Origin of the sequence: Hyphomonas sp. CACIAM 19H1 (genome assembly GCF_003325995.1) — a bacterium.
Lineage (GTDB): Bacteria > Pseudomonadota > Alphaproteobacteria > Caulobacterales > Hyphomonadaceae > Hyphomonas > Hyphomonas polymorpha.
The window spans coordinates 1,825,704-2,283,919 of record NZ_CP016437.1 but is presented as its reverse complement, the minus strand read 5'-3'; the positions used below and the strand labels follow the sequence as shown (position 1 = coordinate 2,283,919).

Genomic DNA, 458,216 nt, shown 5'->3' with positions numbered 1-458,216 from the left:
CGTTGCCCCGGATGCTTTCGCCGAAATGTTCGAGGGAAGCGAAACGAACCCGGCCTATGGCTTGACCTGGTGGTTGGCCCGTCCGTCGTCATCTCCTGATCCGGTAACGCGTGGGTCTGACCTCCGCCAGAACCTTGACCGGTTTCCGCCTGATCTTGTCCTCGCTTCGGGGGCGGGCGGACAGCGTCTTTATCTCATCCCCTCGCGCGGCCTGGTGGTCGTGCGGCAGGCGGACCTTGACTTTGAAGCGCTCCGGGCCGGGCGGGGATCAGACTGGAAGGACACAGAGTTTCTGAGCCTGTTGCTGGGCGATACCGAGACGCCGAGGCCACCCCCAAACGTCGCCGAAATGATGACGCAGGCCCGGTCGCCCGATGGCCATTTCATCAGCTGGCGCGAACATCTGATTGATGCGGAAGATGTGAATGGCGGTGTGGCCATTCGCGGCGGCGACGGGGTTGCGATGGCTGACCTGGATCGTGACGGAAAGGCAGACATCGTGTCGGTGCATGAGGATTCCGGACATATCCGCATCGCTTTTGCTGGCACGGGTCCGCAGGACTGGCATCTGGTAACGCTGGGCGAAGGCGCCATGGTCGCCGCCGTGGAGGATGTCGCAATCGGCGATCTGAACGGGGATGGCTGGCCCGACATCATGGCGGCGTGCGAAGAAGGCCACCTCATCTATTTCGAAAATCCCGGGCCGCAGGCGCGCTCATTGGCCTGGTCGTCAATCATCCCGGAGGTGACCACGGGACGAGGCTCCTGGCTGCGCGTGTTCCTGGCTGACCTGAACGGAGATGGCCAGCTTGACGTTACCGCAGCAAACAAGGGTGGCACGAATATAATCGCTCCTGAAGACCAGGAGCGCATCAAAAGCACTACCTCATTGTTCCTGCTGGACGGGCCGCCTCTGGATCAGAGCTCCTGGCGCGAGCAGGTTCTCCTCAGCGATGAAATCGCCAACACCGCCCAGCCTGTAGATGTCGATGGGGACGGCGATCTGGATGTGCTCGCTGCAGCCCGGAACAGGCAGGAAATGTTCATCCTGGAGAACCGGTCGGTGCGTGCCGATGGCACCCTTGATATGACCGTGCACAGAATTAATATCAGAGCTGCATTTGGCGTTCCGAGCGGGTGGGAGGCGCGTGCCAATGCCTTTCAGTCCGACTGGGCCGACCTTGACGGTGATGGCCGGCTGGATCTGGTCGTGAATGTCCTTGAGACGGCGCCAGACACACCGGTGCACATAGGGCTGGCGTGGCTGAAACAACCTGAATCCCTCGGCCAGCCCTGGGGCATGCGCCGTATCGGGGACGTGATGCCGGACTGGATAGCCGGTCTCACCTTGGCGGACATTGATGGCGATGGATACCTGGATGTGATCGCGGGCGGATATTCGGGGCTGAACATTCTGGCGGGCACATTCTCCGGTGCTCCCCGGCTGATGGATGATCCTGAGGCGACACCCTCGGATACGCTTGGACGGATGGCCTGGTTCCAGAATCCGGGGGCGGAGGAGGGCGCCTGGACACGGCATGACATCTCCCGCCGGGTGCGCGGCATGTATGACGCATGGATAGCCGTCGATATGGATGGAGACGGGGATCTGGACTTTGTGTCGACACGCGGCAATAGCGGCGCGCTGGATGGCGTGTTCTGGATAGAGCAGATGCGTAGTCCTGCGCCGGCCCGGAGTTACATACCGGCCCGGCCTGTGGACAGCCAGGAAATGTCCCTGCCGCCAGAGGATTGGCTGACGCAGTACCGGCGCGGTCAAACATACAGGCCAGCAGACAATACGGACTGATCAGATCAGGCGCCGGCGTACCTGGCTGGCGAACGCATCCAGGGCGAGCACCGTGGCGAATATTACCAGAAGGATGGTTCCCACATGCCCATATTGCAGCATGTCAAACCTTCCCTTCAGCTCCTGTCCGACGCCGCCTGCTCCAACAATTCCAATAACTGTCGCCATACGGATATTCCGGTCCACCACATAAAGCGTAAGCGCCACGAATGAGGGAACGACGTTTGGCAGGACTGCAAGGCGGAGCACGGTCAGTCGGCTTGCGCCGAGTGCGGCCAGCGCTTCCTGTGGGCGTACATCTGCGGTCTCCACATCATCTGCATAGAACTTTCCAAGAAATCCGATGCTGTGAAGGGTGAGGGCAAGAATGCCCGCCACAGGGCCGAAGCCGAACAGAAGCACCAGAAACAGCGCGCTCACGAGTTCCGGTATGGTCCGCAAAAGCGAAACAAGGGAGCGTGCAGCCGTGCGGACTATGGGGTGCGGTGTAAAGTTCCGTGCGGCGAGCGGTATCAGGCAGAGGCTGGCAAGCATCGCGAAAAGGCTCGCCCAGATTGCCATCTCTATTGATTGGAGCATCTTTCCGCAGACATAGAGCAGATAACCAAATGGCTGCACCAGATATCGCTCTGTAATCTCGCGCGTTTCGATCTCGAGGGTTTCAGGGTTCAGCGCCGTTTCGTGCCGCGTCACCTCTTCAATGCGCGAGGGCCAGGCGCGCGTTTCACTGCCCGCTTCCAGAGGCGTTCGCTCGTCCATCACCAGCGGGAACATCTTATCTTCGATCGAGGCGAGCCCGCGCCCGATCTGGGAGCTGTCAGACCCCGTGCCGATATTGGCTGCAAACTCCTGCACATTGCGTACAAAGACTTTCAGTTCCACGCGCGGCGCCGACCATACAAGAAACGCAAAGCAGGCCAGAACGGCCAGCAGTGTCCGGCTGCCGTAGACCGGCTTTAACCGCCACGCCTCAGGCGGGCGAAGATCGCCAGCAGCATTCCGCGTCATGCTGTAACGCTCCGTTTAAGGATCGGTTCGGGTGTGTGGGGGCTATCGGAAAGTGCGTGCGGAGCGCCGTCAAACTCTTTGTGCCCGGCCTTGATAACCAAAATCCGGTCTGCAAATTCACGTGCCAGGTCCGTCTGGTGCAGCGAGCAGAGCACCGCGGCGCCGCGCTCCTTCGCCGTTCGCCGTAAAAGGGCGATGATGTCGCGTGAAGTTGCCGGATCGAGACTTGCGACGGGTTCATCCGCCAGGATGATGGCGGGCCTTCCCATCAATGCCCTCGCAATGCCCACACGCTGCCGCTGGCCGCCGGAAAGCTCCCGCGCCCGGCGGTTTACATGGCTCTCGTCAAGCCCCACTTCGGCCAGAAGGCGGCATGCTTCGGCTTTCACAGCCGGGGGATAGAGACGCAGCATCAGCCGCCAGAGCGGCAGTTCGCCTGCCAGGCCGGCCATGACATTCTGGACGGCGCTTAACCGGTCGATCAGCCCATGGTCCTGATGCACCATTCCCAGTTTACGCTGAATCTGCCGGCGTGTGACCGAGGTAAGCTGGATGCCCTGCAATGTGATCTGCCCGGAAGAGGCGGGCACCAACCCGGAAATTACCCGCAACAGGGTCGATTTCCCCGAGCCTGACGGGCCAAGAATGACGCAGAACTCACCCGCACGGAGGTCCAGATCAATCCCCTGAAGCGCAATTATGCCGTTATAGGCTGCGCTTACGCCCGAAAGACTAAGTATGGCCGGGCTCAGGCTGGGGCCGGTGTTTCGCGCGTCCGTCACCGGTAAGTGCCCGCGCGCCGCACCAAGGCGGCCGTAAACGCGCTATCCACACCTGCTACGGGGCGAAAGGCGGTTTCAAAGTCATCGTCCGTGATCGTAATATCGTACCGGTCGACCCGCTTTCCGCCATATCCGCGAATATCATCGGCAGATATGCCGGGTTGTTCATGCAGAGCGCCAAGGGCGGCGCGCAGTCTGGACTTTACGGCTGGCGGCAGCGCTTGGGCCGACACCATCGGAGGGTTGGGAATAGGGGCCGAGCGTCCCACGATCCGAAAGCGGGATGCATCAATCGCGCCCGAATTTGCTGCGCGTTCGAACGATACGAACGACGCAGCGGCGCCGTCCACCAGGCCGTTGTCCAGGGCAACAAGTCCGCTGGTGTGGCTATCCCCGATGCGCACCTGAGAGAGATCCTTCCGCGGATCAATGCCTGCGTCCAGAAGTATGCCGATGGGAAAAACAAAGCTGCTTGCCGATTGCGGTGGGCCGAACGCCACAGACCGCCCGCGCAGATCCTGCGCGCTGGAAATGCCGCTGTCTTTCAGCGCAAAAATTCCCGCAAAATAGGTCGCGCTGCCATTGGTGGATTCCACGGCCAGCAACTCGGCGCATCCGCGATCACGGGCCTCGCGATAGGATGTCGGGCCAAGCCAGGCGACGTCCGCAAGTCCCGTGCACACTGCTTCGATGGCCGCCGCATAGCTCTGGCCAACGCGCACACGGAAGTGCAGGCCGCTTGTCTTGGTCAGCGCATTGAACAAGGGCAGGAAATCCGCCCGGGTGCCGTCTTCCGTGCCGCCATCCGCCGGGATCAGGATGACCTCCAGAGGTTGGCGGACGCTGCCGTCCCTCGCTTGGGCCAGCGCGGGGAGCGTCCCCCACATCCAGATGAATAGCAAAGCCGCAATGATGCGCATGGCTAACCCCTTTTTACGTCCGCCCGCAGGCTAGCGGCTCGCCGCAACACTAATGTGACGTGAAGGGAAAATTTCAGGGTTGTTTGTGAATTTTATTCAATTCTGCCTGTGCTAGATTTTATTTTCCCGCAAAGTGCGGCAGATGGGTCTCTTCGGGCAGCGGGCGCCCGGCACAACACCCGCAGGTGTTCAGGGAGCAGGCAATGAAGAAAAAAGAGACGCAGTCCAAAAGCACCCCAGGCGTGAAGAAGGATACGGCAGTTGTCAGCAATGTCCTGAGCCGCATCCGTATCCGGCAGGCGTCCCTGGGGCCCAGCACGAGTTCCATTGCCGAGTTCGTACTCAACAACCCGCGCCGCGTTGTTGGCATGTCGGTGACCGAACTTGCCGCTGAGACGGGGGCAAGTGATGGCAGTGTTGTCAATTTCTGCCGCCAGCTTGGTCTGACCGGATTTCAGCAACTGAAGCTCAGCCTGGCGCAGGACACCGTTCAGCCCGTGCAGTTCATACAGGAGGATCTCCAGCGAGGAGACGATACGGGAACCATATGCCGTAAAATGTTCCATGCCGGCATTCAGGCGCTGCGCGATACGCTGTCGGTTGTGGACGCTGACGCGATTGATCAGGCTGTGCAGGCAATTCGGGCGGCCGACCGGATCGAGATCTATGGAATCGGATCCTCCGCGCCCATAGCGGAAGACGCACAATACCGTATGCTGCGGATCGGCATCGATGCGCGCGTCGTGGTGGACAGCCATATCCAGGCCATCAGCGCTTCACGTACGGGCCCGAATGTCGCGGTGCTGACCATCTCGCATTCAGGCGCAACGCATGAAACTCTTTCCGCTACCCGCCTGGCGCATGAGGCCGGCGCCAAAACCATTGTCATCACGAACTTCGCCAATTCCCCAATCCAGGCTTATGCCGATATCAAACTCTACACGATGTCGAAGGAAACCCGCTTCCGTACGGAAGCCATGACCAGCCGGATCGCCCAGCTTTGCGTCATCGATACGCTGATTGCGGCCCTCGCCATGGCGGATTACGACCATGCTACCGAAACGCTTCGAGAAACTTTCGACGTCCTTTCGATCAAGCGCTTCTGAGGGAGTCAGATCAGCCTCGCGAAGAATTCCTGCGGGGTCGGCGCAACCAGAAGGCAGGGCATCCCTATCTGGACTGCCCCTTTAATGTCGGTATCCGGGTTATCCCCCAGCATCACGGTGCGGTGAGGGGAAGTGCCGATGATCCGGCACGCTTCACGGAAAAAGCCCTCGCTCGGTTTGCCAATAATCTCGGTCTCGGCCTGAGACAGATCGACCGCCGCTTCAAGGGCGGCGTGAAAAGCGCCGGTCTCAAGCCGGATACGTGCATTGGCCCCGCGGTGCGAGCCGTCCGGATTGGCGACGACGAGTTTTGCGCCGCCGACCAGGCAGTTTGCCGCGCGTTCCAGCGCAGCATAGGTCACCCGTGTATCCCGCATCAGAATAACAACCTGAGCTTCTTCCCGCACAACTTCAATGCCGGAGCGTTGGGCTAGGGCTTTCATGGCGGGACTTCCGATGATCATGGCCCGATTGAGCCCCAGATCCCGCGCCCGCTTTATGGCAAACATGCCGGCCAGCAGTATGCGTTCCGGAGGCAGTTCAATGCCGGATTTGTCCAGAATGGCGCGCATTTCGTCCGGGGTGTGGGTGGAATTGTTCGACACAATTGCCAGCCGATTCTGATGGGCGCGCAGAAATACTGCGGCTTCAGGAACGAGAACATTGTCAATTGCGCAGCACCCATCCCAATCCAGAAGAAATCCGTCAGCGGACTTTATGAGTGATTTGGGGTCCCGGCTGCGCAGCTCTTCAAGGGGAATAACATTCTTCATAGCGGCGGCTTAGACGAAATGAAAATAATTCAAAAGATAGAAAATTTGAGATGAGCAAATTTTATATTTGAATTACACAAACTTCACCGACGCGTCACATTCACCGGCTACCCGAGCCCTGCGCAGAACTGATTGCGCGCAAAGCTATTGCGGTTGCCCGGCCAGACCGGCGCAATCTGAACCTCGGAGGGGTGACGGTGAGATACGATCTGAGAAAGAGACTGTTGTTGAGTGTTGGGGCCGCGTTGGTCTCGGCCAGCTTCGCGGCGCCTGTGATGGCGCAGTCCGAAGCTGCGGAAGAAGATGAGGCCCGCCTCAGCACGGTGCTGGTCGAGGGCCGCCGCGTGGACCAGGCAACGCCGATGGCGATTGACCTCGTACAGTTCGGCAACCAGGTTCAGCTGATCGATGCCCAGAAGATTGAAACGGGCGGCTTCACGAACTTTGGGGAAGCGGCTGCGGGTCTGATCCGCGGCGCAAACATTGGCTATTCGCCTGATGAAGGCGAGTTCACCATCCGCATCGACGGCGGTACGGACCGTGATACGCTGCTTCTGGTAGATGGCGTTCCGTATTTCGACCGGTCCAGCCCGTCAGAAGATCTGTGGCCAGCTACCGCTATCGATCCGCGTATGATCGACAGCGTTGAGGTCTATCGCGGCGGTCAGTCGTTGTATTTCGGCTCAAACGGCGGTCTCGGTGTTGTCAGTGTAAAGACTAAAGAGCCTGACGGCACCAAAAAAGGCCAGATCGGCGTCTATGCTGGGTCATTCAAGACCCGCGAAATCTACGGCAATGTGTCGATGCCGGTAGACTCCGAAGGCAAGCACAGTTTCCTGGTGTATGGTCGGTCGTATCATTCTGATGCGCACGAGCTTTTCGATGTTTCCGCCTATGGTGATAACGTCCTCGCCCTCGGTGGCTTCCAGCCCTACCCGTATGATTTCAACAGCATCGGCGCGAAGTATCTTTGGCAGATTGATGCGACCTCTGAACTGCGCCTGGGCGCAAGTTTCTCCACCATCGACTTCCATGACTCCTTCCCGAACTCGACAATTTACACGCCCAACTTCACCGAGTTCCCGATCTATACGGCGAACTACAAGAAGTCGTTTTCGGACAATCTCCGGATTGAGGTCGACTCTCACTGGCAGAAGCCGCAGCTGAAAAACCATGAGTTGCTGGCTCGCGTCTGCCGCACGCCTCGCCTGCAGGATCTGCCGGCAGACGTGCGCGCGATTGCGTCGTCCCAAGGGATCACAGGCTTCGCAACGGCAGCACAATACGAAGCCTTTGCCGCCACAGTCCCGAACCTCCCGGCTGGCTGCGTGACAAATCCCTACGGAACGACAAGCGGCGCAGCCACGAGCGCGCAAAATGGCTGGATGGTGAACCAGGATCCGAGCAGCCCCTATTTCGGCCAACCCTATGGCACCATTCAGAACCCGTTCCCGATTGGCGCGCCTATCGGATACGTGATCGAGACGACCACCTCCTTCGGTGACAACACACCGGTCAAGGGCTGGGGATCGACGGATAACCGCCGCTCCGGTTACATTGACTATGGGATCAATGCCCGCGGCACATACCGCCTGAACGATCTCGTCGAAGTTGTTGGCGGTGTTCAGTATACCGCCTATGAAGATGCGTCCGACGCCTCTTTCGGGGTCAAGGACGTGAAGGTCACGTCGACGGGTGTCTATGGTGACCTGCGTCTCAGCCTGCCGGTTCTGGAAGGCCTCAATGGCTCCTTCGCCGTCCGTCAGGATTTCAATGATGGATTTGATGATGAGATGATCTACAAGATCGGTCTTCGTCAAAACCTTCCGGCTGGCCTCTATGCCCGCGCTAGCGGTGGTACATCCTACTCGGCGCCCAAGATCGACGAAATCGGCGCCTATGGTGCCAACCAGAACGTCAATCCTGGCCTTCAGCCGCAATCGGTTGAGGCGTTGAATGCCGGTATCGGTATGGATGGCTCGTTCCGTGGCGGCACTTTCAATATCGAGATGGGATACTTCAAGACCGACATCAAAAACCAGTTCGGTACGCGATCGGTTGAGTCGGTTTGCACGCAATATGAGGGCAATCCCTTCGGCCTCGACATCATCAACCGGAACCGGGCTAGCATCGTGCCCCCTGACGCCTTCTGCGCCACGGCGGCGGGCCTTGGCCTCGACGGATCGGAAATCGTAGCTGTCAACACCCTGGATATCCAGGAAATCGAAGGCTTCACAGTCGATCTCGCCTTCGACTACGGCCCGTTCTCCGGCGACGTGTCCTACACCATGATGGACTCCCTTGAGACCAACCCGGTATTTGGTCTCCCGGCCCGTCTGGATGGGACCACGGCAAACCTGGGCTTCGTAACCCCTGGTGCGGCAGGGTCTCAGGAGAAACGCCAGTCCGGCGAACGCCCGGAATGGACCCTATCTGCCCTATTGACGTACAAGCCCACCGATCAGTGGGTCTTCGCGCTTAACCCGCGCCTTCAGGGGCCGGAATGGGCCTATGCGCCGACAACCGCAGCCCGCCTCGTCGACGCCAATGGCAACCGTGTGGTCGATGACGTCAACTTCGGCAACTATTTCGTTCTCAACGGGTCCATCCAGTACTTCTTCGGCAAGGACCACGAGCACCGCATTCTCATCCGCGGCGTGAACCTCCTCGATGAGGGTTACTATGAGCGCTATTCGGGCGGCGCGAGCCTGACGCTCGACCGCGCTGTGGTCCGCGGTGAGGTCGGTGTCAATGACAGCGCTTACTACCGCCAGTATGGCTGGAACGGCAAACCGCGTTCTGCCTGGATCCAGTACGAGTACCGCTTCTGATCTGCGTGATGGCGGCGATCATGTCGCGCCGCCATCCGCTGCTACCGGCCAGTGGCTTTCCCCGGGCTGCTGGCCGGTCCTCTGCTCGCCCGCCTTCCATTCAGGAGAAATCACGCATGTTTTCCCGCAGGTCGTTTATTGCGCTTACTGGTGCTGCTGCCGCCGCCATGGCGTCCCAACGCAGCTTCGCTGACAATTCAGCTGCCTACTTCACGCTTGGTATTGCCTCGGGCACCCCGCGCCCGGAGAGTGCCATCCTCTGGACACGGCTTGCGCCCGATCCGTTGAGAGGCGGCGGCATGCCTCCCGGTCGTGTCGAAGTCCGCGTGCGCGTCGCCCGCGACCCTGCCATGCGCGATGTCATCCGTGATGAGATGGTGGCCACATCTGATGCGAAGGCACATTCGGTCCACTATAAATGCGAAGGCCTCGAACCTGGCCGGGAATACTGGTACCAGTTCAGCTACAATGATGAAGATACCGTCATAGGCCGGACACGGACGACAAGCCCCAATAACGACAAGGCCCGCATCGCGCTGGCCTACTGTCAGCACTATGAGGCCGGCTATTACGCTGCCTATCGCGATCTGGCCGAATGGATGCCTGATCTCGTCATTCACACAGGCGACTATATCTATGAGGGCGGCGTCGGCACGCTTGGCTCCTATATGCGGGACGTTGGTGCCGGCGAACGGCGCCTGTTCGAAACCGTGCGCCTCCATAATGGCCCGGAAATCGTCACGCTCTGGGATTACCGCAACCGCTACGCCCTCTACAAAACTGATCCCCATCTGCAGGCCGCGCATGCGATTGCGCCCTGGATCGTCGCTATGGACGACCACGAGATCGACAACAACTGGGCTGGCGCGATCCCTCAGGATCCCGAAAAGCAGACCGATCTGGAGTTCCGCGTTCGCAAGCTCGCCGCATTCCAGGCCTATTATGAGCATATGCCGATCGAGACGCCGCCCTGGGTCAAGGGCACCGAGTCCGGCCTCTTGATGCATGGCGCTTTCCGCCTCGGTCCGGCGCAGGTTCATCTGCTGGACACGCGCCAGTTCCGCACCGACCAGCCCTGCGGCGATGGCCGCAAAGCCTATTGTGAAGAAGCCAACGATCCCGCCCAGACCATGATGGGCAAGGCGCAGGAAGAATGGCTGCACACGGAACTGAAGCGTTCCGGCGCCGCGTTCAACCTGATTGCCACGCAGGTGTGGTTCACGCCCTATCGCTACAACGCGCCGCCCGAAGCGCCTGTCACCAATCTTGACAGCTGGGATGGCTATCCGCTCGCCCGTCAGCGCCTGGCGGATATGCTGGCCGCCGGTGTGAAGAACCCGATCTTCCTCACGGGCGACTGGCACACCGCCATGGCGTCAACGCTCTATCAGACGCCTTTTGACACCCGCTCGAAGCGCATCGGCCACGAGCTTGTAGGCAGCTCCATCTCCTCAGGCTGCCCCTGGGCACGTGATATGGAAGTGACGCGCGAGGCGAACCCTCATGTGTCGCATCTGAATGGCAAGCAGCGCGGGTATCTGCGTGTCACGGTCAGCAAAAAGGATTGCGCCGGTGATTTCCGGGTCGTCGAAGATGCTGGCCGCCCAGATTCCCGTGTGTATACGGACGTCGAGATCCGCACCCGCGATATCTGATCTATTCTCAAAAAAGAGGGGGGAGGGCTGGCCGGAACATCTCGGGCCAGCCCTTTCTTTGCGTGTGTCATCGGTTGACTGCGAAGGCAAACAGCAGCGCCAGCAGGACGGTCCAGACAAGGAGGAGGGCGGCGATCAGGGTGGCGAGGATAGGGCGCATGTTTCACACCAGGTCGAAGATTTCAGAGTCGATGCGCCAGAGCGGTACACCCATTGCCAGCAGCGCTGCGCGGGCGGCGTCCGTCATGGGCGGCGGGCCACACAACATATGAGACCAGGCGCGCGTTTCTTCCGTCAGGTGGCGCTCGAGAATTTCTTGGTCCAGGAACCCGCTTTCTCCGTCCCAGTCCTCCGGCGGTTTTTCCAGCACATGGACCACCTTCAAATCCATATCGCGGGCCAGAGCCTCCAATTCTTCCCGTAGGGTCACCTCGCTCCATTCCTTGTTGGCGTAAAACAGGATTACTTGGCGCGTGTCACCGCGTGCCCTCATGGACCTCAGATTGGCAATCATGGGCGTAATGCCGATGCCCCCGGCGACCATCACAAAGCCGCTGGTCGCCGCCTCCATGTCTATGGAAAATGCTCCGTATGGACCATCAATCCATGCCGGCGTTCCCGGCTCTGCCTTGATGACCTCGCCGGTAAAATCCCCCAGCGGCTTTATGGAAAGAGACACGGCTGGGCCGTCTTCAGGTGCATTGGAAATCGTGAAAGGGTGTTCGCGCAGGCCGAAGGGGGAATTGCCAATGGTCAGCCATGCAAACTGCCCCGGCATCCAGCCTTTGAGCGCCTTGCCGCGCGGCTCCAGAACCAGCGTGTGAACGCCTCCGCGTTCGGGAATGTTCTTGACGACCTGCCAGGGGTTCCGCGTCTGACGCCAGGGCCGGATCACGCGCACCCAGACAAGCAACAGAAGCCAGCCCGCACTTGCGCCAAAGATCATTGCGCGCTTGTCCGCCGCCGCTGTGAAATGCCCAACGCCGAGCACATGCGCGATGGCGGCAGCAAAGGCAATGATCGCCAGCGCCACGTGCATTGTGCGCCACCAGCCATATTCTACGTTCAGCCGCTTGCGGAACTCCGAGGTAATCACCAGCAGCGCAAACGCGACCAGCGCAACGCGGCCGATGGTAAGCTCCCAGCGGGCCGTGAGCGGATTAAGATCTCCCAGCGCCGGCTCGAACCAGATGTACAGAATGCCGAAATGAGCCAGCATCAGGGCCAGTGCGCCCATCGCCATATAGCGATGAAAAAGGTAGACGATATCGATGCCGAAAGGCTGCACCATGCCCCGAAATCGGGCCGTCAGAATAAATTGCAGGCCCACCACAGCCAGAGCGCCAAAGCCAAGGCCCTTCGAGAAATCCCATAACAGGCTAGTGCCCGGTGCAGGTTGGCCGGATATCAGTATAAGGAATGGAACAGCCAGAACGCAAAAGGCTGCAATAACCCAGAAGGCGGCGCGCTTTTTCATGGAAGCGTGAAGGGGGCTGGCATCATTAGTGCCAAACGCGCCATAGATGGGATGGTTCCATAGGTAGCAGGCGGTCTCACCCTACGGGCTGGTCCTGCGGTTCTTACCCGACAACTATAGTCCGTCCAGGGACTAAGAACCGAAGATTTCGTAGCCTGCGGGCGCAGTTTGTCTCGCTCAATCGTAATCTTGTGGGGCTCCATTCCGCAGCAATTTTGTGCAAGAATAAGCGAAAACCAGCCGTTTTGCGCCACTTGCGCAGTTCTTGCGGTGGCGATATGCGATCAATCCACGTCGAATCGAGTTTATCTGAAAGAGTTTAAAGCAGACGAAAACCCCGTGTTAAGGCTGCTGCTGTATCAACCGACCTACTTACTGAAGGAAACAGAAATGGCCGTTAAACCGACCACCGCCAAGAAAACCCCGGCTGCCAAAGTCGCGGTGAAAAAAGCTCCCGCCAAGAAAGAAGCCGCAGCCAAGAAGCCTGCTGCGAAGGCCGCGCCCAAAGCTGCTCCCAAGGCAGCCCCGGCGAAAAAAGCCGTTGCGAAGAAGGCCGCTACGCCTGAAGTGCTGACCCTGAAGCACATTGCTGCAGAGCTTTCTGAGGCCCATGAGATGCCGAAAAAGCAGGCTGAACTCGTCGTCAGCGACTTCATCGACCGCATGGGCGGCTACCTGAAGAAGGGCAAGAAGCTGCGCATCTCGGGCCTCGGCATTCTGCAGGTTCGCGCGCGTCCCGCCCGGAAAGGCCGCAACCCGGCAACCGGCGAAACCATCAAGATCAAGGCGTCCAAGAAAGTTGCTTTCCGCCCGTCGAAAGATCTCAAGGACCGCGTTCTCTAAGCAGCGGTTCATTCTGAACGGAAACACCCGGCCCGCGCCAGCAGGCCGGGTGTTTTCTTTTGGGGGCGTGGCAAAAGCAGTGAGCGGAGTAATAGGCAGTGGGCCCCTCGGCGCCCACTGCAAGAGTTGTGGCCGGTCCGAAAGTCTGTCCAGGTTACCGGTTGTCCCTGCGCGTCAGGGCCGCTAGGTTGGCGCGCAGATCGCGAAAGGGTGGTTCGTGTCGGAATCTGGGTCGGAATCGGGGAATTTGCAGCCGGGGGAAGGGGAGGTTCAGCGTCTGATCGACGCCCTCTATCCGGAGCTGAAGCGAACGGCGGCGGTGCTCGGCCGCCGGGCAGGCTCGCCCGAAACGCTCCGCTCCACGGTCCTTGTGAATGAGGTGTTCCTGAAGCTGCGCCGTTCGGGGGGATATGCGGATGAAAAGCATTTTCTGCGAACGGCAGCGCTGGCGATGCGCCAAATTCTGGTAAACCACGCCAAGGCGCGTCTGGCGGCAAAGCGGGGCGGCGGCAGGCTGGACCCGCTGGACGAGAATATGCCGGTCTATTGGGAGAGCGACGAGCGGCTGGTGGAATTGAGTGGCGCGCTCGATCAGTTGGCGGAGGTTTCGCCTCGCCTGGCGGAACTCGTGCACTACCGTTTCTTTGCCGGCTATTCGGAAGCCGAGACCGCCGCCTTGATGGGTGTTACCGACCGTACGGTGCGGCGCGACTGGGTGAAGGCGAAGGCCTTGCTGATGATGTTCATTGAGGGGCAGGAGCCCCCGCAGGAATCTGAAACGCCTGGTTAAGCCCTCAAAGCCCGTATTTCTTACGTACGTCCTCTGCCGCCTGTTGCAGGCGTGCTCCGGATGGGCCAAGGGCGGGAAGATCGGTCTCTGCGTGTGCGAGCGCCTCCCGTGCCTGGTCCGGCTTTCCGGCATCCGCCAGTGCCCTGCTGTGGGCGATGTTGGCCATGACACGCGCCGCAGGATTTTCGCCCGCCAGTCTCACGGCTTGTTCCGCCAGCGCTTCGCCGCTGGCGCCATTGGCGACCTCAGCTTCAGATAAGCCCGACAGCGCTGCCACATGCAGCAATGATCCCGGGCCGGAGTATCGCGCGGCCATATCGACCGCTTCGGCAAGCAGGGGCCGGGCTTCGGCGGGGCGCTCCAGCTGCAGCAGAACCTTGCCGTAATTGTTCAGCAGCGCCGCGGTGGCCGCAGAGGGTCCAAACAGATTGCGCCGCAGGCGAAGCGCCTCGGCAAACAGCGGCGCAGCCACCTCCGCGCGGCCTTGAAGCATTTCGACAGCGGCAAGATTATTGGCGGTGTTCAAGGCATCTGGCGTTTCGGAGAGGCCGGTTGTCCGCCAAATTTCCCATGCCGCTTCCATTGCCTGCCGCGCTCCGTTCAGATCGCCCATCGTCTGCAGGGTCACGCCCAGATTGTTCTGGAAGACGCCTGCCTGCCGGTTCGCCGAGCCATGCAGCGCGATATGGTCGGCCAGCGCCGTCTCCAGCAACCGGGCAGCGGCTGCGGGATCGGCAGCGCGCAAAATCTGTGCCTCCACCAGGCGGCTATCAATCAACCGTATACGCCATTTCGACGGATCAGCGCTCCAGAATGCCTGCGCTTGTCTCAGAAGGTCTGCGGCTTCCTCCATCCCGCCTGTGCGTACCAAGGATTGGGCAAGGTCAAACCGCGCCAGCGCCAACGTATCAGGCGGCGCGCCGGCTTCTTCTCCCGTCAGGATCAGCGTCCGGAGAACGGAGATCGCCTCTTCATAGTCGCCCATGAAGAAATAGAGCTCTCCCAAAGCATGGAGAAGGGGCGCGGCTTCGGCGGGATTATTCACATATTGCTGGCGAATGCGGCTGGTAGCGCGCTGGAGCACTTCGCGGCCCGTTGCGTCTGTTCCGCCCGCTTCAGCGCTCTCGCCCAGCAGCAGGTAAAGAGATTGGCGCACCGCGTCACCGCGCGTTTCTTCGGCCAGCGCCGCATCGCGCGCGGCGACGGCTTCGTTGCGCTGCCACAATGTGGTGACGAGGCCTGCTGTGAGGCTCAACATGATGGCTGCCGCCGCTGCCACCGGCCAGCGCCATTGCCACAGTTGCCGTCTCAGCCGGTAGCCATTCTCTCCGGCGCGCGCTTCCACGCCGTCCCCGCTGAGCACCCGCCGCAGGTCTTCGGCCAGCGCTTCCAGGGTCGCGTAGCGATCTCCCGGCGGCTTGCGCAGCGCCTTCTGCAGCACGGCGTTGAGATCAGCAACCTGCCGGGTTCGGGCTGTTGCCAGCACCGGCGAGGCTGCCGCATTCAGCGGCGCGGGCACGGTATCCAGGATGCGTCCCACGCCCAGCGCCACGGGAACGCCCTCAAGGCTGATCGGCGGCTTGCCCATCATCAACTCATACAGCAGCGCAGCGGCCCCATAGACATCGCACGGCGGGCCAACAGGCTCACCCGTCAGAAGCTCGGGCGCGGCATAAGGCGCTGACAGCGGCAGCAATCCCTCTGTGCGCGCACTGAGATCCATCTGCTTGGCAATACCAAAGTCGATCACCCGGGCGCGGCCGCTCGCGTCAATCAGCACATTCGCTGGCTTGAGATCGCGGTGCAGCACCAGGGCCTTGTGAGCGAAGGCAACCGCCTCGATCGCCTCAAGCGCCTTGTGGATGCGTGTGGAGAAATCGGCCGCATGGTCCCGGCACCAGGTATCAATCGGTCCGCCTTCAATCCGCTCAATCACCATCCAGGGCTGGCCCCCGGCATCCACCCCGCCATCATACACGCGCGCGAGGCCGGGATGGTCCAGCCGCGCCAGAATCTGCCGCTCCGCCTCAAACCGCCACCGGCCCTCGTCCGAGCCTTCTGGCAGGCGCTTCAGCGCGCCATGCTGCTCAAACCCGCTATCCTGCCGGGATACTGCGTAAACCGCGCCCATCCCGCCCCGGCCTATCAGCCCATCGATGCGCCAGGCGCCCACACGTTGTCCAAGATTGTCCGGAATTGTCCGGCTTTGTCCGTCAAAGGGCAGGCGGTTTTCCAGAAAGTCTGCGCTTTTTTGCATTCGCTGCAGCATTTCGCGCGCCGACCGGCGCAAGTCTTCGTCGCCACGGGTTTGCGCATCGATGAAGTCCAGCCGGGCCTCTTCGGGCAGCTCCAGCGCCTCGTCCAGAAGCGCCGAGAGGCGTTTCCACTGTGCTGCGTCCATGGATGGCGGCTCCCCGTCTTCCCCCGCCAAATTGACCGGAACCCAGCGCTGCGCGCAAGGCCAGACCTCCCAGAAGGTTTACCGCGAAACTTTTTTCGCTCCGCATGTCCGCTTTTTCGCTCGAACGCTGTTTTCAACAACAGATGCCTTCCTGCAGGCGTCCGGAGAGCCGATCATGCCTGGCAGGCTGTGGGCTTCTTCTTCTTCGGTTCTGTTCTTGTGCTGGCTGGAATTGGCGGCCTCACGCCGTCAATGGGGACGCACGCGCAAGAGGGACAACAGAACCCGGAGACAGGCTTACCGGCCTGGTTGAATGGCGCTGCCGCCGCCTCGTTCCTGCGCCTGAAACGCAGCGCGCGGCGGCAGCCGGTTAGGCGGATACCTTCGGGGTCAGCTTGTCACGCAGTTCCCTTTTGAGGAACTTGCCGCTCGCATTGCGGGGCAGGGACTCGTCCAGCATCCAGATATAGCGGGGTACCTTGTGCTTCGCCATGATCGCCGCGCAATGCTCGCGCACGGCCTCGGCGCTCAGCGCTTCGCCTGGCTTGGCCACCACGGCGACACCCACTTCCTCGCCCAGCCGGTCATCGGGCACACCGAATACGCAGCATTCCGCAACGCCATTGTGGCGATAGATCGAGGATTCCACTTCGGCGCAATAGATGTTCTCCCCGCCGCGCAGCACCATATCCTTCTTGCGGTCCACGATGAAGATGAAGCCATCCTCATCGATGCGCGCCACATCGCCGGTGTGCAGCCAGCCATCCGTGATGCTCGCGGCAGTTGCCTCCGGCCGGTTGATATAGCCCTTGATGACGGATGATCCGCGTACCCACAGCTCGCCCACTTCGCCTGGGCCAACCGTCTTGCCATTATCGTCGACGCATTTGGCTTCAAAGCTCGGCATGGCCGGCCCCGCGCTGTCAGGCTTATCAACGAAGAAGTCGCCGGAAACGGACGTGATGATCCCGCAGGTCTCCGTCATGCCATAGCCAGTGGAAGGCCGCGCCGTGGCCACCTGTTTCTCGATCTTCAGCACCAGGTCCGGCGGCACCTGCGCGCCGCCCCCGGCCAGCGCCAGAAGGCTGGACGTGTCGGTCTTCTCGAAGTCGGGATGGTTGATCAATTCACGCGCCATCACAGGCACGCCGCTCATGCTGCTGACGCGTTCCTTCTCGATGATGCGCAGCGCCTCCCCCGCTTCCCAGCGATACATCAGCACCAGCTTGCCGCCGGCCGCCGTGGTGGCATAGGCGCCGCAATTATTGGCGGTCACATGGAACAGCGGTGTCGTAATCAGGGTCACGGGGATTGGCGGTTCGGCCGGCGGGGCCACGCCCGTCGCCCGTTCCACCGCCAGCGCCGAAGATGCGCCCGCAAACAGCATATTGAAGAGGTTCGACACACAGCCCCGATGGGTCAGCTGCGCGCCTTTCGGGAAACCAGTCGTGCCCGAGGTATAGAAGATGCAGGCGTCAGACTCCGGATCAACGGTCACCTCCGGCAGCGCCCCACCATGCGTGGCCACGACAGACCAGTCGATCAGCCCCGCCGGCATGTCCGGAATGCGCACGCCCACCAGCTGCATCCCTTTTACCATGTCAGGTTTTTCCTGAACCCGTGCCAGGCGCTCGGCATCAAGGAACAGCACCTTCGGCGCGGAGTCCGAAAGGCCATAATCCATCTCTTCGGCCGTCCACCAGGCGTTCATGCCCACCACGGTGATGCCGACGGCAAGACACGCCCAGTAGATCAGCATCCATTCAGGATAGTTGCGCATGGCAATGGCCACCCGGTCGCCCGGCTTCACGCCCTGCGCGAGCAGCCAGTTGGCCGTGGAGTTGGCAATCTCGTGCGCCTCGCCATAAGTCAGCCGCTCGTCCTGATAAACGAGGTAGGGGCGGTCGGCGAATTGCAGGGTTGAGAGCCAGACTTCCCGCACGCTGGGCGGCGCATTCTTGTAGGTGCGGATGCGATTGCCGAGGATTTCCGCCTCGATCACCTCGAACGCGCCTCCGGGGCCGGTCAGTTCTTCACGCGCCTTCAGCAGCTCGGCATAATGCATGGTCTCTCCCCAAAATCCTGTTTTGATCGTTTTGGGGGATCATACACACTCCGAAAACCGAAGGAACATTGACGCGACGGGAAGGGCTGCCAGGCCCTCTGCCGGCCGCCCTCAGAACCGCAGGACGCCCGACGCGCCGATATAGTGGATCGCCCCCGCCTCGGAGAGTTCCACATCATAGGAGGCCCGCGCCGTGAAGATGCTGGAACTGCTGTTGAAGGAGATCCCCGCGATCAGCGCGTCTCCGAACTCTTCCTCAGACCGGACGAGGAATGTCTGCTCCCCGTTGAGGAAGCGCGCAGTCGCTCCGTAGGGCGTCTCCAGCAACTCATGCCGCGCGCCGATCCGGGCTTCCGGGAATATGCGGTAGAGGCCGTTCTCCACGGTCCAGTCTGCGCCGAGTGCCAGGATCGCGGAGGCCGAGGCCCGCTCGGTATCAGCCTCGCTCAGTTCAAGCGCCAGCGCGGCATTGCGCAGCGCACTTTCCTTGTAGCCGTCCTGATGCAGGCGGAAATAATCAACCGAGATCTCGGGCCGCGCATAGAAGCTGCCCGCCTTGAATTGATGGCCGGCCGAAGCGGTGCTGGCGAAGCTGTATCCGCCCCAGTCCCCGCTCATGGAGTCGGAGATGTCCTGCTTGTCCAGAACATCTGCGCTATCGAGAAAGCTGTCAGCCTCGCCGGAGATGATATTCAGCTCCCGCAGGCTGCTGAAATTCACGCTGGATGCTTGCGCCGCCCCGCGCAGGAAGGTCGCGTTCCATTTCTTCAGGCCATACACGCCCAGCCCCGTGCTGGAAGTGTTGACCGGATTGTTGCCGCCCGTCTTCTCTTCATACCGCCCGGAATTGAAGCTCATCATCACCCCGAACGCGTCCAGAGACGGCATCGGAATGTCCAGCCCGCCCGTGAACCCAAAGCCTGTACCGTTGTAACCTGGCGTGTTGTCGGTGGTCTTGATGTCGGTGAAGGTCACGCTTTCCTGAACCCAAGCCTTCATGCCCTTTCCCGGCGAATTGGCCAGCAGGTTCATCTGGTCGGCCATCGCTCCGAATGTCGAGGTTGACTGTGCCCGCAGGAAGCGGGTCGACGCGTCTGTCCGCGCTGGCAACAGCTGGTCATAAGCCTGAAAGAAGGCCCCCTGGCTTGAGATGCCGGCAAACGCTTCGCTCAGCGTGTCGGAGGTGCCAAACAGTTCCAGCACGGCATCGAAAGCGGCCGTCTGATTGATGTCGAGGCCGAGTTCTTCGGTGGTTTTCAGCCGGTAGACGAGGTTCAACTGATCGCGCGCGCCTTCGATCAAGTTCAGTTCGGTCTGATAAATGTAAGGTGTGTCCGCAACCAGGGAAACGTCCCCGGAGGCAAGATCGGCCACGATGCCGGCAGCATCCACAATAGTGAACGTTGCTGCCGAATCCGACACCCCAGCAAACACCGGCGAAATCAGAACGCCATTGGCAAGCGACGCGGTGCCGCTCACCGTGAAGACAGGTGCATCCTGCACGCCGTCATCATCAATCTCCAGAATGAGGGTCGCGCCATTGCCCATCACAAGATTGGAAAGGGCCAGCGCCGTTCCGTCGCTGAGCTGCGCGCGCGATGCGTCCAGAGTGAGGGAAAGATCGCTGGCTGTGTTGGAAATCAGACCGGCATAGGTCGATCCGCCCGCAATCAGGAAGTCGGACGTGCCGGTATTGCTGAAGTCAATATCGCCTGTCAGGGTCGATTTGTTCAGCAGGCGTATAAGTGCGCCGTCCCCTCCGAAGCTGACATCGCCAGTTATTGCGGTGTTGCTGGAATTGAGTTCGTCCGAACCCGCGCCAAAATCCACATCCCCCGTCAACTTGCCCGCTTCCAGCTTCAACAGGTCGTCGCCGCTGCCGAAGAAGATGTTGCCTGTGATCGAAGGATCGAGGGTATCCAGCGAATTGATCACATCATCGCCGTTGGCGTCATAGGTTGCTTCGCGCTCATATTGGCGCAGCGTCACGCCGGTGGTATTCGCCCGCAGATCAAAAGCCGTCGCATCGCTTCGCGTGGTCAGGCTCACCCCGTCATTCAGATAGGTCGCAGTGATGGTGCCTGTGTTGGTGATCGTGCCCAGTGTTCCGGAAAGGTCGCGCACCGTGATCGCCTCACCTGCATTGCCGGTAGAGCGTGCAAGCAATGTCCCCGAGTTCACAAGCGAGGTGAGGCTGGCGGTTTCCCCAATCTCCAGCGCAATTGCATTGGCCGCTGTCTCCGTTGAGATCAGCGCCTGGATGGTGCCCTGGTTGTTCAAGGTGGGGGTTACGACATTGGTCCCCAGCCGGATGGCCGTGGCATTGGCTTCATAGGCAGACGCAGAGATGGTACCGATATTCTCGATACCGCCCGTGATGATCACCGAATGGCCAGTGCTGGCAGAGCCTTCGATCAGCAGGGCCGTGCCGTCAAAGCCCACATTGGTACCAGCCCCGGTAATCGCGCCGCGATTGATCAGGCTGTAATCATACGCGAACTGCGCCAGGACTTCGTCCGTGTCGTCATCATCATCGTCGTCAAGTGTATCCCGAACGGTTTCCAGAACGGTGCCCAGAACCAGATCTTCGCTCGCCGGTCCGTTCCAGTCGGCGCTGATCAACAGGGCTGGCGCAGAGCCATAACTGGTGATGCTGCCGGTTGAGCGGTTTTCGTTGAAGTCTTCGATCGTGTCCTTGGTCTCGTCATCATCCTCGTCGTCACTGAGGTCAGGGTCAGGCGCCGCGCCATTGATCAGAAGGCCCTGGCCAAGGCTGCCGCCCACCACGAAGGCCGGGCCTCCGGTGAGCAGTTCATCCGCATCAAGCCGCTCTTCCAGCGGCGTGGTATCGGTCGTTACCAGAGAAGGAGCCACGTAGTTCGTGGTCGAACTATATACGAACCCCGTCGAAATGACGCTGCCATTGACAGCAACAGCGCCCGTGGCGCCGTCATCAAGCCGCACACCGGTCGCGTTTTCTCCTCTGGCGCTGACAGATCCGCCAATCGTCACGTCGCCGTCCACACGTCCCGTGGCCGTGATGCCTTGCGCATTGTCGCCGGTAACGCTGATGCTGCCCTGGGTTCTGAGATTGCCGTTCAGCGGGCTCAGCAGCACCACCCCGGCAGAATCGTTGCCCTCAACCTGTATATACGAGCCGGACTGCAGGTGGATGGATCCCTCCATCGCCGCGCCTTGGCCCAGCAGGATGCCTGTCCGGTTGGTGCCGATGGCAAGCGGGCCGTCATCATCGTCATCATCATCGGTGTCGTCGCGGGTATAGTCCTCGATCAGCTGCACGGTGCCACTGATGGTAAGATTGCTCTGCACGCCGGGCTCGATACGTATGCCCACCGTATCGTCGGAATCCTCGATAAGGATCGTGCCATCCACCACCACATCATTGTCGGAGTCGATGGTCACGGCGGTGAAGCCCGGCGTGTCGGCCACCTCGATCGCACCGTCATCGGTGATCGTGAGGTCATCGGGCGCGCCGGTATTTGCCGTGGAGGTTCTTACTGCCGCTGTTGTGGTGGTCGTGATCTCGGCCGCACGGGCGCCGGTTACAATGGCAATGGAAGAAACGCTGAGAACAAGGATCTTGCGAAACAGGGGCATCAACAATCGGGTCCGTTAAATTTCAGGGGGTCCCCCTCGGAGGGGTGGGGGAAGCGCCGCGCTGTGGCTCCAGGGGGAGAAGGAGTGCAGAACGGTCGAAACCTCCGAGGGGAACGTCAGACAGGCACGAGGGGTGGGGGAGTGCGCTCTGTCTGAGCCCTGCTTCTATCCCCGGGCTCACTGCAAATGTGTGCCGCGAAACGGGGCTTGGCAGGCCCGATTATGGCGGGACGACACAACTTGTCCGGCAAGAAGCCGGAGGCGGGCAAAGGACTGACAAGCTTTATGCTTTGTAATGTCAGGTGGCGGCGCCGGGATATCCGAAACTGTCCGGTGCCTGAACCGGCCGTGTCACGAATTTAAGCTGCCGCGGCAAACTCCCGACACCTCTTGGCGCCAGATAGCCAGGGTCAGATGAACAGGCCTGAACCATGCACACCCCTTCCGGAGGCTCCATCCTTTTTGCTGGCGGGCACAGTCTTTCGCCGGAGGTTTTCGGCTGCGGGGACATCCGCCTGCTGGTGCGCAATGGTGAACGCGGTTGGCAGGGCGGCAGTATCGCCGTCTGTCTCTGGGAGGGAACCGATGGTTTCCCCTGGCAGCCCCGGCTGGCCAGGCGAACCGCAATGATCGACCCGGTTTCGGGGCAGAAATCCGTTGTGTTCATGGGGCTGCGGCCCGGGCGATACGCCGTGACCGCCTTTGCCGACAGCCACCGGAAAGGGCGGCTGGGGCGCACGCTTTTCGGCTGGCCTTCGGTGCCTGTTTTCCTTTCCGGATCAATGCTCTGGCAGCGGAACATGCGTTTCGACGATTACGCCCAGCGCATTACACAAAGCATAATCCTGGAGCTCAGGCTCGCACATGCCGAACTCAGCTTTGGCAGAACCAGTAATGGGGATAAGAACAATGACCGCAACAATAGACCAAGACAGAATGCAGACCCCACCGGAACAGTCCGCCGACCTGCCGCGCCTGCTCATCGTCGATGACGACTGGAACATTCGCGACAGCCTGAAACGCTTTTTCCAGTCTCAGGGTTTCGATGCCGATGTGGCTGAAAACGCCGTCGCGGCGCGCCGCAAGATACATGAGCGCGCGCCGGATCTGGTCATCCTCGACATCATGATGCCGGGCGAAGACGGCCTAAGCCTCTGCCGCAGCATTGCCGAACTCAAGACCATTCCGATCATCCTCGTAAGCGCCAAATCCGAGGAGATCGACCGTATCATCGGCCTGGAAATCGGGGCTGACGATTACGTCGCCAAGCCGTTCCATCCCAGGGAGTTGCTGGCGCGGGTGCGCGCCGTTCTGCGCCGGCTGGAAGCCAGCATGAGCGTTCAGTCTGGCGATGATGGCAAGCAGTTCTTTGAGTTTGACCGCTGGGTACTCGACATTCCCAAGCGCCGCCTGCGCCGCGATGATGGCATGGTCGTGCCGCTCAGCGCCACGGAGTTCCAGCTTCTGTTGGTCTTCCTGAAAAATCCCCGCGTCGTGCTCTCGCGGGAGCGTATCCTTGATCTCACCCGCATCAGCGATTCCGATGTGTTCGACCGCAGCGTCGACAGCCAGATCAGCCGCTTCCGCCGCAAGATCGAGATTGATCCGCGCGAACCCAAGATCATCACGACTGTCTGGGGCGGCGGCTACATGCTCGACGCTGACGTGCGCCGCCTATGAAACGCCTTTTTGCCGATACCCTCCTGACCCGGTCGATCCTGATCGTGGTGGCAGCCCTTATTGTTGCCCAGCTTCTGGCGATTATTACTTTCACGCTCATTGCACGGAATGTCTTCATTGCCATGCAACAGAAGGCGCAGGTGGAAGCTGCGCTTGACCTGATAAAGCTGGCCAGTGAGCAGCCCGATGAAGCGGCATTCGCTGAGGCGGCATCTGCCCACGCCAACGTTCTCTTCGTTCGCCGTGAAGACCGCGCCTTTGTGACGGCCGAAGACGAAACCGGTATGCAGGTGCATAGCAGATGGGCCGCGGCAGGCCGCAACGCCGGGCAGATAACCTCCTTCCGCATCAGCAGTGGACACAATGGCCTGGCAATGAATGTTCCCCGGCTTGATGTTGCCAGGCCAGCCGGTCAGCCGTCTGGAGAAGCAATGTTTCCAGGCCCTCCGCCACGCCGCGAAGATCACCGTTGGGAGGTTCCTGAGGGGGAAACCGGCTTGGAACGCCGGCCGCAAGGGCCATTGTCTGGCACTCCGCCTCGCGGCGAGGGCAAGCCTCTCATGCCGCCGGGTCCCGGTGGCGATTTCCGCCGGCCCCTTGGTTTTGGTGGTGGGGATGGCGAAATCAGCTTTCCCTCAAGGCTGGTGAATGTGTCGATCGAGTATACGCCGGGTCAGTGGGTCAATGTGCTGATGACCTCCGGAGCTGATCGCGGTCCTCCCATACAGCCTTTCGTTTATGTGCTGTCTCTCTCATTGCTCGCCGTTGCCATCGCCGCTGGCTTTGCGGCCCGGTGGATTTATCGTCCGCTGGAAGACCTGGCGCGCGCGTCCAAAGCGCTCGGCCGGGGCGAAAAACACATGCCGCTTCCGGTGTCCGGTCCGCGCGACCTGCGCAATGTGATGCAGGCGTTCAACACCATGGCCACTCGGCTTGAGGCGACTTTGCAGTCGCAGAAGGATGTCCTGGTCGCCATCGGGCACGATCTGCGCACGCCCCTCACCGCAATGCGGATACGCGCGGCCATGATCGAAGACGAAGCCGAGCGCGAAAAGATGGAACGGGCGCTGGCTGAACTTCAGAGCCTTACAGAAGCGGCCCTGCAAGCTGGAACTTCCAGTTTGCGTACGGACGAAAAGCTGATGACCGACCTCGGTGCGTTGGTCGAGAGCCTCAGCGAAGACCTGCGCGACATCGGTCAACCAGTCGCCTTCAATGAGCCAGATCAGCGCTTCGTCATCCGCGCCTGGCCGGAAGACCTCACCCGCGCCTTACGAAATATTATAATGAACGCCGTGCGCTATGGTGAGCGGGCACGTGTCCATCTGGAGGACAGGGGAAGTGAATGCGCGGTGATCATCGATGATGATGGCCCCGGCATCCCGGAAGCACAGATGGAGGCTGTCTTTGAACCTCTGGTTCGCCTTGAAAAATCAAGGAATACGGCAACCGGTGGCCATGGGCTCGGCCTTCACATTTCCCGCAATATCATCCTCGCGCATGGCGGTCATATCGAGCTTGCCAATCGCCCGGAAGGCGGCTGCCGCGCCACGGTAATCCTGCCGATCAGCAAGGCCTAGCGGGGGCAAGGCCAGATTGTGGCGCGCTGCCACAGTCTGGCGCATCTGCGGCAAAACCAGGCCAGCCCTGGCGGGATATGCACGCCAGACAGCCCGGCGATACCGGTTTTCCGGATCCGCCGGGATATGCTTCCAGCCAGGAACTGACTGCCCGTGAAAAACAAGCTTCTGAGCCTGACGGCGCTTTGCCGTGTTCCTTTCATTGCCTCCCTCAGCCTTGGCGCCGTTCTTCAGCCAGTGCTCCTCCCGGCCGCTCTGGCCCAGGAAGATCTGCTCGAAGGCACGGTCCGCACAATCCTTGTCGAGGGCAACCAGCGGATCGAGGCGCGCACCATCCAGTCCTATCTGCTGTTCGAGCCGGGAGACAGCTTCAACGCCGAGCGCATTGACCTCTCGCTGAAGACACTTTTCGCAACCGGTCTGTTTGCGGATGTTGTCATAGACCGGCGGGGCAATGATGTCGTCGTGCGGGTTGTGGAAAATCCCATCGTCAACCGCATCTCGTTTGAGGGAAACAAGGCCCTCAAGGAAGACAAGCTCCGGGAAGAGATCCAGATTGCGCCGCGCAGTCCGTTTACGGCGGCGCGGGTGAGTTCGGACGTCAACCGCATGATCGAACTCTACCGGCGCTCGGGCCGCTTTTCCGCGCGTATCCGGCCTGAATACAAAACTTTGTCCCAGAACCGGGTGGATGTTGTTTTCGTCATCGAGGAGGGGCCGACCAGCGGTGTGCGCGGCATCAACTTTATCGGCAACAAGGAATTTTCAGACGCCCGCCTGCGCAGCGAAATCGTCACCCGGCAGTCCCGCCCCTGGCGCTTTTTCAGCTCCAACGACAACTACGATTCCTCCCGTATGGAATACGACCGCGAAAAGCTTCGCGAGTTCTATCTCGACAAGGGCTATTATGATTTCCGCGTTGCCTCGGCGGTCGCCGAAATGGCGCCGGGGAAGAATGACTTCTTCATCACCTACACGGTGGACGAAGGCGTGCCGTACACCTTCGGTGAGATCAAGGTTGAAACCTCGCTGGCAAAACTTGATGCGGGATCCCTGCAGCGGCTTGTGCCGATGGCAGACACCGACCCTTTCCGCGGCAAGATGATCGAGCAGACGATTGACTCGCTCACTTATGCGGCTGGCGTAGCTGGCTACGCCTTCGTGGACATTCGCCCCATCGTGAAGGCGGACCCTCAAACCCGGCGCGTGGACATCACGTTCGTCGTCGATGAAGGCCCGCGCGTCTATATCGAACGGGTCAACATCGTCGGCAACACCCAGACGCTGGACCGTATCATCCGCCGGGAACTGCGCATTGCTGACGGCGATGCTTTCAACCGGGTACTGATAGACCGTTCAAGAAACCGCGCCCGCGCGCTTGGTTTCTTCAAGAATGTGACAGTGGAAGAAACCCCCGGCAGCGCGCCAGACAAGACCGAAGTGACCTACACCGTCGAGGAACAGTCCACCGGCGAGTTGTCCTTCTCCGCAGGCTTTTCGTCTACGGACAGTTTCCTGTTTGATGTGGGGCTCTCGCAGGCCAACCTGCTCGGCACAGGGCGCTCTGCAGGCCTTGACCTCTCGCTCAGCCAGCGCCAGCAGATCGCCTCTTTCCGTTTCACCGAGCCGCGCTTCATGGACCGCACCCTGTCTGCCGGCCTGATGGGATGGCTGTCGAGCTATGACTATACCGACGTGTCTTCCTATGAATCGACCTCTTATGGAGCTGGCCTCAACATGGCCTTTCCGGTGGCTGACCGCACCCAGCTGGGGCTGCGATACCGGCTGCAATATGACAGCGTGAACATCACAGACCAGAACATCGTCATCGATACGGAGGGGAACCTCGTATCCACCACCGTGCGCGATGCGGATGGCACTGTCCGCTCGCCGGTACCGGGCGACATCACCGATCCCAGCCAGCTGGTCGTAGATGTATGCGACATCCGCTATCGCTTCCGCAGCTCCAGCTGTACCAGCGAGACCGAAGGTATTTCCTCCATTCTCGGCTATTCGCTGACATGGGATGGCACCAACGACCCAATCGAGCCAACGCGTGGGATGAACATGCAGCTCAGCCAGGATGTTGCGGGCCTGGGCGGCGATGTGCAGACCCTGCGCACGGAGGCCAATGCCACAGGCTATTACGGTCTCACGCCCGCTCTGCGCGCTTCGCTGCGTCTGTCGGCCGGTCATATCCAGCCATGGGGCGATGACATGACCGTGCGGATCAACAACCGCTTCTTCCGGGGCGGTTCCAACTTCCGGGGCTTCGATGTGGCCGGCATCGGCCCGCGCCAGGTCGTGCGCTATTATGATCCCGAGACAGGCGAACAGGTGAGCATGGAAAGAGGGTCGGCGCTCGGTGGGAATTTCTATTACCAAGGCACGTTCGAGCTGACCGTGCCAAATTTCCTGCCCGAGGAATATGGCATCAAGAGCGCCTTCTTCGTCGATGCCGGGGGGCTCGGCAGCCTCTACGACCAGGACATCGTCGCCCCCATCGCCTATACGGATTCCACCACCGGCTATGACGCCATTCAGTATACGGAAACAGACGCGGCCTTCCGCGCGGCCACCGGCCTCAGCGTGATGTGGGACTCCCCGTTCGGCCCGCTGCGCTTCGACTTCTCCCAGGTGCTCCGCGCCGAAGACTATGACAAGAAGGAGACGTTCCGCTTCTCCACCACCACGCGGTTCTAGGCAGGCTTCCACTACGGCATGCTTCCCCGGCGTCCGGTCTGGACGCGTGGCCCCGGCGGCGCTTCACTCCGCCGGAAAACGGCAAGGGAGACCGGCTCATGACCAGGCAATATCAGGCGCTCATCCTCGATCAGCAGGGCGGCGTGCTGCGCATCACGATGAACCGGCCCGAAGCACTGAACGCCCTGAACACCCAGATGGTCAGCGAGTTGCGTGAGGTATTCCAGAACCTCTACTACGACCGCTCGGTCCGCGTGGTGATCCTGGAAGGGGCAGGGCGCGCCTTCTGCGCCGGGCTGGACCTGAAGGAATCCTCCAGCCGTCAGGGCGGCGGTACGCGGCGCACGCCGGAGCAGGGCCTCGATGGCCAGCGCGCAATTGCCGAAATCTATGTCGCCATGCGCCGCTGCCCTCAGCCGATCATCTCCATCGTCCAGGGATCAGGGGCTGGCGGCGGCTTTGCCCTCGCGCTCGCCTCCGACATCCGCATCCTCAGCGAAGACGCGCGCATGAACGCCGCCTTCATCCGCATCGGCCTTTCGGCTTGCGATATGGGCGTGTCCTATTTTCTGCCGCGCATGATCGGCATGTCGCTGGCCAGCGAATACATGCTGACAGGCCGCTTCATCACGGCCGAGCGCGCGATGCAGATCGGTCTTGCCAACCGCGTCGTGCCGCATACGGAGCTGCGCAAGGAAGCCGAAGCATTCGCCGAGGATATGCTCCACGCCACGCCCCTCGGCCTGCGCCTCACTAAGGACGGGCTCAATCAGGCCGTGGATGCCGGTGGGCTGGAAGCGGCCATGGCGATTGAGGACCGCAACCAGATCCTCACCTCCACAGACCCCAATTTCGCCGAAGGCATCGCCGCCTTCTTCGAAAAGCGAAAGCCGAACTATTCCTGACGCGCCTGTCTCTGCGGCATGGGTTGACCTGCCGCAGGGAGCGTCCTGAAACTCGCACCAATCATAAAATCGGGAGAAGGCGCGGGGCTTCGGAAGGCCTGCGCCTGTCAGAAACTGGAGGCCCTTCGTGAACCTGGATTTCTCGGACGAACAGAAGCAACTGCGCGAACAGGTGCGCCGCTTCCTGAGCGAGAACTGCACATCTGAAACCGTCCGCGCCGTACTTGAAGGCCCGGAAGGCTACGACAGGAAACTCTATCAGGGGCTTGCCGAGCTGGGCGTTCTGGGCGCGGCGATCCCTGAAGAACATGGCGGCGTCGGCCTTGGCCATCTGGAACTCTGCGTAGTGGCAGAGGAACTCGGCCGCGTCCTGGCGCCGGTCCCGGTCTCCTCCTCGATCTACCTCACTGCCGAGTTCCTGATGCTCGCCGGTTCGGAAAAGCAGAAGGAGACCTGGCTGCCGAAACTTGCCGCCGGGGAAGCCATCGGCGCCTTCGCCTATGCCGAAGGGCAGGGCCGCATGTCACCTGCCCAGATCAAGGCCACCGTTTCCGGCGGTAAACTGAAAGGCACCAAATCTCCCGTCGCCGATGGCGATGTGGCTGATATCGCCGTCGTCGCCGCGAAGAATGAGAAGGGGCAGGTCTCCCTCTATCTCGTCGATCTCTCCGGGCCGGGAGTTTCCCGCGAAACGCTGGAGTCGATTGATCCCACGCGCAGCCAGGCCCGCCTCACCTTTGACGGCGCCCCGGCAGAACTCCTCGGCGCAGAAGGCGACGGTTGGCACATTGCCAGCCAGGTGCTCGACCGCGCCGCCGTGCTCATGGCGTTCGAACAGGTCGGCGGGGCAGACCGCTCCCTCGAAATCGCCCGCGACTATGCGCTGGAGCGTATGGCGTTTGGCCGTCCCATCGGTTCCTTCCAGGCGATCAAACATATCCTCGCCGATATGTATGTCTCCGCCACGCTCGCCCGCTCCAATTGCTACTATGGCGCCTGGGCGCTGAACTCCGGCGCGGCCGAATTCCCGGTCGCGGCCGCCACAGCCCGCGTGTCGGCCACCACGGCCTTCCAGCACTGCGCCAAGAACAACATTCAGGTGCATGGCGGCATGGGCTTCACCTGGGCGTTTGACTGCCATCTCTATTATCGCCGGTCCAACGCGCTGGCCGTCGCGCTCGGATCGCTGTCGACCTGGGAAAGCCAGCTGATCGAACGCATGAGCGCCGGCAACGCCGAAACGGCCGCATAAGGGGAGGAAAGAGACATGGATTTCAAAGATACACCTGAAGAAGCCGCCTTCCGCGCCGAAGTCCGCGCCTGGATCGACGCCAACGCGCCCAAGCACCTGCTTGAAGAGCTAAAGAATGCCAGCTTCGCGTCCAACGGCGTGGTGAGCGAAGACCCCATCGCTGCCGGTAAGGCCTGGCAGAAGAAGAAGGCAGAGGCTGGCTGGGCTTGTCTTCACTGGCCGAAGGAATATGGCGGCGGCGCGCGCACCCCTATTGAGCGCGTGATCTGGGGCCAGGAAGAAGGTCCGTATGCAGCGCTTACCGGCGTCTTCACTATCGGCCACGGCATGTGTGGCCCCACGGTGATGTCCTGGGCCAGTGAAGAGCACAAGCGCAAGCTGTTGCCCCCGCTCGCCAGCGGCGAAACCGTCTGGTGCCAGCTTTTCTCAGAGCCCGCCAGCGGCTCAGACCTCGCCGGCCTGCGCACCCGCGCTGTGAAAGCCGAGGACGGTTCGGGCGACTGGATCATCAATGGCCAGAAAATCTGGACCAGCGGCGCGCAATACTCCGATTGGGGCCTCCTGATCACCCGCACCAACCCCGATGTACCTAAGCACAAGGGCCTCACCATGTTCTTCCTGGACATGAAGAGCCCCGGGGTGGAAGTGCGCCCGATCAAGCAGGCCAACGGCCAGTCGAGCTTCAACGAGGTCTACTTCACAGACGTCCGTATCCCCGATTCTCAACGCCTCGGCGAAGTGGGGCAGGGCTGGGAAGTGTCGCTCACCACCCTGATGAACGAGCGCCTGTCGATCGGCTCGGGCATGTCCACAGGCTTCCCTGAACTCTTCCGCTTCTGCATGGAAGCGGAAATTGACGGCGAACCTGCTGTGAAGGATTCGGGCGTGCGGTCCAAACTGGCCCAGTTCGCGGTCAAGCAGAGCGGCCTGAAATACACCGGCATGCGCGCTATTTCCGCCCTGTCGAAGGGCGAGATCCCCGGCCCGGAAAACTCCATCGGCAAACTCGTCGCCGGCGCCACCATGCAGGAACTCTCGATGTTTGCGCTCGACCTTCAAGGCGAGGCCGGCGTGCTCTGGAATGAGGAAAGCCCCCAGCAGGGCCGTTTCCAGGCCATGCTGATGCGCTCGCCCGCTACCCGTATCGAAGGCGGCTCGGACGAGATCCTGCGCAACATCATCGGCGAGCGCGTTCTCGGCCTGCCGGGCGATATCCGCGTCGACAAGGATGTTCCGTTCAAGGACATCCCGACGAGCGGCCGCAAAAAGAAGTAAGCTATCCTTGCCGTCCCGTCAGCCCTTGTCGCGGGCGGGGCGGTCAACTCTTGCTGAAATCGGATTCCAGCAGCTTCACGGCAATCTGCCTGGCTCTGTCAGAAGGCTTGCCCAACAGTTCGCCCAACGTCGGCCCGAAGAGGCCCACGCCGATCGCCAGGATCACGCTGATGAGGATGGAATCCTCCAGCTGCGCTTCGGAAAGTTCCGGCTGATTGATCTTCTGGCGGATGATCGTTTGCACCGCTTCGCGTACGGTGCGCAGCCTGCGGGACTCGTCCGTCAGTTCGAGCCAGGCGGCCAGCCGCGCAGCCCCCTTGCTTTCAAACGCATCAAACAATTTCTGAATCGCAATGCCCCGCGCCGCCTTTGGGTCTGCCGGCAGGTCCATTTCGAGCAGTCCGCTTACCAACTCCCCGATCATCTTTTCCATCAGCGCGCTTTGCACGCCGTCGATGGTGCCGAAGTGATGCAGCACGGTGGCATTGGCTACGCCCGCAGCTTTGGCCACATCCACCAGCCGCAGCGATTGCGGCCCCTGGGCCACGAGCAAATTCTCGGCCGCGATCAGGATGTTCTCGCGCGAGGCTTCCGGTGAACGGCGGATCCTGGGCGTCTTGGTCTTATCTATTGACATTTTTGTCAGTAACTGCCATTCTCAATCGTCAAGGCAGGAGCTTACGGGCTAACTGCCGCTCCTGTCAGCAATATTTGCGAGACCAGACTGATGAAACGCTCTCCTGAAGATGTGACCATCCAGCCCCGTGACATCCGTTTCAACGTCGAACCGGCCCGGTCCGGCTACTGGATGGACGGGGATCCGGTGGCCACCGCCATCATGAACACGCTCTCGCTGACCTTCCCGGATGGCGAGCGCCTCTTCATAGATGCGGTGCGCGCCTACAAGGATCAGCTGAGCGGAAAGCTTGCCCAGGATGTGAAGGATTTCATCGCGCAGGAGGCCATCCACTCGCGCGAGCATCACCTGCTGAACAAGGTCATTGACCGCAGCAAGTATCCCGTCGACCGCGTAGACGCAGCCATCCGGGAACGGATTGCCTTCTCCCGAGAAGGCGGCCCGATGCGTATGTTGATCGCTACCATCTGCCTTGAGCATTTCACCGCCATGCTCGCCGATATGCGTGCGCTGCATACTGACATGTTCAGCAAGACCGATCCCGAGATCGAGCGCATGTGGCGCTGGCACGCCATGGAAGAGACCGAGCATAAGGCTGTCACCTATGATGTCTTCATGGAAGTCACCAAGGGATGGTCACCCTTCAAACGTTATTTCCGCCGCTGCATGGCAATGGCGCTCATCAGCTATTTCTTCACCCGCAACATCGCTACCTATTCCACCTGGATGCTGGAAGCTGACGGCTACACGCCCGAAGAGGCAGAGAAAGCCGTAAAGACCTTCCTCTGGAAAAAGCCAGGTTTCTTCGCCCGCGGCTGGAAGATCTGGATCAGCTGGTTCAAGCCGGGCTTCCATCCCTGGGATCACGATAACCGTGCCCTGATGGACGAATGGCGCAGCGAGTTTGATCTGGTCGCTGCCGAGTAAGCGCCCGCAGGCTCAGGCCGTTCGGCGAACATCCTCGCCAGGGCAAGGGCCTGCACCGGCCTTATGAGAAGCCAGATATCCCAGCAATTGGTTTTGTGTCAGCGCGCGTGAGAAGTGAAAGCCCTGCAGGTAAGGCGCGCCCATATCTGTCAGAACCTCTGCCTGCTTCGCATTCGAAACGCCTTCCACCACGCACTCAACATCCAGGCTCCGGCACAGGGTTACCAGCGAGCGCATGATGCTGCTGGTCGCGCGCCGGTTGGTGACGCCCAGAGTGAAGGAGCGGTCGATCTTCAACCGGTCAATCGGCATCTTCTGGAGATAGGCGAGCGAGGAATAACCTGTCCCGAAATCATCAAGTGCAATCCGCACCCCCATTTCGGAAAACATCGCGAGGCATTCCAGAACGCGGGTGAAGTCCTGCATGATGGCGGTTTCGGTGATTTCAAACATCAACCGCGTGGGCGGAAATCCGGACCCCCGGATGATCTCCTGCAGCAGCGCCGCATTCTCGCTTGATGCCAGGTCGAGCGCCGACAGATTGAACGATAGCTGCACATCGTCCGGCCACATTCGTGCGTCCGCGAGTGCTTTGCGCAGCAGGATCCGCGTCAATCGGCAGACCGCGCCGTTCTGCTCGGCAGCGCGAATGAAGACGTCCGGCCGGATGGGGCCGAGTACCGGCGATGTCCAGCGCGCCAGCGCTTCAACGCCCGTCGCCTTCCCATCGCGTGCACGGATGATCGGCTGATAGACAAGATGGAATTCGTCATCTGCCGAGTCCCGCAAACCCTGTTCGATTGCGGACTGATACCGGATCTGGCGTTCATGCTGGCAGGTGAACAGAACAGGCCGCCCGCGATCACTGTGCTTGGAATGATAAAGGGCATAGTCCGCCCGCTCGAACAGCGTTTCTGCCGTATCGCCGGCTTCGGGGAAGGAGGCAAATCCGATGGACGCGCCGATTCGCGCCACGCCCTCTTTCACCTCGAACGGTTCAGCCAGGGCTTCGCAGATCTTCTGACCGATCGCCAGGATCTCGGCCTCCTGACTTGCCTCGGTGAGGATGATTCCAAATTCGTCGCCGCCCAGCCGTCCCACCACGCTGTTGGGGCCAGCGAGGGCGCGCACGCGGGCGCCGCTCTGGAACAGCAGCTGGTCGCCTGCGGCATGGCCGAAAATATCATTGACGCCTTTGAAGCCGTCCAGATCGATGACACCAACCGTGAGCGGAGTATCGTCCGCGCGCGCCACAGCAAGCAGCTGTTCCAGCTTGCGGAAAAAGCCTCGCCGGTTGGTCACGGAGGTCAGCGGGTCCATGTGGGCAAGCGCGTCAGCTTCGGCTGATTTTTCCCGCAACTCTTCTACCAGCGCCTTGGCGTCCTGCAGCAGTCCCTTGCGCAGATGCGACGCGACCAGCAGGTCAAGCGATCCATCTGCGGGAGAGAAATCGCTCATCGTCAGCTGCAGGCTGCCTTCGTCTGCATTCACATCCGGCACATGCCCGACAAGTAGATAGATTGCCTCTGCATTGCGCACCACGATGCCCCGAAGACGAAAGTGGTTCTTCCCGGAGCGGATCATCAGCGTCACTTCGCGCTGGTCTGTCAGTCCTTGGGCAGCGGTGACGCGCCGCGGCGTTTCCACGGCAAAGGTCTCGAAAAACGGGCGGCCTGTCACGTCCCGGTCCAGAAGCCGCTTCAAGGAAGGGCCAACCGCCGAAATATTTCCTGTCAGGTCTAACTGTACATAGGCAGGAAACAGGCGCTGGAAATGTTCCTCGTTGAGGGTGAAGGGCATCAGGCGGCGCCCTTCATTTCTGTTTTTTTGTCCAGGCAATGCAGGGTGAAGATATCGCCTTCCGGCGTTGACGTGTGGCTGACATGGCCAGCTTCGCCGAAATGATCCATCAGCCCGTCCAGCAGCCCCTCGACGAAAGAAGTCAGCCCCGTACGGTCAGACGTATAAAGAATATCGATCCGGCCATTCTCGTTCCGGAGCATTTCAAACGAGGGCATGCGCGATGCGGGCATGGTAGTGTGCACGGACGCATGCATCCGGTTGAGGTTCGACAGGAACGTGGCGAGTTGGTTACCGCCGACCTTGAACATTGAGCCGTAGGAAGAGTGGGCCGTGTAGCCGATCCAATACCGCCCAAATCTTTTCAGAAGATCTTCCTGCGCCAGTCCGGAAATTCTGGTGACCGCATCAAGCAGCGCAAACGTCACGTCGTCCGAATAGTTCTGGCAGCTGATGAAGTTCTCTCCATCGAGATGGGCCTGCTCCAGAACATTCCGCCACGCTGCCTCGCCCAGGGTTTCGATTACCATGCTGCGAGCCGCCGTATGCACCATGCCGTACATGTGTTGCGAACCTTGATGAGAATTCTATTTTAGCGATCACCTGTATACCGAAGTGGAGAATATCTGTTTCCATACGGAGCCGAAATTGACGTGCCCGCGTTAAGCTTTGTTTCACTATTCAATGGGCGGGCGGAGCCCTGTCAGTCTCCCGCAATTTTCAGAACTACCTTGCCAGTCCCTTGCCCGGAAAGGGCAAATACCATCGCCTCGCCAAACTCGGCAAAGGGGTAAACCCGGCCAACTGGCGGTTTGATCTTGCCTTCGCTGGCCCATTGGGCCAGCTGGTGCAGGTCTCCAATTGCGCGCTTGGTCTCGTATTGCAGATACTGGCGCACATCTACGCCCAAAAGGGCCGCGCCCTTCATCAGGGTAAGGTTTGAGGGCAGGGCAGGGATCGGCCCGCCCACAAAGCCGACCACCAGATGCCGCCCACGCCAGGCAAGCGAGCGGAACGCTGGCTCGAACAGCGGTCCACAAACCGGATCAAGGATCACATTCGGCCCCTTTCCCTCGGTCAGCGTCTTCAGCCGGTCGCGCCATCCCTCCGGGGACGTATCAATCGCCAGGTCGGCGCCATGGGCCAGCGCGAATGCCCGCTTCTCTTCCGTCGACGCCGCCGCGATCACCCGCGCGCCCAGCGCCTTGCCCACCTGAATGGCCGCAGAGCCAACGCCCCCGGCCGCGCCGAACACCAGCACAGTCTCGCCTTCGGCCACCACGCCCCGGTCCTTCAGGGCATGCATCGCGGTGATATAGTTCAGCGGCAGGCTCGCCCCTTCGGCAAAGCTCAGCGCATCTGGCAACTTCACCACCATCGGCGCGGCGGCCACGGCATAGTCGGCAAAGCCCTTGCCGGTCATCGTCATCACGCGGTCGCCCGGCGCCAAATGGGCAACGCCCTCGCCAACCGCCTCGACCGTTCCGGCCACTTCCTGGCCCGGCGTGTGCGGCACCGGCGGTTTCACCTGATACCGGCCCAGCGCCACCAGAGAGTCGACATAGCCAACCCCGCACGCAGCCACCCTGATCAGCACCTGGCCCGGTCCAGCCGCCGGCATGTCCACATCCTTCAGGCGGTAGCTTTCCAGGGACTCCAGCGTATCGGCGACGGCAGCTTTCATCGGTCAATCTCTCCTTCAGGTCTGCCACCGGTCAAAGCATGGCAGGGCGCGCATTGGCCATACCCGACGAAGGGGAAACCTCAGGCGGGCCGCGTCGGATCGCTGGAGGTCGGCGAGGCAAGTTCCGGATCATAGGTCACGCTCGTCACCTGCCGTTCCAGCATCCGGTGAACTTCCGGTGGCCAGCTGCCCTGATGCAGCGATTTGATGATATTGTTGCTCACATCATCGGCATGGGTGCGCCGCTCATTGTGCAACACATAGTCCAGCCAGCGGGCAAAGCTGTATTGCTCGATCCATATTTCGGCATCTCCCAGATCCCGCACCAGAGACCATGCCCGCGCACCATCGCGCAGGTGAATGCGGCGGCGCTCGTTCATCGTGGCCAGAAAGCGCGGAATATCGGCCTCGCGGATGCGATACTTCGCCGAAACATGCACCGGCCCGCTGCGTGGCTCCACCGGCACCTGTGTTTCCGGCGCGCGCCAGCGCCCCGTCAGGTCAAGGTTGAGTTCGTCCACCTGCGGCAGGCGCAGGAACAGCCCGGCAAACAGGCTGATGGATTGCACCGCCGCCATGGTCAGCAGCGCAGCGGTTACCCCATGGCTCTCCGCCAGCTGCCCGGTGATCCAGCTTCCCACCGCCATCGCCCCGAACACGGCCATCTGGTAGAGCGACAGGGCCCGCCCCACCACCCAGCGCGGCGCGGCCATCTGCACGGTCACATTCATCGTCGCCATCGACAGCAGCCAGCCCGATCCGCAGATCACGAGGCCAAACACCGTCAGCGGCAGCCAGCGGCTCAGCGCCACGATAATGACGCCGGCAATGATCGCGCAGATCGTCATCCGCAGCACGGTCTCGGCCGTGAACTTCCGGCGCAGGCGGCTGTTGGAGAGCGCGCCGATCACCGCGCCGATGCCGAAGGCGCCCGAAAGAATACCGAAGGTGATCGCGCCCCCGCCCACCAGATCTTGCGCCACCAGGGGCAGCAGGGAGAGTGCAGCGCTCGCCGCAATGCCAAACAGGGCCGCCCGGGCCATCACCTGCCGGATCGGCGGCGACATCGACACATAGCGCACCCCTGCGCCAATCGCAGTGCGCAGGTCTTCCTTCAGCGCGGGTTTGGCAGGCTTCACCGGCTTCCACGCCAGCAGCACATAGATGATCCCCAGATAGCTCACCACATTCACGGCAAAGGCTGCGGCTGCGCCTGCGGCCGCCACGATGGCCCCGCCCAGCGCCGGGCCAGCCGTGCGCGCAATGTTGAAGCCCAGGCTGTTCATCGCCACGGCGGCGGCAATCGTCTGGCGGGGCACAATATCGCCCACCGTGGCCTGCCAGGAGGGCGCGTTCAGCGCAGTCCCGCAGCCCAGGAGGAAGGTGAAGGTCAGCAGCAGCCAGGGGCTGAGCCCGCCCATGAAGGCAAATACGCAAAGCACCGCCGAAACCGCAAACATGTAGAACTGCGAAACCAGCATCACAGTGCGGCGCGGAAAGTTGTCCGCAATCGCGCCAGACAGCAGCGACAGGATCATGATCGGCAGCGTGACGGAGGCCTGCACCAGCGCGATCTGTGTCTCGCTGCCGCCAAGCTGCACCATCAGCCAGGCCGCGCCGACGCTCTGGATCAGCCCGCCGAATTGCGAGGCGATGTTTGCCACCCAGATGCGCTTGTAGAGCGGAATGGAAAAGGGGTTGGGGGCGGGCGCGTCAGTCATCGGAAACAATCTGGATCAATTATCCGATGGTGGAAGTGATCGCCCCTTGGCGCAAGGGTCGGAGGCCAGCTTATCCGTTCGCGCCGTAAAACCCGCAAAGCGTGTCGATAATGTCCTGCGCGATGCCGGGGCGGCAGCGATAATAGATCGTCTGCGCGTCCCGCCGGCTCTGAACAAGGCCCGCCGCCCGCAGCTTGGCCAGATGCTGGGACACGGCAGACTGGCTCTGCCCGGTCAGCTCGGCCAGCTGGTTCACCGGTAATTCCCCTCCGGCCAGAGCGCACATGATCTTCAGGCGGGTCTCGCTGGCCATCGCCTTCATCACTTCGGCTGCCTCCTGAACGCGGCTCGAAACGATGGTCAGCGCCTCATCCTTCTTACGTCTGCTGAGGGGCACCTTCAGTGTCTCCTGTGTCCGAAACTGTCCGGATTTGTCCAGCATCTGTCCGCTCCGGGCGCCAGTCTGGCCCGCGAATGGCAATGTAAATCGCCGGAATGACCAATACTGTCAGGGCAGTAGACGAGGCGAGCCCGAACAGAAGCGAAATTGCCAGCCCTTGAAAAATTGGATCTGTCAAAATCACCGCCGCCCCGATCATGGCGGCCAGCGCCGTCAGCACGATCGGCTTGAACCGGATTGCGCCTGCCTCCAGCAACACCTCTTTCAGCGGCTTCTCGGCGTCTGTTGTGTGGCGGATAAAGTCCACCAGAAGGATGGAGTTCCGCACGATAATCCCGGCCAGCGCAATGAAGCCGATCATCGAAGTCGCTGTAAATGCGGCGCCAAACAGCCAATGCCCGATCATGATGCCGATCAGGGTGAGGGGGACAGGCGTGAGGATAATCAGCGGCACCCGGAAGGTGCCAAACTGGCCCACCACCAGAATATAGATCCCCAGCAGCGCCACGCCGAATGCCATGCCCATGTCCCGGAAGGTCACATATGTCACCTCCCATTCCCCATCCCACAGCAGCGTTGTGCCCGTTTCATCTGCCGGCTGCCCATAGAGGCTCACCGCTGGCATCTGGAGGCCCTCCGACGCCCAGTCGAATGCCTTTATCCGGTCCTGAATCTCGAACATTCCGTAGATCGGCGCTTCGTAACGCCCGGCCAGTTCACCCATCACCATGTCGGCAAAATGCCCGTCCCGCCGGAAGATCGTGGCGGAGCCCGCCTCCTCCCGCACCTCAACCAGTTCGCCGAGTTCGATGGGAACGGCATCTGTCCCGGCCAGCTGGCGAGGCACGGGAATGGCGGCCATCTCCTGGGTCCAGCTGCGCTGAGACCGGGGGAGATAGACACGGATATTCAGCGGATCACGGCCTTCCCCGCGCGGGCTCACGCCCACGGTCTGGCCGCCAAACGCCATGCCGATGGCGTCCAGGATATCCTGCTGCAGAACTCCCGCATCCGCTGCGGCCGGCTCATCAATCCCGAAGGTCAGCCGCGGTGCCCGGTCACCCATGGAGTTGTCCACATCCACGATGAAATCGGTTTCCTCGAAGAACCGCTCGATAATCGCAGCCGTCTGACGGCGCGCTTCGGGCGTGGGGCCATATATCTCCGCCATCAGGGTAGAGATCACCGGCGGACCCGGCGGCACCTCCACCACCTTCACCTTTGCCCCTTCGGGCAGCGGCACAGCCAGAAGCCGCTCACGCAGGTCGAGCGCAATGTCATGGCTCGCCCGCTTGCGGTGTTCCTTCGCCGTCAGGTTCACCTGAAGATCGCCCAGTTCCGGGCTTGCGCGCAGGAAGTAATGGCGCACGAGGCCGTTGAAATTGAACGGCGCCGCCGTGCCCGCATAGGCCTGGATCGTTGTGATCTCCTCGACCGGGCCAATGGCATCTGCCAGCGCAAACAGGGCGCGTTCAGTGTCCTCCAGCGCGGCGCCTTCGGGCAGGTCCACGATCACCTGTATCTCGGACTTGTTATCGAAAGGCAGCAGCTTCACCGGCACCGCCTTTGTGGCAAACAGCGTCAGCGACAGGAGCGTCGCCACACCGACAAGCCCGAGGAAAATCCAGGCATTGCGTTTCGACGCCACGATCGGCGCGGCCACCCGTCCATAAAACCGGCTGAGGCGCGTCTCGCTGTGCACGCCGTCATGCGCGCCATGCAGCGGCGCCTTGCCGGCAATCTTCATCATCAGCCAGGGCGCAATCCCCACCGCTACGAAGAAGGAGAACAGCATCGCCGCCGAGGCGTTCGCCGGGATGGGCGCCATATAGGGCCCCATCAGTCCGGATACGAACATCATCGGCAGAAGCGCGGCAATCACGGTCAGCGTGGCGATGATGGTGGGGTTGCCAACCTCGGAAACAGCCTCAATGGCCGCCTGAATGCGGGTGCGCCCATCTTTCATGGCCCAGTGACGGGCAATATTCTCAATGATCACGATCGCATCGTCCACCAGAATCCCGATGGAGAAGATCAGCGCAAACAGGCTCACCCGGTTGATGGTGTAGCCCATCATCAGCGAGGCGAAGAGGGTGAGCAGGATGGTCGTTGGAATGACGATCAGCGTCACCAGCGCCTCGCGCCAGCCGATGCTGAACGCAATCAGGACGACGATGGAAATGGTTGCAAGGCCAAGATGGAACAGAAGTTCGTTGGCTTTGTGGTTGGCCGTTTCGCCATAGTCGCGGGTCACCTCGACATGAATGCCCTCCGGGATCAGATTACCCTTCAGGGCTTCTACCCGGTGGAGGATTGCTTCGGAAACGACCACGGCGTTGGCGCCCGGCCGCTTGGCCAGCGATACGGTAACCGCCGGCGCAGCGCTGAAGGTTCCGTCCTCGCCCTGCAGCATTGTCCATACGCGCGCGTCCGTTTCCGCGCCGGTTACCTTCACATTCGCCACATCGCTCAGATACACGACACGCCCACCCGCGCCCCGGATTTGCAGCCGCTCCAGTTCGTGTACGGCGTTGATGCGGTCGCCCGCCTGCACGATCAGGGAGTTGCCATCCTGATGCGCCCGGCCAGAGGGCAGGGCCCCCGCCGCGTTCTGCACGCTCTGCACAAGGTTTTGCAGGGACACGCCCTGCGCCGAAAGCGCCCGGATATCGGGCTCAACGCGAAGCTCCAGAGGGCGCCCGCCGATCACATCGGTGATGCCGACATCCGTGACCTTCACCAGCTCATTGCGCAGTTCGTCGGCCAGCATCCGCAGCGCGGTATCGTTCCACACATCGCCGGTCGATGCATCGGGAGAAATCGTCAGCGTCACGATCGGAACGTCATTGATCCCGCGCCCCACCACCAGCGGCATCGGCACGTCATAAGGAATGGAATCAAGGTTCGCCCGGATCTTTTCATGCACGCGCAGGATCGCATTGTCCGCATCGGTTCCGACATCGAACCGGGCGGTCACCATCGCGGCGTCATCCTGGGTCTGGGAGTAGACATGGTCGACATCCGGCAGCGCCAGAATGATGCTCTCCAGCGGCTTGGTCACCTGTTCCACAGCATCCGCAGCCTTAAGGCCGGGCGCGGACACCAGGATATCCACCATGGGCACGGAAATCTGCGGTTCTTCCTCCCGCGGAATGGTCAGCAGGGCGATCAGGCCGACAGCCAGCGCAGTCAGCAGGAAAAGCGGCGTCAACGGCGACCGGATGGTCGACCGTGTAATGGAGCCCGAAAGGTCCGGTTTCATCTGCTTCTATTCCGGTTTCTGGATTTTATCGCCGGGCCGCAGGCCCGAGAGTATTTCATACTGGCCCGTATCGTCCACCAGCGGCGCGGCCAGCGCGACAGGGGCGTCCACAAAGCGCTCCCCCACGGCCACGCGCACAAAGTCCACCCCGAAGCGGGTCGAGACATATTCCTTCGGAATGCGGATTGCCCGGCGCTCGCCCACGGGGGCGAGAACATCCACGCGCTCCCCGAACAGCGCTGTCAGTCCACCTTGCACCGTTGCATCGGCAATGACCGACCCCTGACGAAGTTCGGGATAGACCCGCACAATCGTGGCCGTGCGGATATCATCCGAGCGGGAAGGCAGGCGCAGCGAGATCGTCTCGCCTTCGGAAATCGTGGCGGCATGGCGTTCCGGCAGGGCAAGCCGCACGATACCGTTCACGGTGGCAAAACTGGCAAGAACCTCACCGGGAGAGACCACCGCCCCCTGCACCACATTCACATCGGTCACATGCGCGTCTGCCGGTGCCAGAATGCGGCCTTCGGCTTCGCGGGCGGAGAGGGCCCGGCGTTCGGCTTCTGTTGAAGCCAGGCTGCGCCGCAGCACGTCCAGCGCTGTGCGTTCCTCGTCCAGCCGGGCCTTTGGATAAAATCCGCGGGCGAGCAATCCTTCATTGCGCGTCAGGTCTTCCTCGGACTGGCGGATCTGGGATTTCAGCCCTTCGATCCGGGAAGAGAGAGACGCCAACTGCGGGGCGAGGGTGTCATCCGTCACGATGGCGACCACTTCGCCGGCCTTGACGATCTGCCCCTCCACGACGTTCAGCCGCGTCACCACGCCTTGCAGGCGCGAGCGTGCCGTTGCCGTGTCGCCCGCCTCAATGCGCGCGATCACAGGGCGATAGTCCACAACAATCGATTCCTCGACGGTCAGCGTCTGGGCACTCGCCTGGCCCGAAATGGCCAGCGCGGCGATGGCTGAAACAAAAAGTGTTCGCATCTCAGTAACGGCCATGATCCTCGACCGCTCCGGTCGCTGGGTTGATGGAAACGCAAGGCAGTCCGGCAGATTTCCAGGCGCCGATACCGCCAGCCATATGGGCCGCTTCTGCGCCGGTTTCGGCCAGAAACTTGTCGAGGGCCATGCGCGAGCGTTTGCCCGATCCGCACTGGAAAACGATCTGGCGGCCCGGATTTGCGGGAATTGCCCGGGCGTCGAAGGTCGACAGCGGATGGAGCAGGGCGCCGTGGATGCGCTGGTTTGCAAATTCGGCAGGCTCACGAACATCGATCAGCAGCACGTCTCCGCGTTTCAGCGCGTCAAACACCGCTTTGGGATCAAGGTCTCTCGGGTCGCTCATGATTGGTCTCCGTAAGCAGGCTTTCGGGATGGTTTGTCACAACCTCAATTTTCCATCTTGAGCCATAAGCAATAATACGTATTTTATAAAACAATAAAATACAATTATCTTTCAAATCAAGATGGGAGCGCAGGAAAATGGCTAAAATCGTCGTTCTGGGGGCCGGCCTTGGCGGTGTCATCGCCGCGTATGAAATCCGTCACGCTGTCGGGCGGGAGAGTAGCGTGGCCGTGATCAACGAGACGGACTTCTATCAGTTCGTTCCCTCAAATCCCTGGGTTCTCGTCGGTTGGCGAGAGCGCAAGGATATTGTCGTCGATCTTGCCGGTCCGATGAAGAAGCGGAACATTGATCTCATCGTTGGCAAGGCAGAACGGGTCGAACCGGAAGCCAAGCGTGTCCGCCTCAGCGATGGCCGGTTTGTCGACTATGACTATCTCGTCATTGCAACAGGTCCGGAGCTTGCCTTCGACGAGATCGAAGGGCTCGGGCCAGCCGGGTTCACCCAATCGGTCTGCCATATCGACCATGCCACTGCGGCCCACACGGCGTTTGAGAAGTTCTGTCAGGACCCTGGCCCTGTCATCGTCGGCGCGGTTCAGGGCGCGTCTTGCTACGGGCCCGCCTATGAAACCCTGATGATCATCGAGACAGAACTCCGGAAACGGAAGATCCGCGACCGCGTTCCGATGACCTTTGTAACCTCCGAGCCCTATATCGGCCATCTGGGCCTGGATGGGGTCGGAGACACGAAGGGCCTCTTGGAGAGTGAAATGCGCGAGCGCCACATCAAGTGGATCACCAATGCGCGCGTTGTGAAGGCCGAGGCCGGCAAGATGACGGTCGAGGAGGTCAATGAGGATGGCAGTGTGAAACAGGTTCACGAACTGCCGATGAAATATTCCATGATGCTGCCCGCCTTCAGAGGCGTCAAAGCCGTGCATGGTATTGAAGGGCTCACCAATCCGCGCGGCTTCATCCTGACGGACAAGCATCAGCGAAACCCGAAATATCCGGAAATCTTCGCCATCGGCGTCTGCATCGCCATTCCGCCGGTCGGCAAGACGCCGGTGCCGGTGGGCGTGCCCAAAACCGGCTTCATGATCGAGTCCATGGTCACAGCCACCGCCCGAAATCTTGCTGACATTCTGGAGGGCAACGAACCCACCCATGAGGCGACCTGGAACGCCATTTGCCTTGCCGACTTCGGAGACAAGGGCGTCGCCTTCATCGCTCAGCCCCAGATCCCGCCGCGCAATGTGAACTGGTCTGGCTCGGGCGGCTGGGTCCATACTGCAAAAGTCGGGTTCGAGAAGTATTTTATAGGGAAGGTGAAAGCCGGAAAGGCAGAGACGTTCTATGAGAACGCTGCCCTGGCGCTCATCAAGACCCACAAGCTGAAAGGCTGAAGACGCCTTCAAGGAGAGGCAGACATGGCAGAAGACAGAATGATCGTGTGCCTGGCGTGCAGCGCGGTGAACCGCGTGCCGGAAGGCAAATCACTCACCGCAGCGAAATGTGGCCGGTGTTCAGAGGCGCTGGCAACGCCGCAGCCAGCTGACATCACGAACGACCAGATGCGACTGCTTGAGAAGAAGGACACCGGGGCATTTGTCGTGGACCTGTGGGCGCCCTGGTGTGGTCCCTGCCGGATGATGGCGCCGCACTATGCAGCGGCTGCCGAACATCTTCAGAGCGATGTGCGCTTTTACAAGATCAATACCGATCAACACCCCGATGCCGCCATTCGCCTCAATATTCGCGGCGTGCCAACGCTGGTCGCCTGGAAGGGCGGCCGGGAAGTTTCCAAACAGGCGGGCGCGCCCGGCGGCGCGGCGCTCGAGCGCTGGGTGCGAAGTTTGTTTGGTCTCGCGCCTTCGCCTAACTGATCCCTCAATGGAGCAACTGAAATGAACCTTGATCGTGCTGTTCTCGCTTTTGCTGGCTGCGTTGTGCTTGCCAGCCTGGCGCTCGGATATTTCGTCTCGCCCTACTGGTTCCTGCTGACGGCCTTCGCCGGCCTCAACATGTTGCAGGCTTCCGTCACGGGCTTCTGCCCGGCGGCGATGATCTTCAAGATGGTCGGCGTGAAGGAAGGCTGCGCGTTTAAATAGGCGCCGGCAGCCTTCAGTCTCTCAGCTGCCGGTAATGCGTCGCGATCATCTTCGAGACGTCCGTGCAGATCTGGCGTGCGTCGCGATGGGGTTCCTCAAGCACCATTTCCATGGCGCTGTAGGCCAGTTCGGTCGTCAGGCGCGCGCTGGCAATCAGGCGCTCGCGCGACGCGGGATGGCCTTGCGCCTTCATGGCGTCGGCGATGCGTTCAGCCACCATGTCGCTGGAGGCAAGGCGCACTTCCCGCAGGATGGGGATGGCTCGCAGGGCCCTCAGCACAAAGATGTTTCCGGGGAACTGCCGGGTGATGTCGTTCACCCGTTCCTGCAGGCGCACATTGCTGGCCACTTCTTCTTCCAAGCTCTTGGTTTCCAGCCCGCCCTCGGCGATCCAGTCCAGCACCGCCTGGTCCTGCAGCGCCATGAGCCGGTCGCCCAGTTCGCGAAGAATGGCATATTTGTTCGGGAAGTAGCGATACAGGGCGGGGGGCGACAGCCCCGCCCGGCGGCACACCAGATTGGTCGACAGCCGCTCCAGCCCCACCTCGTCCAGTAACCGCCCGGCCGTGTCGAGGATCAACTCAAACGTGTCCTGCGCGCGCGCCTGCTGCGGTTGCTGCTTGGTGGCGGTCTCCACCTGCATGGGATCGGCCACCTTGCGAGAGGTCGTTTTCTTGGCGCTGCTCATTTCCTCGGCGTTCCCCACGCTGGCTGTGCTCATTCTGCACACATATAGGCTAAACATCATGAAACGGTAATTAAAGCTATTGTAAAAGTGCTAGTGATCGCTATCCAATCGCCTCCGAATAGGGATGGAAGAAAAGGATTCTGCGATGAGATCTCTTTTGATCGGAACCGGGGCGGTCGCCCTTCTCTGGACCGGCAGCGCGGTAGCGCAAACCGAGGAGCCTCAGGAAGACGCCTCGGCGCGCCGCCTGGAAAGCATTGTCGTGACCGCGCAGAAGCGGTCCGAAAACGTTCAGGATGTGCCCATCGCCATCACGGCGCTTTCTTCCTCAACGCTGGAAAAACAACGCGTTACCGACGTTACCTCGCTCGATAACCTTGTTCCCGGCCTGCGCATCGCGGCAGCGGACGCGGCTGCCAACCCGAAGATCTTCATTCGCGGCGCCGGTCTCAACGATTTCAACCCGACCTCGTCCAGCGGCGTCGGCCTATATGCGGATGGCGTCTATATCGGCTCGCCGCTCGCCCAGTTCTCCACATTCTATGACCTTGACCGCGTCGAGGTTCTTCGCGGGCCGCAAGGCACGCTCTATGGCCGCAACACCACGGGCGGCGCGATCAACGTCATTTCCAAACGCCCGACCTTCTCGCCGGAAGGGTATGCCTCCATCGAAGCTGGGAACTTCGGCTCCGTTGAGCTCAACGCCGCCTATGGCGGCCCGATCGTTGGCGACAAGCTCGCTTTCCGCATCGCCGGCCAGTACGCCGAAGATGATGGTTTCAGCACCAACGCCGTCACCGGCAACAAGGTGAACAATACCGAGCGGTATGCCGTGCGCGGCTCGCTGCTCTACACGCCAGATGACCTCACCGACATCCTGCTGACCGTCAACACCTTCGCAAACCGCGGCGGCGCGGTGCAGCCCAAATCCCGCCAGCTGTTCCCCGCCGATCCTTCGGCAGCCGGCCCCGACGGCGCCTGCGCGCCGGCCTTCTTCCGCAGCGGCCTCTGCACCGATGCCCTGGGCTTCGCTGACACGAGCGCCGACCCCTACACGATCACCTCCGATGTTGAAGGCAAGGACAAGGTTGACCTCTGGTCGGCCGCGCTGACCATCGACCGCGAGATCGGTGACCTCACGCTCACCTCGATCACCGCCTATCAGGATGTCGAGCGCAGCGCGCATGAGAACACCGACTCCAGCCCGCTGCAGATGCTGGAAGCCTTCTACAACAACACCCAGGAACAGTTCTCGCAGGAACTGCGTCTTGCCTCCGATGGCGAGCGCCTGAAATGGGTCGTGGGCGGCTACTACATGAAGGATACGACCACCAGCGACAGCGCCTATGACATCCTGCGCATTCTCCGCCCGCTGTTCATCACGCCGGAAAACCCAACCGGTGTCAGCCCTGAAAACTCGGTCATCTATCTCGGTTATCCGTACACGCAGAAAACCGACACCTACGCCATTTTCGGCCAGGCTGATTATGAACTTGCGCCGGGTCTCATTCTTACAACCGGCCTGCGCTGGTCGGCGGATGAAAAGTCGATGGATTATTCCACGTTGGCCGAAGGCGTTCTGCCGGTCTTCAGCTATCAGGCTGACAAGACCTTCAGCGACTGGTCCGGCAAGATCGGCCTGAAATATGACCTGACAGACACGACCAACATCTATGCCAGCTACAGCCGGGGCTACAAATCCGGCGGCTTCTTCGGCGGCAATGCAGACAGCCCGGAACAGATCGCCCCCTACGAGAACGAAACGGTCAACGCCTATGAGATCGGCTCCAAGAGCGATCTGTGGGATAACCGCCTTCGGATGAACCTGTCCGGTTTCTATTACGACTATCAGGACATTCAGGCTTACTCGACCGTTGAGCGTAATGGCCTGACGGTGCAGGTGCTCGATAACGCTGCAGGCGCCGAGATGTATGGCGCGGAAGCCGAGTTCACCGTGATGCCGATCGAGAATCTCGATCTCTCGCTCGGCCTTGCCTGGCTCCATGCCGAATATGGTGAGTACAACTCTCTGGGCGATGACTATTCAGGCAATCAGATGCCCCAGGCGCCTGAGTACAGCCTGACCAGCCGCGCCGCCTACGCCATCAACACCAAGACGGGTGTGGTCATCACTCCCAGCATCGACGTGTCGTATCGCTCGAAAGTCTATTTCGACAGCACGATGCGCGAACGCCTCTCTGATCCCGAGCTCTGGCTCGTCGGCGCAGAGCTTTCGGTCATGTCGCCCGATGGCAGCATCGAAGCCGGTCTCTGGGGGCGCAATCTGACGGACGAGACCTACCTCACCTCCGCCAACCCCATCGACAGCCTCGGCGTTGACCTGCTGACCTACTCCCGTCCGCGCAGCGCGGGCCTCTTCCTGCGCTACCGCTACTGATATGGCGCTGATGCCGACAGCGGCCGGACCGGAGGAGGCGCTGCCTCCCTCCGTGTCCGTGCCGGGCGCCCGCAAGCTGGATCGTTCTGCCTGGTCATGGGCCACCTACCAGGCAGGGCGAGACCCTTATATCGGCCTCGTCAATGGCTTTCTCTTCGCACCTTATTTCGCAACCGTGGTTGTGGGCGATGGCGTGAAAGGGCAGGCGATGATCGCCCAGATGGGAATGATCTCGGGTCTGACGGTTGCTTTCATTGCCCCGGTCATCGGGGCAACGGTAGACACCCTCGGTCCCCGCAAGCCCTGGCTTGCCCTGATCACGCTGATGGTCATCCCTTTGATGATGTCGCTCTGGTTCGCGGCGCCCGGCGGCGCGATCCTCTCCCCCTGGATTGTCGTTGCCATTCTGGGGCTGATCTCCATTCTCCTGTCCTGCGGGGAGGTGCTCTTCTCCTCCATGTTGCCCTATGCCGCCACGCCGCGCATGCGGCCCATGGCGTCGGGATGGGCCTTGTCTCTGGGCAACGTCACGTCGATTATCCTGCTGCTATTCATCCTTCTGGCGCTGATGCTTCCGGAAAAGCCGCTTTTTGGCCTTTCGAAGGAAGCGAGCGAGCCCGACCGGATGGTGCCGATCCTGGTCGCGCTCAACTTCGCTCTCTGCGCCATTCCGCTTTTCCTGTTCAGCAAGGATGCAGCAAAGTCCGGCGGCAAGGCCAATGCCGCTTCCGTCAAAATGGGCGTCGGTTCGCTGGTCTCTCTCATCCGGAACTGGAAACAGAATTCCGATGCGATGATCTATCTGCTCGCCCGGACGCTGGCCCAGGATGCGGGCGGCGTTCTGCTCATCCTCTGCGGCGTGTACGCTGCCGGGGTGATGGGGTGGGGCGGCACGGAAATGCTCGTCTACGGACTGCTTGGCTGTGTGGCCGGGCTGATCGGAGGCGTGCTCGCCGGCTGGCTGGATGAAACCTTCGGCCCGAAGATCGCTTTCCAGATAGAGATTGCCGGCTCCGTGGTTGGCTTGATCGGGATCATCGGGGCGGCGCCTGCGCAAATCCTCTTCATGCCGGTCACCGATCCCCAGCCTGTGTGGAATGCGCCGATGTTCTCGACACTTCCGGAACTTGTCTTCGTATTTTTCGGCTTTTCCGGCTTCGTGTTCCAGATTGCGGCCTGGTCTTCCAGCCGCACACTGCTCACGCGCCTGGCGCCCGCCTCCCAGATGGGCGCCTTCTTCGGTCTGGCCGCACTGGCGGGAAACTCCACCAGCTGGCTTGGCCCGATGCTTGTCGGCATCTTCACGGCTGTCTTCCATTCGCAACAGGCGGGTTTCGTCCCCGTCACCCTCCTGTTTGCGGCAGGGTTCCTGCTGCTCTTCTTCGTGAAGGGCGGCGGCAAGGAACCCGACCCGGCCTGAGTTTCCTCCCAGCCATCTAGGATTCAGGCCAAAAGAAAGGCGCGGAGGCTGTCCCCTCCGCGCCTTTTGACTTTTGTACTTAAGCGGATGAACCGGCGATTAGGCTTTCGTCACACCAAACCGCTTCATCACATTGTGCGTGATCACTTCAACGAACGGGTCTTTCGCGGCAAGGCCGTGAGCCCATTCGGTAGTGCCCGTGTTGAACACTTCGCCTTTGCCGCGCTTGAAGCTCGCCAGCATCGCATGGCCGCGCAGAACGCGCTGCTGCATGGCGGGGGAGGGATCGCCATAGATCTCCCCGGCAATCACATCCAGCTTCTCCGGCGGGATCATCGGCGCATAGCCGCTGGTGGGATCTTCGCCCAGCGTCACCGGGGCAATGCCGATGATTTCGAGGTTCTCCGGAACGCCGCCTACAGTCAGGGACTTGGGCAGGCCATCGGTGCCAAACTCGAACAGGCACCCGTCGCTTTCATAACCGATCAGCGGAACCTCGCCGCCCAGAATGTCGCCATAGAACAGGTCTGTGCCTTCCAGAGCCCAGTGCTTGTCATTGTAGATCGTGAACCCCGCCGACCCGCGCGAGACGCACATGCCAAGCCGGTGATAGCCGCCGAAATTGAAGCTCAACCCTGTGATCTCGGCTTCGGGCGCGTTGAAGGCCCGGTGTGACCAGAGATGCGTTGCCAACTCTGCCGGCACATCCTCTGCCTCAAAGCCTTTCCATTTGTGGCATACATAGGTCTTGCCATCGTCTTCCCAGCGTACCTTCCAGAAGCAGGTATTGCCAGAGAGGATCGCCGCAAAGCCACCGCCATCCACAAACCGTTCCACCTGCGCCCGCTCATTGCCAGACCAGTATTCGGAGTGTCCCACGAAGAAGGCGGACGTATAGGCCGACAGCAGATCAGGATCCGTTTCCAGATCATAATCGGTCACATAATCGAACACATAGCCTTCTTCTTCCGTCCACGCCGCAAAGGCATGTTCCCATTTGTTGAGGAAACCGGCGGAGCCATCATAGGGCGAGATGCGATGCTTGCGCATCCAGACGGGGTCCGCCGTCCAGGGCTTCTCCTTGAATCCCCGCGAGCGCATGTTGATCAGGCGGGGGGCGTCGTCCGGCGCCGCAATGATCATCTGCGTGAACGGGCGCTGGGTGGAGGAAACGCCGATCGCCTGATCCATTGCCTGGTCAAACGGCACGGTGCCGGTCATCAGGCCGGTCACGTTGGAATAGGCGTTCGCTCCGCCCCACCAGTTGTAGGAATGATAGGTGTTCGTCGCCAGCACCAGCACCGCCTTTGAGCCCGCCATGCCTTTGGCGGGCTTGATGCAGACGAAATGGTGGGTCTGCTCTCCGGCTGCATCAGTCAGCGCGATGTCGTAATAGCCGGTGCGCCAGTCTGCACCCGTGGTCACTTCCAGCGCCACCGGCCAGCCGCATCCGTGGCGGTCAGCATCGACCGGTGCCGGGTGGTGGCCCGCCGCGATCCCGTCCTGCGTATGAACAATCTCGCGCGCCTTCCCCACGCGGGCGATCTCCAGCCGGCAAGGGCCGTTCTCCACGCTGATATGGAGGGCGAATGTCTCGCCGGGGTGAAGGCTCAGGCGGTCAGTATAGCAGGCCAGCATAGGGGGCTCCCATCAATCTCTACGGATTAATGGTAGCCATCATTACCATATGCGCAAGCGCAATCCCGCCGCACCCTCGCCCTTACGGCCGCTTCTTCTGCCCGTAGGACCGGAACCGGTCAGCGATGCGCGCCATCTCATCATCGGCCAGAAGGGTCGGTCCGCCGATGGCCAAGGTGCCCCAGTAGATGGCGGCCTGTTCCTCGATCTCTTCGGCGATCAGAAGCGCCTGTTTAAGGCTCGGCGCGACCACGATTTGTCCGTGATTGGCCATAAGTGTCCCGAATTGTCCGGAAAGCGTCTCGCAAACAGCCTCTGCCAGCTCGGCCGATCCGAAGGTAGCATACGGCGCCACCGGCACAGACGGTCCGCCGCTGACGGCCACCATATAATGCAGGGCAGGGATCGGCCTGTTCGCGCAGGCCAGCGTGGTGGCAAAGCGCGAATGGCAATGCACCACGGCGTTCACATCCTGGCGCAGCTGCAACAGTTTCCAGTGCATCTGCCACTCGCTGGAAGGCTTCATGCCGGCCGGGTCAAAGCTGCCATCGGGCGCCATCCGCACGATATGTTCCGGCGCCAGCATCGAAGGCGGAACCCCCGTCGGCGTCACCAGCATATCCTCGCCCAGGCGCGCCGATACATTGCCCGATGTCCCCCGGTTCAGGCCGCGCGCATCCATCGCCGCCATCACCTCGACAATCTGCGCCCGCAGCTTTGCTTCCTGTTCGCTCATCATGCGGCAGTCTCCTTCACGGGCAAGGTTTTGACAGCGTTTTCCACCTGCTCAAAGCTTTCCAGCTTGCCATAGGTCGCCAGCCCCTGCGCCACCATCGCCGCGGTCGCGGCGGCAAATTTCAGCGCGTCGATGTCCCCCAGCCCTTTGAGTTGCGCCGTAATGAATCCCGCGCAGAAGGAATCGCCACACGTGGTCGTATCCACCACTTTGATGTCAAACGCCGGCAGCCGGCCCCGCAGGCTACCCGCCGCCATCACGGCCCCGCGCCCGCCATCCTTGATCACGCAGTTCTTGGCCCCCATCGCCACGAACGCATCTGCCGCCGCCTGAAGATCCTCTTCTCCGGTCAGGAAACGCGCTTCCTCGGCGCTTGGCAGAAACCAGTCCACATGCGGAAGTATCCGTGCCAGTTCCGCCTTCGCGTCTGGCCTCGGCGCAATCAGATCACACGTCACCACTGCGCCCGCCGCCCTGGCGGCCGCCACCAGCCTTTCGCCCGGCCCGCCATCAAATGTTGGCGCGCCAATGGCCGCATAATGAAGGCAGCGCACATCCGCGGCGGCCGCCATCAGCGCGTCCGTCAGCGGCGGAACAGAGCCAGCGCCCGGTGCATGCAGCGTCGGGCGGCGGCCCTGATCGTCAATAGGCAGGATCGTCGTGGAGGTCGGATACCCTTCCAATGTCTGCAGGAGGCTCGTGTCCACCCCGCCATCTTCCAGCGCAAAGCGGACGAACTTGCCCGTCAGGTCGTTGCCGATGGCGCCCGCAACGCCAGCCTTCAGCCCCAGCCGCGCTGCGACACATGCCGCGCCCGCCGCCGTGCCGGCCGGCGCGCAGGCAATCTGTTCAATCAGCCGTCCGCCTTCATTCTGCGGAATTTCCGTGATCGGCCGGCCCACAACATCCAGCGTCGTCAGGCCCACGCACAGAAGATCAAGTTTCATCCGATTTCCTCCCGAATTTACCTTGCGTCCATATCGGTCTTAAGTAAGATAGTCAAAACTATCTTATCGGCAAAATCGGCGAGGGCAACATGTGGACGAACTCAGTGGACAAGGCTTTGCGTGAGCGGGCCGAAGCGGTCATTCCGGGCGGGATGTATGGTCACCAGTCCGTGCGCCTTTTGCCGGACGATTATCCGCAATTCTTCGACCGTGCTTCGGGCGCCTATATGTGGGACACAGATGGCAACCGATACATTGATTATATGTGCGGCTACGGACCAAACCTGTTCGGCTATGGCCATGAGAGCATCGACGCTGCCTACATCAACCAGCTGAAAAAGGGCGACACGATGACCGGCCCGGCCGGCCTGATGGTGGAGCTTGCCGAGCAGATGACGGCGATGGTCACCCATGCAGACTGGGCCATGTTCTGCAAGAACGGCACAGACGCCACCACGATGGCGATGATGGTCGCCCGCAACTTTACCCGCAAAAACACCATCGTGCTCGCCAAGGGCGCCTATCACGGCGCCGCCCCCTGGTGCACGCCCGTCAGGAACGGCACAGCGCCCAGCGACCGCGCCAATCAGGTCTTCTATACTTATAATGATGTCGCCAGCCTCGAAGAGGCCGTTCGCAAGGCTGGTGATGATCTCGCCGCCATTTTTGCCTCGCCGATCAAGCACGACACCTTCGTCGATCAGGAAGATCCGACAGCGGAGTATGCCCGCCGCGCCCGGGAACTCTGCGACGAGAAGGAAGCGTTGCTGATCGTGGATGATGTGCGCGCCGGGTTCCGCCTTGCCCGCGATTCCAGTTGGTCGCGCGTTGGCGTTCAGCCCGATCTTTCCAGCTGGGGCAAGGCCATCGCCAACGGCCACCCCATTTCCGCATTGCTCGGCGCGGAGAAAGCCCGCAACGCCGCTGCCACTATTTACGCCACCGGCTCCTTCTGGTTCTCCGCCGCTCCGATGGCGGCCAGCCTCGAAACGCTGCGCCTCATCCGCGAAACAGATTACCTTGAGCGCACCCAATCCCTCGGCCAGCGTCTGCGCAAAGGGCTGGATGAGGCGGCAAGCCATCACGGCTTTGTCCTCCGTCAGACCGGCCCGGCAGAAATACCGCTCATCATGTTTGAAGATGATCCGGGCTATTCCAAAGGCTACGCCTGGAACGACGCTCTCATGAAGCGCGGTGTCTATTTCCACCCCTGGCACAACATGTTCATCTGTGCGGCGATGACGGAAGAAGATATCGACCAGACCATTCAGATAGCGGACGATTCCTTCAAGGTCGTGCGAGAATCAGGGTCGCTTCCGCCGGTCGAGAAACTCGCAATCCTGGGACTTCTGGCGGATGGGCACTGAGGCAGCCTTCCCGGCGCCTCAAACCCCTGCTCAAACTGCCGAGAGCTGGCGTCCTTCTTCGGATGAGGCGGGCCGGTTGACGATTGATGTGGCGGCTATTGCTGCCAACTACCGCCGTCTCTGCGGGATGCACCCGGCCGCCCGCGTCGGCGTGGTGGTCAAGGCGGATGCCTATGGGCTTGGCGCGGCGCAGATTGCGCCGGTGCTTGCGGCTGCGGGTGCGAGGGATTTCTTCGTGGCGCATCTCGCCGAAGCCTTGGCCGTGAAACCTTTCCTTCCCGCGAATGTCACGATTTTCGTTCTCAACGGGCTTGCGCCGGGCGGCGAAGCAATCTGCGCGGCGGAGAAGAACATCATTCCGGTACTGAACACACCGGAACAGGCGCGGGATTGGTATGCGCTCACGGTAGACCAGTCCCGCGTCCTGCCTGCCGCGCTTCAGGTTGATACCGGCATGTCGCGGCTCGGCCTTGATGAAGAAGAGTTTGAGGAAGTGCTCGGCTGGCCGGCGTTCACGCAGAAGATCCCAATCCGCCTGCTGATGAGCCATATGGCCTGCGCCGATGTTCCAGGCGCCCGTGCCAATACAGACCAGATCGCCCGGCTTGAGCGCTTCTGCGCGCGCCTGCCTTCGGTGCCCCGGTCTCTGGCAAATTCGGCGGCGGCCATGTTCCTGCCGGATGCAGCGGGAGATGTCCTGCGGCCGGGTCTTGTGCTCTACGGCGTTGATCCGGGAACCACTGGCGTTCCGCATATGCGGCCTGCCGTCTCCCTTGAAGCCCGTGTCATTCAGGTGCGGGATATTCCGGCCGGCGCCGGCGTTGGCTATGGGTTCGACTATATCGCGAAATTTCCGTTGCGCACGGCCACGGTTTCCGCAGGCTATGCCGATGGCTGGCCCCGATCCCTCAGCAGCCGTGGCGAGGTCTGGTTTTACGGCAATCGCCTGCCGATCCTAGGCCGGGTCTCGATGGATAGCTGCGTGGTTGACGTGACCGCGCTGCCGAAAGGGAGTATCGGCCCCGGCGACAGGGTGGAGCTGATCGGACCAAACCAATCGGTATCTGACCTCGCAATGCTTATCGGCACAACGCCGCACGAAATTCTTACCGGCCTTGGGCGCCGCTTTTCCAAGGTCTATGCGAACAGGCCGTCTATGGGCGGAGAGGAGATGCAGTCATGAAAGTCGTCATTCTGGGCGCCGGCGTCGTGGGGATCACGACCGCCTATTATGCCGCGCTCGATGGCCATGATGTGACCGTGGTGGACCGCATGAGCGGCCCGGCGCTGGAGACCAGCTTCGCCAATGCGGGCGAAATTTCGCCGGGCTACGCGTCTCCCTGGGCGTCCCCCGATGTGCCGCAGAAAGCGCTCAAATGGCTGTTCATGGAACACGCTCCGCTGATCATCCAGTATCACAAGCTCAGCCCCGTCATGGTGGCCTGGTGCCTGGCCATGCTGCGCAACTGTACGCCCGCGCGCTACGCCGCCAACAAGGAAAAGATGGTCCGCCTGGCCACCTACAGCCGTGACATGCTTCGGGATCTGCGCGCCGCTGAATCCATTAGCTACGACCATCGTACGCTCGGGACATTGCAGCTCTTCCGTACCCAGAAACAATATGACGGCGCCGCCCGCGATATTGAAGTACTCAAAGCCGGCGGCATTGATTTCGAGCTTCTGGACGCCGCGGGTTGCCATGGCGCTGAGCCAGGCCTGGCCCACGCAACCGATCCCATCTTTGGCGGGCTGCGCCTGCCGGGAGACGAAACCGGCGATTGCTTCAAGTTTACCAATACGCTGGCCGCCATTGCGGAGGCCCGCGGCGTGAAGTTCCTCTGGAACACATCGATTGACGGCCTGTCCGAAACCGGTGGCCGGGTCAGCGCGCGCATCGGCGGCAAGCCGGTAGAGGCAGATGCGTTTGTTCTGGCGTGCGGCGCATGGTCTCCGGCGCTGGCCCGCCCGCTGGGCATCGGCCTGCCGGTTTATCCGGTGAAGGGCTATTCCATCACTGTGCCGATCACGGATGAAACGCGCGCCCCGCAATCCACCCTGCTGGATGAAACCTTCAAGGTCGCCATCACGCGGCTGGGAGACCGTGTGCGTGTGGGCGGGATGGCAGAGCTTGCCGGCTTTGACCGCAGCCTGAAGCCGCAGCGCCAGCGCACGCTGGAACGGTCCGTCTTCAGCCTGTTCCCCGGTGTAACCACTTCAGAGGAGCGCAATCTCTGGTGCGGCCATCGCCCGATGACGCCCAATGGCGTGCCCTTTGTAGGCCGCTCGAAGTTTCAGAATCTGTGGCTCAACACCGGACACGGGACACTTGGCTGGACCATGTCCTGCGGCTCCGCGCGCCTGGTGGCAGACGAGATTTCAGGGCGCAAACCCGCAGTCAGCCTGTAGGGCTAAACCAGTTTCCCGGCAGCTTCGCCGCAACGATCGTCCAAAAAGAAAAGGCGGGCTGTTTCCAGCCCGCCTTTGTTTTTACCTGGGTTTTTATCAGAAGCTCTTGCGGATGCTGGCATACCAGTAGCGCCCATAGGGCTGGTAAAGCGCGCCGTTATAGCCGGTGGCGCTGGAGTCCATCGGCGGCAGCTGGTCGCCCACATTACGCACGCCAAGGCGGACGCGCGTGTTCTGCGCAAAGCCTTCATCGAACGCGTATTGGGCATAGAGGTTGACCGTCTGCTGGTCATCCACGCGCCAGTTCTCTCCTGCCGAGTTCAGGATCGATGTATCCCAGAAATAGCCGGTATACTGAGTATAGGCGCCAATCGTGATGGCTTCAGTAGGCTGCCAGGTCATAGACGCGTTCCACTTCCAGCGCGGCGAACCATCCTGACGAAGCAGGTTTCCGCCTTCCGGAATGATCGTGCCGGAGTTGATTTCGCCGGCAGCCCGGGCATCCAGCAGAGCCTGGATATCGGGAGACGCTGCGCGCTCATACTCGATAAGGTGTGCAACGTTCACATCGAAGTTGAAGCGGCCGACCGGTGTCTCATGCAGGGCCAGCGATGCCGAGAAATCCACGCCGCGCAGGTTTTGCGGTTGGAGGTTCCGGTAAGCATCGTTGACGTAGAGAACGCGGCCAACCGGATCGAGACCGGTTCCGGCGAATGCTGCAATCTCGTCAGCCGTCGGCGCAGCGCGGACGACATCCGGATTGCTCGAGCCTTGTGTGCGCAGCAGATAGTCAAGGATCAGCGCATTGCCTTCACCATAGATGCCGATCAGGCCTTCCTGCTCGACATTCCAGAGGTCTGCGGTCAGCGTCAGAGACCCGAAATGATCCGGCATGATGCGGGGTTGCAGCACCGCGCCGACGGTCCAGGTATCCGCCGTTTCCGCCTGCAGATCCGGGTTGCCAGCGCGGCGACCGGTGGTGGCGAAACCATAACCCGTGCAATCTGAGAAGTTCGCGATACGGAGCGCCCGGACGTCCGCTTCGCAGCGCACCCAGTCCGTACGCGTGTTGGAGCGGGAAACAACCGTCGCATTGATCTGCTCAAGGTTGGGCGCGCGGAAGGATTGGGCCCAGGAGCCGCGGAAGCGGAGGCTGTCAACAACCGTCCAGGAGAGCGCAACTTTCGGCTTCGCGATGTCGCCAAAGTCCGAATAGTTCTCATAGCGGCCGGCAGCCTGCATCTCGAGGCTCTGCATCAGCGGAATGTTCATTTCCGGCGAGACCAGCGGCACTGCGAATTCGATATAGGCGGAGCCCACCGTACGCGAACCTTTCGTGTCGGGCGTATCGCTGGTGCCGACCAGGTCGCTGGGAACCGTGATGCCGGTCTCGGTGTCCGTGAACGTGATGGTTCCGTCGACATGCTTGTCGCGGTCATCAAGCTGCAGGTCGCGGCGCAGCTCAACACCCGTCGCCATGCCGACATCGCCGCCGGGCAGGGTGAAGAGATCGGGCCGGCTGAGCTTGAAATCCAGCTGGGCAAGCGAGGTGCGCGAGTAACGCTCCGTACGGATACGGGCATAGTCGAGCGCCGCTGCATTCGACAGGGTCGTATCGAGGCCCTGCGGGTCTGCCGGATTGGCGCCATTGAAGGGGTTGTAGGCGTCCGGGGTCGACCAGGACATAGCTTCCTGAAGCCGGGTGGATGAAACGCCATCCTGCTCATCCCGAACAGACGCGCGTGAGTAAAGCAGTGCGCTTTCCCAGTCGAAATCGCCAACTTCCCCGCGAACACCCGTCAGGAAACGGAACTGGTGATTTTCAACATTCACATTCGAAAGACCGAAGTCATCGAAGCGATAGCTCGTCAGGGTAACATCGGCGCCATTGGGCGAGATGTTGAGGCCGGGCAGGCGGTTGGGGTTGACGCTTCCATCGGGGAGCAGCGTTGCCCCGAAGGGGTTCCAGTAGTTCGTGGATGGAACAGTGATGCGGGCGGAGCTCAGCATCGTGGAAGATTGCTGCCATGCGTTCGTTTCGGCGAAGTAGTAGCCGAGTTCGCCGAAGGTCTGCATGCCGCTCGGCATGTCATAACGGAAGGTCGAGAAGAGGTTGATGCGCTCAACTTCCGGCATCAGCGAGGTGCCAACTGCGTTGGTGTCATAGCGCGTGTTGCGATCCGTGCCGGTCGTTGCCCGGTTGCTGGCGCGCAGGCACACGCCATCTCCCAGAGATGTTGCGCAGCTTCCGTTGGCGGAAGGAATGACCGAGAAAGCCCCTGCGCTGGTGGTCAGCGCGACGCCATTCTGGCGCACGGTGCCGGTGCCGACGGTTGCAAAGTTGCCCCAACCGCTGATGGTGCTCGTGCGGTCGAGTGTGCCTACGCCTTCAAAGTCGGTGCCGGTAAAGAAGCTGCGACGGTCTGCAGTTGCCGTCCAGCTCTGATCCGTTGTCGACAGTTCGGAGCGATCCGTATAGCCGAGGAACAGCGAGACGTTGCCGCGCCCGTCGGCGAAATCGGTACCGAAGGTGCCGTTGACATCAAGCTGGCGCAGGTCGGTGCCTTCAGCCCCGCCATACTGGACCGTCAGGTCGCCGCCATTGTTCACTTCGCGCAGCACGGTGTTGACCACGCCTGCCACGGCATCGGCGCCATAGATGGCCGCGGCGCCGTCGCGCAGAACCTCAATCCGGCTGACGCCGGCGGTCGGGATGGCATTGGTGTTGTAGGTCAGCACCGGAACGAGATTCTCGTTGGCGCGCGAGGTCGGGTGCAGAACCACCCGGCGGCCGTTGAGCAGCACCAGCGTGTTGCCGATACCGAGGTTACGCAGGTTCACCGAGCCGACGTCGCCGCGCGCGGCATTGCTCGATTGGGGCAGGTAGGTGCTGTTGAAGGTCACGTCGCCCATCTGCGGGATGGACCGGAAGAGATCGTCACCCGAATCGGCGCCGATGGCAGCCAGTTGCTCCTGGCCGATCAGGGTCACAGGCAGGGCCTCCGTGGTGCGCGCGCCCTGAATGTGCGAGCCGACAACCACGATCGTCTGTTCACGGCGTTCTTCGGTGGCGGCTGCTGCCGTCTGGACTACAGGTTCAGACTGAACGCTGCTCTCGTTGACCACTTCCTGGTCCGGGCTCGTCTGCTGAATGGCGGAAGCGTCGATCAGGAACACGTTGGAGGGGGTAACCCGGTAGCTGAGGCCCGCATTGGAGATCAGCGCGCTCAGCGCATCTTCGGGCTCGAAAGCGCCTTCCAGGCCGGTGCTCTGCTTGCCGGCGACCAGGTCTGCCGAGACAAGAATTTCACGGTCGCTCTGGCGGGAGAAATCCGTCAGGGCCTTGGAAAGAGATCCTGGAGGAACAGAAAACTGAACCGGCTCGGCAATCGCCGATCCCGCCATCAGGGCGGTCAGAGCCGCGCCGCTCATCACGCCGCGCTTCAGTTTGTTTTGGAAAGTCCTGCTTGTCATCTGATCCTCATTGCTTCTTGCGTGCTGAGGGCTTCCTGTTCCCCGCGGGAAGCCCCTTCAATGCCTAGGACGCAGCAGGTTCGGCAAACCCGCCTGACAAATATGACGGGCAAGTAACAAACTAGAGAGGTTGTGACATTTTTAGCACGATCACATTTCCCTCGCGCTGGGCTTCAATCGGGAAATAGACCTGAAGCGCTTCGGTGAAGCGTGCCTGCTGGCCGGCACGGAAGAGGCCGGTGATATGCAGGTTGGAGATGCCGTCGCCTTCGGGAACGATGCGCACGGTGGAATAGCGGTTCATCTCGGCAATGGCTTCTGTCAGCGGCGTGTTCTCGAAGGTGACATAGCCTTCGCGCCAGCTGGTCGCCTTGCTGGTGTCTATCTTCGTCACTTCCGGCAGGCTCGCTTTGGACGTGGCGACGAGCCGTTCGCCCGATGCCAGCTGTACCAGCGGCGCCGGCTTTTTCCAGCTAGAGGCGGGCACTTCCTCAATCTCGACCTTGCCTTCCACCAGGATGACTTCAACGGCCGTTTCGTTGAGGCGCACATCAAACGTTGTGCCTAGGGCAACTACACGCTGATCCCCTGCGGTGACGATAAACGGCCGGCTTGGGTCCTTGGCCACTTCAAACAGGGCCTGCCCCTTTAGCAGGGTGATCAGTCGCTGCTCACCAGAATAATCCACATGTACGCGGCTGTCGGTATTCAGCGTGATGACCGAGCCATCCTCCAGCGTGATGCCGGAACGTTGGCCAACAGTTGTTGCGTAATAGGTTGGCGCTTCGAGATCGATCTGGCTGGGCGGGGGATTCCCCCGCATCATGAAATTCGCCGCAACCGGCACCATCAGCGCGAACATCGCAAGGCACGCGACCAGCGCATACCGCCGCTTGTCGTCATTATGGCGCTCGTTCAGCGCGGCGTCGCGCAATGCGCGCATCTCCGGAGAATGCGCCACGGACAGCAGGGCGGAGACAGACTCCTGCAGAAGCTCATAGGCCTCGCGATGGCTGGGGTCGGCTTCATACCAGTCGCGAAAGGCGCTGCGTTCTGCATCGCTGCAGTCAGGATTGCGCAGGCGCGCATCCCAGTCGGCTGCTGCGGTATGCCCCGTCATCGTCTTTCTCGAACCCGAATCCTTCATGACGCCAGATTAATACCGATCGTTGCGGCCCAACCGGGTCAACAGATGTGCGTTTGCTCGCGCCATATATTTTTCAACCGTACTAACCGATATTTTCAGATGTTTCGCAATCTCGGAGTGCCTGAACTGCTCAAAATGGTAGAGCGCAAACGCCTGACGAACAGGGGCGGGCAACTCATAGAGGGCTGAAATCAGCCGTTTGACTCCTTCCTTTCCTATCAAGACGCGTTCGGGATCAGAATCCGCCAACCCATGCCGCTCTTCTTCGAAAGTTTCATGTGCGCCCCCGCCACGCGCGGTCGAACGGCGAATGCTGTCGATAAGGACGCTGTTGGCGGTCCGAAACAGATAGGATTCGACGGTGCTGACTTCCGTAAGGTCCGCCTTCCGAGCGATCTTGGCGAAAACTTCCTGCACCAGATCTTCGGGATCGAGGGCCGCAGGCGCCCGCTTGCGGAAATAATTCCGCAAGGCGCCGCCATACTTGCGCACCCAGACATCAAGGTCTGCAGGGATATGTTCGGTTCGAGTGCCCTTGCGGGATTGGTGGCCCATCTTGGATTCGCCCAGCTTGGTTGTGTGATAAATACAAGTGACGGTTCTGCGACAACCGGAAAAATGCGATCTCACCGGAGGATTTTGCCGTCTTGTGCGTCTTAGGAGACAGACGCACCCCTCTGCACAAGCCAAGATGCCCCCACATAAGGAGAAATATGTGCTCCGCCTTCTAAGTGTTCTGATCCTCGCCGCTGTCTGCCTGTTTGGGCAGCAGTTCGCCTTCGCCCGTCCCGGCCAGGTGACCGCCATCACCAATGTCGAGGTGTTCGACGCCACCGGCGCGGCGCCCTGGCAGGGCACGGTGCTCATCCGCGATGGCAGGATCATCGAGGCAGGGCCGAAAGTGAAAGCGCCGCGCGGCGCCAAGGTCATCAAAGGCGAAGGCCGCGCCCTGCTGCCGGGCTTTTATGATGTCCACACCCATTGGGGCCCGCGCGCCACGCCCTCCGCCCTGCCGGAAGTGGCCGCCAACTATCTCGCCTCAGGCGTGACGACTGTGCTCGATTTCCATCAGCCGCCGGAGGCTTTTCAGCCGCGCCGCGAATGGCTGAGCCAGATTCCGTCCCCGCATGTGAACATGGTGGCTCGCATGAGTACACCGGGCGGTCATGGCGCTGACTGGAGCGACCAGACCACCACGAAATGGGTGTTTACGGATGAGTCCGCCCAGCGCGCGGTGCAGGAACTGCTCCCCTATGAGCCGGACTATATCAAGGTTTTCACGGATGGCTGGCGTTATGGCATGTCGCCGGAAGAAACCAGCATGAATGAGGAAACCCTCAGCGCGCTGGCCACTGAAGCCCACCGGAATAACATCCGCATCCTTACCCACACGGTCACCGCCCAGCGCGGCGCGCTCGCTGCCCGCGCCGGCGTGGACATCATCGCTCACAGCCTTCAAGACCGTGTGATCACTGAAGAAGAGGTCGCCGATATCGTGGCCTCCGGCCTCTACTATGCGCCCACCCTAGCCATCTACGAGCCCCGCCGCCCCGGCGCGCCGGAGCTCAACATGGAAAGCGCCGCTGTGCGCCAGCGTGTCTGGAAATATGGCAACGCCGAGGAAAACCTCCGTATTCTGTTTGCCGCTGGCGTGCCCGTTGCCCTCGGTACGGATGCCGGCATCGGCGGTCTCGTGCACGGTGACGCCACGCTGCGCGAAATCGAGCTCTTCGTTGCCGCCGGCCTGCCGGAAGCTGACGCGCTGATCGCCGCCACGGCCAACAGCGCCGCCGCCCTCGGCTTCGCCGAAGATCGCGGAACCATCGCTGCCGGGAAGCGCGCCGAAATCGTTCTCATCGATGGCAAGCCCTGGAAAACCATCAGCGATGTGCGCAAGACTTCGCTCGTGCTCGTTGATGGCGCCGTCGTTTACGACGCGGCAAACCCGCCGAAGCCGCTTCCGGCAACCCTCGCCGCGCGTCCGGCCCCGGCCCTGATCGACGACTTTGAGCGCGCCGATGGCCGCACCGCAATCGACACGCTCCCCGTCACCGATCTCGACTTCGGCATGGAGCGTTCGGTCATCACCTTCACGCGTCGCCCGCGCGAAGAAGGCGATCATGTCCTCTCGGTCAGCGCCAATATGGCCCGCAAGGAAAACCCCATGGCCGGCGTGCTGTTTCCCCTCAGCCGCGGCTCGGTTATCCCCGCAGATGTCACCACCTATGAGGGCGTCTCCGCAGAGCTCTTTGGCGCGGGAGACTACACGCTGCGCATCGTCTCGATGCAGGGCATGTGGGAGGCGAAAGTCTCGGCAGGCGAAGGCTGGAACAACATCAATGTTCCGTTCACGGATTTCACCTTCGCAGGAAACCGCGAAGCTGCCCCGGAATGGACCGGCGACGATCTGCTGCAGGTCGGTGTGCTCGTGAACCGTGCGGCGGGCGAAACCGCCTGGTTCGAGATTGACGATATCGGCTTCTACCCCGCGCCGTAACCCTATGCCCGGCGCCTCTGCACAGGGCAGGGGCGCCGGTTATCCCTGCTGCGCTTTCGCCAGCATCTGCCGGAACGTGGCAATCTTCTTGTCCAGCCGCGCGCGGCCTTTTTCAGTTGCGCAGGCGGCCAGGATCAGCGCATAGCCAAGCCCCACAGACGGCAACAGTTCCTCGGTCTCCAGCATCCCCACCGACCAGGAAAGCAGCGTCCCGCCTGCCAGATGCGACAGCATCCGCTCCAGCGCCTCCGCGCTCGTATCCGGCTTCAGCAGGCCTTCCTCCTGAGCAGAGGTCAGCAGCATATGCCATGCCGCGCGCGTCTGCGCCTGCCGCTCGGGGCTGACGAGGCCGGTATCATCGTCCTTGCCCCCGGCCGTCAGCAGCGCGCGCCAGAGCGGCCTATAAAAGTCCGGGTCCTGAACGAAATACCCATAAGCCAGCGTATAGGCTTCGAAAATCCGGTCGATGGCATTTGACACGTTCAGCTTGTGATACTTCTGAACAAAATCCCGCTCGTCCTCCAGCACCGCCATCACAACGGCGCGCTTGGAACCGAAGAGGTTGTACGAGGTCGCCACGCTCACCTCGGCGCGCCTCGCCAGTTCGCGCATCGACAGGTTCATGTCGCCTGTCTCGCGGATCATGTCGCGCGCCGCCGCCATGATTTTCTGGCGGCGTTCGGCTTTCGCTTGTTCGCGGCGACCAAGATCGGCAACGGGTTCGGCCATGGTATTGGCGCCAGCCTCCAGGGTGGGTGAAGTCATGAGATACTGTTCTCCCTGCTTCCTGACGCCATTTTCCTCATGCGGCCAGAGGCTTTTCCGTCGCGGCGCGTTCCATGTCGGCCCTGTAGTCCAGCTTGAGCGCCTGCATCATCTCGATACGCTCCGGGCCGGGTTTGGGTGGATAGGCCGCCGCGTTCAGCCGCTTGCCGCGCGCCCAGTAATAGAGAACGCCCGCGAGGTTCTTCGGCTTGCCCAGCCATTTTTCCGGATGCTCCAGCATATGAAACCCGCGCATCGCCTCGCGCAGCAGCCGCGTATCGGAGCGCAGCGCGATCTTCACGCCATCCTCCACAAAGCTTTCCATCATCCTTGAGCGGAAACTCTGCTTTGCCCCGGGCGTCAGCGTTTGCTGCGCGCGCTTCATGGCGCTGCGATCCTGCCGGCGCTGCACGATGTAGAAGGGGTGAAGTTCCTCGGTTACCCGTTCATGATATTTCAGCGCGCGCTGCATCGGGTCTGGCGTTGCGTCCAGCGTCTGGCGCAGGGCCTGCGCGGAAACGGCAGCAAAGGAACAGCCCCGGCCATACAGCGGATTGGTCCGCACCAATGTGTCGCCGAGGGCAAAATAACCCCGCGCCGCCGGCTTTCCGTCCACCACCATGTCGCGCCAGCGGCTGATCAGATCGCCCATGCCGAACACCTTGCTCGTCGGCTCGGACTGCTGCGAATTCGTCCACGGACGAAGCCCTGGCAGCATCAGCGTGATCTGATGGAAAATTTCGGGGTCGAGGATTGATTTGCGCATCTCCATTTCGATCTCGGGGATAGCCACCGTGATCGAAAAATTGCCGTTGTCTCCGGGAAACACGCCAAACTTCAGAAAGCCCAGATCGCCGGTCGGCGGCGGATTGGCCTTCCGGTCCGGCTCGGTCTTGCCGGGCAGGAAGCGGTAATGCCGCGTGAAATAGAGTATGCCTGCGCTCTCGCTCTCCTCGCGAATGCCCGCGCCTTCCTCCATCAACTGCTCGATGGTGAAGCCGCCCTTGCCACCCGCATCCACGATCACATCAGCGGTCAGCGCTACCGCCACGCCATTCTCTTCGCCCTCGATGCCGGTCACATCGAACACGCCGTCTTCGCCCTTCCGGGTAGTCAGCTTGCGGACGAGAAATCCGGAACGCAATGTCACATTCGGCAGCGTTTCCACATACCGCCGCATCGCCATTTCCAGCGTCGTGCGGCGGCTGGTGATGATCGTCAGTTCGGCATCGTTCGGGTCGGCCTGATAGCGCGCCTGCTGCTTTTCCGTCAGCATGTTTTCGAACGGCAACTCCCGCACGCCCATCGCCATCAGCTGGTCGAGCAGGGCGGGGTGTTCGGCCTTCATGATCGTGCGCAGGCGCGCAAGAAAAGCGTGGCTCTGGCGCAGATGGCCCACGCCCACGCGCTTCCAGGTCTTGAACAGCTCATCCGGATCACTGGTTTCCACCGGTCCGTCGCGTTCCAGAACGATCACCTCCCGGCCCGACGGCGCCAACATAAGCGCCGTGCACAGACCGCCGATCCCGGCACCGATAACAATCACTTTTTCACGCATGCGTCCCCCCACCTGTCAGGAGTCGATATTGCGAAGGAATTCCAGAATGGTCTCGTTGACCGCTTCGGGGGCTTCCTGCTGGGTCCAGTGGCCAATGCCGGGGATCATCTTGTTGATCCGGAGATCCTTGACGAAATGCGGCATCGCCTCGATGGCTGCGGCCGCCATCATCACCACGCCGTCTGCTGTTCCGGCGATAAACATCGCAGGCTGATGGATTTCCATCGGCGCGCCTTCGGTCAGCTGCCAGTGCAGATCATGGTTGCGGTAATAGTTGATCGGCCCGCGCATGCCCGATGCCTTGAACTCAGCCACATAGAAATCAAGGTCCGCGTCCGTCAGCCATTTCGGCAGAGTTTCCGGATAGGGCAGGCTGGTCAGCAGGTCGTCATGCTCGGCCTTCGGCGTCAGCTTGGTCAAGTCCGTTTCGCCGGCGGCCATGATCAGGAACTTGCGCAGCCCCGTATACATGTCCTTCTCGAACTCGGCTTCTGCCACGCCCGGCTCCTGGAAATAGAGCTGGTAGAAGAACTGCCCTTTGTAAATCTCGCGCAGCATCGGCATCGGCTGCACAGGGGAGCGCGGCATGAAGGGCACGGATAGTCCGCCCACGGCGCGCACCCTGTCCGGATGGAACAGCGCGGTCGCCCAGGCCGTCGGCGCGCCCCAGTCATGCCCGATCACAACAGCCGTCTCATAGCCGAGTGCCGGGATCAGGCCGATAATGTCCTTGATCACTTCGGTCTGAACATAATCGGTAATGTTCGGCGGCTTGTCGCTCTTGCCATAGCCGCGCATGTCCGGCGCGACGACATGATAGCCTGCCGCCGCCAGAGGCGCGAACTGATGCCGCCAGGAATACCAGCTCTCGGGAAAGCCGTGCAGCAGAAGCACCAGCGGGCCTTCGCCCGCCTCGGCAATGTTCAGCTCGATCCCGTTCGTGGCAATCCGGCGCTGGGTAACGCCCGGCCAGCTCATGCGGCCACCAGCGGGCGTGTCTCGGCCTCGGCGCCCGGCAGGATGGCGCCGCGCGTATCCTTGTCGGCATAGCCCGCCTCAGCAGACCAGGCGATTCCACCGCCAACGACAACCGTATCCACGCCGCGCGAGTCGCGCACATAGCGTTTCCCATCACCCGGCACGTCCTGGACATAGGTTTCCTCGCCCCGGTCAATTGTCGCCGGGTCGAACACGACCAGATCGGCCACATAGCCCTTCTGGATCAGACCGCGATCGGGAAGGCCCCAGATGCCGGCCGTGTCGGAAGTCACCTTCTTCACCGCATCCTCAATGCTCATGGCCTTCAGATTACGGACGAAATGCGAGAACAGGTATCCCGTGTCGCCATAGGTGGAGAAAGAGAGAATGTGTGCGCCGCCATCGCTGGCGCCGATATGCACGCGCGGATGCTTCAGCATGGCGCTGACACGCTCGTCATTATTGTGGCCCATATTCGCGGCCATGAAATGCGCGTCCAGCTTCTCTTCCACGGAAAGGTCGATCATCGCTTCCAGCGGCGTGCAGCCACGCATCTGGCCGATCTCGGCCAGCGTCTTGCCCACATATTTCTGGTTGGCGTCCGTCTGCGCAAAGCGCAGCGTCAGGAACGACCAGAGGCCCATATTCGGCGTCGCCTCGGCAATCAGCTTCTTGCGGCTCTCCGGATTGGTGAAGCCCTCGATGATCTGCTCCGGCGTGCCAAAGCGCATCAGCTTGTACCAGTTTGGCAGGCGCACGAAGATCAGGCTCGGCACGGCAAAGCTGAAGCTGATATCGATCGGGCGCGTCTGCACCTGCGGCCAAACGCGGGCCCCGCGCGCAAACTGCTCGTCCACCCGCGCCATCACGCGCTCAACGGCATCCACATTGTCCGCATTGATGAACAGCGGCGAGAAGGTCGTCGGGATCGAGTATTTCAGCGAGATTTCGGCCAGCTGGTCAAGACGCGCAATCGTCAGGTCCGGGTCATAAAATTCCGGCACGATCTGCAGGATACGGCCATACTCACCCAGAACGCTCGCCAGCGCCTCAACTTCGCTCGCGTCGGCATACCGGCTTGGCACGGGAAGCAGCGTCTCATCCATGTCGACATAGCTGGTGGAGAGGCCAACCGCGCCAGCGTCGAGGCACTCGCGCAGCACGCTTTGCATGCCGGCGATTTCCTCTGCCGTCGCGGTCCGCTCCATCGCAGCGTCCCCCATCACCCAGAGGCGGATCACGCTATGCCCGACCAGTGGCGCCACATTGATGGCCAGCCCCTTGCGGATGCGTGTGATGTATTCGGAAAATGTCTCCCAGTCCCAGACGACGCCTTCTTTAAAGGCTTTGTACGGCATTTCTTCAATCTGGTTGAACATGCCGACAAGCTTCATGCGGTGTTCCGCTTTCAGCGGCGCCAGGGACAGGGAGCAGTTGCCAGGAACAATCGTCGTAACGCCATGCGAGAGGGCCGGCTTGGCATAGCCGTCCCACAAGAGCTGGGCGTCAAAATGTGTATGCGGATCAATGAAGCCGGGCGCGACCACCTTGCCGGCGGCGTCCACTTCCTCGCGGCCTTTTTCTGCTACGCGGCCAATCTTGGCGATGTGATTGCCGCTCACCGCAATGTCCGCCTTGTAGGAGGGCATGCCCGAACCATCGACTACCGTGCCGTTCCGGATCACCAGATCATACATTTCAAATTCCTCCCTGATTCATGTTGCCGATGCGCCGGCATATCTTTGTGATGAGGCGATGAGCGCGTCGCGGACATGCTCCCAGTTCGCCCCGATAAGGTCTTCCGGCACCGTTGTGCCGCAGGCGTCAAACAGCGCCCGCACGGCATACTCGTCCAGCGTGACGAGGGTGGTGCCGCCATTGTCGTATTTCAGTGTCACGAGAAGTTCCGCGTCGCCATCATGGGCGGCCGCGATCTGAACTTCACTGATCACAGCGATGCTCATGCCTTGGCCTGCGGCGGCTCGATGAAGATCACATCGCTCGGCAGGATCGGATTGTCCCCGCGCACGCCGCCCGCCGCGCCCACGGCGCGCATGAACACATGCAGGTTCCAGCTCTGCAGGCTGGAAACGGCCGTGGCCTCCTCCATCGCGGGCAGTTCCCGCCTTGCGATGCTGCTCCAGGTGTCGCCCGGCTTGGGCAGCACCGATTTGCGCACCCGTGAGAGTTCCGCTGCGGCCATGACTAATCCTCCCGATCTTTGAGATAATTGGAACATGTTCCAATTTTTCTGACAAGCGGGTCCCTAAGGGAAACTACTGAGTGATTTTCATGTTTTGCCGCCCCGCAAAGCTTCCGCCTTGAATCAGGAACAAAAAAGGGGGCGCCCCGAAGGACGCCCCAGAAAGGTAGGGAGGAAACTACCGCTTTCGCGGTGGTCAGTTACCGTCGCGTACTGCGACGGCAGTATCTGGGTAATCCACCCAGATTCCATCAGCGCCCGCCGCGATCAGCGCGCTCAGCTCGGCCTGCGCGGTGTCATAGCCCTTTAGCGGCTGGTCATCGCGCACGGTATAGACATGCACCAGCAATCTGCGGGCATGGGCGCGGTCCACAAAGTCCGTCGTCGTCCCATCCTCATTCAGGATGAAGGATTTCTCCGCGCCCACGCCGGTCGTCGGCATCGTCTCGATGTCGTATTCCAGGCCCAGCAGCTTGTTATAGGGCGGGCCCACCATGTTCTGGATGGTCGGCAGATCGCTCTTGGCGGCAAAGGCGGCCAGGAATTGCGGCTCGAAGCTCTGGATGAAAACGGGGATGCCGGCTTCGGCCAGGCCCTTGGCCTTCATGCCCTCGATGATCGGGTCCACCATGTCGAGGCCAACCGAAGAATAATAGCCCGGCCATTTGGCTTCGATATGCAGGCCAACCTTGCGGCCTTCGCTGGCGGCTTTCAATGCAACATCCATCACCTCGTCAAAGGTCACGATATCGAGCTGATCGTTCAGCTCCATACTGCGCGTTGCAAACTGCTGGCGTGCCTTCAGCGTCTTGATCTCGGCAAGGGTGAACTCGTCCACCCACCAGTCTTCCATCTCGCCCATCGGTGTCACGCGCTTCTTCTTGCGGTCGGCAAACTCTGGGTGATCGGCCACATTCGTCGTGTCCGAAAGATAGGGGTCATGGCGGGTGATCAGTACGCCATCTTTCGTCATTACCAGATCGGGCTCAATGAAGTCCGCGCCCTGGGCGATCGCGGTTTCATAGGCCAGGATGGTGTGTTCCGGATAAAGCCCGCTCGCACCGCGATGGGCGATGATGATCGGTTTTTCCCCGGAAAGGGTGCGATAGCTGGCCGCTTTTTCGGCGGTAGCAGCGGGGGCGGCCTCCGTGCTCGCCACCTGCGCAGGTGCGCAGGCGGAAAGCAGCAGGGCGGCAATGGCCACAGTATATTTCATGATAGCAGTTTCCTTGCCGTTCCGGATCAGAATTTCACGTAGGCGCCGGCCTTCAGCATCTGCGGCTTGCCGCGGATGATGGTGTGCAGGCCAAAGGCGCCGCCGGTATTGCCAACGTCGATGAGATATTCCTTGTCCAGAAGGTTGTCGCCCTGAACATAGACACCCCAACGGTCGCCGGCGCTGTCATAGCCGACGCGCAGGTTCACCAGGCCGTAGGAGCCTTCTTCCTCGACCACAGCCGTACCGTCCGGATAGGTCTCACGCACGCGCGTGAAGCCACCGCTGCCATTGGCAATATAGTCGAAGCCGTTGTCATCCTCGAAATACTGTTTGCTTTTCCAGATATAGCTCGGGACGATCGAAACCGTGCCAGACTGGGCAACCGGGATGGTGATATCAGCGGCCAGCGAGAAGCTGTTCGTCGGGCTCATCCGGAACTTGTTGCCGGCAAACTGCAGCGGGTTGCCGTTGCTGTCCTCGTCGTCATACTCGGAGAAGTTATAGGCATATGTGCCCAGGAGGCGGATATTGTCCGTAAGCAGAGCCTGACCATCAAATTCCAGGCCATACTGCGTCGCATTGCCGGAGTTTTCCGTCACGAACACGCCGTTGATCGGGTCGAAGCGGCTGGTCTGGAAGTTCTCATACTGGCCGTAATATACAGAGGTCGTCATCTGCAGGCGGTCGTCGAAGAAACGGCCGAACATGCCGGCTTCCACATTGTCCAGTGTCTCTGCGTCGACCACAGAGGAGGTGCGGCCCGAAATCGAGAGGGCTTCCGGACGGCGGCCCCGGCCATAGGACACCCAGGTGTTCACATTGTCAGACACGCGATAGGCCGCGTTGAGACGCCAGGTGAACGCGCCATCGGGTTCTGCCGAGACGCTGTAGGGATTGTTGATCAGGTTGGCGTTAATGAGGAAACCCGGTGCAAAGGTCACCGCGTTGCGCGTTCCGCCAAGGGCCGCGTTGCCGCGCAGAAGCTCGCCGACGCTGGAAGCGGCCAGTTCATTGACCGTGTAGCGCAGGCCTGCCGTCAACGCGAGCCGGTCGGTGACATCATACGTCACGTCGCCGAACAGGTCATAGCTGGTGCGTGCGTCGGTCGTTCTGGACTGTTCGGCATGGGTCGGGTTCAGCGGGATCAGAACGCCCTGTTGCAGAAGTCCGACAACTGAATACTGGAATGGTGTGTCGAAGCTGCCGATATTGGCCGCGCCGGGAACGCCCTGCATCATGAGCGCGCCGCGAATTTGCGCAACCGTTGCCCCAGCGCCAGCCGCGATCTGCGGGAGGAACAGAGACTGCGCATAGGCCTCATCGGTCGAGAAGGTCAGGCTGTCGCGGGTTTCATAGTCGAAATAGTTGGCGCCGAAGAAGCCGCTTAGCTTGCCGCCATTGTCATAGTTGAGGCGAAGTTCCTGGCTGAAGGCTTCGCCTTCGCGCGCCTGGTAGAACTGCAGCAGGTTGAACGCGGCGCCATCCGAATCCCAGGCCTCGTTGGAGGTCAGGTCACGATAGTCGGTCAGCGAGGTCAGGGTCCAGGCATCATTCAGCCTGTATTCGAGGTTGGCTGTGGCGGCGAAAATCTCGCGGTCATTGCCCAGCTTGTCACGCACCTGATCGGCGTTGATGTTCATCGCCGTCGGGCCGTAGGGGTCGATCACGCCGTTGACCGGGAAGAAGCCGGAAGTGAACTGCGTGCCGGTGGACTCGTCTTCCTGATAGTTGAGGAACAGATCGGCCGTGAAGGCAGGGGTCGGTTCCCAATGGATCGCGCCGCGCACGGCCGTCGTGTTCTGCCCCATGAGGTCGGGAGAGTTGGCCGTGTTCGGAACATAGCCGTCCATCCGCTTCACCTGGCCAGCAAGGCGCACGGCCAGCGTGTCGCTGAGGGCGAAATTGTAATGGCCTTCGCCGCGCACGAAGTTGTAGTCACCGCCTTCCAGCGTCACCTTGCCGTCATTGCCGGCGGTGGAGGCGCGGTTCTGGATGTAGTTGATGCCGCCGATCAGGGCGCCCTGGCCAAACAGGGTGGCCTGCGGGCCCTTCACCACTTCGACGCGCTCGATGTCATAGATGGCAATGCTGGTGGCATAGCCGGGCGTGCCGATGGACACACCGTTCTGGAAGATGGCCACGCGCGGCGCGCCGCCATCGGCCACAACCCCGCGCAGCGAATAGGTCGGCGCGTTGAGGCTCTGCGCCTGCACCTGAAGGCCGGGGATGAAGTTGGCGAGATCTTCAATGTCATCGCCGCCCAGCTTATCGATCAAGTCCTGGTTGGTAACGGAGATGTTGATCGGAACATCGATCAGTGACTGCTCGGTCTTCTGGGTCGTGACGGTCACGACCTCCAGACGGCGCGAGTCTTCTGCCTCGGGCGCGTCAGCATAGGCAACAAGCTGGCCGGAGACGCTGAGTGCGGCAACGGCAGTGGCGGAAAGGATGCGGAATTTCATGTCAGACCCCGGTTGCACGGCGCGGGAGGAGCGCCGGTTGCCGGGTCGTTAACGAGCGCCTCGGAGGCGTTCAAATCAAGGTTTTGCGAAAGTAATGCGTTGAAAATATTAAACAGTTACGGGTTTATGGCTGTGGCGCACAAGCCACGCCTACCGCCGGTCTGCGCCAGAAAGTAGGGTGGGCTCCATGCGGGCAGAGGGGCCGTGAGCCCGCACTTATTGGACAATTATCCAATAACGACCGGCTGCTTCTGTTACAGAAGCGGCCGGCCGGTGCTGGCGGTCGGCGCGCGGGTCGCCGCTGCCTGCTGAAACCTGAAGTGACCGCTCCGGCACGGCGCGGCCTCCCCGGCGCCGGGGAGAAACATGAAGAGAGCGCCGCAATAGTTCCCGAACATGTCCTGGTGTCTGGAGGCGCGGCTCGCGAATGCTCGCCAGCTTTCCCATCGCCGTTTTTAGGCGGTGATCAGAACCGTGTCAGAGATGGCGCGGATTTGTCCAGATTTGTCCAGGAATGTCCGAAAATGTCCGGATTTGTCCGGAAATGTCCTCGCCCTGTCCCGCAATGTCCGCCCCCGGAAGGGGGCTCGGCCAAGCTTATCCCTCAAATTCCTGCGGAGATCGCCCCGCCGCTATCCCCCCCAACCACCGCAGCGCCGTCCCGATAAACACGCCGGCGTCAGTCCGGCCTATCCCCCAAAAAACCGGTGGCCCCGGAAAATCAAATCCACCCCCTTCGAAAGCCAGCCTACAATATCTTCCAGTCGCCAGAGAAAAATTGCTCGCCACGAAGCTGATCTGGCCGGCCGCAACACGAAGCCCAGGACGGAAGACCAAAAAGGAGGGGAGGCACCGCCAAAGGAAAGCAAAAGAGTTGCACACGCGCCTGAGAGGCAGCGCGGTCAACCGGCCATGCCAAATGCAAACCGCGCCAAATAATCAGTATACAGATATATTCCAGACGCGGGCGCGCCGCCGCTCCATGCTCTCCAGTTCCACCGTGGTGGCAATCTCGTATTCCGCCATCAGCCCGGCTTCCCCCTCTGGCGCATAGGCCCGCCCCGGATCACCGGCATAGGCGGCCACCCCCTGCGCCGCCGCCTGTTTCAGCCATTGCAGAAACCGCGCTGCCATCGTCATCTCGTAGAAGATATCTCCCGCCAGGATCACATCCACATCCGGAGGCGCCCTATCCAGCAGGTTACCCGCCAGCCAGCACAGCGACACGCCATTGGCCTCCGCGTTCAGCTGCGCCGCCGCCTCGCAGATCGGGTCGATGTCATTCACCCAAACTTCGCGCGCGCCCGCTGCCGCCGCTGCAATGCCCACCATTCCGCTGCCGCAGGCAATATCCAGCACGCGTTTGCCCCGCACGATCTCCGGCTGCTCCAGGATCAGCCGCGCCACCGCTTGTCCCCCCGCCCAGGGAAAGGCCCAGAAGGGCGGCTCGATACCCTGCCGGTCAAGGTCAGCCTCGGTGGCAGACCAGATCGGCGTAATCTCGTCTGCCTGCCAGATACGCAGTGTTTCCAAGGGTTTGCGATGCGGCAGCGGCAACCCGTCCACAGGCGCCAGCCGCGTATTGGCCGCAATGAACGCCCGGTTCCGCGCGAGAGTGTCTGTCGCCGCCAATGCCGCTGCCCTGTGAGAAATGCCTAGCTCGGCGGCTGTACCATCTTTGGCTTCGGCATCAAGGCAAGCGCGCCCAGCACGAACACAAACCAGACAAAGATAATGAAGAAGCAGTCCCGGAATGCATACACCAGCGCCTCTGCGGCAACCTTCTGATTCAAAACGCCAAACGCAGACTGAAACGCCTGCACCTGCGCCATCCCACGCATCTCCAGCGTCTGCGCCTGAAGCGCATGCTGGTACATCATCTCGGCATTCGTTTCATTCAGCGCAGCCGATAGGTGGTCGCCGTGGAAGATCGTGCGCCGCTGCAGGATGATGGCGAGGAGGTTCACCCCGAATGCGCCGCCCACCTGCATAAGGAACGACACGCCGCCCGCCGCCGATGCCAGCAGATGCGGCGGCACAGCCCGCGCTGCCGTTGTGTTGGAAGGCGGCATGCAGAAACTGATGCCGATCCGGCTGAGCACGATCCATCCCACCAGCACCCAGTAGGGCGTCATCGCTGACACATGCGACAGCAGCCAGGCAGAGACCGCAAAGCTGATGATGCCAAAGCCCAAAAGCCAGCGCGCATCCATCCTGTCAGTCAGGCGGCCCGCAATCGGAAAGCCGATCATCATGGCAATTCCTGCCGGGATCATCATCACGCCCGCCGCTGTTGGTGAATATCCCTGCACCAGCTGCACGAACATCGGAATGAGATAGGTCGATCCGTAGATCGCGATGCCGGTTGCGGAGATGATCAGCCCGGCAGACCAGAACTGGCGATAGGTGAAAATCTTCGGGTTCAGTGCCGGGAACGGATGGCCGCGTTCCCACAGGAAAAACAGGATGCCCGCCACAATGCCGATACCAAAGCGCAGCAGGGTCTTGTCTGAATCCCAGCCATCCCGGTTGCCGCCCGCAAAGGCGGCCAATAGTCCGACCACGGCAATTGCCAGCAGGCTGAGGCCCTGCCAATCGAGCGGCGGGCGCGGCATGTTGGGATTGCGGTCTCCCTTCGGCATCAGGAAAGGCGCAATCGCCATGGCAACCAAGGCAAGGGGCAGGGTGGCTACAAAAACCAGCCGCCAGCTCGCCAGGTCCACGGCAATCCCGCCCAGCGCCGGGCCAAAGGCCGGCGCCAGCACCACGCCAATGGAGAACACGCCCATCGCCATGCCACGCTTGTTGTCCGGAAAGGTCTGGAAGATCAGGAACATCGACATCGGCTGCAACAGGCCCGCCGATATGCCCTGGAGGCCCCGCGACAGGATCAGCAATTCCAGCGTGCTGCTGACCGCGCCCAGCAATGATCCGATCACGAACACGATCATGCCGAAAGCATAGGTCGCCCGCGGCCCAAACGTTGCCATCGCCCAGGCATTGGCCAGCATCGCGATGGTCGAAGAGGCGAGGAATGCGGTCGACATCCATTGCGCCTGATCCTGGCCAAGGCCAAAAGCGCCGATGATGGCGGGCAGGGCCACGTTGATCGTCGTTGCCGCCAGCATGGTCGCCATGGAGCCGGTGAGCATCGTGAACAGCAGGATCCAGCGATACATCCCGCCAAATCGTTCGAACTGCGCCCGCACCGAGGGTCCGGCCATGGCGGGGATATCGATGGGCGCGGGGCTGCGTTCAGGGGCGGGCCTGCCTGCGGGCAGAATGCCGGGCGCCATCGTCACGCTGTTTCTCCGCTTGCCCCTGTGCCCGCGTCTGTCTTGCGGATACGCACCCGCACCATCGTTCCGGGCCGGAGCTCCACCTGTGTCGGCTCCAGATCTATCCGCACGCGGATTCGCTGGGTGATCTTGGTGAAGACCCCATTTGCGTTGGGGTTCGGCATCATCGCAGCTTCGCCGACGGTGGCATCATGTACGCGGGTCACCCGTCCGGAAATGGGGTGAGACGGGTCGCTGTCGGCGCGCACCTGCACGGGCGCAGACGGACGCACATGCCGGATGTCAGTCTCCTTTATGTTGGCCGAAACCCACATAGCGCCTGGATCATGCAGCAGGGCCATCCGGTAGCCGCGCAGGGAATGCTCGCCATTGTCGAAGAACAATTCGTCCACCACCCCGTCAATCGGACTACGGATGGTATGCTGTTCCACCACCACCTTCTGCGCTTCAACGCGCGCCTCCGCCTGGTCCAGCGCCGCACGCAGCACGGTCAGCTCATAGTCGATGAGGCGAACCTCCTGGCCCACGATGCTGGCCGTGCGGTGGTCGGCGGCGGCGGTTTCCCGCTCGGCCTGCGCCCGCCGCAGGGCCTGGGCGCGCGTGTCGAGCACATTCTTGGCCTGGTCGAGATTGGACTGTGGCATCAGGCCCCGGTCGAACAGGTCTTTGGTGCGGTCATAGTCGCGCTGCGCAATCTCAAGATTGGAGCGGGCGGCCTCCACACTGGCCACCGCTGACACGGTGCCGGCCCGGCGTGCGGCCACCTCGCTTCCCGCCTTGGAGGTGGCAAGGCCAGCGCGCGTTTCCTCACGCGCCATTTCAGCGCGCAGCCGGGTTGCTTCTGCCTCAAGCTGGGCCAGCGTGAACACGGCTTCGCGGTCATCAATGGTGTAAAGAATATCGCCCGCAGATACCCGGTCGCCCTCTTTCACCTGAACGCTGGTGATGCGTCCGGAAATATCGGTAGAGACGGCAATCATCTCGGCGGCGATACGGGCGTCGGATGTGGAGACATAAGCCCCCCGGTCCATCAGGAAACGTATGCCGAGAACCAGCAGGATCAGGGCGGCCACGCCCGCAATCCACATGCGCCCCCGCCGCGACCGGACAAATGCAGCCGCGCGCTGGCGGGCGGTCGGTTCCGTCTCTGCGGCAAAGGATTGTGAATCGCCTTCCATGACCCGTGACCGGCTGAACAGCGCCGGATTCCTTCCTCCCTGTCGTGGCTGTTTTGCGGGACGTTGGCCGTCCTCATCCGCCACAGATCGTATTTGAGCGAGACATAACCCTAAGGCAATCAAGCCTTATTATTCCGGCTTCCCGCAGATCGTTGTGTTTACCGGCAAGGGGCGTCATTGCTGTCAGTAAGAACAACAGAAACGATGGGGATTCGCGGGCATGAAAACGCTTGGCATAATGACTGCGGCGCTGATGGCGGGGTTGCTGGTTTCCTGTTCCAGCCGGATGCCCGGCCTTCCGGAAATGCCTGCCCTTCCCGCCATGCCGTCCATTCCGGGCCTGGCTGCCGGGCCGGTGGCGGGCGATCCGGCGTGTGGCGGCAGCTGGCGGCTTGAGAATGGCGGCGGCCTCGCCGTTACCGCGATGGAGGAAGGACTGCGCTGGCGCGCGCTGGATGGCCAGACCGGGCGGTTCGTGTTCGAGAACGAAGCCTGGAAAGCCTATATCGGCTGGAGTGACAGGCTTGAAGACCGGCAGATCGAGTTCACCTGCGAAGGCGGGCTTACCCAGTTTGAGGGGGCTTCGGCCGTCCCGGTTGAGGTGACGGTGCAGGATACGGTGTTCACCGGCGCCAAGGGCACACAACTCGCCGGGCGGCTGATCCTGCCGGCGGGCGCCGAGACGGTGCCGGTGGTGGTGCAGGTGCATGGATCGGGGCGGTATTCTGCCCTCGCCTATGACGGGTTCCAGCATCTCCTGCCTCTGCAGGGCGTGGGCGTCTTCATCTATGACAAGCGTGGCACCGGGGCCTCCAAGGGAGACTATACGCAGGATTTCAGCCTGCTGGCGACCGATGCCGTTGCCGCCTCTGCGGAGGCGCGCCGGATGGCGGGCCAGAGGCTCGGCCGGTTCGGCCTGCATGGGGCCAGCCAGGGCGGCTGGGTGGCGCCGATAGCGGCGGTGTCGGTGAAGCCGGATTTCGTCATTGTGTCCTACGGCCTGCTGGAAAGCCCGCTGGCGGAAAATCGCGCGCAGACCGTTCAGGATGTGGCCGAAGCCGGCTTTGGGCCGGAGGCGCAGATGGCCGCGGGCATGCTGGCAGATGCCGCCGGAACGGTCATGGCGTCAGACTTCAAATCAGGCTTTGCGGAACTCGAAAACCTGAAGAAAATCTACAAGGACGAGCCTTGGTATCGCCATGTCAAAGGCGAGTTCACAGGCGAGATCCTGCAGCATTCCGAAGTCGTGCTGCGGGTGGCCGGTCCGCTGCGGTCGGTCGGCACCAGCTGGCGGCATGAGGGCGAACCTGTCCTGCGCCAGGTGAGCGCGCCGGTCCTCTGGATTCTTGCGGGCGCTGACCGGGATGCGCCGCCCGCCTATACCCGGTCCCGACTGAAAAGCCTGCAATATGAAGGCCGTCCGATCACTGTCGCCGAATATCCCGGCTATGATCACGGTATGCGGGGCTTTGATATCCTGCCGGACGGTTCGCGGGAATTCACCCATGTCGCACCCGGCTATTTCGAGATGGTCGCAGATTTCGCTGCCGGTGTTCTGGTGGTGCCGGGGGGCTATCCTGAGGCGGTGATTTTGCCCAGCCGCTGATGCTGGTTGCTTCTGGCGGGGAATGGCATACCGATAAGCGCAGTATCCGCTTGCAAGGAGCGTTTATCCCATGGCGCTGCTGAGGTTCTCAACAGATCAGGTGCCGGTTGAGCAACGGCGGGATGTCGTCGAGGCGGCTTACGGGGCGCATGTCAGCGGGGCGATCGATTTTCTGGACGAAGCGCCGGTCAGGGCGGCCATGGTGCTTCGCGATGTGGCCAATATTCATATCGCGCGGCTGGAGACACCGCCGGTTCAGATCACCACGAGCCCGGATGATGATGGCACCCTCTATCTCAGCATCACCCAGGCCGGGGGCGGAGTGATTGATGCCAGGGGCGCGGAGCGGCAGGTGCATTCGGGAGACATCAACGTTCTGCGGCGCGAGCGCCGGTGTGTAACGATTGCTGCAGAGCCCAGCCATCTGTTGAATATTGCCATTCCCAAAGCTGTGCTGGTGCCGCGCCTGCGGGCGGGTACTGACAGTCTGCTTCCGACGCATTCGCTGGCTTCCCCCGTGGCGCGCCTGTTGCAGGGGTATGCGATGACGCTGCTCATGGATGAGCGGGCGATCACGCCGGCGGAAGAGGCCTTGTTCTCTGCGCACATCATTGATCTGGCGGCGCTGTTGCTGGGGCCGGGACGCGACGCGGCCGAGCAGGCGAAACAGCAGGGCGTGCGGGCCGCGCGCCGGCAGGCGATCAAGGCGGATGTGGCAGTGCATCTGAGCGAGCCGGAGCTGTCGCTCGACTGGATCGCGCGCCGCCACGGCCTGTCAGTGCCTTATATCCGCGCGCTTTTTTATGATGAGGGCTCGAGCTTTACCGATCATGTCATGCACGCGCGGCTCGACCATGTGCGGGCGCTTCTGCTGGACCCTAAGCTGTCCGGGCGGACGATTGCGGCGCTGGCTCTGATGGCGGGGTTTGGGGATATTTCCTGGTTCAATCAGGTATTCCGGCGCCGTTTCGGCATGACACCCTCTGACATGCGGGCGTCAAAGCCGGGCGACCCAGTATCCCAAAACCCATAGACTGCCCCCAAGACGGCGCCGCCTGGCTGGCGCAAACATTCCCTGCTCCACAATGGAAAAGGGAAGCCCACCTGATGCTCCAATCCTTGCGTACCGCCTTGCTGGTGGCCAGCTGCGCGCTGGCTGCGCTTCCGGCTCTCAGCCAGGAGATTGTTCCGGCAGGCACGAAGGCGGTTCTGACCGTCGAGTATGAGTATGTCTCCGCCGGGGAGCGGAAGGACAAGTATGACACCAACACCTGGTCGATCCGCCGGGTGGCGACGGTGACTGCCACGCTGAAGGCCGAGAAGCCCATGACGATGCCGGCTCTGCACAAGATGGAGCAGGCACAGGTGGCAGACCTGGAGAACAAGCAAGCAGCAGCGGCCCGCGCGGCAGGGGCCATGCAGCCGATGATGAATGATGTGATGGCGCTGATGGCCAAGTGCGGCGAGGACGAAGCCTGCCTGGAACGCGAAGTGGCGGCCTATGGCATGGGCAATAGCGAAGAGATCAACAAGACCCGTGGACAGGTGGCGCCTGACTTTGCCACCGCGGCCCAGCAAGGCCCCAACCGCTATCAGATGTGGGGCGCCACGGGCCGCCAGACCGGCACTTACGAGATTGCCGAGAAGTTCAAATATATCGATGCGGACCCGATCTGCATGTCGCGGCCCGGTCAGCGGTGCACGACCACGGTTGAGCGGATTGGCAAAGGGCAGATCCCGCTGCCGCCAGACATGAAGCCGACCGACAAGCGGGTGGCCGGGGCCTCGATGCTGGAGGTGGACAGCGCCGGCAAGACCATGATCCTGCAACTGCCTGTTCCGATGATGGTGCTGGCCTTTGACGAGCAGACGATTTCCGATGACCCGGAAACGACGAATGGCACCGAGAAGAAACAGATCAGCTTTCCGCCCTATAAGGACGTGACCAAGCCGATCACCCTGCCGTTGACCGGTAGCCTGATCGGCAAATCCGGCCGGGAGACCATCAAGGTCAAGGGCTCGTCCAATGACAGCCGCACGCTCGATCCGACGGCGGGCGAGGATGGCGAACTGGTGATCCGGTGGAGCTTCAAGGCCGGATAACGAACTGGCGTGGGGGGAATGGCACGTGAGAGAGTCCGGCAGGCGCGGGGGGACCGTTCCTGCCGGATGATGCCTTATTTCGCCTGGATGGACTCCAGATAAACGATCAGCTGTTCCACCTGATCGGCCTCGAGCTGAAATTCCGGCATATCCTCATGGCCAACGGCGATCCCTTCGGCGAGGGCCTCTTCCAGAAGGCGGACAGGATATTTTTCCGAAAGCGTGCGGAAGGGTGGGGCATCGGCATGGGGGCTTTGCCCTTCAATGCCAATGGCATGGCACCCCGCGCACAGGGTTTCAGCGATCTGGCGGCCGGGCATCGTCGCGCTTGCTTCTGACGCGGCAGGCGCTTCCCCAGCCTCTCTGGAACAGCCCGCCAGAAGGCCGAAGCCTGCCAGGAGAAGGACACTGCCTGCCGCCGCCGTTTTCAGAATGTAGCCTGCCATCTGGCCCGACTCCCTTGGTGATTTTTGCGCAGGGTCGTTTGGGGCTGGCTCGCTGTCAACTCAGGGATATGCACATAGGTGGGCGCCGGTTTCAGCCGCAGGCGGATCGATTTTCCCGCATCGGCCATGCCTGCCGCCCTGCAGGTGGCCGGCCAGACCCCGATGCTTGCGCCTCCTGGGCTTTTCGTTCATCAAGTAGCGCGAAGTGAGGGGTGGTATGTAAATGGCCGGCACACCGGAGAACATTGAATTGGTGGATGCCGTTGCGGAACGCTCAGGGCGCGAAATGCTGCTGGAGGCCGCCGGGGAGCTGATGTCGGAAATCGGCTCCATCGATGTTTCGCTCCACCAGATTGCCAAGCGCGCGGGCGTGACGGCGCCGCTGGTGAAATACCATTTCGGCTCCAAGGATGGGCTGCTGTTGGCGCTGGCGCAGCGCGATACGGCCCAGTCCATCAAGCAGCTGACCGAATTGATGGCGATGAACCTGGACCCGGCAACCAAGCTGCGGGTGCATATTCAGGGGATCATCCGCACCTATTCGCGCTTTCCCTATCTCAACCGCCTGCTGGAGCATTTCCTGGATGATCCGGAGGCCGAAGGCACGCGGCAGATCTGGTCCAGCTTCCTCCTGCCGCTGATCGAGGCGCAGAAGCAGATCATCACCGCCGGCATCGCCACAGGGCAGTTCCGGGAGGTCGATTACAAATACGTCTATTTCCTCATCAATGGCGCCTGCCAGTATATTTTCTCCACCCGCATCACGCTGCGCGAGATGATCGGGGAAAAGAAAGTGGGGCAGGAACTGGCGCGTGAATATGCCGCCTTTGCGGCTGAGACCGTGCTGCGCGGCATCGCGAAATAGCCGCACCGGCCCCGAACGGGCAGCACATCTAAAAGCTGTGCATCCGCCTGATCCAGTCGCCTGTCTGCGCCGTAAAGCGAGCCAGATATGGAGGGTTTATTGGTTCGCATTTTTATCTCGGGTGCAGCCGCCGCTACCATTGCCGGCATGACCTCCGCGCAGGCACAACCCGCGCCGGAGGGCTGGGCGCTGACATTGGGCACGGGCGGGCTTTATTCTCCGTCATATGAGGGGGACGATGATTACAGCCTCAAACTGCTGCCGAATGTTCAGCTGAAATATGGCGACCGTTTCTTTGCCTCTGTGCAGGAGGGGATTGGCTCTAACCTGGTGAAGACGGAGGGTTTGCGCGCCGGACCGATTGGCCGCATCCGCTTTTCCCGCGACGAAAGCGGCGACCAGACATTTTCCCTGAGCGGGGGCAAGACAGATGATCTCCGCGGGCTGGGCAATGTGGATACCAGCATCGAGCTCGGCGGATTTGTTGACTACACGCTGGGGGGTGTGAAGCTGAGCGCGGAATTGCGGCAGGCAATTTCCGGGCATGACGGGCTGGTGGCCGATATGGGGGCACGCTGGAGTGGGGTTTGGGCCGGGTTCGGGGCGCCGTTGATCTGGTCTGCCGGACCACGCCTGCGCCTGGTGGATGATCAGTATACATCGACATATTTCGGCGTGACGTCAGCGCAGGCATTTGCCTCCGGCCTGCCGCAATATGAGGCGGGCGGCGGTTTGCATTCCTATGGCGTGGGCGCGACAGCCATTCTTCCTCTGAGCCGTGACGGCGCATGGAGCGCTGTTTTCCTGGCGGGCTATGACCGGCTCTCTGGCGATGCGGCGGACGCGCCTCTGGTTCGCCTTCGCGGTGATGAGGATCAGGCAACTTTCGGCGCGTTCATTAGTTATACGCTCCAGTGAGGGGGCGGAGCCCCCCACTCATGCTTTTCCCAAAAGGAATGGAGACAGATATGAAACTCGGATATGCGCTGATGCCGCTTTCTGCGCTTCTGCTGGGCGCGTGCATGTCGCAGCCGGATTATCGGCAGACGAGCGCGGAACTGCCGACTGTGGCTTCCGTGGACCTCGACCGCTATGTGGGCAAATGGCATGAGATCGCGCGCTATCCCAACTGGTTCGAGCGTGGCTGTGTTACGGCCATGGCTGAATATGCTCAGCTGCCGGACGGCAAGATTTCGGTGAAGAATTCCTGCACCAAGGAAGATGGCGATATTGACGTTGCTGAGGGCAAGGCGCGGGTGGTGGACGGATCAAACGGGGCGAAGCTGAAGGTGAAGTTTGCGCCTTCCTGGGTGCCGTTTGCTGAGGGCGACTATTGGGTGCTTCATCTGGAGCCGGATTATTCAGCGGTTCTGGTGGGAGCGCCGAGCGGGAAGTATCTGTGGATCCTGGCGCGAGATCCCGAGCCACCGAAAGCAACACTCGACCGTATCCTGAAGAAAGCCGAAGAACTAGGCTTTGAGACCGAGCCTCTGGTGTATGCGGGCAACCCGGCTTGAACCATGTGACCTGCTCAGCCTTTGAGGCTGGGCAGGTCCAGGCCGTTCTGACGGGCGCAGTCTATGGCGATGTCATAGCCGGCATCGGCATGGCGCATGACGCCGCTGGCCGGGTCATTCCACAGCACACGCTCAATACGCCGGGCGGCGGCTTCCGTGCCGTCGCAGCAGATGACCATGCCGGCGTGCTGGGAATAGCCCATGCCGACGCCGCCGCCATGATGGAGGGATACCCAGGTAGCGCCCGAGGCGCAGTTGAGCAGGGCGTTCAGGAGCGGCCAGTCGGAGACCGCATCGGAGCCATCCTGCATGGCCTCGGTTTCCCGGTTGGGCGAGGCGACGGAGCCGGAATCCAGGTGGTCGCGCCCGATGACAATGGGGGCCTTGAGCTCCCCGCTCGCCACCATCTCGTTGAAAGCGAGGCCAAGGCGGTGGCGATCCCCCAGGCCCAACCAGCAGATGCGCGCGGGCAGGCCCTGGAATTTGATCCGTTCACGGGCCATGTCCAGCCAGTTATGAAGGTGGGGATTTCCGGGAATCAACTCCTTCACCTTCTGGTCCGTCTTGTAGATGTCTTCCGGATCGCCCGAAAGCGCCGCCCAGCGAAATGGGCCAATGCCCCGGCAGAAAAGCGGGCGGATATAGGCAGGCACAAAGCCGGGGAAGGCGAAGGCATCGGCCACGCCTTCATCCAGGGCAACTTGGCGAATGTTGTTGCCGTAATCGACCGTCGGTACGCCTCGCTTCTGAAATTCCAGCATGGCGCGAACATGTTTGGCCATCGAGGCGCGGGCGGCCTTTTCCACAGTCTTGGGATCGCTGATGCGGCGGGACTTCCATTGTTCCACGCTCCAACCTTCAGGCAGGTATCCGTTGATGGGGTCATGGGCAGAGGTCTGATCGGTCAACAGGTCCGGCAGGCGGCCAAGCTCCAGAATTTTCGGGAGAATTTCGCAGGCATTGCCCAGTAGGCCTACGGATTTCGGCGTTCCGGAAGCGCAGCTCTCGTCAATCATCGCGAGAGCTTTTTCAAGGTCATCCGTCCACGCATCGAGATATCCTGTGCGTATCCGCATCTCGATGCTGGAAAGCTGGCATTCTATGGCGAGGCAGGCGGCGCCCGCAAAAACAGATGCCAGCGGCTGGGCCCCGCCCATACCGCCGAGCCCGGCAGTGAGCAGCCATTTGCCTTTCAAGTTTCCGCCATAATGCTGACGGCCCATCTCGGCGAAGGTTTCATACGTTCCCTGAACGATGCCTTGTGCGCCAATATAGATCCAGCTCCCAGCCGTCATCTGGCCGTACATCATCAGGCCCTTGCGGTCGAGGTCGTTGAAATTGTCCCAGTTGGCCCATTTGGGAACGAGGTTGGAGTTTGCGAGTAGCACGCGGGGCGCGTCGCTATGTGTGCGGAAGACGCCGACGGGCTTGCCGGACTGGACGAGGAGGGTTTCGTCATCTTTGAGGCGTTTCAGAGTCGAAACGATTGACTCATAGGCTTCCCAATTTCGTGCCGCGCGGCCAATGCCGCCATAGACGACAAGATCTTCGGGGCGTTCGGCCACGTCTGGATCGAGATTGTTCATCAGCATCCGGAGGGGCGCTTCCGTAAGCCAGCTTTGCGCGTTGAGCTTTGTGCCCCGAGGCGCGCGGATTTCGCGGATATTTGCAGGATAGGGCATGGGGCTCCTCAGGGTGTTTCGGCGAAGGCGAGGCAGGCAGCGAGCACCTGGCGCAGGGTTTCGGTTATCGGGGCGGCATAATCGGCCTCGAAAGGGACGGGCCAGTCAGCATCTGCGACCTGGCCGATTGGTTCGCGCAGATAGCCGCGGCAGGATAGCTCCATCTGGATGGCATGGACGCCGCTGGCGGGCACCCCGTGATGACGCACGGTCCATCCGCCGCGGAAACGCCCGTCCAGAACGGTGGGCTGGCCAGAGGCGGCGCAGAGGCCGGTAACTTTTTCGGCGAGCGCCGGCGCACAGGTGGTCTGATAATTGGTGCCGACATTGAATACCGGCAGGAGTCCCTCAAACAGATCCGGAATCTGTGAACGGATGGAGTGAGCATCATAAAGGACGACCTTGCCATGAGCGGCGCGCAGGCGGGTGATCTGGTCTTCTATCGCGTGGTGATAGGGGGTGTGGAAGGCGGCGCGGCGGCGGGCAATTTCAGCCTCGCCGGGTTCTTGTGTCGATTTGTAGAGCGGCACGCCATCAAAGGTCGTCAGGGGGCAGAGGGTAGTGGTGTTCTGGCCCGGATAGAGCGAAGCGCCTGAAGGATCGCGGTTCACATCGATGACAGAACGGGAGATGGCCGTGTGAATGAGGGTGGCGCCCATCTCCGCCGCGAAGGCATAGAGTTGGTCTACCCACCAGTCAGTATCGCGCCGGGCGCGCTGCGGCGAAACGAAATGTCCGGCAATGTCCGCCGGCAGGGTTGTACCTGTATGCGGGAAAGTGACGATGAGGGGACGGGCGCCCTCTCGGATGGTGAGCCAGCCGGTCATGCGTCTGCCTCCAGCGAGGGCAGCTCCATCTGCACGCTGCGGAGGGCCGCGCCGCTGCGGATGAGGCAGGTGGCAGTCTCGATATCCGGATGCATGAGGCGGTCATGATCCAGCGGCGCCACTCTGGACCGGATGAGCGCGCGCACGGATTCAAGTGCGATACTGGATTTCAGCGGCGCATGGAAATCGCACGCCTGCGCAGCGGCGATAAGCTCGATGCCCAGCACATAGTCCACATTCTTCGCCATTTTCAGGAGGCGGCGGGCGCCATGGGCGGCCATGGACACATGATCTTCCTGATTGGCGGAGGTGGGGATGGAGTCGACACTGGCGGGATAGGCCATCTGTTTGTTTTCGGAGACGAGGGCGGCGGCGGTGACCTGCGGGATCATGAAGCCGGAGTTGAGGCCCGGCTGGGGCGTGAGGAAAGCGGGCACACCGGAGAGGGCAGGATCGACCAGCATGGCAATGCGCCGCTCCGCGATGGAGCCGATCTCGCAGAGGGCCATGGCGATCATATCGGCGGCAAAGGCGACGGGCTCGGCATGGAAATTCCCGCCGGAGAGGGCTTCGTCCGTCTCCGGAAAGATCAGCGGATTGTCGGAGACGCCGTTGGCCTCGGTCAGCAGCGTATCGGCGGCCTGGCGCAGCAGGGTGAGCGCGGCGCCGGCGACCTGGGGCTGGCAGCGGATGCAGTAAGGATCCTGAACGCGGGTGTCGTTTTCGAGATGCGAGGCACGGATGGCAGAGCCAGCCATGAGCGCCCGCAATGTGGCGGCGCAGTCGATCTGGCCCTGATGGCCACGCAACTGGTGGATGCGGGCATCGAAGGGCGCGTCTGAGCCCTTGGCCGCCTCGGCGGAGAGCGCGCCGGTGACGAGGGAGGATTGCAGGATACGCTCTGCCTCGAAGAGACCCGCGAGCGCGCAGGCGGTGGAGAATTGCGTGCCGTTGAGCAGGGCTAGGCCTTCCTTGGCGGCGAGCGCAACTAGAGGCGTAAGGCCGGCTTTGGCAAAGCCGGCTTCGGCGCTCATCCGCTCGCCGCTCAGAAACACCTCCCCGACGCCGATCATGGCGCAGGCCATGTGGGCGAGCGGGGCGAGATCTCCCGAGGCGCCGACCGAACCTTGCGCGGGGATGAGGGGCAGCAGGTCTGCCGCGAGCATCGCTTCCATCAGGGCGATGGTTTCCGGGCGCACTCCCGAGGCGCCGCGGCCCAGATTGGTCATCTTGAGGGCCATCATCAGGCGGACGATACCGGCCGGGGAGGGCTCGCCCACGCCGGCAGCGTGAGAGAGGACGATGTTGCGCTGAAGAGTTTCAAGCTGGTCGTCCGGAATGCGGACGGCGGCGAGCTTTCCGAAGCCGGTATTGATGCCGTAGACGGGATTGCCCTTGGCCAGGATACGCGCGACGGCGGCGGCGCTGGCCGCGACGGCATCCCGGCATTCCGCCGAGAGGCGGGGGGCAGCGCCAAGCCACACGGCGCGCCAATAGCTGAGCGGCACGGCGCCGGGTGTCAGGGTGATGTCGCTCATTGACCCCTCCAGATGCGGGCGTGAAGCCGGTTGAGGCCCATATTGCTGACGAGTTCTGCCGGGCGCTCGATGTCCCAGATGCTCAGATTGCAGAGTTTCCCGGCCTCGAGTGTTCCGGTTTCTTTCTGAAGGCCGAGCGCGCGGGCGGCGTGGCGTGTGGTGCCAAGAAGGCATTCCTCGACCGTCATGCGGAAGAGCGTGGTGCCCATGTTCATGGCGAGGAGAAGGGAGGTGAGCGGAGAAGTGCCGGGGTTGCAGTCAGTTGAAATTGCAAGGGAAATGCCTGCCTTGCGCAATGCTTCCAGAGGTGGGGCATGGGTGTCGCGCAGGAAATAGTAGGCGCCCGGCAGCATGACGGCGACCGTGCCTGCCGCCGCCATGGCGGCGATACCGGCCTCATCGAGATATTCCAGATGATCCGCGGACAGCGCGTTGTGGCGGGCAGCGAGGGCGCCCCCTTGAAGATTTGAAAGCTGGTCAGCGTGGAGCTTTACCGCAAGGCCATGCTGGCGCGCGGCGGACAGAACACGGTCTGTCTGCTGCGGCGTGAAGCCGATGGTTTCGCAGAAGGCATCAACCGCGCTGGTGACGCCCGCCTTGGCCGCAGCCGGGATGATCTCGTTGCAGACAAGATCGATGTAGGCATCGGCGCGGCCTTCATATTCGGGCGGCAGAGCATGGGCAGCGAGCAGGGTAGTTTCGATGTCTACCGGGCGGGCCTTGGCGAGCGCGCGGGCGGCACGGAGCTGTTTCAGTTCATGTTCGACACTCAACCCGTATCCGGACTTTATCTCAATTGTGGTGACGCCTTCGCCGATCAGCGCGTCGAGCCGGGGGAGGCTTTCGGTGACGAGCTGGTCTTTACTGGCGATCCGGACTGCGCTGACGGTGGAGCGGATGCCCCCGCCGGCCCGGGCGATTTCCTCATAGCTGGCGCCGGCCAGGCGCAGTTCGAATTCATGCGCGCGGCTGCCTGCCCAGACGAGATGCGTATGGCAATCGATCAGGCCGGGGAGCAGCCAGCGGCCTTCGCAATCGATGACTTCATGCCCGTCTGCCGGGGGCGCCTGATCTTCGGGGCCGGCATAGGTGATCCGCTCTCCCTCGGCGGCGAGCGTGCCCTTCTCGATGATGCCGAGGCCTGGCAGGCCGGGCGACATCGTGGCGAGACGGGCATTCGTCCAGATACGCTTTTTCGGCATCCTCCGCTCCCCGTTGTGCTTGTGCCGATATTCTTTTAATATGTATATACATAATAGAAGGGTCGGAGGGATGTCCAGTGGCCGGGAAATCTTCAGAGCGTCTCTGGTTCGATCACGGGCTGTTGCCATCCGGCTGGGCGAGCGGGGTCGAGATCACGGTCTCGGGCGGGGCGATTGAAAACATTTCTGCAGGTGTGGCGCCTCCTTCGGGAGCTGTTCGAGGGCGGACGGTGTTGCCTGGCCTGCCCAATTTGCATTCCCACGCCTTTCAAAGGGCGATGTCCGGGCTGACAGAAGTGCGCGGAAAGGATCAGGACAGTTTCTGGTCTTGGCGCAGTCTACTCTATCAATTTGCCAGCCGGATTGGGCCGGAGGATATCCGCGCCATAACAGCGATGGCCTATGCCGAGATGCTGGAGGCCGGGTTCACGCGCGTCTGCGAGTTTCACTATCTTCACAACGCCCCTGATGGGCGGCGCTATGACGACCCGGCGGAGATGGCCGGACAGGTCGCGCGCGCTGCAGAAGAGGCGGGCATCGGGCTGACGCTGCTGCCGGTCTTCTATGCCCATTCGGGCTTTGGCGGACAGCCGCCGGCGGAGGGCCAGAAGCGGTTTCTCAGCGATGTGGAAAGCTTTGCCGAGCTGTTGGAGGATGTTGGACAGCATACGGTCAATCAGCATGATTTTGTGCTGGGGATTGCGCCGCACAGCCTGCGCGCGGTGACGCCGTATGAACTGAAAACGCTGCTGATGATGGACAAGGCCGGGCCCGTCCACATCCATATCGCGGAGCAGGAGAAGGAAGCTCAGGATTGCCTTGCCTGGTCTGGCGCGCGGCCTGTGGAGTGGTTGCTGCACAATGCGCCGGTGGATGGGCGCTGGTGCCTTGTGCATGCGACGCATACGAACGACCAGGAAATCCACGGGATAGCCAAAAGCGGGGCGGTGGTGGGCCTTTGCCCCGTAACCGAGGCGAATTTGGGCGACGGGATTTTCGATGGGCGCGCCTTTGTTTCCCATGGTGGATATTATGGTGTTGGCACCGATTCCAATGTGTCGATCAGCGCCGCTGATGAGCTGCGGATGCTGGAATATTCCCAGAGATTCAAGACGCTTTCCCGCAATGTGATGACCGGGGAAGGCTATGCCTCGACGGGGCGATCCCTGTTTGAGCACGCCCTTGCCGGCGGGGGGCGGGCGGCGGGGATTTCTGTTGGATTGGCGCCGGGCCATCCGGCAGATTTCATGGCCATTGACGAGGCCCGCCTGCCGGAAGCGGCGACCGGGGGAAACCGCCTGCTGGATGCCTGGGTGTTCCGGGGAAAAAGCCATTTGATTTCAGATGTGTGGCGGCGCGGGAAGCATGTGGTGGAGGGCGGCCGGCATGTGAACCGCAGCGGCATCGAGGCGCGCTACAAAGCGGTTCTCGGGACGCTCATTTCGTGACATCTGACGGACAAATTCGGACATTTTCGGACAAATCGGGACGCATGCCGGACACGAATGACACCCCATCGGTCAGCGAGCGCATACGGCTGGACCTTGAGCGGCAGATCCTCTCGGGCGGGCTGAAACCCGATGACCGCATCCCGCTCGAACGCGAACTGATGGAGATGTATGGCTGTTCCCGCATGACGGTGAACAAGGCAGTGAGCGAGCTGGTGAGCCGGGGGCTCATCGTGCGGCGCAAGCGGGCTGGCTCGTTCGTGGCGCACCCGCCGAGCGATTCGACCATTCTCGACATTCCGGACATCCGCCTGGATCTGGAACGGAAGGGCTATGCCTACGCCTACCGGCTGTTGCACCGGGCGGTGCGAGCAGCGAAGGGGGCGGAAGAGGTGGCCTTGGCGGGCAAGGGCGGGCGGCTGATCGAGCTGCGCGGCGTTCACCGGGCCGATGGGCAGCCCTTTGGCTATGAGCGCCGATTGGTGAGCCTGGCCGCTGTGCCGGAGATCGAGGCGGAGGATTTTGCCGAGACGCCGCCGGGCACCTGGCTGCTGGGGCATGTGCCGTGGTCTCAGGCCGAGCACCGGATATTTGCGGTGGGGGCCGATGCGGGCATTGCTGCGCATCTGGACATTTCGGAGGGGACGCCCTGCCTGATGCTGGAGCGGCGAACCTGGGCGAACGGCGCGCCGGTGACGCATGTGTGGCAGACTTTCCCCGGCGACCGGCATTCGTTCATCGGCGCGCTGACCCGGCGGCAGGCATAAGGGCTGTTCCGGAGGGGGCGGGGGTCTGACGCGAGGACAGGCTTGTCTCGCGCAAAACGCATGGCAGGTTCGTCTGATAACTGAATATCAGGGGAGTTTGCCATGGCCGCAGCAGCTGAAGGCTACAAGACCATTCTGGCGCCGGAAGACGAGTTCACGCACGATCCGGGGACCGCCGAAAATTACAATGAAAGCATGTATTTCAATGTGTTCGACGCAGGTAAACGGGCGGGCGCATGGTTCCGCCTCGGCAACCGGCCTAACCAGCGTTACGCTGAAATGTCGATGTGCGTGTACTTCCCCGATGGCCGGGTTGGTTTCATGTTTGCGCGGCCGGAGATCAGTGACAATTCACAGATGAACGCGGGCGGCCTGCGGATCGACGTGGTGGAACCGTTCAAGACGCTGAAGGTGACTTATTCCGGCGAGCTGCTGGTGCTGAAGGAGCCGGGGCAGATGGCCGATCCGAAGGTGGCCTTCCGCAACAATCCGCGCCTGCCCTGCAAGATGGAGATGACCTATACCGGCCTCTCGCCAATGTATGGCGGGGAGACGGTAAAAGCCGATGGCACGCCGCTGGAGATCGACCCCGAAAAGTCTTTCGCCAAGGCCCATTACGAGCAGCATTGCGGCGCGAAGGGCTTTATCGAGTGCGGCGGCGAGCGGCTGGAGATTGACGGCTATGGCCTTCGCGACAAATCCTGGGGGCCGCGCCACTGGCAGGCGATTGAATGGTATCGCTGGTGCCCAATGAATTTCGGGCCCGACTTCGGCATGATGTTCAACGTGATGGGCGATGGCAAAGGCGGCGTGCATCAGAGCGGCATGGTGTTCCGCGATGGCATTTATGACCAGATCGTTGCGGCCGAGCTTTCCAGCAACTGGGACGCGAATGAATACCAGACGGACCTTGAAGCAAAGATCCGTACCAAGAGCGGAAAGGAATATGCCGTCAGCGGAAAAGTGCTTTCTCTTATCCCGCTCCGCAACCGGCGGACGGCGCCCGATGGCACAGAGCTGACGACGCGCATCACCGAAGCGATGACCGAGTATCGCTGCGACGGCAAGCTTGGCTATGGCATGAGCGAGTATCTGGATCAGATTGTTGACGGGCGGCCGATGGGCCGGCTTGCCGGATATTGAGGGACTGGGATGGCTGAACTGATCCTTTATGAGCATCCGCTGTCACCTTATGCGCAGAAGGTGAAAATCTCTCTGCGGGAGAAGGACGTGCCATTTGCGGCGCGCCTGCCTGAGGGAATTGGCACCGGCGCCACGGGTGGGGGCTTTGCGAAGGCCAATCCGCGCGGCGAGGTGCCGGCGCTGATCCATGGCGACGTGCAGATTTTCGACAGCACGATCATTCTCGAATACATCGAAGACGTTTGGCCCGAGCCGGCCATGCTGCCCAGAGCGGCGGCCGAGCGTGCTCGTGTGCGGATGATTGAAGACGTGATGGATACCCAGTTCGAGGCGATCACCTGGGGCCTTGGCGAGCTCAATTTCTTCCGCCGTGCGGAGGGGGTACAGAAGGACGCGATGGAAGCGAAGGCCCGTCAGCAGGCGGAGGCATTTTTCGGCGTTCTGGAAGGGTATCTGGGGGACCGGGAATGGTTCAACGGGGATCGCTTCGGTTGGGGTGATCTGAGTGTGGTGCCCTATCTCAATGGCGCGGCAGGCTTTGGCATTCGCCCGGCAGCAGGATCACGCCTGGCTGCCTGGCTGGACCGGGCGAATGCGCGGGAGAGCGTGGCGCAAGCGCAGCGGGAGTCGGTAGCCTCGATCACCGGCATGAACCAGGTGGATCAGGCAGTGAAGGCGGGGCTGTTCAAGCGTCAGTACCGGGATCACCGGCTGGAATGGATGATGAAGACCGGCGGCACGGATATCGTGCTGAAGGGGCTGGAGGCGGGCAATATCCGCTTCACGGGACCGGGGACGTAAAGCAATCAAAAAAGAAACAAGGCCGGGCATTCAGAATTGCCCGGCCTTATTTCTGTTGCCTCAGGTGAGTGCAGCGTCTCGCGCGGCTTTCTCGGCAAGCTCGCGGCGGATGTTGCGGCTGGCAAGCCAGTAGAGCGCGGCCGGAATGACGCCCATGACGCCGGCCACATAGAGCGACCAGCGGACGCTTTCGGCGCCCGCCATAGGGGCGAGGACATCCGACAGAATGCCGAAAAGGAGCGGGCCGAGGCCGAGGCCGATGAGGTTCAGCGTGAACAGCATCAGCGAGACGGCAACCGCGCGGGAGGCCGGGCTGATCAGCAGCTGAACGCAGCCGAAGGTGGGCGCGTAGTAGACGCCCGAAAGCGCCGCTGAGAGCGTCAGCATCGGTATAGCCACCCAGACCGGGCCGATATAGCCGATGAGCAGGATGGGTACCGTGAGCAGCATGGCGACGGCGGGCGCGAGCATATAGTGAGCGGGTTTATCGACGCCGAACTTGTCGGACGTCCAACCGCCGAGCCATGTCCCGAGGATACCGCCGATGCCGGAGCCGACGCCATAGAAGACGCCGACTTGCCAGAGTTCCAGCCCGTGCGAGCGGATAAGGAAGATCCCATTCCAGACGCCTTTGCCATAGCCGAGGAAGGCGACGAAGGAGGCGCCGAGTGTGGCGAAGATGAAGACCTTGGAAGTGAGGACTTCCTGCAGCGTTTCCATGATGGATGAGCGGCGCACCGCCTGGCTGGCCTTGAGGCGGGCGGCAGCTTCGGCCACCGTGCCTGCCTTGCGGGGCTCCTTCACGGCGAACCAGAGAACCAGCGCCAGCAGGATGCCGGGAACACCGGCAACCATGAAGGCGATCCGCCAACCGACGGTATCGGCCAGGACGCCGCCGATGACCATGCCCATGAGCGAGCCGATCGGAATGCCGAGGCCGAAGAAGGCGATGGCGGAGCCGCGCTTTTCGGGCGGGACGGTATCGCCGATGAGCGAATGAGAGGCGGGCGTGCAGCCGGCCTCACCCACGCCCACGCCGATGCGCGCCAGCAGCAGCTGCCAGAAATTCATTGCGAGGCCGCAGAGCACGGTCATGCCCGACCAGATGGCGAGCGAGCCGGCGACGATACCCACGCGGTTTGATTTCGGATTATCCGCCCACCGAGCAATCGGGATGCCGAGGATTGTATAGACCAGCGCGAAGGCGAGGCCGGTCATCAGGCCGATCTGCGTGTCAGACAGGCCCAGATCATTCTTGATCGGCTCAGCGAGAATATTGACGATCTGACGGTCAACAAAATTGAAGGCGTTGACGATGAGGAGCAGCCACAAGGTGGCGCGAACGCGGTTTTGCGGATTGCTGGCAATGCTGGGCGGCAGGAGCGTCTGGGACATCAGGCGGTGTTCCTCTGGGCGTTTCTGTCGGACTTGTGGATAGGCTTATTGCCAGATTTAGAAGTGCGGTCACCCCTTTTCGGAGGGATGACCGCGAGATGTTGCAGCTTACTTTACGTAAGGCATGCCTCAGAAGGAGCCGCGCAGCGTGACCCCGAAGGTGCGCGGGGCGCTCATATAGGCGTTGTTGTCGCCAGATTGGAGCGTGGTCGCGAAGTGGTTCGTGACATAGCGCTTGTCGAATGCGTTCTGCACCCAGCCTTCGAGCGTCCAGCCATTGGCAGACTTCACGCCGAGGTTAAGGTTCAGAAGGCCGAAACCGCCCTGTTCCAGCATGTTCGAGTTGTTGGTGAGGTAACCGCCCGAATACTGCTGGTTGATGCGGCCAACGAGGGAGTAGGTCTCGCTGATCGGCTTGTCGAGTTTCAGCGACACGCTGCCGGAGAACTCCGGGGCAACCGCGAAGCGGCGGCCGGAGAGGACCGGGCCCAGGGAGGCATCTTCGCCGAGCTGGGCTTCGGGCAGGTAAGTCACGGCGGCGTCAAGCGACAGGATGTCGTTGATCTCAAGCGCGCTTTCGACCTCAAGGCCATAGACCTCTGCCGTGCCGGCATTGAGAACCTGGAACTGCGTGCCGACGAAGCGCGCGACCTGCAGGTCGGTCATGTCATTGTAGAAGGCCGAGAAGTTGGCACGGCCGCGGCGATCCCAGAACTGGGTTTTCAGGCCAAGCTCGTAGGCGTTGACGAATTCCGGATCATAGCGCGGATCACCTGGAACAGCGTCCGGGAAGTAATCCGGGTTCTGACGGAAGCCGCCGGCTGCGTTGGCGTCGAGATTGACCCCGCCTGCCTTGAAGCCCCGGTTGTAGCTGGCATAGAGCATCGCATCTTCATTGAAGTGATACTGGATGCCGAGCGTGCCGCTGAAGGCTTCGTCGGTCTTGGACTCGTTGAAGTGGGGCGCGGGTTGAACGCCGAGCACCTTGTACACATCAAGCGGGTTGGGACGGTAGTAGAGGTTCTCGAACTGGCCCTGCTTCTTCTCCTGCGACCAGCGCAGACCGGCGGTGAAGCCCCATTTCTCGTTCAGGCGGCCATCCCACTGGCCGAAGAAAGCGAGGGACTCGTTGTTACCTTCGATGACTTCGACTGAACGCAGACCAGGGGAGGCATCAAAGACGAGGGTGGCAGGGAGGGTGGCAGCATAGACGCGCTGCAGGTCTTGACCCCACCAGCCGGTGCGGCCGGACTTGATGGATTCGTCTGAATAGAAGACGCCGGCCACATAGTTGGCATTGCCTTCCGCGCCGAAGCCATGCTCGCCGGAATAGCTGAATTCCTGCGAGAAGAAGTTGCTCTTGAACTTCTCGTGCAGCAGCAGAAGGTCTGCGCCGGAGAAGTCTGCGTCGGTCGTTTGATCGACTTTATACTGACGAAGCGCTGTGACCGAAGAAAGCTTGCCGGGGCCGATGTCCCAATCCGCCTTCAGGGTGTAGCCAGTGTCCTCGACCAGTTGGTCCGGTGTGTAGTTCAGGACAGACTGATATTCATCCTTGCGGCGGGACGTGGGCACAAGGCCGCGCTCGCGGATGATCTGGTCGACGACATCCTGAATAGGGCCGGGATTGCTGTCCACGGTGCCGAAGCAGCAGTTTTCATCCGAGCGGGCATAGTCTGCGATCAGGCGGATGCGGAAATCATCGGTCGGCTCATACAGGAGCTGGGCCTTGAGGCCGTTGCCGCTGCGTTCGTTGTAGTCTTCGCCCGTGTTGGGGTTTTCGAAGAAGCCGGCGCGGTTTGCGCTGATGGCGGAGATGCGCAGGGCGGCGTTCTCGCCGATTGGGGCGTTGACGGTCACGGTGCCAGTGACGGCTTCGTAATTACCGATGGTGAGCGAGTAGTCACCACCCGTCTCACCGAGGACCGGCATCGAGCTTTCCAGCAGGATGGCGCCAGCGGAGGTGTTCTTGCCGAACAGCGTGCCTTGCGGGCCGCGCAGCACCTGGAGGCTGCCGACATCCAGGAAGTTCTGCAGCGCCGCGCCGGGGCGCGAGCGGTAAACGCCATCAACGAACACGCCGACCGCGCCTTCGAAAGCGCGGCTGGCGCCGGTGGTGCCGATGCCGCGGATCTGGAGGTTGGCTGAGGTGGCGGGGTTGGAGGTGTTGCGGAACGTGACGCTGGGGGAAACGGAGGTAATGTCGCCGATATTCTCGACGCGCGCTTCGGCCATGAATTCGGAATCAACCGACGTGACCGCGATGGCGGTTTCCTGAAGGTTGGTCGCCCGGCGGGTGGCGGTGACGACGACCTGGTTGAGTTTGAGATCGGCTTGGCTGGCTTCTTCCTCTGCGGGCTGCTGCTCGGTCTGGGCGGCAGCAACAGGCGCAAAAAGGGCGGCCAAGGCCAACACGGATGAGCCGGTGAGCAGTGGGCGGCAATTGAGTTTCTTCAAGAGAATTCTCCCTGGGCTGATAATCATCTGGGCTGGCGCAGGCACGCGCGGATGATGGCCAGACAGGCCAAAGCCTCAGGGATCGCGAACCAGAAAGGCCGCGCCGCGAATTGCTTTCGTCTGTTCAAGGAAGCCTCGCGCCGTGACACGCACGCAGTGAGGACGCCTCCCGCCATTATCAGCCGCGCAATGGTGCTCACGCTGCCGGGGTCTGTGCCCCGTGGCCAGCGATAGGGAACCCTTAACGGCCAGTCAAACGGTTTCGAGTTCTTTTTTATGACGGTTCAGGGAGTGTACTGCAGGCAACACGGCCTTCAGTGGAGAGTTTGCAGCCGGGGGTAGTGGAGGAATTGCGGGTCTGGAAAAAATACAAAACAAAAACAGAATAGTATTCTAAATTTATCTGAGGTTGGACGCGGTTTCCGCAAGAGATAAGCCTCATCAATGTGTCCTGTACAAACATAAAGGAGGGTGATTTCGCCCGCCTTGACCTAGCGCCAAAGCGAATCCGGGGGTGGGGATGGAGCCCGCTTCGGAAGGGGCTGCGCCGGCGTTTGCGCGGCCCCTTCCGGACAGGATCAGAGAACGTTCAGGCTGACATCGATGTTGCCGCGCGTGGCGTGCGAATAGGGGCAAACCTCGTGCGCTTCGGCGACGAGCTTCTCTGCCTCATCACGGTCCACGCCCGGAATGGCCACATCCAGCTTCACAACCAGGCCGAAGCCTTTATCCTCGCGCGGGCCGATACCGACGGTGGCCGAAACGGTGGTATCGGCGGGCAGTTTGAAGTGATTGCCGGACGAAGAAACAGCCTTCATCGCGCTGAGGAAGCAGGAGGCATAGCCGGCGGCGAACAGCTGTTCGGGATTGTTGCCATTGCCGCTGCCGCCCAGCTCCTTGGGGAGGGCGAGGGCGACATCAAGCGCGCCGTCGGTGGTTTTGGCGCGGCCATCACGGCCGCCAGTGGCTGTCGCGGTGGTTTTGTAGAGAACGTTAATGGCCATGGGGAACATCCTTTCGTGTTGGTTCCGGGCTTCAGAATCGCTGGCGATTAAATCGCGTGCGATATATATTGCGCGCCGCCGTTAAGACTTCAAGTCTTGCGATTAAATCGTGTGCGATTTATATTTCGGCCATGACAAAAAAACGCGTGATGCCTGCTGATGGTTCCCCGGTGACAGGGCCGGCGCTGCTGGATCATGCAGTGTGTTTTGCCGTGTATTCGGCAGGCCTGGCCTTCAACCGTGTCTACAAGCCGATCCTTGATCAGCTCGGGCTCACCTATCCGCAATATCTGGTGATGATTGCCCTTTGGCAGGCCGAAGGCCAGACGGTGAGCGAACTGGGCGAGCATCTGTTCCTGGAGTCCAATACGCTGACGCCGCTGCTGAAGCGGCTGGAGGCAGCGGGCTTTGTAACGCGCAAACGCGATGAGGCCGATGAGCGACAAGTGCGGATTTCGCTGACCGCCAAGGGGCGCAAGGTTCTGGAAGAGTCTTCCTGTGTGCCCCAGCAGATATTCGAGGCGGCCGGTATGCCGGCGGAGAAGCTGGCAGCGCTGCGAAGCACGCTGGCGGACCTGCGGGATAATCTGCGGAGCGCCGTCGAAAAGGCCTAGGCATTTGCCTTCATCAAAGCGCCAGATTGCCGGATCAAGACAGCCGCGCGGTGGACATGTAGTGTGCGCCCGATTCCTTGATGGAGGGGGGCGTTCCCATGAAATATCGCACAGGTGTGGCCGCGATTGCCGGCGTTCTGATGATGGCAGCTTGCCAGGCCAATGGCGCCGCGCCGGCTGCAGAGAGCGCAAGCCTGCCGCCGACGGCGCAGGCCGAGATTGGCGAGATGCGCGAAGGTAGCGGCATTCTCAACGGCTATCTGGGCGCCCAAAGGCTGCCCGATAGCGCCGCGCTGTTGCCCCCACCGCCGGTGGAGGGCTCTGCCGCTGCGATGGCTGATCTGGAAGCCTACCAGACGACCCGCGCGCTGAAAGACACGCCCCGCTGGACGCAGGCGCAGGCCGACAATGAACTGAAATTCCCTCAGGCGATCCATTCCTATAGCTGCGCGCTGGGCGTCGGCATCACCGAGGAGGGGGCGCCCCACCTTTACACCCTGATGCGGCGGACGCTGACCGATGCGGGTTTCTCCACCTACCGCGCCAAGCAGATGTATCAGCGCACTCGGCCGTTTGCTCTGCTGGAGGAGGAGAGCTGCGTGCCGCATGAGGAAGAGATGCTGCGCGGGGACGGGTCTTACCCCTCCGGCCATGCTGCCCTTGGCTGGGCATGGGGGCTGGTACTGGCAGAGCTGGCGCCGGAGAAGGCCGATGCGCTGCTGCAGCGCGGCTATGAGTTTGCCCAGAGCCGGATGGTGTGCGGGGTTCACTGGCAGAGCGATGTGGAGGCCGGGCGCGTGATGGGCGCGGCAACCGTGGCGCGGCTGCATTCTGATCCGGTATTCCTGGCGCAGGCGAAGCTGGCGCAGGCGGAGATCGAGGCCGCCAGGACGGCGGGCGCTGTGCCGGAGGGCTGTGGGGCACCGGAAAACTGAAGGGGCAACCGCGCGGAGAATGCAGAGCGTAAACGAGGTGTAAACGAGTTCTGTTGGATTGAGAAAGCTTGCCCCAGAGTGGGCAAGAGTTTCCAACGTTTGCACAAGGCGCGCGTTCATGACCGGACAGGTTCGTTCTTCTTCCCAGGCTTCCCCCCCCTCGATTGCCCGTATCATTGCCGATGAGCTGGGCGTGCAGGAGCGGCAGGTTCAGGCCGTTATCGAACTGCTGGAGGAAGGCGCGACCGTTCCCTTCATCGCGCGCTACCGCAAGGAGCGCACCGGCGGGCTGGACGATACGCAGCTGCGTACGCTTTCGGAGCGGCTGGACTATCTGACGGACCTCGCCAAGCGCCGGGAGACCGTGCTGAGCGCCATCCGAGAGCAGGGCAAGCTGACCCCGGTACTGGAGCGCGAGATCAACTGGGCGATTACCAAGGTGGCCCTGGAAGACCTCTACGCGCCTTACAAGCAGAAACGGCGCACCAAGGCGACTATCGCGAAAGAGGCAGGCCTTGAGCCGCTGGCCGAACGCCTGCTGGCCAATCCGTCTCTTTCGCCCTTCGACGAGGCGAGGGCCTTCATCGCATCTGGCAAGGGCGTGAAGGATCTCGACGCTGCGCTGGAAGGCGCGCGCGACATTCTGGTGGAGCGTATTGCCGAGACGCCACGCCTTGTTGGCAAGGTGCGCGAGACCGTTTGGAAAGAGGGCAAGCTCGGCTCCAGTCTTGTCAAAGGCAAGGAGCAGGAAGGCGCGAAGTTCGCTGACTATTTTGATTTTGACGAACCGGTTACCGCGATGCCGTCTCACCGTGCGCTGGCGGTCCTCCGTGGGCAGAAGGAAGGCGTGCTGAAGGTGAAGCTGGCTGTGCCGGTGGAGCCGAGCCGTGAGCATCCTGCGCTGCGTGAAATCCGGAACGAATTCGGCATCGCCAAGAAGGGCCGCCCCGGCGATGACTGGCTGATGGAAACGGCAGAGGCGGCGTGGAAATCCAAGCTCGAGCCATCCTCCTCCCGCGATGTCATCAGCCGCGTGAAGGAAGGCGCAGACCGCGAGGCCATCAAGGTGTTCTCGCGCAACATGCACGACCTGCTGATGGCGGCGCCGGCGGGCCCGAAAGTGGTGATGGGCATCGACCCCGGCATCCGCACGGGCTGCAAGGTGGCCGTGGTTGACGCGACCGGCAAGCTGCTGGAAACGGCGACGATCTATCCGCATGAGCCGAAGAAGGACTGGGCCGGATCGCTGATGACGCTCGCAACGCTGTGCAAGCGCCACAAGGTTGAGCTCGTCAGCGTCGGCAACGGCACGGCAGGGCGCGAGACCGAGAAGCTGGTCGGCGAACTCAATACCAAGCTGCCAGACCTGAAGCTCACCAAGATCATGGTGTCGGAAGCCGGTGCGTCGGTGTATTCGGCTTCGGAACTGGCGGCGAAGGAATTCCCACAGCTGGACGTGAGCCTGCGCGGGGCGGTGTCGATTGCGCGGCGCCTGCAGGATCCGCTGGCGGAGCTTGTGAAGATCGAGCCCAAGGCGATTGGCGTAGGCCAGTATCAGCATGATGTGGACCAGACGGGCCTTGCCCGCTCGCTCGACGGCGTGGTGGAAGACTGCGTGAACGCGGTGGGTGTGGATGTGAATACGGCGTCTGTGGCGCTGCTTTCACGCGTCGCCGGTCTCAATGCGACGATTGCTGCCAACATCGTGGCCTATCGCGAGCAGAACGGCCCGTTCAAGGCGCGCACAGAGCTCAAGAAAGTGCCGCGCTTCGGGCCCAAGGCATTCGAGCAGGCCGCTGGCTTCCTCCGTATCATGAATGGCAAGAACCCGTTGGACGCCTCGGCGGTTCACCCGGAAGCCTATCCGGTAGTGGAGCGCATCGCCAAGGCGGCGGTCCGCAAGGTGGAGACGATCATTGGCGACAAGGCCTTCATCTCCAAGCTGAAGCCGGAAGACTATGCCGACGAGACTTTCGGTGTGCCAACGATCAAGGACATCCTGAAAGAGCTGGAAAAGCCCGGCCGCGACCCGCGCCCGGAATTCAAGACAGCAACCTTTCAGGAAGGCATCGAGAAGGTGACGGACCTCAAGCCGGGCATGCGCCTTGAGGGCGTGGTGACGAATGTGACAGCGTTTGGCGCATTCGTGGATGTGGGCGTCAAACAGGATGGCCTGGTGCATATCTCCGAGATGTCGGACACGTTCATCAAGGACCCGCATGAGGTGGTGAAGACCGGGCAGGTCGTCAGCGTTGTGGTGATGGATGTGGACGTTGCGCGCAACCGGATCGGCCTCAGCATGAAGCAGGGCGGCAAGCGCCCCTCCGGCCCGCCGCCTAAGGGCGGGGCTGCGCCTTCGGGAAAATCTGCGCCCGCGAAGGAGCAATCCAAGGCGTCCGACAGCCCGTTCAGTGTCCTTTCGCGTCTCAAATAGGACAGGCCCGGACAGTCTGGTGACGGATCGCGACAAATCCGGACAAGAATTGTAAACAGACAAGGCCGCTGCGGAGACACGCGGCGGCCTTCGTTTATCTGCCGGGAATGCCATGTCGGTTTCGCTGCTTCTGACGCTCTTTCTCGGCGCCTTCCTCGACGCGACGCTGGGCTTTTGCTTCTTCGTGTTCGGGGAAGCCTTCTTCCTGATGGCGGGCGGTCTGCTGTTCACTGAACATGCGTTGTGGGCCGTCGCGGCGGTGCTGGTGGGGGCGTATGCGGCTGACCAGACGGGCTTTCTGATCGGGCGACAGATGCGCCCCTGGTTTCACCGGTTCGTGCTGGCGCGCCGGTCACGCCGGGCGGTATTGCACAAGACGCGGCGACTGCTGCGCCGGCACGGCATCAAGGCGGTGGCGGCCTCTCGGCTGCTGGGGCCCGTCGCGTGGTTCATGCCGCCAGTTTGCGGCAGCGCGGGCATGGCCTGGCGCCGCTTTGCGGCGGGGTCGGCGATTGGCGTGACGCTGGGCGTCGGCATGTTCGTGGCGCTCGGCTATCTCATCGCCTGGGGCGCGGCGCGAGGGGACGTGGATGTCGAGGCCTATATCCGGGCGCATAAATGGGCGCTGCTGGCCGGCGGGCAGGCGGTGTTCATCCTGATGGGCGTGATTTCGCATTATGTTGGAAACGCTCTGTTTCGGCGCGTGTGAAGGCGGCGAGTTCCTCCGCCCCGTTGCGGGCGCGCAGGGCGGGCGCAAGGGACCGGGCGCGGGCTGTCATTGCTGGACTGATGAGCGACACCAACCGGGCTGCCATCTCGTCTTCTGTCGTTTTGCCGGTGATATGGGGCGGAGCAACGCCGATCTCGCGCAGGCGGACGGCATGCCAGAACTGGTCCAGCCGGTCTGGCACGATGAGTTGGGGCGTACCTGCGCGCAGGGCGGTGTCCAGCGTGCCGGCGCCGCCGTGATGGATGACTCCGGCGCAGAGCGGAAAAAGCGCTGGATGAGGCACGGGGCCGGCCACCAGATGGCCTTCGGTGAGGTCAGTCGGCAGCTTGTCTGCGAGGCCGGCGGAGAGGATGGCGCGCAGGCCCAGCCGCCGGATGGCGCGCATTAGGCGGGATATCTGCTCATGCTCGGCATCGCTCTCGAAGGAGCCGAGGCCGACATGGATGGGCGCCGCGCCTGCCTGCAGGAAGTCCATCATGGCGGCCGGCAGAACCTCCGGCCCCTGAATATCCAGGGAGGGGTAGGGCATCAGATAATCGTTCGCCTTCCAGTCCGATGGCGGAGACGCCACGAGGGCGGGAGAGACGCTGGTGATGCGCGGCAGCGGCTGGCCGAGATGCCAGCTTGTGCCGCCCTTGGGAATGACCGGCAGGCCAAGGCAGCGACGATACCCCTTCAGCGCCTGAAGCATCATGTGCTGGGCCAGGCCCACTGCGCCATACGCCACTGGCGCCATCCAGTTGCCATGCCAGGGATGCCACATCATGGCGCAGGGCAACTGCCAGGTCGGGCTGAGAGCAGTTTGCTGGGCACTGAGGATGTAGGGGATGCCGTGGGCCTCGGCGGCAACACGCGCGGGCGCGCAGATGCTGTTGCCCAGAACAATATCTGCCCTCTCCGCCGCCATCAGGCAGTGGGCCGTAATGTCGTCAACATAGGGCACGATCATCTCGTTCCACTGGGCGAAAAATTTTACCGGATTGGTCAGCGTGCCGCGCTGTTCAGCCTCGACATTCCATTCGGTGAGCGAGAATGCCGGGGGCGGCGCGGGCGTCACGCCATGGGCGGCGATGGTGGCCGTATAGTCGCGCGGCGCCATCAGCGTCACGTCCGCGCCGCCCGCCATAAGGGCGCGCGCGGTGGTGATGTAGGGCATCACATCGCCCAGGCTACCCAACGTCTGGATCGAAACTTTCATGCAAATTCCACCCGCACCCGCCGCAGCTTGCGATCAGAGGGGGGAGTCAGCGCGGCGGCAACCGGCTTTATTTCCGGCGCAGCGCCGCAGGCTGTGAACAGGGCGCGCAGGCTTGCCGCAGCCGTCTGCAGACAATCGGCTTCTTCGGTTTTGAGTTCCAGGCGCACCGTGTTCTGGCCCGTCTGAATAACCCGGAAATCGGAGATGCGCTTGTCAGCTTTCAGCACGGCATTGCGGATCACATCCGGAGTGACGCGGACTGGGCTGCCGAAGCTGGGCAGGGTGAAAATATCATCGCAGCGGCCATGCACCTGCTGGATAGCCCGGTGCGGCAGGCCGCAGGGGCAGGGAATAGGCGCAAATTCCAGGACATCATTCATCCGGTAGCGGATCATCACCTGCGTCTCGCGGGAGAAATCGGTGATCAGGGGCGTGACCAGATTGGCGCTGCCCTCGAGAGGCAGGAACTCGAACGCAACCTGATCTTCGAGAAGGTGCAGCGTGCCATGCGGGCAGGCGATAGCGAACAGGCCCTCTGTGGCCATGTAGATTTCCCGCACGATGAGATCGAAGCGGGTCTCGACGACGCGGCGGTCTTCCTCGTCCAGCACTTCGGCGCCCGAGAAGATGCGCTGTGGCGCAATCTGCGTGTCGCTCTCTGCCAGGGCGCGCAGGAATTTCGGCGGACCAACAATGACTGTAGGCTGAAATTCTGTAAGCGGCGAAAACTGGGCCTCGATGCCAAGGCCAAGATCAAAGAAACGTAATTGCAAACGACCGCTTTCGTTGGCCGCGTCATAGAGGCGGCTGTTGGCAGGCAGGACGATTGCCACGCGGTGGCGGCACGAGAGGAAGTCCGGGAGTGCGCGCGAGAGGATTGTGCCGAGCCAGCGATAGCGCTCGCGTTCTGACACGATATAGAGCCCGCGATTGCCCGATGTCCCAGTGCTGGCGCCTATGGCGTAGCCTTCGGGGGATGTGCCCGCTTCCAGATGCGCCCAGCCTTCGGCCGCGGTGAGCCCGAGGCGGTTATAGCTGGCGAAATCTGCCATCAGCGCGGCCTTGTCCATAATCGGCCAGTCCTGCAGGAAACGCCCCCGGAGGTCTTCGAAGGCGGGCACTCTGCCGGCCTTGCGGCGCAGAAAGGAATAAAGGCGGCGCTCTTGCGCGCGCAAGAGGCCTTCGCGATCCTGATACAGCATCTGCCGGCGGCGTGCTTCAAGGAAGGCGGCCAGCGTGAAAAAGGCGGCAGCGGGCTTCATTCCGGCGCCTCCGGGTCGTGACAGAGAACAAGTCTGCCGCCGAGGGACACAAAGTTCCGTATACGGGTTGCCGTCCGCGCTGCCTCTGCCGGGTCATCGAGGATCAGGCGGGCAGGATAGCTCGGGGAGCGGTCTTCCAGAATGGCCCGGGCAAGCCAGTCTGCGTCGGCGGCATAGAGGATGGGCGCGACAGGGTTGCTGAAGAGGAAGCCGGTATGGCCGCGCATATGACCGGGCAGGGGAACGGCCAGCACGCTGCCATCGCCAAAAATATCTGCTGCTTCGCCAAGTCCCATGGACGCTTCCTGGCGCGGAAGGGTTTCGAAGCGGAGCACTTTTTCCTGAAGGCCGTCCGGCAGGAGTTCGCGGAAACATCCCTTGTGCGTGCGTCCGATCCAGCTTTTGGAAAGGAAATGGTCGAGCGCTGCGCCATCGGCGAAAATGCGCGCTTCGGGATAATCCCTCAGGGCGCTGACATGATCGGCATGGAGATGGGAAAGGAGGATGACATTGATGGCAGGATCGGCGCCGGGGAGAGCGCGGTCTGTCAGTTTCGGAGCGAGGATTTTCGAATACAGCCACAGGGGCGCGCTGCGCCTGCCGGTGGTGACGCGCGGGGAATAGCCGGTGTCGATCAGGCACCGCCCGAAAATGCGATGGTCAAAGCGGCCATAACGCACCGGGATGCGCAGCCGCCGCCAGCCACCGCCTTTAAGGACCAGCCTCTCCGGCGCTGTAACGAAGGCGCTGTTGGGGAATTCCGGTATAATCATGGGGATACCTTCCGGAAAGTTCGGGCTACGCCTTCGTCAAAGGAAACTCGCGGGCGCCAGCCTAGTTCCCGGGTGATACGCTCAAGGCTGAGCGTCTGCCGAAAGGCGAAGAGGCCCGCGCTGTACGCGGTCACCGGGGGTTCAGGCCTGCCGGGCAGAGCGTTGCAGAGCGTTTCGCTGGTGCGCGCGGCAGCCAGCACGAGCGGCCAGGGCATATTCCGCCAGCGGACGGAAATGCCTGCCATCGCCCCCGCCCGTTCGGCAACATTACGGATGGAGAGGGCCTCTCCGCCGGATACGTTGTAGATGCGAGAGGGCGCGGCCGGCGCGCGCAGGGCGATGATAGCAGCGTCGGCCACGTCATCGATGTAGGTCAGGTCGGTTGCTGCCATGCCCCCGCGCATCAGAGGCAGGGGGCGGCTGGCAGCTGCGCGCAGCAGGCGGGGCAAGAGGGCGGTGTCGCCTGGGCCGTAAAGCCCGCGCGGGCGCAGGATGACCGGGGAAAGCTCCGGCGCCGTCAGGACCAGTGTTTCGCTCGCCGCTTTGGTGGCGGCATAGGCGTTGACGGGGGGCGGCAAGGGCGCGTCTTCAGTCACGCTGTCCTGATCGGTAAAGCGAAAATAGATGCTCGGCGAGGAGATATGAATAAAGCGGCAGACCCCGGCCTGCTGGGCCAGCAGAATGGCGCGGCGCGTTCCGGTGATGTTGGCTTGCTCGAAAGCAATACGCGTGCCCCAGGGCGAGGAAAGCGCGGCGCAGTGGATGAGGCCGTCTGCGCGAAGCGCCGAGAGCGGATCATCTGAGGCAAGATCAAGTAAGCAAATCTCTGCGCCCAGCCTTTCCAGTGCCGCGAGCTTTGCGCGGTCGCGGCCAAGCGCGACGACGCGCTCGCCTTCCTGCAACAGGCGGCGGGCAATCGCGCCGCCGAGAAACCCCGTGGCGCCGGTGATGAGGATCCCGCTCATCCTTCCAGTGTTGCGCCTCCGATGGATACGCCAGCAGATGTGCCGATCAGCAGAACCTTGCTGCCGGAGGGGATTCGGCCTTCGCGGCGAGCGGTGTCGAGGGTCATCGGTATGGAGGCGGCAACAAGGTTTCCGGTCTGCTTGACGGTAGCGACCACACGATCCCGTGCAAAGCCGCATTTGCGCACCATATGCTCCAGCGCCAGCGGGCTGGCCTGGTGGGGAATGACGAGATCCACATCCTCCTGGCGCCAGCCTGTGCGGGCGAGCAAGCGGTCAATGAAATCCGGCAGGCGGGTCCGCGTCAGTTTGAACAGGGCGTGGCCATCCATGCGGAAGAAGGCGTTTTCCTCGAAGGCGGCTCGGTTGGTGTGGAAGTCATACCGCGTGCCGCCCGCAGGCAGGACGCAATAGTCATAGCCCTCCGCCCAGGTTTCGATGGCAACTTCGCGGAGATGAAGGCCGGTTGACTGGGGCGGGCCGAGCACAATGGCTGCGGCGCCATCGCCGAACAGGGCGGCTGTGGCCGGATCATCCGTCCACGGCAGAGCGCGGGTGGCAATCTCGCTGGCAACGATCAGCACATGCCGGGCCCGGCCTGCGCCGATATAGAGCGCGGCGACCTCCATCGCGGCCACCGCGCTGAGGCAGGTGGCGTTCACGTCATAAGCCGGGGATGCGCAGTGCGTCAGGCCCAACTCCCGCTTTAACAGCGTGGCGGTTGAGGGGATGGGCTGGCGGCCGACTGCAGAGGCAAAGAGCAGAAGGTCGATGTCTGCCGCATCAAGATTTGCCTCGGCCAGCGCCTGCTGCGCGGCGGCGAGGGCGAGGCTCTCCTGGGTTTCACCGTCTGCCAGCACGGGCCGGCAGACAACGCCGCTCGCGCCCTCCAACCAGCCGGTGGGCTTGCCGAGGCGCGTGTCGATCTCTGCCGAGAGGAGGTGTTTACCTCCGGCGCGGGCGCCTGTGCCAAGAAGGGCTGTGTTCAGCATGGCAGGTCTCTGTCAGTCTCGTTTATATTTATAAGTGAGTATTTACTCACTATGGATTGGCGCGTCAAGTGGCTTTGTTCGACCGGGCGGTTTTGTGAGGAAGGTTCAGCTTCTGGGAGGGGAAAGAGCGGCAGGCGTTTCATGACAGGCCCAGGAAAAAGGCGTGGGGCGAATCCAATCCCCAGGCTGACGTTTTTCTATGGCGCAGTCGCGGCACAATGTCTAAGTAGGCTCAATGAGCCGCAGATTGACCCGCACCGGACACCTGCACCCCAGAGGACTGCTGATTGCAGTGCTTGGGCTCATGATGCTTGCCGCTGTGGCGATTTCGTCCGGCAATATGGCAACGCAACCTGTTCTGTCTGTTGCAGAAGCCGGCAAGGGATCGGCAGAGATTGCCCACGCTGTTCTGCCGAAGGCAGACCGTGATGGGCGCCTTCGCCTGCAGGTGATGCCGTCTGACGGCGATGATATGCCCCAGGCCGTGTTTGCGGTGTTCGAGGGCTATTCCTTCCCGCCGGCGGCTCACGAGTCCCTGCCTGATCCGCCGCGCAGCGCTGACGCTGCGCCGCATCTTTCCACCCGTTTTTCGGCGCCTCGCGCGCCTCCCGTTCCGGCCTGATGTACGGATCGCTGCGCCTGTAGCGCAGCCTGCCGCTCATCCCGATCAGTTGTGATCTGCCTTGCCTCCCTCCGAGGCAGATCCCAGGCCGGGGCGGAGATCAGACTCCTCATGCTCGTACCCCTGTCAGAGGCGCTGCTTCTCCAGCTGTCTCTGAGCCTGCGTGGATCTTCGTCCCGGCCAACCATCGGATGAACTGCAGCCCCGTCGCGCCGTCTGCGGACCTTTCTGTCCGCCCGGCGCCATCACCGGCCGCCATGCTCGATGGCCTCCGGTTTCAGGCACCCGAAGGAATTCAGCATGCGCACCAGCCGAACCGCCCTGGTCACTTATATTCTCATCATCATTATCGGGCTGCTCGCGGCCCTGCCGAACGTGTTGTCCCCTCAGCAGATCGCGGCGATGCCGGACTGGCTTCCCAAGAATCAGATCACGCTGGGGCTGGACCTGCGTGGGGGCTCCCACCTTGTTCTGGAAGTGGACGCCCCCGCGCTGCAGGCGGACCGGCTGAAATCTCTCGCCGCCGAAACGCGCACCTTGATGAGCACCGAAGCCGTGCGCGGTAAGGTTCAGGTAGAGGGCGATACCGTGACCGTTCGGATTACCGACCCCGATGGTCGCGCGCGCATTCTCGCCCGGCTGCGCGAGCAGGTGACCCAGGTTCAGCAGGTGGGGCTCAAAGGCTCGGTGCCGGACATTGTGATCCAGCCGGGCGGCGATCTCATCACGTTGTCTCTGTCGGAAGCCGGTACGGCAGACCGGATCAACCAGGCAATCGGCCAGAGTGTCGAGATTGTCCGCCAGCGGGTGGACCAGGTGGGCGTGGCCGAGCCGACGATCCAGCGCGTGGGGACAGATCGAATCCTCGTTCAGCTGCCCGGTCTTCAAGACCCGACGCGCTTGCGCGAACTGCTCGGTTCCACCGCTCAGATGTCGTTCCATATGGTGGCGCCGGAAACCTATGGCGCGCCCCCACCCGAAGGGGTCAGCCTGCTGCCGGATGCCAAGACCGGTCAGCCAATGCCGGTCTATGACCGGGTGGCCCTCAGCGGGGAACGCCTGTCGGACGCCCGTTCCGGCTTCGACCAGCAGACCAACCAGCCGATTGTCACCTTCCGCTTCGACGCTGTAGGCACCAAGCAGTTTGCGGACATCACCAAACAGAATGTGGGCAAGCCCTTTGCCATTGTGCTGGACGGCAAGGTGCTCACCGCGCCGGTCATCCAGGGGCCCATCCTCGGCGGATCGGGCCAGATCACGGGCAACTTCACGATTGAAGATACGGTTGTTCTCTCTGCGCTGCTGCGGGCAGGAGCCCTGCCGGCGCCGCTGACGGTGATCGAGGAACGCACGGTGGGCCCCGACCTTGGCGCCGACGTGATCAATATGGGCCTCTATACCGGCGTGATCGGCTTTGCGCTGGTGGTGGGTTTCATGACACTGCTCTACCGGGGCTGGGGTATGATTGCCTCAGTGGCGCTGTTCCTCAATGTGGCGTTGACCATCGGTATCCTGACATTTCTGGGCGCAACGCTGACCCTGCCGGGCATCGCGGGTATCATCCTGGGCATTGGCATCGCAGTGGATGCCAACGTCCTGATCAACGAACGCATCCGGGAGGAAAGTCGCAAGGGCGTCAGCGCGCTTGCCGCCCTCGATCGGGGCTTCAAGATTGCCTATTCGACCATCCTTGACGCCAACATCACCACGTTGATCGCCACAGCCCTGCTGTTCATGTTCGGCACTGGTCCGGTGAAAGGTTTTGCCGTGACCATGGTGATCGGCACCGCCGTGTCGATGTTCACAGCCATTACCGTGGTCCGTATCCTGATGACCACCTGGGTGCGTTATCGCAAGATGAAGAAGATCAATATCGAGCCGCTGTTCCGGGTGGTGCCGGATGGCTCGAAAATCTCCTTCATGAAGGCGCGGTATTTCGGCATCGCCAGCTCCATCCTTCTCTCGCTTGTCTCTGTTGGCCTCTTCATGAAGCCGGGGCTGAATTACGGCATCGATTTCACCGGCGGCATCCAGGTGGAGATCGCCACGCCGCAGGCTGCCAACCTGGGCCAGCTTCGCTCGGAACTGGGCGGGCTCGGGCTTGGCGAAGTGTCCCTTCAGCAGCTGGGCGGAAAGAACGAAGTGCTGATCCGTGTCCAACGCCAGGAAGGTGGGGAGACGGCGCAGACCGCTGCCATCAACACCGTTCGCAAGACGCTGGCAGAGATCGATCCGGGAATCTCGGTGGAGCGCACGGAGGTCGTCGGACCGAAAGTTTCCGGCGAGCTTGCGCGCAACGGCGCCATTGCTGTCGGCCTCGCAAGCCTTGCGATGCTGCTCTACATCTGGTGGCGCTTCGAGTGGAACTTCGCCGTTGGCGCGATCCTGACGCTGGCGCTCGATACTACCAAGATGATCGGCTTCTTCGTCATCATGGGGCTGGACTTCAACCTCACGGCCATCGCCGCCCTTTTGACCTTCATCGGGTATTCGGTGAACGACAAGGTGGTGGTCTATGACCGGATGCGGGAGAATATCCGCCTCGCCAAGCGATATGACTTGCGAACGATCATCGACACCAGCATCAACCAGGTGCTGACGCGGTGTATCTTCACGTCGATGACGACCCTGCTGGCGATCGTGCCGATGGCCATCTGGGGTGGCAAGGCCGTGGAAAACTTCGCCCTGCCGATGGTGTTTGGCGTACTCATCGCCACCGCATCGTCGATCTTCATTGCGGCGCCGATCCTTCTGCTGCTGGGCAACCTGGCCCAGCGCCACCAGCATACCGGGACCATTCAGGTGGAGTCTTCTCCGTCCTGACAATCCCCGGTTGGGAGCGCCGCACACTGCCTGTCCTCGCGGCGCTCCCTCTCTTTTTCCCAGGTTGAGGCCCCGGCTCGTGTTGGCCGCAGTGACCGGATTCCGGGCAGCGCTGCAGCCGGATCGTTCACGACACATCTACGACAGCAACGCGGTGCAGGGGTCACAAATCTGCCTTTGGTTTGCCGCATTGTCATGAAAAACGGGCCCTGTTTCCCTCCCATCTGACAACGTGCCCCATTTTCTGATCCTGCCTGTATCCTGATCCATGCTGCCCTGCGGGACCAGCAAAGATCATGGGCAACCAATCGCGGCGACGTTCGTTAGACAGGCTTCGGGTATGTCGCGCCGCAACAAAGCGGCTCCCGGATCCTCGGGAAGGTGTTGGTAAAGGAGTGTGCGCTTGAGGGTGTTATCGAGCGTCTCTGTGAGGATTGTGTGCGGCCTTGCGATGGCCGGACTTCTGATTTCCAGCTGTTCTCCCTCTGCTGATCCGGCGCCCGAGGCACCGGCAAAGCCGGCTCCGGCAAACCCCGCCGCTCAAAGCGAGGCGCCGGTTGAGCCGATGACGGCGGTGGCGCCTGAGGCTGTGGTCGAAACGCTGAGCCCGGAAGCGGCTGCGACTCTGGCCGCTTCAGAGGAAGATCCCTCCGCAGCGCCTCCACCCCCCGCCACGCCGGAATTTGATTTTGAAGATGTGCGCCGCAAGGCCGAAATCCTCGCCAGCCGCCCATTCCAGACGCCCCCCGGCATTCCGAAAGAAGCTGCCGCGCTCGATTATGATGGCTATCGCCGCATCCAACTGCGTCAGGACGCTGCTTTCTGGAAGGACAGCTCGGACAAGTTCCGCATCCTGCCGGACCCGCGCGGCTATCTCTTCAACTATGCCGTCCGCCTCAATTTTGTTGAGGAGGGCGAGGAAGTTGCCCGGCCCTATTCGGCAGACGATTTCAATTTTTATGATCTGCCGCTGCCCGATGAGGCCAAGCGTCTGCTGGGGTTTGCCGGCTTCAGGGTTGTGACGCCCCTGAATATCGCGGGCAAATGGGACGAGTTGATCAGCTTCCGCGGCGCAAGTTTCTTCCGTGCCCTGGGGGCTGGCAATCTGTATGGCGCCTCGGCGCGCGGCATCTCCATCGGCACCGCGTCGCCGGAAGGGGAGCAATTCCCGTATTTCCGCGAATTCTGGCTGCAGAAACCTGCGCCGGGCACTGACACGATCCGCATCTATGCACTGCTCGACGGGGAAAGCATCACCGGCGCCTATGAGTTCTCAGTGACCCCCGGCGTTGAAACGAAGATGCAGATCACGGCCACGCTGTTCCCACGTAAGGCGCTGTCAACGGTTGGCATCTCGCCGCTCACTTCGATGTATTTCTTCTCGCCGCACGATATCCGCAAGCATCCCAACGATTTCCGCCCGGCGGTACATGATTCCGAGGGCCTTTCGATCCAGATGTACAATGGCGAGTGGGTCTGGCGGCCGCTGTTCAACCCCAAGACGCTGCAGGAGTCCGTGCTGGCTGATCGCCCGCCGCTCGGTTTCGGGCTGGTCCAGCGCAAACGCGATTTCGACGACTATTCCGATATCGAGGCTGGCTATCATCATCGCCCGACCGTCTGGGTGCAGCCCAAGGCCGGATGGGGCGAGGGCCAGCTGGTTCTGGTCGAGATCCCCACGGTCAACGAATACAACGACAACATCGTCGCCTACTGGAAGCCGAAAACCGCCTGGCAGCCGGGTACGGCCTACACCGTGTCCTATGACATGAAGTGGAGCCTGCTGACCTCGTCTGTGCCAGATGTGGCGACGGTGGCTGAGACATTTGCGGGCGTGAAGCCGGCCGCCACCCAGCAGCTGTTCGTGATCGACTATGAGCAGATCCCTGAAGCCCTGGTGAACGGTGTGGAAGCCGACATTTCCACCTCGGCCGGGAAGATCCTCAATCCTGTAATCAAGACAAATCCCGAGACCGGAAAAATCCGGCTCAGCTTCGAACTCGAAGCACAAAATATCGACGTGGCAGAGCTTCGCGCCCTGCTCACGAAGGGGGGAAAGCCTATCACTGAAACCTGGCTTTACCGTTGGCGGAAGGAATGACCTTGCTGCGCGCACGTCCCACCGAGTTCCCGATTGACATGCCGAGCCAGTCCCTGGCCGGTCCCGTCGCCGTGTCTGGCCGCCGCCCCGTTTCGGCGATCTGGCGAAAGTTGTTCCTTCTGGTCTCGTCTCTTGGGCTGACGGCCTGGGCGACCTATGAGATGCACGAAGTGCTGTCGGTTTCCGGGCTGACGCTGCTGGAGTGGGCGCTGCTGGCGATCTTTGCGATCAATATCGTCTGGGTTTGCTACGCCTTTATCAACGCAACCATGGGCTTCTTTTCCGCCATCGGCTCGCTGATGAAAAAGCCGCGCGCCGATGCAGGGCCGGATCTGCGCAACACGCGGACGGTGATTGCTTTTCCGATCTACAATGAAAATGTCGAGCATATCTTCGGCACGGTGCTGGCCACTGCGCAGATGATGTCTGGCGCGCCTGGCCGGTTTGATTGCTTCATCCTCAGCGACACGACCGACCCGGAAGTGGCCCTTGCTGAGGAGGCCGCTTTCGAGCGTATCCGCCAGGAAGCACCGGGCGATGTCCGCATCTGGTATCGCCGCCGCACGATCAACCACCACCGCAAGGCGGGTAACATCCGCGACTTCCTCACGCGCTGGGGTGGGCGCTACGATTATATGATCGTCTATGACGCCGACTCCTATATGGAGCGCGACACGCTGATTGAACTCGTGCGCCAGATGGAAGAAGCGCCGCGCACCGGTCTCATCCAGACCATCCCGCAACTGGTGGGCGGGGAAAGCCTGTTTGCCCGCATCCAGCAGTTCGCTGCTGCCCTCTACGGTCCGGTGCTTGGCCATGGCATTGCCTGGTGGGCGCAGAAGGAAGGTAATTTCTGGGGCCACAACGCCATCATCCGTGTGCAGGCAATGGCACAGGCGGCCGGCCTGCCGGAACTGCCGGGCCGCGCGCCGTTTGGCGGCCACATCCTCAGCCACGACTTTGTGGAGGCAGCACTGCTGCGCCGCGCCGGCTGGAATGTGGAGATCAAGCCGGCGTTGAGCGGCTCCTACGAACAGGGGCCGCCGACGATCATCGACCTCGTGATCCGCGACCGCCGCTGGTGCCAAGGCAACATGCAGCACATGCTGGTGCTGCTGAAAACGCGCGGCCTGGCCTGGACCAGCCGGTTCCACCTGATCACGGGTATCTTCTCTTACCTCTCCTCGCCGCTCTGGCTCATCTTCATCACGGTTGGTATGGCCCTGTCGCTGCAGAACAGCTTCATGCGCCCGTCCTATTTCGGGGATGGTTTCTCGCTGTTCCCGACCTGGCCGGTGATCGACTCCGTGCGCGCGCTGAACCTCTTCATCGTGACGATGGTCATCCTCTTCGCGCCCAAGATTTACGGCCTCATCTATGGCCTGATCAGCCCGCTCTGGCGCAAGCAGGTCGGCATGTTCCGCACCACGCTGGGCGTTCTGACAGAGACATTCCTCTCGGTACTGATCGCGCCGATCATGATGGTCACCCAAACCAGCGCCGTCATCAGCGTGCTGACGGGGCGCGACTCCGGCTGGTCGCCGCAGAAGCGCACCGAGGATGGCTATTCCCTGATGGCCACCCTGCGCCACAGCGCGCCGGCCATGACGCTGGGTGTGGTGCTCACGGTGGCGGCCATGATCATCTCGCCGGTCTACGCCGCCTGGCTTGCGCCAGCCACGATCGGTCTCATCCTGTCGGTGCCGCTTTCCTACTGGACTGCCAAGCGCTCGGCCGGTCAGGCCTTCCGAAAGGCGGGCGCGCTGGTCTCTCCGGCGGAAGTCGCCGTGCCTGCGTCCTTCGCCGCCGCGCAGGAGGCCCAGGCCGTGTTCCGCGATCTGCGCCCGGCAGACCTCTACACCCTGCTGCTCGATCAGGTGAAACAGCAGCGCCGCTGCGCCTTGGTCGATACCCACTGGTCGCTTGGCCGCCACGAGGTTCACACGCCGCTGGCTATCGCCCGGGCACGTACGGAGACGGCCGAGTCCGCCGCCGAATACGTCGCCGCGCTCAGCAAGGGCGAGAAGATTGCGCTGCTCAACTCCTGCCGGGATCTCGCCTCGGTCAGCGCCACCTTCTCCGCATCCGGCCGGCCGCTGAGTCGCGCCGTGCTAAATGGAGGCCACCTGCTGCCCTCAACGGCTGCTCAGGACCGCTCCGCCTCCTAGGCGCAAGGCCAGTCAGCTCGGCCATAAGGCTGTAAAAGTGCGCTGGCTCGGCGGGCGCTCAGCGCCGCCTTGTGACGAATTAGGGTCGCATTGCGCCCGATCGATCCTACATGCCGTTGACCAACGCCGCGACCAAGGCGCGCCTTCCTGAAAGGACAGCGACATGCCCCGAAACGAACCGGTATTTCCCAAGGACCGCCATGCCCTCTACGAACAGCACGGGTATTCGGCTGCGATCCGTTCCGGTGACCTGCTGTTTATCTCTGGCCAGGTAGGCAGCCGCCCGGACGGTTCCCCGGAGCCCGATTTCGCCAAACAGGTGCAATTGGCGTTCGATAATCTCCAGGCAGTGCTCGATGCGGCGGGCTGCAGTTTGAGCGACATTGTGGATGTCACCACCTTTCACACCGATCCTGAGGCCCAGTTCGGAACAGTGATGGAAGTCAAGAACCGCGTTTTCCCTCATGCGCCCTATCCGAACTGGACCGCTGTCGGGGTCACCTGGCTGTCAGGTTTCGACTTCGAGATCAAAGTGATTGCCCGCTGTCCTGAAGAATAGAATGCCCTAAAAAGGGGCCTTTAATTCCGGCAGGAGGGCTCGCATGGCCGAGGACAATTACAGCGATAACCCGGTCTACCGGCTGGCCGCGCTCGATCAGGATTTCGTGCTGGGCGATTCCATGCGCGGCGCGCGTTTCCTGATGGAATATAGCAAGGCCGAAGAGTTTCTCCGGCGCGAGCGCGTGCGCTCCACCATCGTCGCTTTCGGCTCGGCCCGTATCCGCGAAGATGGCGGCGAGTGGCAGTCGCGCATCTACAATGCGGCGCGCACCTTCGGACGCATCGCATCCGAGCGGGGCGGCGCTCTCTGTGATGGACGGCAGTGGCGCGACAATGTCATCGCCACGGGCGGCGGCCCCGGCGTTATGGAAGCGGCCAATCGCGGCGCGCGCGATGCCGGCGCCGTCACCATCGGCTTCAATATCCAGCTGCCGCACGAGCAGTTCCCCAACCCCTACATCACGCCCGACCTGAATTTCCAGTTCCACTATTTCGCCATGCGCAAGATGCATCTGGCCATGCGCGCCCGCGCGCTGGTGATCTTCCCTGGCGGCTTCGGCACGATGGACGAGCTATTCGAACTCCTCACTCTCAGCCAGACCGGCAAGGGCCATCATATGCCCATCGTGCTTTATGACCGGAATTTCTGGACACGGATCATCAATTTCGAGGCGTTCGCCGAGGCCGGCATGATCAGCCTGGACGATCTGAAGTTGTTCGAGTTCGCCGATGATCCGGAGGAGGCGTGGGATTGCCTCCTCCGTTGCGGCCTGGAAGTGCCGGACCGGTAACTTTGGGGTGGTTGCCACCGGCGGCTGCGCGTCGAGCTCGGCGCTTGCTCCCGCGAAGCTGGAAGCTGCGTAGAGGGCGCTTCAGGGGCTCAAATACCAAAGCTGCATCGCCAATCCGGCATATCTGCGTCTTTCCGCAGTTCCTTCGGCAGGCTAGATAAGCGCCATGCTGGCAGTCGCCCTATCGTCTTTTGATCCTGTTGCCGCCGCAATGGCTTTGCGGGGGGAAGATGGGTTCATCTGGTTCGACAGCGCCGCGCCCGAGCATCCGGGGACGAGGTATTCCTATATCTGCGTTTGGCCAGTGGATCGATTGCGGCTGGAGACATCTGCCGAGGCCGTCGAAAAACTGCGTGCCTGGATAGGCGCGCGCCCACTGGCCCGGGTCGAGGGCGGCGCGCCGTTTCAGGGCGGGGCTGCGGGATATTTGTCCTACGACTTTGCGCCCGCCTTCATCGACCGGTTCCGGTCTCGCCACAGCGCCAGCCCGTCGCCAGCGCTGGAGTTTGGCCTCTATGACACCGTCATCGCCTTCGATCATGGCGCCGGAATGGCCCATATTTATTCTGCTGGGTTGCAGGCAGCAGATACTGCGCCGGACGCAAAACGGGCGAAGGAGAAAATCAGACGCCTGAAGGAGCGGCTGGCTGCGCCGGTCTCGCCGCCGCCTCAGCCGGAAGCCCTCAACTGGACGCCGCACAGCGCGCCGGGCAGTTATCAGGCCGGTGTTGCGCGTGTCCGGGAATATATTCGCGAGGGGGATATCTATCAGGCCAATATTTCCGGCCTGTGGACAACCGGGCCGCTCTGCCGGGAGGCCGCGTTTGCGCATTACCTTCAGGGCCGCGCCCGCTCGCCTGCGCCTTTTTCCGCGTTCGGCGTGTTTGAAGGGAGGACCATCGCAAGTTTCTCGCCGGAGCGTCTGATCAGCGCCGATGGTGAGGGGCGGGTAAAGGCCGAACCCATCAAGGGCACCATCCGGCGCAGCGAAGATGTGACCGAAGACGCTGCCGCCCGCGCAGCGCTGCTCGCCTCGGAGAAGGACCGCGCCGAGAATGTGATGATCGTGGACCTGCTGCGCAACGATATTTCGCGGGTCTGCACCTCTGCCTCGGTTTCCGTTTCATCGCTCTGCCGGCTGGAGACCTTTGCAAATCTCCACCACCTTGTCTCGACGGTAGAGGGGAAACTGGCGCCGGGGCAGACGGCAGCAGACCTGCTGGCGGCCGTGTTTCCCGGCGGCTCCATCACCGGCGCGCCGAAGCTGCGCGCGATGGAGATTATTGATGAACTGGAACCGGCGGCGCGGGGCATTTTCTGCGGCTCCCTGGGTTGGATGGGGCATGATGGCGCGATGGATTTTTCCATCCTGATCCGGACGCTGGAAGTGTTGCCGGGGGAGGCACGGCTATGGGCGGGGGCGGGAATAACCCTTTTGTCTGATCCGGAGGCGGAGCATGCGGAAATTCGCCTGAAAGCAGAGCGGATTATCGGAGCGGCTAAGCCGGTGGAGGTATCATGATCCTTGTGCTGAACAATCGGGACAGCTTTGTCTTCAATCTGGCGCGCTATTTCCGTGAGCTTGGATGCGGGATTGAGGTAGTGGACAGTGACCGGATTACCGTTGCCGGAATCGCGGCAATGGCGCCGGAAGCCTTGGTCATCTCGCCGGGTCCGTGCACACCTGCAGAGGCGGGTGTTTCGCTGGAGGCGATCGGCGCGTTTGGTGGGCGCGTACCCATTCTCGGCGTCTGCCTCGGACATCAGGCGATCGCGGCGGCATATGGATGCCCTGTCACACGAGCGAAATCGCCCGCGCATGGCCGCCCGGCGCGCATCCGGCATAGCGGGTTGCGGTTGTTCGAAGGGCTGCCGCCGGCTTTTGATGTGGGGCTTTATCATTCTCTCATTGCCGAGGCGCCAGAGGCGGAAGGCAAGTTGATGGTCGATGCTATTTCGCCCTCCGGTGAAGTGATGGCTCTGTCGCATAGGGAATTGCCGGTCTATGGTATTCAGTTCCACCCTGAATCCATTCTCACTGAATACGGGCCCGAACTGCTGCAGAACTTTCTCAACATCGCCCGCGCCTGGAGGCAGACATGATCCGGCTGAACCAATCCGTCTCTGAGGCTGAGAATGTTCAGCCATTCGACCTGACAGATCGCGGTCTGCTGCTGGCGGATGGTGTGTTTGACACTTCGCGTGTCGTGGGTGGACGGATTATCCTGAAAAGACTGCACCTGGCGCGCCTCGCGGGAGATGCTGCGGCTCTTGGAATTGATGTTGCCCAAGAGCAATTGGAAGTTCTCGCCAACGACGTTGTTCCTGATGGTGCAAATGGCGCGCTGCGGCTGACGGTTACCCGCGGTCCCGGCGCGCGCGGATTGGGGAGAGAGACAGCCGGCGCGCCCACCCTGATGGCGCGCTTTTCGCCGATGGAGATGCTCTATCCAATGGCGCCGGTTCGTATTGGCGTCAGCACAATCCGGCGAAACCCGACCTCACCCACCGCTCGCCACAAGACTTTGTCCTATACGGATAATATCATGGCTCTGCGCGAGGCAGTGGCGGCCGGCGCGGATGAGGCGCTGATGCTCTCGCCGGAAGGGAAGATCGCGTGCGCGTCTGCGGCCAATGTGTTTGCACAGTTTGGCAATCGTCTGGTGACCCCGCCCGTTTCTGACGGCGCGATGCCGGGTATCGTGCGGGGCTGGCTGCTCAAAGAGGCGCTGGGCGCCGGGTTTGAAGCGGGCGAGGAAAGCCTGACGCCGCAACGCCTTGCAGAAGCAGACGGCATTTTCCTGACCAACAGCCTGCGGATATTCCAGCCTGTCAGCGCTTTTACGGGCCGCTCCTTTGATGCAGCTTTGCCGTCTGCGTTGATCGGGCTTGGCCAGACACTTCTGGAAGGAGGTTTCGATGATTGAGGCGGAACGCCGAGACCAGATTCTGGCGCGCGTGCGCGCTGAACCGGTGATCATGGGCATCCTGAATGTTACGCCAGACAGCTTTTCCGATGGCGGACGGCATAATACGCTCGGCGCGGCTGAGGTTCAGGCCATGCGGATGCTCGCCGAAGGCGCCGGCATTCTTGATATCGGCGGAGAGTCCACCCGGCCCGGCGCCGCGCCGGTATCTGCGGCGGAAGAGCTTGTCCGCGTCATCCCCATAATCCGGCATCTTGCCGCGCGCATCAGGGCGCCGATCTCCATCGACACGGTAAAAGCCTCCGTTGCGCGCGCGGCGGTCGAGGCCGGAGCGGTGATCATTAATGATGTCACCGGCATGACCGGCGATCCGGAAATGGCTGCAACCGTTGCGGAGACCGGCGCAGCTATCGTCATCACCTATCATCGCGGAACGGCCGACGACGCCGTGGACGCGGTGGCCGATATGCGCGCCTTCTTTGACCGGGCATTCAAGACGGCGGCGCGTCATGGCATCCTTGAGGAGCATATCTGGCTGGACCCTGGCGTGGGCTTTGCCAAGACGCCCCGGCAGAACCTTGAGGTGATTGCCGGGCTGGGCACGCTGGCGGCGTATGGCTGCCCTGTTCTGGTGGGGCTTTCCCGCAAGAGCTTTATCGGCCATGTCACTGGCAGGGCCGTAAATGATCGCCTTGCTGGCACGCTCACGGCTCATTTGATGGCGCTGCAGCGGGGCGCTCGCGTGCTGCGGGTTCATGATGTAGCTGAGCACACCGATATGTTGCGCCTGTATCAGGCGATCGAAGGGGCAGGGCATGAAGACTGAGATTATCATCCGCAATCTCCGCATCCACGGCTATCACGGCCTCAAGGAAGCAGAGAAGGCATTAGGCCAGATTTTCGAGGTCGATATTACCTGCGACATGCACACCGACGTGCCGCCGCGCGATGTGATGGAAGATACCGTCTGCTATGGCGAGATCTGTGATCTGGTTGCGAGCGTTTCTGAGACAGAAGTGTTCAATCTGATCGAAACGCTGGCGGAGCGGATTGCCGCGGCAATCTTTGCAAATTTCCCGCCCATCCAGAAAATCCGTGTCGAGATCCGCAAGCCCCGCGCGCCGATCCGCCATATCGTCAATCACGTCGGCATAGCCATAGAGCGGGAACGCCATGGCTGAAGCGGCGCTCGGTCTCGGTTCCAATCTTGGAGATCGCAAGGCGCATCTTTTGGGCGCCGTGCGGGCGCTGAAAGATTGGGACGGTATCCGGGTGGCGTCGGTGTCGTCTCTCTGGGAAACGCCGCCCTGGGGCATTGAGGACCAGCCGCATTTTCTCAATGCCTGCGTCCTGATCGACACGTCGCTTGCGCCCATGGAGGTGCTGGAGGCCTGCCTTGCCATCGAGCGGGACCATGGCCGTGAACGCAGCCTGCGCTGGGGGCCGCGCACGCTGGATGTGGATGTTCTGTATTATGATGATGTGGAGATGGCCGGGGACCGGCTGATCCTGCCGCATCCGCGTATGCTTCTGCGGAGTTTTGTGCTGGCACCCTTGGCCGAGATTGCGCCGGAGAAGGTGATTGGCGGCGCCACTATCCGCGAGAATCTCGCGCTTGCTGGTCTTGAGGCAGGTATGCGCCGCCTTGACCCGATGCCGGAAGATTTGTCACCAGACTAGCCGCGCCCGCAGCCCACCGAGGTCAGATGTGCCCAGGTCCAGCCGGCCGTCTGTCGCCTCAGCAAGATCGTTGGCGATGGCGAGGCCAAGGCCATGCCCACCGGGCCGTTCATCCGCGCGCTGGCCGCGCAGGATAACCCGCTCCCGGTTTGCCGTGCCGAGACCAGGGCCATCATCCTCGATCACCAGATCCCGGGGGCGGGCAGTAACGCGAACGACGGACGCGGCATAGCGGGCGGCATTCTCCAGCAGCGGCCCGGCCATTTCCATCAGCTGATCAGCCGATACCGGAAGTGTGATGCCGGGAGGGCAATCCATTTCAAACGCAACGCGCTCCCCGCGATCTGTGCGGGAGAGAACGGAGACGAGCCGCTCGATGACTGCCGCGGGGGCCGTTGGGCCCCGGTCAAGGCTGGCAGCGGTGCGCGCGCGGGCGAGTTCGCGGTCTACTGCATCGGAGGCGGCGAGGATTGACTGTTCCAGTCCGTCGGCCATGTCGCCCTGACCGGCCTCGCGCACGCCCCGGGCGACGGCACGCAGTGCGGAGAGAGGCGTCTTCAGGCCATGGGCAAGGTTTGCCGCGCGGTCGCGGGCGGCGCGAAGATCAGCCTCGCGCGCATCGGCCAGTTCGTTGATCTGGTCGACCAGAGGCGTCACCTCGGTTGCAAACCGGCCGGGAGAAAGCCGCGAGGCGGGAGAGGACTTCAGTTCACTGATGGATGACTGCACCGCCCGCAGCGGGAGAAGGCCAATCGTTACCTGGAACCAGGCTGCCAGGCTGAGCGTGGCCCAGAGCAGCGTCAGGAAGATTGCCAGTTCGCGGGCAAATTCCTGGCGCGCATCAATCAGGCTGGCGCGATCAGCCGCCACGATCAGGGTGACCGGTTCGGCGGATTCGTCTTCCTGGATTGTGCGGGCCACGCGGACAAGATCCTGGCCGAAGGGGCCGGCCGCTGTGCCCCTGTGCCAATCCGTTCCGTCCACACCCACGGGTACATCAAGGGCATTATCCCACAATGACCGGGAACGGATGATGTTGTCGCCGCGCGAGACCTGCCAGTAGAGGCCGCTGGCCGGCCGGTCAAAGCGCAGGTCGCTGGGCTGATATGTGTCTGCTGAGAAGCCCGCGGGAGAGAAGGTGAGCGCGCTGACGATGGCGCGGCCGTGGCGGATCAGGTCATCTTCGGTGTTGCGCCGGATATGGCTGTCGAAGAGCAGGACGAGTGTGAACCAGGAAATCAGCAGGGCAACCGCCACCGCCAACGCGCCGCCAGCCAGCAGGCGTAACCGGATGGACCGTAAAGGTTTCACGCGTCCGCTTCGATGACGTAGCCAAAGCCGCGCCGGGTGTTGATAACGCCGGGACCAAGTTTGCGGCGCAGGCGCGAGACGATGGCTTCGATGGCGTTGGTGTCGCCGGTATCTTCCATGCCATGGAGGTGTTCGGCGAGTTCACCCGCAGAGACGGTGCGGTTCATGTTGTGGACGAGATAGTCCACGAGGCGGAACTCCAGAGGCGTGACGCGAACGGGCTGGCCGGCATAGGCGATGGTCATGCGGCGGGTATCCACCATCAGGTCCCCGGCCTGAAGGACAGGCTGGGCCATGCCCGCGGCGCGGCGGATGAGGGCGCGCAGACGGACGATAAGCTCCGCCATTTCAAAGGGTTTGGGCAGGTAGTCATCGGCGCCGGCCTCGATGCCGTCGACGCGCTCCATCCAGCTGCCGCGGGCCGAGAGGATCAGGATGGGTGTGACCAAGCCGGCCGCGCGCCAGCGTTTCAAGACCGAAAGTCCGTCCATGCGGGGCAGGCCAAGGTCCAGGATGATGGCGTCATAGGATTCGGTATCCCCCTTGAACCAGGCGTCTTCGCCATCGCGGGCGAGATCCACGATAAAGCCGGCATCGCGCAACGCGGCGGAAATATCGTCTGAAATCAGGGGTTCATCTTCAACGAGAAGGACGCGCATCAGTCGTCTTCCTCGATTTCGAGTATGCGGCCAGTGCGGGCATCGACTTCCATTTCCAACACAATTCCCCTCCGGGTGAGGATTTCTATCTCATAGATGAGCTGGCCGTCATCATCGTCCAGTTCCAGTTCCAGAACTTCGCCGGGATAGCGCTGCAGGATGGAGCCGAGGATCACTTCCAGCGGCAGGATTTCCCCGCTTTTACGGGCATTCCAGACGATGTCCTGATCGCGGCTGTAACGGTCGTCATCATCATCGCCATCGTCCCAGTCCGCCAGGGCGGGCGCGGCAAGGGCCACCAGAAAGCAGGCAACCAGCAGCCATTTCAGGACAAATCGGGACAACACGGGGACAGACAACTCCATTGGACGGACATTTCCGGACACGTCCGGTCATATCCCGAACCCGCGCTGACAGAAACCTGACAGGAAGGGGCAGGCGCCTGTCAGCCAGCATTCGGCAAACCGAAGACAGAGCCGGAAAGCGCGGCCAATCCTTTGCGAGAGGACCATCCTATGAAAAGCACACCGTATGTTGTGGCCACCCTTGTTATGACGATGATTGCCGCCGGAACCATTGGCGCAGGCAAGAGTGCCGCGCAGACCGAAACCGGGGCTGAAGGCGGTATGATGCCGACGCCGGCCAGGTATGCCATCGGCCATTCCGCTGGCCTTGAGGAAGCGAGCCGGCAGCTGGCGGAGCAGGGGTTTGAAGTGATCGGCTATGAGGCGGAAGGCCGGCGCATTGAAGTGACCGGATTGACGGCGACAGGGCATTGCCTGGAGCTGAAATTCCACCCTTCCTCCGGCAAGGAAACAAGCCGCAAGCGCACCGACGATTGCAGCCCGCGCCGCGCCGAATGAGGACGGGTGTCAGGCTGCGCCGACGGCTCTGCGGGGGAGGGGGAGCGGAATGATCTGGGCCCCCTCCGGGCTGGCGGACATCAGCTCGGCCCGGTCGCGGCCCAGGCGTTTGGCGCGATAGAGCGCCTTGTCTGCCCGCTCCAGAGAGAGATTGATATCTGTCTCCCCCATCTCCGGCTGACTGATGCCCATACTGATGGTGATGTTGAAGCTGCCTTCGGCGCTCTTGAAGCTGAGGCCCCGGGCGGCCTCTCGCAGGCGGTTTGCCAGAAGGAGCGCAGCTTCAATACCAGTTTCGGGAAGGATAACGCCGAACTCCTCGCCGCCGAGACGGCCGAGCAGATCTGTGTCTCGGATGCTATCGGTCACCAGGCGCGAAAGGCGCACGATGACTTCATCGCCCGCTGCGTGACCGTGGATATCGTTGACCCGTTTGAAGTGATCAATATCGAACATTAGTACACTGATGGGATGGTTGTGACGATGCGCGCGTTGCACTTCACGCTCCGCGAAGCGGAAGAAGGCGCGACGGTTCAGCGTTTTTGTCAGTGGATCGGTGACGGCGAGATCGTAGAGCGCGCAGCGCTCCTCCTCGGCGTCTATCAGATCCTGCACGGCATAGCGCCCGGCGCTGCAGACGCAGATATCCTGGCTAACGATATGCGCCATGCTTTTAAGAAGCTCGAGCTGTTCGGGCGAGAGGGTTCGCGGCTGACTGTCGATGAGGCAAAGCGTGCCGAAGCGCTTGCCATCAGGATCGCTGAGTGGGGCGCCGGCAAAGAATACGACATTCGGGCTGCCTGTGACAGCGGGTTCGCGCGCGAAATAGGGCTCAAGCCGCGCATCGGTAACCGCGAAGGCTTCATCGGAAAGGTTTGCGGAGGCGCAGAATGTCTGCAGGCTGTCGAACTTGCCTTCGGAAACGCCGTGAGCGGCGCGATACCAGTTGCGATAGCGTTCGTTGAGGGCGGCGATCACGATGGGCGCGCCGAGCGCCAGGGAAGCCGCCCGTGCAATGTGATCCGCGTTGTGAACATCTTCACTTCTTAGAATCCGGTAGCGCTGAAGCACTTCGGATTTTTGCTGTTCAAAGCGTGGTGGTGGATAGCTGAGCACGGATAAAGCGTCCCCCCGGACATCTTGGTTACCGTCCCGTTATGCATACCCGTCCTTGAATTCCGGATATCCCGGACCGATCAAATTTGATCGATCCGGGTTATTCACGCACATTTCCGGACATGTGTTTCTTAAATTCTGCGGGCAAATCGTAAATCCGCCCGCAGGCGGGTGGCCTCTATGCGTTGACCATTCGGGGCAGGGCCTTACAGAAACGCTCCACATCTTCCAGCTTGCCGGTCGAAACGCGGCTCCAGGGCGTATAGTCCATGTACTGGCCGCGGATGGAAATCTGCTCGGCCGCCATGGCTTTCTGCAGGTCGTTGGCGGGCATACCGCTCTGGAAATAGACAAAGTTGGTCTGGGACTTCAGATAGGGCAAGCCGAGGGTATCGAGCGTGGTGGTGATCATTTCCCGGGCTTCGACAATCTTCGATTTGGAGCCGGCGATGAATGCCTCATCATTGTAGCAACCGATGGCGGCGGCGATGGACGTGCACGGGGTCCAGGACATCTGCGTGTAGCGGATCTTTGCGGCCGTTTCTGCCGAAGAGATGGTGTAGCCGACGCGGATACCCGCCATGCCGTAGATCTTCGAGAAGGTGCGCGTGACGATAACGTCCTTGCCTTCCTTGATCAGCGGAATGCAGGTCATTGAGGCTTCGTCATCCACAAGCTCAATATAGGCTTCGTCGACAACCACTGTGGTTTTTGCTGCCATGCTGGAGGCAGCAGCCCTAATGACCGAACCGGGCATGGCGATGCCGGTCGGGTTGTTCGGGTTGCACAGCTGCACCATGCCGGTTTCCGGCGTGATGGCCGCTTCCATGGCCGGCAGGTCCATGTTCATGTCTTCCGTAAGCGGAATACGTGTGATTTCTGCCAGGCCGAGCTTGGCGGCATAGAGCGCGGTCGTATCCCAGAAGAGACGCGGGGCCACGATGGGGCCTTTGGGGCCATAGATGAGGGCCAGCGCGCTGAGCGCTTCCCCTGAACCCGTGGTGATGACGATCTGCTCCGGCGAGACCCCGTGGCGTTCGGCAATCATGCCTGCCAGCGTCTTCGTGGCCTCTTCATTGGTGTAGTAAGCGCCTTTGCGGGCGGCTGCTTCGATCATCTTCAGAGCGGAGGGCGCCGGGCCGTAGGGATTTTCGTTGCGGGAGAGCAGCGCAAGGCCGGGTTCCGGGCCGAAGAGGCTGGCTTCTTTCGGCTCCGGCGGAAAGGCGCCGCGGGCCTCAGCGGCAGCCGAAGCCGTCGCTGAGGTGGTGGTTGCGCAGCCCGCGAGGCCGACGGCGGCCGCGCCGGCGCCAGCCGAAAACAGGTTACGGCGTGTGAGTCTATATCCCATGATCTTGCTCCAGATTTTGTACCGAAATGTCGGCGCTCATAGTGGACACCGCCGGAGCGGTTTCGACGTTAAACGGGGTGACGCTGCGCGGAGGCGGCGAGAAGGCAGAGACCAGCATGATGCTGGACGTGACGAGCAGGTAAAGACCCAGCGCCCGGCGCAGGTGGGTAGCGTTAAGATTGTGCGCTACGGCCACGCCCCACGGGGCGGTGATGACGCTCATCGATGTGATGGCGAGGGCGGCAATCACGTTGACATAGCCGAGCGACCCGAAAGGCAGTCCGGTCTGGCCGAAGCCGGCGATGATGCTGCCGATTGTTCCGGGTACGGCAATGATCGTTCCGAAGCCGGCAGCGGTGGCCACCGCGCGGTGCATCGGCTGGCCACTGAGGGTCATGATAAGGACGGCAGGCGTGCCTCCGCCAATGCCAAGCAGCGTGCAGTAACCGCCCAGCACGCTGCCGAGGCCACCGCGCATGAAGCCCTTCGGCATTTCCGTAGATACCGGGCCCCGGCGCGTGAGCACCGGAAACAGGAAGTGCCAGGACATGATGAAAACGCCGACGCCAAAGGTGACCTTGAGGGCATGGCCATCCAAGTATTGCGCGACTAGTAGGCCAAGCACCACGCCGATCACGACCCACGGGGTCCAGCTTCGCAATATCTCGAAATCGACGGCGCCGCGTTTTGCGTGCGCCTGGACCGAGCGCATCGAGGTGAAGATGATGGTGGCCAGCGATGTGCCGATGGCGACGTGCATTATCTTGTCGGGCGCAATTGCGTCCGACCCGGCGCTGAGAATGGTAAGCACCGAGGCGAGGGCGGGGACGACGACAAAGCCGCCCCCGATCCCGAACAATCCAGCCACGAACCCCGCCAGCGCCCCCGCCGCCAGCATCGCCGCAATGAAGAGAAGTGTTTCAGGCGTCAGGATCATAAGACAGAGATCCTTGATGGGAGAAGCATGATCAGAACCTCGCCGTGAGCGTCACCTGAGCGGTGCGCGGATTGAGAGGGCGGAAGGTGGCCGCACCGGAGCCCGTGGTGGTGAAGGTGAAAGCGAGAGTGTCTTCATCGAAGATGTTGTCGATGTTGAACCGCAGGCTGACATTTTCCGGGAGGCCGAAATTGTTCGGGCCGCCGAGATCCACATAGCCGCTCCAGATGAAGTAGCTTTCCATCTTGTTGCCGGCTGAAGAGGCGGCTTCGCGGAAGTCGGCATAGCGCTCGCCGGTGTATTTGGTGGACACGTTGGCGACGAGCCATTCAGTCGGCTCCCAGGTGACGCCGCCGGTGAACAGCCATTCCGGGCTGTCGGCTAGCAGGCTGCCGGCGGGGTTTCCGGCGAAGCCATCATCAAGCTCGGCGTGGTTGTAGGTGAGGTTCACGTCGCCATAGAGCTTGTTGTCGAAGATTTCCGGTTGCCAGACACCCGAGAGTTCGACGCCGTAAGCGGTGGTGCCGCCGGCGTTGATATAGAAGGTCTCGTTCTCGAAGGTTTCCGGGTTCTGGACGTTGCCGGCGACAAGCCGGTTTTCAAAGCTGGTATAGAATACCGAGACCGCGCCGTTGAAGGTCGGCCGGTTGGTGCGGAAGCCAAGCTCGAAGTTGTCGGCTTCCTCTGCGGCCGGCTTGGGCGCGTCGAAGGTGACCGCTGTCGAGAAGATATCATCCGTACCGCGCGGCAGGGCATAGTTCTGCGAGTAGGAAGCGAAGATCTGGTCGGTGGCGTTGAGCGAGTAGACCGCGCCGATCATGGGCAGGGGATCACTCTTGTAGTTGGCCGAGATCGAGACCGGCGTGCCGGTGACTTCATAGTCGTAATAGTCGCGGAAGCCGTTCAGCGAATAGTCGATGTCCAGCATCTTCAGGCCAAGCTCCAAGGCGAGCTTTTCGTCGAGCAGTCGGATGGTGTCCTTGATATAATACTGGCGGGTTTCGCGCAGGGAGTCGTAGTCGCGGCGATAATAGGCGACCTCATCCCAGATCACGTCGCCATCGGCGGTGCCGCCGGTCTTGTTGAGGCGCAGCTGGGTGCGGTGATAATCGTCGCTCTCGGTCCAGCCGCCCACTTCGAGCGTGTGTTTGCCGATTTCCCAGCTCAGGCCAGCCACGATGCCCTTGCGGATGCCGCCGACGCCGGAGAGGCCATACTGAACACCGCGCGGATGAACGACATCGAGTCCCGCCGCGCGCTGGCGGTTGTAGATGCCGAGCGTGTTGGAATAGCTGTCAGGAGATACTCCGTAGCCGTCCTTGTCTTCATAATAGGCGGTGGCGGTGAGGCTGATATTGTCGGTGAGGGCCATGCCGCCGTTCAGCGAATAGAGGACGTCATCGCGGATGTTGATGCGGTCTTCATAGTAATCCATGCAGGAGCCCTGCGTGAAGACGGGCGTGAAATCGCTGGCGTTGATGACATTGTCGCCGTTGAAATCGTAGACGCCCGGCCGGGGCGAGATGCAGCTGTCGGGGATGTAACCGATATATCCATACTCGCGGCCCTGGGCTTCATAGAGCGTGCGGCTCATCGACGGGGAGTCGTAGTCGAAGAAGTCGTTGCTGACATAGCCGAGCTGGAGGAAAGCGTCGTTCTGGAAGTCGTAGCGCAGCTTGCCTTCGAGGTGTTCCCGGTCGATGGAGCCGGCGCCGCGCCAGAGGTCGCTGTCCGTCTTGGAGCGGCTGAGATAGGCGGAGAAGCCGCCGATGCGGCCGGTTTCGAGTTTCAGGAATGTCCGCTGGAGATTGTCGTCGCCGATGGTGATGGCGGCCATACCGCCCATCTTGTCGCTGGGCAGAATGGAGTTGTAGGAAACGATCGGTCCAAGTGAGGCGTAGCTGGGCAGCGAGACGTCGCCCGCGCCGGGCGAGGCAACCACCGAGCCGAGGTTTTCATTGTCTACATAGCGGAATATCGGGCTGCCACCAAATGCATCAGAGCGGCCCATGGGGACGCCGTCGAGCACGAAGCCGATCTGCTGAAGGTTGAAGGCGCGAACGGTCACCGAGTTACCAAACTCATAGAGACCCAGGGCGCCATCCGTCTGGACGTTGAAGCCGGGGAGGGTTTCGAGCATCTTAAGGCCGGAGATACCGCCCGGCGCGGAGAGAAGCTCCTCGCGCGTCACGGCGACGGTGTTGGTCGCTTCGCCAACCCCGATGGCAAGATCCGTCTGCGATACGCGGCGCCCTTCGACGACCACTGCCTCCATCACCGCCTGATCATCCGTGGCGGGAGCGTCTGAAGCCTGCGCAAGCGCCGGCAGCATCCCCGCCGCGCTGATGAGTGCCAGCACGCTGATCTGAGATTTCATCGTCTTGCGGATCGTTTGCAGCATATGGTCCCTCCATGCGATTCTGCAGAGCAGGGTCAGTGAGCGCCTGGCAGGGGCAGGCGCAAATCCTTAGGCGACGATCTGTAGAGATTGTTGCGGTTCGGGCGGCGAATGCAGTTTCTTTGTGCGGCGCCGCAAAAAAAACGGGCAAGCCCCTGGCCTGCCCGTATCGTATTCCAATGAGGCGCCGGCGACTCAGGCCGAGAGGCGCGTTTCCACCTCCGGCAGGGTGTTTTTCCCGAAATAAATATCGCCGCCTACAAAGAAGGTTGGGCTGCCGAAGGCGCCGCGTTTGACGGCGTTCTCCGTCGTGGCCATCAGGCGCTGCTTCACGTCATCCTCCTGGGCGCGGGCCATCAGGCGAGGAGCATCTATGCCAGCGGCAGAGAGATGTGTTGCCACGACATCGGGGTCACCCATGTTCAGACCTTGCTCCCACATCAGCGGGAAGGTCGCATTAACCAGCTCCATCAGGCCGCCATCAATTGCGGCAGCGGTTGCCATGCGCATCATGAGCAGCGTGTTGACCGGGAAGAACGGGTTCATCACGAATGGGATATTGTGGCGCTGGATGAAGCGGTCCATCTCCAGCCGTTCATAGGCGAGCTTGTTGGGGATGTTGGCGTAGGCCTGCATGGGAGACTGATTGTTTGTCAGCTTGAAGACGCCGCCGAGCAGAACGGGCACATAATCGAAGCGGGCGCCGGTGCGAGCCTCGATCTGCGGCACGACCTTGTGGGCGAGATAGGCATTGGCGCTGCCGAAATCGAACTGAAACTCAACGGTCTTCATTACCAGGTCTCCTTGTAGGGGCGCAGGTCCATTTCGAAGGTCCATGCGTCTCGCTTCTGCTGGTGCAGATACCAGTAGGCATCCGCGATGGAGGCGGGATCCATCAGGGTGTCGGGTGCAAGGTTGCTGATGGCATCCTCGCCACGGGATGATTTTATCCGCTCTCTGACGAAATCGGTATCTACCCCTGCGTCAATGATGAGGTGGGCGACGTGGATGTTCTGCGGGCCGAGTTCGCGGGCCATGGCCTGGGCCATCAGGCGCAGGCCGCCCTTGGCGCTGGCGAATGCGGCATAACCCATACCGCCACGCAGGCTTGCGGTGGCGCCTGTGAAGAAGATGGAGCCCTTGCCGCGCGCCAGCATCAGCCTGGCGGCTTCGCGTCCCGTCAGGAAGCCGGCCTTGCAGGCCATCTCCCACACCTTGAAGAAAACACGCTCGCTTGTTTCGAGCAGGGGAAAATAGACATTGGCGCCGGGATTGGAGATGACAACTTCCAGCGGCGCGTGGGCATCTGCCTCCTGAAGGAAGGCGGTAATATCTTCCTCTTTCCGAGCATCCAGGCCGCGGGCGATACATTGACCGCCGGCCGCCTCGATCTCCGTCTTCAGCTTTTCCAGTTTATCTGCCGTGCGCCGGCCCGCGAAGACGGTGTAGCCCTCAGCCGCAAATTTGCGCGCGATGGCAGACCCTATGAAGTCTCCGGCGCCGATGATGGCGCAGGTGGCGTTCCGCTCGGGTATTTTCTGGTCTGGCATCACAGCCTCCCTCTGTTAACGGATAGGTAAGTCTTGAATTAAGACCAAGTCAATGCTTAAAGTGGTGGTATGAAGTGGCAGAATCTTGATCGGGAGAATTGTTCGCTGGCGCGCGCGATGGCGGTGGTAGGTGACCGCTGGACGTTACTGGTGCTGAGGGAAACTTTTCTCCGTGTACGGCGCTTCGATGAGTTCCAGGAGAATCTGGGCATTGCCCGGCGCGTGCTCACCGAGCGGCTGAAGCATCTCGTCGATCATGGCGTTCTGGAGAGGGTTGCCTACAGCCAGACACCGCTGCGCTACGAATACCGGCTGACGGAGAAGGGGCTGGGGCTCTATCCGGTGATTATCAGCCTCGTGCATTGGGGGGATGCATATTATGCCGGAAAGAAGGGACCGCCGCTGCTGCACCGGCACAAGACCTGCGGGCACGACTTCCACAGCGTGCTGACCTGCTCCGAATGCGGCGAAGCGGTCAGCCCGCGAGATGTGGTGCCCCATCCCGGCCCGGGCGCCCGCAAGGGGGCGTGGGATGGCCGCCTCACTGACTGAACGGCTTGACTAGGCCGCCCGCGTGGCCATGTTGGCAGCCATGACGCTGAATACGGCTCTCCTTTCCATTTCCGCTGCGCGTGCTGCCGCACGCCGCTAGCCCCTGATTTTGCCTGTAACCTGGGCGCGATCAGGGGAGAGACTGGCCTTCACCTTTAAAATCATCAACCCGCTCCGCCCGTGCCGGCGGTGGCGCTTTCATGCATCTGGAATACACATGTCCAAATTCAAACGCCCGCCCGTCTATGTGACGGATGAAGAACTCGAACGCCTGTCAGACCTTGCCCATGCTGTTCAGGGCCGCGAGCCTGCCGCTGATACCCTGATCGAAGAACTCACGCGGGCGCTGATTGCTCCTGTGGAAGACGTGCCGCTTGATGTGGTGCGGATGCATGACCGGGTGAGCTTCCATTATGATGGCGCTCTCTATGACGATTTCTCGCTGGTTTATCCCAATGAGGCGAATATAGCGGCTAGGCGGATTTCTGTGCTCACGCAGGTGGGCGCGATGCTGATCGGTCTGCGGGCGGGGGATACCATGACGTGGCGCGGCGCGGATGGGCGCGATCACGAGTTGGAAGTTCTCCGCGTCATGCGGGAGTAGGGGAGTGCCCTTTCTGTCTCCCAGACGACAAAGAGGGGCCTCTGCAAAAAATATTGCTGATTTGAAATCCGGTTGCCAGGCATCTGCGTAAAAGTTTTTGTGTCTTTTTGTCTCCTGAGCCGGTCTCGAGATTCACGAAGCTCATCATGGGTTGAATCCGGGATAACAGGGGCTGTGTCATCAAAATCCGCATAGAGAGCATTTTCGATCGGTTCCAAGGACGGTTGCCCCAGAATCACGCAGGGGGCATGGTTGCGCCACCTGGTTTGCACGCTGTTAACCAAGCTGCCCCAATTGTGCAGGAACTAGCAACCAGGGCTTGCGCAAAGCAGACATTTCCGCTTCTTTCTGGTGTGGGGGAAGTGCAAGTGGGCAATTCTGCCGTGGGACCGAGCGAGGAGTATGGTGCAATGCATCGCAGCCCGGCACCAGATGGCGCTTTGCGGGCCGTCTCTCTGGACGATCTTTCAGGGAGTCTTTCTGATCCCGTTCTCGCTGCTCTGCTTCAGAGTAGCCGCGATTGCATCAAGGTCCTCGATACCGACGGCCGCATCCGCTACATGAACCCGGCAGGGTTGGTGGCGCGCCAGTTGAATGCGGAGATGGATGTGGTCGGCCGGCGTTGGTGGGATCTCTGGCCGGAGGATTCTCATCCTGTCGTGCAGGAGGCCACCGCGAAGGGGGCCATTGGAGAGACAACCGACTTTCGCGGCTTTTGCCCGACGGCCCGCGGCCGGCCAAAATGGTGGGACGTACGCGTCTCGCCGATCCGGGATGGTGACGGGGAGGTGACAGGTGTGCTCGTCGTTTCCAAGGACGTGACCGATGCAGTTACCAACCGGAAGATGTATGACACCATCGCTCTGGAAATGCGTCACCGGTTGAAGAACGCTTTTGCCGTGGCCAGCGCCATTGCCAAGATCAGCGCGCGGCAAACCCCGGAGCATCAGCGCTTTGCCGAGGAACTGGTGGCTCGCTTCTCATCGTTGGCTGTGGCGCAGGGAAAGCTGGTGGAGGCGTCGAGCGATTTCCCGCTGCGGTCTCTGGTGGCTGACCTTGTGGATGCCGCTGGCGTTTCGGAAGAAACAATTGATGTCTGCGGCATGCCCGATTGCCTGGTCGATGAAGCGCAGATGCGTGTGATTGCTGTGGTGATCGGAGAACTGACGACAAACTCGCTGAAGTATGGCGCCTTGCGCAACGGGGGTGAGATCCATTGTGAGGGCCGCATCGAGGATGGTTGGCTGCACCTTTCCTGGATCGAACCGCTGGAAAATGTGCCAGACGTTGCCTCCGAAGCATCTTCATCGACGAGTACAGGCCTGACGGTCATTCAGCGAATTGTCAGTTCGGCAGGCGGGCAGGTTTCACGTGTGATGAACCAAGACGGCCTGCGGGTTGATTTCTCGCTGGTGCACCAGCTGGGGGACGAGGGCGCCGATTGAAGGCGCTGCCGCATCGCGGATTTTCGCGTGCATCACCGGCAAAACGGAAACCGCCACCCAACCTTGGTTGGGTGGCGGAACAGGCGCCTCACGTGGGGGGTGGGGGGACGCTGACGCGGCGCCTGTAGTTCCTCCGTATCCTGAAGCGGACTTGCCGGATTATTTCCGGTTCTGGTCCGCCGATTTCTTGACCTTGTCCTCAACTTTGCCCGCGGCGCGTTGTGCATCGCCTTTCAGTTCCTGAAGGCGGCCTTCGGCTTCGAGCTTTTTGTTGCCTGAGACTTTACCTGCAGCTTCCTTGGCATTGCCGGCAACCTGATTGCCAACGCCTTTAACAGTATTCTTGTTAGTCATGGCGCTCTCCATTCGATGATCGAATTGTTTGCTTTGTACACCTAAGAAACGTGCCCAGATTGATTCAGTTCCCGGGGAAGTTCGAAATATTCCGTGTGGCTTCCAACATCGTAAGGCGGGGACCGCTTTCTTTAAAAAAAGGGCGCCCGAAGGGCGCCCTTTGAGGTGCAGGGATGTTTACACACACGGATGTGTCAGGTGATGCTCCGGCCCCGGAGCGCGCGGGCGACAAAGGTCACCACCAGAAGCGCCAGGAAGACGAAGAACAGAATTTGCGCGATGCTCGCAGCGGCGCCAGCGATGCCACCGAAGCCAAGCAGGGCTGCGATGATTGCGAGGATAAAGAATGTCAGTGCCCAACCAAGCATGGAAGTCTCCTTTGTCAAATGACCACTCTTTCGGTCTGTGAAAAGGGAACGCGCTTGAGCTTCCGAGGTTCCGCAGCTTTCTTCATCATGGCACAGTCATTAGAGAGGCCATACCCATAGCAACATGGGCGTAGCGGCGCAGATCACCACGATTTCCATCGGCAGACCAAGGCGCCAGTAATCGCCAAAGCGGAAGCCGCCTGGCCCAAGAATGAGGGCATTGTTCTGGTGGCCGATGGGCGTGAGGAAGGCGCAGGATGCCCCCACCGCCACCGCCATGAGATAAGTGTCCGGATTAACCCCCAGCTGGGCAGCGGCGCCCAAGGCGATCGGGCACATCACAGCTGCAGTTGCGGCATTATTCATGAAATCCGAGAGCGTCATTGTAACGATCAGTAGAATGATCATCGTGTAGACCGGGTTGGCGCCGCCTGATGCGGTAATGAGACCCTGGGCCAGAAGGTCGGCTGCGCCCGTGGTCGACATGGCGCCTGCGACAGGAATGAGCGCGCCAAGCAGAACGATCACCGGCCAATCGATCGGCTCGTATAGCTTGCGTAGGGGCACGACCTTGAAAACGGCGACAGCCAGGACACCGGCCGCGAAGGTGATTGCCGCAGGCAGGAGCCCGAAGGCTGCGCCGGCAACGGCTAGCACCATAATGGCGGCAGCAAGGAATGCCTTGCGTGTGTTCGGGATCTTCAGCGGACGTTCGGCAAGAGGCACGCAGCCATAGCGGTTTGCAAATTCAAGGATCGAGTCGGGATTTCCCTGAACCAGCAATACGTCGCCAGATCGGATGGGCGTAGAGTTCAGGCGCGCCATCGACTCCTTGCCGTCTCGCGAAAGCGCAATAAGGTTCACGCCAAACTCCCGCCGCAGTTCGATGAGCTTGATGGTAAGTCCGAGCAGCAGCGCGTTCGGGCGAACGGCAAGCTCCATCAGGATCACATCGCCCGATTGGAGGCGGCTTTCCTGCTGGGTCTCTTTCTCCTCCTTACCCGAATTTTCTGCGTTCTCCTTCTCCTCTCGCTTTTCTTCTTCGGCCTTCTCGATGGTGTCTAGGCTCAGGCCAAGCTTGGAGAGAGCGTCGCCGATGGCCTTGGGGTCGGCTTCGATCACCAGCACATCGCCGCTGCGCACCTCGCGGTAGGGGCTGGGCGCTGATATGCGGCGGTCGTCCCGCAGGAGGCCCACGATCTGAGCATCGGTGGTGTCGAGCTGATATTCGATGTCACGCAGGGACTGGCCGATGATGGAAGAATCCTGCTTGATGCGCGCCTCGATTATATAAGGCGCAGTTTCAAAGCTGGTGAGATCGGCGCGCTCTCGCGCCGGAACGAGCCGCCAGCCGATCGCAATCAGCAGAAGGCCGCCCGCTGTAACAGCAAGACCAACCGGCGCAAAATCAAACATCGTGAACCCCGTGCTACCGGCCTCACCACTGAAACCGGCAACGATCAGGTTCGGCGGTGTGCCGGTAAGGGTGGTCATGCCGCCAAGAATAGAGGCGAAGGAGACCGGCATCAGGACGCGACCGGGCGCGACGCCCAGGCGTCCGGCAGTCTTGATGGCGATAGGCATCAGCAGCGCCAAGGCGCCGACATTGTTCATGAAGGCAGAAAGCCCGGCGGCGAGCGCCGAGAGGGCGATAATTGAGACTGTGCTGCCGGAACTGGAAGGCAAGACGCGCGCGGTCAATGTATCGACAACGCCTGTCGTCTGCAGCGCGAAACTCAGAATAAGGACGGATGCAACTGTGATGACCGCAGGATTTCCGAAGCCGGAAAAGGCATCGCCGGGCTTCACGAGCCCGGCGAGTATACACGCAATGAGCGCGCCGAGGGCGACCAAGTCATGTCGCCATCTGCCCCAGATGAAGAGCAGGGCAGTCATGGAAAGAATAGCAAAGATGCCCGCTTGCGTAAGTGTCATTTTTTGCCCCCAGATGTGTCCCGTCAGACCAGACGGGACAGCATACGATCCACTATTCCAGCGCTCGTATTCGGGGCGCGCGCCACAGCGTAGGCCGCAACGCCTACACCGAGCAATGTGAGAAGGGGGCGTTTCTCAACCATATTACCGACCACATTAATGGACATACCCGTCAAGGTATCGAGCGTATCATCGCGGATGTATGCCGCAGTGTTGACGGCCGCGGCGGTTACGCCTGCAAACTCTTCTTCCATGGGAACGGCTGGGCGTGTTGCTTTCCACATGGCAAAGGCCGCCCCAAGAATGAGAAGCCCGCCAACAACGGCGCCGGCCGATGCCAGCCCCATATAAGGCGCCAAGGCAACAACGCCGGCCCAAGTGAGTGCGCCAGCACCGGCGAGCCCGATAACGGACCCGCCGGCCATCATAATAGCGCGATGTTTGAGACTGGCAGCCATGTTTAGCGGCGAGACAGCAGCGCCAGAAGGATGCCTGCGCCAGCTGCGGCCCCAACGGCCATCAGCGGGCGTTCACGGATCGTGTCTTCCAGCCGGTGGCGGGCATCAACTGCCTTCTCGGCAACAGATTCTGCGCCGTGCTGTGCCTTGACAACCTTTTCACCAACGGCGCGACCAAGATGCTCCGTGAAATGATTAGCCGACGATTTGACGGCGGATACGAATGTCTCTGCAGCCTCCTGGGCAGCATGAAGATCATTACGGGCGGCTGCGGCCGCAGCCACTGCTTTTTTGTCATGACCGTTGGCGCGGCTGCGCGAACGGCGGCTTGAAGTTTGGGGGGTAGCCATCGCTTTCTCCTTTCAGTGTCCTCACAGGATCAACGAAGGAGAAAGCGATTAGTTCCGGGTCCGCCGTCAGTTTTGCGGTTCAGGCTGGGCGTGGAAGAAGAGGGCCTGGCTGATGGCCGCCTTCACTGTATCATCCTGGAACGGCTTGGTGATAAGGTAGGTGGGCTCAGGCCGTTCGCCAGTCAGAAGCCGCTCCGGGAACGCTGTAATGAAGATAACTGGCAGGTCGAAATCAGTCAGAATATCCTGCACGGCATCGATGCCTGAAGAATTATCCGCCAACTGAACATCACAGAGGATGAGGCCAGGCTTCACGCGGCGGGCGAGATCCACGGCTTGTTTGCGAGTGGCCGCATTGCCAGCAAAGGTGTGCCCCAGATCTTCGACCAGGTTGGCAAGGTCGGCTGCAATGATTGGCTCGTCCTCAATGATCAGAACCGAGGTCGACAATTGCTGCTCGATCTCTTGATGGGCTGCATCGATCAACTGGTCCAGTTCGTCTGAGCTCTTGTTGAGAATTTCGCAGGCTTCTGGCCGGCTGAAACCTTCCAGAGTGGTCAGGAGGAAGGCCTGCCGTTGGATCGGAGCCAGCTTGCGCAGGCGCGCTTCCGGTGTGGAGCCGCCCGCCTTGCCCACCGTTTCCAGCCGGGCGCCGGTAGTTGACCAGATCGCGTGGAAAAAGCGATACAGCGTCACGCGAGGAGAGGAAGCCTCCTCCATCATGCCGGGGTCTTCGCTCAGGGCTTCCAGGCAGGCCCGGATATACGCGTCACCACTCTCCTGAGACCCTGTAAGGGCTCGCGCGTAGCGGCGGAGAAAAGGGAGATGGGGGCCGTATTGGGCGATCAGACTCATAATGGAACCTCTATGCTATCTGAGCGTTACAACGCATGGGATGCAGATTGGTTTCACGTGCTGAAGAATTAATTCACCAAGTACAGTGTGCCATGGAACCTATCCATGGTCGAGGCGTTTATGGCACGAATATGACCACTTCGCCCTTTTTGGTTTATCGGTCGGCGAGGGAATGGAATTTAAGGCTTGAAGATGAGTGAGTCCGGAAAAGTGAATAATAAAGACCCCGAGGGGCGGCGCGGCCAGCGCCGCCTTGGCAATCGCGCTATCGGGGAGCGTCTCCGTGAGATGTACGATGGCGTGGTGGGGGAGTCCGTTCCGGACGACTTCTTCAAACTGCTTGAGCAGGCTGAGGCGAAAGCTAAAGCGGGGGTAAAATCGCGACCTGATGGTGAAGCATGACCGCCACCCAGGCTCTGTCCCTTTCGGACTTCAAGGCAGCCCTCATGGAGGTTACGCCTCATCTGCGTGCCTTTGCGCGCAGCCTTTGCGGCGATCCAGTTCAAGCTGATGATCTTGTGCAGGATGCGCTGCTGAAGGCTTGGAATGCCCGCGAGAGCTACACGGAAAACACCAGTTTCAAAGCCTGGACGTTTACCATTCTGCGTAACTCCTTCTACTCGGAGAAGCGTCGCAGCTGGCGATCGACAGGGCTTGAGCCCGGTGTTGCCGAGGCGACGCTCATCGCGTCTGACAATCCCGACAAAGGACTTGAGCTGGTTGCTCTGCGCAATGCGCTCGAGCATCTGCCCCAGGACCAGCGCGAAGCGATCATCCTGATCGGTGCCGGCGGCATGGCGTACGAGGAAGCCGCGGAAATCGTCGGTTGTGCCGTGGGAACGATCAAGAGTCGGGTCAGCCGCGCGCGGAAGGCCCTCGCCGAACTGCTTAACGCGGAAGATGGGGGGCCAGCCGGCACCAGCGGCTCCAACGTCACGTCGGGCGAAGCAGCGTTTAACGACATCATGGATCAGGTCGACGTGTTGAGCCGGCACAACGGATGACGCAAGCGGGTGGGGAAGGCCGTGCCACGCGGAAACGCCTGAGCCTTCGGCTACAGGTGATTTCCGCCATGGCGGTCGTCCTCAGCCCCCTGTTGATCATGGGCGCGATGAACGCCTGGAGCGAACAGCAGTTTTCTCAGAGAATTCGGTTTCACGAGCTGCAACAGACCGCGCAGGACCGATTCCGGCAGGTTGATACGATACTCGTACGTACGCGTACGGCCCTTCGTATGATCACCGCAGAAAGCGCCGACTTTTCGTGTAGCGAGATTACTCATCGTATGGCGGTTCTGGATCTGCCGCTGCGCAACACGGTCCGGTTTGATGCGGATGGCATCGTGACCTGCAGTGAGATTGGCGAAGGCGTGGTCGGAACGCCCATGTCGCAGCTGGAATGGAATGACCGGATGCGCAAGGGCGTCGAGGCCATCGAGACCAGTGGCCCGCGCAGCAGGGTTTTGGGCGATCCCTCCATCTTCATGCTGCGCCGTTTGAATGATCCCCAGGGAAATTTTGCGGGCTCCATCGGTCTCAGCATGTCACTTGTGGACATTGCTGCGCGGCTGGCTGAAGCAACCGAATCCAGCTCGGCAACCATCGCTCTGGTCGTTCCAGGCGGCGAGGTGATCGGCTCGAACATCATGGCCGGTGTGCCGATGGAATGGATCAGTGAAGGGGCTAGCCTCAACAGGCGGATACATCATCTTACCCCGGATCAGGGGCCGGCCATGGATATCGTGCTTCTGCCGTTGAGAACGGAGGGGCTGTGGCTGATGGTTGCATCGCCCTCGCCCCCGCAGCGCGTGGAGGGCACTCTCGCCTTCCTCGTGCCAATCCTTGCCTATCTGGCTGCGCTTCTCGCCGCCAGCTGGATTGCCGATGCCATGGTGCTGCGCTGGTTGGAGCGTATCCGCATCCGTATTCAGGATATGCGCAGCTCGGCGCGCTATATGCCGCTTACGCCTGAGCTTTCCCGCGCGCCGCGGGAAATGCAGCAGGTGGCCGAAGCCTTTGACGATCTCACCAGCCGCATAACCACTCATGAATCGGATATGCAGCGCGCACTCGTCCAGATGAAGGCAGCCTTCCGGGAGGTGCATCACAGGGTGAAGAACAATCTCCAGGTGATGCTCAGTATGCTGAAACTGCAGGGGCGGGGAGAGCCGCTACCGGAAACGCAGGCGGCCCTCAAGGTAGCGGCGCACAGGGTGGCCATGATGGCGGCGGTTCATCACACCCTGTTGAATGAAGGCAATCTGGATACGGTTGAAGCGCTCGATCTCTTCAATGCCATTTGCAATCAGGTAGACGAGCAGAAGGGCTGGGTTGAGGGCGGCCGCAGTATTATTCCAGATGTGTCTCCGGGGCCGCTGCCGGCGGATATGGCTGTGCCGCTGGGCATGTTCGTGCTTGAGGCCGTTGGGCTTCTATGCCCCGATGACGATGATGCTGATGTTGTGCTGCATTTTGACCGGGACAACGGCAATTGCCGGCTGAAGCTCACCTGTGGCCGTGATGGGACGGGAGGCGAGGGCGAGATAGACCGCGACACTAGCCTTTTCCTTTCGGCATTTGCCCGTCAGATCGGGGGCAGCGTGTCTGTGGAAAATGGATCGGAAACCGAGATCACCATCGAACTGGCGTTTTTCGTCAGTCACATGGCTCCTACCGAGCTCCCCAACTGATTAAGAATTTCATTCAAGTAATTGAAAAGGCGCGCCCCTTTCGAGGCGCGCCTTGCGGATCAATGGGAGGGGGGTATTGGTCCGCTTATTGAGAAAGCTCTTCCTGCGTGCCGCGAGCCGTGTCCTCGATGGCTTCACCGCCTGCCTGCACGTCTTCGCCAACGCCTCTGACGGTATTGCAGGCCACCAGGAAAACAGTGGCCAGAGCGAGAAGGGGGATACTCATCGACTTTTTCATTTTGCATTCCTTTGTGAGCTGCAGATGTTGTCAAAACGCACGGCCGTGAGGTGAGTTCCCGAACCGATAAGTATTATTTCCGATTAATCCCGAACCGGAACATTCCAGTCATCCATGCGTTGAGTATGCGGGAGACCTGACAGATGAAACTCGGCATTGTCGTCAACGAAAAATCCGGCTCTGTTCCGGAAGATGGCCGCGAGCAGCTCGCGGCTTTCCTTGTGGAAGAGGGGCACGAGCCTATTCTGCCATTGGATATCGGCGCCGGACTCGAAGATCAGGTGGCAGGCCTTGTGGCGGCTGGTTCTGAGGCTATCGCGGTGTGGGGCGGCGACGGAACAATCTGCGCAGTGCTCCAATCTGCGAATGGGGCTGTGCCCGTTCTGGTATTGCCGGGCGGCACAATGAACCTTCTGCCCAAGCGTCTTCACAATGACGAGCTTGATTGGAAGAAAATTGTTCACAGCGTTCTGGCAAATCCCAAGCCCGGCTGGATATCTGCCGGAGAGGTGGGTGGTCAGCGCTTCTATGTTGCGGCGCTGTTTGGGCAGTTGACGCATATTGGGGCTTCCCGCGAAGCGGTAAGGGAAGGGGCCATCCTGGAAGCGGTCAGCATTCTGACGGATCGCGCCACGCTGGACATTGAAAGCAATATCCAGGTTGAAGTGGACCAGCCCGACATGGTGAGGGAATGCCCGGCGACCGCAGTGGCTGTCATTCCCGCCGAGCAGGAGGGCCTGGAGATCGCAGTCATCGCGCCGGACAATCATCTGGATCTCGCCGCATCTGCCATGGATGCCCTGGCGCGCGGGTGGCGGGAAAGCGCGCATTTCCATGCCGAAGGCGCGATGGCCATACGGATGCGACACACGGAGGGAAAGGCGATCCCTGCAACGATAGATGGCGAGCCCTGTGAGCCAGGAGACGTACTGGCAATTTCTTACATCCCGAAGGCCGCCTGCGTTCTGGTGGCTGGAGGTGAGGCATGAAGATCGCCCACTTTGCGGACCTGCATTTCGGCCGTGAAGACAAAGAAGCCCTGGGCGTTGCCGGTGATCTGGTTCGTGAGCTGGATGTGAATGCGATTGTCGTTTCGGGCGATCTGACCCAGCGCGGCAAGCGGGAAGAATTTGAGGCGGCGCAGGAATGGCTTTCCGGCTTCCGCGCGCCTATCCTGTGTGTACCGGGAAACCACGATACGCCGCTGCTTAATCTGCCTGCGCGCGCGTCGGATGCTTTTGGCCGGTATGACCGGTATTTCGGCGGCCGCGCCGGCCCGCTGGAGATTGACGGCGTTTCCATCCGGGGGCTGAATACATCCCGTGGGTGGCAGACGCGTATGAACTGGGCCGAGGGACGGGTAAATCTCGAGGATCTCGATGCAGTGATTGCCAATTCGGATGCAGAAGGCCTGCATATGATTGCCTGCCACCATCCCTTTATCTCACCCGCCAAAGCCGGGCTTCAAACAGCCACCAAACGCGGAGAGGAAGCGAGCCGGCGGCTTGCCGCAAGCCCGGTGCAGATACTGTTGACGGGCCATGTGCATACGCCGCACGCCGAATTGATCCGGGAAGGGGAGGGCGGCTACATCGCCATCACTGCCGGCACATTGTCCACGCGGCTTCGGACGCAGCCGCCTGCCTTCAACATATTGGAGGTTCGGGATGATATTTTGACGTTGAACGTACAGACGTTTCAGGATGGCCACTTCCACGAAGGAACTCATGGAAGCTGGGATATCAAAACGCTGGAACCGATCAGTACACCGCGCGTTGTTGCCATATAGCCGTAAAAGGAGCGGAACAATGCGTAAAGCAGCACTTGGTATGAGCGTTGCCCTGTTTGCCGGCGTCGCGCTGGCCGCCTGCGGAAATGAGCCCGAGCCGATTGGCCCGATTGAGCCAGCTTTCGACCGGACGACTGAGTCCACCGACCCCGACATGACTGAACCTGCCGTTCCGGGCACAACTGTTCCCGACACAGAGGCAGTGCCGCCCGTCGGGTCTGAACCGGGAGAAATCCCGGAAGTCATGGAACCGGAACCGACCCCCGGGATTCCCGGTGGCGACACAACGACGGGAACCCTTGACCCGGCTGTGCCCGCCGAAGAACCGACTGACGAGTATGGCACGCCACAGTAAGGGGAGTCAGGCTTCAATAGCCGGCTTTTGTGATGGTGCCTGGCGCGGGAAGCTTGCTTCCCGCGCCGTTTCCGTTGGAGGCCTTCCCCAAGGAGAGCGTGATAGATTTGGTCTTCGGTTTTGATTTTGTCTGGCTTAGCGTGCGCCAATAAAGACACCAGAGCGAGGAAACGAACCAGATGTCCCAGACTTTCACGATGACGATCAATGGCAAGGCGGTTTCGGGCAGCGAGACCTTTGGCGTCGAGAATCCGGCCACAGGCGCTGTCTTCGCCCAGGCCCCTGACTGCACCGAAGCGCAGCTTGACGAAGCGGTGGCAGCCGCCCGCGCGGCGCTGCCGTCCTGGAAGGGAACTTCTATCGAGAAGCGCCGCGAGGCGCTGCAGGCAATTGCCGGCATCATTGCGCAGAATGGCGAGGAGCTTGCGCGCCTGCTGACGCAGGAACAGGGCAAGCCGCATCCTGACGCCATGGGCGATGTTCTGGGCGGCGCACACTGGCTGATGGAAACAACGAAGCTGGATATTCCCGAACATGTTTCGGAGGATTCGCCGGAGCGTCTGGCGGTGACGCGATATGGACCGATTGGCGTGGTGGCAGCGATCGTGCCGTGGAACTTTCCGATCATCCTGATGATGTTCAAGCTGGCCCCGGCCCTGCTGGCGGGGAACACCGTGGTGGTGAAGCCAGCGCCGACAACGCCGCTGACGACGCTGAAGATCGGCGAGCTGATCCGGGGCATCCTGCCGCCGGGCGTGGTCAACGTGATCTCCGGCTCAGACCGCCTTGGTCCTTGGCTGACGGCGCATAAGGACATCGACAAGGTGAGCTTCACCGGATCGACCGAAACCGGCAAGAAGGTGATGGCCAGCGCGGCGAAAGACCTGAAGAAGGTGACGCTGGAGCTGGGCGGCAATGACGCGGCGATCGTGATGCCGGATGTGGATGTCGAAAAGGTGGCGCAGGAGCTGTTCTGGGCGGCCTTCCGCAATGCCGGGCAGATCTGCATCGCCACCAAGCGGATGTATATCCACAAGGACGTATACGAACCACTGAAGGCCGCGATTGTCGAGCATGCCAAGACCGTGAAGGTGGGCGATGGCTCGGAGCAGGGCACGCAGATTGGGCCGGTGCAGAACAAGGCGCAGTATGAGCGGGTGCTGGAGCTGATTCAGGACGCCAAGGACCAGGGCTACAAATTCCTGATTGGCGGCAATGCCTCGACCGCGCCGGGATATTTCGTACCAGTGACAATCCTGGACAACCCGCCGGAAAATGCGCGGATCGTACAGGAAGAACAGTTCGGGCCTGTGCTGCCGTTGATGTCCTTTGACGACATTGATGAAGTGGTCGGGCGCGCGAATGCGACGGTTTATGGTCTGGGTGCCTCGATCTGGACCAAGGATCTCGTCCGGGCGCAGGCGCTGGCCGCGCAGCTTCAGGCCGGCACGGTCTGGATCAATGAGAGCCAGCATCTTTCCCCGCACGCGGCCTTTGGCGGGCACAAGCAGTCGGGCGTGGGCGTCGAAGGCGGGCAGGAGGGGCTACTGGAATTCTGCCAGGCGCAGACAGTGTTCATGCGCCGAGCCTGATGCGGCTGTCAGATGAACTGAAAACCCCTCCGGAGACGGAGGGGTTTTTTGTTTGGGGCAGCACAGGGGGGGCTGGAACTCCCGGGCGGCGCTGCTGATCTCTGGTGAAGCTGTTCTCCCGGCCACGGGGCGGAAGCCGATTGTGCCGGGAAGTTTTTCTTGGGGTTTTGGAAACGCGCGGAGAGAAGGTCACCCCACCGGGGCTTGATCATCCAATGTCGGATATACCTGTTTTCGCGAACTTCAGGATGGCGCCTGTCAGACGGGACAGGTCGTCTTCGCCGATGGCGTAGGCGGGGGAGAGGTAGACTGTGCGGCCGAGGGGGCGGATGAAGGTGCCTTGATCGATGAACCATTTACGGGCCGCTTCCAGCGGGAAGGGCTCTGCCATTTCCACCGCCGCGACGGCGCCGAGGATGCGCACATCGGCGACGCTGTCGAGATCCCTGGCGGGGGCCAGCAGGTTGGTGAGCGAGGCTTCGAGTTTCTTGACACGCTTGATGAGGCTGCCATCGGCGAAGAGATCCAGCCCCGCATTGGCGACGGCGCAGGCGAGGGCGTGGCCGGTATAGGTGGGGCCGTGCATCAGGGCGTGGTCTGGATTGTCTGTATGGAAAGCCGAATAGACCTTTGAGGAAGCGATGGTGGCGGCGAGCGGGGTGATGCCGCCGGTGATGGCCTTGCCGAGGCACATGATGTCGGGCGTGACGCCGGCTCGGTTTGCCGCGAACATTTCGCCGGTGCGGCCGAAGCCGGTGAAAATCTCGTCGAAGATCAGCAGTACGCCGGCCTGGTCACAGAGGCGGCGGAGAGTTTTCAGCACCTGGGGGCTGTGCATCCGCATGCCGCCTGCGCCCTGGATCAGCGGCTCGATCAGGATGGCGGCGATTTTCTTGTCGGTGGCGAGCAGGGTTTCGAGGGCGCGGATCTGGTCGCGCGTTTCGGGCAGGGCGACGACATATTGTTCCTGCAGGGCGCCGCGGAACATGTGGTGCATGCCTTCATCGGGATCGCAGACCGACATCGTGGCCAGCGTGTCGCCATGATAACCGCCGAGGAAGGAGACGAATTTTGTGCGCGAGACGCCGGCGGTGTTGCGGAAATACTGGATGGCGATCTTCATGGCGACTTCAACGGCGACGGAGCCGGATTCGGTGAAGAAGACGCGGGAGAGTTCGCCTGGCGTGAGGGCGCTGAGGCGGCTGGCGAGACGGTAGGCGGGCTCATGCGCGAGGCCGCCGAGCATGATGTGGGGCATCTTCGCCATTTGGGCGCGGGCCGCGTCCAGCAGCTCGGCGCGGTTATAGCCGTGAACGCTGGTCCACCAGCTGCCGACGCCATCGACCAGCTCGCGGCCATCGGTGAGGTAAAGCCGGGCGCCCTCCGTTCGGGAAATTGCAACCGGGGCGGGCAGGGTGCGCATCTGGGCGTAGGGGAGCCAGATATGTTCCAGCCCCTCGGTGAACCAGTCTTTCGGGTCTGCCATCTTCAGCGCTCCTAAAGGGTCCGTTGCTGCGGGTATTCGCCCCTTGGCAGGGCCCGCGTGCATCCCCTAGGACAGGCGCGGCAGAACGGCCAGAGGATTGTAAGCGCGATGACATCTTTTGAACGGCTGAAAGCCTTTGCAGAGCGGAAGCTGGCCCAGCTGGAGGCCAGCGGACAACGCCGGAGCCTCACGGAAACAGCGCGCGAAGCGGGCGGACGGGCCGTGCGGGCCGGGAGCCATGTGATTTCTTTCTGCGACAATGACTACCTCTCCCTCTCCCACGATCCGCGCGTGATGCAGGCCGCCGCCGATGCGGCGCTGAAATTTGGCGCGGGCAGCGGCGGGTCGCGGCTGATTACCGGGAATCACCCGCTCAACAGCGCGCTGGAGGCGCGGCTGGCGGCGCTGAAGGGCACCGAAGGGGCGCGCGTGTTCGGATCAGGCTTTCTGGCCAATCTGGGGACCATTCCGGCGCTGGTGGGCAAAGGGGACACCATCGTCATGGATGAGCTGGCCCATGCCTGCATGCATGGCGGGGCGCGGCTTTCGGGCGCGGAGATGCGCCTCTTCCGGCATAATGACGTGGCCGATGCGGCGCGCCTTCTGGAAGGGGCGCCGGGGCAGGCGCTGCTGCTGACCGAAACGGTGTTTTCGATGGATGGGGATGTGGCGCCCTTATCTGAGCTTGGCGTGCTGGCAGAGCGCACCGGCGCCTGGCTGATGACCGATGACGCGCATGGGCTGGGCATCACGAAACAGGACAATCCGGCGCAGATCCAGATGGGCACGCTGTCAAAGGCGGTGGGCGGGTATGGCGGCTATGTCTGCGGGCCTGCCGCGCTGATGGAGCTGCTGACCAGCCGGGCGCGCAGCTTTGTGTATACCACTGGTCTGCCGCCTTCGGTGCTGGCAGCGGCCATCGCCTCTCTGGACATCATCCAGGCAGAACCCGAGCGGACGGCGAAGGCGCGTAGACACGCCGCGCTGTTCTGCGAGCTTATGGGGCTGCCCGTGCCTTCGAGCGTGATCGTGCCGATCATCATTGGGCCGGAGGCAGAAGCCATGCGGGTGTCTGGTGCTCTGCTGGAGCGGGGGTACCTAGTGACGGCCATACGCCCGCCGACCGTGCCGGCGGGCACGGCGCGACTCAGGGTAACCTTTGCGTCGGGGCATGAGGAAGTCGACATTCGGGCGTTTGCCGGGGCGCTAAAAGACATCATGGAGCAGGCATGCGCGGTTACTTTGTAACAGCCACCGGCACCGATATCGGCAAGACATATATCAGTGCGCGGCTCATTGAGGTTTGGCGGAGCAGAGGTTTTGTCACCCAAGCGACAAAACCTTTGATGAGCGGCTTTGCCGAAGACGCGCTGGAACAGTCCGATGCCGGACGATTGCTGTTGGCAATGGGCCAAGTGGTGACGCCCGCATCCGTTTCCGAGATCTGCCTGCACCGGCTGGCGCCGCCCTTGGCGCCGAACGTGGCCATGCGGCAGGCGGGAATAGTGCAGAATTACAATGAAATCCGTAGCTTCGTAGAGCGCCGGCTGGCTGTGGGCGCGGATGTGCATCTGGTGGAGGGGGCCGGCGGGGTGATGTCGCCCCTGACAGATGAGACGCTGCAAATCGACCTGATGGCCGACCTGCAACTGAAAGTTATTCTTGTTACAGCACCCTATCTTGGCTCCATCAGCCATACGCTGACGGCAATTGATGCGCTGCAGGCACGCGGTCTGGAGATCGCCGCACTGGTGGTTTCGCAACCCTTCGTTTCCGGAGGGCAACCCGGCGCTTTCATCGAGGAGGTGTGCCGGTTCAGAACACTGCCGATGGTGGGAATTCCCCATGGGCAAGACGCAAAATCACTGGATCTGTTGCTAATGCAACAGGATGCGGGAATTTGACGTCGCTTTTCGTTTGAGCTTTCGTTCTTCGTGCATATAGTATTACGTAGATTCCCTGAGTGACCAAGCTGGTTGCCCGGATCACTTGGAGTGAAATCCAACACTCATCCGGAGATCATCCGATGGCGGACCAAATGCCTGAGAGGCGCGAACGAAGAACCCAGAAAGACCGCAGCGAGAGCATGCAGCGGCGGGTTTTGGACGCAACGCTAAGATGCATAGGAGAGCAGGGGTATATCGGAGTTTCCCTACAGGACATTGCTGATGCGGCGGGGGTTTCGAGGGGGGCAATTACCCATCACTATGCCAGCAAAATCGAGCTGACCTCATCCGCGATCCAACACTTCGTGCAATGGCGGTACGAAAAGGTCTACGGCGCCTTTGAGGGCAAGACGGACCTTGATCTTCGCGCCCGTCTCGACATTCTATGGGGTGAGTTTCAGGAGATTTTTCCCATCACCTTCGAGCTGATCGTGGCGCTGCGGTCGGACAAGGAATTGCTGGCGCTATACAAACGGTCTTCGAAAACGCGGATCGAGGAAATCGTTACAGGGTATGATGATTTCTTTCCGGAGCTTTCCGGCATGAAGGTGCCCGGCGTATTGATCGCCGTGATGGCAGCCTTCTATCGCGGCGCCTATATCGAAATGGTTTCCAGGGAACCGGGCTATATCGACGAGATGAAGCAGGTGTTCCAGGACATGCTGATGAAGTATCTGGGGCTGGACGGTCCGCCGCCTGGCCCGGCGGCCTAATCGAAGGGATTGTCACCATAGACGGTCTTGCCGGCGCGCCGATATACATCGCCGGTGGCACGACCGCAGATGGACAGGGCAGTGAGGGCGTACATCAGCGTGCATTTGAAGAAATCGTCAGGAGACGGACGCCAGCGGACCGGACCAAAGGTAATCGCGGGCACGCGGTGCATATTGAAGACGTTATGGTCGCGCCACATGCTGGAATAGACCGGTTTGGCAATTTCGACGGGCTGGTTGAGGACAGCCTGGACGGCGCCATCGACACCGGCAATGAGCGGCGCGACTTCGATGTCGTCGGCTTCATAACCATGGCTGACATTGACGGGTTCGACCTCGAATTCCAGGCCTGGCAGGGATCGCATGACCGCTTCCAGCTCATGCAGGACCTGGGCGGCTTTCTGTTTCGGGGTGAGGTCGCAGCTGACATAGATTGCGGCGACTTCGGTGCCGCCGCTATGGGGGAAACCGGCCTGGACGCAGCTGATTGTCGCCTTCGGGATGGAGGTGCCGCCCTTGGCGCGGTAGACGTTGTTTGTTTCGTAGTCGAGCGACCAGGCGTGTAGCGCCTCGATGACCGGGCCAAGCTTGTAGATGGAGCTGGGATGGTCGGCAGTGGCCTTGGGCGCGTTAAGGAGTGGCCGGAAGATCGACTGGCCATATAGGCGGATGCGGAACATGGCGCCGCCACAGCCGAGCCAGGTGACGCCAAAATCGGTGCCTTCGGCGGCGATTGCGAAATCAGGCGCGACGCCGCCATGATGGAACATGTAATGCGCGCCGATTTCCTTGCCCATACGGTCGATGCCGCCATGCTCCTCGATGGGTTCGGGGCCGCATTCGCCGGGGCAGGCGGTGAGATACATGCGGCCGGCGAGTTCGTACCCGGCTTTTTTCAACGCCTTGGCGGCCATCAGCATGCAGGACATCGGTCCGCGATCATTGGCTACGGCATAGCCATAGAACTTGCCATCTTCGAGCCAGCATTCGCGCCACTCGCGGTTTTTCGCGCTTTCGGGGCGGCGCGTCTTGGCGAGAATGACGGGATCGGCAGGCTCGCTCTCGGTATCGAGATGGGCCGTGAACAGAAGGTTTTTGCCGGGGCCATTGCCGCCATAGCTGCCGATAACATTCTGGCGGTGCGGCACGGCGCCCACGCTGAGCGGGCGGAAGCCCTCGCGCTCCATCCACTCATGGACAAAGGCGGAGGCATCCGCTTCGCCGGTTGACGGGCTGTAGATGTTCGACAGGTCGAGGATGAGTTTCGTCAATTCCTCGATGTCGATGGCATCGGCGATGGCTTTTGCATCTTCCGGGGCGATCCCGGCGCCAAGCGCCATGTCCAGCAATCCGTCAGCCATGGGGTTTCCCTCTCCCTTGTTCTGTTATCTGATTATACGGGTTCGTGGCTTGTGGCCGGGAAGCGCTGGCGCAGTTTTGGCAGGATGCCGCCGAACATTTCCAGGCCCGTCTTGTAGTCCGGGAAGATCAGCATCACGCCGTCAAGATCGCAGGTCTCGATATAGTGCTCGATCTTCTCGCGGCAGGTTTCCGGAGAGCCGACGACCGTGTGGTTCTGGCTGGCGCCCATTTTGCGGGCGGCGGCGGCAAGGCTGTCTGGCGCCAGGCCCCAGCTTTTCATCTGGGCCATGATGGCGCCGAGATCCTTGCCATCCTCGAAGCGTTGCAGCATCGCTTCGGCCTTGGCGTCGCTGTCGTCATGGATGACGGTACACATGGAGCAGACGCGGATGGTCTTGCCCTTCTCGGCGGCGATTTCGCGGGCGCGCTTGCTGAAGCCCCGGCGTTCCTCAATGCTGCGCCCACCAATGAAGCAGGCATCGGCATGGGTGGTGGAGAAGTCAAACCCGCGATCGGACTGGCCGGCGGCGATCAGATCCGGGCGCGGCTTTGACAAGGGTTTTGGATCGGACTGGCAGTCTTCCATATCGAAGAAGCGGCCCTTGAAGGTGACGCTGGGTTCGCTCCAGAGGCGCTTGATGATGGTGATCCATTCTTCCGTGAGCTGATAACGATCACCATGGGTGAGGCTGTCATCCCATGCGCCCATCTGGGAGAATTCTTCGCGGTAAGCCCCGGCGACGATATTGAGGCCGGCACGGCCGTTGGAGATATGGTCCAGCGTGGTGACCATCTTGGCGACAACGCCGGGATTGGAAAGCAGGGCGTGCATGGTGGCCCACACCTTCACATTCTTTGTCACCTCGGCGAGGCCCGCCATCATGGTCATTGATTCCATCGAGGTGGCCCAATGGTTCGTTTCGCCGCCGAAGCCCCGGAACTTTGACATCGACATGATGAAATCCAGGCCGATGCGGTCTGCAATGATCGCGGCTTCGCGGTTGGTCTGGTAAAGGCCATCCAGCCGGGGCGCGTTCTTCGAGATGATCCAGCCGCCATTGGCGATGGGCAGGAAGACACCGAACAGTTTGTGATTGGGCAACATGGTTTTGGAGCTCCACGTATTGGTTTTTTCAGGCGGCTCTTTCGGCGATGGCCGGAGTATCGAGGGTCGGGCTGGCGCCGGTGGTTTCAGGTGTTTCGCCGCGCTTCGGAGCGCGCATCATCACCACGGCCACCCAGACGATGGCGGCCACGGCAGAGAGGATCAGGAACATCAGAATGAAGTTGCCCGTCAGATCACGGATGACGCCGCCAATCGTCGGCCCGAGGGCGGACGCGGCGCCCACGAGGCACATGGAGGAGAAGAGCTCCAGATTATGCCGCTGGCCGAAATAGTTCATCATCAGCACGGTGCAGGAGAGGGCGGTGAGGCCAAAGCCGATGCCGGTGCCGATTGCGTAGATCAGCAGGATGGAGTGGGAGTTTGACGTGGCGAGGACCGCGCATCCGATGGAGGTGGCAGCGAGCGACACGATCATCAGATAACGCGGGTCAACCCGTTCGCCGAGGAAGCCGCCGCCGATGCGCGTGAGCACCGCGATGAAGGCTTCCAGGCTCAGCATAGCGCCGGCGGTTTCATTCGAGACGCCGCGTTCGACGAGATGGCCGACCGAGAGGCTGGTGACCGTAACCAGGGCCATCAGGTTTGCGAAATAGGCAGCCACGAGGATCATGTATTGCGGGGTGCGCATCGCTTCCTTCACGCCCCAGTCAACCGGGGTGACGTAGACGCGGGAAGGCTTTGCGGCAGCAGCTGTTTCGCAGGTGGTGCCAGGGGTGTGGGCAGGCTCGATCTTTGTCTCGATGGCGGGCTCTGTCAGTTCGCGCTCCGCAGGCTGAGCAAAGCGTTTGTCGAGGCCGATGATGAGCGCGCCGGCGATGCCCGTGGCGAGGAGGAGGAGGGACTGGTAGACCCAGTAATCGCGCCAGACCTGGCCTTCCACCGAAAGCACGGCCATCACCATCCACGGGCCGAAGACGTTTCCAAAGCCGCCGATGGTAAAATAGAGGCCGAGGGCGGTGGAGCGGTTCTTGAAGTGGCGGCTGATGACGAAGGTGGACGGAATGGTGCCAAGCATCTGATAGGCCACGCCGCAGATGGCTGCAGCGATGAAATATTGCAGCAGGCTGTTGACCGAACTCATCGTGTAGAGGCCGAGTGCCATGAGCAGGGCGCCGCAGATCAGCGCGAGCCTGACCCCGAACTTGCGGATGAGCAGGGTGGGCAGGAGGGAGGACCCGCCACAGGCGGCGCCCAGGATGGTGAAGCCGAGACCGGCCTGGGACCAGCTCCACTCAAGCTCTGACACCATATGAGGCAGGACGATGCCCAGGGAGGAGAAGGTGGCGGCGCTGATCAGCAGGTCCAGCGTGCTGAGTGTGGCCAGATGGCCCCCTGCCAGAGGAGACACGGAGCGGACGGATTTGAAGATTCCGGAAGTCAGCATCTGTCTCTCTCTTGCTCTTCAATTCTTTGTAGCGGGGGCTGCGTTGCAGATCGCGGGCCAGCAGATCAAAATCTGACATTTCAGACAAAATGTTAGAAACTGCGTCAGATATGGTTCAGGTTGCCTATCAATTGACCATTGGGCGGGCATGGCGGGATTTCCGGATCAGGCGGCGCCCGGCCGGGCGCCGGGTCTGCGGGTGAAAAGGAAGATGGCAGCGCCTGTGAGCAGCGCGGCGATGAGACCGGAGAGTGCAAGCGGCAGGCGGTATCCCATCCCGTCCAGCACTGCGCCGGTGGCCAGCGCGCCGAGCGCCGGGGCCCCGCGCATCAGGGCGCCCCAAAGGCTGAGCACGCGGCCGGAGACAGCTTCGTCCGTATCCAGAACCATCACGAGCTGGGAGGTGGCCGCGCTGATGCACATGAAGAAGCCAAGGATGGTGGCCGCCAGCGTGGCCGAGAGGATGCCCGGCGTGGCCGAAAAGGCGACAAGGGAGAGGCAGGCGGCGAGCGATGACCAGAAGAACATCATGGCGGGCCGGGCGGGAGCATTCAGCGTGACGATGACGGCGCCGATAACCGCCCCGGCGCCGACGCCCATGATGAGGTAGGAATAATCCTGCACATTGCCGCCAAATAGCCGGTCTGCGAAGGCGGGCATCAGTTCGTAAACCGGGCGGACGAGGAAGGCGGTGGCCGCGAAGATCAGCAGTACGGGCGTGACAACGCTGTGGCTCGAGGCGGCATTCAGGCCGGTCCAGAGCTGGCGGAGGAAGGGCTCGCGCTGGGCGGGCGCGGCGCTGGCGGCGTGCAGTTTCCGCAGGCTGAGGACAGTCGCGATCATCACGAGGGAAACGGCGGCATTGATCCAGAAGATCGAGGCGGGGCCGGGCCAGATGACCAGTGGGCCGGCGAGCGCCGGGCCGAGGAAACGGGTGACGTTGACGGAGATGGCGGTCATCGACATGCCGGTCGGCAGGCAGTCGCGCGGGGTGGCATCGCGCAGCAGCAGGGTGCGCGCCGATTCCTGGAGGGCAGCGACGATGCCACCCGCCGCCGTGAGCGCCATCAGCAGCAGCGGCGCGGAGAGGCCGAGGAAAACAACGAGACCCGTGGCGACGGAGATGAGCAGCGCAGCTGTCTGGCAAACAAGAACGATCTGTTTACGGTTCATCCGGTCTGCCAGAACCCCGCCTAGCGGGCCGAAGAACAGGCCGGGCAGCAGCTCTGCGCTGGCCAGCAGGCCGAGCCAGGTGGTGGAGCCTGTGAGTTCCCACATGATCCAGCCGAGCGCGATGCGCTGCATCCACTGGCTGGCCATCATGGCCGTGGAGGCAAGGAACAGGCTACGATAGGCCGTATCGGCCATCACGCGCACAAGCGCGGCCGTGCCGGTGAGGTGGGGGCCGCCGGCTTTTTCAGGAGGGCTCATGCGCGCCCTTCGGGAACGGGTTCGCGCGAATTGAGGCACCAGATGTTGCCGCGGTGATAGGCAAGCGGCGCGGCGGCCTTATCGGAGCCGAGCTCCAGCACGCGGCCGACGACGATTTCGTGATCGCCGCCATCATGGATCGCGTGAACGCGGCAATCGAACCAGGCGACGGAGCCGGTCAGCACCGGCGCGCCGGTGGTGGCGGGGGCATGCGCGACGCCCTGGAAGCGATCCTCCGCGCTTTTGGAGGAGAAACGGCGGACCACATCCATATGCGTTTCGGAAAGGATGTTGACGGCGAAGAAGCCGGCGCTGCGGATTGCTTCCAGCGAACGGCTCGACCGGTCGAGACAGACAAGCAGCAGGGGCGGGGATTGCGAGACAGCGGAGAAGGCGTTGACGGCGGTGCCGGCGATCCTGTCACCGCTGAGCGTGGTGACGACGGTGACGCCGGTGAGGAAACCGCCCATGGCTTCGCGCCAGAGGCCAGCCTCGATGGGATGGGTCATGTGCCGTCTCCTCTCAGCCGAACGGATTGTCGCCATAGACGGGCTTGGTGCGCTTTGCTTCAGCCTCGCTGCCGGCCTTGCCGCAGAGGGCGAGGGCGGTGAGGGCGTAGATCAGCGCGCTTTTAGCCAGATCATCCGGGGTCGGACGCCAGCGTTTGAAGCCGGTGGTGATGGCGGGCACGCGGTTCATGTTGAAGACATTGTGGTCTCGCCACATGCTGGAATAGACGGGCGCGGCGCGCTCGACCGGCTTTCCCAGCGTGAGGCGTGTGGCGGCATCGACCGCGCTGACCAGCGGGGCAACCTTTCCGGCATCGGCCTCAAAGCCATGACGGACGACGACGGGCTCGACATCGAACTCGCCGATGCCTGCCTCACGCAGGAATTTTTCGAGGCTGCGGTGGACTGCGCCAATTTCCTGATTGGGCGCGAGGCCGACTTCCAGATAGAGCGCGCAGACTTCCGTGCCCGCCCCAAAGGCATGGGGCACGCCGCCGCGCACGGCGGAGATCTGTGCTTTGGGATAGGCGGAGCCGCCGGGCGTGTCGTAGCGGCTTTCGGCTTCGAATTTCAGGCTCCAGTCCAGTATCGGCTGGATGGCGGCGCCCATACGGTAGATGGGGTTTGGGTGCTGGGCGGCCAGTTTGGGTGAGTTGAGGAGGGGCGTGAAGACGGCCTCGCCATAGAGGCGGATACGGAAGACAGCATATCCGCAGCCGACCCAGGTGAGCCCATAGTCGCAGCCCTCGGCAGCGATGGCGTAATCTGGCGAAACGCCGCCATGATTGAAGACGTAGTGCGTCCCGATGTCCTTGCCCATGAAATCTATGCCGCGGGCCTCTTCGATGGGCTCGGGCCCGATTTCGCCGGGGGAGGCGGTGAGGTAGAGGCGGCCAGCAAGATCAAAGCCGCATTGCTTCAACGCCTTGGCGGCGAAGAGGAAACAGGTCATGGGCCCCCGATCATTGGCGATTGGGAAGCCGTGGAAGGCGCCGTCCTCCAGCCAGCATTCGTTCCATTCGCGCACTTCGAGGGTTTCCGGGCGGAATTTGTAGACGTCTTCGTCCGGGTTCCAGGTGGGACTTTCGGTGTCGAGGTGAGCCGTATAGAGAAGGCTTTTGCCATCGCCCTTGCCGCCATAGGTGGCGATGATATTCGGGCGCTCAGGCGTGGCGCCGACCTTGCGCGGGCGAAAGCCCTCTTTGGCCAGCCACTGATAGACATATTCGGCGGCCTGGGCTTCGCCCCGCGCGGGGCTGGGAATGTTTCCCAGCTCCAGAGCAACCTTTGTCATCTCTTCCTTGTCGATGGCGGCGGCGAGCGCGGCGGCGTCCTCTTCCGTGACGGTATAGTTCGCCTCGGGCAAATTCTTGAACACGTTACTCATTGGGATACTTTCTTGTTTTTATTCAACCCAGGCGGCGCAAATCTCGTCTGTGGAGACCAGCGTGGCGCAGTTGAGCGCCAGTGATTGCAACGCGCTTTCATGGATGCCGGGATCATAGGCCGCGCAGGCGTCGGTTGGCACATAAACCAGATAATCGAGATGGAAGGCATCGCGGACAGTGCAATCGACGCAGCATTCAGTAGTCAGCCCACAGACGATCAGCGTGTCGATGCCGCGCGCACGCAATGCGGCGTCAAGGCTGGTGCCGAAGAAGCCGCTATAGCGCAATTTCCAGATGATGGTTTCATCCGCTTGCGGGGTCGGGCCGACAAAGGCGGAGCCCGGCTCTCCGGCGCGGCAGATGGCGCCGCCCCGGTCTTCGCCATCGCGCCGGCGGCGCCATTCGCCCCAGACGGGCGAGTCGGTGGCGGGCGTGGTGGCAAGGCCCACAAAGATCACGGGCGTGCCTGCGGCGCGGGCGGCGTCAACCAGCCGCGTGGCCGTGGCCACGGCGGGAGCGGCGACGCTCATATCCAGCCCGGCTTGGCCCAGCACGCCTTCCGGTGAGGCAAAATCGACCTGGATATCGACCACGATGACCGCGGCCCGCTCGGGCGCGACCCAGCCGGCGAGGGTATCAGGATAGGCGGGTTTCGGCTTCACAGGCATTCCTCATTGCAGACACTCCCTTTCATTCTCCTCTGCCGAGTACCGGTCCTGCAAGCCCAGCGGGAGGGCATGGGGAAGGCAGCAGGACCGGTCCCCGGCGGGGAGCTTTTTTCCGTTCTCAGAACTTCTTCTTGAAGGTGACGCGATATTCCGTACCGCGGCCGGGCAGGACCGCCATATCAGAATAGGTGTCTGTCACCGGCTGGAAGTAGAGCTCATCGAACAGGTTGTCGACGTTGAAGGCGATCTCATAATCCTGGATGGTGTAGAACGCAGACACGTTCACGGTTTCATAAGCGGGCAGGATCACCGGATTGGCGAGCTTGCCGGCGGTTTCCGAGACACTCGTGATACCGCCCGTTACGCCGAACTGGCCCCATTCATAGGCGTCTGACACATAGGAGCCAAACAGGCTGACGACGGTTTGTGGCACAAGGCGGAACTCATAGTCGCCTGGCTGGCCGACGGGCGACGTGGCGAGATTGTAGACGGCATAGGCGGCGCCATAGCCATCAATGGGGTTCAGGCCCGTTGCCCAGACCGGGATGTATCCGAAGCTGGCATCGGGGCCTTTGACGGTGGTTTTCTGAGTGTTGCCCGCGAAGGTGAAGGAGAGGTTGTCAGTGGCAAGCCAGCGGGCTTCCAACTCGACGCCCTTTGCCTCGGTGGCGACTACGTTATCGAACATCGAAAGGCGTGTGCGGGATTGTTCATAGCCGGCAAGGCTGCCCACCAGCGTTCCGCCGAGAAGTTCGAACTTTATACCGGCTTCGGTAAGCTCGGAGTCGGAGATCCACTGATCGCCGCTGATCAGGCCAGGGGTAATGTCGCCAGCCTGGCCGATTTCGAGGGCGGCGGTTTCGGCATAGGTGACATAGGGGAAGAGGCCAAATGGCGTATTGAAGCTGAGGCTGGCACTGTAGCTGAATTCTTCCTGGGACGCATCGAATTTGATGTTGGCCGGACAGTAGCAGAGGCCGCCAGTATCGATGGAGGTGGCATCATACCAGTCATAGCGCCCGCCCAGCAGCAGGTTCACATATTTGCCGAAGCTGATGTCCGTCAGGCCGAAGATGCTCGTGTCGGTCCAGCTGGAGTCGACGGTCATGTCCCAGCCGATACCGATATTGCCGGGCTCAACCGAGAACGGATCATCCATGGTGTCGGCGGCTGTGGCACCATAGATGATGTCGCGGCGATCAAGCGAGATGTAGCCGGAGTTGTAGGTTTCCTTTTTGATGGCATCCTGGCGGCGGTATCCGAAGCCCACCTTGTTGGTGGAGCGGATAAAGCTGTCTTCCGTGCCGGTGGAAAAGTCATAGCTGATGCGGCCTTCGCCGGCCCAGGCATCATAATCTGCCGGGAAGCCATAGCTGACGAAGCGCTGGTTTTCCATGTCGTCATAGAATAGCTCGACATTCAGCGCGCTCTCGCCGATTTCCTGTTTGGCCTTGAAATAGAGCGTGTTGGTGGTCGTCTTGGAGAAGTCTGCATCCGAGATGAAAACCGTACGGGGGCTGAGTTTTGCGGTCCCGACGCCTTCGGTGAGCTGGAAGCGCGGATTGACGGAAGGCGTAAAGCCGAAATAGCCAACGACGAAGCTGCCACCGGCCTCGTTGGGCGTGATGCGGCCGTTTCCATCGGTATCAACGACGGCGGTGTTGCGGCCGGTGATGTAGGTCTGGTTGTCGATCAGGTCCTGGGTGACGCGGTTCCAGCCGGGCGTCTGCACGTACCCGTCGGAATCGAAATACTGGCCGCTCATCGTGATGGTTAGCGTGTCGGTGACATCATATTCGCCAGACAGCTGGATCATCAGATGTTCCGGCGAAATGCCCCTGTAGTAGGAGTCCGAGTCTTCATATTCGACATAGCCATAGACCCCGCCCCGATCGCCGATGGGGATGCCGACCTGGCCGTTGGTGTTGAACTTGCCATAGGATCCGAGGGTGACTTCAGCCTGGCCGGTAACTTCATCGCTGCCGCTGGCGCGGCCGGTTTTGGGGATGACGTTGATAAGGCCGCCGACCTTGCCGGGGCCGAATGCTGGGGTTGGCGGACCACGGACGATGTCGACCTGAGAGGCAGCGCCCAGAAGCGTAGGATAGGTGCCCCGGTTTTCTACACGCTTGAAGCCGTTGAAGTAGCTTTCCGCCAGAGTTCCGCGGGCGTTCACAGCGCCTTTGACGCCGTAATAGCTGCCGGTGAAGGTGCCCGGCGCGATGGCGATCAGGTCGTCAACTTCCTCAATACCGTAGCGTTCCAGAGTGAGATCGCTGACCAGCGTCGCCGAACGCGGCGTTTCGAGAAGGGACTTGCCCATGCCGAAGACGCTTTCGCTGTTTGACTTTTCCAGAAGGCCCACGCGGTCGCTGACGACGACAACAGTGTCGAGTACGGCGGTTTCATCCGCTGCATACTCCGTGGACGGAGCAGGTCCGTCTTCAGCCCAGGCACTGTTGGCAAGGGCAATGGCTGTCAGAACGCTTGTCAGATAATACAGTGCTCGCATGTCTTGGACCCCTCATAGGCTGCGGCGGGTTGGCTATGGGGTCAGTTCAAGGTGGTGGGGCCAGAAAAACAGCGCCATCTGATATTTGAACTAACATTTCAGTTAACATGTTCAAATTATCGGCAGGTCCGATGCGGGGGCGCCCAGCAATCGTGCGGTGCAGCAATTTGCGGGGACTGATTTCTGGCAAAGCACAAGGCTGGCGGCGCCGCGCTGGCCCGCAAATTCCCCCTCCGGAAACATACTTATAAAGAGCCACGCTCAGCTCACGGCAAAAGCGCTTCATTCGATTGGACGGTGATCAAGTAAATGACTGCCCGAAACCTGTGCGGTTCTGGCGGGCGGGCGCCTGACATTGCGAAAGGATCAGTCGGCGGTCTTGGAGCCCATCACCACCAGCATGGCTTTCATCGCGGCGGGGCCATCGCCCTTGGCAATCGCCTTGGCCGCGATGCGGTGGTTGGAGATGTCTTCCAGCCGGTCTTCATCGGGGCGGGTCGTCATCGAATAATACCAGTAGCGCGCCGCCTTGTTGTGAAGGTTGATGACAATCCGGGCGAGGCTGAGATTGTGGCTGGCGATGGCCACGGCGCGGTGGAATTTCTGGTCCATGGCGATGATGGCGCGGAAATCCCGGCGCTTGGCAGCGGCTTCGGCGCCATCGAAGGCGGTAAGGATTTCGTCGATTTCGGCGCGGGTGGCATGTTGCGCGGCGAGAAGGGCGGCCTGGGGTTCGAGCAGGCAGCGAACTTCGTACGCCTGCTGCACTTCCTGCACGTCGATGGAAGCCACGATGGTGCCCGAGCGGGGGCGGCGCAGCACCATGCCTTCAAGTGACAGGCGGGCGAGCGCATCGCGCACACCGGCGACACCGAGATTATATTGCTTGGCGAGACCCAGCTCATCCAGCCGCGCGCTGGGCGGGAGAACACCCAGGATGATGTCCAGCAGGATCTGCTCATACGCCTTCGACTTCTGAAGGTCGGGTGCCCAGTCTTCCGTGTGGCGGACGTCGCTGAAACCCTGCTGGTGAAACGGAACCATATCTTCCCTGGGCCTTGTTTTTGTTTGTGTGCCCATGTTGTTTGCTCCCTTATGCCTGCGCATTATTTATGTTGGCAGGCTTTGTTATCGTGCTGGTTGTGGCAAGCCCATCTTCAAATTGAGCGGAGTGGGCCCGCCTTATTCTGTGGAGATGCCTAGCTGCTGCGCACAGGCGTCGCTGGATGGCAACTTGGCGCACAGGGGGCAAAAGTCAAACATATCAGCTAACATCTCAGTGTTGCATATGGCGTGTAAGGCTTGCAGCGTGCCGCCTGATACGCCACGCGCCGGAGTGACCTGATGACGAAAAGCCCATCCAAAAAATTAAATAATTCAGGGATTAGCCGGCGCGAAGCGCTGCTTGGGCTGGGGGGCGGATTCACACTTCTAGGCGGCTGCGCCATAACCCAGAAGGTGGCTGATATTGATGCAGTGTTCACCTCTGGCGTAGCGAGCGGCGACCCCACAGGGACATCGATGGTGATCTGGACTCGGGCCTACAACTCGGATGTGGCCGCGGTTCCGGTGGGATTTGAGGTGGCTGAAGACGCCGAGTTCAGCCGGATAGTGCGCAAGGGGACGGGGCTGGCGGCCACAGCACGGGACTATACGCTGAAAGTGGATATCGAATCACTTTCCGCCGGCAGCAGGTATTTTTACCGCTTCCGGGCCGGACAGGCGGTGTCAGACATTGGACAATTCCGGACACTGCCGGACAAATCCGGACAGAAAGTGCGCTTGGCGGTCGCTTCCTGCGCCAATTTCGGCTCGGGCTTCTACAATGCCTACCGGACGATCGCAGAGACTCCGGGCATCGACGCCGTGATCCATCTAGGCGACTACATTTATGAGTATGGCCCTGACGGGTATGACGGCGAGACCGGCAGGATGCTGGGTCGGTTTGCCGAGCCTGCGCATGACGCGGTGACGTTGGAGGATTACCGCGCCCGCTTTGCCGCCTACCGGCGTGATCCCGACCTGCAGGCAGCCCATGCGGCGGCCGCTTTCATTACCGTCTGGGACGATCACGAGACGGCCAATAACAGCTGGATGGGCGGGGCGGCCAATCACAAGGACGACAAGCAGGGGAGCTGGGCGGCGCGCTGCGAGGCGGCGCTGCAGGCCTATTTTGAATGGATGCCGATGCGCGACCCCAAGCGGGGGGAAGCGGCAAGGACGCTCACCCGGACCTATGAGTTTGGCGAGATTGCCTCGCTGATCCTGATCGAGTCGCGGCTGACGGGGCGCGGCGAGGCGCTGAGCCTGGGCGGGGTGACGGACCCCGAAGCCTTCGAGGCTGGGCCGCTGGCAGACCCTGCGCGCACCATGCTGGGGGCGCCGCAGGAAGCTTGGCTGGACGGGGAGTTGAAGCGCTCAGCCGCGGCGGGCACCGCCTGGCAGGTGCTGGGCAACCAGACCGTGATGGCGCCGATGCGGACCCCGGATTACACCGCGCTTCTGCCGGAGGACATTCTTGAGGCCGTGCGCCAGAAGGGCGGCTATTCGGCCCGCTGGGTGGAGCGCTCGAAGCTGGGCCTGCCGGTGAACCTCGATGCCTGGGACGGGTATCCGGCGGCACGGGAGCGGTTGCTTTCCTCAGCCATTTCGGCGCAGGCCAATCTGGTGGTGCTGTCGGGTGACAGCCACATGTTCTGGGCGAGCGACCTTTACCGGCAGAGCGATGAGAGATTTGCGGGCGTGGAGTTTGCCACAGGCAGCATCACTTCGCCCGGCGGATATGAAAACATCACAAGTGATCCGCGCATCTTTGAGATAGCGGCGAGCGCCATTCCCGCGAAAAACCGGGGCGTGCGCTTTGCCAATGTGAAGGACAAGGGATTTGTCTTGCTGACGCTGACCCGGAAGGCAGCGCAGGCGGAATATATCGGGATGAGCACGGTGCGCTCGCGCGACTATGAGGCACGTACGCTGGTTGTGGCGCGCGCAGACCGCGGCAAAAGCGGGCGGGCAGGTGAGTTGACACTTTCCGCAGGCTGACAGCGCAGGCCAAGTTTACGGCAAAAAAGAACCGGCCGCAGCGGTGTGAAGCTGCGGCCGGTTTACAGGAAGAAACCCTGTTAGAAGCGGTAGGTCAGGGCCGCGCCATAGGTGCGCGGCTTGCTGCCGTAGCGCACGACGACGTTGGCGTTCGTCGTGACCTGCTGGGTGTAATACTCGTCCGTGAGGTTCTGTCCCCAGATGGAGAACTCCCAGGTATCGTTCAGCGTGTAGAGGCCGATCGAACCGTTCAGGACACCATAGGAGTCGATGTCATACAGCGGATCATCCGGATTGCCGGCCGTGGAGTCGCTCTGCCAGCGGCCGCTGAGCGAGCCGCGCAGGCCGTAACGATCCGTAACCGGACGGTCGTAGAGGAGGGCGAGGCTGAGGCTGGTTTCCGGGCTGTAGAGGAAGGGGTCGCCCGCGCGGCTGGTTGGCAGGCCGAAGCTGTCGGAGGTATCGAATTCCTTGATCTCGGTCTGCAGCAGTGTGACACCGCCCATCGCGGTGAGGTTTTCGTTGATGAGCCAGGTCAGCTCCGTCTCGAAACCATAGGCCTCCGATTTCGGCACGTTCTGAAGGCGCGAGAGAGCGCGGTAGATCGGGTCCGGGAAGAAGGAGGCCACCTGCTTGTCTTCATAGTCATAGAAGAAGAACGAGCTGTTGGACTGAAGGCGCTGATTGAAGAACTGAGCCTTCATGCCGACTTCATACGCCAGCAGGCCTTCCTGGGTGGCCGGTGCGTTCTGTTCGGATTTGGAGGCCGCGTTCACTGGGGTGGAGGCCGACTTGTAGCCCTGGGTGACCGAGGCAAACAGCAGCATGTTGTCACGCGGGGTCCAATTACCAACGATCCGCCAGCTGACGTTATCTTCCTTGGTGCTGGAGGTGACCGGGCCAAAAGTGTTGGTGGCAACGTCATAGGTGTTGCAGCCATTTTCCTGCAGCGCCGGCGGCGGCGCTGACAAGCCATAGATGCCGGTGAAGAACACGCGGTTGAAGACGTTGACGTTGGGCTGCATGGAGCCGTTCACGTCTGCCGAGCAGCCGGTATAGTTCTGCTTGTCTTCGGTATAACGCAGGCCTGTGGTGAGCGAGAATTCAGGTGTGATTTCCCAGTCGATATTGGCAAAGATGCTCTGCGTGGTCGTTTCGAAGTCACCGCTGTCGCGATAGGTCTGGAACGAGTTCAGCAGCTCGGCAGCCGTATAGGGCAGGCCGGTTTCCGGATCGCGGTTGACGAAGGCAACCAGCGGGCCAACGGTGGCAGGGTCAAAGCCGAGCGCTGCGGGGTTGACGGTGAGGAGATAAGCCGCCGTCGAAATGAAATTCGAGTTGGCGTTATCGCGCAGCATCGTGCGGTTGGTGTCGACGGTTTCATCCTTGCCATAATAGGCGCCGACGAGCCAGTTGATGCGGTCGGTCTGGCCTTCCAGGCGCAGTTCCTGGCTGAACGACTTGATCTCGCCGTCGATGTCCTGGTTCAGGATCTGGTAGGGCGCGCCGGAGAAGTCGAGGATCGCCTCACGCTCCAGCTTGTTATAGCCTGTGAGCGACACGAGCGTCAGATCGTTGTCGAAGGTGTAGTTGATGCCGGCCCGGAAGGCATGGAAGGTTGAGTCTTCCTTATTGTCGTCCGTCATGCCCGGAACGCCGCCAATCGTCTGGGAGCGGACGTTATAAGGCACCCAGTCTGCGTCTTTAGAGCTGCTGGGGCGGTTGTTCTGGAGGAAGGCAATGAGGCCCGGGGCGTTGAAGCCGGCGGTCGAAGACGGGCCGCTCGTGCCCGGAACGATGAAGGTCGGGTCGGTGCTGGGGGTGAGACCGATGCCTTGGGCAGCGATGGTGTCAGACTTGTTGATCCAGCCGTTATAGCTGAGGTTCACGTCCAGCTTATCCGTCGGCTGAAGGGCGAGGGCGGCGCGGAAGCCGAGTTTGTCGACCGTGCCGCGGTCCTCATCCGGACGGGACATCGAGCGCTGCCAGCCCTTGTCGCTGTTCTCGCTGCGGATGGCGAAGCGGGCCTGGACGGTTTCTGAGATCGGCAGGTTGACCATGCCTTCGAGGTTCCAGGTATCGTAATTACCGACTTCGGCCTTGGCCATGGCCTGGAATTCGTCGACCGGCTTGTTGGTGACGACGTTGATGAGGCCAGCGGTGGTGTTGCGGCCGAACAGGGTGCCTTGCGGGCCTTTGAGGACTTCGACGCGGGAGACGTCAAAAACTGGGCCGGAGTTCATGAACGGGTAGGGGTAGGCAACCTCGTCAACATAAGTACCGACAGTGGAGGTGGCCGAGAGGTTGATCGTGTTGAAGCCGATGCCGCGCAGCGTGTAGGTCGGCACGCCCTGATAGGACTGGGACACCGAGAAGCCGGGCACGACGGTGGTGAGGTCTTCCACCGAATTGATGTTGAGTTGGTTCAGCGTGTCTTCGCTGAAGGCCTGGATGGCCATCGGAACGTCCTGGGCGGACTCTTCGCGACGGGTCGCGGTGACGGTGATGGAGCCGAGCTTCAGGTCGGAGTCGGAGTTTGCCGGCTGGGCTGCGGCTGGGGGCGTGGTCTCCGGCGTGGTTTCCTGGGCAAGGGCGGGCGCTGACAGGGTGATGGCCAGCGCCGAGGCACCGCCAAATACAATTCGACTAAAGGGTTTTTGACGTTTCATGGATTTCCTCCGCAACGTCTGCTCTGGGAGGGCGGCAGACTTCTGTAATGCTGCACGGTTCCTGTAAGGCGGGGCCGGAGACAAGCTATCGAAAGTGATAGTGTGGCATGGACCTCACACTCGCCTGAGGGGCGTGTGCGCCGCCCCCCTGTTCCGGGGGAAGACGGGAAAGCGCGCATCGGCTGGTGGGGGGCGGTTTACATCCGCAGCGGGGCAGCCTCTATGGAGCAGGTGGGAAGAAGGGGGCGTCCAGGCATGAGAGTGCAGGATATGAATACGCCGCTCGTGCGGTTTGCCGTGCCGGCGCTGCTGGTGGTGGCGGTGACGGGGATGATGACGTTGGCCGTGCTGCAGCCGGCAAGCGGGCCGACTGACATTGTGGGGAACTGGCGCTCTCCGTTGGAGGTGGGCGCGGGCGCGTGGGTTTCACTGCTGGTGGGGTTTGGCGCGTGTCTGGTGTCGGCCTGGGTGTGGGCGCTGAAGCCGGCTGACCCGGCGGCGATCCTGTTTGCGGTGAGCGGGCTGACGACGCTGATGTTCTCGGCGGCGGCGGTGGTCTGGCTGTTTGCCATGCCGCTGAGCGAGGCGGGTTATCTGCTGGCGGGGATCATCAACTGTATTGGGGCTTCCGGCTTTGGCATCGTGATGATGTGCCTGTTCATGATCTATCCGGTGAAGCTGCCGGGCTGGCGCTGGATGATGGTGGCGACGGTGCTGGGCTTTGGCGCGGTTACGTATTGGGTGATGTTCGGGCCGTCGCCAGATTTTATGCTGGTGCATCCCATCACCTTCTGGGAGATGGTCGGCATCTTTGCCCTCGTGGGCTGGCAGATCTTTGCGACACGGAACGATCCGGTGCAGCGCTCGATTGCCTTGTGGCTGGGCGCGGCGGTGGTGCTGGGCGCGGGCGGATTTATCTCGACCGTCGCGTTTCCGCATACGTTCGGGTTTGCGCCGCTGCTGGACGAGAATATCGCGTTTGGCTTTTTCCTGCTGATTTATGTGGCGCTGACGGTTGGCCTGATGCGGTTCCGCGTGTTCGGGCTGGGCGGCTGGGCGTTCCAGCTGATGTTTCACTTCCTGGCGGCCCTGACCGTGCTGGTGCTGGACCTGGCACTGATCGGCATCCTTTCCTTTGAGCCGGGGGCGGCGTTTTCCGTGGCATTGTTGGCGGCGGCGGCGGTGTATCTGCCGATGCGCAGCTTTGCCTGGCGCAAACTGACCGGGCAGGCGCGCCCGGATGAGGCTGAACTGTTCCGCGCGGTGATCGACATTGCGCTGCGCCCGAGCGGCGAGGAGCGGGCCGGGCAGTGGCGCAGGTTGATGCGGGATATTTTCGGGCCGCTGGAGGTGAAGCCAGTGGAGGCGGCGGTCGTGCGCGTGCGGGTGGAGGATGAAGGCACGCTGATGGTGTTGCCGGGGGTGGCCGATTCCCCGCCGCTCAGCCTGCGCTACAAGAATGGCGGGCGCGGGCTTTATTCGCCTAAGGATGTGACGCTGGCAGCGCAGATCGTGAAGCTGATGCGCTATGCCGAGGAGAACCGGAACGCCTATGACCGCGGCGTTTCGGAGGAGCGGGCGCGGATTGCGCGGGACATTCACGACAATATCGGGGCGCAGCTTCTCCGCGCGCTGCACTCACGCGAGACGGTACGGAAGGACGCGATGATCCGCGAGACGCTGACCGACATTCGCGATGTGATCAACAACGCGCAGGGTTCTGAAGCGCCGATGGAGGATGTGCTGGCCGACCTGCGGGCGGAGACGGCGGACCGGCTGGAGCCGCATGGCATTGCACTTGGCTGGACCCTGCATGCGGCGTCGGGCGCGCTTCTGTCCCGGCAGAAGGTTCATGCCTTGCGGGCGCTGATTCGCGAGGCGGTGAGCAATGCGATCAAGCATGCCGGGGCGCGGCGTGTGGAGGTGACCATCCGTCTGGGAAACGACTGGCTGGAACTGAAGGTGGCCGATGATGGCAAGGGCTTGCCGGCGCAGAAGGCCTCGCTAGGCAATGGCCTTGGCAACATGAAGATCCGTGTCGAGAGCTTTGGCGGCGAGATGGCGCTGGAGAGCGGGGCGGGCACCAGCCTGTTGGCTCGCATTCCCGTGTTCGAGATGGCGGCAGAGTAGTCGCTCAGGTGCGGTCTATCGTCAGGCCCATTCGGGTGGCATGCCAGGAGGCTTCCGCGCGGGAGGAAATGCCAAGCTTGCGGTAGATGCCCTTGATATAGCTGGCGACGGTGTTCTCGCTGAGATCCAGCGCGCGGGCGACTTCGCCATTGCGCATGCCGCGGCCAATAAGGGCGAGTACGTCGCGCTCGCGGGCGGTGAGATCGTCATCCGGCGCGGCGGGGCCGGTGAGGCGGAAATGATCCATGATGCGCCGGGCGATCGATGGGGAGAGCGCGGGAACGCCATCCGCAATCTGACGAAGCTGGCGCACGAGGGTGTCCTGTGGCTGGTCTTTCAGGAGATAGCCGTTTGCCCCGGCAGACAGCGCGCCAACAATCCAGGCGTCATCCCCCATCACGGTGGTGATCACGCAGATCGTCTCGGGGCTTTCCTGCTTCACCTTGCGCAGCACATCGAGGCCGGAACCATCGGGCAGGCCAAGATCCAGCATGGCAAGGTCAAACCTTGCGCCGGTGGCCGCCGTGAGGCCGCCGCGCACGCTGCCTTCCTCATGCGGGGCGCAGCCGGGAAACGCCTCCCGCGCGATCTCGCAAAGCCAGGCGCGGGTTTCCGCGACATCTTCAAGGATCAGGACGCTTTTCACGGTTTGGGCCTTTCCTCGCCGTCTGTGACATACATTCCATTACGGGGCGTAGAAGAGATGGCGTCATATTATCTTCAATAGCCTGTCTTGCCGACCCACCGGAACAGGGGGGAGGACACTTCCCGCCAAAACGTGGCATTTCCCGTCACAGGATAGCTGGGTGACCGGAATGACCGATGCGAGGGAAAACAGCCGACTGGGGCACCTGTTCCGGCCGAGCCCCTTCAGCCGTGATCGTGCTTATTGGCTGGATGGTCACATGCTGCATTGGCGCAACGGGGTTGAAGGCGGGCGGATGAGTTTGAGCGAGGTGACCTGCGTGCAGGTGATCCTGCCGCCCGCCAGGTATGGAACAGCGCGCTGCACCATCCGCACGGAAGAGGGCACGCTGCACCGTTTTTCGGATGACTACTGGTTTGGCTGGACCGGGGCAGAGCGCCATCGTTGGGGCGTCCGCGAGCATCGGCGCGCCAGCTTTCTGGGGCTGGTGACGGCGCTGGCAAGGCGGGCGCGGAAGGCAAATCCGGCTGTGACGCTAAGATTTGGGCCGGGCCGGGGCCGCCCGTTTGTACCGGAGGAGCTGGATCAGGCGCGCGGCTTTGTGGAGGTCACCCCGGAACAGGGGGAAGACGGAAAATCCGGCGCGGCCTAGAGTTTTAGTTGGTCCACAGGTCCGGGGGGACGCACGTGGGCCCAAGTTGACGCCTGCTTCTGATGACACTTCTTCTGCGGGGCTGATGGGGCGCCTCTCTCGCTTCTCTGGCCCTGCAGATTTTTCCCGCCAACGAATGTTGGACAGGGGCGCGTCAGTTCAGCGCGCCGGCGCTGTTTCCGCTTCCCTGATTTGACGCGGACGCCGGGCTTTGAGAGACAGGCGCCATGCGCGGCATGGGGCTTCTCTCGGGCGGATTGCGGGCACTGGCAGGGATGCTGCTGGTGTTGGCCGTGGCCGTGCGGGTGGCTGTTCCGGCGGGGTACATGCTGGCGGAGGACGCCTCCGGGCAGATCCGGATCGAGCTTTGCACGGAGCAGGGCGTGGTCAGCCGCACGCTTGACCTGTCGACCGGAAACTATGTGGAGGCGGCCGAAGAGACTCCCTCTGGTGACGCGCAGAAAATGTTGAAAGGCTGTGTTTTTGCAGCGGGCGCGCAGAGTGCCGTGCCCACGCCGGACATGCCGGACCTGCAGCAGCTGCGGGTGATCCGCGAGGCGGGGCTGCACCATCCTGTGGCGTTTGAGCTGGCAAGCCGCCTGGCAGCGCTGCCGCCCTATCCGACCGGGCCACCTGCTATTTCTCTGAGCTGATCCGCTGTTGCGCGCGCCTTTTGGAGGCCGCGCGGCGAGACCATGAGCACGCCCGCGCGCGGCCTGACTTCAGAGACGAACCAAGTGAAAAATGAAATGAAAACAAAGCGCCCGGCGACGGCGCGGACGCTGCATCGCCAGATTGGCTGGGTGGCGGCATTTGTGGCGATGGCCTGGGCGCTGACCGGCTTTTTGCATCCTGTGATGAGCTGGACGGCGCCGCGCCCGGCGGTGCAGGCGCCCCCATATGGCGGTCAGATCCGGACACTGCCGGACATTCCCGGACAGTTTCTGGACAAATCCGGACAGATCCGGACAGTTCAGGTAAGGCTGGTGACCATTGGCGGGCGGCCTTATTGGATGTCGACCGACCCTTCGATGACGCGCAAGACGGTGGCCGATGCCCTCACTGGAGAGGCCGCGCCGGAGGCTGAGGAGGCCCATGCAATTGCGCTGGCCCGGCACTATGCCGCGTTGCCGGAGGCTGGGGTCCGGTCTGTGGAAATCATCGACCGATTCAATACCGAGTATCCGCAGATCAACCGGTTGCTGCCGGTGTGGCGCGTGGCGTTTGAGACGCCTGAGGGGCTGGCGGTGTATGTGGACACCGGGGCCGACCGGCTGGCGGCGGTGACCGATGGGCGGCGGCGGGCGCTGCTCTGGGTGTTCCAGAATGTGCATACGCTGAAGTTCCTGGGCTTTGCCGAGCCGTTGCGTGTGGCCTTACTGGCGGGGCTGATCCTGAGTGTGATTGCAACCAGCCTGATCGGGGCGGCGCTGCTGCTGAAGGCGAAGGGGCGGGGCCTGCGCAAGGCGCATACGCTGGCGGCCTGGGCGGCGCTGCCGTTCATCCTGACATTCACGGTGTCCGGGATGTTTCATCTGTTCGTGACGATGGGACCGGGGCAGGCGCTTCCGCCGCCAGGTGTGTTCAGCCTGGCTGACCTTGAGGCGCCGAGGCCGGGGCCGGGATCGCTCTATGGGCTGATCGCGACAGCGGGGCCGGATGGCAAGCCGGTGTGGCGGATCGAGACGGGCGGGGGCATTGCGTATCAGGGGGCAACGACAGGCCATAGCGATGCAGACCGGGCACGGGCGATTGCCGGGGCGGGGCCGGAGGTGGCGGTGTCTCTGGTGACGCGGTTTGGCCGCGAATACAGTTTTGCCAACAAGCGCTTGCCGGTGATGCGCGTTGAGGGCCCGGAGGGGCCGGTGTTTGTGGATGTGCGCGAGGGGCTGATTGCGGCGGCGCCGCGCAAGAGCGCGCTGCAGAAGGCCGAGGGCTGGAGCTTTGACGTGCTGCACAAATGGGAATTCCTGCGGCCCATCGGGACCAAGAACCGTGACTATCTGCTGATGACCACTGTGGGGGTGATTTTCCTGACAGCGTCGCTGGGGCTGGCACTTCTGCCGAGGCGGCGGCGGAAGCAGCCGCGCGGTTGATTTTGCTTGCTTGCCTCTGGGTCATCTAGGGCCGATTACGTATTCACCTGCCTTCCTCCCAGGGCAAAACTTGCACGTGATTTGATGACCCCGCGGCAAGTGGACGGGGCCCAGGGAGGAATGCATGGCGGATACGGCGGCAGTCAAAGAACGCAAACCCAAGGCAAAGACCGAACACTTCGATGTGCTGATTGTCGGCGCGGGGATTTCCGGCGTCGGGGCGGCGTATCATCTGAAAACGCAGATGCCGAAGAAGAAGTTCGTGGTGCTTGAGGCGTATGAGACCTTTGGCGGCACCTGGCACATGCACCGCTATCCCGGCATTCGTTCGGACTCGGATCTTTATACATTCGGCTACCGGTTCAAGCCCTGGGTGGGCCCGCCGATTGCGAGCCGGGAAGAGATTCTCAGATACATGCAGGAAGTGATCGAAGAGAACGATCTTGCCCAGCATATCCGCTATCGCCACAAGATCCGGTCGGCCAGCTGGTCGACCGCGAAGAAGAAGTGGACGGTGAAGGCGGAAAACCTTGAGACCGGGGATGTGCTGACCTTCACGGCGAACTTCCTGTGGATGTGCCAAGGCTATTACAATCATGCGCAGGGCTACACGCCCGAATGGCCAGGCATGGCCGATTTCAAAGGGCAGATCATTCACCCGCAGACGTGGCCGGAAGACCTGGACCTGACGGGCAAGAAAGTGATCTGCATCGGCTCTGGCGCAACGGCGGCGACGGTGGTGCCGGCGATTGCCGGCCAGTGTGAGCATGTGACACTGCTGCAGCGTTCGCCCACTTATTTCATCCCGGCACGGAATGAAAACGTGTTGGCCGACGAGCTGCGGATGCTGGGCGTAGACGAGGCGTGGATCCATGAGATCGTACGCCGGAAATACAATCATGACCAGGCCGAGTTCACGCGCCGCTCTTTTGAGGATGCTGAGGCGCTGCGCCAGGAATTGCTGGATGGGGTGAAGGCCTGTCTGCCGGAAGGCTTCGATATGAGCCACTTCACCCCGGCTTACCGGCCTTGGCAGCAGCGCATCGCGTTCGTTCCGGAGGCGGACCTTTTCGAAGGTATCAAGGCGGGCAAGGCAAGCGTGGTGACCGACCATATCGACCGGTTTACGGAGAAAGGCATCCTGCTGAAATCCGGCACGGAACTGGAAGCCGATGTGATCATTACGGCGACGGGGTTTGATCTTTCCGTTCTGGGCAACATACCGTTCGAGGTGGACGGCAAGCCGGTGAACTGGTCTGACACGATCACCTATCGGGGCATGATGTTTACCGGCGTGCCCAATCTTGTGTGGGTGTTCGGCTATTTCCGGGCAAGCTGGACCCTGCGGGTGGACATGATGGGCGATCTCGTCTGCCGCCTCCTGAAACATATGGACGAGAAGAAGGTGAAGCAGGTGGAGGTGGCCCTGCGCCCGCAGGACCATAATATGGAAATCCTGCCCTGGATCGACGGCGACAACTTCAACCCCGGCTATCTGACCCGCTCAATGCATCTGATGCCGAAACGCGGCACCGCGCGCGAGTGGCAGCACACGCAGGACTATTGGCGCGAGAAGGACGAGTTCCCCAAGATCGACCTCGACGGGGAAGAATTCCGTTACAGTTGAGGCCTGTATGAGCGCCTGCTCTTGCCGGGGAACACCAACCCCGGCATGACAGGCGCACATGACCGACACCAGCGCCCCTATCCAGCAGGAGTCTGACGGGCTTGATCCCGTGCTGCTCAAGGATCTCATCGATGCCATCGATGAGCGCGATACGCGTTGGCTGTCACGCACGCTGAAGCGAATGCACCCGGCGGACGCCGCCGATGCGCTGGAAACGCTACCCTATGACACGTTCGAGGAGGCTGTTGGCCTGCTCGGCGAGGATCTGCCGTCTGAAATCCTGATCGAGCTGCGCGACGCGTATCGCGAAGGCGCGGTTGATGTGCTGCCTGACGAGGCGGTCGCGCAGGCGCTGGACGAACTCGATTCCGACGATGCGACGACGATCCTTGAAGACCTTGAGGATGACCGCCGCGAGCGCATTCTGGAAGACCTCGCCCCGGTGGACCGGGCCGAGCTGGAACGCAGTCTGGCCTATGATGAGGATTCGGCCGGGCGCCTGATGCAGACGGAATTCGTGGCGGTGCCCGAATTCTGGACGGTGGGCGAGACCATCGACCATGCGCGCGGGCGCGGCGAGGAGCTGCCGGAGACATTCTACGAAATCTATGTGATCGATCCGGCGCACCGGCTGCTGGGAATTGTGCAGCTTTCGGCGCTGCTGCGCCAGCCGCGCGACACGGCGCTGGAAGACATCATGGAAGACCCCATGACGACCCTCACGCCGGACCTTGACCAGGAAGAGGTGGCGTTCCGGTTCCAGAAATACTCGCTGGCGTCGGCGCCGGTGACGGACAGTGCCGGGCGGCTCGTCGGGATGATCACGGTCGACGATATGGTCGACGTTATCCAGGAAGAACATTCCGAAGACTTGCTGGCCCTGTCTAACGTGTCGTCGGCGGATGCGTCCGATACGGTGTTCGAGACGGTGAAGGCCCGCGTGCCGTGGCTGGGGGTGAACCTCATCACGGCGTTTGTCGCGTCCGGCATCATATCGGTGTTCGAGGGCGCGATTGAGCAGATTGTGGCGCTGGCGATCCTGATGCCGGTTGTGGCGGCGCTGGGCGGGAATGCCGGGAGCCAGGGCCTCGCGGTGGCCGTGCGCGCGATTGCGACACGGGAACTCGACGGCGACGCAGCGCGCCGGGCGGTGCTGCGCGAAACGCTGGCGGGGCTTATCAACGGGTTGATCATCGGCGTCGGGGTCGGGGCGGCGGCGCTCTTGTGGTTCCAGGATATGGCGCTGGCTGTCGTGATTGCGATCGCGATGCTGGGCACATTCATCTGGGCGGGAATGTCGGGCATCCTTGTGCCGCTGACGCTGAAACGCCTCGGCGCAGACCCGGCGGTGGCGTCATCCGTGTTCGTTCTGACATTGACCGATGTGATGGCTTTCTTCAGCTTCCTCGGTCTTGCCAGCATCGTCCTCTTGTAAATTGGCCATAATCAAGTCGAATCTCACCTTTCAGGCGAAAAGGCGCGCCTTTTGCAGGGCGCCCCTGTAGGCATTTTGCCAGTTGTACCAGAATGGGAGCAACGGACTTTGGGTGGTCCGCTTCGCACATCTGCCAGGGGACTCGAGCTGATCAAAGGCTTCGAGGGCTTCCGGTCGCGCGCCAGCCGGCTGCCGGATGGGCGATGGATTGTGGGCTATGGGCATACGCGCACGGCGCGGCCGGGCCTTGCGGTGAGCCCGCGGGACGCCGAACTGGTGCTGGTGCATTCCGATCTGCCGCCTATCGAGCAGCTGATCCAGGACGAAGTGCTCGCCCCGCTGACCCAGAATGAATTTGATGCGCTGGTCTCCTTCGCCTGGAATATCGGGCCGGGCGCGTTCCAGTCTTCCAGCGTCCTGTCGAACCTCAATGAGGGCGACCGGCTGGCGGCGGCGTCCGACATGTGGCTGTGGCGCCGGGGACGGGTGAGCGGCGAGGTGAAGATCATCGACGCGCTGGTGCGCCGGCGAGCGGCGGAAATTTCGCTGTTCCTGACGCATCCTTCGGGGCCGGCTGCCGTGCCGGGTGCGCTGATCCGGCCGATTCCGGAAGATGGCGGGCAGCCGTTCCCGCAGCCGCCGGAGCGGGCTGTGATCATCGAGGCGCGGGCAGAGGATGAGCGCCCCGCGGTGCGGGCGCGTGGGGGGGATAGCGGGCCGCAGGCCGCCGCGCGCGCGGTGAGTGAACGGATTGCGCGGATATTGGGCGAGAGCCCGCCGCCGCCGCCATCGCGGCCGACGAGGACGCTGGAGCCGGGCGAAGAAGGCCCCAGCGTTGAAGATATTACCCGCGCCATCGCCGATCTGGCGGGGCCTGCGGAGGATGAGCCCTTGCCGCAGCCGCCGGGCGTGGTCAAAGGCCCTCCCGATGGCATCGAGCGGCGGCGCGCGGCGCGGCCCGCGCCGGCGGCGCCTGTGCCGGAAGCGACAGTCAGCGCGGCACCTGAGACCCCGCAACCGCCGGTGCCTGAAGCGCCGCTGCCACCGGCAGAGGGCGTGATCGTGGACGATCTGGCGCCTGTGGAAATCGACCAGAATGGCATCCAGCGGGCGCTGGAAGAGAATGGCGGCGGCCAGCGCCCGACGGGCGCTGAGGCGCTGGGCCGGTGGGTGCCTTATGCGCTGCTGTCGGGCCTCGGGCTGGTGAGCCTGGTTCTGGGCGTACGCGAGCTGGTGGATGTGGCCGCCGAACCGGCGCTGTATGAAGGCGAGACCTGGCTGGGGCCGCTTCTCTCGCTGGGTGGCGGGTTCCTGTTTGTGGTGGCGACCTATTATCTCTACAGGGCGATGACGCAGGACGACTGAGCCGGTGACAGGCGGGCAGGCCCTTGCTAGGAAAGGGCCATGCTGACGAACACATATCCCACGCTTAACTTCGATCTCGGTGAAACTGCGGACATGATCCGCGAGACCGTGAAAAACTTTGCCCAGAACGAGATTGCGCCGCGCGCGTCCGAAATCGACCGGACGGACAAGTTCCCGCGCGACCTGCTGCCGAAGATGGGGGAGCTTGGCCTCCTCGGCATCACGGTAGAGGAGGAATGGGGCGGCACCGGGCTCGGCTATCTTGAGCATGTGGTGGCGATGGAGGAAATCTCCCGCGCGTCGGCCTCTGTGGGCCTGTCCTATGGCGCGCACTCAAACCTCTGCGTCAACCAGCTGCGCCGCTGGGGCAATGACAGCCAGAAGGCGCGTTACCTGCCCAAGCTGATCTCCGGCGAGCATCTGGGCAGCTTGGCGATGAGCGAGAGCGGGGCAGGCTCGGATGTGGTTTCGATGAAGCTGCGCGCCGACAAGAAGGGCGATCGCTATGTGCTGAACGGCACCAAGATGTGGATCACCAATGCTCCGGATGCGGACACTCTCGTCGTGTATGCGAAGACTGATCCGGCAGGCGGCTCGAAGGGCATCACGGCCTTCCTGATCGAGCGTGGCTTCAAGGGTTTTTCGGTGGCTCAGAAGCTCGACAAGCTCGGCATGCGCGGATCGGAAACCGGGGAGCTGGTGTTTGAAGATTGCGAAGTGCCCGAAGAGAATGTGATGGGGCCGGTGGGCGCGGGCGCGCGCATCCTGATGAGCGGGCTCGACTATGAGCGCGCGGTGCTCTCGGCCGGGCCGACGGGTATCATGCAGGCGTGTCTGGATGTGGTTATTCCTTACATTCATGACCGCAAACAGTTTGGCCAATCCATCGGCGAGTTCCAGCTGGTGCAGGGCAAGCTGGCTGACATGTATGTGCAGATGAATGCGGCGAAGGCGTATGTCTATGCCGTTGCCAAGGCCTGCGACCGGGGCGAGACGGCGCGCAAGGATGCGGCCGGCGCTATTCTGTATGCGGCAGAAACGGCTACCAAGCTGGCGCTGGATGCAATACAGCTGCTGGGCGGGAACGGCTATATCAACGAATATCCGACTGGCCGCCTGCTGCGCGATGCCAAGCTCTATGAGATTGGCGCGGGGACGAGCGAAATCCGCCGCTGGCTGATCGGCCGGGAGCTGTTTGCGGAGACGGCGTGAGGCGGGGGCTGATCACCATTCTTGCGGCACTTCTGGCGGGGGCGTGCGAGCAATCTGCGGGCGATGCAGATTTTAACGGCTCGCATCGACACAGCTTCAATGAATGGATGGATGTAGTCTATCTCCCAGAGTATCCGGTGAAGGATCCAAAGGAAATTTTAGACTTAACAGCATCGGACCTGTTGGATGCTGGTTATATTAGTTTGGGAACGTACCATTTAACTCCGATTTGGATGTCACGTATTCGTGCGGAGCAAAGGTCGGGAGTTCTTGAAACTCTGTATAATGAGCTAATCGATATTCCAGCAAGTGATGCGTTTTTTTTCCATGCTTATCGCGATCAAGCGGACTTTAAAAATGTTCTGATGAGAAAGGTTGGATATGACTGGGCCGAAGCGTTAGCGGTTCAAGGATTGTACTCTGAAGCACGCGAAGTTCTTTTGAGCACACAGAAAGACACATTATCCAGCCACGTTTCTATCAATGACGTGTTGCTTGCTTTCCTGAATGAAGACCGAACCGCGTTTTTAAGTCACTTGCGCGCATTGCGTGAGGATGCACTGCAAGAAAGCGAATATTGTTCCGCGTCTCCCGACATGTGCCACGGTACAGAAACCAGTAACCCGCTTTTCATTCATGCACTGGTGTTATTTGACTGCATGGGCGTGCCTTACTTGGAAGTTTACCGCCGAGAATGTTCTGAAAGATGGCGGAACCAAAGTGTTTGGTCCGTGCCTGATCTCGACTACTGAATCATGCGAGTGGAAGAGATTGCCCGGCAACGCCTACTGTTCTTCGCGGAGGAAGGCCGCCTGCTGGCATCGACCGGAGACACGAATGATTTCATTTCCGATGTATGGTCGCAGGACGCGGACATGACCGCCATTCCGCTTTCCCGCCTCGGTCCGGATTTCCTGAAGCTCAGTACACGGCTGGCCGGGGAAGCGATTCAGAAGTTCGTCAATTATGGCATTCCACTTGCGATCCTCGGTGACGTGACCCAGCCTGTGGCACAGAGCGGCGCGCTGCGGGACTTCATCTATGAGTCCAATAAGGGGAAGGCAGTCTGGTTCCTACGGGATGCGGATGCGTTGCGCGGGCGGCTGACGGGCACCGCGCCATGAAACGGGCGGTGACGGTCTTCGGGTTGTTGGCCGCTGTTCTGGTGGTCTTGATGGGCGTGGCGCTGACACTGGCGCGGACCGAGGCAATGGAGCGCGCCGAGGCATTGGCGGGGCAGAGCGAGGTGGCGCGCACGCCGCACGGCGCGGTGGAATACGCCATCCAAGGCGAGGGACCACCGATTCTGGTGATCCACGGCGCGGGCGGCGGGTTTGATCAGGGGCTGCTGCTGGCGGACGCCGTGGGCGGGCCGGGGCGGCGCTGGATTTCCGTGTCGCGGTTCGGGTATCTCAGAAGCCCGCTTCCGGGGGAGGCATCTACGGCGGCGCAAGCGGACGCGCTGGCAGACTTTTTGGCGGGGCTGGGGATCGATCGGGTGGGCGTGCTGGCGATGTCGGGCGGGGCGCCGCCAGCCCTGCAACTGGCGGCGCGGCATCCGGACAGGGTGGGCGCGGTGGTGCTGCTGTCGCCGGCGCCGTTTACGCCCTTTGGCGGGGATGTGGAGGGGCGGCCCGTTCCGGCGGCTGTCTATACGGCGATTGCGGGCAGCGATGTCGGCTTCTGGCTGATGAAGCGGCTGGCGCCGGGCACGCTGAGGGCAGCCTTTGATGCGCGGCCCGAGCTGCTGGAGGGGGCGCCGGAGGATATCGATTTTGTGGACCGTCTGGTTGAGGGGGTCCAGCCAGCTTCCGGCAGGTTGGCGGGGCTGCGCAACGAGATTGCCGCCGTCGATCCGCAGGCGGAGTATGATCTGGAGGCGATCCGCGCGCCGGTTCTGGTCGTCCATGCGGCGGATGACCGGCTGAACCCTGTTGCCATCAGCGAGACGATTGCGGCGCGGATCAGCGGCGCGGAGTTCATCCGCTACGATACCGGCGGGCATCTGCTGCTTGGCCATCACGGCGACCTGCGAGGGGTGATTCCGGATTTTCTGGCGGGGGCTTCCGAGGAATGAAATACCTGACGGCATTTCTGGGCGTGCTTATGGCGGGCTGCGCGCATGCGGCGGAGCCTGCGCGCATTGCAGAAGAGGGCAGCCCTTGTGTGGCGGACCGGGCGGCATTGATGGCGCTCGATTACTGGGAATTCGATCAGGGAACGGAAGGTATTCGGTCTGTGATGGCCACGCCAGGGTGCGAGCTTGTCGCCGCTGATCTTCACCGGGATTATCACGCCGCGCTGCGCGCCAGGGGCGCGCCCGTGATGATCACCCTGCCAAATGACGAGGAATGGCCGATCAGTGAGACTGGGGAGATGTCCATTCTCTACTGGCATGAAGGCCAGCTGCGCGCGTTTGCGGGCGACGAAGAGGGGGCGGCTTATTTGTTCGAGCAGTCGTTGAATACGCCCGAGACGAGCCATTATGGCTGGGATGAGTATGTGCGGGGCAGCATAGCCTTCCTGCGCAGCGATCTGGGCGCGCTGGAGGCCGCGCGAGAAGCGATGGCCGGCAAGACCTCACCCGGCTATGGCGACCTCAATCTGGGTGTTCTGGATGGGCTGATCGCCTGCTTCGGACGCAGCTATAAGGAGGCCTACGGCGCGCCGGAATGTAACCGGCGGCCGGGCGTGGCACCCTGAAGGCTATTTGTATTTGTCCGGGTTGGCGGCGATGAGCTCTTCCAGCTTGGGCTGGCCCTGGACGAGTCCTTTGGTGAGCTGGGCGGTGATGAGCCCGCCGAGGAAGAGAGGCGCGCTGGCCTTGCCGGACCAGCGCATTTCGCAGCCGCCCTCGACGGGCACGACGCGGTAATCTTCCACTGCGGCTGAGACGGGTAGGGTGGAGCGTTCGAAGCGGAAAGCCATGCGGCGGCCTTCTTCCCAGGCGAAGAAGGTTTCTTCTACTTTCTGCTGGCCGATCTCAACCGTGCGCGTGGTGCCCGGTCCCCAGGGTTTGGGGCTGGTCCAGATGACTTTCGTGATGGGCAGCCACAGGGTCCATGTCTCGGCGTCGAGCAGCGCGTTCCACACCATTTCCGGCGGGAAGGGATAGCGGTGCACAGCGCTGCCCTGCTTTGCGGTGGCGAGGTATTCTTCGCCGACGGATTTGTGAACTTTCAGCGGCTTGGCCATGGCTTGCTCTCCCCAATATACCTGAAGCGGTGGGTCTTCACGGAGAGTATAGGCACGCTCGTCCGGCCGTCTACGGACGGGTGAGCCTTTTGTTGAGCTCACGCCACGTCAGGCCGCAGCGTCAGCCTGCCGCCAGAAGGGCCTCTGTTTCCTCCGCCGGGACGGAAAGAATCTGACTGATGACAGTGATCATCGTGCGCTCCTCGATAGGCTTGGAGACGTAGCCGTCAAAGCCCTTGGCGAGGTATTTCTCCCGGTCTCCATGCATCGAGTCTGCGGTCAGTGCGACCACCGGGACGAGGCGATTGAGGCTACCCGAAGTGCGCAGCCGCTTGAAGGCTTCGTCACCATCAAGGCCCGGCATGTGAATGTCCATCAGCACAATGTCGAAGGTTTCGCGATTCATGATCTCGAGGGCTTCGTTGCCATCGCAGGCTTCGCGGATGACGATGCCATAATACTCCAGGAAAGAGCGGGCGACGCGGCGGTTGATGCCATTATCGTCCACCACCAGCGCGCGGCAGCCGGTAAGGCCGGTGCGAGGCGTGCGCACGGGCATGTGTACCATGTTGGATGTGTCGCCCACGCTCATGGTGGAGGGCTGGGCCATGAACTTCAGTGTAAAGATGGAGCCGCGGCCTGCCTGGCTGACGGCCGTAACATCGCCGCCCATCATGCGGGCGAGGCGCCGGGTAATCGACAGGCCAAGGCCTGTGCCGCCGAACTTGCGGGTGGTGGAGCCATCTTCCTGGGCAAAGCTTTCGAAGATGCGGTCCAGCTTGTCTGCCGCGATGCCGACGCCGGTATCGGAGACGTGGATGACGACGCGGTGGGCGCCATTTTCCTGCGGTTCGGAAGTGACCACGATCATCACTTCCCCCTGGCTGGTGAACTTGATGGCGTTGGAAACCAGATTGCCGACACACTGGCGCACGCGTACCGGATCGAAGATCAGGCGCGAGGGTACGCTGGGGTCAACAAACAGGCGGATATTGATGCCCTTTTCCTGGGCGGCGGCTTCATGCAATTTGAACAGACCACTGAGCTTGTGGCGCAGATCGCCCGGCACCGGGGAGAGGTCCATCCGGCCGGCTTCAATCTTCGACAGGTCCAGAATGTCGTTCAGCAGCACCATCAGCGTATTGCCGCTGTCGAGGATGACGCCGACCTGTTCGGCCTGCGTCTCCGTCAGCTTGCTATGGGCGAGCACCTGCGCCATGCCGAGGACGCCGTTCAGAGGTGTACGGATTTCATGGCTCATATTGGCCAGGAATTCCGATTTGAGGCGCGTGGCCTGTTCGGCGCGGTTGAGAGCGTCCCGCAGTTCGTGGGCCTTGCGGCGTTCCTCGCGCACATCGCGGATATAGGTGATGAATACCATCTCATCGTCGCTGCCCCAACGGGCGCTGGATGTGGAGGCCTGCACACGGATCTTCTCGCCGCTCTGCGTGAAGGCCTCGGCGTCGGACACATGACGGATCAGCTTGCCATCTTCGATGTCTGAGACGACCTTGTTGCCGAGGGATTTCTGCGGCTCGAAGATTTTCACGCCGAACAGGATGCCGACATCATTGCCGAGCAGTTCTTCTTCCGAATAGCCAAGCAGTTCGCAGATGGCGTGGTTGACGTAGTGGATGCGGCTCACTCGGTCCGTGATGACGATGCCGTGGATGGCATGATCGCAGGCGGCGCGGGCGAGCTCGAAGCGCTTCTGTGCCGCGTCGCGTTCCTCAGCCAGTTCTGTAACCTCGTGGGAACAGGCAAGGGCGCCATTTTCCGTCGGCGTGATGACGGTTTTCATCACCTTGCCGAGCATCTTCGCGGCGCGGCCATGGCCGGTCATGTAAGTGATCGGCTCACCGGTCTCGATCACCTTGATGACGTTTTTCGTCATCTCAGACTCCCGATAGGCGGGGTCGAACTCGAAGACGCGCATACCGACGACGCTGCCGCCCCCCGGCAGGATTGATTCGTTCATCAAGCGGTTGGCGTCGATCCATTGAAGATCAATGATCGCGCCATTTTCGTCACGCACCGGAGCAATTTCACAAACGACAACTGGCAGCAGGTCAAACAGACGTGCATCCATCGAGCGAATCCTTAGGCCATCTATTTCTTTTTAAGGAAACATCAGCGTACAAGCTTAACGGAGCGTTGATATTTCACGCTTTTGGGGCGTGGTTTCGCTTCAGGCGGGGCAGCAGAGACTCAGGATCTCGTGGCCCTTCAGGGCATCCATGGCTGCTTTGTAGCCAGCTTCGACAGAAGCCTCATAAGCTTTCCAGTCTCGCAGTTCTATGTCCGGCAGTTCCGGCAGAATCAGAATGTCGGCCTTGTCGCGCGGGGTGAGACGGTCATCCCGGATGGTGGCGGCGCGCATCAGGAGGCCGGCGATTGGTGGCGGAGACGAGAAACCGCGCTTGAACACCCATTGCCAGAAATTTTCGGGATGGACGAATTCCTCCCGGTTCAGACCATCCCGGATGGCCGATACATCCGAGCCGATGACAAAGCCTTGATGCAGTTCCCGCATCGATTCGACGGGGAAATTGTCGAGTACGGCGCCGTCGACGAGGATATCTTCCCCTTCGACGAAGGGCGGCAGGATGCCCGGCAGGGAGATGGTGGCGCGCAGGGCTGTGCGCAGCAGACCGCAGCGGTGCAGCTTGGCCTGACCGTCGGTGAGGTTGGTGGAAAGGGCGAAGAAGGGGATTTGCAGGTCGCCGATGTCAATCTCGCCGAAGTGTTCCTGCAGGCGCTGGTTGACGCGCTTGCCTTTCACCATGCCGACCACGGGCAGAGTATAGTCGCCCAGGGGATTGGTTTCGACGAAGGCCTTGCGGATGCGCCGGTCGATTTCCTCGTCACTCCAGCCGATGGCGACACAGGCGGCGACAACCGCCCCCATGGAGGCCCCGCCGGCAAAGTCTATCGGGATGCCCAGTTCACGGATGGCGCGGATGGCGCCGATATGGCTGTAGGCCCGCGCGCCGCCGCCAGAGAGTACGAGGCCGACAGACCGGCCAGTCATGATGCGGGCCAGGCGCATGGCATCGGCGCCATTATCGCCCTGCCAGTGGAAAAGGCGCTTCGCCCCTGCCGCCTGCAGCCATTCCTGCGGACGGGAGGCGCGGCGCTCCGCGCCCGGATGGATGAGCACAATGTCGATGAGCTTGAGGCGCTGGGCAGGAGAAGTGTCTTCGGGCATCAGCGGGGTAGACGGGCGCGCATCAGAGCGGGCCAGCACCCAGATCCGGTCTGCCTGGCGCGTTGACAGGCGGAACCAGGGCGTGTCGCCGATCGCGGCGATCAGGATGACCGCGTCATACTCGGTTTCCAGCTGGTCGAAGAAGGCGGCGGGCTTTTCGCTCCCTTCGGTCTCCTCAACAATGACGGCCCGCTTCCCAAAGCGGGCAAGAGCGGATTTCAGCGCCCGGGCGCGCAGGCCTAGGTCGATGGTGGGGGAGGTGGAGAGGAGGGTGTAAACTTTGGGGGCGGCTTCGCCCGTGCGCTGATCACCCCTGCCCAGACGGCGCAGGATGATGCGGATCATGCCTTCCAGAAGCTCGGGCTCTGACTTGACCAGCAGCTTCCAGCCCGCCCGCGACAGGGCGATGACCTCAGAATCCCGCAGGGCATAGACCGAGCCTGAATGGGGCCTGTCTTGTCCTTCGCCCTCTGTATTGCTGCCGACACCGCCCAGGAACAGAGCCATCTCGCCGACTGGCTCGCCGGGGCGGATATGGCCGACGAACTCGCCTTTGGCGCCGAAGGCACCGAGCGCGCCCGACAGGACGAAATAGATGGAATCAGCCGGCTCTCCAGCCAGAAACAGCGGCTGGCCGGCGGGCAGGGCGAACCAGCGGGCCTCCTTGCCGGCGGAGCGCATAGCCCGCTGGGAGACGTCCTTCAGAAGAGGGATCGCCTTCAGATCGGGGGTAATTTCCTTGCGTAGGAGGCCGAACATGCCGGTGTTACCTGAACTCTCGAGAGGGCAGCTGCAAGACGTCTAGCACAAAAGAGTTTACCAACGGGTGACAGCCCGAAGCCGGGCGGTTAATCCTGCCGCAACGAAAAGTAAGGGAGGGCCCATGCCGGTCCTGAAATCTGCGCTGGATGTTTCCGGCGCCAAATTCGCTGCAAATCGCGCGGCCATGGAAAAGCTCGTAGCGGAGCTGCGCGCAAAGACGGCAGAGGCTGCCCTCGGCGGCCCGGAAGACAGCCGCAGGCGCCACACAGAGCGTGGCAAGCTTCTGCCGCGTGAGCGGGTGGAGCGGCTGATCGATCCGGGCAGCGCGTTCCTGGAGATCGGCGCGCTGGCAGCCCATGGCATGTATGATGGCGAGGCGCCGGGCGCGGGCCTGATCACGGGCGTGGGCCGGGTGGAAGGGCGCGAGTGCCTGATCGTCTGCAATGACGCGACGGTGAAGGGCGGGGCCTATTTCCCGGTGACCGTGAAGAAGCACCTGCGGGCGCAGGAAGTGGCAATGGAAAACCATCTGCCGTGTATCTACCTCGTCGACAGCGGCGGCGCGAACCTGCCCCATCAGTCTGAAGTGTTTCCCGACCGCGAGCATTTCGGCCGCATCTTCTACAATCAGGCGCAGATGAGCGCGAAGGGCATTCCTCAGATTGCCGCCGTGATGGGAAGCTGCACTGCCGGGGGCGCGTATGTGCCCGCCATGAGCGACGAAACGGTGATCGTGCGCAAGCAGGGCACGATCTTCCTGGGTGGCCCACCACTGGTGAAGGCGGCGACGGGCGAGGAGATTTCGGCCGAAGATCTGGGCGGGGCCGATGTGCATGCGCGCCGCTCGGGCGTGGCGGACCACTACGCGGCACATGACGCGCATGCACTTTCGATCGTGCGGTCTATTGTCCGTACACTGGCAAAATCGAAGCCGCAGCCATTTGAAATCCAGGCGCCGGCGGAGCCCCTTTATGATCCGCGCGAGATGCATGGGTTGGTGCCGCAAGATGTGCGCGAGCCATATGATGCGCGTGAAGTGATTGCCCGCACGGTGGACGGATCAGAGTTTCACGAGTTCAAGAAGCTGTATGGCGAAACGCTCGTTTGCGGCTTTGCGCATATCTACGGGATGCCGGTGGCGATCCTGGCCAATAACGGCATCCTCTTCTCCGAGAGCGCACAGAAGGCGGCGCATTTCATCGAGCTGGCCGATCAGCGGCGCATTCCGCTCGTCTTCCTGCAGAACATCACCGGCTTTATGGTGGGCTCCAAATATGAAGCCGGCGGGATTGCCAAGGATGGCGCCAAGATGGTGACGGCGGTGGCCACGGCCAGCGTGCCGAAATTCACCGTGGTGACTGGCGGTAGCTTTGGCGCGGGTAATTATGGCATGTGCGGGCGTGCCTATTCACCGCGTTTCCTCTTCATGTGGCCGAATGCGCGGATTTCCGTGATGGGCGGCGAGCAGGCGGCGAGCGTTCTGGCGACGGTGAAGCGCGACGGCATCGAGCGGCGCGGCGGACAATGGAGCGCGGAAGAGGAGAACAGCTTCAAGCAGCCGATCCGCGATCTCTACGAGACCGAAGGCAATCCGTATTTCTCCACCGCGCGGCTGTGGGATGATGGCATCATCGACCCTGCCGACACGCGGCGCGTGCTGGGGCTGGCGCTCTCGGCCAGCCTCAACGCGCCGTTTGGCGAGCGCGGGTTTGGTGTGTTCCGGATGTAAGCGATCCCCTCGCCGCATGTCTGCGGGAGGGGCGCTTTTGAAAGGGCAGGGTGCCTGCTTGGTTCAGAGCTGGACGTGCTTGCTCTTGCCAAGGTCTGGCTGCTCGTCCGTGATGTTGGCTTTGGTGACTTCAAAGAACACGCCGAGGGCGGATTTGTCCGATGCCCAGAGCGCAGCATCATGCGGCACGAATTTCAACATCATGAGTTTGGGGTCTTCAGGGCCGTCGGGATACCAGGCTTCGACCATTGGGCCCCAGAATTTCTCGATGGTGGCTTTGTCATGGTGCGGAGCAAGTTCCCCGCGCACGCAGGCCTGATAGTCGCTGTCGATGTGGCACATATGGACCATGCCGGGCGATTGGAGGACGGTTTGCCCAAGTTCGCTGGTCTTGTCTGAGTAGAAGTAGATGATGCCGGCTTCTTCATCCACCTGCGGCGCCATCGGCTGCATATGCTGATCATGATCGGGCGAGCCCAGCATGACGCACCGGCTACCCTTGATTTCTTCCAGCAGCTGGCGTTGCGGATTCTGTTCAAATTTCTTCAGATTGGCCATATCGCTCTCCTTGGGATGTCCCTGCCCAACGCGGAGTGTGCGCGCATGTTCCCTCATGGGGAGGACGGGGCCCCGTGTTCTGAAGGTCCGGAAAGATGTATAAGGACACCTACCTATCAACCTGAGCGGATTTTGCGGGTAGCGCTTGTCTCCAGAGGAGGCTCAGTCATGACCCAGACCATCTGCATCATCGACGGACATCCTGACCCGGACCCCGCCCGGCTTTGCCGCGCGCTGGCGGCCTCCTATGCCGAGGGCGCCATTTCGGCGGGATATGAGGTCACCCGCATCAACATCTGGGAACTGAAGATCCCGCATCTGGAAAAGAATGAGGATTTCCTCACCCCGCCCTCTGAACCGATCCTGAGCGAGCGGGAGAAGATCACTACCGCTGATCATATCGTCATCCTATTTCCGCTCTGGCTGGGCGGGATGCCGTCAAAGTTGCGGGCCTTCTTCGAGCAGGCGGCGCGAGGCGGGTTTTTTGTGGCAGATCCGGAGAAAGCGGGGAACTGGCCGCGCCAGATGATGGCGGGCAAATCGGCGCGTGTCGTGATCACCATGGGGATGCCCGGCTCGGTTTACCGGGTGCTCATGGATGCGGGCAGCCTGAAGGCGCTTGAGCGTGGGATTCTGGGCCTTTCCGGCTTCCGTCCGGTTCGCCATACCATCCTTGGCGGGGCTGCGGATGTCTCGTCTGAGCGGTTCCATGCCTGGAAAAGCCAGATGTGGGAACTCGGGCATTCTGCAGCATAGACTGCAGAGGCGTTAATCCTGCCACAAAATAGCCTTCAGACTGACAGGCTTTTAACGGATCGATGTTCGCGTTCATGCGTCCTTCATGCAAGGCGCCGGCCAACCCGGTGTCAGTCAAAGGAGTGAAACACATGATCCGCGTAACCCTGATTTCCGCTGCTGCTCTTGTTGGTGCCATGGGCGCCTACGCCGATGAAAAGACGACGTTTGCCGACGTTGACACCAATGCCGATGGCGTGATCAGCGCTTCGGAGTTCATCGCTCACAAGACCGCTGACGGCAAATATACCGAAGTGGAAGCTGCCGCGAAGTTCGAGGAAGCTGCCGGTATGGACGGCCAGATCACCGAAGCCGACTGGGAAGCGATGAAGGCTGAGCGCAAAGCCGACAAAGCCGACTCCACGGGTGATACCAACTGGTAATCCTACCAGTCTGAAGATCCCATCCGTCTCGATCTTCAGATATGACATGACCTTTCAGCGTCATGACAGGGCCTGTCTCTCTTTGAGAGGCAGGCCTTCGTCGCGTTGGCGGGTGCGGGTTTTCCTCAGGAATGGACCAGCTTCCCAACGCAGCTACTGGACATTTCCCCCCGGCTGAAGTCGATGGGGAACCAGCGGCTTCTTGCGCCGCCGAAACGCTGCGTAAGAGTGTACCACCCATGCCCGAGACGGCGAATCGATTTGATTTCATCCGGCTGGCGCTCGCTGCCGGTGTGTTCGTCTATCATGGCACTGCGATCGGCGCGGCGCAGCCCTTCGGGCCGCTGGAGTGGTCGCTTTCCCATATTGCCGAATTGTCGATCCAGGGCTTCTTCATTGTCTCTGGTCTGCTGGTCGCAGGCTCTTTTGAGCGTGCCTCGAGCCTTCTGGATTATGTGGGCAAACGAGCCCGCCGCCTGTATCCCGCCTATGCGGCGATCATCCTTGTGCCGGCGGCGATCAGCCTTGCCATGACGCGGGATGTTCAGGGCGTTGCGAGCTATCTGGGGGCCAATCTTGTCTTCCTGAATTTTCTCTCGCCCACGCTTCCAGGGCTGTTTGAGGGTAACCGTTTTCCGGAGGTGAACGGCGCGCTATGGACGCTGAAAATCGAGGTGATGTTCTATATCGCCCTGCCGATTATCCTCCTTGTGCTGAGGAGGTTTGGGGCGTTCTGGTGGGTTCTGATTGCGGCGATTTATGCGGCCGGGGAGGCCTGGGCCTATTTTGTGCCGCAACTGGCGCCGGGCGGGTATGGGCCCGAGCTGGGGCGCCAGCTGCCGGGCCAGATGGCCTTTTTCGCCATGGGCATTGCGCTTTGGAAGGCGTCCCCCGGCATACAGCGGCGCTGGGCGGCGCTGGCACTGTGCGGCACGGCACTTCTCGGAGCAAGTTTTCTCTATCCGTTTCTGGAGCCGCTTAGAGCTTTCGCGCTGGCCGGAGTCATCGGCGCGATTGCCTGGGCGCCGGGGCCAAAGCTCAATGTGGCGCGCTATGGTGATGTCAGCTATGGGCTCTACATAACCCACTTTCCGATCCTGCAGGCCCTCGCCGCGGCCGGGCTGGCTACCAGCCTGGGACTTGCGGCTTACCTTGCCCTTGCGACAGCGCTGACCCTCGCCGCCAGCTTCGCGCTGTGGCACCTTGTCGAGAAGCCTGCCTTGCGCCCGTCCAGCCACTATCGCAGGGTGGCCAGAGAAAGTTGAAACAGGAAAATCCCAATGCGTGACTCAGAATATGATCTGATCCGGTTTGAAGCCACGGAAGAGGGGCTTGCGGTCGTTACGCTGAACCGGCCTGATGTGCACAATGCCTTCAATGCCGAACTGATCGCCGAGTTGACGGATGTGTTCACGATGATTTCGGAACAGCCGACCATTCGCATGATGATCCTGCGTGGTGAGGGGCCTTCATTTTCTGCGGGCGCAGACCTCAACTGGATGAAGCGCGCGGCGCTGCATTCGCGTGACGACAATGAGACGGACGCCCTGCGCCTGGCCGAGATGTTGCGGCGCCTCTATGAGATGCCGCAAATGACACTGGCGCTGGTGCAGGGCGCGGCTATGGGCGGGGGCGCGGGTCTCGTGGCGGCGTGCGATGTGGCAATTGCCAAGGCGGGTACCCAGTTCCGCTTTTCCGAAGTGCGCCTCGGTCTCACGCCGGCCACCATCAGCCCCTTTGTAGTGCAGGCCATTGGCCCGCGTTGGGCGAAGGCGCTGTTTCTGACGGCGGATGGTTTTGATGCGGCGTATGCGGAGAAAATCGGCCTGGTGCATTATGTGGCCGAAGACGACGTGAAGATGGGCGAGCTTCAGGAGCATATAGCGCGGCTGGTGTTCTCGGCTGCTCCCGGGGCTGTGGCCGATGCCAAGCAACTGGTCGTAGATGTCACCGGAATGGAAATCGATACTTCTCTGATGCACACCACCGCCAAGCGGATCGCGGCGCGCCGTGTCTCCGAAGAGGGGAAGGAGGGCATCGCCGCTTTCCTCGAAAAGCGCGCCCCCTCCTGGAAGAGGTGACCGGGCGCCCTCGTCAGTCGGGGGAGAGGTCTACATTGAGGCCGAAATTGCTCAACGTGACCTCAAGCGCCGTGACCGGATTGACCCCGGTTAGCGCTTCTATCTGTCCTCGGAATATGTACGCCAGCAGCGCGAACATGATGATGTAGACAATAAACTGCATCAGCGATTTCAGAATGAAAGCGCCTGCGCTGCCGATAACGAGGCCGATGGCGCCCATGATCAGCGCGCCCTGTATCGGCGAAATGCCGTCCGTCACGAGGCCCTGATTATAGCCGAGATAGGCGCCGATGCCGCCGCCGATGACGCCTGCCAGGCTGGCGAGCCCGGTTCCGGAATTGTAGGCCATGGGGTCCCCCTTGGTTTCAGACCAGTTAAGCATTACGCGATTGCGCGGGCCCCACAAAGCCAGAAATTTAACGTCATCCGGTACTCCGGCTGCCATGTTGCCGCCCCGGTTTGCCGCGAAGGGAAACAGCCATGACGCCAGATGGAAACGTTTCCCACGCCGCCCGCCTTCGCGCCCGCCTCCACGCCGCGCGGGAGGGCTTGCGTGCGCGATATGTGAAAGGGCCGTGGAGCCTTGGTGTATTCGAGTTTGTCAGTTTCGGCATCAAGCAGGCCTGGGCCTGCCTGTTTGGCGGGGCAATGCTGGGGTTGCTGCTCCTCACGCACTTTTTCTATCCGGAGGGGGCGGCGCTCTCGCGCTATGATTTCCTGGTGATTGCGGCGGTGGCCCTGCAGGCTGGGCTGCTGCTCAGCGGCCTGGAAACCTGGGAAGAAGCGCGGGTGATCTTCGTGTTCCATGTTGTGGGTACGGTCATGGAGCTGTTCAAGACCGGCGCCGGCAGCTGGATCTATCCGGAGGAGAGCTTCCTGCGGATTGGCGCCGTGCCGCTGTTTTCCGGTTTCATGTATGCGGCGGTCGGTTCTTATCTCGCCCGCGTGTGGCGCATCTTTGAGTTCCGCTTCACGCGGTTTCCACCGCTCTGGCTGCAGGGCCTGCTGGCGCTGGCAATCTACGTGAACTTTTTTGCGCATCACTGGACAGTAGACATCCGCTACGGCCTCTTTGCCGCCACCGCGCTGATCTACCTGCGTACGCTGGTCTGGTTCCGTCCCGACGAAATCCACAGGCCGATGCCGCTGCTGATCGGTTTTTTTCTTGTGGCAGTGTTTATCTGGTTTGCCGAGAACCTTGGAACATTTGCGCGCGCCTGGGCCTATCCGGGGCAAGAAAATGGCTGGGAAATGGTGTCTTTATCGAAGCTCGGATCATGGTATCTGCTGATGATCATCAGTTTCGTCCTGGTAGCCAGCGTGCACCGGGGCCGGGGAGGCAAGACCAGTGACCATAACCAAGCTGCTCGTCGCTAACCGGGGCGAGATTGCCGCCCGTATTTTCCGCACCTGCCGCGAGCTTGGCATCGAGACCGTCGCCGTCTTTTCCGAGGCGGACCGCGCCGCCAAGCATGTGCGCGAAGCCGATGAGGCGGCCTGCATCGGACCGGCGCCTGCGCCTGAGAGCTATCTGCGTGCCGAAACGATCATTGCCGCCGCGATGGAAACGGGCGCCGATGCCATCCACCCCGGCTATGGCTTCCTCTCCGAAAACGCTGCCTTTGCAGAAGCTGTGGTGGCCGCGGGGCTGATCTGGGTTGGCCCGCCGGCCTCCGCCATCCGCTCCATGGGGCTAAAGGATGAGGCCAAGCGCATTGCCGAGGAGGCGGGCGTGCCCGTGCTGCCCGGCTATCGCGGCGAGGCGCAGGACATTGCCACGCTGAAGAAGGCCGCCGCGAAGATCGGCTATCCGCTGCTCATCAAGGCGGTCGCAGGCGGCGGTGGACGCGGTATCCGGCAGGTGTCCAAAGAGGCTGAGTTGGACGCCGAACTCATCAGCGCCGTGCGCGAGGCGGAAAGCGCCTTTGGCGATGGCCGCGTGATGCTGGAGAAGCTGGTTCTGCAGCCGCGCCATATCGAAGTACAGGTGTTTGGCGATGCCCACGGCAATGTGGTGCACCTGTTCGAGCGGGACTGCTCGCTGCAGCGCCGCCGCCAGAAGGTGCTCGAAGAAGCGCCCGCGCCCGGCATGCCCGAAGACGTGCGCAAGGCGATGACAGAGGCGTCGGTAAAGCTCGCCAAGGCTGTTGGCTATCAGGGTGCCGGTACGGTGGAATTCATCGTGGACGGATCAAAGTCTCTAGCGGTGGACACGTTCTGGTTCCTGGAAATGAATACGCGGCTTCAGGTGGAGCATCCCGTGACGGAGATGGTCACCGGGCAAGATCTGGTGGAGTGGCAACTCATCGTCGCTTCGGGCGGCACGCTGCCGCTGGCGCAGGACGAGATCGCGCTGAATGGCCATGCCATCGAAGCGCGCATCTGCGCCGAAGATCCGGCAGAAGGCTTCCGTCCAGGCGCAGGCGTGATCCTCGAGTTCGGCCTGCTGAATGAGCCCGATGGCGACATCATCCGCTGGGATACCGGTTTTGAGACCGGTGATCGCGTGCCGTCCAATTACGATTCCATGATCGCCAAGCTGATCGTCTACGGAGATCATCGGGACGAGGCACTGGAACGCCTGACGGATACGCTAGCGCATACGCAACTTGCGGGCGTGCCGTCGAATGCCAGTTTCCTCCGTCGCTGCGCTATGTCGGATGCGTTTCAGACCGGTGCGCATCATGTGAACTGGATCGGCGACAATCTTGACGCGCTGGCCGCTGTGCCGGAGGAACATCGCGAGGCTTCGTTGAACGCAGTGGCGAGCCTTGTGCTGGATGAGGCGCCCGGCCTTTCCCCCTGGTCGATCAATGACGGTTTCCGCCTGAACGCCGCGCCGCGCCGCACGATTGTTCTGGCCGCTGATGGCGAGGCGGAGATGGTGGAGGCTGGCATTCCGATGCCGGAGGATGTTCCATTTCCTCTGGTGACGGATATTTCTCCGCGCCGCTATGCCGTTACCTGCGGCGGCGACACGTTTCTGGTAACGATCCCCGAATACAGCGCCGATGCCGACGCCGCGCTGGGCGGCAATGCCGTGAAGGCGCCGATGCCTGGCAAGGTGCTGACCATCACGGCGAAAACGGGCGACGTGGTGACGCGCGGAGACACGCTGGCCGTTCTGGAAGCCATGAAGATGGAACATGCCCTCGCCGCGCCGCGCGATGGTGTAGTCGAAGCGGTTCACGCCGCAGCAGGCCAGCAGGTGGCCGAGGGCGACCTGCTGGTGTCTCTGGTGGAAGAGTAGGGGGTTAGCTGAGCTCCAGCCCTTCAAGCTCGCCGCTGTCCCGCCAGGCTTTCAGGATGCGGAAATAGGCGTTGGGGCCTTCGCCATAGGAGTTGTTCTGCGCGGCCCGGTCGCTCGGTTTGCCTTCATTATTGTAGTAGCCCGGCGTGCACTCTTCCAGAAACTGCTGGCGCATCACCGCTTTCTCGACGATCTGCTGCACCCAGGCGGCTTCGCCTTCCGGGCTTGCCTCGAAAGTCCCAGCTTGGCGGGCAGAGACTTCGGAGAGGATGTAGGCGATCTGCTCGGCCTGCTCGTCCAGCAGGTGAGGGTAGTTGGCGGTGAAGCCGGCCTGGCCCGGCCCCATCAGGAACATGTTGGGGAAGTTATTGACGGCAAGGCCATGCAGGCTGCGCATGCCGTCCGCCCAATGATCTTTCATGGTCACGCCGCCCTTGCCGACAGGATCATACCCCGCGCGGCGGGTATAGTCCGTGCCCACCTCAAAGCCGGTGGCGTAGACGAGGCAATCGACCTTGTATTCGATACCATCGACAATGATCGAATCCTCCGTGATCCGTTCAACACCCTGACCGCCGGTGTCTACAAGCGTCACATTCGGCCGGTTGAAGGAATTGAGATACGCATCATGGAAGCAGGGGCGTTTGCAGAACTGGCGATACCAGGGTTTCAACTTGGCGGCGATTTCCGGGTCTTTGATCACTTCATCGACGCGGGCGCGCACCTGTTCCATCTTCTTGAAGTCTGCCAGCTCGGCAAGTTCTGCCAGACGCTCCGGCGAGAGTCCCTTCTTGTCACCGGAACTGGCAATGAAAAGGATGTTGCGGATAATGTCCGTCCACCCGTCCTGCACAAGGTCCTCAGGCTCATAACCGCCGGACACCAGGGTATTGAAATTCTCCATGCGGCGGCGCTGCCAGCCGGGCTGCAGGCTTTTGGCCCAATCCAGATCGGTGGCGCGGTCATTGCGCATATCGATGGAAGATGGCGTGCGCTGGAACACGTAGAGATGTTTGGCGCCTTCGGCGAGATGGGGTACGCATTGCACGGCGGTTGCGCCCGTGCCGATGATGCCGACGACCTTGTCTTTCAGTTTCGTCAGACCGCCTGTGCTGTCCCCGCCCGTATACTGATAATCCCAGCGGCTGGTGTGGAAGCTGTGGCCCTTGAAGCTTTCAACGCCCGGAATGCCTGGCAGCTTCGGCCGGTTCAGCGGGCCGTTGGACATGATGACGAACTGCGCGGTGAAGCGGTCGTTCCGGTCGGTCATGATGATCCAGACCTTGCGGTCCTCATCCCATTCCATGCCGGTCACGCCCGTGCCCAGAAGTGCGTTTTCATAGAGATTGAAGTGTTTGGCGATGCGGGCCGAATGCTCGAGAATTTCCGGCGCCTTGGTGTATTTCTCTTTGGGAATGTAGCCGGTCTCTTCCAGCAGGGGCAGGTAGATATAGCTCTCAATATCGCAGGCCGCGCCGGGGTAACGGTTCCAGTACCAGGTGCCGCCGAAATCGCCGCCGGTCTCGATCATGCGGATGTCCTTGAAGCCTGCCTTGCGCAGGTGCGCTGCAGACAAGAGCCCGCCAAAGCCGCCGCCGATCACGGCCACCTCGACATGATCGGTCACCGGGGCGCGGGCCACGCGCTCCGTATACGGGTCTTCCAGATAATGGGCGAACTGGCCGGCAACATTCACATATTGCTCATTGCCATCCTTGCGCAGGCGCTTGTCACGTTCCGCGCGGTAGCGGTCGCGCAGCTGGTTGGGGTCAAATCCCAGATCAAGGGCGGCGTCGTCAGCCATGTGTCATTCCTCCCAGGTACGGATGCGGGATCTCTGCCCATCATTTCTCGTCCAATGAGAGAAACTAACCGCGATTTTCAGCCGCTAACAGCCGTCACCCTGCGTCAGCCACCAATCCCGGTCAGCGCGCGCAGCACCACGAAAAGCAGGATGCCCGCGCCGATATACAGCCAGGTATTGCTGCCATCTGGCGTGCCCTTGGGGTTTTCCGGGGTGCGACCAAGCAGCCGGTCAAGCTCTCGCTGCTTGCGCACCTCCTGGGGCATTTCATGCCAGTCCAGCGCCTCGCGCACGCGGCGCAGCCAGGCGTTCATGTGGCGCTCTGCCGGGTGGTTGGAGGGCTGGCGCACCCAGCCGAATTGTCCGTCCAGATCGTCAAACAGGCGTACCGTCAACCAGCCAGGCAGTTGCACATCGCCCGTCTCGGCATAATAGCCCGTTGCGTGGCAGAGATAGTTGCGCACCTGCCATTGCAGGGCGCGGTATTCATCAATCCCTTCCAGTTCTGGATGGTTGAACAGGGCATCAAGATCGGCGCGGGAGGGCGGCCCCCAGGGGGAGATCAGTGCCTCGTGCAGCTTCTGCATGGCCGCGTCGATGCGCCGGTCGAAATCGGTGGGGACGTATTCTTCTTCTTCTTCATCGAAATCTGCATCTTGGTCATCTTCAGCGTTCGGGGCCAGCGGGGCAGTGCGGGTAGCCGTATCTGACGCCTGTTCTGTCAGCGTTTCGCTGTGTCCGTCCCCTGACGGATCAGAACAGGCCTCCGTTCCGGTTTCGACTTCAGCGTCCTCATCATCCTCTTCATAATCTGCGGGATATTCTGCCCGCCAGCGCGCCTCCTGCCGCGCGCGCTCGAAAGCCTCGCGCAGGGCCATGAACGCCGCCCGGTCATCTTCGGGCCGGGTGACCTTCAGGCGCTCCGCATAGGCTTTGCGGATGTTGGCTTCGGTGGCGGTTTTCCGGTCGAGGCCGAGCAGGGTGAAGGGGTCAGAAGACATCCTCGCCCTCGAACCGGCTCAGGATTTCTTCGATCTGGGCGCGGGCATCCTGGATCTGGCGCTTGTCATGGGTGTGCAGCACCGCCTCGAACTGGGCGAGGATGTGACCGATATGCTGGCGCTGATCGCCGAGGCTGTTTTCATAGGCCGCGCGCAGGCGGGCGATGATGGCAGCGTTTTCCTGCTCGTCGCGCGGGTGGATTTTCAGGGCGGTGAGTTCCTTGAGGCGTTTGTCGATCTCGGCGCGGGTCATTGTGCCGGGTGTGCCTTCAATCACGAGACGGAGGGTTTTCTTCGTGGCCACCGGTGTGGCCTCCACCTCCAGGATGCCGGAAGTGTCGTAGGTATAGCGCACCTCCACCGTCTTGTCGGCCTTCAGGTCAGCGGGCAGGGGCACGCGCAGCTGGCCGATGCGCACATTATCGCGCACGAAGGGGCTTTCGCCCTGATAGATCATCAGGTTGATCTCGCGCTGGTGCTGTTCCAGCGGGCTGATTTCGTTGGCGCGGCTGGCGGGCACCACCGTGTTGCGCTCGATCAGCGGCGAGAAATGGCCCGGCTCCCACTGGTTCGGCCCCAGCGGCACGGAGACTTCGTAGCCGAGGGTGAAGGGGCAAACGTCTGTCATCACCACATCGTCAAGCGCGGCATGGCGGGCGGCGAGACCGGCCTGGACCGCTGCGCCAAGGGCGACGACATGATCGGGATCGATCGAGTGTTCCGGGAAGCGTTTGAACAGGCGTGTGATCAGCCCGCGTACGGCCTGCATGCGGGTGGCGCCGCCGACAGTGATGATGCGGTGCAGGTCGTCCGCCCGGAGGCTCGCGTCAGAGATGGCGCGCTGGATGGGCATCCGCAGGCGTTTGAGAAGCTCATCGGTGATCTCGTCAAACTTCTCCCGCGAGATGGAGACGGGGCGGGCCTCGCCCTTGATCACATATTCGCCGGTGGCCTCGGCTTTTTCCGAGAGCTGGTGCTTCAGCCGGTTGGCGAGGGCGCGCAGGCGGGCACCTTCCTCGCGGCTGACATCCTTGGGCTGGATGCCCAACTGGCGGCCGAGTTCTGTCGCCAGCGTATCTGTGAAATCCTCCCCGCCGAGAAAGGCGTCACCGGCCGAGGCTCGCACTTCCATCACGCCTGAGAACATCTCAAGGATCGAGACATCGAACGTGCCCCCGCCGAGATCGACGACGAGGAAGGTGGATTCAGCTTCCTTGTCCTGCAGCCCATAGGCGAGGGCGGCGGCGGTTGGCTCGTTGACGAGGCGGTTGACCTTCAGCCCGGCAAATTCGGCGGCGGTGATGGTAGCTTTGCGCTGGATGTCGTTGAAATAGGCGGGCACGGAGATGACCGCTTCTTCCACCTTGCGGCCGAGATGGGCTTCGGCATCGGCCCGCAGGCTGCCAAGAACCAGGGCGGAAAGTTCTTCCGGCCGGAAGGATTTCTTGCCCAGCTTCACTTCATGATTGGTGCCCATATAGCGCTTGAAGCGGGCGGTGGTGAGATCTGGATGGGTCAGTAGCCGGTCACGGGCGGCGCGGCCCACCAGCACGGCGCCGTCATCGCCATAACCCACAGCAGACGGCGTCATCACCTCGCCCAGCGCATTTGGCACCAGTGTTGGGCCATCCGCCTCGAATACTGCCACAAGTGAATTGGTTGTGCCCAGGTCGATGCCGATGATGGCCTTGTCGGACATGTGGTCTTGCCCCCGCGGGTATGCCTTCTGCACCCTTAGCGCGTCCGCACGCTCAGTCCAGCCGTCCTTTCACCCAGTGCCATGCCTCTGTTACAAAACTGTCCTATGGCGGGGGAACATGCACAAGAAGGAGGCCGCCCCTATGGCGATGATGGACGATAGCGAGAACAAGCCCGTAAACCCCCGCATTGCCGCAGGTGTGGCCACTATCGGCGATGTGATCGGCCAGCGGCTGTCTCGGCGCGGCTTTCTGGGTGGGCTGGGCGCGGTATCTGGCCTGGCGCTGGCCGGATGCGCGCGCGGCGGCGAGGCGCCAGGCCCGGTTGGCAGCCGGGAGGCGGTCAGCGCAGACATACCGGCCTTTCGCTTCGACGAAATCGCCCGAGGCATGGACGAGACGCATCATGTCGCGGAGGGTTACCGGGCCGATGTGCTGATCCGCTGGGGAGATCCGCTATTTGCTGACAGCCCGGTATTCGACCCGGCTAACCAGACGGCTGAGGCTCAGCGCCGGCAGTTCGGGTACAACAACGACTTCATCGGTTATGTTCCGCTGGAGGCCGACAGCGAGGGGCGCGAGCGGGCTCTGCTCTGCGTCAATCACGAATATACCTCGACCAACATCATGCTGCCGGGTGTGGCGGCTGGCTATCCTGCATCGATGACGCGGGAGCTGTGCGAAATCGAAATGGCGGCCCATGGTGGATCCGTCGTTGAAATCCGCAAGGAAGCCGGCGTGTGGAAGCCGGTAACAGACTCCTATTACAACAGGCGCATTACCGCTGATACGACCAAAATGAGAGTGAGCGGGCCAGCTGCCGGAAGCCCACGTCTTCAGACGACGGAAGACCCTACCGGCGTGGTGGTTTCCGGAACAATGAACAACTGCGCTGGCGGCATCACGCCCTGGGGCACATATCTGATGGCGGAGGAGAACTTCAACGGGAACTTCCTCGGCGAGCTGCCGGAAAATCATCCGGAGGCAGAGAATCACAAGCGTTATGGCGTTCCCTCCGGCTGGTATCAATGGGGCCGTTTCTTCGACCGCTACGATGTCAGCAAGGAGCCCAACGAGCCCAACCGTTTCGGCTGGATCGTTGAGGTTGATCCCACGGATCCTAACCATGTTCCGCGCAAACGCACCGCGCTGGGCCGGTTCAAGCATGAGGGTGCCGAAAGCGTTGTAGCACCTGATGGCCGCGTGGTGGTCTATTCAGGTGATGATCAGAGATTTGATTATGTCTACAAATTCGTGACCAAGGGGAAGTTTGAGCCTGGAAACTGGACGGTGAATGGCGACTTGCTGGATGACGGCACGCTGTATGTGGCGCGGTTTGATGCCGATGGCACGGTGGCGTGGTTGCCGCTGGTCTATGGAACCGGTCCGCTGACGGAAGAAAATGGTTTTGCCTCGCAGGCGGACGTTCTGATCGAAACGCGCCGGGCGGGCGACCTTCTGGGCGCCACGCCCATGGACCGGCCTGAGGACGTGGAGCCCAATGCCAAGACAGGTCGCGTCTACGTCATGCTGACCAATAATGACCGCCGCACGGAAGCGCAGGTGGACGCCGCCAATCCGCGCGCTTCAAACCGGTTTGGCCATATCATCGAGATCATCGAACCGGAGGGGGATTTCACCTCCGAAACCTCGCGCTGGGAAATTCTGGTGCGCTGCGGCGATCCCTCCATTGCGCCTGTTGGCGCGCTCTGGAACCCTCTGACTACGGATAATGGATGGTTTGCCAGCCCGGACAATTGCGCCATTGATCCGCAAGGGCGCCTGTGGGTTTCAACCGACGGCAACGAAGATTCCGGCGCGGCCGATGGCCTTTGGGCGCTGGAGACGGAGGGCGAGCGGCGCGGCACAGGGCGGCATTTCTTCCGTTGTCCCGTGGGCGCTGAAATGTGCGGCCCTCGCTTTAACGAGACAGGCGAAGCCCTGTTCCTGGCAGTCCAGCATCCGGGAGATACGGATGGCGCCACTTACGAGGCGCCCGGCACGCGCTGGCCGGACTTCCAGCCTGCCATGCCGCCGCGCCCAAGCGTGGTCGTCGTAACGAAACAGGGCGGCGGCCCGATCGGGGGATAAGGCCGTGCCTCTGCTTCAGTTTCAACGCCGCAGAAGCACGCGGTGGCCGCCTTCGCGCGTCAGTTCGAGGGCGCCATCAGCGGTGATGCGCCAGGCCATTTCGCCCTGCAGGGCGGCGGTGAACTTCGTTTCTTGATTGTTCAACGCCGGCGTAAGGCAGGCCCGGCGTGTCATGGCCAGTGGCGAGAAGGTGAGGCTTGTGCCGGTGGCGGTGTAACTGCCGCTGAGGTTGTTACAGCCGGTGGAACCGGAAACCTTACCGTCTTCAGTAAATGTCAGGGTAAGGACGGTGTTGTCGATCACTCCGCCACGGTTGAGGTCTTCCACCGTCCAGGCACCGCCGCCGAGTGTGGCGGGGTCGCCCTCAACGACGTCGCCTTCAGCCGGAAGCGGACGGGCCGTGAAGGAGACGCCATCTTCACCCCGGATAACGAGGTTCCCCAAGCTATCGATGCTTCCTTCGGTCTTGCCTGAGAGGATCGCGCCGAAAGCAGATTCCTGCTCCATCACACCGTCTGCCATGCAGGCCATCTTGGTCATACCAACCCCGGTGAAGGCTAGCTCGGCGCCCGTCTGCGCATAACCGCCGAAGAAGCGGTTGCAGCCAGTGGTGCCATTGATCTTGCCGTCAGCCTCGAAATTGATCTGCGGCTCGCTGCCGGCGACAACAGCGGTGCCCCCCATTGTTTCGACCTGCCAGCGGGTGCCCGCCAGCGGTTTGAGGCCGGAGGGAGTCAGTTCTATCTCGGTGCCATTCTCACCGGTGAGGATGACTTTGCCGTCGGCGCCGGGGGCAAAGGTGGCTGTACCCTTGAAGGCGGCGTAAAGCGCGCCTTCCTGCGCGCCCGCTCTGGGATCAAGACAGGCCATCATGGTGGAGATGAGGTCTCCGAAGGTTATCTTGCCATCGCTTTCGCCAAAGCTGCCGCCATAGGTGTTGCAGCCGCCAAAGCCGCCGACCCGGCCATCTTCACCGAATTTGACAGTCATCGGGCGCTGGCCGGAGACTGGCTGACCGCCAATGGCGGATATGCGGTAGTCTTTGCCGGTCAGTTTCAGTATGGCGGGCGCTTCAGGGGACGGAGCGGCGGGCGCGGGCGCGACCTTCACCATCACCAACGTTCCGGCATTCACGCTGCCGCTGACAGCCTCAATCTGGTGAACGGTATCGGTGGTCCAAAGGAGGGTGCCATCCGGCCCGGTGACGGTGGCGCGCAGGGTATAGGTGAGGCGCGGGTCGAGTGTTTGATTGACGCGCAGAATGAAGTTTTTCGGCACGCCGCCATCATCCAGGCTGTCCGACCAGTCTGCCAGCGAAATGGCGGGCGCGTCGGCACGGGAGGTGTCTGACAGTTCCACCTTGAGAACAGAGCCCTTAGGGGCGGCCATCCGCTCGCGATAGGTGGCAGAACCGGTCACGGTCAGCACGGCGGCTTCCTCTTGCGGGGACAGGGCCGTGGGCGGTGTCTGACAGGCGCTGAGTATGGGCGCGGCCGAGATGAGAAAAAGCGGTACGAGCGCCGCCTTGTAGAATTTTCCATATGCCATTCAGGCCTCCCTTCGGATCAACTTGCCGGATATCCGGACCGGCTTGCGCCTGCCGCTGCGGCAGATTCCCCGAAGGGATGGCATCAGCAAGGCGGCATTATGGCAAGCCTGACGTCCTCTTACTCTACGACACGGCTGGCTGGGTGCGGAAGGCCGTTTCCATGCCGGTGGAAGCTGCTAATCTCTCCGCTGAGGGTAACAGACTGGCGCATACTGGGGAGGTATCGCCGATGAAGACAACCAGTACGATCGACCTGCAGCGGGGCCGATGGTTTTCGGCTTTGCCGGAGGCGTTGCAGGAAGAGATTTTGCAAAACGCTACGCGGCAGAAGCTGCGGCGGGGCAAGCATGTGTTCCGGCAGGGAGATCCCCCCAGCGGTATCTATGGCCTGGTGGGCGGGGAAGCCCAGATCATCGGTACAACGCTTGCCGGGCTCGACATTCTGGTGGCGGTTTATCGACCGGGCGACTGGACGGGCTTTCTTGCCTGCGTTGACGAGGGGCCCTACACCTTTTCCGTGATCGCCAGCCAGCCTTGCGAAGTGATGCATCTGCCGCTCGCGGCGGTGAAGCGGCTGTTCCTGTCAGACGCCGAGAACTTCCGCCGCTTCGTATTGCCGGAGATGGCCTCCATCCGGGCGATCTATTCGCAGGTGGTGGAAAGCCTTGCCTTTACGCCGCTGCAGCGGCTGGCGCGGCGCCTGATTGATCTGACGAGCGAGCCTCATGGTGGGCGGGCGACATCCTCCTTCATCAGCCCGGTGACACAAGATCAGATCGCCCTGTCGATCATGGCATCGCGCCAGTGGACCAACCGTCTTCTGCAGCATTTGGAGCAGGCGGATGTAATCCGCATTTCCCGCAGCCGGATCGATATTCTCGATCGTGCGCGGCTCAGCCAGCTGGCGGTACATGGCGAGAGCGGGTTTACCCTTGCCGAGACAGCACCGGGACAGGCCTCGCTGGTTTGAGCCGGCGAGGCCTGGGGCCGGAGGGTTAGTGCGCGTCGGTGACCTCGGAGATTTCGCCGAGGGTCTGGCCGCCGCAGGTGATGGTCACGCGGCTATAGCTGCTGCCGGCGAGGGGGCCGGTATAGTGGACTTCCTCGGTGGCGATGGCCATCGTGGCGGGCTCTGTGGGCGCGACCGGGATGAGTTTCAGGTTGAGAGCGGGGGTCATCGAGCGGTCCATCGGCCCGACCTCCCAATTGAAGGTATATCCCCCTGATCTGACATCAACCTTGCCGATGACATGCACTGTTGGCGAAGCGTCGGGGCCGGGCATCCGGTCGATCCAGGCTTCCCAGTCGCGGGAGTCCAGCACGGCGCATTCTTCGGCCGGAGCAGCTTCGGGCGCCGGGGCCGATTCCGGGGTGACGGACATCTCTTCTTCAGCTGCCTGAACAGGCGGAGGCTCTGCGGCGGGGGTCTGTTCGGCAGGGGGCGCGCAGGCGGCGAGAATGATTCCGCTGGCCGCAGCCAGGGCAAGGAGGCGGAGGCTGGTCATGTGATTTCCCTTTGTTTCAGGCTTCCCAAGGATAGCCCTACTTGCGCGGGTAACGTGTCAATTTGAGGACAGTTCCGGACAGATACGGACAAATCCGGTCAGTACCAAGCTATCAGGGGTACTCACCTGGTCACGGTTTTCTTGTTCAACCCACCGGCAGCCGGAAGCGAATAGAGCGTACCGTCCTCGCCGATATCGATCTTGCCGGAATAGGCCGCACCCGTGCCCTTCAGGAAGACAGGGTAGAGCAGCTTCGACGGGAGCGGCGGGACGATATGGTAGATCACCAGCCGCTCTACGCCGGCAGCCTCAGCGGCGCGGGCGGCGTCCATTGGAGAGGCGTGATAGTCCAGAATGTCGGCAAACACCTTTGACAGCGGGGCGGCGCCCGCCTCGCCGGCCGCCTTTGACATGGCGGCGACCATTTCCGCGTTCAGTGCCTCATGGAAGAGAATATCGGCACCTTCAGCCACGCTGACAAGATTGTCCGAATACACCGTATCGCCGCTGATGACGGCCGATCGGCCTTTGTAATCGATACGGAAGCCATAGGCCGGCTCGACCGGAGAATGATTGACCAGAAAGGCGGTGATCTGAAGGTCGCCCTCTTCCAGCAGCATGGCGCGGGCGCCGGGGCCGGAGGGTAGGTCGATTACCTCCGGGGCAAGGCCATAGCCGGCGGGGTTGGCAACAGCAGGGCCGTGGTGCGCCGTGCGGTAGGTGCTGTCGATACGGTACGCCGCGTTGAAGCCATCGGTGATTTCGGCAACACCGATAGGACCCGCGACGGGCAGGGGCGTGGACCGGCTGCCGCCGACCCAGGCGCCGACCATGAGTTCGCCAAGGCCGTCAAAATGGTCCGAATGCAGATGACTTAGATAGAGCTTTTCGGTACGGCCTGTGGGAAACCCCATGCGTGTGAGCCGCCGGATGGAGCCGCCGCCAACATCGAAAATGAAGGCGCGATCACCCGCCAAGACGCCAATACAGGGCCCCGCGCGGGCAGGGTCCGGTAAGGGTGATCCGCTGCCGCAGAGATAAAGGTGGAGGCCATCGGGAAGGGCGGCGGAGGGGTCTTTCCCAACATTATCAGCCACGGCGCGGCGGAAGACCGCCTCGCCGATCTGGACCGCGAAAACCTGCCGCGCCGCCAGCAGCGACAGGACACTGACGGCCAGTGCGATAACCACCCATTTCACGATCCGCATATGCCCCTCCCACGGGTGTTTTTTGTGGGGAGGTTGGAGCATATGACATTATTCGTGTCAATTGTTTTGAGGGCGTGGGGTCAGACTGGAGGGGTGGTCCCCCCGCGCGTAGCGGCGCAGGGGGGGATTAACCGAGCCGCCTATCGGCAGACCTTGGCGCTGGTGTTGCTGCCGCTCATGACGCAGTGGGCGTAGCGGTATTTCTGCTTGGTTTCGGCAGAGATCTGCGAGGCGCTTTTCATGGGCGGGGGCGAGAAGGAGGGGCTGCTGGCGGAGTAGCGGGGCGCGGAGGAACCGTAGAGGGCTTTCCAGCGTGCATCGGCCATGCCGGGCTCGTTGGTACCGGTGCCGAACGTTCCCTCAAGACCTGTTCCGCGGGCAGACATTTCTGCGTCAGCGGCGGCGCGGACAGGGCCGGACTGGAACCAGAGGGCGGCAGCATAGAGATCGTTTGTGGCGACCTGATTCATGCGGCCGGCGGCCTTGGCGGCAAGGATGGCTTTCTCGGCGAGGTCTTTGGACCGGGCAGAGTTGATCGCAGCGGAAACCGCATCGCCATAGCGGCCTTCGGCCAGCGGTGTGTCGATCATCGCGTTAAGGGCGGCCATTCTTGCTTCGTATTCGGCCAGCTCGCGGTTGTAGGTTTCCCATTCTGTTGCGCGGTCGCAGGAGTCTGTGTGGCCCTTTTTACAGGCGTGGCGGAGATAGGTCGCGCCGATCTCGTATTCCTCGATATCCAGATAGACGCCGGCGACATTGCGGCAGTGTCCGCCGACATTGTGCTCGTCGCAGCCGATCATGGAATAGGTCAGGCCCTTCTGCGCGTCGAAGGTGGCCGCGTCAGGATCAGCGTAGACGCGGGCGGCTACATCGCACCCCATCAGATCGTGATACTTGTTGCAGGTGCGCTCGGCGAACCAGCCGGCGTTCGCCATGTTGACCATGGCCGGATATTTGCCCTCGCTGCCGTCCCAGCCCCAATAGAGCCCCCAAAAGCAGGGGCCGCGCACGCCCGCCTCGCAGCCGGCCTTGGCGGTGGCGACGGCCTTGGCGAAATCATGGGCGGGCGAGGTGGTGCTGAGGCGGTGGCCGATACTCTTGTCGCAGCCATCGACATGCCCCATCGCGCAGGCGCGCTCCATGTACTCGACGCCCTTGACGACATCCTTGGGCACGTTGCCATCGCCGTTGGTATAGAAATAGCCGGTGGTAGTGCAGCCATCGGGGATGCCCATGTCGCAGGATTTCAGGAAGAAGGAGGCGGCTTTCTGCTTGTCTTCCGGGGCGCCGATGCCCTGGGCGTATTCGGCGCCGGTGTAGAAGCAGGCCTCTGCGTCACCGGCGGTGCAGGCGGGTTCGGACTCGGTCTGAGCGCTGGCGGGGGCGGCAAAGAAGGCGAGGGTGGCCGCTAAGGCGGCGAGGGTGAGAAGGCGCATGAGGCAGGCTCCCTATGTGAGTGCGGGATAGGCGTGCCTTGGGTGTTAGGGAGGTTTTCAGGGTGGGGGCACCCCCGGTTCCGGGGGGCTGGCCCGCAGGGATCAGGTGCGGAAGGATTTGCGGCCGAAATAGGCGCTGCCGGGCGGCGGCGGCGGGGGCGGACTGGTGGAATCCGTTTCGGTTTCCTCCTCGGTCGCGGTTTCGGTATCGTCCGTCAGCCGAACGGTGCCTGCGCCCCAAGCGTCTTTTTTCTCTTCCGATTCCGGCTCCGTTTTGGGTTTTTCAGCGGCAGCCTCTGGCTTGTCTTCCGCAGGAGGTGGAGGAACGTTGTCGGATACGCGATCAAGCAGCGGCCGGGGCGGCGGCTTGATTTCGGCCTTTGGCTCTGTTGCCGGCTCTTGCGGTATTTCTGGCAGCTTTAGCGCCGCGAGCAGTTTGCGCACATGCGCGGCAGCGGCCGACGCGGTGGAGACTTCAAAGTCCGGTACGCGCTTGTCCAGCCGGCGGGCGAGCTGGCGAGCCTGATGGTGGGTGAGAGATTTGAGCTGGACGTTGAACGCCTCTTCACCGATGGCGGCGCGCACCTGGGCGAGGGTTTCCGGCGTCTGGCCGGCCGAAAGCAACAGCTTCTTGGCGATCATGCCGGCGGCGGCAGCCCAGTCCTTGTCGGAGACGCCGAGCGTTTCCTGAAGGCGGAGAAGGGCGTTGACCGCCTGGATGCCGGACACTTCGCCGTCTGCGGTCATGCAACCTTCTCCCGAACTTCGGCGAGAAGCTGTTCGATGATCTGGAGAGCTTCACCCGACCATTTGGCCTGCAGCGTCGGCTCCGGTCCCAGCTCGATGGGGTTGGAGGCAAAGCCGGGCTTCATCGGGATCACGGTCTTGAACATCGCAAATTCGGTTTCCGCCGCAGTGGACGCTTCCCGCATCGCGCCGAGCACAACCTGCTGATGGGAGGAGCCATCATAGCGGGTGGCCAGGACAACCGGGAGCGTTTCGATATCCCGGTTACGCAGATTCTTCATGATGTCGCCAGTGAAGAGGTCGAGCCCCAGTGTGGACATGAAATCCGGGATTGTCGGCACGATGATCAGATGGCTGGCCGCGAGGACGGTTTCGGTCATCACCGAGATGCCGGGCGGGCAATCGAAGAGGATGACATCATACTGCGCCTTCAGGAGGTTCAGATCGTCCCGCAGGCGCTTGCCGACCTGATTCTGCAGGGCCTCCATGGCATAGCCCTTGGCGGTCAGCTCGAAGATCAGTTCGCGCTCTGTCTTCCGCAGGCGCGGTGAGGAGGGGATGAGATCCAGCGGCAGGGGCTTGCCCTTGAAGGTGACGTCGCTGGCATCCGTGATGATGAATTCACCCAGACGGCGCTGCTCGTTCGCGAAGAAGTTCTCCAGCAGCCAGTCAGAGATGGTCATATAGTCGTTGATGGCCTCGAACAGGTGTTCGTCGCCATTGTTGCCGAAGATCAACAGCGAGGCATTGGCCTGGGTGTCGAGGTCAATCACCAGGGTGCGCATACCCGAAGCCGCGAAGGCCTCCGCGAGGCTGACGCAGGTGGTGGTTTTGCCGACACCGCCTTTGGAATTGGCGATCGAAATGACGCGGGCAGACATTTTGCGTTTCTGTTCCTGTCTCAGCTCAGAGCCCCCGGCTCTTGCCAGATTTGGGGGGACAAGGCCACCCGCTATCCCTGCTTTTGAACACCGCCACCGAATAAAAAATCGTCAATGATTCAGGGGGGCAGCGCGCCGAGCCTGCAGAAAGTTGTGCCGGCCAATCCGGCAGGGGGCTGCGTGCGCCGACAATCAGGACTGTCGGAACAAGCCGGCAGTGACCTGAGGCGCAGACCTTCGACGTGGAATTGGCCATTCGCAAAATCAAGGCAGGCGCTGAAATCGGCGGGCCATCTTGAATGGCCGTTGGTGGCGCTGAGTGAGCCGCTCGCAGCAAGCTGGGGCAGCCGTGAGGCAGGCGCGCTGACGCGGGACGGATACCTCAAGAACGCGGTGGCCTATCGCTGTGTACGCATGGTGGCCGAGGCGGCGGCGTCCATTCCGCTGAAATCTGGCCATGAGGGTGTGGCGCGCCTGATACGTCAGCCGATGCCGGAAGCGGCAACCGCTGGCTTTGTGGAAGCTGTGTATACGGAGCTTCTGCTGACGGGGAACGCGTTCGTCGAGGCTGTGCGCCTGCCGGGAGAGACTGCCGCGGCGGCGCTGGCTCCCATCCGCACGGGCCGGGTGCGCCCTGTGAAGGACGCTGCCGGCTGGGTAGAGACCTGGGCCGTAAAGGGCCAGGGGCGGGAGCGGCGCGTGGGACGCGAGGCGAGCGGCTGGTGCCCGATGATGCAGGTGAAGCCTTATAATCCCGCCGACGAGGCGATGGGCTTGCCCCCGCTGGCCGCGGCGCGCCGGGCGCTGGATCTGCACAATGCGGGGGCAGACTGGGCAAAGGCCCTTATCGACAATGCGGCCAAGCCTTCGGGCGCGCTGGTGTATGGCGGGGGCGGGCGAATTCCGGCTGACCAGTTTGACCGGCTGAAAGAGGAACTGGCGCTGAGCTTTTTCGGGGCGGGTAATGCGGGGCGGCCAATGCTGCTGGAGGGCGGCCTGCAATGGCAGGCGCTGTCGCTTTCTCCTGCCGAAATGGATTTTCAGGAAACGCGGGCGATGGCGGCGCGGGAGATTGCGCTGGCACTTGGTGGGCCACCGATGCTGCTGGGGATCCTGGGAGATAATACGTATGCGAATTATCGTGAGGCGAACGCGGCCTTCTGGCGGATGACCGTTCTGCTGGCGCAGCGCTTTGCCGGAGCGCCTTCCTGTTGGCTGGACGAGCCGTTTGGCGAGGATATCGACGTGCGGCTGGAGCCGCTGGGCGAGGCGACACATGCCGTGTTCGAGCACCGGGCGGGCTTGCCCCGGAAGCCCGTGCGGCTGGCAGCGCCGCCCGGATTTGTGCGCGGGGCAAGAGCGGGGGCGGGATATGCCGGATATTGGGATCTGCCCGATCCGGCACGGGCGGCAACCTATGCGATGGAAGCAGACTTCGGGGCGGGCTTCGCAGAGCGCACGGAAACGGCGCTGACCGAGGCAGCGTGGCCTGCAGGCGCCTTTACCTTGCGCATTGCCGAAACAGGGACAGACGGACGCATCGGGGAATGGCTTTCAATCCCGGCCGGATCACCTTACCTGTAAGTGCTGGAACAGTTTTAGCGTTTCGAAGGAGCCCTCTGTGGCGCTCGATCCTTACAAGGTGCTCGGTGTGCCGCGAACGGCGACCGAGGCCGAGATCAAGAAAGCATACCGCGCCAAGGCCAAGGCGCTGCACCCTGATTTGCACCCCAATGACGAGAAGAAGGCAGAGGAGTTCAAACAGGCCTCTGCCGCTTTCGCCATCCTCGGCGACAAGGAGCAGAAGGCAAAGTTTGACCGGGGCGAGATCGACGGGGACGGAAATCCGCGCGGCTTTGCCGGCGGTGGGCCAGGCGCGGGCGAAGGATTTCCCGGTGGGGGCGGGTTCCGCTGGGAATCGCGGGGCGGGGCGCAGGGCGATCCGTTCGAGGACATTCTCTCCGGCATGTTCGGCGGTGGCGGGCGGCGGCGCAATCCCGGCCCGATCAAGGGGCGCGATGTGCGCTACCGCGTGGAGATCAGCTTTGAGGATGCCGTGACCGGCGCGCGGCGGCGTATGACGATGGCTGATGGCAGCGCGCTGGACGTGAACATCCCGGCCGGTATCACGACCGGCCAGGTGCTGCGCCTGAAAAGCCAGGGACAGCCCTCGCCCACGGATGGCCCGCCCGGCGACGCGCTGCTGGAGGTGGAAGTAGCAGGCAGCCCGGTCTGGACCCGCGAGGGCAATAATCTCCGCATGAGCGTGCCGGTGGATCTGAAAAAGGCGGTGCTGGGCGGAAGTGTGGATGTGAAAACGCCTACGGGTTCGGTGTCGCTGAAGGTGCCAGCGGGGTCGAATACCGGCGCGCAGCTGCGCCTGAAGGGCAAGGGCGTTCAGGTGAGCCCGCCGGGAGACCTCTATGTGCGGCTGGAAATCGTGCTGGCAGACCCGAAAGATGAGGGGTTGAAGCGCTGGGCGGAGGGCCGGTAGGCCGGCTCGACTTACCTGCTTGGCGGGCGTACGCTTTCCTCAGGCTTCTCTGGGGAGGGACATATGCCGGAATCCGGAATTATTGCAGGCGACAATTGGCTTGCCATACTGGCGGCGGCAGCGGCGATTTATGCCATCGGCTTTCTGATCTACGGGATGTTCTTTTCGGGGCTCTGGCTGAAGCTCTCTGGCTATAGCCGGGAGCAACTGACACCCCACATGTGGAAGATGGCGATTTCGCCGGTGATGCCGATTCTCACGGCGATTGGCCTTGCCATCCTGTTCAAGCTGACGCGGGTGGATAATCTGGCGGTTGGGGTGGTGCTTGCAATCCAGATATGGTTCTTCATTGCCATGCCTGTGCGGCTGTATGCCTTTGTTTACAGTCCGGAAAAGATTGGACTCTTATTGATGGATGGTGTCCATCTGCTGCTTGGTTTCCTGGTGGCGGGGGCGATCATCGGAGGCTGGCGGTAAGGTGACTGTCGCTGAACTGTATCATTCACTTCATGTTCAGAGCTGGAGCGTCATAGGGGGCGGTATGAAACGCATTCTGACGATATTTGCCCTCTCGGCTCTGACGATTGCCCCCGGCGCGATGGCGCAGCAGGGCGGCAATCCCTGGGCGAGCCAGTTTTCCCCCGGACAGGCCCGCGAGGCCGTGCGCGAGGGGAAAACCGTGCCGCTGAGCAAGATATTCCAGCAGCTGAAACGCGAATATGGCGGCTATCAGCTGGGCGCGGAGCTTTACTCCCGCGACGACGGCACCACTTTCTATGAAATCGACTGGATGACGGAAGACGGCCGCAAGGCGCATTTCACCGTGGACGCGCAGAGCGGCTCGGTGATGAACCGCCGTGGCGGCTAACCGTTTGAAAGACTTGCTGGAGAAGAGACATGCGTATCCTGGTTGTTGAAGATGATGCAGACCTCCGCCGGCAGCTGGCCGATGTGCTCTCGCAGTCCGGCTATGCCGTAGACCTTGCCGCCGATGGCGAAGACGGCCAGTTCTTGGGCGAGACCGAGCCCTATGACGCCGTGGTGCTGGACCTGGGCCTGCCCAAGATCGACGGGGTGAGCGTGCTGAAAAGCTGGCGCAAGGAGGGCAAGACCTTCCCGGTGCTTATCCTCACCGCGCGCGACCAGTGGAGCGAGAAGGTGTCAGGCTTCGATGCCGGGGCCGATGATTATCTGACCAAGCCCTTCATCACCGAGGAGTTGCTGGCACGCCTGCGCGCGCTGCTGCGCCGGGCGGCGGGCCATTCGGCGGCGACGATCGAATGCGGCAAGCTGATGGTGGACACCCGCGCCGCGCGCGCGACGGTGAATGGTGAGCCGATCAAGCTGACGGCGCATGAATACCGCGTGCTGTCTTACCTGATGCACCATCAGGGTCGCGTGGTGCCGCGCACGGAGCTGGTCGAGCATATCTATGATCAGGATTTCGACCGCGACTCCAACACCATCGAGGTCTTCATCGGGCGCCTGCGCCGGAAGATCGGTCAGGACCGCATTCAGACCGAACGTGGCCTTGGCTACCGCCTGATCGTGCCTGAGGACGAAGCACGCGTTGCAGGTTGACGCCGAACGCGGCTAGAGCTCGCTGATGAGTGAGGTCTCCGCCCCCAAACGCAGCCTGATTGACCGCTGGTCCAGCGTTTCGCTGGCCCGGCGCGTCATGATTGCAGCGCTTGTCTGGGGCCTGCTGGTGCTGATCGGGGGCGCTGTGGCGCTCTCAGCCATTTACCGGGCGCAGACGCTTTCCCTGATCGAGGACGACCTGGAGCAGACGCTGGTGACGCTCTCCCGCGAGCTTACGCGGGAGGACGCGTTCTTGGCCGATGGCCGGGTGACTGATACCAATCGCAACTTCTTCTCGAACGATTCCCGTTTCCAGACGCAGTATTCCGGGCATTACTGGGCTGTGGTGGGGCTGACACCGGACGGCGAGATTGCCGGAGATTTCCGTTCGCGAAGCCTGTGGGATGAAGCTGTGCCGGTGACGCCGGAACTGATCGCGCGCGCGGTAGAGCTGCCGGGGGTTGCGCAGTATGCGAACTATCCGGGGCCACTGGAGCAGGTGTCACGCGTGGGGGCGATGGCCATCATCGTGGAGAACCGTTCGACACCGCTGGTGTTGATCGCTGCGGCAGACCGCACACCCAACGATGCGGCCGCGACGCGCTTCCGCGATATGCTGCTGGTGACCATGATTGCCCTGTTTGGCGGCGTGTTCGCGGCGATGGTGGTGGCTGTGCGCTACTCGCTGAACCCTCTGCGCAGGCTGGAAACGGATGTGGCGAAGGTGCGCGAAGGGGAGGCGGTGAAGCTGGCCGGAGACTATCCGGCGGAAGTCCGTCCGCTGACGGAAGAGCTCAACAAGCTGATCGAGCACAACCGCGAAGTGGTGGAGCGGGCGCGCACGCATGTGGGCAATCTGGCACATGCGCTGAAGACCCCGCTCGCGGTGCTGCGCAATGAGGCCAAGGGCGGATCGCAGCTGGACGATGTTGTGCGCCGGCAGGCCGAGGCGATGCAGACCAATGTAGAGCATTACCTAAAGCGCGCCCGTATGGCGGCGCGGGCCGAAGCGATTGGTGTACGGACGGATATTCGCCCTGTGCTGGATGGGCTGGCGCGGATGCTGAACCGGTTGTTCGATGCGCGCGGAATTGAAGTGACTGTTACTGGCGCGGACGCCGCGATTTTCCGGGGGGAACAGCAGGATTTCGAGGAAATGGCCGGCAATCTGATGGAAAACGCCTGCAAATGGGCGGCCAGTGAAGTACTGGTGACCATCCGTGACAGTGGCCGCGAACTGGTCATTACCGTAGAAGATGACGGGCCGGGCCTGACGCCCGAACAGCGCGCGGGCGCGATGAAGCGCGGGGTGCGGCTAGATGAAACAACGCCGGGGACTGGGCTTGGCCTCTCGATTGTTACAGAATTGGCCGAGCTGCATAAGGGCAGTTTCGAACTCGGCGATGCTGCGCTTGGCGGCCTCAAGGCAACCCTCAGATTTCCCAGGCCATGAAAGCTTTGAACCTCATCATTCTCGGCGGCTGTCTCGCGCTTGGCGTGGGCGGCTATCTGCTGATCGGTAAGCCCGGCATGGCGGACCAGCCTATGGCCGAGAGGCAGGTGGCGCTGGCAGAGAAGGTGCGGCTGGACCCGCAATCGCTGACCGAGGGCGAGATGCTTTCCCGGCTGGAACAGGCGGTGATCGACAAGCCGGACGATCCGCAGCCGCATTATTTCATCGGCGAAATGCTGCGCACGCAGGGGCGGGCCGAAGACGCGGTGCGGGCGTATCAATCGGCGCTGCGCCGGGATCAGGACTTTGTGCCGGCGTTGATCGGGCTGGCCGATGTGCTGACCCAGCTGGCCGAAGGGGGCATCGGGCCAGACGCAACGCGGCTCTATGCGCGCGCCTATCAGCTGGACGAGACGCAGGTGAGCGCCGGCATGCGCGCGGCCATGGGCGCGGCGCAGGCGGGCGACCAGGAAAAGGCCGAGCAGGCCATGCGCTATATCTATTCCCGCCTGCCGGAGGACGATCCGCGGCGGGAGCGCTTCCGGCCGATGATTGAAGCCATCGGACAGGAGGCCCCGGCGGAGTCGGAATAGCGCTGCATCTGCCGCACTCCCCAATCGGGGCGGGGCAGCTTATAAACTCTGTTATGCGTGCACGGACCCGACGGCTTTATACTTTTGGCATCGCCGCCCTTCTCATTCTGGCGGCGGCGGCGCTGGCATTCTTTGCGCTGCGCGAGAACGCAAACCTTTTCTACACGCCTGAAATCCTTGCGGAAAAAGGCCTTCCGAAGGAGGGGCGTGAGGTGAAGGTTGGCGGTTGGGTGGAGCCGGGCTCGCTGACCTATGCCGATGGCGGGGCAACGATGCGCTTCACGGTGATCGACAACAGCCCGAACACCATCACAGTCAGCTTCACCGGCGTGGCGCCAGACCTCTTCCGCGAGGGACAGGGCGTGGTGGCAACCGGTAGGTTTAGCCCGGAGGGCGAGTTCACCGCGCGTCAGCTGCTGGCCAAGCATGACGAGAATTACCAGCCGCGCGAGCTGAAACCGCTCGAGGCGGGCGGATGATCGAACTCGGCCATTTTTCGGCCTTCCTGGCGCTGGGATTTTCTTTGGCGCAGGCGGTATTCGGCCTGAAGGGAGAGCGGCGTCTGGCCGGGCTGGCCGCCGTGGCCGGCTTCGGCGTGATGGCGCTGTCTTTCCTGATCCTGATCTTTGCTTTCATGCGCTCGGATTTCTCCGTGGCGCTGGTGGCCAACAATTCCCACACACTGAAGCCGATGATCTACAAGATCGCCGGGGCGTGGGGAAACCATGAAGGCTCGATGGCGCTGTGGTGTCTCGTCACCATCGGCTTTGGCGCGATTGCCGCCGCTACGATGCGCACGGGGCGAGAGACCTTCGAGGCGCGCGCGCTGGGCGTTCAGGGGATGCTCGCGGTGGGGTCGCTGGCGTATCTGCTGTTTGCGTCCTCGCCCTTCCTGCGGCTCGACCCGGCGCCGTTTCAGGGGGCGGGGCTGAACCCGCTGTTGCAGGACCCCGCGCTCGCGCTGCACCCGCCGATGCTCTACCTTGGCTATGTCGGCTATTCCTTCGTGTTCGCGCTGGCAGCGGCGGGCCTGATGGAAGGGCGGATCGACCGGGTGTGGGCCAAGGAAGCGCGCATCTGGTCACTGGCAGCGTTCGCGCCGTTGACGCTTGGCATCGCGCTCGGCTCCTACTGGGCCTATTACGAACTCGGCTGGGGCGGTTGGTGGTTCTGGGACCCGGTGGAGAACGCCTCGCTGATGCCCTGGCTGATCGGGGCGGCGCTCTTGCATTCGGTGATCGTGACGGAAAAGCGCCAGAGCTTTGCGGCCTGGACGGCGCTGCTGGCGGTGCTTTCCTTCCTGTTCTCCATTCTTGGCGCGTTCCTTGTGCGCTCCGGCGTGCTCACCTCTGTCCACGCTTTTGCCGTAGATCCTGAGCGCGGCACGCTGCTGCTTCTGGGGCTGCTGGCCTATGGCGGTTTTGCCCTGGGCCTCTTCGCGATGCGGGCGCCCTCGTTGACCGGGGGCAAGCCGTGGCAGCTGTTCAGCCGCGAAGGCGCGCTGATGGCGAACAATGTCGTGCTGATCGTCGCGACACTGACGGTTCTGCTGGGCACGCTGTTCCCGCTGATCGCCGAGGCGTTCGGGCGGACGATTTCGGTGGGCGAGCCCTATTTCAATCTGACTTTCGTGCCGATCCTTGTGCTGATCCTGATCCTCCTGCCAGTGGTTCAGGCCTGGGCCTGGGGCAAGGCGGACCTGAAGACCTGGACCCGCTGGGCGATGGGCGGGGCGGCATTGACGGCGGTGTTCCTGCTGCTGGGCGCTGGTGTGATGAGCATTCCGCTGGGCGCGGCGTTTGGCGTGGCGGTGGGCGTGTGGCTGGTGTTCGGCGGCGTCTGGGAAATGAAGCGGCGGGCGATGACGCTCAGCCGGGTGTTCAAGATGCCGGCGCGCGTCTGGGCAATGACGCTGTCGCATGTGGGGCTCGGCCTGTTCGTGATCGGCGCGGTGATCGAGACCAGCGGGCGCTATGAGGCAACACTGGCACTGGCCGAGGGTGGCACGGGCACGGTGGCGGGGTGGGAAATCACGCTTAAGGAAGTGCGCGCGATCGAGGGGCCGAACTGGTACGCCGACAAGGCCGTGCTTACTGCACGCAAGGGCGGGTCGAGCGCCGAGCTGCTGCCGATGAAGCGCTTCTATCCGGCCGCGATGATGCCGACGACGGAAACAGCCATCCACAAGACCGGCACCGGTGACCTCTATGTGGCGCTGGGCGAACAGCGCGAAGTGGAGGGGCAGGCGCGCTGGGTCTTCCGGGTCTATTACAACCCGATGGTGGACCTTCTCTATTTTGGCGTGGTGCTGATCGGCCTTGGCGGTCTGCTGGCGATGTGGCCGGAGAAGCGCGCGATCAAGCCCGCGGCAAGCGAAGCGTAGCCTTCAGGCCGGGCCGTTCCGGCGGCCCGTTTCCGCTGTCCAGGATCAATTCGCCCCGGTGCAGCTCTGCCACCGATTCCACCAGCGCGAGGCCGAGGCCGGAGCCGGGCTGCGTGCGCGCAGAATCGAGACGGTGGAAACGCTGGGTAACCTTGTCGCGCTCTTCCAGCGGGATACCAGGGCCGGAATCGATGACCGTCAGGTCGATCTTGCCGTCAGGTGTCCGGCTGGCGGAGAAGCTGATGCTGCCGCCTTCGGGGGTGTATTTCACCGCATTGTCCAGCAGGTTGGCGAGAGCCTGGCCGATCAGGTCCTTGTCGCCAAGGATGACGAGGTTCTTCGCGATCTGGCTTTTGAAGGAGAGGTTGGCTTCCTCGCAGGCGGGGTCGAACAGTTCGGCAAGTTCTTCTGCCAGGGCGCTGAGGTCCATCCGGGCGAGGGTGCCCTCCGAGCCGGCATCGAGACGGGCAAGCCGCAGGATGGCGTTGAACGTGTCGAGCACACGGTCAACTTCCTGAAGCGTGGTGCCGAGGGTTTCGTTTGCCGCTTCCTCTGACAGCGGCTGGCTGAGGGATATTTCGAGTCGGTTGCGCAGGCGTGTAAGGGGCGAGCGCAGGTCGTGCGCGATGGCGTTTCCGGTGTGGCGGGAGGATTCCACCAGCTTCTGGATCTGGTCGAGCATGGCGTTGAGGCGCTGCGCCAGTCGGTCAAACTCGTCGCCGGTGCCGCGCACGGGCATACGCCGGCCAAGTTCCCCGCCCATGACCGCTTCGGTGGTCTTGGCGAGTTCATCGGCGCGCTTGGCCGCGCCGCGGGAGATCAGCAGGCCACCGGCCAGTGACAGGATCAGCGCGATGGGCAGGGCTACATAGACCGCGTTGCGGATACGGCCCACGATAACGGTCTGCTGGGCGGTATCGAAGGCCACCATAAGCGCGCCGCCATTGTCGCGCAGGCGCACGATGCGGCCCGCTGCCGGGCGCAGGGCGGTCGTGCCATCTGCCTGGGGAAGTTCGAAATCGAAGTAGACTGTCTTCATGCCGGCGGCGGGTGGCTCCGCAGGCAGGCGGGGGAAATGCCCGGCGATCTTCCGGCCAGACGAGTCTTCCAGATAATAGAAGAACTGTGAGCCCGAGAGGGTCATCCGCTCGAAGACCGACTGGCTCAGGCGTTCCATGCCGCCGGTATAATAGGCATTGGCGAGCTGTTCGAATTCCACCGTAATCCGGTTTTCGGACTCGGCGCGGATATAGTAAACCGTTGAATAATATAGATAAACAAGCAGCGCGCCGGAAAAGGCCGCGATGATGGCCGAATAGAGGATGGTCAGCTTGAAGGTAGTGGTGCGCACGAAGGCCGGCATGGCCTTCTTGATCTGCGCCATGAAGGGCAGGCTGGACCACGCCTTGCCCAGGCCCCGCCAGCCGGCGCGCATGCCTTTGCCTATAATCCGCAAGGGGCGCAGGACCTGCGCCCGGTCAGGCACCCTGGGGGCCAGCCATGCGGGAAGTTGGAGCGGCGTTTTCATGGCGCGTTAGGTGCCAGCGCCGCTCCAAAAGGTCTAGCCCTGGCTCTGCAGCCGGTAGCCGGCGCCGCGAACGGTCTGGAGCAGCGGTTCGGCGAACTCCTTGTCGATCTTGGCGCGCAGGCGGGAGATGTGAACATCGATGACGTTAGTTTGGGGGTCGAAATTATAGTCCCACACCTTTTCGAGCAGCATGGTGCGCGTCACCACCTGGCCGGCATGACGCATCAGATATTCCAGCAGGCGGAACTCGCGGGGCTGAAGATCGATCTTCTTGCCCGCGCGGGTGACCTTGCGGGTGAGGAGGTTCATTTCCAGGTCGCCGGCCTTCAGCACGGTCACCGGCGGCTCGGCGCTGGTCTGGCGGCGGCCGAGGGCTTCGACACGGGCCGCCAGTTCTGCCGGGGCAAACGGCTTGGCGAGATAGTCCTCAGCGCCGGCCCGCAGGCCCTGCACCTTGTTCTGAACATCGCCCAGTGCGGAGAGGAAGAGGGCCGGGGTGGTGCCGCCGGCTGCGCGGAATTCCTGCAGCAGGGTCAGCCCGTCCTTCTCCGGAAGCATCCGGTCCACGATCAGGGCATCGAACTCCGAAGCCCGTGCCCGCGCAAGACCGGAGGCGCCATCAGCGACGCGCTCCACCTTGTGCCCGGCATCGGCGAGCACCTTTTCGATGAAGCTCGCCATTTCATTGTCGTCCTCGATGACGAGAACTTTCAGCGATGCTGTGGATTCAGTCTCGACCATGCTGGTCTCCATCAACGTCATGTTGGCTCCTTCAGCCTGCCGGCAAATCTACTGTACTATAAGTTGTTGCCTGCCCGGCGCGGACGGCCAGGAGAATCTTCGAGCGATTGGCCGCGCGTGCTTCTTTCACCACCTGCTCGAAGGCTTCGACGGTCGGTACAGGTTGACCGTTGGCTTCCAGAATGACGAGGTCCTTCATGAAGCCCGCCTTGGCGAACACGCCGTCAGGCGCCAGTTCGGTAATCACGAGGCCGGTGTCGCTTGGGCGCAGGCCGAGACGCTGACGCATTTCATTCGTCATCGGAACCATCCGGACACCGAAATCGTCAAGGAACGTGCCCGGCACGCCGGACGACTGTTCACCGCGACCTGAATTTGGCGAGGATTGGTTGCCCACGCTTGCATTCGGATCATCCGGGCGCTCACCCACGGTGACGTTTATCGTCTGACGTTTGCCATTCCGGATGATCTCGAACTTGTTCGAGGTGTTGGCGATGAGGCGGCCAACGATCCGTGTGGTGGAAGTGGCGTCCGTAACCTTCTGGCCGTTCACGGAAAGAATGATGTCGTTGCGCAGCAGGCCGGCTTTCTCTGCCGGGCTGCCAGCCGTCACATCTGCGATAAGCGAGCCTTTGGTATCTTCGATGCCAAGGGCTTCGGCGAATTCAGGGGTCAGATCACCGATCTGCACGCCGAGCCAGCCGCGCGAAACACGGCCATCCTTGATCAGCGTATCGGTCACTTCCTGAGCAAGTTCCGCCGGGATGGCAAAGCCGATACCGACCGAGCCGCCGGTGGGCGAGAGGATCTGCGAGTTCACGCCGATCACATTGCCCTGCAGGTCGAAGGTCGGGCCGCCGGAGTTGCCGCGGTTGATAGGGGCGTCAATTTGAATAAAGTCCGTATACGGGCTGCCGGCACCAAGTTCACGGCCATCGGCCGAGAGGATGCCTGCAGTGGCCGTGCCGCCGAGGCCAAAGGGGTTGCCCAGGGCGACAACCCAGTCACCTTTGCGGACCGCTTTCGAGCTGCCGAACTTCACGAATGGGTATTTGCCCTTTTCCTTCACGCGCAGGACGGCGAGATCCGTCTGCCGGTCAGTGCCGACGAGTTCGGCTTCCAGTTCCTTGCCGTCAGAAGTGACGATCTGGATCTGGGTGGCGCGGTCGATGACGTGGTGGTTGGTGACAACAAGGCCGTCTTCGGAAATGAAGAAGCCGGAGCCGAGCGAGCGCGATTCGCGCTGGCGGGGTGTTTCCTGCGGGGAGGGGCGTTGCTGGAAGAATTCTTCCAGGCCGGGCACGCCGCGGAACTGCTCAAGGAAGCCTTCCATGTCCTGAAGGCGTCCGACATCCTGAGTGGCAATCACGTTTACGCTGACGACCGCCGGTTCTACTTTCTCAATCAGGTCCGCGAAGCTCAGCGGCGCTCCAGGGGGCGCTTGAATGGCAATGGGCTGAGCGCCGGCTTCGGGCGCGATAAGTTTCGGTACCGAGATCGCGCCCCCCATGATTGCAGCTCCGAAGGCAGCAGCTATAAGTGCCTGGGCCGAAATCCCGAATTTGCGCATCTATCTCTCCAGATCGCTGTTTTTGCGCCAGTATCAGCGCAAGACCAAAACATAAACATGCCACACCGAGAGTGGGCATTAAAAGACAGTTAGGTGTAATCACGGCAGCTTGAAGGCTATCGGCCGGATAAAAAGGCGACCCGGCGAACGCTTTTCAGACGTCTTCAGCTTCTACTTCGCCGGATTTCCGCTTCGCATTGATAGCGAGGACAATACCAATTCCCACTCCCGCGCCCAGCAGGATGAAGGGAAAGGCCCACAAGAGCCAACTGGCCAGATCCCGTGCCGGGGGACGGAACAGCACGAATCCACCATAACGGCTGACAAACCAGTCCCGGATCTCCGCATCGGTGGCGCCTTCAGCGACCATTTCGCGGATACGGGCGCGCATATCCTCGGCAATGGGGGCGGAGGATTGGGAAACCGGCTCATTCTCGCACGCCACGCAGCGCACTTCCCGCATCAGCGCCTGCGCGCGCATTTCTTCGGCCGGATCTTCCAGCGGCGCGCCGGCGGCAAATGCAATGAGGAGGGAGGCAAGCAGAGCTTTCATGTTGTGGGGAGCCTAGCAGACGCAAGCCTGATGGGGAAAGGCTCAGTGATGTCTCAGGTGGAGCCGCGCTGATCCGGCTCAGATCACCCCGTCCCGGCGCATCACCGCCTCTTCGGATTCATGCGAAATGTAAGCGAGGATCTGCGGCTTGCTGGCGATTTTCACCATGTAGGTGATGTCGAACAGGGAAGTGACGTTGCCGGCCCTGGCCTTGGCGAAGGCCATCTTCCAGCGCGCCCGCACCATGTAATGCAGGGGGGCGACTTCTTCGGCCGACACGATTTCCACATCAAGTGCCTGCAGCCCAAGTTGCTGTTGCAGCATGGTGTGTCGTTCCACCAGCGCCTTGCGATACTGCTCGTCGACCTTCCAGGCTACAAAGGTATCCGGCGAGGTTTCGATATAAGTTGGCGCGTAGGAAGTCGCGATGATCTCGGTATCCCCCTCCCGGGTTGCCTTGGCATACTGCTGAAAGAAGCGTCGAAGCGTCTCTTCGCGAGTTTCGGCCATCGTGTGGCACTCCGTATTTTTGTGGGGTCCCCATAGCAAGGCTTTGCTACGGTTCTGCGTCCGGGATGTAATAAGTCCAAGACGCATGACCCGGCGAAAGGTTGCGAACTGGTTTGTCGCCGCCCTGCGCCTCGGCTAAGTCATTGGGTATGCTCACTATCCGTCCGATTCAGTCGACCCCCCAAGCGGCCCTGGCGGCAGCGGCTGACTATGCGCCCTATCTCCGCCGGCTGGCCGATCGCGGGGCCGGGCTGGACTTTGGCGCCGCGCTGAAAGCGGCCACCACCCTGCCGAGGGATATGCCCGTGGCCGACGTGATGACGGCGCTAAGGCAGGCAAAGGCTTCAGCCCACCTGTCACTGGCAGCGGCCGACCTCGCTGGCACCCTGGATGTGATGGAGGTGACCCGTCACCTCACGGAGTTTGCCGGGGGAAGCCTTGAAGCGGCGCTGCAATCGGCGCTGGCGGCGCGGGGGCTAAACTCTGAGGGCATCTTCGTCATTGCTCTGGGCAAGATGGGCGCGTTCGAGCTCAACTATTCAAGCGATATAGATGTCTGCGCCTTTTATGAGCGCAGCCGGTTTGACGGGGGAGACCGGGATCCCGGCGACGCCGCCCAGCGCGTGATCCGCGAGATGGTTCGGATCATGGAGGAGACAACTGGTGCCGGCTATGTGTTCCGCACCGATCTGCGCCTGCGCCCTGATCCCAGCTCCACGCCGGTGGCCGTGTCCACCGACATGGCAGACGTCTATTATGAAAGCCAGGGTCAGAACTGGGAGCGGATGGTCTGGATCAAGGGCCGGCCCACGGCGGGGGATATTCCGGCGGCGGAGCGTTTCCAGAAGCGGCTTGAGCCTTATGTCTGGCGGCGCAATCTGGACTATTGGGCCATAGGCGACATCCAGGCCATCAAGCGGATGATCAACACCAAGGTCGGCGATGACGGGTTTGCCTCGGTTTCCCCCGATGTGAAGCTCTCGCCCGGCGGTATCCGCGAGATCGAGTTCTTCGTGCAGACCCAGCAGCTGATCCTCGGCGGGCGCGAACCGGCATTGCGGGACAATTCCACGCTGGGCGCGATGGAAGCGCTGCGCGCGGCGGGCGTCGTGTCTGACAAGACGGCTTCCGAGCTGACGACGGCCTATAGGGCGCTGCGCAATGTCGAGCACCGTATCCAGATGCGGCAGGACGAGCAGACCCATACCGTTCCGGCAGACCCAGCCGAGCGCGAAGCAGTCGCCTGGCTCTGCGGCTATGGCAACCTGGCAGACTTCGACCGCGATCTTCTGGAAACCCGGCGCATCGTGCAGTCCGCCTATGACGCCTTGTTCGCTCAGGAAGACCGCGCCGCCGAGAGCCATGGCCTCGGCAACCTCGTCTTCACCGGCGTGGATGATGATCCGGGTACGGTGAAGACGCTGAGCGATCTGGGCTTCTCCGATCCGTCTTCCGCCATTGATACCATCCGCAACTGGCACCGGGGCCGCGTGCCCGCAACCCGCACCGGGCGCGGACGGGAAATCCTCACCTCCATTCTGCCGGGATTGCTCAAGGCCATGGGCGCGACGGGCGAGCCGGACGAGGCATTTCGCTGGTTTTCCCGCTTCTTCGAGGGGCTCTCTTCGGGTGTGCAGACGCTCTCGATGCTGCTCGCGCGGCCGGACCTTCTGGATGATCTCGTCTCGACACTCGCGCTGGCGCCGCGCCTTGCGCAGATCCTTGCCCGGCGGCCAGATCTTCTGGAGGCCCTTGTTTCCAACGCCATCCCGCGTGCCCCCGAACTAACACCTTCGGTGAGTTTCGATGCGGCGATGGATGCTTGGCGCCGGTATCACCGGGAGCAGAGTTTCCTGATCGGCCACCGGCTGCTGCACGGTCTGTTGCCGACGGACCAGGCAGCCGAAGCCTGGACCAGCCTTGCCGATGAGACCATCCGTCAGATGGCGGCTGCTGCAGAGGCCGAAACCACTCGCCGAAATGGCGCGGTGCCGGGCCGCTGGGCGGTGTTTGCGATGGGCAAGCTCGGCGGCGGTGAACTCACGGCGGGCTCTGATCTCGACATCATCCTGATCTATGATTCGCAGGCGGATGATGCGCAGACCTGGTTCACGCGGCTCACCCAGCGTCTGATAACCGCGCTCACCGCGCCCACAGCAGAAGGCGCGCTGTATGAAGTGGACATGCGGCTTCGCCCCTCTGGCCGCGCTGGCCCGGTCGCCGTCAGCCTGCCTGCCTTCCGCCACTACCAGAATGAAGAGGCGTGGACCTGGGAACATATGGCGCTGACGCGGATGCGGTTTGTGTCCGGGGATGCCACCCTGGGCACTGAAGTGCTGGGTATCGCTGCCGATGCCATCTCCGCGCGCGCGCGCAGCGACCGCCGCAAGGCGATCCCCGGCGATGTGGCAGACATGCGCGCCACGCTTTACCGCGAAAAGCCGGGGAAGGGGCTATGGGATCTGAAGACGGCTGAGGGCGGCCTCATCGATATCGAGTTCATGGCGCAGAAGGAAATGCTGCTCCGTGCCCGTGCTGACCTCATCCGTCCGGCCACGGCGCTTGCCCTGTCGGGACTGGCCGAGGCAGATGAGAGTGAGCATCCGGACGAAGCGGAAGATTGGTATTTCCTGCGTGCGGCCTTGCATCTGCTCTCTTCACTGCAGCAGATCCAGCGGCTGGCGCTGGGGGATACGGAGGCTGAAGATGCGGCCATTCCCGAGGGTTTGAAAAACCGCTTCTGCCGCGCGGCCGCCGAGGAAGACGGGTTTGAAGTGCTCGAAGACCGTCTCCGGGAGGTAAAAAAGCGCGTACATTCAATGGCGCGTGAAAAACTGCAGCTGAAAACGACGGAATCCTGACGCCCCCCCGTTTCATTGTCGCTGGGAGATGAAACTGGAGACCAGAGATGAAACGTTCGACACTCGCGTTTGCAAGCATTGCCGCAATTGCGCTCGCCATGCCGCTCGCCGCTCAGGCCGGCCCCGGCAAGGGACATCGCGGCCACGCTGGCCATCTGATGCAGATGGATGCCAACGCTGACGGAAATATCACCCGAGCTGAGGCAGAAGCCTCCCTCGCGGCCCGCTTCGCCGAGATTGATGCCAATTCAGACGGGTTTGTCACCCAGGATGAGATGAAAGCTCATCATGAGGCAAAGCGCGCTGAAATGAAGGCGAACTGGGAAGCGAAGAAGGCTGAACGCGCCGCCGAAGGCAAACCGGCCCGCGAGGGTAAGCCGAGAGGCGAGAAAGATCCCGCCAAGGCCGCTGAATGGCAAGCCAAGCGGACTGAAAAAGCCGCTGAACACTGGGCTGCCATGGATACCGATGGCGATGGCCGCCTGAGCGCTGCCGAATTCACCGCCGAGCACATCAAGTTCTTCGACAAGCTGGATGCCAACAATGACGGCACCATCACGAAGGCTGAGCTTGATGCGGCCAAGGCCAGCAAGAAGGAGCGTCGCGGCGAATGGCGCGACAAGAAGAAAGCCAATGCTGGCGAATAAGGTCTGAAATGGGAACGGGCCGGCATCTCCTTGAGACAATCAAAACACCCCCCCTGCGATTGTCACTCGGGACTCCGGCCCGGACTCAGTTAAACATCCCGCCGTGGCGTTTACATCAGACCTCGACCAGATCACACGCGCCGCGGCCGGAGACGCTGCGGCCGTTCGTGCGCTCGTCAACCGCTACAGCCCGGGCGTTCTGTCGCTTGCGGCGCGGATGCTGGGCGATACTGCAGAGGCCGAAGACGTGACTCAGGAGACCTTCATCCGCGCCTGGAAAGCGCTTCCTACCTGGGAGCCGCGGGCGAAATTCTCCACATGGCTCCACCGTGTGGCGCTGAACCTCTGCTATGATCGCCTGCGCAAGCGGCGGGAGCTGTTGCCGGATGAATTGCCTGACCGCGCCGATACCGCGCTTGGGCCGCAGGACAGGCTCGACCAGACCCAGCGGGTAAAGGCCGTCGAGGCCGCCATTGCCCGTTTGCCCGAACGCCAGTCTGCTGCCTTGACCTTGTGCGCGCTGCAGGGACACTCCCAAAGCGAAGCAGCGCAGATTATGGATGTCAGTGTAGAGGCTCTGGAAAGCCTGCTGGCGCGCGCGCGGCGAACGCTGCGTGCAGAATTGCTCGAAGGAAGGAATGCCTCATGACCTACAGCATGACCGATGACCGCCTGATCGAGCTGATCGAAATCTGGGGCGCAGAGCCTGCGTCCTGGCCGGAGGCCGAACGCGCCGCGGGCCAGGTCCTGCTGCGCGCCCATCCCGAGCGTTTCGCCCGCGCACTGGCAGAGGCGCGCGCGCTGGGCCTGATGCTGGGCGCCCTGCCAGAGCCGGAGATGCCACGTGCATTGACCGAAGCGATTGTTGCCGCCGCGCCGCGCCCGAAAGCGGCGCGGGGAAATATCCAGAAATGGTTTGGCCTCAAAACCCCCTGGGCGCCGGCGAGCGGCTTTGCGGCTGCCGCGCTCGGCCTGTTCATGGGGCTGACGGTCGCACCGGTGGCAAGCGCGGATGATGATATGATCGAAGAGGTGCAGGAACTTGTCGTGTCGGCCCTTGGCTTCGATACGGCAAACTACGCCGTGGAGGATGTGGAATGAGCGGACTGCCTAACTGGCTGGCGCCGGCGGCGCTGGGCGTTTCCCTGCTCGTGAACCTGGCGCTGGGCGGCTATGTTGCCGGCCAGCATTTGAGGTCTGAGCCTCCAAAACTGCAGAGAGGCGAGGGCCGCCCGGTTTTCGAGCGCCCCGAAGGCATTCCTGAAATTTCCCGCGATGATCGCCGGGAAGTGCGCGCGTTGATGCGGCGCGGGTTTGAATCTTCTCAGGCCGAACTGGCTGCCCGCCGGGAGGCTGAGAAGCGCTTTGCTGAAGTTCTGGCGGCTGACCCGTTTGACCGCGCGGCGGCTGAAGTGGCCCTGCGAGAGCTGCGCGATGCGGACGTGATGCTCCGTGACCGGATTGGTCTAGAAGTGCTGGGCGGTATCAGCGAGCTCTCTCCCGAACAGCGCGCCTGGGTCGCGTGGATATTGTCCGGGCCGAAGGAAAACAACCACCGCAAACACAAGAACAAAGACAAGGACAGCCCGGCGCCTCCGCCAGAAGATGGTCCGCCGCCGCGTTAGTCTTTTGATTTGTGGGCTAGCCGCGCAGCGTTGGCTTCCCAGTTCTGCCCGTCGAACGGAACGACCGTTACTTTCAAGTCCATCCAATCGTCCAGCGCCCGCCAGGTGATGGCGAAGCCATCGGGGTTGGAGCGCGGAATGTAGAAACTCTTGATGCCGCAGGTCTTGCAGAAAAGATGTTTCGCCGTGCCGGTATTGAAGGTGTACTGGCTGAGATTATCCTTTCCCTGAAGAAGTTGAAAACGGCTTCCGGGCACGATGACATGGATGTTCCCGCTCATCGCACACATGGTGCAATTGCAGTCTTCCACCTCGAAAGCGTCGGGAAGCTCAACTTCAAACCGTACAGCGCGGCAGTGACAGCCGCCGCTGTACCATTTGCGATTGTCTTCCGTCAGCCGGCCCAGACCGGCGGCTTCCTGTGTGCCCATGGTGCGGCGCGCTCCAACTGTCCTGCCAGCGACAGCAGCAGGTCTTCGCGGCCATAGCGCGCGCCGAACATCATGCCAATAGGCAGGCCCGCCGGCGCTGTGGCGGTCGGCTTCGTCCAGTGCAACGGCACCGACATGGCCGGGCAGCCGGTCTGGTTGAACAATGCGCAATGGGGCGCAAAGCCGGCCACCGCCGCGCCCATAGCACCGGGGTCTGCGGTCAGCGCCATCGTGCCCAGCAGGTCTGGTGCGCGGTGAAGGGTGGGGGAAAGCGTCAGATCAAACTGCCCTGCATCAAGGAAGTGCTCATAGATGATGGCCGCCGTGATGAAGGCGTTATTTGCCTTGGCAAGCTCCATCATCGGCACTGTCCGCCCGAGGCGGACCATCGACGCCGTGATTGGCTCCAGTTCATCATCCGCCACGGGAGATCCCCGCGCGATGCCTCGCTCCTCCACCAGCGCGGCAATATTCGCCGAAATCGTGAACAGCCCGGCCTTCGCCAGCGCTTCGCCATCGATCATGGGGGCAGCCTCGACCACAGTATGGCCAAGGCTTTCGAGCAGCTTGACCGTGTTGGCGAGGCCTTCAGCCGCGTCGGCGTCCGGTTTCGTGCCGTTCGGCGCTACCGGCCAGAAGGCGATGCGCAAGGGGCGGGGATCGCGCTCAAGTTCGGACAGATAAGAAAGGGCAGGGGCAGGCGCGCCGTAGCGGCTGCCAGTTTCGGGGCCGTGGGTCAGGTCAAGCAGCGCGGCGGTATCCCTCACTGTGCGGCTGACGACGCCGACCGTGGAGAGGCCATTCCAGCCTTCGGTCTTGGCAGGCCCCATCGGCACCCGTCCGCGAGACGCCTTCAGGCCGAAGACCCCGCAACAGGCTGCCGGGATACGGATTGATCCGCCGCCATCGCTGGCATGGGCAACCGGCAATACTCCCGCCGCGACCGCCGCCGCTGCGCCGCCGGAGGACCCGCCTGTCGTGCGCGTCGTGTCCCAGGGGTTCCGGGATTGTCCGTAGAGGGTCGATTCCGTGGTGAGCGTCAGTCCGAATTCCGGCGTGGTGGTCGCGCCGAAGAAAACGAGCCCTGCCTTCCGGAAGCGGTCCACCAGCGTCGAGTCGCGGCTGGCGACATTGCACTTGAAGGCGCGGCTGCCGGAAGTGACCGGCGCGCCTTTCACCTCCACGCCCAGATCCTTCACCACAAAGGGCACGCCCGCATAGGGACCTTCAATGCCGCCCGCCTTGAGTTGCTCCCGGGCAAGGTCAGGGTAAAGCGCGGCGAAGCAGTTGATCTGGCCCTGGACAGATTCGGCGCGAGCGACTGCGGTTTCCAAAAGATCTTCAGGTGATACTTGCCGTGTCCTGACGAGCTCGGCCAGCCCGAGGCCATCATGTTCCGAATATGCCTTCATGCCCTCTATCTCCCTGATTTATTTATAATGATTGTGATGTCAGCGCCAATCTACGGGATTGTTGGGTTCCTGCAAACGGAACGGGGCTGGCAAGCGGAAAAAAAGAATGGTATTGCACTGCAGCATCAGCCGAAGGGCGGCGAAAGCCGCAGCGGTGCTGAACAAGGAACGGATCGACTGAACAGGCGCCGTGCGCCGTAGTTTCCAAACCACTCCCTCAACATGCTCAAAGGTTTCATCATGCGCGTTCCGCGAATGATCGGGGCCACCCGCAAGTTTCTTGCGGTTGCCTCTCTGCACGCCCATCGCTTTATGCGCCGGATCCACCCGGCCAAGCTGATCTTTGCCGGCTATGCGTTCTACATGGCGCTTGGCTGGGCTATTCTGTGTATGCCCGTTTCTCAGTCAGTGCCCGTCGTGCCGCTGGACAATCTCTTCACGGCAGTCTCTGCCGTATCCACCACAGGGCTTGTGACCGTCGATCCGGGTACCTCCTATACGTTCCTGGGTGAACTGGTGATCCTGCTGCTGATCCAGGCAGGTGGTATCGGATATATGACGCTCGGCTCGTTCGTCATGATGGCAACAGCGCAGCACCTGTCGCCTCTGCGTGAACGCCTCGCCCGCACTGCCTTCACATTGCCTGAGGACGTCAGTGTCGGGAGCTTCATCCGGACGGTCGTGATCTACACGCTGGTTATCGAGTTGGTAGGGGCTTGTCTGCTCTACCTCCAGTTTGCAGCAAGCGGCGTCGATAACGCTGTATGGAGTTCCATCTTCCACTCCGTTTCCGCCTTCTGCACCGCAGGCTTCAGCCTCAATCCCAACAGCCTGGAAAATTTCCGGGGCGACGTAGGGGTCAATGCAACCATTTCGGCGCTGTCGATACTTGGCGCCATGGGGTTCCTCATCGCCTGGGATGTCTGGCGGGGGCTGACGCGCCGCAGCTTCGCGCTTAGCTTTACCAGCAAGGTGATCCTGAAGCTGACGGGGGCCTTTCTGCTTGTCGGTACAGCCGTTATCTTCGTGTCGGAGCCAGGAATCGCAGCGCTCCAATCTGGTGAACGGCTGCTCGCTTCCTTCTTTCAGACCATGACGGCTACAACAACGGTCGGCTTCAACACCCATCCGATCAGTACACTGACGCCCGCTGTAATCGTGCTGCTCTTTTTCCTCATGGCCATTGGCGCCTCGCCTTCAGGCACAGGGGGCGGTCTCAAGACCACGACTTTCGCGGCAATGATCGGGCTTGTGCGCTCGACAGTGCGCCGGCGCCCGGAGATTACCTTTTTCAATCGCGTGATTGCGTCTGCGCGGCTGCAACTGGCAATGGCATCATCAGCCTACTTTGTGATGCTGATGACGCCTGCCTTCTTCCTTCTCTGTCTCACAGAGCCCGGCAAGGATTTCGAGGCTTTGCTGTTTGAGGCGATCTCCGCCATCGGCACGGTTGGCCTGTCTATGGGCATCACCGGCTCGCTGAGCGATTTTGGAAAGCTCACCGTTATTCTTCTGATGTTTGCAGGCCGCGTTGGAATTCTCACCTTCGGCATCGCGCTTGCTTCGAAGGATGAAGAGGCCGGGAAGCGGGAGCAGGAGGATCTCCTTGTCTGATCCTGCCTAGTCATCTTCCTCGAGCTTGGCATCCATCTCCTCGTCTGACCAGCCGAAATGATGGCCAAGCTCATGAATGAAAACATGGCTCACAAGCTCTTCGACCGTCACGTCTCCCCGGGCTGCCCATTCAAACAGGATGGGCAGTCGGTAGAGATAGATAAGCGGTCTGTATTCGGAGGGGTTTGTGACGCTTTCAATGGTGAGCGGAATACCCACATAGAGACCGGTCAGCTCCAGCGCGTCTTCGATGCCCATTTCGTCAAGCGTTTCATTTTCGGCATAATCCATGACGATGATGCGCACATCGCCGGCAGCCTTGCGCATGAAATCGGGCAGGTCGGCGAAGCTTTTTTCCGCCGTCAGATACATTTCGTCGAGGGTGGGCGCGATGGCCGTCAGCGCGCTCATGCGAGCGTTACGGCCGTGCCGGAGACGGCCACCATCATCATCGAGCCGCCCTGGCCGATGACGCTGTAATCGAACTTGATCCCGACAATGGCGTCCGTGCCGAGGCGGGTTGCCTCTTCGATCATCTCGGTCAGTGCGCCGTCGCGCGTTTCGCGCAGGGTGCTTTCATAGGCGTTGGACCGGCCGCCCACGAGGTTGGTAAAGCCCGCCAGAATATCCTTGCCGAGATGCGCGCCAATCACGACCTCCCCGCACACGACGCCTCTGTATTCCCGGATATCCCGGCCCTGAACCGTGTGGGTGGTGGTGAGGATCATGGTTGTCTCTCCGTTGAAGACTACTCCGCCGCCGTCCGCGCGGGATCATCTTCTCCCAGCAGAAGCTCCAGCATCCGGATGGCGCTGTCGGCGATCACTGTGCCGGGAGGAAAGATCGCTGCGGCGCCTGCGGTGCGCAGGGCATCGAAATCCTGGGGCGGGATAACGCCGCCGACGATGATCTGCGCGTTGGCCGCGCCTTCATTGCCAAGGGCGCGTTTCAGCTCCGGCACCAGCGTCAGATGGCCCGCTGCCAGCGAGGAGGCAGCGACAATGTCCACACCCGCCTTGCGCGCGTCGCGCGCGGCTTCTTCCGGCGTCTGGAAGAGGGGACCAATCTCGACTTCCCAGCCAAGGTCCATCAGCGCAGAGGCGACGACCTTCTGTCCACGGTCATGTCCGTCCTGACCCATCTTGGCGATGTAGATCTTCGGCTTGCGGCCGGTTTTTTTGATAAACGCCTGCGCCAGGCTTTCCGCTTCGTTGGCCTTGTCCGTGCCCTTCACGCCGCTGCCATAGACGCCCTTGATGGAGCGGATGACGGCCTGATGGCGGCCCTGGCTGCGCTCGACCGCTTCGGAAATTTCGCCCACGGTGGCCTTGGCGCGCGCAGCGTCCACGGCCAATGCGAGGAGGTTGCCCTTCGTGCCGGCGGCGGCTTCGGCAATGGCGTCCAGCTTGGCGGTGACTTCGGCTTCGTTGCGCTCGGCCTTCAGGCGCGCCAGTTTTTCCAGCTGCATCCGGCGCACAGCGGCGTTGTCCACCTTCAGTACCGGGACGTCTTCTTCTTCGTCCAGCAGGAACTTGTTGACGCCCACGACGGTCTGCGTGCCGCTGTCGATGCGCGCCTGGGTGTTGGCGGCGGCCTCTTCAATGCGCAGTTTCGGCAGGCCTTCTTCGATGGCTTTCGCCATGCCGCCCATCGCTTCAACTTCCTCGATATGCTTCAGCGCCTTGGCCGCAAGATCATGCGTCAGCCGCTCGACATAGTAGGAACCGCCGAACAGGTCGATGGACTGGCAGGCGCCCGCTTCCTGCTGCAGCAGGATCTGCGTGTTGCGCGCGATGCGGGCCGAGAAGTCTGTCGGCAGGGCCAGGGCTTCGTCGAAGCTGTTGGTGTGCAGACTCTGCGTCTGCCCGCCAGCGGCGGCGATGGCCTCCAGGCAGGTGCGGATGACGTTGTTGTAAACGTCCTGCGCCGTCAGGCTCCAGCCGGAGGTCTGCGAGTGCGTCCGCAGGCTGAGGGATTTGTCAGACTTCGGATTGAAGTTCTCCTTCACGAGCTTTGCCCAGATGAGGCGTGCGGCCCGCATCTTGGCAACTTCCATGAAGGTGTTCATGCCGATTGCCCAGAAGAAGGACAGGCGCGGCGCAAAGGCGTCCACATCCAGCCCGGCGGCGACGCCTGCGCGAATATATTCGATGCCATCGGCCAGCGTATAGGCCAGCTCAAGGTCTGCCGTCGCGCCCGCTTCCTGCATGTGATAGCCGGAAATCGAGATCGAGTTGAACTTCGGCATCTTCTCCGAGGTGAAGGCGAAAATGTCCGAAATGATCCGCATCGAGGGCTTGGGCGGATAGATATAGGTGTTCCGCACCATGAACTCTTTCAGAATATCATTCTGAATGGTCCCGGCGAGTTTTTCCGGCGGCACGCCCTGTTCCTCGGCGGCTACAATGTATAGCGCCAGGATCGGCAGAACCGCGCCGTTCATCGTCATGGAGACCGACATCTGATCCAGCGGAATGCCGGAGAACAGCGTGCGCATGTCGAGGATGGAGTCGATCGCCACGCCCGCCATGCCCACATCGCCCGTCACGCGCGGGTGATCGGAATCATAGCCCCGGTGGGTGGCAAGGTCGAAAGCCACAGAAAGGCCCTTCTGGCCAGCGGCCAGGTTGCGGCGATAGAAGGCGTTGGAATCTTCGGCCGTGGAAAAGCCCGCATACTGACGGATTGTCCAGGGCTGATTGGTATACATCGTGGGGTAGGGGCCCCGGCCAAAGGGCGTGAGGCCCGGATAATCATCCAGGTAATCCAGCCCAGCGCGATCTGCTGCGGTGTAGGCGGATTGAACCGCAATGCCTTCGGGCGTCTCCCAGGCTTCGCCGAGTTCCGGCTTTCCAGCTTTTGCGCCGGGCGTGCCGAGGTCAAGTTTGGTGAAATCGGGGAACTTGGTCATTTGGACACTCCCAGCTCGGCATGAGCAACCTGGAGCGCGTGGAGCACGTCACAGCCTGCGAAAATGTTAAGGTCGATGCCGGGCGCTTCGGCTTTCCCGGCCAGCCAGGCGCTTTGCGCGCCGGCTTTCTTCAGAGCATCTGCAGCTTCGGCGGCGCCGGTTTCATACGCCCTGTCCGTGCCGCAGATCACCGCGAGGCGGCAGCCCGAAGCCTTGAACGCGGCAGCGAGTTCGGCGGCGTCACGGGGCGGCACAACGGCCTCCTTCGGCGCGATTCCGCCCGCCGCCAGCATGTTCCGCGCAAAGTCCGCACGCGGCGTAAATTCGGCCAGCGCGCCCAGCGTCGCGATGAACACTTCCGGCCGCTTGGGCGCGCGGGCAGCCGCGTCACGCAGAGCCTCGAAGGCGGCCGCCAGACGGATAGGCGCAAGCGCTTCGGCGGTGGCGTCCGTCCCGCTGGCCAGCGGCCCTTTGACGAGCGCTTTCAGGCCCGCATCGGAAACGCCATCCCGCGCGCGCGGCATGTCGACCTCCGCCACCGGCGCGGCAATCTCGTCCAGCAGCGGATACTCCGAAACGCCCGTCAGCGGTATCTTGCGGCGGGCAATATCCTTGGCGCGGGCGTCGCGCACCGCTTTCACGCGGCTCTGGAAAGCTCCGGAAATCAGCGAAGCGCCATAGCCGCCTTCGCTTTCGATTTTCTGAAACTCTGCCCAGGCAGCTTCGGCGAGGTCATCGGCCAGCGTCTCGGTGAACCAGGCCCCGCCGGTCGGGTCTGCGACGCGGCCAAGCTGGCTTTCTTCCATGGCGATGATCTGGGTGTTGCGCGCAATCCGGCGGCCGAGTTCTTCGGGCCGGCCAAGGGCTTCGTTGAACGCGCGCGAGGTAACGATGTCGGCTCCGCCCGCAGCGCCTGCAAACACGGCGGAAGTAACGCGCAGCATGTTCGTCCACGGATCATACTTTGTCAGCATCCGCGCCGAACTGACGCCCTGGAGGCGCATGGGCGCCGGCGGCAGGCCGAGCGCCTCAAGGCAGCGCGCCCAGAGTCGGCGCGCCGCGCGCAGCTTGGCGATGCCGATACCGTAGTTGGCATCCAGCGCGACTGCAAAGCTCATCCGGCGGGAGAGCGCGGCGATGTCTGCCTTCCCATCCAGGCGGCGCAGCGTGTCGATGGCCGAAGCGATCAGCGCGCCCAGTTCCTGCGCTTCAGAGCCGCCCGCTTCATGCACGCTGGTTGCGTCAATGCGGATAAGGCCCGCTTTGGGGAATTTCTGGCCAAGCGGCGCGATGACGGCGGCCATCCGCTCAAACGCCGCCTCCAGCCCGCCCGAGAGTTTGCCGGAACGGGCCAGCGCGCCGAGCGGGTCCATGTTGAAATCGATAGCGAGGTCTGCCGCGTTTTCCTGTTTCTCAGCCCAGAGGGCGAGCAGGGCAGAGGCCGTCACCCCCGAGGCGTTGAGATGGCTGAGCGCCACGCCGGCATAGTCTGCGCGCACCCCGGCGAGGGCGGTCTCAAAGTCTTCCAGCGTGGTGATCTGAACGCCCTGCTGGCCGGTGCAGTCGAGCGCGATCTCCACCGAGGAAACGCCGCGCTCCAGGTCGCGCAGGATCTCGGCATTGGTTTCCTCTGCCGAGGGGTGCGTGAAAAGCTGGCGGATGTCCCAGGGGCGCCACTTGTCGGGCGCAGCGGTCGGCCCGCGCAGATAGGGTGCCTCGCCGGGAACGCCCAGCGGGTCGGTCGCGGCAGCAAAGTCGCTTTCGCGATAGAGCGCCTTGATGCCGATACCGTCGGCAGTCTTGCGGGTGAGCGTATCGGCGCTCTTGCCCTTGAGCGCCTTTTCAACGGCGCTCAGCCATTCGGCTTCGGTGGCTGCGGGAAATGCGGAACTGAAGGGGAGAATATCATCGGCCATGCTGCCGGTTTAGGGCAATCCGGGCTGGCTTGTGAACTGCTTCCTTAAGGGTATGTGACCTTCATTCCTGCATGGGCCTTCTGCATGGCAGCAATCTCGGCAAGGGCGGCGGCAGGCAACGCCGATTTCCACAGGTGGCCGGGGCCAGGTTGGCCGATTGTAATATTTCGGGGCTTGACCCTCTCCGCGCAAAATGCAAATGAGAATTAGTCGCAAGACGGAGACCGAGACCATGCTCAAGGCGTCGCCATTCTACCGCTCCTCCAGCGTTTCCTCCCATGCCGAGGTGCAACCGGCACAGCTTTGCGGCCAACCCGCAAATGATCATGGTCCCGGTCTCTTTCTCGACGCCCTGATCGCCGATGGCGATCCGGATGACCTGATTTCCCTCCTGCACCGGCAGGCGGCCTGGCGGGGCCTCCTGTCGCACGGCCACCCACCCTCTCACGGGTAGCCAAACTTCCGCGTAGTTCTGCTGGTGGATGTCTGCTTTCGTCGCTGACAGCACATCCACACCCTTCCGGTGCGTGGGAAGGGGCAGGCTCCGGTGCGGGCAGGGAAGCTCAGGTTTGCGCCAACTCTGTATCTGTAGAGCTGCTGAGCTCCGCCTTGACCACTCCTGACCCGAAAGGGCCGGGGTGGCTTTTTGCCAGGTGCCGGCAATCCGGAGGAGCGGCGAATCGCCAGCGCCCTGAACGAGCGTTAAGCTGAGTGCGACAATTGCATGTGATTTGACCCCGAAAATTGCGTCCCATATCGGATTGATATGGAAATTCGGGCCTGCGGAGCGGATTTTACAGCCGGAAATCAAGGCTCTCCTGGCCTTCCTCAAGGTCATGCTTGCCGCGACCTTCCGCACATATAAGTTCCTTCCCAGAACTATCGTGGGAGAAAACAACCGATGGCCGTGCCGCCTATTTTCAACAAGATGCGCCTGCCGGTGATCGCATCGCCGCTCTTCATCATTTCCGGACCGGAACTGGTCATCGCCCAGTGCAAGGCCGGCATCGTCGGCAGCTTCCCGGCGCTGAATGCGCGGCCCGGCCCTGTACTGCATGAATGGCTGGACCAGATCACAAACGAGCTTGGCGAGCACAATATCAAGCATCCGGACCGCCCGGCTGCGCCCTTCGCGGTTAACCAGATCGTCCACAAGACTAACAACCGCCTCGACCACGACATGGAAGCCTGCGTCAAATACAAGGTGCCGTTCGTGATCACCTCGCTGGGCGCGCGTCAGGATGTGAACGACGCCATCCATTCCTATGGCGGCATCGTCATGCATGATGTGATCGACACGCGCTTTGCGAAGAAGGCGTTGGAAAAGGGCGCCGATGGCCTCATCGCCGTCTGCACCGGCGCGGGTGGCCATGCCGGCGTGCTCTCGCCCTTCGCGCTGATTCAGGAAATCCGCGAATTCTTTGATGGCCCGCTGGCGCTGTCGGGCTCCATCGCAAATGGCGGGGCCATTGCCGCTGCTCTCGCGATGGGCGCAGACTTTGCCTATATGGGCTCGGCCTTCATCGCCTGCGACGAAGCCAACGCGATGGAAGGCTACAAGGATGCCATCGTGAATTATGGCGCCGAAGACATCGTCTATTCAAACCTCTTCACCGGCGTGCATGGTAACTATCTGCGCCCGTCCATCGTGGCGGCTGGGTTGGATCCGGACAATCTGCCGGAAAGCGATCCCTCCAAGATGAACTTCGGTTCCGGCGGCAACACCGAGGCCAAGGCCTGGAAGGACATCTGGGGCTGTGGCCAGGGTATTGGCGCGGTGAAAAAGCGTGGCCCTGTCAGCGATTATGTCGACCAGCTGGAGTGCGAGTATAACGATGCCCGCGCGGCGCTGGCCAAGGGCCGGGCTTTCTCGCGCACCTCGCCGGTGCCTGCCGAGTAAGCCGCGCTTCCCTTCCCGCAAACAGCAGCGCCCTGTCATCCCCATGACAGGGCGTGACTTTTTGAGGACAATTCCGGACAGGCCCGGACAGATCTGCGCCGCGCCGCTGGGGTACAGCGCTGGCCCTGTCCAACACGCTTCCTGCGACGGTCACAGGAAATCGGCCCCTTCGAATTCGCCGGGGTAGGGCGCGGGGGCACACTTCGCCCCATGTTATACGCATCTTACAGAGACGTTTCGCGCGCTGGCGGGCGCTGGCCCCACTTCACCCCTCAGGAGCTTGCCTGCCGGTGCGGCGGGCGCGGCTGCCGGGGCGCTTACTGGCATGACGCAGCCTTTCTCGACGCGCTCGAAGCCCTGCGCGCCGAAATGGGCCGTCCCCTGAAGATCAATTCCGGTCATCGCTGCGCCATCTGGAATGCCGTGGTCGGCGGCGTGCCGAATTCCCAGCACCGGCGCATTGCGGTGGACATTGCGTTTCAGAAGCATGACCGGCGGGCGATAGTGGCGGCGGCAGAGCGCCTCGGCTTCACTGGCATCGGCATTGCCAAATCCTTCCTGCATCTGGACCGGCGGGAGACGCCGGCGCGCTGGACCTATCCGGGGGCGGAGGATCTGTCATGAGCGACATCATCGGATTGGCGGCGAGCGCAGCGGGCGGCGGCGTGTTCGGCCTCGTGGGCACGGTCATCGGCCGCGTGGCAGGGCTGATCGAGCGGCGGCAGGACAACACCCAGGAACGCGCCCGCTGGGCCCATGACGCCGCGATGCAGGAAGCGCGGATGCGCGAGATGGCCGCGGCCACAGAAGCGCAGATCAAGCTCGCCGACGCTGCCGGCGCCTGGCGCGGCCTCGCCGCCTCGATGGAAGCCGAAGCCGCGATCGGAGACAGCTATCGCTGGGTGAACGCCGTCCGCGCGCTGACCCGGCCGCTGCTCACCCTGCTGCTCTGGATCATCACCGGCCTCGTCTATCTCGGCGCCAGCGCCGAAGCCCGCATGGGCATCGTCGAAACCGCCACCTTCGCGGCGACCGCAGCCACGCTTTGGTGGTTCGGGGATCGGGGGGTGAAGGGGCGGTGAGGGAGATTTCTCCTGCGCCTCCCTTCTATCGTCACACTCTATGGCCAAAGGCCATCTGAGCCCATCTCGCGCTCTCTGCTGTGGTGAACGGGAGAGCGCAGGAGATAGGCTCTCAGACCGGCTGCGCCGGTCGAGAGTGACGAGGTCGGCGTTGTGAGTGTGGCGGGTTACGCCTTCGGCTAACCCGCCCTACGGGCCGCTTCCCTCACCAGATGCGCCTCTTCCGGCCTCAGCGTCAGCACATCCACCCCGCGCTCTGTCACAGCCACCGTATGCTCGAACTGCGCCGAAAGTTTTCCGTCTTCGGTGCGCACGGTCCAGCCATCCTCTTCTGTGTACGAACTGCGTTTGCCTTCATTGACCATCGGCTCGATCGTGAAGGTCATGCCGGGGCGCAGGCGGAGGCCGGTGCCGGGCTTGCCGAAGTGGAGCACCGAGGGCTCCTCATGCATTTCGCGGCCGATGCCGTGGCCGCAATAGTCGCGGACAATCGTGTATCCGGCCTGCTTCGCATGGCGCTCGATGGCGTGGCCAACGTCGCCCAGCGTGGCGCCGGGGCGGACGGCGCGGATGCCCTTCCACATGGCTTCATAAGTGGTGCGCACCAGGCGGCGGGCGGGCGTGGCCACGGTGCCGATCATGTAGGTCTTGCTGGAGTCGGCGATATAGCCATTCTTCTCCAGCGTGATGTCAAAGTTCACGATGTCGCCCTCGCGCAGGATATCCTTTGCGGAAGGAATGCCGTGGCAGATCACATCGTTCACGGATGAATTAAGAACGTATTCAAAGCCATACTGGCCAAGGCTGGCGGGGCGGGATTTGAGATCTTCGCGGATGAAGCGCTCCACCCGGTCGTTCACCTCCAGCGTATTCATGCCAATCAGAGACATCTGGTCGATCAGCCCGAACACCGAGGCGAGCAGGCGCCCCGACTCCGCCATCAGCGCCAGTTCTTCTGCGCTCTTGATCATGCCGCGTGCGCGCGCAGGGGATCAGGCGTGACGCCGGCAGCCGCCATCTCCCGCTGCACGATCTCGTTGAAGGAAAGGGTGGGGTTCATCTCGGCCAGCTTGCCGATGCGGATCCACCAGGCGGCCTGCGCATTGATCGAGCGGCAGGAAACCGCGCTCGCCTTGCGCACCTGATCGTGCAGATCGTCTTCTATATTCACGATGCCCATGGTGGCCTCACTATCTGGAATATATATGGTTCGTATATGTTTCAGATGCGCCGCGCAAGCGGGCATATGCGTTGAGCTTCTCTGCCCCCGTGCTAGGCTCGCCCGCAACAGGGAGGACGATATGGCCGCAAAGACGAGTTCCGATCTCGCAAAAGCGGGCGCGCTGGAAACGGCAGAGGCCGTGCGCGCCGGAGAGATTTCCGCGCTGGAGGCGGCCGAGGCGGCCATCGCGCGCATCGAGGCCGTGGACGGGGCCATCAACGCCGTAGTGGTGCGCGATTTCGAGCGGGCGCGGGCGGCGGCAAAAGCGCTGGACGCCAGCCGCAAGCCCGGCGATCCGCGCCGCTTCCTGGGCGTGCCGATGACTGTGAAGGAATCCAATGACGTGGCGGGCCTGTCCTCCACCTGGGGCTTTGAGCAGTTCAAGGATCTGAACGCGGCGCGGGACGCTGTGGTGGTTGAGCGCCTGAAGGCGGAAGGCGCGATCATCCTTGGAAAGACGAATGTGCCCGTGGCCTTGGGAGACTGGCAGAGCGTTAACCCCATCTATGGGCGCACGGTAAACCCGTTTGACCATGCCCGCTCGCCCGGCGGCTCCTCCGGCGGGGCGGCGGCGGCGCTGGCCACCGGAATGGTGCCGCTGGAGATCGGATCGGACATTGGCGGCTCCATCCGCTTTCCGGCGCATATGTGCGGCGTGTTCGGGCACAAGCCCAGCTATGGCATCGTGCCCCAGCGCGGGCATCTTTTCCCCGGGACGGATGGGGGTGATGCGCCCCTCGCCGTGGTCGGGCCGATGGCGCGGAACGTAGGCGATCTTGTGGCGGCGCTGGATGTGATCGCCGGGCCTGAAGAAGGCAGTGGATACCGGCTGGACCTGCCGGAAGCGCGGGCCGGAAGGCTCAAGGATTTCCGCGTGCGCGTGATTGCCGAAATGCCGGGCGTGCCGGTAGACGGGGATACGCGCGCGGGGCTTGCGGGGCTGGTGAGCGCGCTGCGCGCAGAAGGCGTGACCGTGAGCGAGGAAACGGCCGGTATGCCAGACCTCGCTGAAATGGTGCCTACCTATGTGCGCATGCTGATGACTGTGATTTCGCGCGGAGACCCGGCAGCGGCGCCGATCAGCGCGCATGACTGGATGAACCTTCAGGACTATCAACTCGCCATCACCCGGCAATGGGCCGCCTTCTTCGAGGGTGTGGACATTCTCCTCTCGCCGGCCTTCTCCACGCCCGCCTTTCCGCACAAGGAAGAACCGGACTGGAGCAAGCGGACCATAGACATTGATAGGGCAGTGCTGCCCTATGGCTCGCAGCTTGCCTGGGCCGCGATTGCTACGTTCGCCGGTCTGCCCTCAACCTGTGTGCCCGTCGCCAAGAGCGCCGGCGGCCTGCCCATCGGTTTCCAGCTGATCGGCGCGCCCTATGGAGACCGCGCCACGCTGCAATTCGCGTCGCTGCTGGAAGCGGCGGGGCTGACAGTCTAAACCAGCGCGTGAACAGCAGGGAAACGCGAGACGTCATTCTCGCCCAGAAACGCGTAGCGCTGCGCTATCCGCAGGATGGTTGGGTGTGCTTGGCGAGGGGTCATATCCTGCGCCGTGGGCGTGCCGGTGCCTTAAGCGCTACGCATCAATTTCCAAACAAACGGGCCCAGAAAGATTTCTTTTCCGGTTCTGGAAGAGTGAGGGGAGTGACGACCTCAAGCTTGCTCGCTTCGCAGACTTCCATGAAAAATGGAAGTTTTTCTGGTGGCACGAATGCGTGGTTCCAGCTTTGTGGATCAAAGGCGGGATAGAAGCTCTGAATGGCCATATCCGGTCTCAGGCGGAAATCCAGATAGCCGCTGTCTGCCAGAAACTGTGCAAGCTTTTCGAAATTTGCGATGTGAAGAATCTCGATCAGGATGATAGGCCGATCTTTCTGCACCATCTTCATGGCGCCGGCCAGGAAGGTGGCTTCGTGTCCTTCAATGTCCGCTTTGACGAGGGAAATTTTCGGCAGCTCGATATCGTCGAGTGGTATCCGCTCAATCTGGATTTTGCTCTTGGGGCCATCGCCCCATTCGGGTTCCAGCGAGGCGCTTGTTTCGAGCATTCCATGGCTGGCGTCAGGCAGATACAGCGTGACTTCTCCCCGTTCATCACTCAGCGCGACTTCGTGCAGCCGGACACGGTCCTGAATTTGATTGGCGAGTACGTTATCCTCAAATACCCTGATGATGGGCTCGTAAGGTTCAAAGGCGTGGACAATGCAGTCATTTCGCGCGCTGGCCGCGAGCACTGTGTAGAGTCCGGTGTTGGCGCCGACATCCAGAAATGCCCCGTCCAGTCGGGCCATCATTTCAATGACGAGTATAGGCAGGGGCGACTCATACGCGCCAGTGCGAATGGCATTGGCGACCTGATCCCGGCCATCTGCTTCAGCAATGAAGAAGTTTCGTCCGGCAAACTCTACTGCGACCGCGCCCTTATTTTATGCCTCAATTAGATTTTGACAGATGAAATCAGAACTGATTCTCTTTCTGATGGATTTTATAGAGCACAGGCAACCGCACGCTCTCAAGAAAATTCTGCAATCGCAAAGCAGTGCAGCTGTATTCCCGGGCGTTTGTCGTCGGCCGCCAGGTTACTCGTGTGCTGTGTATTAAAAGCGGCACTCAAACGACTCGCTTGCGGGTGGCTGGCTGGGTGCTAGGCTTTGCTCAAAAAAGGCAGGGCGAATGAGCGATTTTATTCTCGTCATGGATGAGGGCACGACCTCCACACGGGCCATCGTGTATGACCGCGATTTCCGCGAGGTGGCCCTCGCCCAGGAAGAGGTGGCGCTCGGCTATCCCCAGGATGGCTGGGTGGAGCAGGATGGCGAGGAGATCTGGACGCGCACGCTGTCGGTCTGCCGCGCGGTGATCGCCAAGGCGGGCGGGGCGGCGCGCATCGCCGCCATCGGCATCACCAATCAGCGGGAAACCACGCTCGTCTGGGACCGGAAGACCGGCAAGCCGCTCGCCCCGGCCATCATCTGGCAGGACCGGCGCACGGCGGCCTTCTGCGACGGGCTGAAAGAGAAAGGCTATGAAGCCGATGTTCAGGCCGAAACCGGCCTGCTGCTGGACCCCTACTTCTCCGGCACCAAGATCAACTGGGTACTGAGCAATGTGCCCGGCGCGCGGGAAAGGGCAGAGGCTGGAGACCTCGCCTTCGGCACAATCGACAGCTTCCTGCTCTGGCGCCTGACGGGCGGAAAGGTCCACGCCACCGATGTCACCAACGCCTCGCGCACGCTGCTTTACCGGCTGGGCCTTGGCGGGGAGGGCGGCTGGAGCCCGGCAATGGCCGCGATGATGGGCGTGCCCCAGTCGCTTCTGCCCGAAGTGAAGCCCAGCGCGGCGGATTTCGGCATGGCCGAGGCGGCGCTGTTTGGCCGGGAGATTCCGGTGGCCTCGATCCTCGGAGACCAGCAATCAGCGCTCGTGGGGCAGGGCTGCCTGAAGCCCGGCCAGGCAAAGATCACCTTCGGCACCGGTGCCTTCCTGGTCGCCAATACCGGCGCGGCGCGGCCCGTCTCGGAAAACCGCCTGCTGGGCACGGTAGGCTATGAACTGCCGGGCGGCGCAGCGATGGCGCTGGAAGGCTCCATCTTCAATGCGGGCACGGTCATCAAATGGCTGCGCGATGATCTGGGGCTTATTCAGAGGGCGGACGAAAGCGCAGCGGCCGCCGCCAGCCTGAAGGATAATGGCGGGGTCTATATGGTGCCGGCCTTCACGGGCCTCGGCGCGCCGCACTGGAATGCAGAGGCGCGCGGCCTCATCGCGGGGCTGACGCGCGCGGCCACAGCGGCACATCTCGTGCGTGCAGGGCTGGAATCGGTTGCCTACCAGACACACGATCTGCTCGCCGCCTTCGCTGGTGACGGCGCCCCGATTGCGGAACTGCGCGTCGATGGCGGCATGGTGGGGAATGACTGGCTGATGCAGTTCCTGGCCGATATCTGCGCGCTCCCCGTTCTGCGGCCCGACTATCGCGAGATGACGGCGCTCGGCGCAGCGGCAGCGGCGGCGATGCAGATCGGCTGGCTGAGCGCGGCAGACTGGGCCGCCCGCGAAGTGCCAGGCAAACGCTTCGAGCCCCGCATGGACACCGCCGCCCGCGAGAGCCTCCTGAAAGGGTGGCAGGCCGCCCTTCACCGCGCGTTGACCTGAGAATGGCAGCGCCTGCGCCGTCCTCCCCGACCCGCAATCTGACAACGCGGTATATCGTGGTAGTGACCATCGCGATGGTTGTGGGCGCGGGCATATTCAAATCCCCGGCGCTGGTGGCGGCCAATGCGGGGTCGGAAGCGGCGGTCTACCTGCTCTGGATCGCCGGCGGGCTCATCTCTCTGATGGGCGCGCTCTGCTATTCGGAACTTGCCGCCGCCTTTCCCCATGCGGGCGGGGACTATCATTTCCTTGAGCGGGCCTGGGGGCGGCACTTCGCCTTCCTCTTCGCCTGGGCGCGCCTCGCAGTCATCAATACCGGCGCCATAGCGCTGCTCGGTTTCGTGATCGGCGACTATATGAACCGCGTGATCGATCTCGGCCCCCACGGCCCGGCGATCTATGCCTTCGCCAGCGTCATCGGCCTCACAGCCCTGAAATTGCGGCCTGCAGGGGAGGCGAGCGATAGCAGCCTTGTCATTATACTGATCATAGGTCTTCTGGTGCTGGTGGCGGCCGGCGTCAAGATTGCCCTTCAGGGCACTCCGCCGCTTGCGCCGGGATCGCCCTACATGCCCGGCCTGGGCGGCATCGGCTATGGCCTCGTCTTCGTGCTGCTGGCCTTTGGCGGGTGGACGGAATCGGCCACCCTTTCGGCGGAGGTGAAAGATGCCCAGCGCGGCATGGTGCGCGGCCTGGTGATCGCCATTGTCCTCATCACCGGGCTTTATCTGCTGACGGCCTGGGCCATGCTGCGCGGCCTGGGGCTGGATGGTCTTTCCGGCGCGTCTGCCCCCGCAGCAGACCTGATGGCCCTCGCCTTCGGGGAAAAGGCCGGCGTCATCCTCGCCCTCGCCGTTGTCGCGGCGGCGGCCACCTCGGTCAACGCCACCATCCTCGTGGGCGCGCGCACCACCTATGCCGCCGCCGCGCGCTTGCCCGCCCTCTCATGGATCGGCCGCTGGGACGAACAAGCCCGCAGCCCGCGCAACGCCATTCTGGCGCAGGGCATCATCTCCCTTCTGCTCGTCGGCTTTGGCGCGGCCTATCGCGGCTTTGAAACGCTGGTGGATTATACCGCGCCGGTCTACTGGGTGTTCCTGATCGCCAGCGGCGCCGCGCTCATCCGTCTACGCATGAAAGAGCCTGCAGCAGAACGGCCTTTCCGCGTGCCGCTCTATCCGCTGCTGCCGCTGCTGTTCATCCTCACCAGTTCGGCAATGCTGGTTTCGGCGGTGCTCTATGTGCAGGGCGGGGCCTTCTTCGGCCTCGGCGTGCTGATTGTGGGGCTGGCTGTGCTGCCGCTGCTTGGCAGGCAGCGCGTCTGAAGCGTGCGTAACCGCGGGAACCCCGCCGCGCCTCCCGCGTTGCCTTTACAGTGACCGCCACAAGGGCGGCATGACGCCAAAACGGGAGGCACTGCATGAGCAACTCCAGTTCATCCGGAAAAGACGAAAAAACCCAGGCCGATCACGCCCGCCACGCGCTTGAGCTGAAACAGAAGGCTGAGCGCGAGCGCGAAACCCAGACGCCCGAATCCCGCACGGCTGGCGAAGGCCAGATCCACGAAGCGCGCGCCGATGAGCCGCCCATGGGCGCGCTGGACGCGGAAGGCCATCGCCCGGTTCTCGAACGCAGCCGGAAGGTGCGCTGATGGATTTCCAGTTCAATACCGGTAACAAGGTGGACGGTGACGCGCGCATGGAAGCGCATTTCGAAACCCGCTTCCGCGAGCGGCTGGAGCGGTTCAAGCCGCGCCTCTCCCGCATCGAAGTGCATGTCCGCGATACGGACGGCACCCGCCGCGAAGGACCAGACGGCATCGAAGCGGTGATCGAAGCGCGGCCCTATAATGGCGATCCGCTGACCGCCAGCGACCGCGCCGCCACCCCCGAAGAGGCCGTGGGCTCCGCCCTGCAAAAACTGGTCGCCCGCCTGGACGCCACCTTCGGCAAGGCAGACCGCGTGCGGAAGTAAGAATTCCACAGCCCCTGAAAACGCAAATGCCCGGTTCCTGAAGGACCGGGCATTTCGCATTTCAATGTGGAAGGGCTGGTGCCACCTGAGAGAATTGAACTCTCGACCTCATCATTACCAATGATGCGCTCTACCCCTGAGCTAAGGCGGCATTGCCGGTTGGGTTCCGGGGCTTTAGCGTAAGCCTGCCGATATGAAAAGACCATTTTGCCGCTGAATATGACAGACAATTCGAAGAAAACCGAACAGCAGGAGCGCGAGGCCCGCCGGGCCGAGGCGCTGCGGGCGAATCTGCGCCGCCGCAAGGCTGCCGCGCGCAAGGAAGGGGCCGCTGCCCCACCCAAATCCGGCGATTCTGGCGGGTGAGACCCCGGCCCGAACACGCGGCGCCATAAATCTGCGCCTAAAACGCATTTCCCTTCACAATCCGGCCCTTACAAAGCCGCGAAGCACGGTATATCTGCCGCCATGGATCGTCTTCACATCATTGGCGGCAGCCCCCTGAGCGGCCGCATTCCCGTCTCCGGCGCGAAAAACTCGGCGCTGAAGCTCATGGTCGCCTGCCTGCTGACCGATCAGCCGGTGGAATTCACCAACATGCCGAATCTGGCGGACACGCGATTCCTGGCGCAGCTGCTGGAAACGCTGGGGGTGGAGGTTTACTGGCCCAAGGGCTCGTCCACCTGCCATCTCAACGCGGCGGAGCTGAAATCCACCATCGCGCCCTATGAACAGGTGCGGAAGATGCGGGCGAGCTTCAATGTGCTCGGGCCGCTGGTGGCGCGCTCGGGCCATGCCACGGTGTCGCTGCCCGGTGGCTGCGCGATTGGTGCGCGGCCGGTGGACCTGCACCTCCAGGCGCTGGAAGCCATGGGCGCAGACCTGCGGGTGGAGCAGGGCTATGTGAAGGCCGCCGCCATCCACGGCCTGAAGGGCGCGCATATCAACTTTTCCACAGTTTCCGTCGGCGCGACGGAGCATGCCATGCTCGCCGCCACGCTGGCCAAGGGCGAAACCATCCTGGAGAACGCCGCGCGCGAGCCGGAGATTGAGGATCTCGCCCACTGCCTCAACACTATGGGCGCGCAGATCACCGGGGCAGGCACGCCCATCATCCGTATCAAGGGCGCCGAATCGCTGAAAGGCACCACCTATCCCGTGATGCCGGACAGGATCGAGGCGGGCACCTTCGCCATGGCCGCCGCCGCCGCCGGCGGGGATGTCACGCTGGAAGGCGCGCCCGTGGCTGCCCTCGGCGCGATGATCGCCAAGCTGCGCGAAGCGGGCGTAACGGTCGACGCCGATGAGGCCGCCGCCACCCTCCGCATCCGCCGCAATGGCACGCCGCTGAAAGCTGTCAGCCTGTCCACCCAGCCCCATCCCGGCTTCCCGACAGACCTGCAGGCCCAGTTCATGGCGCTGATGACGCTGGCAAACGGGACGAGCATCATCCGCGAGACGATCTTCGAAAACCGCTTCATGCACGCCCCGGAGCTGGCGCGTCTCGGCGCAGACATCACCGTGCGCGGCCAGGAAGCGGTAGTGAAGGGTGTCGCCCAGCTCACCGGCGCGCCCGTGATGGCGACAGATTTGCGCGCCTCGGTCTCCCTCGTCATCGCCGGCCTCGCCGCCCAGGGCGAAACCATCGTCAACCGCATCTACCACCTCGACCGGGGCTTTGAGCGCCTGGAAGAAAAGCTGGGCAATTGCGGCGCAAGGATTGAGCGGCGGTCCGGGGAAGAAGAGTGATCTTTCCACATGGCGCGACGTCCACCCCTCTCCCTTGGGCTTGCGATGAAAAGAAATCGCACTGCGATTTCCCGAGCAAGGGCTGGGGGTGAGGGAGAGCGACCTGTAAGCATTGCGAGTCGTAGAGGCGTTGTGCCCCCTCATCCCCAACCCCTTCTCCCGGAGGAGAAGGGGCTTCATGGCCGCATGTTTCCGTTGAGGTTCCCCGCCGAATGCGGCAATGAACAAATTCAAGGCCAAAGTTCCGCTGGGAGAACCGATGACCGACCCCAAACCCCTCCGCCTCTTCACCGAAGAAGCCGAAGACCTGAAGATCATCGCGGCTGCCGTGCAGGATTCGGTCGTGAAGGCCGGGAACCTGAAATACGAGCAGAAACACCGCCGCTTCAGCCTGGAGATCAATCGCTATCGCTGGGAAACCGCGCCCACCCGCAAGGGCCAGCCGGGCGAGCGCGTGCGCTCCATCCTTGGCTTTGATGGCGTGATGGCGGTGAAAACGCGCGGCATCACCAAGGCCGATCCCGAGCTGATCCTCTCCCTGCTGAACATCGAGTTCGCGCCCGACGCCGAGCCGCCGGGCGGCAAGGTCACGCTGCTCTTTGCCGGTGATGGCGAGCTTGAGCTGACCGTGGAAGCGGTCGACGCAACCCTGCTCGACAGCGACTATGTGTGGCCCACCCGCAACCTGCCGAGCCACGAGCGCCGCAAACGCTAGGGGCAGGGCACCGCCGCCGCTGGCGTCCCCCCAAAAAAACCGGCCAAGAAAAAAGGCGGAAAGCCCAAATGGGTTTTCCGCCTTTTCCGTATCCGGACTATCCGGTGAAGGATCAGCCGAAGAGTTCGGCCAGGAACGTCTTCAGATAGGCAAAGCTGCGCCGGTCGGCGTCCGCGTTATACATCGTGCCCATTTCGGCGTTGTTGGCGCCCACAGTCGTGAACGAGTGGTAGGAATGGCCGTGCACATGCGCCTGCCAGTCTGCGCCGGCAAACTCCTTGGAGATCGCCAGGAAATCTTCCGGCGTCGCCATCGGGTCCAGCCAGCCATGCTCGATCAGAACCTTCGCCTTGATCTTTGGCTGCGGAATATTCTCCGCCGGGCGGAAAAGGCCGTGGAAGGACGCCACGCCCAGCACGTCCTGGTTCGCCCGCGCCATGTCCAGCACGCACAGCCCGCCAAAGCAGAAGCCGATGGCGGCTGCCTTCGCGCCGTCTACGCCGTCCTGAGCTTTCGCCGCCGCCAGTCCGCCCGCAAGCCGCTTCTGCAGCTCGGCCCGGTCGCCCACCAGCGGGTTCATCAGCGCCTGGCACTGTTCCACGGTCTCGCCGCGCTTGCCCTTGCCGTAAACATCGATGGCGAAGGCCGCATAGCCGAACTCTTTCGCCACGATGGCGGCCTTCTGCTTCTCATTGTCGGTCAGCCCGCCCCAGGCATGGGCGATCACCACCACAGGGGCGTTCGTCTTGCCTTCGGGTTTCACCAGCCAGCCTTCATAGGTCTTGCCGTCCACCTGGTAATCAACTGCGCTCATGGGAGGTCTCCTCTGATTGTCTGCCCCAGTGGATAGAGGGCTTCCCCAGCGGGATTCAAGCGCTGGGCCGCGATTAGTATGCGCTTTCTAGACTTTTTCCCTACATCCGGCGTCATAGACCAAGCCGCCAGGGAGATACTCATGGCTAAGAAGACCACCAAAACTGCCGCCCGCGCCAAAGCTCAGGCCGCTGGCAAGGCAATCGAGGCCCAATCCACCGAGATGGCCTACAAGATCTGGCTCGCCGGCGTCGGCGCCTATGGCAAAGCCTACGACTCCGCCCTTGCCGGCGCGACCGTCGTGAACAAGCAGTCTGCCGAAGTGTTCGAAGATCTCGTCAAGCGCGGCGCTGAAATCGAGCACGACGTCCGCGCCCGCCTCGCTGGCAATGAAGGCTTCACCAAAGCCTCCGGCAATGTCGCCAAGGCGGTCGAAACCGCCCGCGAATTCCAGTCGAAAGCTCAGACCCAGTTTGAAGCCCGCATGGAGCGCATGCGCGACCTGCTCGGCGTCAAAGGCCTCGGCACGGCCCGTGAAGCCTTCGCCCGCCGCGTCGACAAGCTGGAAGACGAAGTCGCCAGCGTCACCGCCAAGGCCCGCACCAAGGCCAGCGACCTGCACCTGAAAGAGCGTATCGCCCGTCTCACTGCCGAGATCGAAGCGGTCGCCACCGAAACCGGCGCAGACGTTGCCAAGACGGCCAAACGCGTCGCCACCCGCGCTTCCAAGGCCGTCAAGGCTGCCATGGAGCCGATCGAAGCCGAAGTTGCCGACGATCTGACGCAGATCACCGGTGTCGGCCCGGCCATGGCGAAGAAACTGAACGAAGCTGGCATCACCCGCTTTGCACAGATCGCCGCCATGAAGAAAGCCGAACTCGAAGCGCTCGACGTTCAGATCGGCGCCCGTGGCCGCGTGCTGAAGGGCGACTGGGCGAAACAGGCAAAAGCCCTCGCCAGCTAAACGCTTTTGGGCAAGAGGCGGAGGAGCGCGCCTTCTCCGCCGTCTTCCCGGAATTGCCGCAGGCAATGTCCGGGACCCAGAGCCTCAGGAAAGCTGGATCCCGGTCTTTGTGCCTTCGGCCCAAAACCGGGAAGACGGGAGGATGGTGCCGGGCCATTGGCTGGCGAAGGTCAACCCGTCCGGGTCAGGACTTTGTTTCCTCGAAATGACGGATCATGCCGCTTAGCGCGGCAGGCCCCGCCGCGCCCATATAGGGCACGATGAGGCACATCACCTGGAACACAGTATTGTGGATCAGGGCAGGGCCGTCATGCGCTTCCTTTGCCAGGGCATCACCGGCCAGCCAGAAGGTCAGTGTGGTGATGATCTGCTGGGTCAGGGGCGGCTTCAGGCGCGGATCAATGTCGATCACGCCGAGCCGCGCCAAGTCGTCAAGGATGCGCTGGATGGTGGCCCGTTTCTCCGCACTCAACGCGCGGAAGCGGCCTGCCAGGTCGGGGTAGCGGGACATCATCCCCGCAAGATCCCGGTAGAAGAAACGGAAGTCGTATATCTCTTCCAGCAGGATGTAGATGTAGACCCAGTTGTCCTCGATCGAGGCAACACCCCCGCTGGAGCCGCGCAGGATAACGCGCATCTCCTCTTCAAACCGGTCATAAAGGGCCCGGATGATCGCATCCTTGCCCTTGAAATGATAATAGAGGTTGCCGGGGCTTATCTCCAGCGCATTGGCGACATCTACAGAAGACAGCTGCGCCTCGCCCTCTTCATTGAAGAGAAGCAGGCTCACCTGAAGGATACGGTCGCGCGTTTTCATGGCCAGTGAAGCAGTTTGACAGAGAAAACTGACTGTGAAACGAATTTTATCATAAACTTCACCGTGTTCTCTTTCAGGAAAAGAAAGGGATCATGGTTAAAATCCGGCGGCTGGGTCAGAAACCCGGTGACAGTCCGGAAGATCTTGGGGAGGAATAGACGTGACGTCACCGAAAGACGAAATCGCCCGTAATGCGGCTGAAAATACGGCAGCGTTGAACCCGCTGCTGGGCGGCTTCAACCGCCAGGAACTGCTCGGCGCTGTCGCCATGATGCTGCGCTCGACCATGACCAACCCGGTCACCACCGCAAGGATGGTCAGCAAGATCACCAGCGAGAACACCGAAATCATTCTCGGCAAGTCCAAGCGCGAGGCCGACAAGAAAGACCGCCGCTTCAAGGATCCCGCCTGGGAGCATAACCCCTTCTACAAGCGCGGCATGCAGTCTTACCTCGCCACGCAGGAACACCTCCACAACTGGGTCAACGAGATCCAGATGGGCGAGCTGGAACAGGCCCGTGCCAAATTCGTGATGGGCATGATCACCGATGCCATCGCGCCAACGAACACCCTTGTGGGCAATCCCGCCGCTGCCAAGCGCGTGGTCGATTCCGGCGGCTTGTCGCTGCTGAAGGGCATGAAAAACCTCTATGAGGATCTCACCAAGAATGGCGGCTTGCCCGCGCAGGTCGACAAGCGCCCCTTCAAGGTCGGCGAAAACCTCGCCATTTCGAAAGGGCAGGTGGTCTGGAAGAATGAGATGCTGGAGCTGATCCAGTATGCCCCGCTCACCGAGAAGGTCCACAAGACCCCCATCCTGATCATCCCCCCACAGATCAACAAATTCTACGCGATGGACCTGACGCCGATGACGTCAATGGTCCAGTTCCTGCTGGCCATGGAACAGCAAACCTTCGTGATCTCCTGGCGCAACCCCACGAAAAAGCACAAGGATTGGGGCCTTGGCGACTATATCGACAGCCTGATCCAGGCCAGCGAAGTCGTCCGCAAGATCACCAAATCGCCAAAGCTCAACGTCTCCGGCGCCTGCTCGGGCGGCATCACCACCGCCACCTTCGCCAGCCTTCTGGCAGCGGCAGGCGACAAGCGCATCAACTCGCTCACCTTCATGGTCTGCGTGCTGAACCCTCAGAGGGACGACAGCGACATCGGCCAGATTGTGTCGGATGGCAGCCTCGAAATCGCACGGAAGTATTCAAAGTCGCGCGGCATCCTGAAGGGCGATGATCTTGCCCGCATGTTCGCCTGGATGCGCCCGAATGACCTCATCTGGAACTATGTGGTGAACAATTACCTTATGGGCGAAGATCCTCCGCCCTATGACGTTCTCTTCTGGAACAACGACACCACGAATCTTCCCGCGGCTCTGCATTCGGACTATCTCGACGTGGCCCTGAACCAGCCCTTCGACAATCCGGGCAAGGTGGAAGTGGCCGGCCATATGGCAGACCTCAGCAAGGTCACGGCAGATGCTTTCGTCGTGGCCGGTGTCACAGACCACATCACGCCTTGGAAAGCCTGTTACCGTACGCCCGCGCTGCTCGGCTCGAAGAATGTCGAATTCATCCTCTCCTCCAGCGGACACCTCCAGTCCCTGATCAATCCGCCGGGCAATCCGAAGGCGAAGTATTTCCGTGGCAAGGAAATCAAGCCGACGGCGGATGAATGGGCGGCCAGCGCCGAAGAACAGTCCGGCTCCTGGTGGCCGCTCTGGGGCCAGTGGCTGAAAGAGCGCTCCGGCCCGCTGAAAGCTGCACCCAAAGAGCTTGGAAACGAAGCCTTCCCCCCCATCTATGCAGCGCCGGGCCGCTACGTCTTCAACGACTAGAGATAGGCAAAAATGACCCCGCGCCCGTGCATCGGACGGCTCATCCTGAGCGAAGTCGAAGGAGGAGCCGGGGCCCGTCTCAGCCTTCCTTTTACTTCGCTCAGGATGCGCTGCGGTCTACCTTGCGCCGCTGCTGAGCGCCTATGGAAATCAGAAACCGGCAGGAATAGGTAAGTCTGATGGTATCGAACGTCCGCACCCCCCTTATCACGATGGAAGATGTCGATGGCGTCCTCCTGCGGGTCGCCCATTGGCCGGTGGAAGGGCAGGGCGCTGGCCGCCCGCTCGTCTTCTTCAACGGCATCGGCGCCAATCTGGAGCTGGCAAGCGGCCTGGGAGACATGTTCCCGGACCGGGAAATCCTCACCCTCGATGTTCCCGGCGTCGGCGGCAGCCCGGTCACCCAATGGCCTTACCGCCACTGGATGCTCGCCCGCTGGATTCGCAAGCTGGTGGACCGTTACGGCATCGACGAGATGGACGTGATGGGCGTTTCCTGGGGCGGCGCGCTGGCCCAGCAGTTTGCCTTCCAGTATCGCAGCCGCGTCAAGCGCCTCATCCTCTGCGCCACCACGGCCGGCGTCACCATGATCCCCGGCCGCCCGGCCTCCCTGTCGAAGATGGTTGATACGCGACGCTATTCCGATCCCGAATTCATGCGCGAGAATTTCGCCAAACTCTATGGCGACGCCGCCGATGGCGCTGCTGGTGGCCATATCGACAGTCTCATGCCGCCAGATCCCAAAGGCTATCTCTACCAGATGCTCGCCTTCGCGGGCTGGTCCAGCCTGCCTTTCATCCGTTTCCTGAGGATGCCGGCGCTCGTCATCATGGGCGACGCCGATACCATCGTGCCGCTGGCCAATGGCCACATCCTGAACTTCGCCCTACCGGATGCGCGCCTTGAAGTGATCGAAGGCGGCGGCCACCTCTTCCTGGTCACCCGCGCAGACGAAACCGCCGCGATTATCCAGGGCTTCCTGGATGAAGGCAAAGCTGTGCTGAGCGACGCGGCGTAGTTCAGTCGTTCATCAACCGCTCGGCCTCGATCCGCACCGCGCCATAATCCACCTTGCCGGTGCCCAGTACCGGAATGGCATCTACACGGAACACCCGGCGCGGCACGGAAATTTCCGGAACGCCGTGGTTCTGCGCCCAGGTGAGGATCGGATCGCGCGTCGCCCCCGGCGCATCGGTCAGCAGGATCACCTGCTCACCCTTCTTCGGGTCGGGCAGGGTCACGGCGGCGTGCATATTGTCCGGCCACACGGCAGCCGCGCAATTCTCCACCACCGCCAGCGACACCATCTCCCCGCCGATCTTGGCAAACCGCTTCACCCGGCCAAGGATACGGATAAACCCGTCCTCGTCGATGTTCACGATGTCGCCAGTGTCATGCCAGCCATCGATCAGCCGCTCGATCACGCCGGGATTGGTCGCGCGCACATAGCCCATCATCACATTGGGCCCGCGGATGTGCAGGCGCCCGCCATCGGGAATGCCGTCCACCGGCACCAGCTTGGTTTCCATCTCGGCCATCAGAACACCCACCGTGCCCGGACGGTTATCCTCCCATTTGTTGGCGGCCGCCACAGGCGAGCTTTCCGTCACGCCATAGCCTTCCAGGATCTCGATATTGAACTTCCGGCGCACATAATTGCGCGTCTCGTCCTTCACGCGCTCCGCGCCGCACACCGCCAGGCGAATGCTGTCGAGATCGCCGTCGCCAGCCGTGCGCGCATATTGCGAAATGAAGGTATCCGTCGCCAGCATAAGGGTCGCCTTGCTCTCCCGGATACGCCGCACGATTTCCTTGGGCTGCAGCGGGGAAGGGTGGAACAGCACCTTGATGCCCGCCACCAGCGGCAACATCGCGCCCACCGTCAGGCCAAAGCAGTGAAACGTCGGCAAGGGATTGAACAGAACATCCGTGTCCGGACCAAGACCGATATGCGCGCGCACCTGCTCGACATTCGCCATCACATTCTCATGGCTGAGCACCACGCCCTTGGGCTCGCCCTCGGTGCCGGAGGTAAAGAGGATCACGCCCGGCTTCTTGTGGCTCGGCCCCGCCGCCACCAGCCCCGGCAGCAGCATCCCCGCCACCGCCGACAGCTTGTTGCTGAGCGACAGGGTCTCCCGCACATCCTCCAGATAGACAATCTCTGCCACCGTGGAGAGATCGGCCACCAGTGCGTCCAGCCCGCCCAGCTCCACGAATTTGTGCGCCGTCACGATCCGCGAAACCTTGGCCGCCTTCAGCGCCGCCTTGAGGTTTTTCGATCCGGCGGTGAAGTTCAGCATCGCGGGCACGCGGCCATAGGCCGACAGGGCATAGAAGGCGATCACCGATCCGGCGCCCGAGGGCAGCATGATGGCCACAGCCTCGCCCTTCTTCGTGCCCTTCTTCAGCGCCGAGCCGAGCGCGAAGGCGCCCTTGATGATGTCCTTGTAGGTCAGCTCCCGCTCGTCCCCGTCAACAAGGATCACCTTGTTCCCGCCAAACTCGCGCGAGGCGCGAATAAGCGCGGAGAATACGTCAGTCCGGGTGCGCTGCGGCTTATAGTCAAGCGGTGCGGGCACCAGTGGCTGGATGGATTGCTGCATAGGTTTCCGCCCTGAATCGCTACGGTCTCTGCCGATTTGTGTAATATTCTGTCATGTTGCGTCATATCTGCAACAGTTATTGCCAGTGTCCAGCCGCCGGTGCATGGGTCGTCTGCACAGGGTTCCGCTTGATGGAATCGAGCAGAAGGGCCATTTTCCGGCCATGGCCAACCTCATCGACACCCGCACCGGCGCCCCGCGTCCCCGCCACCCCGAAAAGCAGGCGCGTCCTGATACGCCCGTGCTGCGCAAGCCGGACTGGATCCGGGTCAAGGCGCCCACCTCCGAGGGCTATGCCGAGACGCGCAATATCGTGAAGTCGAAGGGCCTCGTCACCGTCTGCGAGGAGGCTGGCTGTCCCAATATCGGCGAGTGCTGGGACAAGAAGCACGCCACCATGATGATCCTGGGCGAGGTCTGCACCCGCGCCTGTTCCTTCTGCAACGTCGCCACCGGCAAGCCAAAACCCGGCGTGGATGAGGACGAGCCCCGCCGCGTGGCTGAGGCCGTGGCCGAAATGGGCCTCTCCCATGTCGTCATCACCTCGGTGGACCGGGACGATCTGGAAGACGGCGGCGCCATGCACTTCGTCAACACGATCAACGCCATCCGCGCCGCCGCGCCGAACACGACCATCGAAATCCTCACGCCGGATTTCCTGCGCAAGGATGGCTGGGAAAACCGCGTCATTGATGCAAAGCCGGATGTGTTCAACCACAATCTGGAAACCGTTCCGCGCCTCTATCTCTCCATCCGCCCCGGCGCGCGCTATTTCCATTCCCTCCGTCTGCTGCAGAAAGTGAAGGACCGCGATCCCTCCCAATTCACCAAGTCCGGTCTCATGGTCGGCCTCGGCGAAACCAAGGAAGAGGTGATGCAGGTGATGGACGACATGCGCTCGGCTGGCGTCGATTTCATCACCATCGGCCAGTATCTTCAGCCTACGCGCAAACATGCCGCGATTGACCGCTTCGTGCCGCCCGAAGAATTCAAGGCCTATGAAGAGATCGCCCGCGCCAAGGGCTTCCTCATGGTCTCGGCCAGCCCGCTGACGCGCTCCAGCCACCATGCGGGGGAAGACTTCACCCAGCTGCGCGCCGCCCGCGAAGCCTGGCTCGCCGCCCGCAAGGCATAAGGCGTGCCGCGTTTCACCAAGACGATGCGGGTGCCTTACGGGCCGGAGCAGTGCTTTGCTCTGGTCTCCGATATTGCCCGCTATCCGGACTTTATAAAGTGGATCACCGCCCTGCGCGTGTCGGACCAGCGCGCCGCCGGGCCCGGCGTGAACGAATGCTTGGGAGAGGTGGTCGTCGGCTTCAAAGGCTTCACCGAGCGCTTCACCACCCGCGTCGTTGCCGATGAACCCGCCGCCCGCGTCACCGCCTCCCTCGTGCGCGGCCCGTTCCGCAAACTCTTCGCCGAATGGCGCATCACCGAAAGCGTCGCGGGCGCGTCAGACGTGTCCCTCGAAATCAATTACGAGTTCCGAAACCCCGTTATCGCCTTCCTCGCTGCCGCCAATCATGATCTGGCGGTCGACCGTATCCTGAGCGCTTTCCTGGAAGAAGCGAGGCGGCGGTATTCCACTCCATCGGCTTGACACCCCTTAACCCCTCTCCCGCGAAGTAGGAGAGGCTGCGGAGGACCAGCGTTTGCACTGCAAACGCCCGGAGCAGGCCATCGCAAAGCGATTGGAGGTGAGGGTCTTCCACCCCGCCCATCCTTCGACTTCGCTCAGGATGAGCTTCTCTGGCACAGCGTTTTTTGAGCTCATCCTGAGCGAAGTCGAAGGATAGAGCGGGCCCGCAACACCTATCCCCCAAATCCCGCCCCCTCCGCGTCCAAAATCCCCAATCCCCTCAACGCCTTAAAAATAAATCCCGCAAACCTTGTCCACCCCCTCCCGCGCCGGGCGTATCCTCCGTCCCATGATGAGTATCGCCCGTCTCAGCAAGGAACCAGCGCTCGCGGAGTATTTCGCGCTCGTGCATCCGTTCTTCTGGTGGGTGTTCGTCTGGCAGATGCGGATCGCCGCAAAACACGTCCAGGCCGCCGGCCGCACGGGCGCGCTCATCCGCATCAGCTGGTGGGGGAGGGTCCGAATCGAATATCTCGGCGACCAGAGGCCCGATCCTTCCGCCTACAGACCAGCAGAACCCACACGCAAAGCGTGGGATGATCCAAGTTGGTCCTCGGCGATCCCGATCGACCTTCTCCCCAAGGCGCGACTTCTTTTCTGCCCCCGCACGCGCGGGGGAAGTGGCAGGGCGCTCAGCGCCCTGACGAAGGGGGCCTGCGCCCTCTCGGCCACCGCCGACACCTCCTAGCACCCACAATCCCCCGAATTCAGCCCAAAACACCGGCCAGCCCCCGCTGCGTCCGGCCAAAACTGCTGCGTGAAACAAAACCCTGCGCTCTTGTCTTCGTCACACTCGACGGGCGCAGCCCGTCTGAGTGCCCATCTCCAGCCTCATCCCCACGCGCATGCTGAATTTTCAGATGATGGGCCCTCAGATGCGCTTGCGCGCATCGAGGGTGACGAGTGGGGATAGTTCCGGGCACGAAATGGCGGGAAGGAACGCCTTGCGCGATGCGTTAAACCCCAGCATTTCAGCCTACCGCGTCTGCGCCTGGATCAAATTCAGCGCCGCTTCCACCGCCGCCAGCCGGATCGCGTCGCGGCCAATGTCGCCCAGTTGCAACATCTCGTGCAGCACGGCCCGGTTCTCCCGCGCGCAGGCAAGGTGAACGGTGCCCACCGGTTTCATCCGTGTACCGCCTCCCGGCCCGGCCACCCCGGTGATCGAGACGGCAATGTTCGCCCGGCTGTTGGCAAGGGCGCCCTCCGCCATCATCCGCGCCACCGGCTCGGAGACGGCGCCAAAGTCGGCCAGCACATCGCCAGGCACGCCCAGCATCTCTTCCTTGGCCTTGTTGGAATAGGTCACAAAGCCCCGCTCCACCACGGTGGACGAGCCGGGTATCTCCGTCAGCAGCGCGGCGACAAGGCCGCCGGTACAGCTTTCGGCGGTGGCGATTTTCAGGCGGGCGCGCTCGGCATCGTCGAGCACCAGCATGGCGAGGTTGCGAAGGCGATCTGGAAACATGAAACCCTGTCTAGCGCCCGATCAGTTGCCCGTGAAGACCGGCTTTCGCTTCTCGATGAAGGCGGCGGCGCTTTCCTTCGCGTCGGCGGTCTGCATCAGGCGGCGGATTTCGGTGATCGCCCATTTGCCGGTGTCGCGCCAGTCCGGGTCTAGCGTCCGGCGCAGGCCAGCCTTCAGCGACCGCACCGCCTGAGGCGGGTTCGCCGCAATCTTCTCGGCCAGCGCCAGCGCCGTCGGCATCAGCTCCTCAGGCTTCACCACCCGGCTGACGAGCCCAATCGCCTTCGCCTCGGCCGCGTCGATTACATCCCCGGTAAACAGCAGCTCGCTCGCCTTTTCCCGGCCCACCAGCTGCGCCAGCCGCCCCAGCCCCGGCGCGTCGCAGCAAAGCCCCCGCGTCACGAAAATCTCGCCGATCTTCGCCGTGTCAGACATCACCCGCATGTCCGCCATGATCGCCAGCTCCGCGCCCCAGCCAAGCGCAAAGCCATTGATCGCCGCGATCACCGGAATATCCGTATGCAGAAGGGCGTCTGCCGCGGGGGTCAGCCCGCCGGTCTCCTTCGCCTTGGCCGCCCGCTCAGGCGTCACCGGCGCGCCCTTGGAGAGGATCTTCTTCACATCATCCCCGGCGCAGAACGCCCGTGTGCCAGACCCCGTAATCACAATCGCCCGCGCATCCGAGGTGCGCACCGCCTGCTCCAGCGCGTCATACAGCTCATAGTCGAGCGAATTCATCGCCTCAGGCCGGTTCAGCGTCAGCACGGTCACATGCCCCCGCTTCTCGGTGATCAGAATATCGTCCATGCCTTCCTCCCGGTCTTCTTTTGCCGGGGAAGCTCTCATGAAGGCGGGGCGTTGAAAATAATGCCGCGAGGTAAGGGCAGGGCACCCACCTATGTGTGTTCGTCACCCTCGATGCGCGCCAGCGCATCTGAGGGCCCATCTCCGGAACGCTCCGTCAGATCAAGCGGCAATGGCGAGAGCTAGGCTCCCAGATGACCTGCGGCCATCGGGCGTGACGAAACAAGAGGATTGGAGCGCGTGGCCCTTATCCTCCCCTGCGTAGCGGGGGAGGTGGACGCGAAGCGGACGGAGGGGGCTGGTCCGCAAAGACTGCCACTTGCTTCCGGACAACAGCATGCTTCCGGCATCTTCATATTGTTAAAGCGGTAGGGCTACTTTCCCTCAAGGTATCTCAGAGTTTCAGCAAGCCGTCCGCAAATTGCTTCCTCATCAAATAGAAACTCTCCGCCTCCCGGGCGGTACATGGCCAGCATCACCACTGTTTCCTGTACGTATTCATTTTCCGGGTAAGCGAGATCCAGAGCGACCTCTAAAGCATTTGCGTTCGTGATCGAGGTGTCCGCACCTGACGTGAAGGTTTCGATCAGCGCCCTTATGTCGGGGGACATGAATTCCTCTCCCTAGGCTCCAAGGCGGTTATGTTAGATTGCATTACAAAACCGCCTCACCCCCTCGGCACCAGCAGCGCCACAGCCTCCGCCGCAATTCCCTCGCGCCGCCCGGTAAAGCCCAGCCCCTCAGTCGTCGTCGCCTTCACGCTGACGGCGTCCAGCGGCAGGGCCAGCAGTTCCGCTGTCCGCGCCCGCATGGCCTCCCGGTGCGGTTTCACCTTGGGCGCCTCACAGATCACCGTGATGTCACAATTGGCGATCACGTATCCCTTCGCCTCGGCGAGCCTCTGGGCCTCCTTCAGGAAGATGCCGCTCTCGGCGCCCTTCCATTGCGGGTCCGATGGCGGGAAATGGTCGCCAATATCCCCCAGCGCCACCGCGCCGAGGATCGCATCGGTCAGCGCATGCCAGGCCGCGTCGGCGTCCGAATGGCCCTTGAGTTTGGCGATGTGGGGAATGGCCACCCCGCACAGAGTCACATGATCCCCCGCCTCAAACTCATGCACGTCATACCCCTTGCCGATACGCGGGGTGCCAGCGGGGGCGAGGAGGCGGGCCAGCATGTCGAAATCCTCCGGATAGGTGATCTTGGAAAGGCGGGCCGAGCCGGGCACCATGGCAACCGTGCCCCCGGCAGCCTCGATGGCGGAGAGGTCGTCCACAAGGTCGGGCCCGGCAGCGGCGAGGGCGGCGCGTATCTCGCCGAGGCGGAATGCTTGCGGTGTCTGGACCCGGAAGAGGCCGGTTCTGTCCACATTTGTCCAGTTTTGTCCGCGATTTGACTTCAACGCGTCCGCCACTGGCAGCGCTGGGGCGGCCCCTGACACGGACGGGTCCTGCAGCCGCGCCAGCAGTTTGGCGATGGTCGCTGCATCGATGCCGGGGCGGGCCGCGTCATGGATCAGCACTGTGGCGCCCTCGCTCACCGTCGCTGCCGCCAGCCCGCTGAGCACCGATTGCGTGCGCGTATCGCCCGGTTTTGCCTGAATAATTTTTCCGTCAGCCGGCAATTCTCCCAGCTCCGGCCCGGCGACGATGACCACCTGCGAGATCTGAGGATGGCTATAGAATGCGTCGATCGACCAGTCGATCACCCGCTTTCCCAGCAGGGTTTGCCACTGTTTCGGGCGCTCGGCCCCTGCGCGCTGGCCAGTGCCTCCGGCCACGATGATTGCTACAGCCTCAGTCATGATCCGGCTTGTAAGCGACCCGCGCGCGGCTGGCTACTCCACGGAATGTCCCGAAAAGGGAATTATTTGCCCATGATTTGTGCGCTTGCGAAAAAATGAAAAGTGGGAAAGAAAAGGATATGACCAATTTTAAGGCACCTCGGGTCTGGCTGGCGCCAATGTCTGGCGCAACCGACGCCCCCATGCGGCGGCAGGCGGTGCATTTCGGCGCCCCGGCGGTCGTGTCGGAAATGGTCGCCGGGGAAACCCTGGCCCAGGCCCGCCCGGATGTGGTCCGCCGCACCTGCCGCCATGAAGGCGAAGGCCCCTGGATCGTCCAGCTCGCTGCCCGCCGCCCCGAGGATATGCTCGCCGGCGCCGTGCTGATGGCCAAAGCGGGCGTTGATGTGATCGACATCAATATGGGGTGCCCTTCCAAACAGGTGACTGGCGGCCAGTCCGGCTCCGCCCTGATGCGGGATCTGCCGCTGGCGGGGGAGATCATCGACGCCGCCCTTCAGGGCGCAGGCGCCCGCCCGGTCACCCTCAAGATGCGCCTTGGCTGGGACGACGACAACCACAACGCCCCCGAACTCGCCTGCATGGCAGAAGCCAAGGGCGTGCAGATGCTCACCGTCCATGGCCGCACACGCTGCCAGTTCTACACAGGCGCGGCCAACTGGGCCGCCGTCCGCCCGGCTGTTGAAGCGGTCAGCCTGCCGGTGATCGTCAATGGCGACATCTGCGATCTGGCCTCTGCGAAAGAGGCGCTGCGCCAGAGCGGCGCGCATGGCGTGATGATCGGGCGCGCGGCCATGGGCCGACCCTGGCTGCTGGGCTCGGTGGCGGCTGCCCTTGAGGGGCGCGCCTGGCGCAAACCGGGCCTCGGCGAACAGCTCGCCAGCCTGTGTGAGCAGATCTCTGATTCCCTTGATCTTTATGGGGCCAGCCTTGGCCTCAAGATGGTGCGCAAGCATGTCTCTGCCGCCATCGACGAACTCGAAACCGATCTGCCGGCTGCCGAGCGCCGGCAGTTGCGCGCTGATCTCTGCCGTATTGGGGACGCCGGAGAGCTGATCGCCGCGCTGCGGAAAGTCTATCTCGGCCAGACGCTGGAAAAGGCAGTATAGTTATGAGTACGTTGACAGGTGAGCGGCCCTCAGGCCTCGCCGATCTCTCCCCCATTGCGCTGCTGCACATTGACCAGCGCCGCCGCGTCGCAAATGTGAACCCCGCTGCAGAAGACCTGTTCAAGCTGTCGCGCCGCGCCCTCGTCGGCCGGCCGCTCAGCGAGGTTGTCTTCCACGATTCCATCCTGTTCGAACTGATCGACCGGGCCGAGCGCGACCCCGCCGAAATCACCGCGCCGTCCACGCCGGTCTCCGGCCCGTCTATGCAGATGCGCACGATCTGCGATGTGCGCCTGCGCACGGTCGAAGGCGGCAATTTCATCCTGGCGCTTTCCGAGGCACCCTCGCGCGATTCCGGCGAGGGCGTTGCCGGGGCCGCTGGCTTCGGGCGTATCCTTGGCCATGAGGTGAAAAACCCGTTGGCCGGCATCATCGGCGCCGCCCAGCTGCTGGAGCGTCAGGCCCATCCCGGCCAGTCCGAACTGCTGGATATCATCAAGGACGAAGCCCGGCGGATCGAGCGTCTGGTCAACCGCCTGTCCGCGTTCGAGCTGTTCTCTGCCCCCCGGATGCAGTCCTGCAATGTCCATGCGCTGCTGGACAAGGTGATCGCGTCCGAGCGCGCGGCCATGGGCGCGCGGGTGGAATACCGCCGCGACTTTGACCCCTCGCTGCCGGATATGATGTGCGATCCTGACCATCTGCAGCAGGCCTTCCAGAACATCGTCCGCAATGCCGCCGAAGCTGCCTCCGAAGGCGGCCGCAAGGGCGAGGTGGTGTTGCGCACCGCCTATGCCGCTGGCCTCGCCATGCGGCAGGCGCGCCTCGGTTCAGGCCTGCGCCGCGCCATGCTGATCTCCATCGAGGACAATGGCCAGGGCATCCCGCGCGAGCATCAGGCCACGATCTTTGATGTGTTCCAGTCCACCAAATCCGGCGGGCGGGGCCTCGGCCTCTCCATCGTCAGCGAGGTCATCAATGCCCATGGCGGGCAGATCCGCGTCGACAGCCAGCCCGGCGCTACCCGCTTCACCATCCTGTTGCCGCTTTCGGAGGCTTAAAATCTCATGGCTGACAAGACCGTACTCCTCGCAGAAGACGATGCCAGTATCCGGCTCGTCGTGAACCAGACCCTGGTTTCCGCCGGGTATGAGGTGCGGGCCACCAGCTCGCCCGATGCGCTGCAGCGCTGGGTCCGCAACGGGGAAGGGGATGTCGTCGTCACGGACGTCTATCTCGGCGACACGTCGATCTTCGATCTCCTGCCCTCCATGAAGCTGGCCCGGCCAGACCTGCCCTTCATCGTGATGAGCGGCCAGAACACCATCCTCACTGCGGCCTCGGCTGCCGAGCATGGGGCGTTCGATTATCTTCCCAAGCCGTTCGACATCGATGTCCTCTCCAGCCTTGTCCGCCGCGCGCTGAAGGCGGCCCCGGCGCCGGAGCGGGCAATCCATCCCGACGCCCAGAAGGCGGTCGCCGATGCCGGGCTGCCGCTGATCGGCCGGTCAGACGCGATGCAGGAAGTCTACCGCCTGATCGCCAAGGTGATGAATACCGATCTCACCGTGCTGATCGAGGGCGAAAGCGGCACCGGCAAGGAACTCGCCGCCCGCGCCATCCACCAGCTTGGCCAGTCCAAGCGCGGCCAGTTCGTGGCGCTCGACCTTGCGGCCATGCCGCCTGCCGAAATCAACCGCGAACTCTTCGGCACTGATGGCAATGGCGGCGCCGTCCACATGAAGGGCGGCACGCTGTATCTCGATGAGATCGGCGACCTGCCAGCCGAAGCGCAGGCCCAGCTTGTGAAGCTGCTGCGCGAACCCGGCGGCGCCCGCCTGATCGCGTCCACCCGGCGCAACCTTGGCCGGCTCGTGGAAGACGGCAAATTCCGGGAAGACCTTTATTACCGCCTCAATGTGATGCGCCTCTCCATTCCGCCGCTGCGCCAGCGCAAGGAGGATATTCCCGAGCTTGCCCGGGCCTTCCTGATCCGCGCCCAGCGTCAGGGCCTGGCCGCCCGCACCTTCGACAAGTCGGCGCTGGACCTGATGGCCGCCTATGACTGGCCCGGCAACGTCCGCGAACTGGAGAACCTCGTCCTGCGCCTGGCTGTGCTCAGCTCCGATTCGGTCATCACGGTGATGGATGTCGAGCGCGAGATGCGGATGGGCGTGGCCGAGCAGACCGGCGCGAGCCTCGGCTTTGAGGCTGAGATCGAGGGCCTGCTGCACCGCTATGTAATGGGCGATCTCGTCTCTGGCGGTGAGGGTGAAGACTCCAATGTCCACGAATCGGTTGTTAACCGTGTTGAGCGCCCGCTGATCCGGCTCGCTCTGTCAGTTACCTCCGGAAACAAGGTTCGCGCGGCGCAGCTCCTTGGCATGAACCGCAACACATTGCGGGCCAAGATCAACGCCCTCGGCATTGCAGAAGACTGATTGACGACACACTGATCTGTGGCTTTAGTGCACCACTGTTGCGGGCGGGACACTGATAGTGTGTCCCGTTTGCAACGGGGCGGGGCCCCAACAGAACCGGAACTGAGTGTCGACCACAGCTAACTCACAGGCCAACAAGGCAAGCTGGGCCCTGTTTGAAGGGCTTTTCATCATCGCGGCCCTGGTCGCGGTGTTTGCGACCTTCATTGCCATTTCCGGCGTTGTTCCCGACGACCCGACCGCCGGCGCCACCCCCTGGCTGCTGGGGCTGAACTTCATCCTCCTGACCGTCCTCGCCATCATCGTGACGCGGGAATACCTGCAGATCCGTGTCGGCAAGGAAGATGGCAGCGGCAAGCTCGCCCGCCGCTTCGTGCTGCTGTTCGGCTTCTCGGCGCTGATTCCGGCCATGGTGGTTGCGGTCTTCATGGGTACCTTCATCACCCGCGGCCTCGACCGCTGGCTGGGGGAGCGCGTCGATCATCTGATGGAGCAGAATGCGGAAATCTTCCGCACCTATGTGGAAAACTTCCAGGCCACCTTCGATTCCGACATGCGCCTGGCGGCCATGGATGTGGAGAGCTTCGCGCGGCAGGTGGACAAGAGTCTCGAAATCGCCCCGCCCACCGAAGACGGCGACGGGGCGATTTATGATTATGCTTCGGCCACCTTCTTTGACGGGCTGCGCTCGGAACTGGCCAGCCGGGAATTCCTGACCATCGCCATTCTCGGCGCCGACGGGGTAGACCTTGTGGCCGAGGCGAGCGTTCAGGAGCCGATCCTGCTGCTGCCGCCCAAATCTGCCTATGTCGAGGCCGATCAGGGCTCGGTGGCAACCACACTTTACGAGGCGCGCGGCATTGCCACCGCGCTGATCCGCATTTCGGCGCCCACGGATGGGTACATCTATGCCGTGAAGGTATTCGACCGGAACGCGGCGCGCTCGCTGCGCGAAGCGGAAGCGGCGCTGGAAGAATACTACGCCGCCAAGCGCAGCGGCGGGCGGCTGCAGCTGATCTTCGTGATCGGCTATGCCCAGATTGCCGGTCTTGTGCTGCTGCTGGCGGGGCGTTTGGGGCTTGAGGCGGCGGGCCGGGTCACCGGGCCCATCGGACGCCTGGCATCGGCGGCGCATACCGTGCGCGACGGCGATCTCAGCGTGCGCGTGCCGGTCACCGGGCCAGTCGATGAACTGCACGCCCTGGCGCATTCCTTCAACGCGATGACCGAACAGCTCGCCACGCAGCGGGAAGACCTCATCCGTGCCCGGAACGATGAGGAAGACCGCCGCCGCTTCGTCGAGACCCTGCTGGCAGAACTGGGCGCCGGGGTCATGCGCGTGGGTCCCGATGGCCTTATCAGCCTGGCCAACCGGTCGGCGGCGGAACTACTGGGCCTCACGGGACAGATGGAAGGCGTGCCGCTGTCGGACGTGGCCCCGCAATTTGAACGCTATGTGCGCGACACGATCGAGCGGGACGCACCGGTGGACGCCACGCTGGACATCACCGTGGGCGGCGAGACCCGCAATATTCGCCTCAAGACGGCCATGGGGCCGGAGGGCGGCTGCGTGATCACCTTCGACGACACGACCCGCCTCGTGAATGCCCAGCGCCAGCTGGCCTGGCGAGACGTGGCGCGCCGCATTGCCCATGAGATCCGCAATCCGCTGACGCCGATCATGCTGTCTACGGAGCGTCTGAAGCGCCGTTATGGCCCGAAGATCGATGATCCCGATGGCGTGTTTGATCGCTGTATCGAGACGATCCTGCGCAAGGTGGATGACATCGCACACATGGTGGAGGAGTTCTCTTCCTTCGCCCGGATGCCCAAGCCGAGCGTGGCGCCGTTTGACATGCGCCCGCTGCTGCAGGGGGCGATCTTCTCGCAGACCGTCGTGTCGCCCGACATCGAAATCGAGATGGATACAGATCTCGAAACCGCGCCCTTCCTGGGGGATGAGCGCCTGCTGGGCCAGGCTTTCGGAAACCTCCTGAAGAACGCCGCCGAGGCCATCGAAGGGCAGTCGGTGGGAGATGATGTGTCCGGCAATATCCGTATCATCCTGCAGAAGGATGCGCGCGGTCTGGAGATCATCATCGAGGACAACGGCCCCGGCTTCCCGGCCGAGGTGCGCAACCGCCTGCTGGAGCCCTATGTGACGACGCGCGAGAAGGGCACGGGGCTTGGCCTTGCCATCGTGAACCGCATCATCGTCGATCATGGTGGCTCAATTTCCCTGCAGAACCGTCCTGACGGCCTGCGCGGCGCCCGTGTGCGCGTGCTGCTGCCGGAAAATGGCGCGCTGGCGATGCAGTTTGAAGACATGTCGATAGAAGAGGCAGGCGCCGAAGGCCGCGTGCCCTACCCGTTGAATTTGTAGAGGAGAGACGTGCATGGCACTCGACATCCTGGTAGTTGATGATGAGCCCGATATCCGTGAACTGATGGCTGGCGTCCTCGGCGACGAGGGCTACGCCGTGCGTACTGCCGACACGGCCGAACGCGCGCTGGAGGAAGTGCGCTCGCGCACGCCCCGGCTCGTGATCCTTGATGTCTGGCTTCAGGGCAGCGGCATGGATGGTCTTTCCGTGCTGAAATATCTGAAGTCGATCGACCCGATCCTCCCGGTCATCGTCATCAGCGGCCACGGCAATATCGAAACGGCCATCGCCGCCATCCGGCGCGGCGCGTTCGATTTCATCGAGAAGCCGATCAAGGCAGACCGGCTGATGCTGGTGGTGGAGCGCGCCATTGAGGCCGCCGCCCTGCGCTATGAGAACGCCGCACTGCGCAACCGCACGGGCGATGAGGAGCGCTGGATCGGCAACAGCCAGGCCGCCGCTGCCCTGCGCGCCTCGCTGGACAAGGTCGCGCCGACCAATTCCCGGGTTCTGATTTCCGGTCCGGCCGGGGTCGGCAAGGAGCTCGCCGCCCGTCTCATCCACAAGAACTCCGCCCGGGCCGATGGGCCGTTTGTGGTGGTGAACGCCGCCACGATTGCGCCCGACCAGATGGAGATCGCCCTCTTCGGCGAAGAGGACCAGCAGGGGCGCACCGTCCGTGTCGGCCTGTTCGAGCGCGCGCATACGGGCACGCTGCTGCTGGATGAAGTGGCTGACATGCCCATCGGCACACAGAACAAGATCCTTCGTGTGCTGACCGAGCAGCGTTTCCAGCGTGTGGGCGGCCGGTCTGATGTGACGGTCGATGTCCGCGTGATGGCGGCGACGACGAAAGACCTCAAGGCCGAAATCGACGCCGGCAATTTCCGCGAAGACCTGTTCTACCGCCTCAGCGTCGTGCCGCTGCGCGTGCCCTCCCTGTCGGAGCGGCGGGACGATATCGTGGAACTCGCCAACTATTTCTGCGAGCGCATCGCCGAAACGTCCGGCCTCACCTATCGCAGCTTTACCCAGGAAGCGCTCGCCGTGCTCCAGTCGATGGAATGGCCGGGCAATATCCGCCAGCTGCGCAACCTGGTGGAGCGTATCCTCATCCTGTCGCCCGCCGATTCCGCCCGGCCGATCAGCGTGGACGAGTTGCCGCGTGATCAGGGACGGGGGCCCTCTCCGGCGGCCAAGGCGGGCTCTGCAGAGCTGGTTGGCCTTTCCCTGCGCGACGCACGCGAGCAGTTCGAGCGGGAATATCTTACCCTGCAGATCACCCGTTTTAACGGAAATATCTCGCGAACTGCCGAGTTCATCGGTATGGAGCGGTCAGCACTGCACCGAAAATTAAAGGCTTTGGGGATATCGACGGGCGTTCGTCAGGATTCCTGAGCCAGACGCTGAAGGCTTGAAGATATGCACGTTCTGATCTGCGGCGCCGGGCGGGTAGGGCAGGGCATTGCCCGCCGCCTTGCCCGGGAAAAGCACGAGATCACCATTATCGACGAAAGCGCCGATCTTGTGGATCAGGTGTCCATTGACCTGGATGTGCGGGGGATTGTCGGTCATGCGGCGCATCCTGATGTGCTCAAGCGCGCCCGCGCGGCAGACTGCGAGATGATCATCGCCGTCACGCATTTCGACGAAATCAACATGGTGATCTGCCAGATCGCCCACACGCTGTTCTCGGTGCCCTTCAAGATCGCCCGCGTGCGCGACCGGTCCTATCTGGAGCCGGCCTGGAAGAACATCTTCTCCCGCGAGGGCCTGCCCATCGACATGGTGATCTCGCCGGAGGCTGAAGTGGGCGACGCCATCCTCCAGCGGTTCCGCACGCCCGGCACGATCATGAGCGCGAATTTCGCCGGTGGGCAGATCAAGCTGCTCGGCTTCGAGCTGCGCGCCGACAATCCGCTGATCGATGTGGCGGTTGACCAATTCAAAGGTCTGTTCCCGGATCTTTCCGCCCGCATCATCGGCATCGGCCGGGGCGACGCGGTTCACGCCCCGCGCGGCAAGGATGTGCTAAAGCCCGGCGACCGCGCCTATATCGCGGTTTTCGATGCCCATGCCAGCCGCCTCACCTCCATCTTCAACACCGAGCAGAGCCGTCTCGATCACGTCGTCATTGTGGGCGGCGGCAATGTCGGCCTGCATGTGGCCAAGATGCTGGAGAAGGAAAGCCATATCCGCGTCCGCCTGATCGAGCGGGACGGCGAGCGCGCCAACAAGGCCGTGGCCGCCGTCAAGCGCTCCATCGTCATCCAGGGCGATGGTCTGAACCCGGACATTCTCGCCGAAGGCGGGGTGGACCGGGCGGATTTCGTCATCGCCATTACCGATGATGACAAGGCCAACCTCCTGATCTCCAACCTCGCCAAGCGCGCCGGTGCCAAACGGGCGCTTGCCCTCATCAATTCGCCCGAACTTGCCGGCCTTGCCTCCGACATGCGGGTGGACACCGTGCTCGACCCGCGCGCTCTGACTGTTTCACAGATCCTCATGCGCATGCGCCGGGGCCGTATCCTCAACCTGCAATCGCTGGAAGACGGCATGGCGGAAGTGGCCGAGGGCATCACGCTGGAAACCTCTTCGCTGATCGGCAAGCCGCTCGGCTATGATGATCTTCCCGAAGGCATGACGGCGGCCGCCGTGGTGCGCGGCAACCAGATCATCATGGCCGATGAAGACGTGACCGTGCGCCCGGAAGATCATCTCATCGTCTTCTATGAGGCCGAGATGGTGCGCACGGTCGAAAAGTTCTTCCGGGTTAACCCGGATTATTTCTGATCCATGAATTATTCGTCGGTCGTCCGTGTTCTTGGCCTGCTGATGCTTATCCTGGCAGGCTGCGCGGCGTCGGCGGCGCTGCTGGCCTGGGCGATGGGCGAAACCCAGCAGATCATTTCCTTCGGCGCTACCGCGCTCGGCATTTCGGTTTTCGCGTCCAGCGTTCTGCTGCTGGCGCCAAAGCCATCCCGCCGCGCGCGCCCGTCAGATGCCCTGGCCGTTGTGCTGCTCTGGTGGTTTCTCTCGCCGGTGGCAGCAGCCATGCCCTTCGTGTTCGGCGTGGCCAACAACTCCGTTGCGGTCGCGTTGTTCGAGGCAGCTTCCTGTCTCACCACCACGGGGCATTCCATTCTGGGCTTTTCCGAAGCCTCCTGGCCCATCAGCCTGCTTTACTGGCGCGGCATCCTGCACCTGCTGGGCACCTATGCGGCCGTCGTGATGGCAGCCGGCGTGTTCGCGGCGATCAATCTCGGCGGCCCCGGCGTTCACCGCACGGTGCTGTTCACCGTTCCGGACGCCAGCTATTTCGATGCCATGCCCCGCATCTGCGCCGGCGTCGGCCTGATGCTGGGCATTTCGGTCAGCTTCATCCTGCTGCTGCTGTTGATGGCGGGCGTGCCGCCTGTGCGGGCGCTGGCTGATGCGGTCAGTGTGATCTCTACCGGCCTTGTTCTGCCGGATGCGGAAACCTTCCTGCCGCCCAATCCGGTGGCGAGCTTCATATTGGCCGTTGGCCTGGCCATCGGCGCGCTGGGCCTGGCTGTGTGGCTGCCCTTGCGTATCGGCGCTGTGCGTTCCGCGATCACGGACCCGGAGACGGTGGTCTTTTTGCTGTTGATGCTGATCTTTGCCGCCGCAACCCTTCCGCTCGGCGTGTCGATGATGAATGGCCTCGGCTGGTCCCTGTCCAGCCTGTCGACGTCCGGTATCCCGCTCTCGGCCGGGGCGCGCGACGCGGAGATCCCGCTGACGCTTGCCGTGCTGCCTGCGCTGATCGGGGGCTCTGCCCTCTCGGCGGCGGGCGGGATCAAGATTGCCCGCTTTATCGTGCTGGGTCAGCGTGCCGGGCAGGAGTTCCGCCAGCTCGGCTATCGCCGCTCGATCCTCAGCTTCCGCTTCCGCGACCGCGAGCTGGACGAGCGCAGCGTCATCGGCGTGTGGGTGTATTTCATCGTCTATGCGGGGGCGGTCTTCTCGGTGATCGCGGTGCTGGCCTTCCTCAACGTGCCTTTCGAGGAGTCGATTCGGCTCTCCATCGGCGCGCTGACCAGCTCCGGCGGGCTGATTGGGCAGGCTACAGACAATCTGGGTCCGGTGGGTCAAATATTGCTTAGTATTGCCATGGTTTTGGGCAGGGTTGAAATTCTGACCGTGTTACCGGCCCTTTCCCTGAGCTTCTGGCGGGGGTAAAGGGGGAACACCCTTGCGCAGGGTAAACAATGACATTAGCTGCGCAGGATAAGACAACAAAAAACAAGAAAGAAAAAACTGATGTCCGCCGATAAGAAGCAAAACCTCCAGGACACTTTCCTCAACGCCGTCCGCAAATCGCGCACCCCGCTCACCGTCTTCCTCGTCAACGGTGTAAAGCTTCAGGGTGTTGTCACATGGTTTGACAATTTCTGCATCCTCCTCCGGGGTGACGGACGCCCGCCGCAGCTGGTCTACAAGCATGCCATCTCGACCATCGCGCCCAGCGCGCCGGTCCAGCTCTTCGATGAGGAAATGGACGGAGACTGATCCCGTTTGACTGAAAAACTGATTGACCGCCTTCCGGCGCCGGAAATTGCCGGCGTCGTGATCCCGTGGTTCACACCGAGGGACCGGCCGGGTCCGGACCGTTTGTCCGAAACCGCCGGTCTCGTCGAAGCCCTTGGTTGTGAGCTGGGCTTCATCCGGCCTGATCATGTCCGTGAAGTGAATTCTTCCTTCCTGCTGTCGGGCGGCCTGCTTGACCGCATGGCGAATGACATTGCCGAGACGAACGCCACGCTCGCCGTCATCGACGCCTCGCTGACCCCCGTTCAGCAGCGCAACCTTGAAAAGCGCCTCGGCGTGAAGGTGATCGACCGGACTGGCCTGATCCTCGAAATCTTCGGTCTGCGCGCGCGCACCAAAGAGGGCCGCCTGCAGGTGGAACTTGCGCGCCTGCTTTACGAGCGCTCACGTCTCGTGCGCACCTGGACCCACCTTGAGCGCCAGCGCGGCGGCGGGGGCTTCCTCTCCGGTCCCGGCGAAAGCCAGCTTGAGGCAGACCGCCGGATGCTGGACGACAAGATCGTCCGTCTGCGGCGTGATCTGGATGACGTAAAGCGCACCCGCGAAGTGCAGAGGGCAGGGCGCCGGCGCTCCGGCAAACCTGTCATTGCGCTCGTCGGGTATACGAACTCTGGCAAGTCTACCCTGTTCAACCGGCTGACCGGGGCCGATGTGTTCGCCAAGGACATGCCCTTCGCCACGCTCGACCCGACCATCCGCCGGCTGGATTTGCCCACCTTGGGCGAAGCCGCGCTGATCGATACCGTCGGCTTCATCACCGATCTGCCCACCCACCTGATCGACAGTTTCCAGGCGACGCTTGAAGAGTCGCTGCAGGCGGACCTGCTGGTGCATGTGCGTGACCGCGCCAGCGCGTCGGATATGGAGCAAGCCGAAGATGTGGCGCTGGTGCTGGAGCGGCTGGAAACCGAATCCGGCCTGCCGTTGCCGCCGATGATTGAAGCCTGGAACAAGATGGATGCGCTCTCGCCGGAGCGGGCCGAATCCCTGTGCGCGCTTGCGGCGATCACGGATGATCCGCCTGCAGCCGCTGTTTCCGCGCTCACGGGCGAGGGCGTCGACGGCCTGCTGGAATTGATCGAGAAATCACTCCTCCGGGGGCGGACGGAAATCCGCCTCACGCTCAGCCCTGCAGATGGCAAGGCGCGCGCCTGGCTGCATCAGCATGGCGAAGTCACCGCGGAAAACCAGCTCGACGATGGCGGTACGGAAGTTTCTGTCCGTGTCTCGTCTGAACGCCTCGGCCAGTTCCGCGCAGAGTTTCCCGAGCTGGCGGCGAGCGCGTCGCTGGAGCAATCGTAGGCCCGTTTACCCCCGCTCTGCCTTTTTCACGCTCTGCCAGTAAGCTTCCTGTTCCTCCAGGCTGAGCGACGCAAAGTCCACGCTCGCCTCTGCCGCTGCCGCCTCCATGGCACGGAAGCGGCGTTCGAACTTTGCGTTTGCCCGGCGCAGGGCCTGTTCTGGGTCAACCGATAGCCGGCGGGCGAGATTGGCGGCCACGAACAAGAGGTCGCCGATCTCGTCTTCGATGGCGTCTGCGTCCCCGCTGGCCATCGCCTCTTTCACTTCGGCGGTCTCCTCCTCCAGCTTGTCGAAGATGTGGGCGGCCTCTGTCCAGTCAAAGCCTGTCCGCGCCGCCCGCTTCTGCAGCTTTTCGGCGCGCAGCAGGGCGGGTAGGGAAAGCGCCACACCGGCCAGCGCGCTGGTGTCCTCCGCCTTCTTGCCTTTCGCCGCGCGTTCGGCGGCCTTCACCTCTTCCCAGGCCACCGTCTGGCCTTCTGCGTCCCGGCCATCGGCGGCGACGAACACATGCGGGTGGCGGCGAATCATCTTGTCATTGATGGCCCCCACCACATCGGCCAGCGCAAAGGCCCCGGCCTCCTCGGCCATGCGGCTGTGGAAGATCACCTGGAACAGCAGGTCGCCCAGCTCCTCCCGCAGGTCGCTCATGTCGCCGCGCTCGATCGCGTCGGCCACCTCATAGGCTTCCTCGATCGTATAGGGCGCGATGGTCGCGAAGGTCTGTTCCAGATCCCAGGGGCAGCCGGTTTGCGGCGTGCGCAGCCGGGCCATGATGTCCACCAGCTTCAGAAGCGCCTGCGCGGCTTCTGCGGGTCTGGACTCGTTTGAAGACATGGCTGCTGCTCCGCCTGGCTGATCCTGCTACCCCGTGTTTAGGCCGCCGCTGCGCCGCAGCAAGAGCAATAGGGCATCTTGCGTCTTGCGCCGGAGCATTGGCTGGCCCACACCGGATGAGAAACGTCAGATGCGTCGGTCATCGGAAAGCAGTTGAGATGAAAGACAGCCTCGCGCTGATTGGCCTGGACTGGTCAGGCTCCCGGCTCTCGGCCTGGGCCTATGATGAGGAGGGAGAGATCCTGTCCTCTGCCGTGATGCACGAGCCGGAGCGAATCGCTGCGTCCGAATATCTCTCGCGCATCCGCTTCCATGTCAGCGAGTGGCTGGGGGCGTGGCCGGACGTGCCGGTCATCGTGTCCGGCGATGTGGGTATTCTGTCCCAATCTGTCACCAACGTGTCCATTCCTGGTCCCCTGATGGCCCTGCCGGGTCACCTGATGGCGCGCGATGGCATCTGGATTGTGCCTTGGCTGCGCCAACTTTCTCCGCCGGATATCTCGTGCGGCTCCGAGACCATTCTTGCGGGGCTCGGCGAAGATCACGCCGCTGTCTGCATCGCCGGCCGCCACACCCGCCACTATGATCTGGAACATGGCCGCATCCTTGGCCTCTCCACCGAAATCACCTCCGAGCTGCGAGACCTGCTGCTCACGGCCGGCGCTCTGGCGCTGAAGGACAGCCCCGCTCAGATCTTCGATCCGCGCGTCTTCCGCGAATGGGTAGAGCGCGCGCTCGATACCGAGGACGCGCCCCCGGTCTTTGCGGTCGAGGCGGCGATCTTCACCGGTCAGCTTGACCCTGCCTGCAAGGCGGCGGCGATTGCCGGCCTGCTGATCGGCGCCGATGTGGCGGCCCATTACGATCCCGGCGATGAAGTGCTGCTGGTGGCTGATGGTCCGCTGCGGGAGGCCTATGGCCTCGCCCTGGATGCCCTCGGCGCTGACGTTGATGAAATTTCCGCCAGTGAGGCGCTGCGGGAGGGCTTGTTTGAACTTGCCGATCTTGCAGGCCTTCTCGGCGAGGATTAATTCGCCCTTTCCATCCATTGCGACGGTCTCTCCGCCATGATCCTTTCCCCTGAATGCGTTGCGCCAACCGGCTGTATGCAGGGCGAGGCGCCGCTTTGGAGCCCCTCCGAGGGCTTCCTCTGGTGGGTCGATATCCGCCGGGCAAAATTGCACCGCTACAATCCCAAGACCGGCAATACCCGCCGCTATGACCTGCCGGTGAAGGCCAGCAGCCTGGCGCTGTATGGCGGCCATCTGCTGATGGCGGCTGACCGGGAGATCGGGTTCTTTGATCCGGCCAACGAAGCCTATGAGCGGCTTTGCACCCTGCCGGATGAACCGCCCACCAACCGCACCAGTGATGGCGGCGTGGCGCCGGATGGCTCCTTCTGGTTCGGCACGATGGACGAGGCCGAGCGCGACCCGAGCGGGGTCTATTACCGCTATGGCCCCGACAAGACGGTGGCGCCGCTGCGCCTGCCATCGGTGCTGGTCACCAAGACCCTGCAGTTCTCGCCGGACGGGCGCACCTTCTACACCTGCGACAGTGCCGAGGCGGAAATCCTGGCCTTCGACGTGAACCCCGAGACGGGCGCGCTTTCAGGGCGGCGGACCTTTGCGTTTACGCATGAGCTGGGCGGCCTGCCCTATGGCGCGACGGTTGACAGCGAAGGGGGCCTCTGGGTGTGCCTGCATGGCGCGTCCCGCGTGGCACGGTTTGCGCCGGATGGAATGCTCGACAAGGTCATCATCCTCGCCGCGCCGCTGCCTACCGGCTGCGTCATCGGAGGGCAGGACATGCGCACCCTTTTCATCACGACGGCCAGAACCGGGCTCAGCTTCCCGCAGCTGGACGCACGCCCACTCTCTGGCAGTCTGTTTGCTGTGGAAGTCGATGTGCCCGGCCTGCCACCCAGGGCTTTCGGCAAGGTTTAGGGCAGGGCGGGGCTTGTTTCGGAGGGCAACTCACCGCACATCTGCAGCGGGTTGGCGCTCCTGAAGAGGAGTTCCATGCATATTTGCCGTGGACGCGGGCGCCCAAAAGGGCTAATCGCCCGCCTTTCAAGTGAGTGGTGACATGGCCGTTAAGGACCAGAAGGAAAAGAAAAAGCGGGTTGGACCGGTTACATTCCTGCGCCAGGTGCGTGCGGAAGGTAACAAGGTGACGTGGACCTCGCGCCAGGAGACGATCCAGGCGACGATTTTCGTGCTCATCATGTCGATCCTGATCGCGATATTCCTTTTCCTGACCGATACAGTCATAACCCTGTTCGTGAATTTCGTACGCGGCGCCTGATGGCTGCCGTGACGCTAACAGACTTTCCGGAGCGCGTTCGCCCCATGCCTGATGCCAAGTGGTACATTGTCCACGCCTATTCCAACTTCGAAAAGAAGGTGGCCGCCACGATTCGCGAACAGGCGGAGCGCAAGGGCCTGCTGCACCTGATCGAAGAGATCGAAGTGCCGACTGAAGAAGTCGTCGAGGTTGCCCGCGGCAAGAAGAAGACGGTCGAGAAGCGGTTCTTCCCCGGCTATGTGCTGATGAAGGCCCAGCTGACCGACGATATCTATCACCTCGTCAAGGACACGCCGAAGGTTTCCGGCTTCCTCGGTGCTGAAGGCGGGAAAAAGCCGCTGCCGGTCCGTCAGAAGGAAGTTGACCGCATTCTCGGCAAGTCGACCGATACCTCGGCCGAGCGTCCGCGTCCGAAGGTCAGCTTCGAGATCGGTGAGCAGGTTCAGGTCAATGATGGTCCGTTCCAGGGCTTCGAAGGGGCTGTCGAGGAAATCGACGAGGCGCATGGCCGCCTGAAAGTTACCGTTTCGATCTTCGGCCGGGGTACCCCGGTTGATCTTGAGTTCGACCAGGTTGTGAAGATTTGATCATTTTTCGGCAGGGGAGAGGCTTCGGGCCGCTTCTCTCTGCTTGAAACCCTTTTCCGGTAGCTGTATGTCGCCGGAACAGATGCCGCCTTAGCTCAGTTGGTTAGAGCGCTGGTTTGTGGAACCAGAGGTCCTCCGTTCAAGCCGGAGAGGCGGTACCATCTCTCCCCTTCCTTCCAGTTTTGTTGATGTAAGTGCCGGATCGTCTGGCCAGCGCCTTGCTCTGTCGCGGGCAGGGCGGCGAACCATCTGGGGCTCAGCTTTCTCGCTTAGGTTGCCGACCCTGTATGCGGGTTTGGGTTAGCGCTGCGCGGGGTATTTCCCGTCTCTGTTCTGCGGCGAGGCGGCCGATGGTTTTGCCTGATGTGGATCCTCGATCACTGCCGCTTCAGCAGCCTTCTTTCCGGAACAGAAGTCGTGGCTCAGCCGTTAAGCGGCTGCAGGGCTGATTCGGCGGCGAATCTGCTTCTGGCACGAAATCCGGTCTCTCGAGCGGAGGCTGTGGAATGCGGCCGAAAATCAAAAAAATTGTCTCCGGGCTGGAACCAACGCCCGGATCACGGCGTTTGTGATTTGTCGTTCAGCGTACGTTAACAATGCGTTGTTTGACGGCTATGGTGACCTGTTGCAAAAGGGTCTCGGTAAGCGAAAATTTCCACCGCATTCGGGGGTAATCGGACTAAAAATGCTCGCGGACGGCGGAAAAAACGTTTAACACCAAAGCATGCGGTTGATACCCGCTATGAACCTGCGGCCGAGGACAATCCCGTCATTCGGCACACAAAAGGGGATTGAGTATGAAGAAAACTCTGTTGTGCGCGACTGCCGCGGCCGCTTTTGCGACTGCTGGCGCCACGGCGCACGCCGAAGACGGCTGGTATTCGCGCGCCGATATCCAGTATTCCTTCGACGGCACTGTTGATCACGATCCGACGGCAGCCTTCAACGGCTCGATGGTCGGCGACTCGTCGGTTTCCGAAAACCTCGGCCTCAGCGTTGGCCTCGGTTATGGCTTCGCCAATGGTCTGCGCCTTGAGGGCGTGCTCGGCCAGCGCGGCGGTGATCTTGATGTCCCGAACGGCATCAACGGCACGCTGACCGGCGCAACGGCTGCGCCTGCTGGCTACGCCAGCGTCACTGACCTGATGGTCAATGGCCTTTACGACTTCAACAAAGGTGGCTCGATCCAGCCTTACATCGGTCTCGGTGTTGGTGGCGCGCGCGTGGATGCAAAAGCATCCAACCGTACGTTTGCGGCTGGCGCCGCAGCAAACGGCTTCTCCGACAAAGCTTCCGGCATCGCCTATCAGGGCTTGCTGGGCGTCGGCTTCAAGCTGTCTGAGCGTCTCACCATGGACGTCGGCTACAAGTACTTCACTGTTGAAGACCTCAACTTTGATGGCAAAGCAGGGACCGCTGGTTCTTATGACGTAGACTACCAGGATCACACCGCGACCCTGGGCGTGCGTTATTCGTTCGCTGCGCCGCCGGCACCTCCGCCGCCGCCCCCGCCGCCGCCGCCCCCGCCTCCTCCGCCGCCGCCCCCGCCGCCTCCTCCGCCGCCTCCGCCGGAAGAGACCGCCCCGCCGCTGGCCCAGCAGTGCTCTGCACTCAGCCAGGAGTTCGTGGTGTACTTCGAGTGGGATCGTTCGGATCTGACGAGCCAGGCTTCGGCAGTTATCGATCAGGCTGTGGCCAACATTCGTTCGGTTGAAGGCTGCTCGGCCGGTTCGGTGACCATCGTTGGTCACACCGACACCTCGGGTAACGCTGACTACAACCAGCGTCTGTCGGTTCGCCGCGCTGACGTGGTTGCTTCCGCTCTGACCCAGCGCGGCATTGCCAACACGCTGATCGCGAAAGACGGTAAAGGTGAAACCGCCCTCGCCAAAGCAACGCTTGACGGTGTTCGCGAGCCGCTGAACCGCCGCTCGGAAGTCACGATCATCGTTCAGTAACGGCGATTGATTTCTCTAAGGAAACGGCCCGGCGAAAGCTGGGCCGTTTTTTTGTTTTCCCGGGGGAAGGGCAGAGGCTTGCCGCGTGCCTTCACCTGTGAAACCAAGGGGCCATGACCCAACTCAGCTCCCTTTCCCGCGAAGACGAGGCCGCGCGCGAGCGCCTCGCTGCAGCCGCCCCCGACATGATTGCCCGGACCCGCGCCTGGTCCTCCGTCAATACCGGCAGTTACAATATCCCCGGCCTGAAAACGCTGGCGCCCATGCTTGCAGATGCCTTCTCGGCGCTCGAGGCCGATGTGCGTCTTGTGGAGGGGCCCGGCTTTGACAATGTCGGCGCGGATGGCCGGGTGGTGCAGATGCATACCGGGCCGATTATCAAGGTCAGCTCCCGGCCTGCCGCCCCGATACAGGTCGTTCTGTCCGGCCATTATGATACGGTTTTCCCGCCGGGCACGTTCGAAACCATTCGAGACCTGGGTGATGGCCAGATCAATGGCCCCGGCATGGCAGACATGAAGGGCGGCCTGAGCCTCATGCTCGAAGCGCTCAAGACCTTTGAAAGTGGTCCGTTCAAGGATCGTCTCGGCTATCAGATCGTGATCACGCCGGATGAGGAAATCGGAAACTTTGCCTCATCGGCGGCGCTGACGGAGGCTGCCCGTTCTGGCGCGCATATCGGCATGACGTATGAGCCTGCCATGGAAACGGGCGCCATGTCCGGCGGCCGCAAGGGCTCTGCCGTATTTGACATTGTCCTGCATGGGCGAGCGGCGCACGCTGGCCGGGCGAAGGAAGAGGGGCGCAGTGCCATTGAAGCGGCGGCGGAGCTTGTTCTCGGCCTGGAAGCGCTGAATGGTCAGCGCGACGGGGTAACCTTCAATGTCGGCGCCATCGAGGGCGGCAGCCCCGTCAATATCGTGCCGGATCTGGCCGTTGTTCGTTTCGGCGCGCGCGCGCCCGATGCCGAGGCCTCAGCCTGGGCCACCCGGGAAGTGGAGTGCCTGTTTGCGCGCGCCTCTGCGCGCGATGGCATTCACGGTCACCTGCACGGCGGTTTCTATCGCCCTCCCAAGCCCCGCAACGCGGCGCAGCAGGCTCTGTTCGATGCCATCCATGCCACCGGCCAGGCGATCGGTCTTGAACTCGAATTTGTCGATACCGGCGGCGTTTGCGAAGGAAACAACATCTTTGCGGCAGGCGTTCCGAACGTCGATACGCTGGGTGTGCGCGGGGGCCGGATCCATTCCGATGAAGAGTTCGTGATCGTCGACAGCTTTGCCGAGCGCGCGACACTCTCGGCGCTTATCCTGAACCGGCTGGCCGATGGGCGGATGGATGGAAAGCGCATCAAGGAATTGATGGGGCGCTGAATATGAGCATTCAATATGTAATGCGACCCTCAAGGCTTGATGATCTCGACGCCTTGATGGAGCTGGCTGAATTGTCCGGACCCGGATTTACCAGCCTGCCGGTGGATGAACCGATCCTGATGGGGCGGCTCGAGAAATCCGACCGGGCATTTCACAGCCGCCAGAAAAATCTTCAGTATGGAAAGTATCTGATGATGATGGAGCATGTGCCGACCGGGAAGGTCGTCGGATGTTCTGCGGTCAAGGCTGGCACGGGTATCGACCAGCCCTTCTTCAACTACCGTATCATCACGCTGGCGCAGGCGAGCCACGCTGCCGGCAACCTTCGCTTCGACATGGACGCACTGGTCCTGACGAACGAATATGTCGGCTACACGGAAGTTGGCACATTATTCCTCAAGCCGGATCATCGGGGGGGCGGCGCCGGGCGCCTGGCGGCTCAGTCGCGCTATCTTCTGATGGCCGCAGCCCCGGATCGTTTCAGCGACAAGGTGCTGGCAGAGCTGCGCGGCGTTGTTGATGATACCGGGGAGTCGCCCTTCTGGGAGTGTCTCGGGCGGCACTTTTTCCGGATGGATTTCGCCGAGGCAGACAGGCTTTCCGCGATCACGGATAATCAGTTCATTGTCGACCTGATGCCGCGCTATCCGGTGTATGTTGACCTGCTGCCGCCGGAGGCCCGGGAGGTGATCGGGCGGTGTCATTCGGAAGGTGTCGGGGCTTACAAGCTGCTGCAGTGGGAAGGCTTCGAGTTTGACCGGACGGTGGACATCTTCGATGGCGGCCCCTTGGTCGCGGCGCAAAGGCGTCACATCCGCACAATTCAGGAAAGCCATGTCGTTACGGTGGAAGCTGGCGACGTTGACGGCGATCCGGATGCGCGTCAGGGGCTGCTTTCCAGCAACAGGCTTCCCGATTTCCGCGTTTCCCTCGGAAAATTCCTGCGCCGGGGCGAAGGCAATCTGGTTGTGCCTGCAGATATTCTGGAAGCATTGCACCTGAAGCCCGGCATGCCGGCACGCTTCTGGGTACGGAGCAAGTAATGAAAAAAGGCGTATATATTGATGGCAAGTGGCGCCCCGGAAATGGCGCTGCCTTCACCAAGCATTGCCCCGCGACTGGCGACGTCAGTTGGGAAGGGCGCTCGGCGGACGCCGCCGAAGTGGCCGCCGCTGTCGCCTCTGCGCGGGCGGCTTTTCCCGGTTGGGCCAGGACGCCGGTGGACGAGCGCATCGCCGTCATGGAGCGATACGCCGAAGAGATCGGCAAACGCGCCGCAAGCATCGCCGAAGCGATCAGCCGCGACATGGGCAAGGCGCTCTGGGATTCCCAGGCAGAAGCGGCCACGATGAAGGCCAAGATCGGGGTTTCCGTGGCGGCTCTGAAAGAGCGCGCCGGAGAGCGGGATGAGCCAGCAGCCTTTGGCCAATCCCGCCTGACGCATCGCCCGCATGGCGTGATGGCCGTGTTCGGACCCTTCAACTTCCCCGGCCACCTGCCGAATGGGCATATCGTGCCGGCATTGCTGGCGGGCAATACCTGCGTCTTCAAGCCGTCTGAACTGGCCCCTTCCGTAGCCGAGATCATGGCAGACGCCTTTGCCGCTGCCGGGCTTCCCGAAGGATGCATAAACATCGTCCACGGAGGACGTGACACCGGCGCAGCGCTGATTGATCAGCCGCTCAACGGGCTGCTGTTCACCGGGTCTGCAGCCACGGGCGTGTTCTTCCATCGGCATTTTGCGGGCCGGCCGGATGTCATTCTGGCGCTGGAAATGGGCGGCAATAATCCTTTGATTGTCTGGGATCCTGCGGATGTGGACGCAGCGGCTGATATCGCTGCTCAATCCGCCTACCTCACAACCGGCCAACGCTGCTCCTGCGCGCGCCGCCTGATCCTGCCGGAAGGCGCGTTCGGGGATGCCGTAATTGACGCTGTCGCCGCGCGGGCCAGGGGCGTTCGCGCCGGCGCCTGGAATGAGCCCGGAATATTCATGGGTCCGCTGGTCTCTGACCGGGCTGCTGCGCAGGCGGCCGAGTTTTACCAGATGCTCCTGTCGAAGGGCGCCAGGGCTATCTTGCCGCTGGAAACGGGCGCGCAGGGAACGGGCTTTGTTTCGCCGGGAATAGTAGATGTAACTGAGGCTCAGGATATTCCGGATGAGGAGCTTTTCGGGCCGTTGATCCAGGTAAGCCGCGCGGCGAATTTCGATGACGCCATTCTGCGCGCGAATGCCACCAAATATGGTCTCTCCGGCGGCCTTGTCAGCGATGATGATGCGTTGTGGGCGCGGGCCTATAGTGAGATGCGCGCGGGCGTGCTCAACAGAAACCGGCCGACTGCAGGGGCCAGCGGCGCCATGCCGTTTGGTGGGCCAGGGCTATCGGGGAATTTCCGTCCGGGGGCGTATTATGCTGCCGATTACTGCGCCTGGCCGCAGGCGAGCCAACTTGCCCCGAAGGCCGCGCGGATGACCGCGCCGGGCTTCCCGGACTGAGAGGAGACAAGAAAATGGATAACACCTCGCAGATTGAGTACTGGAATGGCCCGGCAGGCCGCAAATGGGTGCGCGACGCAGACAGAATGGATGTGATGCTGTCGCCCTTTGTCGATGTGATCATTTCGCCGGTTCTGCCGGGGCCGGGGCAGGCCGTCATCGATATCGGCTGCGGCGCGGGGGCGCTTTCGTTGAATGTGGCGGCCAGCGCCGTGAACGTATCGGTTACCGGCGTCGACGTGTCCGCCCCGCTGATCGAGCTGGCCAAGCAGAGGTCGGCCGCTGTGGGCGCGGGGATCGAGTTTGTGGTGGCAGATGCCGCAGTGTGGCGGCCGGCGCAGCCTGTCGATCTGGTCATCTCGCGGTTCGGGGTGATGTTCTTTGCCGATCCGGTGGCCGCGTTTGCCAATATCCGCGCCGGTGTAAAACCCAAAGGCCGCCTGCGGTTTGCATGTTGGCGGCCGCTTGCGGAAAACACCTGGGCCCTGGCGCCCCTGCAGGCCGCGATGCACCTTCTGAATACACCGCCCGCGCCGCCTCAGCCGGGCACCCCCGGCCCATTCGCGTTTGGGGCAGCGGATTATGTTACCCGTATACTGACGGAAAGCGGCTGGTCCAACATTTCGATTACCCCCTGGGACGGTGATCTGGTTCTGCCCGGCGCTTCAGCAGAGGATACCGCGGAATTCATGCTGGACATGGGGCCGCTGTCGCGCGCCATTACCGAGCAGGGGATCGACCCGGACGTTGTGAAAGGCGCTGTTGTCGCCCGGCTCAAGGAGCTTGCCGGAGAGGATGGCCGTACACGGCTCAAGGCGGCAGCCTGGATTGTAGAGGCTGAGGCATGACGCTCGCGGTTGAAGTCAACTTTGATGGGCTGATCGGGCCGAGCCATAACTATGGCGGCCTGTCAGACGGAAACCTGGCAAGTTCGCGCAATGCGGGGGATGTTTCAAACCCGCGCGAGGCCGCGATCCAGGGTTTGGAAAAGATGCGCTTTCTTGTGCGGGCGGGGCTCGTGCAGGGGGTGTTGCCGCCTTTGCCGCGTCCGAATTTTGATCTGCTCGTATCGGCCGGTTTCTCCGGTTCTGATGCTGACATCATTGAGGCGGCCGGAAAGATCGCGCCGCGGCTCCTGAAAGCAGCCTATTCGGCGAGCAGTATGTGGACGGCGAATGCCGCCACAGTATCGCCTTCGGCAGACACCGCAGATGGCTTGCTGCATTTCACGCCCGCAAATCTTTCCACCATGCTCCATCGCAGCCTTGAGCATCCCGATACGACGACGACGCTGATCTCGATCTTTTCCGGGGATCACAGGTTTGCCGTTCATGGCGCCCTGCCGTCCCATTCGGATTTCTCCGACGAGGGCGCGGCAAATCACGTTCGTTTGTGTGCAGAGCATGGCGGCGCGGGGGTGGAACTGTTTGTGTATGGCCGGGAAGCGGGCGAGATGGTTTCCGGCTTTCCGGCCCGCCAGACACTGCTTGCGGCGCAGTCCATCGCGCGGTCGCATGGCCTGAGGGAAGGGCGGACTGTGTTTGCCCGGCAGGCCAAACGCGCGATTGAGGCGGGGGCATTTCACAATGATGTGGTCTGCGTCGGCGCGCTGGATACGCTGTTCTTCCATGAGGCGGCGTTCGAGGATACCCGTGGCACGCTGGAAGCGCTGCGCCGGGCAGGCGATGGCCTGTTCGAGTTGAAGCCCGTCATGGTGCCCGAAGCCGAAGTGCCGCTGGAAGACGCGATCCGGTCTTACCTCTTCAATTCCCAGCTGCTCCAGTTCCCCGACGAAGACAGACTGGTGCTCGTGGCACCCATTGAAGCGCAGGAAACGCAATCTACCCGCCGTTTCTGTGAACAGATGGTGGCAGGCAACGGCCCGATCGGCAGAGTTGAGTTCGTGGATGTGCGCCAGTCGATGCGCAACGGGGGCGGCCCGGCCTGCCTGCGCCTGCGTGTGGTGATGACGCAGGACGAGCTCTCCGAATGCCATTCGGGCGTGCTGCTCGATGAGGGACTGATTGACGATCTGCAGGACGTCATTCGGAAAACCTATCGGGATCGTCTGTCCCCGGCTGATCTTGCTGATCCGGCATTCGCGGATGAATGCCGCATTGCCCGCGAGGAATTGCTGAGCGTACTTGAGCTGGAAGATATCGCATGATCCGTCTTTATGATTACTGGCGCTCCTCGGCCGCCTACCGGGTGCGCATTGCGCTCAATTTGAAGGGCGCGCCCTACGACCTTGTGCCGATCAACATTCTGGGCGGCGTGGATGAACAGCTTACGGATGAATACCGCAGCCTGAATCCGCAGATGCGGGTGCCTTCCATCGAGGTAGATGGCCGGGTCGCAGGGCAGTCCATGGCGATCATCGAGTGGATTGACGAGGCGCTGGAAGGTCCGGCCCTGCTGCCGGAAGATCCGTGGACGCGGCTGCAGGCGCGGGCATTTGCTGATGTCATCGCCTGCGATATCCACCCGCTCAACAATCTCAGCCCGCTTGCCTATCTGCGCAAGGAATTCGGGGCCGATGAGGCCGCCATTTCGCGCTGGTATGCCGAATGGATCGTCCGAGGGTTCAGGGCGCTGGAGGAGATGGCGCAGGCCTCAGCGGGCAGGGACTTCCTGTTTGGCGAGGCGCCCGGCATTGCCGAAATCGCCCTCATCCCGCAGATGGCCAATGCCCGCCGGTTCAAGGTGGACCTGGCCGCATTCCCGCGTCTTCTGGCAGTTGATGCGGCGTGCCGGGGACTGGAGCCTTTCGTGCTGGCCGCGCCGGAAAACCAGCCTGCAGCCAAGGCGAGCTAGCCGGGCCAGCCTAGTCTGTCTGACCGGGGCGGCGGATGTCGATGATTTCCACCTCCTCCAGATCGCCCAGCGGCTCGGCCAGTTTTGGCGCGCTTCCGTCCAGCCAGTCGGCAAAGCCGTCGATCACGGCGCCGCCGGCCGGGCCCTCGCCAGCGATGACCCATTCGCCATCCGTCCGCTTGATTTCGACCGGAGCGGCGCAGACTTCGCCCGCGCCAAACCGGTCCGAGCAGACGCTGGCGGGGTTCACGCCGGGTGCAAACGCGGTTTCCTGGCCATCCAGCAGCAGCAAGCCGCCAAAGCGCGCGCGCACCATCGGATCGGCATTGATGACCGGTACCGTACTGGCAGGCAGGGGCTGGTTGCTGGCAATGACAAAGGCGCGGCCGTTATTGTTCACTTCCAGATATTCCTGCAGCGCCGCGGCTGCGTCCTCGGCGAAGTTCGGTGCGCGCAGCTTGGGCGCATAGACCGGGCCGATGGCGTCCAGCGCAGCGGCGATGTCTTCGGCGTCGCGGCGGGTATCTGTTGCCAGCTGTATCACATCGATGGCCCAGCCACTGTCCCAGACGGCGGGCGGCTGCTCGGCGGGTTTCACGTCCCAGCTCTCGGCCTGTGAATAATCGTAGGGATCGAGATGAACCGGTTCCGGCTCCGGGGCAGACATCAGCATCCACGCGGCCACGCCGCCTGCGGCCAGCAAGAGCGCGCCACCACCGATCAGAACAAACTTATTCATCTCAACCTCGCATGTTAGCGGGCTGCGGTACGAAGTCCCGAATAGCCCGGCTGATCGACAGACAATTGATCAATTGTGGTCGATTTTAGGTGGGTCAACAGGCCCGGGGTGCTTAGGTCAACCCGCTTGGTCCGGATTTCCTCACAGAGCTTGCGGTTCAGCGCGCCGACATCTGTCTCATCCGACATCAAAAGCGCCTGCAGGCGATCCCGCTCGCGGGCCTCTGCGCCCGGCCGCAGCTCCATTTCGCGCAGCACTGTGGCGAGCGCGTTGGAGGCGACGCGGGCATGGAAGGCAGCGTGTCCCTGCAGTTGGACCATGGCGGTCTTGTCCAGGAAGGACTTGACCGCCTCGATCAGTTCCTTGGCGGAGGGGGCGTCATGCATGGCGTCCAAGTCCCTCAAACAGGTTGATGAGATCGATTTCGTTTTCAGACACGCGGCGGCCAATGGCAGCGCGCTCGACGCTGGGGTCCGCGCCGGTCTTGAAGGCGCCGTACATGGTCATGCACATGACGCCCCATTTGAGGCTGCCCATGATTTCCCACCAGTCGATATCGGCGGGGCGATAGCGGGCGCCGCCGGCGGCAGCATAGGCATCCAGCAACTCATCGAGCTGGCCAAAGCCGCCGACGCGGTTTTCCGTCTGGCCAAAGCGCCAGGAATTGACGCAGAGCCAGGCGATGTCTTCGCGCGGATCGCCGATATGGGCGAGTTCCCAGTCGAGCACGGCGGCGAGGCCGTTTTCATCCACGATGAGATTCCCCAGGCGGAAATCCCCGTGCACCAGAACCGGATCAGCCGGTTCGGGCTCATTATCCTTCAGCCAGGCGAAGGCGAGTTCGAAGACCGGACGGGGCAGGTTGAATTCGCGGTAGACGGCTTCGTACTTGTCGATCTGGTTTCGCCCGAGGCTGGTGGGCAATTTGGGAACGCCGCTCAGCGGCACCGAATGGATACGTGCCAGCGCTTCACCGCATTGCTGGGTCAGCCGCGCGCGGGCTGTTTCAAACTCTGCGTCCCGCAGGATCTTCCGGCCAAGCGTTTCGCCGGCCACCCGCTTCATCACGAAGGCTTCGCCGAGCGCAGAGCCGGGCGGCGATACATGCCGCACGCCAGGCACCCGCACGCCTGCCTTATCCGTTGCTTCCAGCAGCGCCGTTTCGATCGCCAGCGTGATGGCCTCGGAGCTGCGGGCTGCAGCCGTGCCACCGGGCGCGCGGCGCAGAATCAGCGGCTCGCTTTTCTCGCCGGCCTCCACTTCAAAGGCCCAGGTTTCCTGGCTGGCGCCTCCCGATAGCCGGCGCAGGCCGGCAATCGCAGCGGCTGCGCCATAATGCTCGCTGGCCCAATCACTCAGGCCCTTTTCTATGTCGTTCGCGGTTCCCATCTTCGCCACAATTACGCGGAAGAAGGGGCGCGCCAAGCGGTAACCCAGAGGAAGGCCGCAGCGTCACAGGGTCAGAAGATGTCAGAGAACGAAAAGCCCGACTACGGTATCGTTGTGGTGAACGTGCCGCCCAAGCCAGGCCCGCTCGCCTGGCTGCGGGCGCGTTTCGTGGCGGGAATGCTGATCGCCCTGCCGATGGTGGCGACCTTTGCCATCCTCGATTTCTTCATCAAGCTGATCGACAGCTGGGTGGTCCCGATCCTGCCGGCGGGTCTGCGGCCTGAAACCTATCTTGATTATGCCGTACCAGGGTTCGGCCTGATCATCCTGCTGGTCTTCCTGACGCTTCTGGGCGCAATCGCCACAAACTTCCTCGGCAAATATGTGGTCGATACGACCGACAGGGTGATGGCGCGCGTGCCCTTCGTGCGGTCCATCTATTCGGTGTTCAAGCAGATCCGGGATGTCTTCCAGACGAATGCCAGCGGCCAGTTCCGCGAAGTCGTGATGATCGAATACCCCAAGGAAGGCGCCTGGTGCATTGGCTTTGTCGCCGGCAAGGTCCGGGGGGAACTGGAGGCGAAGCTGGGCTCCGATTATATCGGCGTGTTCGTACCCACCACGCCCAACCCGACGGGCGGGTTCCTGATCTATCTTCCGGAATCGAAGGTCATCCGGCTGGACATGACCCTCGAAGAAGGGGCCAAGGCTATCATCTCGAATGGTCTGGTCTTGCCCGACTGGCCGTCGCCCACGCCAGCGAAATAGAGAGGTCAGGAGCCGCTTTCCGGCCCTTGTGCCAGTTTCGGGGTCAGCAGTTCCCGCGCGATCCGCAACGCCTGCCAGCGTTGGCCTTTCCGGTCCGGATCGCCCGCCAGAACCGCTTCGGCATCCTTGCGGGCAATCTCCAGCAAGGCCCCGTGTTTGGCGAGGTCGATCACACGATAGTCGGTAGCGCCGGCCTGACGCACGCCGAGAACGTCACCGGCGCCGCGCAGGCGGAAATCGGCCTCGGCAATTTCAAAGCCGTCTTCGGTGCGCCGCAGGGTGTCCAGCCGCTCGCGCGCGGTCTCGCCCAGCGGCGGGCGATAGAGCAGGATGCAGAAGGCGGGCTTGTCGCCGCGGCCGACACGTCCGCGCAGCTGGTGCAGCTGAGCAAGGCCGAAGCCTTCGGCACGCTCGATCACCATGATCGTCGCCTCGGGAACATCCACGCCCACCTCGATCACGGTCGTGGCCACAAGGATGCGGGTTTTGCCGGTGCGGAAATCTTCCAGCGCGGCATCCTTTTCGGCGGGTTTCATGCGGCCATGGACGAGGCCCGCCTTGACGTTCAGCTCATCTTCCAGCGCCGCATGGCGCGCCACGGCAGAGGAATCATCGTCGTCCACATCCACACGCGGGCAGACCCAGAAGGCACGCTCGCCGCGCTTCAGGGCGCGGCCAATGGCTTCTATCACGTCTTCCAGGCGCGTATCCGGCACCGCGCGGGTTTCCACAGGTTTGCGCCCCGGTGGCTTCTCGTCGAGGATCGACACATCCAGGTCCCCATGGACAGCCTGCGCCAGCGTGCGCGGAATGGGGGTGGCGCTCATCACCAGCATATGCGGGCTGTCGGCCTTGCCGGCGAGTTTCATCCGGTCCGACACGCCGAAGCGGTGCTGCTCATCGACGATGATCAGGCCGAGATTGCGGAAGCTGACCGCTTCCTGAAAGAGGGCGTGGGTACCTGCCGCGATCTGGATGGAGCCGTCAGCCAGGCCCATCAGAGTCGCTTCCCGCGCGGCGCCGCGGTCCCGGCCCGAGAGGGCGGCGACCGTGTAGCCGAGGGGCGAAAGCAGGGTATCGAGCGTGTCGAACTGCTGGCAGGCGAGCACTTCGGTCGGCGCCATGAAGACTGATTGGAAGCCTGCGGCGGCGGCCTCCACGGCGGCAAAAGCGGCCACCAGCGTCTTGCCCGAGCCCACATCGCCCTGCAGCAGGCGGCGCATCGGATAGCCGCGCGTCATGTCTGAGCTGATGTCAGCGGCTGCGCGCATCTGGGCGCCCGTGGGCCGATAGGGCAGCGCGTCGATCAGGCGGTTCACTGCGCTGGGCGGCGCCTTGATGATCGGGGCAGGCCGCAGGCGGCGGGCGGCCTGGGCCAGGGCGAAAGCAGACTCGCGCGCCAGGGCTTCGTCATAGGCCAGCCGCTCCCGCGCCAGCGCGAAGCGGTCTTCGTCATAGGCGGGCGGATCATGCAGCCAGACGAGGGCATCGTGGAAGGCCGGCCAGCCTTTCTGTGCCACCAGATGCTTGTCTGCCCATTCCGGCAGGTCTGCCGGAACGTGTTGCAGCGCCTGCAGGATGAGCGTGTGGACGCGGCGATTGGTGAGGCCGGCGGTGAGCGGATAGATCGGCTCGACGATAGGCGGGGCCTCGCCCTTGGCGGGGTCGATTACGAAGTCCGGATGGGTGATCTGGCGCTCGCCGCGATACTCCTCGACCTTGCCGGAAACGATCCGCATGGCGCCCACCGGGAATTGCGATTTCATCCAGCGCGGGTCTGCGCGGAAGAAGGCGAGGGTCAGAAAGCCACTGGAATCAACGAGTTGGACGCGGTGCGGGGAGCGGTCGTTGAAGGGCTGGTGGTAAGCGTGGACCTCGCCCTGGACGGTGGCAATTTCGCCGGCCACCGTGTCAGCAAAGCTCTCCCGCACGCGCCGGTCCAGCCAGCGGTCGGGCAAGTGGAGCAGGAGGTCCCATACGGTCGTGCCGCCCACCAGCTTCTGCAGCAGGGGCGTCAGTTTGGGCCCGACGCCGTTAAGCGTCTCAAGACCGGCAAACAGCGGAAAGAGTCGCTCGTCTCGCATCGCCGGAGAGCTTACGCGGCGCCGGGCCAGCGAACAATCTGCCGCGCTTCAATTGCCTTTCGGGGGCAGCGAAACTAGGTGGATAGCCGCGCGCCTGTCCCGTGGATAAGGGCGCGAAAAAAACTCCAACCGTCCTCCAACGGGCGGGCCAAAAACTCCAGCAAAACTCCAACGGCGTTGGAGTTTCGCCCGGCTTGCAGAAGGACCAGAGGCTTCATGGACGATACCCGCCGCAGCAAGCTGAAATTCCGCGCCTGGAGACGGGGCTTCCGGGAGCTGGACCTTCTGATGGGCAGCTTTGCCGACGAAGCGCTCGGCGCGATGAACGAGGAGGGGCTCGATGAGTTCGAGCGCCTGCTGGACGTGCCCGATTGGGAGATCTTTGCCTGGCTGGTGGGGCAGGAGCCGGTGCCTGAGAAACACAAGGGTCCGGTGCTGGACCAGCTGATCGGCTTCCGCTACGCCCCCAGAGGTGGTTGACCCCTTCAGGCGGCCACCCAGAACGAGATGCCCATGACCCCCGCTGATGTCCTTTCATCCTCGAGCGGCCCTTCCGCTTTTGCTGGCGCGCCATTTGGCGCGGACCTGATCACATTCTGCGAGGCGCTGCAGAAGCGCGGCGGGATCGGCGTCTATGTGGCGCGGGATGACCGCCTCGCCCAGGCGGCGCGGCGGATGGCGCTGTTTGCGGCGCCGCGGCTGGAGCAGGTGGACCTGCCGGGCTGGGACGTGTTGCCGTATGACCGGATCAGCCCGACGCCGGCGGTGGCCGCGCGGCGCTGCGCGGGGCTCGCTCGCATCTCGCGCTATGAGAAGGCGCAGGGGCCTCTGCTGGTGATCACCACGGCCGGCTCGCTGGTGCAGCGGGCCGCGCCGGTGGAGACGCTGAGAAAGGCCTCCCTCTCGATCCGCGCGGGCGAGACGGTGAAGGCGAATGACCTGACCGAATACCTGGCCTTCAATGGCTATATCCGCGCCGGCACGGTGCGCGAACAAGGTGAATATGCCGTGCGCGGAGGGATTATCGATATCTTTCCGCCGACTGCCGGAGAGCCCTTCCGGCTGGATTTTTTCGGCGATGTACTGGAAACGATCCGCACCTTCGACACCGAGACCCAGCGCTCCACCGGCAAGGCCGAGGCGGTGACCTTTGCGCCGGTCAGCGAGATCCTGTTCAATGACAATGTGCTGGCCGCCTTCCGCGACCGGTTTCTGGAAACATTCGGGCCGCCTTCGGGCGATCAGATGTATGAAGCCGCGCGCGCCTCGATCCGCCGGCAGGGCGTGGAATCCTGGCTGGCGCTGTTCCATCCGCGGCTTGATACGCTGTTTGACTATGTCGGTGAGGGCGCCCTTTTCGCGCTGGGCTATCTTTCCAGCGAGGCGGCGCATGAGCGCCTGGCGCAGGCCGCCGACTATTACGCCGCGCGCCTGGAAGCGGGCGGCGGCGACATCCGCAAGGCGCGCGTTCTGCCGCCGGGGCGGCTTTATCTCGACGTTGAAGAACTCGACAACTTGCTGGCAACGCATGCCGTTGTGCGTTTCTCGCCGGCAGAGCCTTCGCCCAACACGTTTGACATGGGTGGGCGCCGGGGGCGCGACTTTGCACCTGAACGTCTGAGGACGGACGAAAACATCTTCGAGACCGTGATCGCCCATGCGCGCGCGCTTTATGCCAGCGGCAAACCCGTTGTGTTTGCGGCCTGGTCCACCGGCTCTGCCGACCGCCTGATCAATGTGCTGACCGATCACGGGCTGACGGGGCTGGCGCAGGTGCATACGCTGGAAGCGGCGAAGAAGACCGACTTCACGGTGGCTGAGGTGCCCATCGAGGAGGGGTTCAACCTTCCGGATCTGGCGATGATTTCGGAGGCCGACGTGCTGGGGGACCGCCTGGCTGCTCCGCGCCGCAAGCGGAAGTCGGCGAGCTTCATTACGGACGCCACCTCTCTGACGCCGGGCGATCTGGTGGTTCATGTCGATCATGGCGTGGGCAAATATGTGGGCCTGAAGACGCTGGAAGTGACCGGCGCGCCGCATGACTGTCTGCAGCTGGAATATTCCGGCGGCGACATGATTTTCATCCCGGTAGAGAATATCGACCTTATCAGCCGGTATGGCTCTGAAGATGCCGAGGGCCACCTCGACAAGCTGGGCGGGGCTGGCTGGCAGACGCGCAAGGCCAAGGCCAAGAAGCGCATTCTGGAAATGGCCGCCGAGCTCATGCAGATCGCAGCGGCCCGGGAACTGAAGCGCGCCGATGCCGTGCAGGGCGGGCAGGGGCTCTATGAGGAGTTTGCCGCGCGCTTCCCCTATGAGGAAACCGACGACCAGCTTTCGGCCATCGAGGATGTGCTGGCAGACCTCTCCTCCGGCAAGCCGATGGACCGGCTGGTCTGCGGCGATGTAGGTTTCGGCAAGACGGAAGTTGCGCTGCGCGCCGCGTTCGTGGCGGCGATGAATGGCAAACAGGTGGCCGTGATTGCCCCGACCACGCTGCTCGCGCGGCAGCATTTCAAGACCTTCCAGGAACGCTTTGCCGGCTGGCCGCTGAATGTGCGCCCGCTGTCGCGCTTTGTCAGCGCGCGGGAAGCGGCGGAGACGCGCGATGGCCTTGCCGAAGGGACCGTGGATGTGGTGGTCGGCACCCATGCCGTGCTTGCCAAGGAGATGAAGTTCAAGCGTCTCGGCCTGATGATCGTGGACGAGGAACAGCGGTTCGGCGTGAAGCACAAGGAACGCCTGAAGGAGCTGAAATCGGACGTACACGTTCTGACGCTTTCGGCGACGCCTATTCCGCGTACGCTGCAAATGGCGCTGACCGGCATTCGCGATCTCTCGATCATCGCGACGCCCCCCGTGGACCGGCTGTCGGTGCGTACCTACATCACCGAGGAAGATACCGTCACGCTGCGCGAGGCACTGCTGCGCGAGAAGTATCGCGGCGGGCAGGCATTCTATGTGGCGCCGCGCATCACCGATCTCGACAAGCTGGAAAATTTCCTGCGCACGCATGTGCCGGAGGTGTCCTTCATCGTGGCGCATGGCCAGATGGCGGCGGGCGAACTGGAAGACATCATGACTGCCTTCTATGAGGGCAAATATGATGTGCTGCTGTCGACCACGATTGTGGAAAGCGGGCTGGACATTCCGCGCGCGAACACGCTGCTCATCCACCGCGCCGACATGTTTGGCCTTGCCCAGCTGTATCAGCTGCGCGGGCGGGTCGGCCGGTCCAAACTCCGTGCGTATGCGTATTTTACGACGCCCAAGGACAAGGTGATCACCGAGAGCGCGGAGAAGCGCCTCAAAGTGCTGCAGTCGCTCGATTCTCTTGGTGCGGGCTTCCAGCTGGCGAGCCATGATCTTGACATGCGCGGGGCAGGTAACCTGCTCGGCGATCAGCAGTCGGGCCAGGTGAAAGAGGTGGGCGTCGAGCTTTACCAGTCGATGCTGGAAGATGCGGTCAAGGCGCTGCGCGCCGGGGCGACGGATGAGGCGGATGTGGCCGACGACTGGTCACCGCAGATCAATCTGGGCGTCGCGGTGCTGATCCCGGAAGATTATGTGGATGATCTCAATGTGCGTCTGTCGCTCTACCGGCGCCTGTCGGACATCGTGACGGCGCAGGACCGCGAAGCCTTTGCGGCGGAGCTGATTGACCGGTTTGGCCCGCTGCCGAATGAGACGCGGCAGTTGCTGGACGTCACCGCGATCAAGGTTTCCTGCAAGGCGCTCGGCATTTCCAAGCTGGATGCCGGGGAGAAGGGGGCGGTGTTCGCCTTCCGGCCGGACACCGTGATGGACCCGCAAAAGCTGATGCAGATTGTCCGCACACGGCCCGCGCAGATGAAATTGCGCCCGGATTCCAAGCTGGTACATTCCGGCCTCGGCGGCACGCCGGAGCGGCGGCTTTCCGGCGCCAAGGCCTTCCTGCGCGAACTGGAAGCGGCCTGCGGCATTGTCTCGCCCGCTTCGACCGATGCCGTGGCCGCCATGCCCTCACGCCAGGCAGCCGCGCCGGAAGACAAATGGAAGAAGCCGATGAAAAGCGGCCTGCTCAGCGAAGACTGAGCGGCGAGCTGCTTACGCAGCGATCCGTGTGCGCACGAAAGGGCCGATCAGGGCCGTTGAGATCAGCGTTTGCGGCGTGTGGTAGCTGCGCCGTTCGGTGACGCGCCAGCTGAGATTTGCCGGGTTTCCGGAACGGTCCATGGCTTCGCCGATGCGTTCGGCAAGGCGCACGCCGCCGCGATAGGGGGTCGCGGGCAGCGAAATGACGAATACGCCAGGCTCTGCCAAGGCGGCGCAGTCCGTGTCCCGGATCTGACTGGCGATCACTTCGCCGGCAGCTTTCTGCGCGGGAATGGATTTTGCCGCCTCGGCGTCCAGGCGGATGGTGAGAACCGAAAGCGCCTCGGCCTGCTCGTGTGCAATCTGCATCTGGCGGGGCAGGTGGGCATCGAAGAAACCGCGCGTGAAGAGGCCGGTGGCAAGATCGGTGACCGTCAGGGCAGAAAGGCCCGGCAGGGGCATCATCGGCGCGCTCGCGTGCAGGCGGTGGCATTGGGCCTCGACTGCGGTGACGATAGCGTCATCATCCGTGGCCGGATCGATGATGTCGGTCGCGTGGCTCAGCAGGGCAAGCTCACGCTCGGTAAACTCCGCCTGCGGACGGCTGATGACGATCAGTGGCAGGCCCGCAAGGCCGTCTTCCTCGGAAATCCATCGGCCCATGCCACTGGCTTCTTCATGCGCCATGCTGAGATCGATCAGCGCGGCGGCGAAGCGCTTGCTGGTCATGTGCTGGCGCGCGGTGGGGCGGGAAAGGGCGGCGGTGATCTCCACGCCGCGATGACGCAGGGCGCCCTGCAGCGACAGGAAGAAAGGCGATCCATCGCCGAGATAGAGCAGCGCGGGCACTGCATTGACATCTGCCGGTGGCAGCTTTGCCCCCAGCCCTTCGGCGGTGGCCCGGCGGATGGCGGCTTCCCGCAGGCGACTGGCGCGGCGAGCCAGCGCGGCGAGGCGGCTGCGCAAGGTGGAGAGATCCTTGTCGAGCCGCAGGTGCAGGGCGCCCTCAATCCGGGGGGTACTCTGGCCGGACGTGTTCAGCAGCACGATCTGGCGCGGGACGCCGCCGATCATTCCGGCGCGGCGCAGCCGTTCCAGCGTTTCCGGCGCAGCGCTTTCCATGTCCACCAGCAGCGGGTCGGCCGCAGAGAAATCTACATCGGCAGGGGCCGTATAGGGACGCAGGCCAGCGGACTTCAGGCGCGACACGATCATCTCCAGACGGGGGCTGCTGGCAGCGACCTCGATCGGCGGGTCGTAGAAGGAAAAATCCAGCATGCGGATACGCGCCTGAATACTTGCTGAAAACTCGTACACAATAGCCGCGAGCGACGCTGCGGCACCCCTTCCTTTTGCGCCGAGCCCCCTTAAAGTTCCGCTAACTCGACCATTACAAACAGGACATCAGGGAGACCTCTCATGGCTCAGGGACCGCTCGCGGGCGTCAGAATTGTGGAATTTGCCGGCATCGGGCCTGGGCCGTTTTGCGGTATGCTGCTGTCGGATATGGGCGCGGATGTGATCCGCATCGACCGTCCGGGCAATGGCAAGCCGGGCCGCGCCGAAGATGTGGTGGGCCGTGGCCGCCGCTCGATCGGGCTGAATCTGAAAGACCCGGCAGACGTGGAAGTTGCCCTGAAGCTGATCGCGCAGGCTGACGCCCTGATCGAGGGATTCCGTCCCGGCGTGATGGAGCGCAACGGGCTGGGCCCGGATGTGGCGCTCGCGCGCAATCCGAAGCTCGTTTACGGCCGCATGACCGGCTGGGGCCAGACCGGCGCGCTCTCCCATTCGGCCGGCCATGACCTCAACTATATCGCCATCACCGGCGCTCTGCATGCGATGGGCGATGGCGATGGCCGTCCGCGCCCGCCGCTCAACCTTGTCGGCGATTATGGTGGCGGCGCGCTGTATCTCGCGATGGGCGTGCTGGCGGCGATCATCAACGTCAAGAATGGCGGCAAGGGCCAGGTGATCGATGTGGCGATGTCTGACGGCGCCGCGTCGCTGACGGCGATGTTCTGGGGCATGCGCGCCATGGGCGTGTGGACCGACGACCGCGAAGCCAACATGCTCGATGGCGGGGCGCACTTCTACGACACCTACGAAACCAAGGACGGCAAATGGGTGTCCATCGGCTCCATCGAGCCGCAATTCTACGCGATCCTGCGCGAGAAGGCGGGCCTGACAGACCCGGCATTCGATGCCCAGATGGACAAGTCCAAATGGCCCGAGCTGAAGCAGAAGGTCATGGCCGTCATCAAGACCAAGACCCAGGCCGAGTGGAACGCCATCATGGAAGGCACCGACATCTGCTACGCGCCCGTGCTCTCGATGGCGGATGCGCCGAGCTACAAGCACAATGTCGATCGCGGTACCTTCGTCGAGATCGAAGGCGTGGTTCAGCCCGCGCCGGCGCCGCGCTTCTCCGAAACGCCGGGGGCCATCCAGGGCCGCCCGCCGGGCCTGGGTGAGCATACGGAAGCGATCCTGAAAGACTGGGGCGTTTCGCGTTGATGAGCGCGCTGCCCGGCACCACCGGGCGGCGGCGCATCTATCTGATGCGGCACGGCTTTGTGGACTACACGTCTGCTGCCGTGCGCGCCGCGCGCGACCCCAAGGTGGCCACGCTGACCGAGCGCGGCATTGAGGAAGCGCGCGCCGCCGGGATTGCCCTCTCGGAAGTGCATTTCGACCTCGCCCTCTGCTCCGGCCTGGCGCGGACGCGGCAGACGGCGGAGTTCGTGCTGGCCGAGCATCCCAATGCGCCGCCGCTGGAGGAAGACCCCCGTTTCGGCGAGCTGCGCTCGGGCAGCTACATGGATTTTCATTCAGCCGAGCATCTGGCCGCGGTGATGACCTTTACCTTTGAGCAGGCGGGCGAGCCGGAGGCGGCCTTCCTGCCGGGCGGGGAGCGATTCGCCGACGCACTGATTCGCATCCGAGAGGGGCTGGCGGCGCTTCTGCTGCGGCCGGGCTGGGCGACGGCGCTGGTGGTGGCACACGAAGTCGTGAACCGGATGCTGCTGGCGGATGTGATCGGCGCGCCGCTGGGCGCCAGTGCCGGTTTTGAGCAGGATACCGGCTGTATCAACATTCTCGATTTCGACCTGGTGCCGGCCGAGAGCGGGCAGGGGATCGAAGTGGAGCGCGGCGTCATCAAGGCTGTAAACCTGACGCCGGCCAACTACCTGAAAAACGGAATGAATTTGCGCAGTCTCGAGGCGATCTTCACGCGCCCCGAGGAAGACTGATGCCGGGGGGCGCGCCGGAGGGATATGGCTGCGCGGGCCGTTCCGGTGGTTGCAGGCCATTCTCCGGCAACCGGCTGCATTTGCCCCTCACAGGCGAGTGATCGCCAATGTGAACCCCAAATAACAACACCGCTGCGCCAATATTCAGACTCAATCCCTTATTAACTGAAGCTGTCAGCGCAGAGCCAATCCGGCAGATTGCCAGGGCAAAGGGCTGACGTCCTTCTTGCATACCTTGGCCGGCCTTATTGGCCGGCCATTTTGTATTTGCGGGGGATAAGCCAGCGGGCGCTGAAATTGATGCCGTTTCGTGCTTGCCATCCTCATTTGCCTGCGTTAACAGGCGCGCTTTCCCGCCGTCCCAATTGGGCGCGGACCCACCAGATTCCGGAAGCAGTGCCATGGCAGTCCCCAAGAGTAAGAAATCGAAATCGCGCACCCGCATGCGCCGCTCGCATGACCGTCTGGCGATGAACACCTACATCGAAGACGCGAACTCGGGTGAACTTCGCCGTCCGCACCACATCGACCTGAAAACCGGCATGTATCGCGGCAAACAGATCCTCGAGCCGAGCGACGAAATCTAGTTCGCCCCGGTTGCGCTGATAAGCGCACCAGCCTAAGGGTTCCGGCGCCTCCTGCACCTCGCAGGGGGCGCTTTTCATTTGCACGTAAAACGCCGGTAAGGGGACCTCCTCCATGAGCGAAATCATCGACATTCACGCCCGCGAAATTCTCGACAGCCGCGGCAATCCGACGGTCGAAGTCGATGTCACGCTGGACGACGGCTCGACGGGTCGCGCCGCTGTGCCTTCGGGCGCTTCAACGGGCGCCTACGAGGCCCATGAGCAGCGCGACGGCGATAAGAGCCGCTATAACGGCAAGGGCGTCCTGAAGGCGGTTGAAGCCGTCAATGGCGAGATCTGCAACGAACTGGCTGGCATGGACGCGACCGACCAGCGCCTGATCGACACGCTGATGATCGATCTGGACGGCACGGACAACAAATCCCGCCTCGGCGCCAATGCGATTCTCGGCGTGTCGCTGGCCGTGGCCAAGGCAGCGGCCGAGTCGTCCGCCCTGCCGCTCTATCGCTATCTCGGCGGCGCCAATGCCCGCATCCTGCCGACCCCGATGATGAACATCATCAATGGCGGCGCCCATGCCGACAACCCGATCGACATCCAGGAATTCATGATCATGCCGGTCAGCGCCGAGAGCATCTCGGACGCCGTGCGCATGGGCGCGGAAGTGTTCCACGCGCTGAAGAAAACCCTGCATGACGCCGGCCACAACACGAATGTTGGCGATGAAGGCGGCTTTGCGCCCAACCTTGCCTCCACAGACGAGGCCATCGGCTTCATCATGAAGTCCATCGAAAAAGCAGGCTATCGCCCCGGCGAAGACATTGCGCTCGCCCTCGATGCGGCCTCCACCGAATTCTTTAAGAACGGCAAGTATGAGCTGGCCGGCGAGGGCAAGTCGCTCTCTTCCGACGAGTTCGCCAAGTATCTCGCCGATCTCTGCGGCCGCTATCCGATTCTCTCCATCGAGGACGGCATGGCCGAAGACGACTGGGATGGCTGGATCGCGCTGACCGAAATGCTGGGCGACCGCGTGCAGCTCGTTGGCGATGACCTGTTCGTGACCAATCCGGACCGCCTGGCCATCGGCCTGCAGCGCGGCGCGGCCAACTCGATCCTCGTGAAGGTCAATCAGATCGGCACGCTTTCCGAGACGCTGGACGCGGTCGAACTGGCCCACCTGCATGGCTACACCGCCGTCATGTCCCACCGTTCGGGCGAAACCGAGGATTCGACGATTGCCGACCTCGCCGTGGCCACCAATTGCGGCCAGATCAAAACCGGCTCGCTCAGCCGGTCTGACCGGATCGCAAAGTACAACCAGCTGATTCGGATCGAGGAAGAACTCGGCCCCATCGCCATGTATGCGGGCCTTGCGCGCATCAATGCCGGCTGATCCGGGCCTGAAAACACCTGATATTCGGGGCCCTGCGAGGCCCCGAACTGTTTATGGAACCGGCTCCGGCATTAATGGTCATCAAGCCTTAACCAACGCGCGGCATGGATGAGGCATGGTTTCACGGCTTCAGGCCCTCGGGCTCAGTCTGCTTGTGCTCTACTTTGCCTTCCACGCCTTCGCGGGGGAGAAGGGGCTGGGCCGTTGGACCGATGCCCAGATCGAACTGGAAACCCGGAAGACGGAACTGGCTGATATTCAACAGGATATTGATCGCCTGCGCGTCGATATCCGGCGGCTGACGCCAGGGTCGGTAGACCCTGATTATGTAGAAGCGCTGGCCCGTGATAAGCTTGCATTTGTATATCCTGGAGAGATCGTTCTCCTCACACCCGAGCGCAGCTCTGCAAATTGACAACGATGCTCTGACTTGTCGTTGCAATATTGCGGCGACATAAAGGCCTCTGGGAGGCACATCGTTATGGCAACAAAACCAAAGAGTGCAAAAAAGGCACCCGCAAAGGCCAGCAAGGCAGAAATGCTTGCCTTCTACCGGGAGATGCTGCTGATCCGGCGTTTCGAGGAAAAGGCCGGGCAGCTTTACGGCATGGGTAAGATCGCAGGCTTCTGCCACCTCTATATCGGGCAGGAAGCAGTCGTTACCGGCATGCAGGCCTGCCTGAAGGAAGGTGACCAGGTCATCACCGGTTACCGCGACCACGGCCATATGCTGGCCTGCGGCATGGACCCTAATGGGGTGATGGCAGAGCTGACCGGACGGGTCGGCGGCTATTCCCGCGGCAAGGGCGGCTCCATGCACATGTTCTCGAAAGAGAAGAACTTCTATGGCGGCCATGGCATCGTCGGCGCGCAGGTGCCGCTCGGCACGGGCCTCGCCTTCGCCAACAAGTATCGCGGCAATGATAATGTCAGCCTCGCCTATTTCGGCGATGGCGCGGCAAACCAGGGCCAGGTCTACGAAGCGTTCAACATGGCCTCGCTGTGGAAGCTCCCGGTGGTCTACGTCATCGAGAACAACATGTACGCGATGGGCACGAGCGTTGAGCGCCATGCCTCCGAGACCGAACTGTTCAAGCGCGGCATCTCCTTCGAGATCGAAGGCGAAGAGGTCGACGGCATGGACGTGCTCGCGGTGCGTGAGGCGGGCGAGAAGGCCGTCAAGCATGCGCGCAGCGGCAAGGGCCCCTACATCCTCGAGATGAAGACCTACCGCTATCGTGGCCACTCGATGTCGGACCCGGCAAAGTATCGCAAGCGGGAAGAGGTGGACGACATCCGCTCGCACCACGATCCGATCGAGGGCCTGAAAGGCCAGATCCTCGAGTTGGGCCACGCCACAGAGGACGATCTCAAGAAGATCGACAACGAGATCAAGGCCATCGTGAAAGAGGCTGCCGACTTCTCCCTGGAGAGCCCGGAGCCCGATCCCAGCGAGCTGTGGACGGATGTTCTGATCGAAGAGGCGGTGTGATGAGCGTTGAGCTTTCCTGGCTTTCGGCCACGGTCGCGCTCTTCCTCGTCTACATTCTCGGCGAAGTCGTAACCGGAAACCGTCAGTACGCGCTCAAGGACCTGCTGGGTCCGCGAGACGCGCTGGCGCCGGCGGGCCCTGCTTATGGCAGGGCAAAGCGCGCCACCGCCAATATGATCGAAGCGATGTGCCTGTTCGTGCCGCTTGTCCTGATCGTGGAGGCGGCTGGCCGCGCCAATGAATGGACTGCGCTGGGCTGCGCCATCTTCTTTTTCGCTCGTCTCGTGTTCGCGCCGCTCTACTGGTTTGGCGTACCTGTCCTGCGCTCGCTGGCCTATGGCGTTGGCGCGGCGGGCCTCGTGATGATTTTCCTTCAAGTTCTTCCGTTTTCCGGAGTTAATTAATGTCCGTAGACATCCTAATGCCTGCGCTGTCGCCCACCATGGAAGAGGGCACGCTCTCCAAATGGCTGAAGAAAGAGGGCGATGCGATCAAGTCTGGTGACGTGATCGCCGAAATCGAAACCGACAAGGCGACGATGGAAGTCGAAGCCGTGGACGAAGGCGTTCTGGCAAAGATCGTCGTGCCCGAAGGCACCGAAGGGGTGAAGGTCAACGCCGTCATCGCGGTGCTCGCAGCCGACGGCGAAGACGTGTCGAAGGCTGCGCCCTCCAAGCCGAAGGAAGACAAGGCCGAGGCCAAATCCGAAGAAGGTGAAGTGAAAGAGGCGAAAAAGGCCGTTCCCGAAGAGGAAGACCCCAGGCCCAAGGCGCCGGAACAGCCGCGCGCGGCAATCGTTAAAGACAGCTCGCTGCCCGAAGGCACTACCTTCACTGACACCACGGTGCGCGACGCGCTGCGCGATGCGATGGCCGAGGAGATGCGCAAGGATGAGCGCGTCTTCGTGATGGGCGAGGAAGTGGCGCAGTATCAGGGCGCCTACAAGGTGACTCGGGAACTGCTGCAGGAATTCGGGGATCGCCGCGTGGTCGATACGCCGATCACGGAGCATGGCTTTGCCGGCCTTGGCGTTGGCGCCGCCTTTGCGGGCCTGCGGCCGATTGTGGAGTTCATGACCTTCAACTTCGCCATGCAGGCGATTGACCAGATCATCAACTCTGCCGCCAAGACGCTCTATATGTCCGGTGGCCAGATGGGCTGCCCCATCGTGTTCCGCGGGCCCAACGGCGCGGCCAGCCGCGTCGGCGCCCAGCACAGCCAGGATTATTCGGCCTGGTACGCACAAATCCCCGGCCTGAAAGTCATCGCGCCCTATGACGCGGCCGATGCCAAGGGCCTGCTGAAGGCCGCGATCCGCGATCCCAACCCGGTTGTCTTCCTCGAGCATGAACTGCTCTATGGCCAAACCTTCCCGGTGCCGGATGTGGAGGATTACATCGTCCCCATCGGCAAGGCGGCGGTGAAGCGGGAAGGCACGGATGTGACCCTCGTGGCCCATTCCCGCATGGTCGGCTTTGCCCTGCAGGCGGCCGAGCGCCTCGCCGAAGAGGGCATCAGCGCCGAAGTGATCGACCTGCGCACCCTGCGCCCGCTCGACACCGACACGGTCGTTGAGAGCGTGAAGAAAACCAACCGCCTCGTCTGCTGCGAAGAAGGCTGGCGCTTCATGGGCGTCGGCGCAGAGATCGCCGCCACCGTGGTCGCCGAAGCGTTCGACTATCTCGACGCGCCCCCGGTCCGCGTCCACCAGAAAGACGTCCCGTTGCCCTACGCCGCAAATCTTGAGGCCTTAAGCCTTCCGAATGCGGATGATATCGTCGAGGCGGCGAAGAAGGTGTGTTATGTGGGATAGCCTCTTTGCCAAGGTAGATAACCTGCAAGACGCTCGTTCGGTGCTGCCAGCGGACAAGCTATGGCTGGCAAAGCGTTGGCTGTTTGACGGCGACGAGTTGACAATGGACTTTCAGGAGAGCGGTGGGGAGGCGATCAGAAGTGTTAGCTGTAACCCGATATATTTCAGCTTTGCTGACGAGTTGATTGAGGCACTTGGTGCCGATGTTGATGAGTTTGTGCGGCAGTCTTCAGATTCCTCCTTTTGCAAGGAGCAGCTTGTAGAGAACATTGCGCAGAATGCTCCAGATATTACAGAATCTATCCGTTCACTAGAGATGTATGTTCTTAACGCTCGGGAATGGAATTTGCGCTTCGCGTGCTATGGAGCACCAAAGATTGTGGAGGACAACTAGCATGGCCATCAACATCACCATGCCCGCGCTGAGCCCCACGATGGAAGAGGGGACGCTGGCCAAATGGCTGATCAAGGAAGGCGATAGCGTCAAATCCGGCGACATCATCGCCGAGATCGAGACCGACAAGGCGACGATGGAAGTCGAAGCCGTCGATGAAGGTACCGTTGCCAAGATCGTCGTACCGGAGGGCTCCGAAGGCGTGAAGGTCAACGCCGTCATTGCCGTTCTGGCAGAAGACGGTGAAGACACGGCCTCCGTGAAGGCGCCGTCGGCGGACGCCGCGCCGAAGAAGGAAGAGAAAAAGGAAGACGCTCCGAAGGCAGACGAAAAGAAAGCCGAAGAGAAGAAGCCCGAGCCCAAAAAAGAAGAGGCAAAGCCAGAGCCCGCCAAAGCGGCCGCCCCGGCAAAATCTGATGACGGCGCGCGCCTCAAGGCCTCGCCGCTGGCCAAGCGGATCGCGGCCAACAAAGGCATTGATCTCAAGGCTCTCAAGGGCTCCGGCCCGCATGGCCGCATAATCAAGCGCGATGTGGAAGCCGCCAAGCCCGGTGCCCAGGCCGCTTCGGCAGGTTCCGCTGCACCTGCCTCGCCCGATGGCCTCATCCTGCCGCAGATCCTCGACGACCGCGTTTACGCGCCCGATACCTATGAGCTGAAACCGCTCGACGGGATGCGCAAGACGGTCGCGAGGCGCCTGACGCAGAGCTTCATGCAGGTGCCGCATTTCCCGCTGAATGTGGACATCACGCTCGACAATCTGCTGACCTCCCGCACGGCGATCAACAACGCCGCGCGCGAAGGCGTGAAAGTCTCGGTCAACGACCTGTTGATCAAGGCCGCCGCGCTCGCCCTGATCGATGAGCCCGACTGCAATGCGTCGTTCACGGACAAAGGCATCGCCTATCACAAGCACGCCAATATCTCGGTTGCCGTCGCGGTCGAGGGCGGCCTGATCACGCCGGTGATCTTCAAGGCGGAGCAGAAGGGCCTGGCTGAAATCTCCGAAGAGATGAAAGACCTCGCGACCCGCGCGCGCGAACGCAAGCTGAAGCCTCAGGAATATATGGGCGGCACCTTCTCCATCTCGAACCTCGGCATGTTCGGCATCAAGTCCTTTGCCTCGATCATCAATCCGCCCGAAGGCATGATCCTCTCGGTGGGCACCGGCGAGAAACGCGCCGTGGTGGACGAGAAGGGCAATGTCGTTGTGCGGACGGTCATGAGCGTCACGCTGACCTGTGACCACCGCGTCATCGGCGGGGCAGAGGGCGCCAAATGGCTCGCGGCGTTCAAGCGCTATGTGGAGACGCCCGAGGCGATGCTGCTTTAGCTGGTGAAGTAATCGGGTAGCTCATCCTGAGCGAAGTCGAAGGATGCGCGGACGCCCCATGGTTCGACTTCGCTCACCATGAGCCGTCAGGCCAAGGAGAATGCAAATGTCCACCCAATACGATCTCATCGTCATCGGCTCCGGTCCCGGCGGCTATGTCGCGGCGATCCGCGCCAGCCAGCTCGGCATGAAGACAGCGATTGTCGAGCGCGAAAGCCTCGGCGGCATCTGTCTCAACTGGGGCTGTATCCCGACCAAGGCGCTGCTGCGCTCGGCCGAGGTGCTGCATCTGGCCAAGCATGCCAAATCCTTCGGCCTGAAGATCGAGAACCCGTCTTTTGATCTGGAAGCGGTGGTGAAACGCTCGCGCGGTGTGGCCGCGCAGCTTTCGGGCGGCGTCAAGTTCCTGATGAAGAAGAACAAGATCGACGTGATCGAAGGCACGGCCCGTCTGGAAAAAGGGGCGCCCGCGCCCAAGGTCATCGTCAAGGGCAAGGATGGCAAGGATACGCCGTATACGGCCAAGAATGTCATGCTGGCGACCGGCGCCCGCGCCCGAGATATTCCGCAGGCTGGCCTGAAAGCAGATGGCAAGCTCGTCTGGACCTATCGCGAGGCCATGACGCCGGATGTGATGCCTAAGCGCCTGCTGGTCATCGGCTCGGGCGCCATCGGCATCGAGTTTGCGAGCTTCTATAACGAGCTGGGCAGTGAAGTGACCGTTGCCGAGGTGATGGAGCGCATTCTTCCCGTTGAGGACGCCGAAATCTCCGGCCTCGCCGAGAAGGATTTCAAGAAGCAGGGCATGAACATCCTCACCGGCGCAGAGGTGGAAAACCTGAAACCCGGAAAAGATACGCTCACGGCCGAAATCACAACGAAGGACGGCAAGAAGGAAACGAAGGAATTCGACCGCGCCATCCTCGCCGTCGGCATTGTCGGCAATGTGGAGAATCTCGGCCTCGAAGCGCTCGGCGTGAAGATCGAGAAAACCCATGTCGTGGTCGATGGCTTCGGGCGCACGGGCGTGCCCGGCCTCTATGCCATCGGCGATCTCACCGGCCCGCCCTGGCTGGCCCACAAGGCCAGCCATGAAGGCATCGTCTGCGTCGAAGGCATCCATGGGAAAAACCATGCAGAGCCGTTTGACGCGTCAAACATTGCCGGCTGCACCTATTCCCATCCGCAGGTCGCCAGCGTGGGCCTGACGGAAGCAGCTGCAAAAGCCAAGGGCTATGACATCAAGGTCGGCCGCTTCCCCTTTATCGGCAATGGCAAGGCGATTGCTCTGGGGGCGGAGAATGGGATGGTGAAAACCATCTTCGACAGGAAGACCGGCGAGCTGCTCGGCGCGCATATGATCGGCGCGGAAGTCACCGAGCTGATCCAGGGCTATGTCATCGCCCGCCAGGGCGAACTGACCGAACAGGATCTGATTCACACCATCTTCCCGCACCCGACGCTGTCGGAAACGATGCATGAGGCGGTGCTGGATGCGGAAGGCCGCGTGATCCACGTTTAATCTAGCGCTGACACAGGCTCACCCTGAGCGAAGTCGAAGGGCGAGCCGGAAATGTGGTGCACGTAGGTGTTTCCCGGCTCGTGGTTCGACTTCGCTCACCATGAGCCTCAACTAAGTTCAATGAAAAGCCGCCGAAGCGTTCTGCTGCGGCGGCTTTTGTTTGAGGGCAGGTGAGAGATCAGAACGTATACCGCAGACCCGCGCGGACGTTGCGGCCGGGCAGGGGCACGGTGTCGCGCAGAACGGAGGTGGCGAGGCGCGCCTCTTCGTCTGTCACATTGCGCACTTCCACGAACAGCTGTGTGCCCTCGCGGCCAATTCCGTATTCGGAGAGTTTCAGGGCGGTCTTGAGGTTGATCAGCGTATAGTCGCTGGTGCCCAGTTGGCCTTCGCCGACGCGGCGCTGATTGTCCGCCCATTCCACGCTCGCGCCTGCCATCACGCGCTGCCAGTCGGCATCCGCGCCGGCGGTTACGCGCAGGGGCGGAACGAAGGGCAGGTTGCCGCCGCTGTCGAGTTCGCCGCGAACATAATCAATCCCGGAACGGAACTTCCAGTTGGCGCCCAGCGGGCCCTGGTTGATGTAGTATTCGCCATAGATTTCGCCGCCATAAAGGGTTGCGTCATCCTGAACGAAGGCGAAAACCGGCAGGCCGTCTTCCTCGGTCACCAGTTCGCCGTCTTCCTCGATGGCGCCCGGGGCGAGATAGATGAAGTCGCTGAAGCTTGTGTGGAAGACGTTCATGCCGAAGCTTGCCCGGTCGCCCCGCCAGCGCAGGGTGCCTTCCAGGTTCAGACCCTTTTCCTTGCTGAGGGAAGCGTCGCCCACTTCAAACTGCTCGGTGGCAAGGTGGGGGCCGAAGGCGAAGAGTTCGCTCTCGTTCGGGCCGCGCTCGGTATAGGCGATCTGCGCGCCGGCAAACCATCCGTCACCGAAATGCTGGTGAACGCCGGCAGAGGCGCTGTAGAGGTCGAACTCGACCTTGCCCGCGTCGGCATTGTCATGTTCCAGCTGCTCGACGCGCAGGCCGCCTTCGATGCCGAAGCCGTTATCCCAGTCGCGGGTCTCATAGAGGAACAGGGCCCAAGAGGTCGTATCGGTCGGTGTCAGGAAGGCTTCGCCGCCGGTCGCGTCGAGGGATTTGTCGAGGAACTGAACGCCCACAGCGCCTTCAAATCCGGCAAGGGCATGGTCAAGTTCGATCCGGCCTTCGATGCCATCGGTCTTGAAGACGGAGCTGGCTTCATCGCCCTCGATCTCGCTATGTTCGTAGTCGGAGTAAGACAGAGTACCGGTGATGGCTTTGAGGATCGGGCCGTCAAGGTTGATCCCGGCGCGGAAGTCATAGCGGGTCTGTTTCAGGTCCACATAGGGCGAGGCTTCGTCGTCATGATCGTGATCATGGTCGTGATCGTCCTCATCATGGTCGTCGTCGTCATGATGTTCCTCATGCGCATGGGAATGACCCGGCAGGCCGTATTTCGAAGTCTGCTGGCGCACGGCAAAGCCTGCAAAGGCCCGTTCACCCACCCAGCTGACGCCGCCGCCAAAGGTTTCGGTATCGAGGAAGGAATTGGGAAGGCGGCCAGAAACTGCGGCCTCTTCCTCGTGATGGTGATCGTGATCTTCGTCCTCGTCGTCGTGATCGTGCTCCTCATGCTCCAATTCCTCGCGGTGGCGAAGCTGGCGGGACTCGGCGAGGCCGGGGATCTTGTAGTCGCCAAAGTCGCGCTGGGAGGCGGAGAGGGTGAAAACCAGCGGACCGGCCACGAAGGCGGCGCGGCCGCCTGCTTCGGTGCCCCGGTTGACGCCGTTCCACGCGCCATAGGCTTCCCCGCTCACCGTGCGCTCGGGCAGGGTGTCCACGATCAGGCCATCAATCACGTTCACCACGCCGCCAATCGCCTGTCCGCCATAGGCAAGGGCGGCCGGGCCGCGCAGGATCTCGATCTTGTCGGCATCGATGCCGTCTGCGGCCACCTGGTGGTCCGGGCTGGCGGCGGAGACGTCGATCACGCCGATGCCATTGGTCAGCACCTGCACGCGTTCAGCGCCTAGGCCGCGCAGCACAGGCCGGCTGGCGCCCTGGCCGAAGAAGGTGGAGGAGACGCCCGGCTCGCCCGACAGCGTGTCACCCAGCGTGCCGGAGAGGCGGCCGACGATGTCAGCCCGGTCGAGCGCGGTGGCGTTGCCGATCAGCTCGTCGCTGGAGCGCGCGGGGCCAGGCGCGGTGACGATGATGGGCGCCTCGATGCGCGGCGAGTCGGTTTCCTGGGCGATGGCGAGGCCGGCGAGGAGGTGACCGGAGATCGCGGTCAGCAGGAGCGTGCGTTTCATCTGGGAGGCTCACGGTTGAGTAATGTAATAATGTTGCAATATCGGGGCGCAAAGTTCCACGCAAGGGGCGTCACTGTCCCACCCTGTCCAATTCCTGTCCGGATTTGTCCGGCAATTGTCCGCGTTTGACAGGAAAAAGCCCGCCAGTGGCGGGCTTTTGTCGCCTTCTGTCGCTGTTATTCAGCCAGGTTCAGGCCGCGCTGCCATCCACGCGCAGCAACGATCCGGTGGTGAAGCTGGATGCCGGACTGGCCAGATAGAGAGCGGCGGTCACGATCTCCTCGGGGTAGCCAGGACGGCCCAGCGCATTGTCCGCAGACTGGCGCATTTCCTCCGGCCAGGCCTTTGCAATGTCGGTCAGGAATGGGCCGGGACAGATCGTGTTCACCCGTACTTTCGGGGCATATTCATGCGCCAGCGACAAGCTCATCGCATTGATCGCCGCCTTGGCAGAGCCATACGGCACCACATGCGGCAGGGGCACGAGGCTGCCCGAAGACGAGATATTGATGATTGAGCCGCCCTCGCCATCGGCCATCCGCTTGGCTACCTGGCTGGCCAGGCGGAAGGGGCCTTTGAAGTTCAGGTTCAGCACGGAATCGAACAGGTTTTCCGTCACCTCATGGCTCGCCATACGGGGGCCGGAGCCGGCATTGTTCACAAGCACGTCAACGCGCCCGAAATGGGCATAGGATGCTTCGATGAGGGCATCGATATCATCCCAGCGGCCGCAATGAGCGGCAAAGGCAAAGGCCTTCCGGCCCATCTTGCGCACTTCCTCGGCCGCGGCTTCGCAGGCATCCAGCTTGCGGCTGGCAATGATCACGTCGGCGCCGTTCTCTGCGAAAGCCTTGACCATCTGATAGCCAAGGCCGCGGCTGCCGCCGGTTACGAGTGCCACTTTGCCGGTCAGGTCGAACAGGTTGCGCGCCATCGGGGTTCCTCCAGTTTCTGATGCTGGCGGTGAGCTTGTTTCACGCCACCGGCATCATCAACAGAGAAACCCGCTGCCTGCCGCGAGGTGAGGGCATCTTCCCTCGCGTTCAGTTCAGGACTTGCGGCGATGCCAGGTCAGAGGTGCGGGCCGCTTCCACTTCCGACATCAGGCGCAGAACGTTTCCGCCCCAGATTTTCACAATGTCTTCCTCGGAATAGCCAGCCTCCACGAGGCGGGCTGTCACCTTCGGCAGGTCCACGATATCTTTCATTCCGTCGACACCGCCGCCGCCATCCCAGTCTGCGCCCACGCCGACATGATCGGGGCCAACCAGCTCCAGCGTATAGAGCAGGTGCTCCATGAACTTCTCGAAGGTGGAGCGCGGCGGCGGAAACGCCTTGTTCAACTCCTGGAAGGCGGCCCGGTAAGCGTCGCGGGTCGCGTCGTCCATCGTAGAGGTGTCACGGCCATATTGCGCTTCAAGCTCGGCGAGCGCCGCCAGGCGTTCGGGGCTTGCCGGCAGGGCCTCCAGATAAGAGCCGTAGGCATTGATCTGGATGACCCCGCCATCTTCCGCGATGGCGATCAGAAGGTCGTCCGGCACGTTGCGCGGATGATCATAGACGGCCTTGGGGCCCGAGTGGGACAGGATGATTGGCGTGGTCGAAAGCTCCAGCATGTCGCGCACCGTGTCATCCGAAGCGTGCGAGCCATCCAGGATCAGGCCCAGCTCGTTGGCGCGCCGCACCAGCGCTTCGCCAAGCGGGCTGAGGCCGCCATAAGCGGGGCTCACATCCGTCGCGCTGTCGGCAAACTGGCTGTTGCGGAAATGCACGGGCGCGATCATGCGCAGACCGCCGATGTAGAAGGTGTCGAGCATCGAGATGTCCGTGCCCAGCGGATAAGCGTTTTCCATGCTCTGGAAGACGATCTTCTTGCCCGCAGCCGCAATCCGTTCCGCATCGGCGGTGGAGAAGGCAAGCTCAACATCCTCATGGTATTTCGCCGCGAGTTCGCGGATCGACATCTGGCGCAGAATGGCCATGTTGCGCGCGGCCAGATAGGAGGCCTCGTCCAGCGGGCCCTGCGGCGTGAAGATGACCCAGAAGCCGCCATCCAGGCCGCCTTCGTTCATCCGCGGCAGGTCGACATGCGTGCCATCCACATCAAAGTCGCCGCGCTGGGAGAAGTTGTAATCGGGGGTGTGGAAATAGGCGGGGGTGTCGAGGTGGGTATCCAGCACCAGCGCGCGGAAATGGACCCCGTCACTTGCAGAGCGCGCGGGAGCTTCAGCCGCCTTTGCGGGCGGGGCGCCCTCCGTCTGCGGCGCATCAGGGGCGCAGGCCGTCAGAAGGGCGCCCAGCGCCACGCTCAGGAGTAGTTTCTTCATGCGATCAAGCCCCGCAATGTGAGTCCAAGGATTGCGGGATGTTCACCCGCCAGCGCCGTGGGTCAACCGCAGAACCTGCAAAGAAAAGGGCAGGCCCGGAGGCCCGCCCTGATTTGAGCCGATCTGTTGTGCCTGCGTCAGGCTTTGCCGAAAACCCGGGCGAAAATCGTGTCGACATGCTTGAAATGATATTCAAGGTCGAACAGGGCATCGATCTCCGCGCCGGAGAGGTGGGCTGTAACGTCGGCGTCGCCCTTCAGCAGCTCATTGAGCGGGCCTTCCTTTTTCCAGGTGCGCATGGCGTTGCGCTGCACCAGACGGTAGGCGTCCTCCCGGCTGACGCCTTTCTCCACAAGCGCCAGCAGGATGCGCTGGGAGTTGTGCAGGCCGCCCATCGAATTGATCGTGGCCAGCATGTTTTCCGGATAGACGACCAGGTTTTCCACAACGCCGGCAAGGCGGTGGAGCGCGAAGTCGAGGTGGATGGTCGCGTCCGGACCGATGCCTCGCTCGACGGAGGAGTGGGAGATGTCCCGCTCATGCCAGAGGGCGACGTTTTCGAGCGCCGGCGTCACCGCCGAGCGCACGAGCCGGGCAAGGCCGGTGAGGTTTTCCGTCAGCACCGGATTGCGCTTGTGCGGCATGGCGGAGGAGCCCTTCTGGCCGGCGGAGAAATACTCTTCCGCTTCCAGCACTTCCGTGCGCTGCAGGTGGCGCACTTCGGTGGCAAGGCGCTCGACTGATGAGGCGATTACGCCGAGGACGGCAAAATACATTGCGTGGCGGTCGCGCGGAATGACCTGTGTGGAGACTGGCTCAATCGTCAGGCCAAGCTTGGCCGCGACATGCTCCTCAACCTTCGGGTCGATATTCGCAAAGGTGCCAACGGCGCCGGAGATGGCGCAGGTGGCCACTTCTTCCTTCGCGATCACCAGGCGCTGGCGCGCCCGCTGGAACTCGGCATGGAAGGTGGCGAGCTTGATGCCGAAGGTGGTCGGCTCGGCATGGATGCCATGGCTGCGGCCGATGGTGGGGGTGAACTTGTGCTCGCGGGCACGCTTTTCGAGGGCGGTCAGCACCCGGTCGATGCCCGTAAGCAGCAGGTCTGCGGCGCGCACAAGCTGAACGTTGAGGCAGGTGTCGAGCACGTCGGACGAAGTCATGCCCATGTGCAGGAAGCGCGCCTCATCGCCAACATGTTCGGCAACGTTGGTGAGGAAGGCGATCACGTCATGCTTCACTTCACGCTCGATCTCGTCGATGCGCTCGGGCTCGAACTTGGCGCGGGCGCGGACAGCGGCGGTCGTGCCCTTCGGGATCTGGCCCATCTCTTCCATGGCTTCTGCGGCCAGCGTTTCAATGTCGAGCCAGATCTGGAAGCGGGATTCGGGCGTCCAGATGGCGGCCATTTCCGGGCGGGTATAACGGGGGATCATGGTGCGCTCTCGTTCGTGGTATTTCGGGGTGGTGCTCTGACGTGCCGTCTAGGCCGGTTGGCCGGGTTTCGCCAGCCCTGTGCAGCGATGGATTTCACCCCAGGGCCGGCTTGGTTTACTCTGAGCGCTGATTCTTCCGAAGGCTGCCCCATGTCCCAACCCGCCATAGTCCACGGATCGCCGTTTCTGGGCGTGGAACGCTCCGCCGGCGGGCGCCGCTGGCGGCTGGCTGAGGTGGACGAAGCGCTGGTGCGGCGGCTGATGCCGGTGGCGGCGGGCTCTGATCTGGTTGCGCGCCTGCTGGCCGGGCGCGGCGTAACGCCGGAAAGCGCGCCAAACTATCTGGCGCCGACCCTGCGGGAGCTGTTCCCCGATCCCAGCAGCTTTGCTGATATGGACAAGGCAGCAGGCCTCATTCTGGACGCCATCCTGGAAGGAAAGCGTGTCTGCGTCTTTGCCGACTATGATGTGGATGGCGGCACGTCTTCGGCCATCCTGGCGAAATATTTCCGCGCCTGGGGCAGGGAACTCGGCCTCTATGTGCCCGACCGCCTGGAAGAGGGCTATGGCCCATCGCCGGAAGCATTCCGTTTCCTGAAGGCGCAGGGCTACGATCTTGTGATCACGGTCGATTGCGGCGCGGCGGCGGTGCGTGCACTGGACGAGGCCCGCGCGATTGATCTTCCGGTCGTGGTGATCGACCATCACCTGATGTCGGGCCATGTGCCGGAGGCGGCGGCCCTGGTGAACCCGAACCGGCCTGACTGCCCTTCAGGCAATGGGCATCTGGCGGCGGCAGGCGTGGTGTTCGTCTTTGCCGCGGCGATGAACCGGCTGGCGCGCCAGCGCAATCTCGCCCCGAAAGGCGGGCTGCCGGACATTCTGCATTATCTCGACCTCTGCGCGCTGGGCACGCTCTGCGACATGTCTCCGCTGACCGGGGTGAACCGCGCCTTTGTGCGTCAGGGTCTCAGCATCATGGCGCGCGGCGAGAATATCGGCTTGCGGGCGCTCGCCGATGTCAGCGGGATTGGTCAGATCGAGAGCGTCTATCACGCGACCTTCCTGCTGGGGCCGCGCCTCAATGCGGGGGGGCGTGTGGGGGATCCCTGGCTGGCGGCGAAGCTGCTGGCGACCGATGACCGGCGCGAAGCAATTGAACTTGCCGAGCGGCTGCATGCGCTGAACGATGAACGGCGCGCTGTCGAAGCGGCCATACAGGAAGAAGCTACGGCGCAGGCTGAACGTGCGCTGGCGGCCAATCCGGATCGCGGCATCATCATTGCCGCGGGCGAAGGCTGGCACCCCGGCGTCATCGGCATCGTGGCGGGCCGCCTGAAGGACAGGTTCCACCTGCCCACCATCATTATCGGCTGGGGCGAGGGACTCGGACCGGTGGCGAAAGGGTCTGGCCGGTCGGTTACCGGCGTGAACCTGGGCGACGCGATTTCAGCGGCGGCGCGGGAAGGCGTGATCCTGTCTGGCGGCGGCCACGCGATGGCCGGCGGCCTCAGCCTGGAGCCGCACCAGATCCCCGCCTTCGACGACTGGATGGTCGCCCATATGGCGGAGTTCAAGGCTGAGCGGGACGCCGCGCTGGACCTGCACATTGACGCCGTTCTTTCGCCCGGCAGCGCAACGACCGCGCTTTATGATCAGGTTGCAGCGCTCGGGCCCTTCGGCACCGGCGCGCCGGAGCCCGTTTTTGCCATGACAGATGTGATGCCAACGGGGGTGCGCCGGATCGGCGCCAACCATCTGCGCTTTACGGCGGAGAACAATACCGGCCGAATCGAATGCATTGCCTGGCGTGTTGCGGACGAGCCTATAGGGGACCTGCTACGCACTGGGCAGCGTCTTGGCCTCGCTGGCCGCCTCAAATCTGACCAGTGGAATGGCCGCCGCCGCGTGCAGCTCGAAATTCTTGATGCATCAATGCTGTGAATCTTCTGCAGAACTTCGTTTGAAACGGGTTGCAGGGTAAGAAATCACCCGCTATATGCCCGGTTCTCAAGCCGGTGCGGTCCCTTCGTCTATCGGTTAGGACGTCAGGTTTTCAACCTGAAAAGAGGGGTTCGATTCCCCTAGGGACTGCCACCAGACTTTCTCCTTACTGCTCGCTTTCTGGACGGTCATGTGACTTCCAACCCGCATTACGGGTTAAGATCGCGTGACAAGCGCGCCCTCTCGCTCTAGGTTTCCCTGCTGGGGAATTTGGGTTGATGACTAAGACTGCAGCCAAGACCGAATCAGAGGCAACCGCCAGCGAGCCTGCCGCCCGCGTGATCGGCCATATCAAATGGTTCGACAGCGCGAAGGGCTATGGTTTCATCGTGGCTGAATCCAGCTCTGATCCCGATATGACAGGCGATGTGATGGTGCACATCTCCTGCCTGCGGGACTATGGCGAAAACTATGCCGATGAAGGCGCCAAGATTGTGTGTGATGCGGTCCGCAAGGAGCGTGGCTGGCAGACAGTCCACATCATCGAGATGGAACGCCCCCGCGCCGTGCTGGCTCAGGAGAATGGCCTGCGGCCGGACTTCGAAACGGTAACCCTGAAATGGTTCAACCGCGCGCGCGGGTATGGCTTCGTGCTGCGGGATGGTGACGATACAGATGTGTTCGTTCATGCCGTGGCGCTCCGGAAGGCCGGCTATGAAGAGATCGAGCCGGGCACGCGCATTGAGGTGGTGATCGAGGCTGGCGCTAAGGGCGAGCATGTCTCCTTCGTGAAACAGCGCCGGTAGAACCGCGCTAGGCGCTTGCCGCCTGCAGAAGGCCCCGGTAAACCAGCGCCATGATGCGCTTCATCCTCACCCTCGTATTCGCTGCGGCCATGTTCGTTCAGGCCGCTTTCGCCCAGCTGGAAACCTCACCTCTCAGCATCAAGTCGGGCGATGAAACGCACGCCTTTACGGTAGAGATGGCGGTCACGCCGGAAGAGATCCAGCAGGGCCTTATGTTCCGCCAGGAACTCGCCCCCGATGCCGGCATGCTGTTTGACTTCGGCATGACCCGTCAGGCCAGCATGTGGATGAAGAATACGCTCATCCCGCTGGATATGCTGTTCATTCTGGAAGATGGCCGTGTGATTGCGATTGCCCGCAATGCGCAGCCCGGTTCTCTGCGCTCGATTGGTCCCGGCGTGCCGGTGCGCGCTGTGCTCGAGATCCCCGGCGGGCGCGCCAAGGAGCTTGGCATCGAGCCGGGCGATACGATTGTTCACCCGCTCTTCGGCAATACCGGTGGCTGATAGCCAAACGGCAGAGCCGCTGCCGCGTGACGGCTTTGCGCTGACGCCTTCGCGCGGGAAGTTCACGATCCATAACGGGCCGAGCTATCGGGCGACCGCGCCGGGCGACATGCGTACTGGTCTCTGGGTGCTGGACCGGCACTGCAACGGCATGGGCTTCCTGCATGGCGGGATGATGTCAGCCTTTGCGGACAGCGCGCTGGCCTGGGCTGTGTGGAGCGCGACCGGCAAGATGTCCGTCACGATCCGGCTGACGCTGGAATTCATGGAGATAGCCCGCGAGGGCGAGTGGATCGAAGCCCATCCGGAGGTTTCCTCCGTGGACGGGGATTTCATTCATGTCAGCGCGAACATCGTGAAGGAAGATGGGGGCCTTGCCGCACGCGCCAGCGCAGTGTTCCGCACGGTGCGCCGCAAGGCCGAATAAGCTCCGGCCAGGCTGCTTCAGCCCGGAAGGCCCAGTTCCTGCAGCGCGAATGCCTTGATGGATTTGTAGTCTGCCTTGCCATTGGGCGCGCGGCCCAGATTGTCCTTGAACAGAATACGTTTGGGCGCCTTGTAGCGGGCGATCCTAGACTGCACGAAAGCGCGCAGTTCGTCTTCGGTGGCGCTGCCTTTCAGCGAGACCACGGCGGTCACGGCTTGTCCCCATTTGTCATCCGGGACGCCAACGACCAGCGCGTCGGTAACGGCCGCGTGGGATTTCAGCGCTTCCTCCACCTCTTCGGGGTAGACTTTTTCGCCAGCCGTATTGATGCAGTTGGAGCCGCGGCCGAGCAGGGTGATGGTGCCGTCCTTCTCGACGGTGCACCAGTCGCCAGGGATGGCGTAGCGCATGCCGTTGATGGTCTTGTAGGTGCGTGCCGTTTTTTCCGGATCCTTGTAGTATCCCAGCGGCACGGCGCCGCCGCGCGCGATGAAGCCGGGCTCGCCGCTGCCGGGTTGCACTTCGCGGTCGTCCTCCGTGAAGACCTTGCAGCTTGGGCCGATTTCGAATTTGGAAGTCTGTGTGCCGCCATCGGCGGTGGTGACGGAGCTGCCGAAGCCGACAGCTTCAGAGGCGCCGAAGCTGTCGTTCAGCGCCGCCTGCGGCATGTGTTTGAGCAGGCCATGCTTCACCTCCGCGCTCCACATCACGCCGGAAGAAATGATGGCCAGCACGCTGGAAAGGTTCCAGCGCCCGGGATTTTCTTCCAGCGTCTGCAGCATCGGCTTTGCAAAAGCGTCGCCCACAATGGCCATGGAGGTGACGCCATTGGCGTGAACCGTATCCCAGAGGTTTTCCGGGCTGAATTTGGTTTTCTCCGACAGCGTCACAACGGCGCCGCCATTCAGCATGGCGCCCATGGCCGTGAACCAGCCGGTGCCGTGCATCAGCGGGCAGGCGGGCACCTGCCTGGAGAAACGGCCCACGGTGAGCGCGTTCTGGACATGCTCTTCCATGGTTTCGGGCACCGCGCCGCCGAGCTTGCGGACGCCTTCCATGCTGGCCTCGCGCCAGATGTTATGCGTCCACATCACGCCCTTTGGCAGACCGGTTGTGCCGCCTGTATAGAGCAGGAAAATCTCGTCGCCTGAGCGTTCGCCCTTCAGCGGGGAGGGGTCGCCCTCAGTGGCCATTGCCTCATATCCGTGAGCGAACGGAGCGACTGTCTCGCCACCGATCTGCACCCAGGCAGTGACGCGGGGCAGACGGGCGCGCACGCGCTCCACTTCGGCCAGAAACTCGGCGTCGAAGAACACCACTGTCGAGTCCGAATTGTCGATGATGTAGACGAGTTCATCGTCCAGATAACGGTAGTTGACGTTGACCGGGGAGAGGCTGGCTTTGAAGCAGGCGGCCATCGCCTCCATGTATTCGGGCTGGTTGCGCATGTAGAAGCCGGCCTTGTCGCCGCGTGCGGCGCCGAGGCTGAGCAGAGCGCGCGCCAGGCGGTTGGTCCGGGCGGTAAAGTCCGGCCAGTAGATGCGGCGGTCGCCATGGGCGAGGGCAAGGTCATCTGGCCCGAGCGCCGCACCCACGGCATCGAGCATGTCACCGAAATTCCAGTCCATCCGTTTCCTCCGCAGCATTGTTTTTTGGTGATGCTAAGGAGGCGGCGGCGCGCCTGCAATCATGACCCAAAGTAAACAGCCCCCCGGATCGCTCCGGAGGGCTGCCTGATGTCTTCGCTGGGACGCGAAGGGGAAGGACTTAGAAGTCCATACCGCCCATGCCACCCATGCCGCCCGGCATGCCGCCGCCAGCAGACTCTTTCTTCGGAGCTTCGGTGATACCGGCTTCCGTCGTGATCAGCAGGCCAGCCACCGAGGCAGCGTTCTGCAGAGCCGAGCGGACAACCTTCACCGGGTCGATGACGCCCATCTGGACGAGGTCACCATACTCTTCGGTCTGGGCGTTGAAGCCGTAGGAGCGCGACTTGTTGTTGACGATCGTGTTGACGACCACCGAACCTTCAACGCCTGCGTTCTCGGCGATCTGGCGAGCCGGAGCTTCCAAGGCCTTGCGGACGATGTCGATGCCGGCTTTTTCGTCTTCGTTGGCGCCGACAACATCAATGTGACGCGAAGCGCGCAGGAGCGCGGTGCCGCCGCCAGGAACGATGCCTTCTTCAACAGCAGCGCGGGTTGCGTTCAGGGCGTCGTCGACGCGGTCCTTACGCTCTTTCACTTCCACTTCGGTTGCGCCGCCAACCTTGATCACCGCAACACCGCCAGCGAGTTTCGCCAGACGCTCTTGCAGTTTCTCACGGTCATAGTCGGAAGAAGTGTCTTCGATCTGCTTGCGGATCTGCGAAACGCGAGCTTCGATTTCTTTCTTCTTGCCAGCGCCATCGACGATAGTGGTGTTGTCCTTGTCGATCGACACGCGCTTGGCTTTGCCGAGCATTTCCATGCCGACGTTCTCAAGCTTGATGCCGAGGTCTTCGGAGATGACCTGGCCGCCGGTGAGGACAGCGATGTCCTGCAGCATGGCCTTGCGGCGGTCGCCGAAGCCAGGGGCTTTGACGGCAGCGATTTTCAGGCCGCCGCGCAGCTTGTTGACGACGAGGGTGGCGAGCGCTTCGCCATCAACGTCTTCAGCGATGATGAGGAGCGGCTTCTGCGACTGGACAACCGATTCGAGGATCGGGAGCAGCGGCTGAAGGCTCGACAGCTTGGCTTCGTGAAGCAGGATCAGGACGTCGTCGAGTTCGACGATCATCTTGTCCGGGTTGGTGATGAAGTAGGGGCTGATATAGCCGCGGTCGAACTGCATGCCCTCGACAACGTCGAGTTCGGTTTCGAGCGCTTTGGCTTCTTCAACCGTGATGACGCCTTCATTGCCGACTTTCGCCATGGCTTCAGCGATCATCTGGCCGATTTCGGTCTCGCCGTTGGCGGAGATGGTGCCGACCTGGGAGATCTCTTCGTTCGTCTTCACCTTCTTGGAGTGGTGAGCGAGGTCGGAGATGACTTCAGCGACGGCTTTGTCGATGCCGCGCTTCAGGTCCATCGGGTTCATGCCGGCAGCAACGCGCTTCATGCCTTCGCGGACGATGGCCTGGGCCAGAACCGTTGCGGTCGTGGTGCCGTCACCTGCGGTGTCGTTGGCTTTCGATGCCACTTCGCGCAGCATCTGGGCGCCCATATTCTCGAGCTTGTCTTCCAGCTCGATCTCTTTCGCCACGGTGACGCCGTCTTTCGTGGTGCGCGGAGCGCCGAAAGACTTTTCGATGACCACGTTACGGCCTTTCGGGCCGAGCGTGACTTTCACTGCGTTGGCGAGGATGTCGACGCCGCGGAGCATTTTCTCGCGGGCATCGGCGCCGAAAACAACGTGTTTTGCAGCCATGTGAGTTACCTCTTGTGTTATGTCTGGGGTTCAGAAGGACAGGTTGGGGCGGACTTACTTGTCCAGAACGCCCATGATGTCGCTTTCCTTCATGATCAGCAGGTCTTCACCGTCGATCTTCACTTCGGTGCCGGACCATTTGCCGAACAGGACGCGGTCGCCTTTCTTGACGTCGAGCGGAACGCGCTCATTGTCGTCGCCGATGGCGCCGTTGCCGACAGCAACCACGATGCCTTCCTGCGGCTTTTCCTTGGCGTTATCAGGGATGATGATCCCGCCTTTGGTTTTTTCTTCTTCTTTCACGCGGCGCACGACAACGCGGTCGTGGAGGGGACGAAGTTTCATTGCAGTGCCTCTTCGATCAAAGCTTCCTCGGGTGAATAAGGTGACGGGGCCTCCGCCAGCGCAGCGTTAAGCGCGCATCGTTAGCACTCGCCCGAGCCGACTGCTAACGATGCGGCGGAGATAGGGAATCCCGTTGCCGTCGTCAACAGGGACGAAATGAACCTTTTCTGACCACGCGCGTACTGGGGATGGGCGCCATCGCCTCCGGCAGCCTCTTTTGATCGCTCTGCAGCCTCCGCCGCAGGGCGTTTTCGCTATGTCATTGGTAAATTTTGAATTTCGCGGCTTTGCTCAACTGATGGTCCGGTGAAAGCGCGAATTCAAAACTCCTGCGATAGATTTGCATTGGTAAGTCCGCAGGAGCCGGTATCCATGACATTTTCCCGCCGTGACGTCTGGAGCGCCGTGAATTTCTTTGTGCTTGTGGCGGCAACGGCCCTGTCTCTGTCGTTCAGCGTGTCTCTGCTCTTTTACAAGATGGGCCTGCCCGCCGATATCGGGGCTTATATTCGTCTGAACCTGTTTGTTTCCGGCTGTGTTGCGCTGCCGACGGCGATCATCGCCTCGCTGCATGATTTCCATATGCGCGCCTATCAGCGCCGGCTTGAAGAAATGGCGTGGACCGATGCGCTGACCGGCCTTCTGAACCGCCGTTTCTTCGTGCATTCGGCCGAGGAAGAGCGCTCACGGATGCGGCGCACCAAGGAAAATGCTGCGATTGTTCTGATCGACCTCGACCATTTCAAGGAGGTGAACGATCTCCACGGCCATACCGGGGGTGACCTGGTATTGAAGGAAATTGCGGCCATTGCCCATTCCGAGTTGCGCGGGCCTTTTGATCGCCTTGGCCGCTGGGGCGGGGAAGAGTTCGTTGTTCTGCTCAGCAGTGTCAGCCGGGAGCAGGCGATGCTGGTGTGCGAACGTCTGCGCCGCCGCATCGAAGAGACGGTGATCGAGATTTCCGGCAAGGAAGTGTCGGTTACTGCCAGCTTCGGGCTTTGCATGATGGCGCCGGAAACGCCGTTGAATGCCGCCATCGAGTGCGCGGATGGGGCCCTCTACGAGGTCAAACGCCTCGGCAGGAACAAGGTGCTCTGCCGCGACGTTCCGGAAGGCGAGGCTGCGCCGATCGTGACGACGCTTCCGATACGCCGCCGGTTCGGTTCTCGCGGGCAGCGCGAGGGACTGAGTATACCACACGCCAACGACAGCGCGAGCGAACCTACCCGGCAAGTTGGCACCTGATAATCTGTCCCTGGCTTGCCGCATGCCTGATTTCCTGATTGGAAACAGGCCGCATCCGGGAGACATGTCATGGTATCATCGCAGCCCCGTACGGGTCCGCTCACGGACCTGCGGGTCATCGAACTTGGCCAGCTGATCGCCGGGCCCTTCTGCGGACAGATTTTTGCCGATATGGGCGCCGATGTGATCAAGGTGGAGCCGCCTGGCCAGGGCGACCCGCTGCGCGACTGGGGCCGGGAAGGCTTTCCCCTCTGGTGGTCGGTGGTTGCGCGCGGAAAGCGCTGCATCACGGCGAACCTGCGCGAGAAGGAAGGCCAGGACATTGTCCGCCAGCTTGTGGCGCAGGCGGACTTTCTGCTGGAGAATTTCCGCCCCGGCACACTGGAGAAGTGGGGGCTGGGGTATGAAGACCTTCGGAAGATCAATCCGCGCCTGATCATGATCCGGGTATCGGGCTATGGGCAGACCGGTCCTTATGCCTCCCGGGCGGGCTATGCTTCGGTGGGCGAGGCGATGGGCGGGCTGCGCTATGTGATGGGCGAGGCAGACCGGCGCCCGTCACGCGCGGGCATCTCGCTGGGGGATAGCCTCGCGGGCCTCTACGCAGCGCTTGGCGCGCTTGCCGCGCTGCATCACCGTGAGAAGACGGGGGAAGGGCAGATGATCGACGCGACGATCTACGAGTCCGTGCTCTCGGTGATGGAGGCCCTCGTTCCCGAATATCAGTTCGAAGGATACACGCGCGAGCGCTCCGGCTCGATCCTGCCCAACATTGCCCCCTCAAACATCTATGAGGGCAGCGACGGCATGGTGATCGTGGCTGCCAATCAGGACACGGTGTTCGCCCGCCTCTGCGTTGCCATTGGCCGGCCGGAGCTGAAGGACCATCCCGATTACAAGACGCATGTCGCCCGCGGCCGCAATCAGCAGCAGCTGGATGATCTGATCCAGGCCTGGGCGTCCACGCGCCCTATTGACGAGATTGAGCAGATCATGATCGAGAATGGCGTGCCCGTCGGCAAGGTTTACCGCGCCGCGGACATGCTGTCTGATCCCCACTATGCTGCGCGCCAGTCCCTCACCGAAGTGCCAAGCCAGCGCTGGCCGGGCATGCGCCAGCAGAATGTATTCCCGAAGCTTTCAGCCACGCCGGGCCAAATCCGCTGGGCGGGGCCTGACTCCATCGGTCAGCATACGGAAGAGGTGCTGACAGAGCTGCTGGATCTCTCGCCTGCACAGGTCGCCAAGTTGCGCGCCAGCGGAATAGTCTGAGAAAAGAGGGCCCGTCATGCCGAAGATCGACATCTCCAATGCTCCCGAAGGCCAAGGAACGCGGTATCCTTCTCCGCATGGTGTGCCCTGCGCGCAGCGCCGCTGGCGGGCGCTCGGCAATGCAGCCGGGCTCACCCAGTTCGGTGTGAACCTGCTGACGCTCGATCCCGGTGTCTGGTCGTCCCAGCGCCACTGGCACACGCATGAAGACGAGTTCGTCTGGGTGCTGGAGGGCGAGGTCGTGATGATTACCGATGCCGGACGGGAAGTGATGCGCGCCGGTGACTGTGCCGGGTTTGCGGCTGGGTCTGGTGACGGGCACCATTTCATCAACGAAAGCGATCAGCCGGCGAAGCTGCTCATCGCCGGCTCCCGCGACAACCGCGACGAGTGCAACTATCCCGACATCGACATGCACTTGCACACCGGCCGGTATGAAGATGCCCCACCGCGCTACACCCGCAAGGATGGCACGCCTTACTAGCGCGCGGTCAGGCCCCCATCGACGACATGCTCCTGGCCGGTGATGTAGCTGGACGCATCCGACGCCAGGAACAGGATCAGTTCAGCCACTTCGTCCGGCGTGCCGGGGCGCCCCATCGGCGCGCTGCCGGCGGCAATAATGGCCGGGTCCAGCCCATTGCCTCCAAAGGCGGCGGTGATGGCCGCGGATTGTTCCTTCTGCATCGTCTCGGTCATGCGGGTCAGGGATTTCTGCCAGATCGGCGTGTCGATGATGCCGGGATGAACCGAGTTCACCCGGATCTTGAGGCCAAGCTGGGCGCATTCCATGGCCGCTGCCTTGGTGAAAAGCCGCACAGCGCCCTTGGAGGCGCAATAGGCGCTGGCGCCTGAGGCTCCGCGCAGGCCAGCCACGGAAGAGATGTTGATGATCGAGCCGCCGGTATCCTTCATCGTGCGCATGGCAGCGCGGGTGCCCAGGAACACGCTGTCGGTGTTGACCTCCATCTGGTTGCGCAAATCGGCCAGGGTATAGGTCATGATGGCCCCGCCAATCGCGATCCCGGCGTTGTTGACGAGGATGGATGGCGTGCCGAGCAGGTTCCTGGTGTCAGCAAACACGCTGTCCCAGACCGCTTCGTCCACCACATCCTGCTGGCAGGAGGCGGCCTTGCCGCCAGCTTTGGTGATCTCGTTTGCCACTGCCTTGGCGCCTGCGCCATCCAGGTCAGTTGCCATCACTGCGGCGCCTTCACGCGCCAGAATTAACGCTGCGGAACGGCCAATGCCGCTGGCTGCGCCTGTGACGATGGCCACCTTACATTTAACTGATGCCATTGATTCCTCCCTGTTTTGCGGCGGACACTAGCAGCCGCTGCGCTTGACGCGAGAGGATTATTGGTGTTTTACCCGCCGCTTCATGACGGGGTGATGCGGTGCCGCCGTTGTAATCGTGGGCTCTTTATACTTGAGCATTAGCCCACCGGCCCGCGTCGAGTGAGAGGACATTGATATGTCTCGTCGCCATAGTGCGAAATACAAGATCGACCGCCGGGTCGGTGAAAACATCTGGGGCCGCCCCAAGTCTCCCTTCAACAAGCGCAACTACAAGCCGGGCCAACACGGCCAGAACCGCCGTAACAAGGTCTCCGACTTTGGTATGCAGCTCATGGCGAAGCAGAAGCTGAAGGCTTACTACGGCGACATCACCGAGAAGCAGTTCGCGAAAACCTACGTCGAAGCTGCCCGTATGAAGGGCAACTCGGCTGAGAATCTGATTGGCCTGCTGGAATCGCGTCTCGACGCGGTTGTCTACCGCGCCAAGTTCGTTCCGACGGTGTTCGCAGCACGTCAGTTCATCAACCACGGTCACGTGATGGTGAACGGCCGCCGCTGCAATATCGGCTCTGCCCGCCTGAAGCCGGGCGATGTGGTTCAGGTCCGCGAGAAGTCGCGTAACCTGGCTCTGGTGCTCGAAGCCCTCGGCAGCCCCGAGCGTGACATTCCGGAGTATGTGGAAGTCGACCCCAAAGCGATGACCGCCACTTACAAGCGCGTTCCGGCTCTGGCCGACGTGCCGTATCCGGTGAAAATGGAACCGGCCCAGGTGGTCGAGTTCTACTCGTCGTAAGACACCTGTATTTCTTGAACTTTCGGGAAGGCCGCGCCAGACTGGTGCGGCCTTTTCATTTTCCGGGAGATCCTCTTGGCCATTCCTTCGATTGCTGCCGTCCGCAAGTCCCTGATCGCGCGCCCGGGCAAGCCGTTCGCGCTGAATGAGCGGCCAACGGCTGACAGGGAGCTGTTTCCCAACAAGGAGGAGGCAGAGACCAGCCTGAAGAAGGACGCCGCCTGCATCAACGAGATGAAGGACATGCTCTATGCCGAGGGCCGCCGCGCCTTGCTGGTGGTGCTGCAGGGCATGGATACGGCGGGCAAGTCCGGCACCATAAAATCTGTGTTCGCCGACACCACGCCGCTGGGCATGGAGGTGAAGGCCTTCAAGGCGCCGAGCGGCGAGGAACTGGCCCGCGACTATCTCTGGCGCGTCCATAATGCCGTGCCGCGCCGGGGGCATGTCGGTATCTTTGACCGCTCGCACTATGAGGATGTGCTGGTGGCCAAGGTGCGCGGCTTTGCGCCGCCGGAAGCCATCGAGCAGCGCTATGACCAGATCAACGCCTTCGAGAAGCACCTGACCGAGAACGGCTATACCATCGTCAAATGCATGCTGAACATCGGCTATGCGGAGCAGGGCATCCGCCTCAAGGAGCGGCTGATGGAGCCGCACAAGCTGTGGAAGTTCAATCCCGGTGACCTGGACGACCGGTCCCTCTGGCCGCAATTCATGGGCGCCTATGAAACCGCTGTCAGCCGCTGCTCAACGCGGCATGCGCCCTGGTATGTTATTCCGGCAGACAGCCGTACGCGCCGCAATGCCATGATCGCCCGTCTGGTGCGCGGGGCGCTGGAAGATATGGACCTCAAATGGAAAGACCCCGGACATGATCCGGGGTCCTACGATATCTGACGGGCCCTGGTGGGGCGTGACCGTTATCTGAAGGTCACGTCGCCGCCGCTGGATTTGTTCACATCCTGCTGCGCGGGGCGGCCTTCGAACGAGATGTCTGCGCCGCTTGAGGCGCTTGCACTGGCGGAGACCGAGGCGAAGGCATCGACATCCGCGCCGCTCGACGCGCTGACGGTTGCCGTTTCGCATGTCAGCTTGGCCGCATCGACATCCGCGCCGGAGGAGGCCTTGATGCTGACGCTGGCGCAGGCGCCGGCCGCTTCCACATCGGCGCCGCTGGAGGCGCTGATGTCGAACTGTGCTGCCCGAAGCGAGCGGAGAGTGATTTCACCGGAGGAGGAGGCCGACACCTTCGTCGGGCCCGTGCCTGTCACGAGGGCGTTCACTTCGCCGGAGGATGAGGCGCTGAGGTCCAGTGTGCCGGCTTCAAATGCGCCCGCTTCAATGTCGCCCGAAGAGGAGACGTCGATCTTGGCACTGGCCGCGCGGCCGGACAGGGTGAGGTTGCCGGAAGAAGACGTGCGGGCCTCGAATGAGGCCGCATCAATGCCGCTGGCGTTGGCGGTCGAAGATTGGGCAACCTTGATGCCTTCCAGGTTCGGGCTGGTGACGCGAACGGTGTAATAGGGAACTTTCTTGCCGTTCACGCGCACGGTTTTTCCGCCGTCGGATACCCGGACATTGCCGCCACTGCCGAAGATGCCCTTTTTATCGATGCTGACGCGCGTGATGACGAGGGTATCTCCGTCTACGGACACTTGGGCGTCGGAGAAGTCGTTCCCGTCAGTTTCGATCACCACGGAGATGCCGGGGCCGGCGGTGTAGATGACGTTCATGGCGCCTTTGGCTTCAATCTGGTCGAAAGCGCCGACATTGACGGTCTTGGTGTCGGCGGAGGCGAGGGGGGAAGCGAGCAGGGCAATCATTGCCGTCGCAGTCATGGTTTTCAGCATAGGGGCCTCCTTTGGGGGCTAGAAGCGTGTTGAAGACCATATGGATTATCGAAATACGATATGTCAATCGTTGTTTTTCGATAATTATCCGATTTTTCAGGAGGCCTGCCGCTGACGTCTCAGGACCATAGGGGGTTGGCCATAGGCCTTCACGAAGGCCACGCGCATTCTTTCCGGATCGGAAAATCCGGTCTTTTCCGCCACTTGCTGGATAGAGAGCGCCGTTGTTTCGGCGTATTGGCGGGCTGCTTCCAGGCGCAGCTTCTCCACCAGCCTTGCCGGCGTTGTACCCGTTTCGGCGCGGAAGACGCGCGCGAAGTTGCGGGCGCTCATCCCGGCCCTTTCGGCCATGGTCTCGACATTGATGTCGTCTGCCAGGTTCGTCCGTATCCAGCCGATCAGGGCATCAAACCTGCCGGATGCCAGTTTCAGGTCCTGCATCACGGAAAACTGCGACTGGCCGCCATGGCGGCGATGGTGGACCACGAGTTCCCGCGCGGCGGCCTGGGCGGCGTCATCGCCAAGGTCATCGGCGACAAGCGCCAGAGAAAGATCGATGCCTGCCGTAATGCCGGCCGAGGTCCAGTATTTTCCATCACGCACATAGATGCGGTCCGCATCGAGTTTGATGGCCGGAAACAGCCGCTGGAAACCTTCCGAGCGGCGCCAATGGGTTGTGGCGCGGCGCCCATCCAGCAGGCCGGCGGCGGCGAGCAGGAAGGAGCCGGAGCAGACCGAGCAGGTCCGCCGCGTGCGGTCTGAGAGATCGCGAATGGCGCTCAACATGGCGGCGTCTGCCATTGCGGCGCGCGTACCTTCGCCGCCGGAGACGATCAGCGTATCCAGGGTGAGGCCTGCGGGAAGTTTTTCCGAATGCATCTGCACGCCGGAGGACGCGCGCACCGCGCCGCCCGTCAGCGAATAGACCGTCAGGCTGTAGGGCGCCGGCGACAGGCCGCGCGAGGGCATTTCGAACACGCTGATCGGGCCAGCGGCGTCTAGCAGCTGGAATCCATCGAAAATCAGAATGCCGATGGCGCGGGCCGAGCGGTTGGCTGAAATCATGGGAACATTGTCCTTTCTGCCAAGCTCGCTTTACGCCACAAAAGCCCTGTCAGCAAGGAGGCCGCCGATGAGCCAGAAACGCTTCACAACTGTTTTCGCGATTTACCCCGACCTTACGCACCTTGATTTCACCGGTCCGCATCAGGTGCTGTGCCGGTTACCGGGGGCAGAGACGATCATCGCCAGCCGCGAGGGCGGGGAAATAGTGGCGGAAGGCGGGCTTGTCATCGGCCGCACACGGAAGTTATCCGACATTGAGCGGTGCGATCTGATCTGCGTGCCCGGCGGGATGACCGCTACGACGGTTGCGCTGGACGAGGCGTTTGTGTCCGAAGTTCGCCGCCTGGCGCTGGGGGCCAAATATATCACGTCTGTCTGCACCGGGTCGCTGATCCTGGGGGCTGCAGGATTGCTGCAGGGCAAGCGCGCGGCCTGCCACTGGGCCTGGCGGGGCCTGTTACCGGAGTTCGACGCGATCCCGGATGAGGGGCGCGTGGTGCGCGATGGCAATGTGTTCACGGGCGGCGGCGTGACGGCGGGCATCGACTTTGCCTTCACCATGATGGCCGAGATTGCGGGCGAGGCCTATGCCAAGGCGCTGACGCTGGGCCTGGAATATGCGCCCGCGCCGCCTTTCAGGGGCGGGCGCCCGGAACTGGCTGACGGCGAGACCCTGGCCAGGGTCGCTGGAACCATGGATGGCGCGATGGCGCGGCGCGTGGCCGAGGCGCAGGAGGCAGGCGCCCGGATGCGAACTCGCATCAACGCCTAGGCAGGCGTGCCGTAAAGGTCGTAATCGTCGGCGCCGGTGATCTCTGCGCGGATGATGTCGCCTGCTTTCAAATGGCTGGCATTTTCCAGATAGACCACGGCGTCAACTTCCGGGGCGTCGGCCTGCGTGCGGGCGATCATCTCGCTGGCCTCTTCGCCGGGGCCATCGATGATGACGTCCAGCGTGCGACCGACCTGCGCTTCGGCGCGGGCGGCGGAGACTTCTGCCTGGGCTGCCATGAAGCGGTGCCAGCGATCTTCCTTCACCTCTTCGGGAACGTGACCTGCCAGCTTGCCGCTTTCGGCATGGGCGACGTTTTCGTATTTGAAACAGCCAGCCCGGTCGATCTTAGCTTCACGGATGAAGTCCAGCAGGATCTGGAAGTCTTCTTCGGTCTCACCGGGGAAGCCGACAATGAATGTGGAGCGGATCGCGAGGTCTGGCACCAGTTCGCGCCATTTCTGGATGCGGCTCAATACCTTGTCCTGATTGCCGGGGCGCTTCATGGCTTTGAGGACGTTGGCGGAGGCATGCTGGAACGGGATGTCGAGATAGGGCGTGATCAAGCCGTCAGCCATCAGCGGGATGACGTTATCCACGTGGGGGTAGGGGTAGACATAGTGCATCCGTGTCCAGACGCCGAGGCTGCCGAGGCCCTTGGCGAGATCGAGGAAGCGGGTCTGATATTCGCTGCCGCGCCAGGTTTCCGGCTTGTATTTGATGTCCAATCCGTAGGCGGAGGTGTCCTGGCTGATGACCAGGAGTTCCTTCACGCCGGCGGCCACCAGCTTTTCCGCCTCCATCAGCACATGATGGATGGGGCGGGAGACGAGATCGCCGCGCAGTTTCGGGATGATGCAGAAGCTGCAGCGATTGTTGCAGCCTTCGGAGATTTTCAGATAGGCGTAGTGGCGGGGCGTGAGCCGCAGGCCGCTTTCCGGCACGAGATCCAGATGCGGATTGTGCGGCGGGGTGAGGTGGGTGTGGACCGCCTCCATCACCGCCTCATACTGGTGCGGGCCGGTGACGGCGAGCACCTTGGGGTGGGCCTTCTCGATCACTTCGGGCTCCGCGCCGAGGCAGCCGGTGACAATGACACGGCCGTTGGCTTCGATGGCTTCGCCGATGGCCGAAAGGCTTTCATCGCGGGCAGAGTCGAGGAAGCCGCACGTGTTGACGAGCACGAGGTCTGCGCCCGCATAATCGGGGGCGATCTGGTAGCCTTCGGCCCGCAGGCGGGTGATGATGCGTTCGGAATCGACCAGCGCCTTGGGGCAGCCAAGCGATACGATGCCGACTTTCGGCTGGGTCTTCGGGCGCAGCGGCGCGGGGCGGTCGAGATTGAGCGTCATGGCGCCCTGCTATCGCGAAACAGCGTTTCAGGGAAGGCATTGCCGCACTGGGCTTCGATCAGGACTTGTTGCCCATGCGTTTCATGATCTCTGCAGCGCGGGCGTTCATCAGGCTTGCCATATCTGTTGGCCCCTGATTACGGGCGGGGTCTGCCGTGACACGGATGGAGTGCTGGGCCTGGCCCAGAATCGTGCCGAGACTGTCCTTGAAAGTGGCAAACACGGTGGCGACGCCTTCGGCGGTCAGTTTGACGGAGGCGCTGGTGGAGCCGCCGGGCGATATCCGTGCCGGCATCATCCAGCCCATTTCGGCGTTGGAGGCGGAGAACTCCACCTGTGTGGTTTCTCCATAGCCAGTGGCCTGAATGTCAGCCATCGCGCCAACAATGGCTTCGGTGATGCCGCTGAGAGAGCCTCCCATACCGAGGCGAGGGCCTGTGGACACGGAGTGTTTGGCGGGGTCTGCGGTGACCTGGATCGAGTGGGACGCATTGCCCAGAATATTGCCGAGCTTGTCCTTGAATGTGGCGGTGATGGTGGCAAGGCCCTCCGTTGTCAGACGTACGGAGGCGGCGACGGACCCGCCAATGGCGATTGGTTGGGGCATCATCCAGCCCATATCGGCGTTGGAGGCGGAGAATTCGACCTGTTCGCTCTCACCATAGCCCTGGGCAATGATGTCGGTCATGGTGCCGACGACCGCCTGGGTGATGCCGCTGAGAGAGCCGCCCATGCCGAGGCGGCGGCTATCGAAGGCGGTGCTTTGGACCGAGATTGAGTGGCTGGCGCTGGCGAGAGTGCCGCCGAACTTGTCCTGGGCGATGGCCTCAATGGACGTGGTGCCGGAGAGGTCCAGAGAGATCATGAAATTCGCGCTGCCGCCTGAGGCATTGACGATATCAATGCCGGAATTGCCGGCGGCGATGAATTTGACGGTTTCGGTTCCGTTGGGGAGCCCGTTGACGGTGATGAGGACGCGGTCGCCCTGTTTCGCGCTGGAGGGGGCAGTGAAATACATCGCGGAGGCTCCTTGTGACCCTACAAGGAGAGGCGCGATTTCGGTTCAATTCAGGTCAGGCAGAACGCGCAATTATTTGTGCGCGGGGGCATCAATCGGCCAGTTCGATGCCTTTTTCGGCCATCAGGTCGCGCAGTTCGCCGTTTTCGAACATCTCTTTGAGGATGTCGCAGCCGCCGACGAACTCGCCCTTCACGTAGAGCTGCGGGATGGTCGGCCAGTTGGTGTAGGCCTTGATGCCTTCGCGGACGGCCTGGTCTTCCAGCACGTTGGTGGAGACATATTCGACGCCGAGATAGTCCAGAATCTGGACCACGACCGAGGAGAAGCCGCATTGCGGGAAGGTCGGCGTGCCCTTCATGAAGAGGACAACGTCGTTGCTTTTGACGGCCTTGTCGATGGCGTCGAGGGTGGCCTGGTCGGTCATGAGAGTGTCTCCGCGTTTCTCGTTCATGTGAGGCGGCGGGGCGGCGGGGTCAAGAGGGCGGCACATGCGGCCGTATCCGGACTGGCGGTGCCATCCGGTTTTGGGCTGGTTTGCCCGGATCAACGTCATTAGAGATGCAGTGGGCCGTTAGCCCCAGCCGCTCCCATCCTCGGGCGACCTCCCCCCAAACCGAACGATACCGGCGCGGCTCCTGTGGGGAGGATGCATGGAGTTTGCGTGGGTGGGGGACCCGGTTGGATAAGTTCCACTTTCCGGGTGTCATCCCGGACGGCCTGCAGGGCCGATCCGGGACCTTGGATAGGGCGGGGGCCTATCCAACCTTGCGGCCGTTACCAGCCGCAGCTTTGCCCGGCGTTCTGGTCCTTCAGATACACCATCAGCGGGTCGAAGTATTCGATGATGGCGCTGCCGTCCATTTCGCGGGTGCCGGTGAATTTTTCCAGCGTGTCGGGCCAGGGCTGGGACATGCCGGCTTCCATCATTTCCTCGAAGCGGCGCCCAACTTCCTTGTTGCCATAGATGGAGCAGCGGTGGAGCGGTCCTTCCCAGCCGGCCTGCTCGCAGGCGGCCTTGTGGAACTGGAACTGCATGATGAAGCTGAGGAAGTAGCGCAGGTAAGGCGTGTTACCCGGAATGTGATATTTCGCACCCGGATCAAATGCATCAGCCGGGCGGGGCGCGGGCGGGATGATGCCCTGGTTCTTCAGGCGAATGTCCGTCCACGACTGGTTATACTGATCCGGCGGGGTTTCCCCCGAGAGGACCCCCCAGCGCCAACTGTCCACCGACAGGGCGAAGGGCAGGAAGGCGATCTTGTCGAGGGCGGTCTGCAGCAGCAAGGCCGTGTCGGCCTCCGCGCCGGGCTTTTCCGCCGCCGAGATCAGGCCGAGCTGTTCGAGATATTCCGGCGTGATGGAAAGGGCGATGAAATCTCCGATGGCTTCGTGGAAGCCATCATGAGCGCCGTTCTTGTAGAGGTGATCCTGATGGCGGTAGGCGAGCTGGTAATAGTTATGGCCCAGTTCGTGGTGGACGGTCTGGAAGTCTTCTGCGTTCACCTGCGTACACATCTTGATACGGACATCTTCATAGTCGTCGAGATCCCAGGCCGAAGCATGGCAGACGACCTCACGGCCCTCTGGCTTCGTGATCATCGAACGCTCCCAGAAGGTTTGCGGGAGCGATTGCAGGCCAAGCGAGGTGAAGAAGGCTTCGCCGGTCTGAACCATTTTCAAGGGCGTGTAGCCCTGCTCGTTCAGGCGGGTGGTGAGATCGTAGGCCGGGCTGGGCGTGTCGGTTTTCAGAATGTCGTAGACGCCCGACCATTGCTGGGCCCACATATTGCCGAGGAGGTCTGCGCGGATGGGGCCGGTGGCGGGCTGGACCGCGTCGCCATAATAGGTGTTGAGACGGCCACGCGCATAGCAGTGCAGTTCCTTGTAGAGGGGCTCCACCTGCGTCCACAGGCGCTGGACCTCAGCCTCCATCTGCGCGGGTTTCATGTCGTAATTAGACAGCCACATCTGGTCGAGGCTGGGATAGCCCAGCTCGCGGGCGCCTTCATTCGCAATGGTGACCATGCGCGCATAGTCCGGCGCCATGGGAGCGGCGATGGAATGCCAGCCCTCCCAGGCGGCCTGCAGCTCGGCCGGGTTGCGGGATTTCTCGATGATGCGGGAGGCTTCCAGCAGGTCGATCTCGCGGCCCTGGAACATGAACTTGCCGGTAGAATAGGTCGCGTCGAGCTTTGTCGTGATGTCGGCGAGTTCCTCGGCAGCGCCTTCGCGGGAGGGGGCAGGCAGGGTGATGCCGCTGCGCAGGATCTGGATCTTACGGGCTTCCTCGGGAGGCAGCGTCTTCACATCGAACCGTTTGGAGGCATTGGCGAGGCTGACGACCAGCTTGGTCATCTCGGCGCCCTGCTGGGCGGCCGCGGCATTGGTTTCCGGGGTGATGTTGGTGGCCTGCTCCCAATAGGCCTGGGCGGCCAGATGGCTTTTCGCGGCGATCTGGCTTTCGGCATCCTTGAGGAAGGCGCGGGCCTCGATGGCACGTTCTTCCATCGCGATGGCGGCGGGGTCGATCCGCGTTTTCGCGGGGCCGCAGGCCGCCAGCGCAGCCGCGAGGGCCAGCAGGCTGGCGGATATGGCGGCAGGTTTGAGGAATTGACGCATCATTGACGAAGCCCTCCCAGGCAATGCTGGCGGCAGCAGACCGCGAACCGGCCCTTACGTCAATTGTCTCTGTTGCGGGCTTCAGGGCGCCCGTGTTTTCAGGGCCAGGGCGTGAAGAACACCGCCCATGTCCCCCTTCAGGGCATCATAGACCATCTGATGCTGGCGGACGCGGGGCACCCCGGCAAAAGCGGTGCTGACGATCTCAGCCTGCCAGTGATTGTCGTCGCCGGCGAGGTCGGTGAGGGTGATTTCGGCGTCGGGGAACGCTTCGGTCAGGTATTTCATCAGCGTATCGCGGCTCATGCCCATGGCAGGTCTCCGGGGTCATTCAGGTGACTAGGCACATGCGGCGGCACACCTTATGGGTCAAGGCATGAGCGACACGAAACCTGCGACACCTCACGGGCCTTTTTCCCCTCGAAACCTGCTGATAGGCGCCGTTCTGGCGATTGCCATCCTGCTTGGCGGCTGGCTGCTCTGGCCGAAAGGCGGGGATGACCTGCCCGGCGTGACCTACCGGCCTGTCTATGTGGATGCCGGGGAGATGCTGCATCTGGCGCAGGTGCTGTCCTCCGACGCGCTGGAGGGCCGGGCGAGCGGCACGGCGGGGAACGAAGCGGCGCGCGGCTTCATCCACAAGCGGTTCGAGGAGATCGGCCTGCTGCCGCTGCCGGGTTTTACAGCTTACACGCATACCTTTCCGATCGTGCCGCGCGAGGCGGACGCGGCGCCGATCGTGGGGGCAAATCTGATCGGCTATATTCCGGGCAAGACACCGGGCGCGGGCCCGGCGCTGCTGGTGACGGCGCATTATGATCATCTCGGCGTGCGCGAGGGGGAGATCTATAACGGGGCGGATGACAATGCCTCGGGCGCCTCGGCGCTGGTGGCGGTGGCGGAGTATTTCGCGCTGCACCGGCCAGAGCATGACATGGTGATCGCCGCGCTGGACGCCGAAGAGATCGGCCTTCTGGGCGCGCGAGCGCTGGCGCGGATGGAGGGGTTTGATCATTCGCGCGTGGCGCTGAACCTCAATTTCGACATGGTGGGCCGCTCAGAAGCCGGCGAGCTTTATGTGGCGGGCACCTATCACACGCCGGATCTGGCCGGGATCATTTCGGAGATTGCCACCGATGCGCCGGTGACCCTGCTGATGGGGCATGACCGGCCGGAGGATGGGCCTAACGACTGGACGCTGCAGTCAGATCACGGGGTATTTCACCAGATGGGCATCCCGATCCTCTATTTCGGGGTCGAGGATCATCCGGGTTACCACAATCCGTCAGACGATTTCGAAAACCTGACGCTCGACTTCTTCGTGCGCGCGGCGGACACGCTGGTGATGGCGGCCCGGGCGGTGGACGCAAGACTGGCAGAGATATTCACGCTGCGCCGGGACCCGGCTGGCGAAACGCTTCAAACGGAAGGAAACGCACAATGACCACCACCACGGTCTCCCATATCCTCAAGGCTTCGACCCACCAGACCATTGGCGCCCTGAAGGGCATTCTGATCAAGGGTGAGGCCTATGCCCGCCAGCTGAATGTCGAGGACAGCGTGCTGCTTTCCCATCGTCTTTATCCGGACATGTTTGACCTGACGCGCCAGGTACAGATTGCCTGCGATACCGTAACGCGGGGCGCTGCGCGGCTGGCGGGGCTGGAGATGCCATCATTCCCCGATACGGAACAGACCTTCGGCGAGTTGATGGCGCGCTGTGACAAGGCGATTGCCTATGTGAACGGTGTGGACAGCGCAAAGATCGACGCCAATACCAATGTCACCCTGCAGATCCCGATGGGCGCCAACACCATGCCCATGGAAGGCAAGGCCTACCTTTCGGGCTTCATCCTCACCAACCTGCATTTTCATGCGGCGATTGCCTACGCATTGCTGCGGTCGCAGGGGCTGAACATCGGGAAACGGGACTATCTCGTGCCGGTTGAGTGACGTTTGCGTAATTAATCAGATTGCGGATTATACAGATTGTGAAGCGGCGGGCCGAAAGGTTCGCCGTTTTCCGTTTTGATACAAGGCTGACGCGGAAAATAGCATAAAATCGGAGGTTTCTGAGGAACCGTGACGCTGTTGCAACAGCTGCAGATTTCGAAACATTCACTGGAACTTCTTTCCAGCCGGCGCCGTTGTTTGCGTGCTTCGCCCGAATGGCGTGCATCAAACTCAGGTAGCGTTCTTGAAGGAGAAAACATGTTCAGATCCCTGCTTATCGCGACGGCTGCGACTGGCTTGGCCGCCGCTGCTCATGCACAGGAAGCCGGCCCTTATCTGGAAGGCGGATACCAGTATTTCGACATCAAGCCAGACGGCGCAGAAAGCGGCGTTGACACCCATGGTATCGCGGCGCGCGCCGGGTATCGTTTCAACAATATCTTCAGCCTTGAAACCGAACTCGCCACAGGCATCGACGACGGTGAGTTTGACTTCAATGTGGATGAAGATGAGTTCAATTTCGACGACAACAATGATGGCGATCTCAGCGATGTGATTGCGGCGTCCGGCGACATTGGCCTCAACTACCTTATTGGCATCTATGGCAAGGCAAATCTTCCGCTGACGGAACGCCTGAACGCTTATGCACGCGCAGGCTATGCCTATGTCGACCTTGATGCCTCACTGGAGACGCCCGGCGGGAATTTTATCAATGTGGAAGATTCTGCCGATGGCCCTGCTTTCGGTGCCGGCATGAGCTATGACCTCACCGACAACCTCTACCTCAAAGGTGACTACACCTATTACTCGTTCGACAGCACGGATACGAGCGGTGTGATGCTGGGTGTCGGCTACAAGTTCTGATCAGAACAGTAGCCTGATACTCCAGGCGAGGGCGCCCTTTCCCACTTCCCTGGGAAAGGGCGTTGCCCGTTCAGGTGGGGCGAAACTGGCGGTGGCGCAGGGTGTTGATGTTTGCCGCCAGATGGGTTGAGGAAGTGGTGGTCATCAGCAAGATGTCTGCGCCCGCTTCGTCATAGGCCCAGTTGAGCGCCTCATCTGGTGTGCTTGCGGTGACGGGTTCCGGCGCAGGGCCGCGCATCGCAAGGCGTTTTGCGGTCCGCCATAACTGCCCGCGCGTCATCTTTCCATGGGGGCGCAGGCCGCCCAGTATTTCTATGGCAAAGACCGCCCGGCCTCCAGCCCTTGCGCGCTGCGCCAATTCCGGACCGGGATTTCCGGGTATCCTGTTCAACGGTAGCATGACGGCTTCGAAAATGGGATCCTCCAGAGCGGTGAGCGCATCTTCCGTGCGCCCCGCAATTCCGAAATGATGGACCAAGCCGCTTGTGCGCAGCTCCATCAGTAGGCCGATGACCTCTGCCGTGATCTCGCTTCGCGCAGGCCCGTGAAGCCATAGAAGGTCAATGGCGGGGCGCCCGAGACGCTGGAGCGAGCCTTCAATGGAGGCGCGCAGACCTGCTGGCGAGAAATCTCTGGAACGTTTTTTCAGGCCGCTGGAGAGAAGACCCGCTTTGGTCATGACGAACGCATCCGCGCGGCGGGCCAGCGCCCGGCCCAGCCGGATTTCGCCAAGGCCGCCGCCATAGGATGGGCCGGTGTCGAAGACGGCGCCGCCACCTTCCAACATCTGATGGATGAGCGCGTCACAGGCGTGATCCGGCATCAGAGGCGTAGCAAGCGGGCCGCTGACACCGAAGCCGAAGGCAGGAAGACGGGATAGCCGATCTGCCAGGGTCATCGCGCGGGGCCCGTTCAGTCTACGGCGTTCATATAGCCAGGCAGCCAGCCCTCATGCACTTCGCGCAGGGTTTTCAGTGGCAGGACGGTTTTCTCGCCCTTGCGGACATCATGGAGAAGCGTGATCGCGCCGGTATTGTCAACGCTGCCGACATAAAGTGCGGGCACGTCGCCGATCAGATCGAAAACGGCATCTTCGCTCTTGGCGGCGACGAGGTAGCGGCCCTGGCTTTCGCTGAAGAGGGCAGCGAGGGCGCCGATGCGCGCAAGCCGGTCGCCCAGGTCCAGCGTGACGCCGACATTGCCGGCCAGGGCCATCTCGGCCGCCGCAGCGGCAAGACCGCCATCGCTGACATCGTGGACGGCATGGACGGCGCCGCTGGAGATGAGGGTGCGCACGGCGGCGGCGTTGGCGATTTCCGTTTCCAGATCCACCGGCGGGGGCGGGCCGAGATCGTCCCCCTTCAGGCCGAGCCATTTGCGGGCATAGAGCGAGGCGCCGAAATCCGCCTCGGTTTCACCGATCAGCACGAGGGCATCGCCCGGCTGCGCGCCTTTCAGGGTGGCGATTTTTGACAGGTCTTCGATCAGGCCGACGCCGCCGACGACGGGCGTGGGCGGGATGGCCTTGCCATCGGTCTCGTTATACAGCGACACGTTGCCGGAAACGACGGGGAAGTTCAGCACACGGCAGGCTTCGGCCATGCCTTCGATGGCCTTGACGATATAGCCCATCGTGGCGGGCTTTTCGGGGTTACCGAAGTTCAGGTTATCGGTGATGGCGATGGGCGTGGCGCCGACCGAGGAAAGGTTGCGGTAGGCTTCGGCCACGGCCTGCTTGCCGCCTTCATAGGGATCGGCGGAGACATAATGCGGGTTGCAGTCCGAACAGATGGCGAGCGCCTTGTTGGTGCCGTGAACGCGGACGATTGCCGCGTCGCCGCCCGACTGGGAGCTGTCGATCGTGTCGTTCATGACGTGGCGATCATATTGTTCCCAGACCCAGCGTTTGGAGGCCATGTCCGGTGTCGACATCAGCTTCACCAGCACATCTGCATAGTTGGCGGGGGCGGGGTGCTTTGCAATGTCGAAAGCCGGACGCTTTGGCGGCTCCGTCCACGGACGGTCATAGTTCGGGGCATCTTCGCCGAGCGGCGCAACGGGGATGTCGCACACCACTTCGCCGAACTGCTTGAGCACGAGGCGGCCGGTTTCAGTGGTGATGCCGATCACTTCGGCGTCGAGATCCCACTTGTCGAAGATCGCCTTGGCCACGGCTTCCTTGCCGGGCTTCAGGATCATCAGCATACGTTCCTGGCTTTCCGACAGCATGATTTCGTATGCCGTCATGCCGGTTTCGCGCTGGGGTACCTTGTCGAGGTCCATCTCGATGCCGACGCCGCCCTTGTCGGCCATCTCCACCGAAGAGGAGGTGAGGCCGGCCGCGCCCATGTCCTGGATGGACTGGATCGCGTCAGTCGCCATCAACTCGAGGCAGGCTTCGATGAGGAGTTTTTCGGTAAAGGGGTCGCCGACCTGGACGGTGGGGCGGTTGTCTTCCTCGCCTTCGGTGAATTCGGCCGAGGCCATCGTGGCGCCGTGAATGCCGTCGCGGCCGGTCTTGGAGCCCACATAGAGGATGGGCAGGCCGGGCAGGGCGCCGCGCGCATAGAAGATCTTGTCCTGATCGGCGAGGCCGACGGCCATCGCATTGACCAGGATGTTGCCGTTATAGCCTTCGTCGAACTGGGTTTCGCCGGCCACTGTGGGCACGCCGACGCAGTTGCCATAGCCGCCGATGCCGGCCACGACGCCGGAGACGAGCTGGCGGGTCTTGGGGTGGCTGGGATCACCGAAACGCAGGGCGTTGACGAGGGCCACGGGGCGCGCGCCCATGGTGAACACATCGCGCAGGATGCCGCCGACGCCTGTGGCTGCGCCCTGATAGGGCTCGATATAAGAGGGGTGGTTGTGGCTCTCCATCTTGAAGATGGCGGCCTGGCCATCGCCGATGTCGATCACGCCGGCATTCTCGCCGGGCCCCTGGATGACGCGCGGGCCTTTGGTGGGGAATTTCGACAGGTGGCGGCGCGAGGATTTGTAGGAGCAATGCTCCGACCACATGACCGAATAGATGCCGAGTTCGACAAGGTTCGGATTGCGGCCCAGGCGGCTGACCAGCCGCTCCCATTCATCGGCCTTGATGCCGTGCCCGGCGCCGGAGGCGGCGTCCTGCTCGGCTTTGAGATGGGAAAGAATGGCAGCGGTATCAGTCATCGGTTTGGCCCGTGAGGTAAGATTTGGCGCAGCGCTATTCGGGTTCGCGGCTGGGTTCAACCCGCGCGCTTTAACCTGCGGCGGCGCGCTCGGCCAGCCTTGTTGTGTCATCGGCGCGGGGCAGGGTGGACAAAACGTGACGCATGCGTCACTTTTGTGGCGGGAGGAATTGAAAATGGTTGAAACTTTGCCCGGCTTTGCGGGCGAGATGATCGCGCGTGTTCGCGCGCCGTTGGCGCAGGCGTGGACCTTGCCGGTGGCGGCGTACACCTCCGGGGAGGTATATGCACGCGAGGAGGCGCGCATTTTCCGGCGCAGCTGGTGGCCGCTGGCGCGGCTGGATCAGGTGGGCAGTCCGGGGGATTACCTCTCGCTCGATCTGGCAGGGCAGCCGGTGATGGTGGTGCACGGGCATGATCGCAAAGTGCGCGTGCTGTCGCGCGTCTGCCGCCACCGGGCGGCGCTGGTGGCCGAAGGGGCGGGGAACCGGAAACTCTTCACCTGCCCTTATCATTCCTGGAGCTATGACACGGGCGGGGCGCTGGTACGCGCGCCACTTATGGAGGGCGCAGAAGGGTTTGACCCCGCCGCCTGCAACCTGACTGAAATCCGCAGCGAGATTTGGGAAGGGTTCATTCTGGCCAATCTTGACGCCGAAGCGCCACCGTTTGCCCCGCAGGTGGATACCTACACGCGCTATTTCGAGAATTTCCGCCTGTCTGACCTGATCGTGGCGCGGACACTGGAGTTCGAGCATGGCTGGAACTGGAAGGTGCTGGTCGAGAATTTCATGGAGGCTTACCACCATATCGGCGTGCATCCGGAAACGTTTGAGCCGGCCTTCCACGCCCGCGATTCCCGCGTGCCGGAGAGCGATGGGCCATGGTCTATCCTCCACATGCCATCGGCGCATCCCGATGAGCCCTCCATTCTGCCGCCACCGCCGGGGCTGGAGGATTGGCAGGCGAAAGATCTGTTTGCCTCGGTTGCCTTTCCGCATTTCCTGCTGGGTATCCAGGGCGCCTCGGTGCTCTGGTATCAGCTCTTTCCAAACGGCCCGGACACGCTGAGCCTCAAGATCCATATCTGCCTGCCCTTCTGGCTGCAGGAAGCCGAAGGGTTTGAGGAAATCGTTGAAGGCACAGCGCAGTTTGCCACCGCCATCCATATGGAAGACATCGCCGCCAATGACAGCGTCTGGGCCGGGCTGAGCGCGCCGCTGACCGGGCAGGGGCGGCTATCCCCTCTGGAGAAATCGATCTGGCAGATGAACCAGTGGTGGCTGGATCAGATGACGGGAGTGTAACGCTCCGGCGGCTTGGCGGAAGGCGCGGCGCACGGCTAGAGAGGACGGGCAACCACGGAGTGCCCCATGCCACACCTTGCCCGCCGGACTGTTCTTCTGGGTATGGGGGCAAGCGCGCTTGCTGCGTGCGCCAGCCAGCCTGTGACGATGACGGCGCTACCGCTCGCGCGGCCCTTTCCGAAGGTGCTTTCCCAGCGGGACCGGATTACGCGGACGGTGGTGGGCCTGCGCCCGTTCCGGCCTCAGGGGTTCCGGCTGGAGGCGGAGCGTTTTGGCGACAAGACCGTGATCCACAATTACGGCCATGGCGGCTGCGGCGTGACCCTTTCCTGGGGCACCAGCCAGCGCGCGGCCGTGATGGCGGGGGAAACCGGGCGGCTGGATGTGGCGATCCTTGGCGGCGGGGTGATGGGGCTGACGAGCGCGCTGATCCTGGCGCGGCGGGGCCACGCCGTGACGGTGTATGCCGAGCTGATGCATCCGAACACGACCTCAAATATTGCCGGCGCGCTGTGGCTGCCCTCAAGCCTCTATGACCGGGACGTGGCGAGCGAGGAATTCCTGCGGCTCAACTGGCAGGTGACGCGCGAGGCGCATCGCGGATTTCTGCCTTATGTGAACCGGCCGGGCTATGGCGTCAGCTGGGTGCAGCATTCGGAAGTGTCCAACCGGGTGCGGGATCCGCGCTGGGCGCTGCCGGGCGGGGATGATCTGTATCCGGATCTTGACGTGCGCACCACGGAGACGCGGTTTGGCTTTCCCTATGAGGAACGCTATCATGCGATGATGATCGACCCGGACTATTATCTCGACATGCTGATGAAGGATGCCCAGCTTGCCGGGGCGAAGTTCATTGCGCGGCGGTTTGAAACGCTTGAGGAAGTTCTCGCCCTTCCGCAGCCGGTGGTGGCGAACTGCACGGGGCTGGGCGCCGCGAAACTGTTTGGCGATGAAACGCTGATGCCGATCCGCGGGCAGCTGTCACATCTGCTGCCGCAGCCGGAGATTGACTATTCCTATACGGCGCCGGGGGCGGGCGGCGCGCTCTACATGTTCCCGCGCAAGACAGGTCTGGTACTTGGCGGCAGCCATGGGCGCGGGGATTTCTCGATGGATGTGAGCGAGGAAGAACTGACCCGCATGATTGATGGCCATGCGGCGCTGGCCGAGCGGGCGGCGTTTTCGACCTGGGTGCCAAACTAGGCCATTTCTGGGCAATTCTGCGGCGGGGGAAACCTGCGGCTTTCTGATGCGTTGGCAATTTCAAGTGACGCACCAGAGGAGCTAAATCATGCGGAACCCATTGATTGCCCTTATTCCCGCCGCGCTGATTGCAGGCGCTGCTTATGCCCAGACTGAGCCGGAGGCCACTGATCCTCAGCCGGTTGAGGCGGTTGAGGCAGAAGTTGACGAGCAGGCCGAGGAAGAAGAGGAAGCTCCGCCCCCGCCGGAAGCAGTGGTTGTTGAAGCGCAGGGAAGCTGGGACCGCGCCACCACCTCAGGCCGCGATACCGTGACCTATACGTCTACGGACGGTGAGGAACTCTTCTCGGCGACGTGCATGACGGCCGATACCGAAATGGGTGACCGGATTCTGCAGATCAAGGCAGTTTCCGCTGAGGACACGGTGGGCGCCATCGACATGTTCACTTCGGCCGGCAATGCCCGCCTTCCCGCTGCGCCCGGCATGACGCCCGATACGGCTGAGGGCCTTACGGAAGCGGTGAGCCACCCGGCCTATGTGCTGGCCTCCGGCGCCGGGGAAATCAAGGTTACGTCTGGCGCGCGGGGTATCGTATTCGAGACCGACCCGATGCTGAAAAGCGTGATCCGAGATTGCTACCCTGACTTTGCGGCGGGCTTTGCCGCTGCTCCGGAGACGGAGGAAGAGGCAGAAGATGCGCCCGGTGAGCCAACTGAAGAGGCCGAGCCCAACAGCTAAGCCTGCGACAATCCGCAAATATTACGGCCGTCTGGGATCAGGCGGCCGTTTCTATTGCGGCAAGGTGGCGCTGTTTGTCCGCCTCCGGAAGGAAGCTGGCAGTGAAACTGTTGCGGGCAAGCTGGATGATCTGCTGATCCGAGAGGCCAAGCGCGGCGGCAGTCTGCTCATAGTTGCGGCCGATATAGCCACCAAAATACGCTGGATCATCCGAATTGACGGTGACGAGAAGGCCCGCTTCGAGCTGGGCTTTTACGGGGCTCTGCTTCAGGTCGTCGATCACGCAGAGCGACAGGTTTGACAGGGGGCAATTGGTCAGCGGGATCTGCATTTCACGGATCATGCTGACGAGTTCGGGGTCTTCCATGCAGCGATTGCCATGGTCGATGCGGTCCACGCCGATGTCGAGCAGGGCTTCGCGGACATAGGAGGGCGGGCCTTCTTCGCCGGCATGCATGCAGAGCTTGAAGCCCATCTCGCGGCAGCGCTGGTAGAGGCGCTCGAACTTCAGCGGCGGGTGGCCCATTTCCGAGGAATCGAGACCGACGCCGATGAACTTGTCGTGCCAGGGTTCAGATTGAACCAGAAGGTCAAAGCCGTCCTCTTCGGAGAGATGCCGCAGGAAACTCATGATGAGATAGGAGCTGATGCCGAGTTCCTGCTCGCCCTTTTTGATGGCGGCAAGGATACCATCAGTGACGACGCCAAAGGGCACGCCGCGCTCGGTATGAGCCTGAGGATCGTAGAACATCTCGACATGGCGCACATTGTCGGCCTTCGCGCGCTGGAGATAGGCCCAGGTCAGGTCGAAGAAGTCTTCCTCGGTGCGCAGCACCTGCATGCCCTGATAATAGAGGTCGAGGAATTCTTGAAGGTTGGAGAAGTTGTAGGCGGCCCTGGCGTCTTCCAGCGTCTTGAAGGGCAGGGTGATCCTGTTGCGCTCGGCCAGCGCCATCATCAGTTCGGGCTCGAAGCTGCCTTCGATGTGGAGGTGAAGCTCAGCCTTGGGTAGGCGTTGGATCAGATCGGTTTGCATTCTGCAAGCATGGCACAATGGGTGCGAGTCAGGAAGGCCCGCCGCCGGTCAGCATAGCCGTCGAAGCTCTCCAGGCACCGCATGGGTGTCAAAAAATGCACCGCTGCCCAAGCCTTGCCACGCAATGCGCCCGGATTGAGCCAGTTCCCGCAGCCGCCAGAGCAGGACGTGGTAATCAGCGATGTGCCAGCCGTCCTTGTTGAACTCGTTCCATATGTTCGCGAAGAGACGCTCAAGCTTCTCCCAGTACATAGGGATATGATTCAATATTGCCGGGTCCAGCCAGTCTTCCGGACGCTCTGCAAGTCGTCCGGCCTCGAATATCCGTATACAGGCTGTGTCCCTTGCGGACAGCTCGTAGAGGTCCGACAGGTGCCGCGCGAGCGCCGGGTCCAGTTCACTGGCAAGCGTACCCAGTTCCGGCACCAGCTCCGGCGCGAACCCGCCCGTCCCGGACACATCCGGCGCCTGCCGTGCGGTGTCGATGAATTGAGCACCTAGAAACTCCGGCCCCGAGTGAAGGAACGCGCTCAAGGAGGACATTTCGCTTATGCGTCGCGCGCAGTACCAGACTGTCGTCTGTCCGTCCCATTTGTTCGTATATTGCCGGAAAAGCGTCTCGCAGCGCGGTTGTTCGTCGTCAAGTGCAACGAACTCTTCCAATCCCGGCGCATATGTCCGGCACCATGCCGTTCTTTCTTCCCCCGCATAAAGCAAGGGCAGAGGGCCGGCCTGCGCCATGAGCGGATCGAGGATCAGCAGGTGCTGGAATCGTATGCCTGAGAGGTCGCCCCAACGCTTCAGCATCCCCGCTGCAGATGGACAAAAGACAACCTGCAACCTCTCCGGGGAGAGGGGGCTGATCACGCCGCCGCCATCAGGCTCTTGAACAGGGCGATGCCGTCGGTGCCGCCTTCATGGTCGCCGATGGCGCGTTCGGGGTGGGGCATCATGCCGAGGATGCGGCCGTTTTCCGAGAGGATGCCGGCGATGTCTCGCGCAGCGCCGTTGGGATTTTCGCCTGCGGCATAGCGGAAGGCGACCCGGCCTTCGCCTTCCAGGCGGTCCAGCGTCGCGTCATCGGCAAAGAAGTTGCCTTCGGCATGGGCGATCGGGATGACGACTTCGCTGCCGCCGGTATAGGCGCTGGTGAAGGCGGTGTTGCTGCTCTCGACTTTCAGTTTCTGCGGGCGGCAGACGAAGTGAAGCGAGGCATTACGCACCAGCGCGCCGGGCAGGAGGCCGGTCTCGGTGAGGATCTGGAAGCCGTTGCAGACGCCGAGGATGTATCCGCCGCGCTCGGCATGGGCTTTCAGCTGCGAGATGATGGGCGAGTTGCCCGCCATGGCGCCGCAGCGGAGATAGTCGCCGTAGGAGAAGCCGCCGGGCACCATCACAAGGTCTGTTCCTGCGGGGATCTCCCCATCCTTGTGCCAGACCATGGCCGGGGCTTTGCCGGTCAGCTTGGCCAGCGCAACTTGCGCGTCACGATCACAGTTCGAGCCGGGAAAGACGATAACAGCGGATTTCATGGGCGCTCTTTAGCAAAGAGTCGGAGCGTTTGGAAACGGGAATGACGCTGGCCCACGCAGTGAGGCAATAAAGCCACATAAGGCGTTGAAAGGATTGGAAGAGGCTTGCCCGAATGCCGGCTCCGGGCCATCTTCCTTTCACCACACACAGGAGAAATCAGATGAAAAAAGTGATGATGGCTCTGATCGCAGTCGTTGCTCTGCCGGCGCTGGCAGCCTGCAACACGATTGAAGGCGTTGGCAAAGACGTGAAGGCCGGTGGCCAGGCGGTTGAAGAGACTGCCAAGGAAGTCAAAGAAGAGATCACGAAGTAAGATCTTCCGGCAGGCGGCGGGGCGCGATGCCTTGCCGCCTGTTCCTATTTGCCCTGGAAGATGAACCAGGCGCCGAGCGCAATCAGGCCGAACCCGATGGCGTGGTTCCAGCCGAGCGGCTCTTTCAGCACCCACACCGAAAATCCGGCGAACACGATCAGGGTGATCACCTCCTGAATCGTTTTCAGTTCCGCCGCCGAATAGACCGAATGCCCCCAGCGGTTGGCCGGCACGGCGAAGATGTACTCGATCAGCGCAATGCCCCAGCTGGCGAGGATCACCAGCATTAGCGGTACAGTCTTGAATTTGAGGTGGCCATACCAGGCCAGGGTCATGAAGAGATTGGAAATCGACAGAAGGACAATCGGCAGGACATGCGGCGGCATGAGGGGCTCCGGAAAGCGGGCGAGGGTCAGTCTTCAAACGTGGCGATCACCGGCACATGGTCTGACGGTTTCTCCAGGGCGCGGGCCTTCCGGTAAATTTCGGCGCCTGTGAGACGGTCTGTCATGCGGGGGCAGGCGAGGATGTGGTCGATCCGGATGCCGTGATCTTTCTGGAACGCGCCGCCCTGATAATCCCAGAAGGTGTATTGGTGGGCGCGGCCATCGCAGGCTTCGAAGGCATCGGTGAGGCCAAGATGCTTGAGCTGGCGCCAGGCAGCGCGGGTTTCCGGCAGGCCGAGGGCGTCTGTGTTCCAGACCGTATCGTCCCAGCAATCTTCCGGGGCGGGAATGGCGTTATAGTCCCCGCAGAGCACGAATGGCTCCTCCGCTTTCAGGAGGCTGCGGGCATGGTCTTCCAGCGCGGCGACCCATTCCAGCTTGTAGTCATATTTCTCGCCGGGCGCAGGGTTGCCATTGGGCAGGTAGAGCCCGCCGACGCGCACGGGCCGCTGTGCCAGGACGGTCGCCTCTATATAACGGGCCTGATCGTCCTTCAGGGTGGACATCTCGCGGGTGACATCTTGCAGGGGAAATTTCGACAGGATGGCCACGCCATTATAGCTTTTCTGGCCATGGACGGCGCAGTTCCAGCCCATTTCCTCGATTTCGAGATAGGGGAAGGCGTCCGTTTCGCACTTCAACTCCTGCAGGCAGACCACATCTGCCTTGATATCGTTCAGCACCTGCAGAACAGTCGGCAGGCGGGCTTTCATCGAATTGACATTCCAGGTCGCTATACGCATGCGGTAACCTCTTAAGCAGCTTCGCGCCATTGTTCCAGCAGCGGCCGGGCTCTATACTCGCATAAACTTGAGGAGTCGCGTTCATGGCGCCAAGCTGGATTCAAATTCTGATCGTGGTCGTCATCGCCCTGCTGTTGTTCGGCGGCCGGGGACGCATTTCATCCATCATGGGCGACATGGCCAAGGGCATCGGCGCCTTCCGCAAGGGCCTCAAGGATGAGGAAGCCAAGCCGGTGACGAAGGACGAGATGGTCGACATCACGCCCAAGAAGGACGAGACGAAGACATCGTCCTGATGACGCAAGCGGAGGGCGGATAGCCATGCTGCCCGGCATCGGGTTTTCCGAATTATTGCTGATTGGCCTTGCGGCCCTGATCATCATTGGTCCCAAGGACCTGCCGATGATGATGCGCAAGCTTGGCCAGATCATGGGCAAGGGCCGGCGCATGGCGCGCGAGTTCCAGGCAGCATTTGACGACATCGCCCGCCAGAGCGAGCTGGACGAGCTGAAGAAGGAAATCCAGGAGCTGCGCAAATCCAACACGCTGACCTCCGCGCAGGATGACCTGGCCGCCTATGAGGCGGATGTGAACTCCGCCATCATGCGCGAACACCCGGCCGCAGCCCCGCCGCCGCCCGCAGAGCCGGAGAGCAAGCCGGACGAGCTGCCGGATGCAGCACCGGCCAGCAAGGGCGGCCCCGCATGAGCCAGGCCCCCCCCAAGGACGAGCAACCCGAAATCCTCGATGATGAGGTGGAATCCAGCCGCGCGCCGCTGCTGGACCATCTGATCGAGCTGCGCGGGCGGCTGATCAAGATGCTGCTGGCGCTGGGGGTGGCGACGATTGGCGCCTTCTTCTTTGCCGACCTGATCTACAATTTGCTGGTGGCGCCGTTTGCCTCGGTCGCTGAAGACGTGCGCGGCTCGAAGCTGGAGTTCATTTTCACCGCGCCGATGGAATTCTTCTTCGCCAAGCTGAAGCTGGCGCTGTTTGCCGGCGTGTTTCTGGCTTTCCCCGTGATCGCCTGGCAGATTTATGCCTTCGTGGCACCGGGGCTCTACAAGTCCGAGCGCGGGGCGTTCTGGCCATATCTTGTCTTCGCGCCGATCCTCTTCTCGCTGGGCGCGGCGTTTGTGTATTTCATCATGCTGCCGATGCTGGCGCGCTTCACCATTTCGATGGAGCAGGTGGACGCCGCGCAGACGACCATCAAGATGATGCCGCGCGTGGGGGATTATCTGTCTCTCGTGATGGCGCTGATGCTGGCGTTTGGCATTTCGTTCCAGCTGCCGGTGATCCTGACCCTTCTGGGAAAGATTGGCCTTGTATCCTCATCGGGCCTCGGCAAGGGCCGCAAATACGCCATCGTCGGCATCCTTGCCTTTGCCGCACTGTTCACGCCGCCCGACGCTATTTCACAGCTTCTTCTGGCGGCGCCGGTCTACCTTCTCTACGAGATTTCCATCTTCTGCGTGCGCATGATCGAGCGGAATGCGGAAAAGGCAGAGGCGGCGGCAGCGGCCGAATGATTTTCCCTGCAGCGGCGGCGTTGCAATTTGCGGTGAGGTGTTGAACCTAGGCGCCGGATAGAAACCCCATCGTCTCCCGAGAAACGAGGAGCCTGCCCGAGTGTCGCGCGTTAAAAGCGTCCTGCTGGTCGATTTCGACAATATATACGGCGCGACCAGTGAAGAGGTTGTCAGCGGACTGTCCAATTGGCTGCTCTGGCTGGAGGATGGCGCCTTCTCGCCGAAGAATCGCCGCCGCCGGTTCATCGACAAGCGCGTCTACTGGAACCTGCAATTCGACAAGTATCGCCCGGAATTTGAGCGCGCGGGATTCTCTGCCTACAATTGCCGGGCGCTGGCCAAGCGCAAGATCAGCGCGGGCAAAAGCTCGGCCGATATCGTGCTGACGATGGACGCGATCGAGATTGCGCTGGTGAATGAGGATGTCGAGGAGTTCGTCATCCTGACGACCGACTCAGACTTTGTGCCGGTGGTGAACCGTGTGCAGGCCGGCGAGCTGCGGGTGGTGGCCTGCGGCAAGGAAACCGACCCGACCTATGAGCTGTTCAGCCAGTATGCCGATGCCGCGATCCATATCGGCGCGCTGAAGGCAGCGTTCAGCTATGAGCGCGCCAAGCGCAAATGGTATCGCCTGCGCTCGCCGCCGCCGGAGATTGCGCCGCTGACGCTGGTAAGGGAGCGCCGCTCGCCGCTGATGGGCAGGGTGCGCGCCGCGCTGGAGACGAGCGAGGCGCCCAAGGACGGGCCGCCGCCAGAGCTGCTGCGCGCCGCGGCGATCATCAAGGAGCTGGGCGAGCGGATGCCGGATCAGCCGCTGTCGAAATCGCGGATCGTGCGGGCGCTGAGCCTCATTCAGGAATTCACGCCCACCTATCAGGCCGGCCTGCGCCCCTGGTTTGGCCACAAGAACTTCGCCGCGATGATGCGCCGCCTGTCGCAGATACAGCCGGCCATCGAGGTGACCACGCTGGGCAAGAACAAGGTGGAGACTGTGTGGCGCGAGCCTGCAGAAGCGCCGCCGCCAAAACCCAAGACGCCCCCACCGGTGGATGATGAGCCCGAGGCCCGCCTGCTGCCGCGCGAGCGTGAGCGCACGCCGCTGGCGCTGCTGGCCGAGGCGGCGAAGGATGTGGACCTGCCCGATCCTGTAGAGGATACGGCAGAAGAGGCCCCCGAAGAGGACGCCGAGGACGAAGACGCCGAGGCCGAGGGGATGACCAGCCGGGTGTGACCTGTGGACAGGAGGGGGCGGCGCGGATTAGAGCCTTCCCATTACCCACTGACCCCAGAGCCTGAGGCTTCCCAATGTTCGATATCCGCGCCATCCGCGAAAACCCTGACCTGTTCATCCGTGCCTGGAACCGCCGGAAAGAAGGTCTGGGCTCATCGTCCGTCGCGAAGATCCTGGAGCTGGACAAGGCCTGGCGCGAGGCGACCACCGCCAAGCAGGACTCCGAAAGCGCCCGCAACGCCAATTCCAAGCTGATTGGCCAGGCGAAAGCCAAGAAGGACGAGGCAGAGGCCGAGCGCCTGATGGCGCTGGTGGCCGAGGCGAAGACCACTATCGAGCAGGCGAGCGAAGCGGAAGAGACCGCGCGCAAGGCGCTCGACGATCTGCTGATGGGCCTGCCGAACCTGCCGCTGGACGAAGTGCCGGAGGGCAGTGATGAGCATGGCAATGTCGAGCAGCATAAATGGGGCACCCCCAAGGGGATCAACGCGCCGAAGGACCATGCGGACCTCGGCGAAGCGCTGAAAGGGCAGGGCGGATTTCCGCTGATGGACTTTGAAGCCGCCGCCCGGATGAGCGGCGCGCGCTTCGTGGCGCTGCGCGGCAAGCTGACCCGGCTAGAGCGGGCGCTCGCCAACTTCATGCTCGACCTTCAGACCACAGAGCATGGGTATGAGGAGGTTAGCCCTCCGCTGCTGGTGCGGGATCAGGCGCTGTTGGGGACCGGGCAGTTGCCGAAGTTTGAAGAGGATCTATTCCATACCAACATGCAATCTGCAGCTTTGCGGGATAGCCTTCGCCGCGCCAGCGACGAGTTCATTTCGCTTTCAGAAAAACGAAACAATCTTCTAAAAGCATTCGTAACGGCCGAGGATACTGCGCGGACCAACGGCACCGACACCAGTTGGACTAAAGGAATATATCAAGAGTTTGCGGAGTCGCTCGAACGCACGGTAGAATCTCATAAATGGTTTCAAACTCAGTTTGATGGATCACAAAATGTGCGATCGACAGCGCATTACCTTATTCCCACCGCTGAAGTTCCCCTGACCAACCTCGTCCGTGAGCAGATTATAGAATCTGCGCAACTCCCCCTCCGCTTCACCGCCCACACGCCCTGCTTCCGCTCCGAGGCGGGCAGCGCGGGGCGCGACACGAAGGGCATGATCCGCCAGCACCAGTTCAACAAGGTGGAGCTGGTTTCCATTGTGGCGAATGAGGAAGAGGGGCTGAAGGAACTCGAACGGATGACGGGGTGTGCCGAGGAAGTGCTCAAACGCCTGGAGCTGCCCTTCCGCCGCATGCTGCTCTGCACCGGCGACATGGGCGCGGGCGCGCGCAAGACCTATGACCTTGAAGTGTGGCTGCCCTCGCAGAACACCTATCGCGAGATTTCGTCCTGCTCTTACTGCGGGGACTTCCAGGCCCGCCGCATGGACGCCCGCTACCGGCCCGAGCCGAAAGCGAAACCCGAATACGTCCACACGTTGAACGGCTCTGGCCTGGCCGTCGGCCGCACGCTGGTGGCGGTGCTTGAGAATTATCAGAATGCGGATGGGTCGATCACGGTACCCAAAGCGCTTGTGCCGTATATGGGCGGGGTAACGGAGATCAAATGAGAATTCTCCTGACCAATGACGACGGCATCAACGCGCCCGGTCTCTCCGTTCTCGAAGAGATTGCCAAGGAGCTTTCCGACGACATCTGGATTGCTGCGCCAGAGGAAGAACAATCCGGCAAGGGGCGGGCGATTTCGCTGACGCAGCCGGTGCGGGTGCGCAAGGTGGGGGCGAAGGCCTGGGCGGTTGCGGGATCGCCCTCGGACGCGGTTCTGCTGGCGCTGCGCGACCTGATGCCGGAGATGCCCGACCTTGTGCTCTCCGGCGTCAATCGCGGGCAGAACATTGCCGAGGATACGAGCTTTTCCGGTACCATCGCGGCGGCGATGTTCGGCATGCAGCTTGGCGTGCCCTCGATTGCGCTGAGCCAGGCGCAGAACTTCCGCGAGCGCGGCTCCCTCTCCTGGGAGACGGCCAAGGCCTGGGGCGCCAAGGCTATCCGCCCGCTGCTGGAGATGGGCTGGCCCAATGACGTGGTGATGAATGTGAACTTCCCGGATGTGGAGCCCGGCGATGTGCGCGGCATCCAGATCACCCGGCAGGGCTTCCGCGATGAGGCCATCATCCACACCGACCGGCGGGAAGACCTTCGCGGGAATGATTATTACTGGATCGGTTATCGCGGGAAGTTGTCCAAGCCGGACGAAGGCACCGACATCCGCGCGATCTATGACGGTTTTGTCTCCATCTCGCCGCTGCATGTGGATTTGACGCACGAGCCGTTCCTGAAAACCCTGAAGGAGTCATGGCAGAGCTGATCGCCGACCCCTTCCGCGCTGCGCGGCTTCTCCTGCATCTGCGGCAGGAGGGGGTGACCGATCCTCTGGTGCTGGCGGCGATGGAAACCATCGGCCGGGCCGCCTTTGTGGACGCGCCGGGGCTGGAGGCGCTGGCGTTTGAGGACGCGATGCTGCCCGTGCCTTGCGGGCAGGTGATGCTGCGGCCGTCTGCGACTGGACATCTGCTGCAGGCGATGGGCCTGACGCGAGAAGGGGATGCGCGCGTGCTGCTGGTGGGGTTTGGCTCCGGTTATATGGCGGCGCTGCTGGCCCAGCTGGCGGGGCACGTGTTTGCGGTGGAGCGGTTCGGGCGGCTGGCCGATGAAGGCCGCGCGCGGATGGCGCGGCTGGGTATTGCGAATGTATCGGTGTCTCAGGGCGACGGCCTCAATGGCTGGGCAGAGCAGGGGCCGTTCGATGCCATCGTGCTGGCTGGGGCGGTTGAGACCGTTCCCGAAGGCCTGGCCTCGCAGCTCGCTCGCCATGGCCGGCTGGTTGTGCCTGTGGCGGCAGGGCCAGCCCAGACCAACCTTGTAAGCGTTACCGCAACGGGCGAGGTAGCCGGGCGCCACCCTCTCTTTCAGTGGATGCCCCGGCTTCTCGAAGGGCGCGCGCAAATGCTTTGAATGCAGAGGGAATCGCCTGCAGGGGTAGTTTGCCAAGGCGGGGCTGCCCCGCTATACGCCTCAGTTCCCTTTTCCCGCCGCAGAACTATCTGGAGAATGCCGACATGTCCGCCCGCTTCCTGACGCTCGCTTTCATTTCGGCCACGCTGGCTATGCCTGCGATGGCGCAAGGCGCCCCCGCTTCTCCCGGCGGCGGCCTGATGATGCAGCTGGTGATGTTCCTGCCGCTCATCCTGATCTTCTACTTCCTGCTGATCCGCCCGCAGCAGCAGCGCGCCAAGAAGCACACCGAAATGGTGAACAATATCAAGCGCGGCGATACCGTGGTCACCTCCGGCGGCCTGATCGGCAAGGTGAACAAGGTCAATGAGGGCGAAATTTCGCTCGATCTGGCAGAGAATGTCCGCGTTCGCGTCATCAAGTCGATGGTGATTGAAGTGCGCAACAAGGCCGAGCCTGTTCCCGCGAACGACTGATCGCCCGGTCTCCTCTCCAAGCAATAGGATAGCGCAATGCTTCAATTCCCGGCGTGGAAAGTTCTGCTGGTATTAGGGGTGCTGGTCTGGGGTGTGATCATGGCACTTCCGAATGCCGTGAACATGTCGAATGCGCCGGGCTTTCTGCCCAAGAATTCGGTCAATCTTGGCCTCGATCTTCGCGGCGGCGTGTATCTCGAGATGGAGATCCCCGCGACGGAGGTGATCAGCAGCCGGCTTGAGGTGTTTGCGCGCGATGTGCGCTCGGCCTTTGCGCGGACATCGGAGCGCGATCCGATCTTCTTCCAGCCGGAACTGCGTGGCCGCACCATGCTGATCAAGCTCAGCCGGCCCGATGCAGACGGCAATTTTCCGGTAGAGGATGCCCTGCGGCGCCTCGACCGGATCAACAGCCCGATTGAAGGCGGTCTCGGCGGCGGGAAGACGTTCGACATCTCCCGGGCAGGGCCGGACAGCATCCTCGTGGGTGTCTCCTCAGCGTCCGAAACGGCGATGCTGCAGGACGCGCTGAACAAGACCATGACCATCGTGCGCCGCCGGGTAGACCCGGACGGGGTGGCCGAAATCTCGCTGACGCCCTCGGGCAGCAACCGCATCGTTCTGGAAGCGCCGGGCGAGCCGGACCCGGAACGCCTGAAGGATCTTCTGAGCCGCGACGGCCGGATGACATTCAACCTGGTCGAATCCAGCCCCGCTGAGATCGCCTCGGCTCAGGCGGGCGTTCTCAAGCCCGGCTTCCGCCTGCTGGAAGGACCGGAGACCGGGCCGCTGCTGGTGCGCGAGATCCCTGAAGTCGTCGGCTCGGACATTGCCACGGCCAGCCAGGGCAATGACGAGGCCAACCGCCCGCAGATCAACTTCCGCCTCAACGCCAATGGTGCGCGCAAGTTCTACGAAACCACGCGGAACAATTCGGGCAAGCTGTTCGCCATCGTGCTTGATGATGTGATCATGTCAGCCCCGCGTATCAACGAGCCAATTCCCGGCGGCAATGTGCGCATCACCGGCTCTTTCACCATCGAGCAGGCCCAGGATCTCGCCGCAATCATCGCGGCCGGTGAGATGCCGGCCAAGGTGCAGTTCCTGGATCAACGGGTGGTCTCCTCGACGCTTGGGGAAGACTCCATCGAGTCCGGCTTCCGGGCGGCGATCGTTGGCCTCGCACTGGTGGCCGTGTTCATGGTGCTGGCCTATGGCCTGCAGGGCATGTTTGCAGTGTTTTCGCTTATGGCAAACGTGATCCTGATCTTCGCGGCGCTGTCACTGGTTGGCGCCACGCTGACCTTGCCTGGCATCGCCGGTATTATCCTTACCATCGGTATGGCGGTGGATGCGAACGTGCTGGTGTTCGAGCGGATACGCGAGGAACAGAACAACGGCCGGTCCCTCTGGACATCCGTTCAGGCAGGATATGAGCGCGCGCTGGTCACCATTCTGGACGCCAACGTCACAACGCTGTTTGCGGCGGTGATCCTCTACACGCTCGGCTCGGGCCCAGTGAAAGGCTTCGCCGTGACGCTGGCCTTCGGCATCGTCACCTCTGTGTTCACCGCTTTCGTGTTCACGCGGATGCTGACGATCTTCTGGATGAAGACATTCAAGACCAAGAGCTTTGCGGTTTAGGCGGGTAGGAGCAGACAGATGCTGATCAAATACTGGCCTAAAGAGACCAAAATTCCCTTCATGCGCTATCGCTATGTCGGCGTGGTGCTGTCGGTTCTGATGATGATTGCCTCGGTCTATCTGGTGATGACTAGAGGGCTCAACCTCGGCGTCGACTTTGCCGGCGGTTCGGTGATCGAGCTGCGCCAGACAGAGCAGGTGACGGTGCCCGAAGTGCGTAGCCGCATTCAGGGCAGCCTGACCGTAAACTCGGCGACGAATGCCAATGGAGAACTGGTGGTCATCCGCTTTGGTGACCTCGATCCCTCACTGCTGGGCCCCGAATTCCAGGCGCTGTCGGATGAGGACAAGGCGGACCGGGCGTCTGCGGCGTCCAACACCTATGTCGTCAACGCGCTCAAGCAGGAATTCAATCTCACCGATGCAGACATCCTGCGCAATGACTCGGTGGGGCCGAAGGTGTCCGGTGAGCTGTTCCGGGAAGGGATGATTGCGCTCGGTGTGGCGACGATCATGATGTTCCTCTACATCGCCTTCCGGTACACTTGGTCCTATGCCGTGGGCGGCATTGCCGCGCTGGTTCACGACGCGGTCGGCACCATTGGCCTTTTCTCGCTGCTGCAGCTGGAATTCGACCTGACGACCATCGCGGCTTTGCTGACGATCATCGGCTATTCAGTGAACGACTCTGTGGTCGTGTTCGACCGGATCCGCGAGATCCGGCGGAAATACAAGCAGATGCCGGCGACCGAGGTGATCGACATTGCCACCAACCAGACACTGTCCCGCACATTCCTGACCGGCGGCACGACGATCATTGCCGTTCTGGCGATCGTGATTTTCGGCGGCCCGGTGCTGCAGGGGATGAGCGTCGCGATGATCTGGGGTATCGTGATCGGCACCTATTCGTCTATCTACTTTGCTGCCGCAATCGTCCTGATGCTGGGCGTCGACATCAACCGCAAGCCGGTGGAAGACACGCCCGGCTTTGAGGCAATGCCGTAACCGGCGGGTATCCAGGACAAAGAAAAAGGCCGGACCCTTCGCAGGGTCCGGCCTTTTTTATGGGGCGTGATGGGGTCTCAGACGTTGAAGCGGAAGAGCATCACATCGCCGTCCTGGACGATGTATTCCTTGCCTTCGGAGCGCATCTTGCCGGCTTCCTTGGCGCCGACTTCGCCGCCGCACGCCACGTAGTCGTCAAACGCGATGGTTTCGGCGCGGATGAAGCCCTTTTCAAAGTCACCATGGATGACGCCGGCCGCCTTGGGGGCAGTCCAGCCCTTGTGGATTGTCCAGGCGCGGGCCTCTTTCGGGCCGGCGGTGAAATAGGTTTGCAGCCCCAGCAGCTCGTAGCCTGCGCGGATGAGGCGGGTCAGGCCGGGTTCCTCGAGGCCCAGGGTTTCAAGGAACTCCTTGCTCTCGGCATCATCCAGCATGGCCAGTTCGGATTCGATCTGGGCGGAGATGACCACCGCGATGGCGCCTTCCTGCTTGGCGCGTTCCTCGACTTGTTTGGAATAGGCATTGCCGGTGGCCGCGCTCGCCTCGTCCACGTTCGCCACGAACAGGATCGGCTTTGCCGTCAGCAGCTGGAGCATGTTCCAGGCTTTGAGATCGTCAGCGGGCACTTTGGCCTTGCGGGCAGGGCGGCCTTCCTTCAGCTCGTTCAGCGCCAGATCCATCAGCGCGACCTGCGCCTTGGCGTCCTTGTCGCCGGAATTGGCTTTCTTGATGAGGTTGGCCTTGCGCTTTTCCAGGCTGTCGAGATCAGCCAGCATCAGCTCGGTTTCGACCACTTCGAAGTCGGCAATCGGGTCCACCTTGCCGCGGACATGGGTGATGTCGTCATTCTCAAAGCAGCGCAACACGTAGATGACGGCGTCCGTCTCGCGGATATTGGCGAGGAACTTGTTGCCGAGGCCTTCGCCCTGGCTGGCGCCTTCCACCAGGCCGGCGATGTCCACGAAGTTCATGCGGGCCGGAATGATCTCTTTTGAGCCTGCAACCTGCGCCAGCTTGGTCAGGCGTGGCTCTGGCACGGCGACTTCGCCCACATTCGGCTCGATGGTACAGAAGGGGTAGTTGGCGGCCTGGGCGGCTGCCGTCTGCGTCAGAGCATTGAAAAGGGTGGACTTGCCAACATTCGGCAGGCCAACGATACCGCATTTGAAGCCCATGGGGCGAATACCTCTAAAATTCCTGAAAGGGCGCCTTAGCCCCTTTCGCTCCTGAAAAACAGGCACAAAAATCGCTAGGATGCAGCAGGACTGGTGTTCAGGCGTTCTGCAGCTATCCTTACGATCAGGCCTTATGCGAGGTAGAGTACGATGAGTTACGACGTCTTTCTGGTGTCTGCTGTAGCAGACCGGGACATTGCCAAGCTGGTGGTGCGCCGTTTGCGATCTCTGAAGTTCCGCGTGGCGTTCAATCAGAGCCAGGTGGACGAGACTTTTGACCCCAAGGATGCCCGTGACGCGACCAATTCGCAGTCTGTGCTGGTCTTGTGGTCCGAGAATGCCGTGAAAAGCGACTGGGTGAGGGCAGCTGCGTCTGTGGGCAATTCCCGTCCCGGCACACTTATCCAGGCGGCCATCGACAAGACGATCCCCTATGAGCCGTTCCGGCAGGAGAAGCGGTACTCCATCGAGGGCATGACGTCCCGCAAGACGCCAGAAGGATTTTTCCAGTTAATTGAGGAACTTGGCCGCCGGGATGGGCGTACCGACCTGCGCCAGTGGCTCAGTTTCGGTGCCAAGGATGATGACAAGCGCGCCGACTGGATTGCAGCCCACCCGGCTGATCCGATTGCCGAAGACGCCCGCAAGAAGCGGGAGAAGGATCTGGGCATCAAGCCCGCGCCGGCGCGCGACGCTATCGGCGCCGCTGCTCTGGCCGCGGCCTCGCTGAAGACCAATGGCACCAAGGCGCCCGTCATGCCGGTGGTGACCGCGCCGGTAGCGAGCGCGCAGCCCAATCCGCTGACCGAACTTGGGGCAGGCTGGGGCGCTGTGGCGGCGGTCTCTGCAGCGATTGTGGGGATGCTGGTGATGGCCTGGGTATTCCGTTCTGAAAGCTCCCCAGAGATGGCTGCGGCCTCCCACGCCATTGCCAATTCCCGCATGGCGACGGTGACGTGCCCGGCCGGGACGGTGCCGCGGTCATTGCTTTCGGTGCTCGAAACCGGGCCCATCATTGATGACACGCAGCCGCAGATCATCGACGACACAACCCCGCCAGAAGAGGGCACAGACACGCCGGAATGATGACACGCGCGGACAGAGCGTGGACAAATCCGGACACTTTCGGACATTTCCGGACAGAAAAAAGCCGCCCCTGAGGGCGGCTTTCTTTTGGCCTTGAGACGCAGAGCAGATCAGCTCAGAGCGCGCTCGATTTCGCGGGCCGCAGCCTCAAACTGGTCGACCGACTTTTCCTCGGCGAGGATACGGCGGGCAGCAGCAGTGGCGGCGTCAGCGGCAGCGCGGCGAACCTCGCTGGCAGCGTCTGCTTCTGCGCGGGAGATGCGCGCAGCAGCCTGAGCTTCCCGGCGGGAGATCTTCTCGGCGAGGTCACGGCGGGCCTCCTCGAGCATTTCCTTCGCGTCGCGCTTGGCCTGTTCGATTATGGCCTCGGCTTCCTTGTCTGCGTCCTGAGCGCGGCGTTCGGCCAGCGCAAGGGCTTCAGCAGCCTGCTCGCGAAGGCTGGCAGCCTGCTCGAGTTCGGTGCGAATGGCCGCAGCCCGGTTATCCAGCCCACCCAGGACGGCCTTGAAGGCCCCCATGCGGGCTGCGATCAGCAGGAAGGTGACCATGCAGAGGAAGGCAACAAACGTCACCGGATCCTTTGCGGCATATGCCAGGCCGCCGACGAAGCCACCTTCGGCAGCGTGCGCGAGCGGCGCAGCAGCGAGGGCAGCGATCAGGAAAGAAGCTGTCTTCTTCATCATGCCTGTTCCAGAGCCGTCGAGACGGCCTTCTTGAGGTCTGCCGGGGAAGCCTTGACGCCAAGACGTGTGATCATGGCGTCTGCAGTGTCCACGGCGATCTGCTCGACATTCGTCATGGCATCGGCGCGCAGCTTGGAGATGCGGGCGTCAGCGGTTTCGAGCTTCTTGGCGAGATCGGCATCGACCCGTGCAGTTTCCGAAGCGAGTTCTGCCTCGGTCTTTTCACGGGCCTTTTCAGCCGTTTCGCGGGCCTTGGCGCGGGCCTGCGCCAGGCGCAGTTCCAGAGCCTTTTGGGCTTCAACGGCCTGATTATTCAGGCGCGCTGCTTCGTCGAGATCGGAAGCGACGCGGTTGGCGCGCTTCTCGATCGTGTCCGACATCTTCGGCAGGATGAACCGGGACAGGGCGAGATAAAGCGCCGTGAACAGCACCGCCAGCCAGAACAGCTGGGACGGCATGTGCCAGGTTTCGAAGGGCGGGAAGGCCGCCGCTTCGCCGCCGTGGCCGGCAGTCTCAGCAAGGAAAGCGATCATCATGGCAATATCTCCGTCGCGGTCAGAACCAGCCGAATCCGGCGGATGATTAGGCGACGAAAAGGATCAGGATGGCGATCAGCACCGAGAAGATACCCAGAGCTTCTGCGAGCGCCATACCGATGAAGAGGTTACCGGTCTGCTGCGGAGCAGCCGACGGGTTGCGCATGGCGGCGTCCAGGAAGCTGGCGAAAATGTTGCCCACGCCGAGTGCCGAACCGATCATGCCGAGCGTAGCAAGGCCAGCGCCGACATACTTCAGGCCGTCTGTGATGTTACCTTCCATCAGGTATCTCCTTTGAGGGAAAAGGGGTTAGGGGTATTTTGACGCCCGTGAAGCGTGTTCGCTGAGCGCCGTCAAGCAGTTTGATGCGGGGTATCGTGACGCACTCCCGCGGGGCCTCCTAGTGGGCGTCCGCGTGAAGTGCATCATTGAGATACACGCAGGTAAGAATGGCGAAGACATAGGCCTGAAGGCCGGCGACCAGGAACTCCAGCGCGTTGAGCGCAACGCCCATCGCAAAGGCCAGAGCGGCAATCGGAACATACACCGCGCCGGCGCCGACCAGGGCCACCACGAAGCCGGCAAACAGCTTCAGCATGATGTGGCCAGCCAGCATGTTTGCGAAGAGACGCAGGCCAAGGGTGAGCGGGCGCGCCAGGAAGGAGATGATCTCGATCGGCGTCAGGATGATGTAGATGTACCAGGGGGCGCCCGAAGGGGCGAACAGCTTGAAGAATCCGAGGCCATTCTTCATCAGGCCCACCACGATGACCATCAGGATAACCGTCAGCGCGAGGGCGCCGGTGACGATGATGTGGCTGGTGGTGGTGAACGCATACGGCACCATGCCGATCATGTTCGCGAAGAAGATGAAGAAGAACAGTGTGAAGACGAAGGGGAAGAATTTCAGACCTTCTTCACCGGCGGCGCTGCGCACCATGTCTGCGATGAAGCCATAGCCCATCTCTGCGACCGATTGCAGGCGCGAGGGCACGAGTTCACCCTTGCGGGAAGCCATGCCGAAGAAGGCAATGACCAGCACGACGCCGAGGAGCATGAAGCCCGAAGCGTTCGTGAACGAGATGTCGATATTCCCCAGGCGCAGATCGAGCCATTTGGTGACTTCGAACTGGTGGATCGGGTCAAGCGCGATGGCCGGCATCAGGTTCATGCGTCTTTCGTTCCGTCGTCGGGGGCCTTGTCCGGCCCCGGTGAAATCTTTTGAGCCCGAGCATTCAGCTCATGATAGGCCCGGATGACGGCGCGGATGCCGGCTGCGAGACCAAACATGCCCATCACCAGGAGACCCCAGGGGTGGGTGCCGGCGAACTTGTCGATCCAGAAGCCCAGAAAGCCCCCGACAAAGACACTCGCGACAAATTCGATCCCGAAACGCAGCGCATACGCTCCGGCCGAGACGCTCACATCATCAGATGCCTGTTTTCGCCGTTTCGCAGCAGCCTTTGCCTCACGTTCTTCCAGCGCCTTTGCGATACGATCGCTCAGATCATCTGGTTGCTCGCTCGACATGGGCCTTAGCGCTCCGTGTACGCGAATCCGCACCGATGGGTAGCCCCCCGGATTGCGGCGCAAACTATGGGCGCCCCCTTGGCAAGTCAACGGGGAATGGCAAAAGATATTGCTTTGTTTTTATTTGAAAAAATAGCGCACATGGTGCGCTACTCCGCCGCAACGAGTTCTTCGGCAGCAGCAAGGTCGACCGAGACGAGCTTCGAGACGCCCTTTTCCCGCATCGTCACGCCAAAAAGCCGGTCCATCCGGCTCATGGTGACGGGGTTGTGAGTAATTACCACAAAACGGGTGTCTGTGCGCTGGCGCATTTCGTTGAGCATATTGCAGAACCGGTCGACGTTGGCGTCGTCCAGCGGCGCGTCCACCTCGTCCAGCACGCAGATGGGAGCAGGACGGGAAAGGAATACGGCGAAGATCAGTGCCGAGGCGGTCAGGGCCTGCTCACCCCCGGACATGAGATTGAGTGTGCCCAGCTTCTTGCCGGGCGGCTGGGCAAAGATTTCGAGGCCGGCATTCAGCGGATCGTCAGCGTCAATCAGGCGGAGTTCAGCCTGCCCGCCGCCGAAGAGGGCGGTAAACAGGGCCTTGAAGTGCTCGTTGACCGTCTCGAATGCCTTCACCAGACGCTCGCGGCCTTCGGCGTTGAGGGCTTCGACGCCCTGGCGCAGCTTGGCAATGGCGCCGGTAAGGTCTTCCTTCTCGGTGAGCTGGACGCCGAGACGTGATTCGAGTTCCTCGGCTTCTTCCTCGGCATTCATGTTGACGCCGCCGAGCTGGTCGCGCTCGCGGCGGAGGGCGTCGAGGCGTGTTTCGGCCTCACGGGGCGTGAAGGCGCCCAGCGTGTCAGCATCAAGATTGGCCTCGGCAATCGCCAGCAGGCCTTCGGGTGTGCGCTGGAAGTTGTTGCGGGCGACTTCAACAGCCTCCGCCAGGCGGATTTCGGCGTTTTCGAGCTTTACCTTCCAGCCGGCGAGTTCCTCGCGCGCCTGGGAAGCGGCGGCGGAGGCGCGGCGGGCGGCGGTGTCGGCCTCGCGGATGGCCGCTTCCTTCACCGCGAGGGCGTCTGCGGCAGCCTTGCGCTCATTCTCGAAGGTTTCGAGCTCTCGGGAGAGTCCGGCGATCTCTTCGGTGAGAGCGGCTGGGCGTTCCCGCGCGCTGAGGGCGGCGGCGGCAACATCGGCGCGGCGCTCTGTCAGCCGGGCGAGGCGTTCATCAGCCGAGGCGAGGCGCGCCGTCCAGCTGTCGAGATCGCGTTGCAGGGCGGCGCGGCGGGCAGCGGCCTGTTCGCGGCCACGGGTGAGGTCGGTCAGGCGGCCACGCGATTCGGTTTCGGCGGCGCGGGCGGCGGTCAACTCATTGCGGGCGGCGCTGAGGGCGGCTTCGAGGCTGGCTTCCTCACCGGCGGCGAGCGGGGTGGCGAAAGACATCGCCTCGGCAATCGCGGCAAGTTCGCTTTCAGCGCGGGCGAGGGCATCATTGCCGGTATCGCGGCGCAGGCTGGCGCGTTCGGCGGCCTGAACTTCCTCCGCAGCGAAGGCGCGGGCATCGCTCAGCGCTTTCTGGGCGGGGCCGACCAGCTGGCGCACATGGCGGAGGGTCTCCTCAGCCTGCTGGCGGGCCTTGCGGGCGGTCTCCAGCGCTTCGGTGCAGCGCGTCAGCTCTGCCTGCTGGGGCGCGAGGTCGGCACGGGCCGCTTCAAGGCGGGCCTGCTGCTCCAGGCGTGCCGCGGCGCTGACGGGGGCTTGCGGCGTGCGTGTGAAACCATCCCAGCGCCAGAGATGGCCCTCGCGGGAGACAAGGCGCTGGCCCGGTTGAAGCTGACCCATCAGGCGCGGGCCGTCAGCCGCGCTGACGAGGCCGCACTGGGCGAGGCGGGCGGCAAGCTCGCCGGGCGCGTCGACATAGGCGGAGAGGGCTTCAGCGCCAGCGGGCAGGCTGAGGGCGGCCACATGGGCGCCGCCCCAGTAGAGCGCGGCGGCTTTGTCCGTCGAGGCTGCAATCTCGTCGCCGAGGGCGGCGGCGACGGCTTTTTCATAGCCATCGCGGGTGCGGATGCGCTCGACTACCGGCGGGGCACTGGTGGCGGCATCGGCGCGGCGGAGCAGCTTTTCGAGGCCGGCAATCTCCGCGTCGAGGGCGCGGACATTGTGGCTCGCCTGTTCCTGCGGCGGCTGGGCAGCGGCTTCAGAGTCACGGGCGCGCAGGATCTCGGCTTCGGCGAGTTCCACGGTGCGCTCGGCATCATTCAGCGCGGCTTCGGCTTCGGCCTCGGCATTCTTGGCCTGGCGGACGCGCAGCACGTGGATGGCGGCATCCTCAAGGCCTGTCATCTCATTCTTCAGGCGCTCCACCTCTGCGGTGAGTTGGGTTTTGCGGCGGGCCTGCTGGGCGGCTGTGTCCTCGGCAGCGCGGCGGCGGGCGCGCACTTCGGAGAGGCGGGCCTGGGCTTCATCGGCAGCTGATTCGGCAGCCGACAGCCGGGCACGGGCGGCGGCGAGGGCCTGCTGTGCCTCGGTTTCGAGTGCTTGGTTGGTGGCGTCATCTTCCACCGGAAGGGCGGAAAGTTCGCTGCGGGCGTGGGCGAGGGCGGCGTCGGCCTCGGCGCGGGCGGCGGTTTCGCGCTCAAGGTCCTCGGCGAGGCGGGCATCTTCGGCGTCGAGGCGCTGTTCGGCTTCGGCGGCGATGCGGTGTTCGGTCTCGAGTTTAGCCAGCGTGATGCGGGTCTGTGAGAGGCGCCCGGCGGCAGCCATCTCCGCTTCCCTCAGCGGGCCGACGCCTTCACCGGCTTCGATGCGGGCGCGTTCACGCAAAGCATCCTCGCGGGAGAGGTCCTCGACCTGACGCTTGCAGACTTCGAGCTGGGCGCGGGCGGTCTCGGCGGTCTGGCGTGCGTCCGCCCAGCGCAGATGGGCCAGCAGTGCTTCGAGGCCATGGATTTCTTCAGACAGGCGGCGATAGCGGCGGGCCTTGCCGGCCTGGCGCTTGAGGCTGGCGAGCTGGCGTTCCACCTCGGTGGAAACTTCGGCGAGGCGCTGGAGGTTGGCCTCGGCTGCGTCCAGCTTCAGTTCGGCTTCGTGGCGGCGGGTGTTGAGGCCTGCGATGCCGGCCGCTTCCTCAAGGATGCGGCGGCGGTTCTGGGGCTTTGAGCCGATCAGCTCGGAGATCTGGCCCTGGCGGACGAGCGCGGGTGAGTTGGCCCCGGTTGAGGCGTCCGCGAAGAGGAGCTGGATGTCCTTGCCGCGTACGGTGCGGCCATTGATCCGGTAGCTGGAACCGGCGCCGCGTTTCAGCTTGCGCTCAATCTCCAGGAGGTCGGCGCCGTTGAATTCGGGCGGAGCCGTGCGCTTGGAATTATCCAGGACAAGGATGACTTCGGCGGTTTCGCGCGCGGGCCGCGTGGAGGAGCCGGAGAAGATGAGATCGTCCATCTCGCCGCCGCGCATGGCCTTGGCGGAGTTGGCGCCCATTGCCCAGCGCAGCGCTTCGAGCAGGTTGGACTTGCCGCAGCCATTGGGGCCGACAATGCCTGTCAGCCCCGGCTCGATCGGGACAGTCTGCGGGTCAACGAACGACTTGAAGCCGGCGATGCGGAGTTCAGTTATCTGCATGCCAGGCCCTCATGGCTACTGCGCGCCTTTAGCGGCGAGCTTTGCCTCGATCTGTTTCACGAAGCCCTCAGCCGTCGTGTAGTCGCCCTGGAAATTCTGCTTCACCCCATCGATGATGAAGGTTGGCGTGCCTTCGACGCCCCACTTTTCAGACGTGGCATAGACATCTGCGAGCTGTTTGCGGATGTCGCTGTTGGAGAGGCAGGCATCGAACGCGGCCTTGTCGGCGATGCCGTGGCGCTGGCCGATGGCGCTGAGCGTGGTTTTCACGACGCCGTTCTGGGCCGCGTAGCGGACGCCGTCCTGATTCGCGAAGAGATCGTCGAGCACGTCGAAGAACTTGTCCTCACCGGCGCAGCGGGCCATGGCATAGGCGGCCACGTCGATCTCGTTCAGCGGATATTCGCGGAAAACGAACTTCACCTTGCCGGTGGAGATGAACTTCTCCTCGATGGCCGGCTTCACGTTTTCATGGAAGTATTTGCAGGCCGGGCAGGTGGGCGAGGCGTATTCGATGATCGTGATCGGAGCATCCACATTGCCCTTCACATGGCCGAGTTCGCCATCTGCATTGACGGCGCTGCCAGCGTTTTCAGCGGAGGATGTGCCCCCGCCCGCCGCGCCACAGGCAACCAGTGCCAGGGCGGAGAATGCCACTGCTGCAAAACGCCGGGTATTGGTGAGCATGATCATAAGCCTCGCGTTAAGGAATGAGTCGCGCCGGTTTCAAAAGGGTTAACCGACCGGGGCGATCCTGTTTACTCTGTGGCGGATAGCACAGCCTCGCCCAGCGCAACAATTGCCGCGCGCAGACGCGGATTGTCGATAGGGTCTGCATGGGCGGCGACTTCGGCCTTCTCGGCCGGGGTAAGTGTGCGCGAGCGGCGCCGGAACTCACCGGGGCCTGTGCGGCGGATCTGGCCGTGCACAAGACGGATGCCGGTAATGTCTCCGCCTGCGGCCACGGAGACGCGCTGGCGGATGATTTCCGACTGATGCTGGATCATCGGAGCGGCCTGGGGCACCACCATCAGCGTGAGGATACGGCCCTCCTTGGAGGCGGTGATCTTCTCCGGCTGGCACCAGCGCCAGATCTGCTCACCCACGATCTGGCGCCAGTTGAGCTGGATCTGCTTAAGGGGCGGAAGCTTGGCCGTACCCGCCTTGCGGCCCACGCGCTCTGCCATCAGCCCCAGCGGCTTCATCGGCGCACGCACGGGCCGGGCGCGTGAATAACGCAGCTTCACCTGCGCGCGCGCTTCTGCAATGGGATCAAGGCTTATAAACTGAACCATGAGCGGCACATTGCCCGGCTTCGGGTGTGAGGGGAAGTTACACGCGTGACCCGGCGATCAGATTTCCGTGAACTGCCTGCCCGGTTGCTTGCCTGGTTTGACCGGCATGCGCGCGTGCTGCCTTGGCGGGCACCGATTGGCGTGGCGCGCGACCCCTACCGGGTGTGGCTGGCCGAGATCATGCTGCAGCAGACAACCGTGCCCCATGCCGCGCCCTATTTCCAAGCATTCACGCAGCGCTGGCCGCGCGTGGAAGACCTGGCAGCGGCGCCGGAAGAGGACGTGATGCGCGCCTGGGCCGGGCTTGGCTATTATGCCCGCGCCCGCAACCTGCTGAAATGCGCGCGGGAAGTGGCCGCGCGCGGCTGTTTTCCGGAAACATCCGCCGGTCTGCGCGAGCTGCCGGGGATTGGCCCCTATACCGCTGGCGCCATCGCGGCGATTGCCTTTGGCGAGCGCTCAGCCGCCGTAGACGGCAATGTGGACCGGGTGTTTGCCCGGCTGATGGCGCTGAAAGGGGAATGGGCCGAGGAGAAGAAGCGCCTCGCGGCAGAAGTGGCCCGGCTGGTTCCAGACGAGCGGCCCGGAGATTTTGCCGAGGCGCTGATGGACCTCGGCGCGACGATCTGCACGCCGGCGGCGCCCAACTGCATGATCTGTCCCCTGACGGATATGTGCGCGGCCCGGGCGGAGGGGGCGCCGGAGCGCTATCCCGTGAAACCTGCCAAGGTGGCCAAGCCGGTGCGCTATGGTCATGCCTGGGTATATCGCAGGCGCGGCAAGGTGTGGCTGGTGCGCCGCCCGCCGGAGGGCTTGCTGGGCGGGATGCTGGCTTTGCCCTCTGCGGTCTGGCAGGAGGGAGGGGCGCCGGAAGCCGTGCCGCCTTCTAAGGCCGACTGGCAGGCGCTGGGCGAAGTGCGCCACGTGTTCACGCATTTTACCCTGCGTCTCAGCGTCTGGCAGGCGGAGACGCCGCGCAATCCGGCAGGCGAGGGGATGTGGGCTGATCCGGAGGAAGAAACCGGCCTGCCGACCGTATTTGCCAAGGCGCTGGCGCTGGCAACGGGCGGAAAGGTCAGGCGCCGGTAAAGGCTGCGATCTGCACGAAGCCTGCGATATTGATTGCAACGCTCATCCAGAACAATGTGCGGAAAGACAGTTTTTTCGTCTTATGACGGAACAGTTCCTGGGCGATGATGGCGCCGGGCCACCCGCCGGCGAGCCCGAGCATCAGCAGAATCGTTTCCGAGATGCGCCATTCATTCTGTTCGGCTGCCCGTTTATCCAGGGCATAGCCGATGAAAGTGACGACGCTGGCAATACCGTAAACGGCAAACCACAGCGGGGATATCTGCGTACTGAGGGCAACAGCCGTGGCAATAAAAAGGAAGGCCGGAATGACCATCAGGCGCGGTCCGCGGCCAGCTATCTTTTTCCAGAGGGGAACCTTCGGCGGATCGGGGCGCACGGGGCGAATGTCGCTGGCACGCACGCGGCCTTTCTCGTCCGTTGTTGCAGTATAGGTATAGAGGTGGCCCTCTTCGATGTGACGGTCATCTTTCGCAAAAGCGTGAATATGCGCGAAGGCGTCAGGACCGCCCGCTAGGGGGATGAGGAATCCGAATCCGCGGTCTCCGTTCCAGCGAACAAGCCGGCCCTCCAGGCGGATGGGCTGGCTGTTTCTGGAAGGAGGCTCCGCAGGCTTGGTCACGCATCCTGATCCTTGTTGACCGACGCGGCGAGCGCGGCAGACAGGAAGCGGTCAATATCCCCATCAAGAACGCCGGACGTATCAGACGTCTCAACTTCCGTGCGCAGGTCTTTGACCATCTGATAGGGCTGAAGCACATAGGAGCGGATCTGGTGGCCGAAGCCGATCGCGCTCTTGTCTGCATACTGAGCATCGGCGACGGCTTTGCGTTTCTGCAGTTCCAGCTCGTAGAGCTTCGAGCGCAGCATGCGCCAGGCTTCATCGCGGTTCTGGTGCTGGGAGCGGCCGCTCTGGCATTGGACTACGGTGTTGGTGGGAATGTGGGTCAGGCGGACGGCAGAGTCGGTCCGGTTGACGTGCTGACCGCCGGCGCCAGAGGCGCGGTATGTATCTGTACGGACGTCCGACGGGTTGATCTCGACATCGATCTTGTCGTCGATAACGGGCGATACCGCGACCGAGGAGAAGGAGGTGTGCCGGCGGGCCGAGGAATCGAAGGGCGAAATGCGCACCAGACGGTGGACGCCCTGTTCGGATTTTAGCCAGCCATAGGCATTCTCGCCCTTGATCTGGAGAGTTGCGGACTTGATGCCGGCCTCTTCTCCTTCGCGCTCGTCCAGCAGTTCCACCGAATAGCCGCGCTTCTCGGCCCAGCGGACATACATGCGGCGCAGGATGGAGGCCCAGTCCTGGCTTTCTGTACCGCCTTCGCCGGCGTTGATCTGCAGGTAGCAGTCATTGCCATCGGCTTCGCCCGAAAGGAGGGCGGCGAGTTCGGCTTCGGCGGCGCGCTCTGCAGAGCGGCGCAGGGTGGATTCCAGATCGGCCAGCATTCCGGCATCACCCTCGGCGAGTTCCATCAGCTCGGGCGCATCGGCGATGTCTTTTTCCAGCGTCTGGACCAGGGCGATGCCGTCGGCGAGCTTCTGGCGCTCGCGCATCATGGCCTGGGCTTCCTGCGGATCGTCCCAGAAGTCGGGGCGCTCGGAAAGGGCGGTCAGCTCATCAAGGCGTTTTGTGGCTGTATCCCAGTCAAAGACGCCTCCGTAGCAAAGTGGCGGACTGGCGAATCTGATCGATCAGCGAACGAATTTCTGCGGACATGATGAACCTCGTGTAACCTTTGATGGAAAGAAGCAAGCGTTTGCAGACCCTATAACCGGGCTGCCGCATGGGGTCAAAGCTGCGATTTCTACGTCAGAAGACGTCGCCGAGATCGGCGTCGGCCGTGTCGTCCTCGAGGGGGGAGACCGGGTCTCTCGACGGGCCGCAGGCGCCGGAGATCGACAGGCAATCGTCGGCGCCGTTGAAGGCTGTCAGGCCTGGCTCGGTGCCGGGGCGGAAGGCTTCGTCGATGACCACTGCCGTGCCGGGCGTTGCCAGGGCGCCGGTGCGCGCATCGATCTTCACAAGGCGGACGCCGGGCGGGATACGGAACGGTGTAGGCGGTTCCTTCTCCAGCGCTTTCTCCATGAAATCTGTGAAGATTGGTACGGCGACGGAGCCACCCGCTTCGCCTTCGCCGAGCGAGCGGTTGTCATCAAAGCCGATGCGGATACCGACAACGAGATCCGGGGAGAAGCCGACGAAAATGGCGTCCCGATAGTCATCCGTGGTGCCTGTCTTGCCGGCGAGCGGCTTGCCAACGCGCAGGGCCCGGCGGGCAGTACCGCGCTCAACCACGCCTTCGAGCATATGGGTGACCTGGTAGGCCACGATGGGATCGAGCACCTGCTGGCGCGTGTCGGGCAGGGCAGGCGGCTCGCCACCATTCCAGTCGTCCACATTGCAACCTTCGCAGGCGCGTGTGTCATGCCTGTAGAGGGTGCGGCCATAACGGTCCTGCACACGGTCCAGCAGGGTTGGCGTGACGAGGCGCCCCCCATTGACGAAGGCGGCATAGCCCCGTGTCAAATCGAGCATCGTTGTGTCGCCTGCGCCCAGCGACATGGCGGCGTAGGGCGGCAGTTTCTGATAGACGCCGAGGCGTTCGGAAAGGTCGGACACGGCGGGCATGCCAATATCCTGCGCAACACGGGCGGTGACCATGTTGAGCGACTTCTCGAGTGCCACGCGCATCGTCACCATGCCGGAGGACTGCCCGGCGGTGTAGTTCTTCGGGGTCCAGTATTTCTGGGTCGACACATCGAACGAGACGAAAGGTGCGTCCAGCATACGGCTGGCGGGGGTGTAGCCTTTCTCCAGCGCAGCGGCGTAGACGAAGGGTTTGAAGCTGGAGCCCGGCTGGCGCTTTGCCTGGGTGACGCGGTTGAAGCTGGATTTGAAGAAGGAATAGCCCCCCTGCATTGCCAGGATGCGGCCCGTATGCGGGTCCAGCGCGACGAGCGAGCCGTCAACTTCGGGCACCTGGCGCAGCGTGGCATTGCCGACGGGCACCATGACAGGCTGCGGCGGTGCGGCTTCGTCCGAAGCTTCGCCGCCTTCCCCTTCAGCAGTTTCTTCGGCCACAGCCGTTGCGCCGTCCTTGGACGCTTCGCGCTTGAATTCCGCGAGGATGACATAGCCTGCCTGAAGGCCAGGTTTGCCCTCCGCGGGTTTATAGGTGGCGGCCCATTTCACTTCTTCGGCGGGCATCTTGATCTTGGCGCCATCGGTCAACAACAGCTCCGCACCATTGGCCGAAACGGATGTGACCAGCGCAGCTTCCCAGGCGCCGTAGCCGCCGGGCAGTTCGACTTCCTTGAGCGCCGCTGCGGCGCTTTCATCGACCGGCAGGGTGGCCAGCGGCCCACGCCAGCCATGGCGGCGGTCATAGGCAACCAAGCCGTTCTGAAGCGCCTGCTGGGCAGCGAGCTGCAGGCGGGTATCGATGGTCGTACGGATCGAAAGGCCGCCCTGCTCCAGCGTATCCTCGCCATAGGTCTTGATCAGTTCACGGCGCAGTTCCTGAACGAAATAGGTGGCGGCTGCATATTCCGGCCCGCGCAGGCGGCGGGTGGTGGTCAGCGGACGCTCGCGCGCCTCGTTGGCCTCTTCCCGTGTGATGTAGCCATCCTCGACCATGCGGCCGAGCACATAGTTGCGCCGCTCCAGCAGGCGGTCCGGGTTGGTGTAGGGATTCACGGCAGATGGTGCCTTGGCCAGTGAGGCCAGGATGGCTGCCTCTGAAAGGTCGAGTTCCGGCAGGGACTTGTTGAAGTAGTTCAGCGCGGCAGAGGCGACGCCATAGGACTGACCGCCCAGATAGATTTCGTTGAGATAGAGTTCGAGGATCTGCTCCTTCGTGAACTCCTTCTCCATGCGCTGGGCGACGATGGCTTCCTTGGCCTTGCGCTCGATATTCTGGTCACGCGTCAGCAGCATGTTCTTGGCGACCTGCTGAGTGATGGTCGAGCCACCCTGCATCCCGCCCGAACCGCTGATCTTGTTCTTGGCTGTATTGATGCCGCCCCGGGCGATGCCGGCATAGTCGAGGCCATCATGGGTGAAGAAGTTCTTGTCTTCGGCGGCGACGAAAGCCTGGATCACATGCTCGGGAATCGATTCGTAGGGCACGAACACACGGTGCTGGCTGGCAAACTCGGCAATCAGCGCGCCATCGCCGCCGTGAACACGCGAGGTAATCGGCGGTTCATATTGCTTCAGCTTGGCAATCGAGGGCACGTCCCGGCCCAGCGCCGCAAAATACACCCAGACCACAATGATGCCGATAACCCCCAGCACCAGGCCGAGAATGACCAGGCGGCGGAGCCATTTCCAGAGGCCGGCATATTTGCCGGGTTCGCGGTAAGGATCAGGCTTCCGCGAGGGTTGGAAGGTTGGGGGGGCATCTGTCATTTGCAAACCTTGCGGCGAATCGTGGACCTGCGGCCACAGTCTACTCTACGTGCGAGCGAGGTCGCACGCATTTCCGGCTATACTAAGGCGCGCCGGTGGCGGGCAAAAGGGGCCGGTGTCAGATGTCGCGGCGGTTGATCTCGCCATCATCGATGCGGATCTCCGGCAGCGGCTTCTTCTGGGGAGCCGGTGTCGTCAGCCCATCGGCCAGCTTTTGGGCAATCGCATCCCGCTCGAGCTGGGGCGGATGATTGTCCAGCGCGGCTTGCCAGGCAGCACGCGCCTCATCCTGTTTGCCCTGATGCCAGTAGATGTCGCCCAGATGGTCTTCGATTTCCCAATGCCGGTGGGGCAGAAGGTCTTCCCGCGAGCCTTCGATCAGGCGTTGGGCCCGGTCGAGGTCGCCATACTGGTAAAGCGCCCAGCCAAACGAATCGGCGATATAGGGATCGCTGTCGGCCAGCAGCATGGCGCGGGCCAGAACCTTATAGCCTTCATCCGTACGGTCTGTCCGTGTGACGAGGAAATAGCCGAGGGAATTCAGCGTGTAAGGATCATTCGGGCGGGCAAGCCGCTCGCTGCGCAGGATCACCAGCGCGTCATTGACGCGGCCTTCGCGGCCGAGCAGGTCTGCCAGCGTCATCCGGCGCTCATGCGTATCATCCAGCCGGCGCGCCTCTTCGGCATGGCTGACGGCCTGCGGGATTTCCCCGAAATGGTTGTAGAGCGAGCTCGCAAGCCCGTTGGCTGCGGCCAGTTCAGCCGGATTGACCGCCAGCTGCATCAGCTCGGGAAGCAGCTTCATCGCTTTCTCGCGGTCGTTCAGCAGGGCACTGAGCTGCAGCGCGCCATAGAGGGTCTGCAGCTTCTGATCGTCATTGGAAAGGCTCAGCGCCTTGGAAATCGCGGCGCGCGCTTCTGCCTCATGATCAGACATGATCAGCGCCTGGGCCGCCGAGATTTGCAGGGCAGGGGTCGTTTCCGGCGCGGCCAGCGCAACATGGGCCGCGCCGTCAAACAGGGCCTGCTCATAGAGAGCATCGACCACGCCGCTGCGGACAGCTTCATTGGAAGGGTCAATCACCAGAGTGACCAGATCAAAACCGGCGCGTTCAGTGTCCAAGCCGCCAAGGTCGCGGCCGGCCAGCGCGGCGGTGATGTAGCGCTGCTGCTGTAGCGCGGTGGCAACATCCGAGAGGGACTGCGAAAAGCCGGTCACGAAGGTGAGCGGCTGATTGTCGAGGTTCTTGCCGGTTTCCAGGCTTTCTATGGCGGCGGCATAGCTGGTGGCCTGTTCAGGCTGCGCGGCAGCAAGCTGTTCGTAAACGGCCTTGGCCTCATCAATGCGCCCCAGCCGCTGCAACAGCAGCGCATGGCGCACGACGACCGTGCTGACATGCTGGAAAACGATGCTGCGCGGATCGAACTCATGCTCGGGGGCTTCGATCCGGGAGGGGGTGAGGGCTTCATAGACGGCGAGGGCTTCGTCTGTGCGCCCGGCTGCTTCCAGCAGCGCGGCCAGCGACAGGTCTGCCGTGATGCCGGGCATGCTGCCCGCCACATCGCGGTGGCGCTCGATGGCGGCGGCGCCATTGCCCTCCAGCGCAATCAGCCAGGCATCCAGCCACAGATAAAAGCCGGGCAGGTCCGCCTCGGCTTCCGGATCGCCCGTAATGCCGAGATAGCTTCGGGCGCCGGTAAAGTCGCCATCTGCGGCGCGGTCCAGCGCGAGATAGGCATTGGCGAAATTGTCCACCTCCCGCTCGTCCTGAGGCATGGCCGCCAGCAGCGTCAGCAGGCCCGCAGTGTCGCCTGCACCGATCGCGTCTTCAGCGCTGGCATATACAGCGCCCGGGATGGCCGTTGCTTGCGCGGCAGGTGAAAGCCGGGCGGACGCGGACGTGTCAGCGGCCGCTTCATCCTGCTGCGGCTGCGCCAGTTGCGGGATGGTGGCGCAGGCGGCTGGGGACAGGGCCAGCAGAACGGCAAGGATACCGGCCGGGACGCGGGAGGCTTCGAGCATGGGGATTCGCTCACTCCTGAATGGGAACGCTCAATCAAGCAGTCCCTTGGGGCAAGAGCAAGGCGGGCGCAACTCTAATGACGGTAAGGTGACTGCGCCGCCCCGAATGAGGGCGGCGCAGCGGAATTCTTCAGATCAGGTGTTGGAATAGGCGGGGCCACCGCCACCTTCCGGAACCGTCCAGTTGATGTTCAGGTTGGGATCCTTGATGTCGCAGGTTTTGCAGTGGATGCAGTTCTGCGAGTTGATCTGGAAGCGCATCGCGCCGCCGTCTTCCTTCACCCATTCATAAACACCGGCCGGGCAGTAACGCGCCGAAGGGCCTGCATAAACGTCGTATTCGGACGATTTCTGCAGGGCGAGGTCAGCCACTTTCAGGTGAACCGGCTGATCTTCCTCATGATAGGTGTTGGTGAAGGACACGTTGGTCAGTTTGTCGAAGCTGAGCACGCCGTCCGGACGCGGATACTCTATCGGCTTGAAGTTCTTCGCCGGTTTCAGCGAAGCCGCATCGGTCTTTCCGTGGCTGAGCGTGCCGAAGAAGGAGAAGCCGAACAGGCTGTTGACCCACATGTCCAACCCGCCCATCGGGATGCCGAGCGCGGTGCCGAGTTTCGACCAGAGCGGCTTCACGTTCCGCACGGTCTTGAGTTCCTTGTAGACCGAGGAGCCGGCATAGGCCTCTTCATAATTCTCCAGGGTGTCGCCAGCGCGGCCTTCACGGATGGCTTCGAGGGCGGCTTCAGCGCCCATCATGCCGGTGAGGATGGCGTTGTGGCTGCCCTTGATGCGCGGCACGTTGACGAAACCGGCGCCGCAGCCGATCAGCGCCCCGCCGGGGAAGGCGAGCTTGGGAACCGACTGGAAACCGCCCTCGGTAATGGCGCGCGCGCCATAGGCCACGCGTTTGCCACCCTTCAGGAAGTGGGCAACGGTTTCATGGTGCTTGAAGCGCTGGAACTCGTCATAGGGCGAAATGTAAGGGTTGGCGTAATTCAGGTGGACGACGAAGCCGACCGTGATGAAGGGCTCGCCATTGTCGCGGAAGTGGTAGAGGAAGCTGCCACCGCCGGTGTTGTTGTCCAGCGGCCAGCCCATCGTATGCTGGACATAGCCTTCCTTGAAATTCTCTTCCGGAACAGACCAGACCTCTTTGAGGCCGATGCCGTATTTCTGCGGGTCGCGGCCTTCATCCAGATTGAACTTCCGGATCAGCTGCTTGGTCAGCGAGCCGCGGGCGCCTTCGGCGAAGAGGACATATTTGCCGAGCAGTTCCATGCCGGGCTGGTAGTCGTCCTTCGGCTGGCCGTCTGCGCCAATGCCCATGACGCCGGCGACGATGCCTTTGACGGCGCCTTTGTCGTCAAACACGAGCTCGGAGGCGGCAAAGCCGGGGAATACTTCCACACCCAGCTTTTCAGCCTCTGCGCCGAGCCAGCGGGTGACGTTGGCCAGCGAACCGGTGAAGTTGCCGTGGTTCTTCATGAAGGGGGGCATCGGCAGCCACGAGATGTCGGCGCTGCCGCTGGGGCCGAGGAAGATGAACTTGTCATCCGTCACTTCGCTTTTCAGCGGGCGGTCATCGCGGGTCCGCCAATCGGGAATCAGCTGATCGAGGCCAACCGGGTCCATGACCACGCCCGACAGGATATGCGCGCCGATCTCGCCGCCTTTTTCGATAACGACCACGGAAAGGTCTTCACCGGCTTCATTCGCGAGCTGTTTGAACCGGATCGCAGCGGACAGGCCTGCCGGGCCGCCACCAACGATAACCAGGTCGAACTCCATCGACTCGCGCTCAGGGGTCTCCGCCATAAGCTGCTCCTTGTTTGCGCTTTGCGCTTTATATCTGTATCCGGGGTAGCACTTACAGCCTGTTTCCCGAAGGTCCAGCCTGTCCGCAATGTCATCCCCTGCGTCAAGAGCGCCAATTACTGCACTCACTGAATGGTGGGCCGCAATGGGCGTTGCTGCCGACGAGCCTTTGGTGGAGGCTCTGCTGGCTGCGGCCCCTGCCGTTGCGGAAACCCCTTCGGCTGTCCAGCAGGCCGAAGTGCCGGTGGTGCGCCGCCGCGGCGCCCGCAGTGTTACCGACTGGATTCGGGAGGCTGAGCGTCTGGCCGCAGAGTGCGCCACCATCGATGATCTGGCCCGCGCCGTCGGTGATTTTGGCGGCAGCCCGCTCAAGGCAACCTGCGAGAATACGGTGGTTTATGATGGTACCCCCGGCGCCAGCCTGATGGTGATCGGGGAGGGGCCGGGCGCCGAAGAGGACCGCAGGGCCAAGCCTTTCGTGGGAAAGGCAGGCCAGCTGCTGGACAAGATGCTGGCCGCGATCGGCCGCCGCCGCACGGAAAATGCGCTGATTTCCAACGTCAATTACTGGCGCCCGCCGGGCAACCGGAACCCGGAACTGGATGAACTGGCCGTCTCCCGGCCCTTTGTGGACCGGATGATCGAGATTACCCGCCCGAAGCTGATCGTTGCCGCAGGCGGCGTTCCCGCCGTCTCCCTGCTGAACAGCCGGGACGGAATCATGAAGCTGCGGGGCAATGAATACACTTATCGCACGCCCGGCGGTTACACTGCGCCGCTGATCCCGATGCTGCACCCGGCCTATCTGCTGCGCCGCCCGCAGGACAAGAGTCGCGCCTGGCGCGACCTGCTGTTGATAGAAAAGAGGTTGGGGGAACTGGAAGCCTAGTCCTCCAGCGCCTCTTCGGCTTTCTTGTCCACCAGCTTGCGTTCCTGCTTTTTCCTCCGGACGAATTCTGCGGCGATCTCACCGCTCTTGTCGGGGCCGATCACATCCTTTGCCACCGGGAAGATGTCTTCTTCCTCTTCGTCGATATGGTGCTCGTAGCGATCTTTCAGCGTCTTGAAACGCGTCAGCCAGCCCGGGGAGCTCATATCCATTTCGTTGAGCTCCTGGAGGATCTCGTCCAGCTCGTGATGCTCGGCCACCGAATGGCGGCCTTCGGGCTGGCCATCAGATTTGGCGATCAGCCCGCTGTAGAAGCTTACTTCCTCAGCCGCCGCGTGGGCGCCGACGTCGTAATAAAAGGTCTGCCAGAGCGCGCGCCGCTCCTCCGAATCACCACAGGTTTCCTCCAGCTGCGCCAGCAGCTTACGATGTTTGTCATGATCAGACTTCAGCTCTTCATAGATCGTCGCCATCTGCGGTCTCCTTGACTAAACTGCCGAATGAACGCCTCAGCTGGCCCTTGCGTTCCGCTCCTTTCAAAATCTCACCGGAAACCCTGATGCCTGCGCCGCTCTCCATCATCATTCCGGCTCTGGACGCGGCAGCAGATCTGCCGCTTTGCCTGGAGAGCCTGATGCCTGGCCTCGAAGCAGCGCTGATCCGTGAGGTGATCGTTGTGGATCAGGGCTCGACTGACGCTACGGTGAAGATCGGCCAGGCCACCGGCGCCCGCGTGATCATCGCAAAAGATCAGCCGATCCGGGCGGGCGTGGCAGAGGCGCGCGGCGATTGGCTGCTGATCCTGCCGGCCACCGCCGCCCTGTCGCGGGAGTGGACCGAGCGCGCCGGCGACCATATCGACACCCGCCCCGGCAAAGCGGCCTTCTTTGAACTCCGCTACAGGTCAGACGACCGCCGTGCCCGGGCCTTGGAAAAAGACGCTGCCCGCTATTCGGAAAAGCTGGGCCAGCCTTTGCCGGAGCAGGGGCTGCTGCTCTCCCGGGATTTGTATGAGGAACTATCCGGCGGAAGCGCCGTCGACATCTCCGGCCTTGTCCGTGGGCTGGGCAGGGAACGGCTCATCCAGCTTAACGCCCAGGCGCGTGTTTCTGCCGCAGACCTGGAAAAGTCTGGCTGGAAACGCCCCCGGCCATCGGGCGGTGGTTATTGGCGCACCCTGTTTGCGGCGAAAGGAAAAGGCCGATGAGCGACCCGGAAAAATCCATCGAGCTGTTTCGTCAGGATGGGGAGGAATTCCGCTCCGTTCGCGCTTCGCTCCGGAACGGCGAATTCGTGATTGATACGCAGGATATGGGCAAAAGCGTCGAAGAATTCTGGGGCGACAGCGACTATGAGTTCTGGACGATTGTGCCGAAGGAAGCCTGGGGTCAGCTTCTGATGGCGCTGTCCATCGAATTCCTCGCCAATGATCCCAAGGCCACTGACCGGCTGCGCGACATCTGCCTCACCCATGGCGTGCCACATAAATGGGATCGCTGGATCTAGCGCGCCTCTGCCCACCAGGCATCGCTGGCAAAGTCTTCTGCATGGCGCGTGCGCAGGTATTCGGCGAAGGCATCAATATCCGTCACACGGCAGGAATAGGTGCCTTCTTTCTCCAGGCCATAGCGGATAAGCTGCGAGGAACTCGCCTGGCTGCAATCGGGCACGGCAACTTCATACTCCCGGACGCCAAGATCGGTATCCTTGAGCTTGCGGGCCACCACATAGCCCCACGCCTCCTGATCGCCCTCACCGGACAGATCGGCCTCGCCCAGCCAGATCGTCTCACCGCCCGCCTTCATCAGGGGGCGGAAGCGCACGGCGATCGGCTTTTCGTCCGCGCCATCCTCAGGATTGGGCAGGATCAGATAAACATCTTCCTGAAGCGTTGTCTGATGGCAGGGTTCACTCGCATCGAGGCAGAAGGTCAAAGGCCCGTCATGGATGTGAACCCCTTCGCCGATCAGCGGCTTGTCTGAAAGGAAACAGCCCGCGAGCAGCAAGGTGGCGCAGCCGGCGGCGAAGACCCTGAATATGCTGAGCATGAAAGGCGTGTCCGTGTTTGCAGCCGCAGTATCAGCTTCTATTCCGGCAAAACAAAGGCTTCTCCGGATGAGGGGCCTATCTATCCGGCGGCAAATCCCACAGGAAGTGATCTTAAAAGTTCTTGATTTGTTCTTTTTTCTCTGGCTTTGTGGCCGGTATGCGTACGGGACAGAAACTGAAGAAATCAGGACGGGTCACGCTTCTCGACACACACGGCGTGGCAGAGCGTTTCGAGCATCGGGGGCGTGGCGCCATCTCGAATCAGACCGGACGGTATGAACGGGAAACGCGCCACGCCTTTGACGATGGCTGGGACACGATAGAGGACGGGGCAGAGCGGCTGGACACGCAGGTGTTCGACGAGGTGGCCCGCTCCATCATTACCTTCAACAAGTCGCCGGACATTTCGTTTGACCGGACGGTGAACCCCTATCGGGGCTGCGAGCATGGCTGCATCTATTGCTTTGCGCGGCCCACCCATGCCTGGTCCGGGCTCTCGGCTGGACTGGACTTTGAAAGCAAACTGTTCCGCAAGACGAATGCGGTGGACCTGCTGGTGCGGGAGCTTTCCCGCCCCGGCTATGTCGTGCGCCCTATTGCGCTGGGCATGAATACCGATGCTTACCAGCCGATTGAGCGTGAGCAGGGCCTTACCCGGCAGCTTCTGGAAATCCTTTCGGCGCACAATCACCCCGTCAGTCTGCTGACTAAATCGGCCCTGATCCAGCGCGACATCGATATTCTGGCACCGATGGCGGAGAAGGGGCTGACACGGGTGGGGATGTCGATCACCACGATGGACCGGAAACTCGCCCGCAAGATGGAGCCGCGCGCGGCCACGCCGGAGCGACGCCTGGAAACGGTGAAGGCCCTCTCCGAGGCGGGCATTCCGGTGGCTGTGATGACGGCGCCGATCATTCCCGGCCTCAATGATCACGAGATCGAAACCCTGATCCAGGCCGCCGCCGATCACGGCGCGCGGGGTGTGGGATATGTCGTGCTGAGGCTGCCTTTCGAAATCAAGGATCTCTTCCATGAATGGCTGGCCCAGCATGCGCCCGACCGGGCCGCGCGCGTTATCAACACGCTGCGCGAGATGCGCGGCGGCAAGGATTATGACGCCAAATGGTTCGAGCGCGGCTCGGGGCGTGGACCGGTGGCAGAATTGATCCGTAACCGGTTTGTCCGCGCTGCGTCCCGGCTGGGGCTCAACCAGCCAAGGCCGCCCTTGCGAACCGATCTTTTCCGTCCGCCTGGCGCGCCTTCCAGCCAGCTCAGCCTGGATTTCTAGGTTTCCTCAGGTGGCGCGGTCTCCACCCGGCCGGAAGCAACCGGCGCCCAGGGGCAGAGGCGCCGCTCCGCCTTGAGCGCGGCTTCCGCCACGCGCCGCATGCGCCGCGCCCGCAGGAGCGCCGCTTCCATTGCATCGACACTGATGCGCCCGGCGGCGGCGCTGGCCAGAAGGTTTTTCTTGATTCCCTCATACGCCTCATCGACCTCATCCATTTCGGCGTCGAATTCGGTCTTGAAGGCGTCGGGGTCTCCTGCCGTTGTTTCCAGTGTGGCCAGGACGCCGGCTCTCAGCCGGTCCCAGGCTGGTCCGCTCGTGAGGGCTTCGTGCGGCTGCGCCCCTTCAGAAATTGCGGCGCCCTCGGCCACGGTTTCCTCGACATGGTGGATGGAGCGGATCAGGTCCGGCAGGGCGGTGACGACATCGGAAGGCAGGGGGTGGCGGCTGAGATCGGCGATAAAGTCCCGGATGGATTGGCCAAGCGCCAGAATGCCTGCGTCGCCATTTCCGTTGAAGGATCTTTTGGCTGCCGGAGACAGGCGGGCTTCGGTGCTCGCGAAGGCGAGCGTCATCATCCGCTGGATTTCCAGCACCAGGCCGCGCAACGCCAACGCAGGCACCGCGGCCAGCGTCGGGTCCAGATGCGCCGGGCGGGCGATGCTTTCCTCCGGGGCGACATACCGGTGCTGCAACCAATCAACGAGACGCCCGGCAAAGGGCCAGATAAGCACCACGCCCAGCACGTTCAGCAGGGTGTTGAAGATCGCCAGCGTCAGCGGCTCATCCTTGCTGTCCACCAGAAGAAGATCGGCGAGCCAATGGCTGGCGGCAACCAGGGGGTAGAGCAGCAGGAAGGCGGCGATACCGGAATAGATGTTGAACACGATATGGGAGAGGGCAACGCGCTTGGCCGCCGGGGTGGCCCCTGCCGAGGCGAAGATGGCGGTGGAGGTCGTGCCGATATTGGCGCCGATGATGCCGGCGGCGGCCAGTTCCAGCGGCAACCCGCCCCCGGCTGTGGCCGTCAGGATGATGGCAATCGCCGCGCTTGAGGATTGGGCGAGCGCGGCCAGCACCATTCCGAACACAAGAAAAACGAAAGGCGCAAAAAACCCCGCTTGCGACAGATCAAGCGTCTCGAACCAGGGCAGCAGCGTCTCGAAGGCGCCTTTCAGAATGCTGATGCCCAGGAAGAAAAGACCAAACCCGGCCAGTGCCTGGCCGGTTCCGGAAACACGCGGGCGTTTCGTGCCCAGCATCTGCGCCAGCACCCCGAAGCCGATGATCGGCAGGGCAAAGGCGCCGATGTCGAGTTTCAGCCCCACCAGCGCCACCAGCCAGGCGGTCATCGTGGTGCCGATATTGCCGCCGAAGATCACCCACACGGCATGGCGAAGCGTCAGCAGCCCGGCATTCACGAACCCGATGGTGGCGACGGTCACCGCGCTGGAAGACTGGACGAGGCCTGTCAGCAGCGCGCCGGAGATGAGACCGCGGGCCGGTGTGCGCGTCCAATTCCGCAGGATGGCGCGCAGGCCGTCTCCGGCGGCCAGCTTCAGCCCTTCTGTCAGCATCGACATGCCCAGCAGGAACAGGCCAATTCCGCCAAGCAGTTCCAGCGCCAGCATCATCGCAAATCCACTCCTCGCGCGCCGCCGGTGACACGCTTCTGTAACCACTGACCTAATGACGAATGCGGCAGCGGGGCAAGGGACCCCGCATTAACCCACAAAAGGCAGTTGGTAACTTTCCGGAAGGTTTTCGTACACGCGCTGGTAACCGACGCGATTCAGGGTCGCCTGTAACAGTCACAGTAGAGTCGCGGGGCGAACGATCCATGACCATCCAGCGTAACACGATCATCCAGGGCGATTGCATCGAGGTCCTGTCCCGCATTCCGGACAAGTCCGTCGATCTCGTCTTCGCTGATCCGCCCTATAACCTCCAGCTTGGGGGCGGGCTGACCCGTCCGGACCAGTCCGTGGTCGACGGTGTGGATGATGAATGGGACAAGTTCGCCAGCTTTGACGACTATGATCTGTTTACCCATCAATGGCTGGAAGAATGCCGCCGTGTCCTGAAGGACGATGGCGCCATCTGGGTTATCGGCTCCTACCACAACATCTTCCGTGTCGGGACGGTGCTTCAGGATCAGGGCTTCTGGATCCAGAATGACGTGATCTGGCTGAAGTCAAACCCGATGCCGAACTTCAAGGGCACCCGTTTCCAGAACGCCCATGAAACGCTGATCTGGGCCGGCAAGTCCAAGGACAGCCGCGTCACCTTCAATTATGACGCGCTGAAAACCTTCAATGAAGACAAGCAGATGCGCTCTGACTGGACGATCCCGCTCTGCACGGGCGGCGAGCGCCTGAAGGATGAGGCCGGCCGCAAGGCGCACCCGACGCAGAAGCCGGAATCGCTGCTGCACCGCGTGCTGCTGGCCACCTCTAATCCGGGCGATCTCATCCTCGACCCTTTCTCCGGCACGGGCACCACAGCGGCTGCCGCCAAGCGCCTTGGCCGGGATTTCATCGGTATCGAGAGGGAAGAAAGCTATGCCCGCCTCTCCCGCGCCCGCATCAAGGCGATCACGCCGCTGGAAGGGGAAGTGCTGGAAACCGAGCGCAGCAAGAAATCCCTCGCCCGCGTGCCCTTCGGCGCGCTGATCGAGACCGGTTGGCTGAAACCCGGCGACCGCCTTTTCTCGCCCCAGCGCCGCCACCAGGCGCGCATCCGTGTTGACGGCTCGCTGACCACTGGCGCAATCACCGGCTCCATCCACCGCCTAGGCGCGCAGGTGCAACAAGCGCCGGCCTGCAATGGCTGGACTTACTGGCATTACGAAACCGATAAGCGCGACCTGGCGCCGATCGACCTTCTGCGCCGGCGTTACCGCGAAGAGATGGGCCTCGCCTGAGGCCATCCGTTCACGAATAGCTTGTCAGGATTTCGTCAATGGCGCGCTCAAGATCCTTGAGTGTCGCCACGTGGCTCATCTGGTTGCAATAGGGCGCATAGCGCGGGATCACACTGTCGCCCGTGCCCCAGAGGGCGGGGCCTTCCGGGTTCAGCCAGATGGTCTGTTTGGCGCGGCCCGCAAAGCCGCTGAACAGGTCCAGCCGGGGATCACCATAGTTTGAGCGGCCGTCGCCGAGCACGATGATGGTTGTGCGCCGGTCGATCACGGTTTCATGGTCTGTCTTGAAGTCAGACCAGGCCTGACCATAGCTGGTTGAGCCGAGGCCGAACTCCCGCAGGATTTTCTTCATCGCGCCGTCAAATTCATTCTCTTCCAGAATGTCGCTGACATCGCCCAGCCGGTAGGAGAACGCATAAGCGTGCAGGTCCGGGATCACTTCCTTGAGGGAGTAGAGCAGCAGCAGCAGGAAGCGCACATAGGCGGCCACTGATCCGGATACGTCGCAAACGGCAACGATCTTTGGGCGGTCTCTTTTCTTCTGCCGCCAGATCACATTGAACGGCACGCCGTCATAGCCCGCATTGGCGCGCATCGTGCGGCGCACGTCCAGAATGCCGCGAGATGTTTTCTTCCGCCGCCGGGAATGTTTCACGGCGAGGCGCTTGGCGATCTTGGCGATCAGCAGCTTCATCCGTGCCATGTCATGGGCTTCCAGCGCGGTGAGGCGCTTGGTAGCTGCCACATCATCGCGGAATTTCTCGGTCTCGCCCGCGCCGAACACTTCAAATGCCCGCTCGGCCCGCTCGCGCGCGGCCATGGTCAGGGCTCGGCGCGCATCGATCATGCGCTGCGCATCCGCATCAGCCTCTGCGCCAGAGCGTTGCAGCGCGTCCAGCAGACGCGCCTGCAAAGCTTCTCCGCCCATGGCCTTTACCATCTGCTGGGCGTAGTAGGCCGTCTGCGTGGAAAAGCGGATGTCGTTGAGGCCAGCGGCTTCTGCGGCGCGTTCCACGGCAGTGGCAAGCGCCTGTTCATTGCCGGGCTGGGTCAGCGCGATCATCTGCTCGGCCGCGTCGGCGGTGTCCTGCCCGCCGCTTTCGCTGTCGCCTGAGCCATCGTCGCGGTTTTCCGCCTCGCTCTGCGTGCTGCTACGCTTGTTGCTGGCGGCGAAGTAAAGATCGAACAGCTTGTCGTGTACGTCCTTTTCCGCTTCGGACTTTGCCAACACGCAGGCGAGCGAATCCTTCAGCAGGCCCCGGTCGCCATAGCCGATCATCGCCACGGTGCGCGCCGCGTCCAGCGCTTCACCGGTTGAGACCTTCACATCAGCAGATCTCAGTGCTCGGATGAAATTGGAGATCTGGCGCTCCATGCGCGCGCCACCTTATCCGAGGTCCGGATAGCCAGAAGCCGTCCGTCCGCCCGAATCGGTGCCCACCGCCTCGCGCACCATTTTGGGGATCTGCGGAGAGATCGCCGCAATGTCGCTCTCATGCTTGAGCAGCACGTTCAGCGTATCGCGCACGAATTGTTCGTCCAGGCTGCTGGAATGCAGCAGAAGCAGCGTGCGCGCCCAATCCACCGTCTCGGCAATCGAAGGCCGCTTCTTGATGTCGGCTTCGCGGACCGACTGAACAAAGCGGACGAGTTGCGAGAGCAGGGTATCGGAAATGCCATCCACCCGCGCGCGCACAATCCTCTGCTCACGGACATGATCAGGAAAGCCGATATGCAGGTGCAGGCAGCGCCGCTTTAACGCGTCGCCCAGCTCGCGGACATTATTCGACGTCAGGATCACGATCGGCGGCACCTTCGCCCGGATCGTCCCGATCTCCGGCACAGACACCTGATAGTCCGACAGCACTTCCAGCAGGAACGCCTCGAAGGCTTCGTCGGACTTGTCGATCTCGTCGATCAGCAGGATTGAGCCCTTGTCCTGCTGCATGGCGTTCAGCAGGGGGCGCGCCTCAAGGAATTGCGGGGAGAAGAACAGGTCTTCAAAGTCGGCCAGCTTGCCCAGCGATTTGGAGAGATTGTCGGCTTCCCCGATCAGCTCGTTCAGCTTTTCCTTGAGGATCTGCGTGTAGAGCAGCTGCTTGCCGTATTTCCATTCATACAGCGCCTTGCCTTCATCGAGGCCCTCATAGCACTGCAGGCGGATGATCGGCAGGTCGAGCCAGCGGCCAAGCGAAGCGGCAAGGTCCGTCTTGCCAACGCCCGCCGGGCCTTCGATCAGGATGGGCTTGCGCAGGCCATGGGCCAGGAAAACAGCCGTGGAAATCTGCGCGGTGGAGATATAGCCCACTTCGCCGAGCCCTGCGGTAATCGCCTCGATCGAGGTCAGCGGCTCGTAGCCGGAAGTCATGTCTTTTGCCATGCCAAAGGGGTAGGGGGCAGGGCGAAGGCTGGCAAGCGCTCACGCTAGGGTAAGGCGCCGCCCCTCAGCCGAGCAGGGAAGACGCCCACACCCGCAACGGGTTTTCTGGGTCGGACAGCAGCCGCGCGACCATCGCCAGACAGATGATGACCAGCAGCGGCCGGATCAGGCGCGGGCCAAAACGCATTGCCGCCTTCGAGCCAAGCCAGCCGCCCAGCACCTGGCCTGCCGCCATCGTCAGGCCGAGCGCCCAGAGCACCTGTCCGCCCAAGGCAAACACGGCGACCGAAACGACATTGCTGGCAAGGTTCAGCGCCTTTGTATGCGCCGTCGCCCGTGTCAGACCCATGCCCAGCAGGGTCACGAGGCTGAGGGCAAAGAACGAGCCCGTGCCGGGTCCGAAGAAGCCGTCATAAAAGCCAATCCCGCCTGCAACGCTGCTATACGCCAGCGGCGTCATCCGGGCGTGCGCGTCCTCATCGCTCGCCTTCGGCCCGAACAGGAAATAGAGCGCAATCGCCACCAGGAGGCCCGGCAGCACCACCATCAGCCAGCTGCTGTCCACCACAAGTACAGCGGCGGTGCCCAGCCCCGCGCCCATGAAGGTGGCGATCAGTGGCCAAAGGATCAGGGCAAAGTTGATCCGCCCGGCTTTCCAATAGCTCCAGGTGGCCATGGCGGTGCCGAAACTGCTCTGTACCTTGTTGGTCGCCAGCGCCGAGAACGGGTTGATGCCAGCAGCCAGCAGTGCCGGAAGCGTAATCAGCCCGCCGCCTCCCGCGATGGCGTCGATGAAGCCGGCCGCCACGGCGGCCACCACGAGAAAGGCAATCAGTTCAGGGGCAAGCTCGATCATCCGCGCGCCTTAGACTTCCTGCGCCAACTGATCCAGCTTCCCGGTGCGCAGACGGGATGACGCCCCCCGGCCAAAGCGATAAGCCGAGGGCATGGCCGTTGCGCGAATCCTCTTCACCCTGCCGCTGCCCGAACCGTTCGATTACACGGTGCCGGAAGGGATGGGGCTGGAACCAGGCGCCTATGTCGCTGCCCCGGTCGGCCCGTATGACCGGCTGGGCATGGTGGTTGAGGTGCTGGGCGATGAGGTGAGCTCCGGTCGCAAGCTCAAGCCTGTCACGGCGGTCTATGAGGCGCCGCCCATGGGCGCGCCGATGCGCGAGTTCCTGGCATGGGTTGCCCGCTACACCGTCACCCATCCGGGGCAGGTGCTTGCAATGGCCCTGCGGGCGCGGGACGGCCTTCTGCCGTCCCCGGTCGAGACACGCTACAGGCTGACAGGGACTTTGCCCGAGCGGATGACGCCCGCGCGCCAGAAGGTGCTCGATGTGTACCGGAATTGTCCGGAAATGTCCGGAAACGACCATCTGCTGGCTGCCGCTGACATCGCCGCGGCAGCAAACGTCTCGTCCGGGGTTGTCAAAGGCATGGTTGAGGCCGGCGCGCTGGAGCCTGTGGAAATCGACAGCGACCCGCCCTTCGCGATCCCCGATCCGGATCTTCCTGGCGCCAGCCTGACAGGCGAACAGGCCACTGCGGCGGTGGAATTGCGCGCTGCTATCCAACAGGGTGGTTTCTCCGCCTTCCTGCTCGACGGGGTGACGGGATCGGGCAAGACGGAAGTGTATTTCGAGGCGATTGCCGAAACACTCCGCTCGGATCCTGAAGCGCAGATCCTTGTTTTGTTACCGGAAATTGCGCTGACGCAAGCGATCCTCGCCCGCTTTCAGGCGCGTTTTGGCGCCGCGCCCGCGCCCTGGCATTCCGGCATGAACCCCAAGGATCGCCGCCGCACCTGGCGTGAGGCTGTCCATGGCCGCGCCCGCATCGTGATCGGCGCCCGCTCGGCCCTTTTCCTGCCCTACCGCAAGCTGCGCCTCATCATCGTCGATGAGGAGCATGACACCTCCTTCAAACAGGAAGACGGCGTTACCTATCATGCCCGCGATCTGGCGGTGATGCGGGCCAAGATGGAAGGCGGGCAGGTGATCCTCGCTTCGGCCACGCCTGCCTTGGAAACCGCTGTAAATGCGGAGGCTGGCCGGTATGTGCGCCTGCGCCTGTCGGCCCGGCCCGGTGCTTCTCGCCTGCCGGATATTGAGCTTGTAGACCTGCGCAAGGCCCCGCCCGCAAAGGGCAAATGGCTGTCGCCGGTGCTGGAGCGTGCGCTGATCCAGACACTCGCCAATGGCGAGCAATCCCTGCTGTTCCTCAACCGCCGTGGTTATGCCCCCCTCGTCATCTGCAAAGCCTGCGGGGAAAGGCTGAAAACACCCGGCACCGAAAATTGGCTGACGGAGCACCGCTATTCCGGCCGGCTGGTTTGCCACGTTACCGGCTATTCCATTCCGAAGCCTGCCAAATGCCCCCATTGCGGCGCAGCTGATTCGCTGATGGGCGTCGGCCCCGGTGTGGAACGGGTCGCCGAAGAGGTGCGCGTTCTGCTGCCCAACGCCCGGATCGAGATTTTTTCTTCAGATACGGCGCAGGGCGGCGATGCTGTCCGCAGCCTGGTGGAGCGGATGGAGCGGGGCGAGATCGATGTGATGATCGGCACCCAGATCGTCGCCAAGGGGCATAACTTCCCGAATCTGACGCTGGTGGGCGTGGTTGACGCCGATAGCGGCCTCAAGGGCGGCGATCTGCGGGCCGGCGAGCGTACCTATCAGCTACTGAGCCAGGTGGCGGGCCGGGCAGGGCGGGCGGAGCGTCCGGGCCGGGCACTGGTGCAGACTTACGCGCCGGATAACCCCGCCATGGAGGCGCTGGCCGCCAATGACCGGGACGGTTTCCTCCAGATCGAACGAGATGTCCGCGCCGAATTGGTGCTGCCTCCCTTCGGGCGCCTGGCCGCGATGATCCTGTCTGCGCCGTCGGCAGAACTTGTGGATAAAACCGCCCTCGAAATTGCTGCCGCTGCCCCCAATGGAGAGGGAATCGAGGTGTTCGGGCCGGCGCCGGCGCCCATCACCGTGCTGCGCGGGCGCCACAGGCGGCGGTTCCTGATCAAAAGCCCCAGAATCGTGGATCTCTCGGCATATATGACCGCCTGGACAGCGCGCCTGAAACTTCCGGCGCAGGTTCGGATTTCGGTCGATATCGACCCTTATTCTTTTCTCTGAAGCGCCTTTCCCTGCGGGAGCTCCGGTTTGCGGCCATTTCGCCGCATGACGGGTCAGCGGCGGGGCTGTTGTCAGCGCTAATTTCTAATGATAAGCGCCGCACAACCTTGGGGGGGTGCCTGTTTCGCGAGCGCCGCCCGCCTGACTTTTATTAGGGCATTTCCGCCCCCTAACTGAGACGGATTTCAAGACCTTGCCTGCCTCAAACGTGATCCAGACAAGCGAAACGGCCCAGCGCTACGCTCGCGCGCTCTTTGACCTGGCGCAGGAGAGGGGCGACCTGGCCTCCGTCCACAAGGATTTCCGGGCTTTTGCCGCGCTCATCAAATCCTCGGATGATCTGCGCAAGCTGCTCGATTCCCCCGCTTTTGGCCGCGACGTGAAAGTGTCTGCGCTGGCAGAAATCGCCAAAAAAGCTGGCTATTCGGCTCTCTTCGGCAAGTTCCTCGGCACGATGGCCGCCAACGGCCGCGCCGGGGACATTCTGGGCGCCGAATTCGCCTTTGACCAATTCTATGCGAAACAGCGCGGCGTTCAGCGCGCGATTGTTCGCACCGCACAAGAAATGACCGGCGCTGAAAAGTCCCGGATCGAATCGCTGCTTGCCAAGATGGTTGGCGGCGAAGTTGAACTCACCAGCGAAGTGGATGCTTCGCTGATTGGTGGCATCCAGCTCCGCCTGGGCTCGAAGCTCGTGGACGCCAGCGTCGCCAAGAAACTTGAACGCATGAACACCGTGATGAAGGGAGCATAAGAAGCTCGATGGACATTTCACCTGCAGAAATTTCGGGCATCCTGAAGTCTCAGATCGAGAATTTCGGCGTCGAAGCTGAAGTCTCGGACGTTGGCCAGGTGCTTTCCGTCGGTGACGGTATCGCCCGTATCTATGGTCTCGACAGCGTGCAGGCCGGCGAACTCGTGGAGTTCGATGGCGGCATCAAGGGCATGGCCCTGAACCTCGAGAAAGATAACGTCGGCGTCGTGATCTTCGGCGAAGACCGCAACATCAAAGAGGGCGACACCGTCAAGCGGACGTCCGAGATCGTGGCTGCCCCCGTTGGCAAAGGCCTCCTTGGCCGCGTCGTGAACGCGCTGGGTGAGCCGATCGACGGCAAAGGCCCCCTGAAAGATGTCGCCAGCCGCGCCCGCGTGGACGTGAAGGCGCCGGGCATCATCCCGCGTAAATCGGTTCATGAGCCGATGATGACGGGTATCAAGGCGATCGACGGCATGATCCCGGTTGGCCGTGGCCAGCGCGAGCTGATCATCGGTGACCGTCAGACCGGCAAGACCGCGATCTGCATCGATACCATCCTGAACCAGAAACCGACGAACGACGCGGCGAAATCCGACAAGGACAAGCTGTTCTGCGTCTACGTCGCAATCGGTCAGAAGCGTTCGACGGTTGCCCAGGTTGTAAAGGCACTCGAAGAGCGTGGCGCGCTCGACTACACGATCGTTGTTTCGGCAACGGCCTCGGAAGCTGCTCCGCTTCAGTACCTCGCGCCGTTCACCGGCTGCGCCATGGGTGAGTGGTTCCGCGATAACGGCATGCACGCCCTGATCATCTATGATGACCTTTCCAAGCAGGCTGTTGCTTATCGTCAGATGTCGCTGCTGCTGCGCCGCCCGCCGGGCCGCGAAGCCTATCCGGGCGACGTGTTCTACCTCCACTCGCGCCTGCTTGAGCGCGCTGCGAAGCTGAACGACGACAACGGTAACGGCTCGCTGACCGCTCTGCCGGTCATCGAGACCCAGGCAAACGACGTGTCGGCCTACATTCCGACCAACGTGATCTCGATCACCGATGGTCAGATCTTCCTCGAAACCGACCTCTTCAACTCGGGTATCCGCCCGGCCGTTAACGTCGGTCTGTCGGTGTCCCGCGTGGGTTCGGCGGCTCAGACGAAGGCGATGAAGAAAGTTGCCGGCTCGATGAAGGGTGAACTCGCCCAGTATCGCGAGATGGCTGCCTTCGCGAAGTTCGGTTCGGACCTTGATGCTGCGACCCAGCGCCTGCTGAACCGCGGTGCCCGCCTGACGGAACTCCTGAAACAGCCGCAATACTCGCCGCTGCTGATGGAAGAGCAGGTCGTCATCATCTACGCCGGTACGCGCGGCTATCTCGACAAGGTCGATCTGAAAGATGTGACCCGCTACGAGAGAGAACTGCTCGTCCACATGCGCGGCGCGAAGAAAGACCTTCTCGCCAAGCTTCGTGAGAAGAAAGAACTCACCAGCGAGATCGAAGACGAGATCAAGAAAGCGCTGGACGATTTCACTTCGAAATTCGCCTGATCTGTTGAGTGGACCAAGGACGGTAAAGGCCTGACATGCCCAGCTTGAAGGACCTTAAGAACCGGATCGGAAGCGTGAAATCCACGCAGAAGATCACGAAGGCGATGCAGCTGGTGGCTGCCGCCAAGCTGAAGCGCGCGCAGGACGCCGCGACGGCGGCGCGGCCCTATGCTGAGCGTCTGGCCGCGGTTCTCGCAAACCTCGCCGCAACGACTGGCCAGGGTGGCCCGAAACTGCTGACCGGTAACGGAAACGACCAGACCCATCTGATCGTGGTCATGACGGCGGAACGCGGCCTCGCTGGCGGCTTCAACGCCTATGTGGCCAAGCTTGCCCGCCAGAAGATCCAGCAACTTCAATCCGAAGGGAAGACCGTCAAAGTTCTGACCATCGGCAAGAAGGGCCGCGAAGTTCTGGCGCGTGAGTACGCTGCTCAGTTTGCCGGACACATCAGCCTTGCGGACGTGAAGAGCAACAACTTCGCCGATGCGGCGCTGTCGGTCGGCCAGAGGCTCACCCAGGGCTTCGAGAATGGCGAGTTTGACGTTGCCACGTTGATCTATTCGCAGTTCAAGAACGTGCTCTCGCAGGTTCCGACGGCTCAGCAGCTGATCCCGGCAACAGCGCCTGCAGGCGCACCGGCGATCGATCTGGGCGGCGCGCAGTACATCTACGAACCGTCCGAGGAAGCCATCCTCGAAACGCTTCTGCCGCGCTACATCAATACCCAGATCCTGTCCGCCATGCTGGAAAGCTCGGCGGGTGAGCAGGCGAGCCGCATGACCGCAATGGACAACGCGACCCGCAATGCCAAGGACCTGATCAAGGCGCTGAACCTGAAATACAACCGGGCACGCCAGGCACAGATTACCAAGGAGCTGATCGAGATCATCTCCGGGGCCGAAGCCCTCTAGACGCTAACCAGACCAGAATACTTCATCTCCCGAGGAGACGATCAGATGAGCACCCCCGCAAACGCCAAAGGCCGTGTATCCCAGGTCATCGGCGCCGTCGTTGACGTAGAATTTGATGGCGAACTGCCGTCGATCCTGAACGCACTCGAGACTGACAACAACGGCAACCGCCTGGTTCTGGAAGTTGCGCAGCACCTCGGCGAGAACACGGTTCGTACCATCGCCATGGACTCGACCGAAGGTCTCGTCCGCGGCCAGCCGGTCTCTGACACCGGCAAGTCGATCATGGTTCCGGTTGGTCCGGCCACGCTCGGCCGCATCATGAACGTCATCGGCCAGCCGATTGACGAGCGCGGTCCGGTGACCACCGATCTGCTCCGTCCGATCCACGCTCCGGCCCCGGAGTTCGTTGACCAGTCGACGGAAGCCGAAGTGCTCGTGACGGGTATCAAGGTTATCGACCTTCTCTGCCCCTACGCCAAAGGCGGCAAGATCGGCCTGTTCGGCGGCGCCGGCGTGGGCAAGACGGTTCTCATCATGGAACTCGTGAACAACATCGCCAAACTGTTCGGCGGTTACTCGGTGTTCGCGGGCGTCGGCGAGCGGACGCGTGAGGGCAACGACCTCTATCACGAGATGATCGAGTCGAACGTCATCAACCTGGAAGGCGAAAGCCGGATGTCGCTGGTCTATGGCCAGATGAACGAGCCGCCGGGCGCCCGTGCCCGCGTGGCTCTGACCGGTCTGACGCAAGCCGAATACTTCCGCGATGTGGAAGGCAAGGACGTTCTATTCTTCGTCGACAACATCTTCCGCTTCACGCAGGCCGGTTCGGAAGTGTCCGCGCTGCTCGGCCGTATTCCTTCAGCTGTGGGTTACCAGCCGACGCTGGCCACCGATATGGGCGCCCTTCAGGAGCGCATCACCTCGACCAACAAGGGATCGATCACCTCGGTTCAGGCCGTCTACGTTCCCGCGGACGACCTTACCGACCCGGCGCCGGCAACCTCGTTTGCTCACCTTGACGCAACGACGGTTCTCTCGCGCTCGATCGCTGAAAAAGGTATCTACCCGGCTGTGGATCCGCTCGACTCCACCTCGCGTATTCTCGACCCGATGGTTGTCGGTGAAGAGCACTACGAAGTCGCCCGCGGCGTTCAGCAGATCCTGCAGAAATATAAAGAGCTTCAGGACATCATCGCCATCCTCGGCATGGACGAGCTGTCGGAAGACGACAAGATCACCGTTGCCCGCGCCCGTAAAGTCGAGCGTTTCCTTTCGCAGCCATTCGACGTTGCGCAGGTGTTCACCGGTTCGCCGGGTGTGCAGGTGAAACTCGAAGACACGATCAAGGGCTTCAAAGGCCTGATCAGCGGCGAGTTCGACCATCTGCCGGAGCCGGCCTTCTACATGGTTGGCAACATCGAGGAAGCGAAAGCCAAAGCCGCGAAGCTGATGGCGGAAGCTGCCTGAGGAATTAGTTGATGGCTGACAAGCTGCACTTCTCGCTCGTGTCGCCTGCCCGGGAGCTGTTCTCGGGCGAGGTCGATCATGTGATCGCTCCGGGCACGGAAGGCGAGTTCGGCGTGCTGGTGAACCATGCGCCGTTCATGACGACGCTCAAGAACGGCGTTGTGCGCGTTCTGGAAGGCGATGTTGTGCGATATCGCTTTTATGTGCGCGGCGGTTTTGCTGACGTGACTCCCGCCGGCCTCACGATCCTTGCTGAAGAAGCTCGCAATCTTTCCGATGCGAATGCGCAGGAGATCGATGTCGAGATCGAGGCGGCGAAGATCAAGCTGCTTGAACTGGACGCCGGGGACAGCAAGCGCGCTGTCTACGAGCATCAGATTTCGTATCTGGAAGGCCTGCGCAGCGCGCTCGCCAACTGATAAGGATACTGATCAATTAAAAAACCCCGGCTGACTGGCCGGGGTTTTTTGTTTGCGCAGAAGATCTGCTTATACAAACACGGCAATGGTCTGACGGCCCACCATGATAGGCTGGCGTTGCTTGTTCCAGAGCAGCATTTCCTGGCTGGAATATCCGTTGCGCGCCGTCTGGGCGACATGCCGGGCGAGGAACCAGCGATCCTGTGTCTCGATGTCCTCTGTGAGGAATTCCGCCATCCATGTCATTGAGCTGATGCGGCCCGGTTCACGGAACATTGCCATGGTGGCGGGAGGGGGCGCATCGGCCAAGGCCAGCAGAGAGGTCGCGTCCATTGGCGTGGCCGGGTCCTTGTGGCGCATCCAGATCGAAACGTCTGCCTTGTCCGCGCCGGACATAGGCGGGGTGCCTCCGGCGATCAGCATGTCGAAATTCTGGGCGAAGGCGGGCCCCTGATGGTTCCGGAAATAGGGGGGGACATCTTCCGGGGCCGGCAATTCGGGCGCAGGCAGATCAACCAGATCAATTGAGGACTGGCGGGGGGCGCCGAATGTCATGATGGCTTCGGCCAGCACGCCGTCTGCACCTGTCATCCGTACGGAAACAAAGACCGTGTTCTTTCCCTGCCGCAGCACTTCGGCCTTGCAGGTGACCTCACCATTCACAGGGCCGACAAAGGCTATCTGAGCGGCGCGGGCGGGCAGGCCGGGCGCAAGGGACCGTGCGGCCTCCAGGCAGAGTGCGGCGGTGAGCCCGCCATAGGCGGTGCGGCCCTGCATCCATGTCTCGGGAATATTGGTGCGGTGCGTGCCGTCGGCTGTTCTGGAGATCGAGGACAGCAACTCAGTGTAGTTCATCGGTCTGCTCCTGGGAGGGTGGACAGGTGACACGCCAGCATAGTTCCGAAAAAGAACCAACCCGTCACGTTGCGTCACATGAAAACGCCCCGGCTGGCGGGCCGGGGCGTGAAAGCAATTCCGGGGGCTGGCTTAGTGCTGGCTTTCCGGGGTGGAAACGCGAAGGCCGTCGAGGGAGTCGGTTACCTTGATCTGGCAGGAGAGGCGCGAGTTCGGCTTCACGTTCTCTGCAAAGTCCAGCATCGACTTTTCCATCTCTTCCTGAACCCCGGTTTTCTCCAGGAAGGCCTCGTCGACATAGACATGGCAGGTGGCGCAGGCGCAGGCCCCGCCGCAATCAGCGTCAATTCCCGGAATGGAATTTTTGATCGCCGCTTCCATTACAGATTCGCCGTTCTTCGCTTCCACCGTGCGTTCGGTGCCGTCATGCGAAATATAGGTGATCTTTGCCATGTGGGTTTCCGTCTCCTTCAGGCCGCTGCAGTTGCGGCGATGTCTTTCATCGGGATTGATGTGTCGCTGAGTATTTCAGGTGCAATCTTTGCGCCTGCCATGATGAGTTTCTTCGAGGCCAGGAATTCGGGGGCACTGTTGACCGCGTCAACGGCAATCAGCGTACCCTGACGCAGATAGAAGGCGGCAAACTTCCGGGCCTTCGGATCGCCGCGCAGGACGATGGTGTCATAATCCGTGCTGAGGCCGGCGATCTGGAGTTTGAGATCATATTGGTCCGACCAGAACCAGGGGCAGTCTTCGGCTGGCCGGGGAAGGCCAAGGATGGCGGCGGCCACCAGCTTGCCCTGTTCGATGGCGTTGTGGACGCTCTCAAGGCGGCCCGTGCGGCCGTAATGCACCAGCGGGCGGCTGGCGCAGTCACCGGCCGCGAAGACGCGCGGGTCTGAGGTGCGCCCGTCCCGGTCTGTCAGGATACCGTTGGCGCAGGCGATGCCGGCGTCTTTTGCCAGTTCCTCATTGGGCAGGATGCCAATGCCGACGAGGACAATGTCCGCCGGCAGACGGGTGCCATCGGCCAGCACGGCAGCGCTGACAGCGCCATCGGCGCCATCGAGATGCGAAAGGGCCGTATTCGTCAGGATCTTCACGCCTTTGGCAGTGTGCTCATGGGCGTAGAAGTCGCTCATCACCGGGCTGGTGACGCGGGCAAGCACGCGGGGCGCCATTTCCAGAACAGTCACCTCAAGGCCCATGGTGCAGGCCACAGCCGCGGCCTCCAGGCCGATATAGCCCGCGCCGATGATCACCATGCGGCGCCCGGAAACCATCTGCGGGCGGATGCGCTCGACGTCAGACAGGGTGCGCAGGTCATGGACGCCCGCGAGATCGGCGCCCTGGCAGGGCAGCTTGCGCGGGCGGGAACCGGTGGCGAGGATCAGGGCGTCATAGTCCAGCACACCGCCATGTTCGATGTGCAGCTGGCGGGCGGCGCGGTCGATCCGCGTCGCATGGGCGCCGAGAATGACCTCGATATTATTGTCCTGATACCAGGCGGCGGGTTTGAAATAGAGCCGCTCCTCATCCATCTCGCCCTTCATATAGGCCTTGGAGAGCGGCGGGCGCTGATAGGGCAGCGCGGTTTCTTCCCCGACAATCGTGAGCGCGCCCTTATACCCACCCTGGCGCAAAGACTGGACAGCCTGCGCTGCCGCCTGTCCGGCGCCGGCAATCACAATCTTATCTGCGCCCGAAAGGTCCACGACGCCCCCTGTTTCCTATAATGACGCTAGCGTCAACTTTTGCTCGGTTGTAAGCACTTGTAACGCAGCGTGCAAGCACTGCAAGCCGGGTCACTCCGTCACACAATCTGGTTAAACCGAGGTTGCGTAGCGGCAGCGCAAGACTAAGAGAGAGCATGGCGACAACTTTCGATCTTGCGGATGAGGCGGCGACGCTGGCGCTGGGGGGGGCACTGGCCAAGATCCTGCGCGCAGGCGATTTCGTAGCCCTGCATGGCGACCTCGGCGCGGGCAAGACGACCCTGACGCGCGGGCTGATCCAGGCCCTGCTGGGGGAGGGGGAAGAGGTGCCGAGCCCTACTTACACACTGGTCCAGGTTTATGAGGGGCCAGACTTTCCGCTCTGGCATTTCGACCTCTACCGGCTGGATGATCCAGACGGGGTAGAGGAGCTGGGTTGGGATGATACGGTCGAGGGGGCGGCTCTGGTGGAATGGCCGGAGCGGGCCGGACGGCACTTGCCGAAGCAGCGTCTGGACGTGTTGCTTGAAATTCAGGGCGATCAGCGCCGGGTGAGGCTGGAACCGAGGGGCGAAGGCTGGCAGGAACGGCTGCATGGATTCAGCCTCTGACTCGCGCACGCATGAGATTGACCGGTTCCTCGCCAGCGTGGGCGATGGATGGGACCGGGCAAATCGCAAATCCCTTGGCCAGGATGCTTCGACCCGCCGCTATATCCGCCTCCTCAGAGAAGATGGCGCCAGCGCCCTGCTGATGGACGCGCCGAGGGTTGAGGATGATCCCTGCCCGCCGGAGGCTGACCGGGCATTGCGCGAGAAAATGGGCTGGAACGCGATGACGCGGTTGGCGGCCTCGCGTGTCGAGGCGTTCGCGCTGATTGCCGGGCATCTGCGCAGCCTGGGGCTGGAAGCGCCGGAGGTATATGCGTTCGATCCGGCGCAAGGCTTTGCGCTGATCGAGGATTTTGGCGAGGGGCGCGAGTTTGCCCGGATGATTGAGCGGGGCGAGGCGGACGAGCAGACGCTTTACCGCGCGGCCGCAGAGACGCTGGCACTTCTCCACGCGGCGCCGGTGCCGCAGCGGCTTGAAAAGGATGGGATTGTCTGGCCGATCCTGGACTTCGACGCGGTCGCGCTGGGGGCCAATGCCGATCTCTATGCCGACTGGTTGCCGCTGGAAGCGGGCGGAACCAAGCTGACAGGCGCAGCGCGGGCGCGCTGGGAGGCCGAGCGGAACGCGCTGATCGGAAAAGCCATGTCTTTTCCGAGGGCTTTCACGCTGCGGGACTATCATGCGGAAAATCTGCTGTGGTTGGCGGGTGGCCGGGTGGGTCTTCTGGACTTTCAGGACGCGGTGCGCGGCTGGGACGCCTGGGACATGGCAATGCTGACCCAGGACGCGCGCAGAGCCGTCTCAGCGGCGGCAGCGGAAGACGCCATCCGGACATTTCTGGACAAAACCGGACAGGACCGGATGGATTTTGAGGAGCGGTTGGCCGTAATCGGCGCCCTCAATGCCTTGCGGATTGCGGGTGTCTTCTCCCGCCTGCAGCATCGGGACAAGAAGCCCCGTTATGGTGAGTTCCAGCCCCGGCAGCTTTCCATCCTCGCCCGTAATCTGGCCCACCCTTCGCTGGCAGGCATGCGGGCGTTCGTCATGGAGCAGACCCCCTTCGTATTTGAGGCCAAGGCATGAGCGTTCCGGTTCCGCATACGGCGATGGTGCTTGCCGCAGGTCTCGGCACGCGCATGCGGCCGCTGACCAATGACTGCCCCAAGCCGCTGATCCCGGTGCGCGGGCGCAGGCTGATTGACCGGGTGATCGGCCCGCTGAAGACGGCAGGCGTGAAGCGCCTGGTGGTGAATGTGCATTACCTGCCGGAGCAGATTGAGGCGTATCTGGAAACGCTGACGGATTTCGAAGTGATCGTGTCCGACGAGCGCGGCGAGGTGCTGGAGACTGGCGGGGGCCTGGCCAAGGCGCGGCCGCTGCTGGGCGAGGAGCCGGTGTTTGTGCTGAATACTGATGCCTTCTGGTTTCCCGAGGTGGCTGATCCGCTGTTGGCGCTGGCGCAGGCATTTGACCCGGCGCAGGAGGATGAGCGCCTTCTGGTGGCTGACACCGGACGGGCGCTGGGCTTTGACGGGCCGGGCGACTTCTTCATGGACGGCGAAGGCCGCCTGACCCGGCGCGGCACGGCGGCGAGGGCGCCCTGGGCCTATGCGGGCGTACGGATCATCAAGCCGCAGGTTTATGACGGGCAGCCGGTGGAGCGGTTTTCGGCGCTGCGCATCTGGGATGGCTTGATCCCCCAGGGGCGCTTGCGGGGCCTGACGCTTGATTCTTTCTGGTTGCATGTGGGCGACCCGCAGGCGCTGAAAGATGCCGAAATGTGGGTGGCCTGTCATGGCGGCTGACGCGCTGTTCGGCCCGGATGCCTCGCGCATCCGGACGATTGCGCCGGGCACGGCCTTTGTGAAGGAACTTGCGCGCGCGCTGGCCGAGGAGACATCGCTCGCCACCAAGCCAGACGCGCTGGCCGATGCTATTATCTATGTGCCCAACCGCCGGTCTGCGCGCGCATTGTCGCTGGCGCTCTATGATGCGGCGGGGGAACAGACGATCCTACCTCCGGACATCCGGGCATTGGGTGATCTGGACAGCGGAGAGCCACCGCCGATTGCCGAACAGGCCCTTTCCGGCGCCGTGCCCCCGCTTTCGGGCGCGCGGCAACTGGGCGTTCTGTCGACGCTGGTGCGCCATTATTATCAGAGCGCCATGGGCATTGACCTGCCGCCGGCCTCCGCCCTTTCGGCAGCGCGGGAGCTGGGCCGTCTGCTGGAGCAGGCGGCAATGAGCGAAGACGCCGACTGGAGCCGGCTGGAGACGTTGAGCCTGGGCGACCTTGCCTCGCACTGGTCGCGTTCGGCAGATTTCCTAAAGATCGTCACCCAGCTCTGGCCGGAATGGCTGGCCGAGAACCGGGCATCTGATCCCTACAAAGAGCGGTTACGCGCGGCGCGGGCGCTGGCTGACCATTGGCAGAAAGCGCCGCCTGCCGGACCTGTGATCATTGCCGGCTCCACTGGAGCAACGCCGCCGGGACGCATCCTGATGCGGGCAGTTCTGGAATTACCCATGGGCCTGATTGTGTTGCCAGGGCTCGATACGGCGCTGAACGAGCGGCAGTGGGACGCGGTGATCAGCGCGCCGGGCCACCCGCAGAACACGCTGATACGTACCCTGAAGGCGCTGGGCAGGCCGCCGGAGAGCGTTGTGCCGTGGCCGGGGATCTCTGCCGATGCGCCTGCGCGCGCGCGCGTGCGCCTGATCCATGAAGCGCTGGCGCCCGCCGAAGAGACAGCGGACTGGCGCGCGACGCTGGAAGAACTGGCCCTCGCGGGCGGGCAACCGATTGAGGAATTTGTGCGCGACGGCCTGAAGGGCCTCAGCGTGGCAGAAACACCAAACGAAGCGGCGGAAGCAGAAGCCGCCGCGCTGCTGATGCGGGAGACGCTGGAGCGGCCTGGGGAGACGGCGGCTCTGGTGACGCCCGACGCAGGCCTTGCGCGGCGAGTTTCCGCGCTGCTCGGCCGGTGGGGCATACATGTGCCGCCTTCGGCGCCTGTGCCCCTGGGGCGGACGCTGGCGGGAAGCCTGATCGGGCTTTGCGCGCGCTGGGCGGCCGACCCCGGCGAACCAGCTGTCTTGGCAGCTGTGCTGAAGCATCCTTTTGTTCGTGGAAAGATGGATTCAGGAAAGCTGGACCTTTATTTCCTGAGGGGGCCGCGCCGCTGGAAAAGCCTGGATGATCTCGCCCACAGCATCGACATTCGCGACAAGCTGGAGCAGCATTCGCCTTTCCAGCGGGAAGACCAGGATGAGGCAATTCTTCTGGTGCGCCGCCTTGCCGGGATCATGGAAGAGACGGGATCGGACTTTTCCAGTCTGGAGGCAGTGACGGCGGAGGAGGCCGCAAGGCGCGTGGCCGATCTGTCCGGCGCGATCAGCCAAACGCCGATGCCCTGGGCAGGCGAGGACGGCGCAGGGGCCTCAAACCTTCTGCAGCGGCTGGCCGAACTAGGGCCGTTCCTGGGGGAGATGAGTCCGGAAGCCTTTGCCGATCTGGTCGATGCGGAATCCTCCACGCTGCCCGTGCAGACGGGTCAGCCAGAGCATCCTCGGCTCTCTATCTGGGGTCCGCTGGAGGCGCGTCTTCAGTCTGCGGACAGGTTGATCCTTGCGGGCCTCAACGAAGATGTATGGCCTGAGAAGCCGCCCGCCGATGCCTTCCTGCCGCGCCGGTTTCGCGCGCCTCTGGGGCTGAATGATCCGGAAGAGCGGATGGGCCTTTCGGCGCACGACTTTGCGCAACTGGCGGCGGCGCCGCATGTGGTAATGCTGTATGCCGCGCGGCGGGATGACAGCCCGGCGGTGGCGTCCCGCTGGGTATGGCGGTTGCGGACATTGGCGGAGGGCGCGTTCGGGGAGCGGACGGCGAAGCTGCTCAAGGGCGAAACACGCCATCTTCTGGATTGGGTGAACGCCCTTCAGACACGCGGATTAGGCAGCCTGCCGGCAGATTTCAGTGCCGAGCCAAAGCCGAAGAAGCGCGCGCCGGAGGACTGGCCCCGCCGGCTTTCTGTAACGCGGGTCGACCGGTTGCAGCGTGACCCCTATTCGATCTGGGCGGAGTCCGTTCTGGGGCTTCGCCAGGTGGATGTGCTGGGCGCGCCGCTGGCAAGCAATCTGCGCGGAACGGCAATCCATGCGGCCTTGGATGCGTTTGAGGCAGATGGCGTTGCGAAGGATGCCGAAACGCTGCTGACGCTGATCCGCGAGGAGCTTGCGCGGACCGGGGAGCCGGAATCCGCCTGGGCGGGGCGTCTGGCCATCTGGCAGGATGTGGCCGGCTGGTATCTGGACTGGCGCCGGGAGCGGGACGTTTCAGGCGGCATTCTGCGCGAGGTGCGCGGGGAATATCGCAGCGATATTGCCGGGCATCCCTTCGAGCTGTCGGCGACGGCAGACCGGATCGAGCGGACGGCGACGGGCGCTCTGGTGATTGTGGACTTCAAGACGGGTCTGCCGCCTACGGACAAGGCCATTGATGCGGGTTATGATCAGCAGATGCCGTTGCAGGCGATCATTGCGGCCAAAGGCGGGTTTCAGAATGTCCGGGCTGCGCCGGTCGAAGCGCTGGAATATGTGTCTATCCGGGGGCGACCCGAGGCGCGGCGGATTGGCGAGAGCAAAAGCAGCCCGAAATCTCTGGCAGAACTGATCGCGGCGGCGGAAGACGGCTATGTGCGCCTGATCGCGGCGTATCGTGATCCAGCGGCAGTGTATGCATCTGCGCCGCGGGTGCAGTTCGTGAAGTATGACTACGGATATAATCTGCTGGCGCGGCGGGCGGAATGGAATCGGGATACACCGGGCGGGGATGGCGGCGATGAGTGAACATGCCCGGCATCAGGAAGCATTTGACGCGGCGGTGAAGGCGCAGGCCGACGCGGCGAAGCCCACCGTTTCGGCCTTTGCCACGGCGAATGCAGGCAGTGGCAAGACCAAGGTTCTGATCGACCGGGTGGCGCGCCTGCTGCTGCGGCGCGAGGATGGGCGGCCTGGGGCAGAGCCGGATTCGATCCTCTGTATCACCTACACCCGCGCGGCAGCGAACGAGATGCTGACGCGGCTTTTCCGTACGCTGGGCGATTGGGCGGTGAAGGAGGATGACAGCCTCCGAGAGGCCCTCGCCAAGCTGGAGGGGCGGACGGCGGAGAGCTATTCGAGGGACGATCTGCGCGATGCGCGGCGGCTGTTTGCGCGCGCGCTGGAAACGCCGGGCGGCCTGCGGATCGAGACGATTCATGCGTTCTGCGCGCGTATCCTGCGGCGGTTTCCGCTCGAGGCGGGGGTGGTGCCGGGCTTTACGGAGATGGAAGACCGGGACGCGCGGGCGCTGTGGCAGACGGCCAAGGAGCGCGCGATCCTTGAGGCGGCCAGCGCGGCGCCGGAGGATCTGGCGCTGATCACGCGGGAAGCCATCAGTGAGGGGGCCTCAAGCGCGCTCGACGCGCTGAAAGGTTCAGGCGCGGCCGTGATGCGGTTCGCCGAGCGGCATGATTTCGTCATTGAGCACATGATGGAAGCCTTGCGGGGCGATCTGGGCGCGTCTCGCGAGACGCCGGAGGAAATCCTGGCGGCAGCGATGGGCGATGCCTTGCCGAGGGAAGCGATCCGCGAGGCGTTGCGCGCGCTGCTCTCGGGCACAACGACGGATCAGAAGCGGGCCGAAGCGCTGGAGCAGACGCTGGCGGCGGAAACGCCCGGGGCAGTTTGGGCGGCGTATGCGCCCTTTTTCCTCACGGAGAAGGGCGAGTTCCGGGCGCAGAACCCCTACACCAAGAAGACCGGCGAGCTTTGCCCGCTCCTGCAGGAGTATTTCCAGATAAAGGACGGCGAAGGCCGGGAGACGGCGCGGGTGCGCGCGCTGGTGGAGACATTGCAGCGGGCGCGGTCGTTTGCGCGCACGGCAGCATTGATCCGCATCGGCCTGCCGGCGCTGGAGGCCTACCGGGACGAGAAAGCGCGCCGCGGGGCGCTGGACTTTGACGACCTGATCCAGAAGACGCGGGAACTGCTGGAAGCCGAAGGGATGGCGAGCTGGGTGCTCTACAAGCTGGATGGCAGCATCTCTCATGTGTTGCTGGACGAGGCGCAGGATACGAGCCCCGAGCAGTGGGATTTAATCCGGGCGCTGACGAACGAATTTGGCGCTGGGGAAGGCCGTGACTATTCGCAAGACCCGCGCACAATGTTCATTGTGGGGGACGAGAAGCAGTCGATCTATTCGTTCCAGGGCGCAGAGCCGGAGCGGCTGCTGAAGGAAACGCAGCGGCTGACCGAGCGGATGCCGGGCGCTACCGGCGTGGAAATGCTGATGTCATTCCGCTCAGCGCCCGAAGTGCTGACATTTGTGGATACAGTGTGGAATCGGTCGCCGCCGATTGATGTGGGGATTGGTGGCGCTCCGCCGCAGACTGCCAACGATATTCAGCATACGGCGCGGCGTTGGGATCAGCATGGCGCGGTGGAAATCTGGCCGATTGAACCGAAGGTGCCAGATGATGAAACCGATGCGTGGGAGCGTCCGGTGGACGTGGTGCGGGCGACCTCGCCCAAGGCAAAGCTGGCGGCAGGTGTAGCGCGGGCCGTGCGGCAGATGATCGATCGGGGCGAAACGATCTGGGAGGGCAAGGCCGAGCGGGCGATGCGGCCGGAAGACGTGCTGATCCTGGTGAGCAAGCGGCAAGGCGGCCTGTTTGACTCGCTGATTACAGCGCTGAAGGCAGAAGGGTTGCCAGTCGCGGGCGCTGACCGGCTGATCCTGACGGATTTCATCGGGGTGCAGGACTGTCTGAACCTGATGCGGTTTGCGACGCTGGACCTGCGCGATCTGACGTTGGCGGAAATTTTGCGGGGACCGTTCTGCGGACTGGTGGATGACGATCAATACCTGTTCCCGCTCGCCTCGCGCCGGGCGAAGGGGGAAACGCTCTGGTCCCGTGTGAAGGCGAGCGATGACCCGGATGTTCAGCGGGCGGCACGTTTTCTTCAGGGATTGTTCGACCGCGCGCACCTGCCGCCTTACGAGTTCCTGAGCCATGTGCTCGACAGGGTGGGGGAAGGCGGGCTGACAGGATGGGAACTGCTGAATGCGCGCCTCGGCACGCCGGCGCGTGATCCCATCGAGGCGCTTCTGTCTCGCGCCCTTGGCCATGACAGCGCGGGGCCATCCTCGCTGCAGTCTTTCGTGGCAGCGATGGAGGCCGAGGCGGTCGAGATCAAGCGCGACCTGGCAGAAGCCGGGCGCGAAGTGCGTGTGATGACAGTGCATGGCGCCAAGGGGCTTCAGGCGCCGGTGGTGATCCTGCCGGATACGACGTCCAAGCCAAAGACGAGCGCGCCTGCCGTGCTGGCGAGTGCCAATGCGGTGGTGTGGTCTCCGCGCAAGGATACGGATGCGGAAGCGTCGAAACGAGCGCGCGCCATTGCAGAAACCAAAGCGCGGGAGGAACACCGGCGCCTGCTATATGTCGCGCTGACACGGGCGCAGGACCGGCTGATCATTGCTGGCCACTGGCAGGGGCAGGCAGGCGAAGGGAAGACCGGCTACGAAAAGGATTCCTGGTATGCCCTCTGCGACATGGCGATGGCCGCGCTGGCACCGGAAGACTTCGAGCTGGGGCTGCGCTTTGGCAAGGTTTCCGTTGCGGGCGCCGGAGGAGCGTCGCCCAACGAGACCCCTTCGGGCGGGCTGCCGGGCTGGGCGTTGACGCCGCCGCAGGCTGATCCGGTGGTGCGGAAACTGTCTGCGCCGACGAGCCTGCTCGGCCCCAAGACGCGGATTGTGGCACCGTTCGATGCGGCGCGGGAGGAGCGCCTGAAGCGCGGGCGTGCCATCCATGCCTTGCTGCAATACCTACCGGAATTGCCCGAGGAGAAACGGGAAGCGGCAGCGGATGCCTACCTTTCCCGCGATGGGGAGCTGACGGCGGCGCAGCGGGCGGAGATGAAGGCGGCGGCTCTCGGCGTGATGCGTGATCCTGCGCTTGGCGCGATCTTTCAGCCTGGTGGGCGGGCTGAGGCGGCGATTATCGGGCGGTCACCGGAGCTGCCGGAGGGCACGGTGATCAACGGCCGGGTGGACCGGCTGGTGGTGACCCCGGCGCAGGTGCTGGTGATTGACTTCAAGACCGACCAGCCCGCACCGGACAGGCCCGAAGACGTGGCCGATACCTATGTGGCGCAGATGGCGGCCTATTGGGCGGTGCTGAAGACCGCCTTTCCGGACCGGGAAGTCGTGGCCGCGCTCTGCTGGACGGATGGGCCGCGCCTGATGCGCCTGCCGGAAGCGCAGCTTTTAGCAGTTCTCACAAGTGCGCGTGGCATGGTTTGACTTGGCCCGAGAGTCCCTATGTATCACACTCAAGAATTAGAATGCCGGCAGAAGGAGCCGCAACCATGGCAGCGATCAATGTAAATGAAGACGATTTCGACGGTGTGGTCACCGGTTCGGATACGCCTGTTGTCGTCGATTTCTGGGCCGAATGGTGCGGCCCGTGCAAGCAGATGTCTCCGCACCTGGAGGCCGTCGCCGAGGAAATGACCGGCAAGGTGAAGATCGTCAAACTGAACGTGGATGACTATCCGCTGGTCGGCGCCCGTTATGGCGTGCGCGGCCTGCCGACGCTCCTGATGTTCAAGGGCGGCAAGGTGACGGCCACCCGCAATGGTGCGATGAACCGCCAGGCGCTGACCGACTGGATCAAGCAGAGCCTTTAGGGCTCTGCCGCGCCCGGCGTTTTCAGGCGTTTTCGCTCGTCAGAGAAATGAAGACGTCTTCAAGGTCGGGCGCTTCGGTCGACAGGTCGGCAATGCCGATACCGGCGTTGCGAACGCGCTCCAGCAGACGGGCAATTCCCGTTTCACTGGTCCGGAAGGTGATGGCGACCCCGCCATCATTGCGTATTTTAACGTCCAGACCTGACAGGTCGCCCGGCACGGCGCTGAGCGGCTCTTTCGGGTAGATCACCAGCGTCTTGTAGTCGAGGCGGGAGAGAAGCTGGTGGGTCGGCTCACACGCAACGATTTCGCCGTGATTGACGATGGCGATGGTGTCGCAAAGCTCCTCGGCTTCTTCCAGATAGTGGGTCGTCAGGATGATCGTCGTGCCCTTGCCATGCAGTTCGCGCACATAGTCCCAGAGCAGGCGGCGGAGTTCGACGTCAACGCCGGCGGTCGGCTCATCAAGGATGAGCACCGGCGGATTGTGGACAAGGGCTTTTGCGACCATGAGGCGGCGCTTCATGCCGCCCGAGAGCTGGCGAACGTAAGCATCTTTCTTGTCGGCAAGGCCTAGCGCGGTGAGGATTTCCACCGTGCGCCGCTCGGCCTTGGGCACCCCATAGAAGCCAGCCATCAGTTCCAGCATCTCGAAAGGCGTAAAGAAAGGATCGGCGACGACTTCCTGATTCACGACGCCTATGGCCGCGCGGCTCTGGCGCGGATCCTGATCGATATCGAGGCCCCAGATTCGCGCGGTGCCCGATGTTTTTTTGACCAGGCCGGCGAGAATGTTGATGAAGGTGGATTTGCCTGCGCCGTTTGGTCCGAGAAGGCCGAAGATCGACCCGGTGGGAATGGTGAGGTTGATGCCGTTTAGCGCTTGTTTTTCCGGCATTTTTCCGGACGCAGCATAGGTTTTCCGCAGGTCGCGGACCTCAATCGCGTAGGTGGGGTCAGGCATGGTAAGTATTTTCCCGTTGGCAGGGTGCCTTGCGCGGTCCATGCCCAGTCTTTAGTTAGGATGCCGCTGGCTGCGTCGCAAGCAATCGCGTCACCGCCAATTCAGGAGAACCCAAGGCATGCCCGCCAAACGCGATGTTTTTACGCCGCCAGAAATTTCCATGGTCTCGAGCCACAAGGTTTCCTGCAATGGCGGAGGCGGCGCGCTCGGCCATCCCAAGGTCTGGTATGAGATGGGCGACGACGATTTCGTCGAGTGCAAATATTGCGACCGCCGTTTCGTGCTGATCGGTGGCAAGCAAGATCCCAACCGCGCACGCTAGGGAGGCGGCCCCACCAGGACCGGCGGCAAGCCCATGCAGATCCTGATTGCAGGCGGCGGAATCGGCGGACTGACGGCGGCGCTGGCTTTCCTGAAAGCAGGGCATTCGGTGACGGTGCTGGAAAAGGCGCCGGAGATTGCCGAAGTGGGCGCCGGCCTGCAGATCAGCCCGAATGGCATGAAGGTGCTTGATGCGCTGGGCGCGTCGGCGCGTGTGTCTCGGGATGCATTTCGTCCGCGTGCGCAGGAACTTCGTCTGGGGCGCAGTGGCGCGCGGATATTCAGTGTGCCGCTTCGCGAGGCGTCGCAGGCGCGGTGGCGGGGAGAGTATCTGCATATCCACCGGGCAGATCTGGTTGAGGCGCTGAAGGCATGTGTGACGGATCGCGCCCCGGACGCTGTGCGCCTTGGCGCGACGGTGACAGGGTATGAGAATACTGGAACCGGCATTGTTGCGCTGCTCAGCACGGGCGAGCGCGTGGCCGGAGACCTTCTGGTGGGGGCGGACGGCATTCATTCGTCGGTGCGCGCGCAGATGCTGGGCCCAGACAAGCCGCGCTTTACCGGCAATGTCGCCTGGCGGGCTGTGGTGCCTGTATCAAAGCTGGGCGATTATCCGCCTCCGGAGACGGCGTGTGTGTGGGCCGGAAAACGGCGCCATGCGGTAACCTATCGCCTGCGGCGGGGCAGCCTCGCGAATTTTGTTGGCGTAGTCGAATGTGCTGAGTCAGGGGACGAGTCCTGGACTTCAGTAGGCGCGCGGGAGCAGGCACTGAAGGACTTCAAGGGCTGGAACCCGGTGGTCCAACGGATCATTGACGAGGCGCCGCTGCTCTTGCGCTGGTCGCTCTATGATCGCCCCGAGATGCCGAAATGGCAGGACGGCCGGGCCGTGCTGCTGGGGGATGCCTGTCATCCCATGCTGCCTTTCATGGCGCAGGGCGCGGTGATGGCGATTGAGGACGCCTATGTGCTGGCCAAGGAAGTCGGCCGCGCGCTGGCGAAAGGCGAAGGGGCAGACGTCGAGGCTGGGCTCAAGGCGTATGAAGCAATCCGCAAGCCACGGGCAACGCGCGTGCAGAATGTGGCACGGGAGAACGCGGCGCTGTTCCACCGCTCCAATCCACTCTACCAGCTTGGCACCTATGGGCCGATGTGGGTGGCGGGAAAGTATCTGCCGTCTGTCGTGCATGGCCGGCACGACTGGCTTTATGGGCATGATGTAACCGGGCCCGGCTGAGCCGGGGTTGCGGCCAGCGGCCAATTCGGCCACCAATCAGGAAAACTTACGCAAAGGAAACGGGCGCAGAACATGCTGTCTGTACTGGATATTTTCCGGGTCGGAATCGGCCCTTCAAGTTCGCACACCGTTGGGCCGATCCGCATCGGAAACCGGTTCATGGCGCACCTCACCCAAAGCGGAAAGCTGGCGCAGACGGCGCGGATCGAGGCGGAGCTGCAGGGCTCTCTTGCGCTGACGGGGGTGGGCCACGCGACGCCCAAGGCGGTCGTGCTCGGGCTGCTCAATCTGGAACCTGAGACGCTGGACCCCGAGGAGGCCGACCGCCTTGTGGGGCAGGCGTATGAGCAGAAGCGCCTGATATTGGCTGATGGGCGAACAATAGAGTTTGATCCGGAGACGGATATTCGGTTTGCCTACGACATCATGCCCGACCTTCACCCCAACGGCTTGCGCATCCGGGCATTTGACGCAGCTGGCGCCACGCTTGCCGACGAAACCTGGTATTCCACAGGCGGCGGCTTCATTGCCACGCGCAAGCAGCTGGAAAAGCCGGTGGAAGACGACATTCTGCCGGTGGGCGATCCGGTGCCCTATGAATTCACGTCTGCGGCACGCCTGCTGGAGATCTGCCGTGCCAGCGGTCTCAATATTGATGAGGTGATCCTGGCCAACGAGGATGCCAAACGTCCGAGGGCGGAGACCGAAGCCGCTCTGGACAGGATTGCTGGTGTCATGATGGCGTGTATCGATCGGGGGCTTGTCCGCCGGGGTGAATTGCCGGGCGGGCTGAAAGTGCGCCGCCGCGCGCCGGAAATCTGGCAGAAACTTCAGGAGGGGCCGCCCTCCAATGAGCGCGAGCAGCTTTTTGACTGGCTGAACGTCTATGCCATGGCGGTGAATGAAGAGAATGCTGCGGGCGGGCAGGTCGTGACGGCGCCGACGAATGGCGCGGCGGGGATCATTCCGGCCGTGATCCGGCATTATTGTGCGGAGACGGAAGACGCAGCTGTGCGCCTGCGCCGGTTCCTGCTGACTGCCGGCGGGATTGGCCTTCTCTACAAGCAGAGAGCGTCCATTTCCGGCGCGGAGATGGGCTGTCAGGGGGAGGTTGGCGTGGCCTGCTCCATGGCGGCGGGCGGCCTTGCAGCGGTTTGGGGCGGCACACCGCAACAGGTGGCCAATGCAGCCGAGATCGGAATGGAGCATAATCTGGGTCTGACGTGCGATCCGGTGGGCGGTCTGGTGCAGATCCCGTGTATCGAGCGCAATGCGATCGGCGCGGTGAAGGCGGCAAATGCCGCGCGCCTGGCCCTCCATTCGCTTGAGCAGACAAAGGTATCTCTGGATCAGGTGATTGAAACGATGCGGCAGACGGGGCTGGACATGTCTTCCAAGTATAAGGAGACGAGCCAGGGCGGGCTCGCGGTTAACGTCATCGAATGCTAGGCAATTGACACAAAACATTATCAGAGCCGACACCGAAGTGTAGCGGAACCGCATTAGCGCTGCATCCTGTATGACAGGGGCAGCGGGCATGATGCACGATCCGAAACTCGTCTATTCACTTGAGGTTCGCGTGATGGACCTTGAGCAGAAGGTGGCTGATCTGGAGAACAGTCTCCGGGAAATCACGGCTGGGCGCGTAAAAAGCGCGGACCCGAACGTGGTGCCGCTTCCGCCCGCGCTGCTCAAACGCATCAGCGATGGGGAACATCCGGTGCGGGTGATCCGCCAGTTCCGCCTGATGACGCAAAAGGAGCTGGGCGAACTTTGCGGCATCCGTCCGAACCACATCTCGGCCATTGAACGGGGCATGTCTTACGGTCTCAAGACAGCCAAGCGTCTCGCCGATGCCTTGGCAGTGCCGGTAGACCTGCTGACCTGACAGGCAGAGCCGGGTCTCAGCCGGGAATGCAGGCCCGCACGCCGGTGACCGGCAGAACCGTTTCCCACCCATCGGCACCTGTGGTGACCAGGCGGCCGGAGTCAACGCGCTGCCCGCCTTCAAGCATCTCGCCAGGCTTCAGGCTGAGATTGACTGACCATGTACCGTCTGCGGAAAGATACTGGGTTTCGGTGAAGAACTGGCCGAAGACTTCAGCGTTCGTATCGGTAACGATCAGCTTGTGACTGGCGCCGTTATGCAAGACCAGGGCTTCGCCGGTGGCTGCTTTGGTAAAGAATGTGAAGCGGCGCGGCGCGGCCATACCCCATAGAAACAGGCCGCATTCCCCGGCTGCCAGTTTCTGGGGCGGCAGACCTTCAACGGGTACTTCGGCCAACGGTGATCCCATGGCCGCAACCGGTGAGCCGGCCGGCTTATTGGCTTCGGGCGCAGACGCGCAGCCCGCAAGACAGCCCGCGATGAAGGCAATACTCAGGAGACGGATCATTGTGGCACCTGTGCCGGTGTTGCAGGATAACGGTAAACATAAGTGCCGCTTTCTGGAACGAAACCGGCGAGGGGGAGGCCATACTGGAACTGTTGTGGAATTACGCCGGAGACGCGGGCCTCGATGCTGCCGCTGCCACGGAGATGAAACCTGCCGGCAGCGTCCAGTTTCGTGCCAAGCGGACTGGCTGATTGGAGGGGAATGAGCAGCATGTCGCCCTCACAGGAAAGGTTACCGGCCAGGTCCGGCCAACCGGGCCCGAGAAGCGCTGCATTCTTTCCCAGCGCATCGCTCCAGGATTGACCCGAAGCCTTGTCACACGCGCCGTTGTTGAAACGGATGATGTCTCCAGACAAACGCGCCTTGCCGCCCGATTGGCGTATCCAGGCCGCGACGCCATCCAGGGCAGCAAAGTCCAGTTCGATGTTGAAGTCGCGCAGCTCGGTATTTCCGGAAGCATAGGCCCCGGCTTTCCCTGTTCCCTTGCCGGAGGGGCCAGTCCAGTCGAAATCGTACTCGACTCCAAGCGCAAGGAGAGAGGCGGGGTTCAGTTTGAGGCTGGCATCGCCGAGCAGATCCTGTCCTGCCTTGAGGCCAGTGATCTTTCCACCCGCGAGGGTGCCTTCTGCCGAGGTCCAGCTGAGGCCGCGTTCCTCCGCGCCCGCAGTCTTCAGAATAAAACTGAGCGGCGCGAAAGCGACGAGACCAGCCAGAAAGCCGATGATCAGGACAAGGAGAAGAAGAAAACGCATCATGGCTTTTTACCAAGGCTGAATTCCGCGCTGGCGTCCATGCTGCCATCTGCATTCTGTGTGAGAGTGGCGGCGCTGACTGTCACGCCCAGGCCTGTTTCCACCTGTTCCACCCATTGGAAGAATGCCGGGCTGGCTACGTTCGTCAGACTGACCTGGAATGCAGCCGGGCTGGCTGCGGGTGTTTGCGCCGAAAGCCCCGCCTGACCGGCCATCTGGGCTGCCTGAGCCTGCAGCGCGGCTGTATCCTGGGTTGCCGGCGCCGTTATCGCGGGATGTATGGTCTGCCCCTGCTGGATCAGGGCCTCAATCCGGTCGAGGCGCGCAAGGGTCTGTGTGCCTCTCTCATGATTGAGTTTTGCGCGGTCCAGCGTTGAGATTGCCGGCTGCAGCACGAGTTGCCAGATAATGGCCACGGCGAGCAGCAAGCCAGCGATGCCGAGCAAAGCCTTCTCGCGGGAGCTGCGCGTATTCCACCAGGCGCTCATGGCATCGGCTCCAGAGTAATTTGAGTAACGGCCTCGCCCGGACTTTGCTCCGCTGCGTTGGATGAGACAGCGAAGCCGCGGCTCTGCAGAAAGGCCACGACGGAGGCGGCCGTCTCCGGGGTCGACGCCTCAATGTCTGCCACAAGACGGCTGGCGCTGCCATCAAATGTCAGCGTTGAAATGCGTGTATCCGGATTAAGAGCGACGGCTTCATAAAGCGCGGCAACGGTTGTGCGGAAGTCGATGGTATCGGGCACGGCGGCAACGGCCAGCATGTCGCGGGTCGCCCTGTCGATGTCCGCCGGAATGGCTGCGGCTGGGAAGATAGCGGCATAGCGCTCCGCTGCGCGTTTTCCGAGTTGCTCGGCCGCGTAGTTATAGTTTCGGGCTTCAAGGATCAGCGTACCCGTCCAGACCGAAACGGCAGCAACACCAATACCGGCGGCCTTGCGCCAGGCGCTGACACCCTGTTTTGTTTCCCTTGGGGGGGTAAATGCCCCGGCGCGCAGGTTCACGCCGGGATGCGTGGTGCTGCGTTCTGCCAGGCGGATGATCTGGATGCCGTCCCGAAGGCTGGGCGCGAGATCTCCTGCCAGGGCTTCGCGTGCCTGATCTGGAAGACCAGCATCGATTGCGATGATGCGGTTTCCTTCCCGCTGGAGAATATGGTCGCCCATATCAACGGGTTGCGAGATATCGGTATACAGACTTTGTTCTGGCAGCAGTTTCGCCGGCGATAATCCTGCCTTTGACAGAAGCTCCAGCCAGGATGTCATCAGGGCGCGATCAACGACATAGATATCGCGCTCAACTGTCTCTCTCATCCGTGGACCGAGGACGAGATGAACCTCTTCCACGGGTTGGGCGAGCTCATCTTCGATCGCATAGAGAGCGGCGCGTACCGCTTCGGCTTCGTTACGCGCGGGGACAGGGACACGGAAATGGCCCACGGCCGTTGCGGGCGCGAAGGCGATGCAGCTGGCCGCTCCGAAGGGGCCACGATGATTTACAAGTTCAAGGCGGTCGCCCCGTTCCTGCGCAATCTGCATGGCGCCGTCAGCCTGCGCGGGCAGTGCAATATAAAGAATGGATTTCATCATTCTTCTCCCATCCTGCGCCAGATTGTTTCGGGCGCAGAGCCACCTTTGGCCGAAATGATGAAGGAGAATGGCCAGCTGCCGCCGTCAAGTGTTGTTTGCCCTTCGGCGAGATAGGTCGTGCTGAGTGTTGAAAGGGCTTCGGTCTGTTTCTGGCCTTCAGGAATGGTGCGGATGTCGGGCAGCGCCTCGAACTCGTCGACACTCGCCCAGCCCGTATCCGGCCGATCCATGAGGATTCTCTCTGCCGCCGTCAGAGTGAGGGCTTCAGAATAGAAGGCGCGCAAGAGCGAGGCCTGATCCGGGCGAAGCGTGTTGATGTTGAGACGTGTCATCTGGGTCTCCGGCCGGGCACAGATCAGCGGCGCGAGCGCCTTCCGAAGGGGACTGGTATAGCCCATCACAGAGGCCAGTTCGCGCGGACTGTCCATGGGTTGGTTGGCTGCGCGATAACCGGGGCTGAGCGTGAGGTAATAGCCATCCTCCGCGCCGCCTTGCCGGGTGTTGCTGTCGGCATCCACCCAGTCTGCCAGCGCATTGGCGAGACTGCTCGCATCGGTGGCCGGAATGTCGAGATCACGCAGTAGGGTGGCCCAGGACAGGCGGGCATAAGTAGCGGCGCCTTCATCGGGGTTGGCGAGCGCGTTTATGTTGAAACAATTGGACGCGTCATTGACCTGTAGCGAGACGACGCCTCCCCGGAGGGGCAGGACAACTGGCTGAGAGAGGCCTACGGTTAGCGGTGTAAGCTGCCCGTTGGTAAGAACGGACATCTCCGCCACAGCGCTGAGTGCCAGAGCTTCTGCAGAATAGGCCGCCCAGCCCGCATCGGCGCGGCGCGTAGCCGCCTTCGCCATAGCCGTCTGCTGGGTGATGGCCATAGTCGCCATGAGCGCTGCGACGGCGAGCGCCGCCACAATGAACAGGATCGACAGCAGGGCTGCCCCGCGTTGGGGATCAGGGCGCATCATTCGCGCAGCCCCAGGCGGAATTTCGCCGTCAGCGTATCGCCTTCGCCAAAGGTGAAGACCAGCTGGATTTTGTCCGGCAAAGGGGCGTCTACCATGCTCGCGGGGACGATCCAGTCAGGCTTCCAGATTTGCTCACGGCCATACTGGACGGAAATATCTTCCAAACCCGACAGGACGATTTGCTCCGCAACCGCTGTGCCGGGGCCCGCGTCAGGCGCGCTCCAGGATCGGCGGATCAGGGCGCCGTTGTCGAACTGGTATTCCACCCGCTGAAGATCGCTGCGGGGCAGGTCTGCGGGATTTGACCAGCCATTGCGCACAAAGGTCATGATACGTCCGTCATACCGGATCGGCTGGCCTTCGAAACGGGTCGGAAGATCCGAACTCGCGTCGGCGCGGCTGGGGCGATCCACGAAGGCCGCGAAATCGTCCCGTAGCACGGCGAGAGCGGTCTGCAGCTCCCGGGCGTCATTCCCGCGAACCTCAATCAGCCGTGTACTTCGCAGGGATTGGGTCAGCATAACGCCGCCTGCCGTTGCCAGAAGCGCTACGACGAACAGCGCGATCAAAGTCTCCATCAGGGAGATGCCAGATTGGGGGCTGGGGGTGGCGTTCATCTGTCCGCCTTGATGCGGTGAAGAAGCGCTACTTCGCTGAGCACTGCCTCCTCGTCCGCCGCGCGCACACGGATGCTGACTTCTACAACATCGTCGCGAGGGGCGGGGGTGATATCCCGCTGCCAGACAAAGCTGCGGCCGCGCTGTACCTCTTGCCCTCCCGATCGTCCGATCACTTGCAGTTCCGGGTTGGTAATCGTTTCGACGGCGACATTTTCGGCCACCTGACGGGCCAGCGCGCGGTCTCCCATCTGAGCGCTGATGCGGAGGCTGCTTGTGTTGAGAGAAATGAGCCCCATTGCAGCAGTCGCGAAAACCGCGACGGCCACGAGCGCTTCCATCAGCGTGAAACCCTGCTGGTTGCCCATCATCGCTGATCCATTTCAACATTGCCGTCTGGCAGCAGGGTGAGGCTGGTGAGGACGCCGTTGCGCGAGAGTTCGATGGCCACCGGCAGGGTGTGGCCGAGGGGATCGAAGATGACGGCCGGGGCCGGCTCTCCTCCTTTCTCAAGCAATGCTGGCGGTCTGCCGTCTATGCGGATGCTGATGTCCTTCGGGAGCTGATGGCTTTCCAACACGCGCCAGGCGCCGTTCTGCCAGATCGCCGGGGAATAGCTGCCGCCGTCGACAATAAGGCCTGCAGGCTGACCTGTGATCGACGCGCGATTGGCGGCCTGCTCAAGCGCTTCGCGAAGCTGATCGGATTCCTGCTTGAAGACATGCCGGGTGGGAATGGTGAGCAGGATCAGCGTGGTGGCGACGGCGATGATGGAGAGCGTGACCATGATCTCGACCAGCGACAGCCCGGCCTGCGGGTCGCCTGCAGGCGCCCTCAGAGATTGGGTAGCGAAATGAGGAGCATCACGCAGCACGGGCGCAGCATCAGTCCCAGTTGCCGATATCGGCGTCGTTGCCTTCTCCGCCGGGTTTGCCATCTGCGCCGAAGGAGAAGACATCAAACCGGCCACCAGAACGCACCCCGGGGAAGGTGTACTGATAGGGATTGCCCCAGGGATCGTTCTGTACGCGGCGGATATAGCCGCCGGGGCGGTAGAGGGTGGTATCGATGCCGGGCGGCGGGCTGGAGAGGGCGGCGAGGCCCTGATCAGTGGAAGGGTAGGTGTAGAGGTCGAGGCTGTACTGCTCGAGCGCGTTCTCGAGATTCGAGATGTCGGCTTTGGCCTTGGTGACGCGCGAGCGGTCACCCACCGGGGCGACGTTGACGATGATCAGCGTCGCCAGGAGGCCCATGATGAAAACCACGACCATCAGTTCGACCAGAGAGAAACCGGCTTGGTGGCGGCGTTTTTCTTCTGTGTTTGCTTCAGTTTCAGGTGGCATGAGGGCGCTCCTTTATCCGAGGGCGAGAGTGTTGAGCTGCATGATGGGCAGCATGATCGACAGGACGATCGTGCCGACCACGCCGCCCAGGAAAATGATGATCAGAGGTTCGAGCAGGCCGAGGGCAACATTGGTGGCCGTTTCGAATTCGTCTTCCAGAAAATCGGCGGCGCGGTTCATCATCGCGGGGACGTTGCGGGCCGCTTCGCCGCTGGCAACCATATGGACCATCATCTGGGGGAAAACCCCCGTGGACTTCATGGCCGAAGAGAGGGCGCCGCCACGCTGGACGGTTTCGAGGATCTGATCGGCGGCGTCCCGAAACACCAAATTCCCCATGGCGTTTCGCGCGCCCGAGAGGCTTTCGAGGACGGTGGCGCCAGCGCCGGACATGGTAGCATGGATGCGGGCGAAGCGAGCCGAGGCGACTTTCCGGTTCATGTCGCCGAAAAAGGGAATACGCAGGACAAAGGCGTCCCAGCGGCGTTTCCAGGCCGGAATCTTCAGGACACGCAGCGCCAGGAACACGCCAAGCGCGGCCAGAGCCAGGACAACCAGGCCCCAATCGCGGACAAATCCGGACAAGCCAATGACAAATGTGGTCAAAGGCGGCAGTTCTGACGCGCCCAGCATGGCAAATTGTTCGACAAGCTTGGGCACAACCCAGACCATCAGGGCCGTCACCATGGCAGTGGCCATGATGCCAAGGATGATCGGATAGATGAGCGCTGAGCGAACCAGGGTGCGCAGCCGGTAACTGCGCTCAAGGTGGTGGGCGAGCTGATCGAGGACGAGACCGAGACGGCCCGAGCTTTCGCCGGAGGAAACCACCGCCCGGAAGAGGGGCGGAAAGGCGCGCGGCGCGCCCCGCATGGCTTCGGCGAGGGTAGCGCCTTCCATAACCTGAGAGCGCACACCGAGGAGCAGGCCGCGCTGGGGCGAGGCATCGCTGTCGCCGGCCGCAGCCGTCAACGCCTGTTCGACCGTCATGCCGGACGAGACGAGCACGGCGAGCTGGCGCGTCAGAAGCGTGCGTTCCTTGTCGCTGAGGCGGCCGGCACCTGCGAAACCGGCGGCTTTCTCACCGCGCGCCTCTGTGAGCGAGACGGGGGTGAGCTGGCGGTTACGCAACTCGCGGCGGGCGGCGCGGGCGGTATCAGCTGAGATGACGCCGCTGGTGCGCCGCCCGTCAACCGTCAGAGCCTTGTATTCAAATGCTGCCACCGAACCAGGCCTCCCGGCGGCAGACGTGGAGCAGTTCCTCGGCGCTCGAGTCGCCGCTCAGCACATGCCGCAAACCGTTCTGAAACAGCATATCAGATTTCGCGAAAGCTGCGCGCTCAATCTCTTCTTCGGTGGCGCCGTCATGGATCATGCGGCGGATAGGGGCGTCGATAAGCAGCAGCTCGTATACGCCCAAGCGGCCCTCATAGCCGGTATGGCCGCAGGCAGCGCAGCCGGTCGGCCGATAGAGCGTGAGATCGGTTCTGCCAGCGAGGCCAAGACGTTCCAGCAGGGCAGGCGGCGGTGAATAGGCTTCCTTGCAATGCACACAAAGCTTCCGGACGAGGCGTTGAGCCAGCACGGCGCGCAGCGTGGAGGCGAGCAGGAAACTTTCCACACCCATGTCCCGCAGGCGGGTGATGGCGCCAGCAGAGCTGTTTGTATGGATGGTGGACAGGGCAAGGCGGCCTGTGAGCGCAAATTCGAGTGCGACCTCTGCCGTTTCCACATCCCGGATCTCGCCGACCATGACGATGTTGGGGTCGTTCCGGAGGATCGAGCGCAGGGTGGCGGCGAAGGTGAGGCCGACCTTATGGTCCATCGGCGTCTGGCTGATGCCATCGAGACCATACTCCACGGGATCTTCCAGCGTCATGATGTTGACGCGCCCGGTGTTGAGCTGGGCAAGGGCGGAATAGAGCGTCGTGGTTTTGCCTGAACCCGTCGGGCCGGTGACGAGGATCACGCCATTGGGTTCACTGAGGGCGGCGCGGAAGCGGCGTTCGGTGTCCTCGTCCATGCCGAGGGTTTCCAGGCCCATGAGGGCTTGGCGCGTATCGAGCAGGCGCAGGGCAACACGCTCGCCATAGCGCGTGGGTAGCGTAGCCACCCGGACATCCAGCGCGCGGCCGCCCAGCGTCAGCGAGATGCGCCCATCTTGGGGCATACGCTTTTCGGCAATATCCAGCCGGCTCATCACCTTGATGCGCGAGACGAGTGGGGCCGAAACGCGCCGGGACGCCGTGAACACTTCCTGCAACTCGCCGTCGATGCGGTAGCGGACCGAGAGTTTGTCCTCAAAGGGATCAATGTGAATGTCGGACGCCCGGCGGCGGATGGCATCCTGCAGCAGGCCGTTGATCAGGCTGATAATCGGAGCGTCTGTATCGCCTGCAAGCAGATCTTCCGTTTGCGGAAGACCATCAAACAGGCTTTCGAGATCCCCGCCAGTGCCAGCGGCGGCCTCGGCGGCGCTGCCATCAAGGCGCGACTGGCCGAAGCTTTCCGAGAGCTGGCGCTCATACTGCGCGGCATTCATCGCTTCCAGATGCACCGGCAGGCCGGCAACGCGGCGGGCCTCCACTAGGGCGACTGGATCGGCGCCTTCGCGGACAGCGAAAGTCGGCTCCGCGCGGCCGGGAACAACGACTATCCCCTTGTCGCGGGCAAATGCATAAGTGACCTGAGCGCGTGTCATGAGACAATTATCGCGGCGTCTGGACCGCTTGGGAAGCCGGGCCACCAGTTCCGAGAACTTCCCGGACGAACTGGTCGACAGTTCCGCCGGGCCTCTGATCCCGCATCAGCTCTTCGGCCTGTACATAGAGATATTTCTGCTGGGTGACCGCTTGCGCATCCGCTTTGCTGCGAACGATGGTGGGGCGAATGAAGACCATCAGGTTCCGGCGTGTCGCGGCCTTGCCTTCCGAGCGGAAGAGACGGCCCACAGCGGGAATGTCTCCCAGCACGGGGACTTTCGTATCGCGCAGCGTATCAGTCTGCTCGACGAGACCGCCAAGGACGATGATTTCACCGTCATCTGCCAGAACGCTGGCGCGAATTTCGCGCTTGTCGAGAATGAGATCCGGCGTGACTGTGCCGACGCTGCCGAAGACGCTGGAGACTTCCTGGCGGATGTCGAGGCGGACGGTGTCATTCTCGCCAATGCGGGGCGTGACTTCGAGCTGGATACCGATGTCCTTGCGCTCCACCGTGCGGAAGGGGTTGGAATTGGCGTCTCCCAGAACCTGGCCCGTGGTGACCGGAATTTCTTGGCCGACGATGAGCGCGGATGTCGCATTGTTCAGCGTCATGCCGAAGGGGGTCGACAGGATGCGCGAGGATGTATCGTCCTGCACGGCATTGAGGATGACGCCGAAGAGGTTGTCGCCGGATGTGCCGCCGAAACCGAGCGTGAGGCCCGAGGAGCCCGTCAGTGAGCTGATGGCTGCATCGCGGAAGGGGTTGGCGGAGGCGGGATCGGAGAAAGCGTCCGTAACGAGCGCGCCCGTCAGGGCAAGGAGGTTTGGCGCGGCGCGCGAGAAGTTTGTCGAGGCGAAAGGAACATCTCCGCCTGTCCCGGAAAGCAGGAATTGCAGGCCAAGCTCACGCGCGGCATCATCCGACATTTCCACAATGATGGCTTCAACCATCACCTGCGGGCGGCGAACATCCAGCGCGGTGACCACCCGCTCCATGGCGAGTATTGTTTCGGGGTTTGCGCTGATAACGATGGAGTTGGTGGGGCCGTGATGGGCGATCGTCTGAGAAACGGGGGCCGTTTCTGCCGGTGACCGCTGCATGGCCATGCTGTTGGCCACGCGCTCCAGTATCGGAACGACTTCGGCCGCGTCGGCGTAGTTCAGTGTGATGACGCGGACATGATCGCGCTGCGGATTGGTGGCGTCGAGTTCGAGTGCAACGCGTTTGGCGCGGTCGACGGAGGTGGCGTCGCCCCTCAGGATAATGGAGTTGCTTGTGAGGGAGGCAACGGCAGAGAGGCGATTGATGGTCTGACCGCCCTGGCCGCCGGCGTCCCCCTGGAGACGTGTAAGGACGGTTTCCATTTCAGCGGCCGGAACATTTGCCAGCGGAATGGTTTCGGTGACGGTCTGGTCGCGATCCACGGTTTCAATGATGCGGCGGACGCGCTCTAGATTAGAGGCATAGTCAACAACAACGAGTGTGTTCGTGGCCGTATTGGCAACAACCTGGCCCTGCGAGTCGAGCAGCGGCTTGATCATCTGCGCGGTTTCCATCGCGTTCGCGCGGTTCAGCTTGATGACTTCGGTGATGAACGCGTTGGCGCCGGGCCCCGACATTGGCGCTTCGGTGGACGCGATGGCGCGCGGCACGATGCGGTAAGTGTCCTTACCGGCGGGGACAGCGGCGAAGCCCTGGATGCGCAGCGTTGTCAGGAACACCTGGAAGAGTTCCTGGGTGGACATTGGCGTTTGCGAGACGACGGATACGCGCGCCTTGCGGACATCCGGATGCGTGACGAATGTGTATCCTGTCAGCATGGAGATGTCTTCGATCAGCGTATTCAGCTCGACATCTTCAAGGTTCAGGACGTGCTTGTCCTGAGAGGGAGCAGGTGCCTGGGCGGCCGCAAACTGAGTGGCGGTGAGCGCAGCCGCAGCCGCGAGCAATATACGTTTGGTCATTGAGAAAGGCCGGAATCGGGGGAAAGCCGTAGGCGGACGATGGCGCCGTTGCGAACAACATCCAGCGCGATTGATTGAGAACTCATCACTGCAGACTGGATCGCCTCGGGGCCCATGCCCTCAATGCTGGCGCCATTGACGCGCAGGACCAAATCGCCCGCTTCAAGCCCGGCCGACTGGAAGTGTCCCTGACCGCGCGGGGAGAGGCGGTAGCCGGCCACGGCGCCGTTGCGCAGTTCCGGGTGCATCTCCACGTCTGTCAGCAGCAGCGCAGGGGTGACCGGCGCCAGGCTTGAGCCAGCGGGAGGCGCAGAGGATGTTGGCGGCGCCGGTTGAGCCGGCTGGATGCTGACAGACGTAGCGCTGGACGATGATGACGAGCCGGCAAACAGCGGCTTGTCCGGGTCGTTCAGGAGAAGTTCCTGAAGCTGGCCATTGAAGCGCAAGAACACCCGGTCTGCCGCGACCGTTTCCAAGACGGCGCCCGAAACGATCTGATCACCGATGGAAAAACGCTTCTGGGTGTTGTCGGGCAGGATAAGCACGGCGCTGCTGGTCCAGGCGGCACCGTCTGACCAGCGCAGGCCGGCGATCTTCAGGTTGAGGGAGGTGGGGACGGCGATCTGGCTGGGCTCGGCAGCGCTCGGGCGGAAGGGGTCTGTCTGGGTCAGCAGGGCGAGCGAGGATTGGTTGCCCGCTGCGCCTGAGACGGCAGGGATCTGGGGAAGAGCGCTCGCGCCGTCACCCGGCGCAGCGATGAGCCAGGCGAAACGGGCCAGCAGAAGCCCGGTCGTGAGCGCAAGGGCAGCTTCAATGGCGGTACGGCCGATCAAACTATACGCTGCCAGCCGAGTGCCGCCTTCCGGTCCGAACAGTTTCATCAGCCTTACACTCCTGCGAAATACAGAGCTTCTTAATCACACTCTTGCGACAGTTCTGAGACGAACCCCAGCCCGAATGCACTGGTTATCAACAGATCGAGCTTAGAATTGTATCCGGTTTTCCGTAGCTCGAAAGACTTCTGATTTCACCAAGAATATGAGGCGCAGCAGGGGTTTATTGCCTGCTGCGCCTCGAATTTCACCCGGCTTCTCCGGTGGCACGAAAATTAACCAGAGTTAGAACGCCGCGCTGAGGCCAACGGACAGGGTTGTGCCGACATCATACTGGTTAACCCGGACATAGCCGTCATTACCGGTCTGATATTCTTCGAAATCCTCCTTGAGGAGGTTTTTCGCCTTGATATCGAGCGTGAAGGCTTTACCGCGAAGGTCGAAGCCTTTCTTGTAGACGAGGTCGAGGTTGATGCCCGGATCCTGCAGGAAGTCAGGCTGGCCCGCCGGCGCGCGGGCGGTGACCCGCTCGCTGGCATAGTTGGCAAGAAGGGTCAGCTGCGAACGGGCAGCCTCATCTTCCCAGCCGATCTGCAGGTTGGCGATATGCTCGGACTGGCCCTGAAGACGCGTGCCATCGATGATGAAGTCCGTGGCGGGACGGGGCTGACCACCGGCCTGCAGCGGATACACCACGTCTCCGGAACCGGCCTTCACCTCGGATGTGGTGTAGGTGTAGTTGGCCTGCACCAGGAATTCCTTCGAGTCGAAGAAGGCTCCCTTGATGGGGCTGTCGAAGACGCGTTTGAAGTCGATCTCGGCGCCGTAGAGAATGGCTTCAGGCGCGTTGAGGTAAGTCTGGAACACCGAGGCGCTCTGCTGGACCACAACGGCTTCCACCGGACGGTCGAGCTGTTTGAAGAAGACGCCAGCAGTCACGGCCTGGCCGCGGTCGAAATACAATTCGTACCGGGCGTCGAGGTTCAGTATCTCCGTATCCGTCAGATAGGGATTGCCGATGAACGTCCGGCCGCTTTCCGGGTCGTAATACTGCTGGGGCGCAAGTTCGCGGAACTGCGGGCGGCCGATGCTCTTGGAAGCTCCCAGACGAAGCTGCTGATCCTCGGCGAAGTTCCAGGTCAGCGTTGCGGCTGGCAGCAGGTACTGGTTTTCCAGTTCCGGCGGCGCTTCTGGCGCAGTTTCCGAAGCGATCAGCGAGAGCGGCGTTACCGACTGGGTTGCGTCCTCGAAACGGACGCCCACAGCGGTGCGAACCAGAGGGATGATTTCCGCGTCAACCTTCGCATAGGCACCGAAGACCTTTAGGTCTGCGTCATACGCGGCCGCACCCGAAGAGCCAGTGATTTCGCGCAGGACAAAGAGGTCAGGATTGATGTTGTAGTTGGCGAACAGGAAGTCCGGGCGCTGTTGCGACACGAGGAAATCCAGCGGCGGATTACCCACGATGAAGCTGAAGATGCGCGATTGGGCGCTCCGATCATTCTGATAGGCTTCAACGCCCGCAGAGTATTCGATGTCGCGGGCCGAAGAGAGCGACTGTACGTATTTCACATCGGCGCCACCGCTCACGACCTTGTCGTCGAGATAGGAGAAGGTCGTGCTGTTCGACGAGCCCGAACCCGAAGGATCGTAGATGTAGCTGTTGGTGATTTCGCTGAATATGAAGCGTGTGGCCCGCTCATACGGAGCATCGCGCTTTGTCTGGGAAAGTGCAGCTCTCCAGTCGAGAGTCCAAGGGCCACGATAGTGGTCGCCGTTGATCTGGGTGCTGTAGAGTTCACGGGCATACCAACCCGTGCGGTCATCCCGCACATCGCGCGAGGCCAGATCGTCGTATCCTTCGCGGATGCTCGTCTGTTTCGTGGTGCGGCGGATGTACAGATTGGTCCAGTTGAACTTGTCATCGCCAAAATCAAGACCGACGCCGAAAAGGCCGTCCCAGCCGATGTTCTGTTCCGTGGTCAGATAATCATAGGTCGAGGTGGCGCTGAGAATGCCACCATTGATCTCGCCGACTTCCTGCCGGCCATTACGCGTGCGCCAGTCATTGCTGTAGCCCAGGACGCCGATGATGCCGAGTTCAGCGCCACCGAGGTCGAAGGACGTTCCAGCGGATGCTTCATAGCTGCCGTTCATCGGTATGCTATCGTTCGTCTGGATGAGGTTGATGGGCGCGTTGGTGAACGCCTGCCCCATGGCTTGCAGCTCCGCATCGGTGAAGTTGTTGTTCTGGATCCGATTGCCAGTAGCCATTGCCTGGCGCACCAGGCCGGGGATCTTGCGTGTGCCATCGTCGAAACCGAGCACATCGCTGTCGGCACCATAGTGGGTGATGCCGTCTTTGCCCGTCGTTTCGGTGTTGTAGCTACCCGATACGCTGAGTTCGAGGAAGCGTTCCTTAGGGATGTTCAGCGTGCGAAGATCAACGATGCCGCCGCCGAATTCACCCGGATATTCAACCGAGTAGGTTTTCTGGACAAGGACGTTTTCGAGAATGTTTGTGGGGAAGAGATCGAGCGGAACAACGCGCTGGAGCGGTTCCGGGCTTGGAAGGGGCGAGCCGTTAAGGCGGGCAGCAGAATAGCGCTCACCCAGACCTCGGACATACACGAAACGGCCTTCGGCAATCGTGATACCGGTGACGCGGGCCAGAGCAGAGGCGGCGTCGGAGTCGCCCTGGCGCGCGAGATCCTCCGGCGCGAGGAAAGCGGCGACTTCAGAAGTGCTGCGCAGCACTTCTGGAATATAACGGCCAAGAACAACAACTTCCTGAAGCTGGAGATCCTGAGCTTCGGGTGCTGCCGCCTCAGGGGACGTATCGGAAGTGTTTTCAGTTTGAGCCGAAGCGAAGGCGGGCGCAAGGATCGCTGTCGAAGCGATCAGCAGGGTCCGGAGGGACAGCGAGCTGAATTTCATGAGATAAGATCCTGAATGGATGCTTGAGATGAGAAGAAACGGAGGCCTCTTTGCGAGGCCTCCGTCTTGGTCATGGTGTTAGTGGCAGGTCGGCTGACCCGGCAGGCTGCAGGTCCAGCCTTCGTACCAGTTGTCGCTGGCATCGCGCACGGCGCCGACATAGTCGACCGGCGTGAGGAAGCCCGTGATGAATGTGTTGTTCGTGCCCAGACCAACCCCGGCGTTCAGGGAGGTGGGGAAGGTGGACGCGGTCACCGCATTCTCATTGGCGCCGTTGATGAACCCGCCAGTGAGCGTTGAGGTGCCGTTGAGCACGTTCGTGGGGTGGGTCAGCAGAGTTTCTACGGTTGCATCGGGGATATCGGTCGCCGGCGTGGTGCCAGCCGCGCCGCCATCACCATTGCCACCGGCGCAGGAGAAGAAGACCGAGCGATAGAGCGGACCGTTGCCCTCAACACCGTTAGGGTTGTTCAGCGTTGCGTTGGTGGCGATGTTCACGCACTGATGGTTACCCGGATGGCGGATGACCGTGTTGTAAACGCGCGCCGTGTGGCCAGTATTGTGGACAACGGCGTCCCGCGTGCTGTTTTCACGCATGACGATTGTCCAGTTGGAGTAGGTCGGGCGGGTGAAGAAATCAGCGGTGTTGGTGCCGCGCGAACTGGTTTCCCACGCAAAGTCTCCACCCCCGGAACGCTGATACACGATACCGAACTGAGCCGCACCGCGCCAGCCAGAGTCGGTGTCGAAGGAGTCATCATCATTGCCGGTAAGCACGATGTAGCGGATGTTCACGTTCCCGCCGAAGATCTCGATACCGTCATCCGAGCTGTTGTGAACCTGGACGTACTCAAACGTCGTACCATTACCGACGCCGGCGAGGGTAATGCCGTTGAGTTCGTTGTTCGGCGCGATTTCAAAGCCGGAATAGGAGAGGCGGAGATAGCGGATACGGCCGCTGTTGTCGGTCGGCGTGTTGCCGCCGTAAAAGGCGTCTGCGCCTTCCACCTGCGCCTCACAGGCGATGTTCGGCGGGGTCACGGCTCCGCAACCATCCGATGTCGGAGCACGGCCGAGGATCACGAGACCGCCCCACTGGCCGATCGAATTTTCGGTAGCGGTGCCTGCGATGTTGGCCCGGCTTGTCAAGATGATCGGATCATCGGCTTCGCCCTCAGCGAAGATCTGCGAACCCCGGTTCACGAGAAGGTAGTCGCCACCAGAGTTGCCGAAAATGGTCACGCCCGGCTCGATCGTCAGGATACCCGAGGTGCGGCCTGCAATCGGGCTGTTGGGGTCAGAGCCAAGGTCGGTGCCCACCTGGGTGCGGCCAGCGACCGAGTAGATCGTGCCGTCGCGTTTGGGAACCACAAGGTTGCCTACGATTGTGCTTGGCAGCTGGCAGATACGTTTGTCGGAAATCGTGCCCACGTTCGAGAACTCGGCCGGGCAGTCGGCTGCCGGACCGCCTGTCGGCGTGGTCGGGGTGGTCGGCGTGGTGGGAGGGGTCGGTGCCGGCGCGGTAGGCGACGGAACGAAAGCGCCAACGCCAGGCGAGGCAACGCCATCAGCGCCGCTGCAGGCGCCGAGCAGCGCGACTGCAGCACAGCCGAGAAGCGCCGCGCGGAAGTTATTCTTGGTCAACATCAATGTCTCCGTCGTGAACCCTGAGCGGGCGCGCTGACGGTTTCCCCCGCCGCGCTCCCCAGACGCTAATTTGCCGTCTGCCCGCAGCGCGGAGCCTTAAGATTTGATTGCAACACTTACGGGAAGTTTAGATGACACTTCCGTGAACTGCGTGCGCGGCGCCACGTGTGTGGCGCGCTGGCAACATTACATATTTATGGAGTATTCGGCGGGGAACATCTCCCCCCAGCCACGCTCGCGAAACCATTTCGTGATGACGTATTTCACGCCCGAACGGACCTTCATGCCGTGGTGGATCGTGTACGGATTGACGCTTCCATCCGGATTCAGGTTGTTCCAAATAACGGCTTTGCCCTTTTCGGGCATGATGGTTTTCTCAAGCCTGCGGAACCGGGTTCCGCCACCTTCTTCAACATCATTGAGATAGATCATGAACGTCCAGGTGCGTTGACCGGTGAACTGGCAGTGAACCTGATAGTCTCTGGTTCCCGGCAGGAAATAATCATAGTGTGCCTTGTATTCCTGTTCGACATCATACCGCTGCGTCTGGGTGGCATCGGAATAGGACCAGTGAACGCCGAGCGCTTCGGCGATGAGTTCGTCCAGTTGCATCACGAGATTGTTGCCAAGAGAACCGATGTCTGAAGAGCGCGAAGTGCGGACCTTCGGGTCTGCAAAAACATCTGTCGTTGTCGACGCACGCAGGCGTTCGTCTGTCAGGGCGATCAGCTGATCGCACGTCTCCGGCGCCAGGAAATTTGGCCAGACATAGAGCTGCGCCTTGGAAACAGGAACACGCCGGAGCAGGGGATGGTTCAGTGCGCGCCGGGTGAGGGGCGCATTGGAAAGGGCAGCATGGTCAACGTCGGAGATTGGGCGGCGGCCATCATAAGCGTCGCGCATCAGCGCGCGTATGGTGGCCTCGTCAAACCCATTCTTGATGAGCAGGCGTTTGACCTCGTGCGGCTCCACACCGGTTCTCAGGCGAACCCATGTGTAGGTCAGCCACTCATCGCTGATCGTCATGTTCGTCATCGCAGCACCATTCCTGTGGCGTGAATAGTGCAGGGATGTGACGATGAGATGACACTTGAAAACAACGTAGGCTGATTAAAAACATACCTACACGGAATATACCATATTATGTATCTCATTGACGCAAATATGTAAAATATGTATTGTGACAGTTATGTTACAGTTGAAATACAGAGCTTTGTCACTCCTCGCTCTGGCGATTGCGGCGCCAGGGGTGGCCCTTTCGGAAGCCGGTTCGCTGGCGCGTTTCTCCCCCGGAGAATCGAGCGGAATGACTTCTGCGGCAGACCGGTCGAATGTCAGTAAAGATCTCCTCGCGGCGATCGAGAGCGTCCGGCTGGATGCTGGTCTCGCGGGCTTCGCGGAGCATCAGAAACTGGCTCTCGTTGCCCAGGAGCATGCAAGGGACATGGCGCGCCGCCACTACGCAGCTGATGTCTCCCCGGAAGGGCGAACGCTGCTTGATCATGTCCGCCAGGCTGACCGGCAGACGCTTTACAGCGCGTTCGGGACGGCGATCGCCATCGTTGACGCCGGCACCAGCGCGGACACGGTACTGGCCGCGCTGATGTCGGATCCGTCCAACAAGGAAAACCTGCTGCGTTCAGGCTTCGATCATGTCGGGATCGGCGCGGTCGAGCAGGGTGGGCGGCTGTATGTTGTGCAGCTGCTGGCGCGGGTTGAAGGGCAGTTGCAGCGGCCGTTGCCTGTCAACTCAAGCGGCGCCGAGAGCCTGCGCGTGGATCTTGCTGCGCGCGGTATGACCCCGGTGAGCTGGTCGCTCAGCGACGGCGCGGGGACGACACTGCTTCGCGGCACAGGTGAGCGCATTCGCGATCCGCGCGGCACAGGAGCAGAAGGATACCTCAATCTCGATGTCGCGATGGGGCCGGACGTCTACACGCTTCGTGGACCGTATGTGCGTGTGAACTAGCTACGCAAGCGATACAGCGGCCAAGAAAAAGCCGGAGCAGGGATGCTCCGGCTTCTTTGCATTCAGGGGCGCCGAATCAATCGGCGGAGAGCGCGCGAAGAACTTTCGCCATCGTCTCAAGTTTGGCGACAGAGCTCGTGCGGTCGATCAGGGCGTGACAGCGGGCGCGCGATTCGCTCACCGGGTCTCTCGATTCCTGCGACGCGGCATCGGAGGTCTGGAACAGTTCAGCGATCGGCACGCGGAGCGCGCGGGCTACGCTGGAAAGCATCCCCGCGCTGAGGCGGTTGGTGCCGGTTTCGTACTTCTGAAGTTGCTGATGGCTAATGCCCAGTTCCTGGCCGAGTTCGGACAGGGTGAAGTTCTGAGCAATACGGAGTTCCCTGATTTTTTCGCCAACCTGCTGGTCAACCTTTGTGGGAGAGCGGGAACCAGCAGCCCGAATTTCTTCTTGCATCATTTTCCACCTTTAGGTTTTAATCTGTCTCCTAAGTGACAGGCGTTCTAGCAAGTTTTCCGGTGCATAAATTTCTGAAACGCTTGCCAAATATTTGAAACGCTGGGGAGCTTGGGCTTAACGTTCATGTCGGATGCTGGAATTCATACTGCAATCCTAATTCCAGATAATCGCCTTAAATACTAGTAATCTCGCTTCCAGCGGACGGAAATCCTTGATTCACCAGTAGAACGCGCTTCGGACGTAACTGAAATCTGAGGGCGGGGTTGCCATTCAACTTCTACAGAATTCCCAGCAGCGCCAGCGGTTGTCACCTCCAGATAGACATCCGGTGCCAGATACTGGCCCACCCCCAGTTCTGTAGTACCTTCATCACTCATGCCCAGCCGCAGGCGATCAAGGCCGAGGCCGGCCTGTATCTGGCCCAGAGGGTCAAGGCCGCCGCCCTGGCCGCTGAGGCGGGCAATGGAACTGGCCAGTTCGGCTGCTTCCAGCGCGGACAGGTCCATGACCGAGCGCCCAAACAGCATTCTTGCAAGAATTTCGTCCGCGGGCAGGTCCGGCGTGCTTGTGAGTTCGATTCGCGGGCTGGTCGGAGAGCCCGTGACATCGATTCGTGCCGAGAAACCATCCACCACACGGGCCGCGCTGATCGCCACCCTGGCGGAATCAACCGGTCCGTCGAAGGTTACGGTGCCTGCATCGAAAACAAAGGGTCGGCGCGCAAGCTCCAGCTCGCCGCGAACCAGGGTCGCGCGTCCATTGAGAAGCGGCGCGGCGGGAGAGCCGGTGACGTTGACATTGACGCCCCATTCGGAATCGAGACCTCGCCCATCAATGAAAATCCTGCGATCCGACTGGATGCGGAAATTGAACTTGATCGGCTTTTCAAGAACCGGATCAACCGGCTCGTCCGAAAGATCCTCCCGCCAGCGTACATCCAGGCGGCGGACGCCGGCGGACGGCAAATTGTCGAGCGAATACCGGGCCTCATCCACGTTGAGACTGCCGGAAATAACGCGGTCTGTTGCCGATTCGGTGAGCGCAGCCGTACCGGAAAGGCGCATACTGTCCGAATTACGGTCATATACGAGCAGCCGCCTGAGCTCGATGTCGACCTTGCCCTGGCCAGCGTCATCGAGCCGGCCTGTGGCTTTCAGCGTGCCGCCGTCTGGCCCTTGCCCGGTCGCATCCACGGCTATCGCACCATCCTCCAGGGCGGCATTGAGATCGAACCGGGCGATCCGGAAACCCATGGCGCCATATTCATAGACGCCATCGGAAACATCGACCCGCGCATCAATCTGCGGAGTCTCGAGCGTGCCTGCCAGGCGGAGGGATGAGTTGAGCGTGCCGCCGATGTCATGACCATAGGCCAGCGCAATCTGGCGAATAGCTTCAAGGTCGCCGCTGAACTTTGCGTTGCCCAGCAAGGCACCTTGATTGTTGAGGCGCGCCATCTGGCCTTCTTCGGCGATGACCGGGAGCGCAAAAGCGAAATCCCCGCCCAGGGTGGGGCCATAACTGGCGCTGCCATCAATCGAGAGCAGCCTGGCATCCAGTTTTCCGCTGACATCGAGGTCTATGGCGCCGTCCAACCCGGTCACCGGGCTGTTGCTGCGAATGTCAAAGCTTCCGGAAGGTGATCGGCCGTAAGGCCGGAACGAGCCGGCGCCATCTATCCGCGCGGAGGACACGAGCGCGCCAAAGGAGGATAGGACCGGGCTGATATCAACATTGTCGAGGGCAAATTTGAATTCAGGTGACGTGCCAACCATACCCAGGGAAATCTGGGCGGCCCCGCCAAAAATGCCAAGGTCGGCGTCCACCTCGGGCGTCTCTCCCAGCCGCCAGCGGGCGTCCCGCCGGGTTGATACCGTCTGCCCAAAGATCATGCCGCCCAGTGAAAGCGTCCCTTCCGGAGCGTCTCCCGAAACAGACGCGGTTCCAGATACCCGCATGTCCGTCTGCCGATTGCGGGCTGGGTCTTCAAGTTTTGCCGAGAACTGGTAGCCGCGTTCGGTGGTCGTAATGTCAGCGGTGACGCGCTCGAAATGCACATCTTCCGAAACCACGGTGTTGCGTGCGTCCGCGCTCATGATGATGGAGAGCGGTTCTCCGGAAGCCTGGCGCACGGAAGCATCCAGCGCAATCTGCCCGAACTCAATCCCGCTGAACACGAAATCATTTCCGGATATGCGGGCGGCTGCGTCCAGGTCGCCGGCATCAGAAAATTCGGCATGACCGCCCACCTGCAGCTGGCCCAGGAAGCCTGAAATGTCGTCAATCCGTGTCGAGCGCTCGCTGCGTTGGAGGATTGCGGAGAGGGCGATGTTCTCCTCGCCATACTGACCCGCAACCCTGACGGGGCCGTCAATGTTCGAGCCGGATTGTTCAAGCGATGTTGTAACTGAAAGCCGATCGATCCTCTGGGCGCCATTCACGATATAGCCGTCGACACTTTCTGCAGCGATGAGAAGGGTGTCACCGGGTTGAGAAATCTTTCCTCCGGTCGTGCCGAGATTTACTGTTGTGCCGCTAGTTGTCAGGTCGGCGGTCTGCTGCGCAGTGAAGTCAAGAGCGAGGCCGCTCGGGCCCGCCAGCGTACCTGACATATCCGCGCTGAGGCCCGGAAGACGGGCACGGATCATCCGTGCCGTGACGTCTCCGCCAGCAATGCGTAGGGACGCCGCCGCGTTGCCGTTTCCATTCACCAGCGCGCTGGCAGCCTCCGGCCCGGAAAGATTTCGGAGGGCAAGGTTTGTTGAAACATCTATGGATGAAAACGGCCCCTCAATACTGAGGATACCGTCTGCTGATCCCGTAAGGCTGGGAACGAAAGGGTCAATTGCCTGATCCAGGCGGCCTGCCAAAGCGAGACGGCCTTCCTTGACGTCCACGGTGCCCGCCAGGTTGAGGGAGCCTGTCTCGTGACGGACCTCGCTGTCTTGGAGGGTCAACGCCTGTGAGGAAAGATCGAAGCGCCCGTTCAGCGTGACGGAGGGCGTCGGGCCGACGGCGGCGCTGGCAAGATCGCCAATCGGGAAGGGGCCCTGCAGTTCCAGATTGCCTGTAAACGGAATGGCGCCATCGGTGAAACCTACGGTGACGCGCCCCGTGGCGGCCTCAAAAGGAAGCACTGAATCCTCTTCCGCAACAAGGCGGAGGTCGCCCACATAGCCAGCATCACCATCCGCATAGGTGAGTTCACCATTCAGCCAGATACCTGCGCCTCTTTCCCAGAACGGGCGCAGCGAGGCGAGATCCGCGCTGAGGTGGGCAGGGCCGATCAATTCGCGCCTGTCGAGATCCGCGAGGCCGGCGAGGTGTACTTCCCCCTCTGCAAGCAGGCCATCCAGTTCAAAGTTAGCTTCATTTCCGTCCAGGCGGGCAGAGAGGGAGGCTTCCGCCGAATTTCCCAGAAGCGAGATAATATCATCCGGCAACGGAAGAGATGTGGAGTCGATCTTTGCCGAAGCGCTGAGGCGGCCATTCTCCATTTTGCCCGAGAGGTAAGCCTTGTCTTCGCGGTCGATGGAGAAGCGCGCCTCGGCGACACCATTCATCAGGTCACCCGCGCCGTTGGCCTCAAGGCGTGCGGCCGAGCCCGGCTCCAGTTCGAGCATGTGAGCAAACATGCCGTCGGCTGGCGCGTCTGCAATCACCGTAATGTCAAACCGTTTCGACGCGGTCATGACGATCAGCAGGTCTACGCGGTCGCCGCGCCCTTCCAGCGGGCGCAGGCGCAGTGCGGCATCCAGCGCGCCGCTGGACTGCTGCACGAAACGCGCGCTGATCTCCGAAGCCGATTGGGGGCCGGCAACGCCGTCTGCCAGCACCAGCCTGTCAAGCACGAGCGAGTTGAGATTGACGCGCCAATTCCCGCCGCCTTCAGAAGGCGGGCGGGGCTCCCTCTCGGGCCGCTCGAATATGGAGATGTTGTCGATATCGAGTTCGGAGATATCTACTGATCGCGAAAGCAGCGACAGGGGCGACCAGCGAAGACGCAAATTCTGAGCTTCAGCCCAGACGCCGCCCTCATTGATGATCTGTATCTTGCCGACACGAAGGTCTGACAGGGGGTCTCCCCTCAGCCCCTCGATATGCAGCCGGCCATATCCGGCCACGTCCATGCCATCGATCTGGGATACGATGAAGTTCCGCCCACTGTCGGTCGTGATCCACACTCTCACGGCGCCAGCTGCGGCAACGCTGCCTGCCGCCGCAATAATTGCGCCGGTGAGCCAGGGGTGGCGCCGCCGCCAGTCCTGAAGGGGGAGTGCGGGAACCTTCATCAGAATGCTTGCCCGATAGAAACATAGATCTGCAGCGGCGCGTCCCCATCGCGCTTGCTCAGGGGCGCGGCGACATCAAACCGGATCGGGCCAAACCCCGGATAGTACCGGATGCCGAGACCGACGGACGCCTTTGCATCGCTGAAGACCGTGCCCGGATCATCGCCCGCCGCGCCGACATCCACGAAGGCGGCATAACCAAACCGCTCCGACCGCCGCCAGCGCAGTTCCGCAGACGCCGAAAAGAGGCTGCGCCCGCCAAAATACTCGCCGAACTCGTCGGTGGGTGAAAGGGACTGGTATTCGTAGCCACGCACTGTGCCGCCGCCCCCGGCAAAGAACAGCCTGTCGGTTGGCACGGCGTTGGAGCCGGCAAAGGCGCCATATTCGGCGCGGACGGCCGCGACGAGATCGCTGGCAATCTTCCGGTAGGTCGCGCCGGAGATCTGCATGCGTGTGTAGCCGGGCGTGCTGTTACCCACGGACACACCGGACTCTACAGACGCAAATCCGCGGATGCCTTCCTGCGGATCCAGCGGATCACCAACGTCTGTATACGCAGCAGTTACCGGAATGGAGAAGGTAACCTGTTCGCGTTCGCCGAGATAAATGCGCGTGCGCTGATCGGTTATGCGTGTGGCGTCTATGGCAGCGCCGATGGAGAGGGTGAGCTGGCGTGTGAAGGGCTGAGAAAGCGTTGCGGCGATCTTGGCGCCGTCCAGATCGTAAGCCTGCGTCTCCTCCTGGCGAACGCCGGCCTCTGTCGTAAGTGTGCGGCCGAAACGGCCAATATTCGGCAATTCATAAGCGGCGGTAAGGCTTCTGGCGAGGGTCGCGGCTTCCGCGCTTACGGTGACCTTGTCTGCGCGTCCGGTGATGTTGCGCTTTTCCCAGCGTGCGTCCGCGCCGACGCCTTCAGTTGTGGAGGCGCTGACACCGAAGCTGACAGAGCGAGGCTTCGCTTCGGTCAGGGTAAGGGAGACCGTATGATACCCCTCGGCATCGGGCTCTCTGGAAACGACAACGCCAATGCCTTCATAGAGACCACTGGAACGCAGGCGGCTGCGCAGCCGGTCGATGGTGCGCGGATTATAGGTTGCGCCTTCCCGCCAGGTCTTCAGAACCTGAATGGCTTTCTGGGAGCGGGGATTGGTCTCGTCACTTTCCAGTTCGCCGAGGCGGACCATCGGACCGGGATCAACCGTATAGGTTATCTCGACATTTTCTTCCTCGCGCGAGGCAAGCGCGTCGATTCCCGGGCTTGTGGCGAAAGCGTAGCCCCGCATCTGCAGGGATGTGACGAGCTCAGCCTCAACGCGCTCCACCTCCTGCGCCCTTACGATGCTTCCGGAGGGGAGCTTGGCAAGGTGGCCGTCAATGATCCTGCGTGTGTCCGGATCGACCGTTTCAGCGCCATTCAGGCTCACGGAGAGGACGGTGAAACGAGGTCCGGGGTCGACATTGAGGGCGGCGCTGGCATCCATTGCGGTGAAGTCTTCCGGGCGCACTTCGGCCGCCAGATAGCCCTCGGACGCAAGGAGGTCTTCTATGGACCGCGCGAGGGTTTGCGCGCGGTTTCGCTTTTCCAGAACGCTTCGCGGTGCGGGCTGATCCGTATTGAGCAGGGCATTGGCGCGGGCAGCGAGCGCTGGCGGGACACCAATCAGATGAAAATGACCCTGCGCGACGGACCCATTTGAGACGCCATTTCCGTTCTGCGTTCCATTAATGGAGGCACAGGCAGTAACGGCGCCCAGCAGGCAGGCGCCAGCAATCGGCCGAAGCCGACTAAATCCAGAGTTCGGAATACCGCGTATCATAGTTACCAATATTCAGCTTTCTGCCGACCTATTTCCCTGCAAGAACTGGCCCAATTATCCTGAAGGAACCGTGAAGCCCGGATATCAGCCCTCCACAGGCGAGTTTTCCGTGCCCATGTAACTCTGATGCAGGGGACAGTATAAGGTCCGGATTTCAGTGGGATTAATGATAAATGATGTATCTGATGATCGCGGCAGGTCTTGTTCTGCTGTTCGTGGGCGGGGAGGCGCTGGTGCGCGGCTCGGTCAGCGTAGCGCGCAGACTGAACATTTCTGAACTCGTTATCGGTCTGACATTGGTGGGATTCGGCACATCAGTGCCTGAGCTTGTCACCAGCCTTCAGGCTGTGGGGCAGGGGGCGGTTGGCATCTCGGTCGGCAATGTGGTCGGCTCAAACATCGCCAACGTGTTGCTGGTGCTGGCGATTGCGGTGATCCTGTCGCCCATCATCGTGCACCCCAAGGCCATCCTGCGCGACGGGCTGGTGATGGTGGCGGCGACGGCGATTCTGTGCGGGCTGCTGTGGTTTGACCAGTTCAACCGGGTTTCGGGCTTCATTCTGCTGACCATTCTCATCAGCTATCTCGTCTTTTCCCTCGTGATGGATCAGAGACGCCAGGACGAAACGGCGGTGATGCACCGGGAAGAGGGGGAGGTGGTCGACGCCCAGTATGGCCTGATGCTGGGGATCATCATTGCGGTGGCGGGCCTCATCGGCGTGGTTGTGGGCGCCAATCTGCTGGTGGAGGGCTCCGTGACACTCGCCCGGTCGATTGGCATCAGCGAAACAGTGATCGGCCTGACCATCGTGGCGATCGGCACCAGCCTGCCGGAGCTGGCAACGTCTGTGGTGGCCGCGTTCCGGAAGAAGGCGGATGTGGCGCTGGGGAACGTAATCGGGTCCAACATATTCAATATATTGGGTATTTTGGGTGTAACGGCGCTGGTTCAACCGTTCAGTGTCCGCGGGGATGCCGGGGCTTCCGCAATGGCGGGGACGGAGCCAGTGAGCATCATGAGCTCCATTGATATCGGCGCGCTCGTCCTGTCTGTCGCCCTCCTGTTCCTGTTTGCGCTGACCGGACGGAAGCTGGCGCGCTGGGAGGGGGCAGTGTTGCTCCTGGGGTATGTCCTCTATATGGGCCTGACCTTTGACCTTATACCTGTACCGGCGATCCTTCCCAATGGCTGACAACCCCATCTACCAGAAGCTCGGCCAACTCGGCCAACACACTGCGCAACCCCAAAGCCCTGAAGAGGCGCAGCTGGAACGCGTGGAAAACCCTCATTCTGATACACTTTACCTGACCCGGTTTGTGGCGCCGGAGTTTACATCGCTCTGTCCGGTGACGGGCCAGCCAGACTTTGCGCACCTGGTGATCGACTATGCCCCGGGGCCATGGCTGGTCGAATCCAAAAGCCTGAAACTGTATCTGACGAGCTTCCGGAACCATGGGGCATTCCATGAGGAATGCACTGTTTCCATTGGGAAAAGGATATTCGAGTTCACCGAAGCAAAGTGGCTGCGGATCTCCGGATACTGGTATCCCAGAGGCGGGATACCGATCGATGTGTTCTGGCAGTCCGGTGACGTTCCCAAAGGGCTTTATGTGCCTGAAACCGGCGTCGCGTCCTATCGAGGACGCGGCTGAGCTGCTCCCATTGCGCACAAATCCGGACATTTCCGGTCAGTCGGCGGGTTTTGCCGGCCAGGCCATGACCAGTCCCTGCAGGTCCGGCCGGATACGTTCCTGGGGGTGAGCGGTAGCGGTGCCGATATAGATAAAGCCGGCAAGGCGCTCGGTTTGCTTAAGGCCGAGAAGGGCGTTGACCTCCGGGCTGAACATGATCCATTCCGACAGCCAGACGCCGCCCCAGCCGCAGGCATTCGCCGCCAGCAGCAGGTTGTAGCAGAGCGCGCCTGCCGAGAGTTCCTGTTCCCAGACCGGCGTTTTGCCATCGTCGACCGGCGAGGACACCACAGCCACCACCGTGGGGGCGCGGAGGGGGAGGCCGGCAGCGTCGAGAATGTCGCGATCTTCAACGCCGGGCTTGCGGCCGGCAATATGAGCCAGTTCCTTGCCGAACTGCGCCCGCGCTTCGCCCTGGAAAGTGATGAAGCGCCAGGGCGCCATCTTGCGGTGATCGGGCACGCGCACAGCAATGGTCAGCAGTTCCTGCAGTTCGCTGGCACTGGGGCCTGGCTCGTTGAGGAAGAGCTTGTTGGCGGATTTGCGCAGGGCAAGGAAGCTGCGCACGGCGTTCGCTGGCCTTGCGGCGAGAAGCGGCACGCCTGTCGGCGGGGGGGAGGGAAAAAGCTTGGTCACGCAGATGGCCTTAGCCTTCTGCGAGACATTCGCAAAGACTGATTCAGGCCAATGATTTGCTTGTCATGCAATTGAAGGCGGCGTATCACGTTAATGTGAACACTGTTCACTAATTGAACGATTATCGAGGCGCCCTCTTTGGATTCCGATACCCTCCCGGACGAAAGCCCCGCAGAGCGCCGCCGCCAGCGCGTGCGCACAGCGATTCTGGACGCGGCCGAGCGCGTCTTCTCCAAGGAAGGGGAATCGGGTCTCTCCATCCGCAGGCTCGCTGAGGAAATCGATTACTCGCCCGCGGCGATCTACAAGTATTTCGGCTCCAAGGAAGAACTCCTCGACGAGTTGAAGGAGTCCTTCTTCGAGCGGCTGATGTCCACTGTGGACCGGGCTGCCCTTACGACCCTGCCATTTGAGGCCCGCGTCCGGCAGTGCTTTGCAAAATATGTCGAGACCGCGATTGCGCGCCCCCATCATTATGCCGCTGCCTTCGCCTCGGCCGCTGACCCCGGCGCCGGGATGAATGGCACGGACTGTTGGGAGGATTTCGAGAAGAGCCACAAGGGCCAGGCATTCATGATCGTTGTTGGTCTGGTGCGCGAAGGGCAGGAGATCGGTGTCTTCGATACCTCCTTTGATCCCTACATTGCGGCCAAGTCTCTCTGGGCATCCATGCATGGCGTGGCGCTACTGCTGATCCACCTGCCGGGCTTTCCCGGCCTTCTGCCGCCGCCGGATCGCGGGATCGATACTGCCCGTTTTGTCCAGTTTCATGCCGGGCTGCTGTTCCGCAGCCTTTGTGCTTCCCCAGTATCGCCAGTTTGTTCCGGGCACGCCGAATGACCACCGAAACCCCTTACGATACGCCTCCCAGCCGGCGCCGCCCGACCCTTCTGAAGGCCTTGATATTCATTGTGCTGATGGCAGCGATCACGGCAGGTCTGCTGGCGGCGGCATCCCTGCTGCGCAGCAAGGAAGGCCCGAAGATTGCGACGGTTGAGCCTCAGCCTCTGGCCGTCAGCGTGTCGCCAGTGGAATATCTCACTGAACTGGACATCGAGGAGTTGTTCACCGGCATAGCCGAAGCGCGGCGCACCAGCCGGCTGGGGTTCCAGACCGGCGGCCGGATCGAGCGTATCGATGTGCGCGTGGGCGATACGGTGAAGGCGGGGCAGACCATTGCCAGGCTGGACACACGCGGGCTGGGCGCGCAGCTGGCTTCGGCCCGTGCGGTCGTTGAGGAAGCGCGCGCCGCCCACCAGCTGGCCCTCGATACTGCCGAGCGGCAGCGCCAGTTGCAGGCGCAGGGGCATGTCTCGGCCCAGCGCGTGGAAGAGTTCGTGGCGCAGGCCACCACGGCAATGGCGCGGGTGGAGGCTGCCAGGGCGCAGGCAGATACGCTCCGTGTCCAAATTGATTTGGCAAGCATCACTGCGCCTTATGATGGTGTGATTGTTTCCCGCTTTGCTGACGAAGGCGCCATCGCCGGCCCGGGGCAAGCCATTCTGGAGCTTGTTGAAGCAGGCGATCTGGAAGCGCGCATCGGTGTTTCAGCGCGGATTGTTCCCGAACTGGTGCCTGGCGAGACCTATACTCTCGAAGCGGAAACCGGCCCGGTGGAAGCGCCGCTGAGAAGTGTGACGGGCGTTGTGGATGCCTCTCAGCGGACGGTTGCGGCTGTGTTTGATGTGCCGGCCAGCAGCGGGGTTCCTGCAGGCTCGCTGGTGCGTCTCAAGATGCAGCGCAAGCTGCAGGAGAAGGGGTTCTGGGTGCCGCTGAAGGCGCTTTCGAGCGCCAATCGGGGCATGTGGACGGTCTATGCCGTCGTGGGGGAGGACGATGACTGGCGCGCGCAGCCAAGGCTGGTCGAGATGGTCTATCCAGCCGGGGAGCGGGCTTTTGTGCGCGGCCCTGTGGAAGCGGGCGACCGGATTATCGTGGACGGACTTCAACGCGTAACACCTGGGGCCAGGGTATTGCCCCGCGAGGTGCAGCGCGCCGAAGCGGCGAATGGCGGCTGACGGGGCGGAGGGGCTGGGGTGAGTACGCTTTTCTTCCGCAACGCGCGGCTGACGATCCTGACCATCCTGGTCATCCTGCTGGGTGGCCTTGGCGCACTGTTCACGCTGGCGCGGCAGGAAGACCCCACACTGGTTGAGCGCTTTGGCACGATTGTCGTGTTCCTGCCGGGCGCCGACGCAGAGCGGATGGAAGCCTTAGTGGCACAGCCGCTCGAGGCGGCGCTGATGGAGCTGCCTGAGGTCAAACAGGTGGATACCATATCCCGCAACGGGGTGGTGCAGCTTGTTCTGGATATCCAGGAAGACCTTACCGAAACAGAGGTCGACAATGCCTGGTCGCTGATCCGGCAGAAGGCCGAGCAGGCGCGCAGATCATTCCCACCCGGAGCATCCGAGCCGGAAGTGACGCGGATGTATGTTGGCGCGGCGACCATGATCGTGTCGCTGACATGGACCGGGGAGGGCGAGGCGCCCTTGCCGATCATGCGGCGCCTGGCGCTGGATCTTCAGGACCGGTTCCAGAGGCTGAACGCCACGGAACTGACGCAGACCTACGGTATGCCGGTTGAGGAAGTGCGCGTTGTGATGGACGCGCAGGCGCTATCGGCCGCTGGCCTGTCGTTCAGCCAGGCGGCGGGCGCGGTGCTGGCGGCGGATTCCAAGAACCCTGCCGGGCGCCTGCGAACCGAAGGCGGCACGATTGGCGTTGAGGTGCAGGGCGAGTTCACGAACATTTCCCGGATCGGTGAGGTGCCCGTGCTGCAGCGGCAGGATGGCAGTTCCCTGCGGCTCGCGGATGTGGCCCGCATCGAGAAGGGCCTGCAGCAACCCTCCACGCGCGCAGCTTATGAAAACGGGCACCGGTCTGTTCTGGTGGCGGCGTATATCTCGCCGGAACAGCGCGTCGATATCTGGTCTGAAAGTGCGCGCCGGGTCGTTTCGGATTTTTCGGTGAACATGCCGCCGGGCCTCACGGCGGAAATCGTGTTCGATCAGAGCGTCTATACCCATGACCGGCTGAGCGGGCTGGCGCAGAACCTGCTGATGTCGGCGCTGATTGTCTTTGCCGTTCTCTTCTTCCTGATGGGGTGGCGCTCGGCGATTGTGGTCGGCTTCGCGATGCCGCTCACGGTCGGACTGGTGCTGATCCTGTTCAACGTGTTCGGGCATCCGCTGCATCAGATGTCGGTCACGGGTCTCGTGATTTCGCTCGGCCTGCTGATCGATAATGCCATCGTGATGGCGGATGATGTCGACCAGTGGCGGGCCAGGGGATATGGCCGGCTTGAGGCGGTGCAGCGGAGCCTGAAACAACTGTTTGCGCCGCTGGCAGCGTCCACGCTGACGACGGTTCTGGCCTTTGCCCCGATTGCCATGTTGCCGGGCGCAGCCGGCGAGTTCATCGGCATGGTGGGGCTGTCGGTGATCTATGCGATCACGGCTTCCTTCTTCGTGTCGGTGACGATTGTTCCGGCCATGGCGGGCTGGTTTGACCGGACACGGGGCTGGGAAAAGGGTGAGACTCGCCGGCCGAGACGCTGGTGGCGCGACGGGGTGAGTTTCGATTTTCTGTCGGACGGATACCGCGGCACAATTGAAGCTGCGCTCCGCTTTCCGCCATTGGGGATATTCATTGGCGTCGCGCCGGCCGTGCTGGGGCTTGTGCTGACGAGCACACTGCCGCAACAATTCTTTCCGCCCACGGAGCGGGATCAGTTTCAGGTGGTGCTGAACCTGCCCTATGAGGCCGATATTGCCGATGCCGAAGCGATTACCCGCCGCGCAACGGAATTCATCCTGGCGCGTGAAGGCGTCAAGTCGGTGACCTGGGTTCTGGGGGAACCTTCGCCGCGGGTTTATTATAACGCCATCAACAATACCCAGGGGGTGGAGGGATTTGCCTCCGGCTGGGTGCAACTCGACAGCGCTGCCCGCACGCATGAGATCATCAGTGACATTCAGCAGCAGGTGCGGCAGGAGTTTCCATCCGCGCGCTTCCTGACGCTGCCGTTCGAACAGGGACCGCCTGCCGATGCGCCGATTGAGCTTATCCTGCGCGGCCCGGATATCGAGACGCTGAACCGGCTGGGCAATGAACTGCGCACACTTCTGAGCGAGACACCGGGCGTGACATATACGGTGGGCTCTCTGCAACTGGGCGCCCCGACGCTGAGGCTGAATGCAGATGAAGCCGCCGCGGCTATGGCCGGCTCGCGCCTGGTGGATCTGGCGACCAGTCTGAATACGGAGCTTGAGGGCATCCGGGCCGGGTCCATCCTGGAGGGAACCGAAGAGCTGCCCGTCCGCATCATTGGTTCGGACAGCCGGCGGCAATCTCTGTCTGGTCTTCAGTCCAAGACCATCGGCGCGATGCCGGGCATGACGGGCACCCCAATTTCGGCGCTGGGCGCTATGGAGCTGACGCCGAAAACCGGCACGATTTCGCGGCGTGACGGGCTGCGGATCAATCAGGTGCTGGCCTATCTTGATCCGTATACGCTGCCAGCGCCAACGATGGCGGTATTCCAGGAACGGCTTGAGGCGAGCGGATTCGTGCTGCCGCCCGAATATGACATGCTGATCGGGGGTGAGGCGGAAAATTCCGGCGAGGCGATAGGCAATCTGGCGAGCGTGGGTATTCCGCTGATGCTGGTGATGGCAGGGGCGATCACGCTGGTGTTCAACTCATTCCGGATGATGCTGCTGATCGTGACGGCAGGGGTTCTCTCGGTCTTCTATGCGTTTTTCGGGGTATGGCTGTTCAATCTGCCGTTCGGCTTCAACGCCATCGTCGGCAGCCTTGGGCTGTTCGGGATCGCGATCAACAGTTCGATTGTGGTGCTGTCCCTGTTGCAGGCGAATGAGGATGCGCTGGCGGATGATGTGATTGCGCAGCGGGAGGTGGTGGTGGACGCCACGCGGCATATCATTGCCACGACGCTGACCACAATGGCGGGTTTCGTGCCTATCCTGATGACGGGCGATACCTTCTGGCTGCCGCTTGCGGCGGGGATTGCCGGCGGGGTTGGTGGATCGGCGCTGATCGGCCTTTATTTTACCCCGGCCGTATTCCGCATCATGACGATGAAGCCTGTCCGGCGGATGTTTGGCTATCGCCCGTCGCCGCGTCAGCACCCTGCCGGATAGGCAAAAGGAATTGAAACATCGCTTTTGCGATGCCATCTCAACCCCCAACACGTTCGAAAAGAGGCAGCCAGAATGGAAAATCCCGATATCGGCGCGCCGCCCCCGGCCTGGAAAAGGCTGAGATTTGAGGCCCAGGCTGCGGCCGCAGAGGAGCCGACGCTGGCGAGCTATCTCAATGCCGCCATCCTGTCGCACGACACGCTGGGGCAGGCACTTTCCTTCCATCTCGCCGAAAAGCTCTCCGGGCCCGGCATGGGGCCGCAGCAGGTCCGGCATATCCTGGCCGCGGTTTATGATAGCGCCCCCTCGCTGATCACGTATGCGGAAGCAGACATGCAGGCGGTGATCGAGCGCGACCCGGCCGCGCGGGGAATGTTGCAGCCCTTCCTGTTCTTCAAGGGGTTCCTGGCGCTGCAAACTCACAGGATCGCTCATGAACTGTGGCGGCAGGGGCGGGAAACGCTGGCGTTTCACTTCCAGAGCCGGGCCTCTGAGCTGTTTGACGTGGATATTCACCCGGCAGCCCGTATCGGGCGCGCCGTGATGCTCGACCATGCGTCAGGGATCACCATCGGTGAGACGGCGATTGTGGGCGAGGGATGCTCGCTGCTGCATGGGGTGACCCTGGGCGGCACGGGCAAGGAAGTGGGCGACCGGCACCCGAAAATCGGGCGCGGTGTGCTCTTGTCGGTCGGCGCCAAGATCCTGGGCAACATCACCATTGGCGATGAGGCGAAGGTTGCCGCCGGCAGTGTGGTGCTGAAGGACGTACCGGCGCGTTGCACTGTGGCGGGCGTTCCGGCGAAGATCGTTTCCGGGCCTACCTGCTGCCAGCCGGCCCAGAGCATGGATCAGGCGATTCCCGAGACCTCCGCAGATTAGGCTTCACAGGGCGTTGCAGCCCATACATTGCACTGGAAGCGAAACTGACTAGGTTGCGCGCCAGCAAGTTCAGACAAAACAAGGAGTGCCGCCATGGAGCGCGAAGAAACATTGCGTCTTGAGGCATATCTCAAGGAAAAGCTTCACCCCGGCCTGCGCCTTGTGGCGCGCGACAAGGCTGCAGACTCGATGGAAGTCTATCTCGGCGCCGAGTTCATCGCCGTCGTCTACAAGGACGAGGATGAGGGCGAGACGTCCTACCAGTTCATGATGACGGTCCTCAAAGAGGACATCATGGGCGGCTGAGGCCGCCTGGCCATCAGCTATCCCGGTGCGCCGCGCGCGCCAGCCTGTCATTGATCGCCTCGCCGAGCCCTTCTTCTGGAATGGGCGCTATGGCGATGCGGTCAAACCTCATGTCCAGAGCCCGCAGCATGGCGAAAAGCTTGGTTGCCGCCTCTGCGAGGTCTCCCTCGGGGGACAGGTTGAGGCCCTCGCGCACGCCCGGCCCGAAGCCCAGATAGCCTTCACCCGGCTCTGGCGCGTCTGCGTTGAGGCGAAGGCGCGCTTTGGGCGCATAATGCGATTTCAGCATGCCGGGCGCAGAGATGCCCGCCCCACTCGCCCGGATCAGCGGCTTGCCGATAAAGGCTTCAAGCCTGTCTGCCGGGACCGCCCCTGAGCGCAGCAGGGTGACGATATCCCCCTCCACGGCAATGATGGTCGACTCGATGCCGACATCGCAGGGGCCGCCATCAAGGATGAGCTCAATACGATCGGCGAGATCAGCGGCGACATGATCTGCCCGCGTAGGGCTGACATGGCCTGAGCGATTGGCGGATGGGGCGACCACGGGCCGGTCAAACTCCTTGATCAAGGCATTGGCTGCCATATGCGATGGGCAACGCAGGCCCACCGTCTGCAATCCGGAGCGCGCCAGATCGCAGACGGTTCCACCTGGAATGACAGGCAACACAAGCGTCAGCGGGCCAGGCCAAAATGCCTGAGCGAGGCTTGCCGCGAGAGGGGAGAAGACCGCCTCGCGCATCGCCATCGGCAAGCCGGACACATGTGCGATCAACGGATTGAAGCGCGGGCGCCCCTTGGCCTCGTAAAGCCGCACAACCGCTTCGGGATTGGAGGCATCAGCCGCGAGGCCATAAACAGTCTCCGTCGGCATGGCGACAAGGCCGCCATCGCTGAGGATTTCCACCGCCAAAGCGAGTGTTTCAGGCAGAACGGGAACGATGGGCGCGGACATGCCGTCCCGCTTAGCACTGCGGCCAGCGGGGTCAATGAGCGGCTAGCGGTCAGTCAGTGCGTGTTGCCTGACCGGTGACCGTGACGGTGATTTCATCGGATACCCAGCTACCGCTGGCGTCGGACACCTGGCCGAGGTCAAGCGCCTTGCGGGAGAAGACGGCCTTGCCCTCCAGTGTTGCCTGGTCGCCATTGATGACCAGCTGGAAATTCAGCGGCACGCTGGTTTCCTTGCCTTTGAGCGTCATGGTGGCGGTAGCGGTATAAGTGTCTTCGCCGGTTTTCTCGAAACCAGAGAGGGCGACCACTGCCTGCGGATAGGCGCCGGTATTGAACCATTCGCCTTCGCGCAGGGTGGAATCATAGAGCTTTGTGCCCGTCGTCACGCTGCCGGTCTCGACCGCGACATTCACAGATGATGCCGCAAGATCATCGGGATAGAAGCTGACATCTGCGGACCAGTTCCGGAATTTTCCGCCAAACGGCTTGCCATCATAGACGCCGGAGAAGCCGATTTCGGAGGCGGCATAGTCGACCGACCAGTTGCCGGCTGCTTCGATAGTGGCGCCAGTCCGGTCCGTGTGGAGGCCGGAGCCATTTGCCCCGAGGAGAGGAACAGCCGCGATCAGCGCGAAGAGGACAAGGCTGCTGCCAAAGGCGATCATGGCGCCGCGCGCTGGCGGGGAGGGCGGCGAGGTCTTGCCGAAAAGGCCGGGGATCATCCGCTTGAGGACGCCTTCTTCACCGCCAAACTCATGTTTCACGGCGCCGGCGACATGCAGCCCCAGCAGCACGATGATGACCCAGGCACCCTTGGAGTGGATGTTCTCCACGATGCCGTGCAGCAGCTCGTTGCCCTGACGCAGGCCGGAAGTGAAGGGCAGGTGGGGCCAGTCCACCGCCCCGAAGAGAACGGTTGAAATCTGGAAGGGAGAGATGGAAACGAGCAGCCAGCCCGCCAGCGGAATGATGACCATGAGGGCGTAGAAGGCGACATGCACCGCGCTCGACAGCTTCTGTTCCCATGATTTTAGCGTTGCCGGCTCTGGTGGCGGCGGGTTGAGCAGCCGCCAGGCAATCCTGGCGACCGTCAGAAAGAGAAGCGTAATCCCCACCGACTTATGCAGCTGATAGCGGACCTCGTTGTCATCCATGTTCCAGCCAAGCCAGATCATGAAGAGGATGAGGAGTGCCATGGCCCAGTGAAGGGCGATGGCAACCGACGTATAGCGCGCTGCCGGTGAGGACGATGTCATTTGGGCTTACTCTGCCGGAGCCGGTTCTGCAGGGGCAACCACTTGCTGGAATTCGGTTTCGATAAGCACTTCCACTTCATCACCGATGTTCGGCGCGTAGGTGGCGTTGCCGAAATCCGAACGCTTCAGAACCGCTTTGGCCGAGAAACCGATCTTGTCGGCTTCTGGTGCCCAGGGAAAGTTTGCCTTGCCGTTATAGGTCACATCGAGAGTGACCGGCTTGGTCACGCCCAGAAAGGTCAGGTCGCCGGTCACCTTGCCGGTGCTGGCGGTTTCCTGCGTGATCGACGTGCTGGTGAAGGTGATCTGCGGGAACGCATCGCCGTTCAGCCAGTTGGCATTGCGGGCAAGGTCTTCGTTCCAGGTGGCGTAGGGGCTGTCAGCATGACTGGCTTTGTAGTCTGCCGGATAGTCCGTTTCGACCGACAGCGGGTCAATGGTGACGGTGATGCTGTTGGCAGCCGGGTCTTCCGGGTTGAACTGCAGGGTGGCGTCGACGGTCTTGAAGCGGCCGGTGTATTTGGACAGGCCGAAGTGATTGACACGCCAGGTGACAGACGTGTGGGTCGGGTCGATGGCATAGGTGCCGGCGGCGCCGTATTCGACATCGGCGGCAGGCGCAGCGGCCTCACCAGCAGGTGCCGCTGCCGGTTCGGTGGCAGCGGGGGCTGCCGGGGTGGTTTCAGAGCAGGCCGCCAGCATAAGCGCGCTGGCGGAGATGAGCAGAAGTCGCATGGAATCAGTCCCTCCAATTGCCGTATGGGAACACACTAACTAATGCACACATCTACAGTGTGAACCTCAACTTTAACATCCGCGCCGCATATCATTTATTCAGAAACACGAAGGGATCGACATGGCTTACGAGGCTCCGGTCAGCGATATTGAGTTTGCCTTGACCGCTTTTGCGCGGATCGAGCGGCTGCAGGGCCTGCCCGGTCATGAGGCGTATGATCCCGATCTGGTGCGCCCGATCCTGGAGGAAGCCGCCAAGCTGGCGCGCGATGTGCTGGCACCGCTGAACCCGGTGGGAGACGCCCATGGCGCTGTGTTGACCGCTGACGGCGTGGTTGCGCCGCCGGGATTTGGCGACGCTTACAAGGCCTTCGTGGAAGGCGGCTGGATGGGGCTGGCGGCGCCTGAAGAGTGGGGCGGCCAGGGCCTGCCCAAGGCACTGGCGCTCGGCGTGATGGAGATGTTCCACGGTGCAAATATGGCATTCGGCCTTTGCCCGATGCTGAGCTTCGGGGCGATCGAGGCCCTGCTGGCGCATGGCACGGATGCGCAGCGCGCGGCTTATCTGCCCAAACTCGTCTCCGGCGAATGGACAGGCACGATGAACCTGACCGAACCGCAGGCAGGCAGCGATGTCGGCGCGCTCAAGACCAAAGCCGAGCCCAATGAAGATGGCAGCTATTCGATCACCGGCCAGAAGATCTTCATCACCTGGGGCGATCACGACATGGCTGAGAATATCATCCATCTCGTGCTGGCGCGGCTGCCCGATGCCCCGGCGGGATCGAAGGGCATCTCGCTGTTCATCGTGCCGAAATTCATTCTCGATGCGGAGGGGAATCCTGGTGAGCGCAATGGCGCGCGCTGCATCGGCCTCGAGAAGAAGATGGGCATTCACGGCAGCCCGACCTGCGTGATGGAGTATTCTGCGGCCAAAGGCTGGCTGATTGGCGAGGCCAATCGCGGGCTGGCCTGCATGTTCACAATGATGAACTCGGCGCGCCTGAACGTCGGCCTTGAAGGCGTGGCGGTAGGCGAGGCGGCGTTCCAGACGGCATTTGCCTATGCGCAGGAACGCAAGCAGGGAACCGCCGCCGGCGTGACCGGCGCGGCGCCGATCCTGCACCATGCCGATGTGCGCCGTACGCTGACGACAATGCGGGCGAAAGTCGCGGCAGCGCGGGCGATCTGTTACGCCTGCGGTGTGGCGGCCGATCTGGCGCATAGTTCTCCGGACGCAGATGTGCGGGCGGCGGCAAAGATGCGCGAAGACCTGCTGACCCCCATCGCCAAGGCCTGGAGTACGGATGTGGGCGTCGAAGTCGCGAGCCTCGGCGTGCAGGTGCATGGCGGCATGGGCTTCATGAACGAGACGCTGGCTGCGCAGCTTTACCGCGACGCCCGGATTGCGCCGATCTATGAGGGCACCAACGGCATTCAGGCGATTGATCTGGTTGGCCGGAAATTGTCGGGCACCAAGGGCGCCTCAATGCAGGCGATGCTGGCCGAGGTCGACGAAACCGTGCGTGCGGCGCGGGCAACAAACGATCCCCAGCTTGTGCAGATTGCCGACCGGCTGAAATCGGCGTCCGCCGCATTGTCCGAGGCGAGCGACTGGATGGTGAAGACGCTGGCGGATGAACCGGAGAAAGGCCTGGCGGGCGCAACCGAATATCTGGCGCTGGCGGGCGATGTGATCGGCGGGCATTTCCTGGCCTTGGGTGCGATTGCAGCGCGGGCCGGTCAGGACATGGACCAGCGGGCACGGCAGTTGGCGCTGGCAGGGTTCTTTGCTGAGACCGCGCTGGCCTCTGCGCCGGGGCGCGTTCCAGCGATCACCGAAGGGGGCGCGCGGTTTCTGGAAGGCAGCAAAGCGCTGTTCGGGGTCTAGGCCTGCCTGCCTGCGGGGCTGTTGTTGATGGTTCGAGCGGAGCCCCGTAAGAGGGGCGCTGACCCTTTGGGAGCAAACCGGCAGATGGCCTGGACGAAGACCTATACCGGCGAAGAGCCGGTGCGCATCAACAAATGGCTGGCGCAGGAAGGCGTGTGTTCGCGCCGGGAAGCCGATGCGCTGATCGAAAAAGGCCTTATCCAACTGGACGGTAAGCCCGTTACGGTGGCCGGTGAGCGCGTCACCAAGGGGCAGACGCTGAGCCTGACGGACGCTGCCTCCCGGCGGCTGGACAATCAGCTGTCGGTGATCCTGAACAAGCCGGTGGGGTATGTTTCGGGGACTCCCGAGCCGGGCGAAATTCCGGCGATACGGCTGGTTACCGAGGAAAACCTGTCGGGCAGCGCGCATGCTATCCCGCAGCGTTCGAACAAGATGGCGCCGCTCGGACGGCTCGACAAGGATTCGCACGGACTGCTGATTCTGTCGGAGGATGGTGTGCTCGCCAAGGCAATCATTGGTCCCTTGAGCGACATGGACAAGGAATACGTTGTCCGGGTGAGGGGCGACATTACGCCGGCGAAGGTGGCGCTGCTGCGCCATGGGCTGGAACTCGACGGGCGGCAACTGCGTCCGGCGGAGGTTCAGCAGGAGCGGAACAACACGCTGCGCTTCGTCCTGAAGGAGGGACGCAACCGCCAGATCCGCAGGATGTGCGAGCTGGTAGACCTTAGAGTGCTGGATTTGCAGAGGATTCGGGTTGGCCCCATCCTGCTGGCCGGGCTGCCGGAGGGCAAATGGCGGCCACTCGGCGCGAAGGAGCGCGCGGCGTTGCTGGCGGCTGGCGCTGGGGAAGTGGTGCGTGCGCGCTCGCCCCGCCGGGAGGATCGCCCGCGTGCCAGCGACGCCCCAAAGCGCGACAGATCCGGACCAGGCCGGGACGGGTCGCGGACAAATTCGGACAGAAGTGGACAATTCGGGACAAAGCCCGGACAGGGCCGGACAGATAAGCCTCGGTCCGGACCAGGAGCTGACCGCGATGGCGCAAGACCGGAACGCAAAGGCCCGAGACCCGACCGGGATGGCCCCAGACCGGATCGCGCGAGTCTAAAACCAGACCGTGCGGGCGCAAAGCCGCCGCACCCCGGCGGCAAACCCGCCCGGCCGGGCGCCAAGCCGGCAGCCGCAGCGCCCAAGGCAGACGGTAACCGGCCCTCGGCGCTGAAGGGTGACAAGTTCAAGCGCACGAAGCTCGCCCCCCGGGACCGCAAGCCGATCAAGTGATCCTTCCCCCGCGTGACGGCTCGACGGGGGAGCCTGCCGCCGTATCGTGGCCCCATGGATGGATTTCTCTCTGAACCGACCCAGTACAAGGGTCTGACTTTCCCGCTGGGGACGCGCGCGCCTGAGCCTGGTGAAGCCATTACGCTGGCGCCCGGCGTCGAGTGGACGCGGATGCCGCTGCCTTTCTCGCTGAAGTTCATCAATGTGTGGATCATTGATGATGGCGACGGCTGGACCATTGTGGATACCGGTATGCCGCTGCCCGACACCAAGGATGCCTGGCGCAAACTGCTGGGCGAGCGGGTGACGGCAGACAAGCCGCTGAAGCGGGTAATCATCACCCATATGCACCCAGACCATATCGGGGCAGCGGGTTGGCTCTGCTACAAGTATGATGCCGAGCTGTGGATCAGCCGGCTGGAGTATACGACGTGCCGGATGCTCGTGGCCGATACGGGCCGGGACGCGCCAAAGGCGGGGATCGATTTCTATATCCGCGCCGGATGGCCACAGAAGGCCATCGACAACTACGTTTCGCGCTTTGGCGGGTTCGGGCGGGGCGTCAGCCAGATGCCGGACGCGTTCCGGCGGCTTGAAGATGGCGACACGGTTCGCATGGCCGGGCAGGACTGGCGCGTGATTACCGGCAACGGCCATTCGCCCGAGCATGTGTGCCTGTTCAGCGAGGCGCTGAACGTGGCGATTACCGGCGACCAGTTGCTGCCGCGGATTTCATCCAACGTATCGGTTCACCCCACCGAACCGGCGGCCAATCCGCTGGATGACTGGATCAAGAGCTGTGAGAAGCTGCTGCGGGAGCTGCCCGAGGATTGCTTCGTCCTGCCGGCACACAATGAGCCGTTCACAGGCGCGCATATCCGGCTGCGCAACCTGATTGCGGGGCATGACACCTCTCTGACGCGCCTGCGGCAAAAGCTGGAGAAGGGGCCTGTGAAGGTGCCCGAGACCTTCGTGACCCTGTTCGGACGGGCGATCAAAGACGATGAAATGGGCAACGCTACGGGCGAGGCGCTGGCGCACCTCAATTATCTGATCCATCGCGGGGAGGTAAAAACCCGGCCCGATACGGACGGCGCACTGCTTTACAGCCTCGCCTGAAGCGCTGTTTCGCCTCACATTGAATAGCAGTGTTGCGGGGCATTTCGCCTTCGCAAGGGGGCGGCTTATCGTTTAAGACTTCCCGGCCTGCGCGAGAGCGGTGCCTGCTATGGGGTTTGAATGACTGAGGAAAACAGCGTGGCCGCCGAGGCGCCGGCAGCAGAGACAGGCCTCTGGGCAAAGATCAAGCAGGAGCTGCGCGAATGGGGCGCGACGCTTGCCATTGTGGCGCCGGCCTTCCTGCTATTCACCGGTCTGCTTTACGAACAGCGCGTTATTCCGTCTGAAAGCATGGTGCCGACCCTGGAAGTGGGCGACCGCGTGGCGGTGGCCAAGTTTGCCTTTGGTTATGGCCGGTATTCGTTGCCCCTGAGCATCGGGCGATATCTGCCGCTGGGCGAAGGGCGTTTCTTCCCGGGCACGCCCGAGCGCGGCGATGTGGTGGTGTTCGAGCATACCCATTCGGACCGGGTGATGATCAAGCGGGTGGTGGGCCTGCCGGGTGACACGGTTCAGATGATTAATGAAGAACTGGTGATCAACGGCCAGCCTGTGGACGCCGAATTCGTGCGCACGGTGCGCTACATTCCCGACCGGACCGATGTGATCGACACTGCCCATGAATGGCGCGAGACCATCGGGGACAAGACCTGGCTGACCCATCGCGGGCTGCGCGGACATGCGGTGGATGACACGGTGCTGTTCGTGGTGCCCGAGGGCCACATGTTCCTGGTCGGCGACAACCGCAACAATTCCTATGACAGCCGCGAGCTTTCCGGCCATTGCCCGCCAGTCAATGGCGTGGTGGACCGGGCTGGCTGCCCTCTGCGTGTAGCGGCGGATGATGCGTCCATCGGCTTTGTGCCGCTCGACCATCTGATCGGGCGCGCGGACACGGTGCTGATGACCTTCCACCGCTGCAAATTGCAAGGCGATGAGCCCTGCCGCAAACGCGTCTGGAAGGGGCTTTGACCCGGAAATCCGTATCTTGCCCGCTGCCGCTAACCCCGCTAGTCCGGGTTTAAACGGGGGCGCGGGGCCTCTGCGGCAATACGGATAACTGGCGATGCCCAACACGACATCGACAAAGCAACGCCGTGGGCCGATCATCATATCGCGCCATGGCCGCCCTGCGCTGGACCGCAATCTTGGGCCGCGCCTGCACTGGCAGGACTATATCGACTGGTGGGCCAAGTACGAAATAGGACCGCTGGCGGAGGGGCAGGAAGCGCCCAAGGAATTGAGGGACATGGTGGCCGATGCGGACATCGTGTTTGCATCGGCCCGCCTGCGCGCGCAGCAGACGGCCGACAGCGCCGCGCCGCACCTGACGGCGATCTATGATCCGGTATTCAATGAAGCGCCGCTGCCGCCGCCAAAACTGCATGGCTTTCGCGCCTTGCCCAAAACATGGAATGTGCTGGCCAGGACAGTCTGGTTAACCGGCCATTCACTGGACGGCGAATCGGTGGGCGAGGCGCGTGTGCGCGCCAAGGCAGCAGCTTTGAAGCTGCATGAGGCCGCTGCAGACGCAAAAGTCTATCTCGCCGCACACGGATGGTTCAACCGCATGCTGAGACCTGAACTGCGTGAGTTGGGCTGGGTGTGTGCACGGGATGGCGGGGACAGCTATTGGAGCTACCGCGTCTACGAATACCGTGGACAGTGACACGATAACGGTTGTCGCGCCCGGCAGCGGGCTCTAGACAGGCTGGAACGAATTTTCAGGACAGGCGCGCCATGTCGGATGTCAAATCCAAACCCGTGGACAAGATGAGCTTCGAGGAAGCACTGGCCGAGCTGGAAGGCATTGTCCGCCAGTTGGAAGCCGGTGAAGTCGAGCTTGAAAAGTCGATCGCGATCTATGAGCGCGGCGCAGCTCTCAAAGCGCATTGCGAGGCGCGGCTGAAATCGGCCGAGCTGAAGGTGGAGCAGATTGTTCAGGGCGCCGGCGGTCCGACGACCGAACCGGCCGCCTTCGATTAGGTTCGCCGTCATGGGGCCGGACGAGGGCGAAGTGTCAGACTTTGAACAACGCCTGACGGAAGTTGCCGACAAGGTGACCGTGGCGCTGGACCAGCTGATCCCCCCGGCCAGTGGACCGGAAGCCAATCTGATGCGCGCCATGCGCCATGCCGCGCTGGCCAATGGCAAGCGGATGCGGCCTTTTTTCGTACTGGAAACGGGCGCCATGTTCGGGGCCTCGGAGAAGAGCCTTCTGCGGACAGCCGCGGCGCTGGAATGCGTGCACTGCTATTCGCTGGTGCATGATGACCTGCCCTGTATGGACGATGATGACTTCCGGCGCGGGCAGCCCACCGTCCATAAGGCCTTTGACGAGGCAACCGCCGTGCTGGCGGGGGACGCGCTGCTGACGCTGGCGTTCAAGATACTGGCGTCCAGCGAGACGCACGAAGACCCGGCGGTGCGCGTGCTGCTGATCGAGCGGCTGGCAGACGCAGCCGGGGCGCGCGGCATGGTGGGCGGCCAGATGATCGACATGCTGGAGGAGGCGAGCCCGCGCGATCTCAACACCATTACCCGCATGCAGCGGCTGAAGACCGGAGCCCTGATTTCCTATGCACTGGAGGCAGGGGCGATCATTGGTCACGCCCGGGAGGCTGAACGCAATGCCCTGGCAGGTTTTGCCAATGATCTGGGGCTGGCGTATCAGATCGCCGATGACATCCTTGATGCAGAGGGGGATGAAAGCATCGTGGGCAAGGCACTTTCCAAGGACAAGGACGCCGGGAAGGCGAATTTCGTTACCCTTCTGGGGGTGGATGGTGCCCGGCAGAGGGTGCGGCTGCTCGCCGCGCAGGCCAAGGAACATTTGGCAATTTTCCGTGACAAGGCCCACATCCTGCTGCATTCCGTTGATTATGTGCTGAACAGACCCCGGTAGAACGGGCACGCGACGACAAGAAAAGCACGCAGATATGACCGAGACACGCCCAAACCGCCTCCTGGACGCCATTGATGCGCCGTCCGACCTTAAAGGCCGCAGCCGCGCCGATCTGAAACAGATCGCCGAGGAGGTGCGCCATGAGGTGATCGATGTCGTGTCGGTGACCGGGGGGCATCTCGGCTCCGGCCTGGGCGTGGTGGAGCTGACCGTGGCGATCCATGCGGTGTTCGATGCGCCCGCCGACAAGCTGATCTGGGATGTCGGCCACCAGTGCTATCCCCACAAGATCCTGACCGAGCGCAAGGACAGGATGCGGACCCTGCGCCAGGCGGGGGGGCTCTCGGGTTTCACCAAGCGTGCGGAGAGTGAATACGATCCGTTCGGCGCGGCCCATGCTTCAACCTCGATCTCGGCGGGCCTCGGTTTTGCCAAGGCGCGCGATCTGCAGGGCAAGGACAATCACGTCATCTGCGTGATCGGCGACGGGTCGATGTCAGCCGGTATGGCGTATGAGGCAATGAACAATGCCGGGGCTGACCGTTCCCGGATGATCGTTATCCTCAACGATAACGACATGTCGATTGCGCCCCCCGTGGGCGCGATGAGCCATTACTTCTCGCGGCTGGTTTCCTCGCGGCCTTATCGGGGCCTGCGCCGCATTGCCAAGAAGGTGATCCAGCCGATGGGGTTGGAATCCCCGGCGCGGCGCGCGGAAGAATATCTGCGCGGTTTCGCGATGGGCGGTACGCTCTTCGAGGAGATGGGGTTCTACTATATCGGCCCGGTGGACGGGCATGATCTCGACACGCTGCTGGACCTGCTTGAAAACATCAAGGCGATGCAGGATGGCCCGATCCTGCTGCATGTTGTGACGCAGAAGGGCAAGGGCTATGCGCCTGCCGAGAATTCTGCCGACAAGTATCACGGCGTTTCGAAATTCTCCGTCGTCACCGGCGAGCAGGCCAAGGGCGCTGCCGGGCCGCCGGCCTATCAGAAGGTGTTCGGCCAGACGCTGGCGAAACTGGGCGAGACAGATGACAGGATCTGCGCCATCACCGCGGCGATGCCATCTGGTACGAGTACGGACATTTTCGGGAAGAAGTTCCCCGAGCGGCATTTCGACGTCGGTATTGCCGAGCAGCATGCCGTGACATTTGCCGCCGGGCTTGCCGCCGATGGCATGAAGCCGTTCTGCGCGATCTATTCCACCTTCCTTCAGCGCGGCTATGACCAGGTGGTGCATGATGTGGCGATCCAGCAATTGCCGGTTCGCTTTGCCATCGACCGGGCAGGATTGGTGGGCGCTGACGGCGCGACCCATGCGGGCAGTTTCGACATCGGTTATCTCGGCGCGCTGCCGGGCATGGTCTGCATGGCGCCCTCGGATGAGGCGGAACTGGCGCGGATGGTGCTGACTTCGCTCCAGATCGATGACCGGCCCAGTGCCTTCCGCTATCCGCGCGGCGAAGGGGTTGGCGTGACGATCCCCAACATTCTCAAGCCGCTGGAAATCGGCAAGGGCAGAGTTGTGCGGGAAGGGAACGCGATTGCGATCCTTTCCTACGGCACCCGCCTGCAGGAAGCACTGAAAGCCGCCGACATGCTGGCCGCGCAGGGGCTGAGCGCCACGGTCGCCGATGCCCGCTTTGCCAAGCCGCTCGACAATGAGCTGATCGAACGCCTGGCGAAAGAGCATGAAGTGCTCCTCACTCTGGAAGAAGGCGCGCGGGGAGGCTTTGGCAGTTTCGTGCTGGAGCATCTGGCCAATTGCGGAGCGCTGGATTCCGGTCTGAAGGTGCGTGTTCTGACGCTGCCTGACATCTTCCAGGATCAGGACACGCCGGCTGCGATGTATGATCAAGCCGGCCTGACAGCGCGCCATATTGCGGCGCGCGCCATCGAGGCACTTGGCCGGGGTGACCTGTCAGCAATTGAGCGGCTGGCCTCTGCCTGAGGCTTTGCCACACTAACATCACACTTCTGCCCTGTGCCGCTTCATTCCGGCAGGTTATGGAGAGTGCGCGGACCTCATGATTCCGCCTGCAAGAAGGAAGTTTGATATGATCCGTCTCAGCCTTGCCGCCGCCGCCTCGGCTCTCGTTCTCGCCGCGTGCGCGACGCAGGCGCCCCCCAGCGATGGACCTGCGCCTGCGGTCGTTGTGCCTTCCCAGTATGAGCTGGGTCTGAGCACGGCAACCGAATTGAAGACTGCCGGCAATGTGCCGGCCGCCATTCAGCGCCTGATGCAACTGGCCGGCGATCCTGAACTGACCTCTGAACAGAAAGCGGACGTTCTTTACGAACTGGGCGTATTGAGCATGAGCCCGACCGGATATGATCTGCCGGGCGCTGTGGGTTATTTCGACGAAGTGATTGCCAACCATCCGAACACGGATGCCGCCCGCCGCGCCAAGGCCAAGCTGCCCGAAGCCCGCGCGCAGTTGGAGGCAATGAACGCTGTGCTGGCCTCTGCCGATGCAACCCATACGGAGCGTTTCAACGCGCTGATGAAACTCGGCCGGCACCTCGATGCCATCGATCTCATGACACAGTATGACATCCAGCCGGACAATGAAGTGAAGCTGGCAATGTATCAGATCGGCTATCTGTGCGACGAAACTGGCCTGACCGGTCAGACCTACACTGTGGCTGACCGCGACGGCACGAGCCGCAGACTGCGCTTTTGCGACTACGGCAAGTAAAGCGTAGACTGTCTCCCGAACCGTGGGGGACAGAATGGAAAACAAGGAGTTCCGCCAGAGAATTTCCGCCTTCGAGAAAGGCGAGATTCTCTGGCGCGCTTATCCGGACCGGCTGGAAAAGCATGGCGCCGATGGCGCGCTTCAACTGACAATCCCTTATGACCGTGTGCGGCGGGTTCGCATCGCCTGGGCGTCGAGCCGGGCCCAGCCCGGCCGCCTGCTGATGGAACTGACCGGGGAGCGGTCCCGCGTTACGATTTCCAATATGCATTATGCCGGATTTGCAAATTTCGAGGATCGGGCGGAAACCTTCTATCCGATGATGTGGCAGGTGGCGCTGGGCGTGCGGCGGTCCAATCCCGGGGCGGAGTTCCGGGCGGGCGAGCGCGCAGAGATTTACTGGCCGCTGCTCTCTTTCGCGTTCGGAGCCCTGGTGATGCTGGCAGGCGTCCTCTTGGCGTTACCAATAGGGGCGGGGAATATCCCTGCCTCTGTCTTCATCAAGGGCGGTTTCGTCCTGATTGCATTGCCGCTGCTGCTCGGCTGGGCGTGGAAAGCGCGGCCCCGGAAGTTCAACCCGGATACCGATCTCGAAGAAATGATTGCCATTCGCTGACGGGGCAGAACTCACCCGAACCTGAGGGGTTTGGTGAGGGAAGAGAAAAAACATGCCATCAAACGCCGGATTTGGGCGCCGGTTCACACAAAAATGACGCCGTGTCGCATGTGAGCCTCTTCATAATCCAGCGCGCGCGTGGTTGTCTGGCGCCAGCACAGAAACAACCCGAGGAAACCCATGTCGACAGACCTTCTCCCCCCGAACTGGCCCGCTATGTCGATCGCCCAGGCCAATGCCGCGCTGGCCGGGCCGGGATCGCCGCTGGAGCTCGAAGACGCCGAGATCCGCGGCGTCCGCATGAAGGTCTACAAGAACGCGCCGCCGAATATCCCTGTGATCCTGGAACTGGCTGCCCAGCAGTTCGCAGAGCGTACCTATCTCGTCTACCAGAATGAGCGCGTGACGTTTCGCGCCCTGAATCTCGCCGTGCGCAAGCTGGCCGCCGAGATGCGCGACAAATACGGCATCCAGAAGGGCGACCGGGTGGCCATCGTCATGCGGAATTATCCGCAGTGGCCGCTGGCTTTCTACGCCGCGCTGAGCCTTGGGGCGATCGCCACACCGATGAACTCCTGGTGGACGGCTGAGGAACTCGAATATGGCCTGTCCTTTGCCGGGGTAAAGCTGGCGGTGATGGACCTGCAGATTTATGAGCGCATCCGCGATCATCTGCACAAGCTGCCCGACCTGGAGCACATTCTGATTGCCCGGGACTCGGCCGAGGAGATTGCCGATCCGCGTGTCTCCTCGCTGGACGCAATTGTTGGCCATCCCAATGACTGGGGCAAACTTGCCGATGCCGGGCCCACGGGTGTTCAGATCGGCCCCGATGACGACGCGACGATCATGTATACGTCCGGCACCACCGGAAAACCCAAGGGCGCGCTGGCAACGCATCGCGCGGTGATCACCAACATGTTCAACTCTTCCGCCTGCCAGGCGCGTATGTTCCTGCGCAAGGGTGAACCTGTGCCGGCGCCCGATCCCGATGCCATGCGCGCGACGCTGATCTCCATTCCGTTTTTCCATGCGACCGGATCGTTTGCCATCCTGATCCCTTCGGCCCTGCGGGGCGACAAGGTTGTGTCGATGTATAAATGGGACGCAGGCGAAGCGCTGCCGATCATCGAGGGCGAAAAAATCACGGCGGTGGGCGGGGTTCCGGCAATTGCCTGGCAGATCCTGGAACATCCGGACAGGGACAAATATGATCTCTCGTCCATTCAGGCGATTTCCTATGGCGGCGCCCCGTCTGCGCCCGAACTCGTCTCCACAATCAAGAAACGTTTCCCTGAAGCAGCCCCCGGCAATGGCTGGGGCATGACGGAAACCTGCGCCACCGCAACGCTGAACATCGGCGAAGACTATGTGAACCGGCCCTCCAGCGCCGGGGCGCCGCCCGCTGCGGTGGAGCTCAAGATTTGCGATCCCGAGGGCAATGAAATGCCGGCCGGAGAGGTAGGCGAACTCTGGTGTAAGAGCGCGGCGAACTGCCGGCTCTACTGGAACCGTCCGGATGCGACGGCCGAGACCTTCCGCAATGGCTGGGTAGTGACCGGTGACCTTGCGCGCATCGACGAGGAAGGCTTCCTCTATCTCGTAGACCGGGCCAAGGACATGCTGATCCGCGGCGGCGAGAACGTCTACTGTATCGAGGTCGAGAGCGCGCTTTATGACCATCCCGCCGTAATGGATGCCGCGGTGGTCGGCATTGCGCACAAGGTGCTGGGCGAGGAAGTTGGCGCTGTGGTGCAGTTGAAGCCGGGCAAGACGGCGACAGAAGCGGACCTGCGCGCGCATGTGGCGGGGCAGCTGGCGGCATTCAAGGTGCCGGTGGAAATCCAGTTCCAGGACGAACCCCTGCCGCGCAACGCCAATGGCAAGATCCTGAAGGCGGACCTGCGGCAGCGTTTCAAGCCGAGAGCGTAGGCAGATGACCGTAGAGCGGCGGCGCATCGGAGACCGGCAGGTGCATCCTGTCGGTCTCGGCTGCATGAACATCATGCATTCGTATGGTCCGCCTGCGGATGAGCATGAGGCGAAAGCCCTCCTTGTCCGGGCGTTGGATATCGGCTGCGACTTCCTCGACACCGCGACGATCTACGGCCTTGGCCGCAGCGAGGAGCTGATTGGTGAGGCGCTCGGCAAGCGGCGGCAGGAATATTTCCTGGCGAGCAAGTGCGTGCTGGGCTTCAGGGAAAAGCAGCGCACGCTGGATGGGCGGCCCGAAGCCATCAAGGCGGCGTGCGAGGCCAGCCTGAAGCGGCTGCGCACCGATGTGATTGACCTCTACTATCTTCACCGGCCTGACCCCAAGGTGCCGGTGGAGGAGTCTGCCGGGGCGATGGCTGATCTTATCCGTGAGGGGAAGATCCGTTTCTATGGGCTCTCCGAAATGGGAGAGGACCAGCTGCGCCGGGCACACAAGGTGCATCCGGTCGCGGCGCTGCAATCGGAATACTCCCTATGGGTGCGCAATCCCGAGATTGCCGTCCTCGAGGCATGCCGAGAATTGGGGGTGGCCTTCGTCGCGTTCTCGCCAGTTGGGCGGGGCTTTCTGGCCGATCCGCCCGCCGACCCCTCAGCATTCCATGACACGGATATGCGCAAGGTATTGTTCCCGCGCTTCTCTGATGAAAACTATGCCGGAAATCTGCCGCTGCTGGAAACAGCCCGTGCGGTTGCCCGTGAAGCAGGGTGCAGCGTGGCGCAACTGGCGATTGCCTGGGCGATGGCCAAGGGCGATCATGTTCTGCCCATTCCGGGCACACGGAGCATCCGGCATCTGGAAGAGAACCACGCCGCCGCGGGGGTTCGTCTGACGGCGGAGCAAGTGTCGCAGCTGGACGCAGCCTTCGCGCCGGAACGGGCAGTTGGGCCGCGCTATTCGGCCGCCGGGCAAGCCAGCGTGACAACCGAGATGTTCGACTTCGAGAAGTCCCAGCATGGCGGATAAGCCACCGGTTGCGCTGGAAGATCGCGGCGCGGGCGGCGATGGGCGGCGCTATTCCCCCTCTGCCGCGCGGAACCGGGAGCCGATATGCGATGTGCTGAAAGCATATCTGGCGATGCCCGCGCGCGTTCTGGAGATTGCGTCTGGAACCGGGGAGCATGGCGCGTTCCTGGTCGAGGAACTGCCGGGGCTGGATTGGACCTATTCCGACATTGACCCGCCGAGTCTTGCGAGCCAGCGGGCCTGGCGCGGGGCAGACGTGACAGTCCGGCTGCATGGGCCGGTGGAGATTGATGCGTCATCTGAGGATTGGGAAGCGGCGGAACAGGCGGGGGCGTGGGACGCGATCTTCAGCGCCAATATGGTTCACATCGCGCCCTTTGAGGCAGCAAAGGGGCTGATTGCCGGGGCCAGACGGTTGCTGAAGCCTGGCGGAGCATTGTTGATGTATGGGCCCTTCGCCCGCGATGGTGTGATTGCACCGTCAAATGCTGCGTTTGATGCCAGTCTGAGGTCCAGGGATGCTCGCTGGGGTGTACGGGATCTGGACCGTGATCTCGTCCCTCTGGCACAGAAGGCGGGCTTGCAATTAGACGCGGTTGTCGAGATGCCCGCGAATAATCTGACCGTCGTTTTCCGGAACCCTTAAGCCTTCGGCGTCCAGTCTTCCGTATCGTGATCGGGGTGCTGGTTATTGCTGGCGCGGATGCGGGCGGCTTCTTCGGGCATGTCGTCTTCGGTGCTGCCGAAATCATCGAGCACTTCAAACTGATCCATCTGGGGTAGGCGCCCCTCCATGCCCAATTGGTAATTCAGGGGAATGGAGGCGGGATTGTCGAAAGCGCCAATGCTCATGGAGATGTGCTGGTTGTCTTCGTGGCGATAGTAGAGCGGTGTGCCACAATCCCGGCAGAAGCCGCGGCGGGCTTTTCCGGAACTATGAAATTCTGCCGGTGTTCCCCCCGTCCACTGAAAATCAGCATACGGGACACCCACTAGGGCAGCAAAGAAATTGCCCGTTGCCTTCTGGCACATGCGGCAATGGCAGACATGAGGATTGTCGCGCAAGCTGGCTGCGCGAAACCGGATGCGTCCACATTGACAACCTCCGGTTCGCATCATGGAGCCTACTCCTTGCCGCCGCCGAAGCGCTCAGTCCATTCCGCCACCTGGGCATCCTCGATCTTCTGGAAGAGAACATCCGGCGGGGTGATGGCGTGGCCCCGCGGAAGGGCATCAAGCAGGGCGGCAAAGTCCTCGGCCTTTGAGCCGCTGGGCATCTTGCGGTTTTCTTCCGGAATGCCGAGCGCATCGAGGATTTTCTTTGCCGCATCCGGAATGATCGGCTGGGCGATGATGCCGAAGAGGGCAGCGAGATTTATGCCCGCGCGCACGCCAACGGCGGCGCCATCCACGTCATTCTTGTATTTCACCCAAGGTTCTGCCTTGGTGAGGTATTCGTTGCCCGCTGCCCAGATGGCGCGTGTCTCGGCGGCGGCCTTGCGGAATTCCATCGCTTCGTAGAACTCGACAAGACGCGGCAGGCGCTCTGCCAGCTCGTTGGCCATCCACGCTTCGGCCTCACCAGGCGTGCCGGCTTCGGGCACTTTGCCATCAAATTTCGAGGCGCAGTATTTGGTGATCCGGTTGATGAAGTTGCCGAGTACGTTGGCAAGGTCGGAGTTCACGGCTGCCTGGAAGCCTTCCCAGGTGAA

The 458,216-nt window shown here is 62.3% G+C and carries 411 protein-coding genes, 3 tRNA genes and 1 pseudogene (2 of these 415 cut by a window edge); 226 read left to right on the top strand and 189 right to left on the bottom strand.

All coding sequences use genetic code 11. The annotated features are described in order from the left end of the window. A protein-coding gene (locus BBF93_RS10630; RefSeq protein WP_114105874.1) for an FG-GAP-like repeat-containing protein crosses the window boundary here: on the top strand, positions 1-1,810 show its 3' portion. It extends 722 nt beyond the left edge of the window; the window shows 1,810 of its 2,532 coding nt (coding positions 723-2,532); its start codon lies beyond the left edge, outside the window; it ends in the stop codon at positions 1,808-1,810. On the opposite strand, the gene phnE is transcribed toward BBF93_RS10630, so the two are convergent. Genes phnE through BBF93_RS10615 form a run of 3 tightly spaced genes read right to left on the bottom strand, consistent with a single transcriptional unit; the run spans position 1,811 to position 4,520 of the window. Then, positions 1,811-2,818 (bottom strand): phosphonate ABC transporter, permease protein PhnE, encoded by a 1,008-nt coding sequence (gene phnE, locus BBF93_RS10625; RefSeq protein ID WP_114105873.1) that lies wholly within the window; start codon positions 2,816-2,818, stop codon positions 1,811-1,813. It lies immediately after the preceding gene. After that, complete coding sequence (locus tag BBF93_RS10620; protein WP_051612238.1) at positions 2,815-3,600, bottom strand: phosphonate ABC transporter ATP-binding protein; 786 nt, start codon at positions 3,598-3,600, stop codon at positions 2,815-2,817. The genes phnE and BBF93_RS10620 overlap by 4 nt, the downstream gene beginning before the upstream one ends. Next, a complete protein-coding gene (locus BBF93_RS10615; RefSeq protein ID WP_114105872.1) occupies positions 3,597-4,520 on the bottom strand; it encodes a phosphate/phosphite/phosphonate ABC transporter substrate-binding protein in 924 nt (307 codons plus the stop codon). The genes BBF93_RS10620 and BBF93_RS10615 overlap by 4 nt, the downstream gene beginning before the upstream one ends. Before the next feature lie 203 nt (positions 4,521-4,723). Here BBF93_RS10615 and BBF93_RS10610 point away from each other — a divergent pair, with 203 nt between their 5' ends. Further along, entirely contained in the window at positions 4,724-5,626 is a 903-nt protein-coding gene (locus BBF93_RS10610) for a MurR/RpiR family transcriptional regulator (protein WP_051612239.1), read from the top strand. A gap of 5 nt (positions 5,627-5,631) precedes the next feature. Here the strand turns inward: BBF93_RS10610 and BBF93_RS10605 are convergent, their stop codons facing one another. Further along, on the bottom strand, positions 5,632-6,399 hold the full coding sequence (locus BBF93_RS10605; RefSeq protein ID WP_114105871.1) for an HAD-IIA family hydrolase: 768 nt from the start codon (positions 6,397-6,399) through the stop codon (positions 5,632-5,634). Positions 6,400-6,626: 227 nt separating this feature from the next. Between BBF93_RS10605 and BBF93_RS10600 the strand changes: the two genes are divergently transcribed. Further along, on the top strand, positions 6,627-9,230 hold the full coding sequence (locus BBF93_RS10600; protein WP_233349085.1) for a TonB-dependent siderophore receptor: 2,604 nt from the start codon (positions 6,627-6,629) through the stop codon (positions 9,228-9,230). Positions 9,231-9,346: 116 nt separating this feature from the next. Next, positions 9,347-10,885: an alkaline phosphatase gene (locus tag BBF93_RS10595; protein ID WP_114105869.1), complete on the top strand. Its 1,539-nt coding sequence runs from the start codon at positions 9,347-9,349 to the stop codon at positions 10,883-10,885. A 163-nt stretch (positions 10,886-11,048) separates the two neighbouring features. On the opposite strand, the gene BBF93_RS10590 is transcribed toward BBF93_RS10595, so the two are convergent. Next, positions 11,049-12,362, bottom strand: a complete 1,314-nt coding sequence (locus BBF93_RS10590) for a ferric reductase-like transmembrane domain-containing protein (RefSeq protein ID WP_114105868.1) — start codon at positions 12,360-12,362, stop codon at positions 11,049-11,051. A 189-nt stretch (positions 12,363-12,551) separates the two neighbouring features. Here BBF93_RS10590 and BBF93_RS19520 point away from each other — a divergent pair, with 189 nt between their 5' ends. Together BBF93_RS19520 and BBF93_RS10575 are read left to right on the top strand one after the other, a co-directional pair. Further along, positions 12,552-13,205: an HU family DNA-binding protein gene (locus BBF93_RS19520; RefSeq protein ID WP_233349084.1), complete on the top strand. Its 654-nt coding sequence runs from the start codon at positions 12,552-12,554 to the stop codon at positions 13,203-13,205. Between the two features lie 247 nt (positions 13,206-13,452). After that, positions 13,453-13,995, top strand: coding sequence for an ECF-type sigma factor (locus BBF93_RS10575; RefSeq protein WP_114107055.1), 543 nt, complete (start codon positions 13,453-13,455; stop codon positions 13,993-13,995). A gap of 4 nt (positions 13,996-13,999) precedes the next feature. On the opposite strand, the gene BBF93_RS10570 is transcribed toward BBF93_RS10575, so the two are convergent. The 3 genes from BBF93_RS10570 to BBF93_RS10560 form a co-directional block, all read right to left on the bottom strand. Beyond that, positions 14,000-16,396, bottom strand: coding sequence for a serine/threonine-protein kinase (locus BBF93_RS10570; RefSeq protein ID WP_114105866.1), 2,397 nt, complete (start codon positions 16,394-16,396; stop codon positions 14,000-14,002). A gap of 370 nt (positions 16,397-16,766) precedes the next feature. Next, on the bottom strand, positions 16,767-18,461 hold the full coding sequence (locus BBF93_RS10565; protein WP_114105865.1) for a class I adenylate-forming enzyme family protein: 1,695 nt from the start codon (positions 18,459-18,461) through the stop codon (positions 16,767-16,769). Between the two features lie 111 nt (positions 18,462-18,572). Continuing rightward, on the bottom strand, positions 18,573-22,079 hold the full coding sequence (locus tag BBF93_RS10560; RefSeq protein WP_114105864.1) for an autotransporter outer membrane beta-barrel domain-containing protein: 3,507 nt from the start codon (positions 22,077-22,079) through the stop codon (positions 18,573-18,575). Positions 22,080-22,510: 431 nt separating this feature from the next. Here BBF93_RS10560 and BBF93_RS10555 point away from each other — a divergent pair, with 431 nt between their 5' ends. The 7 genes from BBF93_RS10555 to BBF93_RS10525 all read left to right on the top strand — a co-directional run bounded on the left by BBF93_RS10555 (position 22,511) and on the right by BBF93_RS10525 (position 31,474). Next, positions 22,511-23,071 (top strand): DUF2141 domain-containing protein, encoded by a 561-nt coding sequence (locus BBF93_RS10555; protein ID WP_114105863.1) that lies wholly within the window; start codon positions 22,511-22,513, stop codon positions 23,069-23,071. Continuing rightward, positions 23,016-23,759: a response regulator gene (locus tag BBF93_RS10550; RefSeq protein ID WP_051612242.1), complete on the top strand. Its 744-nt coding sequence runs from the start codon at positions 23,016-23,018 to the stop codon at positions 23,757-23,759. The genes BBF93_RS10555 and BBF93_RS10550 overlap by 56 nt, the downstream gene beginning before the upstream one ends. After that, complete coding sequence (locus BBF93_RS10545) at positions 23,756-25,339, top strand: HAMP domain-containing sensor histidine kinase (RefSeq protein ID WP_114105862.1); 1,584 nt, start codon at positions 23,756-23,758, stop codon at positions 25,337-25,339. Before BBF93_RS10550 ends, BBF93_RS10545 begins: the two co-directional genes overlap by 4 nt. Positions 25,340-25,492: 153 nt before the next feature. After that, the gene (bamA, locus tag BBF93_RS10540; RefSeq protein WP_233349083.1) at positions 25,493-28,042 is read left to right on the top strand and encodes an outer membrane protein assembly factor BamA; all 2,550 of its coding nucleotides are present in this window, start codon (positions 25,493-25,495) and stop codon (positions 28,040-28,042) included. Between the two features lie 98 nt (positions 28,043-28,140). Then, positions 28,141-28,947: an enoyl-CoA hydratase/isomerase family protein gene (locus tag BBF93_RS10535; protein ID WP_114105861.1), complete on the top strand. Its 807-nt coding sequence runs from the start codon at positions 28,141-28,143 to the stop codon at positions 28,945-28,947. Positions 28,948-29,074: 127 nt separating this feature from the next. Continuing rightward, positions 29,075-30,199 carry an acyl-CoA dehydrogenase family protein gene (locus BBF93_RS10530; RefSeq protein WP_114105860.1) on the top strand — a complete coding sequence of 375 codons (1,125 nt, stop codon included), beginning with the start codon at positions 29,075-29,077 and terminating at the stop codon, positions 30,197-30,199. A 15-nt stretch (positions 30,200-30,214) separates the two neighbouring features. Continuing rightward, positions 30,215-31,474 (top strand): acyl-CoA dehydrogenase, encoded by a 1,260-nt coding sequence (locus BBF93_RS10525; protein WP_035594694.1) that lies wholly within the window; start codon positions 30,215-30,217, stop codon positions 31,472-31,474. A 43-nt stretch (positions 31,475-31,517) separates the two neighbouring features. Here BBF93_RS10525 and BBF93_RS10520 read toward each other — a convergent pair whose 3' ends face one another. Continuing rightward, complete coding sequence (locus BBF93_RS10520) at positions 31,518-32,111, bottom strand: TetR/AcrR family transcriptional regulator (protein WP_035594696.1); 594 nt, start codon at positions 32,109-32,111, stop codon at positions 31,518-31,520. A 90-nt stretch (positions 32,112-32,201) separates the two neighbouring features. On the opposite strand from BBF93_RS10520, the gene BBF93_RS10515 reads away from it, so the two are divergent. Next, positions 32,202-33,038, top strand: coding sequence for a metal-dependent hydrolase (locus BBF93_RS10515; RefSeq protein WP_035594698.1), 837 nt, complete (start codon positions 32,202-32,204; stop codon positions 33,036-33,038). Positions 33,039-33,050: 12 nt separating this feature from the next. Here the strand turns inward: BBF93_RS10515 and BBF93_RS10510 are convergent, their stop codons facing one another. From BBF93_RS10510 to BBF93_RS10475, 8 genes are all read right to left on the bottom strand, one after another. Then, positions 33,051-34,838 (bottom strand): bifunctional diguanylate cyclase/phosphodiesterase, encoded by a 1,788-nt coding sequence (locus tag BBF93_RS10510; RefSeq protein WP_051612244.1) that lies wholly within the window; start codon positions 34,836-34,838, stop codon positions 33,051-33,053. Beyond that, positions 34,838-35,392, bottom strand: a complete 555-nt coding sequence (locus BBF93_RS10505; protein ID WP_255417594.1) for a heme NO-binding domain-containing protein — start codon at positions 35,390-35,392, stop codon at positions 34,838-34,840. The genes BBF93_RS10510 and BBF93_RS10505 overlap by 1 nt, the downstream gene beginning before the upstream one ends. Before the next feature lie 149 nt (positions 35,393-35,541). Beyond that, positions 35,542-36,522 (bottom strand): NADPH:quinone oxidoreductase family protein, encoded by a 981-nt coding sequence (locus BBF93_RS10500; protein WP_035594701.1) that lies wholly within the window; start codon positions 36,520-36,522, stop codon positions 35,542-35,544. An 80-nt stretch (positions 36,523-36,602) separates the two neighbouring features. Continuing rightward, positions 36,603-38,243, bottom strand: coding sequence for an MFS transporter (locus BBF93_RS10495; protein ID WP_035594703.1), 1,641 nt, complete (start codon positions 38,241-38,243; stop codon positions 36,603-36,605). A 70-nt stretch (positions 38,244-38,313) separates the two neighbouring features. Continuing rightward, positions 38,314-38,640 carry a metalloregulator ArsR/SmtB family transcription factor gene (locus tag BBF93_RS10490; protein ID WP_051612246.1) on the bottom strand — a complete coding sequence of 109 codons (327 nt, stop codon included), beginning with the start codon at positions 38,638-38,640 and terminating at the stop codon, positions 38,314-38,316. Beyond that, a complete protein-coding gene (locus BBF93_RS10485; protein WP_233349082.1) occupies positions 38,621-41,905 on the bottom strand; it encodes an efflux RND transporter permease subunit in 3,285 nt (1,094 codons plus the stop codon). The genes BBF93_RS10490 and BBF93_RS10485 overlap by 20 nt, the downstream gene beginning before the upstream one ends. Positions 41,906-41,911: 6 nt before the next feature. After that, on the bottom strand, positions 41,912-42,904 hold the full coding sequence (locus tag BBF93_RS10480) for an efflux RND transporter periplasmic adaptor subunit (RefSeq protein ID WP_114105859.1): 993 nt from the start codon (positions 42,902-42,904) through the stop codon (positions 41,912-41,914). Then, positions 42,891-43,250: a rhodanese-like domain-containing protein gene (locus BBF93_RS10475; RefSeq protein WP_035594707.1), complete on the bottom strand. Its 360-nt coding sequence runs from the start codon at positions 43,248-43,250 to the stop codon at positions 42,891-42,893. Before BBF93_RS10475 ends, BBF93_RS10480 begins: the two co-directional genes overlap by 14 nt. 137 nt (positions 43,251-43,387) lie before the next feature. Here BBF93_RS10475 and BBF93_RS10470 point away from each other — a divergent pair, with 137 nt between their 5' ends. Genes BBF93_RS10470 through BBF93_RS10460 form a run of 3 tightly spaced genes read left to right on the top strand, consistent with a single transcriptional unit; the run spans position 43,388 to position 45,364 of the window. Then, positions 43,388-44,659, top strand: a complete 1,272-nt coding sequence (locus tag BBF93_RS10470) for an NAD(P)/FAD-dependent oxidoreductase (RefSeq protein WP_035594710.1) — start codon at positions 43,388-43,390, stop codon at positions 44,657-44,659. A 24-nt stretch (positions 44,660-44,683) separates the two neighbouring features. Further along, positions 44,684-45,139, top strand: coding sequence for a thioredoxin domain-containing protein (locus BBF93_RS10465; RefSeq protein WP_035594713.1), 456 nt, complete (start codon positions 44,684-44,686; stop codon positions 45,137-45,139). A gap of 21 nt (positions 45,140-45,160) precedes the next feature. After that, positions 45,161-45,364, top strand: coding sequence for a DUF2892 domain-containing protein (locus BBF93_RS10460; RefSeq protein WP_035594715.1), 204 nt, complete (start codon positions 45,161-45,163; stop codon positions 45,362-45,364). Positions 45,365-45,377: 13 nt separating this feature from the next. Here BBF93_RS10460 and BBF93_RS10455 read toward each other — a convergent pair whose 3' ends face one another. Continuing rightward, positions 45,378-46,085, bottom strand: coding sequence for a TetR/AcrR family transcriptional regulator (locus BBF93_RS10455; RefSeq protein ID WP_206742118.1), 708 nt, complete (start codon positions 46,083-46,085; stop codon positions 45,378-45,380). A 112-nt stretch (positions 46,086-46,197) separates the two neighbouring features. On the opposite strand from BBF93_RS10455, the gene BBF93_RS10450 reads away from it, so the two are divergent. Together BBF93_RS10450 and BBF93_RS10445 are read left to right on the top strand one after the other, a co-directional pair. Then, positions 46,198-48,450 (top strand): TonB-dependent receptor, encoded by a 2,253-nt coding sequence (locus BBF93_RS10450; protein ID WP_114107053.1) that lies wholly within the window; start codon positions 46,198-46,200, stop codon positions 48,448-48,450. 10 nt (positions 48,451-48,460) lie between these two features. Beyond that, positions 48,461-49,870 (top strand): MFS transporter, encoded by a 1,410-nt coding sequence (locus tag BBF93_RS10445; RefSeq protein ID WP_162786509.1) that lies wholly within the window; start codon positions 48,461-48,463, stop codon positions 49,868-49,870. Positions 49,871-49,969: 99 nt separating this feature from the next. On the opposite strand, the gene BBF93_RS10440 is transcribed toward BBF93_RS10445, so the two are convergent. The 3 genes from BBF93_RS10440 to BBF93_RS10430 form a co-directional block, all read right to left on the bottom strand. Next, positions 49,970-51,508: a N,N-dimethylformamidase beta subunit family domain-containing protein gene (locus BBF93_RS10440; RefSeq protein ID WP_114105857.1), complete on the bottom strand. Its 1,539-nt coding sequence runs from the start codon at positions 51,506-51,508 to the stop codon at positions 49,970-49,972. A gap of 82 nt (positions 51,509-51,590) precedes the next feature. After that, a complete protein-coding gene (locus BBF93_RS10435; RefSeq protein ID WP_233349081.1) occupies positions 51,591-52,247 on the bottom strand; it encodes a class II aldolase/adducin family protein in 657 nt (218 codons plus the stop codon). Continuing rightward, on the bottom strand, positions 52,244-53,191 hold the full coding sequence (locus BBF93_RS10430; protein WP_114105856.1) for a carbohydrate kinase family protein: 948 nt from the start codon (positions 53,189-53,191) through the stop codon (positions 52,244-52,246). The genes BBF93_RS10435 and BBF93_RS10430 overlap by 4 nt, the downstream gene beginning before the upstream one ends. Before the next feature lie 89 nt (positions 53,192-53,280). On the opposite strand from BBF93_RS10430, the gene BBF93_RS10425 reads away from it, so the two are divergent. Genes BBF93_RS10425 through BBF93_RS10415 form a run of 3 tightly spaced genes read left to right on the top strand, consistent with a single transcriptional unit; the run spans position 53,281 to position 56,964 of the window. Continuing rightward, positions 53,281-54,558 (top strand): aminotransferase class III-fold pyridoxal phosphate-dependent enzyme, encoded by a 1,278-nt coding sequence (locus BBF93_RS10425; protein WP_114105855.1) that lies wholly within the window; start codon positions 53,281-53,283, stop codon positions 54,556-54,558. Further along, positions 54,548-55,741 (top strand): alanine racemase, encoded by a 1,194-nt coding sequence (gene alr / locus BBF93_RS10420; protein WP_114105854.1) that lies wholly within the window; start codon positions 54,548-54,550, stop codon positions 55,739-55,741. The genes BBF93_RS10425 and alr overlap by 11 nt, the downstream gene beginning before the upstream one ends. After that, positions 55,738-56,964: a D-amino acid dehydrogenase gene (locus BBF93_RS10415; protein ID WP_114105853.1), complete on the top strand. Its 1,227-nt coding sequence runs from the start codon at positions 55,738-55,740 to the stop codon at positions 56,962-56,964. Before alr ends, BBF93_RS10415 begins: the two co-directional genes overlap by 4 nt. A gap of 96 nt (positions 56,965-57,060) precedes the next feature. Here BBF93_RS10415 and BBF93_RS10410 read toward each other — a convergent pair whose 3' ends face one another. The 3 genes from BBF93_RS10410 to BBF93_RS19515 form a co-directional block, all read right to left on the bottom strand. Then, entirely contained in the window at positions 57,061-60,396 is a 3,336-nt protein-coding gene (locus tag BBF93_RS10410) for a TonB-dependent receptor (RefSeq protein WP_162786508.1), read from the bottom strand. A 163-nt stretch (positions 60,397-60,559) separates the two neighbouring features. Further along, positions 60,560-61,558, bottom strand: coding sequence for a FecR domain-containing protein (locus tag BBF93_RS10405; protein WP_162786507.1), 999 nt, complete (start codon positions 61,556-61,558; stop codon positions 60,560-60,562). A gap of 36 nt (positions 61,559-61,594) precedes the next feature. Further along, the gene (locus BBF93_RS19515) at positions 61,595-62,140 is read right to left on the bottom strand and encodes an RNA polymerase sigma factor (protein WP_051612250.1); all 546 of its coding nucleotides are present in this window, start codon (positions 62,138-62,140) and stop codon (positions 61,595-61,597) included. 160 nt (positions 62,141-62,300) lie between these two features. Between BBF93_RS19515 and BBF93_RS10395 the strand changes: the two genes are divergently transcribed. Continuing rightward, the gene (locus BBF93_RS10395; RefSeq protein ID WP_233349080.1) at positions 62,301-64,082 is read left to right on the top strand and encodes an amidohydrolase family protein; all 1,782 of its coding nucleotides are present in this window, start codon (positions 62,301-62,303) and stop codon (positions 64,080-64,082) included. Between the two features lie 39 nt (positions 64,083-64,121). Here BBF93_RS10395 and BBF93_RS10390 read toward each other — a convergent pair whose 3' ends face one another. The 11 genes from BBF93_RS10390 to BBF93_RS10340 all read right to left on the bottom strand — a co-directional run bounded on the left by BBF93_RS10390 (position 64,122) and on the right by BBF93_RS10340 (position 77,654). Next, positions 64,122-64,847: a TetR/AcrR family transcriptional regulator gene (locus BBF93_RS10390; RefSeq protein WP_114105851.1), complete on the bottom strand. Its 726-nt coding sequence runs from the start codon at positions 64,845-64,847 to the stop codon at positions 64,122-64,124. A 37-nt stretch (positions 64,848-64,884) separates the two neighbouring features. Further along, positions 64,885-66,405 carry an NAD(P)/FAD-dependent oxidoreductase gene (locus BBF93_RS10385; protein ID WP_035594736.1) on the bottom strand — a complete coding sequence of 507 codons (1,521 nt, stop codon included), beginning with the start codon at positions 66,403-66,405 and terminating at the stop codon, positions 64,885-64,887. A gap of 15 nt (positions 66,406-66,420) precedes the next feature. After that, positions 66,421-67,383, bottom strand: a complete 963-nt coding sequence (locus tag BBF93_RS10380; protein WP_114105850.1) for an alpha/beta fold hydrolase — start codon at positions 67,381-67,383, stop codon at positions 66,421-66,423. Further along, entirely contained in the window at positions 67,380-69,080 is a 1,701-nt protein-coding gene (locus BBF93_RS10375) for an amidohydrolase family protein (protein ID WP_114105849.1), read from the bottom strand. The genes BBF93_RS10380 and BBF93_RS10375 overlap by 4 nt, the downstream gene beginning before the upstream one ends. A gap of 18 nt (positions 69,081-69,098) precedes the next feature. Next, positions 69,099-69,347: a hypothetical protein gene (locus tag BBF93_RS10370; RefSeq protein ID WP_114105848.1), complete on the bottom strand. Its 249-nt coding sequence runs from the start codon at positions 69,345-69,347 to the stop codon at positions 69,099-69,101. Continuing rightward, the gene (locus BBF93_RS10365; protein ID WP_114105847.1) at positions 69,344-69,586 is read right to left on the bottom strand and encodes a hypothetical protein; all 243 of its coding nucleotides are present in this window, start codon (positions 69,584-69,586) and stop codon (positions 69,344-69,346) included. Before BBF93_RS10365 ends, BBF93_RS10370 begins: the two co-directional genes overlap by 4 nt. A 196-nt stretch (positions 69,587-69,782) precedes the next feature. Continuing rightward, positions 69,783-70,802, bottom strand: a complete 1,020-nt coding sequence (locus BBF93_RS10360) for a glycerophosphodiester phosphodiesterase family protein (protein WP_114105846.1) — start codon at positions 70,800-70,802, stop codon at positions 69,783-69,785. Between the two features lie 26 nt (positions 70,803-70,828). Next, entirely contained in the window at positions 70,829-73,267 is a 2,439-nt protein-coding gene (locus BBF93_RS10355) for a TonB-dependent receptor (protein WP_035601624.1), read from the bottom strand. Positions 73,268-74,206: 939 nt separating this feature from the next. Beyond that, the gene (locus BBF93_RS10350; protein ID WP_114105845.1) at positions 74,207-74,899 is read right to left on the bottom strand and encodes a methyltransferase; all 693 of its coding nucleotides are present in this window, start codon (positions 74,897-74,899) and stop codon (positions 74,207-74,209) included. A gap of 23 nt (positions 74,900-74,922) precedes the next feature. Next, positions 74,923-76,563 carry a DHA2 family efflux MFS transporter permease subunit gene (locus BBF93_RS10345; protein ID WP_233349349.1) on the bottom strand — a complete coding sequence of 547 codons (1,641 nt, stop codon included), beginning with the start codon at positions 76,561-76,563 and terminating at the stop codon, positions 74,923-74,925. Positions 76,564-76,565: 2 nt separating this feature from the next. Next, positions 76,566-77,654 carry an HlyD family secretion protein gene (locus tag BBF93_RS10340; RefSeq protein ID WP_233349079.1) on the bottom strand — a complete coding sequence of 363 codons (1,089 nt, stop codon included), beginning with the start codon at positions 77,652-77,654 and terminating at the stop codon, positions 76,566-76,568. Between the two features lie 310 nt (positions 77,655-77,964). Between BBF93_RS10340 and BBF93_RS10335 the strand changes: the two genes are divergently transcribed. From BBF93_RS10335 to BBF93_RS10325, 3 genes are all read left to right on the top strand, one after another. Continuing rightward, positions 77,965-79,350, top strand: a complete 1,386-nt coding sequence (locus tag BBF93_RS10335; RefSeq protein ID WP_114105843.1) for a S9 family peptidase — start codon at positions 77,965-77,967, stop codon at positions 79,348-79,350. A gap of 70 nt (positions 79,351-79,420) precedes the next feature. Beyond that, positions 79,421-80,383, top strand: a complete 963-nt coding sequence (locus BBF93_RS10330; RefSeq protein WP_114105842.1) for a helix-turn-helix domain-containing protein — start codon at positions 79,421-79,423, stop codon at positions 80,381-80,383. A 74-nt stretch (positions 80,384-80,457) separates the two neighbouring features. Next, complete coding sequence (locus tag BBF93_RS10325; RefSeq protein ID WP_114105841.1) at positions 80,458-81,453, top strand: hypothetical protein; 996 nt, start codon at positions 80,458-80,460, stop codon at positions 81,451-81,453. A 74-nt stretch (positions 81,454-81,527) separates the two neighbouring features. On the opposite strand, the gene BBF93_RS10320 is transcribed toward BBF93_RS10325, so the two are convergent. Then, positions 81,528-81,899, bottom strand: a complete 372-nt coding sequence (locus BBF93_RS10320) for a cytochrome c (protein WP_084324417.1) — start codon at positions 81,897-81,899, stop codon at positions 81,528-81,530. 223 nt (positions 81,900-82,122) lie between these two features. Here BBF93_RS10320 and BBF93_RS10315 point away from each other — a divergent pair, with 223 nt between their 5' ends. From BBF93_RS10315 to BBF93_RS10305, 3 genes are all read left to right on the top strand, one after another. Beyond that, positions 82,123-82,764, top strand: coding sequence for a TetR family transcriptional regulator (locus tag BBF93_RS10315; RefSeq protein WP_114105840.1), 642 nt, complete (start codon positions 82,123-82,125; stop codon positions 82,762-82,764). A gap of 99 nt (positions 82,765-82,863) precedes the next feature. After that, on the top strand, positions 82,864-83,682 hold the full coding sequence (locus tag BBF93_RS10310) for a MipA/OmpV family protein (RefSeq protein ID WP_162786506.1): 819 nt from the start codon (positions 82,864-82,866) through the stop codon (positions 83,680-83,682). 50 nt (positions 83,683-83,732) lie between these two features. Beyond that, the gene (locus BBF93_RS10305; protein WP_114107049.1) at positions 83,733-84,281 is read left to right on the top strand and encodes a lipocalin family protein; all 549 of its coding nucleotides are present in this window, start codon (positions 83,733-83,735) and stop codon (positions 84,279-84,281) included. A gap of 14 nt (positions 84,282-84,295) precedes the next feature. Here the strand turns inward: BBF93_RS10305 and hutU are convergent, their stop codons facing one another. From hutU to hutI, 4 genes are read right to left on the bottom strand one after another with little or no spacing between them, the layout of a single operon-like run. Further along, on the bottom strand, positions 84,296-85,963 hold the full coding sequence (gene hutU / locus BBF93_RS10300; protein WP_114105838.1) for a urocanate hydratase: 1,668 nt from the start codon (positions 85,961-85,963) through the stop codon (positions 84,296-84,298). A gap of 8 nt (positions 85,964-85,971) precedes the next feature. After that, positions 85,972-86,790: an N-formylglutamate deformylase gene (gene hutG / locus BBF93_RS10295; protein ID WP_114105837.1), complete on the bottom strand. Its 819-nt coding sequence runs from the start codon at positions 86,788-86,790 to the stop codon at positions 85,972-85,974. Further along, positions 86,787-88,328, bottom strand: a complete 1,542-nt coding sequence (gene hutH, locus BBF93_RS10290) for a histidine ammonia-lyase (RefSeq protein WP_114105836.1) — start codon at positions 88,326-88,328, stop codon at positions 86,787-86,789. Before hutH ends, hutG begins: the two co-directional genes overlap by 4 nt. Further along, on the bottom strand, positions 88,325-89,530 hold the full coding sequence (hutI, locus tag BBF93_RS10285; RefSeq protein WP_114105835.1) for an imidazolonepropionase: 1,206 nt from the start codon (positions 89,528-89,530) through the stop codon (positions 88,325-88,327). Before hutI ends, hutH begins: the two co-directional genes overlap by 4 nt. 77 nt (positions 89,531-89,607) lie before the next feature. Here hutI and BBF93_RS10280 point away from each other — a divergent pair, with 77 nt between their 5' ends. The 4 genes from BBF93_RS10280 to BBF93_RS10265 all read left to right on the top strand — a co-directional run bounded on the left by BBF93_RS10280 (position 89,608) and on the right by BBF93_RS10265 (position 93,689). After that, positions 89,608-90,978: a formimidoylglutamate deiminase gene (locus BBF93_RS10280; protein WP_114105834.1), complete on the top strand. Its 1,371-nt coding sequence runs from the start codon at positions 89,608-89,610 to the stop codon at positions 90,976-90,978. A 44-nt stretch (positions 90,979-91,022) separates the two neighbouring features. Then, positions 91,023-91,745 carry a UTRA domain-containing protein gene (locus tag BBF93_RS10275; RefSeq protein ID WP_114105833.1) on the top strand — a complete coding sequence of 241 codons (723 nt, stop codon included), beginning with the start codon at positions 91,023-91,025 and terminating at the stop codon, positions 91,743-91,745. 102 nt (positions 91,746-91,847) lie between these two features. Further along, positions 91,848-92,888, top strand: coding sequence for a hypothetical protein (locus BBF93_RS10270; RefSeq protein WP_035601588.1), 1,041 nt, complete (start codon positions 91,848-91,850; stop codon positions 92,886-92,888). Between the two features lie 9 nt (positions 92,889-92,897). After that, positions 92,898-93,689 (top strand): glutathione S-transferase family protein, encoded by a 792-nt coding sequence (locus BBF93_RS10265; protein ID WP_114105832.1) that lies wholly within the window; start codon positions 92,898-92,900, stop codon positions 93,687-93,689. 60 nt (positions 93,690-93,749) lie between these two features. Here the strand turns inward: BBF93_RS10265 and BBF93_RS10260 are convergent, their stop codons facing one another. From BBF93_RS10260 to BBF93_RS10245, 3 genes are all read right to left on the bottom strand, one after another. Next, positions 93,750-95,084: an MFS transporter gene (locus tag BBF93_RS10260; RefSeq protein ID WP_051612761.1), complete on the bottom strand. Its 1,335-nt coding sequence runs from the start codon at positions 95,082-95,084 to the stop codon at positions 93,750-93,752. A 129-nt stretch (positions 95,085-95,213) separates the two neighbouring features. Then, positions 95,214-97,541 carry a TonB-dependent receptor gene (locus BBF93_RS10255; RefSeq protein WP_162786505.1) on the bottom strand — a complete coding sequence of 776 codons (2,328 nt, stop codon included), beginning with the start codon at positions 97,539-97,541 and terminating at the stop codon, positions 95,214-95,216. 578 nt (positions 97,542-98,119) lie between these two features. Continuing rightward, positions 98,120-98,545: an organic hydroperoxide resistance protein gene (locus BBF93_RS10245; RefSeq protein ID WP_035601581.1), complete on the bottom strand. Its 426-nt coding sequence runs from the start codon at positions 98,543-98,545 to the stop codon at positions 98,120-98,122. Positions 98,546-98,676: 131 nt separating this feature from the next. Between BBF93_RS10245 and BBF93_RS10240 the strand changes: the two genes are divergently transcribed. From BBF93_RS10240 to BBF93_RS10225, 4 genes are all read left to right on the top strand, one after another. Beyond that, the gene (locus tag BBF93_RS10240; RefSeq protein ID WP_233349078.1) at positions 98,677-99,159 is read left to right on the top strand and encodes a MarR family winged helix-turn-helix transcriptional regulator; all 483 of its coding nucleotides are present in this window, start codon (positions 98,677-98,679) and stop codon (positions 99,157-99,159) included. Positions 99,160-99,257: 98 nt separating this feature from the next. Continuing rightward, complete coding sequence (locus BBF93_RS10235; RefSeq protein ID WP_051612758.1) at positions 99,258-100,094, top strand: phosphatase PAP2 family protein; 837 nt, start codon at positions 99,258-99,260, stop codon at positions 100,092-100,094. Between the two features lie 118 nt (positions 100,095-100,212). Then, positions 100,213-102,528 carry a Tex family protein gene (locus BBF93_RS10230; protein WP_114105829.1) on the top strand — a complete coding sequence of 772 codons (2,316 nt, stop codon included), beginning with the start codon at positions 100,213-100,215 and terminating at the stop codon, positions 102,526-102,528. Positions 102,529-102,640: 112 nt separating this feature from the next. Then, a complete protein-coding gene (locus tag BBF93_RS10225; protein ID WP_035601578.1) occupies positions 102,641-103,237 on the top strand; it encodes a DedA family protein in 597 nt (198 codons plus the stop codon). Here BBF93_RS10225 and BBF93_RS10220 read toward each other — a convergent pair. The 5 genes from BBF93_RS10220 to BBF93_RS10200 are packed head-to-tail and all read right to left on the bottom strand — an operon-like array spanning position 103,179 to position 108,448. Then, on the bottom strand, positions 103,179-104,456 hold the full coding sequence (locus BBF93_RS10220; RefSeq protein WP_114105828.1) for a glycosyltransferase: 1,278 nt from the start codon (positions 104,454-104,456) through the stop codon (positions 103,179-103,181). The genes BBF93_RS10225 and BBF93_RS10220 overlap by 59 nt on opposite strands. Beyond that, positions 104,453-105,718 (bottom strand): F390 synthetase-related protein, encoded by a 1,266-nt coding sequence (locus BBF93_RS10215; protein WP_114105827.1) that lies wholly within the window; start codon positions 105,716-105,718, stop codon positions 104,453-104,455. The genes BBF93_RS10220 and BBF93_RS10215 overlap by 4 nt, the downstream gene beginning before the upstream one ends. Continuing rightward, positions 105,715-106,491 (bottom strand): MBL fold metallo-hydrolase, encoded by a 777-nt coding sequence (locus tag BBF93_RS10210; protein ID WP_051612753.1) that lies wholly within the window; start codon positions 106,489-106,491, stop codon positions 105,715-105,717. Before BBF93_RS10210 ends, BBF93_RS10215 begins: the two co-directional genes overlap by 4 nt. Next, a complete protein-coding gene (locus BBF93_RS10205) occupies positions 106,488-107,456 on the bottom strand; it encodes an NAD(P)-dependent oxidoreductase (RefSeq protein WP_035601572.1) in 969 nt (322 codons plus the stop codon). The genes BBF93_RS10210 and BBF93_RS10205 overlap by 4 nt, the downstream gene beginning before the upstream one ends. Further along, positions 107,453-108,448: a 3-oxoacyl-ACP synthase III family protein gene (locus BBF93_RS10200; protein WP_114105826.1), complete on the bottom strand. Its 996-nt coding sequence runs from the start codon at positions 108,446-108,448 to the stop codon at positions 107,453-107,455. Before BBF93_RS10200 ends, BBF93_RS10205 begins: the two co-directional genes overlap by 4 nt. 235 nt (positions 108,449-108,683) lie before the next feature. Here BBF93_RS10200 and BBF93_RS10195 point away from each other — a divergent pair, with 235 nt between their 5' ends. From BBF93_RS10195 to folK, 12 genes are all read left to right on the top strand, one after another. Then, positions 108,684-109,070 (top strand): hypothetical protein, encoded by a 387-nt coding sequence (locus tag BBF93_RS10195; RefSeq protein WP_233349077.1) that lies wholly within the window; start codon positions 108,684-108,686, stop codon positions 109,068-109,070. Between the two features lie 300 nt (positions 109,071-109,370). Then, on the top strand, positions 109,371-111,893 hold the full coding sequence (gene secD, locus BBF93_RS10190; RefSeq protein WP_114105824.1) for a protein translocase subunit SecD: 2,523 nt from the start codon (positions 109,371-109,373) through the stop codon (positions 111,891-111,893). A 451-nt stretch (positions 111,894-112,344) separates the two neighbouring features. Further along, a complete protein-coding gene (locus BBF93_RS10185; protein ID WP_114105823.1) occupies positions 112,345-113,994 on the top strand; it encodes a glucan biosynthesis protein G in 1,650 nt (549 codons plus the stop codon). Further along, positions 113,991-116,162, top strand: a complete 2,172-nt coding sequence (gene mdoH, locus BBF93_RS10180; RefSeq protein WP_035596739.1) for a glucans biosynthesis glucosyltransferase MdoH — start codon at positions 113,991-113,993, stop codon at positions 116,160-116,162. Before BBF93_RS10185 ends, mdoH begins: the two co-directional genes overlap by 4 nt. Before the next feature lie 163 nt (positions 116,163-116,325). Further along, positions 116,326-116,721, top strand: coding sequence for a RidA family protein (locus tag BBF93_RS10175; protein ID WP_035596742.1), 396 nt, complete (start codon positions 116,326-116,328; stop codon positions 116,719-116,721). A gap of 43 nt (positions 116,722-116,764) precedes the next feature. Continuing rightward, complete coding sequence (locus tag BBF93_RS10170; RefSeq protein ID WP_035596745.1) at positions 116,765-117,514, top strand: TIGR00730 family Rossman fold protein; 750 nt, start codon at positions 116,765-116,767, stop codon at positions 117,512-117,514. 166 nt (positions 117,515-117,680) lie between these two features. Then, on the top strand, positions 117,681-119,036 hold the full coding sequence (locus BBF93_RS10165; RefSeq protein ID WP_114105822.1) for an anthranilate synthase component I family protein: 1,356 nt from the start codon (positions 117,681-117,683) through the stop codon (positions 119,034-119,036). Further along, positions 119,033-119,617, top strand: a complete 585-nt coding sequence (locus BBF93_RS10160) for an aminodeoxychorismate/anthranilate synthase component II (RefSeq protein ID WP_035596748.1) — start codon at positions 119,033-119,035, stop codon at positions 119,615-119,617. The genes BBF93_RS10165 and BBF93_RS10160 overlap by 4 nt, the downstream gene beginning before the upstream one ends. Then, positions 119,614-120,441: an aminotransferase class IV gene (locus tag BBF93_RS10155; protein WP_114105821.1), complete on the top strand. Its 828-nt coding sequence runs from the start codon at positions 119,614-119,616 to the stop codon at positions 120,439-120,441. The genes BBF93_RS10160 and BBF93_RS10155 overlap by 4 nt, the downstream gene beginning before the upstream one ends. Beyond that, on the top strand, positions 120,434-121,267 hold the full coding sequence (gene folP, locus BBF93_RS10150; RefSeq protein ID WP_114105820.1) for a dihydropteroate synthase: 834 nt from the start codon (positions 120,434-120,436) through the stop codon (positions 121,265-121,267). The genes BBF93_RS10155 and folP overlap by 8 nt, the downstream gene beginning before the upstream one ends. Then, complete coding sequence (folB, locus tag BBF93_RS10145) at positions 121,257-121,622, top strand: dihydroneopterin aldolase (RefSeq protein ID WP_035596753.1); 366 nt, start codon at positions 121,257-121,259, stop codon at positions 121,620-121,622. Before folP ends, folB begins: the two co-directional genes overlap by 11 nt. Next, complete coding sequence (folK, locus tag BBF93_RS10140; protein ID WP_114105819.1) at positions 121,615-122,121, top strand: 2-amino-4-hydroxy-6-hydroxymethyldihydropteridine diphosphokinase; 507 nt, start codon at positions 121,615-121,617, stop codon at positions 122,119-122,121. The genes folB and folK overlap by 8 nt, the downstream gene beginning before the upstream one ends. Here the strand turns inward: folK and BBF93_RS10135 are convergent. From BBF93_RS10135 to BBF93_RS10125, 3 genes are read right to left on the bottom strand one after another with little or no spacing between them, the layout of a single operon-like run. Beyond that, a complete protein-coding gene (locus BBF93_RS10135; RefSeq protein ID WP_162786503.1) occupies positions 122,110-123,432 on the bottom strand; it encodes an ATP-binding protein in 1,323 nt (440 codons plus the stop codon). The genes folK and BBF93_RS10135 overlap by 12 nt on opposite strands. Continuing rightward, complete coding sequence (locus BBF93_RS10130) at positions 123,429-124,091, bottom strand: response regulator transcription factor (protein ID WP_035596758.1); 663 nt, start codon at positions 124,089-124,091, stop codon at positions 123,429-123,431. Before BBF93_RS10130 ends, BBF93_RS10135 begins: the two co-directional genes overlap by 4 nt. Next, positions 124,091-124,435: a PepSY domain-containing protein gene (locus tag BBF93_RS10125; RefSeq protein WP_233349076.1), complete on the bottom strand. Its 345-nt coding sequence runs from the start codon at positions 124,433-124,435 to the stop codon at positions 124,091-124,093. The genes BBF93_RS10130 and BBF93_RS10125 overlap by 1 nt, the downstream gene beginning before the upstream one ends. 171 nt (positions 124,436-124,606) lie before the next feature. Here BBF93_RS10125 and BBF93_RS10120 point away from each other — a divergent pair, with 171 nt between their 5' ends. After that, positions 124,607-124,954 (top strand): PepSY domain-containing protein, encoded by a 348-nt coding sequence (locus BBF93_RS10120; RefSeq protein WP_114105816.1) that lies wholly within the window; start codon positions 124,607-124,609, stop codon positions 124,952-124,954. Between the two features lie 9 nt (positions 124,955-124,963). On the opposite strand, the gene BBF93_RS10115 is transcribed toward BBF93_RS10120, so the two are convergent. The 6 genes from BBF93_RS10115 to BBF93_RS10090 form a co-directional block, all read right to left on the bottom strand. Continuing rightward, on the bottom strand, positions 124,964-126,070 hold the full coding sequence (locus BBF93_RS10115) for a diguanylate cyclase (protein WP_114105815.1): 1,107 nt from the start codon (positions 126,068-126,070) through the stop codon (positions 124,964-124,966). 178 nt (positions 126,071-126,248) lie between these two features. Further along, complete coding sequence (locus BBF93_RS10110; RefSeq protein WP_035596766.1) at positions 126,249-127,418, bottom strand: histidinol-phosphate transaminase; 1,170 nt, start codon at positions 127,416-127,418, stop codon at positions 126,249-126,251. Further along, entirely contained in the window at positions 127,408-128,355 is a 948-nt protein-coding gene (locus BBF93_RS10105; RefSeq protein ID WP_035596769.1) for a sulfite exporter TauE/SafE family protein, read from the bottom strand. Before BBF93_RS10105 ends, BBF93_RS10110 begins: the two co-directional genes overlap by 11 nt. 31 nt (positions 128,356-128,386) lie before the next feature. Then, entirely contained in the window at positions 128,387-130,756 is a 2,370-nt protein-coding gene (locus BBF93_RS10100; protein ID WP_114105814.1) for a TonB-dependent receptor, read from the bottom strand. A 192-nt stretch (positions 130,757-130,948) separates the two neighbouring features. Then, positions 130,949-131,545 carry a 2-hydroxychromene-2-carboxylate isomerase gene (locus BBF93_RS10095; protein ID WP_114105813.1) on the bottom strand — a complete coding sequence of 199 codons (597 nt, stop codon included), beginning with the start codon at positions 131,543-131,545 and terminating at the stop codon, positions 130,949-130,951. Continuing rightward, positions 131,545-132,288, bottom strand: coding sequence for an SDR family NAD(P)-dependent oxidoreductase (locus BBF93_RS10090; protein WP_114107048.1), 744 nt, complete (start codon positions 132,286-132,288; stop codon positions 131,545-131,547). Before BBF93_RS10090 ends, BBF93_RS10095 begins: the two co-directional genes overlap by 1 nt. A gap of 84 nt (positions 132,289-132,372) precedes the next feature. Between BBF93_RS10090 and BBF93_RS10085 the strand changes: the two genes are divergently transcribed. From BBF93_RS10085 to BBF93_RS10075, 3 genes are all read left to right on the top strand, one after another. Beyond that, a complete protein-coding gene (locus BBF93_RS10085; protein ID WP_114105812.1) occupies positions 132,373-132,855 on the top strand; it encodes a helix-turn-helix domain-containing protein in 483 nt (160 codons plus the stop codon). A 217-nt stretch (positions 132,856-133,072) separates the two neighbouring features. Beyond that, positions 133,073-133,459, top strand: coding sequence for a nucleoside diphosphate kinase regulator (gene rnk, locus BBF93_RS10080; protein WP_114105811.1), 387 nt, complete (start codon positions 133,073-133,075; stop codon positions 133,457-133,459). Positions 133,460-133,869: 410 nt separating this feature from the next. After that, positions 133,870-134,904 (top strand): PAS domain-containing protein, encoded by a 1,035-nt coding sequence (locus tag BBF93_RS10075; protein ID WP_035596783.1) that lies wholly within the window; start codon positions 133,870-133,872, stop codon positions 134,902-134,904. A 159-nt stretch (positions 134,905-135,063) separates the two neighbouring features. On the opposite strand, the gene BBF93_RS10070 is transcribed toward BBF93_RS10075, so the two are convergent. The 6 genes from BBF93_RS10070 to BBF93_RS10045 form a co-directional block, all read right to left on the bottom strand. After that, complete coding sequence (locus BBF93_RS10070) at positions 135,064-135,258, bottom strand: CsbD family protein (RefSeq protein WP_035596786.1); 195 nt, start codon at positions 135,256-135,258, stop codon at positions 135,064-135,066. 194 nt (positions 135,259-135,452) lie between these two features. Then, positions 135,453-135,626: a DUF1328 domain-containing protein gene (locus BBF93_RS10065; RefSeq protein WP_035596789.1), complete on the bottom strand. Its 174-nt coding sequence runs from the start codon at positions 135,624-135,626 to the stop codon at positions 135,453-135,455. Between the two features lie 99 nt (positions 135,627-135,725). After that, entirely contained in the window at positions 135,726-137,561 is a 1,836-nt protein-coding gene (locus BBF93_RS10060) for an SLC13 family permease (protein WP_114105809.1), read from the bottom strand. A gap of 23 nt (positions 137,562-137,584) precedes the next feature. Then, positions 137,585-138,019, bottom strand: a complete 435-nt coding sequence (locus tag BBF93_RS10055; protein WP_114105808.1) for a hypothetical protein — start codon at positions 138,017-138,019, stop codon at positions 137,585-137,587. A gap of 2 nt (positions 138,020-138,021) precedes the next feature. Further along, complete coding sequence (locus BBF93_RS10050; RefSeq protein ID WP_035596796.1) at positions 138,022-138,369, bottom strand: hypothetical protein; 348 nt, start codon at positions 138,367-138,369, stop codon at positions 138,022-138,024. Between the two features lie 66 nt (positions 138,370-138,435). After that, complete coding sequence (locus BBF93_RS10045; protein WP_114105807.1) at positions 138,436-139,224, bottom strand: response regulator; 789 nt, start codon at positions 139,222-139,224, stop codon at positions 138,436-138,438. Between the two features lie 210 nt (positions 139,225-139,434). Here BBF93_RS10045 and BBF93_RS10040 point away from each other — a divergent pair, with 210 nt between their 5' ends. The 3 genes from BBF93_RS10040 (at position 139,435) to BBF93_RS10030 (ending at position 141,913) form a co-directional block, all read left to right on the top strand. Further along, complete coding sequence (locus BBF93_RS10040; RefSeq protein ID WP_206742140.1) at positions 139,435-139,626, top strand: NepR family anti-sigma factor; 192 nt, start codon at positions 139,435-139,437, stop codon at positions 139,624-139,626. Continuing rightward, on the top strand, positions 139,623-140,228 hold the full coding sequence (locus BBF93_RS10035; RefSeq protein ID WP_035596803.1) for a sigma-70 family RNA polymerase sigma factor: 606 nt from the start codon (positions 139,623-139,625) through the stop codon (positions 140,226-140,228). The genes BBF93_RS10040 and BBF93_RS10035 overlap by 4 nt, the downstream gene beginning before the upstream one ends. A 281-nt stretch (positions 140,229-140,509) precedes the next feature. Further along, on the top strand, positions 140,510-141,913 hold the full coding sequence (locus tag BBF93_RS10030; protein WP_162786502.1) for a sensor histidine kinase: 1,404 nt from the start codon (positions 140,510-140,512) through the stop codon (positions 141,911-141,913). A gap of 85 nt (positions 141,914-141,998) precedes the next feature. On the opposite strand, the gene BBF93_RS10025 is transcribed toward BBF93_RS10030, so the two are convergent. Continuing rightward, entirely contained in the window at positions 141,999-142,139 is a 141-nt protein-coding gene (locus tag BBF93_RS10025; RefSeq protein WP_051612434.1) for an entericidin A/B family lipoprotein, read from the bottom strand. A gap of 155 nt (positions 142,140-142,294) precedes the next feature. Here BBF93_RS10025 and BBF93_RS10020 point away from each other — a divergent pair, with 155 nt between their 5' ends. The 4 genes from BBF93_RS10020 to BBF93_RS10005 all read left to right on the top strand — a co-directional run bounded on the left by BBF93_RS10020 (position 142,295) and on the right by BBF93_RS10005 (position 145,887). Further along, positions 142,295-143,140, top strand: coding sequence for a diacylglycerol kinase family protein (locus tag BBF93_RS10020; protein WP_114105805.1), 846 nt, complete (start codon positions 142,295-142,297; stop codon positions 143,138-143,140). After that, positions 143,137-143,940: a metallophosphoesterase gene (locus tag BBF93_RS10015; protein WP_114105804.1), complete on the top strand. Its 804-nt coding sequence runs from the start codon at positions 143,137-143,139 to the stop codon at positions 143,938-143,940. Before BBF93_RS10020 ends, BBF93_RS10015 begins: the two co-directional genes overlap by 4 nt. Before the next feature lie 19 nt (positions 143,941-143,959). Further along, positions 143,960-144,295 (top strand): hypothetical protein, encoded by a 336-nt coding sequence (locus BBF93_RS10010; protein ID WP_157532734.1) that lies wholly within the window; start codon positions 143,960-143,962, stop codon positions 144,293-144,295. Between the two features lie 179 nt (positions 144,296-144,474). Then, positions 144,475-145,887, top strand: coding sequence for an aldehyde dehydrogenase family protein (locus BBF93_RS10005; protein WP_114105803.1), 1,413 nt, complete (start codon positions 144,475-144,477; stop codon positions 145,885-145,887). Positions 145,888-146,095: 208 nt separating this feature from the next. Here BBF93_RS10005 and BBF93_RS10000 read toward each other — a convergent pair whose 3' ends face one another. Further along, positions 146,096-147,373: an adenosylmethionine--8-amino-7-oxononanoate transaminase gene (locus BBF93_RS10000; RefSeq protein ID WP_114105802.1), complete on the bottom strand. Its 1,278-nt coding sequence runs from the start codon at positions 147,371-147,373 to the stop codon at positions 146,096-146,098. Between the two features lie 108 nt (positions 147,374-147,481). Between BBF93_RS10000 and BBF93_RS09995 the strand changes: the two genes are divergently transcribed. The 4 genes and pseudogenes from BBF93_RS09995 (at position 147,482) to BBF93_RS19810 (ending at position 150,032) form a co-directional block, all read left to right on the top strand. Then, positions 147,482-148,621: an 8-amino-7-oxononanoate synthase gene (locus tag BBF93_RS09995; RefSeq protein WP_114105801.1), complete on the top strand. Its 1,140-nt coding sequence runs from the start codon at positions 147,482-147,484 to the stop codon at positions 148,619-148,621. Beyond that, complete coding sequence (bioD, locus tag BBF93_RS09990; RefSeq protein WP_035596821.1) at positions 148,603-149,277, top strand: dethiobiotin synthase; 675 nt, start codon at positions 148,603-148,605, stop codon at positions 149,275-149,277. Before BBF93_RS09995 ends, bioD begins: the two co-directional genes overlap by 19 nt. 122 nt (positions 149,278-149,399) lie before the next feature. Further along, positions 149,400-149,588 (top strand): annotated as a pseudogene (locus tag BBF93_RS20060) (helix-turn-helix domain-containing protein); the annotation flags it as partial. Between the two features lie 36 nt (positions 149,589-149,624). After that, positions 149,625-150,032 carry a hypothetical protein gene (locus BBF93_RS19810; protein ID WP_233349074.1) on the top strand — a complete coding sequence of 136 codons (408 nt, stop codon included), beginning with the start codon at positions 149,625-149,627 and terminating at the stop codon, positions 150,030-150,032. Here the strand turns inward: BBF93_RS19810 and BBF93_RS09980 are convergent. From BBF93_RS09980 to BBF93_RS09940, 9 genes are all read right to left on the bottom strand, one after another. Beyond that, a complete protein-coding gene (locus BBF93_RS09980) occupies positions 150,029-151,393 on the bottom strand; it encodes a M20 family metallopeptidase (protein ID WP_114105799.1) in 1,365 nt (454 codons plus the stop codon). The two genes, BBF93_RS19810 and BBF93_RS09980, sit on opposite strands and share 4 nt — an antisense overlap. A gap of 32 nt (positions 151,394-151,425) precedes the next feature. After that, on the bottom strand, positions 151,426-152,499 hold the full coding sequence (locus BBF93_RS09975) for an LLM class flavin-dependent oxidoreductase (protein WP_114105798.1): 1,074 nt from the start codon (positions 152,497-152,499) through the stop codon (positions 151,426-151,428). Between the two features lie 28 nt (positions 152,500-152,527). Beyond that, positions 152,528-153,904 carry a CynX/NimT family MFS transporter gene (locus BBF93_RS09970; protein WP_233349073.1) on the bottom strand — a complete coding sequence of 459 codons (1,377 nt, stop codon included), beginning with the start codon at positions 153,902-153,904 and terminating at the stop codon, positions 152,528-152,530. Between the two features lie 165 nt (positions 153,905-154,069). After that, positions 154,070-155,335: an MFS transporter gene (locus BBF93_RS09965; protein ID WP_114105797.1), complete on the bottom strand. Its 1,266-nt coding sequence runs from the start codon at positions 155,333-155,335 to the stop codon at positions 154,070-154,072. Continuing rightward, entirely contained in the window at positions 155,332-155,844 is a 513-nt protein-coding gene (locus tag BBF93_RS09960) for a flavin reductase family protein (RefSeq protein ID WP_114105796.1), read from the bottom strand. The genes BBF93_RS09965 and BBF93_RS09960 overlap by 4 nt, the downstream gene beginning before the upstream one ends. Before the next feature lie 13 nt (positions 155,845-155,857). Continuing rightward, positions 155,858-157,231: a peptidase M20 gene (locus BBF93_RS09955; protein ID WP_199288408.1), complete on the bottom strand. Its 1,374-nt coding sequence runs from the start codon at positions 157,229-157,231 to the stop codon at positions 155,858-155,860. Positions 157,232-157,249: 18 nt separating this feature from the next. Continuing rightward, on the bottom strand, positions 157,250-157,900 hold the full coding sequence (locus BBF93_RS09950; RefSeq protein WP_035596835.1) for a cysteine hydrolase family protein: 651 nt from the start codon (positions 157,898-157,900) through the stop codon (positions 157,250-157,252). 118 nt (positions 157,901-158,018) lie between these two features. Then, complete coding sequence (locus BBF93_RS09945) at positions 158,019-160,412, bottom strand: TonB-dependent siderophore receptor (protein WP_114105795.1); 2,394 nt, start codon at positions 160,410-160,412, stop codon at positions 158,019-158,021. Between the two features lie 366 nt (positions 160,413-160,778). After that, positions 160,779-161,456: a GntR family transcriptional regulator gene (locus BBF93_RS09940; RefSeq protein WP_233349072.1), complete on the bottom strand. Its 678-nt coding sequence runs from the start codon at positions 161,454-161,456 to the stop codon at positions 160,779-160,781. Positions 161,457-161,756: 300 nt separating this feature from the next. On the opposite strand from BBF93_RS09940, the gene BBF93_RS09935 reads away from it, so the two are divergent. Beyond that, positions 161,757-163,454 carry an alkaline phosphatase gene (locus tag BBF93_RS09935; RefSeq protein WP_114105794.1) on the top strand — a complete coding sequence of 566 codons (1,698 nt, stop codon included), beginning with the start codon at positions 161,757-161,759 and terminating at the stop codon, positions 163,452-163,454. Positions 163,455-163,534: 80 nt separating this feature from the next. On the opposite strand, the gene BBF93_RS09930 is transcribed toward BBF93_RS09935, so the two are convergent. Then, positions 163,535-166,123, bottom strand: a complete 2,589-nt coding sequence (locus BBF93_RS09930; RefSeq protein ID WP_114105793.1) for a TonB-dependent receptor — start codon at positions 166,121-166,123, stop codon at positions 163,535-163,537. A gap of 270 nt (positions 166,124-166,393) precedes the next feature. On the opposite strand from BBF93_RS09930, the gene BBF93_RS09925 reads away from it, so the two are divergent. Then, entirely contained in the window at positions 166,394-168,253 is a 1,860-nt protein-coding gene (locus tag BBF93_RS09925; protein WP_162786499.1) for a sensor histidine kinase, read from the top strand. Positions 168,254-168,257: 4 nt separating this feature from the next. Here BBF93_RS09925 and BBF93_RS09920 read toward each other — a convergent pair whose 3' ends face one another. Further along, positions 168,258-168,899: a response regulator transcription factor gene (locus BBF93_RS09920; RefSeq protein ID WP_114105791.1), complete on the bottom strand. Its 642-nt coding sequence runs from the start codon at positions 168,897-168,899 to the stop codon at positions 168,258-168,260. A gap of 169 nt (positions 168,900-169,068) precedes the next feature. Between BBF93_RS09920 and BBF93_RS09915 the strand changes: the two genes are divergently transcribed. From BBF93_RS09915 to BBF93_RS09870, 11 genes are all read left to right on the top strand, one after another. Beyond that, the gene (locus BBF93_RS09915) at positions 169,069-169,551 is read left to right on the top strand and encodes a hypothetical protein (protein WP_114105790.1); all 483 of its coding nucleotides are present in this window, start codon (positions 169,069-169,071) and stop codon (positions 169,549-169,551) included. A 227-nt stretch (positions 169,552-169,778) separates the two neighbouring features. Next, complete coding sequence (locus BBF93_RS09910; protein WP_114105789.1) at positions 169,779-170,204, top strand: DUF2946 family protein; 426 nt, start codon at positions 169,779-169,781, stop codon at positions 170,202-170,204. 96 nt (positions 170,205-170,300) lie between these two features. After that, positions 170,301-171,647 carry a hypothetical protein gene (locus BBF93_RS09905; protein WP_162786498.1) on the top strand — a complete coding sequence of 449 codons (1,347 nt, stop codon included), beginning with the start codon at positions 170,301-170,303 and terminating at the stop codon, positions 171,645-171,647. Between the two features lie 124 nt (positions 171,648-171,771). Continuing rightward, positions 171,772-173,274, top strand: coding sequence for an NAD(P)/FAD-dependent oxidoreductase (locus BBF93_RS09900; RefSeq protein WP_114105787.1), 1,503 nt, complete (start codon positions 171,772-171,774; stop codon positions 173,272-173,274). Positions 173,275-173,332: 58 nt separating this feature from the next. Continuing rightward, positions 173,333-174,709: a magnesium transporter gene (gene mgtE / locus BBF93_RS09895; RefSeq protein WP_114105786.1), complete on the top strand. Its 1,377-nt coding sequence runs from the start codon at positions 173,333-173,335 to the stop codon at positions 174,707-174,709. 108 nt (positions 174,710-174,817) lie between these two features. Further along, the gene (locus BBF93_RS09890; protein WP_162786497.1) at positions 174,818-176,074 is read left to right on the top strand and encodes a lysozyme; all 1,257 of its coding nucleotides are present in this window, start codon (positions 174,818-174,820) and stop codon (positions 176,072-176,074) included. Between the two features lie 39 nt (positions 176,075-176,113). Then, positions 176,114-177,286, top strand: coding sequence for an isovaleryl-CoA dehydrogenase (locus BBF93_RS09885; protein ID WP_114105784.1), 1,173 nt, complete (start codon positions 176,114-176,116; stop codon positions 177,284-177,286). Next, positions 177,283-178,038, top strand: a complete 756-nt coding sequence (locus tag BBF93_RS19510) for a hypothetical protein (protein ID WP_162786496.1) — start codon at positions 177,283-177,285, stop codon at positions 178,036-178,038. Before BBF93_RS09885 ends, BBF93_RS19510 begins: the two co-directional genes overlap by 4 nt. Positions 178,039-178,047: 9 nt before the next feature. After that, complete coding sequence (locus tag BBF93_RS09880) at positions 178,048-178,410, top strand: DUF4180 domain-containing protein (RefSeq protein WP_233349071.1); 363 nt, start codon at positions 178,048-178,050, stop codon at positions 178,408-178,410. Continuing rightward, the gene (locus BBF93_RS09875; protein WP_114105782.1) at positions 178,407-179,363 is read left to right on the top strand and encodes an alpha/beta fold hydrolase; all 957 of its coding nucleotides are present in this window, start codon (positions 178,407-178,409) and stop codon (positions 179,361-179,363) included. The genes BBF93_RS09880 and BBF93_RS09875 overlap by 4 nt, the downstream gene beginning before the upstream one ends. Next, on the top strand, positions 179,360-179,989 hold the full coding sequence (locus tag BBF93_RS09870) for a hypothetical protein (protein WP_114105781.1): 630 nt from the start codon (positions 179,360-179,362) through the stop codon (positions 179,987-179,989). The genes BBF93_RS09875 and BBF93_RS09870 overlap by 4 nt, the downstream gene beginning before the upstream one ends. 3 nt (positions 179,990-179,992) lie before the next feature. Here BBF93_RS09870 and BBF93_RS09865 read toward each other — a convergent pair whose 3' ends face one another. The 3 genes from BBF93_RS09865 to BBF93_RS09855 all read right to left on the bottom strand — a co-directional run bounded on the left by BBF93_RS09865 (position 179,993) and on the right by BBF93_RS09855 (position 184,448). After that, positions 179,993-180,481 (bottom strand): SRPBCC family protein, encoded by a 489-nt coding sequence (locus BBF93_RS09865; protein WP_114105780.1) that lies wholly within the window; start codon positions 180,479-180,481, stop codon positions 179,993-179,995. A gap of 121 nt (positions 180,482-180,602) precedes the next feature. After that, on the bottom strand, positions 180,603-182,570 hold the full coding sequence (locus BBF93_RS09860) for an ATP-binding protein (RefSeq protein WP_035596871.1): 1,968 nt from the start codon (positions 182,568-182,570) through the stop codon (positions 180,603-180,605). Positions 182,571-182,669: 99 nt separating this feature from the next. Next, positions 182,670-184,448 (bottom strand): patatin-like phospholipase family protein, encoded by a 1,779-nt coding sequence (locus BBF93_RS09855; protein WP_114105779.1) that lies wholly within the window; start codon positions 184,446-184,448, stop codon positions 182,670-182,672. A 124-nt stretch (positions 184,449-184,572) separates the two neighbouring features. Here BBF93_RS09855 and BBF93_RS09850 point away from each other — a divergent pair, with 124 nt between their 5' ends. Continuing rightward, entirely contained in the window at positions 184,573-186,180 is a 1,608-nt protein-coding gene (locus tag BBF93_RS09850; protein ID WP_114105778.1) for a carboxyl transferase domain-containing protein, read from the top strand. A gap of 63 nt (positions 186,181-186,243) precedes the next feature. Here BBF93_RS09850 and BBF93_RS09845 read toward each other — a convergent pair whose 3' ends face one another. Next, on the bottom strand, positions 186,244-186,738 hold the full coding sequence (locus BBF93_RS09845) for a pyridoxamine 5'-phosphate oxidase family protein (protein ID WP_035596879.1): 495 nt from the start codon (positions 186,736-186,738) through the stop codon (positions 186,244-186,246). A 168-nt stretch (positions 186,739-186,906) separates the two neighbouring features. Between BBF93_RS09845 and BBF93_RS09840 the strand changes: the two genes are divergently transcribed. The 4 genes from BBF93_RS09840 (at position 186,907) to BBF93_RS09825 (ending at position 189,997) form a co-directional block, all read left to right on the top strand. After that, positions 186,907-187,494 (top strand): NAD(P)H-dependent oxidoreductase, encoded by a 588-nt coding sequence (locus BBF93_RS09840; RefSeq protein WP_162786495.1) that lies wholly within the window; start codon positions 186,907-186,909, stop codon positions 187,492-187,494. A 131-nt stretch (positions 187,495-187,625) separates the two neighbouring features. Next, positions 187,626-187,916 carry a hypothetical protein gene (locus tag BBF93_RS09835; protein ID WP_035596885.1) on the top strand — a complete coding sequence of 97 codons (291 nt, stop codon included), beginning with the start codon at positions 187,626-187,628 and terminating at the stop codon, positions 187,914-187,916. A 239-nt stretch (positions 187,917-188,155) separates the two neighbouring features. After that, on the top strand, positions 188,156-189,181 hold the full coding sequence (locus BBF93_RS09830; protein ID WP_114105775.1) for an acyltransferase: 1,026 nt from the start codon (positions 188,156-188,158) through the stop codon (positions 189,179-189,181). Positions 189,182-189,196: 15 nt separating this feature from the next. Next, positions 189,197-189,997, top strand: coding sequence for an enoyl-CoA hydratase-related protein (locus BBF93_RS09825; RefSeq protein WP_035596891.1), 801 nt, complete (start codon positions 189,197-189,199; stop codon positions 189,995-189,997). A 13-nt stretch (positions 189,998-190,010) separates the two neighbouring features. Here the strand turns inward: BBF93_RS09825 and BBF93_RS09820 are convergent, their stop codons facing one another. Next, positions 190,011-190,346, bottom strand: coding sequence for a hypothetical protein (locus tag BBF93_RS09820; protein ID WP_035596893.1), 336 nt, complete (start codon positions 190,344-190,346; stop codon positions 190,011-190,013). 131 nt (positions 190,347-190,477) lie between these two features. Here BBF93_RS09820 and BBF93_RS09815 point away from each other — a divergent pair, with 131 nt between their 5' ends. Both BBF93_RS09815 and BBF93_RS09810 read left to right on the top strand, forming a co-directional pair. Then, complete coding sequence (locus BBF93_RS09815; protein WP_233349070.1) at positions 190,478-191,374, top strand: DUF817 domain-containing protein; 897 nt, start codon at positions 190,478-190,480, stop codon at positions 191,372-191,374. Beyond that, positions 191,346-193,247 carry a biotin carboxylase N-terminal domain-containing protein gene (locus BBF93_RS09810; RefSeq protein ID WP_114105774.1) on the top strand — a complete coding sequence of 634 codons (1,902 nt, stop codon included), beginning with the start codon at positions 191,346-191,348 and terminating at the stop codon, positions 193,245-193,247. Before BBF93_RS09815 ends, BBF93_RS09810 begins: the two co-directional genes overlap by 29 nt. 4 nt (positions 193,248-193,251) lie before the next feature. Here BBF93_RS09810 and BBF93_RS09805 read toward each other — a convergent pair whose 3' ends face one another. From BBF93_RS09805 to BBF93_RS09795, 3 genes are all read right to left on the bottom strand, one after another. Continuing rightward, positions 193,252-195,051, bottom strand: a complete 1,800-nt coding sequence (locus BBF93_RS09805; protein ID WP_114105773.1) for an NAD(P)/FAD-dependent oxidoreductase — start codon at positions 195,049-195,051, stop codon at positions 193,252-193,254. 104 nt (positions 195,052-195,155) lie between these two features. Then, positions 195,156-196,052: a J domain-containing protein gene (locus tag BBF93_RS09800; protein ID WP_114105772.1), complete on the bottom strand. Its 897-nt coding sequence runs from the start codon at positions 196,050-196,052 to the stop codon at positions 195,156-195,158. Beyond that, complete coding sequence (locus tag BBF93_RS09795; protein WP_114105771.1) at positions 196,042-197,751, bottom strand: molecular chaperone HscC; 1,710 nt, start codon at positions 197,749-197,751, stop codon at positions 196,042-196,044. The genes BBF93_RS09800 and BBF93_RS09795 overlap by 11 nt, the downstream gene beginning before the upstream one ends. 118 nt (positions 197,752-197,869) lie before the next feature. Between BBF93_RS09795 and BBF93_RS09790 the strand changes: the two genes are divergently transcribed. Further along, the gene (locus BBF93_RS09790) at positions 197,870-199,840 is read left to right on the top strand and encodes a PhoX family phosphatase (protein ID WP_233349069.1); all 1,971 of its coding nucleotides are present in this window, start codon (positions 197,870-197,872) and stop codon (positions 199,838-199,840) included. A gap of 21 nt (positions 199,841-199,861) precedes the next feature. Here the strand turns inward: BBF93_RS09790 and BBF93_RS09785 are convergent, their stop codons facing one another. Further along, positions 199,862-201,388 (bottom strand): META domain-containing protein, encoded by a 1,527-nt coding sequence (locus tag BBF93_RS09785; protein ID WP_114105769.1) that lies wholly within the window; start codon positions 201,386-201,388, stop codon positions 199,862-199,864. 230 nt (positions 201,389-201,618) lie between these two features. Here BBF93_RS09785 and BBF93_RS09780 point away from each other — a divergent pair, with 230 nt between their 5' ends. Then, the gene (locus BBF93_RS09780; RefSeq protein WP_035596910.1) at positions 201,619-202,359 is read left to right on the top strand and encodes a Crp/Fnr family transcriptional regulator; all 741 of its coding nucleotides are present in this window, start codon (positions 201,619-201,621) and stop codon (positions 202,357-202,359) included. A 25-nt stretch (positions 202,360-202,384) separates the two neighbouring features. On the opposite strand, the gene BBF93_RS09775 is transcribed toward BBF93_RS09780, so the two are convergent. From BBF93_RS09775 to BBF93_RS09755, 5 genes are all read right to left on the bottom strand, one after another. Further along, positions 202,385-202,894: a hypothetical protein gene (locus BBF93_RS09775; protein WP_114105768.1), complete on the bottom strand. Its 510-nt coding sequence runs from the start codon at positions 202,892-202,894 to the stop codon at positions 202,385-202,387. A 122-nt stretch (positions 202,895-203,016) separates the two neighbouring features. Beyond that, the gene (locus BBF93_RS09770; RefSeq protein WP_114105767.1) at positions 203,017-204,102 is read right to left on the bottom strand and encodes an MBL fold metallo-hydrolase; all 1,086 of its coding nucleotides are present in this window, start codon (positions 204,100-204,102) and stop codon (positions 203,017-203,019) included. Positions 204,103-204,242: 140 nt separating this feature from the next. Next, complete coding sequence (locus BBF93_RS09765; RefSeq protein WP_114105766.1) at positions 204,243-205,538, bottom strand: tetratricopeptide repeat protein; 1,296 nt, start codon at positions 205,536-205,538, stop codon at positions 204,243-204,245. A gap of 102 nt (positions 205,539-205,640) precedes the next feature. Next, positions 205,641-206,285, bottom strand: coding sequence for a hypothetical protein (locus BBF93_RS09760; RefSeq protein ID WP_114105765.1), 645 nt, complete (start codon positions 206,283-206,285; stop codon positions 205,641-205,643). Beyond that, entirely contained in the window at positions 206,282-207,166 is an 885-nt protein-coding gene (locus tag BBF93_RS09755) for a ParA family protein (RefSeq protein WP_051612446.1), read from the bottom strand. Before BBF93_RS09755 ends, BBF93_RS09760 begins: the two co-directional genes overlap by 4 nt. A 309-nt stretch (positions 207,167-207,475) precedes the next feature. Between BBF93_RS09755 and BBF93_RS09750 the strand changes: the two genes are divergently transcribed. From BBF93_RS09750 to BBF93_RS09710, 9 genes are all read left to right on the top strand, one after another. Then, positions 207,476-208,750, top strand: coding sequence for a phage portal protein (locus BBF93_RS09750; protein WP_162786494.1), 1,275 nt, complete (start codon positions 207,476-207,478; stop codon positions 208,748-208,750). Between the two features lie 37 nt (positions 208,751-208,787). Next, positions 208,788-209,660, top strand: a complete 873-nt coding sequence (locus tag BBF93_RS09745; RefSeq protein ID WP_035596924.1) for a DnaJ C-terminal domain-containing protein — start codon at positions 208,788-208,790, stop codon at positions 209,658-209,660. Positions 209,661-209,723: 63 nt separating this feature from the next. Continuing rightward, positions 209,724-210,137 (top strand): DUF1761 domain-containing protein, encoded by a 414-nt coding sequence (locus tag BBF93_RS09740; RefSeq protein ID WP_035596927.1) that lies wholly within the window; start codon positions 209,724-209,726, stop codon positions 210,135-210,137. A 64-nt stretch (positions 210,138-210,201) separates the two neighbouring features. Next, complete coding sequence (locus BBF93_RS09735) at positions 210,202-210,528, top strand: PepSY domain-containing protein (protein WP_035596930.1); 327 nt, start codon at positions 210,202-210,204, stop codon at positions 210,526-210,528. A 29-nt stretch (positions 210,529-210,557) separates the two neighbouring features. Next, positions 210,558-211,241: a response regulator transcription factor gene (locus BBF93_RS09730; RefSeq protein ID WP_011646324.1), complete on the top strand. Its 684-nt coding sequence runs from the start codon at positions 210,558-210,560 to the stop codon at positions 211,239-211,241. A gap of 25 nt (positions 211,242-211,266) precedes the next feature. Then, the gene (locus BBF93_RS09725) at positions 211,267-212,694 is read left to right on the top strand and encodes an ATP-binding protein (protein ID WP_114105763.1); all 1,428 of its coding nucleotides are present in this window, start codon (positions 211,267-211,269) and stop codon (positions 212,692-212,694) included. Beyond that, positions 212,691-213,287 (top strand): tetratricopeptide repeat protein, encoded by a 597-nt coding sequence (locus BBF93_RS09720; RefSeq protein WP_035596933.1) that lies wholly within the window; start codon positions 212,691-212,693, stop codon positions 213,285-213,287. Before BBF93_RS09725 ends, BBF93_RS09720 begins: the two co-directional genes overlap by 4 nt. Positions 213,288-213,340: 53 nt before the next feature. Continuing rightward, positions 213,341-213,766, top strand: a complete 426-nt coding sequence (locus tag BBF93_RS09715) for a cytochrome c maturation protein CcmE (RefSeq protein WP_114105762.1) — start codon at positions 213,341-213,343, stop codon at positions 213,764-213,766. Continuing rightward, positions 213,763-215,670: a heme lyase CcmF/NrfE family subunit gene (locus tag BBF93_RS09710; RefSeq protein WP_035596939.1), complete on the top strand. Its 1,908-nt coding sequence runs from the start codon at positions 213,763-213,765 to the stop codon at positions 215,668-215,670. Before BBF93_RS09715 ends, BBF93_RS09710 begins: the two co-directional genes overlap by 4 nt. On the opposite strand, the gene BBF93_RS09705 is transcribed toward BBF93_RS09710, so the two are convergent. The 5 genes from BBF93_RS09705 to BBF93_RS09685 form a co-directional block, all read right to left on the bottom strand. Then, the gene (locus BBF93_RS09705) at positions 215,645-217,198 is read right to left on the bottom strand and encodes a HAMP domain-containing sensor histidine kinase (protein ID WP_114105761.1); all 1,554 of its coding nucleotides are present in this window, start codon (positions 217,196-217,198) and stop codon (positions 215,645-215,647) included. The genes BBF93_RS09710 and BBF93_RS09705 overlap by 26 nt on opposite strands. A 33-nt stretch (positions 217,199-217,231) precedes the next feature. Further along, positions 217,232-217,939 (bottom strand): response regulator transcription factor, encoded by a 708-nt coding sequence (locus BBF93_RS09700; RefSeq protein ID WP_114107044.1) that lies wholly within the window; start codon positions 217,937-217,939, stop codon positions 217,232-217,234. A 31-nt stretch (positions 217,940-217,970) separates the two neighbouring features. Next, complete coding sequence (locus tag BBF93_RS09695; protein ID WP_114105760.1) at positions 217,971-219,509, bottom strand: Do family serine endopeptidase; 1,539 nt, start codon at positions 219,507-219,509, stop codon at positions 217,971-217,973. Positions 219,510-219,663: 154 nt separating this feature from the next. Continuing rightward, positions 219,664-220,062, bottom strand: a complete 399-nt coding sequence (locus BBF93_RS09690) for a cytochrome c-type biogenesis protein (RefSeq protein WP_114105759.1) — start codon at positions 220,060-220,062, stop codon at positions 219,664-219,666. Positions 220,063-220,140: 78 nt separating this feature from the next. Further along, a complete protein-coding gene (locus tag BBF93_RS09685; protein WP_114105758.1) occupies positions 220,141-220,572 on the bottom strand; it encodes a hypothetical protein in 432 nt (143 codons plus the stop codon). Between the two features lie 149 nt (positions 220,573-220,721). Here BBF93_RS09685 and BBF93_RS09680 point away from each other — a divergent pair, with 149 nt between their 5' ends. The 5 genes from BBF93_RS09680 to BBF93_RS09660 all read left to right on the top strand — a co-directional run bounded on the left by BBF93_RS09680 (position 220,722) and on the right by BBF93_RS09660 (position 225,705). Further along, positions 220,722-223,433 (top strand): bifunctional [glutamine synthetase] adenylyltransferase/[glutamine synthetase]-adenylyl-L-tyrosine phosphorylase, encoded by a 2,712-nt coding sequence (locus BBF93_RS09680; protein ID WP_233349068.1) that lies wholly within the window; start codon positions 220,722-220,724, stop codon positions 223,431-223,433. A 47-nt stretch (positions 223,434-223,480) separates the two neighbouring features. Continuing rightward, the gene (locus BBF93_RS09675) at positions 223,481-224,080 is read left to right on the top strand and encodes an EF-hand domain-containing protein (RefSeq protein WP_051612451.1); all 600 of its coding nucleotides are present in this window, start codon (positions 223,481-223,483) and stop codon (positions 224,078-224,080) included. Between the two features lie 103 nt (positions 224,081-224,183). Next, complete coding sequence (locus tag BBF93_RS09670; RefSeq protein WP_035596953.1) at positions 224,184-224,729, top strand: RNA polymerase sigma factor; 546 nt, start codon at positions 224,184-224,186, stop codon at positions 224,727-224,729. Next, the gene (locus BBF93_RS09665; protein WP_114105756.1) at positions 224,726-225,181 is read left to right on the top strand and encodes a hypothetical protein; all 456 of its coding nucleotides are present in this window, start codon (positions 224,726-224,728) and stop codon (positions 225,179-225,181) included. Before BBF93_RS09670 ends, BBF93_RS09665 begins: the two co-directional genes overlap by 4 nt. Beyond that, positions 225,178-225,705, top strand: a complete 528-nt coding sequence (locus BBF93_RS09660) for a periplasmic heavy metal sensor (protein ID WP_035596956.1) — start codon at positions 225,178-225,180, stop codon at positions 225,703-225,705. Before BBF93_RS09665 ends, BBF93_RS09660 begins: the two co-directional genes overlap by 4 nt. Here the strand turns inward: BBF93_RS09660 and BBF93_RS09655 are convergent. Next, entirely contained in the window at positions 225,702-226,136 is a 435-nt protein-coding gene (locus BBF93_RS09655; RefSeq protein ID WP_051612453.1) for a GFA family protein, read from the bottom strand. The two genes, BBF93_RS09660 and BBF93_RS09655, sit on opposite strands and share 4 nt — an antisense overlap. Continuing rightward, positions 226,100-227,548 (bottom strand): amidase, encoded by a 1,449-nt coding sequence (locus tag BBF93_RS09650; protein WP_114105755.1) that lies wholly within the window; start codon positions 227,546-227,548, stop codon positions 226,100-226,102. The genes BBF93_RS09655 and BBF93_RS09650 overlap by 37 nt, the downstream gene beginning before the upstream one ends. Positions 227,549-227,788: 240 nt before the next feature. On the opposite strand from BBF93_RS09650, the gene BBF93_RS09645 reads away from it, so the two are divergent. Further along, entirely contained in the window at positions 227,789-229,162 is a 1,374-nt protein-coding gene (locus BBF93_RS09645; RefSeq protein WP_114107043.1) for a TrkH family potassium uptake protein, read from the top strand. A 6-nt stretch (positions 229,163-229,168) separates the two neighbouring features. Here BBF93_RS09645 and BBF93_RS09640 read toward each other — a convergent pair whose 3' ends face one another. From BBF93_RS09640 to BBF93_RS09625, 4 genes are read right to left on the bottom strand one after another with little or no spacing between them, the layout of a single operon-like run. After that, positions 229,169-229,573: a metallopeptidase family protein gene (locus BBF93_RS09640; protein WP_035596962.1), complete on the bottom strand. Its 405-nt coding sequence runs from the start codon at positions 229,571-229,573 to the stop codon at positions 229,169-229,171. After that, entirely contained in the window at positions 229,570-229,890 is a 321-nt protein-coding gene (locus BBF93_RS09635; RefSeq protein ID WP_114105754.1) for a YbjQ family protein, read from the bottom strand. Before BBF93_RS09635 ends, BBF93_RS09640 begins: the two co-directional genes overlap by 4 nt. Before the next feature lie 20 nt (positions 229,891-229,910). Then, positions 229,911-232,073: a methylmalonyl-CoA mutase gene (scpA, locus tag BBF93_RS09630; protein ID WP_114105753.1), complete on the bottom strand. Its 2,163-nt coding sequence runs from the start codon at positions 232,071-232,073 to the stop codon at positions 229,911-229,913. Continuing rightward, the gene (locus BBF93_RS09625; RefSeq protein WP_114105752.1) at positions 232,070-233,989 is read right to left on the bottom strand and encodes a methylmalonyl-CoA mutase family protein; all 1,920 of its coding nucleotides are present in this window, start codon (positions 233,987-233,989) and stop codon (positions 232,070-232,072) included. The genes scpA and BBF93_RS09625 overlap by 4 nt, the downstream gene beginning before the upstream one ends. Before the next feature lie 232 nt (positions 233,990-234,221). On the opposite strand from BBF93_RS09625, the gene BBF93_RS09620 reads away from it, so the two are divergent. The 4 genes from BBF93_RS09620 to BBF93_RS09605 all read left to right on the top strand — a co-directional run bounded on the left by BBF93_RS09620 (position 234,222) and on the right by BBF93_RS09605 (position 236,971). Further along, entirely contained in the window at positions 234,222-234,443 is a 222-nt protein-coding gene (locus BBF93_RS09620) for a hypothetical protein (protein ID WP_035596975.1), read from the top strand. A 447-nt stretch (positions 234,444-234,890) separates the two neighbouring features. Next, a complete protein-coding gene (locus tag BBF93_RS09615) occupies positions 234,891-235,889 on the top strand; it encodes a nitronate monooxygenase family protein (protein WP_114105751.1) in 999 nt (332 codons plus the stop codon). A 210-nt stretch (positions 235,890-236,099) separates the two neighbouring features. Then, the gene (locus tag BBF93_RS09610) at positions 236,100-236,513 is read left to right on the top strand and encodes a D-Ala-D-Ala carboxypeptidase family metallohydrolase (protein WP_114105750.1); all 414 of its coding nucleotides are present in this window, start codon (positions 236,100-236,102) and stop codon (positions 236,511-236,513) included. Beyond that, positions 236,510-236,971, top strand: coding sequence for a hypothetical protein (locus tag BBF93_RS09605; RefSeq protein WP_114105749.1), 462 nt, complete (start codon positions 236,510-236,512; stop codon positions 236,969-236,971). Before BBF93_RS09610 ends, BBF93_RS09605 begins: the two co-directional genes overlap by 4 nt. Before the next feature lie 179 nt (positions 236,972-237,150). On the opposite strand, the gene map is transcribed toward BBF93_RS09605, so the two are convergent. Together map and BBF93_RS09595 are read right to left on the bottom strand one after the other, a co-directional pair. Continuing rightward, on the bottom strand, positions 237,151-237,942 hold the full coding sequence (gene map, locus BBF93_RS09600; protein WP_114105748.1) for a type I methionyl aminopeptidase: 792 nt from the start codon (positions 237,940-237,942) through the stop codon (positions 237,151-237,153). After that, the gene (locus BBF93_RS09595) at positions 237,939-238,151 is read right to left on the bottom strand and encodes a ParD-like family protein (RefSeq protein WP_035596984.1); all 213 of its coding nucleotides are present in this window, start codon (positions 238,149-238,151) and stop codon (positions 237,939-237,941) included. Before BBF93_RS09595 ends, map begins: the two co-directional genes overlap by 4 nt. Before the next feature lie 121 nt (positions 238,152-238,272). On the opposite strand from BBF93_RS09595, the gene BBF93_RS09590 reads away from it, so the two are divergent. Further along, complete coding sequence (locus BBF93_RS09590) at positions 238,273-239,637, top strand: amidase family protein (RefSeq protein ID WP_114105747.1); 1,365 nt, start codon at positions 238,273-238,275, stop codon at positions 239,635-239,637. 145 nt (positions 239,638-239,782) lie between these two features. On the opposite strand, the gene BBF93_RS09585 is transcribed toward BBF93_RS09590, so the two are convergent. Further along, positions 239,783-240,493 (bottom strand): FkbM family methyltransferase, encoded by a 711-nt coding sequence (locus BBF93_RS09585; protein WP_084324239.1) that lies wholly within the window; start codon positions 240,491-240,493, stop codon positions 239,783-239,785. Between the two features lie 379 nt (positions 240,494-240,872). Here BBF93_RS09585 and glpK point away from each other — a divergent pair, with 379 nt between their 5' ends. The 4 genes from glpK to BBF93_RS09565 all read left to right on the top strand — a co-directional run bounded on the left by glpK (position 240,873) and on the right by BBF93_RS09565 (position 244,328). After that, a complete protein-coding gene (gene glpK, locus BBF93_RS09580) occupies positions 240,873-242,354 on the top strand; it encodes a glycerol kinase GlpK (protein ID WP_114105746.1) in 1,482 nt (493 codons plus the stop codon). Between the two features lie 2 nt (positions 242,355-242,356). Beyond that, positions 242,357-243,679, top strand: a complete 1,323-nt coding sequence (locus tag BBF93_RS09575; RefSeq protein WP_035596989.1) for an APC family permease — start codon at positions 242,357-242,359, stop codon at positions 243,677-243,679. Between the two features lie 95 nt (positions 243,680-243,774). After that, complete coding sequence (locus BBF93_RS09570; RefSeq protein ID WP_035596992.1) at positions 243,775-244,005, top strand: hypothetical protein; 231 nt, start codon at positions 243,775-243,777, stop codon at positions 244,003-244,005. Continuing rightward, the gene (locus BBF93_RS09565; protein WP_035596995.1) at positions 244,005-244,328 is read left to right on the top strand and encodes an HPF/RaiA family ribosome-associated protein; all 324 of its coding nucleotides are present in this window, start codon (positions 244,005-244,007) and stop codon (positions 244,326-244,328) included. Before BBF93_RS09570 ends, BBF93_RS09565 begins: the two co-directional genes overlap by 1 nt. Positions 244,329-244,404: 76 nt before the next feature. Here the strand turns inward: BBF93_RS09565 and BBF93_RS09560 are convergent. Further along, positions 244,405-244,479, bottom strand: a tRNA-Thr gene (locus tag BBF93_RS09560). A gap of 68 nt (positions 244,480-244,547) precedes the next feature. Between BBF93_RS09560 and BBF93_RS19680 the strand changes: the two genes are divergently transcribed. The 3 genes from BBF93_RS19680 to BBF93_RS09550 all read left to right on the top strand — a co-directional run bounded on the left by BBF93_RS19680 (position 244,548) and on the right by BBF93_RS09550 (position 246,792). Next, positions 244,548-244,694, top strand: a complete 147-nt coding sequence (locus BBF93_RS19680; protein WP_199285906.1) for a hypothetical protein — start codon at positions 244,548-244,550, stop codon at positions 244,692-244,694. A 102-nt stretch (positions 244,695-244,796) separates the two neighbouring features. Continuing rightward, complete coding sequence (murA, locus tag BBF93_RS09555; RefSeq protein ID WP_035596998.1) at positions 244,797-246,077, top strand: UDP-N-acetylglucosamine 1-carboxyvinyltransferase; 1,281 nt, start codon at positions 244,797-244,799, stop codon at positions 246,075-246,077. A gap of 220 nt (positions 246,078-246,297) precedes the next feature. After that, positions 246,298-246,792: a DUF2948 family protein gene (locus BBF93_RS09550; RefSeq protein ID WP_084324240.1), complete on the top strand. Its 495-nt coding sequence runs from the start codon at positions 246,298-246,300 to the stop codon at positions 246,790-246,792. A gap of 112 nt (positions 246,793-246,904) precedes the next feature. Here the strand turns inward: BBF93_RS09550 and BBF93_RS09545 are convergent, their stop codons facing one another. Beyond that, complete coding sequence (locus BBF93_RS09545) at positions 246,905-247,606, bottom strand: dienelactone hydrolase family protein (RefSeq protein ID WP_114105745.1); 702 nt, start codon at positions 247,604-247,606, stop codon at positions 246,905-246,907. Positions 247,607-247,747: 141 nt separating this feature from the next. On the opposite strand from BBF93_RS09545, the gene BBF93_RS19805 reads away from it, so the two are divergent. Continuing rightward, positions 247,748-248,569, top strand: coding sequence for a phasin family protein (locus tag BBF93_RS19805; protein ID WP_162786493.1), 822 nt, complete (start codon positions 247,748-247,750; stop codon positions 248,567-248,569). Between the two features lie 184 nt (positions 248,570-248,753). On the opposite strand, the gene BBF93_RS09535 is transcribed toward BBF93_RS19805, so the two are convergent. Next, entirely contained in the window at positions 248,754-249,386 is a 633-nt protein-coding gene (locus BBF93_RS09535) for a TetR/AcrR family transcriptional regulator (RefSeq protein ID WP_051612458.1), read from the bottom strand. Between the two features lie 160 nt (positions 249,387-249,546). On the opposite strand from BBF93_RS09535, the gene BBF93_RS09530 reads away from it, so the two are divergent. Beyond that, complete coding sequence (locus BBF93_RS09530) at positions 249,547-251,235, top strand: alpha/beta fold hydrolase (protein WP_114105743.1); 1,689 nt, start codon at positions 249,547-249,549, stop codon at positions 251,233-251,235. A gap of 179 nt (positions 251,236-251,414) precedes the next feature. Then, positions 251,415-252,254 (top strand): alpha/beta fold hydrolase, encoded by an 840-nt coding sequence (locus tag BBF93_RS09525; RefSeq protein WP_114105742.1) that lies wholly within the window; start codon positions 251,415-251,417, stop codon positions 252,252-252,254. Between the two features lies 1 nt (position 252,255). Here BBF93_RS09525 and BBF93_RS09520 read toward each other — a convergent pair whose 3' ends face one another. Further along, complete coding sequence (locus BBF93_RS09520) at positions 252,256-253,842, bottom strand: AMP-binding protein (RefSeq protein WP_114105741.1); 1,587 nt, start codon at positions 253,840-253,842, stop codon at positions 252,256-252,258. Positions 253,843-254,005: 163 nt separating this feature from the next. Between BBF93_RS09520 and lipA the strand changes: the two genes are divergently transcribed. The 3 genes from lipA (at position 254,006) to BBF93_RS09505 (ending at position 256,169) form a co-directional block, all read left to right on the top strand. Further along, a complete protein-coding gene (gene lipA, locus BBF93_RS09515) occupies positions 254,006-254,977 on the top strand; it encodes a lipoyl synthase (RefSeq protein WP_114107042.1) in 972 nt (323 codons plus the stop codon). 3 nt (positions 254,978-254,980) lie between these two features. After that, positions 254,981-255,442 (top strand): type II toxin-antitoxin system RatA family toxin, encoded by a 462-nt coding sequence (locus BBF93_RS09510; RefSeq protein WP_051612460.1) that lies wholly within the window; start codon positions 254,981-254,983, stop codon positions 255,440-255,442. Between the two features lie 328 nt (positions 255,443-255,770). Further along, complete coding sequence (locus BBF93_RS09505; RefSeq protein ID WP_114105740.1) at positions 255,771-256,169, top strand: hypothetical protein; 399 nt, start codon at positions 255,771-255,773, stop codon at positions 256,167-256,169. A gap of 288 nt (positions 256,170-256,457) precedes the next feature. On the opposite strand, the gene BBF93_RS09500 is transcribed toward BBF93_RS09505, so the two are convergent. From BBF93_RS09500 to BBF93_RS09485, 4 genes are all read right to left on the bottom strand, one after another. Then, positions 256,458-256,949, bottom strand: a complete 492-nt coding sequence (locus tag BBF93_RS09500; protein WP_035597015.1) for a CinA family protein — start codon at positions 256,947-256,949, stop codon at positions 256,458-256,460. Positions 256,950-256,970: 21 nt separating this feature from the next. Continuing rightward, a complete protein-coding gene (locus BBF93_RS09495; RefSeq protein WP_114105739.1) occupies positions 256,971-257,756 on the bottom strand; it encodes an enoyl-CoA hydratase/isomerase family protein in 786 nt (261 codons plus the stop codon). Between the two features lie 371 nt (positions 257,757-258,127). Beyond that, positions 258,128-258,364, bottom strand: a complete 237-nt coding sequence (locus tag BBF93_RS09490; protein ID WP_114105738.1) for a hypothetical protein — start codon at positions 258,362-258,364, stop codon at positions 258,128-258,130. 56 nt (positions 258,365-258,420) lie between these two features. After that, positions 258,421-259,557 carry a bifunctional 2-C-methyl-D-erythritol 4-phosphate cytidylyltransferase/2-C-methyl-D-erythritol 2,4-cyclodiphosphate synthase gene (locus tag BBF93_RS09485; RefSeq protein WP_114105737.1) on the bottom strand — a complete coding sequence of 379 codons (1,137 nt, stop codon included), beginning with the start codon at positions 259,555-259,557 and terminating at the stop codon, positions 258,421-258,423. A gap of 119 nt (positions 259,558-259,676) precedes the next feature. On the opposite strand from BBF93_RS09485, the gene BBF93_RS09480 reads away from it, so the two are divergent. From BBF93_RS09480 to hflX, 9 genes are all read left to right on the top strand, one after another. Next, entirely contained in the window at positions 259,677-260,666 is a 990-nt protein-coding gene (locus tag BBF93_RS09480; protein WP_233349331.1) for a tRNA-dihydrouridine synthase, read from the top strand. A 2-nt stretch (positions 260,667-260,668) separates the two neighbouring features. After that, a complete protein-coding gene (locus BBF93_RS09475; protein WP_035597022.1) occupies positions 260,669-261,727 on the top strand; it encodes a nitrogen regulation protein NR(II) in 1,059 nt (352 codons plus the stop codon). 6 nt (positions 261,728-261,733) lie between these two features. Next, on the top strand, positions 261,734-263,107 hold the full coding sequence (locus BBF93_RS09470) for a sigma-54 dependent transcriptional regulator (RefSeq protein ID WP_035597025.1): 1,374 nt from the start codon (positions 261,734-261,736) through the stop codon (positions 263,105-263,107). Positions 263,108-263,213: 106 nt separating this feature from the next. Next, positions 263,214-265,490 carry an ATP-binding protein gene (locus tag BBF93_RS09465; RefSeq protein ID WP_114105735.1) on the top strand — a complete coding sequence of 759 codons (2,277 nt, stop codon included), beginning with the start codon at positions 263,214-263,216 and terminating at the stop codon, positions 265,488-265,490. Between the two features lie 13 nt (positions 265,491-265,503). Further along, entirely contained in the window at positions 265,504-266,889 is a 1,386-nt protein-coding gene (locus BBF93_RS09460; RefSeq protein ID WP_035597027.1) for a sigma-54 dependent transcriptional regulator, read from the top strand. A 24-nt stretch (positions 266,890-266,913) separates the two neighbouring features. Then, positions 266,914-268,287, top strand: a complete 1,374-nt coding sequence (gene trkA, locus BBF93_RS09455) for a Trk system potassium transporter TrkA (RefSeq protein WP_035597030.1) — start codon at positions 266,914-266,916, stop codon at positions 268,285-268,287. A 3-nt stretch (positions 268,288-268,290) separates the two neighbouring features. Beyond that, positions 268,291-269,697 carry a potassium transporter TrkG gene (locus BBF93_RS09450; RefSeq protein ID WP_035597033.1) on the top strand — a complete coding sequence of 469 codons (1,407 nt, stop codon included), beginning with the start codon at positions 268,291-268,293 and terminating at the stop codon, positions 269,695-269,697. Positions 269,698-269,778: 81 nt separating this feature from the next. Further along, positions 269,779-270,027, top strand: a complete 249-nt coding sequence (gene hfq / locus BBF93_RS09445; protein WP_035597036.1) for an RNA chaperone Hfq — start codon at positions 269,779-269,781, stop codon at positions 270,025-270,027. A 6-nt stretch (positions 270,028-270,033) separates the two neighbouring features. Next, on the top strand, positions 270,034-271,368 hold the full coding sequence (hflX, locus tag BBF93_RS09440) for a GTPase HflX (protein WP_035597039.1): 1,335 nt from the start codon (positions 270,034-270,036) through the stop codon (positions 271,366-271,368). 6 nt (positions 271,369-271,374) lie between these two features. Here hflX and mazG read toward each other — a convergent pair whose 3' ends face one another. Beyond that, positions 271,375-272,202: a nucleoside triphosphate pyrophosphohydrolase gene (mazG, locus tag BBF93_RS09435; protein WP_035597042.1), complete on the bottom strand. Its 828-nt coding sequence runs from the start codon at positions 272,200-272,202 to the stop codon at positions 271,375-271,377. Positions 272,203-272,360: 158 nt separating this feature from the next. Between mazG and BBF93_RS09430 the strand changes: the two genes are divergently transcribed. The 12 genes from BBF93_RS09430 (at position 272,361) to maiA (ending at position 283,738) form a co-directional block, all read left to right on the top strand. Next, positions 272,361-273,233 (top strand): 2-dehydro-3-deoxygalactonokinase, encoded by an 873-nt coding sequence (locus BBF93_RS09430; RefSeq protein WP_162786492.1) that lies wholly within the window; start codon positions 272,361-272,363, stop codon positions 273,231-273,233. Between the two features lie 36 nt (positions 273,234-273,269). Beyond that, positions 273,270-274,148: an SMP-30/gluconolactonase/LRE family protein gene (locus BBF93_RS09425; protein WP_035597048.1), complete on the top strand. Its 879-nt coding sequence runs from the start codon at positions 273,270-273,272 to the stop codon at positions 274,146-274,148. 142 nt (positions 274,149-274,290) lie between these two features. Beyond that, positions 274,291-274,509 (top strand): preprotein translocase subunit SecE, encoded by a 219-nt coding sequence (secE, locus tag BBF93_RS09420; protein ID WP_035597051.1) that lies wholly within the window; start codon positions 274,291-274,293, stop codon positions 274,507-274,509. A gap of 44 nt (positions 274,510-274,553) precedes the next feature. Continuing rightward, positions 274,554-275,096 (top strand): transcription termination/antitermination protein NusG, encoded by a 543-nt coding sequence (nusG, locus tag BBF93_RS09415; RefSeq protein WP_035597054.1) that lies wholly within the window; start codon positions 274,554-274,556, stop codon positions 275,094-275,096. Positions 275,097-275,180: 84 nt separating this feature from the next. Next, positions 275,181-275,257, top strand: a tRNA-His gene (locus tag BBF93_RS09410). Between the two features lie 636 nt (positions 275,258-275,893). Beyond that, positions 275,894-277,054 carry an OmpA family protein gene (locus BBF93_RS09405; protein WP_114105733.1) on the top strand — a complete coding sequence of 387 codons (1,161 nt, stop codon included), beginning with the start codon at positions 275,894-275,896 and terminating at the stop codon, positions 277,052-277,054. A 113-nt stretch (positions 277,055-277,167) separates the two neighbouring features. Next, positions 277,168-278,427 carry a hydrolase gene (locus BBF93_RS09400; protein ID WP_114105732.1) on the top strand — a complete coding sequence of 420 codons (1,260 nt, stop codon included), beginning with the start codon at positions 277,168-277,170 and terminating at the stop codon, positions 278,425-278,427. A gap of 2 nt (positions 278,428-278,429) precedes the next feature. Then, on the top strand, positions 278,430-279,470 hold the full coding sequence (locus tag BBF93_RS09395) for an arginine N-succinyltransferase (protein WP_114105731.1): 1,041 nt from the start codon (positions 278,430-278,432) through the stop codon (positions 279,468-279,470). Beyond that, a complete protein-coding gene (gene astD, locus BBF93_RS09390; RefSeq protein ID WP_114105730.1) occupies positions 279,470-280,924 on the top strand; it encodes a succinylglutamate-semialdehyde dehydrogenase in 1,455 nt (484 codons plus the stop codon). The genes BBF93_RS09395 and astD overlap by 1 nt, the downstream gene beginning before the upstream one ends. 14 nt (positions 280,925-280,938) lie before the next feature. After that, a complete protein-coding gene (locus BBF93_RS09385) occupies positions 280,939-281,772 on the top strand; it encodes a class I SAM-dependent methyltransferase (protein ID WP_114105729.1) in 834 nt (277 codons plus the stop codon). After that, the gene (locus BBF93_RS09380; RefSeq protein WP_114105728.1) at positions 281,769-283,091 is read left to right on the top strand and encodes an N-succinylarginine dihydrolase; all 1,323 of its coding nucleotides are present in this window, start codon (positions 281,769-281,771) and stop codon (positions 283,089-283,091) included. Before BBF93_RS09385 ends, BBF93_RS09380 begins: the two co-directional genes overlap by 4 nt. Further along, a complete protein-coding gene (gene maiA / locus BBF93_RS09375; protein ID WP_035595896.1) occupies positions 283,088-283,738 on the top strand; it encodes a maleylacetoacetate isomerase in 651 nt (216 codons plus the stop codon). The genes BBF93_RS09380 and maiA overlap by 4 nt, the downstream gene beginning before the upstream one ends. Positions 283,739-283,748: 10 nt before the next feature. Here maiA and BBF93_RS09370 read toward each other — a convergent pair whose 3' ends face one another. From BBF93_RS09370 to BBF93_RS09360, 3 genes are read right to left on the bottom strand one after another with little or no spacing between them, the layout of a single operon-like run. Continuing rightward, complete coding sequence (locus tag BBF93_RS09370; protein WP_114105727.1) at positions 283,749-284,477, bottom strand: hypothetical protein; 729 nt, start codon at positions 284,475-284,477, stop codon at positions 283,749-283,751. A 14-nt stretch (positions 284,478-284,491) separates the two neighbouring features. After that, positions 284,492-284,863: a DUF6285 domain-containing protein gene (locus BBF93_RS09365; protein WP_114105726.1), complete on the bottom strand. Its 372-nt coding sequence runs from the start codon at positions 284,861-284,863 to the stop codon at positions 284,492-284,494. Then, positions 284,856-285,866 (bottom strand): phosphotransferase family protein, encoded by a 1,011-nt coding sequence (locus BBF93_RS09360; protein ID WP_114107040.1) that lies wholly within the window; start codon positions 285,864-285,866, stop codon positions 284,856-284,858. Before BBF93_RS09360 ends, BBF93_RS09365 begins: the two co-directional genes overlap by 8 nt. Positions 285,867-285,944: 78 nt before the next feature. Between BBF93_RS09360 and BBF93_RS09355 the strand changes: the two genes are divergently transcribed. After that, positions 285,945-286,634: a DUF502 domain-containing protein gene (locus BBF93_RS09355; RefSeq protein ID WP_114105725.1), complete on the top strand. Its 690-nt coding sequence runs from the start codon at positions 285,945-285,947 to the stop codon at positions 286,632-286,634. Positions 286,635-286,639: 5 nt separating this feature from the next. Here BBF93_RS09355 and recG read toward each other — a convergent pair whose 3' ends face one another. Next, positions 286,640-288,718 (bottom strand): ATP-dependent DNA helicase RecG, encoded by a 2,079-nt coding sequence (gene recG / locus BBF93_RS09350; RefSeq protein ID WP_114105724.1) that lies wholly within the window; start codon positions 288,716-288,718, stop codon positions 286,640-286,642. Between the two features lie 216 nt (positions 288,719-288,934). Here recG and BBF93_RS09345 point away from each other — a divergent pair, with 216 nt between their 5' ends. Both BBF93_RS09345 and mfd read left to right on the top strand, forming a co-directional pair. Continuing rightward, positions 288,935-289,198, top strand: coding sequence for a succinate dehydrogenase assembly factor 2 (locus BBF93_RS09345; protein ID WP_035595905.1), 264 nt, complete (start codon positions 288,935-288,937; stop codon positions 289,196-289,198). 33 nt (positions 289,199-289,231) lie between these two features. Further along, the gene (mfd, locus tag BBF93_RS09340; protein ID WP_233349330.1) at positions 289,232-292,792 is read left to right on the top strand and encodes a transcription-repair coupling factor; all 3,561 of its coding nucleotides are present in this window, start codon (positions 289,232-289,234) and stop codon (positions 292,790-292,792) included. A 12-nt stretch (positions 292,793-292,804) separates the two neighbouring features. On the opposite strand, the gene BBF93_RS09335 is transcribed toward mfd, so the two are convergent. Continuing rightward, positions 292,805-294,070 carry a hypothetical protein gene (locus tag BBF93_RS09335; protein WP_114105723.1) on the bottom strand — a complete coding sequence of 422 codons (1,266 nt, stop codon included), beginning with the start codon at positions 294,068-294,070 and terminating at the stop codon, positions 292,805-292,807. 141 nt (positions 294,071-294,211) lie between these two features. Here BBF93_RS09335 and BBF93_RS09330 point away from each other — a divergent pair, with 141 nt between their 5' ends. The 11 genes from BBF93_RS09330 (at position 294,212) to lpdA (ending at position 304,580) form a co-directional block, all read left to right on the top strand. Then, positions 294,212-295,309, top strand: coding sequence for a CaiB/BaiF CoA-transferase family protein (locus BBF93_RS09330; protein ID WP_035595909.1), 1,098 nt, complete (start codon positions 294,212-294,214; stop codon positions 295,307-295,309). After that, the gene (locus BBF93_RS09325) at positions 295,309-296,046 is read left to right on the top strand and encodes a histidine phosphatase family protein (RefSeq protein ID WP_035595911.1); all 738 of its coding nucleotides are present in this window, start codon (positions 295,309-295,311) and stop codon (positions 296,044-296,046) included. Before BBF93_RS09330 ends, BBF93_RS09325 begins: the two co-directional genes overlap by 1 nt. Positions 296,047-296,447: 401 nt before the next feature. Beyond that, complete coding sequence (rpmF, locus tag BBF93_RS09320; RefSeq protein WP_035595912.1) at positions 296,448-296,633, top strand: 50S ribosomal protein L32; 186 nt, start codon at positions 296,448-296,450, stop codon at positions 296,631-296,633. 112 nt (positions 296,634-296,745) lie between these two features. Further along, the gene (eno, locus tag BBF93_RS09315; protein WP_035595914.1) at positions 296,746-298,026 is read left to right on the top strand and encodes a phosphopyruvate hydratase; all 1,281 of its coding nucleotides are present in this window, start codon (positions 296,746-296,748) and stop codon (positions 298,024-298,026) included. 115 nt (positions 298,027-298,141) lie between these two features. Further along, on the top strand, positions 298,142-298,441 hold the full coding sequence (locus BBF93_RS09310; protein ID WP_035595917.1) for a septum formation initiator family protein: 300 nt from the start codon (positions 298,142-298,144) through the stop codon (positions 298,439-298,441). Positions 298,442-298,507: 66 nt separating this feature from the next. Next, positions 298,508-299,518, top strand: a complete 1,011-nt coding sequence (pdhA, locus tag BBF93_RS09305) for a pyruvate dehydrogenase (acetyl-transferring) E1 component subunit alpha (RefSeq protein ID WP_114105722.1) — start codon at positions 298,508-298,510, stop codon at positions 299,516-299,518. Continuing rightward, entirely contained in the window at positions 299,518-299,922 is a 405-nt protein-coding gene (locus BBF93_RS09300) for an MAPEG family protein (protein ID WP_114105721.1), read from the top strand. The genes pdhA and BBF93_RS09300 overlap by 1 nt, the downstream gene beginning before the upstream one ends. After that, complete coding sequence (locus BBF93_RS09295; RefSeq protein WP_035595923.1) at positions 299,922-301,331, top strand: pyruvate dehydrogenase complex E1 component subunit beta; 1,410 nt, start codon at positions 299,922-299,924, stop codon at positions 301,329-301,331. Before BBF93_RS09300 ends, BBF93_RS09295 begins: the two co-directional genes overlap by 1 nt. After that, positions 301,321-301,725: a hypothetical protein gene (locus tag BBF93_RS09290; protein WP_114105720.1), complete on the top strand. Its 405-nt coding sequence runs from the start codon at positions 301,321-301,323 to the stop codon at positions 301,723-301,725. Before BBF93_RS09295 ends, BBF93_RS09290 begins: the two co-directional genes overlap by 11 nt. Position 301,726: 1 nt before the next feature. Next, positions 301,727-303,058, top strand: a complete 1,332-nt coding sequence (locus BBF93_RS09285; protein WP_114105719.1) for a pyruvate dehydrogenase complex dihydrolipoamide acetyltransferase — start codon at positions 301,727-301,729, stop codon at positions 303,056-303,058. A 106-nt stretch (positions 303,059-303,164) separates the two neighbouring features. After that, positions 303,165-304,580 carry a dihydrolipoyl dehydrogenase gene (gene lpdA / locus BBF93_RS09280; RefSeq protein WP_114105718.1) on the top strand — a complete coding sequence of 472 codons (1,416 nt, stop codon included), beginning with the start codon at positions 303,165-303,167 and terminating at the stop codon, positions 304,578-304,580. Between the two features lie 178 nt (positions 304,581-304,758). On the opposite strand, the gene BBF93_RS09275 is transcribed toward lpdA, so the two are convergent. From BBF93_RS09275 to purB, 4 genes are all read right to left on the bottom strand, one after another. Next, positions 304,759-306,918, bottom strand: a complete 2,160-nt coding sequence (locus BBF93_RS09275) for a TonB-dependent receptor (protein ID WP_114105717.1) — start codon at positions 306,916-306,918, stop codon at positions 304,759-304,761. A 190-nt stretch (positions 306,919-307,108) separates the two neighbouring features. Next, positions 307,109-307,852: an SDR family NAD(P)-dependent oxidoreductase gene (locus tag BBF93_RS09270; RefSeq protein ID WP_035595934.1), complete on the bottom strand. Its 744-nt coding sequence runs from the start codon at positions 307,850-307,852 to the stop codon at positions 307,109-307,111. 109 nt (positions 307,853-307,961) lie between these two features. Continuing rightward, positions 307,962-309,245 (bottom strand): dipeptidase, encoded by a 1,284-nt coding sequence (locus BBF93_RS09265; RefSeq protein ID WP_114105716.1) that lies wholly within the window; start codon positions 309,243-309,245, stop codon positions 307,962-307,964. 137 nt (positions 309,246-309,382) lie between these two features. Continuing rightward, on the bottom strand, positions 309,383-310,681 hold the full coding sequence (purB, locus tag BBF93_RS09260; RefSeq protein ID WP_114105715.1) for an adenylosuccinate lyase: 1,299 nt from the start codon (positions 310,679-310,681) through the stop codon (positions 309,383-309,385). A 150-nt stretch (positions 310,682-310,831) separates the two neighbouring features. Here purB and recJ point away from each other — a divergent pair, with 150 nt between their 5' ends. The 5 genes from recJ (at position 310,832) to BBF93_RS09235 (ending at position 314,364) form a co-directional block, all read left to right on the top strand. Further along, positions 310,832-312,625 (top strand): single-stranded-DNA-specific exonuclease RecJ, encoded by a 1,794-nt coding sequence (gene recJ / locus BBF93_RS09255; RefSeq protein WP_114105714.1) that lies wholly within the window; start codon positions 310,832-310,834, stop codon positions 312,623-312,625. Positions 312,626-312,703: 78 nt separating this feature from the next. Further along, positions 312,704-312,778, top strand: a tRNA-Glu gene (locus tag BBF93_RS09250). A 125-nt stretch (positions 312,779-312,903) separates the two neighbouring features. Next, a complete protein-coding gene (locus BBF93_RS09245; protein WP_035595942.1) occupies positions 312,904-313,431 on the top strand; it encodes a cold-shock protein in 528 nt (175 codons plus the stop codon). 50 nt (positions 313,432-313,481) lie between these two features. Beyond that, positions 313,482-313,937 carry a DUF192 domain-containing protein gene (locus tag BBF93_RS09240; RefSeq protein WP_233349329.1) on the top strand — a complete coding sequence of 152 codons (456 nt, stop codon included), beginning with the start codon at positions 313,482-313,484 and terminating at the stop codon, positions 313,935-313,937. Continuing rightward, the gene (locus tag BBF93_RS09235; protein ID WP_035595944.1) at positions 313,930-314,364 is read left to right on the top strand and encodes a PaaI family thioesterase; all 435 of its coding nucleotides are present in this window, start codon (positions 313,930-313,932) and stop codon (positions 314,362-314,364) included. The genes BBF93_RS09240 and BBF93_RS09235 overlap by 8 nt, the downstream gene beginning before the upstream one ends. Before the next feature lie 17 nt (positions 314,365-314,381). Here the strand turns inward: BBF93_RS09235 and BBF93_RS09230 are convergent, their stop codons facing one another. The 3 genes from BBF93_RS09230 to groES all read right to left on the bottom strand — a co-directional run bounded on the left by BBF93_RS09230 (position 314,382) and on the right by groES (position 318,117). Beyond that, positions 314,382-315,992, bottom strand: coding sequence for an acyl-CoA synthetase (locus BBF93_RS09230; RefSeq protein WP_114105713.1), 1,611 nt, complete (start codon positions 315,990-315,992; stop codon positions 314,382-314,384). Between the two features lie 139 nt (positions 315,993-316,131). Further along, on the bottom strand, positions 316,132-317,772 hold the full coding sequence (groL, locus tag BBF93_RS09225) for a chaperonin GroEL (RefSeq protein ID WP_035595948.1): 1,641 nt from the start codon (positions 317,770-317,772) through the stop codon (positions 316,132-316,134). Positions 317,773-317,826: 54 nt separating this feature from the next. Next, complete coding sequence (gene groES / locus BBF93_RS09220) at positions 317,827-318,117, bottom strand: co-chaperone GroES (protein ID WP_035595950.1); 291 nt, start codon at positions 318,115-318,117, stop codon at positions 317,827-317,829. A gap of 372 nt (positions 318,118-318,489) precedes the next feature. Here groES and BBF93_RS09215 point away from each other — a divergent pair, with 372 nt between their 5' ends. The 3 genes from BBF93_RS09215 (at position 318,490) to BBF93_RS09205 (ending at position 321,118) form a co-directional block, all read left to right on the top strand. Next, positions 318,490-319,362, top strand: a complete 873-nt coding sequence (locus BBF93_RS09215; protein ID WP_051612372.1) for a GGDEF domain-containing protein — start codon at positions 318,490-318,492, stop codon at positions 319,360-319,362. A gap of 69 nt (positions 319,363-319,431) precedes the next feature. Further along, positions 319,432-320,634 carry a CaiB/BaiF CoA-transferase family protein gene (locus BBF93_RS09210; protein WP_114105712.1) on the top strand — a complete coding sequence of 401 codons (1,203 nt, stop codon included), beginning with the start codon at positions 319,432-319,434 and terminating at the stop codon, positions 320,632-320,634. Positions 320,635-320,650: 16 nt separating this feature from the next. Continuing rightward, complete coding sequence (locus BBF93_RS09205) at positions 320,651-321,118, top strand: cupin domain-containing protein (protein WP_035595954.1); 468 nt, start codon at positions 320,651-320,653, stop codon at positions 321,116-321,118. On the opposite strand, the gene BBF93_RS09200 is transcribed toward BBF93_RS09205, so the two are convergent. After that, positions 321,115-321,933, bottom strand: a complete 819-nt coding sequence (locus BBF93_RS09200; protein WP_114105711.1) for an SDR family NAD(P)-dependent oxidoreductase — start codon at positions 321,931-321,933, stop codon at positions 321,115-321,117. The two genes, BBF93_RS09205 and BBF93_RS09200, sit on opposite strands and share 4 nt — an antisense overlap. Positions 321,934-322,108: 175 nt before the next feature. Here BBF93_RS09200 and rpsD point away from each other — a divergent pair, with 175 nt between their 5' ends. After that, entirely contained in the window at positions 322,109-322,726 is a 618-nt protein-coding gene (gene rpsD, locus BBF93_RS09195; RefSeq protein ID WP_035595958.1) for a 30S ribosomal protein S4, read from the top strand. A 75-nt stretch (positions 322,727-322,801) separates the two neighbouring features. Continuing rightward, positions 322,802-323,626, top strand: a complete 825-nt coding sequence (locus BBF93_RS09190; protein ID WP_035595961.1) for a polyphosphate kinase 2 family protein — start codon at positions 322,802-322,804, stop codon at positions 323,624-323,626. 23 nt (positions 323,627-323,649) lie between these two features. Here the strand turns inward: BBF93_RS09190 and BBF93_RS09185 are convergent, their stop codons facing one another. Together BBF93_RS09185 and BBF93_RS09180 are read right to left on the bottom strand one after the other, a co-directional pair. Continuing rightward, positions 323,650-324,579 carry a GIN domain-containing protein gene (locus BBF93_RS09185; RefSeq protein ID WP_114105710.1) on the bottom strand — a complete coding sequence of 310 codons (930 nt, stop codon included), beginning with the start codon at positions 324,577-324,579 and terminating at the stop codon, positions 323,650-323,652. 96 nt (positions 324,580-324,675) lie between these two features. Next, positions 324,676-325,644, bottom strand: coding sequence for a GlxA family transcriptional regulator (locus tag BBF93_RS09180; RefSeq protein WP_114105709.1), 969 nt, complete (start codon positions 325,642-325,644; stop codon positions 324,676-324,678). A 67-nt stretch (positions 325,645-325,711) separates the two neighbouring features. On the opposite strand from BBF93_RS09180, the gene BBF93_RS09175 reads away from it, so the two are divergent. Continuing rightward, positions 325,712-326,416 (top strand): DJ-1/PfpI family protein, encoded by a 705-nt coding sequence (locus tag BBF93_RS09175; protein WP_114105708.1) that lies wholly within the window; start codon positions 325,712-325,714, stop codon positions 326,414-326,416. Here the strand turns inward: BBF93_RS09175 and rimO are convergent. The 5 genes from rimO to BBF93_RS09150 all read right to left on the bottom strand — a co-directional run bounded on the left by rimO (position 326,413) and on the right by BBF93_RS09150 (position 331,720). Beyond that, positions 326,413-327,768 (bottom strand): 30S ribosomal protein S12 methylthiotransferase RimO, encoded by a 1,356-nt coding sequence (rimO, locus tag BBF93_RS09170; protein WP_114105707.1) that lies wholly within the window; start codon positions 327,766-327,768, stop codon positions 326,413-326,415. The genes BBF93_RS09175 and rimO overlap by 4 nt on opposite strands. Before the next feature lie 58 nt (positions 327,769-327,826). Further along, on the bottom strand, positions 327,827-328,786 hold the full coding sequence (locus BBF93_RS09165) for a hypothetical protein (RefSeq protein WP_114105706.1): 960 nt from the start codon (positions 328,784-328,786) through the stop codon (positions 327,827-327,829). A 91-nt stretch (positions 328,787-328,877) separates the two neighbouring features. Next, complete coding sequence (grxD, locus tag BBF93_RS09160) at positions 328,878-329,213, bottom strand: Grx4 family monothiol glutaredoxin (protein WP_035595968.1); 336 nt, start codon at positions 329,211-329,213, stop codon at positions 328,878-328,880. Positions 329,214-329,563: 350 nt separating this feature from the next. Next, positions 329,564-331,411, bottom strand: a complete 1,848-nt coding sequence (locus BBF93_RS09155; protein WP_114105705.1) for a M2 family metallopeptidase — start codon at positions 331,409-331,411, stop codon at positions 329,564-329,566. Positions 331,412-331,489: 78 nt separating this feature from the next. Then, the gene (locus tag BBF93_RS09150; protein ID WP_035595971.1) at positions 331,490-331,720 is read right to left on the bottom strand and encodes a BolA/IbaG family iron-sulfur metabolism protein; all 231 of its coding nucleotides are present in this window, start codon (positions 331,718-331,720) and stop codon (positions 331,490-331,492) included. 64 nt (positions 331,721-331,784) lie between these two features. On the opposite strand from BBF93_RS09150, the gene BBF93_RS09145 reads away from it, so the two are divergent. From BBF93_RS09145 to BBF93_RS09135, 3 genes are all read left to right on the top strand, one after another. Further along, positions 331,785-332,852 carry a M28 family peptidase gene (locus BBF93_RS09145; RefSeq protein ID WP_162174017.1) on the top strand — a complete coding sequence of 356 codons (1,068 nt, stop codon included), beginning with the start codon at positions 331,785-331,787 and terminating at the stop codon, positions 332,850-332,852. Then, positions 332,849-333,361, top strand: coding sequence for a DUF1993 family protein (locus BBF93_RS09140; RefSeq protein WP_035595973.1), 513 nt, complete (start codon positions 332,849-332,851; stop codon positions 333,359-333,361). The genes BBF93_RS09145 and BBF93_RS09140 overlap by 4 nt, the downstream gene beginning before the upstream one ends. A 258-nt stretch (positions 333,362-333,619) precedes the next feature. Beyond that, positions 333,620-334,225 (top strand): porin family protein, encoded by a 606-nt coding sequence (locus tag BBF93_RS09135; RefSeq protein WP_114105704.1) that lies wholly within the window; start codon positions 333,620-333,622, stop codon positions 334,223-334,225. Between the two features lie 70 nt (positions 334,226-334,295). Here the strand turns inward: BBF93_RS09135 and BBF93_RS09130 are convergent, their stop codons facing one another. Together BBF93_RS09130 and purL are read right to left on the bottom strand one after the other, a co-directional pair. Further along, complete coding sequence (locus BBF93_RS09130) at positions 334,296-335,123, bottom strand: aldo/keto reductase (RefSeq protein WP_114105703.1); 828 nt, start codon at positions 335,121-335,123, stop codon at positions 334,296-334,298. 14 nt (positions 335,124-335,137) lie between these two features. Further along, positions 335,138-337,399, bottom strand: a complete 2,262-nt coding sequence (purL, locus tag BBF93_RS09125) for a phosphoribosylformylglycinamidine synthase subunit PurL (RefSeq protein ID WP_035595979.1) — start codon at positions 337,397-337,399, stop codon at positions 335,138-335,140. 175 nt (positions 337,400-337,574) lie between these two features. Between purL and BBF93_RS09120 the strand changes: the two genes are divergently transcribed. The 3 genes from BBF93_RS09120 (at position 337,575) to BBF93_RS09110 (ending at position 340,647) form a co-directional block, all read left to right on the top strand. Continuing rightward, on the top strand, positions 337,575-338,705 hold the full coding sequence (locus tag BBF93_RS09120) for an SRPBCC family protein (RefSeq protein ID WP_162786491.1): 1,131 nt from the start codon (positions 337,575-337,577) through the stop codon (positions 338,703-338,705). Positions 338,706-338,771: 66 nt separating this feature from the next. Then, positions 338,772-339,908: an FAD-dependent oxidoreductase gene (locus BBF93_RS09115; RefSeq protein ID WP_114105701.1), complete on the top strand. Its 1,137-nt coding sequence runs from the start codon at positions 338,772-338,774 to the stop codon at positions 339,906-339,908. Positions 339,909-339,996: 88 nt separating this feature from the next. Next, positions 339,997-340,647 carry a hypothetical protein gene (locus tag BBF93_RS09110; protein WP_035595983.1) on the top strand — a complete coding sequence of 217 codons (651 nt, stop codon included), beginning with the start codon at positions 339,997-339,999 and terminating at the stop codon, positions 340,645-340,647. Between the two features lie 37 nt (positions 340,648-340,684). Here the strand turns inward: BBF93_RS09110 and BBF93_RS09105 are convergent, their stop codons facing one another. From BBF93_RS09105 to purQ, 3 genes are read right to left on the bottom strand one after another with little or no spacing between them, the layout of a single operon-like run. Continuing rightward, positions 340,685-341,683: an adenosine deaminase gene (locus BBF93_RS09105; protein ID WP_114105700.1), complete on the bottom strand. Its 999-nt coding sequence runs from the start codon at positions 341,681-341,683 to the stop codon at positions 340,685-340,687. Positions 341,684-341,731: 48 nt separating this feature from the next. Beyond that, on the bottom strand, positions 341,732-342,490 hold the full coding sequence (locus BBF93_RS09100) for a DUF3658 domain-containing protein (RefSeq protein WP_035595987.1): 759 nt from the start codon (positions 342,488-342,490) through the stop codon (positions 341,732-341,734). Positions 342,491-342,546: 56 nt separating this feature from the next. After that, a complete protein-coding gene (purQ, locus tag BBF93_RS09095; RefSeq protein ID WP_114105698.1) occupies positions 342,547-343,215 on the bottom strand; it encodes a phosphoribosylformylglycinamidine synthase subunit PurQ in 669 nt (222 codons plus the stop codon). Between the two features lie 161 nt (positions 343,216-343,376). Between purQ and BBF93_RS09090 the strand changes: the two genes are divergently transcribed. Further along, positions 343,377-343,529 carry an entericidin A/B family lipoprotein gene (locus BBF93_RS09090; protein WP_084324201.1) on the top strand — a complete coding sequence of 51 codons (153 nt, stop codon included), beginning with the start codon at positions 343,377-343,379 and terminating at the stop codon, positions 343,527-343,529. Positions 343,530-343,573: 44 nt separating this feature from the next. On the opposite strand, the gene BBF93_RS09085 is transcribed toward BBF93_RS09090, so the two are convergent. Together BBF93_RS09085 and BBF93_RS09080 are read right to left on the bottom strand one after the other, a co-directional pair. Next, complete coding sequence (locus BBF93_RS09085) at positions 343,574-343,915, bottom strand: DMT family protein (protein ID WP_035595991.1); 342 nt, start codon at positions 343,913-343,915, stop codon at positions 343,574-343,576. A gap of 26 nt (positions 343,916-343,941) precedes the next feature. Next, entirely contained in the window at positions 343,942-344,718 is a 777-nt protein-coding gene (locus BBF93_RS09080; RefSeq protein ID WP_114105697.1) for an exodeoxyribonuclease III, read from the bottom strand. Between the two features lie 83 nt (positions 344,719-344,801). Between BBF93_RS09080 and tatA the strand changes: the two genes are divergently transcribed. The 10 genes from tatA (at position 344,802) to secF (ending at position 353,630) form a co-directional block, all read left to right on the top strand. Then, entirely contained in the window at positions 344,802-345,014 is a 213-nt protein-coding gene (gene tatA, locus BBF93_RS09075) for a twin-arginine translocase TatA/TatE family subunit (RefSeq protein WP_035595995.1), read from the top strand. A 25-nt stretch (positions 345,015-345,039) separates the two neighbouring features. Next, on the top strand, positions 345,040-345,426 hold the full coding sequence (gene tatB, locus BBF93_RS09070) for a Sec-independent protein translocase protein TatB (RefSeq protein ID WP_051612376.1): 387 nt from the start codon (positions 345,040-345,042) through the stop codon (positions 345,424-345,426). After that, a complete protein-coding gene (gene tatC, locus BBF93_RS09065) occupies positions 345,423-346,250 on the top strand; it encodes a twin-arginine translocase subunit TatC (RefSeq protein WP_114105696.1) in 828 nt (275 codons plus the stop codon). Before tatB ends, tatC begins: the two co-directional genes overlap by 4 nt. A 100-nt stretch (positions 346,251-346,350) precedes the next feature. Then, positions 346,351-347,481 (top strand): NYN domain-containing protein, encoded by a 1,131-nt coding sequence (locus tag BBF93_RS09060; protein ID WP_114105695.1) that lies wholly within the window; start codon positions 346,351-346,353, stop codon positions 347,479-347,481. Positions 347,482-347,555: 74 nt separating this feature from the next. After that, positions 347,556-349,100, top strand: coding sequence for a serine--tRNA ligase (gene serS, locus BBF93_RS09055; RefSeq protein WP_114105694.1), 1,545 nt, complete (start codon positions 347,556-347,558; stop codon positions 349,098-349,100). After that, positions 349,097-349,858, top strand: a complete 762-nt coding sequence (gene surE, locus BBF93_RS09050) for a 5'/3'-nucleotidase SurE (RefSeq protein WP_035596000.1) — start codon at positions 349,097-349,099, stop codon at positions 349,856-349,858. Before serS ends, surE begins: the two co-directional genes overlap by 4 nt. Further along, the gene (locus BBF93_RS09045) at positions 349,846-350,505 is read left to right on the top strand and encodes a protein-L-isoaspartate O-methyltransferase (protein ID WP_114105693.1); all 660 of its coding nucleotides are present in this window, start codon (positions 349,846-349,848) and stop codon (positions 350,503-350,505) included. The genes surE and BBF93_RS09045 overlap by 13 nt, the downstream gene beginning before the upstream one ends. A 104-nt stretch (positions 350,506-350,609) precedes the next feature. Further along, a complete protein-coding gene (yajC, locus tag BBF93_RS09040) occupies positions 350,610-350,981 on the top strand; it encodes a preprotein translocase subunit YajC (RefSeq protein ID WP_084324202.1) in 372 nt (123 codons plus the stop codon). Between the two features lie 36 nt (positions 350,982-351,017). Next, positions 351,018-352,625, top strand: a complete 1,608-nt coding sequence (secD, locus tag BBF93_RS09035) for a protein translocase subunit SecD (protein ID WP_035596004.1) — start codon at positions 351,018-351,020, stop codon at positions 352,623-352,625. Positions 352,626-352,643: 18 nt separating this feature from the next. Then, positions 352,644-353,630: a protein translocase subunit SecF gene (gene secF, locus BBF93_RS09030; RefSeq protein WP_035596005.1), complete on the top strand. Its 987-nt coding sequence runs from the start codon at positions 352,644-352,646 to the stop codon at positions 353,628-353,630. A 77-nt stretch (positions 353,631-353,707) separates the two neighbouring features. Here secF and ychF read toward each other — a convergent pair whose 3' ends face one another. Next, positions 353,708-354,805, bottom strand: a complete 1,098-nt coding sequence (gene ychF / locus BBF93_RS09025) for a redox-regulated ATPase YchF (protein WP_035596007.1) — start codon at positions 354,803-354,805, stop codon at positions 353,708-353,710. 150 nt (positions 354,806-354,955) lie between these two features. Between ychF and BBF93_RS09020 the strand changes: the two genes are divergently transcribed. Continuing rightward, positions 354,956-355,891: a toll/interleukin-1 receptor domain-containing protein gene (locus tag BBF93_RS09020; RefSeq protein WP_114105692.1), complete on the top strand. Its 936-nt coding sequence runs from the start codon at positions 354,956-354,958 to the stop codon at positions 355,889-355,891. 110 nt (positions 355,892-356,001) lie between these two features. Here BBF93_RS09020 and BBF93_RS09015 read toward each other — a convergent pair whose 3' ends face one another. From BBF93_RS09015 to BBF93_RS08980, 8 genes are all read right to left on the bottom strand, one after another. Continuing rightward, the gene (locus tag BBF93_RS09015) at positions 356,002-356,574 is read right to left on the bottom strand and encodes a hypothetical protein (RefSeq protein ID WP_084324203.1); all 573 of its coding nucleotides are present in this window, start codon (positions 356,572-356,574) and stop codon (positions 356,002-356,004) included. Beyond that, positions 356,571-357,110: a hypothetical protein gene (locus BBF93_RS09010; RefSeq protein WP_114105691.1), complete on the bottom strand. Its 540-nt coding sequence runs from the start codon at positions 357,108-357,110 to the stop codon at positions 356,571-356,573. The genes BBF93_RS09015 and BBF93_RS09010 overlap by 4 nt, the downstream gene beginning before the upstream one ends. Positions 357,111-357,156: 46 nt before the next feature. Then, the gene (locus BBF93_RS09005; protein ID WP_011646921.1) at positions 357,157-357,393 is read right to left on the bottom strand and encodes a F0F1 ATP synthase subunit C; all 237 of its coding nucleotides are present in this window, start codon (positions 357,391-357,393) and stop codon (positions 357,157-357,159) included. 118 nt (positions 357,394-357,511) lie between these two features. After that, on the bottom strand, positions 357,512-358,273 hold the full coding sequence (locus BBF93_RS09000; protein ID WP_035596250.1) for a F0F1 ATP synthase subunit A: 762 nt from the start codon (positions 358,271-358,273) through the stop codon (positions 357,512-357,514). A 5-nt stretch (positions 358,274-358,278) separates the two neighbouring features. Further along, positions 358,279-358,641 carry an AtpZ/AtpI family protein gene (locus BBF93_RS08995; RefSeq protein ID WP_051612377.1) on the bottom strand — a complete coding sequence of 121 codons (363 nt, stop codon included), beginning with the start codon at positions 358,639-358,641 and terminating at the stop codon, positions 358,279-358,281. A gap of 149 nt (positions 358,642-358,790) precedes the next feature. Continuing rightward, on the bottom strand, positions 358,791-362,252 hold the full coding sequence (gene smc, locus BBF93_RS08990; RefSeq protein ID WP_114105690.1) for a chromosome segregation protein SMC: 3,462 nt from the start codon (positions 362,250-362,252) through the stop codon (positions 358,791-358,793). 15 nt (positions 362,253-362,267) lie between these two features. After that, positions 362,268-362,939 carry a thioredoxin domain-containing protein gene (locus tag BBF93_RS08985; RefSeq protein ID WP_162786490.1) on the bottom strand — a complete coding sequence of 224 codons (672 nt, stop codon included), beginning with the start codon at positions 362,937-362,939 and terminating at the stop codon, positions 362,268-362,270. Positions 362,940-363,010: 71 nt separating this feature from the next. Continuing rightward, positions 363,011-363,547, bottom strand: a complete 537-nt coding sequence (locus tag BBF93_RS08980) for a DUF721 domain-containing protein (RefSeq protein WP_114105688.1) — start codon at positions 363,545-363,547, stop codon at positions 363,011-363,013. Positions 363,548-363,592: 45 nt separating this feature from the next. Here BBF93_RS08980 and mutY point away from each other — a divergent pair, with 45 nt between their 5' ends. After that, positions 363,593-364,636, top strand: a complete 1,044-nt coding sequence (gene mutY, locus BBF93_RS08975; protein WP_114105687.1) for an A/G-specific adenine glycosylase — start codon at positions 363,593-363,595, stop codon at positions 364,634-364,636. Here mutY and BBF93_RS08970 read toward each other — a convergent pair. From BBF93_RS08970 to BBF93_RS08950, 5 genes are all read right to left on the bottom strand, one after another. Then, on the bottom strand, positions 364,623-365,258 hold the full coding sequence (locus BBF93_RS08970; protein WP_114105686.1) for a DUF1294 domain-containing protein: 636 nt from the start codon (positions 365,256-365,258) through the stop codon (positions 364,623-364,625). The two genes, mutY and BBF93_RS08970, sit on opposite strands and share 14 nt — an antisense overlap. After that, positions 365,255-366,362 (bottom strand): peptide chain release factor 2 gene (gene prfB / locus BBF93_RS08965; protein ID WP_114105685.1). Its coding sequence is split into 2 segments (ribosomal slippage): positions 365,255-366,292 and positions 366,294-366,362, totalling 1,107 coding nucleotides; the frame shifts between segments, so codons are not numbered across the junction. The genes BBF93_RS08970 and prfB overlap by 4 nt, the downstream gene beginning before the upstream one ends. 93 nt (positions 366,363-366,455) lie before the next feature. After that, complete coding sequence (locus tag BBF93_RS08960; RefSeq protein ID WP_233349327.1) at positions 366,456-369,056, bottom strand: penicillin-binding protein 1A; 2,601 nt, start codon at positions 369,054-369,056, stop codon at positions 366,456-366,458. 118 nt (positions 369,057-369,174) lie between these two features. Next, positions 369,175-371,079 carry a tetratricopeptide repeat protein gene (locus tag BBF93_RS08955; protein ID WP_035596024.1) on the bottom strand — a complete coding sequence of 635 codons (1,905 nt, stop codon included), beginning with the start codon at positions 371,077-371,079 and terminating at the stop codon, positions 369,175-369,177. A 135-nt stretch (positions 371,080-371,214) separates the two neighbouring features. After that, positions 371,215-372,894: an electron transfer flavoprotein-ubiquinone oxidoreductase gene (locus BBF93_RS08950; protein WP_114105683.1), complete on the bottom strand. Its 1,680-nt coding sequence runs from the start codon at positions 372,892-372,894 to the stop codon at positions 371,215-371,217. Positions 372,895-373,039: 145 nt separating this feature from the next. Here BBF93_RS08950 and BBF93_RS08945 point away from each other — a divergent pair, with 145 nt between their 5' ends. After that, positions 373,040-373,783 (top strand): uracil-DNA glycosylase family protein, encoded by a 744-nt coding sequence (locus BBF93_RS08945; RefSeq protein WP_114105682.1) that lies wholly within the window; start codon positions 373,040-373,042, stop codon positions 373,781-373,783. Here the strand turns inward: BBF93_RS08945 and BBF93_RS08940 are convergent. After that, positions 373,780-374,256, bottom strand: a complete 477-nt coding sequence (locus BBF93_RS08940) for a hemerythrin domain-containing protein (RefSeq protein ID WP_114105681.1) — start codon at positions 374,254-374,256, stop codon at positions 373,780-373,782. The two genes, BBF93_RS08945 and BBF93_RS08940, sit on opposite strands and share 4 nt — an antisense overlap. Before the next feature lie 86 nt (positions 374,257-374,342). Between BBF93_RS08940 and BBF93_RS08935 the strand changes: the two genes are divergently transcribed. After that, positions 374,343-374,990 (top strand): glycosyltransferase, encoded by a 648-nt coding sequence (locus tag BBF93_RS08935; RefSeq protein WP_114105680.1) that lies wholly within the window; start codon positions 374,343-374,345, stop codon positions 374,988-374,990. Then, positions 374,987-375,289: a hypothetical protein gene (locus tag BBF93_RS08930; protein ID WP_035596036.1), complete on the top strand. Its 303-nt coding sequence runs from the start codon at positions 374,987-374,989 to the stop codon at positions 375,287-375,289. Before BBF93_RS08935 ends, BBF93_RS08930 begins: the two co-directional genes overlap by 4 nt. Here the strand turns inward: BBF93_RS08930 and BBF93_RS08925 are convergent. After that, positions 375,286-375,831, bottom strand: a complete 546-nt coding sequence (locus BBF93_RS08925; RefSeq protein ID WP_114105679.1) for a hypothetical protein — start codon at positions 375,829-375,831, stop codon at positions 375,286-375,288. The two genes, BBF93_RS08930 and BBF93_RS08925, sit on opposite strands and share 4 nt — an antisense overlap. Before the next feature lie 158 nt (positions 375,832-375,989). Between BBF93_RS08925 and BBF93_RS08920 the strand changes: the two genes are divergently transcribed. Then, positions 375,990-377,123 carry a PA0069 family radical SAM protein gene (locus tag BBF93_RS08920; RefSeq protein ID WP_199288442.1) on the top strand — a complete coding sequence of 378 codons (1,134 nt, stop codon included), beginning with the start codon at positions 375,990-375,992 and terminating at the stop codon, positions 377,121-377,123. On the opposite strand, the gene BBF93_RS08915 is transcribed toward BBF93_RS08920, so the two are convergent. Next, positions 377,120-378,754, bottom strand: a complete 1,635-nt coding sequence (locus BBF93_RS08915) for a Na/Pi cotransporter family protein (RefSeq protein ID WP_114105678.1) — start codon at positions 378,752-378,754, stop codon at positions 377,120-377,122. The two genes, BBF93_RS08920 and BBF93_RS08915, sit on opposite strands and share 4 nt — an antisense overlap. A 206-nt stretch (positions 378,755-378,960) precedes the next feature. Here BBF93_RS08915 and BBF93_RS08910 point away from each other — a divergent pair, with 206 nt between their 5' ends. Next, on the top strand, positions 378,961-380,043 hold the full coding sequence (locus BBF93_RS08910; protein ID WP_114105677.1) for a site-specific DNA-methyltransferase: 1,083 nt from the start codon (positions 378,961-378,963) through the stop codon (positions 380,041-380,043). 10 nt (positions 380,044-380,053) lie between these two features. Here the strand turns inward: BBF93_RS08910 and BBF93_RS08905 are convergent, their stop codons facing one another. The 3 genes from BBF93_RS08905 to BBF93_RS08895 form a co-directional block, all read right to left on the bottom strand. Next, a complete protein-coding gene (locus tag BBF93_RS08905; protein WP_114105676.1) occupies positions 380,054-381,418 on the bottom strand; it encodes a VWA domain-containing protein in 1,365 nt (454 codons plus the stop codon). Between the two features lie 12 nt (positions 381,419-381,430). Next, complete coding sequence (locus tag BBF93_RS08900; RefSeq protein WP_051612382.1) at positions 381,431-382,411, bottom strand: MoxR family ATPase; 981 nt, start codon at positions 382,409-382,411, stop codon at positions 381,431-381,433. Positions 382,412-382,487: 76 nt separating this feature from the next. After that, the gene (locus BBF93_RS08895; protein ID WP_114105674.1) at positions 382,488-383,279 is read right to left on the bottom strand and encodes a TSUP family transporter; all 792 of its coding nucleotides are present in this window, start codon (positions 383,277-383,279) and stop codon (positions 382,488-382,490) included. Between the two features lie 91 nt (positions 383,280-383,370). Between BBF93_RS08895 and BBF93_RS08890 the strand changes: the two genes are divergently transcribed. The 6 genes from BBF93_RS08890 (at position 383,371) to BBF93_RS08865 (ending at position 390,664) form a co-directional block, all read left to right on the top strand. Then, positions 383,371-385,560 carry a primosomal protein N' gene (locus BBF93_RS08890; RefSeq protein WP_114105673.1) on the top strand — a complete coding sequence of 730 codons (2,190 nt, stop codon included), beginning with the start codon at positions 383,371-383,373 and terminating at the stop codon, positions 385,558-385,560. A 193-nt stretch (positions 385,561-385,753) separates the two neighbouring features. Beyond that, a complete protein-coding gene (gene atpH, locus BBF93_RS08885) occupies positions 385,754-386,314 on the top strand; it encodes an ATP synthase F1 subunit delta (RefSeq protein ID WP_233349326.1) in 561 nt (186 codons plus the stop codon). A gap of 8 nt (positions 386,315-386,322) precedes the next feature. Continuing rightward, complete coding sequence (atpA, locus tag BBF93_RS08880; protein WP_035596056.1) at positions 386,323-387,858, top strand: F0F1 ATP synthase subunit alpha; 1,536 nt, start codon at positions 386,323-386,325, stop codon at positions 387,856-387,858. A 35-nt stretch (positions 387,859-387,893) separates the two neighbouring features. Further along, on the top strand, positions 387,894-388,772 hold the full coding sequence (locus BBF93_RS08875) for a F0F1 ATP synthase subunit gamma (RefSeq protein WP_114105671.1): 879 nt from the start codon (positions 387,894-387,896) through the stop codon (positions 388,770-388,772). A gap of 45 nt (positions 388,773-388,817) precedes the next feature. Continuing rightward, positions 388,818-390,245, top strand: coding sequence for a F0F1 ATP synthase subunit beta (atpD, locus tag BBF93_RS08870; RefSeq protein WP_035596062.1), 1,428 nt, complete (start codon positions 388,818-388,820; stop codon positions 390,243-390,245). An 11-nt stretch (positions 390,246-390,256) separates the two neighbouring features. Beyond that, on the top strand, positions 390,257-390,664 hold the full coding sequence (locus tag BBF93_RS08865; RefSeq protein WP_035596065.1) for a F0F1 ATP synthase subunit epsilon: 408 nt from the start codon (positions 390,257-390,259) through the stop codon (positions 390,662-390,664). A gap of 69 nt (positions 390,665-390,733) precedes the next feature. On the opposite strand, the gene BBF93_RS08860 is transcribed toward BBF93_RS08865, so the two are convergent. The 3 genes from BBF93_RS08860 to BBF93_RS08850 all read right to left on the bottom strand — a co-directional run bounded on the left by BBF93_RS08860 (position 390,734) and on the right by BBF93_RS08850 (position 393,234). Continuing rightward, positions 390,734-391,519 carry a thioesterase family protein gene (locus BBF93_RS08860; RefSeq protein ID WP_114105670.1) on the bottom strand — a complete coding sequence of 262 codons (786 nt, stop codon included), beginning with the start codon at positions 391,517-391,519 and terminating at the stop codon, positions 390,734-390,736. A 132-nt stretch (positions 391,520-391,651) separates the two neighbouring features. Continuing rightward, entirely contained in the window at positions 391,652-391,972 is a 321-nt protein-coding gene (locus BBF93_RS08855) for a 2Fe-2S iron-sulfur cluster-binding protein (RefSeq protein WP_035596070.1), read from the bottom strand. Positions 391,973-391,989: 17 nt separating this feature from the next. Continuing rightward, positions 391,990-393,234, bottom strand: a complete 1,245-nt coding sequence (locus BBF93_RS08850; protein ID WP_114105669.1) for an NAD(P)/FAD-dependent oxidoreductase — start codon at positions 393,232-393,234, stop codon at positions 391,990-391,992. Positions 393,235-393,389: 155 nt separating this feature from the next. Between BBF93_RS08850 and tsaE the strand changes: the two genes are divergently transcribed. The 6 genes from tsaE (at position 393,390) to trxA (ending at position 402,582) form a co-directional block, all read left to right on the top strand. Further along, positions 393,390-393,845 (top strand): tRNA (adenosine(37)-N6)-threonylcarbamoyltransferase complex ATPase subunit type 1 TsaE, encoded by a 456-nt coding sequence (gene tsaE / locus BBF93_RS08845; protein ID WP_035596074.1) that lies wholly within the window; start codon positions 393,390-393,392, stop codon positions 393,843-393,845. After that, a complete protein-coding gene (locus tag BBF93_RS08840; RefSeq protein WP_114105668.1) occupies positions 393,829-394,929 on the top strand; it encodes an aminoglycoside phosphotransferase family protein in 1,101 nt (366 codons plus the stop codon). Before tsaE ends, BBF93_RS08840 begins: the two co-directional genes overlap by 17 nt. Then, a complete protein-coding gene (locus BBF93_RS08835) occupies positions 394,926-395,651 on the top strand; it encodes a nucleotidyltransferase family protein (protein ID WP_114105667.1) in 726 nt (241 codons plus the stop codon). The genes BBF93_RS08840 and BBF93_RS08835 overlap by 4 nt, the downstream gene beginning before the upstream one ends. Beyond that, on the top strand, positions 395,641-398,694 hold the full coding sequence (gene addB / locus BBF93_RS08830; protein ID WP_162786489.1) for a double-strand break repair protein AddB: 3,054 nt from the start codon (positions 395,641-395,643) through the stop codon (positions 398,692-398,694). The genes BBF93_RS08835 and addB overlap by 11 nt, the downstream gene beginning before the upstream one ends. Further along, positions 398,687-402,196: a double-strand break repair helicase AddA gene (addA, locus tag BBF93_RS08825; protein WP_162786488.1), complete on the top strand. Its 3,510-nt coding sequence runs from the start codon at positions 398,687-398,689 to the stop codon at positions 402,194-402,196. The genes addB and addA overlap by 8 nt, the downstream gene beginning before the upstream one ends. Before the next feature lie 65 nt (positions 402,197-402,261). Next, positions 402,262-402,582: a thioredoxin gene (gene trxA / locus BBF93_RS08820; protein ID WP_035596276.1), complete on the top strand. Its 321-nt coding sequence runs from the start codon at positions 402,262-402,264 to the stop codon at positions 402,580-402,582. Positions 402,583-402,604: 22 nt separating this feature from the next. On the opposite strand, the gene BBF93_RS08815 is transcribed toward trxA, so the two are convergent. Then, complete coding sequence (locus BBF93_RS08815; RefSeq protein WP_114105664.1) at positions 402,605-403,546, bottom strand: ABC transporter ATP-binding protein; 942 nt, start codon at positions 403,544-403,546, stop codon at positions 402,605-402,607. A 118-nt stretch (positions 403,547-403,664) separates the two neighbouring features. Here BBF93_RS08815 and BBF93_RS08810 point away from each other — a divergent pair, with 118 nt between their 5' ends. The 4 genes from BBF93_RS08810 to BBF93_RS08795 all read left to right on the top strand — a co-directional run bounded on the left by BBF93_RS08810 (position 403,665) and on the right by BBF93_RS08795 (position 406,995). Next, positions 403,665-403,868 (top strand): zinc-finger domain-containing protein, encoded by a 204-nt coding sequence (locus tag BBF93_RS08810; protein WP_035596084.1) that lies wholly within the window; start codon positions 403,665-403,667, stop codon positions 403,866-403,868. A gap of 33 nt (positions 403,869-403,901) precedes the next feature. Continuing rightward, positions 403,902-405,107, top strand: a complete 1,206-nt coding sequence (locus tag BBF93_RS08805; protein WP_114105663.1) for an FAD-dependent monooxygenase — start codon at positions 403,902-403,904, stop codon at positions 405,105-405,107. 72 nt (positions 405,108-405,179) lie between these two features. Next, positions 405,180-406,556 carry an L-serine ammonia-lyase gene (locus BBF93_RS08800; protein WP_114105662.1) on the top strand — a complete coding sequence of 459 codons (1,377 nt, stop codon included), beginning with the start codon at positions 405,180-405,182 and terminating at the stop codon, positions 406,554-406,556. 88 nt (positions 406,557-406,644) lie between these two features. After that, entirely contained in the window at positions 406,645-406,995 is a 351-nt protein-coding gene (locus BBF93_RS08795; RefSeq protein WP_162174020.1) for a helix-turn-helix transcriptional regulator, read from the top strand. 16 nt (positions 406,996-407,011) lie between these two features. On the opposite strand, the gene BBF93_RS08790 is transcribed toward BBF93_RS08795, so the two are convergent. From BBF93_RS08790 to BBF93_RS08715, 16 genes are all read right to left on the bottom strand, one after another. Then, positions 407,012-407,503 carry a hypothetical protein gene (locus BBF93_RS08790; protein ID WP_035596093.1) on the bottom strand — a complete coding sequence of 164 codons (492 nt, stop codon included), beginning with the start codon at positions 407,501-407,503 and terminating at the stop codon, positions 407,012-407,014. Further along, positions 407,500-408,258, bottom strand: a complete 759-nt coding sequence (gene gspN, locus BBF93_RS08785; RefSeq protein WP_035596096.1) for a type II secretion system protein N — start codon at positions 408,256-408,258, stop codon at positions 407,500-407,502. The genes BBF93_RS08790 and gspN overlap by 4 nt, the downstream gene beginning before the upstream one ends. Further along, the gene (gene gspM / locus BBF93_RS08780) at positions 408,255-408,743 is read right to left on the bottom strand and encodes a type II secretion system protein GspM (RefSeq protein WP_114105661.1); all 489 of its coding nucleotides are present in this window, start codon (positions 408,741-408,743) and stop codon (positions 408,255-408,257) included. Before gspM ends, gspN begins: the two co-directional genes overlap by 4 nt. After that, positions 408,740-409,843, bottom strand: a complete 1,104-nt coding sequence (gspL, locus tag BBF93_RS08775) for a type II secretion system protein GspL (RefSeq protein ID WP_114105660.1) — start codon at positions 409,841-409,843, stop codon at positions 408,740-408,742. Before gspL ends, gspM begins: the two co-directional genes overlap by 4 nt. Continuing rightward, entirely contained in the window at positions 409,840-410,811 is a 972-nt protein-coding gene (gspK, locus tag BBF93_RS08770) for a type II secretion system minor pseudopilin GspK (protein WP_114105659.1), read from the bottom strand. The genes gspL and gspK overlap by 4 nt, the downstream gene beginning before the upstream one ends. Then, on the bottom strand, positions 410,808-411,428 hold the full coding sequence (gspJ, locus tag BBF93_RS08765) for a type II secretion system minor pseudopilin GspJ (protein ID WP_114105658.1): 621 nt from the start codon (positions 411,426-411,428) through the stop codon (positions 410,808-410,810). Before gspJ ends, gspK begins: the two co-directional genes overlap by 4 nt. Next, positions 411,425-411,799, bottom strand: a complete 375-nt coding sequence (gene gspI / locus BBF93_RS08760; RefSeq protein WP_051612386.1) for a type II secretion system minor pseudopilin GspI — start codon at positions 411,797-411,799, stop codon at positions 411,425-411,427. The genes gspJ and gspI overlap by 4 nt, the downstream gene beginning before the upstream one ends. After that, positions 411,796-412,386 (bottom strand): GspH/FimT family pseudopilin, encoded by a 591-nt coding sequence (locus tag BBF93_RS08755; protein ID WP_114105657.1) that lies wholly within the window; start codon positions 412,384-412,386, stop codon positions 411,796-411,798. Before BBF93_RS08755 ends, gspI begins: the two co-directional genes overlap by 4 nt. Then, positions 412,313-412,771, bottom strand: a complete 459-nt coding sequence (gene gspG, locus BBF93_RS08750; protein ID WP_035596112.1) for a type II secretion system major pseudopilin GspG — start codon at positions 412,769-412,771, stop codon at positions 412,313-412,315. Before gspG ends, BBF93_RS08755 begins: the two co-directional genes overlap by 74 nt. 12 nt (positions 412,772-412,783) lie before the next feature. Next, on the bottom strand, positions 412,784-413,995 hold the full coding sequence (locus tag BBF93_RS08745) for a type II secretion system F family protein (protein WP_114105656.1): 1,212 nt from the start codon (positions 413,993-413,995) through the stop codon (positions 412,784-412,786). After that, complete coding sequence (locus tag BBF93_RS08740) at positions 413,982-415,472, bottom strand: GspE/PulE family protein (protein WP_035596117.1); 1,491 nt, start codon at positions 415,470-415,472, stop codon at positions 413,982-413,984. Before BBF93_RS08740 ends, BBF93_RS08745 begins: the two co-directional genes overlap by 14 nt. Before the next feature lie 7 nt (positions 415,473-415,479). After that, positions 415,480-417,441 carry a type II secretion system secretin GspD gene (gene gspD / locus BBF93_RS08735; RefSeq protein ID WP_035596118.1) on the bottom strand — a complete coding sequence of 654 codons (1,962 nt, stop codon included), beginning with the start codon at positions 417,439-417,441 and terminating at the stop codon, positions 415,480-415,482. Beyond that, positions 417,438-418,322, bottom strand: coding sequence for a type II secretion system protein N (locus BBF93_RS08730; RefSeq protein WP_035596121.1), 885 nt, complete (start codon positions 418,320-418,322; stop codon positions 417,438-417,440). Before BBF93_RS08730 ends, gspD begins: the two co-directional genes overlap by 4 nt. 237 nt (positions 418,323-418,559) lie before the next feature. Beyond that, positions 418,560-421,211 (bottom strand): TonB-dependent receptor domain-containing protein, encoded by a 2,652-nt coding sequence (locus BBF93_RS08725; protein WP_035596123.1) that lies wholly within the window; start codon positions 421,209-421,211, stop codon positions 418,560-418,562. A gap of 78 nt (positions 421,212-421,289) precedes the next feature. After that, positions 421,290-422,858, bottom strand: coding sequence for a hypothetical protein (locus BBF93_RS08720; protein ID WP_035596125.1), 1,569 nt, complete (start codon positions 422,856-422,858; stop codon positions 421,290-421,292). Between the two features lie 186 nt (positions 422,859-423,044). Continuing rightward, on the bottom strand, positions 423,045-423,893 hold the full coding sequence (locus BBF93_RS08715) for a 2OG-Fe(II) oxygenase (protein ID WP_206742134.1): 849 nt from the start codon (positions 423,891-423,893) through the stop codon (positions 423,045-423,047). A gap of 271 nt (positions 423,894-424,164) precedes the next feature. Here BBF93_RS08715 and BBF93_RS08710 point away from each other — a divergent pair, with 271 nt between their 5' ends. After that, positions 424,165-424,827, top strand: coding sequence for a CAP domain-containing protein (locus tag BBF93_RS08710; protein WP_035596128.1), 663 nt, complete (start codon positions 424,165-424,167; stop codon positions 424,825-424,827). Positions 424,828-424,903: 76 nt separating this feature from the next. Here the strand turns inward: BBF93_RS08710 and BBF93_RS08705 are convergent, their stop codons facing one another. From BBF93_RS08705 to BBF93_RS08695, 3 genes are all read right to left on the bottom strand, one after another. Continuing rightward, entirely contained in the window at positions 424,904-425,287 is a 384-nt protein-coding gene (locus BBF93_RS08705) for a helix-turn-helix domain-containing protein (protein ID WP_051612387.1), read from the bottom strand. A gap of 179 nt (positions 425,288-425,466) precedes the next feature. Beyond that, positions 425,467-429,579, bottom strand: a complete 4,113-nt coding sequence (locus BBF93_RS08700; protein ID WP_035596131.1) for a translocation/assembly module TamB domain-containing protein — start codon at positions 429,577-429,579, stop codon at positions 425,467-425,469. Beyond that, the gene (locus BBF93_RS08695) at positions 429,579-431,399 is read right to left on the bottom strand and encodes an autotransporter assembly complex family protein (RefSeq protein ID WP_035596134.1); all 1,821 of its coding nucleotides are present in this window, start codon (positions 431,397-431,399) and stop codon (positions 429,579-429,581) included. The genes BBF93_RS08700 and BBF93_RS08695 overlap by 1 nt, the downstream gene beginning before the upstream one ends. Before the next feature lie 173 nt (positions 431,400-431,572). Between BBF93_RS08695 and BBF93_RS08690 the strand changes: the two genes are divergently transcribed. Beyond that, the gene (locus BBF93_RS08690; protein ID WP_114105655.1) at positions 431,573-432,592 is read left to right on the top strand and encodes a calcium/sodium antiporter; all 1,020 of its coding nucleotides are present in this window, start codon (positions 431,573-431,575) and stop codon (positions 432,590-432,592) included. Then, positions 432,585-433,052: a preQ(1) synthase gene (gene queF, locus BBF93_RS08685; protein ID WP_035596141.1), complete on the top strand. Its 468-nt coding sequence runs from the start codon at positions 432,585-432,587 to the stop codon at positions 433,050-433,052. The genes BBF93_RS08690 and queF overlap by 8 nt, the downstream gene beginning before the upstream one ends. Positions 433,053-433,088: 36 nt before the next feature. Here queF and BBF93_RS08680 read toward each other — a convergent pair whose 3' ends face one another. Beyond that, complete coding sequence (locus BBF93_RS08680) at positions 433,089-433,727, bottom strand: nitroreductase (RefSeq protein WP_114105654.1); 639 nt, start codon at positions 433,725-433,727, stop codon at positions 433,089-433,091. Between the two features lie 138 nt (positions 433,728-433,865). Here BBF93_RS08680 and BBF93_RS08675 point away from each other — a divergent pair, with 138 nt between their 5' ends. The 5 genes from BBF93_RS08675 (at position 433,866) to BBF93_RS08655 (ending at position 440,080) form a co-directional block, all read left to right on the top strand. Beyond that, positions 433,866-434,567 (top strand): TetR/AcrR family transcriptional regulator, encoded by a 702-nt coding sequence (locus BBF93_RS08675; RefSeq protein ID WP_035596147.1) that lies wholly within the window; start codon positions 433,866-433,868, stop codon positions 434,565-434,567. Then, entirely contained in the window at positions 434,564-435,745 is a 1,182-nt protein-coding gene (locus BBF93_RS08670; RefSeq protein WP_114105653.1) for an efflux RND transporter periplasmic adaptor subunit, read from the top strand. Before BBF93_RS08675 ends, BBF93_RS08670 begins: the two co-directional genes overlap by 4 nt. 18 nt (positions 435,746-435,763) lie before the next feature. Further along, a complete protein-coding gene (locus tag BBF93_RS08665; protein ID WP_114105652.1) occupies positions 435,764-438,892 on the top strand; it encodes an efflux RND transporter permease subunit in 3,129 nt (1,042 codons plus the stop codon). Between the two features lie 72 nt (positions 438,893-438,964). After that, complete coding sequence (cysE, locus tag BBF93_RS08660) at positions 438,965-439,774, top strand: serine O-acetyltransferase (protein ID WP_035596154.1); 810 nt, start codon at positions 438,965-438,967, stop codon at positions 439,772-439,774. 93 nt (positions 439,775-439,867) lie between these two features. Next, complete coding sequence (locus BBF93_RS08655) at positions 439,868-440,080, top strand: DUF3126 family protein (RefSeq protein ID WP_035596157.1); 213 nt, start codon at positions 439,868-439,870, stop codon at positions 440,078-440,080. A 13-nt stretch (positions 440,081-440,093) separates the two neighbouring features. Here BBF93_RS08655 and BBF93_RS08650 read toward each other — a convergent pair whose 3' ends face one another. Genes BBF93_RS08650 through BBF93_RS08640 form a run of 3 tightly spaced genes read right to left on the bottom strand, consistent with a single transcriptional unit; the run spans position 440,094 to position 443,025 of the window. Next, positions 440,094-441,035, bottom strand: coding sequence for an L-threonylcarbamoyladenylate synthase (locus tag BBF93_RS08650; protein WP_114105651.1), 942 nt, complete (start codon positions 441,033-441,035; stop codon positions 440,094-440,096). A 49-nt stretch (positions 441,036-441,084) separates the two neighbouring features. After that, the gene (locus BBF93_RS08645) at positions 441,085-442,290 is read right to left on the bottom strand and encodes a cytochrome b/b6 domain-containing protein (RefSeq protein WP_114105650.1); all 1,206 of its coding nucleotides are present in this window, start codon (positions 442,288-442,290) and stop codon (positions 441,085-441,087) included. 6 nt (positions 442,291-442,296) lie between these two features. Next, positions 442,297-443,025, bottom strand: a complete 729-nt coding sequence (locus tag BBF93_RS08640; protein WP_035596164.1) for a YceI family protein — start codon at positions 443,023-443,025, stop codon at positions 442,297-442,299. A gap of 121 nt (positions 443,026-443,146) precedes the next feature. On the opposite strand from BBF93_RS08640, the gene BBF93_RS08635 reads away from it, so the two are divergent. The 13 genes from BBF93_RS08635 to BBF93_RS08575 all read left to right on the top strand — a co-directional run bounded on the left by BBF93_RS08635 (position 443,147) and on the right by BBF93_RS08575 (position 457,150). Continuing rightward, positions 443,147-444,916, top strand: a complete 1,770-nt coding sequence (locus BBF93_RS08635) for an acyl-CoA dehydrogenase (RefSeq protein WP_114105649.1) — start codon at positions 443,147-443,149, stop codon at positions 444,914-444,916. An 84-nt stretch (positions 444,917-445,000) separates the two neighbouring features. Next, positions 445,001-446,200, top strand: coding sequence for a pseudouridine synthase (locus BBF93_RS08630; protein WP_114105648.1), 1,200 nt, complete (start codon positions 445,001-445,003; stop codon positions 446,198-446,200). A 54-nt stretch (positions 446,201-446,254) separates the two neighbouring features. Next, positions 446,255-447,319: an MBL fold metallo-hydrolase gene (locus tag BBF93_RS08625; RefSeq protein ID WP_114105647.1), complete on the top strand. Its 1,065-nt coding sequence runs from the start codon at positions 446,255-446,257 to the stop codon at positions 447,317-447,319. Positions 447,320-447,439: 120 nt separating this feature from the next. Next, a complete protein-coding gene (gene lepB / locus BBF93_RS08620; RefSeq protein ID WP_233349325.1) occupies positions 447,440-448,291 on the top strand; it encodes a signal peptidase I in 852 nt (283 codons plus the stop codon). A 94-nt stretch (positions 448,292-448,385) separates the two neighbouring features. Further along, positions 448,386-448,988, top strand: coding sequence for a histidine phosphatase family protein (locus BBF93_RS08615; RefSeq protein WP_035596182.1), 603 nt, complete (start codon positions 448,386-448,388; stop codon positions 448,986-448,988). Positions 448,989-449,059: 71 nt separating this feature from the next. After that, positions 449,060-449,305 (top strand): exodeoxyribonuclease VII small subunit, encoded by a 246-nt coding sequence (locus BBF93_RS08610; RefSeq protein ID WP_035596185.1) that lies wholly within the window; start codon positions 449,060-449,062, stop codon positions 449,303-449,305. A 10-nt stretch (positions 449,306-449,315) separates the two neighbouring features. Next, the gene (locus tag BBF93_RS08605) at positions 449,316-450,224 is read left to right on the top strand and encodes a polyprenyl synthetase family protein (RefSeq protein ID WP_206742135.1); all 909 of its coding nucleotides are present in this window, start codon (positions 449,316-449,318) and stop codon (positions 450,222-450,224) included. Positions 450,225-450,258: 34 nt separating this feature from the next. Continuing rightward, positions 450,259-452,181, top strand: coding sequence for a 1-deoxy-D-xylulose-5-phosphate synthase (gene dxs / locus BBF93_RS08600; RefSeq protein WP_035596188.1), 1,923 nt, complete (start codon positions 450,259-450,261; stop codon positions 452,179-452,181). A 106-nt stretch (positions 452,182-452,287) separates the two neighbouring features. Next, the gene (locus tag BBF93_RS08595) at positions 452,288-452,929 is read left to right on the top strand and encodes a hypothetical protein (protein ID WP_114105646.1); all 642 of its coding nucleotides are present in this window, start codon (positions 452,288-452,290) and stop codon (positions 452,927-452,929) included. A 34-nt stretch (positions 452,930-452,963) separates the two neighbouring features. Continuing rightward, positions 452,964-453,545, top strand: a complete 582-nt coding sequence (locus tag BBF93_RS08590; protein WP_114105645.1) for a hypothetical protein — start codon at positions 452,964-452,966, stop codon at positions 453,543-453,545. Between the two features lie 180 nt (positions 453,546-453,725). Beyond that, on the top strand, positions 453,726-455,477 hold the full coding sequence (locus BBF93_RS08585) for a class I adenylate-forming enzyme family protein (RefSeq protein ID WP_035596197.1): 1,752 nt from the start codon (positions 453,726-453,728) through the stop codon (positions 455,475-455,477). 4 nt (positions 455,478-455,481) lie between these two features. Then, positions 455,482-456,504, top strand: a complete 1,023-nt coding sequence (locus BBF93_RS08580; protein ID WP_035596200.1) for an aldo/keto reductase — start codon at positions 455,482-455,484, stop codon at positions 456,502-456,504. Further along, the gene (locus tag BBF93_RS08575; RefSeq protein WP_035596203.1) at positions 456,494-457,150 is read left to right on the top strand and encodes a DUF938 domain-containing protein; all 657 of its coding nucleotides are present in this window, start codon (positions 456,494-456,496) and stop codon (positions 457,148-457,150) included. The genes BBF93_RS08580 and BBF93_RS08575 overlap by 11 nt, the downstream gene beginning before the upstream one ends. On the opposite strand, the gene BBF93_RS19940 is transcribed toward BBF93_RS08575, so the two are convergent. Together BBF93_RS19940 and metG are read right to left on the bottom strand one after the other, a co-directional pair. Then, entirely contained in the window at positions 457,147-457,620 is a 474-nt protein-coding gene (locus BBF93_RS19940; RefSeq protein WP_255417593.1) for a GFA family protein, read from the bottom strand. The genes BBF93_RS08575 and BBF93_RS19940 overlap by 4 nt on opposite strands. Positions 457,621-457,628: 8 nt before the next feature. Beyond that, a protein-coding gene (gene metG, locus BBF93_RS08565; RefSeq protein WP_114105643.1) for a methionine--tRNA ligase crosses the window boundary here: on the bottom strand, positions 457,629-458,216 show its end. Its footprint extends 1,152 nt past the window's final position; only the last 588 of its 1,740 coding nucleotides appear in the window; its start codon lies beyond the right edge, outside the window — the gene reads right to left on this strand; its stop codon occupies positions 457,629-457,631.

Bases quoted from the DNA above. Each gene is read 5' to 3' on its own strand.
- BBF93_RS10155 (WP_114105821.1), top strand. From the start codon at position 119,614: ATGATCCGGCTGAACCAATCCGTCTCTGAGGCTGAGAATGTTCAGCCA.
- mdoH (WP_035596739.1), top strand. From the start codon at position 113,991: ATGACCTTGCTGCGCGCACGTCCCACCGAGTTCCCGATTGACATGCCG.
- BBF93_RS09335 (WP_114105723.1), bottom strand. From the start codon at position 294,070: ATGCTGGATTTTTCCTTCTACGACCCGCCGATCGAGGTCGCTGCCAGC.
- BBF93_RS08610 (WP_035596185.1), top strand. From the start codon at position 449,060: ATGTCGGATGTCAAATCCAAACCCGTGGACAAGATGAGCTTCGAGGAA.
- BBF93_RS09870 (WP_114105781.1), top strand. From the start codon at position 179,360: ATGAAATACCTGACGGCATTTCTGGGCGTGCTTATGGCGGGCTGCGCG.
- BBF93_RS09755 (WP_051612446.1), bottom strand. From the start codon at position 207,166: ATGTCTGCCCGCGTCATTTCGATCGCCAATTCCAAAGGCGGTGTCGGC.
- BBF93_RS09835 (WP_035596885.1), top strand. From the start codon at position 187,626: ATGATCCGCGTAACCCTGATTTCCGCTGCTGCTCTTGTTGGTGCCATG.
- BBF93_RS10015 (WP_114105804.1), top strand. From the start codon at position 143,137: ATGAAGATCGCCCACTTTGCGGACCTGCATTTCGGCCGTGAAGACAAA.
- hutI (WP_114105835.1), bottom strand. From the start codon at position 89,530: ATGCCGAAAAAGCGTATCTGGACGAATGCCCGTCTCGCCACGATGTCG.
- BBF93_RS10025 (WP_051612434.1), bottom strand. From the start codon at position 142,139: ATGAGTATCCCCCTTCTCGCTCTGGCCACTGTTTTCCTGGTGGCCTGC.
- BBF93_RS10020 (WP_114105805.1), top strand. From the start codon at position 142,295: ATGAAACTCGGCATTGTCGTCAACGAAAAATCCGGCTCTGTTCCGGAA.
- BBF93_RS09655 (WP_051612453.1), bottom strand. From the start codon at position 226,136: ATGGGCACACAGGAAGCCGCCGGTCTGGGCCGGCTGACGGAAGACAAT.
- BBF93_RS08790 (WP_035596093.1), bottom strand. From the start codon at position 407,503: ATGATCCGTCTCCTGAGTATTGCCTTCATCGCGGGCTGTCTTGCGGGC.
- BBF93_RS08690 (WP_114105655.1), top strand. From the start codon at position 431,573: ATGATGTATCTGATGATCGCGGCAGGTCTTGTTCTGCTGTTCGTGGGC.
- lipA (WP_114107042.1), top strand. From the start codon at position 254,006: ATGGCCAACCTCATCGACACCCGCACCGGCGCCCCGCGTCCCCGCCAC.
- BBF93_RS09240 (WP_233349329.1), top strand. From the start codon at position 313,482: ATGATGCGCTTCATCCTCACCCTCGTATTCGCTGCGGCCATGTTCGTT.
- BBF93_RS10535 (WP_114105861.1), top strand. From the start codon at position 28,141: ATGACCAGGCAATATCAGGCGCTCATCCTCGATCAGCAGGGCGGCGTG.
- BBF93_RS09265 (WP_114105716.1), bottom strand. From the start codon at position 309,245: ATGAAGAAACTACTCCTGAGCGTGGCGCTGGGCGCCCTTCTGACGGCC.
- secE (WP_035597051.1), top strand. From the start codon at position 274,291: ATGGCCGTTAAGGACCAGAAGGAAAAGAAAAAGCGGGTTGGACCGGTT.
- BBF93_RS08700 (WP_035596131.1), bottom strand. From the start codon at position 429,579: ATGAAGGTTCCCGCACTCCCCCTTCAGGACTGGCGGCGGCGCCACCCC.
- BBF93_RS09705 (WP_114105761.1), bottom strand. From the start codon at position 217,198: ATGAAAACGCCGCTCCAACTTCCCGCATGGCTGGCCCCCAGGGTGCCT.
- atpA (WP_035596056.1), top strand. From the start codon at position 386,323: ATGGACATTTCACCTGCAGAAATTTCGGGCATCCTGAAGTCTCAGATC.
- BBF93_RS10360 (WP_114105846.1), bottom strand. From the start codon at position 70,802: ATGAAATATACTGTGGCCATTGCCGCCCTGCTGCTTTCCGCCTGCGCA.
- BBF93_RS09425 (WP_035597048.1), top strand. From the start codon at position 273,270: ATGATCCTTTCCCCTGAATGCGTTGCGCCAACCGGCTGTATGCAGGGC.
- BBF93_RS09645 (WP_114107043.1), top strand. From the start codon at position 227,789: ATGCGCGTTCCGCGAATGATCGGGGCCACCCGCAAGTTTCTTGCGGTT.
- BBF93_RS09155 (WP_114105705.1), bottom strand. From the start codon at position 331,411: ATGATGCGTCAATTCCTCAAACCTGCCGCCATATCCGCCAGCCTGCTG.
- BBF93_RS10455 (WP_206742118.1), bottom strand. From the start codon at position 46,085: ATGAGCACAGCCAGCGTGGGGAACGCCGAGGAAATGAGCAGCGCCAAG.
- queF (WP_035596141.1), top strand. From the start codon at position 432,585: ATGGCTGACAACCCCATCTACCAGAAGCTCGGCCAACTCGGCCAACAC.
- BBF93_RS09550 (WP_084324240.1), top strand. From the start codon at position 246,298: ATGAACAAATTCAAGGCCAAAGTTCCGCTGGGAGAACCGATGACCGAC.
- BBF93_RS10355 (WP_035601624.1), bottom strand. From the start codon at position 73,267: ATGAAATTCCGCATCCTTTCCGCCACTGCCGTTGCCGCACTCAGCGTC.
- groES (WP_035595950.1), bottom strand. From the start codon at position 318,117: ATGAAACTTCGTCCCCTCCACGACCGCGTTGTCGTGCGCCGCGTGAAA.
- alr (WP_114105854.1), top strand. From the start codon at position 54,548: ATGGGCACTGAGGCAGCCTTCCCGGCGCCTCAAACCCCTGCTCAAACT.
- BBF93_RS10110 (WP_035596766.1), bottom strand. From the start codon at position 127,418: ATGGGATATAGACTCACACGCCGTAACCTGTTTTCGGCTGGCGCCGGC.
- BBF93_RS09765 (WP_114105766.1), bottom strand. From the start codon at position 205,538: ATGCGCCTTCTCACCCTCGCCGCCTTAGCGGCCACCCTCGCCTTCTTT.
- BBF93_RS10120 (WP_114105816.1), top strand. From the start codon at position 124,607: ATGAAAAGCACACCGTATGTTGTGGCCACCCTTGTTATGACGATGATT.
- maiA (WP_035595896.1), top strand. From the start codon at position 283,088: ATGATCCGTCTTTATGATTACTGGCGCTCCTCGGCCGCCTACCGGGTG.
- BBF93_RS09915 (WP_114105790.1), top strand. From the start codon at position 169,069: ATGACCGATGCGAGGGAAAACAGCCGACTGGGGCACCTGTTCCGGCCG.
- BBF93_RS09085 (WP_035595991.1), bottom strand. From the start codon at position 343,915: ATGCCGCCGCATGTCCTGCCGATTGTCCTTCTGTCGATTTCCAATCTC.
- BBF93_RS10065 (WP_035596789.1), bottom strand. From the start codon at position 135,626: ATGCTTGGTTGGGCACTGACATTCTTTATCCTCGCAATCATCGCAGCC.
- BBF93_RS09595 (WP_035596984.1), bottom strand. From the start codon at position 238,151: ATGGGCATCGTGAATATAGAAGACGATCTGCACGATCAGGTGCGCAAG.
- BBF93_RS09200 (WP_114105711.1), bottom strand. From the start codon at position 321,933: ATGGCATCAGTTAAATGTAAGGTGGCCATCGTCACAGGCGCAGCCAGC.
- BBF93_RS10525 (WP_035594694.1), top strand. From the start codon at position 30,215: ATGGATTTCAAAGATACACCTGAAGAAGCCGCCTTCCGCGCCGAAGTC.
- phnE (WP_114105873.1), bottom strand. From the start codon at position 2,818: ATGACGCGGAATGCTGCTGGCGATCTTCGCCCGCCTGAGGCGTGGCGG.
- BBF93_RS09470 (WP_035597025.1), top strand. From the start codon at position 261,734: ATGGCTGACAAGACCGTACTCCTCGCAGAAGACGATGCCAGTATCCGG.
- gspL (WP_114105660.1), bottom strand. From the start codon at position 409,843: ATGATGAAATCCATTCTTTATATTGCACTGCCCGCGCAGGCTGACGGC.
- BBF93_RS09785 (WP_114105769.1), bottom strand. From the start codon at position 201,388: ATGGCATATGGAAAATTCTACAAGGCGGCGCTCGTACCGCTTTTTCTC.
- BBF93_RS08590 (WP_114105645.1), top strand. From the start codon at position 452,964: ATGGAAAACAAGGAGTTCCGCCAGAGAATTTCCGCCTTCGAGAAAGGC.
- BBF93_RS10105 (WP_035596769.1), bottom strand. From the start codon at position 128,355: ATGATCCTGACGCCTGAAACACTTCTCTTCATTGCGGCGATGCTGGCG.
- BBF93_RS09010 (WP_114105691.1), bottom strand. From the start codon at position 357,110: ATGATGATCGCTTTCCTTGCTGAGACTGCCGGCCACGGCGGCGAAGCG.
- BBF93_RS09300 (WP_114105721.1), top strand. From the start codon at position 299,518: ATGAGCGTTGAGCTTTCCTGGCTTTCGGCCACGGTCGCGCTCTTCCTC.
- BBF93_RS10055 (WP_114105808.1), bottom strand. From the start codon at position 138,019: ATGGCTGCCAGTCTCAAACATCGCGCTATTATGATGGCCGGCGGGTCC.
- BBF93_RS09135 (WP_114105704.1), top strand. From the start codon at position 333,620: ATGTTCAGATCCCTGCTTATCGCGACGGCTGCGACTGGCTTGGCCGCC.
- BBF93_RS09965 (WP_114105797.1), bottom strand. From the start codon at position 155,335: ATGAGCCCTCCTGAAAAAGCCGGCGGCCCCCACCTCACCGGCACGGCC.
- BBF93_RS10010 (WP_157532734.1), top strand. From the start codon at position 143,960: ATGCGTAAAGCAGCACTTGGTATGAGCGTTGCCCTGTTTGCCGGCGTC.
- BBF93_RS19680 (WP_199285906.1), top strand. From the start codon at position 244,548: ATGACAGACAATTCGAAGAAAACCGAACAGCAGGAGCGCGAGGCCCGC.
- lepB (WP_233349325.1), top strand. From the start codon at position 447,440: ATGACTGAGGAAAACAGCGTGGCCGCCGAGGCGCCGGCAGCAGAGACA.
- BBF93_RS09275 (WP_114105717.1), bottom strand. From the start codon at position 306,918: ATGAAACGCACGCTCCTGCTGACCGCGATCTCCGGTCACCTCCTCGCC.
- BBF93_RS10470 (WP_035594710.1), top strand. From the start codon at position 43,388: ATGGCTAAAATCGTCGTTCTGGGGGCCGGCCTTGGCGGTGTCATCGCC.
- BBF93_RS08900 (WP_051612382.1), bottom strand. From the start codon at position 382,411: ATGACTTCCGGCTACGAGCCGCTGACCTCGATCGAGGCGATTACCGCA.
- BBF93_RS09330 (WP_035595909.1), top strand. From the start codon at position 294,212: ATGGCTCAGGGACCGCTCGCGGGCGTCAGAATTGTGGAATTTGCCGGC.
- trxA (WP_035596276.1), top strand. From the start codon at position 402,262: ATGGCAGCGATCAATGTAAATGAAGACGATTTCGACGGTGTGGTCACC.
- BBF93_RS09970 (WP_233349073.1), bottom strand. From the start codon at position 153,904: ATGCTGACTTCCGGAATCTTCAAATCCGTCCGCTCCGTGTCTCCTCTG.
- BBF93_RS09570 (WP_035596992.1), top strand. From the start codon at position 243,775: ATGAGCAACTCCAGTTCATCCGGAAAAGACGAAAAAACCCAGGCCGAT.
- BBF93_RS09575 (WP_035596989.1), top strand. From the start codon at position 242,357: ATGGCAGCGCCTGCGCCGTCCTCCCCGACCCGCAATCTGACAACGCGG.
- BBF93_RS09015 (WP_084324203.1), bottom strand. From the start codon at position 356,574: ATGATGAAGAAGACAGCTTCTTTCCTGATCGCTGCCCTCGCTGCTGCG.
- BBF93_RS09795 (WP_114105771.1), bottom strand. From the start codon at position 197,751: ATGTCCGACAAGGCCATCATCGGCATCGACCTGGGCACAACCAATTCA.
- BBF93_RS10460 (WP_035594715.1), top strand. From the start codon at position 45,161: ATGAACCTTGATCGTGCTGTTCTCGCTTTTGCTGGCTGCGTTGTGCTT.
- BBF93_RS08950 (WP_114105683.1), bottom strand. From the start codon at position 372,894: ATGGCGGAGACCCCTGAGCGCGAGTCGATGGAGTTCGACCTGGTTATC.
- BBF93_RS09475 (WP_035597022.1), top strand. From the start codon at position 260,669: ATGAGTACGTTGACAGGTGAGCGGCCCTCAGGCCTCGCCGATCTCTCC.
- BBF93_RS09100 (WP_035595987.1), bottom strand. From the start codon at position 342,490: ATGCTGAAGCGTTGGGGCGACCTCTCAGGCATACGATTCCAGCACCTG.
- BBF93_RS10375 (WP_114105849.1), bottom strand. From the start codon at position 69,080: ATGTATGATCTGGTGATCCGGAACGGCACGGTAGTCGATGGTTCGGGC.
- BBF93_RS09130 (WP_114105703.1), bottom strand. From the start codon at position 335,123: ATGACCCTGGCAGATCGGCTATCCCGTCTTCCTGCCTTCGGCTTCGGT.
- BBF93_RS09695 (WP_114105760.1), bottom strand. From the start codon at position 219,509: ATGCGCAAATTCGGGATTTCGGCCCAGGCACTTATAGCTGCTGCCTTC.
- trkA (WP_035597030.1), top strand. From the start codon at position 266,914: ATGCACGTTCTGATCTGCGGCGCCGGGCGGGTAGGGCAGGGCATTGCC.
- BBF93_RS10550 (WP_051612242.1), top strand. From the start codon at position 23,016: ATGCAGACCCCACCGGAACAGTCCGCCGACCTGCCGCGCCTGCTCATC.
- BBF93_RS10245 (WP_035601581.1), bottom strand. From the start codon at position 98,545: ATGGCCATTAACGTTCTCTACAAAACCACCGCGACAGCCACTGGCGGC.
- BBF93_RS08865 (WP_035596065.1), top strand. From the start codon at position 390,257: ATGGCTGACAAGCTGCACTTCTCGCTCGTGTCGCCTGCCCGGGAGCTG.
- gspD (WP_035596118.1), bottom strand. From the start codon at position 417,441: ATGACCAAACGTATATTGCTCGCGGCTGCGGCTGCGCTCACCGCCACT.
- addA (WP_162786488.1), top strand. From the start codon at position 398,687: ATGAGTGAACATGCCCGGCATCAGGAAGCATTTGACGCGGCGGTGAAG.
- BBF93_RS09110 (WP_035595983.1), top strand. From the start codon at position 339,997: ATGCGGAACCCATTGATTGCCCTTATTCCCGCCGCGCTGATTGCAGGC.
- BBF93_RS09830 (WP_114105775.1), top strand. From the start codon at position 188,156: ATGCCCGAGACGGCGAATCGATTTGATTTCATCCGGCTGGCGCTCGCT.
- bioD (WP_035596821.1), top strand. From the start codon at position 148,603: ATGCGCGGTTACTTTGTAACAGCCACCGGCACCGATATCGGCAAGACA.
- BBF93_RS10590 (WP_114105868.1), bottom strand. From the start codon at position 12,362: ATGAAAAAGCGCGCCGCCTTCTGGGTTATTGCAGCCTTTTGCGTTCTG.
- BBF93_RS09045 (WP_114105693.1), top strand. From the start codon at position 349,846: ATGGCAGAGCTGATCGCCGACCCCTTCCGCGCTGCGCGGCTTCTCCTG.
- surE (WP_035596000.1), top strand. From the start codon at position 349,097: ATGAGAATTCTCCTGACCAATGACGACGGCATCAACGCGCCCGGTCTC.
- BBF93_RS08630 (WP_114105648.1), top strand. From the start codon at position 445,001: ATGGCCTGGACGAAGACCTATACCGGCGAAGAGCCGGTGCGCATCAAC.
- lpdA (WP_114105718.1), top strand. From the start codon at position 303,165: ATGTCCACCCAATACGATCTCATCGTCATCGGCTCCGGTCCCGGCGGC.
- BBF93_RS09020 (WP_114105692.1), top strand. From the start codon at position 354,956: ATGAGTTACGACGTCTTTCTGGTGTCTGCTGTAGCAGACCGGGACATT.
- BBF93_RS09000 (WP_035596250.1), bottom strand. From the start codon at position 358,273: ATGCCGGCCATCGCGCTTGACCCGATCCACCAGTTCGAAGTCACCAAA.
- BBF93_RS10165 (WP_114105822.1), top strand. From the start codon at position 117,681: ATGCTGGCAGTCGCCCTATCGTCTTTTGATCCTGTTGCCGCCGCAATG.
- BBF93_RS09735 (WP_035596930.1), top strand. From the start codon at position 210,202: ATGAAACGCATTCTGACGATATTTGCCCTCTCGGCTCTGACGATTGCC.
- BBF93_RS10440 (WP_114105857.1), bottom strand. From the start codon at position 51,508: ATGCTGGCCTGCTATACTGACCGCCTGAGCCTTCACCCCGGCGAGACA.
- BBF93_RS10515 (WP_035594698.1), top strand. From the start codon at position 32,202: ATGAAACGCTCTCCTGAAGATGTGACCATCCAGCCCCGTGACATCCGT.
- BBF93_RS10130 (WP_035596758.1), bottom strand. From the start codon at position 124,091: ATGCGCGTCCTTCTCGTTGAAGATGAACCCCTGATTTCAGACGATATT.
- BBF93_RS10325 (WP_114105841.1), top strand. From the start codon at position 80,458: ATGCTCCAATCCTTGCGTACCGCCTTGCTGGTGGCCAGCTGCGCGCTG.
- secD (WP_035596004.1), top strand. From the start codon at position 351,018: ATGCTTCAATTCCCGGCGTGGAAAGTTCTGCTGGTATTAGGGGTGCTG.
- BBF93_RS09395 (WP_114105731.1), top strand. From the start codon at position 278,430: ATGAGCATTCAATATGTAATGCGACCCTCAAGGCTTGATGATCTCGAC.
- secD (WP_114105824.1), top strand. From the start codon at position 109,371: ATGCGCACCAGCCGAACCGCCCTGGTCACTTATATTCTCATCATCATT.
- BBF93_RS08895 (WP_114105674.1), bottom strand. From the start codon at position 383,279: ATGATCGAGCTTGCCCCTGAACTGATTGCCTTTCTCGTGGTGGCCGCC.
- BBF93_RS09975 (WP_114105798.1), bottom strand. From the start codon at position 152,499: ATGTTGCCCAATCACAAACTGTTCGGTGTCTTCCTGCCCATCGCCAAT.
- rpmF (WP_035595912.1), top strand. From the start codon at position 296,448: ATGGCAGTCCCCAAGAGTAAGAAATCGAAATCGCGCACCCGCATGCGC.
- BBF93_RS09725 (WP_114105763.1), top strand. From the start codon at position 211,267: ATGAGTGAGGTCTCCGCCCCCAAACGCAGCCTGATTGACCGCTGGTCC.
- BBF93_RS08755 (WP_114105657.1), bottom strand. From the start codon at position 412,386: ATGTCTTCTCCTTCGGCGCAGATGGCAAACCCGGCGGAGAAGGCAACG.
- dxs (WP_035596188.1), top strand. From the start codon at position 450,259: ATGACCGAGACACGCCCAAACCGCCTCCTGGACGCCATTGATGCGCCG.
- BBF93_RS09150 (WP_035595971.1), bottom strand. From the start codon at position 331,720: ATGGGCATGAGCCGCGATACGCTGATGAAATACCTGACCGAAGCGTTC.
- BBF93_RS09565 (WP_035596995.1), top strand. From the start codon at position 244,005: ATGGATTTCCAGTTCAATACCGGTAACAAGGTGGACGGTGACGCGCGC.
- BBF93_RS10385 (WP_035594736.1), bottom strand. From the start codon at position 66,405: ATGCGTGAAAAAGTGATTGTTATCGGTGCCGGGATCGGCGGTCTGTGC.
- BBF93_RS08805 (WP_114105663.1), top strand. From the start codon at position 403,902: ATGCAGATCCTGATTGCAGGCGGCGGAATCGGCGGACTGACGGCGGCG.
- BBF93_RS08710 (WP_035596128.1), top strand. From the start codon at position 424,165: ATGACTTCTGCGGCAGACCGGTCGAATGTCAGTAAAGATCTCCTCGCG.
- BBF93_RS10345 (WP_233349349.1), bottom strand. From the start codon at position 76,563: ATGGCGCCCGGCATTCTGCCCGCAGGCAGGCCCGCCCCTGAACGCAGC.
- BBF93_RS09140 (WP_035595973.1), top strand. From the start codon at position 332,849: ATGACCACCACCACGGTCTCCCATATCCTCAAGGCTTCGACCCACCAG.
- BBF93_RS10225 (WP_035601578.1), top strand. From the start codon at position 102,641: ATGTCGGTTTCGCTGCTTCTGACGCTCTTTCTCGGCGCCTTCCTCGAC.
- BBF93_RS09180 (WP_114105709.1), bottom strand. From the start codon at position 325,644: ATGATTTCAGCCAACCGCTCGGCCCGCGCCATCGGCATTCTGATTTTC.
- BBF93_RS10185 (WP_114105823.1), top strand. From the start codon at position 112,345: ATGGCCGGACTTCTGATTTCCAGCTGTTCTCCCTCTGCTGATCCGGCG.
- serS (WP_114105694.1), top strand. From the start codon at position 347,556: ATGTTCGATATCCGCGCCATCCGCGAAAACCCTGACCTGTTCATCCGT.
- BBF93_RS08810 (WP_035596084.1), top strand. From the start codon at position 403,665: ATGCCCGCCAAACGCGATGTTTTTACGCCGCCAGAAATTTCCATGGTC.
- BBF93_RS09370 (WP_114105727.1), bottom strand. From the start codon at position 284,477: ATGAATAAGTTTGTTCTGATCGGTGGTGGCGCGCTCTTGCTGGCCGCA.
- BBF93_RS10495 (WP_035594703.1), bottom strand. From the start codon at position 38,243: ATGACTGACGCGCCCGCCCCCAACCCCTTTTCCATTCCGCTCTACAAG.
- BBF93_RS08935 (WP_114105680.1), top strand. From the start codon at position 374,343: ATGCCTGCGCCGCTCTCCATCATCATTCCGGCTCTGGACGCGGCAGCA.
- BBF93_RS10265 (WP_114105832.1), top strand. From the start codon at position 92,898: ATGGCTGAACTGATCCTTTATGAGCATCCGCTGTCACCTTATGCGCAG.
- smc (WP_114105690.1), bottom strand. From the start codon at position 362,252: ATGCAGATAACTGAACTCCGCATCGCCGGCTTCAAGTCGTTCGTTGAC.
- yajC (WP_084324202.1), top strand. From the start codon at position 350,610: ATGTCCGCCCGCTTCCTGACGCTCGCTTTCATTTCGGCCACGCTGGCT.
- gspM (WP_114105661.1), bottom strand. From the start codon at position 408,743: ATGAGCGCCTGGTGGAATACGCGCAGCTCCCGCGAGAAGGCTTTGCTC.
- BBF93_RS09450 (WP_035597033.1), top strand. From the start codon at position 268,291: ATGAATTATTCGTCGGTCGTCCGTGTTCTTGGCCTGCTGATGCTTATC.
- BBF93_RS08980 (WP_114105688.1), bottom strand. From the start codon at position 363,547: ATGGTTCAGTTTATAAGCCTTGATCCCATTGCAGAAGCGCGCGCGCAG.
- BBF93_RS09840 (WP_162786495.1), top strand. From the start codon at position 186,907: ATGACCCAGACCATCTGCATCATCGACGGACATCCTGACCCGGACCCC.
- recG (WP_114105724.1), bottom strand. From the start codon at position 288,718: ATGCGAGACGAGCGACTCTTTCCGCTGTTTGCCGGTCTTGAGACGCTT.
- BBF93_RS09740 (WP_035596927.1), top strand. From the start codon at position 209,724: ATGCCGGAATCCGGAATTATTGCAGGCGACAATTGGCTTGCCATACTG.
- BBF93_RS10335 (WP_114105843.1), top strand. From the start codon at position 77,965: ATGAAAACGCTTGGCATAATGACTGCGGCGCTGATGGCGGGGTTGCTG.
- BBF93_RS09825 (WP_035596891.1), top strand. From the start codon at position 189,197: ATGCGTGACTCAGAATATGATCTGATCCGGTTTGAAGCCACGGAAGAG.
- BBF93_RS10595 (WP_114105869.1), top strand. From the start codon at position 9,347: ATGTTTTCCCGCAGGTCGTTTATTGCGCTTACTGGTGCTGCTGCCGCC.
- BBF93_RS08815 (WP_114105664.1), bottom strand. From the start codon at position 403,546: ATGCCTGACCCCACCTACGCGATTGAGGTCCGCGACCTGCGGAAAACC.
- rnk (WP_114105811.1), top strand. From the start codon at position 133,073: ATGTCCAAATTCAAACGCCCGCCCGTCTATGTGACGGATGAAGAACTC.
- BBF93_RS10275 (WP_114105833.1), top strand. From the start codon at position 91,023: ATGCCGGACACGAATGACACCCCATCGGTCAGCGAGCGCATACGGCTG.
- BBF93_RS10560 (WP_114105864.1), bottom strand. From the start codon at position 22,079: ATGCCCCTGTTTCGCAAGATCCTTGTTCTCAGCGTTTCTTCCATTGCC.
- hutG (WP_114105837.1), bottom strand. From the start codon at position 86,790: ATGACCGGCTGGCTCACCATCCGAGAGGGCGCCCGTCCCCTCATCGTC.
- BBF93_RS10215 (WP_114105827.1), bottom strand. From the start codon at position 105,718: ATGAAGCCCGCTGCCGCCTTTTTCACGCTGGCCGCCTTCCTTGAAGCA.
- purB (WP_114105715.1), bottom strand. From the start codon at position 310,681: ATGATCCCCCGTTATACCCGCCCGGAAATGGCCGCCATCTGGACGCCC.
- tatC (WP_114105696.1), top strand. From the start codon at position 345,423: ATGAGCCAGGCCCCCCCCAAGGACGAGCAACCCGAAATCCTCGATGAT.
- BBF93_RS08920 (WP_199288442.1), top strand. From the start codon at position 375,990: ATGCGTACGGGACAGAAACTGAAGAAATCAGGACGGGTCACGCTTCTC.
- groL (WP_035595948.1), bottom strand. From the start codon at position 317,772: ATGGCTGCAAAACACGTTGTTTTCGGCGCCGATGCCCGCGAGAAAATG.
- BBF93_RS10195 (WP_233349077.1), top strand. From the start codon at position 108,684: ATGAGCCGCAGATTGACCCGCACCGGACACCTGCACCCCAGAGGACTG.
- folB (WP_035596753.1), top strand. From the start codon at position 121,257: ATGAAGACTGAGATTATCATCCGCAATCTCCGCATCCACGGCTATCAC.
- BBF93_RS10085 (WP_114105812.1), top strand. From the start codon at position 132,373: ATGAAGTGGCAGAATCTTGATCGGGAGAATTGTTCGCTGGCGCGCGCG.
- BBF93_RS10305 (WP_114107049.1), top strand. From the start codon at position 83,733: ATGAAACTCGGATATGCGCTGATGCCGCTTTCTGCGCTTCTGCTGGGC.
- BBF93_RS08595 (WP_114105646.1), top strand. From the start codon at position 452,288: ATGATCCGTCTCAGCCTTGCCGCCGCCGCCTCGGCTCTCGTTCTCGCC.
- gspN (WP_035596096.1), bottom strand. From the start codon at position 408,258: ATGATGCGTTTTCTTCTTCTCCTTGTCCTGATCATCGGCTTTCTGGCT.
- BBF93_RS09380 (WP_114105728.1), top strand. From the start codon at position 281,769: ATGACGCTCGCGGTTGAAGTCAACTTTGATGGGCTGATCGGGCCGAGC.
- BBF93_RS08835 (WP_114105667.1), top strand. From the start codon at position 394,926: ATGAGCGTTCCGGTTCCGCATACGGCGATGGTGCTTGCCGCAGGTCTC.
- BBF93_RS09245 (WP_035595942.1), top strand. From the start codon at position 312,904: ATGACTAAGACTGCAGCCAAGACCGAATCAGAGGCAACCGCCAGCGAG.
- BBF93_RS08995 (WP_051612377.1), bottom strand. From the start codon at position 358,641: ATGTCGAGCGAGCAACCAGATGATCTGAGCGATCGTATCGCAAAGGCG.
- BBF93_RS09700 (WP_114107044.1), bottom strand. From the start codon at position 217,939: ATGGTCGAGACTGAATCCACAGCATCGCTGAAAGTTCTCGTCATCGAG.
- BBF93_RS09955 (WP_199288408.1), bottom strand. From the start codon at position 157,231: ATGAGTAACGTGTTCAAGAATTTGCCCGAGGCGAACTATACCGTCACG.
- BBF93_RS10070 (WP_035596786.1), bottom strand. From the start codon at position 135,258: ATGACTAACAAGAATACTGTTAAAGGCGTTGGCAATCAGGTTGCCGGC.
- BBF93_RS08580 (WP_035596200.1), top strand. From the start codon at position 455,482: ATGACCGTAGAGCGGCGGCGCATCGGAGACCGGCAGGTGCATCCTGTC.
- BBF93_RS10035 (WP_035596803.1), top strand. From the start codon at position 139,623: ATGACCGCCACCCAGGCTCTGTCCCTTTCGGACTTCAAGGCAGCCCTC.
- BBF93_RS09635 (WP_114105754.1), bottom strand. From the start codon at position 229,890: ATGATCCTCACCACCACCCACACGGTTCAGGGCCGGGATATCCGGGAA.
- hutH (WP_114105836.1), bottom strand. From the start codon at position 88,328: ATGAGCGACATCACCCTGACACCCGGCGCCGTGCCGCTCAGCTATTGG.
- BBF93_RS09610 (WP_114105750.1), top strand. From the start codon at position 236,100: ATGTTATACGCATCTTACAGAGACGTTTCGCGCGCTGGCGGGCGCTGG.
- BBF93_RS08585 (WP_035596197.1), top strand. From the start codon at position 453,726: ATGTCGACAGACCTTCTCCCCCCGAACTGGCCCGCTATGTCGATCGCC.
- BBF93_RS09910 (WP_114105789.1), top strand. From the start codon at position 169,779: ATGCGCGGCATGGGGCTTCTCTCGGGCGGATTGCGGGCACTGGCAGGG.
- BBF93_RS09605 (WP_114105749.1), top strand. From the start codon at position 236,510: ATGAGCGACATCATCGGATTGGCGGCGAGCGCAGCGGGCGGCGGCGTG.
- BBF93_RS09845 (WP_035596879.1), bottom strand. From the start codon at position 186,738: ATGGCCAATCTGAAGAAATTTGAACAGAATCCGCAACGCCAGCTGCTG.
- BBF93_RS09930 (WP_114105793.1), bottom strand. From the start codon at position 166,123: ATGAAACGTCAAAAACCCTTTAGTCGAATTGTATTTGGCGGTGCCTCG.
- BBF93_RS09345 (WP_035595905.1), top strand. From the start codon at position 288,935: ATGGACGATACCCGCCGCAGCAAGCTGAAATTCCGCGCCTGGAGACGG.
- BBF93_RS09460 (WP_035597027.1), top strand. From the start codon at position 265,504: ATGGCACTCGACATCCTGGTAGTTGATGATGAGCCCGATATCCGTGAA.
- BBF93_RS10220 (WP_114105828.1), bottom strand. From the start codon at position 104,456: ATGAAAGTTTCGATCCAGACGTTGGGTAGCCTGGGCGATGTGATGCCC.
- BBF93_RS09520 (WP_114105741.1), bottom strand. From the start codon at position 253,842: ATGCAGCAATCCATCCAGCCACTGGTGCCCGCACCGCTTGACTATAAG.
- BBF93_RS09005 (WP_011646921.1), bottom strand. From the start codon at position 357,393: ATGGAAGGTAACATCACAGACGGCCTGAAGTATGTCGGCGCTGGCCTT.
- BBF93_RS10405 (WP_162786507.1), bottom strand. From the start codon at position 61,558: ATGACGGGGCATACCGCAGCAGCCGACTGGGATGCGCGCCTGCGCAAT.
- BBF93_RS08945 (WP_114105682.1), top strand. From the start codon at position 373,040: ATGGGCGTTGCTGCCGACGAGCCTTTGGTGGAGGCTCTGCTGGCTGCG.
- BBF93_RS10000 (WP_114105802.1), bottom strand. From the start codon at position 147,373: ATGGCAGACCCGAAAGACTGGTTCACCGAGGGGCTGGAACATATCTGG.
- eno (WP_035595914.1), top strand. From the start codon at position 296,746: ATGAGCGAAATCATCGACATTCACGCCCGCGAAATTCTCGACAGCCGC.
- BBF93_RS10270 (WP_035601588.1), top strand. From the start codon at position 91,848: ATGGCCGCAGCAGCTGAAGGCTACAAGACCATTCTGGCGCCGGAAGAC.
- BBF93_RS08960 (WP_233349327.1), bottom strand. From the start codon at position 369,056: ATGACAGATGCCCCCCCAACCTTCCAACCCTCGCGGAAGCCTGATCCT.
- mazG (WP_035597042.1), bottom strand. From the start codon at position 272,202: ATGTCTTCAAACGAGTCCAGACCCGCAGAAGCCGCGCAGGCGCTTCTG.
- BBF93_RS09960 (WP_114105796.1), bottom strand. From the start codon at position 155,844: ATGACCCATCCCATCGAGGCTGGCCTCTGGCGCGAAGCCATGGGCGGT.
- BBF93_RS09175 (WP_114105708.1), top strand. From the start codon at position 325,712: ATGAGCCAGAAACGCTTCACAACTGTTTTCGCGATTTACCCCGACCTT.
- BBF93_RS09535 (WP_051612458.1), bottom strand. From the start codon at position 249,386: ATGAAAACGCGCGACCGTATCCTTCAGGTGAGCCTGCTTCTCTTCAAT.
- BBF93_RS08860 (WP_114105670.1), bottom strand. From the start codon at position 391,519: ATGAACTACACTGAGTTGCTGTCCTCGATCTCCAGAACAGCCGACGGC.
- BBF93_RS09945 (WP_114105795.1), bottom strand. From the start codon at position 160,412: ATGCGAGCACTGTATTATCTGACAAGCGTTCTGACAGCCATTGCCCTT.
- BBF93_RS08575 (WP_035596203.1), top strand. From the start codon at position 456,494: ATGGCGGATAAGCCACCGGTTGCGCTGGAAGATCGCGGCGCGGGCGGC.
- BBF93_RS10340 (WP_233349079.1), bottom strand. From the start codon at position 77,654: ATGTGGATTGCGGGCGTGGCCGCCCTGATCCTGCTGGTTCTCGGCATA.
- hfq (WP_035597036.1), top strand. From the start codon at position 269,779: ATGTCCGCCGATAAGAAGCAAAACCTCCAGGACACTTTCCTCAACGCC.
- BBF93_RS09290 (WP_114105720.1), top strand. From the start codon at position 301,321: ATGTGGGATAGCCTCTTTGCCAAGGTAGATAACCTGCAAGACGCTCGT.
- BBF93_RS08705 (WP_051612387.1), bottom strand. From the start codon at position 425,287: ATGATGCAAGAAGAAATTCGGGCTGCTGGTTCCCGCTCTCCCACAAAG.
- BBF93_RS10465 (WP_035594713.1), top strand. From the start codon at position 44,684: ATGGCAGAAGACAGAATGATCGTGTGCCTGGCGTGCAGCGCGGTGAAC.
- BBF93_RS09685 (WP_114105758.1), bottom strand. From the start codon at position 220,572: ATGGCCGAAACTCGCGAAGAGACGCTTCGACGCTTCTTTCAGCAGTAT.
- BBF93_RS08715 (WP_206742134.1), bottom strand. From the start codon at position 423,893: ATGACGAACATGACGATCAGCGATGAGTGGCTGACCTACACATGGGTT.
- BBF93_RS09480 (WP_233349331.1), top strand. From the start codon at position 259,677: ATGACCAATTTTAAGGCACCTCGGGTCTGGCTGGCGCCAATGTCTGGC.
- BBF93_RS09545 (WP_114105745.1), bottom strand. From the start codon at position 247,606: ATGAGCGCAGTTGATTACCAGGTGGACGGCAAGACCTATGAAGGCTGG.
- BBF93_RS10240 (WP_233349078.1), top strand. From the start codon at position 98,677: ATGACAAAAAAACGCGTGATGCCTGCTGATGGTTCCCCGGTGACAGGG.
- BBF93_RS09995 (WP_114105801.1), top strand. From the start codon at position 147,482: ATGACATCTTTTGAACGGCTGAAAGCCTTTGCAGAGCGGAAGCTGGCC.
- grxD (WP_035595968.1), bottom strand. From the start codon at position 329,213: ATGACCGACCAGGCCACCCTCGACGCCATCGACAAGGCCGTCAAAAGC.
- mgtE (WP_114105786.1), top strand. From the start codon at position 173,333: ATGACCGACACCAGCGCCCCTATCCAGCAGGAGTCTGACGGGCTTGAT.
- BBF93_RS10330 (WP_114105842.1), top strand. From the start codon at position 79,421: ATGGCGCTGCTGAGGTTCTCAACAGATCAGGTGCCGGTTGAGCAACGG.
- BBF93_RS09875 (WP_114105782.1), top strand. From the start codon at position 178,407: ATGAAACGGGCGGTGACGGTCTTCGGGTTGTTGGCCGCTGTTCTGGTG.
- BBF93_RS09865 (WP_114105780.1), bottom strand. From the start codon at position 180,481: ATGGCCAAGCCGCTGAAAGTTCACAAATCCGTCGGCGAAGAATACCTC.
- BBF93_RS09525 (WP_114105742.1), top strand. From the start codon at position 251,415: ATGGTATCGAACGTCCGCACCCCCCTTATCACGATGGAAGATGTCGAT.
- BBF93_RS09120 (WP_162786491.1), top strand. From the start codon at position 337,575: ATGGTTGAAACTTTGCCCGGCTTTGCGGGCGAGATGATCGCGCGTGTT.
- folK (WP_114105819.1), top strand. From the start codon at position 121,615: ATGGCTGAAGCGGCGCTCGGTCTCGGTTCCAATCTTGGAGATCGCAAG.
- BBF93_RS09950 (WP_035596835.1), bottom strand. From the start codon at position 157,900: ATGCCTGTGAAGCCGAAACCCGCCTATCCTGATACCCTCGCCGGCTGG.
- BBF93_RS10555 (WP_114105863.1), top strand. From the start codon at position 22,511: ATGCACACCCCTTCCGGAGGCTCCATCCTTTTTGCTGGCGGGCACAGT.
- BBF93_RS09230 (WP_114105713.1), bottom strand. From the start codon at position 315,992: ATGGACTGGAATTTCGGTGACATGCTCGATGCCGTGGGTGCGGCGCTC.
- BBF93_RS09385 (WP_114105729.1), top strand. From the start codon at position 280,939: ATGGATAACACCTCGCAGATTGAGTACTGGAATGGCCCGGCAGGCCGC.
- BBF93_RS09800 (WP_114105772.1), bottom strand. From the start codon at position 196,052: ATGTCTTCTGACCCCTTCACCCTGCTCGGCCTCGACCGGAAAACCGCC.
- BBF93_RS09490 (WP_114105738.1), bottom strand. From the start codon at position 258,364: ATGTCCCCCGACATAAGGGCGCTGATCGAAACCTTCACGTCAGGTGCG.
- BBF93_RS08670 (WP_114105653.1), top strand. From the start codon at position 434,564: ATGACCACCGAAACCCCTTACGATACGCCTCCCAGCCGGCGCCGCCCG.
- BBF93_RS09360 (WP_114107040.1), bottom strand. From the start codon at position 285,866: ATGGGAACCGCGAACGACATAGAAAAGGGCCTGAGTGATTGGGCCAGC.
- BBF93_RS10545 (WP_114105862.1), top strand. From the start codon at position 23,756: ATGAAACGCCTTTTTGCCGATACCCTCCTGACCCGGTCGATCCTGATC.
- BBF93_RS10445 (WP_162786509.1), top strand. From the start codon at position 48,461: ATGCCGACAGCGGCCGGACCGGAGGAGGCGCTGCCTCCCTCCGTGTCC.
- BBF93_RS10045 (WP_114105807.1), bottom strand. From the start codon at position 139,224: ATGAGTCTGATCGCCCAATACGGCCCCCATCTCCCTTTTCTCCGCCGC.
- gspI (WP_051612386.1), bottom strand. From the start codon at position 411,799: ATGATGGGCAACCAGCAGGGTTTCACGCTGATGGAAGCGCTCGTGGCC.
- BBF93_RS10030 (WP_162786502.1), top strand. From the start codon at position 140,510: ATGGCGGTTCTGGATCTGCCGCTGCGCAACACGGTCCGGTTTGATGCG.
- BBF93_RS09485 (WP_114105737.1), bottom strand. From the start codon at position 259,557: ATGACTGAGGCTGTAGCAATCATCGTGGCCGGAGGCACTGGCCAGCGC.
- BBF93_RS09090 (WP_084324201.1), top strand. From the start codon at position 343,377: ATGAAAAAAGTGATGATGGCTCTGATCGCAGTCGTTGCTCTGCCGGCG.
- ychF (WP_035596007.1), bottom strand. From the start codon at position 354,805: ATGGGCTTCAAATGCGGTATCGTTGGCCTGCCGAATGTTGGCAAGTCC.
- BBF93_RS10210 (WP_051612753.1), bottom strand. From the start codon at position 106,491: ATGATTATACCGGAATTCCCCAACAGCGCCTTCGTTACAGCGCCGGAG.
- BBF93_RS09860 (WP_035596871.1), bottom strand. From the start codon at position 182,570: ATGGATGCACGTCTGTTTGACCTGCTGCCAGTTGTCGTTTGTGAAATT.
- tatB (WP_051612376.1), top strand. From the start codon at position 345,040: ATGCTGCCCGGCATCGGGTTTTCCGAATTATTGCTGATTGGCCTTGCG.
- BBF93_RS10205 (WP_035601572.1), bottom strand. From the start codon at position 107,456: ATGAGCGGGATCCTCATCACCGGCGCCACGGGGTTTCTCGGCGGCGCG.
- BBF93_RS09495 (WP_114105739.1), bottom strand. From the start codon at position 257,756: ATGGACGATATTCTGATCACCGAGAAGCGGGGGCATGTGACCGTGCTG.
- BBF93_RS08720 (WP_035596125.1), bottom strand. From the start codon at position 422,858: ATGTTGACCAAGAATAACTTCCGCGCGGCGCTTCTCGGCTGTGCTGCA.
- BBF93_RS09355 (WP_114105725.1), top strand. From the start codon at position 285,945: ATGTCAGAGAACGAAAAGCCCGACTACGGTATCGTTGTGGTGAACGTG.
- BBF93_RS10425 (WP_114105855.1), top strand. From the start codon at position 53,281: ATGTGGACGAACTCAGTGGACAAGGCTTTGCGTGAGCGGGCCGAAGCG.
- BBF93_RS10520 (WP_035594696.1), bottom strand. From the start codon at position 32,111: ATGTCAATAGATAAGACCAAGACGCCCAGGATCCGCCGTTCACCGGAA.
- pdhA (WP_114105722.1), top strand. From the start codon at position 298,508: ATGGCAACAAAACCAAAGAGTGCAAAAAAGGCACCCGCAAAGGCCAGC.
- BBF93_RS10365 (WP_114105847.1), bottom strand. From the start codon at position 69,586: ATGGCCGCAGCGGAACTCTCACGGGTGCGCAAATCGGTGCTGCCCAAG.
- BBF93_RS09680 (WP_233349068.1), top strand. From the start codon at position 220,722: ATGCTCACTATCCGTCCGATTCAGTCGACCCCCCAAGCGGCCCTGGCG.
- BBF93_RS19805 (WP_162786493.1), top strand. From the start codon at position 247,748: ATGGCTAAGAAGACCACCAAAACTGCCGCCCGCGCCAAAGCTCAGGCC.
- BBF93_RS09775 (WP_114105768.1), bottom strand. From the start codon at position 202,894: ATGACCAGCCTCCGCCTCCTTGCCCTGGCTGCGGCCAGCGGAATCATT.
- BBF93_RS09640 (WP_035596962.1), bottom strand. From the start codon at position 229,573: ATGAGCGCGCTGACGGCCATCGCGCCCACCCTCGACGAAATGTATCTG.
- BBF93_RS08940 (WP_114105681.1), bottom strand. From the start codon at position 374,256: ATGGCGACGATCTATGAAGAGCTGAAGTCTGATCATGACAAACATCGT.
- BBF93_RS10320 (WP_084324417.1), bottom strand. From the start codon at position 81,899: ATGGCAGGCTACATTCTGAAAACGGCGGCGGCAGGCAGTGTCCTTCTC.
- glpK (WP_114105746.1), top strand. From the start codon at position 240,873: ATGAGCGATTTTATTCTCGTCATGGATGAGGGCACGACCTCCACACGG.
- gspG (WP_035596112.1), bottom strand. From the start codon at position 412,771: ATGCCACCTGAAACTGAAGCAAACACAGAAGAAAAACGCCGCCACCAA.
- murA (WP_035596998.1), top strand. From the start codon at position 244,797: ATGGATCGTCTTCACATCATTGGCGGCAGCCCCCTGAGCGGCCGCATT.
- BBF93_RS09105 (WP_114105700.1), bottom strand. From the start codon at position 341,683: ATGCAAACCGATCTGATCCAACGCCTACCCAAGGCTGAGCTTCACCTC.
- BBF93_RS09820 (WP_035596893.1), bottom strand. From the start codon at position 190,346: ATGGCCTACAATTCCGGAACCGGGCTCGCCAGCCTGGCAGGCGTCATC.
- secF (WP_035596005.1), top strand. From the start codon at position 352,644: ATGCTGATCAAATACTGGCCTAAAGAGACCAAAATTCCCTTCATGCGC.
- BBF93_RS10475 (WP_035594707.1), bottom strand. From the start codon at position 43,250: ATGAGCGACCCGAGAGACCTTGATCCCAAAGCGGTGTTTGACGCGCTG.
- BBF93_RS09815 (WP_233349070.1), top strand. From the start codon at position 190,478: ATGACGCCAGATGGAAACGTTTCCCACGCCGCCCGCCTTCGCGCCCGC.
- tatA (WP_035595995.1), top strand. From the start codon at position 344,802: ATGGCGCCAAGCTGGATTCAAATTCTGATCGTGGTCGTCATCGCCCTG.
- BBF93_RS09325 (WP_035595911.1), top strand. From the start codon at position 295,309: ATGAGCGCGCTGCCCGGCACCACCGGGCGGCGGCGCATCTATCTGATG.
- purQ (WP_114105698.1), bottom strand. From the start codon at position 343,215: ATGAAATCCGCTGTTATCGTCTTTCCCGGCTCGAACTGTGATCGTGAC.
- gspK (WP_114105659.1), bottom strand. From the start codon at position 410,811: ATGATGCGCCCTGATCCCCAACGCGGGGCAGCCCTGCTGTCGATCCTG.
- BBF93_RS10500 (WP_035594701.1), bottom strand. From the start codon at position 36,522: ATGAAAGCTGCCGTCGCCGATACGCTGGAGTCCCTGGAAAGCTACCGC.
- rpsD (WP_035595958.1), top strand. From the start codon at position 322,109: ATGTCTCGTCGCCATAGTGCGAAATACAAGATCGACCGCCGGGTCGGT.
- gspJ (WP_114105658.1), bottom strand. From the start codon at position 411,428: ATGAACGCCACCCCCAGCCCCCAATCTGGCATCTCCCTGATGGAGACT.
- BBF93_RS08890 (WP_114105673.1), top strand. From the start codon at position 383,371: ATGGCCGTTGCGCGAATCCTCTTCACCCTGCCGCTGCCCGAACCGTTC.
- BBF93_RS08930 (WP_035596036.1), top strand. From the start codon at position 374,987: ATGAGCGACCCGGAAAAATCCATCGAGCTGTTTCGTCAGGATGGGGAG.
- BBF93_RS09405 (WP_114105733.1), top strand. From the start codon at position 275,894: ATGAAGAAAACTCTGTTGTGCGCGACTGCCGCGGCCGCTTTTGCGACT.
- BBF93_RS10260 (WP_051612761.1), bottom strand. From the start codon at position 95,084: ATGTCCCAGACGCTCCTGCCGCCCAGCATTGCCAGCAATCCGCAAAAC.
- BBF93_RS09585 (WP_084324239.1), bottom strand. From the start codon at position 240,493: ATGATGGCCCGACTGGACGGGGCATTTCTGGATGTCGGCGCCAACACC.
- BBF93_RS10005 (WP_114105803.1), top strand. From the start codon at position 144,475: ATGTCCCAGACTTTCACGATGACGATCAATGGCAAGGCGGTTTCGGGC.
- BBF93_RS09925 (WP_162786499.1), top strand. From the start codon at position 166,394: ATGAATACGCCGCTCGTGCGGTTTGCCGTGCCGGCGCTGCTGGTGGTG.
- BBF93_RS09710 (WP_035596939.1), top strand. From the start codon at position 213,763: ATGATCGAACTCGGCCATTTTTCGGCCTTCCTGGCGCTGGGATTTTCT.
- BBF93_RS09790 (WP_233349069.1), top strand. From the start codon at position 197,870: ATGCACAAGAAGGAGGCCGCCCCTATGGCGATGATGGACGATAGCGAG.
- BBF93_RS08655 (WP_035596157.1), top strand. From the start codon at position 439,868: ATGGAGCGCGAAGAAACATTGCGTCTTGAGGCATATCTCAAGGAAAAG.
- BBF93_RS09215 (WP_051612372.1), top strand. From the start codon at position 318,490: ATGACATTTTCCCGCCGTGACGTCTGGAGCGCCGTGAATTTCTTTGTG.
- BBF93_RS09660 (WP_035596956.1), top strand. From the start codon at position 225,178: ATGAGCGGACTGCCTAACTGGCTGGCGCCGGCGGCGCTGGGCGTTTCC.
- BBF93_RS10370 (WP_114105848.1), bottom strand. From the start codon at position 69,347: ATGAGCATCGCTGTGATCAGTGAAGTTCAGATCGCGGCCGCCCATGAT.
- BBF93_RS10410 (WP_162786508.1), bottom strand. From the start codon at position 60,396: ATGAGCGGCGCGGCTCTGACCGCCCTGATGGCGGGATCGGCGATTGCC.
- BBF93_RS10570 (WP_114105866.1), bottom strand. From the start codon at position 16,396: ATGGACGCAGCACAGTGGAAACGCCTCTCGGCGCTTCTGGACGAGGCG.
- BBF93_RS09185 (WP_114105710.1), bottom strand. From the start codon at position 324,579: ATGCTGAAAACCATGACTGCGACGGCAATGATTGCCCTGCTCGCTTCC.
- astD (WP_114105730.1), top strand. From the start codon at position 279,470: ATGAAAAAAGGCGTATATATTGATGGCAAGTGGCGCCCCGGAAATGGC.
- mfd (WP_233349330.1), top strand. From the start codon at position 289,232: ATGACCCCCGCTGATGTCCTTTCATCCTCGAGCGGCCCTTCCGCTTTT.
- BBF93_RS09650 (WP_114105755.1), bottom strand. From the start codon at position 227,548: ATGAAGGCATATTCGGAACATGATGGCCTCGGGCTGGCCGAGCTCGTC.
- BBF93_RS08695 (WP_035596134.1), bottom strand. From the start codon at position 431,399: ATGATACGCGGTATTCCGAACTCTGGATTTAGTCGGCTTCGGCCGATT.
- BBF93_RS09310 (WP_035595917.1), top strand. From the start codon at position 298,142: ATGGTTTCACGGCTTCAGGCCCTCGGGCTCAGTCTGCTTGTGCTCTAC.
- BBF93_RS10615 (WP_114105872.1), bottom strand. From the start codon at position 4,520: ATGCGCATCATTGCGGCTTTGCTATTCATCTGGATGTGGGGGACGCTC.
- BBF93_RS10230 (WP_114105829.1), top strand. From the start codon at position 100,213: ATGACCGGACAGGTTCGTTCTTCTTCCCAGGCTTCCCCCCCCTCGATT.
- BBF93_RS08800 (WP_114105662.1), top strand. From the start codon at position 405,180: ATGCTGTCTGTACTGGATATTTTCCGGGTCGGAATCGGCCCTTCAAGT.
- BBF93_RS09285 (WP_114105719.1), top strand. From the start codon at position 301,727: ATGGCCATCAACATCACCATGCCCGCGCTGAGCCCCACGATGGAAGAG.
- BBF93_RS09080 (WP_114105697.1), bottom strand. From the start codon at position 344,718: ATGCGTATAGCGACCTGGAATGTCAATTCGATGAAAGCCCGCCTGCCG.
- BBF93_RS08955 (WP_035596024.1), bottom strand. From the start codon at position 371,079: ATGCTCGAAGCCTCCCGCGTCCCGGCCGGTATCCTTGCCGTTCTGCTG.
- BBF93_RS08905 (WP_114105676.1), bottom strand. From the start codon at position 381,418: ATGGAGCGCCAGATCTCCAATTTCATCCGAGCACTGAGATCTGCTGAT.
- BBF93_RS09935 (WP_114105794.1), top strand. From the start codon at position 161,757: ATGACGAAAAGCCCATCCAAAAAATTAAATAATTCAGGGATTAGCCGG.
- cysE (WP_035596154.1), top strand. From the start codon at position 438,965: ATGGAAAATCCCGATATCGGCGCGCCGCCCCCGGCCTGGAAAAGGCTG.
- addB (WP_162786489.1), top strand. From the start codon at position 395,641: ATGGCGGCTGACGCGCTGTTCGGCCCGGATGCCTCGCGCATCCGGACG.
- map (WP_114105748.1), bottom strand. From the start codon at position 237,942: ATGATCAAGAGCGCAGAAGAACTGGCGCTGATGGCGGAGTCGGGGCGC.
- BBF93_RS09715 (WP_114105762.1), top strand. From the start codon at position 213,341: ATGCGTGCACGGACCCGACGGCTTTATACTTTTGGCATCGCCGCCCTT.
- BBF93_RS09590 (WP_114105747.1), top strand. From the start codon at position 238,273: ATGGCCGCAAAGACGAGTTCCGATCTCGCAAAAGCGGGCGCGCTGGAA.
- BBF93_RS10380 (WP_114105850.1), bottom strand. From the start codon at position 67,383: ATGAGCTGGCCGGGCGTTACCCAGCGCCGGATTGCCACGAACGGGATC.
- BBF93_RS09760 (WP_114105765.1), bottom strand. From the start codon at position 206,285: ATGACCGCAGACGGCGAAGTGTCCGGCATCCAGGCGGTCAACGCCCTT.
- BBF93_RS08740 (WP_035596117.1), bottom strand. From the start codon at position 415,472: ATGACACGCGCTCAGGTCACTTATGCATTTGCCCGCGACAAGGGGATA.
- BBF93_RS10050 (WP_035596796.1), bottom strand. From the start codon at position 138,369: ATGGCTACCCCCCAAACTTCAAGCCGCCGTTCGCGCAGCCGCGCCAAC.
- BBF93_RS09430 (WP_162786492.1), top strand. From the start codon at position 272,361: ATGAAAGACAGCCTCGCGCTGATTGGCCTGGACTGGTCAGGCTCCCGG.
- BBF93_RS09500 (WP_035597015.1), bottom strand. From the start codon at position 256,949: ATGTTTCCAGATCGCCTTCGCAACCTCGCCATGCTGGTGCTCGACGAT.
- BBF93_RS10480 (WP_114105859.1), bottom strand. From the start codon at position 42,904: ATGGCCGTTACTGAGATGCGAACACTTTTTGTTTCAGCCATCGCCGCG.
- atpD (WP_035596062.1), top strand. From the start codon at position 388,818: ATGAGCACCCCCGCAAACGCCAAAGGCCGTGTATCCCAGGTCATCGGC.
- BBF93_RS08635 (WP_114105649.1), top strand. From the start codon at position 443,147: ATGGCTTACGAGGCTCCGGTCAGCGATATTGAGTTTGCCTTGACCGCT.
- BBF93_RS10175 (WP_035596742.1), top strand. From the start codon at position 116,326: ATGCCCCGAAACGAACCGGTATTTCCCAAGGACCGCCATGCCCTCTAC.
- BBF93_RS09115 (WP_114105701.1), top strand. From the start codon at position 338,772: ATGCCACACCTTGCCCGCCGGACTGTTCTTCTGGGTATGGGGGCAAGC.
- BBF93_RS08605 (WP_206742135.1), top strand. From the start codon at position 449,316: ATGGGGCCGGACGAGGGCGAAGTGTCAGACTTTGAACAACGCCTGACG.
- BBF93_RS09720 (WP_035596933.1), top strand. From the start codon at position 212,691: ATGAAAGCTTTGAACCTCATCATTCTCGGCGGCTGTCTCGCGCTTGGC.
- BBF93_RS10200 (WP_114105826.1), bottom strand. From the start codon at position 108,448: ATGCTGAACACAGCCCTTCTTGGCACAGGCGCCCGCGCCGGAGGTAAA.
- BBF93_RS09690 (WP_114105759.1), bottom strand. From the start codon at position 220,062: ATGAAAGCTCTGCTTGCCTCCCTCCTCATTGCATTTGCCGCCGGCGCG.
- BBF93_RS10415 (WP_114105853.1), top strand. From the start codon at position 55,738: ATGAAAGTCGTCATTCTGGGCGCCGGCGTCGTGGGGATCACGACCGCC.
- BBF93_RS08855 (WP_035596070.1), bottom strand. From the start codon at position 391,972: ATGGCAAAGATCACCTATATTTCGCATGACGGCACCGAACGCACGGTG.
- nusG (WP_035597054.1), top strand. From the start codon at position 274,554: ATGCCTGATGCCAAGTGGTACATTGTCCACGCCTATTCCAACTTCGAA.
- BBF93_RS09780 (WP_035596910.1), top strand. From the start codon at position 201,619: ATGAAGACAACCAGTACGATCGACCTGCAGCGGGGCCGATGGTTTTCG.
- hutU (WP_114105838.1), bottom strand. From the start codon at position 85,963: ATGCCCTATCCTGCAAATATCCGCGAAATCCGCGCGCCTCGGGGCACA.
- BBF93_RS08650 (WP_114105651.1), bottom strand. From the start codon at position 441,035: ATGTCCGCGCCCATCGTTCCCGTTCTGCCTGAAACACTCGCTTTGGCG.
- BBF93_RS09730 (WP_011646324.1), top strand. From the start codon at position 210,558: ATGCGTATCCTGGTTGTTGAAGATGATGCAGACCTCCGCCGGCAGCTG.
- BBF93_RS10235 (WP_051612758.1), top strand. From the start codon at position 99,258: ATGAAATATCGCACAGGTGTGGCCGCGATTGCCGGCGTTCTGATGATG.
- BBF93_RS08625 (WP_114105647.1), top strand. From the start codon at position 446,255: ATGGATGGATTTCTCTCTGAACCGACCCAGTACAAGGGTCTGACTTTC.
- BBF93_RS08615 (WP_035596182.1), top strand. From the start codon at position 448,386: ATGCCCAACACGACATCGACAAAGCAACGCCGTGGGCCGATCATCATA.
- BBF93_RS08875 (WP_114105671.1), top strand. From the start codon at position 387,894: ATGCCCAGCTTGAAGGACCTTAAGAACCGGATCGGAAGCGTGAAATCC.
- BBF93_RS10075 (WP_035596783.1), top strand. From the start codon at position 133,870: ATGCATCGCAGCCCGGCACCAGATGGCGCTTTGCGGGCCGTCTCTCTG.
- BBF93_RS10100 (WP_114105814.1), bottom strand. From the start codon at position 130,756: ATGCTGCAAACGATCCGCAAGACGATGAAATCTCAGATCAGCGTGCTG.
- BBF93_RS10485 (WP_233349082.1), bottom strand. From the start codon at position 41,905: ATGAAACCGGACCTTTCGGGCTCCATTACACGGTCGACCATCCGGTCG.
- BBF93_RS09295 (WP_035595923.1), top strand. From the start codon at position 299,922: ATGTCCGTAGACATCCTAATGCCTGCGCTGTCGCCCACCATGGAAGAG.
- BBF93_RS10170 (WP_035596745.1), top strand. From the start codon at position 116,765: ATGGCCGAGGACAATTACAGCGATAACCCGGTCTACCGGCTGGCCGCG.
- scpA (WP_114105753.1), bottom strand. From the start codon at position 232,073: ATGACCAAGTTCCCCGATTTCACCAAACTTGACCTCGGCACGCCCGGC.
- BBF93_RS10060 (WP_114105809.1), bottom strand. From the start codon at position 137,561: ATGACACTTACGCAAGCGGGCATCTTTGCTATTCTTTCCATGACTGCC.
- BBF93_RS09980 (WP_114105799.1), bottom strand. From the start codon at position 151,393: ATGGCTGACGGATTGCTGGACATGGCGCTTGGCGCCGGGATCGCCCCG.
- BBF93_RS09145 (WP_162174017.1), top strand. From the start codon at position 331,785: ATGAGCGACACGAAACCTGCGACACCTCACGGGCCTTTTTCCCCTCGA.
- purL (WP_035595979.1), bottom strand. From the start codon at position 337,399: ATGACTGATACCGCTGCCATTCTTTCCCATCTCAAAGCCGAGCAGGAC.
- BBF93_RS08925 (WP_114105679.1), bottom strand. From the start codon at position 375,831: ATGCTCAGCATATTCAGGGTCTTCGCCGCCGGCTGCGCCACCTTGCTG.
- BBF93_RS10430 (WP_114105856.1), bottom strand. From the start codon at position 53,191: ATGAAACTTGATCTTCTGTGCGTGGGCCTGACGACGCTGGATGTTGTG.
- BBF93_RS08725 (WP_035596123.1), bottom strand. From the start codon at position 421,211: ATGAAATTCAGCTCGCTGTCCCTCCGGACCCTGCTGATCGCTTCGACA.
- BBF93_RS10510 (WP_051612244.1), bottom strand. From the start codon at position 34,838: ATGCCCTTCACCCTCAACGAGGAACATTTCCAGCGCCTGTTTCCTGCC.
- BBF93_RS09900 (WP_114105787.1), top strand. From the start codon at position 171,772: ATGGCGGATACGGCGGCAGTCAAAGAACGCAAACCCAAGGCAAAGACC.
- BBF93_RS09205 (WP_035595954.1), top strand. From the start codon at position 320,651: ATGCCGAAGATCGACATCTCCAATGCTCCCGAAGGCCAAGGAACGCGG.
- BBF93_RS09400 (WP_114105732.1), top strand. From the start codon at position 277,168: ATGACCCAACTCAGCTCCCTTTCCCGCGAAGACGAGGCCGCGCGCGAG.
- BBF93_RS09165 (WP_114105706.1), bottom strand. From the start codon at position 328,786: ATGTATTTCACTGCCCCCTCCAGCGCGAAACAGGGCGACCGCGTCCTC.
- BBF93_RS10160 (WP_035596748.1), top strand. From the start codon at position 119,033: ATGATCCTTGTGCTGAACAATCGGGACAGCTTTGTCTTCAATCTGGCG.
- BBF93_RS08645 (WP_114105650.1), bottom strand. From the start codon at position 442,290: ATGACATCGTCCTCACCGGCAGCGCGCTATACGTCGGTTGCCATCGCC.
- BBF93_RS09620 (WP_035596975.1), top strand. From the start codon at position 234,222: ATGCTCAAGGCGTCGCCATTCTACCGCTCCTCCAGCGTTTCCTCCCAT.
- BBF93_RS09365 (WP_114105726.1), bottom strand. From the start codon at position 284,863: ATGCATGACGCCCCCTCCGCCAAGGAACTGATCGAGGCGGTCAAGTCC.
- BBF93_RS09505 (WP_114105740.1), top strand. From the start codon at position 255,771: ATGATGAGTATCGCCCGTCTCAGCAAGGAACCAGCGCTCGCGGAGTAT.
- BBF93_RS08915 (WP_114105678.1), bottom strand. From the start codon at position 378,754: ATGATGCTGGCGCTGGAACTGCTTGGCGGAATTGGCCTGTTCCTGCTG.
- BBF93_RS09615 (WP_114105751.1), top strand. From the start codon at position 234,891: ATGGCCGTGCCGCCTATTTTCAACAAGATGCGCCTGCCGGTGATCGCA.
- BBF93_RS10315 (WP_114105840.1), top strand. From the start codon at position 82,123: ATGGCCGGCACACCGGAGAACATTGAATTGGTGGATGCCGTTGCGGAA.
- tsaE (WP_035596074.1), top strand. From the start codon at position 393,390: ATGGCGACAACTTTCGATCTTGCGGATGAGGCGGCGACGCTGGCGCTG.
- BBF93_RS08730 (WP_035596121.1), bottom strand. From the start codon at position 418,322: ATGAAACTGTTCGGACCGGAAGGCGGCACTCGGCTGGCAGCGTATAGT.
- BBF93_RS08640 (WP_035596164.1), bottom strand. From the start codon at position 443,025: ATGCGACTTCTGCTCATCTCCGCCAGCGCGCTTATGCTGGCGGCCTGC.
- BBF93_RS08840 (WP_114105668.1), top strand. From the start codon at position 393,829: ATGGATTCAGCCTCTGACTCGCGCACGCATGAGATTGACCGGTTCCTC.
- BBF93_RS10605 (WP_114105871.1), bottom strand. From the start codon at position 6,399: ATGAAGAATGTTATTCCCCTTGAAGAGCTGCGCAGCCGGGACCCCAAA.
- BBF93_RS19515 (WP_051612250.1), bottom strand. From the start codon at position 62,140: ATGGGCCACCAATCCCGCAAGGGCACTCGAACCGAACATATCCCTGCA.
- folP (WP_114105820.1), top strand. From the start codon at position 120,434: ATGATTGAGGCGGAACGCCGAGACCAGATTCTGGCGCGCGTGCGCGCT.
- BBF93_RS09885 (WP_114105784.1), top strand. From the start codon at position 176,114: ATGCTGACGAACACATATCCCACGCTTAACTTCGATCTCGGTGAAACT.
- BBF93_RS09850 (WP_114105778.1), top strand. From the start codon at position 184,573: ATGCCGGTCCTGAAATCTGCGCTGGATGTTTCCGGCGCCAAATTCGCT.
- BBF93_RS09270 (WP_035595934.1), bottom strand. From the start codon at position 307,852: ATGGCGCGCAACCTGTTCGACCTGACCGGCAAAGTGGCACTCGTAACC.
- BBF93_RS19940 (WP_255417593.1), bottom strand. From the start codon at position 457,620: ATGCGAACCGGAGGTTGTCAATGTGGACGCATCCGGTTTCGCGCAGCC.
- BBF93_RS10450 (WP_114107053.1), top strand. From the start codon at position 46,198: ATGAGATCTCTTTTGATCGGAACCGGGGCGGTCGCCCTTCTCTGGACC.
- BBF93_RS09625 (WP_114105752.1), bottom strand. From the start codon at position 233,989: ATGGCCGATGATATTCTCCCCTTCAGTTCCGCATTTCCCGCAGCCACC.
- BBF93_RS09805 (WP_114105773.1), bottom strand. From the start codon at position 195,051: ATGGCTGACGACGCCGCCCTTGATCTGGGATTTGACCCCAACCAGCTG.
- BBF93_RS08910 (WP_114105677.1), top strand. From the start codon at position 378,961: ATGACCATCCAGCGTAACACGATCATCCAGGGCGATTGCATCGAGGTC.
- BBF93_RS10095 (WP_114105813.1), bottom strand. From the start codon at position 131,545: ATGAAGACCGTTGAGTTTCAGTTCGATTTCGGCAGCGCCAATGCCTAT.
- BBF93_RS09855 (WP_114105779.1), bottom strand. From the start codon at position 184,448: ATGTTCGGCCTCCTACGCAAGGAAATTACCCCCGATCTGAAGGCGATC.
- BBF93_RS08795 (WP_162174020.1), top strand. From the start codon at position 406,645: ATGATGCACGATCCGAAACTCGTCTATTCACTTGAGGTTCGCGTGATG.
- BBF93_RS09675 (WP_051612451.1), top strand. From the start codon at position 223,481: ATGAAACGTTCGACACTCGCGTTTGCAAGCATTGCCGCAATTGCGCTC.
- rimO (WP_114105707.1), bottom strand. From the start codon at position 327,768: ATGACGCTCAATCTCGACCGCCCCGCGCCGCTGCGCCCGAAGACCCAG.
- BBF93_RS09905 (WP_162786498.1), top strand. From the start codon at position 170,301: ATGAAAACAAAGCGCCCGGCGACGGCGCGGACGCTGCATCGCCAGATT.
- BBF93_RS09665 (WP_114105756.1), top strand. From the start codon at position 224,726: ATGACCTACAGCATGACCGATGACCGCCTGATCGAGCTGATCGAAATC.
- BBF93_RS09770 (WP_114105767.1), bottom strand. From the start codon at position 204,102: ATGCGGATCGTGAAATGGGTGGTTATCGCACTGGCCGTCAGTGTCCTG.
- BBF93_RS10610 (WP_051612239.1), top strand. From the start codon at position 4,724: ATGAAGAAAAAAGAGACGCAGTCCAAAAGCACCCCAGGCGTGAAGAAG.
- BBF93_RS08985 (WP_162786490.1), bottom strand. From the start codon at position 362,939: ATGCTCACCAATACCCGGCGTTTTGCAGCAGTGGCATTCTCCGCCCTG.
- BBF93_RS10390 (WP_114105851.1), bottom strand. From the start codon at position 64,847: ATGACTTCACCCACCCTGGAGGCTGGCGCCAATACCATGGCCGAACCC.
- BBF93_RS10435 (WP_233349081.1), bottom strand. From the start codon at position 52,247: ATGATGAGCGAACAGGAAGCAAAGCTGCGGGCGCAGATTGTCGAGGTG.
- BBF93_RS10505 (WP_255417594.1), bottom strand. From the start codon at position 35,392: ATGGTGCATACGGCGGCTCGCAGCATGGTAATCGAAACCCTGGGCGAG.
- BBF93_RS09940 (WP_233349072.1), bottom strand. From the start codon at position 161,456: ATGGTTCCGTTTCACCAGCAGGGTTTCAGCGACGTCCGCCACACGGAA.
- BBF93_RS09210 (WP_114105712.1), top strand. From the start codon at position 319,432: ATGGTATCATCGCAGCCCCGTACGGGTCCGCTCACGGACCTGCGGGTC.
- BBF93_RS10565 (WP_114105865.1), bottom strand. From the start codon at position 18,461: ATGCATTATGCCGAGCTGCTGAAGGCGCGTGAAGAACTGACCGGCCCC.
- recJ (WP_114105714.1), top strand. From the start codon at position 310,832: ATGTCCCAACCCGCCATAGTCCACGGATCGCCGTTTCTGGGCGTGGAA.